Annotated in this window: 380 protein-coding genes, 7 tRNA genes, 1 other RNA gene and 16 pseudogenes (2 of these 404 cut by a window edge); 195 read left to right on the top strand and 209 right to left on the bottom strand. The window is 47.2% G+C overall.

The annotated features are described in order from the left end of the window. Both HQRW_RS04030 and HQRW_RS04025 read right to left on the bottom strand, forming a co-directional pair. Positions 1–1,967, bottom strand: the beginning of a protein-coding gene (locus tag HQRW_RS04030; RefSeq protein WP_014555559.1) for a PAS domain S-box protein. 3,451 nt of this gene lie to the left of the window's left edge; 1,967 of the gene's 5,418 nt are visible here — the first part of the coding sequence; it begins with the start codon at positions 1,965–1,967; its stop codon lies beyond the left edge, outside the window. 366 nt (positions 1,968–2,333) lie between these two features. Beyond that, complete coding sequence (locus tag HQRW_RS04025) at positions 2,334–3,149, bottom strand: DUF7260 family protein (RefSeq protein WP_014555558.1); 816 nt, start codon at positions 3,147–3,149, stop codon at positions 2,334–2,336. 426 nt (positions 3,150–3,575) lie between these two features. Between HQRW_RS04025 and phoU the strand changes: the two genes are divergently transcribed. Further along, positions 3,576–4,271 carry a phosphate signaling complex protein PhoU gene (gene phoU / locus HQRW_RS04020; RefSeq protein WP_014555557.1) on the top strand — a complete coding sequence of 232 codons (696 nt, stop codon included), beginning with the start codon at positions 3,576–3,578 and terminating at the stop codon, positions 4,269–4,271. Positions 4,272–4,323: 52 nt separating this feature from the next. On the opposite strand, the gene HQRW_RS04015 is transcribed toward phoU, so the two are convergent. The 3 genes from HQRW_RS04015 to glpA are packed head-to-tail and all read right to left on the bottom strand — an operon-like array spanning position 4,324 to position 8,738. Continuing rightward, positions 4,324–5,703: an anaerobic glycerol-3-phosphate dehydrogenase subunit C gene (locus tag HQRW_RS04015; protein WP_014555556.1), complete on the bottom strand. Its 1,380-nt coding sequence runs from the start codon at positions 5,701–5,703 to the stop codon at positions 4,324–4,326. A 4-nt stretch (positions 5,704–5,707) separates the two neighbouring features. Further along, the gene (glpB, locus tag HQRW_RS04010; protein ID WP_014555555.1) at positions 5,708–7,015 is read right to left on the bottom strand and encodes a glycerol-3-phosphate dehydrogenase subunit GlpB; all 1,308 of its coding nucleotides are present in this window, start codon (positions 7,013–7,015) and stop codon (positions 5,708–5,710) included. Then, complete coding sequence (glpA, locus tag HQRW_RS04005) at positions 6,999–8,738, bottom strand: anaerobic glycerol-3-phosphate dehydrogenase subunit GlpA (protein WP_014555554.1); 1,740 nt, start codon at positions 8,736–8,738, stop codon at positions 6,999–7,001. The genes glpB and glpA overlap by 17 nt, the downstream gene beginning before the upstream one ends. A gap of 438 nt (positions 8,739–9,176) precedes the next feature. On the opposite strand from glpA, the gene glpK reads away from it, so the two are divergent. The 3 genes from glpK (at position 9,177) to HQRW_RS03990 (ending at position 13,061) form a co-directional block, all read left to right on the top strand. Beyond that, positions 9,177–10,709, top strand: coding sequence for a glycerol kinase GlpK (gene glpK, locus HQRW_RS04000; protein WP_011571009.1), 1,533 nt, complete (start codon positions 9,177–9,179; stop codon positions 10,707–10,709). Positions 10,710–10,712: 3 nt separating this feature from the next. Then, positions 10,713–11,807 (top strand): hypothetical protein, encoded by a 1,095-nt coding sequence (locus tag HQRW_RS03995; protein WP_011571008.1) that lies wholly within the window; start codon positions 10,713–10,715, stop codon positions 11,805–11,807. A gap of 69 nt (positions 11,808–11,876) precedes the next feature. After that, a complete protein-coding gene (locus HQRW_RS03990; RefSeq protein ID WP_014555553.1) occupies positions 11,877–13,061 on the top strand; it encodes a Cdc6/Cdc18 family protein in 1,185 nt (394 codons plus the stop codon). A gap of 222 nt (positions 13,062–13,283) precedes the next feature. Here the strand turns inward: HQRW_RS03990 and HQRW_RS03985 are convergent, their stop codons facing one another. Continuing rightward, entirely contained in the window at positions 13,284–14,168 is an 885-nt protein-coding gene (locus HQRW_RS03985) for a CDP-alcohol phosphatidyltransferase family protein (RefSeq protein WP_014555552.1), read from the bottom strand. After that, positions 14,165–16,192 (bottom strand): aldo/keto reductase, encoded by a 2,028-nt coding sequence (locus tag HQRW_RS03980; RefSeq protein WP_014555551.1) that lies wholly within the window; start codon positions 16,190–16,192, stop codon positions 14,165–14,167. Before HQRW_RS03980 ends, HQRW_RS03985 begins: the two co-directional genes overlap by 4 nt. Before the next feature lie 317 nt (positions 16,193–16,509). Between HQRW_RS03980 and HQRW_RS03975 the strand changes: the two genes are divergently transcribed. Continuing rightward, entirely contained in the window at positions 16,510–17,883 is a 1,374-nt protein-coding gene (locus HQRW_RS03975) for a glycosyltransferase (protein ID WP_014555550.1), read from the top strand. Positions 17,884–18,192: 309 nt separating this feature from the next. On the opposite strand, the gene HQRW_RS03970 is transcribed toward HQRW_RS03975, so the two are convergent. From HQRW_RS03970 to HQRW_RS16675, 3 genes are all read right to left on the bottom strand, one after another. Continuing rightward, positions 18,193–18,477, bottom strand: a complete 285-nt coding sequence (locus tag HQRW_RS03970; protein ID WP_014555549.1) for a translation initiation factor eIF-1A — start codon at positions 18,475–18,477, stop codon at positions 18,193–18,195. 677 nt (positions 18,478–19,154) lie between these two features. Beyond that, complete coding sequence (locus HQRW_RS16345) at positions 19,155–19,262, bottom strand: hypothetical protein (protein WP_231852406.1); 108 nt, start codon at positions 19,260–19,262, stop codon at positions 19,155–19,157. A gap of 302 nt (positions 19,263–19,564) precedes the next feature. Beyond that, positions 19,565–19,690 (bottom strand): hypothetical protein, encoded by a 126-nt coding sequence (locus tag HQRW_RS16675; RefSeq protein WP_269448555.1) that lies wholly within the window; start codon positions 19,688–19,690, stop codon positions 19,565–19,567. Between the two features lie 324 nt (positions 19,691–20,014). On the opposite strand from HQRW_RS16675, the pseudogene HQRW_RS03960 reads away from it, so the two are divergent. Continuing rightward, positions 20,015–20,416, top strand: a pseudogene (locus HQRW_RS03960) (helix-turn-helix domain-containing protein); the annotation flags it as partial. A gap of 264 nt (positions 20,417–20,680) precedes the next feature. Here the strand turns inward: HQRW_RS03960 and HQRW_RS03955 are convergent. Further along, positions 20,681–20,986, bottom strand: a complete 306-nt coding sequence (locus HQRW_RS03955; RefSeq protein ID WP_014555548.1) for a hypothetical protein — start codon at positions 20,984–20,986, stop codon at positions 20,681–20,683. 454 nt (positions 20,987–21,440) lie between these two features. Next, positions 21,441–22,169, bottom strand: a complete 729-nt coding sequence (locus HQRW_RS03950) for a fumarylacetoacetate hydrolase family protein (protein ID WP_014555547.1) — start codon at positions 22,167–22,169, stop codon at positions 21,441–21,443. Positions 22,170–22,343: 174 nt separating this feature from the next. Here HQRW_RS03950 and HQRW_RS03945 point away from each other — a divergent pair, with 174 nt between their 5' ends. Continuing rightward, a complete protein-coding gene (locus tag HQRW_RS03945; RefSeq protein WP_011570999.1) occupies positions 22,344–22,724 on the top strand; it encodes a VOC family protein in 381 nt (126 codons plus the stop codon). Positions 22,725–22,794: 70 nt separating this feature from the next. Here the strand turns inward: HQRW_RS03945 and aceB are convergent, their stop codons facing one another. From aceB to HQRW_RS03930, 3 genes are all read right to left on the bottom strand, one after another. Beyond that, positions 22,795–24,102: a malate synthase AceB gene (gene aceB / locus HQRW_RS03940; RefSeq protein WP_011570998.1), complete on the bottom strand. Its 1,308-nt coding sequence runs from the start codon at positions 24,100–24,102 to the stop codon at positions 22,795–22,797. 135 nt (positions 24,103–24,237) lie between these two features. Next, positions 24,238–24,636: a hypothetical protein gene (locus HQRW_RS03935; RefSeq protein ID WP_011570997.1), complete on the bottom strand. Its 399-nt coding sequence runs from the start codon at positions 24,634–24,636 to the stop codon at positions 24,238–24,240. After that, a complete protein-coding gene (locus tag HQRW_RS03930) occupies positions 24,629–24,850 on the bottom strand; it encodes a hypothetical protein (protein ID WP_011570996.1) in 222 nt (73 codons plus the stop codon). Before HQRW_RS03930 ends, HQRW_RS03935 begins: the two co-directional genes overlap by 8 nt. A gap of 203 nt (positions 24,851–25,053) precedes the next feature. On the opposite strand from HQRW_RS03930, the gene HQRW_RS16210 reads away from it, so the two are divergent. The 3 genes from HQRW_RS16210 to HQRW_RS15790 all read left to right on the top strand — a co-directional run bounded on the left by HQRW_RS16210 (position 25,054) and on the right by HQRW_RS15790 (position 26,411). Beyond that, the gene (locus HQRW_RS16210) at positions 25,054–25,245 is read left to right on the top strand and encodes a hypothetical protein (protein ID WP_049891623.1); all 192 of its coding nucleotides are present in this window, start codon (positions 25,054–25,056) and stop codon (positions 25,243–25,245) included. A 506-nt stretch (positions 25,246–25,751) separates the two neighbouring features. Continuing rightward, positions 25,752–26,156 carry a zinc ribbon domain-containing protein gene (locus HQRW_RS16205; protein ID WP_197535320.1) on the top strand — a complete coding sequence of 135 codons (405 nt, stop codon included), beginning with the start codon at positions 25,752–25,754 and terminating at the stop codon, positions 26,154–26,156. Positions 26,157–26,243: 87 nt separating this feature from the next. Continuing rightward, positions 26,244–26,411 carry a hypothetical protein gene (locus tag HQRW_RS15790; RefSeq protein WP_158307733.1) on the top strand — a complete coding sequence of 56 codons (168 nt, stop codon included), beginning with the start codon at positions 26,244–26,246 and terminating at the stop codon, positions 26,409–26,411. Positions 26,412–26,548: 137 nt separating this feature from the next. Here HQRW_RS15790 and HQRW_RS03920 read toward each other — a convergent pair whose 3' ends face one another. Then, positions 26,549–28,468, bottom strand: a complete 1,920-nt coding sequence (locus HQRW_RS03920; protein ID WP_014555545.1) for a beta-CASP ribonuclease aCPSF1 — start codon at positions 28,466–28,468, stop codon at positions 26,549–26,551. Positions 28,469–28,983: 515 nt separating this feature from the next. Here HQRW_RS03920 and HQRW_RS15400 point away from each other — a divergent pair. From HQRW_RS15400 to gltB, 3 genes and pseudogenes are all read left to right on the top strand, one after another. After that, positions 28,984–29,207 (top strand): annotated as a pseudogene (locus HQRW_RS15400) (hypothetical protein); the annotation flags it as partial. 116 nt (positions 29,208–29,323) lie between these two features. Continuing rightward, positions 29,324–30,862: a proline--tRNA ligase gene (proS, locus tag HQRW_RS03915; RefSeq protein ID WP_014555544.1), complete on the top strand. Its 1,539-nt coding sequence runs from the start codon at positions 29,324–29,326 to the stop codon at positions 30,860–30,862. A gap of 162 nt (positions 30,863–31,024) precedes the next feature. Next, positions 31,025–35,593 carry a glutamate synthase large subunit gene (gene gltB / locus HQRW_RS03910; RefSeq protein WP_014555543.1) on the top strand — a complete coding sequence of 1,523 codons (4,569 nt, stop codon included), beginning with the start codon at positions 31,025–31,027 and terminating at the stop codon, positions 35,591–35,593. Between the two features lie 551 nt (positions 35,594–36,144). On the opposite strand, the pseudogene HQRW_RS03905 reads toward gltB, so the two are convergent. Then, a pseudogene (locus tag HQRW_RS03905) lies at positions 36,145–36,810 on the bottom strand (HD domain-containing protein); the annotation flags it as partial. Between the two features lie 291 nt (positions 36,811–37,101). Here HQRW_RS03905 and HQRW_RS03900 point away from each other — a divergent pair. Then, positions 37,102–37,785 carry a DUF1405 domain-containing protein gene (locus HQRW_RS03900; protein WP_014555541.1) on the top strand — a complete coding sequence of 228 codons (684 nt, stop codon included), beginning with the start codon at positions 37,102–37,104 and terminating at the stop codon, positions 37,783–37,785. A 527-nt stretch (positions 37,786–38,312) separates the two neighbouring features. On the opposite strand, the gene HQRW_RS03895 is transcribed toward HQRW_RS03900, so the two are convergent. The 7 genes and pseudogenes from HQRW_RS03895 to HQRW_RS03865 all read right to left on the bottom strand — a co-directional run. After that, a tRNA-Gln gene (locus HQRW_RS03895) sits at positions 38,313–38,385 on the bottom strand. 278 nt (positions 38,386–38,663) lie between these two features. Next, positions 38,664–39,116, bottom strand: a complete 453-nt coding sequence (locus HQRW_RS03890) for a metal-dependent transcriptional regulator (protein ID WP_014555540.1) — start codon at positions 39,114–39,116, stop codon at positions 38,664–38,666. Next, positions 39,113–39,646, bottom strand: a complete 534-nt coding sequence (locus tag HQRW_RS03885; protein ID WP_049892257.1) for a rubrerythrin — start codon at positions 39,644–39,646, stop codon at positions 39,113–39,115. Before HQRW_RS03885 ends, HQRW_RS03890 begins: the two co-directional genes overlap by 4 nt. A gap of 269 nt (positions 39,647–39,915) precedes the next feature. Then, positions 39,916–41,130, bottom strand: coding sequence for a Fe-S cluster assembly protein SufD (gene sufD, locus HQRW_RS03880; protein ID WP_011570986.1), 1,215 nt, complete (start codon positions 41,128–41,130; stop codon positions 39,916–39,918). A 2-nt stretch (positions 41,131–41,132) separates the two neighbouring features. Next, positions 41,133–42,563 (bottom strand): Fe-S cluster assembly protein SufB, encoded by a 1,431-nt coding sequence (gene sufB / locus HQRW_RS03875; RefSeq protein WP_011570985.1) that lies wholly within the window; start codon positions 42,561–42,563, stop codon positions 41,133–41,135. Positions 42,564–42,632: 69 nt separating this feature from the next. After that, positions 42,633–43,574: an ABC transporter ATP-binding protein gene (locus HQRW_RS03870; RefSeq protein ID WP_014555538.1), complete on the bottom strand. Its 942-nt coding sequence runs from the start codon at positions 43,572–43,574 to the stop codon at positions 42,633–42,635. Positions 43,575–43,943: 369 nt separating this feature from the next. Then, positions 43,944–50,270, bottom strand: a pseudogene (locus tag HQRW_RS03865) (DNA polymerase domain-containing protein); the annotation flags it as partial. A gap of 999 nt (positions 50,271–51,269) precedes the next feature. Here HQRW_RS03865 and HQRW_RS03860 point away from each other — a divergent pair. The 3 genes from HQRW_RS03860 (at position 51,270) to HQRW_RS03850 (ending at position 53,448) form a co-directional block, all read left to right on the top strand. Then, positions 51,270–51,458, top strand: coding sequence for a DUF7331 family protein (locus tag HQRW_RS03860; protein WP_011570982.1), 189 nt, complete (start codon positions 51,270–51,272; stop codon positions 51,456–51,458). A gap of 159 nt (positions 51,459–51,617) precedes the next feature. Next, positions 51,618–52,097 carry a DUF7322 domain-containing protein gene (locus tag HQRW_RS03855; RefSeq protein WP_231852404.1) on the top strand — a complete coding sequence of 160 codons (480 nt, stop codon included), beginning with the start codon at positions 51,618–51,620 and terminating at the stop codon, positions 52,095–52,097. Positions 52,098–53,013: 916 nt separating this feature from the next. After that, the gene (locus HQRW_RS03850) at positions 53,014–53,448 is read left to right on the top strand and encodes a DUF7346 family protein (protein WP_011570980.1); all 435 of its coding nucleotides are present in this window, start codon (positions 53,014–53,016) and stop codon (positions 53,446–53,448) included. Between the two features lie 79 nt (positions 53,449–53,527). On the opposite strand, the gene rad50 is transcribed toward HQRW_RS03850, so the two are convergent. Both rad50 and mre11 read right to left on the bottom strand, forming a co-directional pair. Continuing rightward, on the bottom strand, positions 53,528–56,224 hold the full coding sequence (rad50, locus tag HQRW_RS03845; protein WP_014555535.1) for a DNA double-strand break repair ATPase Rad50: 2,697 nt from the start codon (positions 56,222–56,224) through the stop codon (positions 53,528–53,530). Next, entirely contained in the window at positions 56,225–57,781 is a 1,557-nt protein-coding gene (gene mre11 / locus HQRW_RS03840) for a DNA double-strand break repair protein Mre11 (protein ID WP_014555534.1), read from the bottom strand. Between the two features lie 190 nt (positions 57,782–57,971). Here mre11 and HQRW_RS03835 point away from each other — a divergent pair, with 190 nt between their 5' ends. The 4 genes from HQRW_RS03835 (at position 57,972) to HQRW_RS03820 (ending at position 62,707) form a co-directional block, all read left to right on the top strand. After that, positions 57,972–59,588: a long-chain-fatty-acid--CoA ligase gene (locus HQRW_RS03835; RefSeq protein WP_014555533.1), complete on the top strand. Its 1,617-nt coding sequence runs from the start codon at positions 57,972–57,974 to the stop codon at positions 59,586–59,588. Between the two features lie 159 nt (positions 59,589–59,747). Further along, a complete protein-coding gene (locus tag HQRW_RS03830) occupies positions 59,748–60,227 on the top strand; it encodes a DUF5793 family protein (protein ID WP_011570976.1) in 480 nt (159 codons plus the stop codon). A gap of 605 nt (positions 60,228–60,832) precedes the next feature. Continuing rightward, positions 60,833–61,876 carry an MBL fold metallo-hydrolase gene (locus HQRW_RS03825; RefSeq protein WP_014555532.1) on the top strand — a complete coding sequence of 348 codons (1,044 nt, stop codon included), beginning with the start codon at positions 60,833–60,835 and terminating at the stop codon, positions 61,874–61,876. A gap of 540 nt (positions 61,877–62,416) precedes the next feature. Continuing rightward, positions 62,417–62,707: a DNA-directed RNA polymerase subunit L gene (locus HQRW_RS03820; RefSeq protein ID WP_011570974.1), complete on the top strand. Its 291-nt coding sequence runs from the start codon at positions 62,417–62,419 to the stop codon at positions 62,705–62,707. A gap of 241 nt (positions 62,708–62,948) precedes the next feature. On the opposite strand, the gene hisF is transcribed toward HQRW_RS03820, so the two are convergent. Beyond that, entirely contained in the window at positions 62,949–63,761 is an 813-nt protein-coding gene (hisF, locus tag HQRW_RS03815) for an imidazole glycerol phosphate synthase subunit HisF (protein WP_014555531.1), read from the bottom strand. A gap of 321 nt (positions 63,762–64,082) precedes the next feature. On the opposite strand from hisF, the gene HQRW_RS15990 reads away from it, so the two are divergent. After that, entirely contained in the window at positions 64,083–64,247 is a 165-nt protein-coding gene (locus tag HQRW_RS15990) for a DUF7550 family protein (RefSeq protein ID WP_162467400.1), read from the top strand. A 47-nt stretch (positions 64,248–64,294) separates the two neighbouring features. Here the strand turns inward: HQRW_RS15990 and purL are convergent, their stop codons facing one another. Next, a complete protein-coding gene (gene purL, locus HQRW_RS03810) occupies positions 64,295–66,472 on the bottom strand; it encodes a phosphoribosylformylglycinamidine synthase subunit PurL (protein WP_014555530.1) in 2,178 nt (725 codons plus the stop codon). Between the two features lie 134 nt (positions 66,473–66,606). Between purL and HQRW_RS03805 the strand changes: the two genes are divergently transcribed. Together HQRW_RS03805 and HQRW_RS03800 are read left to right on the top strand one after the other, a co-directional pair. Next, entirely contained in the window at positions 66,607–67,290 is a 684-nt protein-coding gene (locus tag HQRW_RS03805) for a PHP domain-containing protein (RefSeq protein ID WP_011570970.1), read from the top strand. 3 nt (positions 67,291–67,293) lie between these two features. Then, positions 67,294–68,589 carry an asparagine synthase C-terminal domain-containing protein gene (locus tag HQRW_RS03800; RefSeq protein ID WP_173362464.1) on the top strand — a complete coding sequence of 432 codons (1,296 nt, stop codon included), beginning with the start codon at positions 67,294–67,296 and terminating at the stop codon, positions 68,587–68,589. A gap of 156 nt (positions 68,590–68,745) precedes the next feature. On the opposite strand, the gene HQRW_RS03795 is transcribed toward HQRW_RS03800, so the two are convergent. Further along, positions 68,746–69,237 carry an NUDIX domain-containing protein gene (locus tag HQRW_RS03795; RefSeq protein WP_014555528.1) on the bottom strand — a complete coding sequence of 164 codons (492 nt, stop codon included), beginning with the start codon at positions 69,235–69,237 and terminating at the stop codon, positions 68,746–68,748. A gap of 278 nt (positions 69,238–69,515) precedes the next feature. Beyond that, on the bottom strand, positions 69,516–70,556 hold the full coding sequence (locus tag HQRW_RS03790; RefSeq protein WP_014555527.1) for a transcription initiation factor IIB: 1,041 nt from the start codon (positions 70,554–70,556) through the stop codon (positions 69,516–69,518). Positions 70,557–71,223: 667 nt separating this feature from the next. On the opposite strand from HQRW_RS03790, the gene gatC reads away from it, so the two are divergent. Together gatC and HQRW_RS03780 are read left to right on the top strand one after the other, a co-directional pair. Beyond that, on the top strand, positions 71,224–71,502 hold the full coding sequence (gene gatC, locus HQRW_RS03785) for an Asp-tRNA(Asn)/Glu-tRNA(Gln) amidotransferase subunit GatC (protein ID WP_014555526.1): 279 nt from the start codon (positions 71,224–71,226) through the stop codon (positions 71,500–71,502). A gap of 2 nt (positions 71,503–71,504) precedes the next feature. Continuing rightward, positions 71,505–72,914, top strand: coding sequence for an amidase family protein (locus HQRW_RS03780; protein ID WP_014555525.1), 1,410 nt, complete (start codon positions 71,505–71,507; stop codon positions 72,912–72,914). 57 nt (positions 72,915–72,971) lie between these two features. Here HQRW_RS03780 and HQRW_RS03775 read toward each other — a convergent pair whose 3' ends face one another. From HQRW_RS03775 to HQRW_RS03765, 3 genes are all read right to left on the bottom strand, one after another. Further along, on the bottom strand, positions 72,972–74,576 hold the full coding sequence (locus tag HQRW_RS03775) for a TrkH family potassium uptake protein (RefSeq protein WP_014555524.1): 1,605 nt from the start codon (positions 74,574–74,576) through the stop codon (positions 72,972–72,974). A 163-nt stretch (positions 74,577–74,739) separates the two neighbouring features. Then, on the bottom strand, positions 74,740–76,077 hold the full coding sequence (trkA, locus tag HQRW_RS03770; protein ID WP_014555523.1) for a Trk system potassium transporter TrkA: 1,338 nt from the start codon (positions 76,075–76,077) through the stop codon (positions 74,740–74,742). A 264-nt stretch (positions 76,078–76,341) separates the two neighbouring features. Further along, complete coding sequence (locus HQRW_RS03765) at positions 76,342–76,884, bottom strand: SRPBCC family protein (protein WP_014555522.1); 543 nt, start codon at positions 76,882–76,884, stop codon at positions 76,342–76,344. A gap of 239 nt (positions 76,885–77,123) precedes the next feature. Between HQRW_RS03765 and coaBC the strand changes: the two genes are divergently transcribed. Continuing rightward, positions 77,124–78,281 (top strand): bifunctional phosphopantothenoylcysteine decarboxylase/phosphopantothenate--cysteine ligase CoaBC, encoded by a 1,158-nt coding sequence (coaBC, locus tag HQRW_RS03760; protein ID WP_014555521.1) that lies wholly within the window; start codon positions 77,124–77,126, stop codon positions 78,279–78,281. Positions 78,282–78,627: 346 nt separating this feature from the next. Here the strand turns inward: coaBC and HQRW_RS03755 are convergent, their stop codons facing one another. From HQRW_RS03755 to HQRW_RS03715, 9 genes are read right to left on the bottom strand one after another with little or no spacing between them, the layout of a single operon-like run. After that, positions 78,628–80,544 (bottom strand): Na(+)/H(+) antiporter subunit D, encoded by a 1,917-nt coding sequence (locus HQRW_RS03755; protein WP_014555520.1) that lies wholly within the window; start codon positions 80,542–80,544, stop codon positions 78,628–78,630. Continuing rightward, positions 80,541–82,637 carry a cation:proton antiporter gene (locus HQRW_RS03750; protein WP_014555519.1) on the bottom strand — a complete coding sequence of 699 codons (2,097 nt, stop codon included), beginning with the start codon at positions 82,635–82,637 and terminating at the stop codon, positions 80,541–80,543. The genes HQRW_RS03755 and HQRW_RS03750 overlap by 4 nt, the downstream gene beginning before the upstream one ends. Next, positions 82,637–84,139: a monovalent cation/H+ antiporter subunit D family protein gene (locus tag HQRW_RS03745; protein ID WP_014555518.1), complete on the bottom strand. Its 1,503-nt coding sequence runs from the start codon at positions 84,137–84,139 to the stop codon at positions 82,637–82,639. Before HQRW_RS03745 ends, HQRW_RS03750 begins: the two co-directional genes overlap by 1 nt. Continuing rightward, on the bottom strand, positions 84,132–84,500 hold the full coding sequence (locus HQRW_RS03740; RefSeq protein WP_011570957.1) for a cation:proton antiporter subunit C: 369 nt from the start codon (positions 84,498–84,500) through the stop codon (positions 84,132–84,134). Before HQRW_RS03740 ends, HQRW_RS03745 begins: the two co-directional genes overlap by 8 nt. Then, the gene (locus HQRW_RS03735; RefSeq protein ID WP_014555517.1) at positions 84,497–85,033 is read right to left on the bottom strand and encodes a Na(+)/H(+) antiporter subunit B; all 537 of its coding nucleotides are present in this window, start codon (positions 85,031–85,033) and stop codon (positions 84,497–84,499) included. Before HQRW_RS03735 ends, HQRW_RS03740 begins: the two co-directional genes overlap by 4 nt. After that, positions 85,030–85,575 (bottom strand): DUF4040 domain-containing protein, encoded by a 546-nt coding sequence (locus HQRW_RS03730; protein WP_011570955.1) that lies wholly within the window; start codon positions 85,573–85,575, stop codon positions 85,030–85,032. Before HQRW_RS03730 ends, HQRW_RS03735 begins: the two co-directional genes overlap by 4 nt. Beyond that, the gene (gene mnhG / locus HQRW_RS03725) at positions 85,572–85,904 is read right to left on the bottom strand and encodes a monovalent cation/H(+) antiporter subunit G (RefSeq protein WP_014555516.1); all 333 of its coding nucleotides are present in this window, start codon (positions 85,902–85,904) and stop codon (positions 85,572–85,574) included. The genes HQRW_RS03730 and mnhG overlap by 4 nt, the downstream gene beginning before the upstream one ends. Further along, positions 85,905–86,231: a monovalent cation/H+ antiporter complex subunit F gene (locus tag HQRW_RS03720; RefSeq protein WP_014555515.1), complete on the bottom strand. Its 327-nt coding sequence runs from the start codon at positions 86,229–86,231 to the stop codon at positions 85,905–85,907. Next, on the bottom strand, positions 86,231–87,421 hold the full coding sequence (locus HQRW_RS03715) for a monovalent cation/H+ antiporter subunit E (protein WP_014555514.1): 1,191 nt from the start codon (positions 87,419–87,421) through the stop codon (positions 86,231–86,233). Before HQRW_RS03715 ends, HQRW_RS03720 begins: the two co-directional genes overlap by 1 nt. A 209-nt stretch (positions 87,422–87,630) precedes the next feature. Between HQRW_RS03715 and HQRW_RS03710 the strand changes: the two genes are divergently transcribed. Then, the gene (locus HQRW_RS03710; protein ID WP_011570951.1) at positions 87,631–88,059 is read left to right on the top strand and encodes a type IV pilin; all 429 of its coding nucleotides are present in this window, start codon (positions 87,631–87,633) and stop codon (positions 88,057–88,059) included. 256 nt (positions 88,060–88,315) lie between these two features. Beyond that, positions 88,316–88,882 carry a hypoxanthine/guanine phosphoribosyltransferase gene (gene hpt, locus HQRW_RS03705; protein ID WP_011570950.1) on the top strand — a complete coding sequence of 189 codons (567 nt, stop codon included), beginning with the start codon at positions 88,316–88,318 and terminating at the stop codon, positions 88,880–88,882. A 9-nt stretch (positions 88,883–88,891) separates the two neighbouring features. Here hpt and HQRW_RS03700 read toward each other — a convergent pair whose 3' ends face one another. Next, entirely contained in the window at positions 88,892–89,308 is a 417-nt protein-coding gene (locus HQRW_RS03700) for a transcriptional regulator (protein WP_014555513.1), read from the bottom strand. A 103-nt stretch (positions 89,309–89,411) separates the two neighbouring features. Between HQRW_RS03700 and HQRW_RS03695 the strand changes: the two genes are divergently transcribed. After that, positions 89,412–90,374, top strand: a complete 963-nt coding sequence (locus HQRW_RS03695) for a sugar phosphate nucleotidyltransferase (protein ID WP_011570948.1) — start codon at positions 89,412–89,414, stop codon at positions 90,372–90,374. Between the two features lie 17 nt (positions 90,375–90,391). Here HQRW_RS03695 and HQRW_RS03690 read toward each other — a convergent pair whose 3' ends face one another. The 10 genes and pseudogenes from HQRW_RS03690 to purB form a co-directional block, all read right to left on the bottom strand. Further along, positions 90,392–91,141: a diphthine--ammonia ligase gene (locus HQRW_RS03690; protein ID WP_014555512.1), complete on the bottom strand. Its 750-nt coding sequence runs from the start codon at positions 91,139–91,141 to the stop codon at positions 90,392–90,394. Between the two features lie 334 nt (positions 91,142–91,475). After that, a pseudogene (locus HQRW_RS16885) lies at positions 91,476–92,089 on the bottom strand (hypothetical protein); the annotation flags it as partial. A gap of 129 nt (positions 92,090–92,218) precedes the next feature. Next, a complete protein-coding gene (locus tag HQRW_RS03680) occupies positions 92,219–93,190 on the bottom strand; it encodes a phosphoadenosine phosphosulfate reductase family protein (RefSeq protein WP_011570946.1) in 972 nt (323 codons plus the stop codon). A gap of 27 nt (positions 93,191–93,217) precedes the next feature. Beyond that, positions 93,218–94,600 (bottom strand): glycerate kinase type-2 family protein, encoded by a 1,383-nt coding sequence (locus HQRW_RS03675; RefSeq protein WP_014555511.1) that lies wholly within the window; start codon positions 94,598–94,600, stop codon positions 93,218–93,220. 217 nt (positions 94,601–94,817) lie between these two features. Continuing rightward, complete coding sequence (locus tag HQRW_RS03670) at positions 94,818–95,387, bottom strand: DUF7110 family protein (protein ID WP_011570944.1); 570 nt, start codon at positions 95,385–95,387, stop codon at positions 94,818–94,820. Positions 95,388–95,510: 123 nt separating this feature from the next. Further along, positions 95,511–96,394, bottom strand: a protein-coding gene (locus HQRW_RS14805) for an IS1595-like element ISHwa30 family transposase (RefSeq protein WP_149031511.1) whose coding sequence is annotated in 2 segments (ribosomal slippage) — positions 95,511–95,935 and positions 95,935–96,394 — 885 coding nt in all. Because the reading frame shifts where the segments join, the coding sequence is not laid out codon by codon here. Between the two features lie 106 nt (positions 96,395–96,500). Further along, the gene (locus HQRW_RS03655; RefSeq protein ID WP_011570943.1) at positions 96,501–96,848 is read right to left on the bottom strand and encodes a glutaredoxin family protein; all 348 of its coding nucleotides are present in this window, start codon (positions 96,846–96,848) and stop codon (positions 96,501–96,503) included. A gap of 100 nt (positions 96,849–96,948) precedes the next feature. Continuing rightward, positions 96,949–97,638 (bottom strand): transcriptional regulator GfcR, encoded by a 690-nt coding sequence (gfcR, locus tag HQRW_RS03650; RefSeq protein ID WP_014555509.1) that lies wholly within the window; start codon positions 97,636–97,638, stop codon positions 96,949–96,951. Further along, the gene (locus HQRW_RS03645; RefSeq protein WP_014555508.1) at positions 97,625–98,704 is read right to left on the bottom strand and encodes a glucose 1-dehydrogenase; all 1,080 of its coding nucleotides are present in this window, start codon (positions 98,702–98,704) and stop codon (positions 97,625–97,627) included. The genes gfcR and HQRW_RS03645 overlap by 14 nt, the downstream gene beginning before the upstream one ends. 140 nt (positions 98,705–98,844) lie before the next feature. Continuing rightward, complete coding sequence (purB, locus tag HQRW_RS03640; protein ID WP_014555507.1) at positions 98,845–100,266, bottom strand: adenylosuccinate lyase; 1,422 nt, start codon at positions 100,264–100,266, stop codon at positions 98,845–98,847. A gap of 400 nt (positions 100,267–100,666) precedes the next feature. Here purB and purH point away from each other — a divergent pair, with 400 nt between their 5' ends. From purH to HQRW_RS03620, 4 genes are all read left to right on the top strand, one after another. Beyond that, positions 100,667–102,271: a bifunctional phosphoribosylaminoimidazolecarboxamide formyltransferase/IMP cyclohydrolase gene (gene purH, locus HQRW_RS03635; protein ID WP_014555506.1), complete on the top strand. Its 1,605-nt coding sequence runs from the start codon at positions 100,667–100,669 to the stop codon at positions 102,269–102,271. Positions 102,272–102,466: 195 nt separating this feature from the next. Next, positions 102,467–103,798 (top strand): adenylosuccinate synthase, encoded by a 1,332-nt coding sequence (locus HQRW_RS03630; protein ID WP_014555505.1) that lies wholly within the window; start codon positions 102,467–102,469, stop codon positions 103,796–103,798. A 97-nt stretch (positions 103,799–103,895) separates the two neighbouring features. After that, positions 103,896–104,081, top strand: coding sequence for a methytransferase partner Trm112 (locus tag HQRW_RS03625; protein WP_011570937.1), 186 nt, complete (start codon positions 103,896–103,898; stop codon positions 104,079–104,081). 130 nt (positions 104,082–104,211) lie between these two features. Further along, complete coding sequence (locus HQRW_RS03620; protein ID WP_014555504.1) at positions 104,212–104,811, top strand: DUF7524 family protein; 600 nt, start codon at positions 104,212–104,214, stop codon at positions 104,809–104,811. Between the two features lie 55 nt (positions 104,812–104,866). Here HQRW_RS03620 and HQRW_RS03615 read toward each other — a convergent pair whose 3' ends face one another. Together HQRW_RS03615 and HQRW_RS03610 are read right to left on the bottom strand one after the other, a co-directional pair. Then, positions 104,867–106,117, bottom strand: a complete 1,251-nt coding sequence (locus HQRW_RS03615; protein ID WP_014555503.1) for a DR2241 family protein — start codon at positions 106,115–106,117, stop codon at positions 104,867–104,869. Continuing rightward, positions 106,110–106,985 carry a CbiX/SirB N-terminal domain-containing protein gene (locus tag HQRW_RS03610; protein WP_014555502.1) on the bottom strand — a complete coding sequence of 292 codons (876 nt, stop codon included), beginning with the start codon at positions 106,983–106,985 and terminating at the stop codon, positions 106,110–106,112. Before HQRW_RS03610 ends, HQRW_RS03615 begins: the two co-directional genes overlap by 8 nt. A 467-nt stretch (positions 106,986–107,452) precedes the next feature. Here HQRW_RS03610 and HQRW_RS03605 point away from each other — a divergent pair, with 467 nt between their 5' ends. Then, positions 107,453–107,938: a DUF7523 family protein gene (locus HQRW_RS03605; RefSeq protein ID WP_049891614.1), complete on the top strand. Its 486-nt coding sequence runs from the start codon at positions 107,453–107,455 to the stop codon at positions 107,936–107,938. 27 nt (positions 107,939–107,965) lie between these two features. After that, on the top strand, positions 107,966–109,459 hold the full coding sequence (gene cysS / locus HQRW_RS03600) for a cysteine--tRNA ligase (protein WP_014555500.1): 1,494 nt from the start codon (positions 107,966–107,968) through the stop codon (positions 109,457–109,459). A 156-nt stretch (positions 109,460–109,615) separates the two neighbouring features. Here cysS and HQRW_RS03595 read toward each other — a convergent pair whose 3' ends face one another. Continuing rightward, positions 109,616–109,903, bottom strand: coding sequence for a DUF357 domain-containing protein (locus HQRW_RS03595; RefSeq protein WP_014555499.1), 288 nt, complete (start codon positions 109,901–109,903; stop codon positions 109,616–109,618). Positions 109,904–110,110: 207 nt separating this feature from the next. On the opposite strand from HQRW_RS03595, the gene HQRW_RS03590 reads away from it, so the two are divergent. Together HQRW_RS03590 and HQRW_RS03585 are read left to right on the top strand one after the other, a co-directional pair. Next, positions 110,111–111,178 carry an NAD(P)/FAD-dependent oxidoreductase gene (locus HQRW_RS03590; RefSeq protein ID WP_014555498.1) on the top strand — a complete coding sequence of 356 codons (1,068 nt, stop codon included), beginning with the start codon at positions 110,111–110,113 and terminating at the stop codon, positions 111,176–111,178. 113 nt (positions 111,179–111,291) lie between these two features. Next, positions 111,292–111,576, top strand: a complete 285-nt coding sequence (locus HQRW_RS03585) for a DUF7545 family protein (RefSeq protein WP_011570930.1) — start codon at positions 111,292–111,294, stop codon at positions 111,574–111,576. A 52-nt stretch (positions 111,577–111,628) separates the two neighbouring features. Here HQRW_RS03585 and HQRW_RS03580 read toward each other — a convergent pair whose 3' ends face one another. From HQRW_RS03580 to HQRW_RS03500, 17 genes and pseudogenes are all read right to left on the bottom strand, one after another. Further along, positions 111,629–112,411, bottom strand: coding sequence for a CBS domain-containing protein (locus tag HQRW_RS03580; protein ID WP_014555497.1), 783 nt, complete (start codon positions 112,409–112,411; stop codon positions 111,629–111,631). A gap of 374 nt (positions 112,412–112,785) precedes the next feature. Continuing rightward, positions 112,786–114,258, bottom strand: a complete 1,473-nt coding sequence (locus HQRW_RS03575) for a DHH family phosphoesterase (protein WP_014555496.1) — start codon at positions 114,256–114,258, stop codon at positions 112,786–112,788. Between the two features lie 534 nt (positions 114,259–114,792). Further along, the gene (locus tag HQRW_RS03570; protein ID WP_014555495.1) at positions 114,793–116,337 is read right to left on the bottom strand and encodes an NADH-quinone oxidoreductase subunit N; all 1,545 of its coding nucleotides are present in this window, start codon (positions 116,335–116,337) and stop codon (positions 114,793–114,795) included. Beyond that, positions 116,337–117,863 (bottom strand): complex I subunit 4 family protein, encoded by a 1,527-nt coding sequence (locus tag HQRW_RS03565; protein WP_014555494.1) that lies wholly within the window; start codon positions 117,861–117,863, stop codon positions 116,337–116,339. The genes HQRW_RS03570 and HQRW_RS03565 overlap by 1 nt, the downstream gene beginning before the upstream one ends. Beyond that, entirely contained in the window at positions 117,860–119,884 is a 2,025-nt protein-coding gene (gene nuoL, locus HQRW_RS03560) for an NADH-quinone oxidoreductase subunit L (RefSeq protein WP_014555493.1), read from the bottom strand. The genes HQRW_RS03565 and nuoL overlap by 4 nt, the downstream gene beginning before the upstream one ends. 1 nt (position 119,885) lies before the next feature. After that, positions 119,886–120,188 carry an NADH-quinone oxidoreductase subunit NuoK gene (gene nuoK, locus HQRW_RS03555; protein WP_011570924.1) on the bottom strand — a complete coding sequence of 101 codons (303 nt, stop codon included), beginning with the start codon at positions 120,186–120,188 and terminating at the stop codon, positions 119,886–119,888. Then, positions 120,188–120,547 (bottom strand): NADH dehydrogenase, encoded by a 360-nt coding sequence (locus tag HQRW_RS03550; protein ID WP_011570923.1) that lies wholly within the window; start codon positions 120,545–120,547, stop codon positions 120,188–120,190. Before HQRW_RS03550 ends, nuoK begins: the two co-directional genes overlap by 1 nt. After that, positions 120,544–120,804 carry an NADH-quinone oxidoreductase subunit J gene (locus tag HQRW_RS03545; protein ID WP_011570922.1) on the bottom strand — a complete coding sequence of 87 codons (261 nt, stop codon included), beginning with the start codon at positions 120,802–120,804 and terminating at the stop codon, positions 120,544–120,546. Before HQRW_RS03545 ends, HQRW_RS03550 begins: the two co-directional genes overlap by 4 nt. 135 nt (positions 120,805–120,939) lie before the next feature. Then, a pseudogene (locus HQRW_RS03540) lies at positions 120,940–121,556 on the bottom strand (RNA-guided endonuclease InsQ/TnpB family protein); the annotation flags it as partial. Between the two features lie 241 nt (positions 121,557–121,797). Next, positions 121,798–122,259, bottom strand: coding sequence for a NuoI/complex I 23 kDa subunit family protein (locus HQRW_RS03535; RefSeq protein ID WP_011570921.1), 462 nt, complete (start codon positions 122,257–122,259; stop codon positions 121,798–121,800). Next, positions 122,256–123,317 (bottom strand): complex I subunit 1/NuoH family protein, encoded by a 1,062-nt coding sequence (locus HQRW_RS03530; RefSeq protein ID WP_014555492.1) that lies wholly within the window; start codon positions 123,315–123,317, stop codon positions 122,256–122,258. The genes HQRW_RS03535 and HQRW_RS03530 overlap by 4 nt, the downstream gene beginning before the upstream one ends. After that, on the bottom strand, positions 123,317–124,996 hold the full coding sequence (locus HQRW_RS03525; RefSeq protein ID WP_014555491.1) for an NADH-quinone oxidoreductase subunit D: 1,680 nt from the start codon (positions 124,994–124,996) through the stop codon (positions 123,317–123,319). Before HQRW_RS03525 ends, HQRW_RS03530 begins: the two co-directional genes overlap by 1 nt. Continuing rightward, a complete protein-coding gene (locus tag HQRW_RS03520) occupies positions 124,993–125,697 on the bottom strand; it encodes an NADH-quinone oxidoreductase subunit B (protein ID WP_011570918.1) in 705 nt (234 codons plus the stop codon). Before HQRW_RS03520 ends, HQRW_RS03525 begins: the two co-directional genes overlap by 4 nt. After that, positions 125,694–126,107, bottom strand: coding sequence for an NADH-quinone oxidoreductase subunit A (locus HQRW_RS03515; protein WP_014555490.1), 414 nt, complete (start codon positions 126,105–126,107; stop codon positions 125,694–125,696). Before HQRW_RS03515 ends, HQRW_RS03520 begins: the two co-directional genes overlap by 4 nt. 204 nt (positions 126,108–126,311) lie before the next feature. Beyond that, positions 126,312–126,968: a 5-(carboxyamino)imidazole ribonucleotide mutase gene (gene purE / locus HQRW_RS03510; protein WP_014555489.1), complete on the bottom strand. Its 657-nt coding sequence runs from the start codon at positions 126,966–126,968 to the stop codon at positions 126,312–126,314. Between the two features lie 3 nt (positions 126,969–126,971). Next, positions 126,972–128,177: a 5-(carboxyamino)imidazole ribonucleotide synthase gene (locus tag HQRW_RS03505; protein WP_014555488.1), complete on the bottom strand. Its 1,206-nt coding sequence runs from the start codon at positions 128,175–128,177 to the stop codon at positions 126,972–126,974. A 95-nt stretch (positions 128,178–128,272) separates the two neighbouring features. Further along, positions 128,273–130,141, bottom strand: coding sequence for a flippase activity-associated protein Agl23 (locus HQRW_RS03500; protein WP_014555487.1), 1,869 nt, complete (start codon positions 130,139–130,141; stop codon positions 128,273–128,275). A gap of 221 nt (positions 130,142–130,362) precedes the next feature. On the opposite strand from HQRW_RS03500, the gene ribH reads away from it, so the two are divergent. The 3 genes from ribH (at position 130,363) to HQRW_RS03485 (ending at position 134,136) form a co-directional block, all read left to right on the top strand. Next, complete coding sequence (ribH, locus tag HQRW_RS03495; protein WP_048066956.1) at positions 130,363–130,806, top strand: 6,7-dimethyl-8-ribityllumazine synthase; 444 nt, start codon at positions 130,363–130,365, stop codon at positions 130,804–130,806. Then, entirely contained in the window at positions 130,803–131,951 is a 1,149-nt protein-coding gene (locus HQRW_RS03490; protein WP_011570912.1) for a pyridoxal phosphate-dependent aminotransferase, read from the top strand. Before ribH ends, HQRW_RS03490 begins: the two co-directional genes overlap by 4 nt. A gap of 163 nt (positions 131,952–132,114) precedes the next feature. After that, entirely contained in the window at positions 132,115–134,136 is a 2,022-nt protein-coding gene (locus HQRW_RS03485; protein ID WP_049892249.1) for a DEAD/DEAH box helicase, read from the top strand. Between the two features lie 25 nt (positions 134,137–134,161). On the opposite strand, the gene HQRW_RS03480 is transcribed toward HQRW_RS03485, so the two are convergent. The 3 genes from HQRW_RS03480 to HQRW_RS03470 all read right to left on the bottom strand — a co-directional run bounded on the left by HQRW_RS03480 (position 134,162) and on the right by HQRW_RS03470 (position 137,123). Then, on the bottom strand, positions 134,162–134,785 hold the full coding sequence (locus HQRW_RS03480) for a hypothetical protein (protein WP_014555485.1): 624 nt from the start codon (positions 134,783–134,785) through the stop codon (positions 134,162–134,164). Between the two features lie 205 nt (positions 134,786–134,990). Then, positions 134,991–135,449, bottom strand: coding sequence for a thioredoxin (gene trxA, locus HQRW_RS03475; RefSeq protein ID WP_014555484.1), 459 nt, complete (start codon positions 135,447–135,449; stop codon positions 134,991–134,993). A 381-nt stretch (positions 135,450–135,830) separates the two neighbouring features. Then, a complete protein-coding gene (locus tag HQRW_RS03470; protein WP_049891607.1) occupies positions 135,831–137,123 on the bottom strand; it encodes a PGF-CTERM-anchored ABC transporter substrate-binding protein in 1,293 nt (430 codons plus the stop codon). A 70-nt stretch (positions 137,124–137,193) separates the two neighbouring features. Here HQRW_RS03470 and btuC point away from each other — a divergent pair, with 70 nt between their 5' ends. The 5 genes from btuC (at position 137,194) to HQRW_RS03445 (ending at position 142,340) form a co-directional block, all read left to right on the top strand. Next, complete coding sequence (gene btuC / locus HQRW_RS03465; protein ID WP_014555482.1) at positions 137,194–138,231, top strand: vitamin B12 ABC transporter permease BtuC; 1,038 nt, start codon at positions 137,194–137,196, stop codon at positions 138,229–138,231. Further along, the gene (locus tag HQRW_RS03460) at positions 138,228–139,592 is read left to right on the top strand and encodes an ATP-binding cassette domain-containing protein (protein WP_014555481.1); all 1,365 of its coding nucleotides are present in this window, start codon (positions 138,228–138,230) and stop codon (positions 139,590–139,592) included. Before btuC ends, HQRW_RS03460 begins: the two co-directional genes overlap by 4 nt. A 244-nt stretch (positions 139,593–139,836) precedes the next feature. Beyond that, positions 139,837–140,946: a transcription initiation factor IIB gene (locus HQRW_RS03455; protein WP_011570905.1), complete on the top strand. Its 1,110-nt coding sequence runs from the start codon at positions 139,837–139,839 to the stop codon at positions 140,944–140,946. A 285-nt stretch (positions 140,947–141,231) separates the two neighbouring features. Then, entirely contained in the window at positions 141,232–142,221 is a 990-nt protein-coding gene (locus tag HQRW_RS03450) for a class I SAM-dependent methyltransferase (RefSeq protein ID WP_014555480.1), read from the top strand. Between the two features lie 46 nt (positions 142,222–142,267). Beyond that, positions 142,268–142,340: transfer RNA gene (locus tag HQRW_RS03445), tRNA-Thr, on the top strand. 467 nt (positions 142,341–142,807) lie between these two features. On the opposite strand, the gene HQRW_RS03440 is transcribed toward HQRW_RS03445, so the two are convergent. From HQRW_RS03440 to HQRW_RS03425, 4 genes are all read right to left on the bottom strand, one after another. After that, positions 142,808–143,419, bottom strand: coding sequence for a hypothetical protein (locus tag HQRW_RS03440; RefSeq protein WP_014555479.1), 612 nt, complete (start codon positions 143,417–143,419; stop codon positions 142,808–142,810). A gap of 2 nt (positions 143,420–143,421) precedes the next feature. Continuing rightward, positions 143,422–144,174 (bottom strand): DsbA family protein, encoded by a 753-nt coding sequence (locus tag HQRW_RS03435; protein ID WP_014555478.1) that lies wholly within the window; start codon positions 144,172–144,174, stop codon positions 143,422–143,424. 261 nt (positions 144,175–144,435) lie between these two features. Further along, positions 144,436–144,855, bottom strand: a complete 420-nt coding sequence (locus HQRW_RS03430; protein ID WP_014555477.1) for a hypothetical protein — start codon at positions 144,853–144,855, stop codon at positions 144,436–144,438. Between the two features lie 950 nt (positions 144,856–145,805). Continuing rightward, the gene (locus HQRW_RS03425; protein WP_014555476.1) at positions 145,806–146,558 is read right to left on the bottom strand and encodes a GNAT family N-acetyltransferase; all 753 of its coding nucleotides are present in this window, start codon (positions 146,556–146,558) and stop codon (positions 145,806–145,808) included. A gap of 229 nt (positions 146,559–146,787) precedes the next feature. On the opposite strand from HQRW_RS03425, the gene HQRW_RS03420 reads away from it, so the two are divergent. The 6 genes from HQRW_RS03420 (at position 146,788) to HQRW_RS03395 (ending at position 152,950) form a co-directional block, all read left to right on the top strand. Further along, on the top strand, positions 146,788–148,194 hold the full coding sequence (locus tag HQRW_RS03420; RefSeq protein ID WP_014555475.1) for a substrate-binding protein: 1,407 nt from the start codon (positions 146,788–146,790) through the stop codon (positions 148,192–148,194). Positions 148,195–148,322: 128 nt separating this feature from the next. Next, entirely contained in the window at positions 148,323–149,324 is a 1,002-nt protein-coding gene (locus HQRW_RS03415) for a branched-chain amino acid ABC transporter permease (RefSeq protein WP_014555474.1), read from the top strand. Next, the gene (locus HQRW_RS03410) at positions 149,321–150,475 is read left to right on the top strand and encodes a branched-chain amino acid ABC transporter permease (protein ID WP_014555473.1); all 1,155 of its coding nucleotides are present in this window, start codon (positions 149,321–149,323) and stop codon (positions 150,473–150,475) included. The genes HQRW_RS03415 and HQRW_RS03410 overlap by 4 nt, the downstream gene beginning before the upstream one ends. After that, the gene (locus tag HQRW_RS03405) at positions 150,472–151,311 is read left to right on the top strand and encodes an ABC transporter ATP-binding protein (protein WP_014555472.1); all 840 of its coding nucleotides are present in this window, start codon (positions 150,472–150,474) and stop codon (positions 151,309–151,311) included. Before HQRW_RS03410 ends, HQRW_RS03405 begins: the two co-directional genes overlap by 4 nt. Further along, the gene (locus tag HQRW_RS03400; RefSeq protein ID WP_014555471.1) at positions 151,308–152,120 is read left to right on the top strand and encodes an ABC transporter ATP-binding protein; all 813 of its coding nucleotides are present in this window, start codon (positions 151,308–151,310) and stop codon (positions 152,118–152,120) included. The genes HQRW_RS03405 and HQRW_RS03400 overlap by 4 nt, the downstream gene beginning before the upstream one ends. Before the next feature lie 62 nt (positions 152,121–152,182). Beyond that, positions 152,183–152,950 (top strand): thioredoxin family protein, encoded by a 768-nt coding sequence (locus tag HQRW_RS03395; RefSeq protein ID WP_014555470.1) that lies wholly within the window; start codon positions 152,183–152,185, stop codon positions 152,948–152,950. 234 nt (positions 152,951–153,184) lie between these two features. Here the strand turns inward: HQRW_RS03395 and HQRW_RS03390 are convergent, their stop codons facing one another. The 6 genes from HQRW_RS03390 to HQRW_RS03355 all read right to left on the bottom strand — a co-directional run bounded on the left by HQRW_RS03390 (position 153,185) and on the right by HQRW_RS03355 (position 158,670). Further along, positions 153,185–153,583, bottom strand: coding sequence for a universal stress protein (locus HQRW_RS03390; protein WP_048066673.1), 399 nt, complete (start codon positions 153,581–153,583; stop codon positions 153,185–153,187). 120 nt (positions 153,584–153,703) lie between these two features. Further along, positions 153,704–154,000, bottom strand: a complete 297-nt coding sequence (locus tag HQRW_RS03385; protein ID WP_049892243.1) for a DUF7520 family protein — start codon at positions 153,998–154,000, stop codon at positions 153,704–153,706. Between the two features lie 870 nt (positions 154,001–154,870). After that, entirely contained in the window at positions 154,871–156,664 is a 1,794-nt protein-coding gene (locus tag HQRW_RS03380) for a cbb3-type cytochrome c oxidase subunit I (RefSeq protein ID WP_049892242.1), read from the bottom strand. Positions 156,665–156,987: 323 nt separating this feature from the next. Next, positions 156,988–157,389, bottom strand: a complete 402-nt coding sequence (locus HQRW_RS03370) for a DUF6684 family protein (protein ID WP_014555467.1) — start codon at positions 157,387–157,389, stop codon at positions 156,988–156,990. Between the two features lie 160 nt (positions 157,390–157,549). Beyond that, positions 157,550–157,915 (bottom strand): DUF7541 family protein, encoded by a 366-nt coding sequence (locus tag HQRW_RS03365; RefSeq protein WP_011570889.1) that lies wholly within the window; start codon positions 157,913–157,915, stop codon positions 157,550–157,552. Positions 157,916–158,469: 554 nt separating this feature from the next. Beyond that, the gene (locus HQRW_RS03355) at positions 158,470–158,670 is read right to left on the bottom strand and encodes a VNG_1110C family protein (protein WP_014555466.1); all 201 of its coding nucleotides are present in this window, start codon (positions 158,668–158,670) and stop codon (positions 158,470–158,472) included. 118 nt (positions 158,671–158,788) lie between these two features. Between HQRW_RS03355 and HQRW_RS03350 the strand changes: the two genes are divergently transcribed. The 4 genes from HQRW_RS03350 to artA all read left to right on the top strand — a co-directional run bounded on the left by HQRW_RS03350 (position 158,789) and on the right by artA (position 162,457). Next, positions 158,789–159,901, top strand: a complete 1,113-nt coding sequence (locus HQRW_RS03350; RefSeq protein ID WP_014555465.1) for an OBG GTPase family GTP-binding protein — start codon at positions 158,789–158,791, stop codon at positions 159,899–159,901. 38 nt (positions 159,902–159,939) lie between these two features. After that, a complete protein-coding gene (locus HQRW_RS03345) occupies positions 159,940–160,431 on the top strand; it encodes a TIGR04206 family protein (protein ID WP_014555464.1) in 492 nt (163 codons plus the stop codon). Between the two features lie 262 nt (positions 160,432–160,693). Next, complete coding sequence (locus HQRW_RS03340; protein WP_011570885.1) at positions 160,694–161,464, top strand: VOC family protein; 771 nt, start codon at positions 160,694–160,696, stop codon at positions 161,462–161,464. A gap of 69 nt (positions 161,465–161,533) precedes the next feature. Then, on the top strand, positions 161,534–162,457 hold the full coding sequence (artA, locus tag HQRW_RS03335; protein ID WP_014555463.1) for an archaeosortase A: 924 nt from the start codon (positions 161,534–161,536) through the stop codon (positions 162,455–162,457). Between the two features lie 92 nt (positions 162,458–162,549). Here the strand turns inward: artA and dph5 are convergent, their stop codons facing one another. The 3 genes from dph5 to HQRW_RS03320 form a co-directional block, all read right to left on the bottom strand. Then, positions 162,550–163,332, bottom strand: a complete 783-nt coding sequence (gene dph5 / locus HQRW_RS03330) for a diphthine synthase (RefSeq protein ID WP_014555462.1) — start codon at positions 163,330–163,332, stop codon at positions 162,550–162,552. A gap of 48 nt (positions 163,333–163,380) precedes the next feature. Continuing rightward, complete coding sequence (locus HQRW_RS03325; RefSeq protein WP_014555461.1) at positions 163,381–163,611, bottom strand: hypothetical protein; 231 nt, start codon at positions 163,609–163,611, stop codon at positions 163,381–163,383. Positions 163,612–163,722: 111 nt separating this feature from the next. Next, entirely contained in the window at positions 163,723–163,938 is a 216-nt protein-coding gene (locus HQRW_RS03320; protein ID WP_014555460.1) for a hypothetical protein, read from the bottom strand. 235 nt (positions 163,939–164,173) lie between these two features. Between HQRW_RS03320 and HQRW_RS03315 the strand changes: the two genes are divergently transcribed. Then, positions 164,174–164,845 carry a class I SAM-dependent methyltransferase gene (locus HQRW_RS03315; RefSeq protein ID WP_014555459.1) on the top strand — a complete coding sequence of 224 codons (672 nt, stop codon included), beginning with the start codon at positions 164,174–164,176 and terminating at the stop codon, positions 164,843–164,845. A 266-nt stretch (positions 164,846–165,111) separates the two neighbouring features. Here the strand turns inward: HQRW_RS03315 and HQRW_RS03310 are convergent, their stop codons facing one another. Both HQRW_RS03310 and HQRW_RS03305 read right to left on the bottom strand, forming a co-directional pair. Then, the gene (locus HQRW_RS03310) at positions 165,112–165,582 is read right to left on the bottom strand and encodes a hypothetical protein (RefSeq protein ID WP_014555458.1); all 471 of its coding nucleotides are present in this window, start codon (positions 165,580–165,582) and stop codon (positions 165,112–165,114) included. Beyond that, the gene (locus tag HQRW_RS03305) at positions 165,579–166,151 is read right to left on the bottom strand and encodes a DUF7344 domain-containing protein (protein WP_014555457.1); all 573 of its coding nucleotides are present in this window, start codon (positions 166,149–166,151) and stop codon (positions 165,579–165,581) included. Before HQRW_RS03305 ends, HQRW_RS03310 begins: the two co-directional genes overlap by 4 nt. A gap of 218 nt (positions 166,152–166,369) precedes the next feature. On the opposite strand from HQRW_RS03305, the gene HQRW_RS03300 reads away from it, so the two are divergent. From HQRW_RS03300 to HQRW_RS03270, 7 genes are all read left to right on the top strand, one after another. Next, the gene (locus tag HQRW_RS03300; RefSeq protein WP_014555456.1) at positions 166,370–168,616 is read left to right on the top strand and encodes a right-handed parallel beta-helix repeat-containing protein; all 2,247 of its coding nucleotides are present in this window, start codon (positions 166,370–166,372) and stop codon (positions 168,614–168,616) included. A gap of 42 nt (positions 168,617–168,658) precedes the next feature. Continuing rightward, the gene (locus tag HQRW_RS03295; RefSeq protein WP_014555455.1) at positions 168,659–170,992 is read left to right on the top strand and encodes a COG1361 family protein; all 2,334 of its coding nucleotides are present in this window, start codon (positions 168,659–168,661) and stop codon (positions 170,990–170,992) included. Next, a complete protein-coding gene (locus HQRW_RS03290) occupies positions 170,925–174,128 on the top strand; it encodes a CARDB domain-containing protein (RefSeq protein ID WP_049891601.1) in 3,204 nt (1,067 codons plus the stop codon). The genes HQRW_RS03295 and HQRW_RS03290 overlap by 68 nt, the downstream gene beginning before the upstream one ends. Before the next feature lie 52 nt (positions 174,129–174,180). Then, positions 174,181–175,299, top strand: a complete 1,119-nt coding sequence (locus HQRW_RS03285; RefSeq protein WP_014555453.1) for a S26 family signal peptidase — start codon at positions 174,181–174,183, stop codon at positions 175,297–175,299. Then, complete coding sequence (locus HQRW_RS03280; RefSeq protein WP_014555452.1) at positions 175,296–176,894, top strand: DUF5305 family protein; 1,599 nt, start codon at positions 175,296–175,298, stop codon at positions 176,892–176,894. The genes HQRW_RS03285 and HQRW_RS03280 overlap by 4 nt, the downstream gene beginning before the upstream one ends. A gap of 93 nt (positions 176,895–176,987) precedes the next feature. Beyond that, positions 176,988–178,091 (top strand): NAD(P)/FAD-dependent oxidoreductase, encoded by a 1,104-nt coding sequence (locus tag HQRW_RS03275; RefSeq protein WP_011570872.1) that lies wholly within the window; start codon positions 176,988–176,990, stop codon positions 178,089–178,091. Positions 178,092–178,403: 312 nt separating this feature from the next. Then, positions 178,404–178,474 (top strand) — tRNA-Gly (locus HQRW_RS03270). Between the two features lie 188 nt (positions 178,475–178,662). Here HQRW_RS03270 and ffs read toward each other — a convergent pair. Together ffs and HQRW_RS03265 are read right to left on the bottom strand one after the other, a co-directional pair. Then, positions 178,663–178,974, bottom strand: an RNA gene (gene ffs / locus HQRW_RS00015) — signal recognition particle sRNA. 281 nt (positions 178,975–179,255) lie between these two features. Further along, a complete protein-coding gene (locus HQRW_RS03265) occupies positions 179,256–179,672 on the bottom strand; it encodes a DUF7548 family protein (protein WP_014555451.1) in 417 nt (138 codons plus the stop codon). A 257-nt stretch (positions 179,673–179,929) separates the two neighbouring features. Here HQRW_RS03265 and HQRW_RS03260 point away from each other — a divergent pair, with 257 nt between their 5' ends. Next, a complete protein-coding gene (locus HQRW_RS03260) occupies positions 179,930–181,084 on the top strand; it encodes a thiolase family protein (protein WP_014555450.1) in 1,155 nt (384 codons plus the stop codon). After that, the gene (locus tag HQRW_RS03255) at positions 181,081–181,512 is read left to right on the top strand and encodes a PhlB family protein (RefSeq protein ID WP_014555449.1); all 432 of its coding nucleotides are present in this window, start codon (positions 181,081–181,083) and stop codon (positions 181,510–181,512) included. The genes HQRW_RS03260 and HQRW_RS03255 overlap by 4 nt, the downstream gene beginning before the upstream one ends. A 23-nt stretch (positions 181,513–181,535) precedes the next feature. Here HQRW_RS03255 and HQRW_RS03250 read toward each other — a convergent pair whose 3' ends face one another. Beyond that, entirely contained in the window at positions 181,536–182,546 is a 1,011-nt protein-coding gene (locus HQRW_RS03250) for a DUF7547 family protein (protein WP_014555448.1), read from the bottom strand. A 240-nt stretch (positions 182,547–182,786) separates the two neighbouring features. Here HQRW_RS03250 and HQRW_RS03245 point away from each other — a divergent pair, with 240 nt between their 5' ends. Beyond that, positions 182,787–182,969: a hypothetical protein gene (locus HQRW_RS03245; RefSeq protein WP_011570867.1), complete on the top strand. Its 183-nt coding sequence runs from the start codon at positions 182,787–182,789 to the stop codon at positions 182,967–182,969. 160 nt (positions 182,970–183,129) lie between these two features. Here the strand turns inward: HQRW_RS03245 and dpsA are convergent, their stop codons facing one another. Then, complete coding sequence (gene dpsA, locus HQRW_RS03240) at positions 183,130–183,678, bottom strand: DNA starvation/stationary phase protection protein DpsA (protein ID WP_011570866.1); 549 nt, start codon at positions 183,676–183,678, stop codon at positions 183,130–183,132. A 133-nt stretch (positions 183,679–183,811) separates the two neighbouring features. On the opposite strand from dpsA, the gene HQRW_RS03235 reads away from it, so the two are divergent. The 4 genes from HQRW_RS03235 (at position 183,812) to HQRW_RS03220 (ending at position 190,017) form a co-directional block, all read left to right on the top strand. Then, entirely contained in the window at positions 183,812–184,729 is a 918-nt protein-coding gene (locus HQRW_RS03235; protein ID WP_014555447.1) for an ABC transporter substrate-binding protein, read from the top strand. 55 nt (positions 184,730–184,784) lie between these two features. After that, positions 184,785–186,116, top strand: a complete 1,332-nt coding sequence (locus HQRW_RS03230) for a HEAT repeat domain-containing protein (protein ID WP_014555446.1) — start codon at positions 184,785–184,787, stop codon at positions 186,114–186,116. Positions 186,117–186,459: 343 nt separating this feature from the next. After that, positions 186,460–188,235 (top strand): phospholipase D-like domain-containing protein, encoded by a 1,776-nt coding sequence (locus HQRW_RS03225; RefSeq protein ID WP_049891598.1) that lies wholly within the window; start codon positions 186,460–186,462, stop codon positions 188,233–188,235. Between the two features lie 1,182 nt (positions 188,236–189,417). Further along, positions 189,418–190,017 carry a nitroreductase family protein gene (locus HQRW_RS03220; RefSeq protein ID WP_014555444.1) on the top strand — a complete coding sequence of 200 codons (600 nt, stop codon included), beginning with the start codon at positions 189,418–189,420 and terminating at the stop codon, positions 190,015–190,017. Positions 190,018–190,257: 240 nt separating this feature from the next. On the opposite strand, the gene HQRW_RS03215 is transcribed toward HQRW_RS03220, so the two are convergent. Then, positions 190,258–192,192, bottom strand: coding sequence for a DHH family phosphoesterase (locus HQRW_RS03215; protein WP_014555443.1), 1,935 nt, complete (start codon positions 192,190–192,192; stop codon positions 190,258–190,260). A gap of 246 nt (positions 192,193–192,438) precedes the next feature. On the opposite strand from HQRW_RS03215, the pseudogene HQRW_RS03210 reads away from it, so the two are divergent. Both HQRW_RS03210 and HQRW_RS03205 read left to right on the top strand, forming a co-directional pair. Next, positions 192,439–192,912, top strand: a pseudogene (locus HQRW_RS03210) (Mov34/MPN/PAD-1 family protein); the annotation flags it as partial. Positions 192,913–193,043: 131 nt separating this feature from the next. Further along, positions 193,044–193,577: an adenylyltransferase/cytidyltransferase family protein gene (locus HQRW_RS03205; RefSeq protein WP_014555441.1), complete on the top strand. Its 534-nt coding sequence runs from the start codon at positions 193,044–193,046 to the stop codon at positions 193,575–193,577. A gap of 21 nt (positions 193,578–193,598) precedes the next feature. Here the strand turns inward: HQRW_RS03205 and coxB are convergent, their stop codons facing one another. After that, positions 193,599–194,342 carry a cytochrome c oxidase subunit II gene (gene coxB / locus HQRW_RS03200; protein WP_011570858.1) on the bottom strand — a complete coding sequence of 248 codons (744 nt, stop codon included), beginning with the start codon at positions 194,340–194,342 and terminating at the stop codon, positions 193,599–193,601. 184 nt (positions 194,343–194,526) lie between these two features. Here coxB and cyoE point away from each other — a divergent pair, with 184 nt between their 5' ends. Together cyoE and HQRW_RS03190 are read left to right on the top strand one after the other, a co-directional pair. Continuing rightward, the gene (gene cyoE, locus HQRW_RS03195) at positions 194,527–195,891 is read left to right on the top strand and encodes a heme o synthase (RefSeq protein ID WP_231852471.1); all 1,365 of its coding nucleotides are present in this window, start codon (positions 194,527–194,529) and stop codon (positions 195,889–195,891) included. Position 195,892: 1 nt separating this feature from the next. Continuing rightward, positions 195,893–196,579, top strand: coding sequence for a DUF7546 family protein (locus HQRW_RS03190; RefSeq protein ID WP_014555439.1), 687 nt, complete (start codon positions 195,893–195,895; stop codon positions 196,577–196,579). Between the two features lie 160 nt (positions 196,580–196,739). Here the strand turns inward: HQRW_RS03190 and HQRW_RS03185 are convergent, their stop codons facing one another. From HQRW_RS03185 to ppsA, 6 genes are all read right to left on the bottom strand, one after another. Further along, positions 196,740–197,447, bottom strand: coding sequence for an NfeD family protein (locus HQRW_RS03185; RefSeq protein ID WP_014555438.1), 708 nt, complete (start codon positions 197,445–197,447; stop codon positions 196,740–196,742). A gap of 175 nt (positions 197,448–197,622) precedes the next feature. After that, positions 197,623–197,868, bottom strand: coding sequence for a DUF7312 domain-containing protein (locus HQRW_RS03180; RefSeq protein WP_231852400.1), 246 nt, complete (start codon positions 197,866–197,868; stop codon positions 197,623–197,625). A gap of 290 nt (positions 197,869–198,158) precedes the next feature. Further along, positions 198,159–199,919, bottom strand: a complete 1,761-nt coding sequence (gene pyk / locus HQRW_RS03175; RefSeq protein ID WP_014555436.1) for a pyruvate kinase — start codon at positions 199,917–199,919, stop codon at positions 198,159–198,161. Positions 199,920–199,984: 65 nt separating this feature from the next. Further along, complete coding sequence (gene metG / locus HQRW_RS03170; protein WP_014555435.1) at positions 199,985–202,240, bottom strand: methionine--tRNA ligase; 2,256 nt, start codon at positions 202,238–202,240, stop codon at positions 199,985–199,987. Between the two features lie 117 nt (positions 202,241–202,357). After that, on the bottom strand, positions 202,358–202,930 hold the full coding sequence (locus tag HQRW_RS03165) for a YqaA family protein (protein WP_011570851.1): 573 nt from the start codon (positions 202,928–202,930) through the stop codon (positions 202,358–202,360). Positions 202,931–203,231: 301 nt separating this feature from the next. Further along, on the bottom strand, positions 203,232–205,589 hold the full coding sequence (gene ppsA, locus HQRW_RS03155) for a phosphoenolpyruvate synthase (RefSeq protein ID WP_014555434.1): 2,358 nt from the start codon (positions 205,587–205,589) through the stop codon (positions 203,232–203,234). Between the two features lie 145 nt (positions 205,590–205,734). Here ppsA and HQRW_RS03150 point away from each other — a divergent pair, with 145 nt between their 5' ends. Then, positions 205,735–206,382, top strand: coding sequence for a J domain-containing protein (locus tag HQRW_RS03150; RefSeq protein WP_014555433.1), 648 nt, complete (start codon positions 205,735–205,737; stop codon positions 206,380–206,382). A 39-nt stretch (positions 206,383–206,421) separates the two neighbouring features. Here the strand turns inward: HQRW_RS03150 and HQRW_RS03145 are convergent, their stop codons facing one another. Continuing rightward, complete coding sequence (locus HQRW_RS03145; RefSeq protein ID WP_014555432.1) at positions 206,422–207,258, bottom strand: DUF7839 domain-containing protein; 837 nt, start codon at positions 207,256–207,258, stop codon at positions 206,422–206,424. Between the two features lie 1,018 nt (positions 207,259–208,276). Here HQRW_RS03145 and HQRW_RS03140 point away from each other — a divergent pair. After that, positions 208,277–208,993 carry a metallophosphoesterase gene (locus HQRW_RS03140; RefSeq protein WP_014555431.1) on the top strand — a complete coding sequence of 239 codons (717 nt, stop codon included), beginning with the start codon at positions 208,277–208,279 and terminating at the stop codon, positions 208,991–208,993. Positions 208,994–210,101: 1,108 nt separating this feature from the next. Here the strand turns inward: HQRW_RS03140 and HQRW_RS03135 are convergent. Then, positions 210,102–210,875: an SDR family NAD(P)-dependent oxidoreductase gene (locus HQRW_RS03135; RefSeq protein WP_011570846.1), complete on the bottom strand. Its 774-nt coding sequence runs from the start codon at positions 210,873–210,875 to the stop codon at positions 210,102–210,104. A 1,213-nt stretch (positions 210,876–212,088) separates the two neighbouring features. Next, the gene (locus HQRW_RS03130) at positions 212,089–213,369 is read right to left on the bottom strand and encodes an NAD(P)/FAD-dependent oxidoreductase (RefSeq protein ID WP_014555430.1); all 1,281 of its coding nucleotides are present in this window, start codon (positions 213,367–213,369) and stop codon (positions 212,089–212,091) included. Between the two features lie 222 nt (positions 213,370–213,591). On the opposite strand from HQRW_RS03130, the gene HQRW_RS03125 reads away from it, so the two are divergent. From HQRW_RS03125 to HQRW_RS03090, 7 genes and pseudogenes are all read left to right on the top strand, one after another. After that, entirely contained in the window at positions 213,592–214,806 is a 1,215-nt protein-coding gene (locus HQRW_RS03125) for a threonine synthase (RefSeq protein WP_014555429.1), read from the top strand. A gap of 120 nt (positions 214,807–214,926) precedes the next feature. Then, positions 214,927–215,565: pseudogene (locus HQRW_RS16340) on the top strand (metal-dependent transcriptional regulator); the annotation flags it as partial. 305 nt (positions 215,566–215,870) lie between these two features. Beyond that, positions 215,871–216,590 carry a TMEM165/GDT1 family protein gene (locus HQRW_RS03115; RefSeq protein WP_011570842.1) on the top strand — a complete coding sequence of 240 codons (720 nt, stop codon included), beginning with the start codon at positions 215,871–215,873 and terminating at the stop codon, positions 216,588–216,590. Between the two features lie 242 nt (positions 216,591–216,832). After that, the gene (locus tag HQRW_RS03110; protein WP_014555427.1) at positions 216,833–217,609 is read left to right on the top strand and encodes a LysE family translocator; all 777 of its coding nucleotides are present in this window, start codon (positions 216,833–216,835) and stop codon (positions 217,607–217,609) included. Positions 217,610–217,812: 203 nt separating this feature from the next. Then, a complete protein-coding gene (locus HQRW_RS03105; protein ID WP_014555426.1) occupies positions 217,813–218,859 on the top strand; it encodes an NAD(P)-dependent glycerol-1-phosphate dehydrogenase in 1,047 nt (348 codons plus the stop codon). 235 nt (positions 218,860–219,094) lie between these two features. Beyond that, positions 219,095–219,730, top strand: coding sequence for a DUF420 domain-containing protein (locus HQRW_RS03100; protein WP_014555425.1), 636 nt, complete (start codon positions 219,095–219,097; stop codon positions 219,728–219,730). A 267-nt stretch (positions 219,731–219,997) separates the two neighbouring features. Further along, positions 219,998–221,059, top strand: a complete 1,062-nt coding sequence (locus HQRW_RS03090; protein WP_014555424.1) for a glycosyltransferase — start codon at positions 219,998–220,000, stop codon at positions 221,057–221,059. A gap of 161 nt (positions 221,060–221,220) precedes the next feature. Here the strand turns inward: HQRW_RS03090 and HQRW_RS03085 are convergent, their stop codons facing one another. After that, positions 221,221–221,766, bottom strand: coding sequence for a plastocyanin/azurin family copper-binding protein (locus HQRW_RS03085; RefSeq protein WP_048066663.1), 546 nt, complete (start codon positions 221,764–221,766; stop codon positions 221,221–221,223). 106 nt (positions 221,767–221,872) lie between these two features. On the opposite strand from HQRW_RS03085, the gene HQRW_RS03080 reads away from it, so the two are divergent. Continuing rightward, positions 221,873–222,130, top strand: a complete 258-nt coding sequence (locus HQRW_RS03080) for an MTH865 family protein (protein ID WP_014555423.1) — start codon at positions 221,873–221,875, stop codon at positions 222,128–222,130. 130 nt (positions 222,131–222,260) lie between these two features. Beyond that, complete coding sequence (locus HQRW_RS03075) at positions 222,261–223,199, top strand: alpha/beta fold hydrolase (RefSeq protein WP_011570835.1); 939 nt, start codon at positions 222,261–222,263, stop codon at positions 223,197–223,199. A gap of 531 nt (positions 223,200–223,730) precedes the next feature. On the opposite strand, the gene HQRW_RS03070 is transcribed toward HQRW_RS03075, so the two are convergent. The 3 genes from HQRW_RS03070 to HQRW_RS03060 form a co-directional block, all read right to left on the bottom strand. Further along, positions 223,731–224,180 (bottom strand): DUF7313 family protein, encoded by a 450-nt coding sequence (locus HQRW_RS03070; protein WP_011570834.1) that lies wholly within the window; start codon positions 224,178–224,180, stop codon positions 223,731–223,733. A 385-nt stretch (positions 224,181–224,565) separates the two neighbouring features. Continuing rightward, entirely contained in the window at positions 224,566–224,838 is a 273-nt protein-coding gene (locus HQRW_RS03065) for a DUF7314 family protein (protein ID WP_011570833.1), read from the bottom strand. Then, complete coding sequence (locus HQRW_RS03060) at positions 224,831–225,241, bottom strand: DUF7315 family membrane protein (RefSeq protein ID WP_049891590.1); 411 nt, start codon at positions 225,239–225,241, stop codon at positions 224,831–224,833. Before HQRW_RS03060 ends, HQRW_RS03065 begins: the two co-directional genes overlap by 8 nt. 340 nt (positions 225,242–225,581) lie before the next feature. Here HQRW_RS03060 and HQRW_RS03055 point away from each other — a divergent pair, with 340 nt between their 5' ends. After that, positions 225,582–227,012 (top strand): IS4 family transposase, encoded by a 1,431-nt coding sequence (locus HQRW_RS03055; protein ID WP_014555421.1) that lies wholly within the window; start codon positions 225,582–225,584, stop codon positions 227,010–227,012. A 354-nt stretch (positions 227,013–227,366) separates the two neighbouring features. Here HQRW_RS03055 and HQRW_RS03050 read toward each other — a convergent pair whose 3' ends face one another. The 5 genes from HQRW_RS03050 to HQRW_RS03030 form a co-directional block, all read right to left on the bottom strand. Further along, entirely contained in the window at positions 227,367–228,185 is an 819-nt protein-coding gene (locus HQRW_RS03050; protein ID WP_014555420.1) for a cytochrome b family protein, read from the bottom strand. Positions 228,186–228,189: 4 nt separating this feature from the next. Continuing rightward, positions 228,190–228,996 (bottom strand): cytochrome b, encoded by an 807-nt coding sequence (locus HQRW_RS03045; protein ID WP_011570830.1) that lies wholly within the window; start codon positions 228,994–228,996, stop codon positions 228,190–228,192. 3 nt (positions 228,997–228,999) lie between these two features. Beyond that, positions 229,000–229,386: a DUF7318 family protein gene (locus HQRW_RS03040; RefSeq protein ID WP_011570829.1), complete on the bottom strand. Its 387-nt coding sequence runs from the start codon at positions 229,384–229,386 to the stop codon at positions 229,000–229,002. 2 nt (positions 229,387–229,388) lie between these two features. Beyond that, positions 229,389–230,078, bottom strand: coding sequence for a plastocyanin/azurin family copper-binding protein (locus HQRW_RS03035; protein WP_014555419.1), 690 nt, complete (start codon positions 230,076–230,078; stop codon positions 229,389–229,391). A 273-nt stretch (positions 230,079–230,351) separates the two neighbouring features. Further along, positions 230,352–231,377 (bottom strand): DUF7319 domain-containing protein, encoded by a 1,026-nt coding sequence (locus HQRW_RS03030; protein WP_014555418.1) that lies wholly within the window; start codon positions 231,375–231,377, stop codon positions 230,352–230,354. Between the two features lie 126 nt (positions 231,378–231,503). On the opposite strand from HQRW_RS03030, the gene HQRW_RS03025 reads away from it, so the two are divergent. Continuing rightward, positions 231,504–231,983: a DUF7321 family protein gene (locus HQRW_RS03025; RefSeq protein ID WP_014555417.1), complete on the top strand. Its 480-nt coding sequence runs from the start codon at positions 231,504–231,506 to the stop codon at positions 231,981–231,983. Between the two features lie 92 nt (positions 231,984–232,075). Here HQRW_RS03025 and nth read toward each other — a convergent pair whose 3' ends face one another. After that, a complete protein-coding gene (gene nth, locus HQRW_RS03020) occupies positions 232,076–232,762 on the bottom strand; it encodes an endonuclease III (protein WP_014555416.1) in 687 nt (228 codons plus the stop codon). A gap of 65 nt (positions 232,763–232,827) precedes the next feature. Next, on the bottom strand, positions 232,828–234,045 hold the full coding sequence (gene pan1 / locus HQRW_RS03015) for a proteasome-activating nucleotidase Pan1 (protein ID WP_014555415.1): 1,218 nt from the start codon (positions 234,043–234,045) through the stop codon (positions 232,828–232,830). Positions 234,046–234,400: 355 nt separating this feature from the next. On the opposite strand from pan1, the gene HQRW_RS03010 reads away from it, so the two are divergent. The 5 genes from HQRW_RS03010 to HQRW_RS02990 all read left to right on the top strand — a co-directional run bounded on the left by HQRW_RS03010 (position 234,401) and on the right by HQRW_RS02990 (position 243,148). Continuing rightward, positions 234,401–236,035, top strand: coding sequence for a COG1361 S-layer family protein (locus HQRW_RS03010; protein WP_065757381.1), 1,635 nt, complete (start codon positions 234,401–234,403; stop codon positions 236,033–236,035). Positions 236,036–236,160: 125 nt separating this feature from the next. After that, complete coding sequence (locus HQRW_RS03005) at positions 236,161–238,626, top strand: efflux RND transporter permease subunit (RefSeq protein WP_014555413.1); 2,466 nt, start codon at positions 236,161–236,163, stop codon at positions 238,624–238,626. An 80-nt stretch (positions 238,627–238,706) separates the two neighbouring features. Continuing rightward, complete coding sequence (locus tag HQRW_RS03000; RefSeq protein WP_014555412.1) at positions 238,707–238,970, top strand: MarR family transcriptional regulator; 264 nt, start codon at positions 238,707–238,709, stop codon at positions 238,968–238,970. Positions 238,971–239,087: 117 nt separating this feature from the next. Continuing rightward, a complete protein-coding gene (locus HQRW_RS02995; protein ID WP_014555411.1) occupies positions 239,088–240,743 on the top strand; it encodes a COG1361 S-layer family protein in 1,656 nt (551 codons plus the stop codon). A 5-nt stretch (positions 240,744–240,748) separates the two neighbouring features. Further along, positions 240,749–243,148: an efflux RND transporter permease subunit gene (locus tag HQRW_RS02990; RefSeq protein ID WP_014555410.1), complete on the top strand. Its 2,400-nt coding sequence runs from the start codon at positions 240,749–240,751 to the stop codon at positions 243,146–243,148. A gap of 197 nt (positions 243,149–243,345) precedes the next feature. Here the strand turns inward: HQRW_RS02990 and acs are convergent, their stop codons facing one another. Beyond that, positions 243,346–245,325 (bottom strand): acetate--CoA ligase, encoded by a 1,980-nt coding sequence (gene acs, locus HQRW_RS02985; protein ID WP_014555409.1) that lies wholly within the window; start codon positions 245,323–245,325, stop codon positions 243,346–243,348. A 273-nt stretch (positions 245,326–245,598) separates the two neighbouring features. Continuing rightward, positions 245,599–246,276, bottom strand: coding sequence for an FAD-dependent oxidoreductase (locus HQRW_RS02980; protein ID WP_014555408.1), 678 nt, complete (start codon positions 246,274–246,276; stop codon positions 245,599–245,601). Between the two features lie 254 nt (positions 246,277–246,530). Here HQRW_RS02980 and HQRW_RS02975 point away from each other — a divergent pair, with 254 nt between their 5' ends. The 6 genes and pseudogenes from HQRW_RS02975 to tnpA all read left to right on the top strand — a co-directional run. After that, a complete protein-coding gene (locus tag HQRW_RS02975; protein WP_011570816.1) occupies positions 246,531–248,327 on the top strand; it encodes a 2-oxoacid:acceptor oxidoreductase subunit alpha in 1,797 nt (598 codons plus the stop codon). After that, positions 248,324–249,187 carry a 2-oxoacid:ferredoxin oxidoreductase subunit beta gene (locus HQRW_RS02970; RefSeq protein ID WP_014555407.1) on the top strand — a complete coding sequence of 288 codons (864 nt, stop codon included), beginning with the start codon at positions 248,324–248,326 and terminating at the stop codon, positions 249,185–249,187. Before HQRW_RS02975 ends, HQRW_RS02970 begins: the two co-directional genes overlap by 4 nt. Before the next feature lie 249 nt (positions 249,188–249,436). Beyond that, positions 249,437–250,804, top strand: a complete 1,368-nt coding sequence (locus HQRW_RS02965) for a geranylgeranyl reductase family protein (RefSeq protein ID WP_014555406.1) — start codon at positions 249,437–249,439, stop codon at positions 250,802–250,804. A gap of 514 nt (positions 250,805–251,318) precedes the next feature. Next, positions 251,319–252,152 carry an aldo/keto reductase gene (locus tag HQRW_RS02960; protein WP_014555405.1) on the top strand — a complete coding sequence of 278 codons (834 nt, stop codon included), beginning with the start codon at positions 251,319–251,321 and terminating at the stop codon, positions 252,150–252,152. Between the two features lie 1,064 nt (positions 252,153–253,216). After that, complete coding sequence (locus HQRW_RS02955) at positions 253,217–253,411, top strand: DUF7333 family protein (RefSeq protein ID WP_014555404.1); 195 nt, start codon at positions 253,217–253,219, stop codon at positions 253,409–253,411. A gap of 461 nt (positions 253,412–253,872) precedes the next feature. Next, a pseudogene (gene tnpA, locus HQRW_RS14800) lies at positions 253,873–254,238 on the top strand (IS200/IS605 family transposase); the annotation flags it as partial. 673 nt (positions 254,239–254,911) lie between these two features. On the opposite strand, the gene HQRW_RS02945 reads toward tnpA, so the two are convergent. After that, positions 254,912–256,021: a DUF373 family protein gene (locus tag HQRW_RS02945; RefSeq protein WP_014555403.1), complete on the bottom strand. Its 1,110-nt coding sequence runs from the start codon at positions 256,019–256,021 to the stop codon at positions 254,912–254,914. A gap of 348 nt (positions 256,022–256,369) precedes the next feature. After that, on the bottom strand, positions 256,370–257,293 hold the full coding sequence (locus tag HQRW_RS02940) for a coiled-coil protein (protein WP_011570811.1): 924 nt from the start codon (positions 257,291–257,293) through the stop codon (positions 256,370–256,372). Positions 257,294–258,257: 964 nt separating this feature from the next. On the opposite strand from HQRW_RS02940, the gene HQRW_RS02935 reads away from it, so the two are divergent. Further along, positions 258,258–258,746, top strand: a complete 489-nt coding sequence (locus HQRW_RS02935) for a DUF371 domain-containing protein (RefSeq protein ID WP_014555402.1) — start codon at positions 258,258–258,260, stop codon at positions 258,744–258,746. Between the two features lie 863 nt (positions 258,747–259,609). Here the strand turns inward: HQRW_RS02935 and HQRW_RS02930 are convergent. From HQRW_RS02930 to mvaD, 3 genes are all read right to left on the bottom strand, one after another. Next, positions 259,610–260,053 carry a methylglyoxal synthase gene (locus HQRW_RS02930; RefSeq protein ID WP_011570808.1) on the bottom strand — a complete coding sequence of 148 codons (444 nt, stop codon included), beginning with the start codon at positions 260,051–260,053 and terminating at the stop codon, positions 259,610–259,612. 126 nt (positions 260,054–260,179) lie between these two features. Then, entirely contained in the window at positions 260,180–261,427 is a 1,248-nt protein-coding gene (locus tag HQRW_RS02925; protein WP_014555401.1) for an NAD(P)/FAD-dependent oxidoreductase, read from the bottom strand. Positions 261,428–261,464: 37 nt separating this feature from the next. Next, complete coding sequence (mvaD, locus tag HQRW_RS02920) at positions 261,465–262,439, bottom strand: phosphomevalonate decarboxylase MvaD (protein ID WP_014555400.1); 975 nt, start codon at positions 262,437–262,439, stop codon at positions 261,465–261,467. Between the two features lie 88 nt (positions 262,440–262,527). Between mvaD and HQRW_RS02915 the strand changes: the two genes are divergently transcribed. Further along, the gene (locus tag HQRW_RS02915) at positions 262,528–262,980 is read left to right on the top strand and encodes a hypothetical protein (RefSeq protein WP_014555399.1); all 453 of its coding nucleotides are present in this window, start codon (positions 262,528–262,530) and stop codon (positions 262,978–262,980) included. 279 nt (positions 262,981–263,259) lie between these two features. On the opposite strand, the gene HQRW_RS02910 is transcribed toward HQRW_RS02915, so the two are convergent. Continuing rightward, entirely contained in the window at positions 263,260–263,541 is a 282-nt protein-coding gene (locus tag HQRW_RS02910) for an acylphosphatase (protein WP_011570804.1), read from the bottom strand. Positions 263,542–263,689: 148 nt separating this feature from the next. On the opposite strand from HQRW_RS02910, the gene HQRW_RS02905 reads away from it, so the two are divergent. Both HQRW_RS02905 and HQRW_RS02900 read left to right on the top strand, forming a co-directional pair. Continuing rightward, positions 263,690–265,084, top strand: a complete 1,395-nt coding sequence (locus tag HQRW_RS02905; RefSeq protein ID WP_014555398.1) for a phosphohexomutase domain-containing protein — start codon at positions 263,690–263,692, stop codon at positions 265,082–265,084. 1,019 nt (positions 265,085–266,103) lie between these two features. Then, entirely contained in the window at positions 266,104–267,477 is a 1,374-nt protein-coding gene (locus tag HQRW_RS02900) for a geranylgeranyl reductase family protein (protein WP_014555397.1), read from the top strand. Positions 267,478–267,603: 126 nt separating this feature from the next. Here HQRW_RS02900 and HQRW_RS02895 read toward each other — a convergent pair whose 3' ends face one another. Next, the gene (locus tag HQRW_RS02895; protein WP_014555396.1) at positions 267,604–267,909 is read right to left on the bottom strand and encodes a hypothetical protein; all 306 of its coding nucleotides are present in this window, start codon (positions 267,907–267,909) and stop codon (positions 267,604–267,606) included. Positions 267,910–268,552: 643 nt separating this feature from the next. Here HQRW_RS02895 and HQRW_RS02890 point away from each other — a divergent pair. Then, a complete protein-coding gene (locus tag HQRW_RS02890; RefSeq protein WP_014555395.1) occupies positions 268,553–269,401 on the top strand; it encodes an NRDE family protein in 849 nt (282 codons plus the stop codon). A 475-nt stretch (positions 269,402–269,876) separates the two neighbouring features. After that, a complete protein-coding gene (locus HQRW_RS02885) occupies positions 269,877–270,227 on the top strand; it encodes a helix-turn-helix transcriptional regulator (protein WP_011570799.1) in 351 nt (116 codons plus the stop codon). Positions 270,228–270,586: 359 nt separating this feature from the next. Here the strand turns inward: HQRW_RS02885 and psmA are convergent, their stop codons facing one another. From psmA to dapA, 10 genes are all read right to left on the bottom strand, one after another. Further along, positions 270,587–271,339: an archaeal proteasome endopeptidase complex subunit alpha gene (psmA, locus tag HQRW_RS02880; protein ID WP_011570798.1), complete on the bottom strand. Its 753-nt coding sequence runs from the start codon at positions 271,337–271,339 to the stop codon at positions 270,587–270,589. A gap of 4 nt (positions 271,340–271,343) precedes the next feature. Next, positions 271,344–271,889: an Rpp14/Pop5 family protein gene (locus HQRW_RS02875; RefSeq protein WP_014555394.1), complete on the bottom strand. Its 546-nt coding sequence runs from the start codon at positions 271,887–271,889 to the stop codon at positions 271,344–271,346. A 96-nt stretch (positions 271,890–271,985) separates the two neighbouring features. Then, positions 271,986–272,594: a class I SAM-dependent methyltransferase gene (locus tag HQRW_RS02870; RefSeq protein WP_014555393.1), complete on the bottom strand. Its 609-nt coding sequence runs from the start codon at positions 272,592–272,594 to the stop codon at positions 271,986–271,988. Next, entirely contained in the window at positions 272,578–273,429 is an 852-nt protein-coding gene (locus HQRW_RS02865; RefSeq protein WP_014555392.1) for an RNase P subunit p30 family protein, read from the bottom strand. The genes HQRW_RS02870 and HQRW_RS02865 overlap by 17 nt, the downstream gene beginning before the upstream one ends. Before the next feature lie 113 nt (positions 273,430–273,542). Next, positions 273,543–274,841 (bottom strand): M20 family metallopeptidase, encoded by a 1,299-nt coding sequence (locus HQRW_RS02860; RefSeq protein ID WP_014555391.1) that lies wholly within the window; start codon positions 274,839–274,841, stop codon positions 273,543–273,545. Next, the gene (dapF, locus tag HQRW_RS02855; protein ID WP_014555390.1) at positions 274,828–275,820 is read right to left on the bottom strand and encodes a diaminopimelate epimerase; all 993 of its coding nucleotides are present in this window, start codon (positions 275,818–275,820) and stop codon (positions 274,828–274,830) included. Before dapF ends, HQRW_RS02860 begins: the two co-directional genes overlap by 14 nt. Next, positions 275,817–277,211 (bottom strand): diaminopimelate decarboxylase, encoded by a 1,395-nt coding sequence (gene lysA / locus HQRW_RS02850; RefSeq protein WP_014555389.1) that lies wholly within the window; start codon positions 277,209–277,211, stop codon positions 275,817–275,819. The genes dapF and lysA overlap by 4 nt, the downstream gene beginning before the upstream one ends. Continuing rightward, on the bottom strand, positions 277,208–278,056 hold the full coding sequence (locus HQRW_RS02845; protein ID WP_014555388.1) for a 2,3,4,5-tetrahydropyridine-2,6-dicarboxylate N-succinyltransferase: 849 nt from the start codon (positions 278,054–278,056) through the stop codon (positions 277,208–277,210). Before HQRW_RS02845 ends, lysA begins: the two co-directional genes overlap by 4 nt. Beyond that, entirely contained in the window at positions 278,056–278,979 is a 924-nt protein-coding gene (gene dapB, locus HQRW_RS02840) for a 4-hydroxy-tetrahydrodipicolinate reductase (RefSeq protein WP_014555387.1), read from the bottom strand. The genes HQRW_RS02845 and dapB overlap by 1 nt, the downstream gene beginning before the upstream one ends. A gap of 8 nt (positions 278,980–278,987) precedes the next feature. Beyond that, positions 278,988–279,911 carry a 4-hydroxy-tetrahydrodipicolinate synthase gene (gene dapA, locus HQRW_RS02835; RefSeq protein ID WP_014555386.1) on the bottom strand — a complete coding sequence of 308 codons (924 nt, stop codon included), beginning with the start codon at positions 279,909–279,911 and terminating at the stop codon, positions 278,988–278,990. A 670-nt stretch (positions 279,912–280,581) separates the two neighbouring features. Here dapA and HQRW_RS02830 point away from each other — a divergent pair. After that, positions 280,582–281,079, top strand: coding sequence for a LabA-like NYN domain-containing protein (locus HQRW_RS02830; RefSeq protein WP_014555385.1), 498 nt, complete (start codon positions 280,582–280,584; stop codon positions 281,077–281,079). A 207-nt stretch (positions 281,080–281,286) separates the two neighbouring features. Continuing rightward, positions 281,287–281,540, top strand: a pseudogene (locus HQRW_RS15390) (transposase); the annotation flags it as partial. Positions 281,541–281,642: 102 nt separating this feature from the next. On the opposite strand, the gene HQRW_RS02825 reads toward HQRW_RS15390, so the two are convergent. The 5 genes from HQRW_RS02825 to HQRW_RS02805 all read right to left on the bottom strand — a co-directional run bounded on the left by HQRW_RS02825 (position 281,643) and on the right by HQRW_RS02805 (position 284,802). Further along, the gene (locus HQRW_RS02825; protein ID WP_014555384.1) at positions 281,643–282,662 is read right to left on the bottom strand and encodes a presenilin family intramembrane aspartyl protease PSH; all 1,020 of its coding nucleotides are present in this window, start codon (positions 282,660–282,662) and stop codon (positions 281,643–281,645) included. Positions 282,663–282,738: 76 nt separating this feature from the next. Beyond that, positions 282,739–282,972: an H/ACA ribonucleoprotein complex subunit GAR1 gene (locus HQRW_RS02820; RefSeq protein ID WP_014555383.1), complete on the bottom strand. Its 234-nt coding sequence runs from the start codon at positions 282,970–282,972 to the stop codon at positions 282,739–282,741. A gap of 7 nt (positions 282,973–282,979) precedes the next feature. Next, complete coding sequence (gene srp19 / locus HQRW_RS02815; protein WP_011570785.1) at positions 282,980–283,261, bottom strand: signal recognition particle subunit SRP19; 282 nt, start codon at positions 283,259–283,261, stop codon at positions 282,980–282,982. 534 nt (positions 283,262–283,795) lie between these two features. Then, positions 283,796–284,017 carry a hypothetical protein gene (locus tag HQRW_RS02810; protein ID WP_048066660.1) on the bottom strand — a complete coding sequence of 74 codons (222 nt, stop codon included), beginning with the start codon at positions 284,015–284,017 and terminating at the stop codon, positions 283,796–283,798. A 263-nt stretch (positions 284,018–284,280) separates the two neighbouring features. After that, complete coding sequence (locus HQRW_RS02805; RefSeq protein ID WP_014555382.1) at positions 284,281–284,802, bottom strand: hypothetical protein; 522 nt, start codon at positions 284,800–284,802, stop codon at positions 284,281–284,283. Between the two features lie 386 nt (positions 284,803–285,188). Between HQRW_RS02805 and HQRW_RS02800 the strand changes: the two genes are divergently transcribed. The 5 genes from HQRW_RS02800 to HQRW_RS02780 all read left to right on the top strand — a co-directional run bounded on the left by HQRW_RS02800 (position 285,189) and on the right by HQRW_RS02780 (position 290,274). Next, the gene (locus tag HQRW_RS02800; protein ID WP_231852399.1) at positions 285,189–285,974 is read left to right on the top strand and encodes a YqjF family protein; all 786 of its coding nucleotides are present in this window, start codon (positions 285,189–285,191) and stop codon (positions 285,972–285,974) included. 268 nt (positions 285,975–286,242) lie between these two features. Further along, on the top strand, positions 286,243–286,626 hold the full coding sequence (locus HQRW_RS02795) for a CopD family protein (RefSeq protein ID WP_231852398.1): 384 nt from the start codon (positions 286,243–286,245) through the stop codon (positions 286,624–286,626). A 178-nt stretch (positions 286,627–286,804) separates the two neighbouring features. Further along, positions 286,805–287,788: a DUF7260 family protein gene (locus HQRW_RS02790; RefSeq protein ID WP_014555379.1), complete on the top strand. Its 984-nt coding sequence runs from the start codon at positions 286,805–286,807 to the stop codon at positions 287,786–287,788. Positions 287,789–287,902: 114 nt separating this feature from the next. Next, entirely contained in the window at positions 287,903–288,370 is a 468-nt protein-coding gene (locus tag HQRW_RS02785) for a PH domain-containing protein (protein ID WP_014555378.1), read from the top strand. A 2-nt stretch (positions 288,371–288,372) separates the two neighbouring features. Beyond that, positions 288,373–290,274 (top strand): PH domain-containing protein, encoded by a 1,902-nt coding sequence (locus tag HQRW_RS02780; protein WP_014555377.1) that lies wholly within the window; start codon positions 288,373–288,375, stop codon positions 290,272–290,274. Positions 290,275–290,507: 233 nt separating this feature from the next. Here the strand turns inward: HQRW_RS02780 and HQRW_RS02775 are convergent, their stop codons facing one another. The 3 genes from HQRW_RS02775 to HQRW_RS02765 form a co-directional block, all read right to left on the bottom strand. After that, on the bottom strand, positions 290,508–291,182 hold the full coding sequence (locus tag HQRW_RS02775; protein WP_014555376.1) for a bifunctional 4-hydroxy-2-oxoglutarate aldolase/2-dehydro-3-deoxy-phosphogluconate aldolase: 675 nt from the start codon (positions 291,180–291,182) through the stop codon (positions 290,508–290,510). Between the two features lie 97 nt (positions 291,183–291,279). Further along, positions 291,280–292,041: an ABC transporter permease gene (locus tag HQRW_RS02770; protein ID WP_011570776.1), complete on the bottom strand. Its 762-nt coding sequence runs from the start codon at positions 292,039–292,041 to the stop codon at positions 291,280–291,282. Beyond that, complete coding sequence (locus tag HQRW_RS02765) at positions 292,038–293,066, bottom strand: ABC transporter ATP-binding protein (RefSeq protein ID WP_014555375.1); 1,029 nt, start codon at positions 293,064–293,066, stop codon at positions 292,038–292,040. The genes HQRW_RS02770 and HQRW_RS02765 overlap by 4 nt, the downstream gene beginning before the upstream one ends. A gap of 196 nt (positions 293,067–293,262) precedes the next feature. On the opposite strand from HQRW_RS02765, the gene HQRW_RS02760 reads away from it, so the two are divergent. Both HQRW_RS02760 and HQRW_RS02755 read left to right on the top strand, forming a co-directional pair. After that, a complete protein-coding gene (locus tag HQRW_RS02760; protein ID WP_014555374.1) occupies positions 293,263–294,438 on the top strand; it encodes an SPFH domain-containing protein in 1,176 nt (391 codons plus the stop codon). A 178-nt stretch (positions 294,439–294,616) separates the two neighbouring features. Continuing rightward, positions 294,617–295,285 carry a winged helix-turn-helix transcriptional regulator gene (locus tag HQRW_RS02755; protein ID WP_014555373.1) on the top strand — a complete coding sequence of 223 codons (669 nt, stop codon included), beginning with the start codon at positions 294,617–294,619 and terminating at the stop codon, positions 295,283–295,285. A gap of 29 nt (positions 295,286–295,314) precedes the next feature. Here HQRW_RS02755 and HQRW_RS02750 read toward each other — a convergent pair whose 3' ends face one another. Next, positions 295,315–295,632, bottom strand: a complete 318-nt coding sequence (locus HQRW_RS02750; RefSeq protein WP_014555372.1) for a DUF7123 family protein — start codon at positions 295,630–295,632, stop codon at positions 295,315–295,317. 606 nt (positions 295,633–296,238) lie between these two features. Here HQRW_RS02750 and HQRW_RS02745 point away from each other — a divergent pair. After that, a complete protein-coding gene (locus tag HQRW_RS02745) occupies positions 296,239–298,188 on the top strand; it encodes a flippase-like domain-containing protein (RefSeq protein WP_014555371.1) in 1,950 nt (649 codons plus the stop codon). Between the two features lie 376 nt (positions 298,189–298,564). Then, positions 298,565–300,163 carry a gamma-glutamyltransferase gene (ggt, locus tag HQRW_RS02740; RefSeq protein ID WP_014555370.1) on the top strand — a complete coding sequence of 533 codons (1,599 nt, stop codon included), beginning with the start codon at positions 298,565–298,567 and terminating at the stop codon, positions 300,161–300,163. 204 nt (positions 300,164–300,367) lie between these two features. On the opposite strand, the gene HQRW_RS02735 is transcribed toward ggt, so the two are convergent. Beyond that, positions 300,368–301,678 carry an OFA family MFS transporter gene (locus tag HQRW_RS02735; protein ID WP_014555369.1) on the bottom strand — a complete coding sequence of 437 codons (1,311 nt, stop codon included), beginning with the start codon at positions 301,676–301,678 and terminating at the stop codon, positions 300,368–300,370. Positions 301,679–302,193: 515 nt separating this feature from the next. On the opposite strand from HQRW_RS02735, the gene HQRW_RS02730 reads away from it, so the two are divergent. From HQRW_RS02730 to HQRW_RS02685, 10 genes are all read left to right on the top strand, one after another. After that, complete coding sequence (locus tag HQRW_RS02730) at positions 302,194–304,050, top strand: ABC transporter substrate-binding protein (RefSeq protein WP_014555368.1); 1,857 nt, start codon at positions 302,194–302,196, stop codon at positions 304,048–304,050. 126 nt (positions 304,051–304,176) lie between these two features. Beyond that, positions 304,177–305,268, top strand: coding sequence for an ABC transporter permease (locus HQRW_RS02725; RefSeq protein WP_014555367.1), 1,092 nt, complete (start codon positions 304,177–304,179; stop codon positions 305,266–305,268). A gap of 142 nt (positions 305,269–305,410) precedes the next feature. Continuing rightward, positions 305,411–306,973: an ABC transporter permease gene (locus tag HQRW_RS02720; RefSeq protein ID WP_014555366.1), complete on the top strand. Its 1,563-nt coding sequence runs from the start codon at positions 305,411–305,413 to the stop codon at positions 306,971–306,973. Positions 306,974–307,005: 32 nt separating this feature from the next. Continuing rightward, positions 307,006–308,118, top strand: a complete 1,113-nt coding sequence (locus HQRW_RS02715) for an ABC transporter ATP-binding protein (protein WP_049892228.1) — start codon at positions 307,006–307,008, stop codon at positions 308,116–308,118. Then, positions 308,111–309,544, top strand: coding sequence for an ABC transporter ATP-binding protein (locus tag HQRW_RS02710; protein ID WP_014555364.1), 1,434 nt, complete (start codon positions 308,111–308,113; stop codon positions 309,542–309,544). Before HQRW_RS02715 ends, HQRW_RS02710 begins: the two co-directional genes overlap by 8 nt. A 24-nt stretch (positions 309,545–309,568) precedes the next feature. Continuing rightward, the gene (locus HQRW_RS02705) at positions 309,569–310,030 is read left to right on the top strand and encodes a DUF7555 family protein (RefSeq protein ID WP_014555363.1); all 462 of its coding nucleotides are present in this window, start codon (positions 309,569–309,571) and stop codon (positions 310,028–310,030) included. 70 nt (positions 310,031–310,100) lie between these two features. After that, positions 310,101–310,814, top strand: a complete 714-nt coding sequence (locus HQRW_RS02700; protein ID WP_014555362.1) for a DUF7529 family protein — start codon at positions 310,101–310,103, stop codon at positions 310,812–310,814. A gap of 243 nt (positions 310,815–311,057) precedes the next feature. Next, the gene (locus HQRW_RS02695) at positions 311,058–312,134 is read left to right on the top strand and encodes a PfkB family carbohydrate kinase (RefSeq protein WP_014555361.1); all 1,077 of its coding nucleotides are present in this window, start codon (positions 311,058–311,060) and stop codon (positions 312,132–312,134) included. 143 nt (positions 312,135–312,277) lie between these two features. After that, a complete protein-coding gene (locus HQRW_RS02690) occupies positions 312,278–312,910 on the top strand; it encodes a phosphoribosyltransferase (RefSeq protein WP_014555360.1) in 633 nt (210 codons plus the stop codon). A gap of 258 nt (positions 312,911–313,168) precedes the next feature. Continuing rightward, positions 313,169–313,242, top strand: a tRNA-Phe gene (locus HQRW_RS02685). A gap of 898 nt (positions 313,243–314,140) precedes the next feature. On the opposite strand, the gene HQRW_RS15785 is transcribed toward HQRW_RS02685, so the two are convergent. Together HQRW_RS15785 and HQRW_RS02675 are read right to left on the bottom strand one after the other, a co-directional pair. After that, positions 314,141–314,287, bottom strand: a complete 147-nt coding sequence (locus HQRW_RS15785) for a hypothetical protein (protein ID WP_158307732.1) — start codon at positions 314,285–314,287, stop codon at positions 314,141–314,143. Positions 314,288–314,774: 487 nt separating this feature from the next. After that, entirely contained in the window at positions 314,775–315,716 is a 942-nt protein-coding gene (locus HQRW_RS02675; protein ID WP_231852397.1) for a halo transducer protein, read from the bottom strand. Positions 315,717–315,891: 175 nt separating this feature from the next. On the opposite strand from HQRW_RS02675, the gene HQRW_RS02670 reads away from it, so the two are divergent. The 5 genes from HQRW_RS02670 to HQRW_RS02650 all read left to right on the top strand — a co-directional run bounded on the left by HQRW_RS02670 (position 315,892) and on the right by HQRW_RS02650 (position 322,350). Further along, positions 315,892–317,064: a phosphate ABC transporter substrate-binding protein gene (locus HQRW_RS02670; RefSeq protein WP_011570753.1), complete on the top strand. Its 1,173-nt coding sequence runs from the start codon at positions 315,892–315,894 to the stop codon at positions 317,062–317,064. A 58-nt stretch (positions 317,065–317,122) separates the two neighbouring features. After that, complete coding sequence (pstC, locus tag HQRW_RS02665; protein WP_011570752.1) at positions 317,123–318,247, top strand: phosphate ABC transporter permease subunit PstC; 1,125 nt, start codon at positions 317,123–317,125, stop codon at positions 318,245–318,247. Continuing rightward, positions 318,247–319,854: a phosphate ABC transporter permease PstA gene (gene pstA, locus HQRW_RS02660; protein WP_014555357.1), complete on the top strand. Its 1,608-nt coding sequence runs from the start codon at positions 318,247–318,249 to the stop codon at positions 319,852–319,854. The genes pstC and pstA overlap by 1 nt, the downstream gene beginning before the upstream one ends. A gap of 52 nt (positions 319,855–319,906) precedes the next feature. Beyond that, a complete protein-coding gene (gene pstB, locus HQRW_RS02655) occupies positions 319,907–320,770 on the top strand; it encodes a phosphate ABC transporter ATP-binding protein PstB (protein WP_231852469.1) in 864 nt (287 codons plus the stop codon). 347 nt (positions 320,771–321,117) lie between these two features. After that, entirely contained in the window at positions 321,118–322,350 is a 1,233-nt protein-coding gene (locus HQRW_RS02650; RefSeq protein WP_014555355.1) for an MFS transporter, read from the top strand. Between the two features lies 1 nt (position 322,351). On the opposite strand, the pseudogene HQRW_RS16880 reads toward HQRW_RS02650, so the two are convergent. Further along, positions 322,352–322,558: pseudogene (locus HQRW_RS16880) on the bottom strand (hypothetical protein); the annotation flags it as partial. Positions 322,559–323,219: 661 nt separating this feature from the next. Beyond that, positions 323,220–323,621, bottom strand: coding sequence for a RidA family protein (locus HQRW_RS02645; protein WP_014555354.1), 402 nt, complete (start codon positions 323,619–323,621; stop codon positions 323,220–323,222). Between the two features lie 252 nt (positions 323,622–323,873). Here HQRW_RS02645 and HQRW_RS02640 point away from each other — a divergent pair, with 252 nt between their 5' ends. Further along, complete coding sequence (locus HQRW_RS02640) at positions 323,874–325,568, top strand: NAD(+)/NADH kinase (protein WP_014555353.1); 1,695 nt, start codon at positions 323,874–323,876, stop codon at positions 325,566–325,568. A gap of 120 nt (positions 325,569–325,688) precedes the next feature. Here HQRW_RS02640 and purT read toward each other — a convergent pair whose 3' ends face one another. The 3 genes from purT to HQRW_RS02625 form a co-directional block, all read right to left on the bottom strand. After that, the gene (gene purT / locus HQRW_RS02635; RefSeq protein WP_014555352.1) at positions 325,689–326,894 is read right to left on the bottom strand and encodes a formate-dependent phosphoribosylglycinamide formyltransferase; all 1,206 of its coding nucleotides are present in this window, start codon (positions 326,892–326,894) and stop codon (positions 325,689–325,691) included. A 114-nt stretch (positions 326,895–327,008) separates the two neighbouring features. Further along, entirely contained in the window at positions 327,009–327,887 is an 879-nt protein-coding gene (locus HQRW_RS02630) for an EamA family transporter (protein ID WP_269448592.1), read from the bottom strand. Between the two features lie 399 nt (positions 327,888–328,286). After that, the gene (locus tag HQRW_RS02625) at positions 328,287–329,132 is read right to left on the bottom strand and encodes a M14 family metallopeptidase (RefSeq protein ID WP_049891577.1); all 846 of its coding nucleotides are present in this window, start codon (positions 329,130–329,132) and stop codon (positions 328,287–328,289) included. Between the two features lie 767 nt (positions 329,133–329,899). On the opposite strand from HQRW_RS02625, the gene HQRW_RS02620 reads away from it, so the two are divergent. The 13 genes from HQRW_RS02620 to HQRW_RS02560 all read left to right on the top strand — a co-directional run bounded on the left by HQRW_RS02620 (position 329,900) and on the right by HQRW_RS02560 (position 353,858). Next, positions 329,900–330,646: an SDR family oxidoreductase gene (locus HQRW_RS02620; RefSeq protein ID WP_014555349.1), complete on the top strand. Its 747-nt coding sequence runs from the start codon at positions 329,900–329,902 to the stop codon at positions 330,644–330,646. Between the two features lie 312 nt (positions 330,647–330,958). Next, positions 330,959–333,763 (top strand): DNA mismatch repair protein MutS, encoded by a 2,805-nt coding sequence (gene mutS, locus HQRW_RS02615; RefSeq protein WP_014555348.1) that lies wholly within the window; start codon positions 330,959–330,961, stop codon positions 333,761–333,763. Positions 333,764–334,177: 414 nt separating this feature from the next. Then, positions 334,178–336,106, top strand: a complete 1,929-nt coding sequence (locus HQRW_RS02610; RefSeq protein ID WP_014555347.1) for a hypothetical protein — start codon at positions 334,178–334,180, stop codon at positions 336,104–336,106. Between the two features lie 6 nt (positions 336,107–336,112). Beyond that, complete coding sequence (locus HQRW_RS02605) at positions 336,113–337,999, top strand: FtsZ/tubulin family protein (protein WP_014555346.1); 1,887 nt, start codon at positions 336,113–336,115, stop codon at positions 337,997–337,999. Between the two features lie 7 nt (positions 338,000–338,006). Then, the gene (locus tag HQRW_RS02600) at positions 338,007–339,722 is read left to right on the top strand and encodes a hypothetical protein (protein ID WP_014555345.1); all 1,716 of its coding nucleotides are present in this window, start codon (positions 338,007–338,009) and stop codon (positions 339,720–339,722) included. A 108-nt stretch (positions 339,723–339,830) separates the two neighbouring features. Then, positions 339,831–341,120 (top strand): FtsZ/tubulin family protein, encoded by a 1,290-nt coding sequence (locus HQRW_RS02595; protein WP_014555344.1) that lies wholly within the window; start codon positions 339,831–339,833, stop codon positions 341,118–341,120. Continuing rightward, on the top strand, positions 341,120–341,392 hold the full coding sequence (locus HQRW_RS02590; protein WP_014555343.1) for a hypothetical protein: 273 nt from the start codon (positions 341,120–341,122) through the stop codon (positions 341,390–341,392). Before HQRW_RS02595 ends, HQRW_RS02590 begins: the two co-directional genes overlap by 1 nt. Then, positions 341,389–342,510 carry a hypothetical protein gene (locus HQRW_RS02585; RefSeq protein WP_014555342.1) on the top strand — a complete coding sequence of 374 codons (1,122 nt, stop codon included), beginning with the start codon at positions 341,389–341,391 and terminating at the stop codon, positions 342,508–342,510. Before HQRW_RS02590 ends, HQRW_RS02585 begins: the two co-directional genes overlap by 4 nt. Then, positions 342,507–344,603, top strand: coding sequence for a hypothetical protein (locus tag HQRW_RS02580; RefSeq protein WP_014555341.1), 2,097 nt, complete (start codon positions 342,507–342,509; stop codon positions 344,601–344,603). Before HQRW_RS02585 ends, HQRW_RS02580 begins: the two co-directional genes overlap by 4 nt. 694 nt (positions 344,604–345,297) lie before the next feature. Then, positions 345,298–346,530: an FtsZ/tubulin family protein gene (locus HQRW_RS02575; RefSeq protein WP_014555340.1), complete on the top strand. Its 1,233-nt coding sequence runs from the start codon at positions 345,298–345,300 to the stop codon at positions 346,528–346,530. 4 nt (positions 346,531–346,534) lie between these two features. Then, the gene (locus tag HQRW_RS02570; RefSeq protein ID WP_014555339.1) at positions 346,535–349,825 is read left to right on the top strand and encodes a hypothetical protein; all 3,291 of its coding nucleotides are present in this window, start codon (positions 346,535–346,537) and stop codon (positions 349,823–349,825) included. A 123-nt stretch (positions 349,826–349,948) separates the two neighbouring features. Beyond that, positions 349,949–351,145, top strand: coding sequence for a hypothetical protein (locus HQRW_RS02565; protein ID WP_014555338.1), 1,197 nt, complete (start codon positions 349,949–349,951; stop codon positions 351,143–351,145). Continuing rightward, positions 351,138–353,858, top strand: a complete 2,721-nt coding sequence (locus HQRW_RS02560) for a hypothetical protein (RefSeq protein WP_014555337.1) — start codon at positions 351,138–351,140, stop codon at positions 353,856–353,858. Before HQRW_RS02565 ends, HQRW_RS02560 begins: the two co-directional genes overlap by 8 nt. On the opposite strand, the gene HQRW_RS02555 is transcribed toward HQRW_RS02560, so the two are convergent. The 5 genes from HQRW_RS02555 to HQRW_RS02535 form a co-directional block, all read right to left on the bottom strand. Further along, on the bottom strand, positions 353,818–357,777 hold the full coding sequence (locus HQRW_RS02555; RefSeq protein WP_014555336.1) for an outer membrane protein assembly factor BamB family protein: 3,960 nt from the start codon (positions 357,775–357,777) through the stop codon (positions 353,818–353,820). The two genes, HQRW_RS02560 and HQRW_RS02555, sit on opposite strands and share 41 nt — an antisense overlap. Positions 357,778–357,783: 6 nt before the next feature. After that, the gene (locus HQRW_RS02550; protein ID WP_014555335.1) at positions 357,784–359,502 is read right to left on the bottom strand and encodes an ATP-binding protein; all 1,719 of its coding nucleotides are present in this window, start codon (positions 359,500–359,502) and stop codon (positions 357,784–357,786) included. Further along, complete coding sequence (locus HQRW_RS02545; protein ID WP_014555334.1) at positions 359,499–360,464, bottom strand: hypothetical protein; 966 nt, start codon at positions 360,462–360,464, stop codon at positions 359,499–359,501. The genes HQRW_RS02550 and HQRW_RS02545 overlap by 4 nt, the downstream gene beginning before the upstream one ends. A 9-nt stretch (positions 360,465–360,473) precedes the next feature. Further along, positions 360,474–361,538: a hypothetical protein gene (locus tag HQRW_RS02540; RefSeq protein ID WP_014555333.1), complete on the bottom strand. Its 1,065-nt coding sequence runs from the start codon at positions 361,536–361,538 to the stop codon at positions 360,474–360,476. Positions 361,539–361,645: 107 nt separating this feature from the next. Then, positions 361,646–362,752 (bottom strand): hypothetical protein, encoded by a 1,107-nt coding sequence (locus tag HQRW_RS02535; protein ID WP_014555332.1) that lies wholly within the window; start codon positions 362,750–362,752, stop codon positions 361,646–361,648. A gap of 122 nt (positions 362,753–362,874) precedes the next feature. On the opposite strand from HQRW_RS02535, the gene HQRW_RS02530 reads away from it, so the two are divergent. The 5 genes from HQRW_RS02530 (at position 362,875) to kdgK1 (ending at position 368,350) form a co-directional block, all read left to right on the top strand. Then, on the top strand, positions 362,875–363,108 hold the full coding sequence (locus tag HQRW_RS02530) for a hypothetical protein (protein WP_014555331.1): 234 nt from the start codon (positions 362,875–362,877) through the stop codon (positions 363,106–363,108). Continuing rightward, a complete protein-coding gene (locus tag HQRW_RS02525) occupies positions 363,105–363,989 on the top strand; it encodes a hypothetical protein (RefSeq protein ID WP_014555330.1) in 885 nt (294 codons plus the stop codon). Before HQRW_RS02530 ends, HQRW_RS02525 begins: the two co-directional genes overlap by 4 nt. A 417-nt stretch (positions 363,990–364,406) precedes the next feature. After that, entirely contained in the window at positions 364,407–364,925 is a 519-nt protein-coding gene (locus HQRW_RS02520; RefSeq protein WP_014555329.1) for an NUDIX hydrolase, read from the top strand. Continuing rightward, positions 364,922–367,240, top strand: coding sequence for a DNA mismatch repair endonuclease MutL (gene mutL, locus HQRW_RS02515; protein ID WP_014555328.1), 2,319 nt, complete (start codon positions 364,922–364,924; stop codon positions 367,238–367,240). The genes HQRW_RS02520 and mutL overlap by 4 nt, the downstream gene beginning before the upstream one ends. Before the next feature lie 75 nt (positions 367,241–367,315). Then, a complete protein-coding gene (kdgK1, locus tag HQRW_RS02510; protein WP_049891574.1) occupies positions 367,316–368,350 on the top strand; it encodes a bifunctional 2-dehydro-3-deoxygluconokinase/2-dehydro-3-deoxygalactonokinase in 1,035 nt (344 codons plus the stop codon). A gap of 77 nt (positions 368,351–368,427) precedes the next feature. Here kdgK1 and HQRW_RS02505 read toward each other — a convergent pair whose 3' ends face one another. Next, on the bottom strand, positions 368,428–368,916 hold the full coding sequence (locus HQRW_RS02505; RefSeq protein ID WP_011570736.1) for a phosphate-starvation-inducible PsiE family protein: 489 nt from the start codon (positions 368,914–368,916) through the stop codon (positions 368,428–368,430). A gap of 201 nt (positions 368,917–369,117) precedes the next feature. Between HQRW_RS02505 and HQRW_RS02500 the strand changes: the two genes are divergently transcribed. Further along, positions 369,118–369,942: a DUF6663 family protein gene (locus HQRW_RS02500; RefSeq protein WP_014555326.1), complete on the top strand. Its 825-nt coding sequence runs from the start codon at positions 369,118–369,120 to the stop codon at positions 369,940–369,942. A gap of 6 nt (positions 369,943–369,948) precedes the next feature. Here the strand turns inward: HQRW_RS02500 and HQRW_RS02495 are convergent, their stop codons facing one another. Both HQRW_RS02495 and HQRW_RS02490 read right to left on the bottom strand, forming a co-directional pair. Continuing rightward, entirely contained in the window at positions 369,949–370,389 is a 441-nt protein-coding gene (locus HQRW_RS02495) for a DUF7575 domain-containing protein (protein ID WP_014555325.1), read from the bottom strand. A 112-nt stretch (positions 370,390–370,501) separates the two neighbouring features. Then, complete coding sequence (locus tag HQRW_RS02490) at positions 370,502–372,310, bottom strand: formate/nitrite transporter family protein (protein ID WP_014555324.1); 1,809 nt, start codon at positions 372,308–372,310, stop codon at positions 370,502–370,504. 720 nt (positions 372,311–373,030) lie between these two features. On the opposite strand from HQRW_RS02490, the gene HQRW_RS02485 reads away from it, so the two are divergent. From HQRW_RS02485 to HQRW_RS02475, 3 genes are read left to right on the top strand one after another with little or no spacing between them, the layout of a single operon-like run. Then, positions 373,031–373,321: a DUF5789 family protein gene (locus HQRW_RS02485; protein WP_011570732.1), complete on the top strand. Its 291-nt coding sequence runs from the start codon at positions 373,031–373,033 to the stop codon at positions 373,319–373,321. Between the two features lie 12 nt (positions 373,322–373,333). Beyond that, positions 373,334–373,888: an adenylate kinase gene (locus tag HQRW_RS02480; protein ID WP_014555323.1), complete on the top strand. Its 555-nt coding sequence runs from the start codon at positions 373,334–373,336 to the stop codon at positions 373,886–373,888. Positions 373,889–373,899: 11 nt separating this feature from the next. Further along, complete coding sequence (locus tag HQRW_RS02475) at positions 373,900–374,322, top strand: secondary thiamine-phosphate synthase enzyme YjbQ (protein ID WP_014555322.1); 423 nt, start codon at positions 373,900–373,902, stop codon at positions 374,320–374,322. Between the two features lie 163 nt (positions 374,323–374,485). Here HQRW_RS02475 and HQRW_RS02470 read toward each other — a convergent pair whose 3' ends face one another. From HQRW_RS02470 to HQRW_RS15780, 7 genes are all read right to left on the bottom strand, one after another. Further along, entirely contained in the window at positions 374,486–374,881 is a 396-nt protein-coding gene (locus tag HQRW_RS02470; protein WP_014555321.1) for a hypothetical protein, read from the bottom strand. A 480-nt stretch (positions 374,882–375,361) separates the two neighbouring features. Next, positions 375,362–377,521: a cryptochrome/deoxyribodipyrimidine photo-lyase family protein gene (locus tag HQRW_RS02465; RefSeq protein WP_014555320.1), complete on the bottom strand. Its 2,160-nt coding sequence runs from the start codon at positions 377,519–377,521 to the stop codon at positions 375,362–375,364. A gap of 149 nt (positions 377,522–377,670) precedes the next feature. Continuing rightward, positions 377,671–380,379, bottom strand: coding sequence for a TRAP transporter permease (locus tag HQRW_RS02460; RefSeq protein WP_014555319.1), 2,709 nt, complete (start codon positions 380,377–380,379; stop codon positions 377,671–377,673). Continuing rightward, complete coding sequence (locus HQRW_RS02455; protein ID WP_014555318.1) at positions 380,376–380,870, bottom strand: DUF1850 domain-containing protein; 495 nt, start codon at positions 380,868–380,870, stop codon at positions 380,376–380,378. The genes HQRW_RS02460 and HQRW_RS02455 overlap by 4 nt, the downstream gene beginning before the upstream one ends. Positions 380,871–381,165: 295 nt before the next feature. Next, on the bottom strand, positions 381,166–382,173 hold the full coding sequence (locus HQRW_RS02450) for a TAXI family TRAP transporter solute-binding subunit (RefSeq protein ID WP_014555317.1): 1,008 nt from the start codon (positions 382,171–382,173) through the stop codon (positions 381,166–381,168). A gap of 527 nt (positions 382,174–382,700) precedes the next feature. Then, positions 382,701–382,967 carry a hypothetical protein gene (locus HQRW_RS02445; protein WP_014555316.1) on the bottom strand — a complete coding sequence of 89 codons (267 nt, stop codon included), beginning with the start codon at positions 382,965–382,967 and terminating at the stop codon, positions 382,701–382,703. An 886-nt stretch (positions 382,968–383,853) separates the two neighbouring features. After that, positions 383,854–384,006: a hypothetical protein gene (locus HQRW_RS15780; protein ID WP_158307731.1), complete on the bottom strand. Its 153-nt coding sequence runs from the start codon at positions 384,004–384,006 to the stop codon at positions 383,854–383,856. Positions 384,007–384,195: 189 nt separating this feature from the next. Between HQRW_RS15780 and HQRW_RS02435 the strand changes: the two genes are divergently transcribed. Further along, entirely contained in the window at positions 384,196–384,750 is a 555-nt protein-coding gene (locus HQRW_RS02435; RefSeq protein WP_014555314.1) for a metal-dependent hydrolase, read from the top strand. Between the two features lie 316 nt (positions 384,751–385,066). Here HQRW_RS02435 and HQRW_RS02430 read toward each other — a convergent pair. Further along, positions 385,067–385,141: transfer RNA gene (locus HQRW_RS02430), tRNA-Ile, on the bottom strand. Between the two features lie 224 nt (positions 385,142–385,365). Then, positions 385,366–385,438 (bottom strand) — tRNA-Asn (locus HQRW_RS02425). 149 nt (positions 385,439–385,587) lie between these two features. Between HQRW_RS02425 and cca the strand changes: the two genes are divergently transcribed. Next, the gene (gene cca, locus HQRW_RS02420; RefSeq protein WP_014555313.1) at positions 385,588–386,985 is read left to right on the top strand and encodes a CCA tRNA nucleotidyltransferase; all 1,398 of its coding nucleotides are present in this window, start codon (positions 385,588–385,590) and stop codon (positions 386,983–386,985) included. Between the two features lie 80 nt (positions 386,986–387,065). Here the strand turns inward: cca and HQRW_RS02415 are convergent, their stop codons facing one another. From HQRW_RS02415 to HQRW_RS02405, 3 genes are all read right to left on the bottom strand, one after another. Further along, on the bottom strand, positions 387,066–388,079 hold the full coding sequence (locus HQRW_RS02415) for a histone deacetylase family protein (protein ID WP_011570720.1): 1,014 nt from the start codon (positions 388,077–388,079) through the stop codon (positions 387,066–387,068). A 4-nt stretch (positions 388,080–388,083) separates the two neighbouring features. Beyond that, the gene (locus tag HQRW_RS02410) at positions 388,084–388,515 is read right to left on the bottom strand and encodes a histone (RefSeq protein ID WP_014555312.1); all 432 of its coding nucleotides are present in this window, start codon (positions 388,513–388,515) and stop codon (positions 388,084–388,086) included. A 225-nt stretch (positions 388,516–388,740) separates the two neighbouring features. Continuing rightward, positions 388,741–390,297: a single-stranded DNA binding protein gene (locus HQRW_RS02405; protein ID WP_014555311.1), complete on the bottom strand. Its 1,557-nt coding sequence runs from the start codon at positions 390,295–390,297 to the stop codon at positions 388,741–388,743. Between the two features lie 334 nt (positions 390,298–390,631). On the opposite strand from HQRW_RS02405, the pseudogene HQRW_RS16335 reads away from it, so the two are divergent. Both HQRW_RS16335 and HQRW_RS02390 read left to right on the top strand, forming a co-directional pair. Next, positions 390,632–390,834 (top strand): annotated as a pseudogene (locus tag HQRW_RS16335) (RNA-guided endonuclease InsQ/TnpB family protein); the annotation flags it as partial. 375 nt (positions 390,835–391,209) lie between these two features. Continuing rightward, positions 391,210–391,282, top strand: a tRNA-Arg gene (locus HQRW_RS02390). Between the two features lie 274 nt (positions 391,283–391,556). Here the strand turns inward: HQRW_RS02390 and HQRW_RS02385 are convergent. The 4 genes from HQRW_RS02385 to HQRW_RS02370 are packed head-to-tail and all read right to left on the bottom strand — an operon-like array spanning position 391,557 to position 395,620. Further along, positions 391,557–392,678: an ABC transporter substrate-binding protein gene (locus HQRW_RS02385; protein ID WP_014555310.1), complete on the bottom strand. Its 1,122-nt coding sequence runs from the start codon at positions 392,676–392,678 to the stop codon at positions 391,557–391,559. A gap of 46 nt (positions 392,679–392,724) precedes the next feature. Further along, a complete protein-coding gene (locus tag HQRW_RS02380; protein ID WP_011570716.1) occupies positions 392,725–393,576 on the bottom strand; it encodes an ABC transporter permease in 852 nt (283 codons plus the stop codon). Continuing rightward, positions 393,573–394,514, bottom strand: coding sequence for an ABC transporter permease (locus HQRW_RS02375; RefSeq protein WP_014555309.1), 942 nt, complete (start codon positions 394,512–394,514; stop codon positions 393,573–393,575). The genes HQRW_RS02380 and HQRW_RS02375 overlap by 4 nt, the downstream gene beginning before the upstream one ends. Continuing rightward, the gene (locus tag HQRW_RS02370; RefSeq protein ID WP_014555308.1) at positions 394,511–395,620 is read right to left on the bottom strand and encodes an ABC transporter ATP-binding protein; all 1,110 of its coding nucleotides are present in this window, start codon (positions 395,618–395,620) and stop codon (positions 394,511–394,513) included. The genes HQRW_RS02375 and HQRW_RS02370 overlap by 4 nt, the downstream gene beginning before the upstream one ends. Positions 395,621–395,972: 352 nt before the next feature. Between HQRW_RS02370 and HQRW_RS02365 the strand changes: the two genes are divergently transcribed. Both HQRW_RS02365 and HQRW_RS02360 read left to right on the top strand, forming a co-directional pair. Further along, a complete protein-coding gene (locus HQRW_RS02365; RefSeq protein WP_014555307.1) occupies positions 395,973–396,392 on the top strand; it encodes a CBS domain-containing protein in 420 nt (139 codons plus the stop codon). 161 nt (positions 396,393–396,553) lie between these two features. Further along, positions 396,554–396,889, top strand: a complete 336-nt coding sequence (locus tag HQRW_RS02360) for a nuclear transport factor 2 family protein (RefSeq protein WP_011570712.1) — start codon at positions 396,554–396,556, stop codon at positions 396,887–396,889. 14 nt (positions 396,890–396,903) lie between these two features. Here the strand turns inward: HQRW_RS02360 and HQRW_RS02355 are convergent, their stop codons facing one another. Both HQRW_RS02355 and HQRW_RS16330 read right to left on the bottom strand, forming a co-directional pair. Further along, a complete protein-coding gene (locus HQRW_RS02355) occupies positions 396,904–397,125 on the bottom strand; it encodes an RNA polymerase sigma factor (protein ID WP_011570711.1) in 222 nt (73 codons plus the stop codon). Between the two features lie 877 nt (positions 397,126–398,002). Further along, positions 398,003–398,355: pseudogene (locus HQRW_RS16330) on the bottom strand (RNA-guided endonuclease InsQ/TnpB family protein); the annotation flags it as partial. Positions 398,356–398,606: 251 nt separating this feature from the next. Here HQRW_RS16330 and HQRW_RS02350 point away from each other — a divergent pair. Both HQRW_RS02350 and HQRW_RS02345 read left to right on the top strand, forming a co-directional pair. Beyond that, positions 398,607–399,122, top strand: coding sequence for a DUF1643 domain-containing protein (locus HQRW_RS02350; protein WP_014555305.1), 516 nt, complete (start codon positions 398,607–398,609; stop codon positions 399,120–399,122). A gap of 65 nt (positions 399,123–399,187) precedes the next feature. Further along, entirely contained in the window at positions 399,188–400,102 is a 915-nt protein-coding gene (locus tag HQRW_RS02345; protein ID WP_231852394.1) for a prenyltransferase, read from the top strand. A 166-nt stretch (positions 400,103–400,268) separates the two neighbouring features. Here the strand turns inward: HQRW_RS02345 and ubaA are convergent, their stop codons facing one another. Together ubaA and HQRW_RS02335 are read right to left on the bottom strand one after the other, a co-directional pair. Beyond that, positions 400,269–401,165, bottom strand: a complete 897-nt coding sequence (gene ubaA, locus HQRW_RS02340; protein ID WP_014555303.1) for an SAMP-activating enzyme E1 — start codon at positions 401,163–401,165, stop codon at positions 400,269–400,271. A 68-nt stretch (positions 401,166–401,233) separates the two neighbouring features. After that, positions 401,234–401,824, bottom strand: a complete 591-nt coding sequence (locus tag HQRW_RS02335; protein WP_011570707.1) for a 50S ribosomal protein L15e — start codon at positions 401,822–401,824, stop codon at positions 401,234–401,236. 401 nt (positions 401,825–402,225) lie between these two features. Between HQRW_RS02335 and HQRW_RS02330 the strand changes: the two genes are divergently transcribed. The 3 genes from HQRW_RS02330 (at position 402,226) to HQRW_RS02320 (ending at position 405,333) form a co-directional block, all read left to right on the top strand. Continuing rightward, complete coding sequence (locus HQRW_RS02330) at positions 402,226–403,314, top strand: extracellular solute-binding protein (protein WP_014555302.1); 1,089 nt, start codon at positions 402,226–402,228, stop codon at positions 403,312–403,314. Positions 403,315–403,468: 154 nt separating this feature from the next. Next, the gene (locus tag HQRW_RS02325; protein ID WP_014555301.1) at positions 403,469–404,284 is read left to right on the top strand and encodes a molybdate ABC transporter permease subunit; all 816 of its coding nucleotides are present in this window, start codon (positions 403,469–403,471) and stop codon (positions 404,282–404,284) included. After that, positions 404,281–405,333, top strand: coding sequence for an ABC transporter ATP-binding protein (locus HQRW_RS02320; protein WP_014555300.1), 1,053 nt, complete (start codon positions 404,281–404,283; stop codon positions 405,331–405,333). The genes HQRW_RS02325 and HQRW_RS02320 overlap by 4 nt, the downstream gene beginning before the upstream one ends. A 1,048-nt stretch (positions 405,334–406,381) precedes the next feature. Here the strand turns inward: HQRW_RS02320 and HQRW_RS02315 are convergent. Both HQRW_RS02315 and HQRW_RS02310 read right to left on the bottom strand, forming a co-directional pair. After that, the gene (locus tag HQRW_RS02315) at positions 406,382–407,299 is read right to left on the bottom strand and encodes a serine/threonine-protein kinase RIO2 (RefSeq protein ID WP_014555299.1); all 918 of its coding nucleotides are present in this window, start codon (positions 407,297–407,299) and stop codon (positions 406,382–406,384) included. 769 nt (positions 407,300–408,068) lie between these two features. Further along, positions 408,069–409,529 (bottom strand): potassium channel family protein, encoded by a 1,461-nt coding sequence (locus HQRW_RS02310; protein WP_049891568.1) that lies wholly within the window; start codon positions 409,527–409,529, stop codon positions 408,069–408,071. Positions 409,530–410,253: 724 nt separating this feature from the next. Between HQRW_RS02310 and HQRW_RS02305 the strand changes: the two genes are divergently transcribed. From HQRW_RS02305 to HQRW_RS02295, 3 genes are all read left to right on the top strand, one after another. Beyond that, positions 410,254–411,615: an NAD-dependent succinate-semialdehyde dehydrogenase gene (locus HQRW_RS02305; protein WP_014555298.1), complete on the top strand. Its 1,362-nt coding sequence runs from the start codon at positions 410,254–410,256 to the stop codon at positions 411,613–411,615. 145 nt (positions 411,616–411,760) lie between these two features. After that, complete coding sequence (locus HQRW_RS02300) at positions 411,761–412,597, top strand: deoxyribonuclease IV (RefSeq protein ID WP_014555297.1); 837 nt, start codon at positions 411,761–411,763, stop codon at positions 412,595–412,597. 7 nt (positions 412,598–412,604) lie between these two features. After that, the gene (locus HQRW_RS02295) at positions 412,605–413,417 is read left to right on the top strand and encodes a class I SAM-dependent methyltransferase (RefSeq protein ID WP_014555296.1); all 813 of its coding nucleotides are present in this window, start codon (positions 412,605–412,607) and stop codon (positions 413,415–413,417) included. 198 nt (positions 413,418–413,615) lie between these two features. Here HQRW_RS02295 and ftsZ read toward each other — a convergent pair whose 3' ends face one another. The 3 genes from ftsZ to HQRW_RS02280 form a co-directional block, all read right to left on the bottom strand. Next, positions 413,616–414,818: a cell division protein FtsZ gene (gene ftsZ, locus HQRW_RS02290; RefSeq protein WP_011570698.1), complete on the bottom strand. Its 1,203-nt coding sequence runs from the start codon at positions 414,816–414,818 to the stop codon at positions 413,616–413,618. Between the two features lie 4 nt (positions 414,819–414,822). Continuing rightward, the gene (locus tag HQRW_RS02285; protein WP_011570697.1) at positions 414,823–415,002 is read right to left on the bottom strand and encodes a ribbon-helix-helix domain-containing protein; all 180 of its coding nucleotides are present in this window, start codon (positions 415,000–415,002) and stop codon (positions 414,823–414,825) included. A gap of 201 nt (positions 415,003–415,203) precedes the next feature. After that, entirely contained in the window at positions 415,204–415,755 is a 552-nt protein-coding gene (locus HQRW_RS02280; RefSeq protein WP_014555295.1) for a double zinc ribbon domain-containing protein, read from the bottom strand. A 141-nt stretch (positions 415,756–415,896) separates the two neighbouring features. On the opposite strand from HQRW_RS02280, the gene HQRW_RS02275 reads away from it, so the two are divergent. The 7 genes from HQRW_RS02275 to HQRW_RS02245 all read left to right on the top strand — a co-directional run bounded on the left by HQRW_RS02275 (position 415,897) and on the right by HQRW_RS02245 (position 422,315). After that, the gene (locus HQRW_RS02275) at positions 415,897–416,544 is read left to right on the top strand and encodes an HAD family hydrolase (protein WP_014555294.1); all 648 of its coding nucleotides are present in this window, start codon (positions 415,897–415,899) and stop codon (positions 416,542–416,544) included. Positions 416,545–416,606: 62 nt separating this feature from the next. Next, positions 416,607–417,527 carry an adenosylcobinamide-phosphate synthase CbiB gene (gene cbiB / locus HQRW_RS02270; RefSeq protein WP_014555293.1) on the top strand — a complete coding sequence of 307 codons (921 nt, stop codon included), beginning with the start codon at positions 416,607–416,609 and terminating at the stop codon, positions 417,525–417,527. Beyond that, a complete protein-coding gene (gene cobS / locus HQRW_RS02265; protein WP_014555292.1) occupies positions 417,518–418,282 on the top strand; it encodes an adenosylcobinamide-GDP ribazoletransferase in 765 nt (254 codons plus the stop codon). Before cbiB ends, cobS begins: the two co-directional genes overlap by 10 nt. Next, on the top strand, positions 418,270–419,013 hold the full coding sequence (locus tag HQRW_RS02260) for an NTP transferase domain-containing protein (RefSeq protein ID WP_338042652.1): 744 nt from the start codon (positions 418,270–418,272) through the stop codon (positions 419,011–419,013). Before cobS ends, HQRW_RS02260 begins: the two co-directional genes overlap by 13 nt. Further along, positions 419,004–420,038, top strand: a complete 1,035-nt coding sequence (locus HQRW_RS02255) for a nicotinate-nucleotide--dimethylbenzimidazole phosphoribosyltransferase (RefSeq protein ID WP_014555290.1) — start codon at positions 419,004–419,006, stop codon at positions 420,036–420,038. Before HQRW_RS02260 ends, HQRW_RS02255 begins: the two co-directional genes overlap by 10 nt. 187 nt (positions 420,039–420,225) lie before the next feature. After that, a complete protein-coding gene (locus HQRW_RS02250; protein WP_014555289.1) occupies positions 420,226–421,281 on the top strand; it encodes an aminotransferase class I/II-fold pyridoxal phosphate-dependent enzyme in 1,056 nt (351 codons plus the stop codon). A gap of 11 nt (positions 421,282–421,292) precedes the next feature. Continuing rightward, positions 421,293–422,315, top strand: coding sequence for an adenosylcobinamide amidohydrolase (locus HQRW_RS02245; protein ID WP_014555288.1), 1,023 nt, complete (start codon positions 421,293–421,295; stop codon positions 422,313–422,315). Here HQRW_RS02245 and HQRW_RS15775 read toward each other — a convergent pair. Beyond that, positions 422,310–422,807, bottom strand: a complete 498-nt coding sequence (locus tag HQRW_RS15775) for a hypothetical protein (RefSeq protein ID WP_158307730.1) — start codon at positions 422,805–422,807, stop codon at positions 422,310–422,312. The genes HQRW_RS02245 and HQRW_RS15775 overlap by 6 nt on opposite strands. Before the next feature lie 249 nt (positions 422,808–423,056). On the opposite strand from HQRW_RS15775, the gene HQRW_RS02235 reads away from it, so the two are divergent. The 4 genes from HQRW_RS02235 to HQRW_RS02220 all read left to right on the top strand — a co-directional run bounded on the left by HQRW_RS02235 (position 423,057) and on the right by HQRW_RS02220 (position 427,320). Continuing rightward, positions 423,057–423,788, top strand: coding sequence for a cob(I)yrinic acid a,c-diamide adenosyltransferase (locus HQRW_RS02235; RefSeq protein WP_014555287.1), 732 nt, complete (start codon positions 423,057–423,059; stop codon positions 423,786–423,788). Positions 423,789–423,956: 168 nt separating this feature from the next. After that, entirely contained in the window at positions 423,957–425,741 is a 1,785-nt protein-coding gene (locus HQRW_RS02230; protein ID WP_014555286.1) for a cobyric acid synthase, read from the top strand. A gap of 78 nt (positions 425,742–425,819) precedes the next feature. Beyond that, on the top strand, positions 425,820–426,593 hold the full coding sequence (locus HQRW_RS02225) for a nucleotide-binding protein (protein WP_011570686.1): 774 nt from the start codon (positions 425,820–425,822) through the stop codon (positions 426,591–426,593). 1 nt (position 426,594) lies between these two features. After that, the gene (locus HQRW_RS02220; protein WP_014555285.1) at positions 426,595–427,320 is read left to right on the top strand and encodes a hypothetical protein; all 726 of its coding nucleotides are present in this window, start codon (positions 426,595–426,597) and stop codon (positions 427,318–427,320) included. A 683-nt stretch (positions 427,321–428,003) separates the two neighbouring features. On the opposite strand, the gene HQRW_RS02215 is transcribed toward HQRW_RS02220, so the two are convergent. Continuing rightward, positions 428,004–428,309 carry a hypothetical protein gene (locus HQRW_RS02215; RefSeq protein ID WP_014555284.1) on the bottom strand — a complete coding sequence of 102 codons (306 nt, stop codon included), beginning with the start codon at positions 428,307–428,309 and terminating at the stop codon, positions 428,004–428,006. Between the two features lie 138 nt (positions 428,310–428,447). Between HQRW_RS02215 and HQRW_RS16060 the strand changes: the two genes are divergently transcribed. Together HQRW_RS16060 and HQRW_RS02210 are read left to right on the top strand one after the other, a co-directional pair. After that, positions 428,448–428,609 carry a hypothetical protein gene (locus HQRW_RS16060; protein WP_011570683.1) on the top strand — a complete coding sequence of 54 codons (162 nt, stop codon included), beginning with the start codon at positions 428,448–428,450 and terminating at the stop codon, positions 428,607–428,609. A 258-nt stretch (positions 428,610–428,867) separates the two neighbouring features. After that, entirely contained in the window at positions 428,868–429,323 is a 456-nt protein-coding gene (locus HQRW_RS02210) for an acyl-CoA thioesterase (protein WP_014555283.1), read from the top strand. 266 nt (positions 429,324–429,589) lie between these two features. On the opposite strand, the gene HQRW_RS02205 is transcribed toward HQRW_RS02210, so the two are convergent. Next, on the bottom strand, positions 429,590–431,107 hold the full coding sequence (locus tag HQRW_RS02205) for a DUF402 domain-containing protein (RefSeq protein WP_014555282.1): 1,518 nt from the start codon (positions 431,105–431,107) through the stop codon (positions 429,590–429,592). Positions 431,108–431,467: 360 nt separating this feature from the next. On the opposite strand from HQRW_RS02205, the gene HQRW_RS02200 reads away from it, so the two are divergent. Continuing rightward, positions 431,468–432,472 (top strand): PrsW family intramembrane metalloprotease, encoded by a 1,005-nt coding sequence (locus HQRW_RS02200; protein WP_014555281.1) that lies wholly within the window; start codon positions 431,468–431,470, stop codon positions 432,470–432,472. A gap of 24 nt (positions 432,473–432,496) precedes the next feature. Here HQRW_RS02200 and HQRW_RS16325 read toward each other — a convergent pair whose 3' ends face one another. The 4 genes from HQRW_RS16325 to gap all read right to left on the bottom strand — a co-directional run bounded on the left by HQRW_RS16325 (position 432,497) and on the right by gap (position 436,308). Next, positions 432,497–432,679 carry a zinc ribbon domain-containing protein gene (locus HQRW_RS16325; RefSeq protein ID WP_077260096.1) on the bottom strand — a complete coding sequence of 61 codons (183 nt, stop codon included), beginning with the start codon at positions 432,677–432,679 and terminating at the stop codon, positions 432,497–432,499. Positions 432,680–433,127: 448 nt separating this feature from the next. After that, a complete protein-coding gene (locus HQRW_RS02195) occupies positions 433,128–433,757 on the bottom strand; it encodes a riboflavin synthase (protein ID WP_011570679.1) in 630 nt (209 codons plus the stop codon). A gap of 154 nt (positions 433,758–433,911) precedes the next feature. Next, on the bottom strand, positions 433,912–435,147 hold the full coding sequence (locus tag HQRW_RS02190) for a phosphoglycerate kinase (protein ID WP_014555280.1): 1,236 nt from the start codon (positions 435,145–435,147) through the stop codon (positions 433,912–433,914). 105 nt (positions 435,148–435,252) lie between these two features. Next, entirely contained in the window at positions 435,253–436,308 is a 1,056-nt protein-coding gene (gene gap, locus HQRW_RS02185; protein WP_014555279.1) for a type I glyceraldehyde-3-phosphate dehydrogenase, read from the bottom strand. A gap of 325 nt (positions 436,309–436,633) precedes the next feature. Here gap and HQRW_RS02180 point away from each other — a divergent pair, with 325 nt between their 5' ends. Beyond that, entirely contained in the window at positions 436,634–436,996 is a 363-nt protein-coding gene (locus HQRW_RS02180) for an Hsp20/alpha crystallin family protein (protein WP_011570676.1), read from the top strand. A gap of 249 nt (positions 436,997–437,245) precedes the next feature. On the opposite strand, the gene HQRW_RS02175 is transcribed toward HQRW_RS02180, so the two are convergent. The 5 genes from HQRW_RS02175 to HQRW_RS02150 all read right to left on the bottom strand — a co-directional run bounded on the left by HQRW_RS02175 (position 437,246) and on the right by HQRW_RS02150 (position 441,514). After that, positions 437,246–438,115 carry an ATP-grasp domain-containing protein gene (locus HQRW_RS02175; RefSeq protein WP_014555278.1) on the bottom strand — a complete coding sequence of 290 codons (870 nt, stop codon included), beginning with the start codon at positions 438,113–438,115 and terminating at the stop codon, positions 437,246–437,248. A 1,354-nt stretch (positions 438,116–439,469) separates the two neighbouring features. Next, complete coding sequence (locus HQRW_RS02165; RefSeq protein ID WP_011570674.1) at positions 439,470–440,000, bottom strand: 50S ribosomal protein L16; 531 nt, start codon at positions 439,998–440,000, stop codon at positions 439,470–439,472. Between the two features lie 68 nt (positions 440,001–440,068). Next, complete coding sequence (gene nucS, locus HQRW_RS02160) at positions 440,069–440,782, bottom strand: endonuclease NucS (RefSeq protein WP_014555277.1); 714 nt, start codon at positions 440,780–440,782, stop codon at positions 440,069–440,071. A 7-nt stretch (positions 440,783–440,789) separates the two neighbouring features. Further along, positions 440,790–441,197, bottom strand: coding sequence for a VanZ family protein (locus HQRW_RS02155; RefSeq protein WP_014555276.1), 408 nt, complete (start codon positions 441,195–441,197; stop codon positions 440,790–440,792). Positions 441,198–441,319: 122 nt separating this feature from the next. Continuing rightward, complete coding sequence (locus tag HQRW_RS02150) at positions 441,320–441,514, bottom strand: cold-shock protein (RefSeq protein WP_014555275.1); 195 nt, start codon at positions 441,512–441,514, stop codon at positions 441,320–441,322. Between the two features lie 322 nt (positions 441,515–441,836). On the opposite strand from HQRW_RS02150, the gene thsB reads away from it, so the two are divergent. The 3 genes and pseudogenes from thsB to HQRW_RS14775 all read left to right on the top strand — a co-directional run bounded on the left by thsB (position 441,837) and on the right by HQRW_RS14775 (position 445,763). Next, positions 441,837–443,483, top strand: coding sequence for a thermosome subunit beta (gene thsB, locus HQRW_RS02145; protein WP_048066931.1), 1,647 nt, complete (start codon positions 441,837–441,839; stop codon positions 443,481–443,483). Positions 443,484–443,718: 235 nt separating this feature from the next. Next, positions 443,719–444,723: an ornithine cyclodeaminase family protein gene (locus tag HQRW_RS02140; protein WP_014555274.1), complete on the top strand. Its 1,005-nt coding sequence runs from the start codon at positions 443,719–443,721 to the stop codon at positions 444,721–444,723. A gap of 294 nt (positions 444,724–445,017) precedes the next feature. Then, positions 445,018–445,763: pseudogene (locus tag HQRW_RS14775) on the top strand (transposase). A gap of 260 nt (positions 445,764–446,023) precedes the next feature. Here the strand turns inward: HQRW_RS14775 and HQRW_RS02125 are convergent. Then, the gene (locus tag HQRW_RS02125; RefSeq protein WP_014555273.1) at positions 446,024–446,347 is read right to left on the bottom strand and encodes a DUF5785 family protein; all 324 of its coding nucleotides are present in this window, start codon (positions 446,345–446,347) and stop codon (positions 446,024–446,026) included. Between the two features lie 434 nt (positions 446,348–446,781). Between HQRW_RS02125 and HQRW_RS02120 the strand changes: the two genes are divergently transcribed. From HQRW_RS02120 to HQRW_RS14765, 4 genes and pseudogenes are all read left to right on the top strand, one after another. After that, positions 446,782–447,840, top strand: coding sequence for an amidohydrolase family protein (locus tag HQRW_RS02120; protein ID WP_048066813.1), 1,059 nt, complete (start codon positions 446,782–446,784; stop codon positions 447,838–447,840). A 5-nt stretch (positions 447,841–447,845) separates the two neighbouring features. Further along, positions 447,846–448,634, top strand: a complete 789-nt coding sequence (locus tag HQRW_RS02115; protein WP_014555271.1) for a metal-sulfur cluster assembly factor — start codon at positions 447,846–447,848, stop codon at positions 448,632–448,634. 68 nt (positions 448,635–448,702) lie between these two features. Then, positions 448,703–449,221: pseudogene (locus HQRW_RS14770) on the top strand (transposase); the annotation flags it as partial. A gap of 189 nt (positions 449,222–449,410) precedes the next feature. After that, positions 449,411–449,737 (top strand): annotated as a pseudogene (locus HQRW_RS14765) (IS1595-like element ISHti5 family transposase); the annotation flags it as partial. A gap of 122 nt (positions 449,738–449,859) precedes the next feature. Here HQRW_RS14765 and pheA read toward each other — a convergent pair. Beyond that, positions 449,860–450,666 (bottom strand): prephenate dehydratase, encoded by an 807-nt coding sequence (pheA, locus tag HQRW_RS02100; RefSeq protein ID WP_014555269.1) that lies wholly within the window; start codon positions 450,664–450,666, stop codon positions 449,860–449,862. A 39-nt stretch (positions 450,667–450,705) separates the two neighbouring features. Next, positions 450,706–451,416 (bottom strand): imidazole glycerol phosphate synthase subunit HisH, encoded by a 711-nt coding sequence (hisH, locus tag HQRW_RS02095; RefSeq protein ID WP_014555268.1) that lies wholly within the window; start codon positions 451,414–451,416, stop codon positions 450,706–450,708. A 109-nt stretch (positions 451,417–451,525) separates the two neighbouring features. Here hisH and HQRW_RS02090 point away from each other — a divergent pair, with 109 nt between their 5' ends. The 3 genes from HQRW_RS02090 to HQRW_RS02080 are packed head-to-tail and all read left to right on the top strand — an operon-like array spanning position 451,526 to position 454,428. Next, positions 451,526–452,509 carry a phosphate/phosphite/phosphonate ABC transporter substrate-binding protein gene (locus HQRW_RS02090; protein WP_014555267.1) on the top strand — a complete coding sequence of 328 codons (984 nt, stop codon included), beginning with the start codon at positions 451,526–451,528 and terminating at the stop codon, positions 452,507–452,509. Between the two features lie 30 nt (positions 452,510–452,539). Beyond that, positions 452,540–453,430, top strand: coding sequence for a phosphonate ABC transporter ATP-binding protein (locus HQRW_RS02085; RefSeq protein WP_014555266.1), 891 nt, complete (start codon positions 452,540–452,542; stop codon positions 453,428–453,430). Then, positions 453,427–454,428, top strand: coding sequence for a PhnE/PtxC family ABC transporter permease (locus tag HQRW_RS02080; protein WP_014555265.1), 1,002 nt, complete (start codon positions 453,427–453,429; stop codon positions 454,426–454,428). The genes HQRW_RS02085 and HQRW_RS02080 overlap by 4 nt, the downstream gene beginning before the upstream one ends. A 1-nt stretch (position 454,429) precedes the next feature. Here HQRW_RS02080 and HQRW_RS02075 read toward each other — a convergent pair whose 3' ends face one another. The 3 genes from HQRW_RS02075 to HQRW_RS02065 form a co-directional block, all read right to left on the bottom strand. Further along, positions 454,430–455,128 (bottom strand): uracil-DNA glycosylase, encoded by a 699-nt coding sequence (locus tag HQRW_RS02075; RefSeq protein ID WP_014555264.1) that lies wholly within the window; start codon positions 455,126–455,128, stop codon positions 454,430–454,432. A 75-nt stretch (positions 455,129–455,203) separates the two neighbouring features. Continuing rightward, entirely contained in the window at positions 455,204–455,797 is a 594-nt protein-coding gene (locus tag HQRW_RS02070; protein ID WP_014555263.1) for an endonuclease dU, read from the bottom strand. Between the two features lie 174 nt (positions 455,798–455,971). Next, entirely contained in the window at positions 455,972–456,148 is a 177-nt protein-coding gene (locus HQRW_RS02065; RefSeq protein ID WP_011570661.1) for a DUF5786 family protein, read from the bottom strand. 401 nt (positions 456,149–456,549) lie between these two features. Between HQRW_RS02065 and HQRW_RS02060 the strand changes: the two genes are divergently transcribed. Continuing rightward, a complete protein-coding gene (locus HQRW_RS02060) occupies positions 456,550–457,188 on the top strand; it encodes an MBL fold metallo-hydrolase (RefSeq protein WP_014555262.1) in 639 nt (212 codons plus the stop codon). Between the two features lie 304 nt (positions 457,189–457,492). Here the strand turns inward: HQRW_RS02060 and HQRW_RS02055 are convergent, their stop codons facing one another. Both HQRW_RS02055 and HQRW_RS02050 read right to left on the bottom strand, forming a co-directional pair. Continuing rightward, on the bottom strand, positions 457,493–458,356 hold the full coding sequence (locus HQRW_RS02055) for a TIGR01548 family HAD-type hydrolase (protein ID WP_014555261.1): 864 nt from the start codon (positions 458,354–458,356) through the stop codon (positions 457,493–457,495). Between the two features lie 136 nt (positions 458,357–458,492). Continuing rightward, positions 458,493–458,906 (bottom strand): UPF0146 family protein, encoded by a 414-nt coding sequence (locus tag HQRW_RS02050; protein ID WP_011570658.1) that lies wholly within the window; start codon positions 458,904–458,906, stop codon positions 458,493–458,495. Between the two features lie 39 nt (positions 458,907–458,945). Here HQRW_RS02050 and HQRW_RS02045 point away from each other — a divergent pair, with 39 nt between their 5' ends. Continuing rightward, entirely contained in the window at positions 458,946–459,467 is a 522-nt protein-coding gene (locus HQRW_RS02045; protein ID WP_011570657.1) for an archaemetzincin family Zn-dependent metalloprotease, read from the top strand. A 21-nt stretch (positions 459,468–459,488) separates the two neighbouring features. Here HQRW_RS02045 and HQRW_RS02040 read toward each other — a convergent pair whose 3' ends face one another. The 3 genes from HQRW_RS02040 to HQRW_RS02030 all read right to left on the bottom strand — a co-directional run. Then, on the bottom strand, positions 459,489–459,899 hold the full coding sequence (locus tag HQRW_RS02040) for a zinc ribbon domain-containing protein (protein ID WP_049891545.1): 411 nt from the start codon (positions 459,897–459,899) through the stop codon (positions 459,489–459,491). 252 nt (positions 459,900–460,151) lie between these two features. Further along, positions 460,152–460,610 carry a universal stress protein gene (locus tag HQRW_RS02035; protein ID WP_049892214.1) on the bottom strand — a complete coding sequence of 153 codons (459 nt, stop codon included), beginning with the start codon at positions 460,608–460,610 and terminating at the stop codon, positions 460,152–460,154. Between the two features lie 299 nt (positions 460,611–460,909). Continuing rightward, on the bottom strand, positions 460,910–461,373 hold the 3' end of the coding sequence (locus tag HQRW_RS02030) for a ribosome biogenesis/translation initiation ATPase RLI (RefSeq protein ID WP_014555259.1). 1,384 nt of this gene lie beyond the right edge of the window; only the last 464 of its 1,848 coding nucleotides appear in the window; its start codon lies beyond the right edge, outside the window; its stop codon occupies positions 460,910–460,912.

Genomic DNA, 461,373 nt, shown 5'->3' with positions numbered 1-461,373 from the left:
GATTCTTCGAGCTGCCGTCGTTCAGTTATATCCTCAGCAAGACCAACATATTGATTTGGACCAATATCAGTTATCACAGGGTAACCAGTCGCAAGAATCCATCTGATATCTCCATCTGGGTGACAAACGCGAAATTCAAATTCATAACTATCTGCAGGATTACCTGCACGGATTTCTTTTCGCATCTCCTCGAAATCTGCTCGAAAAGTCTCACGATCGCGAGGATCAATTCCATCAATGAATGCAGTTGTATCCTCATAGAGGGCATCAACACTGCGACCCCAGATGTCTTCGTATGCATCATTTATGTACTTAATTTCCGAGAAGTCTGCATCGACTACATAGATAATTTCATCGACATTCTCAGTCACTAACTGGAATCGTCGCTTTATTTTATCAAGCTCAGTCTCCTGGCGCTTTCGAGCGGTGATATCTCGTGAGACTGTATAGACACACCGTCCATCATTATCTCGACCAGGCCAGATATTTGTTGAGAGCCATCGCGTTGTTCCATCTGCGGTTTCGACTTGCCACTCATGATAACTTGGGTTCCATTCATTGCCAGCCTGAATAATAGCGGATTGAATATCAGAGTGGTCCTGTGACGTCTGGGTGACACTACTGAATCCATCTGAGTCAGTATCACTACTGACAGAAGTTTGCACGTCTGTTGATGACGCGGCAAGGTTTGAAATGAGTGATTCATCACCACCTATCTCAGCGTCATACCCAAACATGTCAGCAAATGATTTATTCACATTCCGAACAGCACCCGTTTCTGGGTCGTGTGTTGTGGTTGGTTGATCAAAGATTTCAACGACGTGTCCGGTGTCAGAATATTGTTGTCTTATTTCAGTGATGTCCTCTCCAGTTAGCACGATGAACTGATTGGAGGACTGAATCGGGCAGAACGTCGCAGAAATCCATCGTGTCTTATCATTATCACTTACTGGGGTTAACGCAAGGTCACCAGTCTCCTGTGTTTTCGACTCGGCGACACTGGTGAGTGTTTCTGTAAGCGAATTAAAATCATCAGCACTTGATCTGTCCCATACCGACCGGATAGCACGACCAGAATATTTCGATATGTCGATTGAACTTTCTCTGGAGGCAGCAGTATCCTGAATATTGCTATTATGAGTAAGCAACTCAGCGAACGCACGGTTGAGTGTAGCAATATCACCGGTTGTCACATCAATGATAGCAGCGGGCGTGCAAAGATGCTCAAACCCAAGAGCTGCTATCTCTGCGGATTCTGTATCAGGAGTCGATACTGACTGTGTCCCGGCATGCATCTCCTCAGTATGCAGTTCATTATGCGAAGCGCTCTGAACAGACTGTGGTGAGGAAGGTGTAAATGATACGTTCGCTGTTTCAACTGTGCTTGACGAGTAAGGAGAGTCGGGAGGTGTCGTATGTGTCGACGTATCAGTGGCAATATTCAATATACGTGCGACGACGTGTTCTGGACGATTGAGACATAGCTCCTGAGGGAAGAACGTCGTTGCACCTGCATCAAGGGCTGCTGTGATACTCTTAGTTGATGAATCATCACCAAAAGCAACGATTGGAAGATTAGGGTATTGCTCCCGTTGGGACTGAATGACTGTCTCATACTCCTCAGCACACAATAACCCACGATAAATGAGTAAACAATCAAAAGTGGTTGCTGAATCAGTCTGGAGCGACGTATCATCATTCGAATCTGAGTTTGAGGTCTGAGACAACGCCTCTGTGAGTGATATGAGAGGATCTATCTCAGTGTCTGTTCCCATATCATCGTCTTTGCTGTCGCTGACTGTATCGGGAGAGAAATCGTCTGATGGAACGTCATATTGTCGCTCATCGACCGAAGTCGGGATAATCTCAATTGATTGTTTGAGTACGTCAATCGAATTCTGCAGAGCGGTTATAACGTGATCACTTGCTACAGTCGCAAGACGTAGCGACTGAAGACTTGATTCCATAATTATTTGACGCTATATGTCCGAAGGTAAAAGTCATTCCATCGACAAGATATTCCTCCGCGTTTAGTACTTCATGAAACATTTTGAACCATCGGTCCTATGCAGCAGTATCAGCAGCTACTCTATGCCAAGATTTTGAATTGAATTCCTCAATAAGTTTTCAGGAGCATTACACGCGGAGGAGGATGTCAAAGAAGCTACCCTTCCACCAGATGAGCAGGGTGTAGAAAGCCAAGACAACCCCGAATCGTCATGTTCTCAACAGTCGATAGGTTAGTTCCGTGTCAACGTCAATATTCTTTCTCTAGATGTGAAACCGTCAATCTATCAAATAAGCAAATATATGATTATGGAGAACCTCGGCGTTTACTCTGGAGAGGATATCACAGTGCGTTCGATACGCTCACGAAACCGTGTTATGCGGGCGGTGAGGTCACTGCACATCGCAAGTACTGGGTATGTAATATCGTATTCTCGATAAAAGTATGCAGTAACATCCATATCCTCCTGTGAAATGGTATAAAATTCTCGATGTTTGCGAATCGTCTCTTGACGAGTTTGCGCTGCTGATTCACAATGATCAGTAAGGATTGACAGACGGTTATGATGGGCATCAAGCGCGCCAAAGGATTGTAAGTCAAAATTGACGGTCGTCAGCGTGGATAGCTCTTGATCAATCGGAATTAACCGATCAGCTGCCGTTTCAATCGAGTCACGTTCACGATCGCATGCATCAATGTGATTTTGTCGTTCCGATTTGGCAGTCTCAATACGATTAAATAGAGCATTCAAAGCGGTTGGTCCAAAGCACTCAGGTGTTGTGAGTGCCGTTGCTATCTCAGAACCAAACTCTTCAGAGATGCTTTCAAAATACGTATCGTCATATTCGTCAGTATAGAATGGAAGATTCATGACCGTATCTTGATACGCCGATCGAATCAGGTTCAAGCGCGTGGGGGCTTGTGGTTGTGCATATTCTTGATGTGCTGTTATTGCACGTCCCGAGATGTCTGCGTAAGAACATGACGGACTTGTCAACCGCTGATCTGATATACGCTCACCAAACTCGATAAATGCATCATATTCTGCTTCTGTCTGAGCACGCTCAGTAAGAAGTGTGTTGATAATATCATCAAATACCTCGGTGAATGACCGGTCGAAGCAAATCGCTGGTGGCTCCATCGATATTCATATCACTGATACAGAGTATAATAACAGAATATAATTTTACTTAATGATACTATGTGTGGATTCATATGTCATGTAAATCTATATATTGCCCTATATGAACATTTGTAGACATGAGCTAAATGTACCTATCATATAAACCGATTTAGTCAGATTCTGATAAACAATATATAGCATCATACGCTAATCAAAGCATATAGTATCTAATATCGTGATGAGAAGTTATTACAGCACCCGTCGAGTGGATAAGCGGTACAAGAAGACTGCCCCGGGGCTTGACCCTGGGTGAGCTCACTGGGGCGTACTTGCTGAATATAACAATACAGACAATATTTCCGAGAGTTCAGAAAGTCACTGTGTCGAAAATTATATTATGAGGAAGTCCGGCTGATCATAGCAGATATATGGAGGAGTAGAGGTATGACTCGTAAATCATTTAATGAATCAATTGAAGAACTCCGTAATTCAGTCCTAGACATGGCTGAGTTGGTAGTTACTCAGGTGAACAAATCACTTGCATGTCTGGAAACAGGTAATGAATCGTCTGCTCAGACAATCATTGATACCGATAATAAGATTAATCATCGATGTCTTGAGATTGAGCAGGACTGTATCGATCTTTTTGCATTACAACAGCCACTGGCAGGAGACCTTCGGCTGATTGTTGCCTCATTCAAAATTGTGAATGATTTAGAACGAATTGGCGACTTGGCGGTTAATTTAGCAGAATATAGCCTCGCTGCTCGACAGTCATTTGATACAGAGATTACCGCCGTCTCGATTGGGAATGATGCTGTGTCAATGCTTACTGAAAGCCTTCGTGCATATGAAGATAATAATGTGGAAAAGTGTCAGGCTGTCGTAGCTGAGGATGATCATATCGACACGCGTTGTCTACATGCGAGTGAAGTGTTGACACGTACATTAATCGAGCATGCGGATGGCGAAGATTATAATAATACTGAATCCAGTGCGTGGGATATTGAACAGGCACTTGATGATGTGACGCGACTGCTATTAACTATCAGAGATATTGAGCGGATTGCTGATCATGCGGTGAATATCAGCGCGCGTACGCTATGGATGATAAATAATGATTCCTCACTAATCTATTAATTAGTGGCTTAGGCTACAGAGCTACAAGAAGAGAGTTCCAGCGCTTCTGAGCTTACTGAATAAGCGCGACTGAGAGAAGTTCTATTGGATGACGGATATCATAGCCGGTTCCATGTTCCATCTGACTGGAGCATGTTGGGCACTCAGTCATGCCCGTTGTTGCATCAACAGCTTCCATGTGTTCGAACATCTCCTCACCGATTTCCATCGATGTCTCGTATTTTTCTTCTTTCCAGCCATATGTCCCAGAGATGCCCGAACAGGAATCACCCACATCTTCGATTGTAACATCATCAAGCTCACCAAAGAGTTCAACAGCCTGTCGGCTAATACCTTGATTCCGCGCATGACACGGCGCATGATAGGCAAATTCCTTTTCAATCGCGTCGTCAACATCGGCTGATTGAATCTCAGAGCGAAGATTTTCGTGAATTCGAAGATATTCGACCGACTCAAAGGTGTTGCGTGAGACAGTGTCGACACCATCGATATCGAATAGTTCAGGATATTCCTGACGAAGTGCCATCGAACAGGATGTACAGGAAGCAATGGCATCATAGCCCTCTTCGATGAGATCTGACATCGATGAGAGTGTGACCTCTGCATGGCGACGCGCGTCCTCGACCATTCCATTCGCGAACATTGGGGTTCCAGAACACCGTTGTTCGGGGACGACGAGTTCATATCCAAAGTACTCATAAACGCGAACAAGCGCCTTAGCGACCTCAGGTGTATTGAAATTCGCATAACACCCATGGAAGTATGCGACCTTTTTATCAGCATCAACTGGCTCACCGCGACGTTCACGGGCTTCACGCGCGTTTTCGCGAGATACGGTCACACCACCACGGGCTGTCCACCACTGTCGAAATGTTTGCGTGGCGAATGCAGGAAATTCACGCTCTTTGGTGACACCGAGAGTTTTTTCCATCACCCATCGAGCCGGTCCAAAATTCATCACGGCGGTCGCAATCCGTGGCACCTTACTCGCTATCCGCGCGGAGGTTCGGTAGTTGGCGAGAATTCGGTTACGGATATACTCAATTGAGAGTTTATCCATCTGTTTTTCAACATATTCACCACGGGCGGTATTGTGCATTTGACTTAACGGCACACCGGAGGGGCATGCATCATCGCATCGCATACAGTTCGAGCATGACATAATCGAGTCATCAATCTCATGCTCATCATCAGATCGCTTGAGTCGCCATTGCTCTGGACCCTGGAACTTTGGACCAGGAAAATCATCGTCAACCTCCGCAACCGGGCAGCTTGTATCACACATCGAGCACTTATAACACGAATCAGCACCTGGACGAAGGTCAAAATCAGTGCTATCTGGGAATATGTCGACCGGCTCAAATTCAGAGCCAGTATTCGGTGATGTCGGTTCAAATTCGTAGTCTGTGTTTGGGGATTCAGCGTCACTCATATGATTAACTCATGTTGTTAGTCTGTGCAACGGTTGTGGCAGCATTCATTCCTGCTGTATATCCGGTTGCAATCGATACGCCGCTTGCCGACTTCTCTGCAGCATAATCATACCCACCGAGAACAGCACCGGCAGCTCTGAGATTCTCAAATTCAATATTTCCACTTTCATCAACCGGTCGAAGCGTTGTATCGGTGTCAACACCAAATCTGGCAAATGAGTGCTCACCAAAAACAGCCTCATCAAACCACTCATATCGGTCAGCATCGTGTGCGACATGACACCCAAAAATAGGTTCATATACCCCTTCGCGGTTTGACTCAACGCCTTTACCGACGAGCCCACCAGTCGCAAGAATATATTGTTCAGCACGCATTGGAATCTCTGCACCATTCCGCTCAACGATGACCTTCTCAACAGTGCCGGATCCATCATCGGTGTAATCAATCACCGGATTCCCTGATTCAATGAATCCACCTGCATCTGAGAGCGCATCAAAGAGTTGATCCTCAAGTCGAAGTCCTGGTAGTGATGGTGGTCCCATCGGAACCTCAAACACATCTGCCCCGAGAGAAGTTCCAAGCGCAGCACGAACGGTCGCAGCATTAGCATCACCAAGGACAGCAGGGAATCCAACCCGTGTCTCATCATCAAGATAAATCTTGACACGGTCAGCAAGTGCGTCACGCGCAGGTCGGTGACCGCCACCACCGGTTTCGCTTACTGTCACATCGCCGTTCGTGTCGAGAAGTTTTGCATATCGCGTTACTTTCGCATCTGCACTGAGATCACCGGGAAATTGAATGGTGACACCGCGAACATCGAACGGAACACCGGTCGATGTGAGATGATCAGCAGCCAGTGGTGCATCGAAGTCGGTGATTGAATCAAACCCGACAAGAAGCATCGGTCGATTATCGCTTGCGATACCTGCACATGCACTCTGTGGGTATCTAGCGGTTGGTTTGATTGTTCCACCATGCGTTGGAATCAACGCATTTGCGTCCGTATGGCTACCAGCGTAGTCTGTCACCTCATCGAATAGCGATAATGCTGTACGGACAGCATCAACACCAACAGTTTGATATGGATGCTCGACAGGAAGTGTAGGAATCGCCTCGAACGGATTTGAAATCGGTCCATCACCATTTGGTTGGTATCCGAGTACATCGACTAACCCAGATGCTTGCTGGAGAGTGCTTTGCTTGTATGTAACCAATCGAACATCGATATCCGCTTGTGCCGCAGCGAGAGCGCTCGTGAGCCCAGCGAGACCACCACCTATGACGAGAACGTCAGACTCGATCGCCATCCTGTGTGCCTCCATCTGTAGCAACACCAACCGCTGTCGTCCCAGAGTCAGACTGCATTTCACCGGAGTCAAAAGTCGTAAAATCGACGGAACTGTCTGCAGCTGGATCATGATCACGGTTCTGCGTTGTCGCGTGCAATGCGTAATTCAACATTGCTTGAGAGAGTTGTTGCCCCCATAGCGCGTGCCGCTGTCCCTTCCATCGTTCTTGCAGAATTTCATTCCACGCATCGATGACAACTGATTCATCATACGTTGTGTGAAGTTCATTCGCAAGTCGGTGTGAGCAGATCCCACCTTGGCAATTGCCCATTGTTGCACGCGTCCGAATACGAACGGCATTAAGATCTGACCCAGACTGTGAGATTGCATCCTGAACCTCCGCGCGCGTAACGCCTTCACACTCACAGATCGTTGGATTTGGCTCATCAGTATCAAACACCTCATCAACACGGGATCCAAGTCGGTCGGCGCTTCGTCGTCCAATCGGCGAGCGAAGACCGAATTCATCCATGTAATCGTCAATTACGCGAATATCGTTGCTGCCTGGTAATGGTTCATCGGCAGTCCGGCATGGTTCTTCAATTCCAAAGCGCTCACATATATGATCGGTGATTTGCTCAGCCATCATTCGGTATGTCGTCAGTTTTCCACCGACAATACTCGTGAGTCCATGGAGATTATCGCGCTCTTGATGATCTAATAAAAAGAAATCACGTGTAATGTCTGTTGGATCATCACTCCCAACCTCTGGTGGTTCATACAGTGGACGGACTCCCCAGAACGACCGGATTGTCCGTGCATCCGTAAGCATCGGGACAAGTTCCGACAGTGTGTCGATCATTAAATCGACTTCCCACTGTTTCTCTGGGTAGTCTTCTGGGTCGTCAACTTCAACATCTGTTGTCCCAAGGATTGCTGTTGTTTCATGTGGGACGACAATATCGGCATCACCCTTCGGTCGGCAGCGATTGATGACTGTATCAACCTGTCGGGTATTCATAACCGTCATCACACCTTTTGAGGGACGAACCGCAATATCGACACCTGCCATCTCACCAATATGTCCAGCCCACGCACCTGTTGCATTGATCACGTGATCGGCATAGATTCTCTCTGTGACGCCGGTCATCCCATGGACACGCTCTCCTGTTCCGGAGTCATGTTTTACTTCGACACCGACGACTGCATCATCTTCAATTAAGAGATCAGTTACCGTCGAATGTGTCTCAATCCGTGCATCATGCTCCTTTGCATCTGCCGCGTTGGCAACAACAAGCCTAAACGGATCAATCGCACCGTCTGGGACGGAAATAGCCTTATCAATATCACCTGCGAGGTGTGGTTCGACCGCACGTGCCTCCTCAGCGGTTAGGACCTCTGCAGGAATATCACATTCATGACATCCTTGTAGCTTCTTTTGAAAATATTCTTCTGAATCCTCAGGTCGCTTAACAAATAATCCACCGGTCATTTCAACGCAGTGGGTAGCAATATCCTGAAGAACACGATTCTCAAGCATGCATTCTTTCGCACTTGCTTGATCAGCGACTGCATATCGACCACCACTGTGAAGCAGTCCATGCATCCGACCTGTTGTTCCATGCGTCAGGTTCCCTTGTTCGAGTAATGTTACCTCAACACCACGCATTGCAAGGTCACGAACGATCCCTGTGCCCGTCGAGCCGCCACCGATGACGACGATATGTGGTTTTGATACCATTCAATATTAATTACACATATTTCGCAACTACTTTATTTCACCGGCGTTTCAAACTTGTGAGTAAACTACAGATTTTATTATATTTGTTGTATTATTAGAGTTATTGTCTAAAGAAAAAGATGTATTATCGATATTCCCAGACAAAAATCGTGCATGAGAATATATAACAACCATTTTTGACTCCCCATGACTGATCGAGTATTACAATGAGCTGAAAGGACGAAAGAAATGAAAATAGTAGGCTATCTATTGTTTTATATCATCTCTCTTTAGATTAACACACATTTGAAGAGCTTAGAATTAATTTAAGCGATTCTTCGCCGTCTCGAGATAATTATCTATACAGTAGTAAAGTTTATAATGATTCACCATATTGTTTACTCTCAAGGCAGGGTAGGGAATAAAATAATCTATCCATGCCTATAGAAGGAGATTACAATGGCTGACACATACGTTGGTTCAATCGACCAAGGAACCACAGGAACACGGTTTATGGTATTCGACCACAGCGGACAGGTGGTCGCAAATGCATATGAAAAGCACGAACAGATTTATCCGAATCCAGGATGGGTTGAGCACGATCCAATCGAGATTTGGGAAAACACAAAAGAGGTTGTTACTCGAGGGCTTGAAGAAGCTGGTCTTGATGCCGAGCAGCTTGAAGCACTTGGAGTGACAAATCAGCGAGAGACAACAATCGTTTGGGACGAAGCCTCAGGCAAACCGGTTCACAATGCGCTTGTCTGGCAGGATCGTCGAACGACGGATCGCGTCGAAGAGATTCAAGAAGCCGGCAAAGTCGAGATGATCCGCGAGAAGACCGGATTGGAGTGTGATGCGTACTTCTCCGCAACAAAAACTGAATGGATTCTCGATAACGCCGAACCACTGAAGATGCAGGCTTCACGCGGTGGCGATGTTCGTGACCGCGCCGAAGATGGTGAACTGCTGATGGGAACGATTGACTCATGGCTTATACAAAATCTCACTGGCAATCATATCACCGATGTTACGAATGCATCCCGGACAATGCTGTACAACATCCGTGAACTTGAGTGGGATGATGAACTACTTGAGGAATTCAGAGTTCCTCGGTCAATGGTGCCAGAGGTCCGTCCATCCTCAGATGATGAATACTATGGACATACCGATGCTGATGGATTCCTTGGCGCTGAGATACCTGTTGCTGGCGCACTTGGTGATCAGCAGGCAGCGATGTTTGGGCAGACATGTTTCGATGAGGGAGATGCGAAGAATACGTACGGAACTGGATCATTCTACCTCATGAACACGGGAACTGACGCTGTTGCATCTGATCACGGACTCCTGACGACAATTGGTTTCCAAATGTCTGGAGAGCCAGTCCAGTATGCACTTGAGGGGTCAATTTTCGTCACTGGAGCAGCGATTGAGTTCCTCGAAGATGTTGACCTGATTAATAATGCTGCACAGACGGCTGAACTTGCAAGTTCAGTCGATTCAACGGACGGTGTTTATATGGTGCCTGCATTCACTGGTCTTGGCGCCCCACACTGGGATGGGCGTGCTCGTGGAACACTCGTTGGTATGACACGAGGAACTGAAAAAGAGCATATTGTTCGAGCAACACTTGAATCAATCGGATATCAGACTCGAGATGTTGCTGAGGCAATGGAAGCAGACTCCGGAATTGAGACAACATCACTTCGGGTCGATGGTGGTGCGGTGAAAAATAATTTCCTCTGTCAACTACAGTCTGATATTCTCCAGACTGATATCGTCCGACCGGTCGTCGATGAGACAACGGCACTTGGATCGGCATACGCCGCTGGATTAGCCGTTGGATATTGGGATACGGTTGATGAACTTCGCGACAACTGGCAAGTCGACCGCGAGTTCGAATCAGAAATGGATAGTGCTGATGCAAACACAATGTATGATCGTTGGGATGATGCAGTCGAACGGTCTCTTGATTGGGCGCAGGAGGAATAACAGATGTACGAAGCACTCCTCCAATTGCCGGTTATCGGGGTCGACACACCACAGCTTATATTCCTGCTCATTGCAGCATTCGCAGGAGGCGCTTTCGGTGCGGCAATTGGTGCACTTCCGGCATTCTGTTTCACTGGATTTGCGGTCATCGCGGGTGAAGCAGCAAATCTTGTCGGTGTTGACGCTGCTGGGACAAGCGTTGCTATCACTGGCGCACCAGTGACAGGAACGATTGGATTTGGTGCGGTCTTCGGTCCACATATCTCATTTGCTGCTGGTGCGGCGGCAGCCGCATATGCAGCAAAGAAGGATGGCGCAATGCCAGATCCCGGTGACGGCGATTATCATCCTGCAAAAGACATCGCTTACGCACTTGGGACACGACCAGATGTCCTTGCTGTTGGAGGTATATTTGGTATTATTGGCGCAGTCGGAACTCTCATTTCTGCAGGACTTGCACTTCCGTGGGACCCAATCGCAATTATGGTCGTTGTGTCAGCAGCATTGCACCGAGTTGCATTTGGGTACCCATTGATCGGTGGTGGCGACCGCAACCTCCTCGATATGTCTCCGTTCGAAAACGAGGAGATGCGAGCGGCGACCGATGGCGGGGAAGTTGCAACCGACGGTGGATATAAACGACTTGCTGTTGAGCCGTGGCTTCCACATCAGTATAAGTGGGCAAATGTTGGAATGATTGGTCTTGTTGCGGGACTACTCGGCGGATTCATTGCACTTTCGACAGGGAGCGCATTCCTTGGATTCGGTATCTCAGCGGCTAGTTTGACATTCCTTAATCTGGGTGTTGAGAAGATCCCAGTGACTCACCATATGACACTGCCAGCGAGTACCGCTGCGCTTGCGGTGTTTCCTGACCCAACAGGCACAACCAAGGTCATTGCACTTCTGATTGGTGGTCTCTTCGGAGTATACGGTGCTCTGATCGGAGAAGTCGTCCAGCGTGTGTTCTACGCTCACTCGGATACACACTTTGACCCACCAGCTGCTGCGATTGTCGTCGCGACATTAACCGTTGCAGTTCTTGCAATCATTGGTGTCTTCGACAGCTCAAGCTGGGTTCCACTGCTTGGAATGTAATAACGAACTCATTTCCTTTTTATTTGAGGACTGAGCTGATGTATCGATCTAATAATTTCTTCATAAACAATGGATATCAAAGCGAGAATTCGGCGACGAAGAGATCATAACGCACAACCACAGTTCATTCAGCGTTATGAAGCACTCTCGCCTGCTGCGCATCTTGATGAACCGGTCGGTCGGGGACAATTATTGGAACAGCTTCTAGACTATTTTGACCCGGTTTTTGATGGGGAGCTACCACCAAATGGATATGTATATGGACCGATTGGCTCGGGGAAATCTGCCGTCCTTACTTCATTACTGTCCCATCTAAAGGAGTTACCAGCAGAAACACGAGAGGTAATTCATACGAGCACTCGCGTCCAAACGCCATCGTCACCGACGTTTGTGTACGTTGATGCTCGCTCCGCGACCAGCGCGTTTGGATTTTATCGAAGCGTATTGAGCAGTCTCATTGATCAATCGGTTCCAGAACATGGCGTTGGGACCGATAGTCTTCGTGATCAAGTTCATACTCAGGTACAGGGAACGCCTGGTGCTGTGATTTGCGTTGATCATATTGCTGAACCACGAAGTCTTGATGAGTCGACCCTTGTTGATCTCGCAGCAAGTCTCCCAAGTAATGTCAGTTGGCTTGCTATCGGACGGGCATCACCGGATCAAACTCACCTGACAACGTACACAGGAGCGGAAATCGGCGTGAGTCGATATCGACGACAGGTACTTGTCGATATTCTGATGCAGCGGGCATCAATGGGGCTTGCGCGACAAGCGCTCAATCATGGTCTTGCAAGACAGGTCGCAGCGTGGGCTGACGGAAATGCACATGACGGACTTGCAGTTCTGTTTTCTGCTGCCGACAATGCTGCCGGTGTAGGGCAGGACCAACTTACCGAATCCAATATTAATGCAGCAATCGAGTCAATACCTGAGCCCTGTGTTTCGTTATCGGCTGTACTCTCACTTCCGGCAAACCGGCAACGAGTGCTTCGGCATCTCGTCAACCTCAGTCCAGATGAACGAGAGTCAGTAAATATGGCAACAGACGCGTTATCAGCACTTGACCTATCAGCATCAACGATCAAGCGGTTCCTCTATGAGATGGCTGAAGCAGGTGTAATAAGGCGGGTCCAAGCAGAGACGGAACAACAAAAGGGACGGCCTCCAAGCCGTGTTGTGCCACAGTTCCCGTTATATGTGTTTCAACGATTATATGACCTGCGTAGGCGAGGGCAATCAAACCATCCTTAGTGGCTCTTTTTATTTCAGACCCGTGAGTGATATAATGCGACACGGACAAAACGGTGAAGCCTCGGGGCTTGTCCCCGAGGTACTTCACAATATAAACGTGAGATATTGCAGACGTACTCTGTGAGTTTGAGTTATATGCTATATTCCAGTTCGTGAGGGGACGGCTTGGATAGTCGGAACAGATATATTGTATGTGTTAGCCACTTCAATTCGACCATTGAGTTATATATAATCAGCAATGACAAGATAATCTCGGATGAATATAATAAGTGAGGGTGCCAATACAGCCATAGCGAGTATTTTGATTAAATTGGCACTGATGATTGGAGCGAGCGCAAGTGTAATAAACGCCATCTGAAGACCGGCGAGTGGTCGGCGAACAGAACTCGCTGGAAGTGGCTGAACGCAAAGTCCGCGACGACGACGGTGGTTCCGACCGATCTTAAATGAGTACTGCGCCGCTGGTAATAATAAATACCATACCGGGAGTTGTCCCCATAGAATAGCAACAATCGGCGCAATTAAGAAACCAAGCGAATCAAATGTGAGATCTAGTTTCGCACCAAGAACTGTCTGTCTGCCAGCCGTACGTGCAAGCGATCCATCAACAAAATCAAGCGCACTTCCTATGCCATAGAGTAGTGACGGAAGCCACGCAATACTATATATTGGTGTAACCCCAGCAAAACCAGCTAACGTAGCGAACAGTGCTCCCCGGGCAAGCGTCACTATATTGGGGAGACCAAGAAATTGATACGATTCGATTTTCGCTGTCTCATCGGCACTGCTGATATCAGCATCTGCTGTATGTGTAGCCTCTGTATCGGTGTCATCACCGGCGCTGGCAGGCGGGTGATTTGCCCCAAGATGCCGATAACAGTACCACAATTCAGCCACAGCCACTGTTCCAGCGATCAATGTCCATCGAACAAAATCTAAATTTAATGAGATAGCCTCAAATGAGTCTGGGACTTGCTGCATGTGCAGTTCATTTGCAACAAGGAATGCCGTAACGCCAACAAAAGCAGTGACGACGGCAATTGCGGTGACTTGTGGCCTTCTTAGGAAAAGAACCGATGAAGTGACAGGAAAGTCCGTGTCTCTCATCGTTCAAACTCTGTATCTGCAAGTGTCTGGAGCCTGCTTCGTTCCTCATCACTAAGTTGGATATTCGCTGCTGCAAGATTCGCTGAGATATGTTTTGCTGTCGTGCTCGAAGGAATTGGGATAACACCCCTATCGACGTGATACGATATTGCAATGGCTGCTGGTGAAACATCATGCGTATCTGCAATGGTTTGTAATACCGGCTCTGTGAGTAATCCAGGAGCAGACAACGGTGAATGTGCAATCACACGAATACCATTCATATGACATTTTTCAATCAGTTCATTACGCGGTCGATATGGATGTGACTCAATTTGGACAATTGCTGGGGGAATTGATGCAATATCAAGAATTCGTTGAAGTTCTATCGCAGAGATATTACAAATTCCGATTGTGCGTGTGAGTCCACGGCGGCAGACTTCTTCAAGCCGTTGCCATGCAGATTCAATTGAGACATCAGCAGACGCGCGATTACCGGAGGCATCAGTCGGGAATGTTCGCTCCTCTTGTTGCTCTGGCGAGAGGGTTGCAAGTTTTGATAATGGTCCCTGGTAAGCCCATGCATCTGGCCAGTGAAGGAGATATGAATCAAGCGTCTCGATACCGAGTTCTGAGAGCGTTCCATTACATGCCTCTGCAATATGTGCATGATTTGTATTCCAGACCTTACTTATGAGCACGAGTTGATCACGGGATGGTGTCCCTGGTGTCTCAAGCAATGACCCGATACGATATTCATTACCATACAGTTCTGCCATGTCAAATAGCCGATAGCCAGCGTCAATTGCTGTTGCGATAGAGTCGACACGATCAATATAACTCCCATTACGGTATCGTGAACATCCAAAGCCAACAGGTGGCAGTCGATGACTATTATCCCGTTGTAGATTCATCTCAGAACTCTTTGGGTTTGTATGTGACTGTGATGTGTATGTATCCTGCCGAAGCGCTCTTGATGATCGGGCATATGCATATTCATCTCTTGACTCAGTGCATCTCAGTTCTGGTGATGAGAGTGATACAGATACATTATTTGCAGCCGCATGCTCAATTGCATTACAGACACGAACGATATGCGCACCTCGTTGACCACCTGTCACTGGTCGATCTCCGTGTTCAATTGCCCGTGCAAAACGTGCTGGTCCAGAGATATGTGAATGATTCTGTGATGATGATGTGATCGGTGGCGCAGTGACGTATGATCGACCGTGACCGCCGACGCTGACGCTTTGAGCAGTAGCTGTTAGCGAACCGGAATCATTGAGATATACTGAACCACCATCGCCATGGAGCTCAATCGAATTGAATTCACGACTCCGATGTGGCGTATAGAAGCTTGTTGTAAGTCTAATAATCGGTCCAGCAGCGAGTGTAAGTGTCGCCTCAACATGTGCGGGGCGTTCGGGGGTTGACTCAGCGTGTGATGGATAGACATCAATTGTATCTGCAGTCCGAACCGTCTCAACAGGACCAAACCATGCGGTAAGTAATGTAAGTGGGTACACAGCACTGTCGTATAATGGACCAACGGCAAGGAATGACTCTGGATTATCATGCCATTCTGTGACACGACCTGCATGAGCGTGAGCATATATGACACGAATTGGATTCAATTGATCATCAGCAAGGAGTGATCCAATATGCTGTTGTGCTTGTCCACGATGGTTAATCGGGGCACAATCAAGACCTACTCCGCGTTGTTTGGCGAGATCAACGAGTGCTGTTGCAGTATCGGCGTCCAGTGCAAGCGGTTTCTCAGTAAAGACATGTCGATCGGCATTTAAACATTGGCGTGTGACATCCGCATGTGCTTGATGACTCGTAAGATTCACAATAAGCGGTGCTGACTCGGTCGATAGCAATGATTCAAGATCAGTATAAGCTGTTGCATCAGTTAACGCTGCAAGATGTCTCGCGCGGGCACCATCATGGTCACAGACCGCTGTCAGCTCAAGTGAAGTCGAATCAAAGTTATTAAGATAATAATCAACGACATCACCAGCACCGATAAACGCACATTGCATCTAGTGTGATTTAGATTCAGACGGTAAAAACGCGAACATTTCTTCCTATATTGTGAGCTTTGTTAGTAGAATCCTGACTCGTGTGCATCTTATGATGTATACAAAAGAAGAACCGGTCATCAAAATAGAGTATTATTTTCCTCAGATAATTATATAAATCATCTTTAATATCATATTTCTATCTCTGTCCAATTTCCATGAGATATAATCTTCGAGTTTCGAGTATAAAGTACAAGAGAAATACACATGTCTTCAGATGGCGAACGATATCAATCGTCATCACCAAGTGATATACATATCCCGGTTAAAATGCGAATATGGCGGAGATTGCCGTCCTCCACAATACGCTTGACTTCCATGGCGGCGCAGACGCAGTTTGTCTAGCGGTTTGCGATGCGCTGCAGGATTCTCATGCAGTTTCGTTGATTACATGTTCTGTAACGAGTCCATCAACACTTGCCGATCGATTCGATATCGATCTTGATACTGATGAGTTGAGTATTGTGACACCACCAGGAGGAACCTTGTTCGCTCGTGCGCTTGCAGGGGCTGCTCCAATTATCGGATCACAACTACCATTCAGGAGTGCAGTACTGAGACAGTTTTTTCTTCAGATTACAAATGAATACGATATTGCAGTAAGCACAGCAAATGAGTTTTCATTACCACTCCCTTCAGTGCAGTATATTCACTATCCGCAGTTTCGCGCCAACACGAATGAGAGACGTACGATCGATGATCACGTCCAAATGAAATCCAATTCACACGGTCAATATGATGTTGATATGTCATCATCATCAGAAAGTAATTCAACTCTCCAAGAGACAGGAATTGAGAGCGCAGAACAGACCGCACCCACGTCTCAAGCGCAATTTAAGAAAAAAACAGAACAAGACAAGCCTGATCTGGATGACCGTCTCGAGGATGTGGAATATGATAATCCCGATAATAATACCGCTGGTAACAGTGGTTATTTGAATCAGATATGGACACGACTGGCTGCCCCCGAAGATGGGATGTCTGTCTCGAACTCTACGCAGACTGCCCCGGCAACGTTTTTGGCGAATTCAACCTGGACAGCCGCTGTCATTGCAAACAGATATAATATCGACCCGGTTGTTTGTCACCCACCGGTGGATCCAATATATGGTGGGCGCTCTTGGGATGAAAGAGAAGATGGCGTTGTTGTCGTCGGTCGATTAGCTCCGGACAAGCGTCCACTAGACGCGATTTCAATCGTCGACGCTGTCCGAAGTCAAGGACATGATTTACATCTTCACATTGTTGGGACTGCGCCTGATGCATATCGAGATTACGCAGCAACAGTTACTACAAAGGCGGCGGATCGGTCATATGTGAGTGTTGAAGAAGATATTCCACGAAGTCGATTGGAGACACTGCTTTGTACTCACAAATATGGGCTTAATCTGAAACCGCGAGAGCATTTTGGTCTCTCTGTTGCTGAGTATGTCGCTGCAGGGATGGTTGCGTTCGCTCCAGCCAGTGGAGGACAAGTTGATGTTCTTGATAGACAGAATAATCGATTATTTGACTCATTTGAGGACGCTGTAATGAAAATTGATACGGCGATTATGACGGACGAGCGTCCGCAGTTGCCACGTAATCGGTTTAATCGTGACCGGTTTGACGCGAGTATCATCTCTCATGTCGAGGAAATGCTATCACAGTAGTTGACCTGTCATTGTGATGTGATATGGACAGTACTCAGGCAATTATAGCAAAATTAGTCAATAGTCTCTATATCAATACACAGGTTTTCCTATAACTAGTTCATAACCTGACATCCTCCTCACCCTGAGGAACGAAGCTTAATATTCTATTTTCTACAGTTATGCTATCTGTCTTAGAGCGAAAGGTGTTCATCGACGTAGCACAGTTAATCTGAGGTGAGACATGGGTGTATGCGTAACCTGAATTGATATTACACTGTACTATATCATATTGCGTGATAACGCGGCATGGTCCGCAAATACTCTACGCTATTTAATATGACCTTCAGTGCGGAGTTGTTCGGCGTCTTGTTCTGAGTAGCGCCACTCAATATTTGCTTTTTCATCCTGCCATGCCCATGGTTCAACAAGGACGACGTCCCCCTCATTAATCCATGTTCGATATTTCATTCGCCCAGGAATCCGACCCATGCGATTTTCGCCATCCTGACAGCGAACACGGACATGATTACCACCATTGTGTTCGACAACAACCGCAAACATCTCATCATCGCTTGGCATCCGGAGATTCCGGCGCCCTGATTCTTCACTCACATTGTAATTTCGATAGGCATGGTGAAAAGTCGTCCGTTGTAATAGCAACTGTTTGTGATTTATTTGCCTATTAGTATATTTTGCGTGAACTTTTTTGAGTTACTCCGTTCCTCTTGGCTAGATTGAGACTGCGACATGGAGGGAGCTCATGTTATCACATTGGATTGTTTATATCTGTGATGGTGATTGTGATGACAGTAATATCGATCGTCAGAGGTTAACCAGAGTAGATGCCGAGCTATAATGTGACCCCAGGCGGTTGATAAATACAAACGCAGATTGAGTCTGGTGATATCCTCGCCCAGCCTGAACGCCGGGGCTTCCACCGCAGGTGGAATCTCAACAAGATGCTGAATTGAGGTTTCAAGACGTGTCCGCATTACCGGTCTCCGGTTCCGTCCTCGCTCCCGCCGCTGGTGAGCTAGACGAACCCTTGTCACTGGAAGCCCGCCTCTCAGACGGGAGTTTCTCACTCGGTAACGTGTCTTGGTGGACCTGCCACTGACCCCCGCTCTGTGGCGAGTCATCGCCTGCAGATCCCCAAGGCAGGCTCTCTCCCCACCGGATTGAGCCAGTTGGCTCTGTTCGCTGCTGCGTTCAGATCTGCTTGATATTCCGACACCCAACACGAACCGTTCGTACACTTGAACGTACCCTGATGCGGTCGATACCCAATGTTAACACGCATAGCACATCTTTGATGTGTGGTGCGGATGCACGTACACATACACGTATTCCACAGTAATCCCGTGTTTCGCTGCCTTCTCTTCAATTTGTGACTGCAAGCGGGAGAACGGTCACTTGCCGAGACGTCGATCCGAGTGCTTTCCAATGTACTCGTCGGTGATACCGTCGAGGTATTCGAGGATGATAACCGAGTTCTCGAACTGGGAGGCGTATCCGACGGCACGATGTGAGGCTTTCTCGATTTCGTCTTCGATAGTGTCTTGTTATTGACCCACATGAGATCAGTCAAGAGGTTCAACGCACATCGTGGTCTCAACCGGTCTTCAGCACTAGCTTGTTTCTGTCGGAGGTGTCGGACGCGACCACTATCCACGAACAACGGGTCAACGAGTATCTCGTCTCAGAGGGCACAGCGCATCAAGAGTTTCGACTCACCCACGTCGAACCCGACGAGTGTCACATCGTCATTTGTAGTCGAATATGAGTAATTTGCTTCCATCTCGTAGTTTGCGGAGATCGCTTCCACATTCGATATGGATGTCCACTTGCATCTGTTTTTCAGTACGTTTTCTCGTACCTTAGGGTTCATATCACGGAGGGCTATTCACAGAGCCGTCACACGTTGTTAGGGTAATCAAGTGACACGATTCACGCCCGTGGTAAACGGTGGGATTCTCTCACTGATTAAAGATAGTGTTTATTTATTATCCCGTCCCCTACAGATGGTGATATGGCGTGAGCGCTATGGATGATATTTACTCGTTAATGACCGATATTAACCGGTAACAACCTGCTTGTACATCATCCGCACAAGTCTTTTATTAACACGAGTGATTCATTAAAATAACGAATGCCCGCTCCGATGTCGGAACAACTTCGTCAAGATATGCAGTGTGAAAGCCTATTGGAGTGTTTTCATGGGCTTAAACGACTCGATAAGCAATGCTTTCGGGTATTAACCCAATCCAAAGAACCACTGACTGTTGATGAGATTGCTGAAGTCGTAGATCGAGAACGGTCGACCGCCTATCGGTCAATTCAACGACTTCTCCAGGCTGGATTTATCAAAAAAGAGCAGATCAATTATGACCAAGGCGGCTACTACCATGTATATTCAGCAACCAACCCAGATGAAATTGCAAACGGAATGCAACGATTGCTGAATGATTGGTATGCGAAGATGGGGCAATTGATTCGAGAGTTTGAGGAAAAATACGCAGAAAATGCAAACACTCAGTCGGGTCCTGAGTCTGGACCTGGTTCTGACCCCAAGAAGGGATCTAACTCTGGGTCTGACCCAAACACTGAAACGGAAGTTACCGCTGAACGATAAAATAACGTCACACCCAAGAAGAAACGTGTTATAAAAACAATGTATTAATCCCAACCATGGATTGCATATTAATGCAGCTCGGATATTCTTAAGAGCTATTGATACCAGAACCGGGATGTGAATTTTAACGTCAAGTGTTGAGAGTGCACTGAGAATAACTCTTGATGTATTAATACGATATCATCATTCGCGGGTCCAGAGTCGAAGCCACTCAGCAAGAGGTCCGCGAACACCCTCAACAGTAACATTCAGTGTACCATCGAATCGCCATCGTGCTCGGTCATGATCGGGAGGGGATTTCTCAGACATCACATCCGCATCCGCATCTACATCTACATCTGCATCTGTATCGACATCAAAGTGTATTGGAATATCGACGGCAAGGTCTTCGGCGGTCAGTTGAATCGCCTCATCCCGGGAGACTTCCTCATCGATGGTCGCATCAATAACATCTGTCCATGTCAACGAATCATCCTCAGCATCATTCATATTCGCTCATATACGCGGAGCTACTTGTGCGTATCCGACCCGGCGAAAGAAGAAGCAAAATTGACATTGTCCTCAGCGTAAATGTGGAGGAATCCGAAGCATGAGTGGTGGAGATTTCAGGGTTGCAGTCCCATCAAGTATCATGGTGAGAATCCATCCGGGGTTCACACGGACTGTGGCGGGGAGAGTGGGACTACTGGGAGTGCCACATCTCAGCCATGGTACTCCTAGCCTCAGCCATGTTGAAACCCTTTAGAGTTGTTTGTGCCTCGGGGAGTCTGGCAGACTTCGGCGGAATTAAAATTACTTTGGTATGTTTACAGCAGTCGGGCATAGCATCGATTCATGTTGCGGCTTCAGCCGCAGGTATTCCCTCGCCTTCTATAAACAGCAGATAGAACTACCGAAAGTAGCTATATCATGCGTATTCGTTTTGTATCATATCTCTCATATTTTAAGAAACATCCGCTGGCTCAATCACATGATTTTCCAGTGTTCCGACACCATCATATGTAATTGTGATATTATCACCTGGCTCAATCGTGCCTGGATTTGCTGGACTTCCAAAGGAGATGACATCCCCCGGTTGAAGTGTGAAGCGTCGGGAGAGAAATGAGACGATTTCATATGGATCAAATATCATCTGCTTTGTTGTCGCTGATTGCCTTGTTTCCCCATTAATTATTGTCTCCATTGACATGTCGTAGGGGTCAGCATCAGTTTCAATCCACGGTCCGAGTGGGGCGGATGTATCGAATGCTTTTCGCGCTGTTCGACCTTCCTGATCAAGCGCATCGATATCATTCAAGATTGTATAGCCACGAATGATATTTGGGACGGATGATTGTTCGATGTCACGACATCGGGTATCAATAACAGCTGCAAGTTCACCAGCGTAAGTTAACTTATCACTCCATTTTGGATATCGAATCGGCTGTGCTGGACCGATGAGCGCAGCAGGTGGCTTAATAAAAAAGTCTGGGACTGAAGGACGGTCATAATCCATTTGATCAAGTGTCGCAGTGAAATTTCGACCAACGCAATACAATGCGGATGGTATACATGGAACCGCTAATTGACCATCACGACCGACAGTATATGTCCCATCAGGAGCATTCACAGTATCGTTATGATAACGACCACTGACAATGCCCGCTGGGGTTTGTAAACGAGCATGCTTCATAATAATTGACTAACGATCATAACTCTAGTCTCAAATACAAATTATTGTTGATATCACTCAACTCATACAGGTTAGAGGACGTCATATTAGTGATCAACAATAGATGGTGACTACACCATCCGCCATACACCGGATTATTCAAGTAACTCCAGTGAAGGATTGATATGAGAAACGATGTCTGATGCAACAATCTTGCACACTTGTCTGAACGTTGCCGATGCGGCAGAGTCAATCGCATTCTATGAGCAATTTGGATTTGAGAAGTCCTGGCAGTTCACGAGTGAGGACGGAGAGACAACAAACTACTATGTTGTTGATACCAACGGCGTTGAATTACAACTTTCAGAGACAACAGGTGAAACAACATTTGAAATGGGTACCGGTTGGGATCATTTGGCGCTTGGCGTTGATGATGTTGATGAAACGATCAAACAAGTTGATCACTACGGTATCGTCGCTGAACCTGGTCCACAACCCGCAGCGGGCGCATACACTGCGTTCATCGAGGATCCAGATGGTCACGCTGTCGAACTGATTGAACCGGTATCGGAATAGCCGTACGGACCGACGTCAACAAACTGTTTTATTCAGCAGTATCAATTTTTATATCCAAAACTCGACGAGATTAATTTCCAACTTGTGTCGCTCGGTTGACAACATCGGCACCGTATCGATCCTCAAGTTCATCATGTTGGTCAGTACGGTGTTCATAGACGTCTTGGAAGAGTGCAATAGGTGTCATTGCCGCTTGATATGTTGCCTCATCCCACATTCGATCAGTCTCGATATCGATTTCAACACCGTCAATCACGAGTGTCGCAGATTGCGTCATTGCAATTGCGCCCTTTCCAGCCTCTTTTGCGGCCTCAAATTCTTCCATTGAATCAACAATATCGTCCATACTCGGGACATATGCTGTCATTTTAAGCAGCTCTGATCGAAGTTCATCCCGGTCCAGGGTGTGCTCATCGCTCCCGACGACAAGATGGTGTGTGTCATCATCTTCGACAGAGAGACTAACGCTGTCACCATCATAGATGTGTTTGCCGTTCGTCTGCTCGAGCTCTATATCAGTATCACCAGCAGTAAGAAGCCACGAACCGGTTTGTGGCGGAAGAGGCTCAGTGTTTGCCTCAACGACCTGGCTCGGTGTGAGTGACCAGATACCAATCATTCCTTTTGCACGATTATCTATCATTCGTTCACGATACCCCTCGATATCGCGGATATCATCAAATGGACCATCAACAGCAATAAGCCCAGCAGCGCTTGCGCCACGAGAGGTGTTGTGTCTCAGTTCTGGCCATGATGGAAGTTCGCCGGTTGGTGTCATTCCGCGCATGTCTTTGCTGTAATCAACTTCTCCGTCGACTAATAAGAAAAGCCGCTCAAGATTGTTTGATGGCTTCCCCATCTCTGCACGGAGGTCTCCAAGTGCTAACTCAGCTTCACCGCTCTCAACAATCACTGACATTGAAAGGCTCCCTTCTTCAAGCCCATATTCATTTTCGACAATCGTAAAGAACTCATCGGCTTTTTTCCAATCATCAATATCGCCGACTTCCGGAATCACAAATCCATCAATATGTTCGACCGCTCCATTATCGGGATTGGCAATCTGTAGCATATGCTGGAATCCCTGATATCGAGTTGTTGGTCGTTCACGATGCCAGACCATTCGAGGGTGAATCTCACCAGGGAACTCCGCGCCGTGCTCAGCAACGACTGAAATGATATTTTCAACCCCTTCATCGCGCATTGAGGGAGCAGTCGCGTCTTCATTATCTGGCACCCAGACATCAGGTGCTTTCAGCCCTCGAAGCTGTGCTGCACTTTGAATCATCTTTGCGGAGTCATCTTCGCCTTCAACAGCTGTTGGAGATGTAAAGAATGTCCGAACAAACTCACGATCGTAGTGTCGTTCAACACTCATATGCGTATGAATGAATTCTTCGACGTATATTAAAGGTAAGACTTGAGAGCAATATTAGCCTATTCGATTATAAAAAAGAGTAGTATAAATCATCACGGGAAAGCAAAACCACCGATACTGGATGGCATTATCATTTTATTTGAACAGTTGCCGAACGCGCCCGACTGTATCTGATATTTCACGGGTCAAAGCACCGAGAATCCCACCAAGTCGAACCTCAATTGGATCAGCTGAGAGTGTCTCTGAGAGGGCACCCGGGTTAGCTTGAGAACCAATAACAGCAACAGTTCTATCATGAATTCGAACTTCAGTCGTCAAGTCTGTCCGCGATAACACAGCAGCAACCGTATCTGTACTATCAGGCTCACTCGGTAGTCCGCGAAGCGCATTTATTGCTGGTAGGATCGATTGAAACGTGACGAAAAGTCGATCACCAGTCGATGATACTTCTGCTGTCCCACCGTCAACAGATATCGTAAGGTCTGCATTGACACTTAGTGGAATCTGTGACGATTCAGTAGTTATGTCACTCACGCTCGCGAGTTGTCACGCGGACAGTGCCATCGAGTCGCCATTGTGCATGCTCGGCATCCTCTCCAGTGCCGCTTGGGACCTCCACTTCCATGTCCTCAAAATCATAGATTATTTCAGCACCACGACCGGTCAGTCGGTCATAAAGACTAATTGCGAGGTCTGGCCAGCTTGTTGTTTCCTGAATCCGCTCTTCAGGCACGTCCATTTCAGACATACTCATATTCATAACCGCATAAGATATATACGTTCTGGCGAGGCTCAGAAATATTCAAAGGTGGTTTTCAACCTCTTTGATGTGGAGTCCTCTTCCTCGAGAAGCGAGCAACGCGAGTGAGTATGTGGAGAGGAACCAACAACCACGTTGAGAAACCAACTATCATAGTATTCAATTACCAGTAGTACTTCTGCAAAATTACGATGGCATCAGATACTGAGTATCACCGTCGAACTGTCATCACACGACTTGACGGACTCTCTCAACAAGACCGCGAGCTACTTTATGCTACCGCCGAAGAGTGGCTTGACGAATGCAGCATCGCATCCAGTCTTGCGTGGGAGAACGAACACACTCAGGCTGGTGTCAGAAGTATTGCTAAAGACACAGTATAATAAAAATAGACATAACAGTCAGTATATGATTCTTGCCTGTCACAAAGTTGCCAGCAACATCCAATCCTGCATCGGACGTTGACAAAACGGCAAACGGGCGACACAACCGTACCTCACATCAAAGTCGATCACGTACGACAGGCGAACACTCACCATATTCAATAAAGAAGAGCAGGTATCGCTGACAGTGCTTGGTGACCATTCTCGGGTGAAAGCAGACCTCGCACTTCCAAGCGAGGACGACGGCTACCAGTACCAGTACTAGTACTTGGATAACAAGGAATAGGAGTACATCGAAAGCACGCTTCACTGCCAAGACAACGGGTAGTGCTTATACGTCGGGTATCACAAGGAGAAACCTAAGATAGAGGCAACAACATAGAACGGAACACGATTGTAGGTGTTGACCTCGGTGTTACCCAAATCGCCGTCACCAGCACGGCTCGGTTTTTCACCGCAGGCAAACTCAATCACTGCCGACGAGCCTTCGAGGAGTTCGATGGGATTTGAGGTCGTTTACCGATGCTGACTGGCGCTCAATATGGGAATTCCGTAAGCTCAAACAGTTCATCGAGCACAAGCCAGAAAAACACGGTGTGTTCGTGGATACGGTGAATCCAAAGAATATGAGCAAGCGGTGCACTGAGTGCGGATGCGTTCATGAGGATAACCGTCACCGAGACGAATTCGAGTGCCAGCGGTGTGGAAAGCAAAACTACGCCGACTACAGCGTTGTCTCCGGACTACGTCCGGCGTGGCTTTGCGACGGCGAAGAACATAGCAGGGTTGTATCTCCTGCGGGACCATCAGTCGTCTCGGAGGAGGAGTATCAATCAATATGCTCTGAACTCAGGATTAAGGACACCGATTTAGGGCATACAGCCCTCACCCATCATACTGTTGTGACTTAGAGGAAGAGGTCACTGACAAGCCACCCTCACCGAGGGAACCGCGTGACGCGGTGAGGTCGTTAATTACACTCTATCGGAGAAAGCAACGTGAGTACAACGAACTGCCGTACATGGGATGCGTCACGGTGTGTGGTGAAACGCCGCTGGTATCAAGCTGCAACTGTGGGCTCCCTGATCTGGATGCTTGACAATGTCTGGTATACAGGCATTCTTTCTGCTGTTGGGATGCCAACTAGTGATGGTGGAATTAATTGAGAATTGAGAATTGAGAGTTGAGAGTTGAGAATTGAGAATTGAAATTTAAAGCAGCTCATTCATATATTCTGCATATTATGAACTGAACCTCCCAACTAAGACATCTGAGGCAACTATGATGTATTTAATTCAGATTGCTAGAGGAATCGGAACGTTTCGAGATTCTTCGGGGCAAACGTGCGTAGATTATAGTCATGATACAACCCAGATGAAAGGTCTTGTACCGACTGCTCATCGCCGTGCACGCAGAGGATTTTCTCAGGACGGGGATTCATTGTCTTGACGAAGTTCTCAAGCCCTTGGCGATCGGCGTGCCCCGAGAAGCCACTCACAGTCGTAACATCCATCTCAAGGGTGAGCGTCTCTGATCGACCAAGTTGATCGCCGTTAATTGGGATTTCGTCCCATCCATCCTGGATACGTCGACCAAGCGTTCCCTGCGCTTGATATCCAACAAAGACAAGACGTGAATCCGGATCAGTGCCAATGTGTTGGAGCCAAGACATAATGGGTCCGCCAGTGATCATCCCCGAGGTTGAAAGCACAATGCATGGTTCACCATCGGAGACGGCTTGCCGTTCCTCTTCACCGGCATCAATGTGATTAAATTCCTCGGCAAGAAATGGATTTTCATCATCGTGGAAGATTCGATCACGGAGGTTATCACGAAGATATTCGGGGTAGGTCGTGTGTATTGCAGTTGCTTCCCATATCATGCCATCAAGATGGACTGGCATTTGTGGAATCTCACCAGTTCGCATCGCCTCTTCTAAGACGAGCATAATCTCTTGTGACCGCCCAACGGCAAAAGCAGGGATGACGACTTTCCCACCACGGTCATATGTTTCATTGATCACCTCTATAAGCTCGCGTTCTGAGTCTTCTTGATCTGTCTGATAATCATCGCGACCGCCGTATGTTGATTCGAGGATAAGTGTTTCAACACGCGGGAAGTCATTAACTGCCCCATTGAATAATCGAGTATCTTCGTAGTGAATATCACCAGAGAATGCAACGTTGTATAATCCATCGCCAATATGGAAGTGGGTTACTGCTGACCCGAGAATGTGACCCGCGTTGTGGAATGTTAATTTGACGTCTGGGGCAATATCGGTTACATCGCCATACTCCAACGGAATGGTGTGTTTGATTGTCTCACGAACCATCGAAGAGTCATATGGTGGTGTGCGTCCTTCTTTTGCCGCAACATCAAGATAGTCCAATTGGAGAAGCCCCATCAGGTCACGGGTTGGTTCTGTCGTATAGATCGGTCCGTCATATCCATATTTGAATAATAGTGGAAGGAGCGCTGAGTGGTCAAGATGTGCATGTGTGAGTACAACCGCATCAACTGAACTTGCACCGGATCCAAGCGCCTCTGGAGCCTGCAAATATGGAACATCATCAGACCCCGGTTTATCCCCGCAGTCAATAAGAATGCGTGTTTCTGGCGTTGAAAGAACAAATGAAGCACGACCCACCTCACGACAGCATCCAAGTGTGCTGATGCGAACCCATTCATCATCTGAGAGTTCCTCACGGTGAATTTGTCGACCAACACGCTCAAGAATATCTCGACGCTCATCACGCTCTTGTTTTAAGAAATTACGAACGTTCGAGACGGTGGATGATTCAATCGGTGGTGTACGAACAACCTCGGGTGTCCACCCGACTTGCTGTGTGATCTCTCGAAGTGTTTCACCACCACGTCCGATTACTATACCAGGTTTTTCTGCTTCAATTACAACCTCGCCGGTATCATGATGAAAATCAAGGTCGGTCACCCCAGCCTCATCCGGAATCACGTCATGAATCTGATCTTGCGCTCGCGCTGGTGACGCAAGCGCCTCTGGATCCGGTCGAATAGTGATTCGTTTGCGGAGCTTTCCTGCAAGGTCGCGAACGAGGTCCCCATTCTTTGCGAATCGTTTAGGATCACGCGTATAGACAACAAGTTCTGGTCCCTCGTACGTTACGTCCGAAACAGAGATATCAGACGGCAGTTCAGCCATTATCTCTGATTTCAGTTCCTCAAGTTGCGTATCTACTGAGCTCATAGGTAAGAACGTCCTGCCCACAATGTTGTGAGCAGACGGTATGTCGGGTCACTCCTATCATAATATTGGACTAATAATTTAATCCGGAGATAATCAAGCGTCATAATGGATGAGAGAGCATATTGAACGACTAAATGAATCGCTATCTCTGGCGGTCCTGATCATGTAGGAGACAGGTAAAACCCGCTTATCGTGACGTAGCCCCGCCTGCGTATAAAAATCTTCTCAAGCTGGAATCATATATCTGATATCTACCCTGTCTAAACACAAACAAATCCGACGATATCATACCGCTGAGACGGAATCTTAGGTAAAATGAATACATTCTTCATCTCACTCATATCGATTTGAATACCGTACCATAGTCCGTGTCGACTCACAAGTCATGTGAACTCACTCCGAAGTCAAGCCCCGAGGCAGTCGCCTTGTACCGCCTGTACATCTTTATCCAATCTATATTTTCAAACAAAATAACAATCAGAGTTATGTGAGTGTGTGAATCCAATATTGGAAATCTTCGTCGGATTGATGTTCCGGGTGATTATCCGGAATTTGTCGGTGATGAGGTGCTTGCTCGAGAACTCGCGTCGACAATTGGGTGGGACGCCATTATCTGTACTTGCGGAAGCAACATTTCATATTACAGATGTGTATGGATACACTGGAGACGCCTGATACTGACGGTCTTGATGCAGCACTCGCCGCAGGGTTTCAAACCCGGTTGCCAGGGTGGGACTAGCAGGAGTCAACAACATCATTCGGGGTGCAACAGGATGATTTGGATACGCGATGTGATCAATCAAATAATAATTCTGTTCAGGGGATTTAACACGCACCTCGGATTCCTTTTAGCTAATGAGTGAAGATCAAGACCTCGGGATTACACAATCAAAGATACATAATACCGGTGAGTGGTATGCTGAGGTCGTTCAAAAAGCTGAATTAGCTAACTATGGTCCAGAGGGCATGAGTGGGTTCATCGTCACCCGCCCACGGGCATATGAACTCTGGGAACGTGTGCAAAGTTATCTTGATACTCGGTTCAAACAAACGGGTGTTCAGAATGCATACTTCCCATTGTTTATACCTGAAGGATATCTCGAGCGTGAAAAAGAGATTGTCGAAGGGTTTGATCCTGAAGTAGCGTGGGTTGAGCAAGCTGGTCGAAACGAACTTGAAGAGCGGCTTGCGGTCCGCCCAACATCAGAGTCAATCATTGCACCGTATCTCTCACGGTGGATTCGAAGTTATCGAGATTTACCGCTGCGAGTGAATCAATGGACCTCAGTCGTCCGGTGGGAAGCAACAGAAACAAAGCCATTTTTCAGAACAAAAGAGTTCCTCTGGCAAGAAGGTCATACGGCGCATGCAACACGGGCGGATGCGTGGGCGGAGACTATGTGTCGTCTGAATCAATATGAGTCAACATATGAGGACCTACTTGCGATTCCTGTGCTTCGGGGTGCAAAACCGGAACATGATAAGTTCCCAGGTGCGGACACAACAACAACTGTCGAGGCATTGATGCCGGATGGTAAGTCGGTGCAAGGTGCAACATCTCATTACCTTGGCACCGAATTTGCGGATGCCTTTGACATTACATATACTGATACAGACGAAACATCACGGGTTGCACACACAACATCATGGGGGCTCTCATGGCGAGCACTCGGAGCACTCATTATGACGCATTCGGATGATCAAGGACTTGTACTTCCGCCAACAGTTGCGCCAGAACAAGTCGTCATTGTTCCGATTTGGCAGACAGAAACAAAAGAGAGAGTACTCGAATATGCTGAAGATGTTGCAAATAATCTCGATGATGCTGGAATTCGTGTCGAACTTGATGACCGTGATGACCAGAATCCTGGATTCAAATTTAATGAATGGGAGCTAAAAGGAGTCCCGCTACGGGCTGAAATAGGACCAGATGAAGCAACGGAGGGGACGGTCACATTAATACATCGACCTGATGGGGAGTCAATAACAGCTGAACGATCAGAAATTGTCGAGACAGTTCAAGAACAGTTTGATGCTGTATACGCGAAGTTGTATGCCGCTGCAGAAGAAACACTTAATTCAAATATCCGGATAGCCAAAACTCGTTCTGAACTTTTAGGAACAATTGGTCAGCATGGTGGATATGTTAAAACTCCATGGTGCGGTGATGAGGGCTGTGAGACAGCAATCAAGGATGAAATCGCAGCTGAAATTGTGATGGTACCCATATCGAGTGATGAAGCTGATGAGCAAGATACCACGGATGAAAACATGGATGTGAACAATGATACGACAGTGGAATCTAATGAGAAATCACTTGATCTGACAGATTCGACGTGTGTGGTCTGTGATAATCCAGCTTTTAAAACTGCTTATTTTGCCAAATCGTATTAACAGTGATAATAATATCGTAATTGTCTTTGTCGATAATTATATTCGTCATGCGTCGAAAAATACGGTCAAAATATAAGATATTACTCCCGGTCCTTATATGTGGTTAGTGAGACAATATCATTTGAGGGGAAGTTCCTTTAGTAGCCGTATCATAGATTACATATGACCAAGCCAGATAGCCACACGACTGAACATACTGATGGATTGGCTGATCCATCAGATAGTCGGTCGAACTGCGGTGTCGGCGCTGTTGTCGATCTTGATGGTGGGCAGTCACACCAAACTGTATCTAATGGGATTGAACTTCTTGAGAATCTTGAACATCGAGGAACGACCGGCGCTGAACCTGACACAGGAGATGGCGCTGGAATCGTTGTTCAGCGACCTGACTCATTTTTTGATGCTGTTGTTGAGTGTGACCTTCCTGAGGAGTACGCCGTCGGCTCGATTTTCATGCCACAAGACGACGCTGCCCGAGAAGGACTGATGTCAATCTTCGAGCGGGTGCTTGCTGAACACGATCTATCTGTGATTAATTGGCGAGATGTTCCAACAGATAACACCAACCTTGGTGAAACAGCACTTGAATCTGAACCTGATGTTTGGCAGGCATTCATTGTACCCGAATCCACACACAATGTTGAGGCAGGTGAAATTGATGAGAAAGAATTTGATCAGTCTCTGTATGTTGCCCGGCGAGCGGTTGAGACCGAAGTTGATGAGCTTGACTCAACCGGCGCCGCACGATTCTATATCTGTTCGCTCTCTCGGCAGACAATAGTATATAAGGGATTATTAAAGGGTACGCAACTTGCAGATTATTATCAAGACCTTGCAGATGAACGGTTCAAAACGACGCTGACGCTCGTCCACGCACGGTTTTCAACAAACACACTTGGTGCATGGCATCTTGCGCATCCATATCGGCATATCATCCACAATGGTGAGATCAACACAATCCAAGGTAATATCAATTGGATGCGAAGTCGTGAAACGGACCTTTCACACCCAACATTTGATGATGATCTGGATACAATAAAACCGGTCATTAACGATCCAAATCAATCGGATACAGCATCTGTTGATAATGCTGTTGAGTTACTTTTACAGGGTGGTCGTGAGTTGCCGCATGTTCTTCGGATGCTCATTCCTGAAGCATATCGTGGCGATGAGCAAATGGACGAAGACCGCCGTGCATGGTATGATTATCACGCATCGCTGGTTGAACCATGGGATGGACCAGCACTGGTTGCAGCAACAGATGGTGACCGAATCGCTGCAGTTCTTGATCGAAATGGACTTCGTCCATGTCGATATGATGTCACAACGGACAACACGCTTATCATGGCAAGTGAATCCGGTGCACTCGATACCGAGCCGAGCAATATCAGCGAACGCGGGCGACTACAGCCTGGACAGTTATTCGTTGCAGACCCAGAGGAAGGACGTGTTATCCCAGATTCTGAGGTGTTCGATTCACTGACTGATGAGAAGTACGCTGAATGGCTCGAAACGGAACAGCGACATCTCTCAGAATTAACAGATGGCTCTCTATACGAATCCCAGGCAGATTTCGACCATCTTCGTGCAGCACAAGCAGCATTTGGATACACTCACGATCAAATTAATCATTTGATTGAACCAATGGCTGAAAAGGGTAAAGATCCAGTCGGATCGATGGGTGATGATACCCCGCTATCGGTTCTTTCAGATTTTAACCGACCACTCTTTACCTATTTCAAGCAATTATTTGCACAAGTTACGAACCCACCGCTTGATTACATTCGTGAAGAACTGGTCACATCACTCGAATCGCGTGTTGGGGCACAACGGAACCTTCTCGATGAGACGAAAACTCATGCTCGTCAACTCATCTTAGACTCACCTGTATTGACCGATGAGCAGACGTCAGGAATCAAATCATTGGGTGATGATACAGAAGATGCGATGTCAACAGCAGTCGTTGACATCACATATGAGCGTGAGAAAACACTCGAAGAAGCAATCGAGCAGATTCGTAAGAATGCGACAACCGAAATCAAAAACGGTGCTGATGTTGTTGTACTCTCAGATAAGAAACTGGGCTCTGATCGTATAGCAATCCCAAGCCTCCTTGCAACAGGTGCTGTACATCATAGTCTTGTTCGCTCTGGACTTCGAAACCGTGCCGGAATTATTGTTGAATCCGGTGATCCGCGTGAAGTACATCACATCGCAACGCTTGTTGGATACGGTGCCGATGGTATTAACCCATATCTTGCATACCAAACGATTGCTGATGTTGTTGCTGGACCTGACGGTGCCGATGAATCCGATGCAGTTGCTGCATACATCGATGCACTCGAAGATGGGCTACTGAAGACAATGGCAAAGATGGGAATCTCAACAGTCGAGTCCTATCAAGGAGCTCAGATTTTCGAGGCAGTTGGTCTTGACTCAGATTTCGTTGGGGAGTATTTTGAAGGAACAGAAATCAGAACGGAGGGGATTGGTATTGACGTAATTGAAGAAGATGCATTAACCCGACATGCTGTTGCTTACGGGACCGACCCAGAGTTAGAACGGCAGGGTGAATTCGAACACCGATCTGATGGTATCCATCATCAATGGAATCCACAGACAGTCGGAACGCTTCAGCAGGCAGTTCGATCGGGCGATTATGAAAAGTACGGCGAGTTTGCTGAACTGATTAATGATCAGTCTGAGGAACTACAGACTTTGCGCGGGCTGTTATCATTTGATAGCAATCGTGAATCAATTCCCGTTGAGTCTGTCGAACCTGTCGAAGATATCGTGACGCGATTCTCAACAGCAGCGATGTCGCTTGGAAGTCTCTCTCCAGAAGCGCATGAAAATAATTCGATTGCGATGAATCGCCTTGGCGCGAAATCAAACACTGGTGAAGGTGGCGAACCACCAGAGCGGTTCGGAACTGAAAAAGAGTGTGCTGTCAAACAGGTCGCATCAGGACGCTTTGGCGTTACGTCAGAGTACCTCACAAACGCTGAGGAGATTCAAATAAAGATGGCACAAGGATCAAAACCTGGTGAAGGTGGTCATCTCCCTGGTAAGAAGGTTAATGAGATGATTGCTCATGTCCGATTTTCAACACCAGGTGTCGGACTTATTTCGCCACCACCACTGCATGATATTTACTCAATTGAGGACCTCAAGCAACTTATTCATGATCTAAAGGCGGCGAATCCTGACGCGGATATCAATGTCAAACTCGTTTCAGAGGCAGGAATTGGGACAATCGCTGCAGGTGTTGCAAAGGCAAACGCTGATGTTGTGCATATCTCAGGACATGATGGTGGAACTGGCGCATCACCAAAGACATCAATCAAGAATGCAGGTCTACCGTGGGAACTTGGCTTGGCAGAGACAAATCAGATGCTACGGGCAACAGACCTTCGATCGCGTATTCGCGTCACTGTCGATGGTGGGATGAAAACCGGTCGTGATGTTGCTATTGCTGCATTATTAGGTGGTGAGGAGTATGTCTTCGGAACAGCCTCACTCGTTACCTCTGGGTGCGTGATGGCTCGACAATGTCACGAAAATACCTGTCCAGTTGGTGTTGCAACGCAGCGAGAGAAACTTCGGAATCGGTTCCCCGGGCAGCCAGACCACGTCATTAACTATATGACGTTTATTGCACAGGAACTCAGAGAAATAATGGCTGAACTTGGATTCCAGTCATTAGATGAGATGATTGGTCGACCGTCGCTTCTGACGCAGCGTGAGACCGATCATGAAAAGGCTCGTCATCTTGATCTCTCAGACGTAATTGCGGAGCCTGCGGGCGACACAAGACATCAGACTGAGGGACAGACTCATTCTGCTATTGAGACGCAGCTTGATCATGAGCTTATTGAATCAGCTGAGGCTGCGCTTACTGATGGCGAACCGGTTGCCATCACAGAATCAATCTCGAACGTCGACCGGGCGGTTGGCGCGATGTTATCAAATCGAATCTCCAGTGAGCACGGTGGTGCTGGATTGCCAAACGACACGATTCACTGCTCATTTGATGGTGTTGCAGGGCAATCATTCGGCGCATTCCTCGCGAGTGGCGTTACGATGCATCTCACCGGTGCAGCTAATGACTATGTTGGTAAAGGACTCTCTGGGGGGAGGATAATCGTTGAGACTCCAGAAACAGCCAATTATGAAGCGAGCGAAAACGTTCTTATCGGGAATGTTGCATTATACGGTGCAACACAGGGTGAGTTATATGTCAACGGTGTCGCCGGCGAGCGGTTTGCAGTCCGCAACTCTGGAGTCAAAACTGTCGTTGAAGGAGTTGGTGACCACGGCTGTGAGTATATGACCGGTGGTATTGTTGCCGTCCTTGGTGAGACAGGTCGGAACTTCGCCGCAGGTATGTCAGGTGGAATTGCATATGCGTACGACCCAGAGGATACGTTCTCAGAGTCAGCAAACACAGAGATGGTATCACTTGCGTCTCGTCTTGAGGATAGCGATAAGGCAATGTTGCGCCGACTTATTGAAAATCATGAGGAGTATACAAGTAGTGATCAGGCTGAGTGGATGCTTGAACAATGGACAGATGTCGTCAATGACTTCGTCAAGATAATGCCCGACGCATATGCTGAAGTTATTGAGGAGCGAGCACGAGATGACGTTAGAAACGAACTACCACCAGCCGCAGCCGCATCAGCAAGCATCACTGATAATGATGCTATTGCACAAACGAGCGACGACTGATAATAACGCTGCTAATTGGGTTCGACGCCGCACCGACCTTTGGAATACAGCCCAATATTATTGAATCGCTGAAGTTATACATTCTGTGATTACCTGTCAGAACAAATAAATGAATTACCTTACTCTGCCCTACTTATTCATGGCTTTCACTGTTCGCTGCTTATGAGTGGGGGCCTTCTTTTTATTCTGATAAAGTTTCAATTCAGTGAATACAGCTGATCTTGTGATAAGTTGTATAATGAGCTACTCAATCTGCTGGCTAATCCGATGATTGAGATTTTATACAGAAAACGGCATTCCGAATATTTCGACGGTCATGGTGATTGTCTCAGGGGTTATTCAATGACATATCCCGTTTATCCATCGCTAATATGTGTATCGACAGGGTTGGTATTGTTAGTGTCAGGATTGGTGTCAGTATCTTCGTTGGTGTCAGTGCTATCCGTATCTGTTCCAGTAGCGACACTGATATCAGAGTCAATATCACCGTGTGTCGTGTGGGCGTCCGCTTTCGTTGGGTCAGGAGTAAACTCGACATTCGCACCCATAGACATCGCTGGGACCTCAGACTCAAGCCACTCACGAAACCATTTTACACGCTTCAGCCGCTGATATGCAATACTTTCAGCAGTATCGGATACGACTCGTTCTTTCGCGTTACGTCCACGTTCAAGAACACGGTCAACCATCTCTGCAGCATCAGTATGTGTACGAGACTCATATCCCATCCGCAAGAGGATTAAGACGGTCCCATTCGCTCCAATTTTATCGAGGATATCTGCCTCGATAAGACTCTGTGTTTCGAGTGAGGTATCCGATAATGGACCTTGATATGAATGTTCAGCAACAGATTGACACACCTCATCAATAAATGATTGTGGAAGATTATCACAGGTTTGGAGATATTCGCGGGTCACGCGAGCGCCTTCCTCAGCATGAACTTCTTGATTCGCTTCAAGTTTAGAGATATCATGAAATAGTGCAGAAACACGGACAACGTCAATTGCTGCCCCTTCGCGATCAGCGATTGTCGTCGCTATCTCAATGACATTTTGAATGTGGTTAAATCGATACTCTGCACTATGCCATGGGTACCACCGCATCCGTCCACCATCTTCATCACCTTCAACGCTGGCAGCAAGGTAATCATAAACGAACTGCTGCATCCGCTCAAACTCCGTGTCAGAAATGGCGGATTCTTTGATTTTAACGCCCACAAAACCACCTCGGGTAAGTCATGCTCGGCATTTCAACCGGCAGGAGAGTCACGAATAGATTCATTACTCAAACGAATGGTTCTTCGGTTATTAGGCGTTACGACGAAATGACGTGAGCAGAGTGCATGTGTGTAACCATTCCAATACTGTGCCCCTCCGAGGACAAGCCCTGAGCCATTCGCCTTGCACGACTTGTAAATCGTATTGTATTTTATTATGACTGAAGAACATATATGATGTACAATTATATTAGAACTTTCACTGTTACAGTAATATGACAGATAAAAGTCAATGACCTCAATTCCTGTTGCGGATGACCTTCCAGTATATCTCTCACCGTTACCAGCTCAGATCGAGACGTTTGTACTTCAATATTCTTGGGTAGTCATTATGATCAACATTGCCGGTAGTATATTTGGATTCTGGTATTATCGGTTTCAGCTATTGAATACACCGTTGGCGATGTGGCCTGTTGTGCCTGACAGTCCGTTTGCGACGATGCTCATGGTCGGAAGTCTCCTATCGTGGCGACTTGGGCGGAATCGGAATTGGATACATGCACTTGCCTTTATTGGGAATCTAAAATATGGATTCTGGGTAGTGGCTGTTCAGATCTTTATTAATGATGCGCTTGTCAGTCAAAATCCGTATTACTGGTTTCTACTTATTAGTCACTTTGGAATGGGGCTACAGGCGTTTGTGATTTATCGATATGCAGAATTCAGTGTTCCCGCTGTCGGCATCGCCACCAGTTGGTTCGGGTTCAATGATCTTGTTGACTATTTTACGCCGATTATTGGAGACTATCATCACACATATTTTGGACCAAGACTTGCAAGCACCGGCGATCATAGTATCCCTGCGCATGATGTCGCCGCTACAGCTGCTGTCTGTTTAACGCTCCTTGCAATGTTTCTTGCATTTGCAATTCGTGCACGACGACTAAGTTCTGCGGTCGCTGGTAATGGTGGTTGAATATATTCACCTCTGTATGCTTGCTCGTGACAAGAAGCACTATTGAATTCATACACATGATATCAAAAAGATCAGTCAGCGCGACAACAAAGTTGAAAATCACCAACGCGTGTTTGCATGTCAGACCACCGATTGCTCACTACCAATAAGATAAAACATGATAGACTGCAAGGATGTATTTTGGATGTATTGTGAACAACCCCACCCTGCTCGCTCACGACTCGCACCGGTCGCTCCTTGAGGGTTGGGCTTCCTGTTTCTATAACGCGCTTTCCATCCACAACCTCGGAATTACCCGACGAGGTAAAGACCTCCTCCCGCAGGCTGTGAATGGAAAACACAATAACTGGGCAGCAACAGTGATTAAGACGGATATCTATCGTCTATATTGAGTCACATCCAGGTGAACGGGGAAAACCCCCTGATTAGAGAGCAGATTTTCAATCAGAAGGGGGTTGAACGTAATACTCCTGAGACAGATTATACTGATGATTATAATACATAGATCATCAATCATCAATAGGAGATAGTCCCGGGCGGATTCGAACCGCCGTCAACGGCTCCAAAGGCCGTTATGATTGGCCACTACACCACGGGACTACAGTTGAAATATATATGTGGTCATATGAAAAACCATCGAGTCCATTCGCAAAAACAGAGTTTTCTATATTCACTGAACGAGTTCAACCCGATCTTTACTGTAAATATATCATATAACTATGATTAGGTTACCGAAAGGATAGGCCGGTGTCTAATCAACGAGCGTTGATCATTGATATCTTTTCAAATTATCAGGAGGATACTGCACAGTGGTGCGTGAAAATGCAAAGTAAAATCCGATCTATATGTTGATTGGAAAGTAAATACTATCGAGGGGTTTAATCTGCACGTTGCTCGTTTGTATCGCTTAATTCAGTTGCAATATCAAGATAACAACATGCGTCAGTCTCAGGATCGAAACAATCGGGGCAGTCAGGGTGGCGATCGATGATCGTGTCAAGTCGCTCAGCGACAAGTTCATCAATTACTGGCTCTAGCTCATCTGCCTCTGTTCGGAATGACTCAACAGCAAGGATATTCGTGAGGAACCGCTCAATAATACAGTATGTTTCTAATGCCTCACGTGCACGCGCAATTCCCTTATCGGTGAGTGTAACACCAGTGTATTTTTCATGATCAATAAGACCACGAGTTTCAAGCTTTCCAATCATATCATTCGCGCTTGCCGGACTAATATCGAGTCGATCCGCAAGCACCCCAGTCGAGACTGGTCCGTTTTCGATTTGTTGTTCGAGGTAGATTGCTTCAACATACTGGTCTGCGGTATTCATTTGCGTTGCTCCATGAGGTTTGTGACAGCTTCAACACCCTCTGCTTCCTCAGCTTTGAGCCGCTTAAGTACATCAAGAAGTCGCTCGCGGTCGATGCTGAATGAAACATCAGAAGCCTGGATCGCTGTTAGCAGGTCATCATAAAATTTGTACGCCGTCTCTTCATTACAGAGTTGATCATAAAGCACGTCGTCAAAGTCCTCCAGTTCCGTTCGTCCATACTGCGTTTCAACGAGCGTCTCAACTGTATCGAATGCAATACTCTCAGCATCAAGCATATCAATTAATTTCTCAAGCTGGTCTCGATGACGCGCAGACTCCTTTGTAGCATCAATAAGTAATGTATTCAGGTTGTCATCGTTGTCGGTATTACCGCGAGCCGTATCATCTGGTACCGTTGTGTCGGCGGTAGTATTAATCGACTGACGATGTTTGGTCGCCCGAGCTTCGACGACCTCCTCAAGAACAATCCCAATCTGGAGTAATCGCACAAGTTGTCGGTCGGAGTCAACGCGTTGACCAACGCTCACGGATCTCTCCATGTTATATTGCTTATTACATTAGTTCTACGCTGAATCATATTGTCCAGATAGGTGGTTAATCCCTTAACAGTTGTTGACACAATTAACAACAATCGGTGATATAGTTATTATTGAAATAGATGTAGACACGGTCATAGATATACAGGAATGAGCGTGACTGCACCATGTGGAATCTTCTATGCGTCTATTAGTCGACACGGTCTCATGCGATAGATTAGCGAAATAATGATAAAAAACCGCGACGTAATTAATGTGCGCTACTCAAGCCGGTCCGAAATCAACTGTTGAAGATCGTCACGGAACTCGTCGACTGCAATCTCTTCAAGCACAGGAACAAAGAATCCCTCAACAAGCATATCCCGGGCAACACCTGGATCGATTGCCCGTGAAGTCATGTAGAATAGGTCCTCTTCATTAACCTGTCCAACAGTCGCTGAGTGTGATGCCTCGGTGTCGTGGTTGTTAATGATCAATTTTGGCGATGCATCTGCTTCGCTCTCGTCTGAGAGCATCAGTGTGTTTTCACGCTGATATGAGCTTGTACTCCACGCATCGCGACCGACATCTTGAACACCTTCATATACCGACCGCGCCTCATCGTCAAGAACACCTCGAGTCACCAAGTCTGCAGTTGTGTGTTCAGCCATATGCCAGACCCGAGCATTGACGTCAAAGTGTTGGTCTTCGTGACCGAAGAATGCACCAACAATCTGAGATTCAGATGAATCCCCATTAAGATTGGACTCGACATCACTACGAGTCAGTCGAGACCCGAGATTTCCTTCGATCCAATTGACCGTCCCGTATGTGCTAACATCTGCTCGTTTGAGGGTGTAACTGTATGTATTGTCCTCAAGCGTCTGCAATGACCCATACTGTACGTACGAGTTCTCTCCAGCAGCTATTTCAACCAAGTTTGAGAAGTATCGCGAATCAACATCAACAGATGCTGAACCGGGTTCAATACTCTCAAGAATCGTTACTGATGAGGACGGCTCACTGATGACAAGGGTGTGGCTGAATAATGACCGTGAATTCATCTCCGCACGTACCTTCACGTCCTCAGCATCGACACCCTCTGGGACATAGACGACAGTCCCCGTGGTGAAGAGTGCCGTCGAGAGTGCTGTCAGGTAATTTTCATCGAATGCAACTGTTGATCCAAATGCAGATTCAACAACATCGGAGTGTGTGTCAACTGCTTCTGCAAATGGCAGTACTTTGACTCCCTCGGCGGTAACACGAGAGGTTTCATCGCTTTGATTAAGCGGGTCAACCAGTGTTTCGAAGTCGAGAGATTCTAGATCCGTCCAACGACGCCCTGGTGTCTTGATGACGTCTGGAAGGTCGAGACTCTCGAGTGACTCCAGCGCTTCAAGCCGCGTCTGAAGAAGCCATTCTGGTTCATCTCGCCGTGATGAAATTTCGCGAACCGTATCCGCAGAGAGATCCGCAGGGAGTTGTGTACTCATTATTACCCGAGACTACCTTCCATCTCAAGTTCAACGAGTCGATTCAGTTCGACCGCATACTCGATTGGGAGCTCTTCAGTAATCGGCTCAATGAAACCTGAGACAATCATCTGTTTTGCATCATCATCATCAAGACCTCGGGATTGAAGATAGAACACATCCTCATCTCCAATCTTCCCAACTGTAGCTTCGTGAGCAACATCAACAGATGACTCATTGATCTCCATATATGGCATCGTGTCAGACGTTGACTCATTGTCAAACATCAGTGCATCACATTCAACAGCTGTTGAGGAGTTCTCAGCGCCGTCTGCAATGTGAACAAGTCCGCGGTAGTTCGTTCGACCACCATCTTTCGAAATTGACTTTGACTCGATGGTTGACTTCGTCTCAGGAGCGTTGTGATAGACTTTCGCACCAGTATCAATATCCTGACCGTCACCGGCAAACGCAATCGTAATATGGTTATCAGATGCACCACGACCCTTCAACACAGATGACGGGTACAGCATCGTTGCCTTTGATCCCATTGATCCGGAAATCCATTCCATCCGACCTTCAGACTCAACGATTGCTCGTTTCGTATTGAGATTATACGTATTCTTTGACCAATTCTGGACAGTAGAGTATTGAACGTGAGCATCTTCGCCGACGAAGACCTCAACACCACCAGCATGAAGATTGAACGCAGAGTATTTTGGTGCTGAACAACCTTCGATGTAGTGGACTTCTGCACCATCTTCAGCAATAATAAGTGTGTGCTCAAACTGACCCATACCCTCGGAGTTCATGCGGAAGTATGCCTGTACAGGCATCTCAACAGTAACGTCCTCAGGTACGTAGACAAATGATCCACCAGACCAAACAGCGCCGTGAAGCGCAGCGAACTTATTATCGCTTGGTGGAACAGCCTTGGTCATGAAATGTTCTTTGAGCTTCTCAGGATGCTCTCGAACAGCCTCATCCATATCGCAGAAGATGACGCCTTTTTCTTCCCACTGTTCTTGCATATTTTGATAGACAACCTCGGACTCATACTGTGCACCAACACCTGAGAGTGCATTTTTCTCAGCTTCTGGAATCCCGAGCTTGTCGAAAGTATCCTTAATATCATCAGGAAGTTCCGTCCAATCATCAACACCAGCGCGAACGTCAACGTCTGGTCGGATGTATGGGACGATTTCTTCGACATCAACCTCGCTCAGATCAGGTGCTTCCGGCCAACTTGTCGGCATTGGCATCGCGTTGAATTGCTCAAGCGCACGGAGTCGGCGCTGGAGCATCCATTCAGGTTCGTCTTTATCCTCAGAGATCAGTCGGATCGTCTCTTCGGTAAGTCCTTTTTCAGTTTTGAACGCTGAGGATTCCTCTTTCTTAAAGTCAAATCGTGCTTCGGTGTCAGTATCTTGTAAGTGATCTTGTTCAGAACTCATTGTTATATGTCAAGTGCTGCATCGGTATTAGTGTTGATATCGCTCGGCATTCGCATCGTCTGATCGGTTTTATGCTGTCTCATAAACTTCTTTCCGGACCCAATCATACCCATCATCTTCGAGTTGTTGTGCAAGTGACGCATCGCCACTTTTTGCAATTTTTCCGTCAAGCATGATGTGAACGTGATCGGGCTCAACATAATCGAGAATTCGTTGATAATGCGTAATCTGGAGAATTCCTGTACCTTGCTCATCGCGAAGTGCATTAATTCCCGAGGAGACATCCTGGAGTCGATCAATATCAAGTCCAGAATCGATCTCGTCAAGCACTGCAACAGCAGGTTCAAGAATTGCTGCTTGAAGAACTTCATTCTGCTTTTTCTCACCACCAGAGAAGCCAGCATTAAGATATCGCTGCATAAACTTCTCATCCATATCGAGAAGCTCCATTTTTTCATTGAGGAGCTGTTGGAATTCAGCAACGCCAATTTCGCCATCGTCAGTCGGACCCTCCATTGGTGAACTCTCATATCCTGCCGCATCATCGGCATCGAGTTCTTTTTCTTCTTCAGCCTCGTCCTTGGCTTCGTCTTCGTCTTCCTCAAAGAGCTCTTCGCGCTCATCGAGCTTGGCATTCAACGCTGTCCGGAGGAAGTTCGTCATCGTGACGCCCTCAATTTCGACTGGGTACTGGAAACCAAGGAAGATACCAAGTGCAGCCCGTTCGTTCGGTTCGAGATCAAGGAGATTCCATGTTCGATCCTCATCACCTATTTCAATGTCCTCTCCAAACTCATTTTCTTCAAGTTGTAACAGCACTTCACCACCGGTTACTTCATATGATGGATGACCGGCGATGACTTTCGCTGCTGTTGATTTTCCGGAGCCGTTCGGCCCCATTAATGCGTGTATCTCGCCAGAGTTGACTTGAAGATCAACGCCTCGAAGGATTTGTTCACCATTCTCTTCTGCGACACGTGCTTGTAGGTTATTAATTTCCAGTGTTGCCATTTTGATGTCGTTACCTCCTACTCTAACGATGACGCGTGTCACCCATAATGGTTACGGATTTACCAGTGCACAATTTCTCTGAGAGAAAAATTATTTGTATAACACCAAAACCCCGGATAATATAGATGCGAATATTGAATTATACTTTCGATGATCATACCGATATATACTCGCTTTTGAGAGGCTGGCGTGTTAATCTGTGAAATTCAATAAAATCACGCCTTTTTATGTACTAGATAATCGATAATATCGATTTGTGTTGTATGCGTCTTGATGCACTCATATATCATATCCGAGTACATTTTATGTAGAATGTCCAATGAGCATCAGACAGTATAATTCCTGAAATTACCACGGAATGAATGATATTCAAATAAAGTTGCCAAGACCGGTTTGTTCCTGTCCAGATTTTATTTCATTCCATGACATACCGAGGGCCTCAATGATTCGTTCGATAGGTCCCTTCAGTGTCTTTTCAAGCATAAGATCCCAGTCAACGGCAAACGCATCAGGGATTTGATCTTCATACTCAAAGCAAATGACATCAGGATCACGTTTAAACTCACGATAGAGACCATGACGCTGCGGGTCGAATTTACTGTCAGTCTCCATCTCACGGAACCATGATGGGTGAACCTTTCGAAGATACACACGCTTTGGTTTTGACCCTCGGCCGAAGTTTGTGCCCAAGAATTCATTCGCATACTTTGCCCCACGTACTTGTGCAGTTGCTGTGTCATATGATTCTAAACGTTTACCAATCCCACCAGGGATACCAATATCTTCAAGCGGAACATTGCCAGATTCGAAATCATTGATAATATCGGTTAAGTATTCACTGATGCTGTCTGTCCCCTCGCCATGGACAATCATCTCAATGACACGACGCTGGACCTCTTTCGTAATCGGTGCAATATCTGATCGCTTATACTCAAATCCAGTGATATCAATATCGTCGACATCTTTTCCTTCCTTCCAGACAATGTGACCTGCATATCGTTTTTTCTTGCCAGCTTGGAAGAACCGTCGATAAAGTTTTTCAAACTCAATTTCAAATCGATGTCGAACTGCATCGAGTTCTTCGCGAGCAAATTCATCATAGGAGTCGTTGATATATTCTTCAACCTCAAATGACTGCTCAATCGCCTCCTGCTCGGTTATATCATCGCCAAGTTCCAACATCACTGAGTCGGTATTATGTAGCACAAGCCCACCGAGTCCATCAACGAAGTTCTGGTTTGTTGCGACACTAAGATCATATACATATCCAGAGTGGGTTGTCTCAGTGAGAGTAGGAGTACACCCAGAGGGTGACGAATTATTGATGTGTATCGTGTATGCACCTTTTGTATCTTGCTTCGATATGGTGTACGACTGCCCACACTGTGTAAGCAACATCGACACACCGGCGGCGAGTTCACGATTAGTGGTGATAAACTCATTTTCCAGTAATATCGGCTTATTACTCTTCTGGGGACGTCCCGACACGCCATCCGATTCGGGGGTGGACTCTGCTTGTATTAGATGCCGTATAAACAACGATTGTTCAGCAGCTGGAAGATGATACACAATCGAAGGAATTTGTTTGGTATGTGCTGGATGACCAGCGAACGCGCTGATGAGTGCCGTAGCGAGTGTCGTCGGTATATGACACGTAAATCCTGAATCAACAGTGTTAGTATTGCTTTCGGCATCTACTGTGATACTAGGTGTGATATGTGTGAATAACTGATCAGCATCTGCCGCACAGGTTTTTAATGCTGATTCTTGTGGTCCTGTGATATGTAGACACCGTCCACGTTCAGTTGTCGTAATTGTCGATTCACTCCAGTCGGACAGATAGACGGCAAGAAAGCGAATAAGTGCATGCCCTGTATCACTGCTTAAATCGATATATCGTGGAATTGTAGGTATCGAATCATCTCTATGTTGTTGCTTATCTGTAGTGTCAATCCAGACATATTCGTCATTGGCGTGAATGCAATCTGCAGATGGAAGCCATTTGTCGGGTTCAGTATCACTTCCAATCTGTGCTTGTGTGTCTGTCGTCAATGTCTGATATATATCGATTGTTTCGACTGTCTTGACCGGGGCTATATTTGGGATTGGAAGCGGCTCATCAACATTTTCGGGAGATGTTTCGACATATCCTCCGTCATCAGCAGTGATATAAGAATGATCACGAGTTGTTGTTGATTCACCATACTCATGCTGAAGCGTGAGGATTTCTTTGTCTGTTTGATGACGAATTATTTGATCAATTGGTTGCCACTCCGTCTCACCAGTATCACTTAGCGACAGTGCTTCCCACTGGTCGAGGTGACGTCGTTCCTTTGGAAATTCAGAATTCCCACTCGGTGCCCCATCTGCAGTGAGACGTATGTTTTGTTCTGGTGCTGTCGCCTGCTCAAACAGCAATTTAATCGGAACGATCTGGATATAATCGCTTGGATCTCGAACGACAACCGGACGGTCACCAGTGACGCTATCTCCATAAATAACGCTCTTATCGAGATCACTTGCCGCATCAGCGGTATGTTCAATCACATCTCTTCCAGTTGCAGTCACCGCTGCTCCCATCTCTTTATCATACAGTCGGAAGCGGTCCCAGCCAAGAACACCATATAACGAATTACCAGTCCATTGGAACGTCCCGTTCCGTCCAGCTAGAAGTGTCTGATTGTCCGCAACAGTGACACAGTAAACTCCGTCCTCAGCAGTGCTTTGCCGACCACTGTGAGTCAAAGTAAACTCGGGGTTCGCCGTTTCAGTACACTCAATTCGCCACGATTCATCATTGATATAATCATAACGTGCGACAATCCCAATATGGACGCATAGCCGGAGGATATCATCACGCAGATCTTCACTTGAGGTATGATACTGGTATGAATCATCATTCTTGACGCCAGATCCATTGATAATCGCATCGAAGAATGCTCGCTTTTGACTTGCAGAAGCATCGAAAATGAATTCAGGAATATGCTTGTTCTTCTCCGTGCGCCCACAGGTTGTGTCAAACAATTCAGTCCAGACATGACTGACAAAATGTATTTTTTCATTATCGGCCTGCCAGTCAACGCCCAATTCATCAAGCAGCATCGTGAGTTGCGTCCGTGCTTTTGCATTCGTCTGTGAGAGTTGCAGGTAAACTCGGTCGGAGCCGTTCTCAGTACGTGATACCCTTCCAGTAGCGACATACCAGCCAATAAGCGAAACGAATGTATCAGAGTCAACACGACGTGTCACATTGTTGTGATTGATATCCGCTGTGGCTGCAGTGGTCATTCCTCCATCAGAAAGGACATTATAGGTGTCAGATTGCTCTCGAAGTAGAGCTATCAGATCAATATACGCACCGAGTGAGTCAGTATGGTCGACCGACCAACCATGTGGGAGTTCATATCGTGATGCTATATCAAGATTGCCAGCTTCAATGAAATCATAATCGTTTGTAGAAGTCGTATCTGTTCCGGTCGCTTCAACAAGCATCCGGTGATTTGGCGTTACACGAAAATCAATCTCATTCGTCTGAATATCAATGAGATCCCCCTGATAGTCCGGATACTCATGTGTCTGTGTAACCGGTTTTATTTCCATCTGCATTGTTTCGGGATTGAGTGAGTAGACAGAATCGCCAACAGTAAGATCACGGATGTTTCGGACACCATTCGGTGTGAGGACATTTGTGTCAGGTGTGAAGCAATTCATGATGACCTTCACAGCGGTCTGTTGTCGGTCATACTGCTCATACACTGACTCACCGGGGTCATACTCATTCCGGAGTGACTTTTTCTCCTCGCGCTCTGCGAGAAGATCATCAATCATCTCACGAATAATGCCATCTGGCGATCGTCGGAAATGAGTTCCATTCGGTGCACGGAAGGTATCACCATCATAGTTTTTTGGATCGACTTTTGTTTCCGGAGAGGCGTTGATTGTAGTCATTGCCATCGGATAGAGACTCTTCAGGTCCAGAACACCGACCATCTCTTTGACACCAGTTGCGGGATCAAAGACTGCGCCTCCCTCATAATCTTCAGCGTCAGTCCGTCCCTTTGATGGAAGGGCGAAGCGGTCATGTGCTTCATGAAGGATATAGATATCAACGGTGTCACCCGGTGTTGTTGCATCTTCGAGTTTACACCCGACAAAGGACCGCACCTCATCCCAAAAAGCAATGATATCCTGTTTTCGATCAATTTCAACACACAATTCAACATCGCGAAGATTATATTCAAGCAGTTGCTGTGGATCCTGTTCCCAAAGATCACCGATATCACCAGGATAGCGTTCTTTTCCAACATCAAGTTCGAGTTCGCCAACCGCATCTAATCGGTATGACTCTAATTCGGTGAACTGCGTCCGCTTATATGCATAAAGCAAATCAAAAACGACTCGACCCTTAATGTTTGGACCACCCCACCCACTTCGCCATACCTCATCAATCCGTGAGAACCGCTCAGATGTTAGGGTATACTCAGATTGTGGGTTGATGACCTCCATTCGGTCAAGGAAATATGGTACATCAAAGTCATCGCAATTATGAACTAAGCAATCATCAGCAACAAAATTGTGTGTTGTTGTTTCAATATCGTATGTTGTTTCAGTCCCGTTGAGAGTTATCGCTTCAATTTCGACAAAGACGTACGCATTCCAGTCATCATCATAATCACTGCTGTCAGGTTGGGCCGCGTAGGATTTATTTTGAGGTCCATCATCGCTAAATTGTCGTATGTTAGCTTCATCTCTACTCAGACCAATCGAGGATGCCTGTGAGTGTTTTAATGAAGAATCACAGACAGTATCGATCTGTGTTTTGACATAGTCAATGGTATCTGAACAGCGCAGACGTGGAAGAATGGCATCAGATAATCGCTGGAGGTCACACGCGTTGTTCGCGATGTGGACAGCATCTGCTTGGTGTTGTGCGTAGATGCCAAGACGTCTATATAATCGTGCATACCACCTGGCAATAGAGGCGGACTCTGTTGTAATCGTGAGGTTTGATGAAGTAGTTTCATCCGTTTCACTGCCATCGAGTGTCCCTGCAAGGAACTGTGCGATATGTGATTTCGGCATCTCATAGATTGCTGAAAAGTCAATTGCATGAGCACCAGGACTGACTAACCCTCTTAGAGAGCTAATTACCTCGGTGAGAATCGAATCGGACTGATGCTGAGTATTAGCAGGACTGGGGCTACTCAAGACTGAATCATCAATTAGTGTAGCCTGTGAAACTGGTGTAATGCCATCCTGCCGTGGTGTTATTCGATTATGTAGCACACGCCCGATAGCATACAGGTCCTGTTTAGTAACAGTGCGGTTCAGGTCAAGCGTATTATTAGTTGTCTCATTACGCTGCTTTTGATCTCCACCGTCTGCCATTGAGAGTGTAGCGGTGTGAGCTATTGACTCTCGGGGATTCGATGAGTGGATATTCATCGATCTTCCAGTGGAATCCAACGCATCCACTTCTAACGTATCTATAATGTTAGCGGACTCAGAGGAAAGCAAATTATTGATTATTGGAATAGTCGGATCATCAACCGGCAATTGTCGTGGTTTGAGCACATACTCTCCTTGTTCAATATCACTGCCGCTCTTCCAACCAACAGTGTTGCTGTCGCTGATCATGATCCGATGATCACCAGAGGATCGAAGAGACGTACCATCTGCGAGAGAGAATTCATAGATCTCTCTTTCGCTCTTCCATTTGTTCGTCACTGTTGCGGTCACTGAGCGCTGATCGGTTGTACCGATAACATTATCACCAATCTCGACTGCATGAATTTCCGTCTCAGTTCCATCAGCCATCTGAATCCGAGCGTCCGATGGAAGACAGTTCCAGCCGGTTAAGATGTCGGGATCGGTCTGCTCAATATATGAGACGAATGCATCAAGCATCGCATCCTCGCGGTTGAATGTTCGAACATCAGCAGTTGTGTCTGAGCGAATTGCATCATCCCGATCGAGCGAATCGGGTGGATCAGTATCCTCTGCCGCATTTGGTGCGTTATAAAGCCATGTGATATATTCATCACGCTCGGAGTCATGACTCGTTAGACAGACAATTGGTTCCTCACCATCCTCAGGAAATCCTGACCGGTCATCAACCTCAATATCAAATGTATTGACACGAAGATTTGCCTCAACATCAACGGGTTCAATTTCAGTATGAGGAATCTGAATCGTCTGTGGTTTATCAGCAAGCCGTCGCGCTGGGACTCGAATGCCACTTTTGATATCTTTATCAATCAATAGTCGATTTGGAAACAGAATATCTGCTTCATAATGATCGAAGTCATCTCTGATCTGTCCAACATCTCGCGGCGTTCGTGTGCAGATCTTCGTCAGTTCCTCACCACGGATACTCTCATATCCTGATTCGGTCCGTGTAATTGCATCATTATCAAGTAAGTCATCATTAAGCGATTCGGTTGGTGCATAAAAATATGGCTCAAATCCAAGCACTCGTACATGATGAGCAGTATCATCAGCCGTCCGTCCGAAAATATGGACAACGGGATATTCTTCATGACCAGCACGCTCAACGCTATAGTTGACTTGCGTGACAAGTAACTCAACGCTCCCATCTGCATCAGGAAAGCGGACCTCATCAGCGTCGACAATTGCAGAGACATGCTGTGTATCTTTACCAGCCACCGCAAGGGCCTCTGCATCGGGCCGGGCGTTGGATGTGCCGGCACCGCTATCAGCGGCATCACTCCAGTTGTCTGAAAGCCCTGCCTGTTTCATGTCGATTGTTTTGGCACTGTTGGCTAAAAACTTCGGCATTTATCGATCCAGTGTATACACCAGTGACGTTGTCGGTCGGTTTTTGAGGTTAATTTACAGTGCAGTAACAACTGCTAGTCTGGACTTACCAGCAGATATCTATCGAGTGTGTATATTGAACTGCCACAGGTGACCCGTGGCGTCCGCGTGTTATCCCACATTAGTAATTCACTCTGCACTTGTCGTTGGGTCCGTGTGGAAGCAGTAATGTCCGAATACCCGCATTATGTCCGTGGAGATGAAAGTTGGCGGCTTCACTCCCGCTCAATGCAACTAGACTCATAATGTATTACAGCTTTTGATTATAGGTGCGTGGACATTGTGAAGCAGTTATCTTGGCTTTCGTACTGAAAAACTCGGGTTCTGGCAGATTGAAACTATGTATTGTGAGAGTAGCGTACGCGACTTATCTACAGATTAACAGGCAGAGTGCCTCGGGGCTTGACCCCGAGGGTGAATGCCGTCACTATATGCCACAAATTTAAATATTTCTAGCGTTGGTATGGCGACAACCACCAGAAACAACCCATCAAAGTATGGAAATGAAGACCTCATTTCCTTCGCTGGTCGTTTGACAGTTTGGAAATGTGGCCGCTCTCAAAATCCGCTACTATGGTGGTGCGACGGGGGTTTCAACGGGCAGAGTGAAGCCGCCGACCTCCACGGACTCCTCGCGGAGTTCGGGTGTTAATTCCAGCCGACCCCTCACGGGGAAGGTCGGAGGGAATTAAATTCGCCTGCGGGTGCTGTGCAGACCCCAAACGGTGAAGCCTCGGGGCTTGACCCCGAGGTACTTCACGGGTCAACTGACCAGTGAAACTCTTGCTATACTCCTTAGAAAGATATCTGGATAGCACCGATTAGTATAAGTCATGCCATACTCTACCAATTAACACGATGTCCGACCATGCGGACTCCGAACAGACGGATGAATCGCCGCCTGTACCAGCGCGAGTGGGTGAAGCAAGAGGACTCGACGATGTCGAATCATATGAAGTTGACGACGGGATCGTATTCTATGACCCACAGAACCCTCTTGCATGGGTTGAGACGTCAGAGACGATTACACTCAGTGAATACTGCTGATTAGTTTTGAGCGTTACATATATTAACTAAACTAAATTCGCCTGTTGGGTGCGGTGCAAAGCTCCGAATGGTGAAACATGGAGGCTTGCCCCTAGAGTACTTCACAGCGGAGGTTTTGCCGAAGGAACTCCTTTTGATTCCTCGGATATTTCTATGTGTATGCCATTTGATAGTGATGAGTGGCCTGACGAACCAACCGAATATGACCCAGAGTCACGGTGGGGGGATCCAGAGAATGATCTTGTCTCGATTCCATCGGTTGATATTCCTAGTACGAAAACGACAGGTGAAGAGTCCGGATTAGCAGCGTCAGGAGAAACGATTAGTGGTAAGCAAGCACGGTTTTTCATCGTGGCTGTTGTGTTTGCGAATATCGCGGTAGCTGGAATTGGAATCGGGATCCTTCTGATTGGGTTTCGCGGTCAGTGGAGTTGGGGTAGTGGTAGTATTGCTCTTGGTCTCATTACATCGTATCGAACATACCGGTTAACCACCCGGTACTATGATTATATCGGTGATGCAAACAATGACGACACCAACCCTGAAGAGACTACTACCACCACTCAGCCTATCTCAACGGCAGATGATCATGCGCGCAAGGTCGATGATCAAGCCAATAATAAAGATGGCAGTTCCTGAACTACCCTGCCCTACCGCGCTCGGGGCTCCCCGCCCCTCGCTTGGTGAGGACAGGGCTCCCTGTCTCTGTGTTGGAACTTGTTCCCGACGTGGACACAGCGGTTCCAGACTCCGCAGGCGATTTCCCTTCACAGGTGGTTCGGAGTGTCCCACTCCTCCCAGATGGACACTCGGCCACAACGACGGTGCGCGCTTCTTGTCGCGCTTGAACACTGTTACTGTTAGAGACCTGTCTCTTACCCACAAATCGAGTCAGGATTGTAGCGGAGCGGGATCGGCGAGCACGACTGAAATCCTCGGCATCTACAGTTTCAACACCTCTTTGGAACAATTGTAGTGGAGTTGATTACCGGCGTTCTATAACCCCCACAGCCGATATCACTGTCTGAGTCGCTTCTCGCCTCGATTTTTTGCGTTCAAAATACCTCTGAGAGCGTCTGAAACGCCCGGTTACGACTCCACGAACCTATGGGTAAGAGACAGTGTTAGAGACATGGTGAGCATCGTACTACCAGACTCACCCGTGTGGGTAGTAAAGTAAACGTAGCGATGAACGCGCAACCAAACTATGCGGCACTGTATCCCCTCCCTACGCCCTCACTCTGTTCGGGCGTTGAGGAGGGGCTTAGCGCCTCAAATCAACTAAAATTGTGGGCTCTTTCCCTGGATACAGATGGATGTACTGAAGTCGGGATTTCATGTTGAAAATTATCCTTGTGCGCGAGTCCAACAGATGAGTGAGTCGGGTATAGATAGATAGTCAGATGATTCGGATTCGGAAACGATACTCATATTTGTAATAATTGAGATATATATTAACATTTGAATTCGGATATGAGGTGTTTGATTATTTGCAATTCGAAATGAGATGTTTTGTCAGATGGGTTTATACTGTCTCATTGATTACCTATTGTGAATGCGGACTGTCTATCATGCTGATGGCACTCAATATTTGCTGTGCAAGGAGTCAAGTGAGTCAAGTCTCATCCGCGATCCACGTTCAGGTGAGGAAAAATACGTCTCAAATGAGGAGTTAACGATTGCCGACACAGATGATTCACCGCTTGTTGCTGCTGCAAGTGGAGTCCCAGAGACTGTACGAACCGTGCTTATTGCAAGTCATGGCGAGGATGCACTCGGACTATTGATTGAACTCACGGATCGGGAGGGTCTCAGCGTCGTGAGTATGCTCGATGCATACGATTACTGCGAATCAGAACTCAATGGGCAACTTGCTGAATTTCGCGCTGCAGGACTCATTACTGAGATAGAAATATATGGTGAACGTGGATATGGACCAACAGAAATGACTAAAACCGCAATTGAATCACTTCGGTCGATTTCAAAATAATCACAGGTGGTCGTTCGTGAGGCGCCGGAGATGCGGAATAAACCACTCAGTTATTAGTATATAAGCGATCCAGATTTTTTTATTGCGGTGTTTTATTTGAGCTTGCAGCGCTGATCGCCGCCCGCTGTGGGTCATCAATCCGCGTGATTGATGATCGATTGCTTGTTGGGTCTTTTTTAACTGTCACAAGATGATCTGCCGCCGCAATGAGTTCTTTATCATGACTCACAATCAGAATCTGTGCGACGCCACGACGCTGCATATCCTTGATAAGGTCGACAAGTCGACCAACATGTCCGGAATCAAGGAATACAGTCGGCTCGTCTAATATAAGTGGTGGCATCGGTGCTGTTCCGTCGATGCCCTCTGCTAATAGTCGATAGATTGCACAACGTAATGAAAGATTAAATAGTGCACGTTCACCACCTGAGAGTTGCTCTGGATTGAGAGCAGTTTCATCCTTCTGGAAGATAGTCAACTCATATGCATCATCAAGTTGGATTCGAGAATAAGCGTCATTATCGTATATAAGCATAAATACCTCATTTAGCATCCGCTCAAGCGTTTCAACATTTTGCTTACGGAGGTCGGCTCTCAGTTCTCGATATGTTGATGAAAGGGTTTCAACTTGCTCATGAAGCGTCTCAAGCGCACTAACGCGATCATTAATTGCTGTATGTTTTTCCCGAAGCTCAGCCAAATTTTCAATTTCTCCACGGACACTTCCAATTTGACTTTGGATATTGTCACGCTTGTCGCGTAATTCATCAAGTTTCTCAGAAACATCCTCAAGATATGAGACCGCTTCTTCATGATTGTTCTGTGCTTTTTCAATTCGTGCTTCGTTGACATCCGCAGTGAGTTCTGCATGACGGTCACGCTTCGCTTGGAGATATTCACGGCGCTCATCATTTCGATCTGCGATTTCCTCACGTCGCTCACGGAGGCGCTCGATCTCTGCTCTTATGTTCTCAATTTCTGATTGAATTTCCGCAAGATTATCCAATTGATCGCGAGCATTATTGATTGTCTCTAGCTTTGATTCCAATGTAGCCACTTTTTCAGCTTCTGAATCAGCATTTGACATCTGTGTTGCTGCCGCATCCCGTTTTTCATCCGCTTCTGTCTCAAGCTCGCCTGCATTCTCGCGGAGTGATGCTGCTGTCTCGGTCTGCTCATTGACCGCTTCACGCGCGTCTGCAATCCGTTCACTTGCGAGAGATTTTCGTTCTTTGAGAGTCTCAAACTGTCGTTCAGATTCAACGAGGGACTCAGCGGCTTCAATTTTATTATTTACTTTATTCTGTTTTGTTTCAAGTTGACTGAGACGCTCAGTAAGCGTTTCAATCTGCACGTCATACTCGTCAAGTGCCTCAACATGTGGTGATTCCTCAATTGGCTGTTCACATGTTGGGCACTTACCAGCTTCTTGAAGCGTCTGTGCTTCATTACGGCGGTCTTGGACGGTCGAAAGTGATGCACGAGTAGACGCAAGATCATTGCGGATGTCATCATGCTCTTCTTGAAGCATTTCAAGATACTCTGTCGCTTTACCTAGAGTTGCCGGCGAATTATTGAACTGCTCACGCACCGACGTCATTTGCTCTTCGATGTCCGCTTGAGCTTTTTGTTGAGTTGTAATTTGTTCTTTCGCCTCCGTGACCGCGGTTTCTGCTTCTGAAGCCTGTTCTTGGAGCTCATCAGCGCGCGATTCAAGTTCATCAACCCGCTCAGTTAGCCTCTCAGCTTGGTTTTCAAACATTGTTTGCTGCTGTCGTGCTGTCTGCAATGAGTCACGAATTGAGGACTCCTTATCATCAAGAGTAGACCGACGTGCTGCGAGCGTGTCTGCATCAGCCGATGTAACCTCAGCAGATGAGAGTGCATCAGTACGCGCTGACGAGAGTGTCTCCACCTGTTCAGTCTTTGTTTCAATTGCTTCACGAAAGTCTGCGCGGGTCGACTCATCTTCTTCGATGGTCATGCGAAGATCGTCGATTTCGGCTTCTAGTTCTGTGAGTTCCTCTTGTGTTTCTTCATGTGACGTTAGAATCTCTTTGGCGTTATCTCGGGTTTCTTGAGCCCGTATTTTATTCTCCTCATATCGTTCAATTTCTGCATCGATATCTGCTCGGGCAGCCTCATATTCATTGAGCTTTTCATGCAAATTGGCGTCCTCTTTTCGCTCGATTTGTGTTTTAATCTCGGTTTGAGCACCACGTTGCTCAGAAAGAATGTCCTCAACGCCAAGTCGGGCATCGGACGCACGCTCACGATACATCTCAAGTCGACCAAGTTGAAGAAGATCGTCAATGATTGCCTGTCGCTGCGTCGGAGTTGCATTAATAAGTTTATTTACCTCCCCTTGGCGCACATACGCACAGTTAACAAAGGCTTCAGCGTCCATCCGAAGAATATCGGTGATAAATGCTCTGACGTCGGTCGCTCCATCAATTTCTATATCCGGACCATCAAGTGTACATTGAGCTGTCTGTATTCGATCGCCACTTCGCCGGAGTCGCCGCTTGATATGATATTGTGATCCAGCATGTGAAAAAGTGAGTTCAATCGTTGCATCATCTTCATCAGTTGTGACAATGTCATCAAGCGTTTCATCAAGTGCACGTGCACCATAAAGTGCAAAAAAACAGGCCTCGAGTAATGACGACTTCCCGCTGCCATTTAGTCCATGGATGATTGTCACACCGTCTTGGAGATCTAAACTCGCGTCTGCGTACGGCTTAAAATGCTCGAGGGTAATATGATCAAAGCGCATCTAAAAATCCTCCATAGTGAATTGACTTGATGCAGAATTAGATTCGTCAGTTTCAGATGTATCCGATTCATCGTCAGATAGCTCTGTTTCTTCAGTTCTATCTATACTGGGCTCTGCATTTGAGTCTGAACCGATGTTCGCGGTTGTGTCTGTGTCTGTATTTGCATCTTGGGATATATTTGTGAAACGGTTGGTATCCGCGATAATATCCATGTTTTCATCGTTCGACATATCATCTGAGTCAATCTTGATATCTGTATCGTCATCTTTGACCGTCGATTGTGGCTGTTGGACAAACGGTGTATGATTTTCCGTTTCTTTATTCGATGATGGTGGGTTCGTTGTGTAATCAGCCGACGATATCGATGAATCTGACTGTGTGCCTTCGGGACTTGTCGGGGTTGTTTTGTTAAATGTGTTTGTGTCTGCTGAAGATGTTTGAGTAAATGCATCAAGTGACTCGTTAGTTAGTAGCTCTGAGATTTCCTCAGTGACTGTATTTCGGATATTCGAATCAGAAATGCTATCTGAACGAATCATGGTATCAATGTCGTGTGCTGCAGTCGAGAGATCAAGCTCTCGGATTCGTTGTTCAACAGCAGCATCTGGGTCGGCAAATGAGACAGTGGTATCTATATTCCCCTCTTCAGGATGCTCACGGCGATCAGTAACACGAGCAACGAGTGCACCATGGTCAGTCGCGAACGTCTCAATCGTGGCTGGCGGAACGGAGTCACCGTCACCAGTAATTTCAATGACAACAACAGCATCGCCAAGGTCGTATTCACGAAGGCGGTCACAGACCCGCTCAGCTCCCTCGCCTGTGGCAAGATCAACAGAGACGAACACAAATGGGCGCGTTTCGAGACTTCGACGGCGAATATCAACGTCAGTATCGAATGTAACAAGATTATATCCGCGGGCAGATTCCTCAACTGTACTTGTTCGTTCTGTGGAACCACAGTAAGTTACCCAAGCGTCCTCAACCGTCTCAACGCCGGGAGCATGGTTATCTCCAAGCAGCAATGCATCAAAATCAACTGATGCAGTCGTGAGCACCGTTTCTGTCTCCCAGTCTGCGTGTGCAAAAGGGGTGAATAGTCCGTGGCTAACAAGGGCGGCGTGAGTAGCCTCATGTGGGTTAAATTCATATGTAAGTTCCTCTCGTCGAGATGGTGGAACGTGATCAAGCCCATAGAGTGCAAGATTATCATTGATGTATCGCGGTGAGTTATCAAGTCGTTCAGCAAGTCCAAGTCGCTCAAACAAATCAAGCCATTGTCCGTGACGAGTCGATTCGTGATTGCCAACAACAGCAAGAAATGGAATATCAGCCTCGCGCAAATCTCGAAGGATATCAATTGTTCCAAGAAGATCTGTCAGCGATGGGCGGCGGTCATGAAAGAGATCACCTGCATGAATAACCGCGTCGACATCAGCATCGCACGCGTCAGTAATGACTTGGTTAAATGCATTAAGAAAGTCCTCGCGTCGTATTTGCGAGTGGTACTGTTGGTACCCGATGTGGGTGTCGCCGGTATGAATCACCCGCGTCATTTGGTGATTTATTATATCGTTGCGCCTAAAACGGTTCCGTGAGTGCGGGGAAATCACGACTGCACATTATAATTATAATTTTGGGTAATAAAAATAGATAATATGTGTTTCTTCTTAGACATATACTCAACTGGTTGACTGGTTGTATAAACCGTATTATTTATGATGAATGTATACAGAATATCTGGCAATGCAAAAACCATTATTGGTTACAGATTTCCTTGACCGGGCACGCAGATATTATGGCGACTGCGAGGCGGTTGTCGGAACCGATGGAAGTCGATATACGTATGATGAGCTTGGGACCCGCGCAGATGGATTTTCCGCAGCGCTTAGACGGATGGGTGTTGAAAAGGGTGATCGCGTTGCAGTGCTCGACCCAAACACTCATTATCATCTTGAAGCCGCATACGGAACATTCCAAATCGGAGGTATCCATACACCGCTTAATTATCGACTTATTGCTGAGGATTATGAGTATATCCTCTCAGATGCTGATGTTTCCGTTGTCTACGCTGATCATGAGTATGCTGAGAAAATTGATACAATTCGAGATGACGTGCCAACAGAGACGTTCATTACAAATGATATTTCAGAAACAAACACTGAGGGTAAATGGCACGAATTTGATGATATTATCGCTCAGTCGACCGAATATAGCCGTCCAAGCATGAGTGAGGATGAAGTTGTAACAATAAATTATACGTCTGGAACCACCGGTGACCCAAAAGGAGTCTGTCGCACGCATCGAACGGAAACGCTGCATGCACAGTATGTTTCAATACATCAACAAATTTCTGACGGCGATGTATATCTTTGGACACTCCCAATGTTTCATGTCAATGGGTGGGGGCACATATATGCTATAACCGGACTTGGAGGAAAACACGTCTGCACCCGGGGTATTGATGCCGAATGGATTTTTGATACAATCAGATCTGAGGACGTATCATATCTTTGTGCTGCTCCGACGGTGCTGAATATGTTAATGGATCGGTATGATAGCGAGGGTGGTGTGAAAACAACTGGTGATGCATCAGTGCGTGCAGCAACCGCGGGTGCTGCACCACCAGAGGCAACAATCAGGACGGTTGAGGAAGAGTTTGGCTGGGATCTCCTGCATGTGTATGGCGCGACTGAAACAGGACCGCTCATTACAACATCAGACGTCGATCGGCGACTTGATGATAGTGATAACCGATTTGGTTTGAAGAAAAAACAGGGAATTGGATATCTCGGGACTGAGGTTACTGTCGTTGATGAAACTGGTGAAAGGGTCCCGTGGGACGGCGAATCGATTGGTGAGATTGTGGTCCGCGGTAATCAGGTGATGGACCGCTACTGGAAGAAGCCCGAACAGACGGAAACAGCATTTAGCGATCGGATTGATGGCTATTATCACATGGGTGATTTGGCAGTTGTAGATGAGAATGGGTTTATTGAGATTCAGGATCGTAAGAAGGATATTATTATTTCGGGTGGTGAGAATATTTCAAGCATTGAATTAGAAGATACACTATTTAGTCATGAAGCTGTGAGTGATGTTGCTGTTATCCCCGTGCCATCTGAGGAGTGGGGTGAATCACCAAAGGCATTCGTTGTTCCGGTAACTGCGAACCCACAGACGTCAAATGTGAGCGAATCAGAATTGATCGAGCACTGTAAAGGGATGCTCGCGGGGTATAAAATACCGCGTGAGATCGAGTTTGTCAATGAGTTACCGCGAACCGCGACTGGGAAGATTCAAAAATATGAACTTCGCGAGTCTGAGTGGGAGGGTGAAGAACGGATGGTTGGGGAAGGGTAATTATGTATCATACGATTGCGTAATCAGAGTGTAACAGCAATTCCACAAACAATTTGCAGTCGTTATAATCGAGTGATGAGTGGCGAGGTAAATATATGTATTATGAGATTGAGCGAACGTTACGTTCATACTCGCCCGTCTCAAATCAAGAGACACGGAATGAGGCGGGATTACTTTGAACTGGATGTGACCGATGTTGCCTGGGTAGATAACGATACGGACCCCCGTGAACCACAGGTCAGGATTGATTTTGATGGTCCAACTGATGTACTTGAATCGCAATTGACAGACCCTAATGGGGAGTATCTTGATGCCGATGAGACAGACGTTGCATTCCGATTGCAGGGTTCAGTCGAGGATCCAGATGCAAGTGGTGTAGTGAGTGTAACAAACCGAATCACCGGTGATTTTATTCTTGAACTAAATGAGTCAGCTGACAGCGTCTTATCATTCATTCGAGCTGCCCGAGAATATGGTCACGACGGTAGTGTTGATACTGAGGGCGGGAGATACCGCGTTGAATTATATATCGAAGGAACTGAGGCTGTCGTCTATCATAAAGAGACATTTCTCGTATACGATGCTGATGGGAAGCTTCTTCGCTCACATAGTCTAATCCCTTCTGGTGTTGAGTTGTAATTAACTGGTGAACACCTATTGAGCTTCTTACACGACTGAAACTGTCGTTCTGCAATGTAAACATCATATGCTGAGTAGGTCCAACACCACGACCTCCGGACCGCTGATAAGCGTTCACGCGGACGAAGATATCAAACTGTAATTCGCTGTGACGATTGAGTTATCGATGGTATTGTATGATTGGATATAATGAACCAATCTGTTGAGACCATTAATTTAATTTCGTCAATTATTTTCGGCTTAAATAAATGTTTACGTATCTTTTTGTTTCTTCGGTCGTTATTTGATTCTATCAGTATCCTTTTGAGCAAAAATATCGAATTTAGTTTTGACGCTCAATGTCCATTTGACAAGAGCGTCACTGACGGACTGCAAGACTGGTGCTCTCTGCAGTCAATTGATCATGAACGGAGTCCTACACAGGTCTCCGTCTTGATCATGCACACACAACTGACTGTGGTTGCACCGATCATCACCTCCGTCATTATAATATACCGAGTCAGGTAGAATACACAGATATTGATGTGATATTCAGACTATGTTATTTGACGTCCATCCTGTGCTGAAGGGCGAGGTTTTAGGCTTGCATCTTCAATAATGCGCACATGACAGTCGACGTCCGTCAAATCCAACTTGGAAACGCAGTATTCGAGGGAAATAATAACGCATATTTATTGGACGGCAATGTCACCACGCTGATTGATGTTGGTATTGCAACCACAGAGACGCGAGCAGAACTTGAGGCTGAACTTACCACTGCTGGGGTCTCATTGTCATCAATCGATCAAATTCTTTTAACACACTGGCACGCTGACCACACAGGTCTCGCAGGAGAGATTCAGGATGTCTCAGGGGCCACAGTCCGTGCACACGCTGATGACGCAGACCTAATTGCAACTGGAAAGAATTCAACAAAACGACGAGAGGTACGACAGCAGCGACTTGAGGAATGGGGTGTTCCAGCAGCAAAGCAAGATGAGTTACTATCGTTTCTTGATCGGTTCAACGGGATCGGTGGTGAATCAGTTGATGTCGACCCCGTGACCGATGGAGAAACGATCTCTGCTGGAGATATCGAATTGACAGTCAAGCATCTACCTGGACACACAGCAGGTCACGTTGGATATCACTATAGTGATAAAAAAGAGAAATTCGCATTTGTTGGCGATGTTGTTCTTCCGGAATATACACCAAATATCGGCGGTGCGGACCTTCGAGTTGAGTCCCCAGTTAGCACATATCTCAATAGTCTTGATCGCTTATCCAAGATGGAACTTGAACATATATGGCCTGGTCACAGGGAACGTATTATTAATCCAGCACCCCGGGTTGATACAATTTGTACGCATCATGTCAAACGGACACAGCGATTATATGACGTCCTCACTGAACACGGTACCACAGATGTGTGGAACGTGAGTGCTGCATTATTTGGTGAACTTGATACAATTCATATTCTCCACGGTCCTGGAGAAGCATTCGCCCATCTGATGTGCCTTATTGAATCTGGAATTGTAGAACGGGTTGAGAATGATACAAGAGTCGATCCCGTGCGTAGAGGACATAGCCAACAATATCGAATTATTAATCCCGAAATCGCGAGTGATATTGATATTGAGACAATACTTTTGACATCCTCTCCGCGCTGAAGCGCAAGGATTCCTTCATGGGCGTTGGGCCGTCCGGCGCCCCACGAAGGCAACGTCTTCACCTCGCGTGGTGAATACCGAGTTCGTGCGCTCACGTCGACCCTCAAAGCGGGGGTATGATCTATCTAGCGTCCGAGAAGGACGCGCTATCCGCTTATCCCGTCCTTGATATCGTCTGAGCAGAGGCGTCCGAATACCGGGCAACTGCGAACGGGACGTGTGTTGGTGTGCTGTCGCCCCCTCCCCCCGTTTGCATGGTCGTTGCCGACCGTCTCCAGTAACGGTAGGTGTAGTGTGAAGACGGCGAATGAATCTCAACCAGGTACTCCCCACCGGGGGTGCCAGCGGTAGGTATGGAATCGTCAATATCAACGGGAAGTGAGCCTGAGTCTTCCGATTACCGCAGGATACGACGCCGGGATAATTGATAATATCGGTTGTAGAGGATTGTCGAATTCATCTCCGCCCTGAAAGACGAGGCTTTTTTTCAACTCTCCGTAAAGACGAAATATTGAAACACCATCATCAGAAAAGGTAGGTATGGAATTACGGGTCATCGAACGAACGGACACTGAACTCCGTATTGAAGTGGCTGGCGAGGACCATACATTCATGAATGTAATAAAGGGAGCCTTGCTCCAGACAGATGGGGTTGCAGCCGCGACATATGATGTTAATCCCGAGCAATCAGGAGGACAGACTGAGCCAGTCCTCTCAATCCAAACAGAACCTGATGCAGATGTTGATCCGCTCGATGCGCTCGGCGATGCGTCACGACAGGTACAGACAACAGTTGATGACTTTACAAGCGCATTTACAGCAGCGGTTTAATATTTCTATCAGCGGATTTTCAGATATTTGCAAACGTGTAATTTCACATAGTGAAAATGTCATGAGAGGTTACGTTATGATTGTAATCGTACCCAACGCGTACTGAGACAATCAATTGACTTACGATATTCTTCAATCAGCAGAGAGATTTCGCATCATAATCGTGAGTGTGGTGACAATGACGGTCACAATCGGTAATTGCGTGATAATCAAATGAGAATGTAGTGGCGATGCTGATAACTTAGCTTCGAATGGGTACACCACGCTCATCAAGATACTCCTTTGTCGCCTCAATACTATATTCACCAAAGTGGAAAATTGAGGCTGCAAGCCCTGCATCCGCGTCAGCTTCAGTAAATACCTCATGCATATCGGCTGGACTACCGCACCCTGAGGAGGCAATAACAGGCGTTGAAACGGCATCACACACCGCGCTCGTCAATGGAATATCATATCCATCTTGTGTGCCATCAGCGTCGATTGAATTGATAAATAACTCACCGGCTCCCCGAGTTTCAGCTTCAGTTACCCATTCAAGAACATCAATACCAGTTCCTTCGCGACCACCCTTGACTGTACACTCAAACCAACATGATTCCCCGTCAACAGAGAGATAATTCTCACCTTGTTCATCGAACCGACGACGGGCATCAACTGAAATAACAATACACTGTGATCCAAACGCAGATGCGCCGGTGGTGATCAGTTCCGGGGTTTCCAATGCTGCGGTATTAATCGATACTTTATCTGCTCCGGCGCGAAGTGTGCTCTTTATATCATCACGAGTCCTGATACCGCCGCCAACAGTTAATGGAATGAATATCTCATCAGCAACACGGGAAACTGTCTCAAGCATCGTTTCACGACCTACAGCGGAAGCAGTGATATCAAGAAAGACAAATTCATCAGCACCAGCCATATTATACTGTTTTGCCATTTCCACCGGATCACCAGTATACTCGAGATCTTCGAAGTTTATTCCAGTATAAACGGCTGGGTTTCCATCCTCATCAAGATCAACATCAATACATGGGATAATTCGTTTTGTCAACATCCGATGAGTATGTATTTACCGATGACGTGTTTGACCGTTTCGACTATTACGTTCTGAACAGGCGCAATCCCACGATCTTCACACTGTAGGCAGACACCATCGCTCTATATTATGAATTATCGATGTCGTTCTTCTCGGTTTAGTTTTCATGACTCTGTCACCAGAGCTAGACTGCGCCTGACGGGCACTTACGCTCTGCACAGAGACATCATCGGCGGATATTATCGCGTGTGAATTTATAAATTTTATATATAATTATTGATATCGTGAAAGATACTGAAGCCGAGAGTATATTTATGACCGACTCACAATGAGAGAGTGATGAATGAACACACGATTACTGATGATCATTCAACCGACACCAATGATCAGATGCGTATTACATCACCGATGCAGCCATTCGGTATGAGTGCTGTTACGACAGGTATAATAATTACCATCATTGGAATTGGCATTATTTTTGGGATTCCACTTCTTCTAGCGTGAGATCATCCGACATATTAAATTGTGTTGTTGCATTTTGTATTATGAGACTACTCTAATGCGTCCTCGAGAATGCGTCGCTGTTTGGCGACTGTTGCTGCATCAGTTGTCACTGCTGGAGACTCATTAGCCGTATCTTCGTCATCAATATTGATTGTGAGAGTTCCATCTGTTGTCGTGTCACCAAGCGAAACGACTGGTGCAACACCCTCGAATATGTGTCGAACAGCATCTGGATCAGTCGTTTCGATGACTGCACGACCTGGCGTCTCAGTGAACAGCGAAGTCTTATTTTGAACTGTCACCCTCGCACCAGCATCCGAGGTGATTAATTCAGCGAGCGTCACCGCAAGACCGCCGGTGCTCACATCGTGAGTTGCGAGTGTTGATGGGTGATTCGCGACACGCGCGAGCGAATCAACAACTGCTGTTGGATTTGATGGCAGCACTGGAAACTTATCTGTCCCACCGATTTGTGCAAGGAGCTCTGATCCACCGAGGTTGTTACTTTGATGACCAACCAACAGAAGTGTTCCATCTCCGGTGAGCGCTGCCGGTGGGGCATCAAATGTCGATTTTGTCCCTACCAACGCAAGTGTTGGCGTCGGAGGAATCGGTCCGGATGTCGAGTCATTGTATAGTGATACGTTTCCACCGACGACCGGAATCGAAAGTGTGTGACACATATCTGCAAGACCTTGGACAATGTCTTTGAATGCACCATAGACGGCTGGTTTCTCTGGATTTCCGCCATTAAGACAGTCAACCGCAGCAATTGGAGTCGCTCCCTTTGCTGCGACATTTGTTGCATTCTCAAGTGCGACTGCTTGAGCGCCTTTATATGGATTAGATTCTGTCCATGCTGGAACGGCTCCAGATGAGAGTGCAAGACCAACGCCCGCCTCCCTGATCGCAATGAGTGCAGCATCGTCACCTGGACGCATCGCCGTTCGCAGACCAACCTCATGATCGTATTGTCGATATATCCAGCGTTTTGATGCCGTATTGGGAGTGCTTATAATTGTATTAAATGCGGTTGCTGCGTCGATCGCGGGAAATGTTGATTCCTCTGGTGTTGGCGGTTCCGTCGCTGAGAGGTCGTTCATCGGGGCACCATCTGCGAGAAATCCCGCTGGAACATCAACAACAGTCTCATCGCCAAATGTGCAGACATAATTTCCATCGCGTATCTCGCCAATGACAGCGTATCCAAGATCGTATTTCGCTGCAATGTCGCCCACTGTCTCAACATCGTCTGGATGGACTTCATAACACATCCGTTCTTGTGATTCCGCAAGCAGGATTTCTATTGCATTCATCGCCGGCTCGCGCTGATGGACACGTTCAAGATTAATACGAGCACCAAGACCGCCTTTCGCAACAAGTTCTGAGGAGGCACCACCAAGTCCAGCAGCACCAAGATCACGTGCTGATTGAATAAGTTCCGCTGTAATGAGTTCTTCATTTGCCTCGATAAGCCGTTTTTCTGTATATGGATCACCAACCTGCACAGCTGGTCTATCTTCCGTCTCAGCATCTTCAGAAAGGTCTTCACTAGCGAATGAGGCGCCACCAAGACCATCTCGACCAGTTGCATTCCCAACTAAAACGAGTTTGTTGCCCGGTGACTGTGCCTCCGCAGTGACGAGTCGTTCATCAGTGAGTAACCCAATACAGGCGACATTAACTAGTGGATTGCCTGTATATTTATTATGGAATTCAACACTTCCGGCAACAGTCGGTACACCGATGGCATTCCCATAATCAGCGATTCCCTCAACAACTCCATCAAGAAGATATTGAGTCCGTTCACGGTCAAATGAACCAAAGTAAAGACTATCTGCGAGTGCTATCGGGTAAGCGCCCATAGATAATGTATCACGCACAATTCCTCCAACGCCGGTCGCAGCCCCATCATACGGATCAACATATGAGGGATGATTATGACTTTCGATACCCATCGTAATATAAATCGGTGTCTCAGACGCTTCATCGACACGTGGAAGGCGAACTACCGCTGCGTCGTCACCAGGACCAATGACCACGTGCTCCGCTCCCTCGTCATTGGCGGAATCATCACCTGTGGTGAATGACTGAAGCAGAGGACGTGAGGATCGATACGCACAGTGTTCACTCCATAGATTTTCGAATAATGCAGCTTCTGCGGGTGTCAACTCACGTCCGAGTTCGGTCGTAATGAGTTCAAGATCTGAGTCCGACAGGGTCATTCATCTGCTGTTTGGGAAGCTATAGATAATACCTTTTGATGTATCAATTCATATATTTGAATTGCTTAATTTAATATGTATCATATTCTGGATGGACCGGGGCGTTTTTTATATCTCGTTAGTTACAATAATATGTGTTATCGGTCGAGCTCCACGCCCACTCGTCGCTGTCATATGATGGTCACGACCCAGTTGAGCTACTGTTGGAGCAAGCAGCAGCGATTGGTCTTGATGCTCTTGCCGTGACGGATCATGACGAGATTGATGCAAGTCTGCGTGCAGCCGAACTTGCATCAGAGTACGATTTAATCGGGATTCCGGCGATGGAGGTTTCATCAGCAGCAGGGCATGTGCTTGGTTTCGGTATCACAGAGCAGGTCCCCGCTGGGCTCTCATATGATGAAACAGTAACTCGAATTCGATCTCAAGGAGGAATTGCTGTTGTCCCTCACCCGTTTCAATCAGCACGCCATGGTGTTGCGGCTGAGATTGCCACAGCGCAATTAACCGCAGCCGACGCGATTGAGGTGTATAATTCTCGGCTTCTGACCGGGCGAGCAAATCGAAAGGCCAAGAAATTTGCACAGACTCATGATATTGCGATGACTGCTGGAAGTGATGCACATATCAGCGAAATGGTTGGGCAAGCAGTCACAGAAGTTGCAACCGAAACCCAATCTGTTGATGGAATTCTGAATGCAATCGTCGCTGGTGAGACAAGTGTCATTGGAACAAAAACCCCATGGCGAGTATCATTCAAACAGTTTAGTGGTGGTGTCAAACGACGGATTATGCGAACACTCTCCGAGTTGGTGTAATTGATGGTGTCAGAACCATCAACAAACCCACCAGGACAGCCACAATCATCAACGAAGAATGAGTCTATACTCCGTGGAGCGTCAACGGAGACGGTTCATGATGCAATTAGCGATACTATCGCATTGGCTGGGACAGGCGGATTCGCGGGGTACATTGATGGGATGCTTGTCCGTGATGTGCTTGGTCGTCAGCCGATATTTCTTGAAACGGCTACACAATCTTCACACGGTGTGATGCCTGATTGGGCATTCAACCCACTCTCGCTTGAAGCGCCTGCAACGCTACCGCCTGGAGCAGTATATGATCCATCTCAGAGAGCTATATCTGATGATAACATCATCTATACGGATAATAACACCAGTATTGATGATGCGAATAGCGATCAACAGGGGAATACAGCTGCTGTCGATGTTGAAATTAGACATCTCGACATTGCTCGGTATTGGTCACTTCCCAAGCCACCGGTAACGACTGATAATGATGAAGCATATAGGCGTGTGAAAAAGGCAATCATCACACAGACACAAAAGCAGACAACGGATAATTCAAATAAATCAACAGCAATTGCATTCTCAGGCGGGATCGATTCCGCAGTAGTTGCTGCTGGACGTCCAAACGCACCGTGTTATGTTGCTGGATTTGATGGATGTCATGATATTACCGCGGCACAGGAGGCTCTTTCTGCTATGGATCGAAATGCAGACCTCCATGTGATTGAAATCTCACATACGGATATTATCGAGGCGATTCCACAGCTCGTTTCCGCAATTGGACGGACGAATCCAATGGATCTCGCGATCACAGTTCCACTCTTCATCGTTGCACGACGCGTCGCCGCGGACGGGTTTGACCGACTTGCACTTGGACAGGGCGCTGATGAACTGTTTGGCGGATACGCGAAGGTGCAGAAGGCACCAACTGATCCACGAGTGAACGCAACAACAATCCGTGGTGCCCAACGAGAATTAGTTAATACGGTGCCAAAGCAAGCCGAGCGCGATATGCTTGCTATTCGAGCCGGCGGTGTCGAACCTATAACGCCATTTCTTCATGACAGTATTGTCGAGTCGGCACTCACACTACCAGAATCGCTACTTGTTTGTGGTGATCAGCGAAAAATTGCACTTAGGATGGCCGCTGATGGAATCGTTCCGGAGTCTGTGCGCACAGCATCGAAGAAAGCGGTTCAGTATGGAACATATGTTTCACGTGAACTTGATCGACTTGCCCGACAGGATGGATTCAAACGACGAATGGACCATCATATTCAGAAATATGTCCATTCATTAATCAAGTGATATTTGATAATTAAAAACTGATGAATCATACGTTGGATTTAGGTCGAATCAGATGGTTATGAATGCTTTGTTTACTATTGACATAGCAATATAGATTTATCTCGACCGTCATATACTATATGAGATCTAGTGCTGAAGAGAATATGAAAGAGATGATTATGATATCTCGTCATATTCTTGTGCAGCATTGATAGCCTCATGTGCTAATTGAATGGTGTCAGCATCAAGGTTGCTTGTCGTCAGATCCGCTTTATCATACCACTGCCACGCCGATGCTGGAGCTTCATCGGGCTCACTTGGAGTAATTGAGCGGCTATTAACCCGGGCATAATACACATGATCAATATGTTGATGACCCACTGTTCCATCTTCATGCGTAGTGACATCATAAAGCATCTGATACCGTGGCTGCGGAAGCGCCTGTCCAGCAGGTGCATCAACCGACGTTGCCGCTGGCGTATGGATAAGTTCTGCATCGAGCCCGGTTTCCTCATACACTTCGCGGAGTCCCGCTTCATGTGGGAGTTCATCACGGTCGATATGACCTCCTGGTGGGATGCGAATCCCGAGTCTTTCATGATGATGTAACGCTGTTGCGTCATCCTCAACAATATAGACGGTTGTTGTAAAATGTCGCGTGGTCTCCATAGTATATACTCTATCGTGAGATACTTGATTCAGATGCTTCCGGCGCTTATACAGTAGTGATAGTTCCCGTAGCTTACTGATTGGGCATCTTCTTTGTATCTAGGATTGATAATTCAACACGGATACATAATAAACTAATTCGACATCAATTTTCGATTTCTAATGATCACGGCCTAGATAAGATGTGATGAAGCGGATAAAATATACTAGAATCGGTATCTTTGCGGGCGAAGTCACCCTTGTATAAGAGAGAAAACAAGCGAGTAAAAATAAATAATTTACGCGGTAGAAAGTTGTTCTTCCGCTTCAAGCAGCTCGTGATATCGATTCCGAATTGTTACCTCAGAGATATTTGCGACACTGCTGACCTCTTTTTGTGTTACTTTTTCATTGATGAGTAATGATGCAGCATACACAGCCGCTGCTGCAAGACCAACCGGGGATTTCCCCGAATGGACACCTTGCTCTTTTGCACTACGAAGAAGTTGACGAGCACGCCGTTCAGCTTCATCTGAGAGGTCAAGATCCGAGGCAAATCGCGGCACATACTGCTCTGGATCAGCCGGCTTGATTTGGAGTTTGAGTTCACGCACGACATACCGATATGTGCGCGCAATTTCGTCGCGACCCACTCGTGAGACATTTGTAATTTCATCAAGTGATCGCGGCGTCCCAGCTTGTCGAGCAGCAGCATACAACGATGCAGTCGCAACACCCTCAATTGATCGACCAGGCAGTAGTTCTTCATCAAGCGCACGACGATAAATCACAGAAGCCGTTTCACGAACATTTTCAGGAAGCCCAAGCGCTGATGCCATTCGGTCGACCTCACCAAGTGCCTGCTTGAGATTCCGTTCCTTTGAATCCCGAGTGCGGAATCGCTCATTCCATGTTCGAAGCCGCTGCATCTTTTGTCGCTGAGTTGATGACAAAGAGTTTCCGTATGCGTCTTTGTCTTGCCAGCCAATGTTTGTTGACAAGCCTTTATCATGCATCAGATTTGTCGTTGGGGCGCCAACACGAGACTTTTGATCACGCTCAGCACTATCGAAAGCACGCCACTCTGGTCCACGATCAATTGAATCTTCATCAACAACAAGTCCACAGTCTGCACAGACTGTCTCACCACGTTCATCATCTGTGATAAGTTGAGTCGACTCACATTCTGGACAGCGGACTGTCTCTGTAGATTCTGCAGACCGTGTCGTCTCATCAGACACAGTTGTATCCGCATCTTGTTGAGCAGTCTCCGTGCGTTCGTCTGACCTCCTCGCGCGTGCGCGCGTGACAGCAGGGGATTGGTGACTATTGTTAGTCATAACAGTTGAGAGAACGCGATAAACAGTTCGTTTCTCTAAGAATAAGATTGCTCGAATATGATATATATCTGGCGGCCGGCTGAGACGATTTTTCTGAACTCAATGGCTCTTTACCCCGAAACAAGACATATCTAATTCAGAATAAAAAGAACTTGTCAAATCACGAATAATTACATATGATCTGACGTCTGTGAAATGAAGTACAACAATTCTAGATCAGTAACTCTGGATGTTATTTGATTCAATGAGATGATTACTCAAATACTCACAGCTCAATAAAGGGCACCCCTGTGTCAAGTATTCTACTCACCTACCATGGTTGAGCCGGGTCGATGGTACGGTCTGTGAGGTGTAAGCAGGCACTCATAGTGATTACTTCGAGTCTTTACCACCGTGGCGATCCGTATCAATGACTGGAGTCGCTGAAAATGCATCTTTCGACACCGTCGATAAAACTATTCGGCTTAATCAGTATCAAGCACACCACGCCAGCTCTGGTGACCCGACACGGTACTCACGGACCATAGCCGAGACTCCGGTGGTCCCAGTCAGGGTGCCTCCGGGGACACACAGTCGGCGTGCTGTCCCACGAGAGAGTCCTCGCCCTTCCGGGGAAGATGTCAAACATACCGAAACCCTTACTCGTAATCCACGGTACCGCAGATATATGAGCGATTCAGCCGTCGACACCGATGAGGTTGAGCATGTTGCAGAGTTGGCGCGGGTTGATCTTACTGAAGAGGAGATTAACGCGTTTACTACACAGTTTGCTGATATACTCGCATATTTTGATGCGCTTGATGAAGTCCCAGCAGTCGAACATGAGCCGGAACTTGTCAATGTGATGCGTCGTGACGAGGTTACCGGAAGTCTTGATCAATCAGAAGCACTCCAGAATGCACCCGAGACTGAGGATGGGCAATTCAAAGGTCCACGGGTATCGTAGGAATGGATCTAAATACATTTATTACTGCCAAACAAGTCAATCCAGAGATTGAGTCCGATACAGAAACCGCATTACCGCTGGATGGAGTAACAGTTGCAGTTAAAGATAATATTAGCACTGCTGGTGTACGGACGACCTGTGGATCAGCAATGCTATCGGATTATGTCCCTCCATATGATGCGACCGTGGTGGAACGGCTGAAACAAGCGGGGGCGACGATTGTTGGAAAAACCAATATGGATGAATTCGGAATGGGTGGAACAACCGAAACATCTGCGTATGGACCAACAAAGAATCCAGTTGATACTAATCACGTTCCTGGTGGATCCTCCGGTGGATCCGCAGCGGCTGTCGCCAGTGGTGCTGCAGATGTTGCGCTTGGTTCTGATACAGGCGGTTCAGTTCGTAATCCGGCAGCATTCTGTGGTGTTGTTGGAATCAAACCAACGTATGGGCTCGTCTCACGATACGGGCTCATTGCATACGCGAACTCACTTGAGCAGATTGGACCAATCGCATCAACTGTTCAGGAGGCAGCCGAACTGCTTGACGTTATTTCAGGTCCTGATCCACACGATGCCACGACACGATTCGATAATGGTGAAACATCAATCAGTGATATCAATCCACCAGACTCAGATTCAGACTCAGATACAATAACATCACACCCAGCGACGGCAAAAACGTATGCAGCAGCCGCCGACGAAGATGTTTCTGGGATGACCGTTGGCGTTGTGACTGATTTGCTCGATGGGGCTGATGATCGCGTCGTTGAGACGTTCCGCGCGGCGATTGCTGAGCTTGAATCCCAGGGTATTGAGATTGTTGAAGTCTCACTCGATTCACTCGAGCATGCAGTGCAGGCATATTATGTGATTGCGATGTCAGAGGCATCATCAAATCTCGCACGGTTTGATGGAGTCCGATACGGACCCGGTGGTGGAGCGACCGAGAACTCAAATGAAACAATACCAAACGTCGATGTCAATGTCGATGACGGAAATTGGAATGATAGTTTTGCTGCAGTACGCGATGTTGGATTTGGTGAGGAGGTCAAGCGTCGTATCCTTTTGGGAACATATGCACTATCGGCCGGATATCATGAGAAATATTATGACAAAGCCCAGGACGCACGCGAATGGGTAAAGCAGGATTTTGAGACAGCCTTCGAGAAAGCTGATGTCTTGGCAACGCCCACAATGCCTGTGCTCCCACCTGCGATTGGTGAGAGTCTTGAGGACCCTCTCAAGCTATATTTAATGGATGCAAATACCGTCCCAGTCAATCTTGCCAATCTTCCCGCAATATCAGTGCCGGCAGGAGAGGTTGATGGACTGCCAGTTGGATTCCAAGCAATTGGTCCTGCATTTGGTGAAGAAATAATTATCCAAGTAGCCGCGGCTGTTGAATGAATATCGTACCACATTCGTGAGCGTCTGAGTAGTCTCTTGATGATGGCGAAAAATGTATTATTGTTGCCAGTATTCGGGCGTTAAAAGCACAATAACTGGTAATATTTCTAGACGACCGATCCACATCAGTATAATCATTAGTGATTTGCTTACAGGTGAAAATGACAGATAGCCCCCCATCGGTCCGACAAACCCGAATCCTGGACCGACATTTCCAAGGGTTGCTGCGGTTGCTGAGAGAAGTTCTAATGTAGTGATATCAGCGCCAACCCGAAATGCATCAAACGCTAATAACCCGGCGCCAACGAAGAAAGTGACAAGATATAATAGTGTAAATGCGTAGATTCCCCGTATCGCTCGTTCATCAAGCGGCTTTCCACCAAGCCGGACTGGTCTAATAGCTTCAGGATGTGCAGTGGTGAAAAGTTCTCGACGGACTGTCTTTAGAATGATATACCAGCGAACAATTTTAATTCCGCCACCTGTTGACCCTGCAGACCCACCGATGAACATCGCGAATAATAATAAATACTGCGCTGGTGTTCGCCACGCATTAAAATCAACATTTGCGTATCCAGTTGTTGTGACAATAGAAACGATTTGAAAGAGGGCATCACGAAGTGCAGGCTCAAACTGTCCGGGGACTGCTGAACGGAGTGATTCAAGATATGCTGCGTCAACCGTACCACCAGCAGGCGGGGTTATAATCAAGCTCTGTGCCGAAAATAAAATTCCAGTTAATACTGCGGTGAGCGCTGCAAGAACACCAAGATAGAATTTGAATTCTGAATCATCAAATAATCGACGAGGGTCACCGGTGGCAGCGCGCCAGAAAAGCGCAAAGTTGGTTCCTGCAGCAATCATAAATGGAATGATAATCCATTGTGCGGCCGCACTGAACGCCTCAACACTCCGCGCCTCAGGTGAAAATCCACCGGTTGGCATTGTCGTCAGCGCGTGTGAGACGGCGTTGTAGAGCGTCATCTGTGGATCTATACCAGTTATGAAAAGCCCATAGAGGAGACCTGCCTGGATGACAGTTAATCCTAGATATGCAACCCAGAGTGCACGTGCCGTCTCAGCGATTCGCGGCGTGAGCTTTTCAATACCAGGACCAGGTGCTTCTGTCTCCATCAGTTGTGCACCACCGACTGACAGTTCTGGAAGGATCGCAACAGCAAGCACAACAATTCCCATTCCACCAAGCCATTGGGTAAGCTGCCGCCATAGCATGATTGAACGAGTATGTGAAGAAAACGAGATATCACCAAGGACAGTCGCTCCGGTCGTGGTGAACCCGCTCATACTTTCAAAAAGTGCATTCATCGGGTTCGCAAGTGTTGAGCCTGGATGAATTGCAGGGGTAATAAACGGAACTCCATGTGCCTCAACAAGATATGGAACGGCACCGACAATCGTCACCGCAATCCATGTTAATGCGACCATCAACAACCCCTCACGTGGGCGGATATCAGGGCTTGGGTCGATTCGGTCGAGTATAAGTCCAACAGTCCCCGTGAGAATCATCGTTGCGATAAACGGCACAATTGACTCTCCGTACCAGAATGCGACTACTAGCGGAATGACTAGCGGGACGGTAAGATACTTTAATACCGACCCAACAAGACTGATGCTAGCTTTATATTCGACACGGACTGACATCAAAGGTGTATTTATACCTCTCACCCACTTCGTGTAGTGCTTTCGGAATGATTAGTGGGCATAATGCATGAGAGTGATTTTGTGTGTTCACCCCTGTAAGTTGATCTCTTCGTCACAAGGAACAGAGTAATACGAATGAGCCGGGGATGACATATGAACCGTTTCACAACTTTGGTGCTGCTGTGTCAACCACATCAGTATCAACAAAAACAACAACGCGGTCACCAGCGATGATTATCGTGTCTCCACGAGGAGTAATAAATTCATCATCACGAGTTATGGCACCAACGACAATCCCATCAGGGAGGTCATTGATCGCATCACGGATCGGTCGATCAACAAGTATGCTATCTTCATCGATCTCGATTTCGAGCACTTCAGCCTTATCAGACTCAATGAGTGCAACATTTTCAGCATCACCTTCGCGGGTGAACCGTGTGATTTCCTCGGCGACTACCTCACGTGGACTGAGTCCAACATCAACACCGACCGTCTCAAACAGATCGACATACTCAGTTGTATTGATCACAGCAATCGTCCGTTCAACACCCATCAAAGAGGCTAATAATGAGACGAGGAGATTTCTCTCATCAGAATCAAGTACAGTCACAACGACATCCGCATCGCCAAGCCGCTCACGCTCCAGAAATTCAATATCGGTTGGGTCAGACTGCATCACAATTGACGCAGGGAGCTTTTCTGCGAGTTCGCGTGCACGGTCGTCCGCTTGCTCAATAACTCGAGGAGTAATGCCCTGTGCTTCAAGCAGTCGAGCGACATGATATCCTATCTTTGATCCGCCGATAATAACCACTTCCTCGGGATCTGCTCCTGCTTCTTCTGGATCAACAGTGCTGGCAAATTCCTGTACACTCTCAGGCGAACCAATGACAACAACACGATCTGCCGAATGAAGCGTTGTCTCACCACGCGGCATCTCAACAGCGCCATCACGCAGAATTGATGCAAATGTTAATGATTCAAATTGGTCTGCTGATGCGACTGTCTGTCCAGCGATTGGACTTGCTTCGCTCAGTTCGAACTCTGCCATCTGCACTTCACCGTTTGCGAATGGGTCAACATCACGAGCAGCAGGAAGTCCAATCATACGAGCAAGTGACTCTGCGGTGAGAAGGTTCGTGCAAACCATAAAATCAACACCGAAGGCGCGATTAGAGCGTTGCCACGTCCGGAGATATTCAGTGTCTTTGACACGAGCAATCGTGAATGCGTCCGCGACTGCCTTTACTGTCGAACAAACAACGATGTTTGTCTCATCATCATCAGTCGAGGCAATGACCATATCAGCTTTCTCAATGCCTGCGTCTTCAAGCGTGCTTACAGAGGTTCCATCACCCACAGTTCCGAGCACATCCAGCGAGTAATTCAGCTCTTCGACGCGACTAGCATCATAATCAACAACAATGACATCATGCGATGGTGCGAGATCAGCCGCAATACTCGATCCAACCTGTCCTGCACCGACAATAATCACGTGCATCGAATTCCCTCAGTCTGACAGTCGTGTCGGTCTTGGATTCTCATTGCTCTCTCAAAGTGTGTCCGACCTGGCGGTTTTTCTCTTTCGCATTATATGAACACCCACAATCACAAGCGTTGGGGCTTATTTATACTCCTTCAGATTAACTGCTCAAACTCCTTGCAACCCTGCAATCTCCACCACTCACACGCAGGACTCCTCCGCGTTCACGCCGAGGGGGATATCAATTCTGAGTGTTTAATATCGTGTATGTATATCGACTGGTTAGCCTGAGTGGTGCTCAACTGTGAGTTCAACCGGTCGTGAGCGACCCTCAAGATCTGTAACAACACGTTGCACCGTCTCTTTGGCTTCCTTCCGGATTGCAGGCTCAAGTCGATCAATGACCCATCCAAATGAGACAAATCGTGGAAGATTGATATTCCCTCGATTTGCTGAGTCAGGGTCATAGGCTGCCTCAAACGTGACGCGGGTAGCTGCATTAGCCGTATCTGGCGCAGTGACAGGGAATGAATCATCCTCAATTTTCCTAAGTCGCCATCGACCACGGGCACTAAGATTTCTAATAATACGCCAGTCAATGGTATGTGGTCGATCTGTATCAGTCACCTCCGATTCAACGGTGTACGTCAGTTTCCACCATGCGAATTTCAGTCCATATCGTGTGTTTGACCTCTCAGAGTCTGGTCGTGTGAGTACCTCGCGAAGATGATCTGAGTATTTGGCGTATCGTGGGAATCTGATAAGAAAGTCGTATACCTCATGTTGAGGACGGTACACAACAGTGCTGACAACAAGTTCATCCACGGCATCTCATGAGTCTCACTGAAACGGAATGAGTGTTATGGGACTTTTACTACCAAAATCCGGTCCAGCCTTGACACTCAGGATGTGAAGAATACTGCCAGCGTATGATGTCATGATGATGGGAATAAAGTGAGGAGAAAGAGCAGAGCACACTCTCACAATTTTAGAGGCAAATAGTCCTTCACACTTTACGATTTGACACCGTAGGCTTTAGCCGACGCCTGTCAAATGATATAATAATGTTGGACGGTGTTAATGTTGCACTGGGTATTTCGGGGAGTATAGCCGCTGTCAAAGTGGTTGAACTTGCCCATGAGCTTCGTCGACAGGGTGCGACTGTCCGTGGGGTAATGACCGAAAGCGCACAGGGGATTATCCATCCATGGGCTGTTGAGTTTGCCACTGAGAACCCGGTTGTGACAGAAATAACCGGTCAGGTCGAACATGTCGGACTGTGCGGTCGGTCCGGATGGGCTGATGTGCTATTGCTTGCTCCAGCAACAGCAAACACCGTCGGAAAGATCGCTACTGCAGTCGATGATACCCCAGTAACAACATGTGCAACGACGGCACTTGGTGCGGATGTTCCAGTAGTCGTTGTCCCTGCAATGCATGAGCCGATGTATGATCACCCAGGAGTGCTTGATGCAATTGAGACAATTGAATCATGGGGTGTGACGTTTGTCTCCCCACGTATCGAGGAAGAAAAGGCGAAGATTGCAACAGAGGACGCAATCATCACCGCAGTAGCGAGCACTGTCGGGTCACAACCGCTCGTTGGACAGCATATTGTCGTGACCGCAGGTGCGACCAAGGAATCAATTGACCCTATCCGAGTGCTTACTAATCGATCTTCGGGGCGGACAGGTCGAGCTGTTGCACGTGAATGCCACATACGTGGCGCTGAGGTTACACTTATTCATACGGGAGACGATGTCCACTATGCACAAACACGATCAGTTGAGTCAACTGCAGATATGCGGTCTGCGACGTTTGAGATGCTTGATACCGGAGTAGATGCACTTATTTGTGCGGCTGCAATTAGCGATTATACTGTTGATACTGCCCCAGAAAAGATCCGATCAGGCAAACCGCGAACGCTTGAGTTAGAACCAACTGAAAAATTACTTGATGGAGTTCGGAATGCGTACCCAGACCTTCCGATGGTTGGATTTAAAGCTGAAACATCAGGTGATGAAGAATCGATGGTTGCTGTTGCGGAGAGTCTTCGCGATCGGGTTGATCTTTCATTCGTCGTCGCAAATAATGCCTCAGTGATGGGTGACGCTGAGACGCGTGCAATTATTGTCGATGACTCAACGACAGTGATTAATGATTCAAAGCAGGTTCTTGGCGCAAGCATTGCAAATAAACTTGCTGAGAAATTCGATGAGTAAAAAGGACGTATAGAGCGACTGATATCACCAGACTCGCTTGTTAGTGACGCCGCTCACTCCATGAAAATAATGCTGAGATGATAAGATCTCATGCTCTTGTGATCGATCCGCTGTTTGAATAACGGTAACAGCACTCAGAAAAGAGTAATAAATGGTATATTCCGTTGCCAGTCCTCACAAACAGTCTACTCTCTACAGGTAGTATAATAGCGATTTTTGTTAACTTGAGGTCGTGTTACCCTTGTTCTATGATCATTTGGTTCAGGACGGTCGCTTTTTTTCTTGCAGAACGTGAGTGTGTGAGCTTGAATCCTTGAACGGAGATATATGAGTAGCTATACTCAACTCACATAGACATGGTCCCAATAAACGCAATAACAAGGACAACAACAACGAGAAGCACACTTGTTCCAATCGTTGCTTGCAAACTTCCATCAGTGAGCGTATCTGGATCTCGCTGAAGCAGTATTGCCGCCGGTTGTCGGATTGAACCATACGGGTTAGCGGTAATCTCAAGCGAGCGCGTTGCGATATCTTGAATAGCATTATCAACAATCGCGAATATCTCTGTTGTTCCACGGACAAGTCCACGAGTAAGATAAAATGCTCCGGGATTAATCACTGCATCAATATCAGGAACCTTCCCAATATTAGAAATTGGTCGTTTGACGAGTGCAAACCCAATGATGCCAAGCACGGCAAGCACAATGCCTTCGGTAAGATGCCCCAGTGTGAATGGATGTGCATCAGTGGTACTTCCTGGGAGAAGTGCAAAGAGTGCATCTGGGAATAGCCCAAATAAAATACATAACGTTGCGACGCTAAGCATTGCAACACGCTGACCTATCGCTGATGAGATAATATCAGTATCGGCATTTTCACTTCCAGCAATCACTCCTGAATCAGGAGTTGAGCGGATAAATGCATAATACCCAAATTTGATGAATGACATGAACGTTCCGACACCGGCAGCAAGTAGTATATAGAAAATTCCATCAAAGTTCTTTTTATCTGCTGCTGCAGTAATCATTCCTTTACTGACGAAGCCATTAAATCCAGGAAATCCGCTAATTGATAGCGCCGCAATACCAAACGCTAATGCAGTAAGTGGGAGATATCGACGGAGTCCACCAAGGTATTTTAGATTTTCTTCACCGACGCGAGAGACAACAACACCAGCAGTCATGAACAGCAGTGCTTTGTATAGAATATGATTGAATATATGCGCAAACGCGCCTGCTGTTGCGAGAGCGGTTCCAATGCCAATCCCAGCGACCATATATCCAACTTGTGATTGAATATGATACGATAGCAATCGGCGCATATCATTTTGTAAGAGTGCATATACAACACCAACCAAAGCCATTGCTGCACCCATATATGCAATAAGAACATTCCCATCAGGGAACGCGCGGGCAAGACCATACACACCAGTCTTTGTTGTATAAACAGAGAGAAAGACGCTTGCAGCGATGTGTGGTCGAGGGTATGTATCTGGAAGCCACACATGTAACCCAACGAATCCAACGTTCACACCAATACCAACAGCAGCAAGCGCAGCAGGAATGCCCGCTGTTAATCCACTTGCTGCAGTAAATAAGAATGACCCGACGTCGACATAATGCCAGATCACGGCTGCAATCAATAAGCTTCCACCAATACCGTGATAAATAGCATATCTGAATCCAGCACGAACGGCTTCACCGCCGTAGTCCCAGACTAGCGCTGTACTGGTGATAGCCATCAATTCCCAAAAGAAAACAAGCGTTAGCCAATCACCGGCAAACACGGAGCCAATACTCGTCCCGACATAGCCAAGCGCAAAGGCTGTCTGCCGATTTGATGCTTGTGAAGAGTATGAATAGAGGACTGCCGCTGCACCAATGGTTCCAAAGATAATGCCCATCACTCGGGAGAATGCATCTACATTGAATAATACAGCATCAAATCCAAGAAATGTAACGGGTAAGTGTGCACCAACAGGTGAAACAAGTGAGATAACCGCAACACCAGCGGTCACAATTACCCCGAGTATATGACCAACTCGACGAGAGAGAAACGGCGCAATGAGCGCAATGCTGAGGATTGCAAATGCTGGCGGAAATGGAATTACGAACTCGATGGTTGGTAATGACGGTGCTGCAGCAGCTGGGAGTATCGTATACGTGATATTAGCGAAAGCAGAGAGAGCTAATTGCATACACATCTCAGTTAGCGTAAATATGGATACCACAGTAGAAATTAATACAGAAAGTTCACTCATATTATCACCCCCGTTGCCGCAGTAACAACTTGTTCAATCAATGAAAGAAAGACAACTTGCTGTGGGATAATTCCAAGCGCCACTGCACCAGTAACAGCAATCACAATTGGTCCAAGCATGAACCATGTGCTTTCTGTATAGATGGTACGTCGGTCCCACACAGGGTCTGACATATATGCGTCATCGTCGTCTGGTGCGTCGATATCAGGATGATCAATATTGGCGCTGGTATCGGTGTTATCATCAACTTCAGTCTCAGGCGTATTCAGAAGCGATGCATCTGGCGTTGGAGACTTAGATGAACTGTCTGTCGATGAACTAGCGTCTACGCCGGTGCTGTCTTGTCCTCTATTCATTCCCGTATTCAGGGTTTCATTATCAGAGGATGCTGAATCGGGGTCAATAGATTCATCAGTATCATCTATAGTGTCTGCAGTGGTCTGCTGCGCAGAGCCTTCTGTGTCAGCGGTAGTATGATCACTCGGATACATATCAACGGCATATGCCGTCTCTGCGTTTGGATCGCTAGGGTCACCTGATAACGCTGTTTCCCGCTGTGAGGACTCACTGCCAGTATCGTCTGACTGTTTATTATTGACAGCATCGCTTGCAGCGGTGATGTCGGCGCCATCATCAGCATCAGCATCAGCATCAGTTTCTTCGGTATGCTCATCACCATACTCACGTCCATGACCATCGGTTCGAATTGGGTGCCATTGACCACCGAGCGAAAATTCGACAACTGGTTTTGCATCCGTCTCAGCCGCCGTTTGGAAGAATGCTTGATACACAATCGGCCAGAAATATGCAATATTCAGTATCCCTGAACCGAGCAACACAATCGCAAAGATTGGATACCCAGCATCAACGGATCCAATAAGTAGATACCACTTGCTCACGAATCCTGCGACAAGTGGCAATCCAGCCATTCCAACACTCGCAATAGCGAATGCACTCATTGTTAACGGCATTCGCCGACCAATGCCAGCCATCTTGCTGATATTATCTGTATGAGTCTCAACATGGATGGCACCTGCACAGAAAAATAGTGTTAATTTCATGAACGCGTGGGCAGGGATATGAAGTAACCCACCAATGAGTGCTTCTGGAGAGAATAGCCCAAGCCCAAGAACGATATATGAAAGTTGACTGATTGTTGAATATGCAAGCCGTCGCTTAAGATTGTCCTGTCTCAACGCAATGACGCTTGCAATAACAATCGTTATTGCTGCAACGACCGCTAGCGGGACTCCAACACCTAGTTGTGCGACTGTTTCTGGACCGTAAACATCAAGAACAAGACGAGAAATGCCGAAGACACCACTTTTAACAACTGCAACGGCGTGTAACAATCCCGAGACCGGAGTCGGTGCAACCATTGCATCTGGAAGCCATGAATGAACTGGTATGAGTGCTGCTTTCACACCAAATCCACCGGCAAGAAGGGCAAATGCACCACGAGCAATCAGTGGATCAATAGAGGCAAGTGAAGCAATGCCTCCAGAGGTGAATGCAACAGTACCAGTTGACCAGAAGACAAGCACAATACCGGCAAGAACGGCAACGCCACCACCGAAGGTGTACGCAAGGTATTTTCGACCTGCTGCCCGTGCTGCATCACTTTCATCATGCGTAACGAGCGGATATGTTGCAACGGTGAGTAATTCGTAGAAAATGTATAAAATAATAAGATTTGATGCGAAAGCAACGCCAATTGCTGCGCTGACACTCCCTGCGAACGATGCAAAATATCGTGTTTGCGCATGTTCGTCCAGTCCGCGCATATACCCAATGCTATAGAAGCTCGTGATGACCCACAGGAAGCTTGCAAGAAGTGCAAAGAGCGTTCCAAGTGCATCTGCACGGAGCGTAAATGCAACACCAGGAACGAACGACCCAAGATTGGTAATATAAACATTACCGGCAAGAACAGCAGGGAGAAGACTTGCAATGATAGCGACTGTCGATACAGCAGTGATAATTGTTGCTCCTTCTCGGATATTTTGATATCGACGAGAGAGAACGATCCCAGCAATACCAATAGCTGGAAGTATGACCGCTATTAGTGGTCTTAGTGAAATAATCTCAGCCATTAGAAGTAGACCTCCAATGCCGGTTCTAATATGCTGATAAGGTCTGATGCAGCAAGCCCAAGTGCAATTGCACTGAGTGCAGAAAGCGTGACGATCACACGGGTTGTTTGACTGATTGATGTTGCCATTGCATCGCCACCATCTGTTGTCATATTCATACTCATATCTGATGTTTGTTCATCAACCGAGGACGGCGACCGGAAGTATAGACGTTCAACAATACGTAGGAAGTACGCAAGTGTAAGCATGGTGCTGATAACTGCAACAACACCAACAGCCCAATGACCAGCTGAGACTGCACCAAGTACAATTTGCCATTTTCCGGCGAAGCCAATAGCCGGTGGAACACCAACAAGGGCAAACGCAAGCGTTGCGAATCCAAGACTCACGATTGGTGCACGTCGACCAAGCCCAATCATATCATCAATTGTCTGCCCACCAGCGATACTTGCAAGTCCTCCAACAGCAACGAATAGACCAGCTTTCATTACAGCATGACCAACAAGATGAACTAAGCTTCCCATAAGCGCTATTTCATTCATCACTGCGATCCCAGCGATGATCAGACCAAACTGTGCGACTGAAGAATATGCGAGCATGCGTTTAAGATCTGATTGAACGACAGCCAGGACGGAGCCAACGATGACGCTTATTGCTGCAGCCCATGCAAGCGCGTCAAGCGCAAGTGGAACAACCGATGCGAATGAGGTGGTAAAGACGGTATATGTGATCCGAAAGATTGCATATGCGGCAGCGGTAGAGACTAATGCGGCAATATATGCGGTGACACTGTGTGGTGACTCAGCATAAGCATTTGGCTGCCACGTATGAAGAGGGAACAGCGCTGTCTTGATTGCAAGCCCGGTCATCAATAATATAAACCCAGTCACAACAAGTGGTGTATCATATCCAACTGCTGGTAACTGACCTGCAAGGTCAGCCATATTCAATGTCCCTGTCGCAACATAGAGATATCCAACACCAAGAAGATACAACGATGCACCGATAGTACCAACAAGAAGATATTTTACACTTGCCAGCGCAGCCGCAGGCGATCGGTTAGCAGCTACGAGTGCATATGTTGCAAGACCGGTGATCTCGAGAAAAACATACAAATTGAACAAATCGCCGGTAATGACGACACCAGATACGCCAGCCGTGAGTAATAATAATTCACTATAGAATGCATTCTGATGTGGTCCTGCACGGCGAGCATATGCAACAATGAGAATTGTTATGACTGAGATAAGAACGACAAGCACTGCCGTAACGCTATCAGCAACAAGCTCAATTCCTATTGGTGGTTGAAATCCACCAACCGCATAACTGAACTGACCGCTATTTATTATCTGTTGTGCAACGACACTTGCAAGTCCAAGATGTAGGAGTGCAGTGACAGCCGCTGTAGCCCATCCAGCATCGCTCCAAAGATACCCAAGAGCAACCGGAAAAAGCGCTGCAAATAGTGGAATAACCACGAGTAACGGGAGTGCATCAGTCATTCAATTGCACCTCCCGGATTACATCCTCATCAAGACTACCATAGGCGTTATACACACGAATAATAAGCGCAAGTGCAACGGCAGTAAGACTTACTCCAACAACGATAGCGGTCAGAATAAGCACATGTGGAAGCGGGCTTGCATACGCAGTTTCTGCTCCCTTCTCAATGAGCGGGGGAGCAGCGCCATTGACATATCCACTCGCAATAAAGAAGAGAAAGATGCCAACTTGGAAGATATTCAACCCGATTACCTTCTTAACGAGATTTGAGCTATTAATAACTCCATATAGTCCAATACCAACCAGTGCAACAAAGACAATATAACTATATCGCGAGGTGAATAACTCAATTGGAGTCATGAGCGATCACTTCCATGTTGTTCCTGTGGTGAACGCTGATCAATATCTCCTCCTGTGAGCATATCCCCACGAGCAAGTGTGAAGAAAAGTCCGATGAGGACGCCTGAGACGATTGCACCAATCCCAAGCTCAACCAACTCAATTCCGTATTTTATTCCAGTCGTCCCAATGTCGTATGCAGCGTATTCAAGAAACTGACCATTAATTAAGGCACCAAGTCCAATCAAAATGAATAATCCCCCACCAGTCGCGATTGCAGTGCGGATAAGCGGTCCTTCTATCCACCGTCGTGTTGCGTCGATGCCAAACGCGAATGCGAGAAGTAGAACCGTTGAGGCGACAATAACACCACCTTGAAAGCCGCCACCAGCGGAGTCAGCACCATGAAACATCACGAATAGCCCAAATGTAAATATAAATGGGACAACCAATCTGACCGTCGTCATAATGATTGTACTTTCGACGTATGTTGGGTTGTTGATACTTTCTGCGCGGGTATCTGTGTCACTTGCTGTATCTGCGTTGTTACTCATGCATATGCCTCCTGTTGGAGAATGACGAGGACCGCTAATCCTGCAGCGATAACGACTGTTGCCTCACCAAGGGTATCAAATCCACGATATGCGGCTAATACCGCGGTAACAGCATTTTCAACCCCTGTTTCCGGGTACGCGTTCTCAATATAATATGATGTGATTGGTGACGTTGCGATTGGTGATTGCGGGCTTCCTATTGCAGGAAGATTATCGACCGTTGTTGCAAGGAGCCCAGTAAACAGTATAGCTGTGAGAGCCGCACGCGGGTCGACTTTCTCAAGAAGTCGGTCACCACTTTGACGAACTGTTCGTGCAATCGTCACAAGAAGTAGTGTTGTCGTAATGCCAGCACCAACCGCAGCTTCTGTAAGTGCAACGTCTGGCGCTGCAAAGAGAATCCACGTGATTGCAACGCCAAAGCTGAATGTGGCGAATGCAATAATTGCATTTAAAACATCATAAAGAAGGACCGCAGCAGCGGCAACAACGACGGCAAGTGTAAGCACCGATGCAAGTATCCCCCACTGAATTGGGGTCATTGATCATCACCATCAGGTTTTATTTCCGTGTCTGTCGTCCATGGGGCGATATTCTGATCGTATGCTGCACGCGTGATGGCATGTGCAGCGGTCGGGTTTGTAATAAACACAAATATCGCGAGTAAGACTGTTTTCGCGGTCGTCACGCCAGTTCCGAATACCAGTGCAACACCGCTCAGTGTAAGCACAATACCAAGGGTATCACTCTTTGAGGTAGCATGCGCGCGAGTATACAGGTCAGGAAGTCGAATGACGCCAATGGTGGCAACAATACCGAAGAATGTCCCGGCGAGGATAAGCACAACTGCAATAATATCGAGTGGTGACATTCAGATGACACCTCCACGCTCAACAGTGAATTTCGAGATAGCGATACTCATCAGGAAGTTCAACATTGCATATACAAGGGCAATATCGAGAAAACCAGGGCGGTCAAGTGCTGCCGCAAGGAGTGCTAAGACGACTACCGTTGTTGTCCCAACACTGTTTACAGCAATCACCCGATCCTGCATCGTTGGACCAAACACGATTCGATATGAGACGATGACTGCTGATAGAATGAGAATGATAGCAGCCCCAATTAAGATGGCTTCAACTGGGTCAGTCAGACTAGCACCGATATTGACCTGTATAATCGCTATTACCGATGCAGTCATTAATCAGCCTCCTGTGGCGTCTGTGATGACGAGGGATCGGAGATGACATCCGTACTGAGCTCACCAGACTCAGACTCAGTCGTAATTGAAAGGATGCTATCACGCTCTGTCGGTGCTGGGAATCGGGCGGCTGCCCGTCCATAGAAAACGAATCGGACTGCCCGTTCTAGACCACCAGCACTAAGATCAGAACGTGCGCTTTCGGTCAATGTGTGAATGTAGAGCCCATCATCATCAACATCAACGGTCAATGTTCCAGGAGTGAGTGTGATGCTATTTGCAAGTGTCATGACTGACACTGCCCCCCGAACGCCAGCGCGAAACTGTTGCATCTCTGGGTCGATTGGAAGCGATGGATGGAGGATGATATACGCAATTGCGAGGTTCGCTTTTGCAATTTCCCAGAGAAGATACGGGATAAACAAGCCCATTCGGAGCACGCGGAGACCAGTTTTTGTAAGCCGTGGTGAGGTAGTGAATGTAATATTGGAAAAAGCAATCGACGCAGCAAGTGCAGTCACTGCACCAGTTAACAGATTAAATGGAGTGATTGATCCAGCAATAAGGAGATAAAACGCATTACAGATAACGAATGTTGCAATGCCTTTCATCAGCGTTGAGGGTGTTTCTATTCGCGATCGACTCGTTCGACGTTCAACCGGAGCCTCCTCAACGGTACAGTCCGCCTGCGTGAGCGCTGTCTCATATGACCGAAGCATTGGTGCTCCTCCGCCAGGTTGGTATTCAGGATCGACAATGATCCGATCAAGATTGTGCTTTTCAGCGTAATCAATAGTAATTTCGGCAAAATCAGTAGGACTAAACAGATATCGATCTGTCCCAAGCAGTGTCGTCTCAATTGTTATAATAGTCTCATCGGCAGTATCAAGATCCTCAGAACCTGCTGATTCTACCATTGATTCTGATTGGATATCATTCACATCTTCAGTTGCCCACACAGATACGCGCTCTAAAAACTCATCAGCCGAAGAGATATTATTAATTGAGTCGCTATCAAATGCTCGCTGTCGTGAGAGATACACGAAATGGACGGTTGGGTTTGCAGCCGTTTTTTCCGCTGCCGACTCAGCGGCGCGAATCGCGTACGCGACGGTATTTCGAATCGTTGTGGAATCTCTGACAGGGACGAGCAGACGAGAATATGCGTCATTTGCGGTGCTACCCGCCATTATTACCCACCTCCGGCGTGAATGTCCGGTGGTTGTACGTTATTGTGCTCTCGGCTCATGTGTTGTTGGCAATTGCTCAAGCATCCAAATACGTCTTCCGTTCGATTGTATCTGGATGATATACTCAGATAGTGTCGAGTGCCGCTCAGTGGTCGAGTGAATCGAATCAAGAGAGAATAAATACGAAAACGAGAGGATAGCTGGTAGTTATGCACGGTTATCAATCAGATGAGCGAGGTGTATCGCCTGTTATTGGCGTTATCCTGATGATTGCAATTACAGTATTGCTTGCAACTGTCGTTGGTGGATTTGTATTGAACTTCGGTGATCAACTTGGTGACACAACCCCACAGGCGACTATCTCATTCACATATATTGATGACACGACTGTTTCAATTAGGCATTCAAACGGGGATGCAATTGACCCGAAACAACTCATGCTGGCGGGTGACATCGAATTCACGCCTCAATTATCGTTTGATGCTGTTGCTGGCAAAGATAATCGATTCAGTGTTGGAGAGACGGCACAATATAGTATAACAAAGGAATGGAACGGTCAAACAATTCGGATTATCTGGAAGTCGGCAAACAATAGACGAGGGACAACACTTGCAACGTCAATAGCACCGGTTCGTTGAATTATCCTACTCAGTAGTCGATATATTTCTCTAATACATGTATATCCAGGAAACAATCCCAGATACAAGATATAAGAGTTATCGAGCGGAGGATGCTCATAACCTGATTAATATAATTTGGTAGTTATTTTGGTCAAAACTGTAATATGGGTTCGATTCATCACAGAGAATTAGATAGTTTGCAATGAGAGAAAATAGGCTCACTTGCAACAGTTTGAATCGTCAGCTTTTATATATGACATAGAGTACCGTCGGCATGGATCAGCTGCGGCAATCGCTGCTTGAGGCGCCGATTATTGAAAAAGGGGATTATGAATATTTTGTGCACCCAGTTAGTGATGGCGTTCCGGTATTACGACCGGAGTTACTCCGTGAAATTGTCATTAAGATTATTCGGAAGGTAGAGGTTGACAATGTTGACAAAATTGTAACACCAGCAGCGATGGGGATTCACATCTCAACGGCTGTATCGTTGATGACAGATATTCCACTTGTCGTCATCAGAAAACGTCAGTATGGGCTAGAGGGTGAAGTCTCACTTAGTCAACAAACAGGTTATGCTGAGAATGAAATGTATATTAATGATGTCCGTGACGGCGAGCGAGTTCTTGTTCTCGATGATGTTCTTTCGACAGGCGGAACAATGCGGGCGGTGCTTGATGCACTTGATCAAATCGGTGCAGAAGTTGTTGATACCGTTGCTGTGATCAAAAAAGCTGGTCCAAACGAACTTGATGAGAGTGATCATGATGTAAAAACGCTCATTAATGTTCGCGTAACGGACGGAACAGTTGTTATTGTAGACTCCAACGGTGATGGTTAGACCAGTCTATCACAATGGTTTAATAATAAACTCTGGTTCTGATAGTCGTTCAGAACGACAGTCTGGACACTGTGATGGGTTATTGAGCGGATCATCAAACTGATCGAAACCACAGCGCTCACACGTTGGAGGGGCAACTAAGAACTGTTCATCAGGGGACGCGTTAACACTCTGTGCGATATGGTCAATATGTCCAAACACAGCACTGCGAGCAGTATTGACTATTGTTGCCAGTTCTGAGGCTGTTTGCGGTGTTGTCTGGATTTCGGCTCTGATATGCTCCCGTGTTGTTTGCGCATCCGTTCGTATTGTTGTATTGTCATTTCGGTCTATTGTACTGTCGGTTATCGACTGTGATTCTGCGGTCGTCTTAGATCCTGAATAATGCGCCGACTCTGCATTAGATGGTGGATTATCTTGACCCATTCATATCAATAGCAATTCCGGGAGAATATATATTTCAGGACGATTCACTGTAGTTTCATGTTGTTTGGAAACATACTTGTCACTCCAGAAAAAGTCCTAGGCTATGAAAGCAGTCGTCCTCGCAGGTGGATACGCAACACGGATGTGGCCAATAACTAAAGACAGACCCAAGATGTTTCTTCCAGTCGGTGATGGGACTGTTATTGATATTATTTTTCAGGATCTTGAGGCTGATAACCGGGTTGATGAAGTATTTGTCAGTACGAATGAACGTTTTGCTGATGATTTTGAGTCATATATCGAATCATCATCATACGAGAAACCAACGCTATCTGTTGAAGATACAAGCGAGGAGGATGAAAAATTCGGGGTTGTTGGTGCGCTTGAGCAGTTAATTGATCGTGAGAACGTTTCAGATGATCTTGTTGTTGTTGCTGGTGATAATTTACTTTCATTCGATCTTAGTGAGTTCGTTGACTTCTTTGAATCAAAACAAACACCATGTCTGGCTGCATATGACGTCGGGTCGAAAGATCGTGCGTCATCATATGGACTTGTACAGCTTGATGATGATCAGGTGATTGACTTCCAAGAAAAACCAGATAATCCACAAAGCACGCTTGTCTCGATTGCATGCTATGCGTTCCCAGCAGAGACACTCCCCAATTTTGAAACATATCTTGCAGACGGAAATAACCCTGATGAGCCTGGCTGGTTAATGCAATGGTTGCAAAATCGAGGGTCCGTGCATGCATTCACATTCGATGGTGCATGGTTTGATATTGGAACACCAGAAAGTTATCTTGATGCCGTATCGTGGTATCTCGATGGAGAGACATTTATTGATGATACAGCAACTGTCGAGGACTCAACGCTTGGCAATAATGTGCATCTGATGGCTGGAGCGTCTGTTGTTGATTCTGAACTTGAACGGACAGTTGTCTTTGAGAACACGAATATTGATGCTGCAACGGTCAGTGATAGCGTTATTGATGAAGAAAGTAGCATTGAAGCGGTTGATCTCACTGAGACACTCGTTGGGTCATATTCACAAATCCGACAATGAAGACAAAGACATGATATTCAGCTAAGCGTTGCATTGGTCACATCAATATACCCACGTGTTCCCTCCCAAATAGTTGTATACTCAAGTTCAATCGGTCGAGAGAGATGCGGACCATTAGTTACAAACGTCTCAAACTCACCACCCTCACCAAGTATATGTACTCCATGACGATCATTGAGCGTAATAAGTTCTGACAATGTCTCGGTATCAAGAGTACGCCCGAGCCATGAGGAATCAAGACCGCGCGCTGCGACCTGAATAATGGTAATCTCGAACCCTGCAGCAATCATGTTCTCAGCGAGTGTTATTGGGTCGCGCTGCCAAAGTGGTGCGAAGAGTTCAATATCAAGTCGATTACACATTCCACGGATTCGATCAGTCTGAAATTCACTCTCGACCGCGCCGGCGGTGACACCAGTGATACCTCCTGTAAGCGTCTTATCGAGTGCTTCAACCGCATTCTCAAGCGGCTCTAACTCGCGATCACCCTGCGTGCCCGCATCGACTGCATTTGATGCATCAAAATCATCTGGATTGATTTCTATCAGTTCAATTCCAGCGCTTTTAGCTGCAAGTTGTGCAAGTTTCGTTTCAGGAACGTGATACATATATGAATCTGCACTCGGATGGACGGTAAGCAGATGTGTGACATCACGCCCATCCTCAAGCGCGCGATATAATGCCCATGAGGAGTCTTTACCACCCGAGAAAAGACTCACCCAGTGATTGGATGTCTGTTGAGGTTGATTATCAGCTGATATGTTCATAATATAGGATTTCGATGATAGTAGGTCATATTGTATATGATTATTACAGTATTACCCGAATGTACGTACAGTATTATATTTGAAATCAAGCCTAAAATACCCCCTCATCAAGAAGTGACCAACGTGATGACCAACGTGAGCGAGTCAGAAAAGAGAAACATACGAGTATCAGAACACGCTATCAAAAGCCACCGTGTCGAATATCTTCCCATATGCAAACAGTTCACTAACAGTCATTGGCAATGTGATCTACTTTATTCAGTCTGACCGACCAGGACACCGCGGAATCCTTGCCGGTCATAGTTCGTTCGTCAGTGCTCTGAGTTCGGCTTTTCTATCTGTTTCTTGACGGTGGTGTCGCTCGTATCTCTCCGAAGCCGTGCATCGAGTGATACCCGACGCGGGTGAGTCCGGACATCGCGGTCTCCACTGGACGGTCGCCATCGTAGCCGACGACCACGTCGTGATCGGCAGTCTCCAATTCATATACGTCGCCGCCCTCGATGAGCTTCTCCAAGCGGTGGCGCAGCTGCGCTTCATCGTCTACGCTCCACCACCAGGGCACGTGTCTACGCTGTTCGCCTTCGGGTACTCCGAACTGGAGGCCGTCAAGCACGACCTCGCCGAGGGGTAGAGCGTCCGGTCATCGGCGTGCAAGTAGGCGGTCACGTACCAGCGCGTGGTCTGCTGCTGTTTCCGAGCGTCGTCGGGCTGACCCATGATCGTCTCGTGAGCCAGCGCCGGGATCCCGTTCTGGAACCGGATATCGGGGCGTTCAGATCGTCCCGAGGGCGGATAACGAGCAGCCACGGACGGTTTGGGATGCGGGACGAGGAATAGGTCGTTGTAGCTCTCCACGTCGGGGAGCGACGACCCCATGTACGGGCGAATCCCGCTTTGGGAGTGTTCCTCGGGGAACGTCCCGAACTGACCGGGCACAAATATCCCGAGTCCCTATTCTCTCAGACTGAATAATACTGATGATACCGCCAACAACTGCTAACATGAACTACCTCACCTTGCTCGGATTAACGCGCTCGTTGAGAAATCGGGCGTAACACTTGAAACCAGCTAAGATTACATATAGCCAAGATCGCGAAGCCGTTCCATTAGATCTTCTTTATCTTGTGCGCGACCAGCCCGTTCTGTGGTATTTTCGACATCCTGCAGCCACGCTGGTTCTTCAGTTGTCTTCTCCGTTGAGACCTCACTACCAAGTGAGCGGAATCCAGCAAAGTACTTAGGCGAAACTGGGACATCATTCATACTCACACCATCTGGAAGGTCATCAGCACCTGTTGGCACATATCCTTCATCAGGATACGCAGAGACGGTATCTGGGACAACGAAGTTCCAAAACGTTTCCCAGACAGCGCGCTCGTCAAACTGAAGAATCGGTTGAATGCGGTCATGTGGTGGATAAATATCCGGGTCATGTCGAGACGAAAAGAACGTCTCTTTAGCACGGGCTTCTTGTTCATCCCACCGAACACCAGAGATGACTCCATCGACACCGTAGCTCTCAAGTGTATCATTTAGTGCCACTGTTTTCAGGAGGTGATTACCGACATATGTGTCAAGTAAAAATGGGAATGTATCTTCCTCATATTCGAGGAGGTCGCGCACATGATGTTGATTATGTTCTGAAAGGTCTGAAACAGGGATTTCATCGCCTGGTTCAAGCCCATGCTCATCAACATACTCACCAATGTCATTATTACGAGCATAAATGACATCAAGATCCCATTCATTTGCCCATCGATCAACAAAATCATGTATTTCATCAAAATGTTGGAAATGGTCGATAAAGACCGTTGATGGTGTTTCTAGATCATACTGGCGAGCCACCTCTTCGATGAAATATAGTGTCAGTGTCGAATCTTTTCCGCCGGTCCACATGACAACCGGATTTTCATATTGTTCAAGACCACGCTTGGTTACCGTAATTGCTTTTTCAATTTTTGATTCAATTGTCGGATAGTCGGTTGATGTCTCTTCGTTACCATCGGTATAGTCGACATCGAGATATTCAGGGAAACTCTCCGGCATACGTATAATTATATTTCATTAGATCTATTAAGTATCTTCCGTTAGGATAGTAAGAACACGAAGGTCATTGACATTGGTGCCAGTCGCCCCCTCCGTTGACAGCATCAATGCAGCATTGTCATCGAGGAATGAGTATGCATCGTTTGCTTTGAGTGCTGCACGAGCAGCTGATGCCTCATTATCATTGACAGTTGCGGTTGTGACAGTTGCGCCAGCGGCGTCAGTCGGGCCGTCAAATCCGTCAGTATCAATCGCACACAATGCTGTGTTCGATGGGAGTTCAAGTGCTGCTGCGAGTGCAAACTCCTGATTTGGACCACCAACGCCATCACCTGTTACTGTGACAGTTGTCTCACCACCAGCCAGAATCGCCGCTGGAGGGTCAATTGGAGTCTTATTTCGCTGAACTTCCTCCGCGATAGCGACGTGTGTCTTTGCTGCTTCGCGTGCCTCCCCTCGAATGGATGAAGAGAGAATCAGTGGTTCATAGCCAAGATTCGAGCATGCATTCGCCGCAGCATCAAGCGCAGTCATCCCGTCTGCGAGGACAATTGTCGTAGGTGAATCAAATGTTGATGAGGACAGTTCAGATGGCGTCTCATCAATATCACCGTTGGCACCGCGCTGCAGGTGCATACGAACAGACTCCGGCGTATTGACATCGTACTCACGGAGTGTCATCAATGCGTCTGCATATGTTGTTGAGTCCGGTGACAGTGGTCCACTAGCGACAACGCTTGGATTGCCTGATGTAACGTCACTGAAAATGAGACCAACTGTCTGAGCTGGAGTGAGTGCTCGTGCCAGTTGTCCTCCCTTAATTGTTGAGATATGTTTTCGAACAGCGTTAATACGGTCAATCGGTGCTCCACACTGAATTAGTTCCTGTGTTACTCTCCGTAATGCAGATTTATCGATGTTTTCAGCTGGCGCTGATAAGAGCGCGCTTCCACCCCCGGTAATCACAACGAGAGAAAGAGTATTTACGCCGCAGTCACAGGCATAAGAGCGCATCTGCTCGGCAGCCGTAATATTTGAACGACTTGGAAGCGGGTGGGTTCCGGTAACAACATTGACTGGATCAGCATCAACAGGATCATCTGTAATGACAATTCCACCGGTGAGGTGATCATCAACGATTGTCGTTAGATATTGTGTAATACGACCAGCAGCATTACCACCACCAATAATACTCACTTCCTCATACTTAGATAGATCGTACTGGTTATTAGCAATTGAGAGTATATCGCCTTCGCGTGTGAGTGTTTCTGAGAGAACTTGATCGGGATGTGCCGCATTGACACCAGCAGTCACAGCAGTCACAGCACACTCTTGTGGTGTAGCTGACACTGATGTTTTTGCTGGGATCTGAGCTGTATTCTGTCTATTCTGACCACGCTGCTCGAACATACGTTGTCTTGTGTAGACGAGTGAAAAATACTCACCGACTAATGATACCAGATAAGTGAATAACAATATTGTTTAGCAATGTCAGAGGCATACATCTGAGTTGGTACTGTCCTCAACCTACCTCAGCACATCCAGTTCAGGATATGATAGTAGGTTTTGTGACAGGTAATTAACGGTTCAGTACGAAGCGATGGTTGTCGGGACCTGCAATAATCAATTAATCACTGATGAACTTGTTATCACGCCAGTCTACACCGCCAGATCCATTTTCATTCTGTGAGGGGTTTTCAACGACTTCGATCGTCGCTGGTCGCTCTTCACCTTCAACGATTCGATGAGCGGAAAGTTCCTCATTTATCTCAGTAATCGCAGTAAGCGTCCCCTTCTCTGCAAGAAGGGAAATCTGACGGAAGACGCGAAACATCGGGTACTGGAGTGCAGTATTTTGAAGGACTGTCTCTCGGTCACCCTTGAAGCAAGCAAATTCAACCAACTCTGATGGAATTTCTTCTTCTTCTTCATCAGTCCACCGTGGATTACCGCCACGGGGTGGCTCTTCTTCATACACACGATTTTCTGTAACACTTGCTTTCAATTGTGCAGTTGGTGTGTACTTACTGAGGTTGTCATCAGCAGCAACGGCTTTCAGAATGAGTGTATTATTTCGACGCGTTAATTCAATTGATTCAATCTCGGTGGGCAGGTCCGGGTCACCGTTTAGAAACGCTTCGACGTCTTCGAGTGGCAGTTCTAGTGTCGAGTGGAGTCGGTATACACGGCCTGACATAGTTGCGTTTCGGGTACCCGTGCGAGATGAAAAAACGCGACGTTGGTACCTATTCAATAATATGGGTCCCGCACTTATATAATGTGCGAGAGAGTTATATGCATATTTGTTTTAGCATATCGCTCATCCCGATACATTGTAACATAGGAGTTTCTCGAACCAATCTTCGGGTGAATTGAGCTTCAGTGCAAGGAAGTTGAGATATTTCTGTAGATGATGCTTCGAGACGCCTCTGAAGTTCGCCAGCCACTGGCGAAGGAAACTATGCCGGTTCTCACAAGTATTCGTGTGAGCGTCACCGATGACGTAGGTATCGGAGTGGGTGACGGTCAGATGGCCGTCCACCCCCTCCTTTTCCTCGATATCTTCGTAGATCGAGTAGCCATCCGTACAGAGAATAACACTGCCATCGCCGTAGGCTGCGATTTCTTCGTCGGCTTCCTGTAGATCCTTGCAGACGATGAATCGAACTCGTCCGTCAGACCGACGGACGAGTGTCAGGACTGGTGGTTTGTCTCCCTCGAAGTCACCGCGTCCCTTTTTTTTAGTCCGCGCTCGCGCGGACTCGAATCCTCGTCCTCGCGTCCTTTCTCACCGGCAGTCACGTAGATCTCATCGGCCTCGCACACCTCCGAAAGCTCGAATTCTCCGATGTTACCGCTTGTCTCCTGGACTTCGTGAACGAAATCAAGGACAGCCTCGTAGTCACGGTCAAGATCACGGGCGATCTGAGCAGTCGTCTCAGATCGCATCTCCTTGACCATATAGAACAGCTCCTCAAGCTCAAAGCGATGTTGGCCGAAAATCGTGTCTGTGAGGTCGTTGAAGTATGTCTCACAGTTTTTACACCAGTACTGCTGGGCATCTTTCCCCGTGGTTCCTCGCTTGACTACCGCATCACTCTCGCAGTGGACACACGTCACCGTCTCGCCGAAGCGGGCGAGACGGAGACGCTCAAAGCAGCGTTCTCGTGATGGAAGGAAGACTTGAGCAGACTCTTGATCCATCGTTGACTGATCAATGATCCGCCGGCAAGATTGATGTTACGGCTTATCGAGAAGAGCGTAGCATATAATTCTGATTTTGCTAAATTATATACTCATCCGACTGGGGTCAGTCATCGAAACCAAGTTTTTCTGCGAGTTCACCGCGTTCATCAAGTTCAGCAAGAATATCACTACCGCCAATGAATTCACCGTCAACATATGTTTGCGGAATCGTTTCCCATCCACTGTGATCCTCGAGTGCACTTCGATATTGGTCGAGCGCAGGAAGGACATCAATCGTCTCGAACTCCTCGACATGTTGTGAAATGAGATTAACCGCTCGCTGTGAGTACCCACACTGCGGCATCAGTCGATTCCCTTTCATGAAGAGGGCAATATCATTATCCGCAATTGTCTCATTGACGCGGGTCGTGATCTCTTCATCGCTCAGTTCAGAACCAGGCTGAAACGTCATATCTCATCATATGAATTCAGATAACAAAGGGATTGTGTCAACGTTGATTCGATCTGGGACATTCTCTCGGTGTACTCACGAATTGATTACTCGAAGTAATTCATATATCAGGTGGCGCCGAATTTGATTTATTGGATATGTCACGGTCATTAGTGTCACTATCGACACGGACAACATCGATAAGTGAATACACAGGGACGTCGGCTAGTGAATCGACGCCCTGTTTATCAACAACAACAACACATGCAACAGGTCGACCACCGGCATCACGAATCGCGTCAATTGTCTCTTGCATCGTTGTGCCAGAAGTAATTGTATCATCGACAATGTAGCAGTCACGATCACGAATCTGTGCAAAGTTCCGCGAGAATGATCCACCAAGTTCATTGATATCCCCTTCGTCCCATTGGTGCTTTGCAGGTGCATATGACCCAAGATCTGTATCAAGTTCTTGAGCAACAACGGTCGAGAGTGATGCACCCGCTTTTTCAATCCCAATTGTTAGATCAACCGCTTCACCCTCCTTCATTAATAAATCAGCCATCGCTTGTCCAATATAGCTAAGCCGTTTTGAGTCACGCCCAACAGCACTCCAATCAACGTGAATATCATGTGCTTCTGTCGGATTGTTCGCTGATGACGATTGGCTGTTATCGGTTGGCTGACTTCGTTCAACAAGCCAACTAGCTGTTTCTCGTGAGACATTTAATTCATCAGCAATTTCACCTTTTGAGAGCCCTCGTTCAGCAAGTTCAGCTGCATTTTCGATAAGATCATCAACGTTCTTCATATGCGCTGAGTTGCACGGCTGTTTTTATAGTGGTGTCGTCGTTATTATCGAATGCATATCGAAACTCCGAGAGTGGATATACGTCGGTGATAAGCGAATCAATAAACCATTCTGGAAATGTTTGGAGATCATCACTCGCTGTCTTAAAGTGAGTTATATTTGAGTTTACACTGCCGATGAGCGCTTTATTATGCAATACAAGTTCATTATGAAGCGCTCCGCCATCGATTTCAAAGCTTGATGACTCAGGAACTCCAAGCAAAGCACCAACACCGTTTGGCGCCAGTGCATCAATCGTTTTGAACGCATGTGGAGCATGCCCGGTCGCCTCACAAATAAAGTCCATCGATTCATATGTAGACGGAATCGTATCGACAGGGGTTTTTCGAGAGTCAACATATGTTGCACCAAGTCGCTCGATAATGTCAATCGTCGGATCTGGTCGGTCACGACGCCCAAGGCAGTAACACCGCTCATAGGTGTCTGTCGAAGTAAGATGAGCAAGCATCAGTAATCCAAGACTGCCATTGCCTAAGACGAGTGCTGATGTTGGCTCCCAGGTGAATGATGATCGTGAAGCGGTTGCGAGTTCAATAGCTTTGTTTACGACTGAGAGCGGTTCAACAAGAAAGCCAGCCTGAGCCAACGATGATGGAATTGAAACAAGATGCTGCGCTTGTGAGGTGAAGAACTCAGAAAAGTAGCCATGAGACCCGATAATGCCACGTTCATGATATGAGCCTTCAGGCGCCATGTCTGGTTCACCACGGTCAAAATATACAGATTCTCCATTTGGGGAGCGTCGAACTATTGGGGCTACGACTTCGCCACGTTCAAGACCGGTTGTTCCTGGATCCTCGACCACACCGACTGCCTCATGTCCGAGGACAAGGTGGTCCTCATCAGCAGGATACTCACCGTAGGACCCAGCAATTATCTCATGATCGGTTCCGTCGATACCAACCCGGAGCGTTCGGATGAGCGCCTCGCCTGGTTCTGGCTCAGGTCGAGGCTTTTCAATACAAATTGGCCCCTTAGAATCACGTGAAACTGCGATAGCTTGCATATATGCTTGAAACAGTCAGTGTACAAAAGATTTCTTTTATTCTGAGTAAAAATTGATTTCGTATGTTCAGAGATCATGATCGAACACATATAACCACGTGTCGTGCTGCCAGCTTGATAGCTCATATCAAATTGATATCATTAATATGAGTCCTGTGCACCAGCGTCAGTAGTTTCATCGACTTCATCAACAAGTTCACTCGCGTATCCAGTGTAGGTCAGTGGTGATAGCGCCTGTAGTTCGTCACGAACAGACTCTGACACTGACAGTGACGCAAAAAGATCGTGAAAATCTGTCAGTGCAACATCTTCTCCGCGCGTGAGTTCCTTTACGCGTTCATATGCATCGACATCACCCTCACGTCGAAGGATTGTCTGGACCGCCTCTCCAATTAGTTCTGGATGTGATTCAAGTTCTGATTGCATTACTGTTTGGTTTGGAACCACTTTCTGAAGCCCATCAGTCGTCTTTTTATATCCAATGAGAGCATGTGCGAATCCAGCACCAATGTTGCGTTTGACAGTTGAGTCTGAAAGGTCACGTTGAAGTCGTGAGTTGGTAATATAATCAGCAAGAAATCGGAGATCAGAGGTAGCTTTTGAAAGATTACCTTCTGCATTCTCAAAGTCAATCGGATTAACCTTATGTGGCATCGTTGATGACCCAGTCTCTCCAGCGGTTGTTTGCTGACCAAGATATCGATTAGAAATATACAGCCATGCATCACGATCTAGATCAATAATCATATTATTTACGCCGCAGAGTGCATCAAATAATGCTGCTAGATCATCACATGGATTGATTTGCGTAGACAATTTAACATGATTGAGACCAAGATCAGTGACAAACGACTGTGCAAACGCTCGCCAGTCGACATCGGGGTAAGCAGCAGCATGTGCAGCATATGTTCCTGAAGCCCCAGCGAGTTTACCTGTCAATGTATCATTCGCATCTGTAATCCGGCCAATAGCCGTCCCGATACGCGTTGCATAAACTGCCATCTCCTTTCCAAATGTGGTCGGGGTCGCTGGTTGCCCGTGTGTTTGAGCCAGCATTGGCGTCTTTCGATACTCCTGTGCAAGCGACACTAATTCATCACGAAGTGACCTCAGCGCTGGCACGAGTACGTTCTTCACGCCTGAGCGTATTAGAAGTCGGTGAGATAGATTATTAATATCCTCTGAGGTGAGTCCAAAATGAATCCACGGGTGAATATATGATGGTGTCTGTATTCGGAGGAAGTATTCAATCGCTTTAACATCGTGATTGGTCGCGCTATAGCCTGCCGCACCCTCGACCTCAATTTGTTTGATCATTGCCGCATCATCGCCATCAAAGGAATTGACGGTTGTCTTGAGGGTATCACGATCAGATGGATCTAATGAAAATGAGATTGGCTCAAGCGCATCAAGTGCATAGAGATACTCAATCTCAACGCGGAGTCTGGTACGCATGAGTGCTGCTTCACTTGTATGTGAGACAAGTGGCGCAGTCCGCGATGAATATCGCCCATCAAGCGGTGAGACCGCTGCAAGTGGGTTATCACGTGAAAGATTATCCATGTGCTGAGATGCCGGTGGTATCTCAAAAAGGATGTCGATGCTGCTGATACAATATCGGGATGAATTGCCACGAGTCCACTAACTTATCTATACCTATGGCACGCTTTGCAGTCACAGAGGAGACGATCTATTATTTATCGTTCACACATAGCAGGTAAGCCGCTGCAGGCGATTCACCAGCTATCCACAGACATACTACCGCATCCATGCCGTAATTAGTCTCATGCCAACTACTCCAGTCAACTTTCTAGACGGTCTATGAGATATTCTTGTCTCGGTCAGCGCCAGTATACATACAGGTTGATGAAATTCGCTCAATACAGATGATAATTACATTCGGTTTTATATGTATGATGACGAGACCGGAACTGACTTACAACCTGCGTGAACTCCGACGATTATGCTCACGATTGCCGGGTTAGCGAGTAATCACGGTCGAAATCTCTTGCATATCGCGGATCAATCGCCCGGAGACGCGACAGTCGAAGTGATCCTGACAAATGATGCGGACGCGCCCGTGCTCGATGCGGCTTCCGCGCGTGAAGTTCAGACTGGAGTCATTGAACGACCAGATAAACAATCCAGAGAAAAGCATGAAGAGCGTATTCTCGATGCCCTCGGGCAGTACGATATCGACATTATTTGTCTTGATGGATACATGCGAGTTCTCACTGAGAGGTTCATTGAGTCAACGCCACCAGTATTAAATGTGCATCCATCATTACTTCCAGCATTTCCAGGGTTGAACGCGCATGAGCGAGTACTTAAGGCTGATGTTCGGGTCACAGGATGCACTGTGCATCTCGTCACAGAGGCTGTCGATGATGGTCCGATTATTACCCAGGAGTCTGTTCCAGTTCGAACTGATGATGATCCTTCTACATTAAAACAGCGGGTGCGCACCACGGCAGAATTCATTGCATATCCGCGTGCGATTCGACTATTTAGTCATGATAAAGTCACAATCGATCACTCGAAGACACCACCAACGGTTTCCATTGAGATCGATGATGCTGATCAGTTCCCCGAAAAAAGACACATATCAAGTGATCGCGTAGATGCACTGCGGTATGGAGAGAATCCACATCAATCAGCCGCTGTGTATGCTGATATGACTGCGTCTGAGCCAAGTGTTGTGAGGGCACCACAATTGAATCACGGGGCGAAAGCACTCTCATATAATAATTATAATGATGCTGATGCTGCATTACGGTTAGTACAGGAATTCAAGAAGCCAGCCGCAGCGGTAATCAAGCATACAAACCCTGCAGGATGTGCAACTGCTGAGACACTAACAGATGCATATGCAGATGCACTAGCCACTGACCCAATGAGTGCATTTGGTGGCATCGTCGCGTTAAACCGAACATGCGATGCTGCAACCGCTGGAGCGATTATTGAATCATTCAAAGAGGTGGTAGTTGCTCCGGGATACACTGATAATGCGATTGATATGCTCAGAGAGCGTGAGGACCTTCGGGTTCTTGAGGTGGATTCTATTGATGAATCAGAAAAAACCAGTGATCAACAATCAATAATATCGAAACCGCTTATTGGAGGACGGTTGCTGCAAGAACAGGATACATGGGCGCCGTCACGAGATGATCTTGAGGTGGTCACCAGTGTTGAGCCAACAGAAGAGCAACTGACAACGATGGAATTCGCATGGCGTGTACTAAAACATGTCAAGTCAAATGGAATTATTCTTGCGGATGGAACCGAAACTGTCGGTATTGGGATGGGGCAGGTATCGCGTGTTGATGCTGTTCGATTAGCAGTGATGAAAGCCACAGAACACGCTGAAGACGGGGAACCAGCGGGGAGTATAATGGCTTCCGATGCGTTTTTTCCATTCCCCGATGGCGTTGAAACCGCTGCTGACGCCGACATTGAGGCTGTGATTCAGCCTGGAGGATCGGTAAACGATGATGAGGTGATCGCTGCCTGTGAGGAGCATGATATACCGATGGTTTTCACCGGTCGGCGTTGCTTCAGACACGATTAAACCGACGCGGACAGTCCGGCAAACAGCTGAATCAAATTTCATACTAGACAGAATATAATCTAAAGAACACAGCGAGAGTTTCACGCGTCACCCGACTCGTGGTACTTTAGGACAACTGCTAGATGAGTGAGACTCTTTCACTCATCGATAGATGAAGTCGTAATGGGTTTCAACTGGCATGTAGAATCACCGTATATGACCGTTACAATCGTCGGCTCCCAATTGGGAGACGAGGGCAAAGGTGCGCTCGTTGATTTATGGGGAGGCGGCGCCGATGTCGTCGCACGGTATCAAGGCGGCGACAATGCGGGCCACACCGTCGTTGAAGACGGTGATGAGTATAAGTTGTCGTTGGTTCCGAGCGGGGCAGTCCGAGACAAAGTTGGTGTGCTAGGCAATGGATGTGTCATCAATCTTAAAACACTATTTTCCGAGATCGATGAGCTCCGTGAGCGCGGGCTTACACCAGATGTCCGTGTTGCTCGCCGTGCACATGTCATTATGCCATATCATCGGGTTCTTGATGGAATTGAAGAAGACGCTAAATCAGACTCCGATCTTGAGGCTGGGACGACTGGTCGCGGAATTGGACCGACGTATGAAGATAAGGTGGGTCGACGAGGAGTCCGTGTTGGAGACTTACTTGACCCAAGTGTCCTTCGAGATCGACTTGAGTATGTCGTCCCCCAAAAGCGTGCACTCGCCGAGAGTATATTTGGGGTTGACACGAGTGAGGCATTTGATGTTGAATCGCTGTTTTCTGAATATCGTCAACTGGGGAAGCGACTAACTGAGGAAGATATGACAGTCAACGCGGGTGAGTTCCTCAACGAGCACCTCAATCATGATTCAACGATTCTATTCGAAGGTGCACAAGGGACATCGATTGATATCGATCATGGAATTTACCCGTATGTTACCTCATCAAACCCAACAGCGGGTGGGGCAGCAACTGGGACAGGTATCAGTCCAACAGTTATTGGTCAGGGAGAGGTTGTTGGAATCATCAAAGCATATCTCTCGCGAGTCGGAACCGGACCGCTCCCAACAGAATTAACGGGTACTGATGAGGCGCTTGCAGATCATATCCGAGAGAAGGGCGGTGAATTCGGAACAGTAACTGGACGTCCCCGAAGAATCGGATGGCTTGATATTCCAATGCTCCGACATGCAACGCGATCAAATGGATTCACAGGACTTGTAATAAATCATATTGATGTGCTCGCTGGACTTGATGAAGTCTGTGTTGGTCACTCATATGACCTCAATGGCGAGGAGCAATTCACAATACCAGCCACAACAGAAAGATGGGCAGAATGCGAGCCAAATCTTCGATCATTTGATCCATGGGATAGTGTTGCATGGAGTGATGTCGCAACTGAAGGATACGAGGCGATTCCGGCAAATGCAAAGCAGTATCTTGAATATCTCACAAACGAACTCGACACTCCGATTTACGCGGTTGGCGTTGGACCAGACCGTGCTGAGACGATTGAGTTGGTCAATCCATTCGATATCGATGCGTAGTTACAATGAATTAAAAGAGAAGCCTACTGGTCCAGAGAGGATGTAAAGAAAGCAAGAACCCGTAGTCTTTTTACCACCGCAATCCTCGCTGTTATCGATGAAAGAGTCACTGATGGATATCCTCTGTGACCCTCTTGACAAGAGTGAGCTTGAGCTTGAGGTAGATGAACGCGATGGTGAGGAAATCATCGAAGGGCGACTCATTGGAAAAGAGACTGGTGAAGTATACCCAATCGAAGATGGAATTCCAAACTTACTTCCACCGGATATGCGTGAAGAGTGAGTCAATAGAGGGTGTAATATGTGCCGCCAAATCGATACGGTCGTGTGTGAAGGTTAAAATTCTGCAATTTCATTCAACAGATCAGCTTATGACCTAAACGTTTTTAGCAGCGGGCACCGTCAGCCACTTCGTGACAGAACCGCTCACGATCCGGCTGAACGCTGGGAAGCTATATGCAGTTGATGCACCTGATGCATTTAGCGCTCGTGAGAATTTCGATATCGAGCTACAAAATATGGGTGAATCTGTGCATGTTCACCTCCGATTTGATGAAAAACTGTCGCAGGGAGCACGATTGCCTGAGGTCAATCACTATGTCAAAGCGGATGATAATCGCCGGGTTGGCGTTCGCGTATCTCCTCATCAATATCCAATTGAGGGGGAACTTACCGTTGCATCAGGATATGGCTCTAAGACCGACTGCGTTACTGTGACAATTGCGGCGCCAGAATCGAACGTCGATGAAACAACAGAGGCAGGTGAAAATAAAGAAGCATCTGACACTGAAGATAACACAATCCTCACTCGTGGGTGGAAATGGATTCGAAGTCAAAACAACATTGGGACCGAAATTGGCGGGATTGCTGCCGTAGGTGGACTGTCGGTCATTGCACTCTTTATTGCGGTTAGTATTGCGATAATTATCCCAAATTCAGTTACAGTGCTGTTGGTCGGAACTGTTTTTGGTGTGGTGGTTGCGGTCGCACTTGGATTACTGCTCGATATATAGATAAATAATGACTCACACATCTCAAAGATGTATCAGATTGAGATTCTGAGCTGTCTTATTCGTCTTTACTGGCTTCTCCGTTAGCTTCAGCCGATTGACTACTGTGATCAGCACCATCATGTGGTTCATTTCCAGATGTTGCCACATCATTGTCAGCGTCATCCATGACAGTCTGTTGTTCATCATTCGTTGACGATTCTGCTAATGGTTCTGTTGGTGTGCCTGAGAGACGACCCTCATCATCAATCCGCTTCGCACGGAGGAACCGAGTCCGATATTGATTCGCTCCTTCATATACATCGGCTTCTCTGATCTCATCAGTACGACCGTCAGCAACAGCATCAATAATGGCTTCGAGTTGGTCCTTTTCAGATGGTGTCAGATCAAACTCATAGGTTCGCTCATTCTCTTCTTCAAGCTTTGTCCATCGACGTGATGCTGCGATGACAAGCGAACAGGGTTCTCGACAGGGAAATGTTCCTGTCCCACCATCAGCCTCTAGTTGATCATCATCAGTATATTGCCACTCACGACGTTTAAGACACTGTGAGTCTACGCAACAGGCTTCTGCGACCCACTCAACAGCAGATCGGGGGAGTTCTTCAACAACACCATAGATGCCAGTTTGGCGCTCAACCGTCTCACGCCAATGTGTGATATCAAGCTCGCCGTTGCGTTCAAGATTCCAATTAGGAATTGAAGCCGGATATAGAAAATTGATCGTTTCAACTGCATCGCGTGCATCAAGATTCGGGAATACCCATCCTGTTTGGAGTGATGGTGCTGTCTGTAGTGGTCGATACCGGCCGCGATCATCATATGTCGAGATCTCACGGGCATCACGGGGGTCCGTATGTGTTTCAAGCGTTTCGGGTGCAACCTTTGCATCATCTTGATGTCGGATATCATAGTGACGATGACCCCGATTATCGAGTATTGCTGTCACTTGTATCTCTCCCCACTCAGTCAGACATCCATCATCTGAACGAAGAGCTCTATATCGCGTTGGGACATCGTTTTTATGTGCACCTTCTGCATGTCGAAGGAACGCCCGGCGGTGACGACCCAACTCTGAGAGGGTTGATTCCCAGTAATACCAGTTTGTCACATAGGGGGCGACTTCTTCAGTTGTGACATAATTGAGTAAATCTGTATGTGTGAGTGTAGGCGTTTCAACCGAAGGGGTCTCAATTCGGTAACCCCCATCCACAGCGGTAACGCAAAGTCCATCAAAATTGATTTGATCTTTTACATTGACAAGATGGGCTATCAACGCTTTGCTGACGGTGCCTGGTACCTTAATCATCCGCGACTGTTGTTTCGCGAGTCTGCTCACGGACCGTTTCAATTGCTGTTGAAATGTCTGCCCCGGCATCAGCAGCACGCTCAAGAATCACATCTGCTGTGAGCCCCTCTGTTCCAACGGCGCCTGCATACCAGATGCGATGATCATCCACAGTTGCAGGCACATCATATCCTGTTCGATAATCATCTGTTAGACCCATATCCTCTGGAATATCCTCTTGTGTGTGGAATCCATCCGCGACAAATAATGGGACAACAACAATGTCAGTGGTATCAAAGAAGTCAGTTACATCATCCACTTCAGGATCCTCATCCATATAGAGTGCTTGGACCTCATCAAATCGGTCAAGATCACGAACACGATCAGCATGGTACTCGATTGCTTTTGCAGAGTTTTCGTTCCGCTCGGTTCCATGACCGACAACTGCGAACCCGCATTCATCGCCAACGGATGGATCACCTGTGACGGTTTCAGCACGTCGGACAAGTACATCAGTCATTGCTTCATGCGTACCAACAGGACCGCAATAATGGATCGTCTGACCAGTATCAGTCGCTTCGAGCGTTGCTGTATCAGCACTTAGCCCATCAGAATTCCACTCAGAAACATCCCAGCCGTCTAATCGAAGTTCACGAGGGATAACTTGCTCTGTAAAGTAGCCTTCGCTGATAAATAGCGGAACCAGATAGATCTCATCAGCTTCAACGGTTCGAAGCACCTCTCGAAGTGATGGCTCTTCTTTCCAAAATCCAGTTCTAACCTCATCAAAAGCGCCGCTTGCACGGATTGTGTCTGCATGTTGGTGTGTTGGAGTCGACGAATCGGGGTTAAGATGTGACCCGTGTGCTACAATGACGAGGGCTTGCATATGTGAATATTTCAACTAGCGTCCTCTTATTTACTTCGGGTTCTCTTGGAGATTATTTTGATTTTCCATTATACACATAACATAATATGATGGCTTCCCTGGGTGAATGACTCCACCTTACTCCGCTGGCATAGGTCGCTTCCGTCAGAATGTGAGCATTGTTTCTGGGATGTGAACTCACACCGGGTCAAGCCCCAGGCTTCCTGATTCAACGACGCGCTTTGCACTCACTGCCTCCCGCTGAGGCATGCATTGAATCCACGATATCGGATGAGTCACGCAGTGTGAACAGAGAGAATGCGATCTTAACAGGCGTGTTTTTCAGACTATCTCTAACCTCTGATGACCACGAGGAAAATGCTGATTGTGACGTTTGGTCTCTATAGACGGTACATCTATCCGACCGCTGCATAATATACCGGTATGTCACTTGCTGCTGAGACACGCGCTGCTGCCCGTGCTCATCCTTGCTTGTCACTGCATTACGTGCTGATATCATTAATTATCGTGCTGCGGCATCGTTTCTTGATCTTGAGGGAGATATCGACTCAGTTGCACGAGCCCTTCGTCGATTCGGCGATAGTCTCAATAACTTCACCACAGTTGGAGAGTCTGATATACCGATCCGAATGCATCACGGTGTTGATATCGTGAGTGATACCCACGATATGGTTCAAAATCAAGGCGAAGCAAGCGTTGATATTTTACTGCGTCTTAATAATGAATTTATCATTACAGCTGATGGACAGTTATCTGCTATCATTGTTGATACCGTTCCCGATATGACCATATCAGGGTTCACAACTGCAATTGAACGCGTCCAAATGGAGGATATCAATATCAAAGCGGCTGGGACTCTGCAAGATATGTTCATTGTCATTGTTCCGCGTCGTAAGGGTGCAAGCGCACTTCGGAGTGTCGAAGCCGCATTGACAGTTATTCCGACGAATTGAAACCATCGACGTGAGTACCCCATATCAATGACATTGTCCGTGACAAACACTCTAACGGGCGAACGCGAAGAGTTTGAACCACGTGGTGATGAAGTGCTGTTATACGTCTGTGGGCTCACTGTCTCGGACCACGCGCATTTGGGACATGCCAGATTATGGGTACATGCAGATATAATGCATCGCTGGCTCGAGTATCAGGGTTATACTGTCCGGCACGTAGAGAACTTCACCGATGTCAATGAGAAGATTGTTGCTCGGATCGGTGAGGACGAACTCGGTGAGACTGAGGCGACTGTTGCAGACCACTTCACAAATAGTGTGATTCAAGATATGCGTGGACTGAATCTCAAGCGAGCAACGGTTTATCCACGCGTTTCTGAGCATATTCCGACAATTATCGACCTTGTTGAATCCTTACTTGATGATGGATATGCATATGAAGCAAATGGATCTGTCTACTTTGATGTTACCGCGTTTGATGGATATGGTGACCTTTCAAACCAACAACTCGATGAAATGAAAGCACAGACTCCCGCCGATGAGCGTGCTGAAAAACGACATCCAGCCGACTTTGCGTTATGGAAAGCTGGTGGTGTCAAGCCAGATGATCTGAACGAGCACCGGTCAGAAGAACTTGATCAACTTGAGACCACTCATGGGCAGACATGGAATGCACCATGGGGAGAAGGGCGACCAGGATGGCATATTGAATGTTCGGCGATGTCGATGGATCATCTGGATGAGACATTAGATATTCATGTTGGAGGGCGTGATCTTATGTTTCCGCATCATGAGAATGAAGTCGCACAAAGTGAGGCAGCAACTGACCAACAGTTCGCTCGATACTGGCTTCATGTCGGGTTACTCCAGTCAGCGGGTGATAAGATGTCCTCAAGTATTGGTAATATTCTCACTATTAAGCAGGCACTCGATGAGCATGGTGTCAATGTGATTAGAATGTTTTATCTCGCAACGGCATACCGAAGTGAGCAAACACTTGGTCAATCCGAACTTGCAGAGGCAACTGAGCGATGGGACCGGCTTAATCGTGCGTATGAGATGGCTGTCGATGCATCCAATAGCACTGATGCATATGCAATCGTTGAAGATGAGTCTCTTCGATCGAGTGTCTCAGAAACAAAGTCATCATTCACCAGCGCAATGAATAATGATTTCAACGTTCGAGAAGCAATAGCTTCCCTTCTGAAGCTCGCAACAAGCGTAAATCGACATCTCGACTCACAAGAACGATATGATTATTATGGTCTATATATGGCAATTGAAGCGTTCGAAGCGCTTGGTGGAGAGGTATGTGGACTCAAATTTGGCGATCAACCCACTGGTGATGGCACGGTTGAGATTGCTGAAGAACTTATTGAACTCATATTAGATGTTCGTGAGACAGAGCGAGAGGCAGGGAATTATCACCGAGCAGATGAACTTCGGGATAGTCTTGATGAGATTGGAATCGAAGTGCAAGATAATGATGAAGAGACAATATATCGAGTGAATAATCAATGAATAATGTCAGAAATGGAATCACATACAGTTTCAACAGAGAATCCAACGAATTGAGCATGGGAGGATGTCAAGAACGAGATAGTGACTTTGAGGAGACCGTATCTGGTCTACAGGTGGAGCATTACAACGACTTCAATCCTTGACCCCCGAGGCGATTCACGAGGTGGTAAATAGGTCTGATTCTGCAGGAATATTAAATAATCCAATCCGAACACCAGCATCGAGCCAGCCATATCCATACGAAAACGCTGCGAGTGCATTGACAGGGTCATCAACTGTCCTGAAATGCCGACCATCCTCAAGATATGAGCGAGCCATCTCACGCGTCTCGTGAGCTGCACGACCAAGTGGGGTTGTCTTTGGAACTGCGATTTCTGCCACTTCAAGTGCGTCTGCGAGCATTCGCTCATACTGATCTGTTTTTGCAATCAATTCAACGGTCATATTCAGCCGTTAGCGCTCGAGCACAAAGGACCATCGCACGAATATAAAATAATACACACACCTACAAAAGACGGAAGATTAGCATAAATCCTGTCGATGGAAGAGTGAGCTATATTATAATATTGCATGCTCTATACATTTCTATTGGGCGCGACCCACACACAACAGCGAAGATTAAAAGGGTGGGTCAGTCAAATATTAGTATATATGACAGCACAGACTGACGAGTCTGTTGAGCACCGGCGGCTAGTGATTGCCGGATCAGGAATTGCTGGTCTTTCAGCGGCAATATACGCTGGGCGAGCTAACAATGATCCGCTGGTGCTTGAGGGTGATGAACCTGGAGGGCAACTTACATTGACCACTGAGGTTGAGAATTACCCTGGATTCCCTGAGGGTATTTCTGGACCCGAGCTTATTCAAAATATGAAATCACAAGCAGAACGCTTTGGAGCAGATATCCGTCATGGCGTTGTTGAGACGGTCAACGATGATGAGCGACCAGTTATTTTGAATATATCTAACGGTGATACATACACAACAGATGCATTAATTGTTGCATCAGGCGCATCCGCGCGGACGCTCGGTATTCCCGGTGAGGATGAGTTGATGGGATATGGACTTTCGACATGTGCGACTTGTGATGGAGCATTCTTCCGTGGAGAAGAAATCATGGTTGTTGGTGGTGGTGATGCTGCGATGGAGGAGGCTAGTTTCCTCACAAAATTCGCTTCAACGGTCTATATCGTTCATCGTCGTGAGGAATTCCGAGCTGAAGATTACTGGGTTGACCGGATAATGGAGCATGTCGATAACGGTGATGTTGAGATTATGCGGAACACTGAATTAACTGAATTACATGGGACGCGTGAAGACGGTGTTGATTATACAACACTTGTTCGACATCCCGAAGGCTACCCAAGTGAAAAACTTGATAACCCAGAGACGGAGACGTTTGAGTTTGATGTCGGAGCAGTGTTTTATGCAATTGGGCATACACCGAATACTGAGTATCTTCACAATACTGGTGTGTCCCTTGATGACCGTGGATATCTTGATGCCGCAGGTGGTGACGGTGGGGGACAGACTAAGACAGATGCACCTGGTATCTTTGCGGCAGGAGATGTTGTTGATTATCACTATCAACAGGCAGCGACTGCTGGCGGCATGGGTGTGAAGGCTGCTCTTGACGTTGATGAATATCTTGAAGATCTTGAGCAGAATCAAGCAACAACAGCCGACACTGATGTGGCAGCCGTCGAAAGTGATGATTGATGGCTGTAATCGTAGGTGAAGTTGAGGACGTGAGGATCACATATGAAAATCCTCATATAAAATAACCAATCGCCGTCCCACAGACCCTTATGTGCTGGCTATTGTGATGTAGTATGGTTGCAACAGAAACCTATACTATTGAAGACCCGGACGGGAATACTGAAACTGTTGAACTCCCTGCTGGTCTCCCAGATATGTTCACCGAGCAAGGAGAGGACTCGATCGCAGTTGTTTGTGATCTGATTATTCAGTCATTCGCACAACAATCGCATGCTGTTGTCCATCACGGTGAAGGTGACACACCAGCAGATCTTGAAGAGCGCAATGATAAAATGGAATCATTATTTGAAGATCGCTTTGGTGTCTCACTGAGTGAAGCAATGGGACATAACCACTGAAATATAAAATCCCAGTTATTCAGCTTGGCTGAATATCACTCAGATAGCATTATTACTGTAGTCGGCGCGTGGTCTCAACAAGTGGATGTCGTCCATACTCAACGATTTCGATATCATCAATCGAATAGAGACCCTCTTTTTTTGCCGTCCGCTGCATTCCCAACTCAACAGGGTCATTGACGATGATGACATATGCCTCCATTTCATCAATTCCGACTTCTGTAGCAGCCATAACACGGTGATGTCCATCGGCAAGGAGTAATGCACCAGCAGTGTCAATTGTAACAAGAGGCTCTGCGAGTCCACGTTCAAGCTCATATTGTCGTCCCTCAAGTTCATCGCCATATACACGGCTTTGCGTTGGAACAAGATTATCAAGTGTGATTGAGCGGCGCTCCTGTTCAACTGAAATGCCATGAATTTGTTCAAGCGTCCGCATCAATTTTCCAACCTTCTCTGGCGTTGCACGCTCAATCTGTGACCGAACAACATCGGTGTTCGAAATAATTCCGACGAGATTCCCGGCATCATCAACGACAGGGAGCTTTTGAATACCAGATCGAAGAATAACCCGTCCGGCATCAACAACCGCCATATCTGGATGTGCAACAATAATATCCTCGGTCATGACGGTGAAGATAGCTGCTTCGTCGTCAACTAATAACAGATCACAAGCGGTCACGACTCCCTCGACGGTCCGACCCTCCGAAACAGGAAATCCAGTATGACCAGCACTATTTTTAATTTGATGAGCGACATCGGCAACGGTGTCAGTCGGCGAAACAGTCTGGACATCTTGTGTCATATACTCATTGACAGTCGCCTTCTCACTCATGATACGGCGATTGTCAATCAGTACTAAAAAACATACTCATCATCATAATATGAGATTTACTGACGGGACAACATAACTGCCTCAAATCTTGAATATAATCACGAGGGTGAATCTGATATGGAATTTTATCACGTCATATGAATTACAGAAATATGCAGTAAGAAGATTCAAACGACGGATTAATGAGTTTAATTCACTGCTGACTGAGCCGGCTTGAAAATACGATTCCTCTCAAAATCGCTCAGTGAGCACTCAACGGGAGTTATCGGATTATGATGAACGGGGTGACACCAGCAAGGTATTTGAGTGTCAATTCCAGGCGACCCCGCTCGGGGAAGATCGGAAGAAATCATCTTTCGCCTGATTCATAGATATTATTGAGTCTTTTGTGGGAACTGAAACGGCTCAACAGTCGACTCGGATTCCTCAGGCTCAAGTACGGTCGTCTTATCATCTAATGCTCCAAATACTCGTGTTGAGACTGCATCTGAGATAGTTGCATAATGATCATCTGTGGATTCTTCTTGTGCTAAATTGAGTGCATCAAGTGGGATCTGTGCACCAGCTAGGTCAGCGTGCCCGCCAGCACTTCCGACATTTCCAAGTGCATTCCGAAGCGTCTCGCCAAGATCAATATCAACACCGCGTGCTCGCCCGGAAAGGTAGACCGTATCATCAATCCAGCCATATATAATAACAATTTTCACTCCCTTAAGATTCAATACATGATCAGCTGCCTGCGCGAGTGAGTCACGATCGGTGATACTCCCGACATTCGAGGCAAGTGCATTGCCACGAACATCGCGATTCTGAATCGCATTTGAGAGCGTCTCAAGAACGCCGGAAGTCATCTGTGGAGATTCAACATTATCAAGTGTCGAAAGATTCGCATGCGTCAATAACCATGCAGCAGCCTCAAAATCTGCTGCGGAGACCTCTCTTGCGAAGTCATTTGTATCAGTTCGAATGCCAAACAATAGCGCTGTTGCGACAGATTCAGTTGGTGCTGCATTTATTCTGCGGAGATAATCTGCGAAGATGGTACTTGTCGCACCGACATTTCGACGGATATCAACAAACGATGCCTCAACCGTTGCTCGTGGTGGGTGATGATCGACAACAATATCAACCGTAGTATCGGGAGCAAGTCCATCATTAACTCCTGGTCGTGAGTGATCAACTAATGCAATACTATCATATTCCTCAACATCAGTCTCTCTCTCAAAATTAAGTAAATCAATATCAAGTAGATTGACTAACGCACGGTTTTCTTGATGTGAAATTGAACCATAATAACACAAATCAGCATCAATATCGGCATTATCGGCAAGTTCCGCAAGCGCAAGCGCACTCGCGATTGCATCCGGATCGGGAGCATCATGCATCACAATCGCAAGAGTGTCGTCAATATCACGCAACGTTGTGAACAGCTGATGAAGTTGTCTAGCACCTGGATGTGTCAGTATATCGTTAAATCGGCTTACCAGTGCTTGACGAGCATCAATTACGTGATTACTCACACAATTAATCCGCTCTCGTATCTTCTGAGAGGCTGTTGCGGGAACGAAGCTCGTGATGTGCGTGTTTGGAAACTCTGTTCGAGCGGTCTCAGCAGTGATTGCATTTTGCTTGGCTTCGTCACTGGCGATAAATATCATATCGGCAGTCGGAGGATACACCGTCGAATCGTCAGGATTTGCCTGCGTATGATCGATATCCTCACCATTGAATGATTCAAAAACGGTCTCATGCTGTGTGACAATCGTGAGATGTCCAGATCGGTCAATAAACTGCTCGACCGCATCATGGACGGCAGGGCCACACCCAAGTAGCAACCGCCGATTCATGTATAACAATCCAAGCGCAGATGCTAAAACACTGCCGTCATGGTATGATTACTCAAGAAAACCATTATTAATATAAATCATTTAATATCATAAGAGAGATTACTTCCAGCCGTTGGTGCCGAAACCAGAAATTATGTTATTATCGCGGTGAACTACCCCACCCTACGGCGCTCGGGGCTACTGACCCCTCGCTTGTTGAGGGGAGTTTCCTGCCTCTGTATTGGAGCTTATGTTCGACATGAACACATCGGCTCCAGGCTTCGCAGGCGACTTCCGGTTATGAGCGGTTCGGAATGCCCCACTCCTACCGGTTGGACACCCAGCCACACGCGACGGTACGCGCCTCTTATCATGTTTGAACACCGCCGTCGTGGTGAGTGTCGTACTATTTTCTTCTGACCGCATAGTAAGCGTGTGGAGAATGCGCAGGTAACTCGTGCAGGCGCTGTATCCCCCGCTCGCGGCGTTGCCGGTCGCTGAGGAAAGGAACTAGCGTCCTCAATTACAATAACGAAGGGACAGAGAATAAAAGCGCTAGAACAACGCTGCTGCGACGGTTTGTGCGGTCTCAACAACGGGACCGAATGCAGGCAGTAGGATAAGGGTTCCAACTCCAGCGAAAAGAACTGCAGCGTAGAGCCCAATAGGGCGAGAGTCAAGCGCGGAGAGATCTTGTGTCGGTGACTCAATCCACATTGCTCGTATCACACGACTATAATAGAATAATGATAACGCGCTATTAACGGCACCGACAGCCGCAAGCCACCAGAATCCAGATTCAATTGCTGAGTAAAATAGTGCATATTTTGAAACAAATCCACCGAACGGTGGAAGTCCGGCAAGACTGAATAGAAACACTGTCATCGCAACAACAGCGATTGGTGCACGCGTCACCAGTCCATTGTAATCCTCAAAGGTTCGACCGACACCCCAGTGCTCGACAAGTGCAATGAATAAGAATGCACCAGTATTCATAAATCCATAAACGAACAAATGCGCCATTGATGCCCCGAGCACATCACCGTTCGGACCACCAGCTGAAAGTGCTGCGAGACCAATAAGCGCATATCCCGCGTGTCCGATCGATGAATATGCAAGCATTCGTTTCACTGTTTCTTGGGTTGCAGCCGCAAAGTTGCCAAGCGTCATTGTCGCGACAGCCAGCACTTGGAATGCAAGTACCCAGTCAATTCCAACCGGAAGTGAACCTAGCGGGAACGCCTCAACGAATACGCGAAAGGCAACAGCAAATCCGGCAGCCTTCGACGCCGATGAAAGAAACGCCGATATTGGTGCTGGAGCGCCTTCGTATGCTTCTGGCGCCCAGAAATGAAACGGCACAGATGCGGTCTTAAATGCAAATCCGCCAGCAATCATCAATATACCAATTCCAAGTACACCAATCAGTTCTGTCTCTGCAACCGATTTAGCAATATCACTAAGAAGCAATGATCCGGTGGCTGCATAGACAAGACTGATTCCAAAGACAAATACAGCCGATGATAACGCCCCAATAAGGAGATATTTCAATCCAGCCTCAATGCTCCCCTGATCATCCTTAAGAAACGAAACAAGCGCATATGATGGAAGTGATGCAAGTTCAAGACTCACGAATGCTGTTGCAAGCGAGTTTGACATTGACATTAATGCCATGCCCGTTGCTGCAAATAATATGAGTGAGTAGAACTCAGCCTTGTATTGCTGAGCGCTAATATAATCATACGAGGCAACTGCAACCATCGTAGTCACGATAGTGAAAATTAGCATAAAGAACAGGCTCAGCCCATCGACGACGAGTGCATCACCATACAGTGTGATAGCACCACCCGTCTGTGGTTGCCCAAGTCCGCTGATAAGGAACCATCCAGTGATACCGAATGCAAGCAGTGATCCAATTGCAGAGACTCCAGCCAACAGCGAATCACTCGATACCTCGGTGAAGATTGTATCGATAAGCAATAGAATAAGCCCGGTCGCTGCAAGAAGGATGACTGGGGTAAGCACCAATATACCAGAGGGTAACCCCGATTGTGACTGCAGGATAATTATATCGATCATTGAAAACGTTGATGCAGGCATTAGACGCCACCTCCCGTGAGGATTGGTGTAACTGCCTCTTGAATCATCCCGAAGAATAAGTCAGGTGCAACGCCTAATGCAATAACAAGAGCTAATAACACTGCAAGAGGCGCAATATCATGCATCGCAGCAGTTGTGATCTCATATTCACCATCAAATGAAAATGGTCCAAAGAGTGTTCGTTGCATCGCAAAGAGGAGATATCCTGCAACAATCACAATCCCAAACATCGCCGCTGCGGTAAATAATGGCATTGCAGTATGAACTGTTGAAGCGAATGCGCCTTTAAATATAAAGAACTCACCAGCGAAGCCAGCCATCAACGGAAGTCCCATATATCCAAATGCACCTGCGATGAAAATGCCAGCAGTGACTGGCATACGGTCCGCAATACCGGACATATCGCCGACCATACGGGTATGGGTTATATTGTAAATCACTCCAACAGACATGAACATCAATCCAGAGATAAGTCCGTGAGCCACCATCTGGAATGTTGCGCCACCAACGCCATATGTTGTGTATGCAATAAGTCCAAGGATTACGTAACCCATCGATGACACTGACGAATATGCAATGATACGTTTGAGATCTTGCTGTGCAAGTGCAAGTAATGCACCATAAATAACGCTAATGACAGCAATACTCGCAATTGGAATAACGAGATCGATTGCCACATCAGGCATCATCGTAAAGTTATATCGAAGCAGTGCATAGGTGCCCATTTTGAGAAGAACGCCCGCGAGCATCACAGACACTGGGGTTGGGGCTTCAACATGAGCGTCTGGTAACCATGTGTGTAATGGCGCGACTGGTACTTTGACAGCAAACCCAACAAACATTGCAATGAAGGCAACAAGTTTGAGCGTCGCAGCATCAATCCCCCCGAATGAAGTGAGACTTCCCGCACGAAGAGCCTGTGTGATTTCGGGAAGTCGCATTGATGAGACTGATGAACCAAGTCCAAACACCAATGCGATGAATCCAATAAACATCGCGAGTGAGGCAATATTCGTATATACAAAGAACTTGATCGCCGCATATCGACGATTCGGACCTCCCCAGACCCCGATAAGGAAGTACATCGGGACCAAAACAGCCTCCCAGAAAATAAACCAAACAAAGAAATCAAGCGCCGTAAATACACCAAGAAGATTTGCCTCCATAAATAACATCAGTCCATAAAATTGGGATTGTCGCTCGTCAATTGGTGTCCATGCACTGACAATCGCAAGCATCGTCAGGATAGTTGTGAGAACAACAAGTGGAAGACTGATTCCATCGACACCAACGAACCAGTGGAGTTCAAGCCCACCAAGCGTCAGCCAAATAACATCCGTCTCATATGCAATTGACCCACCAAGAAGAGCGTTCCCGGTCGCGTCATATTGTGCCCACATCCAGAGGCTTCCAAGAATTGGAATCGCACTTGCAATTGCAGCAAGTCGACCCGCAACTCTGTTTGGAACGGCAAAGATGGTCAGTGCAGCAATAAACGTGAATGCAATGAGTAGTTCAATAATCATACAAACCACCCTCCCATGAGCCCAAGCCCAACAAGCAGTGCCGTGAGTCCAAGCGTCAGTAATGCTGCATAATTGCTGACAATACCTGTTTGAATCCGTCTGACTCGGCTACCAGCAAATAAGCTTACACCAGAAACGCCATTGACGACTCCGTCAATGACGCCTTGATCAAGTTTGCTCGCAACACGAGCAAGCGGTTGTGTGAAGCCTGTTGCAATCCAGACCTGATATTCGTCCTGATAATAATTATTGTATACCATTGTTTTGAGACTACCAAGGCGGTCAGTATGAGCGACCGGCTCAGGGACATTATATAGTTGATATGCCAGTAAGAATCCAGCAAGCGCCAATCCAAGTGATACCGCACCAGGGAGGATTGGGCTTAATTCAATCCCAGTTGCACCGTATCCAGCAACATCGTGTAAAAGTTCACCATAGTGTTCAACAGTGAGACCAGTAAATCCATGCTCAAGCCATTTATGTAAGAACTCAATATGTAATCCAGTTAGTTTCGCAACAGGTGTCATATTGAGAAAGCCAGTTGTTGCGGCGAGGATTCCAAGAATGGTAAGTGGAATCTTAATATTCATTCCGACGTTTTCTGGTTCACGAGCGGTCTCCGATCGAGGGTTACCGTGGAAGGTCAGAAATACCATCCGGAAGGTATAGAAACCAGTGAAGAACACGGCGATGAGTCCCATTGCATACGCAGCAAGGAGGATTGTGTTTCCATCAAGTCCATGTAATAATGTTTCATAAAGGACCTCATCTTTCGACCAAAACCCAGCAAAAGGAATAATTCCAGCGAGTGCGAGTGACCCAGTGACAAAAGTATAATATGTGACTGGGAGTTTCTTCTTCAGCCCACCCATTTCCCACATATCCTCGGTATGATGCATTGCAATAATGACTGATCCTGCACCAAGGAATAACAGCGCTTTGAAAAATGCATGTGTCATCAGATGGAATGTTGCGGCAACATAGCCACCACCACCGAGACCAAGCATAATATAGCCATATTGTGAGATTGTTGAGTATGCAAGCACCTGTTTTATCTCACGCTTGACGACACCCATGGTCGCAGCAACAAGCGCTGTGAATCCGCCAAAGAATGCAATTACGGCAAGTGCTGTCGGTGAAAGCGCGTAGAAGCCATACATCCGTGCAACGAGATACACACCGGCGGCCACCATTGTCGCAGCATGAATGAGAGCTGAAACGGGTGTTGGACCCTCCATTGCATCTGGAAGCCACGTATGAAGTGGGAATTGTGCTGATTTCCCAACGACACCGCCGAGGATCAACAGTCCGATAATTGTGAACCATAACTGTGGTTCAAATCCGAATGTCCGAACAGACTCAGCAGCCTCCCCAAGCAATGCTGCCTCTGCAAGTGCCGGGAATGACCCGCTGCCAGAAAATGCAGCCGTTCCAAATGTCGCAAAGACAGCAACCACACCAACAAGAAAGAAGTAGTCTCCAAATCGCGTGACAAGAAATGCCTTTTTTGCTGCGCTTGGCGGACCTGGTTCACGAAACCAAAACCCGATAAGGAGATATGAGCAGAGCCCGACGAGCTCAAAGAACATAAATGCCATTAGTAGGTTATCAGCAACGACAAAGCCGAGCATTGATGCAGAGAAAAGTCCAAGTCCGGCATAATATCGTGGGAGTCCGACTTCGCCTTCGTCATTCATGTATCCAAGACTGAATATATGAACAAGGAATGAGACAAGCGTAACAATGACCAACATCATTGCCGAGAGCGGGTCGATGAGAACACCAAAGGTTAGATTAACCACATCAAGACCGCTAGCCCATGTATAGATTGTTGCAGTATAGACACGTCCTCCAGAAACGGCGACTCCGGTCGCGATTGCGATTAGTAATGACCCACCGGTTGCGGTAATTCCGGTGAGCGCTCCGCCTTTTGGAAGTCGATTTCCGATAGCAAGCGCCGTGAGGAATGAAATAAACGGCAGGAGGATGATTACTGGCGCGAGATCAAATATTCCAACCATATTACCACCTCATTGTTGTAGCGTCGGTAACGTCGACGTTATCGAAGTTGCGATATAATACGAGGATGATACCAATACCAATAGCGACCTCTGCTGCGGCAAGCGCCATGACAAAGAGTCCAAAAGTCTGTCCAGTAATATTACCCCATAAATATGAGAACGCAATGAGATTGATATTTGCGGCATTTAACATCAATTCAACAGACATCAAAAATAAGAGTGCGTTCCGCCGCGTCAGAATACCGAATAATCCGGTACAAAATACTGCTGCGGAGAGAACAAGATAATACTGTGGTGTAAGCATTAATCATCACCTTCATTAAAAACATGATTTTTGAGCTTTCGTCCACCATCTGTAATGACTGACGTGTCCGAGTCAGAGTACTCACGACGTGCAAGATGGATTGATCCATCAAGTGCAACATCAAGCGTAAGAGCAATAATAATAAATGCAGCAAGGAAGCTCTCGCCGGCAACATCACCCAGGTTGAGATTGAACATTGCATAGCCGATGCTTGCAGTAATATTTGCATCTGCAGGGAATCCCTGCGGTTGTGGGAACGATGCAGACAGGAATGCTGCAGTCATCACAATGAACAGTCCAATGGCAGCTAGCCCTGGAAGCAGGTGCGATCCAAGTTTGAGTTTTGGCCGTGTTGTCATATGTTACTTCCCTCCGGTTGTGTTCGGGTCAGCATTACAGCAAATGTAACAAGAATCAATACCCCGCCAACATACACAAGAATTTGCATCACAGCGAGGAACTCTGCTTGCAACATTACATAGTGCACTGCAACGCTCAATAACGCCCCCCCAAGCAAGAGTGCGGAATGCCACACATCCTGCATGAGAACGACGCCTAAACTGCATCCGACTGTTACAAGCGCAAACAGCACAAATGCGATTGTCTCATAAACCATTGTACGTGTCTCCTTGAGGTATCCTTTTGAAGATTTCGAGAAGGTCTCGCGAGTAATGGCAGAAAATATATTCTATTTATATACCTATGTGTGAAGGTAGCATGCCATATCGTGTGAACTACCCCACACCCCACCCTACCCAGCCGCTAACGTGGCTTCTGTGAGGGTGGGGCTTCCTGTTTCCACGACGCGCTGTACATCCACGACGTCGGAAGCGTTCGATGAAGTGAATATAGGGAGCGCAGTCTCCACAGGCGTCGTGTCTCCGAACTGTCCCAGTCCTCGTTTCTCAAAACCACGCGACAAAATGTTGATTGCGGAATTCGCATTTCTATCCATCTCGAACCCGCAGGCAGGGCATGAGTGTTCGCGCACCCACTCGGTTTGTCTGATTCAACGCCACACGACGCGCACTCTTTAATCGTACCCGCTGGCTCGACCTCAACAAAGTGCGTGCCCTCTCGCTTGCACTTGTATTCGAGCATCGTGGTGAACGTGTCCCACGCCGCTGAGGCTGTGTTCTGACTGTTGCCAGCCGACTCTAGCATCGACTTTACAATCAAGTCCTCGACAGCCACTAAGTCGTACTTGGTAGCGTAGTAATTCGAGAGCTTGTGCAAGAAGTCGTGGCGCTTCCGCCTGATTCGCTGATGGCACTCGGCTACGTTCAGCCGTTGTTTCTCCCAGTTGTTCGAGCCATGTTGCTCTCGGGAGAGCGACCGCTGTTCGATTTTGTCGTCAAGTTTCTCACGGATGCAGACTATACATGTGAATGGTTGAGTGATGACGGCACCGTATCCCCAGCCTCCTCGCTCGCCTATGACTTGCTTCTTAAGCACAGGGGCTTAGCGCCTGCAAACTGATAACTCAGTTCGTTTGTTATATTGCAATCGCGATATGAAGTAAAATATTATTAGACATTACAGTTCATCTAAAGCGGAATCAAGAAAAAGAAGAGAATACTGAGATAGCTATTGAGATCGCATAATGTGATTACTGATAATCGACTTCACCTGCTCCCTCATCAATCCACCCACCACGGTCTGGTTCACGGGAATTGAGTGGATCGATATCCTTGTACCATGGAACATTTTTGAGTTGCTCCATATTGTAGACGAACTCATCTTTTGTATCTGCAGTAAACTCAAAATTCTGTGTCAACAAGATTGCATCGACGGGGCAGACCTCCTCACATAATCGACAATAAATACACTGTCCGATATGCAGATTATACTGCTCGCCATTTCGTTTATCATCCTGTACAATCTGTATTGTATCATTTGGGCAGACTTTTTCACATTGTCGACACCAGATACAGCGCTCTTGACTGAATTTATGAACCCCGCGGAAACGAGGGCTGACCTCTGGAGCGACGTCAGGATATTCAACCGTGAATGTTTCTCCGTCCAATGCATGCTTCATCGTTGTCGCCATTGATTTGAGCAGTCCAATCATGCTATCACTCCCACGATAATGGCCGTGAGTGCCAGATTTGCGAACGAGAGGACAAGCATCCCCTTCCAACCGACATCAAGAAATTGATCAACACGAAGTCGTGGGATCGCCGATCGAACCCACTGTGTGAAGAGATAAAACAACCAGATTTTGATTGTAAACCAGATGAATCCCGGGAGAACCGGACCGGCAGGACCACCGAGGAATAACGTCGCCGCGATGGCACCACCAAGGAAAATATGAATAAATTCACCAAGGTAAATCAATACAAAGTATACTGATGAGTACTCGGTTTGATATCCCGCAACAATCTCCGTTGGTGCCTCAGGAATGTCAAATGGGTTTCGACCGACTTCTGCGAGATTTGCAATCACAAATAAAACAAATGCGAATGGATTCACGAATGCAAACCACTGTGGGATTGTTACACCAGCAATTGATATGAGTGGTTCACTCTGCTGTGCAACAATTGCACTTGTCTGCAGTGTACCGGTAAATAAGATAACTGAAGCCCCGGTGATAACAAGTGGAATCTCATAGGCAATATTCGACGCAATTGCGCGGAGTCCGCCGAGTAGTGAGAACTTATTATTTGAACTATATCCCATCATAATAAGTCCAACCGATGCAATCGAACCCGCTGCGAATGCAAACACAATTCCAGTTTCGGGATCAGCCAACTGAATGCCGCTTCCCATTGGAATTACAGCAAATCCAAGCAACGCTGAAAATGGGATAACAAGTGGTCCAAGATCCCACGCTGGGCGGTCAACACCCTCAGGAATGACAAGTTCCTTTGATAACAATCGAACGGCATCAGCAACGATGACGAGTAAGCCGAACGGACCAATGCGATTGACCGCAATCCGATCTGTGAACGCAGCTGTAATCTTTCGCTTTGCCCACGGTCCTGCAACAGCCGTCTGGACCAATAAGAGATTAGCAATTACGAATGCACCAATCAACCCACCAATAATTGCACCAAGGGTTCCTGAGAGACCGAGTAGGTTTGCAATCGTTTCAGGAAGCAGCGTTTTCGACTGCAATAGCGCCGGCATTAGCGGTCCACCTCACCAAGAACGATATCAAGACTGCCAAGTGAAGCAACCATATCTGGGATATACTCACCACTTGACATCTCCGGAAGTGTCTGCAGGTTTGAAAAGCATGGACTCCGGATTTTGAATCGCCCTGGTTCTTCAGTGCCATCGCCACGGATATAGATACCAAGTTCACCTTTTGCACCCTCAACAGCACGATAGATCTCAGCATCATCATCAGGGCGGAGTGTTCGTGGGACATTCGATTGTATTGTGCGCTCATCCTCGGGCCACCCCTCAAGGATGTCAACACACTGTTCAATAATCTTCGCAGACTCCTCGACCTCACGAAGGCGGACAAGAAGTCGACTGAAATTATCACAGCCATCTTCGGTCACAACGTCCCAATCGAGTTCGTCATAGTACCCATATGGATCATCGCGACGAAGATCGTAGTCAATACCAGACCCACGAGCGACCGGTCCCGTGGCACCGTAGGATTTTGCTTCTTCAGGTGGGAGCACACCGGTGTCAATCGTTCGTACTTGGAGAATCTCGTTCGAGGAAATAAGATCGTGATACTCCTCAAGTGCTGTTGGAAGATCCTCTAAGAAGTCACGAATAGTCTCGAAAAATTCATCACGAGGTTCTGGGAGGTCCCAGACAACGCCACCAAGTCGGAAGTAATTAAACATCATCCGCTGACCGGTGAGATCCTCAAGAATATTTTGTGCTTTCTCCCGGTCACGCATGGCATACATGAAGATTGCGGTAAAGTCTCCATAGACATCTAATGCGAAGGTCCCAACCGCAAGCATATGTGAAGCAATCCGACAGATCTCAGCTCCCATTGTTCGGATAACCTGTGCATATTCTGGGACTTCGAGATCATTAAGATCCTCAGCAGCGCGTGCGTACGCCCACTCATTGAGTAGTCCAGATGAGGCGTAATCCCAGCGATCCGGATACGGCATAATCTGATGACGGTATGTTTTCGCTTCACAGATCTGTTCCTCACATCGATGAAGATAGCCAATATCAGGGTCGATATCTGCAATTTGTTCGCCATCAAGCACAGTCTTCACATGAAGAACACCGTGTGTAGCTGGGTGATGCGGACCGATATTAACATACATTGTGTCACCCTCTTCTTCACGATGGTCATCTGCAAGAGGATTTTCCCATTCTTTGAGAGTGACTATCTGTGGTCGGTCCTGATCATAGTTGTTCGAAAGCGGATGTCCCTGCCACGTCTGCGGAAGGAGGATTCGACGAAGATCTGGATGATCCTCATAATTAATGCCAACGAGGTCATAAGCTTCACGTTCATGCCAATCTGCAGTTCGAAAGACAGGCGCGGCTGATTCACTGACCGGGTCATCTTTCGTGGTTGGAACAACAACGCTTAGCTCACGAGTACGGTCGTCATAACTCGTGAGATGATAAATTGACTCATATCGGTCAATACGCTCATCGGCTGTCACGCATGAGAGGTGATCAAATCCGGCTTTATTGCGGAGTCGACGAAGTGTTTTCTGTACATCGTCTGGGCGAATAATGACCCCTGGTGCGTTCAAATGGTCGTCTCGACCAATGACGACATCGCTGAGGAGTGATTCAATCTCATCACCCGTTGTTGGTAATTGTTCAGCCGTCTTCTCAGCACTTTGAGTTGGTTCAGGTTCTTCAAGACTCATGATGAATCAGCCCAGTCATACCGCATCACAAGGTCATCTTCATCAATCTCCTCAGCCAGTTGTGAGACAATCTCGTCCTGTGAGAGATCATCAAACTGCTGGAGTTCATATGGCTTGACCGTCACTGGTGCAGATTCGCCGTTTGAAATTCGCTCTTGGAGTTTCGCGATTCCATATACAAGTGCTTCCGGACGTGGAGGACAACCAGGAATGTGAATATCAACAGGGATGACCTCCTCAGCGCCTTTAATTACATTGTAGCCCTCTTGGAACGGACCACCAGAGACTGTACAAGAGCCCATTCCAACCACAAACTTCGGTTCAGGCATCTGGTCATACACTCGTTTCATACGAGGGGCGAATTTTGAGACAATCGTACCGGGAACTATGATAACATCAGCTTGACGTGGGGATGCCCGCGGAACGCCAGCGCCAAAGCGGTCAAGATCGTGTTTGACTGCATAGGTATGCATCATCTCGATACTGCAGCAAGCAATGCCGAACTGAAGCATAAACATCGATGACCCGCGGACCCAGTTCATAAACTGGTCAAATTTCGTGAGAATAAACGGCGAGGAGCCGAATGCCTCACGAAGTTTCGAATTAAATCGTTCATCAGTACCCGATATCCGGGCGTCTCGAGTATCGGTCTGTACCTGGGTGTCGTCTGTAACAAATGCGTTATCTTGTTCGCTGCTCATATATCTCGTTCTGTTTTTTGACGGTTTGCGAGTGGACTTTTGATCCACTTAACAGCGCCATTCCGCCATGCCCAGACTAATCCGACGATGAGGATACCAATAAACACAAGCATTGGAAGCAACACCGTGGTAAGATCTGCGCCGGCTTCTAATGCGGGCCGATAGATAACGGTCCACGGGAGTATGAGTACAGTTTCGACATCAAATACAAGAAACAGCAGCGCAATCATGTAATATTGGATATTAAATTGAACGCGTGCTGATCCAGTTGGAATCTCACCGCTCTCATACGTAGCGCTCTTTCCTTGTTCGGGGACAGTCGGACGAAGGATCGCTGATACAGCCATCATCCCAAGTGGGATGCCAACAGCGACAAGTCCGAGTGCACCGACTGCGATCCATTCACTCATTCCGTATTCTCCTGACATCCTGATATTAGCGATGCCTTGGTATAAACATTGATTTATGACTCTTTGGTGTCTCCCCGACTGAATCTGAATTATTCACCTGATATGAGACATCAATGACTAAACGAATGCGTAAGAATTGATGAGAAAGTAAATAAATTCAGAAAGTTACGACACAGATGTTACCGGGCTTGACTCCAAGGCGGTTTAGTCATTGGACGTACCTGATTCACCATCACTCGCACGGAAGGTATTAACACCAGCGTCATGCATCCGGAATGAATCTGCTGCGACGTCGGTGATGAGAGCTGTATGGTACTCTTCAAGTCGTGTTTTGAGCACGTCATGTTCACGAGAGAGGATCTGTGCGGCTGAGAGCGCTGCATTATGCGATTTCCCAGCATCAACAGCAACAATTGGTGCACCTGTTGGCATGCCAATGACAGAATCAACGGATTTCTCCTGCACAGGAACGCCAATAACAGGAATTGGATATGCAATTGAGGCAGTCATGTTCGGCAGGTCAGCTGATTTCCCTCCGGCACCGGCAATAATGACATCAATCCCCCGGTCGGCTGCTGTTTCGCCGTATGCATACAATACCTGTGGTGTTCTGTGTGCGGAGACAACATATGTCTCATATGTGAATCGTGCATCCGGTGAAGTCATAAATTCAGTCTGTTCATCGAACCCAAGTTTGTCAAGTGCTTCATGAGCACCGACCATGGTATCTAAGTCTGAATCAGACCCCATGATAATCCCAACATCAGGTGTTTCTGCTGTGGTCAGATCAGTATCAGCTTGGGTATGAAGTCGATCAAGAAGTGCCTGTATTGTTGGCTCATTTGGTGTATGCGCTGGCATCGCTTATGATGACTCAGGTGGTGTTTGTATAAACGCTACTGCTTCACGACACTGTCGGGCTCTTTCAATCAGTGATTGAATCGTTAATGAGTCTGGGTTCGTTGATGGGTCGGTTATCGAAATTGTATCATCGCTAAGAGTTAGATGACCCATTTTACGAAGTGGGCGAACCTCATCTTTTCCATACCAATGTAACGAGATATGTTCATCTGTAAGTGCCGGCTCAATACCGGTGAGTGCTGCCGGACGGGAGTTATCGACTGTTCCGAGAATATTTGTCATCACGGTCGGTGATCGACGGGCTGTCGACCCGAGTGGCCATCCTAACACAGCACGAATATGTTGTTCAAATTGTGAACTATGTGCACCCTCGATTGTCCAGTGTCCGGAGTTATGTGGTCGAGGAGCGATTTCATTGACAAGAATATCACCAGCTTCAGTTTCAAACAGTTCAATACCGAAAACACCGCGACCATCCAACGTTTCGAGTACGTCGCGGGCAACCGCATTCGCACGATTGCGAACTTCCTCGCTGGTACGAGCGGGAACAATAGTTTCACGAAGAATCTCTTCGTCGTGTATATTCTCCCCTGGCGGAAATGTTCGTACTGTTTCATCCCCTTTGACAGCAATCACAGAAAGCTCACGTGTGAAATCAATTAACCGTTCAGCCATGGCTGAGCCACCAACTGCCTCAAGTGCATCTGCAGCGTTCGCGGGGTCAGTAACCGGCACATTTCCACGACCATCATATCCCCCAGTTCGGGCTTTTAACATCACAGCATCAAATATATCAAGTGCTGTTGTGAGTTCAGAGACCGTATCAACGGGTCGAAAAGACGGAACAGGAATCCCAGCATCATCGAGTGTTCGCTTTTGAATAAGTTTGTCCTCAATCATCGCTAGCGTCGAGGGAGCTGGGTTGACTGTCACATCAAATGTCGATATTGCGTCCGATAGAAGATCAGCATCTGCCAGTTCGATTTCAAACGTCATTGCATCAACACGAGCAGCAAGGTCGGAAACAGCGTCTGGATCGTCAAATTCACCAATAATGTGATCGCGAGCCACAGGAGCAGCAGGGCAATCTGGTGTTGGATCAAGAACGATTACCTCAACACCGAGCGGAGCAGCGGCTTCAGCAAGCATTCGACCAAGTTGCCCCCCACCGACGACACCAAGCGTTGGTCCAGGAACAGTAACTGACACGACCGTCGCTACCCAATCAGTCGGAATAAAACTTGAGTTTCAATGGAAGTTTGCAGACCGATTTGTTTGCCAGTATCAATCGACATCAGTTGAGTCTATGTTGATGACACAGACGAGGGTTCAGCGAGCGACGAGCGTGTCTCATCATGAATAAAGATCACAACGGTCTCACCCCAGAGCCGGAATTTGTATTCAGAGGCTGTATATCCTTCTAAGATCGCTGAGACTGCATCTTCATCATGACCTTTGCTGATGACGACCGGTGGGGGATCTGAAAGTGCTGTTTGCAAGTCAGTATCAGGATCGGTGCTCGTAATTGTCGCATTACTACGTTCAAGATACCAAGGAAGTGGAAGTCGACTGTGCCATGCAGGACCACCAGGTGGTGCCGTTGCAACCGATGACTGATTCTGCACATAAAAGTCAGTATTAGATGCACTTGGCGGAGTCGTCCCGATAAATAGAACATCGGTTCCTGTGTTACTTGCAGCAATAGCGCCGGTGGTCAGCATTGTTGATTTGATATCATTCTCGGGTTGAGCCCACTGGAGTATTTGTTTATCATCTGCAGATGCGCTGTTGAAGTATGTTGCATTTGCACCTGCAACACCGCCAGCGGCTGCAAGCACAACAAGGACCGCAAGTCCAGCAGTTACCGTGTCAGTATTTGTTTTTGCTATTGCATCACGTGCTGACTCAATCACAACTGAGAGTCCAACCGCCGCTGGAATCGCAAGTGGCACAGCAACGTGGACAGCAACCCACGGTGCTTGAATATCAGTCGCAAGCGGATATCCAAGGAGCGATGCAATTGCCCAGTATGTGCCAAATGTAATTAATGACCGGCGACGGTCGGTGATAGCAGCATATCGATTTGCTATGATGCCGAGAAGACCAAATGAGAGAAGCGCTGGCGCACCATAGATAAGCGTTTCAACGAGATCATACAAATATGGTAAATATGCATGATCTTGTCGCCCACCGGTTGCCCATGTATCGATGAATTTCTCCACTGCGCCGATGGTCCCTGCAGTTAATATATCTGGGAGTCGGGCTGGATTACCAAATGCTTGCCAAAGATCTGGACGTGGCGCATAAAAAAATGCACATACAGTAACAAACAGTACAACCGATCCGATAAGTGTGCAACCAACACGGGCAAATGATGTCCTTGCCGTTGTCCCGTGTCCAGTAAGCGCTGTGTAGATTTGTTTCTTCCATTCACGAAGTATCTCTATGCGTGACTCTTCACGTGCTACTGCTCGCATGAGACGCCAATCGAGTATGATAGCAGCAGCACCAATGTAACAGATCGGATAGAGCAATGCATTCTCTTTTGTAGTAAATGCAAGGGCTAGCGCTGCTGCGGCAGCGAAGCTATATCGAAGTTGACCTGTATCGAGCCCCCGGATAACCGCCCCAAGAGCAATAAATGCAAATGCTGCAACGAGAACATCGTTACGCATAAATCGGGAATAATAGATCATGAGCGGATTCACTGCCAGTAAGACGGCGAGTGATACGACCTCAATGTCTCTGAGCCGGTCACGAAGTAAGAGTGCTGCAAGCGGTAGCAGTCCACCGATAAGGGCAACTGGAAGGCGCGCAGTTGCATCGGTGATTGGAGCGATTTCAAATAACCAGCGATCGATAATTGGAATAAATGGACCATGGACAATCGGTCGATACGTGTGGACCCCGGTCTCATGATATCGAAGAATCCAGTAACCAACGCGACCTTCATCCCAGTGAAAGACCCGACCGCCAAGCGCACTCAGGCGCAGTATAAGTGCAAAGAGAGTAACGGTGATAACGCCGATAAGTGTCCGCTGTGTGCGTATCGTTTGAAGAAGCGGCAAAGTGGACACATGTGACTCAATAGCTGTACGTAGCTGTATTCGTAGTCGGGATCTTTCGCCGGTCGAAATCGATTCAGCCCCCTCTGGGACCTCATCTTGACTCATTACCCCGTTATCGAAGTCACGAGATTAACATTCTTGTGTTTGCACTCGACAGGAGCGACAATCGATAGCTAATTTGGACTGCTACGATATTAACGACTATACTGATGAACAAGCACACATCAGCTAATAAAAAATAGACACTGACGCGTGCGAATGCCAATATATCATACAACCAACAAATACAAATTATGACCGAAGATGAAGATATCTCAAGAGAGAGGATGCGCGTTGAATCAGATGTTGAGAATCAAACAACAGAAGTAATTAGATTAGGGCTTGTTGTTGCTGAGTTCAATAGCTCAGTCACGACTGAGATGGAGACAACAGCAGAGGAAACCGCGGCTGACCGGGATGCAATGATTAACACAACACTCTCTATTCCAGGTGTGTACGATGCACCTCTCGCCGCAGATCGATTAGCCCGTCGTGATGATATTGATGCTGTTGCTGTTATTGGAGCCATTGTAACCGGTGACACCGACCATGATCAAGTGATTGGCGACGCAGTTGCACAGAGATTGACCGATGTCAGTCTTGAGCGTGATATCCCAGTCACATTTGGTGTTTCTGGTCCGGGACAGAGTGGTGCGGAAGCACGCGAACGTATCGAGAAAGGTGCGGAAGCGGTAAACGCAGCCGTCGATATGGTGGAGATGTTGGTATGAATTTCGAGTTTGCATCCCGTATTGAACGGGTCGAGCCGAGCGCAACGTTGGCGATTAGTAACAAAGCAAGCGAACTGGAGGCAAATGGCGTTGATGTCGTTGATCTCTCCGTTGGTGAGCCCGATTTCCCGACACCACAAAACGTCGTCGAGGCTGGGAAAGATGCAATGGATGCTGGTCACACAGGATATACTCCGTCGAATGGGATCCCTGAACTTCGAGAGGCGATTGCTGCACGACTTCGGGAGGGTGGGATTGATGCTATTGATGAGGAAATCATCGTAACCCCTGGTGGCAAGCAAGCATTATATGAAGCATTTCAGGTATTAATTGATGATGGGGATGAAGTCGTCTTACTTGATCCTGCTTGGGTTTCATATGAAGCGATGTCAAGACTCGCTGGGGGGTCATTAACACGCGTTGATCTTGAACCATATTCGTTCCAACTTGAACCGGGGCTTGATGATCTCGAAGCAGCCGTCTCAGAAGAAACCGAATTGCTCGTGATTAACTCGCCGTCAAATCCAACAGGTGCGGTATATACTGACGCTGCACTTGAAGGTGTCCGTGATCTCGCAGTTGAATATGATATTACCGTTGTTTCTGATGAGATATATGATAAGATCACATACGGAGTCGAACAGACGAGTTTGGCATCGCTTTCAGGAATGGGCGATCGAACAATAACGATCAATGGATTTTCGAAGGCATACTCAATGACTGGATGGCGACTTGGATATGTTCATGCACCCAGTGCACTAATTGATCAGGCTGCAAAATTGCATTCACACTCTGTCTCGTGTGCGGTGAATTTCGTCCAGCGTGCCGGTGTTGAAGCTATCGAAAATACTGATGATGCTGTTGTTGAAATGCGTGATGCGTTCCGCGAACGGCGAGATATGCTTGCAGAACTATTCGAATCACATGATGTTGATGTGCCAATCGGTGATGGCGCGTTCTACATGATGTTACCCGTTGATAATGATGATCAAGCGTGGTGCAGTGGTGCAATTGAAGATGCACATGTCGCAACTGTTCCTGGCTCAGCGTTTGGTTCTCCAGGACATGCGCGAATTTCGTATGCAGCGAGTGAGGACCGACTTCGCGAGGCTGTCGGACGGCTTGCAGAACATGAGTACATCTAATTTACCCTCATATTCTTGCTGAGTAAAGTTCACAGTGATGTATTGTGTTCTCTGATATTGAGGGCAGAGTGATCGTCTCTTAGAATCGCAGTCGGTGGACTTCGATAAAGTAAGAAACACGCCTCGTACTTTTGTGCACGTAGTCCTGAACGACAGTGTGTCATTGGACATCAATGAATTGCCGGTGTCCGCAGCCGTTCGCGAACATTATTATGATGCAGGTATCACGCAGCTTTATCCTCCGCAAGAAGCCGCAGTAAAAGCAGGCGTTGTCGATGGAGAAAACGTCATTGTTGCAATCCCAACTGCCGCTGGAAAGACGCTCATTGCGCAATTAGCAATGCTGACAGCCGATGGACCTGCGTTATATATCGTTCCGCTTAGAGCACTTGCACGAGAAAAATATGAGACATTTACTGCACTCCCTGGTATTGACGCTGCAATCTCAACCGGAGACTTTGATGCGGCTGAAAACGATCTAGAGACCGCCGATGTTGTGGTTGCAACAGCTGAAAAGGTCGATTCTGCAATTCGAAACGGCGCGTCATGGGTTGATAAACTAGCTTGCGTTGTTGTTGATGAGGTCCACCTCCTTGGAAGCGCCAATCGTGGTCCAACACTCGAGATAACCCTTGCAACAATACAGCGACGAGCATCAGGTGTGCAGGTTGTCGCCCTTTCAGCAACAATTGATAATCCAGAAGAAGTTGCATCATGGCTAGATGCAGAACTTGTTTCCTCAACATGGCGACCGGTCTCACTACGAACAGGTGTCTATGATGCAAGCGATGAGACGGTCATCTTTGATGATGGAAATCGATTACCAATAACAGCAGACAGTGACTCTCCGCCTGAAACCGCAACCGATCTTACCGAAAGCGATGATACATCGACCGATGCTGACACAAAAGCGACGATTTCGCTTGTTGCCGATGCAGTTATCTCAGGCGGACAATGTCTTGCATTTGTCCGATCACGTCAAGAAGCAGCATCACTCGCCAAGCAATTAGCTGATGTGGGATTTGGGGCAAATCCAGAACTTGCTGAGGATATACGCGACATTGGAACGACACCAACCGGAAAGCAACTCGCAGATGCAGTAACTGCTGGCGTTGCATTTCACCATGCTGGACTTCGAAGCGATCATCGAATTCTCATTGAATCAGCGTTTCGCAATCGTGACCTCCGCGTGATTTGTGCAACCCCGACGCTTGCTGCAGGAGTAAATGTCCCAGCGCGGCGTGTCGTTGTGCGAGATTTAAAACGGTATACAGGGGAGAAGATGGCATGGTTGCCCGTTCTTGAAGTACATCAGATGTGTGGGCGCGCTGGTCGACCGCATCTTGACCCATATGGAGAAGCAGTCCTCATTGGCGATATAACAAATAAAATCGATTCAAGCGATGCACAGACATCCGCAGATGGTGAGCAAAAAAGTATCCGGACAGAATCAAGATGGCGTCGATATGTTGATGCCGGTCCCGAATCTATTGAATCACAACTTACAGCCCGCAACGCACTGAGAACACACGTTCTTGCACTTATTGTCGCTGGATTCGCTGACTCAAAAAATCAAGTGCTTGATGTATTAGATTCAACGTTTTTTGCACATCAATCGTCGACAGCAGATCTCACCGCTGTCATTGATGATGTTGTGGCTGAACTTATCGAAATGGGACTGCTCACAACAGAAACAACAAATACAGCACTTGCTGCGACAGCAGTGGGTAAGACTGTTTCACAACAATATATTCAGCCAACAACAGGTGCGGAACTCGTTGATGGAATCCAATCGATTACATCGATACCGACAGAGCAGATATCGGTTTTAACCGCGCTCGAGGTCGTATGCGGGACGCCTGATATGCATGATACATATCTAGGAAATCGTGAACGAGCTGATCTGTATCGGTTCGCAACAAGCAATATGGATACATTTGTCACGAATCTCAGTGAGATTGATGATTTTGAATCATGGCTCTGCACGATTAAACTCGCACAGATACTCACTGCATGGAGTAATGGGGTGACAATCGATGAGATTGTTGAAAGATATCGAGTCGGTCCTGGAGATATTGAATCACATGTTGAGCGAGCGCGATGGTTGCTTGGAACCGCAGATGCACTCACGGAGACGCTTGGCGTTGACGTTGACATATTCGCCGAGGGGCATACACAGTTATAAAAGAGAAGCTCCCAGCGCTCAGAGATCAAGAATCTCGGCGTGAAGATAGCTCGGGAGTCACTGAAGCATCATCCGTTGAATCCTGTAACATACTAGTTTCTCTGAGAAAACCAACAGCAATCACAAAGGTCGCTGCACCGGCGGTATTAACAACGAGATCAACAACAGTATCAATCAGATAAAACCGAAACGTCCAGTCATACCAGAACGTTTTGAACACGAATTCATATACCTCAAATCCACTTCCAATCGCAAGCACGGCTGGAATGACCCAATATGGGATTGTTGTGGTTGATGATCGAAATGTCAGTCCAAGAACCGCTGCAACACCAAAGCCACTCAGTGAGTGCGTGAGAAGGTCCCACCACGACACGGTAGTATAGATATCATAATATAGCCCGCCAAAATGTAATCCTGAAACACTGATAGACCATAGTCCAATAATCACCCAGCCATATCGAAGTGAACCACTTTTGTTGATGTCACGTCTGAATTGGGTAATCAAAAGACGTGGCCACGAATGAACGCGAGTGTGTGTTGGATATCCAGATGTTTGGCGTGTGATTTGGAGTGCAATAACTGAGAGTAAAAATGAGCCGACTCCAATAATAGCTCGCAAAGAGACATGTTGCGACTGGAAGGTAATCATTGCGTACGCCTCGATAATACGCTAATAAGTATCTTCTTGTTAGTATATCAGCTAGCAATACCATGATTTCCGCATTTACTCCAGAACGATTCTCTCAACCAGTGTGAACCAACCCCGGGGTCAAGCCCCGAAGCAGTCGCCTCGAACCGCCTGTACATACCGCTTTAGACTTCAAATCGCATGAAAATCTCTGTATTGTTGATGATTACCGTGTATATTGTTGAATAAGCGACCGAAGAGTCGATTCATCGCGGACACCAACAATTTGTTCAACCGTCTCAGCATCATTAAATAGGAGCAGTGTTGGGACACCACGAACTTGATACTGCTGGGCAAGCGATTGGTGCTGATCGATATCAACCTTTAGGACAGTGGCAGCAGTTTCAGCAGCGAGAGATTTGACCGTCGGTTCGAGCATCTGACATGGACCACACCAGTCGGCATAGAAGTCAACAAGAACAACATCATGTTCCGTCACTGCGGCATTGAACTCATCAGCACTGGTAATATGAATCGGGTCAGTTGGGGTCTTAGCAGTGGTTGCTTCGTTATTTGTTGTGTCGTCTTCGGTGTCTTCGGTGTCTTCGGTTAATTTTTGTTTTAGTTCTGAGCGCTTTTGTGCACGGATGTCAGCGAGGTCGCTATCGGATTGTGAATCACTCATCACAATAGCTTAGGACCTGATTTGATAAAATAGTTTTGTGCATATGTTCCAATACTACATACCCGTTCAGCTATCATATGATTGTCTCTGAGTGACGTTACAGCGGGAGGGATGCCCTGTTGCAGAAAAACAAAGTGAGTATGTCCTGACTCATTGGCGAAGTAATCCCGATTTTGTCCTTTATACTTCTACTATCATATGAATTAGCTAAAATCGATCTTCACACCGGATAGATACATGATATGGAAGTATCAAGATGTATACTACTTGGCAAAAATTACCCTGTAGTTAGTTTCTACATTATGAAATTTGGCGTGTTTAGTGAGGGTAGAGAATTCAAGCCTCAGTAGAGCAAGATAGAATATGGGTGGTGTGGGAGCATTATTCACGCGGAAAGATGATACATACAATAATTACACTTCCAATCGCAGTAAATACCACATGCACAATTCCAAACCCAGGAGAGTTTGTTTGAGTTGCAGTTACCCCAGAGGGCGTTGAACGCATTTGCCTGGCGGTTGTTTGCGATACGTTTGATTCCGATGACTCACTAGATGATGTATTAGCCGATGGCGTTGTTGTTTCTAACTGTTGATATTCATCGGATGCTGCTGGATGCGTTGCCTGGAGTATTGTTTCAACTGCGTATATTGCTCGAGGGGCAGGTTGTTGTATATGCTCCGTTTCAACACGGATAATATTGTTATTTTGATATGCTGTTGTGCTGTTGTATGCTGGTGTTTTCGGGAGTGGTGCACTTGTGGGTATGACAATCCAGGTTGGGTCGATCGCGACAACGGATTCATCAGTAATTGGGACAAATCCGGATAAGCCAGCATTTGCAGCACCATTCTCAAGCCCACCTGTTTCGATTATCTCGTCAATAAATGTGTTATTGCCTGAAGTATAGCCATAGAAGACATTCACCCCAACAGGGCGATCAGTATCTTCGGTAACACGCTCGATTCGATTAATCGATTGTTGCAGTTCAGTTGCTCTGGCATCACCAGCCGCACAGTTACCGGTCAATCGCCCGATTCGTTCGGTCTTTTCAATAACGGCTGTAAGCGAGGTTGCCTGTGGGAATACAACCAGTGTTAATCCTTGTGCACGAAGTTGTGCAATGCGGTCAGGTGATGCACTATGAGTACTGTTTGGGACTAACACAAGGTCGGGCGTTGCTGCAAGAACACGTTCAACACTTGGTCCGCCTGCACCTGAGACATTTTGCTTGCTTGCGGTCCCATTGAGATATGATGCATACCGAGAGACACCAACGACTTCATTTTGAGCACCGATTTCCCACATTGTCTGTGCGGCACTTGGATTGAGCGTCACCACCCGATCTGGATCACTCATAATTCTCACGGTTGTTCCTGTGGCATCGGTAACTGTCAGTGGGTATGTGCAGGCTGTTGTCGTGACAGAACTCCCACGATTCTCGGTATTGCTATCCCCTGAGACTGCGGTTGTGGCTGACATTGTGTTATGAACGGTCTTCGAGTTAATGCGTGACGTTGAGTGATAACTGTGAGTATGCATATGATCACTCAATCGGGGGTCAACCGCATCCGTTGGAGTCGGAAGCAAAAGCAAGGTTCCAAGACCACCAGTAACCACGAGCACAATGAGCAGGATATGAGCAATTGACGATAGCTGGGATCGAAGAAGCATTTCAACCGACTCAACTTCGATGTTATGACAACAAGTACTTGTTTACTGCAAGTGCGTTTGTATACGAATCGTGCGTGTTCAATTTCGCGCAATAGTATGGTCGGCTGGCTTGACTGGTGTGCTTTTACTCGCTGTTACGCTGAGTGCTGGCGTTGGTCCGGTTGATATTGCACCGATAACAGTAACATATGTTTTAATCGGGGCAATTGATTCGATGATTGGACTTGGAGTAACCGTCACACAGATACCATCATCGATTCAGCAGACGATTGTGCTGAGTGTTCGTCTGCCACGAATAATCCTTGCAGCACTCGTTGGATTTGCACTTGCGAGTGCCGGAACTGTTATGCAGGGGTTTTTTCGAAATCCAATGGCAGATCCATCGATTATTGGAGTCTCCTCAGGTGCGGCAGTCGGAGCTGTTGCGACAATCGTTATTCCACTACAGATACCATTTGGACTTGAACTGCAAGCAGCGGCATTTACGACTGCAGTTATCACCGCATTCAGTGTCTACGTGATTGCAACCCGCGGTGGGCGGACGCCGACAAGCACCCTATTGCTCGCTGGTGTTGCTGTTCAGGCATTTCTTGGCGCTGTCATTTCATTTTTATTACTGTATAGTGGGGAAAGCATCCAGCGTGTCGTCTATTGGCTCATGGGAAATCTCGGAGGAACAACATGGGGTGACGTTCGGGTCGCTGCGATTGTGGTACCACCGGTATTCGTGCTGCTTGTTGCGTATGCGCGAGATTTGAATGTGTTATTGCTTGGTGAGCGCGATGCACACGCTCTTGGAATTAATGTAACTCGGACAAAACGCATTCTGTTAGCTGCCGCAAGTATTGTCACTGCTGCTGCTGTTGCTGTGACCGGTGTCATCGGGTTTGTCGGCCTCATCGTCCCGCATGCAATGCGTTTGATTGTTGGACCAGATCATCGAATTTTATTACCAACAAGTGCCCTTGCTGGAGCATCATTTCTTGTTATCACTGATACGTTTGCCCGATCCGGTACAACAGCAATTCCAGTCGGGATTATCACCGCGGCTCTTGGTGCTCCGTTCTTTTTGTACCTTTTACGAACAAATGAGGTGACACAACTGTGAGTTCGCCATTCATTACAATTAAAGATCTGTCCATCACCCGTGGATCAGTAACAATTCTCGATGAGATTGATCTCACCGCCAGGGAAGGGGCGTTCCTCGGAGTTGTCGGTCCAAACGGTGCAGGCAAGACAACGTTACTGCGAGCAATTGATGGGTCGATTTCAACGACAACTGGATCCATCCATATTGGGGATATCGCTATTGAATCAGCAGATGCAACAACAATAAGTCAACAAGTTGCATCAGTTCCGCAAGATACCTCAATTTCGTTCAATTTTGACGGACGGACGATCATCGAGATGGGACGAACGCCGCATCGATCGCGATTTGCCACATGGACTGAGACAGATGATACCGCTGTTGAACAGGCAATCAATCAGGTTGATGCTGACTCATTTGTTGATCAACCGGTAACAACGCTCTCAGGTGGTGAACAACAGCGAATACTTCTTGCACGAGCACTCGCACAACAAACACCTGTATTATTGCTTGATGAACCAACAGCGAGTCTCGATATCCATCGACAGATTCAGACTCTCGAATCAGTTGCACGTCTTGTCGAGACGGGCAAAACTGCTATAGCAGCAATTCATGATCTTAATCTTGCAGCACGATACTGTGATATCATATGTCTTCTTACAGAAGGATCAATTACAGCAATTGGTCCACCAGCAGAGGTGCTTACTACACCCACACTCGCAGGGACATTTGGTGGATATCCGGTAGTTACGACAGATCTTATCACCGGGACAGCCAATGTGACAACCTTGCCGGATGAACGCACAAAAACCACCGATAACACAACTAACGACCAATCGACTCATGAGCAACATGACGAAAGTACAATAGTTGGTGATAGTTCTGAATATAGTAGAGAAACATCCAGTCAGCCGATAATTCATATTATCGGACATGGACAACCGGTCATCACAGCCATGTCTGAACTTGTAGCTGCTGGCTATACGGTTACTGTTGGTCCGGCCCCAGCAGGGAGTGTCACCGCAACGGCTGCAGATCGTGTCGCTACATCGATTATGACTACTCCGGCATACAAGCCTATCACCGAATCAATGACGACAGAGCTACGGTCGAAAATCGACGCGGCAGCAGCCGTTGTGCTTGCCAATGTCGATCTAACAAAGAGTGCGAACGCAATTGTGACCGCAGTGGACTATGCTGAAAATATTATTATACTAACACAACAGGATCCACAACAAAAACCGCAACAAGACACGACACACGACAATCTGACACAGACACCTATCGACGAGTTACCATACTCTCGAGATACCGTCAATACGAAGACTACCGATGACAAATCAATTGTATCCGTAATTGAGGAACTACTGGCGTCCGATTGAGAGTATCTGGATTAAATAATAGATAATAAAAGTAAAATACAGAGATATCACCTGGAAAATAAATCTGCGCGGACAGTCGGATGGAATTTATTCGGAGAGTTGATTATCGACAACAATCTTCGGTCTCATGAATATCGCTTTGGTGTCATCTTTGCACATAGCCGACACACTTTTGAGTTGTACAAGCATATCATATAATAGAACGAGGCGACGGACATTCTCGTCGCACTCTTCAATAATTAATATGAGTGACTCCCTTCACGCGCGCACGCGCGAGACTGAGGACGATGAGCAAAGTGATGGTCGTACGTGGCGAGATCATAGTACGACATCTGAACGCCGAGGTACGCGGAATAGCTCGAAAACTACCGGATCAGATGAATCGACAACAGAACAAACTAGCGATGAATCCTCAACAGTTGAGGAGACAGTCCATTGTCCAGAGTGTGAGTCGACAGAACTGATCACCGATGATGAGCGTGGTGAGACAGTCTGTGCAGACTGTGGACTTGTTGTTGATGAGGATTCAATTGATCGTGGACCAGAGTGGCGCGCTTTCGATAGTGCTGAGCGTGATCAAAAGTCTCGTGTTGGTGCTCCAACGACGAAATTGATGCATGACAAGGGGCTCTCGACAAACATTGGCTGGCAAGACAAAGACGCATACGGAAACTCCCTGTCATCAACGCAGCGACAGAAGATGCAACGGCTTCGAACATGGAATGAGCGGTTCCGGACTCGTGACTCAAAAGAACGGAACCTCAAGCAGGCACTTGGCGAGATTGACCGAATGGCCTCTGCGCTTGGACTTCCAGAGAGCGTTCGTGAAACTGCATCTGTCATTTACCGTCGAGCCCTTGATGAGGATCTTCTACCTGGTCGATCGATTGAAGGCATTTCCACAGCGGCATTGCACGCCGCCGCACGAATGGCACAAGTCCCACGAAGTATCGATGAAGTCGCTCGCGTCTCTCGGGTTGATGAGGATGAATTTGAACGAGCATATCGATATATTGTCCGTGAACTCTCATTAGAGATTCAACCGGCTGATCCTGCCGAGTATGTCCCCCGGTTTGCTTCTGATCTTGAAGTGCCGAAGGAGACCGAACGGACGGCTCGAGAATTACTCGAAAGCGCAAAACGTCAAAATGTGCATTCCGGAAAGTCACCGGTTGGACTTGCTGCAGCAGCTCTGTATGCATCCGCACAATTGACAAATGATGAACTCACGCAAGCTGATGTGAGTGAGGTAACAGACATCTCAGAGGTAACCATTCGAAACCGATATCAAGAGTTGCTCGAGGCATGGGATAACCGATCCAATGGATCCGGTGCTGACGCGGCGAGTGCATAATATCTCTTTTTAATCTCCTAGTAGTAATCATGCAATAGTAGCTCGCTACTATCACATTCAGGTCTTGGTTTGTTCATGACTATCCTTACGACTCACTCATAGTGATTAGTGCAGATCTTTACCGCCGTGATTATCCGTGCCGTGATAGGAGCCGCTGAAACCGCGTCATTCGACACCGTCGGTGAAACTATTCGAACTAATCACTATCAATTGAATTGGTGAGAATAGATATGAATAGGCTGCTCTCGAAATATGTAAATCAAATTGACCTGAATAACTAACGCAATGTCTGATGGGATTCCCTGTGTTCGTGTGCCGCCGACCGCAGGTGAACGGACACGAACGATGCTTGCTGAACAGGGGCTTATTGATACACTTTATGAGATTGACACAACAGAGGATTATTTGTACATACCTGTTGTCGACTCAACAGCCGTACCAGATCAGTTTGATATTGTGACGCATGTAGTGAACACTCGCGACGTCTCAACAAGCCCCGCGGATAAACTTGGCTTCGACCCATCATACGAGAGACTTGGTGAGATTATTATTATCGATGAAGACAATCATGAAAAAGCGCGTGAAGTGGCTAAGGCAATTGTTGAATCCGATATTCCAGTCAAAACGGTTCTCAATCGGGACTCGAAGGTGTCTGGACCTCATCGGACCCGTGAATGGGAGGTTCTTGCTGGCGAGGAGACAGAGACATGTCATCGGGAGTATGGATATACGTTCAGATTAGATATCGAATCAGTATACTTCTCACCACGGCTTGCGACTGAGCGTCATCGCGTGATTACCCAGGTTGATGCTCATGATCATGTGATTGATATGTTTGCCGGCGTCGGCCCATTTGCAGTTCCAATGGCTGCTCGTGGTGCCGATGTTGTTGCCGCAGAACTGAACGAAAATGCAGTCGAGTACCTATCAATAAACGCAGAGCAAAATGATGTTGATGATAATTTTACCATCGTTTCCGGAGATGTCCGGACATTGCCTGATTCGTATACAGACTGGGCTGATCGATTGATAATGAATCTCCCACATAGCGCTGATGAGTTCCTGGAAACGGCTATCAGGCTTGCTGGCGATGAGTGTATGATACATTATTATGATATCCAGCATGAGGATACACTTTATCAACCTGGGATTGAGGCGATTCAGTCAGCCGCAGAGCCAAATTATAAACTGACTGTTGAGACACGCCACGAAGTCCGATCATATGCTCCTCATGAGTATAACATTTGTCTTGATGTGCGGTTGCAGAGACGCTAATTCGGAAGTCTTTTGCCCGTTATTGAGATATTTATGAGTGATAAGTGCCGGTGTAGCTCAGCTGGAAGAGCGATTCCTTCGTAAGGAATAGGTCGAGAGTTCAAGTCTCTCCACCGGCTTACGATCGGCTTCGCCTCCGTTATAACTGTTATCGGAAACTAAAAAGCTAATAACTGAATGTTCCGTTTAATAATACATCTTTTGAGAAGCATTTGAATAACTCACCGATGCATCACGGTTCTATCTTGTAGTTTTGGAAACGGAGTTCTGATCTAGCGATAATGGTGGACTCCTCGCCGCTTTCGACAGTTATTATGAATAAAATCATTCGATATATGATATATACCGTATACCGTATAGCATATACCGTATACTGCGTCTCATAATGATTAGTGCGAGTCTTTACCGCCGTGATTATTCGTGTCGGTGATAGGAGACGCTGAACCCGCGTCATTCGACACCGCCGGTGAAACTATTCGAAGTAATCACTATCAGTGAAACAGATAAAATTGATTTCTGTTGATACTGACGTCGGTGAAACGGTTGATATTTGTTGATATAATAACGGAATGTGACGATTAGATGCTTAAGGCTCAATCGGACATCCATTGACCATTCCACCACGCATTCCATCTGCAAGCCAATAGATCGATACGGTAATGACGACAAGTGCGAGTAGCGCGAATTCTAATCCATCAAGTGGCAGGAATAGCAGTGATGTTGAAATGCCGAATAAACCAAGAATACCGAGTAATACCGCAGATCCACATGCAGCACATCCGGCACCAAGCGTTCCAAATACGACACCAAGTATACTTGCACCGCTACCGGCAACTGTGAGTTCATGTTCGCGAATGTGATATCCTGCCATTGCAACGTTGACACCTGCCAGTGCTGAAACGATACTTAGGAGTGCTCCGCTCAATACTCCGAACGATGTGCCGACAAATGGATATAACTCAACAAGTATCGTCACTCGGTCAGTCGGTGGAAGCACTCCACCGATGATGAGGTCATTAACTAATTCAACATTGAGTGACAGAACAAATAGAGTAAGTGCTGCACCTGCTGCAATAACTGAAATAATCGCGTATAGTGGGATTGTGAGCACAAGTTTGATAATCCGCCCCATAAGACGCCAGTCTTTTTGAGTTGTCGGGAGGCGTTTCTGAACAGATTGTAACCGTTTTATACCCATATTCAATTCTCTCCAAGTGCTGTTGCAATCACATCGTAACTGATACTTCCGGCTGCTGTTGTTACGTACTGTCCATTACGAAAGAGTAGAATCGAGGGCGTCGTCCCGTCGAGGTCAGCCCTTTCAGCAGCATTAATATCTGCTGTGACAGCGTCGCTGTATGCATCTGATTTGACATCAGCAATTACAGCGCTTGCAGTGACCTCCGTGTTTGATTCGAGAAATGTTTGGGTTTTCCCATGCACGTTCTCAGTTGAGAGATCCCTCTGCATGTCGTAATAGTAGTTCTGCAATTTCCAATGAGCAGTTTCCGAACGTTCGAGGGTTGCTTCTAATGCTTGCGATGCAGGCTCTCCCCATGGATAGACGACTGGATAATTACGGAGTATGTATGCCCCTTTGTTTGGATCGATCAGTTGGCGTTTGATTTCTGGAACAGTTGATTCTTTGAATGCTCGACATCGTGGACAGGATGGGTCTTTGAACGCGATGATTGTATGTTGAGACTCATCAAGATCGCCTAGTCGTGGTTGTGCAGCGAGATTACTCGCTGCTGGATGTGAGTTAATCGATTGCCCACCGCTTGAGCTTGCGGTATCGTTCGATGAGTTTGCCTCGTTGTTTCCACTGAGACACCCGGTAAGGAACATTGTCGTTGCACCGGTGCTTGTAATGAATGTTCGTCTGTTCATATGCTCGTGAGGGTCTGTGGTATGATGTCCGTTGTCCTCATGTGTGAAGTTGCTGCACAGCATCTAAATATATAAAAGCTCGCTGAGATGCTTTCTTGATCATCAAGAATGGAATCTATGTCGTTGGTTCCGGGCACACCGCGTTTGAATGCTTCTTACGATATTGGAGTACATACTCACCCTGAGTCATACTCTCGATACAGACAGTACCGCCACAGCGATGATTATTGCTCACACGGTCACTCAGTGTTGCAGTTGACTCTCAACGCATTGCAATCGAATACACCTCTCATTGAGAGATATTCGTGATATCGTGTCCGATTATTACAGTAATATTGATTCAATTCGGTCAAGTGCTCGGGAACAGACCGGTATATACCACGCTGCGAGGATCGGTAATTCAAAGATTACTCGACAGCCTTCACGAGGTGACCCAGTCGATGGTTGATCGACACGATGCCCGGTGGCGGGGAGTCTCATAACACGCCAATGCCAGCGATATGACATACAGTTAGTGATCTCAAATGGGAGCCACAGGCCACCAACTGTCTGAACACGACCGGTTGTATCTATATCAATAAATTGCTGATTGCACTCAACGGCACGTACAGAGGGACCCCACTCAGTCCACTGCTGGGTATTTCTCAATAGATTCCATGCAATATCTCTCCCGACGGATAATTCACGACCTACCACAATCCTTCGACCATCTGGTGTATGCTCGAATGCGAGATTAGTTGTCATATCGATACTGAGAGAGCCCAGGGAAAAATGAATATTGACACCAACTGTGATTGACATCCTCCTCCGCGGTTAGTACTCCGTGAAACATTTTGAATCACAGGTCCTACGCAATGGTATCAGCAGCTACTCTATAACAAGATTTTGGATTGAACTCCTCAATAAGCTCTCAGGAGCACTATACGCGGAGGAATCCTGAGCGTTGGATATTTTAGGTTTGCAGCTCCACCGAACCCCAATACGGTGAGAATCCGTGTGGGGTTCATGAACTGTCGCGAGTCGAGTAAGACTGCTGGGAGTGCCACATCTCAGCCCCCGGTACTCCTATCCTCGGTCATGTTCGGACTCCCAACGTTGTTTCTGCCCTAGGGAGTCCGGCAGACTTCGGTGGACCCGGAGTTACTTTGTATGTTGTTTTCAAGTAGTCGGGCACTGCATCGATTCATTATAGGAACCGACCGTTCACCTGACTGGTTCCAATTATTGTTTCATTGCTTGGGGCGGGCAGGCCGCCATCGTCGGACTGGCGGGAATTGCTCGGTTCCCAGCCTAATTCCTACCTATACATAAAGCCGCCTGTCAATTTAATTTCACGGATTGTCAAGTCTTAAACTGGATACCGTAGCGTAGATTGACTCCGAGTTGTCGGATTCATCCTGCGGCTGAGCCCGCAGGGCTTCTCCTTGATTCTGTACAATACATTATGACGTGACCTCGTAGTTTATAAAGTGGTATTCAACTATTGTGTATGAGCACCGAGAGCCATCACAGCCCGAAGAGACACTCTTGTGATAGATTGTTGATTTTGGATGTACGAATAGTCTATCATCGAAGTGTCATTCGTGCGTTTTGTTGAGACGTTTTCCGCAGCATAAGGACATGTAATAGAATCAATTCTCATCTCGATATGGAATCTTTCTGCATCAATGGCTGAACGAGAATGGGTCAAGATATCACAGATATGCAGCGTCCCACCGGACGGGTCGACGTTGGTTCCCACAGGCAGTACATTCGATACGCTCCATCGTGTCCATTGCAACGTCGAGACTCTCATCAGCACCACAGAACCACCCGTAGCGATCTTCATGATCTTCATCAAGATACGCAGCAAAGAATGGGGCTTCTGAGCCACGGACAGTCTCATCATATGCGATATATACTGTCTCACCCGCTTCTGTTTGCTGTTTATTCGCTGCAGGTTCTTCGGTTGAGTCGACAAAGAGCGAATAGACGCGCTCGGTGAATGTCTCATCACGGATAGTGACTGTTCGCTTCCCAGCAACACTGAATCCTTGATCGTTATAAAATCCAAGACCAGTTTCATTTTCTGTGAGAACACGACCCTCAAGTCGATCTGCACCAGCATTCATCAGCGCCTGCCGAAGTCGAGAGAGGAGTTGTGAGCCGATACCCACACCACGGTGATCCGGTCCAACGTGAAGCCAGTCAATATATCCAATTGCCTCGCGTCCGGTAATGAGTTCACTTTGTGCAAATCCGATTGGTCCGCCATCGTCGACAGCAAGAACAAAAACCGCATCATCAGTTGTGAGCGTTTCCGTAAGTGCATCTTTGCTATACCACTCTTCAATCGCAGCATCAATTACTTTATCATCAATCGCATGTCCATATGAGGCGGCAAGTGACTCGCGGGCGACGTCGCGAATCTCCTCAATGTCTTCAATAGTCGCATCACGAATATCCATGCAAGACCCTTCGATAGGCCGGTACTTCAGTGCAATGGACGAATCAGTTTAATTGGTTATATTGACACTTATGAACGTTAATATATAATTTTGATATCACGGTAGAGCACAAATAATAAAATGTTAATACTACACATGGATGTGTTATAATTACTTATTATCAATCTTAACACACAGTTAGGATATTTAGCCAAAACAATTATTAAAGACAGAGCCTCCGATAGATGTTATGGTGCGAGATAATGATTCTCTCCATCGGCGTGATGTATTGAAAGCAGCAGGTGCGAGTACTGTTGGAATTGCTGGACTCGCCGGATGTGCTGGTGGCGGTGGCGGTGGTGGCGATGACAGCGGCGACGGTGGTGGTGAGTCAGGATCTGATGACACTTCAGGTGACAGCAGTAGTGAGGAGTACCCCGCACTTGGAAACTTCCCGATTGACGGTGATACCGCGACATTCGGGTTCAATGTCCCACAGTCAGGACCATACGCCTCAGAGGGACAGGATGAGCTTCGAGCATATGAGCTTGCGGTCCAACATCTGAATAACGGCGGAGGATGGGTTGACTCACAGTTTGATGACCTCTCTGGTGATGGAGTTCTTGACTTCACAATCGATTACGTCGACGGTGATACCGCAACAGACGCTGATACGGCTCGACAATCGGCTTCACGAATGATTCAGCGTGATAATGCTGTGATGATCAGTGGTGGATCATCCTCAGCAGTGGCTATTGCCGTCCAAGGACTCTGTCAAAATGAGAATGTGCCGTTCATGGCGTGTCTCACGCACTCGAACGATACGACTGGAAAGGATGCAGCTCGATATGGCTTCCGCGAAGTGTTTAATGCATACATGACTGGTCAGGCGCTTGCACCGGTCGTCAGGGAAGAATACGGGTCAGACCTCAGCTTCTATCAATTGTATGCTGATTACAGTTGGGGGCAAACTCAGCAAGCATCGATGGAGCAGTTCATGACAGATGTCGCCGGATGGTCACAAATTGATAGTGTGGCGACACCACTAGGAACAACTGACTTTTCGAATTACCTCTCAGGGGCTCAAAGCGAGAGCCCTGATGTTCTGATTTTGAACCACTACGGACTTGATGGTGCAAACTCAGTCCAGCAGGCTGTTGATGCTGGGCTTGATGAGGAAATGGAGATTATGCTCCCATTGTATAATCGTCCAATGGCACAGGCTGCAGGCGGTTCAATTGAAGATATCTTTGGAACGGTCGCATGGACAGCGCAGATTGATAACACGCCATCAAATGAGTTCACACAGGTTTTCCAAGATGAGTATGACCGGATTCCATCTGGAGTAGCCCAATTAGCATATGCGCAAACGCTACAGTATGCTGCTGCAGTCGAACGTGCTGGGACGTTCTACCCACCAGAAGTGATCAAGCAACTCGAAGGATACGAGTACGATAATATCGGTATGGGTCAAGAGTTGATGCGTGCATGCGATCATCAGGCACAACGAGATGTACCAGTTGTTCGTGGTCTGCCTGAAAGTGAGCAATCTGAGGGAAGTTTCTATGAAGTTGTCACGGTCACGAGTCGAGACGATGTTGGCTATGCTTGTGACGCCGGTCCTGCAGCCGAAGCAGAACTCGGTCCTTACGAATAATCGGTTCCTGCGACGTTCATTGAATTCATCATAGTCTTTAAGTCTTAATCAATAATTGATACAGATATGGCTGGACAAAGAATAACATACACTAGTATGACTGCTAGGTGTCATTATAGGAGGGTCCTGTGAGTCTTCTCGCAGACGTCATGATCATACTGCTCAATGGGCTTCAACAGGGGGCAATATATGTTCTCCTCGCAGTTGGTCTCTCAATTATTCTCGGAACATTAAAATTCGTTAATTTTGCTCATGGGGCATTATATGTTATCGGGACATACGCCGGATTGTTGATTGCGCTTGATGTTTCACTCACTTCCGGGAAACTTCAAGAATGGGGATTTAGTACGATTGGATTGGATCTCGGGTTCTTTGCTGCATTGGTTTTCGTTCCAATTGTTGTATTCATCATTGGAGTTACGATGGAGCGGTTTCTCGCACAGTCGTTTTATGACCGTCCTGATACTGATCAGATCCTTGTGACATTTGGGATTGCAATTGTCGTTCAAGAATTGTTCCGCGTGCTTTTCGGTAGTAACAGCCTGCCATTCAATCAGCCAGAAAATGTGCTTGCAATCGGCGGGTTTGGAGGGATTCCGGTTTCAGGTCCAATTACGCTTCCGATAGTTGGAGGCTTTCCTCGATGGCGGCTATGGGTTATTGCGATCACTGCTGTGCTTGTTGGGATTGTCTATGCGCTTGTCGAATACACTGATTTTGGACTTATCGTCCGAGCCGGAACACGTGATGCAGAAATGGTCAGACTGCTTGGCGTGAAGATTGACCGACCATATTTAGTTGTGTTTGGAATTGGAGCAGCTCTTGCAGGTGTTGCTGGCGTGGTTGGCGGACCGCTTAGTGTTGTCAATCCAACGGTAGGGACGAATATTCTTGTTCCAGCGTTTCTCACCGTTGTTATTGGGGGTATTGGGAGTATTACTGGTGCTGTTGCCGGTGGGCTTCTCATTGGACTCGTTCAGGCGACACTTATTGGACTTCCATCAGTAACACTTGGGGCGTTTACACTCAATTTCTCTCCATGGTCACAGGTGGGATTGTATGCGATTGCAGCACTTGTGTTACTGTTGCGCCCACAGGGAATCCTCGGTAGTGAGGAGGTGGCACCATGAGTGATCCTGATGCAACAAGCAGTGACGGAGCAACAGTTGTTGATGACCCACAAGCTCCATCACTGGTCGAACGTCTCCAGCAGTTTCGTGAACGGGAAGCAACGGTCATCGGCTTGACTGCAATCGGAGTTGCGCTCTTTCCATGGATATTCGCGCGAGCACCTGTGATTAGTGACCTTCTTCTTGGATATCAAAATCTTGCTGCGTTGATGCTCATTTGGGCAATCTTCGCTATCGGGTTTGATCTCCTGTTGGGATACACTGGATTACTCTCATTTGGGCATGCTGCGTTTTGGGGTGGCGGCGCTTATGTTGCCGGCATCGTCTCACTTCGTGTATCAAGCGATCCAATTGTGATGGTCGCTGCAGGAACGATATTCGCAGTTCTGTTTGCATGGGTGCTTGGATATCTCTCACTTCGACGTGGAGGAATCTATTTCAGCATCCTCACGCTCGCGTTCGCACAGATGCTATACTATATGTCAGCCGCACCTCTCGCGTCATTGACTGGTGGTGAAAACGGTCTCACTGGCATTGATGTAAGTCCGTTGTTCGGGAGCTTTCATCTTGAATCAGAACTACCGATGCTCGCTGGAGAGTTACTTGGAACATGGATGTACGCCTTCGTCGGTGTCATTACGGTTGCTGCTGTCGGAATCGCCTATCGTATCTTGAATTCGCCATATGGAATGGTATTCCGAGCAATCCGTGAAAATGAACAACGAGCAAAATTTGTTGGATTGAACGTCTGGCGATATAAGCTGATGGCGTTCATCGTCTCTGCAGGGTTTGCAGGTATCGCTGGAAGTCTATTTACAATCCATGGGTCATATGTTCCACTACAGTCGCTATTTTGGACAGAATCCGGTGAGATCGTAATTATGGTCGTTCTTGGCGGGACTGCTTCACTCTTCGGTCCAATCCTTGGTGCTGGATTATATCTTTATATTGAGAATATTGTCAGTGGAATTCAACAATTGCAGGTGCCATTTACTGACATCGTGCTGATTAATGACTTTGGGACCTATTGGCATCTCCTATTAGGATTGATTTTCGTCGTTGTTATCTGGACAGCCCCGCGCGGACTGTGGGGTGGACTTTCAGACCTCCGTATAGCAGTCGAATCTCGACTCCGAGGTGAAGACCGATGAGCACAGATACTGACTCAAACACAGACATTGAATCCACAGACGTATCGAACACACGCACATCAACAACCGCAAGCGACGATGTATTGCTTGAAACAAGAGGTCTTACCAAGGAGTTTGGTGGACTCGTCGCTACCGATGACGTCAATATCCGTGTTGAACGTGGCGAACAGGTTTCACTCATTGGACCAAACGGCGCTGGAAAATCAACATTAATTAATCTCATCACTCGGCGTCTTGAGCCGACAGACGGTGATATTCAGTTTAAGAATAGCTCGATCGTTGGTCTTGATCCACATGAAGTTGTTCAGCGTGGTGTTTCAAAATCGTTTCAGACAGCATCAATCTTTCCGGATTTAAGCGTTCGTGAGAACGCTGAGATTGCCGGGCTTGCTGCTGAGAACGGTGCTTTTGATTTCAAGTTGCTCACACATCGAGATAGTCTCACTGACGTGCATCAGCGGGCACGTGATACGCTTGAAGCGGTTGGATTGCTTGATAGCGCCGATGAGACAGCGGCTGACCTCCCGTATGGAGATAAGCGGCGCCTTGAGATTGGAATTGCACTTGCTGCGGAGCCAGATCTACTGTTAATGGATGAGCCAACGGCTGGAATGTCGCCTGAAGAGACAAACGCAACAGTCGAATTGATCGAGGAGGTAAAGCAAGCACTTGATCTTACATTCGTTCTTGTCGAACATGACATGGAAATCGTTTTCAATATTTCAGATCGGATTATTGTCCTCAATCGTGGACGGGTAATCGCGGAGGGTGCACCAGAGGATATTCGTGGAAATCCAGACGTTCAAGAAGCGTATCTTGGTGGTGCTGACCTATGAGTACGCTTGAAGATGACGAGACGACCGGAGAGTCAAGCACCACTACCCATGGTGGTGAGAACAGTCGTGAACTTCTCAGATTAAATGGTGTTGATGGATACTATGATGAAAGCCATATTCTCCGGGATCTTTCGATGAAGGTAAAAGAGGGCGAAATCTGTGCTCTCCTTGGTCGGAATGGTGCTGGAAAGACGACCACACTTCGATCAATCGCTGGTGCAACACCGCCAACTGTTCGTTCCGGATCAATCAGTTTTGACGGGAATGACGTCACAGGAGTCACCGCCGAGGATGTCTCGATTCGTGGTATTTCACTTGTTCCTGAAGAACGACGTATCTTCCCAAATCTCTCAGTTGCAGAGAATCTACATTTGGCTGAGGTTGTGAATAATACATCGAATACGTGGGGTCGGGATGTCGAAGCTGGCGGTGAGGGAATGACAACTAATGAAGTCTATGACCAGTTCCCACGACTCGATGAACGGCGCAGTCAACAAGCAGGAACGCTCTCCGGTGGTGAACAGCAGATGCTTGCTATTGCACGGGCATTGAAACAAAACACTGATTTGATGCTGTTAGACGAGCCATATGAGGGACTTGCACCGCAGATCATCGAAGACGTTGAGGATGCAATTGAGCGGATTAATGAGACTGGAACGACGATTCTATTGGTTGAACAAAATGCAGCTGCAGCAATCAATCTCGCTGATCGCGCATATGTGATTGACCATGGGCAGATAGTATTCGATGGAACTGCAGCAGAACTTCGATCGGATGAGGAAACACGTGAGCGCTATCTTGGAGTATAGTTCGTGAAACAACAAGGTATGATTACACACGTGCACGCTGAACGCTTGAGTGATGATAGACAATGACCGCAGAGACAAACGATGCTCACATGATAGATGATGATCGTGATCGTGATCGTGATCGTGATCATGTCGACACAAACACGGACACAACAGGAGCTGGTGGACAAGCAGAGCCTGAAGCGGCGCTGAATAAGCTCATTCAATGTGACATCGTCATCGAAAACGATGATGGAACACTCGCGACGACGACTGAATATGAGGATATTCGCCGAATATATCATGACACATATATGGATGCCCCGCGTGAGCGGATTATCACAACAATGGCGGATGTTTTTGATATTGAGGAGTCGAATGCAGTCACCCAACTTGAGGAGGATATCGTATCACGAGCAGATGTTATCAGCTATCTTGCAATCGACTCGTATATCGATGCAACGCTTGACCCAGCAATGCATGCAATGATGGTTGAGATCGTGAATAGAGTCGATCCTGAATCTCCTGTTCCAGACGAGGTTATCGAGCTCACAGATGAGTCATATAGCTCATTTGTTACAGAACACTCAGAAGTATTAATGACTGTCTGGAAGCGACGTTGCGACCCATGTCGGGCGGTTAAATCCGATCTTGATTCGATGCTTGAGAGTATTCCATCGAACGTCGCTATTGCTGGAATTGATGGTGAAAACGCACCGTCATTCCGCCGTGAAACTGAGATAACAGCTGCACCAGCGTTTATTCGATATCAAAAGGGAAACCAGTGTGGTGTCAAGACCGGTCGACAGTCGCCTGATGCGGTCGCTGATATGTTCGACGACCTATCATAGCGTAGGTCCATCATCCGTATCTTCAATTGCAAGAGAATCTCGACGTTTATTCCGGGCGTGAATCGTGTGCGCTTGACTAACCCATCCACCGCACCGCTGCGAGTTCTGAGACTCCAACGGTAGAAACCGCGCCCGTTCACGGCGCGGAAAATATCATTCGCTGAAAATAACACTATTTCTTCGGGAATAAGTCCTCACATACCTGGCTATGCTCTTCTTTATGGGAACTATGTGTTACTCTTCGTCAACACCAGTGACCATGACAGGTCGAGTTGAACCGAGGATCACTGACTGCGTGACACTTCCGAATAATGCTTTTCCAGCAGGTGAACGCTTACGACCACCGATTAGAATAAGATCAGCCTCATCTTCGACTGCAGTATCGATAATTGCGTCTGCAGGGTCACCGCTCGATTCTTGAATATTGGTATCAATGTCGTGTTCTTCAAGCAATTCCGCCGCTGTTCGGACTGATTGTACTTGTGATGCAGAGGCGCCACTTGGGTTATCATCAAAACTGTGAATCAATGTTACCTGTTTTTCTGGCGACTCGCTCGGAAGGTCAATTGCTGCTTCCGCACACCGTGTTGCATGCGCTTCATCATCATCAATACCAGCCACAATGTGGTACATACTCATAACTGAACAGCCCACGGCTTAATCTTTTTCAGAAGTCATTATATCCGATGAGTAGGCGCAAAACCTCGCTCTTTAGACTGTGGAGGATTTCAATTGAAGGATAGCTATATTAAATCAGGTTTCGATCGACTCTGCGTATTCTGAGACATAAATGACAAGACCCAGTGGAATCCCAATGACAATCGCAATTGTCAATCCACCGTATGCAGCAAATCCGAGTGGACTCAGGGGAAACGGGATGACAAATAAAAACATAGGTGCTGAAAGACCATCAACGAAATATCCGGTGAGATAGCCTGCAACACCTGCAGCACCAGTAAGTGCAATATAAAGAATAATTACGAATTGTCGACCACTTCGTCCCTGCGTGCGGGACTGCTCAGCATGTTGTGATTGTTTTTTAGCGTCCATCTGATCTTGAGTGGGATTTTGAGTCTGGTTTTGATGATTGACCATTTCGGATGACCCTGTTTCAGGCTTTTCACTCGTCTCACTTTCATGTGAGCTATTATATTCTGATGTGGTCTCTTGATCGTCTGATTCGCTCACACAGCTAGTTCGATTGGCACCATCCTGATTCTGTCGAATGGAGATGAAAAAGGGGAATCCAGATGCAAAATCTGAAACTAAAGAGATTGATTTGCGATATACTGCACATTAAGATATAAAATTCATACAATTTATTTGATAAGCGAGAGCCGATGCATCTTTGAGGATACATGATATATGGGATTTTATGAGTGATGGAGATCTCCTCGGTGTCGTACTTGGGGCGATTGCACTGCTGATGTTCGCAACAGGGCTTCTTCTTGCAATATGAACTCCCCTGAGTCGGGATTCAAGACTAAGACTAAGACTATATTACTTGACGTTTGATGTGATACCCACGAATAGACCACCGATTTCAGTGTCGATTAACGCTCTCTTATGGCTCTAATCACCACGCGGGTGAATCTGGATTTATCGTTTTTCGCTCGTATGCTCATACTCATACTCATGGTTAGTGTAGGCAGTCAAAACCACACATGTAGGATTATCATCGTCTGAACGTATGTGTGATTGAGATTCGGTATGATCTGTTGTAATAATGGGTCTCGTCTTTATCCACAAACACAGATCCAAACCACACAATATTCTGCCTGCCCTACCTGTGGAAGACTATTGGATGAGTGTAATACAGTATACAATATGCAATATGCGATATAAGACTAAACCAATATTAAAACTAAAACTGAAACTGAAAATTAGATTGTCAATAACCGTGAGGAGTCAGTCGAGATATTATTCTTCTGAATGTGTATCGACGGTACTGTCATTATCGATATCGGCATCGGCATCGGCATCGGAATTGACATCACCACCGTCTGTCAACACTTTCTCTTCTGTTTCCTCATCGCCACCGTCAGCAATAGCGGTCGTGAGTTTCTGGTCGTACCATTCCCACTCAGCGGTGTAAAGTCCATTATCATGAAGATCCCATGGATCTCCATCTTCGACTTTCGGACCTTCGAGCCAGGATTGAGCAAAGTTCCAGACAAAGATTATCTGCCCAGCAAGGAGGATTAACGCACCAAGAGTGGTGATTTGATGTAAGGTCGCAAACTGCGGGAGATATGTTGCATATCGACGTGGCATGCCACCGTATCCAAGAAGAATCATAGCAAAGAACGTAATATTCGTTCCAATCATTGAGAGCCAAAAGTGCATCTTCCCGAGTGTCCGCTGATACATTCGACCGGTATATAATGGGAACCAATAGTAGATGCCTGCAAACCCAGCAAAGGCGATCGCACCCATGACAATATAGTGGAAATGTCCAACAACATAGTATGTGGCGTGTAACACAAGGTCAACGGGAATTGAGGCGAGGAATACACCAGTTACGCCACCAAGGATGAAGTTTGCAACAAACCCGACTGAAAACAACATTGGTGTTGTCAGTCTGATATTTCCATTCCACATCGTCGTGATCCAATTGAACGTCTTCACTGCACTTGGGACGGCAATTGCAAGTGAAACAGCCATGAATGATGCGCGAAGACGAGGGTCAAGACCCGTGGCAAACATATGATGTGCCCACACGCCGAAGGAGAGTACTCCAATTGCTAGTGTTGAGTATACGACAAATTTGAATCCAAAGAGGCGCCGACCCGAGAATCGTGGAAGGATATAGCTAATAATTCCCATCGGCGGAAGAACAATAATGTACACTTCAGGATGTCCAAAGAACCAAAACAGATGCTGCCAGAGAATTGCCCCACCTTCGCCGGCGAAGAATGACGTTCCGAAGTTTCTGTCAAACAACAACATCATAATTGCACTGCCGAGAAGCGGGAAGGCAAAGAGGATCAATCCTGACTGCGTGAGGATCGTCCATGAGAATATATCGAGGTTTGCCCATGAAACGTTCTTCCCTCGCTCGGTGAAGATTGTTGCAATGAAATTTATTGACCCCATTGTTGCGGATACACCGGAAAGATGCAATCCAAGCAACATCAGATCAACACCGGCATTGGCTTGATTGCCCATTCCTTCACCAACTGAAAGCGGCGTATACATTGTCCAGCCTGTCTGTGCTGGGATAACCTCAGGGATTGGGAAGAATCCTGCCCAAATCAATAACGCAGCAGGCGGTAAAAGCCAGAATGCAATTGCGTTGATCCGCGGGAACGCCATATCGTCCGCACCGATAAGTAGTGGAATAAGATAATTAGAGAATGCTGCGATAATCGGCGTCGCGAAAAGGAACAACATCGTGATACCATGACTGGTCAAGAGCGAATTATAAAATGTATTTGAGATGACCGTCATACCAGGGTCTGCGAGTTCAATTCGCATCAGGACGACCATCAATCCACCAACAGCAAATGCAGTTAATCCAAAGGCACCATACAAAAGACCAATATCCTTATGATCAACAGTTGTTAGCCATCGGATGAGTCCAGCGGGCTTTTCATCAGAAACATAACTATCACTTTGCTCATAGCTACCACCACCACCGGCAATAGGCGTATATGAACGCCAATTTTCGATCCGCGCAAGCCACGCGGTAACGCCAATGAGGAAAACCCCCATTAGAGCCGTCAATACTAGTTGTCCGTTAACCTCCATATGGGACCCGAAGAAGCCAGGCATAATGAAAGATTCGGGATAGCGAGAGGCAATGTCATGAAAATGAACGTAGCCAAACATGTGTGTTCTGATGAACTAATTATTGACAGCAAACATTCTCCCGCGCCTGGAGACGCGGATTTTTCATTGTATTCTATAATGTGCGTTTACAGGTCCCACAGCGCGAGTGTCTTGAGGCTTAGATGTGACCTCGAGATACTTCACACAAAGCAAGTCTCGATGGCTACAGAATAGATGTCAGGGTGAAGACAATGCTATGATATATTTCAGTTTGCGTTGGAATCTGACTTTGTTTCAGCACTTGCATCAACCTCTTGTTCTGATGATGTGGATTCAAACTCGACGTCTGCGGTTGTGTCTGTGTTGTCTTCGATGTTCTTTGGAGCCTTCTCTACCGGTTCGGCGTTCTCCATACTTGCTTGTCCGGGGAGATATTGATCAACATGTTGCTCGCTCACAACAATTGCTCGCCCAGAGATATACGTCAACACCGCAAGTAAAGCAAACGGTACAGCTAATAATCCAAATTGAACAGCGGTTGTTAATGGGTTAGTGTCAAATGGACTCATGAAGACGTAAGCGACAATAAAGAACGCGAGGATTACCAGGGGGATGATATTGACCGTAAGATCAAGGAGTGTGTCCCGATCAAATAATTTCGCGACCATACCTATCTAATACGGGGAGAACATGAAATAGTTTATCGATTTCTCACTGGCAAATCTCGATATTAACGGCCGGTATTGAACTTGACTACAGATATCAAACTCAGTCGATACATATGGATTTTCTCTTGTGCGACAACCAGGGAAAATCATGTCTCGACGCTCAATATGTTGGGTCAACATCGCGAGCAAAGAACTCTCCAGTAGCGCCAGCGGCGACAAGAATGATTGCGGCGACAAGAATTGCTGCTCCACGGTCTGGGAGGTCAAGTGCTGTAAACACGAATGCAAGACCAAGCACAAGAAGGACAACTGCGACTCCAGCCATTCCACGCCAGGCTGTTTGTGCATATCCTGATTCAGCCGCCATTCCAGCTGCGCTTCCACCAAATAATAAGAGTCCACCGACAGCAACTGGGAATAACCCAAATAAAATCCCAAGTTCAGAAAGAGGAATCCCCAGGGCAACGAATAGTGGCCATGGGCTTGCTTTCCGGTACTGTTCGGAGAGTCCCGGTGTATCTTCCATAGTCCTACGTAGATACGGCAGAGTACAAAGTGCTTCCCTTCGAAATGATATATTGGGATTTAGAGAATTGTATTATCAATGATCAGTAACTCATCACTTGTCACTCATCACTTGTCACTCGTCGCTCGTCGTCAGAGAGCACACAATATTCACATATTTACGTTTTCGGTAGACTCACTTCGTTCAAACGAAAGCCCTGGAATGCGTCGTATTGAGTCATGGTTGTTCAATAGTCATCTATTGGTGTAGGTCATCTCAGGTGATTAGTTCGAATAGTTTCACCGGCGGTGTCGAGTGACGCTGGTTCAGCGGCTCCTATCACCGACACGAATAATCACGGCGATAAAGACTTGCACTAATCACTATCAGGTGATTAATCGAGGGATGGCATCACCAACGATATATACAGAAGTCACTCCACGTCCACTGTGATGCAGAGAACTATACATATCAGTAACAAATACTGGAAATTCGTTTCCTTCAATTGATAGTGGTGGTGATGCTGATGAAATTGAAACTGAAACTAAAACTGAATCAGTAATCAATGAGAGGAATCATTGTGTGAGTACTCCACGACGGGTCAAAAATCGATTAACAGACTCAATCTCAACTGGACTTCCAATAACCCGACAGCCATCATCACCTGTGACGACAGTGACGACAAACTGCTCATTTAATGACTCTCGAAATTCGGCAACGGTCTCACATGGAAGACGCAACTGGGTGCTGTCTCGATAGGTGGCTGGCGTGCTCATCGTCAAACCCTGTATGTCATAATTAGATGTGTGAAATATAACGTTATCGAAATGATACCACTCAAAGGCGAATTCAGAAAGCACACATTTTTCGATACCGACAGTCGACATAGATTTGATGGGACTGGAGGACGAGATTGAGGACCTCCGCGAGGAGATCGCTAATACACCGTATAATAAATCGACCGAAGAGCACATTGGTCGGTTAAAAGCGAAACTCGCAGAGAAAAAAGAAAAACTCGAACAACAGTCCTCGAGTGGTGGCGGATATGGATATGCGGTTGAGAAGACAGGTGATGCAACCGTTGCACTCGTTGGATTCCCAAGTGTCGGGAAGTCAACGTTGATAAACTCCATGACAAATGCCGATAGTGAAGTTGGCGCATATGAGTTCACAACACTCGATGTCAACCCGGGGATGTTGCAGTATAATGGTGCAAATATTCAGATACTCGATGTCCCGGGGCTGATTGAGGGTGCCGCCGGTGGGCGAGGTGGCGGCAAGGAAGTTCTCTCAGTCGTGCGCACAGCAGATCTTGTCGTGTTCATGGTATCAGTCTTTGAAATTGAGCGATATGAGCGGCTCAGCGAGGAATTATACAATAATAAAATCCGACTTGACACAACACCGCCGAACGTCTCAATCGGACGACGAGGAAAAGGTGGGATTCAGGTGACCAGTGCAGATGATGTCTCACTTGATGAGGATACAGTTGCATCTGTTCTTCGCGAACATGGATATACCAATGCAACCGTCACCGTCCGGGGTAATGTCTCGATTGACCAACTCATTGATGCGATCATGGATAATCGCGTGTATCTTCCTTCGATTGTCACTGTAAATAAAGCGGATCTGATTGACCGTGAGTACCTACCAACGGTGAAATCAGACCTTCGGGATATCGGGGTTGACCCCGAGGAAGCGATTTTTATTAGTGCCGAAGCTGAGAAGGGGCTTGATGCACTGAAATCGAGAATGTGGGATTCGCTCGGATTGATTCGTGTTTATATGGACAAGCCTGGTCGTGGTGTCGACTATGAGGAACCACTTGTCCTTCGTGAGGGTGAGAATGCCGTTGAGGATGCACTCACAAAACTTGGTGGAACGCTCGATAAGCGCTTCCGGTTTGCACGGGTCACGGGAGCGAGTGCCCAACATGATGAGCAACAAGTCGGGCGTGATCATGAACTCGCTGATGAGGATATCTTGCGAGTTGTTGCGCGGAAATAACGGACAAACATAAAGAAGGATGATTTGTCGCGATTATCATGTCTGATATTTCAATCATAAAAACAGTGCGTGAGCAACATTGGCGTGGACCGGTAGTCATACTTGCGTTGGTGGCACTCCCATGGTCAATCCAGGTATTCGATGCTCGTGATGCAACATTTCTGTTTGCATGGGGGCTCGTGAACACGAATCCACCAATGGTAACGCCGTTGTTGGATTTCTTATTTATTTACACACAGGGATTACCCGAGTATATCCTTGCGTGGCCACTTTCGGTGCTTGCATATATCGGCACCCTTGGTAGTGCAGTGAGTGGTGTAATCTTTGACCGAGAGGATCCACGTATTACCGGTGGATTACTTATAATTATGGCTATTGCGCAACTCCGACTTGCATGGGGGTTTTCCTTTCAGCCATACCGAACAGCATGGCCAATCGCGAGTGGACTCTGTGTGCTCATTGCATGGTGGTTTTACTGGCCGCGTGTACGCACGCATCAGGGCGGGTCTTTGTTTGCGTCTGATGAATGACTTCTCGCTGGTGTAGAGTCAACTGTCGAGACTGGTGGAGCGACATAATAATGAAGATGCTCATTTGTGAGTGTCATTTTTGATCAGATTTATTACTGGTATGAGGGTGAGAGCATATTCATGTCTGGTGGAGAGAAGCAATCAAATAATCCTATAGTATCCGTCCGGTCGGTCGTCTGGTTGTGTATACATATTCGATAACTGAGACATACTGCGGATGACGGTCGGTACTCTTTTCGATACTCCGGTCAACAAACCAGATATGGCTGGCATATTTGACCATGTAATGATTCGCGTCGAAGATCTTGAAGCATCACTTGAGTGGTATCAGACCCATCTTGATTATGAAGAGAAGGGTCGTTGGGAGGCAGATACATTCACAAATGTCTATCTTGGACCCACTGAAATGCACGATGAAGGGGCGATGCTTGAAATCACATATAATCATGATGACCGAAGTTATGAGATGGGTGACGGCTGGGGTCATATTGCTGTTCGCGTCCCAAATGGCAAACTCGAAGCTGCATATCAGCAGTTACTGGATGACGGTGTCGAGGACTACCGGGATCCAGAGTCCTGTGGCGGTCGATATGCATTCGTCAAAGATCCAGATGGTCATGAAGTCGAAATTGTCCAGCGTGATCCTGATGAGGGGACGATGTGGAGTATTGATCACACGATGATCCGTGTTGAGGATGCCGATGAGGCACTTGGATTCTGGACACGAAAGTTCGAATATGAACATACCGGGCGCTGGGAGTCTGACAGCTTTGCAAATTACTTCATGAAACCCGAGGGAGCATCCGACGCTGCGATGGCTGTCGAACTCACGTACAATTATGATGGGCGCGCGTATGACCTCGGTGACGCATGGGGGCATCTTTGTGTCCGCGCTGACGATCTTGAAGACTACTGGGCGACACTCATGGAACGTGATGCGACTGATTATCGTGATCCTGAATCGTGTGAATATCAATATGCATTTACCACAGATCAGGACGGTCACGAAATCGAGATTCTCGAAGCAACGTAAACCGAGCTCAGAGACGTCAGTCCGCGCTCAAGGACAAGCGATTTATTGATTACTCTCATTTTTATCAATATGCCTGGCGTGCTCTCTGACGTGCTCGCGTGGGTCGTCATTGTGGCGTTCGCGGCTGGAACGCTGCTTAGAGGACGCAACGACCGCGTTGGCAGAATAGTGACTGTTGCTGCTTGGGGCGGATTTGCACTGTTTTGGCTGCAACTCGTCCCGCATTTCGCGTTTGTTCATAAAAGCTATGTTGAGGGGATCCTCTCGATTGCGGCTGTGCCAGCGTCACTCTATACTGGATTACTGCTGTGGCGAGGACGCAGTTCGCTTTTTGTGCTTTCACGGGCAGTTGCTGCGATGGGACTGATCTATCTTCCATTTGAGACAATTCCGGCAATCATGGCGTTTGGGATTTCACTTCCTGCTCCTCGCGGCGTATTGATGGAGATAGTCGCCGCCCAGACCGGGATGTTGGTGAGTGCATTCGGATATGAGCCAGCGATGATTGTCGGGAATCAAGGCTATTTGAATACATTCCAGTTCTTCGATGGGAATCACGAGTTGACAGTCTCAGTTGTCCTTGCCTGCACTGGATTGGGAAGTATCTCAATCTTTGCTGGGTTGATTGCGGCGGTTGAAGCACCACTCAGGCGGAAGCTGAAAGCAATGGCTGTTGCCGTGCCGATTATCTACGGGCTAAATATACTTCGAACGACGTTCATCACGATTGCCTTCGGTAAACAGTATATGCAGTGGTTTGTTCAGGAGATATTGTTCTTATTCGGCTCATCAGACCCATACATGGTTTCATTCTTTATTTCTGATCGGATTATCAGCCAACTGCTTGCGGTTGTCGTCCTCGTCGGGATCACATATCTTGTTGTTCGTGAACTTCCCGAGTTACTCACCGTGATCGAGGATGTACTGTATATGATTACTGGCGATGAATACAATCTTGCGCGGGAACTTGGATTCCAACGAGAGAGTGTATGATGACAGTATACACTGTGTGATCTCTGATACAGATATCATATATTAATCTGAGCTGTAGTCCTGAAGGCATAATAGAACTGAGATTACTTGATTCACCGAGAGTCAACAGCATTGAGCATGTCTGCTGGTGCGTCAGCTAATGCGGCGAGTGCTTCTTCTTCGAGATGATGTAACTCGCCAGGGAGTACAAGCAGATGAAGTGGGTCACCGAAGTCTTTCTCAGCAAGCGCGGAAAGTCGATCAGCACGTACAGTTGGGTCTGGACTCCCGGCGCGAGCAACAGCAATAGCAAGCATATCCTCGAGATCCGTAGCCAACATCTCGGCGGCATCGCTTGCGCGCAAGTATTCGTCTCGATCGGCTTTGATATCAAGATACACGACAGTATGGAGTCCACGCTCGCGGTTTGCTGCAATCGAATCAGTGACACTTGTTGGGACGCCTTCTGCCCCATGTGCATACGGGAATGGAAGTGTGACAGACTTCCCAAAGCGATAGTTCTGAAGTCCCGTGAGCCCACTTGCTGCTGTTTGTGCAGTCACACCGTGAATAACACGAGTATCGATACCACGGTCAATTGCTCGCAGTCGAAGATCCGTATGTGTCGTTGAGATCATCGTATCACCCGCTGTCAGGAACGCCACATCCTCGGATTGAGCCTTCCTGAGAATATCCTCTGGATGCTGTTCAACACCCTCGCGATCACGCACGTCGATGTCAATATCGTGGGCTGTCTCAAGGTCCGAAACAGTCGCATCAACAAGATAGCTTGTATAGAACTCAGCAGCAACGTAGTCAGCGGCTTGGAGTGCATCACGACCGGCAATACTGATAGAGCGTTCGTCATATAATCCAAGCCCAATGAATGTAAGCATAATCTGGAAATCCTTGTATCGTCAGGTTACTCACGCACGAATTCGCTGTTATTCATCCTCATCCTCATTCTCATCCGAGTCAATATCAAGATCAAGATCCTCAGCAACAACATTTGCAAGTTCATTTGCAATGCGTGGGGCTACCTGGGCGACATCATCACCGTCGTGTTGATTTTCATTATGACGGTCAAGTGTCTCACGAAGATCTGACAGTGAAACACGAGTGTCTGTGCCGCAGTCCTCACAGACCACCGGAACGGTTGGGTCATCATCGCTCATACGCCGACAATCGGTACAGATAGATAAAATGGACGCGGTTTGATGTAGCTCGTACCCTCTGTGTATCGCTGTGAATTATATGTGTGAATAACTCATGTGATAATGGTATTATCATTCAGACTCTGTCGTGTCGATATCAGCATAGAGTGTGGTAATGCCACATTCCGGGCAGAGAAACGCATGAAGCGGATTTTGATAGCCAATCCCAAGATGACTGAGCACGCCACCGTCTCTGTCCGTCTCAACGTATAGATCACCGATTCCTTCTGCAGTGACGCGCGTCTTTTTCATTTGGACATTACAGTCCGGGCAGCGACGCTCATCCATTGGTATCGCTATATTACCGAGCGACGCAACAAAAGGGTACGCCAGTGATTGCGTATGTGGAAATGAACGCGGGGTCAATCGATATATACACAAATAATCAGCAATCCTTCGAAGAGTGTACCATTGGTGGCGACATTTGTGATTAAGAAGGACTCATACGAGTGATGATAAGAGCAAAATCAGCAACACTAATTCCAAATAGCAAATATATGAATGGAAAGAGCGATACAGAGATATGACAGACACACCTCAAGACTCGGTCAAGGCAACATACGATACAATTGCCGAGCACTTTGCGGCGACGCGTGAGTATGCATGGCCGGAAGTAGAGTCGTTCTGTGCCTCACAGCAAATACAGAGTCCTCCCGACACCGAGAGTATCGGCGTTGATATTGGATGTGGGAATGGACGCCATGCAGAAACGCTCTTCGAGCAGACATCACTCGATGAGATAATTGGAGTCGATGTGAGTCGTGAACTACTCCACACAGCACAGACGCGAGCGACAAATCGAGGATTTATCGACGATATTGCGCTTATTCAGGCTGACGCTGGGTCACTTCCGCTGGAATCACAGAGTGTTTCGATTGCGGTCTATGTCGCCACACTTCATCATCTCCGACCGCGACGTCGCCGGGTCGCAAGTCTCTCAGCGGTTGCCCGGGTGCTTGAATCCGACGGGCGGGCACTAATCAGTGTATGGTCAACTGAACACGATCAGTTTGAACGTAGTAATGGATTTGATACGACTATCGAGTGGACACTTCCCGACGGGACGTCGATTCCTCGATATTATCATATCTATGATCCAGTTGAATTTCGCTCTGATCTGGAGTCGAGTGCACTATCGATTGTTGAGACTGAGATATCAAGTGGGAACTGCTATACAGTGGTCACGACTGATTGATATCCTCCTGACGCTGAACGTGATGAGTCTCGTATGAGACAACACGCCGACTATCCGTCTTTGAAGAGTCTAGTTGTGGTTTGTGAGTATCTGTGAGTAAGTGCATCGAACGTTAATAAAGAGACATTGCGTGTTCGAGTACCCACTCAATTCATGGATCGTCTCATTAGCCTTAGTCGCCCACAACGGTGAATAAAGTACTCAACGTAGGTTTCTTCATGAGGAATTCAATCTTTGTCTGCTAATATGAAGTGGTAATGACCCAACTATGTGTTATCGCATTCTAAAGTATATTTTCGTTCAACATCGATTTTAATATCAGTTGTCTTAAGAATAATCCGAAGACCGATGTCATATGACTTGCTCGCATCGCTACATTCAATATTCAATTCGGCGGTCTCACCGTCCGATATAGCAATTCCCTCACCAGTTTCACGTTCGTCTGATGATTCACCAACAGTGATATTAACAACTGATGCACCACTTTTTGGAATTGAGTCAGTTACCTCTACGCTAAGATCTGCATCCCGATTGAGGTTATTCGTAAATGTGAATGCTGAAACTACTGACTCGTTTTCGAGATCCTGTGTTTCAATTGCAAGGTATGCATCTTCATTCTCTACAACAGAAATATCAACTGATCGATCAGCAGTGATAGAATCGTATGCGGTTGTCCCTGTGATGATTATCGCAATAAATAGAACCCCAGCAATAATATACCGATGATTGATATTCATCGCATATCAGCGATTTTGTCAATTGCGTATGCTGAAGCATCCCACCGCTTCAGTGATGAAAGTGTGTGAAGACAGCTAACAGTGAGGAGCATGAATAAGAAAATACATTCATACACAATATCAGGCAATGTCGTAAATGGGTCAGCATCGACAGTCATTGTATACACCAACGCAAATCCAAGTGATGAGAGTGACAAATAATATTCATACCATGGTATTTCAGTATCATTTTGAAGTGTTCCCGCATGTTCAATGAACAGTTTCGTATTCTCAGTTTGACATATTGTTCCGCTTCGTTTATCGAACTCAATGATATCTGCATCATCAAGCTTTGGAAGATGGACCTGTTGAAGTGACGTATAGACACTTTTTCGAGTACTACTGTCTACTTCAGCGGGGTCAACATTTTCTTCAATCCCTCCGATACGTTCCGCTAATACCCCTAAATTAATCGTTTTAGCCTCCATGAGTATCGTTGCAGTGAGCCGTCGGCGCTGATTTGCAAGGAGTGAAAACACTTCATCATCTGTGAGATCAAGATCGCACCCACTTGAGCGGAGTTCATTCATACATTACTTGACATTGTTATATCAAAATTACATACTATTATATCTGTTCATGTTTTTTCTCTTCAAAGAGGCATTTCGAATTTTCAATACCCGGTTGACCCGGTTAACCCATCTTTCTACTCTTCAAAGAGAGATTTCGGAGTCTCAATGCCCGGTTGACCCATCTCAATCGTGATAATACAATATACATACTGGTAATATGAATGAACTGCAATTCAATGAGACGACGCAAACTATTGATCAGCATCGGTGCGTTAGGTGCTGGCGGGACTGCGGCTTTCGGAACAGAGGCGTTCACCAGTGTTGAGGCAGAGCGTAACGTTGATGTCAACGTTGCAGGCGATCAGAGCGCCTTTGTAGCTATCCAGCCATTGGAGAGCAGTAACGCAGACAAGTATGTGAATATTGAAGATGATGACACAATCGAACTCAATCTTGACGGCGACAACGAGGGTCCTGGTGAAGGAGTCAATCAGGACGCGATTACAAAGGTTGAGGATTTGTTTCGGGTCGTTAATCAAGGCTCACAGACAGCGAGCGTTTTCTTTGAAGATGAAAGTGATGCAGTAACATTCCGTGTAACACAGTCGACGGCAGAAACGAGCGGATCAAGCGGGCAGTCGCTTGAGTCTGCTAGCAATTCGGTTGAACTCGCAGTTGGTGAACAGGTAGTTGTTGGTCTAACTATCGATACACTTGATATCGGGAGCGGAGATCCGCTGATACTAGATGATGTGACGCTTCGCGCAGATGCCACAGCGTCTGCGCCCGGTCAAAGTATTCCACAACCGGAATATGTAGTCGACTCGGACGTGTTCGGTGACTCCGACAACGATGACGACAACAACAACGAAAACATCTTCCCAACTATCTCGGACGCGGTTTCGGCGGCTGAGTCCGACGCTGTCATCGGCGTGAGAAGCGCCCAAGATATCGGAAGCAGAATCACCATCGACAAGCCACTCACGCTCAGCGGCTTCGAGGGTAAGCCACCGATTGACGTAACTGCGAGCCTCAGCGATGATGAGGCTATCGCTGTCGAAAGCGACGATGTCACTATCCAGAATCTCGACCTCAGCTACAATGATCTTGGGCGGGACGACGATATCCACCTGATCAGTGGCATCAATCGGAACGGAATAACGGTCCGTGATCTGGACATCACATCCAATGCTAGCTTCGACACGAACGCGATTGACATCCGAGGCGTGGATCTTGAGATCGTTGACAATACCGTGACTGACGCTGGCATCCAAGTCCAGCACGACTCGGAGTCAGGTGGCGGTTCCGTGACTATCTCAGGTAACAGCGTTACCGAATCTGACAGTGGCGGTGGCGGGATCAAGGACGAGGGTATCGTTGCGTTTACTAATAATACCGGTCTCGGTAACTTCAGTTACACCATCGAAGACAATCGGGTGCGGGACGCCGGCACCCCAGCGATCAAGCTCACCGACTTGAGTTCGCAAGAGTCCCCCCAAGATGTCAATGGTGAGAGTGACAAGCAGGATCAGATTGAGGCGCTGCTAAGAGACAACGACGTGTTCTCGGCCCGTATCGAGGGGTCCAATGGTGCGCAGGTGCAGACCACCAGCGGCTCGACGTTCAGTACGATCCAGTCCGCAGTTGACAACGCTGCGGCTGGCAGCCAGGGTGATGGTGTTGCGCTCGCTGACTCCGGGACGTTCACAGAGAGTATCACCGTTGACGATGACGTCTCGCTCAGAGGACCGAACGCCGGCACGCCCGGGCAGGATTCCGCGCGTGGTGAGGAGGCTATTATCGACGGCGGTGGTCCAGCGGTCACGCTCGATGCTGACAAGGCCGAAATAGACGGATTCAGAGTTGAGGGTGATGGGAGCAGCGGCGACGTGATTGACATCCCTGAGAGTGGAACTAGCAACATAGTGCGTGTCAAGAACAACATCGTCCGCACGAGCGCATCCGGTTCCGGCTTTATCAACGGTATTGAAGTCGTAAATAGCGACCCCGATGGGGGAGTCGGAAAGCCTGCGAGCGCGATTATCGAGGGCAACGACATCAAAATCGACACCGGTACAAAGGGGGCAGCAATCAACGCTCTGTCCGGTCCCAATCACAATACTATCACTGTCAGGAACAATCGGCTCCGCGGTGATATCGGTGGATACAGAGATATAGACACTCTAACTGTCGAAGATAACGAGATCCTACCGGCTAGTGCTGCAGCCCCCAACTCGGCGATGGACGTCGAGGGGGTTGAGAGTGCCACGTTCACCGACAACACATTCCGTGGTGATGTCGGTGACCTCGCGTATGATGACGATTCCGAATCCACAGGAAACAGCAACACTGGTGCTGCGACGGCAACATCAGTGTTGAATAATAAAGACGGCAACAGCGGTAATACGTTCGATCCAGGCGCAAGGGTCGTGAATGGTGGTGATGGCGACGGCGACGATCTAATCGAGTTCAGCAACGACTAATTCCGGTCAATATACCAAGATAAATGATCGCTACATGATCTAATGCGTCGCTCCATCTACCTCATCGTCGTCGTGCTCCTCAGTGTTGCAGTCCTTTCAGGTCTGCCGAGTGGCACACAAGCAATCGATATTGGTGAGGGAATACAGATCAGTGCCGCAGACAGTCCGAATGGAGGGTACGTTGAAGATCTCGGCGAAGACGGCGGTGTAAGAGTCGAGTTAGATGGAGATGCAGATGATGTTCCTGGTGAGGGGGTGAATCAGGATGCAATTACTCGTATTGATCGTGTGTTGAGAATTACAAACACGAACGATAATGAGACACGGGGGAAGGCGTTCGTATTCATTGCCGACAGTAACGAAAATATCGTTGATTTTTATCGTGGTTCAAACGTCGATGACTCAATCGAAGGTTCGGACAATCAGGTTGGACTCGGTGTCGGCGAAAATATTCTCGTTGGGATTGAGATCGACACGCTCGGTGAGGATACAGGAGACGGAAGCATTAGTATCTCAGAATTTACTGTCGAGGCTGACATCAGTGAGGTGGCAAATGCAATCCTCGAAGTAATTACGGGAACACCAACGACCGCGGGCGATGTTCGTTTCAGCGCGAATCAAAGCGATGGTGACGAACTCCGATTTGAGTACATACTCGAAACGGGTGAAAGTGAGGATGAGCAGAATTTCATCAATGAGGGTCCAGAATTCAATCGGTCATACGATGTTCTCGGTACATATAACGCAACAGTGTCGATTGATGAGACGGCTCCGCGAGCGCCAAATGAGTCCGATACAGATACAACACAGTTTGTCGTGCGCTCACCACCGGAAGCAGGCATTCTTGGCGTGGATAATTCTGTTGAGGTGGAAATCCCTGATGATCTTGAAACCGATGATGACAGCGAGACGGTGCGGCGTGTCGCTGTAAGTACGACAAGTGATTCAACAGGTAATATTGAGGCGACGGCGGTTGCTGTCGAGTCGCTTGATGACCTTGCGGGGAATCCAAATTTGAATGGTGATCCGGTCGCAGGAATAAACGTCACCGTTCCAGCTTCGGCGGCGGGCACTACTGGGCTTGTAACAGCGACCATTCCCGAGACAGCCGTTCCGACCGACTCAAGCCCGCGAAATCTTACGGTCGAACGATATGACCCAGACGCTGATGAATGGATGACGCTTCCGACGACGCTTGTTGATCAGACTGGTGGAACGGTAACACTTGAGGCTGAAACAAGTGACTTCTTGCTCTTTGCTATTACCGATCAACCATCAGCACAAGTTGGTCCAGGACCAGCACCGAAATTCGAACTGGAGTCGCTTACTCGGGTAAATCAGGGTGACCTTGTTGTTGGTGAGGCGATTGTGCTTGAAGCAACGGTCAGGAACGACGGCGGTGCTGCGGTTCGAGACGTTGTCCTCAGTGTTGAACGTCAGGTGGATGGTGAATTTGAGCCGATTCCGGTCGCACGCCAAGAGGTGCAACTCACACAGGAGCAGAGTCAAACGGTACAGATATCTCATCGACCGTCGGAATCCGCACTAGCAAATATTGATGACGGCACCGGCACCGGCACCGTTACTTTCGATGCAGAAGTGGGTCAGGCACAGGACAGTATTGATATTCCTGTTGAAGAAACGCTCACGGCTTCTGTCGAACCTGGGTCGGTCACGGATATCTCCGATGCAACACCGGGGCGAGTAATCGAATTCGAACCGACTATTACAAATGAGGAGGACGTTGCTATCGACACACAACCTGTATTCCTTCAACTCGACGGTGAGACTGTTGATAACGACACTGTCAATCTTGGTGCTGATCAATCAACGACCGTCGCGCTTTCATTTCTCCCATCAGCTCAGGATGTTGGATCATTGAATTTCACAGTACGAGCGCCACCAGGAAGCACGCCGGTCAATGCAACAGTGCTTGAACCAGCGAGCTATCAAATTAGAGACGCAGATCTCCCAGATGATGCTCCCGTTGCTGGCTCAGAAATTACTGCCACTGCGATTGTAAACAATACTGGGGACCAAAATGGTAGTCGCCCGATTAAGCTTACACTTGGAGGGTCAACAGTCAACAATACGATACTGGAACTTAACCCTGATGAATCGACTAATGTGACGCTTACGTTTGAAACATCAATCAATACGCTAGCAGCCGGAGGTCAGAGTACAACGCTGCAAACATACAGTGATACTGAGCAGAAGTCAATTGATCTGCGAGAGCCTGCGACATTTAGCATCGACAGTGTGACACCGAGTCCGAGTAATCCTGGTCCTATTGCTGGAAACGACCTCAGTGTTGATATCACTATCACAAACACTGGGGGGGTGGACAGCAACGCAAGATATTGTACTCTCTGCTGATGGACAAGACCTTACACAGCAATCCGTGCAAGTGATTGGCGGTAGTACTGAAACGGTGACATTAACTGCGCCAACAGGAGCGGGCGAAATTATTGATGCTGGGACACAACAGCTCAGAGTAAACACAGATAATGACGCGCAAGAAGCATCTACGACAATCCGCGAACCAGCCAATATCGCGGTGCAGATTGATGATACAAACTCACCAGTCATAGAAGGGAACAGACTACAGGTGGATACCATTGTCGAGAATACGGGTGATGGTACAGCAACTGACCGAGAGGTTGCACTCGAAGTGAATGACGATGAAGCGACGAGTAGACAACTAACACTTGACGGCGGCGAACGTGCCGAAATAACCCTCGAAGCGACTGTGAGTACAGTTGGTGATCAGACAATCACAGTTACGACCGGTGATGAGACAGCGCAACGAACAGTCACAGTTATTGAGGCACCGGATGAGCCACTATTCCGCATGTCAAATCTGTCTGTACCCGACGATGTATTCCGAAGCGAGGGTCAGTCAGTAACTGTCACCGCAGATGTCACCAATATCGGAGATGTTGAAGGATCACAAACAGTGTCGATAACCATCGGTGGAACGACTCGTTCGACATCAGATGTCACGCTCGATGGGAATGAGACACAGACGGTGTCGACTACTGTGCCGGCGACTGCGCTTCTTGTCGGTGATCGGGCGGTGACTGTCAGCAGTGCAGACGACAGCGTCTCGGGATTAATTGTCGTCCGCGAACCAGCACCGCCACGGTTCACTGTTGATATTTCGAACATCCCAACACCAATCGCAGGGAGTGCAACATCCGACGAAGTTGATATTGCTGTCGAGAACACCGGTCAGGGCACAGCAACACAGACAATTGAACTCAATCTCACTCTTGATGACGAGACGATTGACACAACAGCACAACAGGTAACCCTTGATCCTGGTGGGAGTACAACTGAGACATTATCACTCGATGTAACTGGTGAATCCCGAGCAGGTAACTTCACAACCGAACTCACCGCGACCTCAGCAAACCAAACAACATCGACACGCACAGAAACCGACTTCGGGACGATCACGAGTGGGATCAACGCCGCCGACACAGGTGGCTCCGTCCAAGTTGCAGCAGAAACCTATCGGGAAACATTGAGCATTGATAAAGAAGTCGCCATTCGAAGTGATGGAGCAGTTGTCACTGCTCCTGAGGGCAGTAGTAGTGATGCAACCGTCGATATATCTGCCGGCGCCGGCGGTACACTCATTGACAGTTTGACTGTCAGAGGCTCCTCAACTGCAGTGCAAGCTGTGGAGACGTCAACCATCACTGATGTGCAGATTGACAACGCAACTGGTCAAACAACGACTGGTATTGATATCAATGCTGACGATGTCACTGTGAGTTTCAGTCAGATTCAGTCAGTCAGAGAAGGCATAAACGTGACAACCGCTGATGTCAGTGTGCTTGACACACAGATTGCTGATACCACATTCGCGATCAACGCAACAGGCGACGCATCAAATCTGACCGCAGAACGGCTGAATGTCCTTCGAAGCGAGAATGGCTTCTTTACCAACACCGGAAAGCACGCTTTCACGCAGAGTAATATTGAGAATAATAATGTCGCTATTGATGCTGACCGCCCTGGCGGCGCCGTGACAACGGTTGATGCAACTGAAAATTGGTGGGGTCGACCATCCGGTCCGCTGTCTAGTGAGATCCTATCGCCAGTGACAGTTCAGCCGTTCAGGGGGAACCCAAAGATACCCGCAGATTATGAGATCACAAGTCCAACAGGGAGTACGAGTGTCAGTGATCCGGTCACTGTTGGAGAGACAATCTCCGTCGATGTTGCTGTTGAGAACACGGGCGGAACGAGCGGTGCAACGAATAATCAGCGAATAGAGCTATTCGTTGACGGACAAAAGGAGGATGAGACAGCGCAGTTCCAACTCGGCGAAAATGGAACAGTAGACACTGCGTCATTCGCTCAATTGGACACCCTAGAGTATCAAGTAGAACCCGCTGACGCTGGGAGTTCCCTAAGTCTTACTGTGAGAACAGAAAACAACGTGGTGAGTCCAAACAATGTGAATGCTCAGACACCACCGTCGATTGGTGTTGAGAGCATCAATGTCGGCAATAGTGTGCGAACCGATCAAACGCTCTCGGTCGATGCAACAATAAATAACAGTGGTCAATCAGATGGGACGACAGATGTCCGGTTAGATTTCAATGGGCGACCGGTTGCCACTGAGACTGGCGTGTCCGTGCCAGGGCAGGGAACTAGTTCAGTTACATTGACTCACAGCCCACAAGCATCACTTGCGGATTCAGACGATGTTTCTGTTACTGTTGTCGCCACCGACAGCGGCGCAACAAGAAGTGATACAGTTGATGTCAATGCCGCTCCTGAACCGCCTGAGGATGATGATGACGACGCTGCCGGCGGTGGTGGCGGAGGCGGAGGTGGATTCGGCGTCTCTGGATTGGCAAATCCAAATCAACTTGGAGGTGTTCAACGCCAAGCAGTCTCACAGACTGTGTCTATCACTGATATTGGGCAGAAAAATGATCAAGTGCGGTCGGTCGGCATCGACTTCAACCAGCAAGCGGTCGGCACTGTCAGTGTTACTGCACTCGATGATCCACCTGCGGACACAAATTATCCACAGCAGCGAGCAACTCCGCTCACCGCAGTTGATGTGACTGTACCTGATGCTGCTGAAAACCAACCAGCAACGGTGAGAATTGCTGTTGACCGAGATCTCGTCCAAGATACCCGGGCAGCACCAGGCGATTTACAGGTTGAGCGATTTGATAATGGACAGTATACGGTGCTTCAAACGAGTGTTGCAGACGTGACCGCAGATGAGGTCGTTCTTGAGGCAAACACACCTGGCTTCTCGGTATTTGCAGTGACGGTGCCAAAACCAGGACAGCAAGTGACACCAACGCCGACGCCAACGCCGACACCAACACAAACGCCGACGCCAGCACCTGATGAGACACCAACTACAACGGAGACAGAGACACCAACCTCAACACCGGGTGGCATACCTGGATTTGGCGTGATGGTGGCGGTCCTCGCAGTACTGATAGCCGCTCTCGTCTTTCATCGACGGTCATCATGAGTGATATGAATATTATTATGTTTTATTTCTATACTCAATATCAAAATAGCAGATGAATGTTGACCGCTGGTTTGAACTCGGCGTAATCGGTATTTTAGCACTGCTATTAGCTGGACAAATTATTGATCAACCGCTATTACTCGGGTTTGTTCGGACGGGCAGTATGCAACCAGCACTCGCACCGGGTGATGGATTCATCGCGATTCCCCCATCGGTCGCTGGACAACCAAATGTCGGTGATGTTGTTGTGTATCGTGCACAACAGGTGAATGGCGGTGGTCTGACGACCCACCGGATTGTTGACGAGACAGCTCGCGGCTATATCACGCAAGGTGATGCAAATCCCTTCACAGATCAATCAGGTGGGGAACCCCCCGTCAAGTCGCCACAAATCGTCGCTGTTGTGCTTCAATTAGGCGGAACGGTCGTAATGCTTCCTGAACTTGGCACGGGGGTCATACTGATTCGTGATGCAATTCAACAATTGTTGAGGATTGTCCCGCGACGATTTGTAATCGGTGGTGCGGTCACTCTCGTTGTTATTCTAGCGCTTACTGACGAGGATGCAGGTCCACGCGGGCGTACTAACGTCACTGACCGGGATGCAGGACACAACAGCGATACACCGCTGTTAACTCCAAAGCGAATCGTACTCCTTACCGGCGGGATTGTGATTCTTGCTGCCACTGCAAGTATGCTTTTTCCACTCGGACCAACAGAGTATCGAGTTGTGAGCGCACAATCAAACCTTCCTGGACCAGGTGTGATTCCCGCTGGTGAGTCAGAGTCAACAACATATCAGGTTCCCGGGGGTTCATTCGTTCCGATCAAATACTATGTCGAACCAGCTAGCGACGGTGTTGCGGTGAAGAATGGGTCTGGTGTCGTCACTCCTGGGAATGTAACAAATGCAACTGTACGCCTCTCTGTGCCTCCAGATACCGGTTCGTATCGACGATATGTCTCAGAAAAGCGATTCCCGCTTGTGCTTCCAGTAACAGTTATTGAATCTATGTACGCAATTCATCCACTCGCTCCCGTTGTACTGATTGATACATTGCTTGCCATTCCAACTCTCGCCGCTGCACAGTTATTTACCGGCAGGCGACGGCTCCGTGATCGAGCAGGCGCACAGAATGGAATCTTTGAGCAACTTGGAGGACGACGGTGAGTAAGCAGTCGCCAGATGAGAGTAACGGACAGGAAGAGTCTGTCTCAATAATTCGAATTCGTCATACACTGGCAGAAAATGCAGCGGTCGTTATTCTCTTGTTTTTAATTATCGCTGCTGTCGGCGGATACCTCACCTACACGACACATGTTGAGCCTGGTGTAGCCGAAGAGCAGCGGACGGTCTCAACATGGTCACGAACAGCGACATTCGCACATGGAGCGACAGTGACAGGTGAAAATCCAGTTTATGATGTTGGAAGACGGTTATCTGAACAGCGTGCGTACTTTCCACGGATCCAACGTGTCGTCTCAGGAGAGTATGATGTAAGTTATGATGCCAGCTCCGGAGGATCAACGGAAGTACAGACTGAGCTGCAATTACTTGTGCAGGGTCGAAGCGATCAAACAGTTCTTTGGGGATCCTCAAGCGCACTCAGCGAAACGACTGTTACCGATGTCACCCCAGGTGCAACAACAACCGTTGAGTATCAGTTTAACATCAATCAAACGCGTCTCCAAATTGAACAGGTTGAGGAAACATTTGGTGATGTACCAGGTGAGCCAGTTGTGATTGTGCGCGCAAACACGCAGATTACCGGTGAAGTAAACGGTCGTGTGATCGATAGACAATACACTGATGATCTTCGACTTATTCCTGAGGGCGACGCATTTCGAGTCAGTGATCCCGGTGAACTGACGAACAGTACAACTCGGACACAGACAATTCAAGTGCAACGAGAATACTCAGCACTGAGACGAATCGGTGGGCCAGCACTCACTGGGAGTGGCGTTATCTTTGCTCTGTCATTTGGATTTGCGCGATATCGAAGATTAATTGCACCAACAGATGACGAACTTGATGCAGTCTCAAGAGATGTATACGATGAGTGGCTCTCACATGGAACACTCCCGGACTCAATCGACCCGGATGGAAGTGACATTGTTGAGCTACAAACATTGGTTGATCTTGTCGACGTCGCCGCAGACACCGGTGGACGCGTGCTGTATGACCCAACACAAGACTGCTACACGACGCCAGGTCAACAGTATAATTACGTCTGCTGGCCACCGATACACGCATATAATAAAGCCACCATCGATGAGGAAACTACCGATGATGACCCGCCTCAGCCCTCTCGACCGGAACCCGAGAATCAAGAAAACACTACTATCCCGACTAACGTGTCTGATGATAGTAGCGTCAGCACGGTAGATACCCCAGACACAAGCGATGAAGATATAGATAAGGGTGAAGCCGAGACTGAAGCTGAAAGTGGAATATTTACTTCAATTCGATCACGCTGGAATCAATGGCGTGGCGATAATGATACTGAAAAAAATAGTACTGAAGAGCATGATCAGGACAATAGCAGTATAAATAATGATACTAATGATGATGATGGACACTCACACGACAGCATATCATCATCCACTGAAGCATCACAGCAGAGTCAAGATTCCTCAAGCGAGAAGCCGAGATTTACAGATGATGTCGAAGATGACATCTCAGAGGCTAAAGAGGAATCAGAGACAGGAACAGAATCTATTGATGATGTGGATAACAGAGCAAACGATGAGGATATATCAGAATAGAGCAAGGTCTCAGCAGATAACATCGGTCGTCATTGTATAGATGGCACACACATGCTCTGCGTTTAAGTCCGTCCGGTTCATATAATAAAGTGAATGAGCGACACTGATACCGTAGCCGATTATGAGGTTGTCGTGGTTGGAGGCGGACCCGCAGGTCTCCAATCGGCACTGTACACGACGCGATTAGGGCATGACACTGCACTTGTTGACCGTGGTGGTGGTCGTGCAGCAATGATGCTCGATACTCACAATGTCATCGGTGTCACCGAGGATACCTCGGGTAATGAATTCCTTGCGACTGGGACTGAACAAGTCGAATCATATGGTGGAGATGTGATTCGTGATCTCATTACTGATATTGAACGGACTGATGATGGTCGGTTCTATCTTGAGGGGAGCTCGAATGCATTCCGTGCTGACCGCATTGTCCTTGGTGTTGGATTCAGTGATAAACACCCAGACCCACCAGTGCCACGTACAGGCAAAGGGCTGCATTACTGTCTGCACTGTGATGCATACATGTTTGTTGATCGACCGGTCTATGTGATGGGCACGGGTGAGGCAACTGCACATGTTGCGATGATTATGCTGAATTTCACCGATGATGTCGACGTGTTGCTCCGCGGTGATGAGCCAGAATGGAGTGATAAAACTGACGAACAACTGCGGGCGCATCCAATTGATATTGTTGAATCCGATATTGATGGGATGAATAAAAGCGATAATGGATGGTTAGAGTCATTCGAATTCGAGGATGGAAGTATCCGTCAGTATCGCGGTGGATTCGCGATGTATGGCTCAAATTATAATACCGCCTTATTCGAAACGCTTGGGTGTGAACTCGACGATGATGGAACGGTCATTGTCGATGAAAGCATGGAAACAACCGTTGATGGTGTGTATGCAGTCGGTGATATTACTGATGGGCACAACCAGATTCCTGTTGCGATGGGCAAAGGCGCGCAAGCAGGAATTGATATCCATTATCAACTTCGTGAATTCCCTCGCGATCTTGAAGAAATCCGTGCTGAGGGTCCGGTCACAGAAACAGAGGTTCCAGGTGTAAGTGATCGCGTTCAAAACGCAGCCGCATCATTCGAGGAGGCACAAGCACCGCCGATTGAAGCACCAGCACCAGATGCTACTGCTGAAGTGGACGCTGAAGCAGACGCAATCGAACCACCAAGCGACGACTAGCTATATTCGTCGGCTCTCTGTCACAGCGCAGTACTTTCGTCGTATTCTTCTTTTTTATCTGAAGATGACACCGGTGTGATTCAGTTATTACGACAGATATTATCCGTAGTGACGGTGACGATGACGAATAAAGTCTATCTGAGAAATCAGGAAATCAAGAAATCGAAATTAAATGATAATCAAAGCGTGCTCAAGTGATCGTCCAAATGTGACACACAGTGGCGAGAGAAGAGACTCAAACAGAAACATCCTTATTCCAGGCACTAATTCATAATATTGTGACGTCATACATATGGCGTGACATAGCAGCATGCGCTGGTGGTCTAGTGGTATGACCTGAGCCTTCCAAGCTCATGACCCGGGTTCAAATCCCGGCCGGCGCATACGATATTTGTCCCTGATTTCTAATTTCTGATTTTATTTTCCACTCATCATAATTACCACCACAGAGACGCATCGGTACGTATCTCGATATTCACGTTAGTAGTAGAGCTAGGTGATGGATCACAGGCGAGTGCTCTCACACGTATGATAACGTCAACTATTGAGTGAAAGGAATGAAAGGTATGAATAGCGGACAACAGGGTTGCTCGGCGTTCCGATACAGGGAGTCCCAGTTGCCTCCTCCACCCCGCGGCCCTTCGAGCGACGAACGTTCACCAGTTCGCTGCTCGCTTCCGCGCCTGACGGGATACCGGCGACGAACCGTCTCGGACTGACCCTGCGGTCAGCGTCAACGGACCGCCGTCCCCGAAGGACGAGGTTTCTTAGTTGGCTTCCGGGGCCTGCACCGGTCTGACCGAACGCACCCGGATTTGGTTCCCACTCAAGACCGAAATGGTGGGTTGAAGAGCAGGGCCTAACTGCCCAACCTAGTCCACACAAAAATATGCGAGACGGATATAAGGGACTTTCGACTCGAATATTGAAATATCGACGGACGGCGGCGACATTGTCAATCACGAGTAGTCAATCTCAGTGCCTGAGTGCCTGAGTGTCTACAGGATATTCATTGACGCTTCACTCATCAGCGTATACTGAGATCACTCTGGCGAGTTCACATAAATGAAGCCAGGATAATGAGATATAGTGAACGGAGACACAGATGCAGCCACAGATCGAAATAAGATACTGCTCAGCCGGTACTATCTTTTTCGAGAGTGATTAGCGAAGTACAGCGGTTGTATAGCCGCTTCCGGCAAGGGCTGTCACGCTTGCAAGCCCGACAATAATCCAGCGATGATTCACAATCCACGCATACTGACTCGGGAACCCATACAGCAGTGTTGATGTAATCGAAATCGCCCAGACACTGGCAAAGCCAACCATCGCAATCCCAGATACCAGCGTTAACCCAGCAACAGTCACCGGGTCAGTGCGACCCTGCTTACCGGCGAGAAACACAATAATATTCAATAATGCGAGAAAGCCAACAACAGAAATACCGAATGGACCGGCGGCATAGTAATCTGCAACACTAACCCCTGGAGTGGTGATAATCACTGCTGGTATGAAGACTGCTCCGGCAAGAATGAGACAGGTAAATGCGCCGACTGTCGGCGCGATGGATTCAAGACGCATATCGGCTGTCTGACCGACACGCGTGTAAACGCTTCGAGATAAAGAAGCCAATCATGAGAGCATAACTGAGTCTAAGAAAGCCCAGAGAGATCATCATAGGGTGAAATGAATGAAGACAAACGAAGATAGGATAAGATATTGAGATGATACTATCATAAATCAAAATATACTATTCTTGAAGCAATATGAGGGTTGAATTGCGCAAAGAGCATCACACAGAGGAAAACGAATATACGACCGCCGGTTCCCGTAGTAGCATGGAACGCGTAGCAGTAATCGATGCAGCGATGACACAATTTGGACAGCGAGACGGATGGATTCGTGAATTACTCGCAGAAGCTGGGCAGGCGTGTCTTGACACTGCCGGAGTGAGTCCCGATGCAATAGAGCATTTGTATGTCTCGAATATGGCAAGTGGGGAGCTTGAAGGGCAGACAGGCGTTTCAAACGCGCTTGCACATGATTTGGGAGCAGTCCCCGCATACACCGCCCGAATCGATCAAACCTCCTCATCAGGCGGAGCAGGTGTGTATGCTGCATGGCAATCCATTGCCTCTGGTGCATCAGAACTAACATTACTTGTTGGTGGTGAGAAAATGACACATCGGACGACTGCTGAGGCAACGGACGTTATTGCATCATTAACACATCCTGTAGAGTATAAACATGGGATAACACTGCCATCATTCGCGGGTCTGACAGCTCGATTATATCTCGAGACGTATGATGCACCACGGGAGGCACTTGGAAAGGTGGCGGTCAAGAACCATCGCAACGGTGTTGATAACCCACATGCGCAGTTTCGCAAGGAGGTTTCGCTTGAGACTGTACTTGAATCGCCGATTGTTGCTGATCCACTTCGATTATATGATTTCTGCCCGATTACTGATGGATCTGCAGCCCTGTTATTCTGCCCAGAGTCACTTGCGGAGAGATATACCGATACATATGCTATTGTGAGTGGGATTGGCGGTGCAACAGACACTCATGTCGTTCATGAACGCGGTGATCCAACGACGATGGGCGGTGTTGTTGACTCATCAGATGACGCGTATGAGATGGCTGAGATTACTTCTGATGACATTGATGTGGCTGAGCTACATGACATGTTCACGATTCTTGAATTCCTCCAATTAGAGGATCTCGGATTCTTTGAGAAAGGAGCTGGCTGGAAAGCGGCTGATGAAGGAATAACCGCACGTGATGGTGCATTACCAATCAACACGTCGGGGGGATTGAAATCAAAGGGACATCCACTCGGTGCCTCCGGCATTGCACAAGTATATGAGATTTATCAGCAAGTGACCAATAATGCCGGTCCACGACAGGTCGAGGCTAAAACTGGACTTGCATGTAATGTTGGAGGATTTGGAAACTGTGTGACAACAACAATCTTAGAGAATGCACAATGACTGATGAGAATACCGCTGATTCAAACACAACTACAGGCACAAACACCGCTGAGGAAGAAAATCAATCGGAGTTGACAGCCGTCAGATATGCTGATGGAACTCTTGGATATCCTGCACATACGCTTGGATCCGATGGTAATCCACCGGTAGATACGATTGATCTACGTGAGTATACTGCAGAGATTATCACGTGGACAAAAGCAACGGCAACACCACCCGGCGTTCGCGAACCAAACACCCTCGCAATTGTTGAATTTGAGATTGATGATGAGTCAGTACGGGCTATCGGACAAGTAACAACAACAGAGATAACGATTGGCGACCGTGTAGAACCAGTTTACGTCTCGGAATTACGTGACCCGACTGCTGGGATTCGTGAACCGGACTCACAAGCATGGGATGGCTATCGATTCAAGCCCATCAAATAACGTATATTATCTTTTTTTCCCACTCACTCGGATTGTCTGTCACCGCTGTTGTCATCATCCGAAGAGTCAGTATTATTATCGGCATCGGCATCGGTATCGATGAATCGTTCATCCGGGTCAACAGTATCCTTGATAGATGCGAGTTCTGATTCGACGTCAACATTGACCGACTCAGAATTGGACGCAGCATTATTATCCATCATCGTTACATCCGAATGAGTGTCCGTAGAAGACTTGTTTTCTCCGTCATCATTATTCGCATTCTTACGCGGAGCATCAACATCGATTGTCACAGCACCCTCGTTCTGCCGCTGTTCGGCTGTATTATTCGAATCTTGACTCCGTTGGCGCTCCTGTCTAGTCGTATCATCCGGTCGATTACGGGGGAGTTCACGGGTGTCTCTTTGACGGCGACGGTCAGGTCTATTTTGCACATCACCAAGTCGATCTGCAACCTCTGCAGAAAGATCGCGTGCATCAGCAAGGAGATCACGCGGAATACGATCACTCGGGAGTGATTGATCATTATCAGCCGCAAGCGTCTCCTCTATTTCTGAAAGTGCGCGATCAAGCCCTGACAGTGCTTCGCGACCAACTGTCGAGACCGGGTCGCGACGAGGAGACTGCCCTCGCCTCCGTCTATTTTGAGTCTGACTTCGGTCACGGAACGCTGATTGTTCAGGATCAACGAACCGAAGCACACCACGTAGCAACTCAAGTGATTCAATCGTTGTTTCAAGAATTGAAATGAGCGCCGGAAGCGTGTATTCCTCGGTGAATCGGAACACGTTACCAATTGATGACCCTCCATCATCTTCACTGCGGTTGTCTGTCTGCGCGCCATCCCTTCTCTGGACCGACGAATCACGAGAAGCGCTATTTCGATCACGACTTGTCTGTGACGAACGAGTTGACGATGATTGCTGTTCATCATCGACCGCCTCCTCAAGCGCTGAAAGGGTTGTGTTGAGATCATCAAGAAGCACAGCGAGGTCATCTGTGTCATCTTGATTCTCGGGCTTACGATCCGACATATACCTATATTAGCGTGCCAAGCGGCAAAAGCCTGCGCCGTCTGGTCTGCGCCTACACTGTCTCACTGTGGTGTGAAGAGCAGAAATCACAAGTGTCAATTGTCCTTGATAATATATTATCTTAGTAATGTCTGGATGAACCGAGATCGGTTGGATACTGACCCCATAATGAGTGAATATGATGCAATTTTTTAGGCTGACCAAAAGCGTTTAATCTCCCCGAATATCATGGGTTGATACATGAGTTATCCGGAGTTACCGGACGAGAGTAAAGACCGAAGCGGGACTAAAGATGCTGAATCAGCAACTGACCGTGTGTCAGCACACCAAACTTCGCCTGATCGACTTGTGTTCGCCGAGGATGGATATGCTGACGCGTGGATTGCGTGCGATGCAACACTTACAGAATCACTTGAGCGATAATTCACTGTTGGAATAAATAGTCGATTATCTGACCACTTTTATCGATGCGGGCGGTGCAGATTTGTTATTATGCGAATAATAAAATAGAGAATTACGAGTCGGATACGGTCAGTCCAACGAGTGCTGAAGAGGATGGAAGGAATCTCGAAATGAATGCAGCTTACTGCATTGCTGATTCGACAACAAGTGTATCGTCTTCGAGATAATGTTCGATATGATGGGCAGCGTCTTCGACTTCAATAAGATTCTCTCTTAGCATGTGCGCTGTCGTTGGGTCGTTGAGTCGCTCCGCAAGTTCGATATGATCTCGGAGCGTCTCAATGATGTCACCGTACATTTCCATGTCGTTCCCGAGTGATGTTCGAATGTCATAGACATCCTCATTCTCTGGTTCGACTGGTGATCGTTCTGAGATGGCTGATGGACTTGAAACCGGTGCGCCACCGAGTGCCTGTGCACGTTCTGCAAGTTCGTCAGCGAACTCCTCAGCCTCATCAGCGGCTTCGCCAAGGAATAGATGCAGGTCACGGAATTCTGCACCCTCGACGTTCCAGTGATGTTTCTTGAGTTGATGATATAGCGTTTGCGTCGCTGCCAGATCTGTGTTCAGCGCATCGACCAACTGTGATGCACGTTCAGAATCAATCCGAAGCGCGTCACTACCTTCGACCTCGTCAGCTCGGAGTCGAACTGTTTGTTGTGTGCTCATTGTATATACATATTAGACTGCGAGCAACTTAATGTTTTTGGCATCGATAAAATGATTTTCTGTTATCGAAAAAATTGTCTGATTCTCAAGATTATCCGGTGGGTATTTTCCGACAGATATATATTGTTCGTATATGCGTGTTGTCTCACTTCTTCCATCATCGACGGAGATCCTTACTGCGCTTGGTGTCGATCCTGTCGGTGTCTCTCATAGTTGTGATTACCCATCATCAGTGCATGAATTACCAACACTCACGAGCACACCGGTTGAGTATGGTCCCGATCAGTCTGCCAGTGATATCGATTCACAAATGCAATCAATTGAGGGTAGTGCATACGATCTTGATATCAATGCGCTTTCAGCGCTTGATCCGGATCTGATCATCACACAGGATACATGTGAGGTCTGTGCTGTTGATTCAACTGCTGTACATGAGGCTGTCGCTGCTCATGATATTAACGCTGACATCATGACACTTCATCCACACTCACTCACAGATGTGCTTGCTGATATCGAACGTGTCGGTACTGCCGTTGGAGTTCCCGATCTTGCAACAGACTATCGCCATCAATTAACCACACGGGTTGAGGCTCTCACTGAGCGTGCCGCACGGGTTGCTGCGGAATCGACTCGACCACGGACAGTTGCTCTTGATTGGACAGACCCAATCATTGCCGGCGGACACTGGGTCCCTGAGCTCATTGAACGAGCAGGTGGTGAACCGGGGCTCATCGATGGTGGTTCATCAACGCCACAACGATGGGCAGATATCGAGGAATTCGCTCCTGAAGTGCTTCTTGTTGCGCCCTGTGGGTTTGAGCTATCGCGTGCAATTGAAGCGGTTGAATCGATTAAATCAACTGCTGATGATGCATGGGACACACTCCCTGCTGTCGAGACAGGTGTCGTCGGTGCCATTGACGGCAATGGATATGTCAACCGACCAGGTCCCCGACTTGTTGATACACTCGAGATTATCGCTGGATTATGTCATCCAACAGCGTTTGATACGCCTGATTCTTCGATTGCGCGCTCACTAAATGATGTGTGATGACTGCGAATAGAAAGGAAACGCTCTTTTTAGGTACAAATAGATAATCCGATATATGAGTGATGAGGACGATGAGACGGCTGCTGATGATGCTCCCGAATCTGAGACGTCGATCGCTGTGACACCTGAGAGTGTTATAAGTCGTCTTGATGATGTCGAATCCGCGCTTGATGCTGCTGAAACCGAATCGGCACTTGATGAGGTTGAGACAACACTTGCGACAATTACGGATGATTTCGAAGCATCAACGCTTCCAGAGCCTGATGATGATGACGAGGAGGATCCAACAGATGAACTTGAAGCTCGCATTGAGGACCTCGAATCAGAACTCGACATCCAACGTGGTCCATACGCAAGCGATGTGATTGAGTCTCTCGAGGAAGCCACAACGACAATTGAGGAGACTCGCTGGACTGCAACTGGATTGAGCACAATTACTGACACTGTTGATGAAACCTATACCAATATCGCTGAGACAGTCTCAAATTCAATAACTGTCGATACATCGCTGGAGAAGATAGATGTGCCTGCTGATGGTGATGGGAGTAATAGCGATGAGGAGGCACGACTTATTACGCAACTCGATGGCTGTATGAGCGCAATTGCTGATGAGGGTCTTGACGCTGATGATGACGCAGCGACAATTGAAACACTAATCAAGACCGCTGAGACGCTTACAGAGGATCTTGAGAGCGCCGAGGAGTGGGACGATCTTGAGGTGAATGAGCAATTAATGGCTGAGGGCTATTATGACGTTCTTGGACATTACAAGGACTTTCCACCAGAGTGGTCAGCACTCAAAGAGTGGGAAAAGCGGGGGCGCGTTGATATGGTTTTACTCGCTAAAGAAAGTCTTCAGTCGGAATTTATGCAGGATCACTGTATGAATGCGCTTGTTCGAATGGCTGATCCTGCTGCATTCGACGAGATGCACGAACTCGCACAACGACGAGATAAAACAGCGATTAAAGCGCTTGGTCGAATGGGATCTGGAGCAACAGATGCTGTTGAGACTCTAAGTGAATATATTGACGAGGACTCTGATCCAGGACTACAAAAGGTAACGTTCCGAGCGCTTGGCGAGATTGGCTCATCAAGTGTGACACAGCCACTCGCAAATAAACTCATAATGGAAAATGATAATGTCCGACCATACGCTGCACGGGCACTTGGACTCATTGGAGACACACGGGCGATTCAGCCACTTGGGGAAACACTTCGCACAGATGAAAGTGATGATGTCCGCGCCGCTGCTGCATGGGCGCTTCGACAAATTGGGACACGAGATGCACTTCAAACAGCCGCAGAGCATGTTGATGAACGATCATATCTCATCCAGCACGAAGCCAAGCGAGCAGCAGATGCACTTGAAAGCGCCCCTGCATAGCCCTAATCGTCACAGTTACCATTACCGTTACCCTTACCGATACAGTCACCATCACCGTCACTGTCACCGATCCTGTGAGTAGAGCTTGAATCAAATCAACATCGCCATAAGATAATGAAATGTGATGTGATGTGATGTAATGTGTCGTATCAGAGACGACAAAGATACGATTCGTATGCAGTCTCCACCCCTGGATGGCATGATGGGCTCACCTGGAGAGGTCTATTCCGGACTCAGCAGATAAGAGTGCATAATCAAGTCTCAGTCTCAGTCTCAGTCTCAATTTCACAAAGACAATAGCTGAAACCTCGTGTTTATTTGTAGAAGTGAGACCAACGGGTGTATGCGTCTTTTTGAATTATCGACGGACACTAATACCTCATCACCAGTTCGTGCTCATCGCCACATTTCTATCGATGGATTAAGCATGACCGGTCGGCGATCATCTTTCGCTCATTCTCTTCTTAATTCTCATTTTCGATTGCTGATACTTATTGTGCTCATACTCTGCATCATGATTGTTGTCGCAAGTGGGGCAACCGCAGCAACCGCGGCAACGTCATCAATACCCGATCAAAAGACTCCAGTAATTGTCACGATTGTCCCGAATCCAGTTGCTGAGAATGATGTTGGCGAATTCATTGTCGTTGATACCGATGGTGTAAGTAATCTAACGCTCACTGATGGTGAGTCAATAATTACTGTTCCTGTTGTGCCAGGAGAGACTGTTGCACTCAGTGCAGCGCCGAATAAAACACGCCAGCGTGTTGAGATACCCGTTCGACAGGCTGCGGTTGGGCTCTCGAATGGTGGTGAGCAACTTATCCTCAATCATCAAAGTGAGCGCGTTCATGAAGTGACATACTCTGACGCACCAGAGGGAGAACGGCTCAATGCAACAAGTATGGAGTGGATCCCGCGTGGTGTTGAACTTCGGTCAGTCATGTCAACAGGGTCAGCTGACGTAACAGCATTTGTTCTGCCTGACACGCCGGCTATACCGATAACTGCGATTCAATCAGCGAATAAGCGAATACTACTAGCGGGGTATACTTATGTATCACCACCAATGACAGATGCGCTTCTTTCGGCTTCTGACCGTGGAGTGCGGATTCAGGTCTTATTAGAAGGGTCACCGGTTGGTGGACTCTCAACCGCGCAACGAACACAGCTCAATCGGTTGAGTAATAATGGAATAGTCGTCCAGTTACTCGCTGGGACGCCTGCACGATTTGCATATCATCATCCGAAATATGCTGTTATCGATAATTCCGCTATTGTTCTTTCAGAGAACTGGAAACCAGCCGGAACCGGCGGGAAAAATAGCCGTGGATGGGGAGTGCACGCACACTCACGTGCCACTGCAAGCGAATTAGCGTCTGTGTTTGCACATGATAGTACCGGCTATGATGTCATTCCATGGTCACAAGCGCGGACAGATATCGGCTTTAATGAGGTGCTTCCAGCGACCGGGCAGTATCCAACCCAGTTTGATGCAGAACTGATGAGTGTTGATGAGATTCGTGTTCTCACGGCTCCAGGGAACGCGGGTGAGGCCGTTCGGAGCCGTATTGATACCGCTGAAAAACGCATTGACGTTGTCAGTCCGCGAATGAATCCATCAGGACCATACTTTTATGCACTTGTTGATGCAGCAAAACGTGGGATTCAGGTCCGATTATTGCTCTCAGACGCATGGTATGACACTGATAAGAATCGTGCTGTTGTCAATCGCGCGTCTGAACTAAACGCAACTGGGCTTCCAATTCGTGCACAGATTGTCACGTCTGGTGATCAATTCGGGAAAATTCATGCAAAAGGTGCAATTATCGATGATCGCGTTGCTCTCGTTGGAAGTCTCAATTGGAATGAACACGCAGGAACGAAAAACCGAGAGGTTGTGCTCGAGCTCGTTGGAGATGAGCCAGCAACATACTATAGCCGCGTATTTATAGCCGATTGGCAGGGATATGAAGGAACTGACACAGCATCTCGTAGGGGTGTAAATACTGAATCGGAGCCAGAGTATGTACCGGTATTACTCGCATTAGGTGCCCTCGCAGCAGTCATTATCGCAGGGTACGCATTGTACTCGACTATTCTTTCAGATCATCCCTAGACGACTGAAACGAAGACACTCGATAATCAAACTGCATGGGACTTATTTTGAGGTGTGCATCTGATGCGAGAATTAAGATAGTCTTAGTCTGCATCTGTTTCGAGTTCACGGTGTGTATTATCTATTCCAGTAGGAACACCCCAAGCCTGCTCAATAGTCACATCATCAGTTACTCGATATTTGTATACAAGACGAATATCATCAGCGTCATTATGTGTCGAAATAGCAATTCGGGCTTATTCCTTCGGTATTCGTTCGCCAACCGGTCAATCCACAATGCGAACGGAACAGGTTCTGGTCACGTTGAACTCACAGCCACTAACGGCAAGAGAGTCAGATTTCTATATATGTGATGGGTATAACTCATCTTGTGTTGGGATCAGAATTGGAATTGAAAGCCTGGCGACGATTAACATCGACGACAACGTTGAGATATGACTCGCGAGCCGGGATATCTCATACATCAGCATCTACGAGCATCTGATATAATCAGTTCGACAGTTATCTCTAAACCTAGCTGGTCACTTGAGAAAAGACCCATAACACGGATATGTGGTATCCCTTGGAATTTCAACATTTATGTTTCGTAGTGTGTCCGGCTATGGGTGCGTCGAAGGAGGCTGTAGGTGTGAGCTTTTGATTCTGATCCTGACTCAAACGATGAGCCGAACGCGATACGTGACTGGACAGACGGTCGTCAGGGACGACGGACGTCAACATATATTATGGGACAAACACTGATACTGACACTACGATTATCCCTCACGACAATTGTAACATATCATGCTGGGGGTATTAGTTGATACACACAATATAACGGCGGGTTGTCGTTGATTCACAAAAGAGCCTGATAGTGATTAGTTCGAATAGTTTCACCGGCGGTGTCGAATGACGCTGGTTCAGCGACTCCTATCACCGACATGAACAATCACGGCGGTAAAGACTTGCACTAATCACTATGAGAGGAAAATATCACTGCAACATATCAATAACTGATACTCGTGCTGATATCATAGTATCACAGAAATTCTCGAAGAAATCCACCTATCGGTCTTCACCCAATCTGCTTGTCGTATGTCTCTTATCAGCATTGTAAATATAGATTCAACATGTATAATTAATAGTGTCTTTTTCACGAGAGGATTTCGGGGTAGATATGTGTGTTCGCTGTGTAGAGATAATATGGAAGGACTCCGAGAGGAAGTCGCAGAGCATAGAGCTCCAGAAGAAGATATCGACTCGCTTTTTGTTAATCGATGGTCGCCCAGAGCGATGACGGGCGAGTCACTCGATGAAGCACAATATATGCCGCTCTTCGAGGCAGCGCGATGGGCGCCGTCTTCGTACAATAACCAACATTGGCGTTTCCTGTACGCCACTCGGGAAGATGAAGAATTCGAGTTGTTTGCTGACCTGCTCATTGAAGCCAATCGAGAATGGGCGGAGGATGCCGGCGTGCTTGTCACTCTTGTGTCGAAGGAAACGTTCGATCATAATGGAGAGCATGCCCGTACTCACTCCTTTGATACAGGCGCAGCATGGCAGAACCTCGCACTTGAGGCTACTCGTCAAGGACTCGTTACACACGCGATGCAGGGACTTGACTATGAGGCTGCAGCAGAGCAACTCAATGTCCCAGATGGATTCAGCGTTGAATGTATGATTGCAATCGGTGAACATGCTCCTCCAGAGACACTTTCTGATGAACTACAAGAACGAGAGTTCCCAAGTGATCGAAAGCCCGTTGATGAAATACTCCATCGTGGTGGATTCGACGACTGAGTCGTTAAGATTTGGATTATCTGGTCACCCGACAGCAACAGTTTGTTAAAAAACGGAACACTGCAGAGATCTCATTTGTCGCTAATATTGTCTCTCGCTCTTATTTGATAGACAGACAGCCGATTTAGGACAGAATACATTATTCAGGCATCCGGTCAACTATCATATCGCATTACGACGCAGAACAATCGCACTCAGTAATTTAAATAAACGGTTGGATAAAAGTGTGAAACGAGTATTTCAGTTGTCGATTTGAGATGCACCGTCTGCAACAGCGTGTGATGAAAGTGTTGCATCAAGTTCCGCATCACCCATCTTCGTGACAAGACTGTCAAGAACCGCCTCACGCATCCCTTCGACAAATTTGATTGACCCAACAACAAGATGTCCGCCGCCAGAGACACCGCCCCCGATAACCTCCTCGTTAAGTTCGGTCACCATCCGCGGAATGTCTAGCCGAACACCGTCTGACCGTAATACCGCAAAGTCCGGACCATACCCAATGGTAATTACTGGTTCGCCATGTGCTTCGACTTGCCGGTCATGGAGTTTTCCTGTGGTTTTTCCAGGCGCGGGATAAGTGAATCGGTGAGCCCACTCATCAAGATCAATTTGATACAGATGCGCACCGGACTCAAGTCGGTCATGCGTAAGATGTGGAACGGTTGCATTGAGTTGTCGTTCAACATCGCGTTCAGCACGACTTGAGAGGAAATCAACAAGCTCAGCATGTCGTGATTCATCGCTGCATCCAACGTTCAATACATCATTGACAATTGATTGCCCATCACTGTATCGAAGCCAGTGAGCAGCATAATCAAGCGCTTCACCAAGCTCAAGTAATCGATCACGGTCATACCCAACGGTCGTTGCCAACTCAATATATGACGCCATTGCATCCGCTTTTGAGCGGTCTGCAAGCCCGGCAACTGCAGGGACATGTTGAATCTCATCAGTCACTGATGGGTCAATCATCCGTGCAAGTTCAACGCACAACATCCCGGTAGTAATGCGATAATCTTCATCATGAAGATACGGGTTTACATGAGCATCTAATAATGGATCAACGGCTGAAGGGTCAGGATGATGATGGTCAATCACTGCAGTAGGCACATCATAGTGTGCAAGGTTCTCGTATGCGGGTACATCCTCTTCTGTCGAACCATTATCAAGCATCAATAAAAATGGAAGTCGCTGTCCATGTCGTGATCGTCCCTCAAGTGCGAAATTAAGATCACGAGTGACATCCTCCATCTCATAGAATGGTGCTTTTGACGGAAGTCGCTTCACAAGATGTCGTGCGGCATCATCATCATCATACACATCCCGAATGTATCGTTCAAGAGCGAGCTGGACAGGAACCGATGCACACATTCCATCACCATCAGCATGATGACGAATACGAATTGGTCGTCCCTCAAGTACTGTCCGGCGAAGTAGTTGTGCAACATCACGAAGATCATCGATTAACGGTTCAAGTGCATCCCACTCAATAAGCGGTGAAACATCCGGAGGAGCGGCGCGTCGTGTGAAGGCAGTATCGAGACGTGCTCGTGTTTCCTCAGCGTCAGCACCATCGAGTTGCGTCAGTGATTCAACTTCAATTTGAAGTGAGCCGTTATGTGGCTCAACAGCCCCACCAACACGGACAATGTCATCAAGTTCAACCGTAGGGAATGCACGGACTCCTGCCTCTTGAAAGGCTGCTGTGGCGACAATCCCGGTTTCATCAGCAACTCGGAAGATTGTTGGACCACCGGTCTGTTTGATTTTTGTTACCTTTCCTGCGACATATGCATCTATTCCCGGTTCAAGCTCTTCGATTGCGGTGAGTTCGGGGTCATGCTCAACAACAACGGTCTGATAGCTTGATTCATTGAAGACATCAAATGCGAGATCACCGTTATCGCGGACAGACTCAAGTGTGACCGTCAACCGATCACCGACTTCATACGAGCGGTCAAGATTTGAATCATGAACAAGTCCTGAAATATCGTCCGCAATATCGATGAAAATACCGTACTCAACAACCCCATTTACCACTGCGTGATAGTTCGCATCATGTTCAATATCTTCACGTGTACAATTAGGGGCAAGATCATAAACGATAGGTCGTGAATCGGCGCCCGAATTCGGACGCGAGTCGCCGGAATCTCCGGCGCTATCAGTAGTCATACTATATTTGAGTAGTGCGTTGTGGTTAAGACTTTAGTTTGTACTGCGTCGAATTCTTTCAGATAAGAACCGCATTGTACAGCGATCTCAACCAACATTCTCACTAGAATAATTGTGAGATATCTCTGCGTTATCGGTGGATACTCACTGCCGTAGTATCATAATCAATGTCATTTGTTTGAAATGCTGAGTGACGGGCAGAACTCCCTCGAAAGGTGTATAGAAGAGGCTGCCTTTGGATTCAATATGCGACTTTTCCGGTCGAGTGCAGTGTTGGGAATTGCGTCTGACGCATTAGAGTTTGCACGCGAGGCCTCAGAGGAGGCGCACCCGAATGAGTATATGGGCTTGCTTCGTGGTGAGGACGCACGTCGTATTGGACTTGACCGATCTGGGACTGTAATCACGGAGGTGCTCATCGTTCCCGGAACACAATCAACACCTACCAGTGCGACGATTGATTCAAATATGGTTCCGAATGACCGTCATGCAGTTGGCTCGATTCATTCACATCCAAACGGTGTACTCAAGCCGAGCGACACCGACCGGAATGCATTCGGGAAGGGACGCGTTCATATTATTATCGGTCATCCATATGAGGTGACTGACTGGGCTGCATTTGATCAGCACGGTGATCGACGGTCACTTGAGGTGGTAGATGTCGATCTTCCTGACCCAGAGGCATTTTTTGATTTTGATGAAACAGATCTTGATATTGATCATACCAAACAGTCTGGTGATGAAGAGCAGAGTCGCTGGGATGTCGAAATGGACACTCCAACACAATCGAACCAGCAATCTAATCAGAACACTGACACCGATATGCAGACGGATGATGACCGGGGATGGCGATGACAGAGGAGGCTGAATGTGTTATTGCGCAAGGAACATTTGATATCTTACATCCCGGTCATATTCATTATCTAACCGAGGCAGCGACATTTGGTACTGAATTACATGTGATTATTGCCCGTCGCAGAAATGTGACTCATAAGCCGAAGCCAGTGTTGCCAGATCGTCAACGGCGCGATGTCGTCGATGCACTTGAAATCGTCACCGCTGCCCATCTTGGTCATCCTGAGGACATTTTCATTCCAATTGAACGATTACAACCGGACGTTATTGTCCTTGGACATGATCAACATCATGATATCGACGCCGTTCGCGATGCTCTTAGCGGTCGTGATATCGCATGTGATGTTGTCAGAGCAAGTGCACGTGATCCACAGTATGATGATGAAATTCTCTCGACTGGGACAATTGTTGATCAAATCCTCACACAGCGTGGATCAAAGCCAGAAAGGACACAAACAGACACAGATATAGACTTAGACTCGGACTCGGACCCAAATCCGGATCCCAACCCACAGACCCAGACAGACTGAGTTGTAATGAACTGGCGTCAGTTATGAGCTATCAGCGTTCTTTTGTTGAGTGTCAAGCCATTGTTGATATTCATCCTGTGAGACAACATCAACAGTGAAGTACATCTGTGAGTGTGCAACACCACAGAACTGTGTACAGTATCCCTGGTAACTGCCAGTCTCATATGGGACGGTCTTAATGGAATTAACCTGTCCTGGCATCGAATCCTGTTTTAATGCCATCTTTGGCACATGGAAGCCATGGATCACATCACGAGAGGTCGTTCGAATGACGACCGGACGGTCTTCAGGAACGACCATTGTGTTCCCATTAGTGAAGTTTCCAGCTTCGGGATATGACATTTCCCATCCCCATTGATATGCCTCTGCACGAACAACAACCGGCTTTTGCTGTTCGCCATTGACAGCTTCGCCTGCAGCGTTTTCTGCCTGCGGTTGATATGTAATATTTTCATTTGCGAGAACACCATATGAGGCAACGCCAACAAATAATAAAATAAGTGCCGTCGCAACAGTCCATGTGATCTCAAGTCGACGATTCTCTTGAGTTGGCGTTGGATCGTCATTATTCCGGAACTTCATGACGGTATAAATCAGAATCGCTTCAACAAGAATCGTAATCGGGACTCCAACATACAGTAGCTTTCCGTTCAATCCATTGATCAACTCGGCACTGGCTGATGACTGCGCAGCGACCGGCATGGCGACCGCCCCAAGCGCCAGTGTCGAAAGTACGGAAACGAGTGCCAAACGCGTGTGTCGCATCGCAGAGAGCTTTGTGTGAGATGCATAAATAGTTGCTGTCTTTCAAGCGCATCTTATCGAAGCGGGGGTGATAAGTATCGTCAAAATCAAACCTTCATCGGTGACATTGGTGGCTGAACAAACGGCGACCACGACATCTGCAATAGATATAAGACGATTTCATGGATTACTTGCGGGGACGGCAATGGGTGTGTACCTGCTTGTATTGGTTGGTGTAACAACGGCTGTGACTGATGCCGCTGCGGCATGTGCTGCATGGCCGATATGCGGAAACGGCTGGGCAACGCCAAGGTCAGCCATTGGATGGCTTGCAGTCGGACATCGAGTTATTGCAGTAATTATTGGGATTTGTGCTGTTGTAACACTCGGCGTTGGTATACGTGAGCAAATCGAACGACGTGTTCTCATGACAGTTGCAGTCGGGAGCTTTTTATATCCAATTCAAGCAGCCGTTGGGGCGGTTGTCGCGGTTCAGGGTCCAGATCTGACACTTTCGATTATTCATCTTATTGGTGGACTGGGTATCTTTCTGACACTGGCGATTGCACTTGCATGGTCACTTGAGACTGAAACCGGTGATCCAACAGAAACGCAAACAACACCATCGAAACCAGAGCCAGATCAAGACCTTCCGCCGGCGTCTGAATATGACCCAGACCTCCCAACAGATCCCCGAGATCGACTTCTTGCGACTCTACGCGCATACATCCGATTGACAAAACCACGACTGATGTGGCTCCTCTGTCTTGTTGCCTCGGCTGGAATGACTCTTGGGGCAACAACGACAGGTCAATTGACACCAGGGATTGCGCTTGCGACGCTTGGTGGTGGTGTTCTCTCGATTGGAGCCTCTGGAACGTTTAATCATGTTCTTGAACGTGATGTCGACCGTCGGATGCAGCGAACGAGTGATAGACCATTAGCGACTGATCTTGTTCCAGTCTGGAATGCAATTGCATTTGGGATACTACTCACAGTCATCTCAATTGTCTTGTTTTCGTGGGTAAACATGCTTGCGGCTATACTTGGCGGAGTTGCAATTGTCTTTTATAGTGTTGTATATACGCTTTTACTCAAACCGAACACCGTCCAAAACACCGTCATTGGGGGTGCTGCAGGAGCACTTCCAGCACTTATTGGATGGGTAGCTGTGACTGGAGATATTGGATTTGGTGGTCTTGCACTCGCGACGGTCATTTTCCTATGGACCCCAGCACACTTCTACAATCTTGCACTAGCGTATAAGGAGGATTATGAACGAGGAGGATTCCCGATGATGCCGGTTGTTCGCGGAGAAACAGAAACACGAAAACACGTCATTTGTTGGCTTGCACTAACGCTTGTTGCTGCTGGAGGACTTGCAACAATAGAGGCACTTGGTATTGTATACGCAGTTGCGAGTATCGTCTTTGGAGCAGTGTTTCTATATTTCGCTATCAAACTCCACTATGAGCAGACGAAGGCTGCTGCATTCCATTCATTCCATGCCTCAAACGCATATCTGGGAGCGGTCCTGATTGCAATTGTCTTCGACACATTGGTGATTTAATGTGTCTGTTGAAAAAGCATTCAGAACGACACAGCGAACACAAGACCTTGTCTATGCAACGCTTCTTGGAAATTCATTAATTTGTCTTGCGCTTGGCTATCTACTGATTGCTGATATCACGATAACACAACCACGGTACACGATCTATGGGCTTCTATGGATATTCGTTGGGGCGATTGTTATCTGGAAAACAAACCCTGCATCAGCCGATGCGCGAACGCGTCGACGGGCAACTATTGTTGCAATAGTATATTTGAGTATTCTTAGCATCGTTGGCGGTGTGATTATCACAACCGGTGGAAATGCAGCAAATGCGCTCACCCAATCATTTGGTATTCGTGTTGCGACGTTACTTCCAGGTTGGGGTCCTGCACCGATTATCACAACTCCAATAGGAGCAGTAGTATTGATGCCCGCACGTATTGTTGGGTATCTTGCGTTGACGTATCTGGTTTATGCAACGGTTATTGATGCTGCCAGGGCAGCTATTTCAGGTATCGTTGGATTACTCTCATGTGTGTCTTGCTCATGGCCGGTTATTGCGTCAGTACTCTCCGGTGTGCTTGGCGGTGGGTCAGCCGTTGCTGCGATTGCAGTTGATTTCTCATACGATGTATCGACTATCGTGTTCATATTGACGATTGCTCTATTGTACTGGCGACCAATAGTCGGTCGAGTTGGAGATTAAGAGCGATCTGGGAGTATGAAACCAGTGGTGATATTGCCGATTGCTGTTGTGACGATGACTGAGACACAAGACTCTATAAATAACATATCAGTAATCCAGTTATTACAGCTCGTCGAGAATAATGAGGGTTGAGTCATCAACTATCTCACTTGTGTTGAAGTTAGGACAGATCAGGCTCGCGTTCGCGCTCGCGCTCAGATTCAGACTCAAGACCTGATTCAGACTCAGAGTCTCGTTGCTCATCAGACTGTGTGTCATCGGTCTGAGTCACATTCGAATTTGGGGTCGGGGTCGGGGTCGGGTCTTCATTTTCACTATTCGTAGTCTCTCGATTTGCTTGCTCTGTGGCGAGTGCACGATCGATTTCATCAACACCACCAACAAGTGGCTCCACAGTGAGAACGTTGCCTCCACCAGGGTCAACAACGACGACTTCAGTCCCAGCAGTAAGCTCATCATCAACCGAGCGAGCACTGTAGTATGGGTCAAATCCGCCAGCATCAAGTTTGACCTGCCCTTGCGTTGGTGTCACGCGTTCAGTAACACGACCATATGTTCCTGTGAGGCTATTTGAATCGCTTGTTTGTTCGGACCCGGTTGTGCCATATATGTCGAATTCTCGATAGCCAAGAAGCGCAGCGGCACCAAATAAGACGACAAGCCCGCTGAGAACAAGCGGCGACGCAGTTCCAAGAAGCAAACCAACGAGTCCAGTCGCTAGTAACGACACCCCAAGAACAACAAAATGCGCACCAGGGGCAAATGCCTCAAGAATACTCAATCCAAGACCTGCCGTAATGAGCAGTAATGACAGCGTCTCCGCCGGCAACGACAGTTGTGCGACGACGGAGATCGCCTGAGTTACCATAGTAGATAATTAGATGTGCGAGTGTTAAACGGTTGCGCACAGGGTGATGCATTGAATCGGCTTCTGCTCAAACACTGGAACTCAAAAGTTGGGATGCAGGATATACGATGTTCTCGATAGATGAGCTATAAAAAACGACGATACAACTGAAAGTATAGACCCATCACAAGATCGATTAGATTAGATTCGGTACAATCGTTGAGACAAGTAGTCCGAGGGTTCCAAGCACACCAAGAGCAACAAAGAGGACGTGCTCAGGAATCGGGCGTTCAGGCTCAATTGGCTCTGGTTCCGCGACTGCTTCGGGTTCGAATGCAGTATCATCAGTGGAGTTAGTATTATCCTCATTCTCTATCGTATACGCACTTACTGGTTCTGAATCGGAACGAGAGGTGGTATCAGGCTGATTGTCATCTGTCATTGTCTCTAAATAGATGGTCATCACAAAAACATCTGCCGGGTATATCTCGAAGAGTCTGTCTGCCGTGTAGTGTTAGTGTCTTATTTCAAATCTAAAGCCGAGAGATAACTGAGAAGACCTGCATATATTCCTGCTGGTAAGCGTTGTATACTCCAAGTGAGAACACTAGAGATTGACCTCCTCCTCCGCGTGAACGCGGAGGAATACAGCCATATCTGTGTCTATATTTATTACTTTCCGACAGCATACACAGCTCAATTCATTGATTAGACCATTACTTTGGAATGGTATCAGTTTCGGTCCTGATCATGTGAGCGGGTGAGATCGCCCTCATATACAATACCTCGCTCAGCATGGATTGTAATCGCGGTGCCATCCGAGATCTGAGGGGGTAATGGTGCACCTGAGATCATCGGAATATCAAGTTCGCGTGCAATAACAGCAGGATAGCCGGTCATACCTGGGCGTGCATCAATAATTCCACCAAGCATCGCTGCATCATGATCAAATTCAGCATCAAAATCAGCAGGAAGCGCGAGGATTGCTCCATGCGGGATCTCATCAAGTCTGCCGTCAGTTGGCGTCGCCAGTGGTCCAGCAGTGCGACCTCCAACAACTTTCCGTCCAGTTGCAATTGTTTCAGCAACAACGTGTACTTTGAGCATATTTGTTGTATTCGTCCCTTCAAGTTCTGTCATCATCCCTGAAAGCACAACAATCGTATCCCCTGAACTGGCAACGTTTGCATCAAGCGCTGCATCAACAGCATCCTCCATCATTCCCTCAATATCTCCGTGAGACCCAGAGTATGTTGAGGCTACTCCCCATGAAAGCGTTAATTGTCGACGAACACGGTCATTTGGTGTTATTGCAATAACCGGTACTCCCGGACGAAATTTCGCTGTTTTTCGAGCTGTATAGCCAGACTCAGACGCTGCAACAATAGCACTTGCACCAACGTCACGAGCAAGATACCGCGCTGACCGTGCAAGTGCCTCCGTGCGTGAATTCTCTGCAGCAGTCGGAACATGCTCTTGCTCAGTGGTACCATATTCAGCACTTGATTCGATCTGTCGGACGATCCTGTCCATTGTCTCAACAACATGGACAGGGTTATCACCGATTGCTGTTTCACCAGAAAGCATCACTGCATCGGTCCCATCAAGAACTGCATTGGCGACATCTGAAGCCTCTGCACGCGTTGGGCGACGCGCCTGAACCATTGAATCAAGCATCTCAGTCGCAGTGATGACCGGGGTTCCAGTGTCGTGACATTGGGTGATAATACGCTTTTGAATAACTGGCACCTCCTCAAGTGGCATCTCAACACCCAGATCACCACGTGCGACCATGATTCCATAGGCTGCATCGATAATCTCATCAAGATTCTCAACAGCACCAGCGCGCTCTATTTTTGCAACAACAGGGATATCACCGCCAAGAGCGTCAAGCGCGTCGCTGATCATGTATACATCAGCCGCTGATCGGACGAACGACGCGGCGACAAAATCAGCATTCGCTTCAGCAGCAACACGAAGGTCCTCTCGGTCGCTCTCAGTAAGGAGGTCAATATCAAGATTGACGCCCGGGACATTGACCCCTTTTCGACCACCGAGTTCGCCACCGGAGTCGACATGTGCAATGACACCATCCGAATCGACACTTCGAACCGTTGTTTCGATTCGACCATCATCAAGTAACACAGTATCACCAGGGTCAACAGCATCAATTGAATATGAGAGACCGATTACCTCAGGGGTTATTTCATCACCGGTGGTGAATCGAATCTCACTATCTGAATCAATAGATATTGAATCGGACGACGGAGCTGTCCGTACTTCAGGCCCCTGTAAGTCAACCATCGCAGCCACGGGCTTATCAGTTACTTTATCAACACTTCTAATTCGATCGATAACTAACCGTCGATGGTCAGGTGTGCCATGACTGGCGTTAAGCCGGGCAACACTCATACCTGCGTTGACGAGAGCCCGAATTGTCGACTGTTCGTCAGACGCTGGTCCGAGCGTACAGACGATTTTAGCGTTTCGCATGCAAACGTGTACTCGGGAACGAATAAAAAGACCGCTGATGATATTTATCGCCTCATCCAGCGGCGCTATTGAATGGATGTTCCTGGATCAGCATCCTCACGTGTCGTAAGAAGGTCTGCATCTGCCCCTGCTGCAAGCAACATTCCATTTGACTCAACACCGAATATCTCAGCTTTCTCAAGATTTGCAACAATAACAACCGTTTCGCCAATGAGATCATCAAGATCATGTAATTGGCGGATTCCTGCAACGAGTTGTCGTTGTTCAATACCGAGGTCAACAACGATACGAGCGAGTTTATCTGCATCTTCGATTGGCTCTGTTTCGATAATTTCTGCCACCCGGAGGTCGAGTTCTTCGAACTCCTCAAAGTCAATTCGCTCATCAGCAATTGGGTCAATCTCAGTCATATCGGATTCAGAGTGTGATTCATTTGTCGTTTCGGATACGTCAGTCCCAGTCCCGGTCTCTGTCTCTGTATCAGTCTCTGTCTCTGTATCTGTATCACTGTCATCATCATCGGTCGGGTCGGTGACGCGATCAGCAAGCTTTGCTGTGAGTTCATCAACGCGTTCTTCAGGGATTTTCTCAAAGAGTTCAGTTGGCTCATCAAACGTCTGCGGTGGTGCGACAAGCGCAGATTCGATACCGACTGTATGAATATCACCTGATTCTCCGAGATCAGCCCACACTCGCTCGGCAGCAGCGGGTGTTACCGGCTCAAACAACACGGCAATTGCCTTTGCAAGTTGAATACAATCGCGCATGACCTGTTGTTTCTGTGGGTCGTCATTACTCAGTTTCCATGGCTCATGGTGTTGAATATACTCATTGCCAAACTGAGCGAGTTTGACTGCTGCATCGCCAACGGCTCGAACAGAATACTCATTGACGCCTGCAGTAAATGCGTTAATTGCTGTTTCAATGCGCTCCTCAACGGAGTCAGAAAGCGCGATATCAGGTGTCCCATCAAATTCACGCGCAGCGAAGAGCAGTGATCGATAGATGAAATTCCCAACAGTTCCAACAAGTTCATTATTCACTCGTTCGCGAAAGCGACTCCAAGAGAAATCAACGTCCTGTTGGAATCCACCATTCGTCGCAAGATAATATCTGAGTAGATCTGGATGGAATCCTTCTGCAAGATATTCATCAGCCCATACAGCACGATTACGTGAAGTCGAAAATCCCTTTCCTTCGAGTGTAATGAATCCTGAAGCCATCACAGCCCGGGGTTCTGTATATCCAGCTGCATGCAACATCGCTGGCCAAAACACGGTATGATGTTGGATAATATCTCGGCCGATAATATGGATAATTTCTCCACCATTGTTGATATTGGATGGAGAGTTGCCTTCACTGGAGTCTTTAGCCGAAGACGAGGAGTGAGAGCGCACACCCGGTATATCACGCCATGCATTCTTCCAGTCAAATGAGTCAGTACCAACCCTCTCTGCGTATTGCTTTGTTGATGAGATGTACTCAATTGGAGCGTCAACCCATACATAAAGGACAAGATCGTTATCATCAGGATAGTCCACTCCCCAGTCCATATCGCGCGTAATACACCAATCCTGTAGTTCACCCTCAACCCATTCTCGGGGTTGGTTCTGCGCGTTTGTGGTTCCCTCAAGTCGATCAAGAAATGACGACAGATATGATTGAAGCTCTGAGACTGCAAAGAATTGGTGTTCACGACGTCGATATTCTGCGTCATTCCCAGTGATCGTTGAAACGGGTGTTTCGATCTCACCAGGCTCAAGATGTCGCCCACAACCCTCATCACACTCATCACCCCGTGCGTGAGCACCACAGTATGGACAGGTCCCATTGACAAACCGATCTGGAAGCCACTGGTCGGCTGCTGGGTCATACGCGACTGGAATCTCTCGTTCATAAACATATCCAGCCTGAATCAATGCTTCGACAATCTCACGCGTCATTTCAACATTCGTCTCATCATGAGTATGTCCGTAATTATCGAACTCAATCCCAAATTGAGGGAAGGTCGTTTCATATTGCTCATGATGCCGAAGTGCAAATGACTCCGGGGTAACCCCTTCCTCAGCCGCATTCACCGCGACTGGTGTTCCGTGCATATCGGAACCTGATACGAACGCCGTCTCCTGACCAAGACGTTTGAGCGCCCGACTAAAGATATCGCCGCCAACATACGTCCGAAGATGTCCAATATGGAGATCACCGTTCGCATACGGGAGTCCACACGTCACCACCGCTGGATCGTCAGTCGGAAATGACTCACGTGTCTGTGTCTGCGTTTCTGTATTCATCTTACTCATTGTATACTGTTTCATAGTCATATAGGGAAGGGCAAAATCCCGCTGATTTGAGTGACGAATAAACCCCACCTGAGGGTGATTCACAAACGTAAGTAATCATATCAATCAGATAGCATGTGGAACGCTTACTCACTGGAATTAAATAAACGCAGAGACAGCACCAACACCAATAACCGTCACTATTAGACGACCGATACTTCCAATGAATGTTGCAAGCGCGAATTTCAGATAATCCTCTTCGAGTACCGAAAACGCATAAATTGAGATTGTGTCTGGGAATCCAGGAACGCTGAGTGCTGCTGCAAGTCCGGCATATCCCCACTGTTGTGCAAGCGCAACTGTTCGACGCTCAGACCAACTAATGAGGTCAAACCATGAATTCTGGAAAAGCTGAAGTACTGGACCTGATTGTTTGACTTCCTGTCCAAGATGAAAGGCAAAGACGCTTCCAGCAGCTTTTCCAGCACCACTCACCAGCATAATAATCCCAAGGCGACCAGTTTGTGAAAGACCAAGATCAATCGGCGCCAACAGCACAATCTCACTCACTCCTGGAAGTGCAAATGCGATTAAAAATGAATAAATGAAAATAATGATTAGTCCACCCCACCCAGTGGCACGCTCAACGGCGGCTGAAAGCCATCCAAACTCCGGCCAGATATCACCAAAAAGAGAGACAGGCAATAACAGACCACCGTCTGATGAAATCATGCTCGCACCCATACTCATACTTAGATCGGGGACAGGCAGTGATGATACAGCCGTCAGCAAGATTGCAATAATAGAGAACTCACCAACTAAGCCGGGTGTGCAATATATCGAATACACCGAGAGAATCGGCATAATAGGGGATAGTGGTGAAATTGAGGATACAGAGGGGACATATGTGTTCAAAAGTTGGATTGGAAACAGAATATGAATCACAAAGTCAGTATCATGTCAGTAGATGTAAGACTTGTTAGGGCAAGTTCATCAATATGACTCTGGGTGAGCGTGCACATATCGGTATATCCTATGATGAGCGAACAGAATCAAGAATAAGACGTTGTTCAACGCGTTTCACTTCGTGTTGAACATCTCGGACAGCATCGATATTCGCTGAGATTGATGAGATGCCTGCTTCGACAAGGAACTGCACCATCTTCGGTTTTGAGCCCGCCTGTCCGCAGATACTTGTTTTAACGCCAAGATCACGACAAGTCTCGATTGTGTTGTCAATGAGCGAGAGTACAGCTGGGTGAAGCTCATCAAACTGATCAGCAACGTGCTCATTATTACGATCAACGGCAAGAGTATATTGTGTGAGGTCATTCGTTCCAAATGAGACGAAGTCAACACCTGCTTCAGCTATTTCTTCGATTTCAAGAGCTGCTGCTGGTGTTTCAATCATGATACCCCATTCTTGCGTCGATGGATCGATACCAGCACGTTTCATTAATTCTCGAGCCTGAATAACCTCCTCAGCATCATTCACGAGTGGTAACATCAATTCGACGTTGTCATAACCCATTTCGTAAATACGGCGGAATGCATCGAGTTCATGTTTGAATATCTCTGGAGCGTCAAGCGACCGTCGAATACCTCGATATCCAAGCATTGGGTTGTGTTCATGCGGCTCGTCATCGCCACCCTCGAGTTGCCGAAACTCATCTGTCGGCGCATCAAGCGTTCGGATTCGAACTGGACGTGGATAGAACTCCTCAGCAGCTGTCCGCATATCATCAACTAACTCATCGATATACGCCCGCTCACCGTTATCAGCGATATATTGTTCTGGAGTCTTCCCGAGTGAAAGCACCATATGCTCCATACGTAGAAGTCCAACGCCATCCGCACCCGTTGCTGCTGCCCGATCGGCTGCTTCTGGAATTGAGACGTTTACTTTCACCTCGGTGGCTGTCATTGGCTTTACCGGTGTTGTTGGTCGTGCATCTTCGATTGGTTCATGTGGTTGTTCTTTTTCTTCAGCTTCACCCTCACGAACTGTTCCTTTATCACCGTCAAGTGTGACCAACTGACCATCATCGAGTGTTGCTGTTGCTGAACCTGCCCCGACAACCGCTGGAACACCCAACTCACGAGACACAATTGATGCGTGAGATGTCATTCCACCCTCATCAGTAATGATACCGGAAGCACGCTTCATTGCGGGGACCATATCCGGCATTGTCATTTCAGTAATAATAATATCTCCATCGCTCACCTGGTCAAGATGGTCAAGTTTTGTAACGACGCGTGCTTCACCAGCGGCAATCCCTGGACTTGCCCCAAGCCCGCGGACAAGAATCTCTGCATCGTTCGCTGATTCAGTCGAATCGGGACTGTCGGCATTAATCTCACCATTGCTAGCTTGGTGATTACTTTCTGACCTAGGACGTGTATCATCGCTTATAGTCGTGATTGGACGTGATTGGAGCATATGCACTGATCCATCATAGATAGCCCACTCAACGTCCTGTGGTTCACCGTAATGTGATTCTACCTTTTTACCAAGTGCAACAAGCTCGGCGATTTCATCATCTGAGAGCACACGAGCATCGCGCTTATCTGCTGAGACATCTTGCTCAACAGTCTCACCAGTCTGTGCATCTTTCACCATCATCATCTTTTTTTCTGCGATTGAGACTGATGTGGTCTCTGCGGTCTCCCTATCGACAGTGTAATTATCTGGTGATACAGCACCAGAGACGACCGCCTCACCAAGTCCCCAGGCTGCTTCAATGATGATCTGTGGGTCGCCGCTTGATGGATGTGATGTGAACATCACACCGGATTTCTCCGCATCAACCATCTGCTGAACAACAACGGCAATATCGACATTGGAATGCGAAAATCCCTGTCGATTCCGATAATAGATTGCGCGCTGAGAGAACAGCGAGGCCCAACATTCTTTAACACGATCGACAAGATTGTCTGAGCGCACATTTAAGAAGGTCTCTTGCTGACCAGCAAAGGATGCATCTGGAAGATCCTCGGCTGTCGCAGATGAGCGAACAGCGACAAACGGGTCAGATTCAGAGTCATCACTCGTATCTCCGTCAGTTCTTGATTCAGTTGAATTAAGTGAATAATATGAATCAAGAATGTCCTGTTTGACCTCATCTGGCATCGGAGTTTCAACGATCAGTTGATGTGCGCGCTCATGTGCCTCTCGAAGCGCTGTGGAGTCCTCATGATCAACATCAACGACATTGAATAATTCTTTATCAATACCTGCAGTCTCGATGAATTCGCGGTAAGTTGCTGCAGTTACAACGAATCCAGACGGAACCGGGAGCCCCGCGTCGGTTAGTTCGCCGAGCGAAGCTGCCTTCCCACCGACCGTCCCCACGTCGGTGGATCGTACCTCATCCAGCCAAGATACTGCCATCAGTATGTGTATTTTCCTCAGATGAGACTAAAGTACTTTCCGGACCTACTGCGAGTGAAAAAAATATACTCAAAAACGAGTATAACATCTGGATATTGAACTATACAGACATTGCGAGAGGTTCTTTAGGTGGTATATCGTTATCGTGATTGTGCTCCTGGAGTGGCTCTCATCATTCCCGTCGTGGTTGGTATTTGGTGTTCTCGCCGGGGGGTGTGCAACAGTCATTATCGCTGGTGTTTTTATTATTGGTGGACGGTTATTTCCAGACGATACGAATAGATTCGGGACGACAGGTGGAAAATTCAATCGACGACGAGGTGAATTCCGGTCATATTTTAGAGCAATCGATGAACCGTTTGTTGAGGAGCGTGAGCTTGCTGGCGAAACAATCGCGTTCTATCTCAGTAATCACGAAGTTGCAGTTACGTTCGATGCACAAGTGTATTTTAATCTTGACCGTGCTGGTATTGAAACTATTCTCTGCGAATATGAAATGCCAGTCCGTGCGCTTGGACGACGACTCCCGTTTGAGGTGTCAGATCCCGACTCCACACCAGGAGCAAACAATCGCACACAATCCGCCTCAATAACAGCAGCGTATGACCAACTAGGACTAAGAACAACAGCAGATGCAGAGGCAATAAGAGATGCATATCGCGAGCAGGTGAAGATAGTTCACCCAGATCATGGCGGGACACAAGCAGAGTTCAACCAGTTACAAGAAGCATACACCATCGCCCGAGATCATGCCGAACACACGAATTGTGAGACAGTTTCTCGAAGTGACTGAGTGGAATATGGTATAATTCATACCTATATTTGCTCTCAATTATTCACTATCTTTATGTGTGACATTTGCATTCATATCCGGATCTACATCTGCGTCTGCGAGTTGTGTCACTTCATAAAGCACATTATCATCGCGAAGTGTGTCAGTAACCTGTCCAACGAGATCAGCAGTCGCCACAACAACAGAATCAAGCCCTCGTGTGGCTCCATCGGCTGCGACAGACCCTGCCGCAAGAGACGTTGTTGGCGTGATATCTGCTCGTCGAAGTGCAACAACCGCCTCAACACCTGTTGCAACAACAATATCACCACCCGCACAGATTGTCGCTAACTCATCAATTGAGACAGCCTGACTTCCGCCAGAGCGTGCCGGGGGGAGTTGTATAACGGTTACATGACCGGGATCCATCTGTATTACCCCTTCAAATCCAGTCACACTCACTTCGTCACCAGAATCTGCAGCGGTCGTTGCAACACCAGTCGCAGGTCCGACATCTCCCGGTGTTGCATGCAAAAGCCCATTAGTAATCGAAAGTGTCACCGTTTCACCGGGTTCAATTGCGTCGGTCGCAATGGCGGCGTCTTCTTTGACATTTTCAAGAACATCATCGGTAACATGATTAGCAAATCGCCGGAGTCCTTTTGCTTCCTGAAATAACCAGTCAACGCCTTCTTTTGTGATGCTATAACGGGATCGAGCTTCCTTATCAACATATCCCTCAGCAACGAGATCACGGATATACTCGCTTACAGCCTGACTTGTTACACCGACAGCTTCAGCAATTTCACCCTGATTTACTGCTGGCTGCCGATCGGCAATTTCAACGAGGATACGAAACCGCGTTGCGGTTCGTTTATCCTCAAGCGCGCCGCTCATATCATATTATAAATATTTGAGCGGTAAAAATCCACCTTCTTATATATTTTGTTTTGCCCATTATATCACTGGGGCCACTGCATTCCTTACTGTGAATCTGCAGAACATATCGAATGGACTATTCCAGTCATATATAATAATAGAGTCGATATCAGAGTACGGTCAAATATTGAGGGTGTTCATGCGGACTCATAGAGATTGCGAGGCGGAAACCCACGACTCTATTCCTGTCTCTTACCCACGGATCGAGTCAGGATTTTAGCGGAACGGGATCGGGATCGGCGAGCACGACTGAAATCCTCGGTATCTACAGTTTCAGCACCTCTTTGGAACAATTGTAGTGGCGTTGATTACCGGCGTTCTGTCACCCCCACAGCCGATATCACTGTCTGAATCGCTTCTCGCCTCGATTTTTTGCGTTCAAAATACCTCTGAGAGTGTCTGAAACGTCCGGTTACGACTCCACGAACTTGTGGGTAAGAGACAGGAATTTATTCGTGGGAGGAAGCCGACAACAAGAAATCAATCAATCTGAGTTTCCAACAAGATCTCTAGGTGGCAAGAAGCCAGGGTGTGGACAGTGTCAGAAGGTCACAAGTACCTGCTGGTATGGGCATCCAGTCAGCCTGCCCTGAACTCGGGACTCGTGAAGCGAGCGTGCTACCCTGTTCGGCTACGGACACGGGTTCTTCGCACTCCACACCGGGTTGGAGTGGAGGTCACCAGGAATTAAATGGACGTACCCCACTGCCTCGCCATCCAAAGAGTGCGAGTGTCCCTTTTTGTGGGTCGGTACCCACGTCAGTTTGAAACTGATATGGAGTACCCGACCGTGGAATAGAATAATTCCACACGGAGAATTAGTGGATTGCAGTCAGCCCACACCGATACGATCGTTCGGGTCAAAACCCAATTGCGGGAGGAAGCCACCGACTTCAGTCGTGGGTAGCTGACTCCAGACGATAGCTGTAGTAATTGTGTCCGTTATGTACTTTTGGATACTGCTCATACGGTACGTGTGATTAACACTGATGTCGTATATCGCTCACGTGCACTTTGGATGCCTGATGCAGCGACACTTGTGATTTCTGATCTTCATATTGGTCGTGATGAGGCTTCGAATGTGCAACTTCCACTCGGCGAGCGTGATGATTTGCTTGAACGGATACAGACTCATCTGAGAGAATTGACTCCTGAAACGGTTGTTGTTGCAGGTGATATCTTTCATCGATTTGAGGGAGCAACATCGGATAATCGAAGAACGCTTGCAGCGTTGGTCGATGCGTGTTCAGACGTTGATGCGACATGTATCTTCGTCCGTGGCAATCACGATACGGGACTCGATTCGACATATAATACGACCGTTGTCGACTCATATACGGTCGAGGGACTAACTGCAGAAAGCCCAAAAACCGTTATTTGTCACGGGCATACTGAGCCAACAATCACGGCTGAGCGATATATCATCGGTCATGATCACCCAGCGATTACTATCGAAGGTCAACGACATCCATGTTTTCTCTCAATTCCTGATAGCTATCAGGAGGCAAATATCATTATGCTTCCAACATTCTCTCGACTCGCTGCTGGTGTCAGCATCAATACTGCGAGTGGGAATGATCTTCAATCACCACTTATTACGCGACTTGAAGATGCACGGCCAACTATTTATGATGAACAAGCCGCTGAATCTCTCTCATTTCCCCCGCTTCGATCACTCCGGACAATGTTATGAGATTGTTTGAGTCCCTGAGAATTGAGCATTATGAATTTGTTGAGATAGTATTGAACGAGTATTCAATAATAACAAAATCTGTATTCGGACAACTGTACGTGATTTAATAATGAGTCAGGTGGTCTATGGAACTCTCGCTATTTTCAGAGTCTGGTATTAAGCTATGAACTTCCTTGGATTCAAACCCCGAAGCTTCTATTTTCCCGCAAGAGAATAGATTGATCACAACAAATTCATATGTTACAGCAATGACCCGGATTATTTTTTATACATAGTGATTCGATGCCTGACGAAACGAGGGCTGTGGGATCTGTGAAATACCCCGCCCTGTTTAATCACAGCCTTGCCAGGGGTGCAGCTCAGCACCTATGTCACGCTAACATATACTGATTCTCAGAAGGTTCAGTCAATGATCTACATAGGATTCAAAAAGGTGACTTTCTGAGACTGCTTTTACCAGCTTAGCTTCCTTCCTGAAGGAGTGGACTTCTGTTTGCTACGTGTCATAGATATATAAATAAAACAAATCATATTTCCGCTTGAGCATTGAGTTGACAGTCTCGAATTGGCTCTGTTATCCACAAAAAATCGACACTCTCCGGGATTACGCCTGATCAATGCCGGTTTGATCTGGCTATTATGCTTTCCTATTGTCACTGCATGCTAATCGGGAATTGTGCTCCATCGCATCGAGCAATAGTATCAGCTTGAACTATGAAATCGTGAGTTCGATATCTCTTATGTAATGTTTCGAAGCGTGACTGCGGTCGAGTCCTGACAGATAAATCTCAAATGTCACTTATCTGGAATATCATCACTGGAAGAGCCAATATAACATACCACACAGTTACAGCAAATCGATTAATGCCTTACAGAGCGTTATTAACGGAGGAAACTTGACTACTGAAACGGTCTTGAAGCGCTTACAGAATCAAGAGTAGTTACCGGTTACCTCAGTTGCTTGAGATATATGAAAGATCTTGCTCGTATGTATGAGCGTAGAAAGACGATAGAGTGACTGATAGCATATATTCCCTGTAAATCGCCACGGGGCATTCGTCTTGACTTTTCTGTAAAATGAATTCCGGCAATATCGTCTGTTTAACAGTTACGTTCGTCCCGCCATCACACCGCCATCAACATCCCAGATTGCTCCAGTGACCCAAGATGTTTCTTCTGAGAGAAGGAAATTAATCACTGCTGCTACCTCATCTGGCTGACCAACGCTTCCAGTTGGATGCATATCATTGAATGCTTGAAGATTTTCGTGGATATCTTCTGGATCCATAAATTCACCATAGATTGGTGTTTCTACAACAGATGGAGAAACCGCATTGATTCTAATGTTGTGCTCCCCCAACTCAATTGCAAGCTGTTGGGTGAACGTGTGCAGTCCCGCCTTTGCCATGGAGTACGCCGAGGCTGGCGTCTCCTCAATTGCTTGCTGGGCCCACATGGAGCCGACATTCACGATCGACCCACCACCATGTTCAACCATAGCTTGTGCAACAGCTTGGGTGATGAAAAAGAATGACCGATTTATGTCATGATATTTATCATAGTCTGCTTCGGTATGTTCTAAGAACGGCTTTGGCTGGAATGATCCTGCGGCATTGACTAAGTACTCAATTGATGCCTCTGATTCCTCGATTGCTTCAATAAACGCTGTGACGTCATCGCTATCATAGAGATTTACTGTTGAATACTCTCCCGTTCCATCTCCAGGGAGATTATCGACAGCGTTTATGAGCTTTTTTTCTGTCCGACCTACAAGATGTACGTTGATACCTCGGTCAGACAACCGCTTGGCTGTTTCTAGTCCAATCCCACTTGACCCGCCGATAAGTAGTGCTTCAGTTTGCGAAGAAATTCGTGGCGTCATCCGCTTTACGTATATCAAAGAGCAGTCAAATGTCTTCGCATATAGAGCCAGCCTTTGTCCCCAGCTAACGCCAATTATGATTTCTGTATGAATATACCCCTTGACATCGTGACTAATATAGGTATATTCGTGGCTTCCAATTGCTGTTTGAACCGCTTTGTTGTATAAACGCTGATTGATAGTTACAGTGGCTCATGTAATCGCTTTGTGTCTATGATAGTGAACGCAACCCCGAGAGTTCCAGCTATTATATGCTGAGCAGGCGCAATACCACGGCCCTCAGGCCGTGAATACGCGCCGTCACGCCCTCCAAAATCCTACTGTCGTCGCTCGATTCAAATTTCAAAATACATACATTTAAATCACAGGCAATCACATCATAAAACAGGAATCGGTTGGAAACAGAGCGATTCCCGCCAGTCCTACGATGGCGGCCTGTCCGCCCCAAGCAATAAGACAATCATCGGAATCAGTCTGGTGAACGGTCGGTTCCTATAATGAACCGATGCAGATGCTGTGCCCGACTGCTTGGAAGCAACATTGAAAATAACTCCGAGTTTGCTAACGCCTGCCGGCGCCCCTGCGGCAAAAACAACGCTTGGACGCCGTACATGGTCGAGAATAGGAGTCCCGGCGGCTTGGCACCGCCAGCAGTCCCACCCGCACCCGCACCCGACTCAGACCGCGAACAACCCTTCAGATTCGCACTGGCTGGTTGTTCGGTGGGAGTGTGAAACCTGAAACTCCCACCGCTCGGGATTCCTCCGCGTGAACCCGGAGGAGGATGTCAACATGATAGCTGTACACGCTTTCTACATCTTTAATATCTTCAGCGAGGAATCCACTTTATCAAGAAGCGAGCCACGTGTATCCGGTGAGCAAAATAAGAGTGGGCTAGTTGATCAGATCCAACAGTATCGTCCTGTTGGGTGGAAAACATGGTGGCGATGATGAATACAATGAAAGCTGTGTGTCAACTGTCCCCGGGGTCAAGCCCTGAGGTATCCGCCTTGATTCTTGATGAAGCTGTGATGATTGCAATTACATCGACGACGATGTCAGAGCATCCCAGTGAGATAGATAATCATATTTCGATACGTATCAAAAGGAGTCAATACACATCAATATATTCGATTGTGATACCGAGATGCGGAGGATATAGAGGGTGTGGTTGAGTTCCGTAGTCTATAGCTTATAGCCTATATTCTATATTTCATGTCGACCGATCAGTGTTAACTGCAACAGCTGCCTCACGACCACTTCGCATCGCGCCCTGAATGCCTGACCACGCCGTATAATCACCAGCAAGGTAGACCCGACCGCCAGGGGCACGCGCCTGTGGAAGAGCATCGTGTACACCTGGTGGCTGGTCAAATTGTGCGAACTCAATTCGATCGGTTGCAATTGGTTTCAAAGAATCAAAGTCGCGATCTGAGTACCATGATGAAAGTGCTGATTGGGTCTGTTCAGCAAGGGTATCAATATCATGTTCAAACGCTGCAGGTGAAAGGAACGTTGCATTCAATAGTGCCTTATTATCAGGGGCGTATTCGGAGGCAACATTAGAGAGCGGAACAACCGTGTTTGGCGCTGGCTCAGCAGCATTCAAGATAATCTTCTTACGGGTTTCAGGGGCATCTGTAACCGGGAGCTCATAATATTGTGTGACACACCCACGTGTGTCTGTCGGGATTGAATTAACACCAGTGAGCTGTCTGGCATCGGCAGGATCAGTCGCAATAATCACAGCGTCAGCGTCAGTTGTCGTCGTATCCGTCTCAATAGTGACACTATCGGTATGGTCAATGATATCAGTAACACCCTCCTCACAGACGATACTCGCACCGGCATCGCGAGCATTCATCGCAAGTTGCTGTGGAACAGCCTGCATACCATCAGCTGGCAGGGCAATTTCGCCGGTTGAGAGTGACTTGAATGTATACTCAAATACACGTTTTGATGTTGATAGCGAGCGATCGAGTGTAATGCCACCATAAAATGGGGCAATAAAGTGATCAAGATAGTCGTCTGAAAATCCCCATTCCTGAAGATATGAGCGAATCGACTGATCAGGGCTCTCGAATATCTCTTTTTCTGTTCGTGTCCCAACATGTTGCCGAAGCAATAGCGTCCGAATTTTATCTGTCTGCGTTACCTCATTATTTTGTAATGATGATATTGCTGCGCGCGGGTCACGAAGAGGGTCCGAAAGAACAGACCGTGACCCAGGGCGAGCAATGACAGCGCCAGGGGTGAATCGACGGAGCGAGAGCGAATCAAGATCAAGTTCACGCGTAACGGCAGGATATGATGTAAAAAGCACCTGGAACCCACGATCAATAATAAATCCATCCTGATGGCGAGTTTGCACGCGCCCACCAACGTCTGATTGGCGTTCATAAACGGTGACAGTTGCACCAGTTTGTGCGACATGTCGCGCCGCAACAAGCCCGGCAAGTCCGGCACCGACGACCACAACGGAGTCCGTACTCATGATTGTGACTCGTGGATGGATACATAAAGAGGGTATCGAGACTGACTTTGTTAGATGAATTATTGAACTCTGATGACTGGACCAGCGCTAGCCATCAAACAATTTAGACTTTATGATATGTGAGTATGCTAAGACTCCCTATCCGAATATGTGTGCTTAGTCCCTAAAAAGAGCGAGATATAAGTGGATAACGATTTGATTGTTGAAATGTTGTGATTCGATATGAAGACATCTGAGTCGTTTCGTGGGTTATACTGTACCGCGAGCGGGGATCAACACGATTTGACGGCAACTGGTCCGACTGACACTGGGGGTCGGCTCGAGCCAATGTATGATACAAGCGGCATCAAGTGGGGAATGGATACAAGCGCGTTTGAGCGCGGGAGTGATGCTGATACTGATAATGACATCGACATTACGACACGTTCGATGTGGCGATATAATGAATTACTTCCGTTCATCGACCCAATTACCGCTGGTGAGGGTAATACTCCACTTGTTACAGCTCCGCAACTTGCTGCAGAGGTAGGTGTTGAGACACTTGCAATTAAGGATGAGAGTCGAAACCCAACTGGAACGATACTTGACCGTGGGCTGTCATCAGCTGTCACCGCCGCTCGCGAGACAGGTGCTGATTTGCTTGCACTTGCGACACCTGGAAACGCTGGACAGTCAGCAGCTGCATATGCTGGAATAGCCGGACTTCGTTCATATGCATTTGTCCCATCAAGAACCCCGTTCTCGAACAAAGCAATGGTGAATGTTCATGGAAGTGAAATGCGAGTCGCTGGCGGAAGATATCCCGATGCAGAGGACGCACTCGCCGAACAGCTTCAGTCAGATTGGTATACACTACAAGAATTCAATAACCCATATCGTCATGATGGAATCAAAACAGTTGCATTTGAGCTTGCGGAAGCACACGGATGGGATGTGCCTGATGCTGTTGTTGTCCCTGCCGGGACTGGAGAGGTTGTTGCTGGTGTTGCGAAAGGATTTCGCGAGCTTACTGCCGCGGATATACTCAGTTCAATGCCAACGTTGTACGCCGCTCAACCATCTGGATGCGCACCGATTGTTGATGCTGCAACCGAAGGTGCTGTGGAAGTCGAACCGTGGGATAATCCAGACACAATCGTTGGTGAATTAGAAATTCCGGACCCAAACGGTGGAACTGCAGCCCTTGAGGCGATTGATGAGTGTGATGGAGAGATTATCGCTGTTGACGATGATGCAATTTTAGAAGCAGCAGTTGTTGCCGCTCAGCATGCTGGGCTTGAGATTGGAGCCGCTGGAGGGGCCGCTATTGCTGCTGTTGATAAACTCGCTGATCGTGGTGTCTTTGACCCGACGGACACTGTCATTGCTGTCAACACTGAGTCAGGGACAAAAACCGCTGATGTGTTGCGAAGTCATCTGATGGGTAAGGGTATATAGCGTATAGACAATCATATCTTACTGTTGATATATTAATAGCAACCGCCCATCTCGATTTGGTGAGTAATAACTATTGGTTTTTATCGTCACAGTTTTATTTTTGATGCATCTAAATCAGGTATGTTGAGCGATGCGATGGAGGATTATCTAAAAAGTATCTACCGACTGCAGGCTGAGAAGGGACCACCCGTGTCGACATCAGCAGTCGCAGATACGCTTGAAAAAACCCCAGCGACTGTCACAAGTATGTTTGAGACACTCACAGATCGTGAATTATTGATATATGAAAAGTATGAGGGGGTAGAATTGACAACAGAAGGTGAGACCGTCGCACTCGCAGTTATTCGGCGTCATCGATTATTAGAATCATATCTTGCTGATCAACTCGGATATAAGTGGAGTGAGGTCCATGGGGAGGCGGATGCACTGGAACATCATATTAGTGAGGTATTCGAACGCCGTGTTGCAGCGGCGCTTGACGACCCACAAGTTGACCCGCATGGTGACCCGATTCCGACTGCTGATTTGACACCACTGAGTGATGCTGCAAGTGGTCCGCTGTCTGCCTGCGAGGAGGGCGAGCATGTTGTCGTTGTTCGCGTTCGAGATCGTGACCCAACAGAACTAGAGTATCTGGACCGAGTTGGGATTAGACCTGGAACCGAATTGACGATTGTCGATGTCGCTCCATTTGGGATGATAACTGTTGCAATTGGAGAAAACGATATTGACTGTGGGCAGACAACGATGCAGACGGTATCATCATCTAACACATCTGCAACCGCAGATTCGACTGATCATCCATCAAACACTGAGCTGTTGTCCGCAGAACAACGTATATCTTCAGATGATAATTCCAATTCGCTAATATCAACTTCAATTGCTGAGTCAGATAATAAACCGAATGGCACAACAAACGTGTTGACACAGAGTCTTCCGGATGATGTTGCGGAGTCAGTTCGTATTCGTTCTCTTGATGAAACAGCTAACTCAAGCGGGATAGATTCATACGCAGAGACACATGAGCAGGGGAATGAACCCGAGTCTGATGAGGTGAGTAACGCATGAGCACATATCTTGAGATTCTTATTATTGCCTTCATTACACAGCTTGCTGTGCTCCCTGGTGAGAAGGTACAATTCATCATTGCTGGATTATCTACCAGATATGATCCGATTGTTGTTGTTGCTGCTGCTGGGTCAGCGTTCGCGGGATGGACAGCACTTGAGATTCTTTTTGGACAGGCACTGCAAGCGGTGCTTCCGCCGATTGCACTAAATGTTGTCACCGCATCGTTGTTCCTCTTATTTGCGATATTGCTGTATCGGTCAGCACCATCAAATAACAACACCAATCCGGATGTCTCAGATACAACAACAGCTGAGACAGATGGAGGACTCGCAGCACTTGAGATGGTTACCCTCCCCGGACCACTTAATCGTGTGAGTGGTTCATTTGGTGGATTTTTGCCGATATTCATTCTGATGGTGACCGGTGAATTTGGCGATAAGACACAGCTGGTGACGATTGGGCTGGCGGTCCAATACGGAGCAACATCCGCAATCTGGATTGGTGAGATGCTTGCAATTATTCCAATTAGTTTGGCGAACGCATATTTATTCCACTCATTTTCAGGACGTGTCAATATGCGAACTGCTTACCTTGGGTCAGCACTCCTGTTTGGCTTCTTTGGAATCGATGCCATCATGTCGATTTTATTTGATTTTTCGGTTTGGGAGACGATTATCGCCGAGATAACGACAGCTGTCTCCGCAGCTGTCTAACGTCAATTGACATTTGAGTGTATTATAATTGCAGACGCTGGACAGATATGGATCGAGATGTACAGACGGTTTAAGATGACTTGCTCAGGGTTTGACCCGGGATGGGTTCACTCTGTAAACGAGGAATTCGACATTGAGTGTGAACATCTATATTCATCGTTTGATGACCGAACAGGGCGTATCTGGTGATTCAGCGAATCAATTAATACTGTGACGATTGTTTTTTCGCAGTCCCATTCCAGATGATAATAACAATGATTGCACTTAGCATGACAGCACTGACTGGTGTCATCTTTGGACTTGCGCTTGCGGCACCACCAGGACCAATGAATGCTATCATCGCTGAGGAAAGTGTCGTTCGTGGATGGACCGCAGGCTTTCTTGCCGGATTGGGGGCGATGACAGCTGATATTATTTTCTTTGTTCTCGCAGCATTCGGTGTTATTACGATTGTTGAACGTGCACCGTTGCTTCGCGCAGGAATGATTACCCTTGGTGGAGTCTTGATGCTATATTTCGCATATGGGGCAGCTACGGAGATTCATTCGGCGTTCGGTATCAGCAATACCAATACAGGAACGCACACCCTAAAGGAAGATAACAGTGAAAGCGGGAGCAAAACCACACAGAAGAACACGAATCTAAATTCACACGTTGGGACTGGGTTCCGCAAAGCGTTCATCTTAGCACTTACAAACCCATATCAAATCCTATTTTGGCTTACGATTGGAGTTGGGCTCTTACAGTCAGGGACACTTGATATTCTTGCACAAACGCCATATATTGGCTCACTACTTACCGGATTAGTTATTGTTGAAACTGGGTCACCGACACTTATCATTGGGTTCTTTATTGGAATTATAATATGGATTACTGGATTTCCAGCAACGCTCATCAGGATAGGGCGTCGAGTTAATAAATTAGCTCCTGTTGTCGCTGGGGGAAGTGCAATTGTTCTTGCAGGCTTTGGCATGATTTTTATTCTGAGAGGTGTTCGAAAGGCGCTCATCATAATTTAGCTCATAACACACATCGAGCAGTCACGACAAGTCGTCTGATTGGATCGATCAAAATCAGATACTCAAGTCTTCAAACGGAGTTTTGACATTTTGATATTTGCTGGTTTTGGATTCCAATTTTATTATTCATCACCGAGATATGTAACAGGATTTTCCAGTGGGTAATCGGGAAAGTCTTTGAATCACCCCCTACAGAAATACATATGCTCAAAAAGACGACGTGGATTAAGCTCCCGCGAAATGTCCTCGTCGGTCATGATGTAATAGGTGACCTCGCCGCCGCGATTGAAGAATTATATCTTGATGGACGTCCGCTTATTGTGACAAGTCCGACTCCAGATCAGCTTATTGGCAACCGTGTCCGTTCACAGTTCGCAGACCCACAAACAGTTTCAGTCGATCATGCAAGTTTTGACGCTGTTGAGGCTGTTATTGACACTGCTAAAGCTACAGACGCCGGATATCTTATTGGACTTGGTGGTGGAAAACCAATTGATACCGCAAAAATGGCTTCAGACAGACTTGGATGTGGATTTGTCTCTGTCCCAACAGCAGCAAGTCACGATGGGATTGTCTCTGGACGGTCATCAATCCCAGAGGGTGACACCCGACATTCTGTCGCCGCAGATCCACCACTAGCGGTTGTTGCTGATACTGCTGTTCTAGCAGAAGCACCATGGGAACTCACAACGGCTGGTTGTGCTGATATTATCTCGAATTATACTGCTGTCAAGGATTGGCAACTCGCACACCGACTGCAAGATGTTGAGTATAGCGAATACGCCGGTGCGCTTTCACAGATGACCGCGGAGATGCTTGTAGATAATTCTGATGCAATAAAAAAGGGATTCGAAGAGTCTGCATGGCTTGTTGCGAAAGCGCTTGTCTCCTCCGGTGTAGCAATGTCGATTGCTGGATCCTCACGACCGGCCTCCGGTGCTGAACATCTCATTTCACATCAACTTGATCGACTTGTCCCTGATGCAGCATTACATGGTCATCAAGTTGGAGTAGCCTCAATTGTTACGGCATATCTTCATAGTGGTGAAAATGGTGAGTGGGAAGATATCCGCGCTGCCCTTGCGGATGTTGGTGCACCGACAACAGCAACAGAACTTGGGATTGATGAAGAGATATTCATTCAAGCGATAACATGCGCACATGCCATTCGAGATCGACATACAATCCTCGGCAATGGAGTGAGTGAAGCAGCTGCCCGCGAAGCAGCAGTATTCACTGATGTATGTTAATGCTACACAAATAAGGAGATTCTGCTCGATGATGTTTTCATAATAAATATTAATATATAAATAAAAATAAGTTGAGAGATATTTCATCGAAAGCAAATAAGATGTGAATGTATTATTACTGATCTCGACATATCATAATAAATGAAGAAGTATTCTCCGATTTTATGTGGTATATTCTACGAGCAGGATAATCACAAACCCGAAGAGGGAATATCCCTCCAAACTAATGGTTAGTATGGCTACTGCGAGCGCTGAAATGTCATTAAAGCGCCACCCGCTTGCGGCCACTATTATCCTTTCAGTCGTTGGATATGCAGTCGTTATTGGGACGTTCATTGGAATTGTTCCTGCACAGATTTATCCTGATCTCTCATTGACAGAGGTGAATCTCATTTCCGATGCGATTGCAGTTGTAAATGCAGTGAATGTAATTGTGATCCTTGCGGGATGGCGGTGGATTCGTCGTAATGAAGTTCGAAAACATGCAGCAGCGATGCTCACATCGTTTGGCTTAATCCTTATTTTTCTGGTCCTTTACCTCACAAAAATTGGCGGGGGCGGCACAAAAGAGTTCGTTGGACCGGCAGTTGCGTATTATCCATATCTTGGAATGTTGGCAATTCATATCCTTCTTTCAATCATTTCTGTCCCGGTCGTTCTATATGCGATTGTACTCGGCATTACACATACGCCACAGGAACTTCGTGAACAGACACCACACCGTCGCGTTGGACGTATCGCTGCCAGTGCATGGGTACTTTCTCTGACGCTTGGTGTCGTTGCATATGTTCTTCTGAATCACACATTCGGATGGGAATATATTGAGTCAGGAACCGCAGTGATACTGACGATGATCATGACTCTTGTGTGACTGATACAGAGTGTTTGATCCCACGCTGGAAGGCACATATTTAACCGCGATATGAACGACTGGTCACACGAAATCGTGTGCGAATTGTCATAAGAACGTACAATCTTTTTTCAGAAAAATGAGCGATATTCAATTGTGCGAGAAGTGCAACGTCTGCTGTCGATTCATACTCGTTGAGAATATCAAGCAGACATTGACCGTGATTAGCATCAAAACGCACATAGCCGGATGTCGAAGGTTTTTGTTGTCTGGCAGAAACCGAGTGATATGCGCGTGGCGTTTGTCTCATTATATGTCGACGATCAGCGGACAGAGGGGGCAACTCGTCGGATACGCCGTGTTGCGGAGGGGCTAGCCGCTCGCGGGCATGATATCACTGTTTGTTGCTCACGCTGGTGGCAGGGGTCTGTATCAACATTCACTAAAAATGATGTTGCATATATCGGACTCACAGAGGCGAAAACACCCAGAGCATTTGCGTTGAAATTACCGTTTGTACTTCGTCGAATTGCGCCGGATATCATTCATGCAACAAATAGCCCACCGTCACAGGTTATTGCTGCAGCAACTGCTGGGATAATGATTCAGACACCACTCGTCGTAGATTGGTGGCAAGTGGACGAAACAGACCATCCATGGGTCGTCAGACGAGCGGCACGTGCAGGATCACGCCACTTCACCCCCTCACAATTAATCAAAACTGACGTCCGGTCAGTTGGCGGCGATACCGATTCAATCATTCAACTTCCTGAATCAATCGATTTTGAATTAGTTCGAGATGCAGATATCCATGACCGTGCAGATATTGTTTATGCCCGCCGACTTGATGATGAGTCGAATATTGACTCATTTTTGTTAGCACTCGCAGAACTGCGAAACAAGCAATGGCGAACGGCGGTTATTGGCGATGGACCACAGCGGTCAGACGCTGAGGCAATGGCTCGTGATCTCCGAATTGATGATCGAATTACATTCTATGGCTCAATGGAACTCGAACAATTTGTTTCGACTCTCAAAGGCGCACATGTATTCGCACAGACGGCTTCAGTTGAGCCGTTCGCACGAGAACTACTCTGGGCACTTGCATGTGGGTGCGTTGGAGTTGTTGAGTATCAAGCGCGATCAAGTGCGCATGAGCTTCTCGAGGATTACGAACGAGGGACTCGGGTTACCGATCCTGAGGGTATCGCTGCTGAGATTGAATCTGCTGCAGAGATTAATTCATCAGTGATTGCTGAATCGTTCAGCAAGTATGACCACCGTGCAGTGTTGAAACAATACGAGGATCAGTATGTGGCTGCACAATCAGAATTTGGATGGTTTAGCTAAGCATATGCGCTCAGCTTTTTCACTCATATCGGTAGTCGATATAAATACAAAGCCGATAAGTCCTAAAAAATGATGTAGAAAAAAGTCCATACGTGAGGTCCCACATAAGTGGATATCACGTAGACGGCTAGATAATAAGTGCGCAGTTGGTGGATATTCAATTACTCTTCAATATCGTAATCACCACCATATTTGAGGAAAAAAAATCCAAGCCCGAGTGTTGCGACCATCGCTAAAGCAGTGGCAACACCAAGTGTCTTCGCCGAGCTCGGAACCGTTGGAACATTGGATGGTGCAGGCGTTGAGATGCTCTCAACAACCTCAATGCTTGCACCCATCCCTGCAGTCTTGTGTGGCTGACAGAAATATTCGTATGCACCAAGCGTCTCAAATGTGTGCGTATAGCTAAACCCAGCATTCTCGATTGGTTCATGTCCTTCCCAGTTTGCGCTATCAGGCTGACTTTCGACAACAATATTATGATTATCAGAGTCCCAAACAAACTCAACAGTTGTCCCCGGAGTAATCTGTAAAGACTCGGCTGTTCCTGGCTCAAATACTAATGAGCCACCTGGACCAACAGTCACTGTTGTACTACTTCCATCCGCTTGAGCAGTTGCAGTCCCGATTGCTCCTCCAGCAGCCGCGCTACCAACCGCGGTTGTCAGCAGTGCCCGTCGGGACAGCTCCATATTCTCCTCAGTCATACGCTTCCGTTAGCAATCGGATGTAGTGAATACTTTGATTCGTTTCGTTCAGCAATTTTATCCATCGTTTCGGAACCCTTTTTGGGATTGTCTCACATTTGCGGCTATGACAGACACTGAGAGTGAACTTAGACAGCAATTTCATGATGCATTCAGTGGTGCTGAGTTTCCTGTTGACAGTCAAATGGATCTCGTCCCAACGCTTCCAGATGGACCAAGGACAAAATTCCATGCTGATGAGGTAACACTCACCGCACTTGAGATGGCAGCTAAACTTGGTACACATCAGGACTTTCCATACGCAGACGTTGATTCACTTGTTGATGATATTATTGAGGGGCTTAAAGCTGAAGAAATGATATGATACTGATATTCTCTCAGGTAATGGTCGTAGGTTTTCTCCGCGGTTGTATATCATATCGGTATACTATCTTCGATCAAGCTGAGAGTCGGAAGTCGCACGCTTGAATATCGCTGATGACAAATAATATCACATGCGAGTTCGATCAGCACTGGGTGCGCTTGCTGCGGGTGTCGGAGGGCTCTCTGGAATAAACGCTGTCCTCAACCGATACGTAGATTCAATTGATCCAGCTTTGAGTGGCGAGCATAACACCTTGACGTGGAGCGGGATTGATATATCATACACTGAGGCAGGCGACCCAACAGATCATACACTCGTATTACTGCATGGGATCAATGCTGCAGGGTCAAATGGTGAATTTCGAAGGATATTCACAGCGCTTGCAGAGTCATATCACGTTGTTGCCCCAGACCTTCCAGGGTTTGGGACATCTGATCGCCCCCCACTTCGCTACTCAGACACATTCTATGAGGAGTTCGTACAGGCATTCCTCAGCGAGGATCGTTTCAACTCAGTCTCCGTCGTTGCATCCTCGCTCACGGGGGCGTATCTCGCCAGCATACATGAAGATATTGAGACTGATATCGAGAGTGTAGTGCTCATTTGTCCGACTGAGAAGGGCGGTCCAAATCGCATTGTTGCGCTTCGAGAGCTACTTCGAGCGCCGGTCATTGGAACAGCGCTATTCAATCTGCTCACTTCAAAGCCATCAATCCGCTATTTCAATGCAGATCATGGATACTACAACATTGAAAATGTCTCTGAGACATGGATGGAGTACGAATGGCAGACCGCTCATCAGCCAAACGCTCGGTACGCCCCAGCATCATTCATCAGTGGTTTTCTCAATGAATCAGAAGAATTGAAAACAACGCTTTCAGATATTGATGTCCCGGTAACGCTGCTGTGGGGACGTGAAGCTGATATAACGCCACTCCAGCGAGGGCGCGAACTCGCAAAGGACGCAGGCTGTCGATTAGTTGTTGTTGATGATGCCAAACTACTACCACATGTTGAGTTTCCAGATCAATGCGTTGAGACAATTCAATCAGCCGTCAGCCGACGATAGGTTCAGATGAGGATAAGAAGAATTAATGAGAGATCACAGTAGAGCCTCGATCTATCAGAACAGAAAGTACCGAACGAGAGAATAGATAGAATTCGCTGATGTGAAATCCTCCCCACCGTAAACGGGGCTTCCCACGGGCAAAGGCCCGCTGAATTGGGAAGTTACGTTTGCAATCCGACCCGCCGATGGGAGTGCCACGCCCCCGTTACTCCTATCCTGTGAAGGACTCGGAGGTACCTGATTGTTTTACGTCGGTTTGCTCGTCCGAAGGCTTACTTTTTGATGAGGCAGACACCAACTCAACTGCCAATTTTCGGATAGTCAATCACGATGGGGAACCATCGCAATGACAATCAAAGAACCGTAGTGTGGGCACTCACGCCTTTCGGTTTGGGTGTTCACTGCTCAAAGGCTGCGCTGTATCCATCGCTAAAGCAGGTGTTTAGTGCCTGTCCCACCAATAATAGGGTTCGCAAGCGGATCTGCCGTGGTTGATATTGGAGTTGGTATGTTTGCACAACTGCAGTCAACTCAGACAATTGAGTTCCACACCGGCTCGATAACGAAAAATACACTCTGATATGCCGCGTATAAAAGCATGAACGCAGATGCACCAACAGCTGCAATTGGGCGGCTGAGTTGTTTGCTTTTCGACCGTGCTTCGACAAGTCGAGACTCATACTCAAAGAAGTCTGCAAAGAGAACGCCAAGTGCGAGCACTGACATCACCATCCCACCATGAGGGTGTGGAATCATATATAAAAACGATACAAGCACAAGCCCCACTGTTGTTGCTGTATGTGGAAGCCATCGATTGAGTCCTTCATCATCGTCACTTGCTTTTGCCTGTTTAAGATGAAATCTATGCTGGACGATGCGCGTTAGAAGATTGAGAAGAGCAAGCCCCAGTGTGATGTACGCGAGAATCGGGGCAACCGCTGCTAACGCATCGAGAGGGATAATAAACTGGAGCGGATGCATATTCAGAGCGTATGCGGAGGGGGATTTAGAGTTTTTCTAATCAATATAGCCATCTGAATGACTGACCGGTGATGCACCCGGCATTATCTTCGCTGTCTGATTATTTTGTCTTTATCAAAATAATAACAAATATATAATAAATTCAGATAACACATGTCGTGATATGATCTGATTTATGACCACATATTGATTTCAGCAAAGTCTTGTATTAATTGATTGTCATATATGATATGTTCATGCAGTCAGTCAAATCAATCATAATCTGAACTGTACAGTATTGCGCATCACACACTGAATACTGGATAGTAAGTATTGTATCCGTATCAATGAATAACTTCAGAATCTCTTAGTTATCTAACAGTTGCTTCGATATTCCTGAACGTACTCAACTACCATCTTGAATTACCTCACGGGCTTGTCTGACGACTGGGATTAGTACCCAGAAAGTCAACGCGCCGATGATTGTGAACCAAAAGAAAGTATCCATCAACAGCACGCCCATTGTATCGAACATCGTCGCTGAGTCACTAAGCGATACAGGCGCAACGAGTTGTTGGCTGCTTTCAAAGCTCTCAGTTCGGTACCATCCTGCGAGTACCATCCATCCGAGTCCACCCGCAGTAAAGATTCCAAGCCCTTTGATGAACTCATCAGCCATTTGTATCCGATGATTCGCTGGCGTCCTCTTGAGACTTTCCCATTCCTTGAGCACGAAATCGAGTTCCGATCACATAGACACCTGCACCCAATCCAATACTCCCTAGTCCAATCACCGCAAAAAGGCTGCTAAGCACAGATTCTGGAATCGATATATTAAGGATGACAAGTATAAACCTGACGAGGTCACCGACTAAACTGACGTTCAATGTTGCCGCATCTAAAAATAGAAATCCAATCACAACACTCACCACTGCAAGCAGCGTCGAAAACACTGTAACAGTTTTATAAACTCGCATTGGAACGACGATATCACGTCTTTCAGACTCAGATTCTGTCGTCATGTCAGTAGTGTCAATGTCATTTTGTTCTGTGCGTGCTGTTAGAGAGTTGTCGTCCGTCATTGTCTCCTCATTGTTGTCACCAGAGAGGTAATAGATGATACCCTGAATGGCATATTTTCAATATACGTACACCAAAGAAAAATAATAATCCTGCGTTTAGAATGTGCTTCGTGTATATTCATGCTATTATCACTATGTCCTGCGACACCCGCGTTATACCGCTGCTTTTCCACCCATCGCAGGTCAATTAGCATTATATAATTGATTGGGCAGTGATGTGAAATCGCTTTTTATTTTGAACTTGTGATGATGTCTAGTTCAATAGTGTCACCCCCCACCGTCGAGGGCTGTCTCTTACCCATAAGTCCTAATGGAAGAGTAGACGAACCAAGATCGGTAGATGGGGCGTCGCTCACGGAATTGGAAGCCAGAACTCGATGAAGATGGGCAGCTGTGTGACATGGATGTTTCAGGATGGATTCAAACGGAGTTTCGATCAGCCGAGTTTGGAGACAAGCGCCTGAGTGACCGACTAGTACAACTTGGGGATGAACTCGGCATCGGCAGCTCGCCTGCCGAGTCCATCCCTGCTGCCTGCGGAGACTGGGCGTCCACAAAAGCTACATACCGATTTTGCGATAATGAGAATGTGGATCCCAACGAGATTCTCTCTGCTCACAAGCAGCAACAGCAATCAAGAGTGAGTCGGTCAGACGAACTCCTGATTATCTCCGATACCACCGAACTCGTGTTTCCGAGACATCCCTCCAAGGAGGGTCTCGGTGATATTGGCAACTCTGAGATGGATCTCGAAGGTATCAAGCTTCACTCCACGATCGGAATCAATCCACGGACCCATCGAATGACTGGGGTCATCGATCAGCAGCCGCTGATCGAGGACCAGCAGGCCGATGAGAAGTACGATGCCAACGGCAAAGCAGAGCCGATTCAACTTGACAGTGAACATGAGAAATGGAGCCGTGGCGACAGGCAAGCCAGAGACTGGCTTGCCGATGATATCCGCCCGCTATTTATCCATGACCGAGGTGCAGATTCATTCGCATTCTACGAGGAAGTCACCAGAAAGATGGAAAATGCTGGCTTTATCATCCGAGCGAGTCAAAACCGACGGATTTGGACTGATGATGGTGAACCTGGAAAACTCTTTGACTGGAGCAGCGACCTTGCCGAGCAAGGTCGCAAAACAATCGAGATTCAACAGGGAGGTGGGCGCGAAGCGAGAACGGCGGAGTTGTCGATAGCCACTGGAACATGTGAGTTGCGCGCGCCAAGGAATAATCCTGAACAAGAGGGTTCAATCGAGGTGAATGTCGTGAGAGTCGACGAGGTCGGTGAAAATGACGACCCGATTCAGTGGGTGTTGCTCACCACTGAATCGGTCGAAGAGTTTGAGGAAACGCTGACACTCATCGACTATTACGGCCTCCGCTGGCGAATTGAAGACTGGCATAAAGTGCTCAAGAGTGGCTGTAACATCGAAGAACGGCAACTGCAGACTTGGGAGCGGATGGAAGTGTTGTTGAGCATGTATTCAGTGATCGCGTGGAAGGTTCTGGAGCTACGAGAACTTGCTCGTGGTGATAGTTCAGTATCTCCGGCGGTCCTGCTGAGTGAGGCAGAGCGCACAATTCTGGAAACGAAATTTCCAGAATTGAGCGGTCAAGATGGGAAATCATACGCAGTGAGCGTGGCTAAACTCGGCGGTTATCTCGATCGTGGTTCAGATCCGCCACCAGGGTGGGAGACGATGTGGAAAGGACTCCAGAAGCTACGCATGTGGGCTGAAGGATACGAACTCGGTGCTGAATGAGCCGCGAAGCGGGCTCATTTAGCAGAACCCGCCGAAATAACGAGTTCAACTGAGCTTTTCAAGCGGCTTCATGGATACTTCTCTAATCTTGGGCAGATACTGATGGAAATTTGATTGATCTCTTCTTTTCATGCCTGATTTGGTTGAAATTACCCTCTAGTATTGAGTTATGGGTAAGAGACAGACCGTCGAGGGATGGTCGTAAATCGCGATGTGTCACACAGTCATTTCAAGAAGAGAATAGACATGATAATGCGACGATAGATATATGACAATAGAAATAATCATAAAATCAAAATCAGCAAGCAATAATTAGTATGCTATGCCGTGTAGTATAAGATGTGAGATATGAGCTTATTTTGGTGGACGAAGACGGTAATACCGTCGATTGAGATCGTATGAATAGCCTTCACGCATTGTCTTCAAAACAGCCCATGTCACGAATCCAGCAACGACTGGAAGGATGAACGTGAGATCAAATAATAAGTGGACATTCATCGGGATGAGATTCTTGGCAGAGTAGACGCTGATGGTGAATGCAAAAATGACACCGCCGACACCAACAGCAGCCCAGAAGGGCTGTTCGACGGGTCGACGAGCACTTCCCTTGTTCAAGAAGGGAACAATTGCAACAACACCAACGACCACTACATTCGCTAACACGCCGTATGTTCGATCGCTCATCAGCTTTTCGCCACCTAAGATTGCAAGTTCAGGGTTTAACGGACCAAGCTTCAACAAGCCAAATGACCAGTAGAGATACCAGTCAGGAAGGATAATTGCTGGAGTGCTTGATGGATTTGCTGGAGATCCAATGTGAGGCGGGAGAGTCGCCGATAAAAACAAGATCATCCCGGTAAAGAAACTCGCTATAGCAAGATTGCGAATGATCTCATGTGGCCATGTTGGAAACGCAAGTACGTCACGCTCGACATAATCGGATTCCTGTCGAAGGTCCTGATCCTCGCGACGAGCACGCTCAAAATATTCATATGTGAGGCGAGAAAGCCCTGTACTACGATTTTTTCGCTCGCTCCATGCCGGAGTTTCATCATCCGGCGCAACGATGCCGGTCCCGTCTGTTCGAATGTCTCGTTCTTGTGCGTCCGTGCTTGCGTCTGTGTCTGCGTCGGAACCTGTGTTCGTATTTGATGTGGTAGTATTGTCACTCATTAGCTTAATGTGGTTCTGCGATACCTTGTACCCAGACGATACCAATGTGAATAGCAATCAATGTTGTCACCACGAATGGGAGTAAGAATACGTGGATAATGTACATCCGTTGAAGTGTCGCTTGACCCAGTGAGAACCCACCGAATAGCAGCTGCGCAATCCACTCGCCCGCTAATGGGATTGAAAGTGACATTTCAACGCCAATCTGTCCTGCCCAGTATGCAAGCTGATCCCATGGAAGTAGATACCCAGTATACCCAAATACCATCGTCAGGCTAATTAGTACAATACCAATAAGCCAGTTCAGCTCACGAGGCTCCTTATATGCACCAGTGAAGTACACCCGCAGCATATGGAGGAACACGGCTGCAACCATGACCTGCGCAGACCAGCGATGGATAGATCGGAGCATAAATCCGAACTGAAGATCCTGCATAATAATCGCAATACTCTGATATGCAACGGTTCCAGCTGCCTCGCCACCAGCAGCCGCAGATGGACTATAATAAAACCCCAGTAATGCACCTGAAATCGCAGCAACAACGTATGCAAGTGTTGAGAAGAATCCTAACGTATACAACGGATACCAATACCAGAATTTATTATCAAGATTATACTGCTCGGTGTGGCTCTTCGGCATCTGGAGATTAACTCGGTAATAAAGAGTCTCCATTAACTCTAAATAATCGACAATGCGAAGCCGTTTATCAAGCCAGATGAGACTTGTCAGAAAGACTGACTCGATCGGTGTCAAATCTTTCTTTTTCATCCAGCTTTTATGATCGTATTCGTCTTTTTTTTCTAAACTCATTGATTATCGCTTGTAATATGGGTAAATAGCGTGTTTGATTTGATCCCATGCACCGTCGGCGAAGCCTGTCCCATCAACATCGTCCTCACGGATATAGAGATCTTCCCATTTCCGACGTCGCTTTTTTACAATAACGACGTCCGGAAGGAATTCTTTACGATACAGTGCAAGAATAAACGCAAGGTCAACAAATATGACAGCAAGAACTGCACCAAGGAACATGTTTCCAGTATCGGTCAGTCCCCATCCAGAGACAAGTCCATAGGTGAATAAGAATACAAATATAACCTCGACAACAGTTAATAGGACGATTGCAATCGCCGCTGCAGTACTTTCACGCGCCGGTTCATATCGATGGATATCCCCATATGTACTCCCGCTTGATGACATTGTTAATTCCTCCCAGTGCCAGTATGTGCGGACTCCCCATACTTCAATATATAGAATGTGAAAATAACTGTAACGACAATGGCTAAGATCGTTGCCGCACCAACCCAGTGTGCTTGGATTGGAACACCAAGTGAATGAAGTTCTTTTTTACCACCGCCGCCACCACCACCGGCATTCGGATTCTCAACGACCTCAATACTTGCAACCATTCCCGCTGTCTTGTGTGGTTGACAAAAATATTCATACGTGCCCAGGGTTTCGAATGTGTGGCTATATGTAAATCCAGCATTCTCAAGTGTCTCATGACCTTGCCAATCTGCCGCATCAGGTTGGCTTTCAACAGCGATATTATGATTATCGGAGTCCCAGACAAACTCGACAGTCGTGCCTGGAGCGATCTTCAACGGATCACTTGTTCCTGGCTCATACACTAACGACCCGTCTGGTCCAACAGTCACTGTCTTTGTTGGACCACCCGCTGCAGCATTGTCATCCGTTTCTCCAGTCTCTGTTCCGGTCCCAGTCACAGTTCCTGTGTCTGTCCCAGTCCCTGTCGTGCTAGTAGTGCCTGTGCCGCTCGGTGTTTCGGTCGTTGTGCCCATCTCCTGGGCTGACCCAACTCCAGCAGTTGCGGAGGCTGTCGCAGCAGCAGCAGGGACGCTTGCTGCCCGCATAAAATCCCGCCTCTTCATACATCCGGGGGTCGGGGAGGGGTCTGTTTAAAACCACCGAATCGGCAGTTTCCAACGGTGGGATTCACAAGGGAGTATCTAATGTATGCTAAATACTATCTAATATCACGCGAGTAAAGCCGGTGGACAACAGACAGGACGCACAGACATATGATCGACTGTGTGGTTGCTATCGATACCAGCACAAATCTATGAACTCTATTCACAGTCAGACTTCAAAGAGAGGCTCCCACCAGAATCTCCGATTGATAGAAGACACTGCTGTAAGTCAGATTATATTGAATCCGTGTGTTCCTCACTATCGGTATGTGAGTTTGCGTTTGGATTTACACCGATATTGGCGTCGGCAGTAGCGGTATCAGAGCTCATCGAAGTATTTGTATCGTCATTATTGGTATCAATATTGGATTTAGCTTCCTCTGTGTTTAATGCCGTTCTCCCATTCGATGCGACTTCAGGTTCAGGCGTTGTTTCAAGTGCCTGAAGTCGATTACGGTACTCCTCTACGCGGAATCGATCTGAAAGTCGAGCATTTGCGACGACAATGAACAAGAAGAATCCAATAAGCACAAAGATAACCGCTGTAACTGGCGCTGCGATTGTTTCTAATGTTGAAATAAAAAGCCATGCGCCGAGAAGTCCAACTCCAACAATCATTTGTGCGGCTGCGACAATTTGCAACATCAAATTACCGAATTCACCGCTTCCTTTGACAACATCCCGCGGTTCCGGTAGTGATGCATCTGCTGGCGGGTTCATTGTTTCATAACTATCCATTGAACAGAGTGCGACTGTTGGCTCAACATCACGGCGGATTGTTCCCTCCCCCTCAACAGACCCATCAGCAAACACCGTTGCATATCCGTTATCGGAGTATGCAACAACACGGTCTTGCCCACCCTCTTCAGTCCGTTCAACGATTCCAAACACCTCGCGGATTGCGACACGTGCCTTAAGTTCGGTCTCAACCCGATCCAGGAGCTCCTCGCCCACAATCCACGTATCTGGATCAAATGCTGCTTCCCACTCTTCGAGTGTCATCTCAGCCATATCCTCTGGACCAAAGTCCCCAAAATCATACGTTTCCTCGACTTCCGCGCGAAGTTCTGCAATCGCTTGCTCGTCTTCATTGGGGTGCTCATTCGCACTTCCATCCCTGCCTTGTGAACTGTCACCATCCTCATGTGTTCGTTGCTGTGCAGTATCTATCTGATCAGGAGAGCTATCGTCAGCGTCCTCGGCCGCTACTGCATCAGTATCGTCACTGATTGCTGTCTCATCATTCGAGGACTCCGTCATTATACGACCTATAGAACGGCCCCGTAGTTAGCGTGACGATTCAGCCGTGATTCACTATTATTTGTTGACATAAAAAGCCGAAGTCGATTATTTTAGGCGCTCTGCGCTCATGAGATAGCATATACAATGCTATCAGAGTCGACCATCGCACTTATCGCTGCATCGATGGTCACTGCAAGCCTTCCATTTTATTTATATGGTGCATGGATTATGATAGATGCCGAGACCGTCACCTGGGGTGTCCTCACATATCATCTGAAGTTTATTATTCCAGGTCTTATACTTAATACAATTCCTGTTGTAACGTGGATGATTCCGCGTCTACTCCAGCAGTTAGGTGGTGCTGTGGCACTTCATGCAGTATTAGGTCTTCAAGCATATGCGCTATTAGCCTTTGCACTCACCGGAATTGTCCGTATTCTCCAAGTCAAGCGAAACGCTGGATTCTATGATGATCCCGATCAACAAACCGAGCTAAATGATCTCCACCCGAACATGAGTGCTTGGCGTGGACGGCTTCGGGTCGGTGTCTTCGGCTATGTTGGATTGTGGTTTCTCGCATGGTCACTTGGACTTTATTTATATATGACAAAATATGTGCTCTAATTCAATACGATAGAGTCATTTTCGAGTTGAAATATTATCCCGCATCCTGACAGTTCACGTCGATCATCTATTGAAAAAGAGGACAGGAGATATTATTTCCATGGTGTATTTGAGGCAAGATCAATATCATGATCACATTTTGAGGATGGACAGACACTTTCAAGAATACAGTCTGTACAGTCAGGGTTTTGTGCTGTACAAGTTTCTCGTCCATGACTAATAAATAGATGTGTGAATTGCTGCCATTCGGACTCCGGGACAGATTCCATAAGGTCGGTCTCAATCTGTTTCGGTGTTTGTTCGTCTGTGAGTCCAAGTCGGCGGGTTATCCGCTGCACGTGTGTATCAACAACGATGCCCTCAACAACATCATGTCCATGCTGTAAGACCACATTTGCCGTTTTCCGTCCAACACCTGAGAGGGCAGTGAGTTCATCCATTGTATCAGGCACGTCACCATCATAATCCGAAGCAAGTGTCTCACCAATTGATTTGAGATAACCTGCTTTGTTATTGTGAAACGTAATTCCATAGATGTCTTCAGCAAGCTCATCAGTGTCGGCAGCGGCATAATCAGTTGCTGTTTCGTACTTTTCAAACAGATCAGCGGTAATGCTGTTAACTCGTTCGTCAGTACACTGTGCTGAAAGAACAACAGCAATCAGAAGTTCGAGTCGATTTGAAAACTGAAGTGAGATTGTTGAATCTGGATATCTCTCTGCAAGCCGACGTAGAACGGTATCCACTTGCTGTGTACGATCAGTACGCGGTTTTCCCATTAATTACTAATTATTGGTTGTTTATTCATCCGGTGCTCCAACGTAATCCTCGTTATTTTCTGACTCTATGCGAACGCACGTGCCGTATCGCCATCAGCATTCGATTCGGATTGGATTTTCTCCCATGCTTCAATGAAGTCACCCATTCCAATCTCCGTTCGATCCTCACGAATAGCGAACATTCCGGCTTCCGTGCAGATTGCCTTGATATCCGCTCCAGAAGCATCATCAGCCATCTCCGCCAACTGCTCAAACTCAACGTTATCGGAAACATTCATCTCACGGGTATGAATCTGGAAGATGATCTTCCGACCCTCAATTCCAGGCTTTGGAACCTCAATCAATCGGTCAAATCGACCTGGGCGGAGAATCGCTTCATCGAGCATATCAAATCTGTTCGTCGCTGCAATAATACGAACATCGCCCCGTTCATCAAACCCATCCATTTCTGAAAGTAACTGCATCATTGTTCGCTGAACCTCGGCATCTCCAGATGTCTTTGAATCTGTTCGCTTTGAGGCAATCGCATCAATCTCATCAATAAAAATAACTGCTGGTTCATTCTCACGGGCGACCTCAAAGAGATCACGAACAAGTTTTGCTCCCTCACCAATGAATTTATGAACTAACTCTGAACCAGCCATTTTGATGAAACTGGCATCCGTCTGGTTGGCAACAGCTTTCGCGAGCATGGTTTTCCCAGTTCCTGGTGGTCCATACAAAAGAACACCAGATGGTGGCTGAATACCAACCGTCTCGAACATTTCTGGCGATTTTAGTGGCATCTCGACGGTTTCGCGTACTTCTTGCATTTGTGTTTCCAGTCCACCGATATCATCATATCTGATAGACGGACTATGTTCGACCTGCATCACTCGTGCACGGACATCAGTCTCATCATCAAGCCGTTTCACGACAGAAAGCGAATTGTTGACCGCAACACGTGTATCTGGCTCTAATTCCGTTCGCATCTCGTCAGTGACCTCGGTAAGAGCCTCCTGATTATTGCCGTGTTGTTTGATTACAATGCCGTTATTCGTTATTTCTTGTACCGTTGCAACAAATAACGGCGATTGCTTGAGTTTCTTATTTTCATGTGTCAACCGTTCGAGTTTCTGTTGATATTTATTATTCTCTGCATTCGCGTCCAGCAGTTTATCTCGCATCTCCTCATTTTGTGACTCGAGGATGTCGAGACGCTCACGAAGCGCCTGAATCTTTTCCTGCTGCGACGCCGTCTCCTCATCATACGGGAGGTCGACGTCGTTCACAGTATCACTCATTACATAACGTATGGTGGGACCTCATAAGAGACTTCGGGTCGGTGCGAGTATAGTCGATATCTATACTCCGTGTTTTCGGGCGTCTCAAAGCCATTACTGACGATCAGTGAATAGGTGTTATCTTCTGAACGTGGTCATAAAGTATATTCATCGGCGTGACCGGCGATTGATATATGCAATCAATCACTTCTCACTTTACTTCGAAGAGATCCCACCACTGTGAGTGGCAGGAATGGCTCTCATTTATGAATAATTCAGAATGCTGGCAATTGTGTTTTGACGGAAACATTCGTGATCGGTATCGACAGATCCTATCTATAGCTATTGGTGTATTCAGCCGATTATGATTAGATGTATGAATCGGTCATTCATTGTGGGGCTTCTTGTTGGTCTTATACTCATCTCAGCAGTTGGACCGGCAATTGCCCTTGCACAAATTGACCCGACAGGACAGGTCCTTGGTCGTCCAAGTATTTCGGTAAGTTCTGTTCAGCAGACGGTGAGTGCTGGAACGGAGGCGGAGGTGCAATTTACACTGACTAATCGCGGACGGATTGACAAAGGGGGACCGGATGAATATGAGACGCGTGTGACTACCGCGCGAGCACTTACAGTTGAATTTGCAGATGAAAAAACGCCGATTGAAATTGATACTGGAACAATTTCTGTTGGGAATGTGGAGACAGGAACGACTCAGACACCGCCAATTACAGTGACAATTCCAGAGGGGATTCCTCCAGGGGACTACGAGATACCGCTTGAGTATGAGTACGCATACACACGGATAGCTTCATACAACACAGAGAATGTCGAATATAATGATTTTACTGAGCGAGCGTCAACAAGTGTTGAGATCACCGTTCGTGAAGAGGCGCAATTCAAAGTGACCGGGCAAAACGCAGTCGGGCAAATTGGTGATGACCGAACAATTAGGCTTACTTTAATGAACACCGGGAGTCGCACAGCTTTCGATGCAAGTGTCACAGCAACATCGAAAAGTGACGAACTTACCTTTGGAAGCGATTCTGAATCATCAACTGCATACGCTGGACAGGAATGGGAGCCGGGCGAACGACGAACAATAACCTATCGAGCGCACATTGCTGACACCGCCGCACTACGAAATTACACGCTTGATCTTGATGTTGGATATACCGATCGAAACGGGATTGAGCAGACATCAACAGCGCTCAGTGCTGGTGTTGCCACAATACCAGAGCAAACGTTCGCGGTTAATTCAGTTGATACAGCACTCCGGGTTGGAACTGAAGGAACATTGACAGCGATAATTGAAAACACCGGTCCACAGCCAGTATTTAATCCAGTGTCAATTATCTCAGTCAATAATCAGAATATTGATATTACGACCAGCGAATATGCGCTTTCGACACTCCGCCCAGGTGAAACAGCGCAAGTGCAGTATGATATTGATATAAGTGAGGCAGCAACAGCAACCCCTCAGCAATTTTCACTGACTGTCCAGTATAATACAGAACGTGGGAGTCGTCGAACAAGTGATATGCTACAAGCAACAGCAGCGGTGCGTGAACAGCGTGATCGGTTTATTATTCAAGCGACCGAGGAAACGGTCACTGCCGGGGGACAGACAGAATTTAAATTACAAGTGACTAATAATGGTGAGCAACCGCTTGAGAGTATTGAAGCGAAAGCGTTCTTAGATGCACCATTGGCAAGCAGTAATGATGAGGCATTTATTGCTGCACTTGACTCAGGTGAAACAACGACAATTGTGATGCCATTGAGTGCTGATAGTGGTGCTCTTGAATCGAAGACATATCCATTTGCGGTTGATTTTCAGTATGATCTCCCAAGCGGAGAAACAAAGATTTCGAAAACATACAAGGTACCAGTCAATATTCAACAGCCAGCAGATCAGGGTGGATTATCATTGCCATTGTCAGCGCCGATTATTGGTGGGAGTATTTTGATTATCATCATTGGCAGTGCTGTGTGGTATCGTCGAGGGTGATTCAGTAGTGTATCGTCTCTTTCACTCATCACTGCAAAGCGAGCGGAGAAATAGGGACGGATACAACGATCGAAAAAGTGTATACACAAATCGAGTCCGAATGCAGGATCGATGGAATCAGTTGAATGATTGATTATCAGTCACTTATTGACCAGGTTGATGAGTGGATTATTAATCGAGATAAAACAGTCATTCTCATTTTTATTCTTATTACTGCCGTGCTTGCTGTTGGATTTGGAATGACAGCAACGGACTCAGGCACCTCACAGTTTAGTGAGGGTGTTCCAGCACAAGAGGCATTTGAGGATGTCAATGATAACTTCGAGCGTGAGCCGTTTGGAACCGGAACAGGCACAACAACGTTGATTCAGCGAGATCGAAATGTTCTCACAAAATCAGCAGTACTTGCGATGTTACGGGCGCAGCATCGGATACAGCGTGATACCTCACAGAACGTCGTCAGTACAAATAGTGTCGCACAGACGATCGCAACAGAAATTGACCCAACAGCAACAACACTTTCAGCACAGATTGATGCAGTTGAGCGAACACCACAGTCAGGCGTCCGAACCGTTACACGGACGATTGTGCGGACACAACCAAGCGTTAGGTCACGTCTCAGTGACGATCTAAACGAGCGCGACCCATCTGCATCAGCGACAATCGCAACCATCACGCATCAGGTTGCAGGAACAAGTGATGACGCTGGGACGCAGAGTGGGTCACCGTTGACATCACTGCAACGTGAGGCAACATTCATTGTTGGGTCAACTGGTGGTGATATTACCGTCTTTGGAAGTGGAATCATTTCTGGGGAGTTAGGGGGCGTAATAACTGACTCATTGATAATCGTCGTTCCAGCGGCAGTCATTCTTATCTTTATATTCTTGATTATCGCGTATCGTGACCCGATTGATTTGATCATTGGATTAGTGTCTCTTGCAATGACGATAGCATGGACATTTGGGTTCATGGGTTGGGCACGAATTGAGTTCACACAGATACTTATTGCAATTCCACCACTTCTGCTGGCTGTTGGGATTGATTTTGGAATCCATGCGGTAAATCGATATCGCGAAGAACGAGTGACTGGTGAAGACATCTCATCATCAATGCGGACAACGACGGATCAGTTACTTCCTGCGTTTAGTATCGTCACTGGGACAACAGTACTTGGATTTGCAGCGAATGGTGTAAGTGATCTTGCTCCCGTTCGCGAGTTTGGTCTGGTTGCTGCTGTTGGAATTATCTTCACGCTTCTTATTTTCGGAATATTCCTTCCAGCATTCAAACATCTCCTCGACCGAAAACGAGTAGAATATTCCATTCCATCATTCGGAACAACACCAATCGGAAGAGCAGGATCAGTTGGTGGTCGGGTGCTTGGGGTTGGCGTCGTTATTGCAAGACGGAGTCCGTATATTTTTCTTTTAGCAATACTGATATTAACAGCAGCACTCGGCGGATATGGCACAGGGGTTGAAACACGATTTACGACAGACGACTTTCTTCCACCAGAGGAAACGCCGGGATATCTTGAAGAACTACCAGAGCCGTTTGCGCCTGGTGAGTACACTGTGACTAAAACGACAAATTATCTTGAGAATACGTTCGAAAGCAGTGAGGATGATACAGTGACAGTGTATGTTGAGGGATCGATGCGACAAGGGTCAACACTTGAGATCCTTCATAAAACAAATCAGGATCCACCTGACTCGTTTGTAACAGCAGAACGGGAATCGCAACCGCAGAGCATTCTCACCGTTATTGATCAATATGAACGAGAGTCAGCGTCATTTCGCCGTCTTATCTCCGCCAAGGATCAGAATGGGAATGGGATTCCAGACCACGATCTTGGTATCGTCTATGATCAGTTATTTGCGTCATCCTATGGTGATCAAGCACGATTATATCTTACTGATGATTATACCGCTACCCGTCTTATCTATTCAGTAAAAGCTGAGAAGTCACAGGCTGCAATTACAGCCGATACGCGTCAACTCGCTACCGAAATACGGATGGAGTCAACCGCAACAGGGAGTGTTGTCGTACGGAAAGCAGTTTCAGATGTAATTGCAGAATCCGCATATACGAGCCTTGTCATTGCTGTACTCACAGCCGCAGTATTTCTTGTGGCAATCTATTGGCTGCTTGAAAACCGACCAGGATTGGGGATTGCAAACATATTACCGGTTCTATTGACGATTGCAGGGCTGGCGAGTACAATGCGATATCTTGATATCCCGTTCAATGTTCTGACTGGGACGACACTCTCGGTCGGAATTGGGCTGGGAATTGATTACTCTGCTCACCTTGTTCATCGATTCACAGAGGAGTATCGTGGGGAAGTTGATCGATTTGAAGCACTGAGCGTAAGTGTGAGAGGAACCGGTGGTGCGCTCGCCGGAAGCATGCTGACAACAACCTCTGGAACTGGTGTGCTTATACTTGCAATAACCCCAATCCTCGGTCAGTTCGGGTTATTGATTGCCCTCAGCGTGCTCTATTCGTTTATTGCATCGATATTTGTGCTTCCTGCTGCACTAATTGGATGGACTGATATCCGTCGGCAATTGTGGATTGATAAATAATATTATCGGTGAAATAATTTTTCCTAGTAATATATTGATACAGTAAATATTATCACTCTACATGTTTAATCAAGCATACGATGAGTACAACAGAGGCACTCGCGGGTGAGGAAACATCAAGTGACCGTTGGGATCCCGTTCGTGAGATGCCCCCGAGTGCGAAGTTGGTTGCAAAGGTGCTTGACTATAACGAGCAGCTGACACAAAGTCAGCTGGCTGAAGAGACGCTATTACCACCGCGAACAGTTCGTTACGCATTATCGCGACTTGAGGATGCAGACGTTATTGAAGCGCGGATCTCATTTACAGACGCACGAAAGCGATTGTATACGCTCGCGATTTAAGAAGCAATATCGGGCGAAACGCGAGGGCAGCCAGCTTATTTTATTCTCGTGTCTGTGCATTACCCGCGAACAACAGCGATAGCTATTAACCTTGACGTGTGTAATAATGTGTATACAATGCAATATTATCTAGGGAAAAAATGGCGGGCAATTTTATTGATCACAATCATGGTTGTAGCTGCGTTCGCCGCCGGGTCGGGTGGTGTCGCAGCCGAGCAATATAATGACTTTTCCGAACCGGAGCTTACACCGACAATTCAGCAACAGAATGTCGTCGCAGCGGGTGAAATGAAGAGCTTCGATCTGTTGATACAGAACCGGCATACTGGCATCACCAGTATGGATCGTCAAATCGGTGATATTGCACAAGTTGTTCAAACGCATCGGATCCAAGTCGGATCTGCAACAGCGGTCACAGCCAGTGTTGATGCTGGTGACACACCGCTTGACATTCGAACAGCACAACAAAGTCTGGGAACGATCGCTGCTGGTGATGCCCGAAAGATGGGACTAACAATCGAGGTGGACCAACATGCACAACCTGGAGTGTATCAACTCCCAGTCAAGATTACATATGGCTATATAAATAGTATTAATGTTGACAAAAATGACTATTTCATTAATCGGAATACACAGACGGTGAAAGAGCACATTACTGTCCGTGTTGAGAAATCTGTCCGACTTGGCGTGCGTGATGTCACGGGGGCGGACCTGTACAAAGACGCTGACGGGACAATGACTGTGAGAGTACAGAATACAGGAAGTGAGATCGCCCAAAATGCCGAACTCTCGATTGTGCAATCAGAGTACTTTAATCCAAAGAGTAACGCCGTCTCGGTTGGTGAATTAAAGCCTGATGAGACGGCGACGGCAGAATTCCAAGTTGGTGTAGAAAATGTTGATGCTGCCGGGGCGTATGGTGTGAATTTTCAGTTACGATATGAAGATGAAAATGGAAATCCAGAGCAGTCGCTCACCCGAACTGGCAGTGTAGCGGTCTCAAATGGACCACAGTATAAACTCTCGACTGAAGCAAGGGCGATGTATGTCGATTCGATTGGTTCTGTGGCTGTGACAGTGACAAATACAGGTGAACGAACAGCACCGAATGCACGAGCGAAATTGAGTCCAATTGAACCGTTTGCCCTTGTATCAACAAGCGCGAGTCTTGGAACACTCAATCCCGGTGAATCAGCGACTGCGAGATTTAAACTTGAGGTGTCAGATCGTGCGATTCCACAAGAGTATCCACTGACAGTTCGTATCATTCATGATGACACATATGGAAATGATGTAACGAGTGATCCACTATCGGTTGATGTGCCTGTTGGTCCTGAGAAATCTTTCGCGGTCACAAACACCGCAGCAGTAACAGCCGGACAAACGGAAACACTCCGATTCACGATTAAAAACACTGGTGAAGGGGAATTCCGAGATGCCGTTGTCCGTGTCAATGCCAATTCACCATTTGAAACTGATGATGACACAACGTATATTGGGATGCTCAAGCCTGGTGAAACAACAACCGTGAGTTATACAGTCAGTGCTGATGGGTCTGCCGCAGCAAAGACATATTCACTTGATACAAGTATCAAATATGACAATGCATTCGGCGAAACAGTCGTGAGTGACATTCAGTCGGCACCAATCACGATTACCGCTAGTGACGGAGGGCTACCAGTTCCAGGTATCGTCATTGCGGGCGTCGTTATTCCGATTGCACTTGTTGCCGGTGTTGTATATCAAACGAAACCGTTCTCACGCCTTCGATAACCGCAATGACAACACGATTTGGTGAACGGGTCCGTGATGGACTTGAAGCGACAGGACGGTATGCTGCTAGTAATCAGCGGCAGGTATTCGCTGTTGTTGCTGTTACTGCAATCATATCACTTGGTGTTGGATTCAGTGCTGTACAAATGAGTATGGGGATGACCCTGTACATCAATGATGACTCTCAAACAGCCAATAATTGGGAGTCACTAAAGGATACATACAATACAGGAAACAATATTTTCGTTATTGTCGAATCAGATCAGTTGTATGATCCTGAGACAATTCGGGCAATTGATAGACTTGACCAGCAGTATGGATCGAATGTCGACTCAATAGAGAGCGTTACTTCACTCGCAGATATTGTCAGGCGAGGCGCTGATGGTGAAATACCTGAAACAAAAGCGGGCGTTCGGAGTGCCATTGCACGAGTTGAACAGCGTGGACCAGTAGCTGACGAGATGGTTAATCGACTTACACCGGAGGCAGGGACGACAATCATCCTCGCAAGTTACGGCGATGTCGATCGATACGACCGCGGGGCATTTTTACCTGAGCGTGGTGCTGATGTCGTATATTCATCAGTCAAATCAGAGACGGCGTTTGCAGCGATGCCGCCAGGGATGTCAACGACAATTACGGGGCAACCTGTCTTCGAAAACGCAGCGTTTGGACTGATGCTTCCAGAGATGATTGCGCTCTTTGGAGGCGCATTTTCGCTCATCTTCATTGTGGTATATCTTGTGATGCGTGAGACTGTCGAGAAAGGGTGGCATGTCATACTCCCACTTGGAACAGCAATGACTGCATTACTGTATATGATGGGGGCAATGGGCATCTTGGGATATGATTTCAATGCAATCATGCTCGGTGTGATGCCAATTGCACTTGGATTAGGGATTGACTATAGTCTCCAGATTCACTCACGATATGTTGAGGAAAGGCGAGCAGGTAACAACTCGCTTGATGCAATCGGGATCGCAACACGAACGACCGGTCGAGCGTTACTGATTGCAATGGGGACAACTGTAGTTGGATTAGGATCACTTCTTGTCTCAGCGGTCCCACCAGTCCGGCAATTTGGTGTAACGAGTGCTGTTGCTGTGCTTGCAGCAATGATTCTCGCGGTCACAATGCTTCCAGCACTGCTTGTCCGGTTTGACCGTGATGGACATGTGGCGACCGAAACGACCAGTAAGTCGAGTGACGATTGGCTTCAAGCAGTTCTCCATCGATTTACGTCGAGCGTTACTGGTGGGCATCCACTTATTACGCTTGGAATTGCGATCTTGCTCGTTTCTGGTGGTGTCTATGCATATCCGCAAGTCGAGCCAAAACAGGAGATGATGGACTTCTGGCCGCAGGACCTCGCTGAGAAGAATGATATGGAGGAACTCTCTGAAACAGTTGAAAGTCCGAAGGTAGTGTATGTCATGATCGATACAGATCAGGCATATACCCCAGAAACGTTCCGTGATATTGCCACATATCAACGACTTATGATTGCGAATGAGCAGGTGAATGCAGTCCAATCACCCGTGACAAGTGTTCAAATGGCAACAGATGGATCAATCCCGCAAACGCAGACAGGGCTGACCCAGACGATTGAGCGTCTGCACAACACCGATGGGATGACCGATGTGCGAGATCCGGATGAGACACCATCGACGATCGTGCTCTCATTTTATGTCGACGATATTGAGGGCGAAAGTGTCCGTTCACTCATCACTGCCTTTGAAACTAATGCAGCATTATCATTAACGACTGCTGAGGATGTTCGGATTACAGGTAAGCCAGTGTTAAATCGAAATGTCATTGAGAACGTAACCGCTGGTCTCACACCGATGACACTTCTTTCCTTTGGGCTTGGGTTGTCATTCCTTGCGTTTGCGTTCCTCTCGATACGAATTGCTGCTGCGCTTGTTCTAAGTGTCGCTGCAAGCGCTGCTGTGCTCGTAACAGGAGCGATGTATGTGTTCGGGATTCCATGGAATCCATTGACGATAACGATGTCATCACTGACTCTCGGGATTGGTGTTGATTATGGGATCCATCTCTTCGAGCGATTTGAGTATGAGGTCGAAACACAGGGTCAAACACAGCGTGGAGCTGCTGCAACTGCTGTTGCGAAGCTATCGCGTCCAATTATCGGGTCCAGCTTTACAACAATATTTGGCTTCGGTGTATTGATGATCTCACGGTTCCCAGTCCTCGCAAACTTTGGACGAACAACCGTTCTTGCGATTTCGTTTGCCCTTTTGACTGCGTTTACGGTGCTTCCTGCGGTGTTAACTGTGGCTCCCATCCTTGGGTCACCGCCAGAATCAAATCCAATTGACACGGATATCAACCAGCACACAGACACTGATACGCCATCAACAAATGATCCAACAACAAGCGATTAATCACACATATAATAAATGCGTATATTCATCTTGACATCCTCCAGCATCTGAGAATACGAGTATTCTCCGTTGTTTTTATAACTGAAAATTGAGATTTATTGGACACCACGCATGTATCCGGCACAACCGCAAGCGTAAGTGCAATCCTGGGAGATTGATAAGAAAGTTGGTATTTCTAACGTGTGAGACCGCGGTTATCAATCGCCACTGACTTTTGCCTCGATTTCGTCAACAATTTCTGGGTTTCTGAGTGTTGTTGTGTCTCCCAATTCTTCACCGTTTGCAATCTCCTCAAGAAGGCGTCGCATAATTTTGCCTGATCGCGTCTTTGGCAGCTCCTCGGTAAATATAACTTGTTCTGGTCGTGCAATCGGACCGATTCCATCTTCAACGCCTTTGATGATTGATTCTCTTAGGTCCTCATCTTCAGCATATCCGTCTTCAGTGATGACATATGCATATACAGCCTCACCTTTCAGATCATGATCACCGCCAACGACTGCTGCTTCTGCAACACCATTCACACCGACGATTGCTGACTCAATCTCCATGGTTCCGAGCCGATGTCCTGATACATTGAGTACATCATCAACCCGCCCCAATATTGTTATATAGCCGTCATCGTCGATCTTGGCGCCATCTTCCGGGAAATATACCCATTCATCGGTATCTGGGTCGGAATACTCCTCCCAGTATTCATCAATGAACCGTTCATCATTCTGATACAGCGTTCGAAGCATCCCCGGCCATGGTTTATTCACCGTAAGATATCCTGCCCGACCTGCATCGACGTCCTCACCGGCGGTATCAACAATTGTCGCATCGATTCCTGGCGAGGGTGGACCGGCAGAACCTGGTTTCATTGTCCCAATGCCCGGGAGAGTCGTAACCATCATTCCGCCTGTTTCTGTCTGCCACCATGTATCGACAATCGGGCAAGACTCATCACCGATGTGGGTATAATACCACTTCCATGCGCGTGGATTAATCGGTTCGCCAACAGTTCCAAGCAGCCGAAGACTCGATAAATCATGAGAGTCAGGATATTCCGTACCCCACTTCATGAAGGCTCGGATTGCTGTTGGAGCCGTATAGAACACATCAACGGCGTATTTTTCAATAATATCCCAGAGTCGATCCCGCTCGGGGTAATCCGGTGTTCCCTCATACATGACCGTTGTCGTGCCCAATGCGAGTGGACCGTAAACAATATATGAATGTCCGGTAATCCAGCCAATGTCAGCTGAGCACCAGTAGGTGTCACCAGGTTCAAGATCTAACACTGATTGTGCTGTCCAGGCGGTGTAAGCAAGATAACCGCCAGTTGTGTGTTTAACACCTTTTGGTTCGCCAGTTGTACCAGAAGTGTACATCAAAAACAGCATATCCTCAGCGTTTCGCTCAACGGGTGCAACTCGGTCACCGCGGTGTGCATCCATGAGTGAGTCCCAGTCATACTGCGTTTCACTCAGTTCATGACCGAATCCGTCATCGCCAAGACGGTCCACAACAACGCTTGCGGCGACATCGTGCTCGACATTATCAAGTCCTTCTTGTGCTTTCTGGAAGTGATCAAGTGCATCACCGCGTCGATAATACCCATCGGCGGTGATGAGATATTCAGAGTCGGCAGAATTCATCCGCGTTGCAAGCGCATCTGCGGAGAATCCAGCAAACACAACTGAGTGTGGGGCACCGATGCGTGCACATGCAAGCATTGCAATCGGAAGCTCAGGAATCATTGGCATATACATCGTGACAACATCGTTTTCTTTCACCCCAAGTTCCTGCAGTGTGGCAGCAAATTCATTTACTTCACGATACAGATCTTGATATGTATACGTGCGAGTGTTACCGTGTTCACCTTCCCACTTGATTGCAACCCGGTTTTTATTGCCGTCTTCGACATGCCGGTCAACGCAATTATATGCGGCGTTCAGATTACCATCAGCGAACCATTCGTAGAACGGCTCATCTGAGTCATCAAGAACAGTCGAGTATTCACTGTCCCAAGAAAGCAGATCAGCCGCGCGAGTCCAACACTCAGGCCAATTTTCAGAGAACTCATCATAAATGGCCTCGTCTGTGACGTTTGCCTGATCGACAAACGACGCCGGCGGATCAAAGCTTTCCTGCTCAGCAAGGCGTGCCTCGAGTTCGACATCGTCATCTGTCATAATCTATTCTAACTATTTTATGCATCAGGTATAAATCTGAAGGAATCATTCTGCATATCTGACATAGTGTCGTATGTAGCCAATAAATAACTCAGCTAGTCAGCTAGTCAGCTACCTCAGGGTCAAGCCCCAAAGTACCCGTTTTGATTCTTAATAAAAATACCTATAAGCAAATTCTAATATCGTGAGAAGTTGCGCCCCACTGCACTGATATATTGTGGATACTAATCGTTTGACTAGCTATCAAGTATTGGTTTAGTCTCAACAGTTATTTTATCCAAAATTTTCAATTTTCGCTTCGTCAGGATTTATCGAGGCAGATTCAAGCGCATCAGTTGCTGCCTCAATGAATCCTTCAAATCCATACACAAATGTTTGTTCTGTCGATACCCCAGTAATGATATCAGCAACCGCATCATCAAATTCCGGGGGGACGATTCCTGATTGACTATCAGATGCAGTGGTGAAGATTGTAACATTATTTCCCGCGTCTGCAAGCGCATTCAATCGTGGTCGATGCGCTGGAGTCGCCGTCTCAGAGACATAAACAATTGCAACCTCATTTCCAGCAGCATCCGCTGCATCGCCAATGCCAACCGCAGGACCGATTCCAGGTCCGCCAGCAAGCACAACAGCGCGGTCTGAATCCTCATAATAGTGCTGTCCAAATGGTCCAGCGATCGAGAGTTTTGACCCAGATTCGATATCAGCGAGATACTGACTGAACGGTCCTGCATCTGATGGGTCGATGCCAACGGTGATTTCGATAGTTTCCTCGACATCTGGTGATGAAATTGTATAAAACCGCGCATATTCTTCATCGTCGATGGTCGCTGTAACCCGAAGGAATTGTCCTGGTTTTGCAGTGAACGCTGGGGGTGACTGCATAGTAATCGTGACTGTCTGCGGACCAACGGATTGAGCTTCTTTGACAGTGACTGTTGCGTCCATACTAGATTGTCTATCCCTGATAAAAAGGGTCTTACCTTCTCAATTAACATTACTAGTGCTTGGTCGCGCATCTCCCAGTACACGATCTTGGTGATATTATAATATTTTATCAAAAATAAATTTACTTGATAGTATAATTTTTTATTGGACTCCGAAGTAATCCTAATTTATTTGATTCGATTATCAGTATTTATTGAGTAAGGTGGTGGGTTTTCAGAAGGTTTTTCTCTCGGTCTGACTTAGATTTTATCAATATGCCCGCGGACTTTAATTGGGCCATCGGCGGCGAAGCCGGCGATGGCATCGACTCGACGGGGAAGATCTTCGCTCAGGCACTCTCACGTGCGGGACGGCACGTGTTCACCTCGAAGGACTTCGCCTCCCGTATCCGTGGGGGCTATACGGCCTATAAGGTACGGACAGCCGTCGATCCAGTGCAGAGCGTCGTGGACAGACTAGATGTGCTGATTGCATTGACGCCACGCACTATCAAGGAAAATCATGATGAACTTCACGAAGGGTCTGTCATCATCTATGATGGTGAGCGGACAACAATGGAAAACGTTGAGATTCCAGATGGAATGGTCGGTCTTGACGTCCCATTAAAACGATTAGCTGAAGAAGCCGGTGGTGCGATTATGCGTAACGTCGTTGCGTTGGGTGCCGCATGTGCGGTCGCAGACTTTCCGATTGAAAATCTTGATAGCGCGCTTGAGAAGCGCTTTGGATCGAAGGGTCAGTCACTCGTCGAGAATAATAAGGAGGCTGCACGAAGTGGGCGCGATTATGTCGGTTCAGAGTATCACAACGAATTTGACTATAGTCTTGAGACGACAGATGCTGACTACGTGTTATTAAATGGTGACGAAGCAATTGGAATGGGAGCCATTGCTGCAGGATGTAAGTTCTATGCCGGGTACCCAATTACGCCAGCAACAAATGTAATGGAGTATCTAACAGGTCGAATTGAACAGTTTGGGGGACACGTTCTCCAAGCGGAAGATGAACTTTCGGCTATCAATATTGCATTGGGTGCCGCACGCGCCGGTGCACGAGCAATGACAGCGACATCAGGTCCGGGAATTGATTTGATGACAGAAACGTTTGGTCTTATTGGAACCTCTGAAACGCCACTTGTCATCGCCGACGTGATGCGGTCGGGCCCTTCAACTGGAATGCCAACTAAACAAGAGCAGGGAGATCTGAATATGCTGCTGTACGGTGGGCATGGCGAGATTCCTCGGTTTGTTGTTGCGCCGACAACAATCGCCGAGTGCTTTTGGAAGACAGTCGAAGCGTTCAATCTTGCTGAAAAATATCAAACACCGGTATACCTCGCGGCTGACCTTGCAATGGCGGTGACAGAACGGACATTCTCACCGGAAACATTCGATATGGACGACGTTGAGATTGAGCGTGGAAAGGTTGTTGATGAATCAACAATCGACCAGTGGCAGAATGAGAAGTCACAATTCCAACCACACGCACTCACTGATGATGGAATCTCGCCACGGGCGTTTCCTGGAACAACTGGCGGCGCACATATGTCAACAGGGCTTGAGCATGATGAACTCGGTCGGCGGACTGAAGACACAGATATGCGAGTTGAACAGGTGGATAAGCGGACACGGAAAGTCGAAACAGCACGTCGTGAAGAGGACCTGACACCTCGATCGTTTGGGAGTGAAGATGCCCCGAATCTCGTGATCTCATGGGGATCAAATGAGGGAGCAATGGTTGAAGCGATGAGTATTCTTGATGAGCGGGGTATTGACGTCCACTTCCTTTCAGTTCCGTATCTATTCCCACGGTATAATCTCACAGAAGCGATTGATGAAGCTGAGACGGTGATCGCTGTGGAGTGTAATGCAACCGGACAGTTTGCTAACGTGATTGAGCACGATGCACTTTCACGTGTTAATCGTGTGAATAAATACGATGGCGTACGATTTAAAGCAGACGAGCTTGCAAGCAAGATTGAACAGACAATCGATACTGCGAGTAGTGCGGGAACAAATGAAGAAACAGAAACAACGGAGATAACTCAATGAGCTCAGACGTTCGTTTCACTGATTTTAAATCGGATAAACAACCGACATGGTGTCCCGGCTGTGGTGATTTCGGGACGATGAATGGTATGATGAAAGCGTTAGCGAATACTGGCAACAATCCAGATAACACGTTTATTGTTGCTGGAATCGGATGTTCAGGGAAAATTGGAACGTATATGCATTCATACGCTCTCCATGGTGTTCACGGTCGGGCACTTCCTGTTGGGACAGGTGTGAAACTCGCAAATCCCGAATTGGAAGTGATGGTTGCTGGTGGTGATGGCGATGGATACTCGATTGGTGCTGGTCATTTCGTTCATGCAGTTCGTCGAAATGTCGATATGTCCTATATTGTCATGGATAATCGGATTTACGGACTAACGAAGGGTCAAGCATCGCCGACATCGCGTGAGGATTTTGAAACATCAACAACACCAGAGGGTCCACAGCAACCGCCGGTGAATCCACTTGCACTTGCGCTTGCTTCGGGAGGAACATTCATTGCACAATCATTCTCAACAGATGCACAACGACATGCAGAGATTGTTCAAAAAGCAATCGAGCATGACGGATTCGGATTCGTTAATGTATTTAGTCCGTGCGTTACGTTCAATGATGTCGATACGTATGATTACTTCCGTGACAGTCTTGTTGACGTTGCGGAATCAGGACATGACCCGACTGACTATGATGCTGCAAAAGGCAAAATCCTTGATGCTGAAAAAGAATATCAGGGTGTACTTTGGCAGAATGAGTCTGCAGTTGCATACGATCAAAAACATAGTATAACCCAAGATATGTCAGCGGTTGATTCAGGCGCACCTGATGACGCAATGGATCTTGTCCGTGAATTCTATTAATATTCAGTAATCACCAATCGATTCGTTATGACTGACGGGGTATATTATAATCAGTGGGTAGATGATGAATCACTTGAGATCGTAATATCATCAAGTATAATAGAATAGTGCGTTGTCGATATGCATCGGTTGAATCGAACTGTCTCCTGTAGTATATCAAACTTCACTGGATTTTTCAGTGAATATATTCGGATAATTGAAACTTCTGTTTCCGATTGGTTTTAACATCCAGAAAGCACAATTAATTCTATGTCAACTGAAGCCTACGATATTGTCGTCGTTGGCGGGGGGACCGCAGGGACATTCGCTGCGGCGACGGCAGCGTCGGAAGGGCTTGACGCTATTATACTTGAGCGAAAATCTGCGGATGAAGCAGGTCATATCGCGTGCGGTGATGCGATTAAAGGAACGAGCACATTCCCAGATGTCATTGATCGAAAATACCTCAAATCAGAATCATTCACCAACCAACGAATCCAGCGGGCTGTATTTGAGAACCCTCGTGGAGGAAGCGTTGATATTGACTTCGCTGATCACGGAGCTGTTCTTGATCGAAAACGATATGGAGAGATACTAATTGAAGAGGCTGAACGGAGTGGTGCGGAAATTCAATATGATACTGTTGTGCAGGATGTCTGTCAGGATGATGATGGAACTGTCACTGGAGTCCGTGCAACGCGGAATGGAACAGTACATACATATAACGCAGAGATTACTATTGACGCTGCTGGCGCACTCTCAATTCTCCAAGATAAAACCGATTTTACTGAGACATATTTTGATACGAATGTTTCATACTCACAGTTCTGCTCAGCATATAGAGAAGTGCTTGAGGTTCCGGATCCGGTTGAATATGATGATGCGATTGTGTTCAAACCAACAGACGAGTTAGGGTATCTCTGGTACTTTCCCCGAACAGCAACAGAGATTAATGTTGGATTAGGGTTTCAGATGACAGAAGATCCGATGCAACTTGTTGAGACACTTAAACAGGATATTATGACACGACCAGAATTGAAAAATGCAACTGTCAAAGATAAACTCGGTGCCTCGCTTCCGACACGACGCCCATATGACTCTGCGGTCGCTGACGGGTTTCTCGCAGTCGGTGATGCTGCCGGACATGTGAACCCAACAACTGGCGGTGGGATTCCAGGTGCCGCGAAATCTGCACATTGGGCAGCATTGCACGCTGTCGATGCAATTAGCGAGGGAGACGTCTCCGAATCGCGGCTGTGGGAATACAATACTGATGTAATGACAAGCTTTGGAAAGCGTTTCGCGGCGATCGATCTGTATAATCTCTGGGGAACTGCGCATAATGTCGATGAACTTGTTGAGATTGTCTCTGCTGTTCCCGGTCAACAACTTGCTGATGCACTTAGTAAGGGAACATCAAGTATGAGTCTCAAATTAAAATTAAAGACGCTTATCGATACTTTCGGTCATTGGGATGCACTGTATGAACTATACAAAGTGAGCCGCCGTGCAACGGAAATTACTCAGGTTTATGATGCGTATCCAGACTCACCGTCAGCGTTCAAAGATTGGCAGGCGAATCGTGATGAACTAATGGACGAATTCTATGATCTTACTGGCGCAACGCGGAAATATTGAGCTACTGAGGATGGAAGAGCAGTCATTGATACCAGAACTCTCACGCACGCAGGAATTGACTCATGCCAAGCATGCGTGGACTCACTCATCATACAGTGTGTTTTTCTGAAATGGGAGACTGCGCTGGCGATGTATAACACTTACACTGGTAGCGAGGCGAAGGCTCACGTCTTTGTCTTTTACGCATAAATTCACAGCATCCCACCATGTCGTTTTAGCCGCTGTAGAGGAGGACCTGAGAGAAATCCTGACGGACTGAGACGCCGATCAAGTCACAGAGGCTGCTCAAACCGGGTCAACCCGTCGTCGGCATACCCGGTTGCTCGGGATAAGACTCCCAACTCCCGACGATAAAAGCAATTTTTACTGCTTCTCCCCGTCCATCTCGTCGGCATGGCTTATGGGTAAAAGACAGGGTTTGAGCCGTGGGAGGAGGTCAATAACAGTCATCTCTCAGTGAGGCGGGTGATTCAGACATCCAATGGCTTTTGCATGCACCTTCTATTAACTTGATATGATGGCACAGCAATCACCAACGAGTTCAGTTGCTCCGACAGCCGATGGAATGCCACTTCTCGGGCTTGGAACATGGGAAAATGATAATCCATCAGAATGCGCGAATACAATTAAGATAGCACTTGAGATGGGGTATCGGCACATAGATACTGCACAGGTGTACGGTAATGAGGGAGCTGTTGGTCAAGGCATTGCTGCTGCTGACGTTCCTCGAGAGGAGATGTTCATTGCAACAAAGGTATGGATTGATAAGCTTGGATACGAGGATGTCCTGACATCGACGCAAAGAAGTCTTGAGAAGCTTGGAATCGATACTGTTGATCTGTTGTATGTACATTGGCCGGTTGATACGTATAATCCGGTGGAGACGTTTCGGGCGCTTGATAAGCTTGTCTCGGATGGAAAAGCCGACCGTATTGGGATTAGCAATTTTGAACCAAACCAGGTTGATACTGCGATTGAGAAAGCAAATGTGCCGATATTTGCAAATCAAATTGAAATTCACCCTCTCCTGCCACAGCAGGAACTGCGAGATCACTGTAGCAAACATGATATTGAGCTTGTTGCATACTCCCCACTAGCTCGCGGTGCGGTATTCGATGTTCCGGAGATTACCGCAGTCGCTAATAATCATGATGTGAGTGAAGCACAGATTGCATTAGCATGGCTTCGACAAAAGGGAATTACAGCGATTCCAAAAGCCGTTGGACACGATCATATTCATGATAATTGGACATCACTTGATCTGGAACTTACACCAGCAGAGATTGAGCAGATTGATTCAATTGAGCGAACTAACCGGTGTGTTGACCCACGCTTTGCACCATGGTAATGAAGCGTATATAGGATTGTTATTACAATCTGAATAAATCTTGTGCCTTCTTATGTGGTCCGACGCATAATCAATCAAGCATACTCAACTCTCCATAGCTTAGTATATCTTACTGATATATTGACACTCTCCCGGCGCGAAAGCGAGAGGATTCCCCGAAGGGGAGTTTGAGGTTCCATGTTTCCTCGAGGTTTAACGACGCTTTCGCGCGCGATTTTTAATGTGAGTCGTCTAATTATATGCTGAGCAGGCGCAATACCACGGCCTTCAGACCGTGGATACGCGCCGTCACGCCCTCCAAAATCCTACTATCGTCGCTCGATTCAAACTTCAAAATACACATATTTAACTGAGAGGCAATCACACCATAAAACAGGAATCGGTTGGAAACAGAGCGATTCCCGCCAATCCTACGATGGCGGCCTGTCCGCCCCAAGCAATCAGACAATCATCGGAACCAGTCTGGTGAACGGTCGGTTCCGATACTGAACCGATGCAGATGCAGTTGCAGTGCCCGACTGCTTGAAAACACCACAGAAAGTAACTCCGAGTTTGCTAACGCCTGCCGGCGTCCCTGCGGCAAAAACAACGCTTGCGCTTGGACGCCGTACATGGTCGAGAATAGGAGTACCGGCGGCTTGGCACCGCCAGCAGTCCCACCCGCCCCCGCACCCGTCTCAGACCGCGAACAACCCTTCAGATTCGCACTGGCTGGTTGTTCGGTGGGAGTGTTGAACCTGAAACTCCCAACGCTCGGGATTCCTCCGCGTGAACCCGGAGGAGGATGTCAATACCGAGGACGTGCACACAACTGGGTCTTCCCATCATCGTCGCTGGTCGAAGAACAGTGGACTGTGAAACAGTCGTACCGTGCGTAGGGAAGCCCATTATTATATCGTATGATCGATCCCCGAATAAGATTGAGGATTCCAAATTTGGTGGGTTATTGTCGGTGGATTATGTTATCGACTGTCGGATATGTCCCCGCCCTGAAAAGCGGGATTCTACTCTTTCGTCTTTCATAATCAGAAACCGATTTGTCGTCGGAGATGCAACGCTGGAACATGGAATTTAATCGTGGAATAACAGGTGGTGCCCTGGTGGGAATCGTCGCGCTTGGGACAGCAGGATTGATTCTGACCGAGATGATGCCCGCACAGATTGTATTAATGATGGTAACTCCATCGATGCTTGTGTTTGGACTTCTTTGTTTGGTAATCGGTGTTAAGCACGGCGAGTATCGGACAACAGCAAGGTGATATCTTCATCCGCCATATGTCGTGCTCGGCAAACAGCAAGGATTCTATCGCAGATGAAATATAAATTGCGCTCGCAGGGCGCGTTTGGACCCGCTTGACACCATAGCTCCAACTTCGATATCGGTATAGATGCAGGTATCACTCGTCCGTGCGCTTGAACGTATCTTGAATATCAAAATATACGATCTGTGCCCAGTATGCTGACAGGCATAGCTTTTCTTTTGATGTTATGTATATGTATTCTGCAGGAATCCCGATTTTGAGCAGGTAAACAACCTCGGGCGCGGTGACCCGAGACTTTTGTTGGTTCTCTCAGCCGTGCACTAGCAGTCCTTGCTTGGCAAGCGAGTCGGATGAGGGTGGGCGGCTTACGTGCCCCGACCCAGACAGACGCACCAACCGAATGTGGCTGGGTTTTGTGAGTCTGGTAATTCGATTCGCTACTATCGAGTTTAATATGATGTCCTAAGTATCGACATCCGGTTCTTGACGTACTGGAAGGAAATATGAATGTGAGGGAGTCGTTTAGTGAGACTGCCGACCACTTTGGACAGAAAATTCTGGCGTTGGAGACGACAGACCAAGACGACCACGTGCACTTGTTTATGCAAACTGGCTCGAAGCACAGTCCAGCGGATATTGATCGGCAGTTCAGGTCGGCCTCCGGCAAGCACCTACTGGAATAGGATCCCAAGATTCGAGAGTCCTGTTTCTGTGGTGGCGGATTCTAGAAGATTGGATACTCCGTGGGAACGACAGGTGCGGTGTCGGAGGAAGTGATTAACGAGGATATCGAAGAGACGGAACTCACGCTGTTTTTCATTTAGATGAGATATTGCGGATAATTAATATTCCCCTCCACCTGAAGGCGGGAGGGATCACGGCACCGTACCGCTTCGCTTGGTCGGGAGTGTCAGGTCCAGGTTTGGGTTTTGGTTTTGGTTTTGCTTTGCAGACTCCCAATACCAAGCCAGCACACCGTTGGAATCGATGTGTGACCGGTCACTGGGCAATCTCCGGGGAGTGCCAAGCCCCCGCTATCCTCACCCGAGGCGAAGTCCCTGTGTTGGTTGTGCCACAGGAGCGGTGGTCAGTGGTCGGCATTCGGGTTCACTGGACTCGGAGTTACTTGTATTGGTGACGATAGCCCGATGGTTGTTTGATTCCCGCGTTGGGCACACCCTGTTTCCAGCGTGGGCGGACACTCACACTCGAACCGCAACCTTTCGGGCACTCGGCTACATCGGTGTCAGAGCCAATGCGCCGTTGTCCAGCAAAACCGGTTGGAAACCACAGTATGACGGCGTGTATCCACGCCGTTTAATGATTCAACAAACTTCTGGGTGAACTGATTCACTAATTCGATGCGAGAGAACTACCCTGACCGATGCATGTCTAATTAAGCACACAGTTCTTTTATTAACTACTACACGGTGTGGTATTGCGCCTGTACCATCTATGAGTCTGATTTTCACACTCGAGTGAGTGGCAATATGATGATTAATGCTGTGTAAGGTCATCATCTGTCTGATTATTAACACTCGCTGCAACACGTACACCAATAATGCTGATAATAATACCAACGATAATGAATGTCGCGAGTCGTTGCTGTGGTGTTATCACATAATTGAAAACTTCTGGAGTAGTAAGGATAGTCTCGCGCTGAAGAAACCATCCGGCAAAGCCACGAACGACAAATCCGAGCGCAACAACCCCAAATGGGAGATTCAAGTATGGTGTTGTGATACGCTCGCTCTCAATAAATTCATCAAGCAGGCGACCAGCGCTAACAGTGAGCGCCGCAAGTGCAAGCCACGGAATAGCACTATAAACGAATTGCACTGATTGGACAATAACAGAGTCAGCACCGACCGTCGTTGGGATTGCAAGTGCACCGAGAAAGACGCCAACAAGTGCAAGTCCAGCACCAACCGCATACGTCACAACTGAGACACGACCGGAATAGAGTGCTGTCTGAACCTGTTCTGGTGCTTCTTCAAGATACTGATCAATTGCAAGTCCCTTGTATAATAATACGGCACCAAGAAGCGCAGTCAATCCAGCAAGTGCAATAGTCGGTGGAAATTGTATCAGAAGAATAGGGAGAAATAGCAGTGTCGTACCAAGCGGAACGAGCACTGTTGTGCGAAGTTCCTCATCCGCGAGGAATTGTTTAAGAAGGTAATACGTTGATTGGATATCGTGGGCTTGTCTGACTACGACACGATTAACCGAATCAACACGAATTCGACTTTCAATGACAGGTATAACCTGTTCATCATTCGCAGAGTCAATGACGACAATCGCTGACTCTGCATCATATCTCTCAGCGAGCGTATCTAATTCTGCTGCAAGCGATCGATCAGCACCGACAAGTGAGCCACTCCCTCCAGAGACGACTGCGACTGTTGGGTCGGCATCATCATCTTGGAGTTTCCGAGTGACGCGGAGTGCCTCAAGAATACAATTAACACTTGAATCCTCTGGATCAACGAGTCCGAGTTCTGTCACTAATGATTGAACAGCCTCCCATCCGACGATAGGAGTCTCAAAATCTGAAACACGACCGACATCATCTGATCGGTCGACACAGAGGACTAACGTGCTCACGTGTACGTTATTATTGTACCATCGTATCTATCTTTCCTCAAAATATGACCGTAATCTGAATTATATATGAATAGTAGGAAAATAAAGACTCGTGAACTACCCTGTTTACTCGCTGCCCGTGGCGGCTCCCTGAAGAAGAGTGTCTTGTCGCCTGGTTAGTGATAAATCCAAAATCAACCTCTATAGGCGGAGCAGGGAGAAGAGCCCAACTCTTCTGGTCGGGGTTGGTCAGTATATACCATGCGATCGGTCTACTTCAGAAGCACCGACAGATAGGGTATTTCTTTTGAGTTCGTCATTTATAACGCACTACGGGTTGGGTGACCCGCGGAACTCTCGCTGTGTTCTTTAGAGTAGACCTGTTTTTTGGAGTTTCATCAGGTCTTCGGTATCGAGGGTTTCGCCTTCTTTGAACTTCTGATAGATTTCTTCAGCTTCTTCTTTTGCAGCCTCGCGCTCCTCGGTGCGTTCATCCTCTCGTTCTTGCTCTTCTTGTTTATCGAGTTCACGAAGGCGCTTTTGCACGCGAACAAAGTCCTCATGATGTTCATCAGCTGTCTCTTGTGCCTCAACAAAAAGCTCGTGCATAGCATCAGCTTCATCGCGAATATCATCAGCCTCGCGATACGCCTCAATCATTTGATTATGATGTTCTTGTGCGTTATCAGCGAGCTCGGTGACTTTCTGGTGATGCTGAGAAGCTTCTGAGCGGACTTCCTCCGCTTGTTCTTTCAGTGAGTCAAGTTCACCACTATCTTCGACTTTCTGTTTTTTCTGCTGAAGTTGCTCGCGTTTGTCTTCGATCTTTTCGATAAGTTCACGCTCATCTTCCGAAGAAAGGACCTCAGTCTGTTGGCGGAACTCAAGTTGCTCAATCTCATCTTCAAGCTCCTCAATATTTTTTCCCTCATCAAGTTCAAGTTCAGCTTTCATTTCCTCGACTTGGTCGAACAACTCATTGGCTTCTGCATTGAGTTCATTTCGCTTGTCCTTGTGCTCTTGAACCTGTTCATTCAGTTCATCGCGCTTTTCACGATGTTTCTGAGCTTCATCAACCTTCTCACGCGTTTTCGCATTTAGTTCATCGCGTAGTGAAGCCCGTTCTGAGGCCATTTGATTAAGATCGTTTCGCCGATCACGGAGTTGACCGGCGACTTTGATTAGCTGTCCCTTTGACCCATTATCCAGTTTACTATCGGTGAGACTGATATTATCTGATTCTTTGAGTGACTCTACATCGTGTGTTTCAACAACACTATTTTTCGTTACCATGCGTAATTAAACCTCGATACCATCACCGCTCCGGACCGTGGCGGTCGCGTATTGAATACAATTGTCAGTGTTGATACTGTATTCAATGAACTATGCAGCCCTGATTGAGTAATAAAAGAAGATCGCACCTCTGTAGGTCTGCGAACACTGCTGTAAGAATTTCCGATCATCCTGCGTGCTGTTCCGCCTGAACGCCGGAGGCGTTCTGGTATTGTATCATATATTCCATCGATATTTAATTGCTTTGGTAGCGTAGGGTCGCGAATATGTCCGTCTCAAGGCGTCAAGTACGTGGTACTGACTCACACGGAGAATTATGATATGTATATAAACAAAGGTGGCATCAAAATCGGTCATATGAGGTGAATTACCCTATTCTCACGGAAGCCGAATCAGCAGTTGAGTAGGGTGTGAATTCCTGTTTCTACAGATTAACAGGCAGAGTGCCTCGGGGCTTGACCCCGAGGTACTTCACAATGTATGTTCCATCCACAGACGTTGATGCGCCAGTGATTGTGAACAGAGGCAGCGCAGTCTCCACAGGCGTCGTAGCTTCGGACTCTCGCAGTCCTCGCTTTTCGAAACCACGAGAAAAATGTTGATTGGCGCGTTTGCACCTATATCCATCCTGAACCCACACGCAGGACACGATTGGACAATATTCATGTCCGCACTGCACCAGTTCTTCGGGGCGTGAACGTGAACACCGGTACCAGTGGCTTTAATCTCATCTTCGGTGCCTTCGTGGGCTTCGTTTTCGTGTCTATCTGTCGCTACATCAGAGACATTGTATTAGACTAACCGTATTGTTCGTGGGGCTGTGGGATTGCAACAGGATAGTATTTGAGATGATGAGGACGCTGTATCCCCGCTATCCTGCGCTTCGCTTTGTTGCGTTGTTGCTTGAGGATTGGGTCTCAGCGTCTAAAAACTGCTAAATATACTGGGTCACACAATTCATTCAATGTCTACCGAATCGGAGAATAAGAATCACTCAACTGAGACAAAAGAGTTCTCAGAGGTCATTCACGCACAGGGTCATACCAATGTTTCTGCGAGGCACGCAAGCACGCTTGAAGTGACAAGTGATGATTGGCTCACACCCGCTGGTGATTGCATTCTTGGTATTGACGCAGATCGAGTCCCCTCCGATTTTGACACTGAATTTATTCAGGCTTGTCAAAGCCCAAATGCAATCATAACAGCAACGATTACGGTTGAATCTGAGGCAGTCGGAACACATACTGAAAAAATAACCGGATCTGGGAGCCCACAGTTGAGTTTTGATAATAATCGGAGCCATGTTGCCCGCACAAGCACATATACCGACGACCGAACAGTGCTTGTTGACGGTGATACCGCTGCTGCAGATATTGATCGGGACATGATTGATGCGTTAACAACAGGTGCTAAGCTCACACTAGAATTATCAGTCACAATCCAAGCAGATTGATCTCTTCCAACGATAGGACTGAGATGAGATGATGAGCCTCTACATCATGTGCTTCCTTTATTCTCAAAAGCACACTTTCATATGGGACGCTGAGAGGGCATCAACTCGTGATTGTGTAATACGGTTTTGAGTGTGTAACCCCCAACTGGGCGCTTTTCCTATCAAAGTCAATAAGGGTAGTTTAGTATACAGGGTCAAGCAGAACACCTGCGGGTTCAGCCACAGGATGAATCCGACACCCCAGAGGAAATCTACCCTGCAATAGCCACGCTGAGATTTGGGACTCCGGAGATTGAATTGATAGGCAAGCCTATCTATAGATAGGAATCAGATCAAAATAGGGCGATTCCGCTCACTCCGACGATGGCGGCCTGTCCGCCCCAAGCACTCAGACAGTAATCGGAACCAGTCAGGTGAACGGTCGGTTCATATAATATACTGAACCGATGCAGATGCAGTTGCAGTGCCCGACTGCTTGCAAACACCGCAGAAAGTAACTCCGAGTCCGTCGAAATCTGCCGCACTCCCCGAGGCACAACCAACTCCGGGAGTCCGAACACGATGGAGGACAGGAGTACCGGGGGCTGAGATGTGTCACTCCCAGCAGTCCCACTCGACTCGCCACAGTCCGTGAACCCCACACGGATTCTCACCGTGCCGTTCGGTGGAACTGCAAACCTGAAATCTCCAATGCTTACGCTCAGGATTCCTCCACGTTTACGCGGAGGAGAATATCAATTATATTATAGAATGCAAGAATAATACCCGCGTTTTCAGCCGCCGGAGGATGTCGAACTCACTTGATCTGCAGTCGTAATCATATACTATGATTGCATATTTTGCGGATCGTTTGGGTGTTGATATCAAACGCTGTCAGTCGTCTCAGATTCAATCTCAAAACCAGCCTCATCTGCCTGTTCAAGTTCACTCTCGCCGGTGAGGACAGCACAGAGCTCATCAAGAACAGCGTCTGCGCTCGCAAGATTTGTTGCAAGTGGGACATCATGAACATCGCATAGCCGAAGGAGTGCAGTGATATCTGGCTCGTGCGGTTGTGCAGTCAGTGGATCTCTAAGGAAGATAACGCCACTACAGGTGCCACTTGCAATCTCAGAGCCGATCTGCATATCACCGCCAATCGGACCTGACTGTTTGCGCTCAATCGGAAGTCCTGTAGCCTCTTTGAGTCGTTTGCCAGTTGTTCCGGTTGCCATCAACTCAAACCTCTTAAGATCATCTTGGCGATTACGAGCGAATTCAATCATATCGGGCTTCTTCTCATCATGAGCGATTAGTGCAAGGCGCATACTGACATTGTTTTATGCGGGAGTAAGAATATTAACGCTTCGAAACAATCATTTAAATTAGTGAAACAAACGAGGTCGATAGTTCATCAGCTGACAGATATGCGAGTACAATAAGATCAGAGTCTTTTATTCTGAAGATCGAATTTCAGCATCAACAAGCTCTGCAGCCTGAGTGAGAGCACCAACTGAGCTAAGATGACCAGCGCCGACAGACGCCTTCATTGCTTTTGCCGCAGATCCAGTGAGTACCTCAGGACCCAATTGTGCAACTGTATCATCACCGATGGTGACAATCCATCCTGGAACTTCAAATCGATACGGATCTAGACGCGGTTCAAATCCACCGCCACCGTTGATATCATATTCAACGAGTTGAGAGAGATTGTCTGCAACAGTGCGAGCCTCCCGAAGAGCCGCCGCCGCTGAGGCTGGTATCGACTCACCGTCAGCATCAATTCCGCGACCAGCATCGCCAACGATGAATGTCCGTGTCCCAGCGCGAAGGTCACTCTGGACCGTTGGTCGATTCTTATCCATCGCATCAGTGCCGCGAATACCACCGGTCCAGACAAATATGTCAGCGTCAAATTCACCAGTGTCGGTCTTGACGATATTCTCGCATGCACGCTCAACTATCGTTGCTGTTGATGTTCTCACACCGTTATCACTGAGTGCATCACTAACAGCACTCTGGAAGTTCTCAGGAAAGTTTGGGGCGACAGTCGGCTGCTGCTCAATAAGCGTGATATTCGTTTGAATACCGGCTTCGTTGGCTAATGCTGCAAGCTCACCAGCAGTCTGTATACCTGATAACCCTGCCCCACCAACAACGATGTCGACAGGGCTCGTATCGTTCGTGGGTACTGCATCATATTGTTGTGGGTTAATGTTGATATCAGAGGGTGACTGCTGGCGAGGATTCGATATCTCTGCGGAGGAATCAGCAGTAGACATGACACCTGCGGCTTCAAATAAGGCAGTGCGGATTGCTAATGCATCTGCAGTTGTATTCAATGGAAGTCCATGTTCTGCAACACCTGGAATGTCATAATCGGCAGTAACAGAGCCAAGGCAAATCGCGCCGTAATCATACTCGTGTGTCGTCCCAGTGTTGAGCTGTGCTGTTTGTGTTTCAATATCAATGTCCTGAATGTGAGCCGTTTGGACAGTCGCGCGGTCAAAAAGAGTAGTAAGTGGAACCTCGATAATATCTGCAACACGAGGGCGGCGGATAACACGATGAACCTCATGTTTGAGCAGATGCGTGTCAGAATCATCGATAACGGTCAATTCGATATCTGAACAAAGTGATGATTCAAGCTGCTGAGCAAGTGTCACACCGGCATATCCGGCGCCGAAAACGGTGACGTTCATATTGATGCGATGTCCTCAAGCGGCATAGCCCGACGGATTAAAATAACGAATCACTTGCAGAGAGCACCGTTGCTGGTCCACCGACAGTCCAGATATCGGTATCAATACCAATATCGGAAATTGCAGATTCAACAGTATCTACGTGTGCGGCGGTTGTATTCACATAGACACTCGCACCGGTGTCAGTTGAGAAATAAACCGGGATTGACTCACGCTCACGGAGTTCGCGGACAGTATTGAACACTGCAATCGTTTGTGGCTGCCAATAGACCCAGCCAGCAGGACCAGTCATCGTTGCTGCTGTCAATGATAGCGAGTCATGCTCAGCCAATTCGAATATCCGATCGAAATCAGCATCATACAGTGCATCACGCATCGCATCAATTTGATGATGGACGTGTGCTAAACGCGCATCAAACATATGACTCTGTGCGGCCTCACGATGTGCCTCCTCCGTTTCTTTATATGCAGGAACGTGCGCTGCAACCGTTCGAACGGTCGCATCAAGATCGGTCTCAATCCGTTCAGCATGACAATCGGTATCGTTCATTCCAGAGTATAATTGTGAAAATGCGCCGGTCACGGCACGGGCAGCAGACGATGATCCTCGCCGAGCGATTGTTGAAATTTCTGGATGCGTAAGTTCTTCTCCAGCAGCGGTCACAAGTGCCATTGCTGCCGCGGCAAATCCGGATGAAGAGGACCCAAACCCAATATTTGAGGGAAATGAATTTGTTGAGACCAATCGGACGGGGTCCCGAATTCCAGTTCGCTCACGGACATGCTCTACAACAGCATCAATCCGTTCTGCTGCTCGCCCCTCAACACGTTCGTTATCTATTATATACACGTCCCCAGAAGCATCAGATTGGAATTCAACAGTCGTTGTTGTTGCACTTGGTGCTGTACAAACACTAATACTGTCATGGTAGGGATAGCGTTTGTCACTGTCTCGCATTCCATGATATTTAATCAGTCCCTGTATTGGGTGGGCACGTGCAGTTGCTTTCATATCAACAGGGCGGAGAGACGCGAGGTTAAATATCCCGATAATAATTATATAACGAGAAACAGATATCGTTCAATTGTGTATATAACCTATGTACACCGGTCGGACAACACAGCCATGTTGTTTATGTGATAACCCCAATACAGCCGTGCGAGTCGATATTCCACCACGTTCAATTATGTTGATGCAAAATGCCGGGTCCGTCGCTTGGCGCGATATTGTTGGAACTGTATCAGTGCATTTCTGCGCGGATGATTGGAAACTCATTATTGAGCTTGTAACTGAGATGAAAATGAATCCACTTGGTCGATGCAATGTTGCTCGTGCATCATTCAATATTCGAGAAGATTTCGAGGCACTCCTTGCTGGGACAAAAGATGAACCAGATCAGACAACCCTCGAATCGCGGCTAATTACAGAAGCTCGTGAGACCATTGATGAGTATGAGCATGACCCAATGATTGAGACGCGAGATTATGTTGAAGCGTGGATAACCCTCGATACATTGAGTGAACTCGATATTATCGACACATCATGGGAGTAGTATAAAAGACTCATGTGTTTGTAGTGACACCCTTGCCCGCCGTGAACGGCGGGATTCTCTCGCTGATTAAAGATAGTTGACCGCACAGTTGACATCCTCCTCCGCGTGTGGTGCTCCTGAAAACTTATTGAGGAATTCAATTCAAAATCTTGTCATAGAGTAGCTGCTGATACTGTTGCGTAGGACCGATAGTTCAAGATGTTTCATGGAGTACTAAAGGCCGTGGTATTGCGCCTGCTCAGCATATAATCGAATGATATGTTATTTTTGTGATCTGATCTATCGCCGGATATGAAAGCCATCAATTCCTTCAGGCTCTGTATATGACACAGAGACATCAGAAACACTTGCATCAGGGCTTCCAGTGTGACACCACTCAATAAGAGAATCAACTGCAGACTCAGGTCCTTCAAAGACTGCTTCAACACGACCATCATCAAGATTTCGCACCCACCCTCTGACGCCGCGTTCACGAGCCGCATCGCGAGTAGATGCACGATAAAAGACTCCTTGGACAGTTCCAGAGACAAACACATGTGCCCGTGTTCGAGTTTCGCTCATGATATGAATACACTGTGAGCAACCAGATTATTCTGTCGCTCAACTGGGTTATAAGTAGTCAAAGTAACTGCCTGTATACATATGTCTGACCCGAATAGTCACCGTGGAAGCGTGGGTTGAATAACTGATAGGCTAATGAATAATTAATATGGGTTTATTTGGAACTGCCGGGATCCGTGGTGATGTAACAACGACGGTCACACCATCATTGGCACTAGAGATTGGGCGCGCGCTTGGGGTAGATGCTGCAGCGGAGGATGCTGAGGTCGTTATCGGGCGTGATGGGCGGACGAGTGGACCAGGACTTGCTGCTGCTGTTGAGTCTGGGGTGCTCGCGGCTGGCGTCGATGTGACCCGTGTGGGTGTTGTTCCAACACCAGCGTTGGCATACGCCTCAAAAGGACAATATGGGGTAATGCTCACCGCATCACATAATCCACCAGCCGATAACGGAATCAAGCTTTTTAGACAGGGAACAGAATACACTCGAGATCGTGAAAAAATAATCGAGTCACGTGTGACTGCTGAGAACACGCCAGTTTCATGGCAGACATGGGGAACAACCGCTCATGCAGAGATCATCTCAGGATATCGGGATACAGTGCTGACATATGCAAATAAGTACGGGAAGACACCAGCAGAGCTTACAATAGCTGTAGACTGTGGAAACGGTGTTGGAGCACTTGCAACACCGCCGATTCTTGATCGAATGGGCGCAGAGGTAGTGACGCTCAATGGCGCTATTGATGGGCACTTTCCAGGACGAGAGTCAAAGCCAACGGCAGAATCACTCACAGACCTCCGGACAATCGTAGAGAACGGACAGTTTGATTTTGGTATTGGGCATGATGGTGATGCCGATCGTCTTGTTATCGTTGATCGAGATGGGGCAGTTGTACACGAAGATACTGTTCTTGCAATCCTTGCAGCACATCTTGTTAATGTAAGCGATGTGGCAGATCCAGTGGTCGTCACGACCCCGAACGCCTCAGCTCGAATCGACGAACATGTTCAGGCAGCAGATGGTCGAATTGAGCGCGTTCAGTTAGGATCATTACATGAAGGCATCAGAGATGCTGAAATAGCAGGTGGAGATGTTGTCTTCGCGGGTGAGCCATGGAAGCATTCACACCCAGCGCTCGGCGGATGGATTGACGCTATTGCTTCTGCAGCGGTATTGACGCGGCTCATTGCAGAAGATGGACTTCCAACACTTCGAGGACCGATTCGTGAACGTCCATATCGCAAGGAAAGCCTCGAATGTCCTGATGAAAAGAAATCAGCGGTGATGGAATATCTAAAACAGACAGCAGCCGAGGAGTTCCCTGATGCAGAAATTGAAACAGAGCACGGCATCCGCGCTACGTTTCCAGACAATGCGTGGACGCTTATCCGACCGTCAGGAACGGAGCCATACGTTCGCGTGTACGCTGAAGCCACGCCGGAAACGATTGACTCGCTTACCCAAAATGCAATAACAACTGTATCAGCTGCGGTTAATGCAGTGGATACGACTGATACTGTTGATAGTCAACCCGAATGACTGTTGAAAGTGAACTGAGACATCTCGTATCCACCTTCTATACCGGTGAGAACTCAAAACTACTATTCAGGATGAAGGTATTAGTAGGTTGATGATTATCACTGATATGCTTAAGATAACTGTTGATTATCGTATGAGTCCATACAATCAAAATGATCTCCGGATAGCTAGCTAATTGAATGGAAAAGCACCATATTGATGTTCTGACATATTACTGCGCGATAAGAAAAATAGGGAATATAATCGGATATATGATTAATTAGGCGAGGTGAGTGCCTGAATAAGAAATACTCGAGTCGAACAACAGCTGAAATTGAGACATGTCATTTTCTATTTTCCAATCCACGCAACTCTCTAAGGTGAACAACCCCGACCACCGGGGTTCTCGCCCTGCTCCGCCTATAGATATACATATCAGATATAGTATCTGATGACTAATATCAATAGTTGATATTACATCAGATGTTTGATCTTGACATCCTCCTGGCTTGAAGACGCCGGACTGCCACGGTACCGCACCGCTGAGTTGGGGATTTCAGGTGCAGTTTCACAAACTGCCAAGCTCACACACCGTGCAAATTGGTATGCAACCGGGCAAGGGGCAACCTCTTCAGAGTGCCACATCTCAGCCCTCGTACTCCTATCCTCACCCAAGAACACGTTCACATATTGTTTTTGCTACGGGAGCGGTGGTCGGTAGTCGGCACTCGGGTTCACCAGACTCGGAGTTACTTATATTGATGATTGCTTGTCGCCTGTTATTTGATTCCCTGAAGAGCATATCTTGTTTCCAGTCTCGGTGGATACTCACACGCGAACTGCCAATTTTCGGGCATGTGGCCGCACTAAGATCGTAGCCAGCGTCCCGATATATCAATACATAATACTGTCGAGGAAAAGATCAAAAAATCCCCGTCCCCGTCCGACGGCGCGTATCCACGATGTTAAACGGCGTTGGATTGCGCCTGTTCAGCCTATAACAACAAAGAGTTTTGACTGCGGACATGAGACGAACAGGTATGAGTGCTTCACAGGAGCATGACATCGTCATTGTCGGTGCAGGGACAGCCGGATGCTATGCTGCAGCGACAGCTGCTGATGCCGGACTTGATGTCATTATTCTCGAGCGAAAGACTGCTGCAGAGGCAGGTCACATTGCCTGTGGTGACGCATTAAAGGGTGCAGATAAGTTCCCTGAGGCAATCCCAAAATCACAACTTGATTCAGCGTTCACCAACACAGGTGTTGATCACGGTCGATTTGAAATCCCTCAAGAGGAGACAGTGCTTGAAATCCCCGTTCCGGGTGAACTTGCTGTTATTGATCGTCTTGAATATGGTAATCGACTAATCGAAGGCGCAGAAAGGGCTGGGACAACGTTTCAGTACAATACTGTTGTACAGGATGTAGTGCAGAATGATAGTGGGACCGTTGTTGGTGTGAAAGCAACAAATAATAATGATGTCATTGAGTACAACGCTGATATTGTGATTGATGGAGCAGGTGCACTGTCTATCCTGCAAGATAAAGCTGATTTCAGTAATACAACATTTGATACGAATGTCTCATACTCACAGTTCTGTTCGGCATATCGTGAGATTGTTGAGGTTGAAGAGCCTGTTGAGTGGGACGATGCATTGGTATTCAAGCCAACCGAGCGAGCGGCTGGTTATCTATGGTATTTCCCGCGGACTGAAACAACAATCAATGCTGGGCTTGGATTCCAGATGAGCGAGGAGCCAATGAATCTGGTTGATGACCTTGCACGCGATCTTAGAAAACGCTCAGAATTCAATAATGCGACTGTCAAAGATAAACTCGGTGCTTCACTCCCAACCCGTCGTCCGTACGATTCTGCTGTTGCCCCTGGATTCATCGCTGCTGGCGACGCTGCTGGGCATGTAAATCCAACGACAGGTGGTGGGATCGCCGGGGCAGCTTTTGCTGGAATGTATGCTGGACAGCAAGCAGTTACAGCTATTTCTGAGGGTGATGTGAGCGAAGCATCACTATGGGAATATAATGAACGTGTGATGGGAGACTTCGGAACCCGGTTTGCCGGATTAGATGTATATAATGTGCTTTCAACCGCGATTGATGTTGATGACCTCATGGGACTTTTAGCATCACTTCCTGGTGAGAAATTGGCTGAAGCCCTATACTCAGGAACAACGTCGTTTAGTCCGTTGTTGATTCTCAAAACTATCAAGAACTCGTATGGTCATTGGGGGCAGATTCTGAACTTTTATCGAACAAAGAATCTTGCGGATGATCTCATGGGGCAGTATGAGCGATACCCAAGTCGTCCGGAGGCGCTTGATAGCTGGAAATCCGCACGTGATGATGTAATGGACCAGATATACGATGTGACAGGAGCCGATGTGAAGTATTGAATTAATGATAAAAGTATGAAAACGTCAAATAACCAGAGATAGTCTATTCATAAAATTTAGTATATCGATATAAATACGTCGCCTTAGGCTACCAGAGCAGAGTTATCACGCAGTTTCAAGAGAACGTTATCCTTCGACCTCGACCGTCTCCTCAATTTTCATCTCATCGAGCTTTCCGACAATATGATTAAGTTTTTCATCGAGTTCATCAACAAACTCATGAGTCTGCTCAGTCGTAATTGCACCTTGACTAGACGGTTCTATGAGACTTTCTTCTTCAAGAACACGCAGAGAATATCGAACCTTATGATGTGGATAGCCGGTTTCGTTCGACATCTTAACGATGCCGATGGGCTCGCTGTCGATAACCATCCTAAGAACCTGCAAGTGACGTTCCAGCATATCTACTTCTTTTTCAAGTCTATCTATCATGTCACCTGTTAACTCGTCTGGACGAGATTTAAGTGTTGTCCTCTAGGTGGTTATATGAACAATATTTCTCTATATGTGTCGTATATATCTTAACTGTGTGGATTTCCTCCAGATAAAAACCGATGACTGTGTTATCTCTATTTTACACCCCTCGATCGGTAAAAATGGGTTTGACACTCCAAAATCAGACATTATTATACAATAGAATTACTCACGAACTGAGACGTCAGCTGGATTTAATAGAATCGTATTTGATATCTTCGTCAATCTGTAGCTCAAAAGTGCTAGCTGAAGCGGTCTCCCTGCCTTTTCTACCGAGATAGTATTGGGATTATCTTTTGATCGTGGAAGCCACCTATGAATCAGGCGAACAGGATGCAGAAAGCACACAATAACACTGAATCGCCATGTGTCTCGACGATGAATACTAGTAACGGTAGCGTAGCATGACCAGCATTCCATCTCAAATCATAAATTTTCCGACCTAACAGGTTTCCGCGTGTGGGAAGCTCCGCCGTTTACCGCTGAGAGGATATCATGATTGGACTCGCTGACGTAAATAATATTGTCGAGATGTCTATCAAACTCATATCGATTATAAGATAGCGCGACCATTATTACCGAAGCTATCATATCAATGAATGTGTGTACGCTGACGTTCGCATGGCGCATGTTCACAGACGCACCACTGGTTGTTGCTGCGAATCGTGATGAATCGTATGACCGACCATCAGATCCTCCATCAATCACAAATGATACTCATCATCCAGCGATAGTAGCACCCCAGGATTGTCGTGCTGGAGGAACATGGATAGGGTATAATGCTGCTGGTCGATTCGTTGGGCTTACCAACCGGTGGACATCAGTACCGTCGTATACTGATGATAATAATGAAATGACCGATAATGACCGTCGGTCTCGAGGACAACTCGTCACTGAGTTACTTACTGAACATGGTCCAACTAATCCGAAAGCAGCCGTTAAGAATGCTATTAATGAACATGCATATGATGGATTCAATCTTCTTATTGCTGATGTTGGCTGGAATGACGACCGTGACCCAATGGCGATGACGTTTGAGTGGGACGGCGCATTAGATATAACTCAGATTGATCCGGGAGTCCATGTCGTTGTCAATGTCGGGAGAAATGACAGATATATGAACCCTGAGGATACGGATCGTGATTCAGGAGTTGTAGCAGCACAAACAAACAATGCACAGCGAATTCATAATCAGTTGAGCGAATATGCCCATACGGCAGCCACTGCCACTAAGTGGCGAAATCGGGCTGCGGATATGCTTAGTAATCATAAGTTTGGAGTTTGCATACATAATGAATCACAGTCGTTTGGGACTGTCTCTGGATCATTAATCACACTACGTGCTGATAAAAAAGGTACATATCACTACGCTGATGGTCCGCCATGTACGACGATGTTTGAACACGTTGAAAAAACTCTTCATACGGGACATAAACATAGGACACCGTGATACTGGAGGTACATCGGATCACTGGTAGGGGTAGGGTGAATCACCTCAGAATCAAGTCCCGAGGCTTCCTGGCTCACTGAGAAAACTCGCAGCAACGGACTCTCATTGAGTCCACTCAATGATGATTCTAGTCTCCACAGGCGTCACTTCGGCATGTCCCAGATCTAGTTTTGATACTTCATGTGCTATTCCATTACGAATGAAGAAATGACAGTATCAACGACTGATATAGTTAGCACGCGCCAGCACTAATCGGTGTTCGCCATCCACATTCTGAGCAACTTGCCCAGTAAGTATCCGAGTCATATTCGACTACACTATTACAGGACTGACATCTAATGATATCACTCATATCTGAATCCTTGTGCGCAGTCAACCTGAGAGCTTCGATTGCTTCGTCTTAATCTGTTTACCCAATATTAGGACTGTATCTACGCTCGTTAGGTTTAACAGAGTTGCAGTGAATAAATCAATCATGAGTGTTGAGCCTGCTGAGGCAGATCTTTCAAAGGATGAACTCAAGGGACTTGAACTTATTCGAGAGACAAACGGCATTCACCAGAGCGATTTCTGGAAAGAGCTTGATATTTCATCACGAAAAGGAAGTCGAATCGCAGATCGACTCGCCACATTAGGATTTATCGAACGCGAAGAGACCGTTTACAATGGGCATAATACATATCATCTTGAGCCAGCCGCTCGCGAACTTGAGTTCTCAATGCTGATGGCAGGCGATATGCTCTCACCATTTATCGGTGAGGAGGAAGTCAACGCAAACAGTGATGCCTTCTCACAATGGTTAATGAATCTGGCGTATGATGAATAATCACTTGACAATATTGCTGGAGTGAGGAATATCAGTATTGATATTTTGAGGTATCCTATCACTGTCTCATAGTGATTACCTCGAATAGTTTCACCGGCGGTGTCAAATGACGCGGGTTCAGCAGCTCCTATTACCGACACGAATAATCACGGCGGTAAAGACTTACACTAATCACTATCAGAAAATAAATACTTACAGTAAATCCATGGATGTCACTGAAATGTGGACTGCTTCGGGGTCAGATCAAAGCGCTGGGGCACTCTGACTGCTATCTCGGTAGATTTCATTATTAACCCACTATATTAATCATTAAGCATTAAGAATCAAGAATACGAATATCAATATTGGTAGCTACGTGCTTACTCGCTGTCTGTCTCTTCAGCCGGTTCAAGATCATTATCGGCGATATAGGCTGAGATTTCATCGTTTGTTAATTCAATGAATTCTTCAGTATCACTCGCAACAGTCGCAACATCAACCCCAGCGGCGGTTAGTTCATCGTCATTTGAGATTGCAATCGTGCGAAGCGCAAGTCCAACCCCTTCGTCAAGGCTCAGTTCTTCAGTGTAATTTTCCTCAAGATGTTCTTGAAGATCACTACGATCAGCGCCAATTGAGACAGCCTTCCATTCATATGGAGTTCCAGATGGATCTGTTTCATAAAGTCGGGGAGAACCATCCTCAATACCACCGATGAGTAGTGCAACCCCGAATGGGCGCGCTCCGCCAACTTGTGTATATTGCTGAATATTATCTGTGACGTTTTTTGTCAGTGTTTCAATACCAACGGGCTCGCCATACCGGAGGCGATTAACTTGTGCCTGTCGACGGGCAAAGTCAATAAGTTGGCGAGCATCAGCAACATGACCGGCAGACGCGATGCCGACATGATCATCGGTTTTATGTATTTTCTCAACACTCGTCGGTTCCATGAGCGGCGAGCGTGAACGCTTATCAGCGGCGAGCACAATGCCGTCAGGTGTTCGAATACCAACACTTGCTGTTCCACGTTTGACCGCTTCACGTGCGTATTCGACTTGATAGAGACGACCATCAGGTGAGAAGATTGTGATTCCACGGTCGTATGCCTGCTGTTGGGCTTGTCCCTGCATAGTATCACTCGAAGTCGAGTCTCGTCGCCCCCGTGAACGTATTTATATTGCGACTGCTGTCAGCGCCAGTATCAGTATCAGTATCAGTGTTACCGGTGGTGTTTATATTGCCTGTTGCAATATCAACGCATACCTCGCGAATGACGGCAGGTCGAGATTCGTTCTCGAACACGACGTTGCTCTCTTGTTTATTTCCGGTCCGCGCATTAAAATACCTTTCCTCACAGGCTCGGACGGTCCCTGAAATGCCCAAAATGCGAATTCCGACGGCATAGTTATCAATCTCATCAATGCATGCGACTGCTGTGCGTGCATGGGATTCAGTACCACGGCGCGTTCGGATAATTGTCTCTCCACGACCATCTGAAAACTCGAAATTAAACACTGCAAGGTCGGTGTGTGCACTTTGTGTATCACCATAGAGATTCTGTGCTGCATACCATAATTCACGCTGGAATGTCTCTCGATCGATACTTGCGTGTGGCCACGATTCAATCGCAACGGCCAGATAGCGCCATCGTGGGCGGAGATGTTTTGGAAGATGTTTCATGTGAATAATAGTGTCAATATTAATATCAATATTAATAAAGATAATAAGACCAGATCGGTTGAGCTCATTAAAACAGGGGCAATAACCGAGTTATCGTCATTGTTCAGCAACAAGAACACCAACCTGCTCATGCACAAATTCGACTTCGCTAATTACAAACCCAGCATCGGTCAGTGCATCAGCAAGTATCCCAACCGTTGCTGGATCATCAACAGATGGATCATAAAATGATTCGTCGGGATTAGCTGCTCCAAAGAGCATCACATCGCCCAGAACGAATCGATCAGGCTCAAGCGCTGAAATAACTGTAATCGCATTACATTTCTCATCATCTGAGAGATGGTGCATCGCAAAATTTGAGGTAACAATGTCAACAGTGATATCAGAGTCAACATTTGGATCACGGAATCGACCCTCAGCGAAGCTAATATTTTCAATATTCTCTATGTCTGCCTTCATTCGTGCCTGGTCAAGCATCCCTGTGCTAATATCGCGACCAATGACACGATCTGCTGCTGATGTAAGTTCAAATGCAATTGCCCCTGTTCCAGTCCCAATATCAAGCACAGTGTCACATGATGTCGGTGCAGCGTGATTGACAACCTGTTGTGCACACATGCGGTATGGCTCTGAGTCCTGTTCATCATCGTACGTTGATGCCGCCTCAGAAAATCGTTCCGCATGCTCATCAATCGTTTTTTTCATATCGACCATGTTCAACCCCTGGGGCTATGAACGACTCGGAGCGTCGGTGTCGGTTTCGCGTAATGATCTCATCCCACGCGGTGAATCCATCATAAACCCATGTCTCACCAAGGCCAATCTCAGCACCAACTGCGGCAAGTTCTTGTGGCGTGCGGAATTCAAGATGTGAATTTGGAGTGGCGCTGACAACGTATGGTGCGTCATAATGGTCAATAAGACGCTTTAATTTGTTGAGTCGCTGAATATGTTTAATCCGACGCCCACCCTCCGCTCGAATAGTAGGTCCAAGATTCAATTCGATTGCAACCTCATTCCGCACAGCAGCTTTGATCAAAACATGATTGATATCGCCGGTGCGAGATTTATTTGATCCAATAAATGGCTTGGTAAGTACGTCGACACGCGGCTGTTCAGCGGCAAATCTATTTAATACATCCGTCCCACCCCGGATAGCCACAATCGTTCGTTGGGAGCGTTCGTTTCCAAGAACTCCGCTTGCGTGTTGCGGGTCGGATCTGACAATCTCGACGCCATTAACGATGTCAGGCGTTGATAATTTTGAGTGGGTATCAGAGGATTGTAACCCAGAGGTAATTGTATCTATGTTTGATTGTTCATCCGACTCAGATCTCGGCTCTGAGTTAGGGGTCGAAGTCGTATGTGTATTTGAGTCGGTGCTGAACCCATTATCCATGGCTGTACGAATTTGATCGAAGTCCGGCTCAGCGTCGATAGCACGGGTGATAATTCCATCATAACCGTATCGATCAGCGGTATGTGCACACCGAGTGACTGTGCTTTTGCTGTCAGGATACACATAAACCGCCTCATACATAGATATGAAAATATATTATATGCGCATGGTAATTATGTTTCTTAATATAACTGAACAAGCTTCACACACTATCTGACCGTTATCAAAGACATCGTATCATAAATTAATTGTCATTAAATAAGTTGTTGGGTTGCATCCGTAAGTGCACGCGCTGCGCTGATAACCGAACTAACGGTGACGTACTCGCGGTCAGCGTGTGCGACCGCCCCAGTGTCATCAGCAAGAACACCAGGACCGAAGACAACAACAGGTGCAGGCGAAAAATATGATGCCTCTGTCGCTGCGGTGAAACATCGTTGTTGCGCTGACTCTCCAGTTTGTTTTGTTGCATCGATGAGCGTCGTGACGAGTTTATGATCTGGGTTGGTTGCAAATGCCTCTAGGAATGGAGTGGGACGATCTGTCAGTGAAAAGTCGACGCCAACATCCTCAGAAACTGCGGTATTAACAGCGGTCGTGAGTTTATCTTGAAATGTGTCAGCCGTTTCGGGGGGAACACTTCGGCGGTCAAGAACAACACGGCAGGTCGCTGGCACTTGATTGGTTGCTGTCCCACCATCAACTGTCGTCGGAACTACTGTTGGCTTCCCTAATTGTGGATGTATGGCGTTGGGTTGATCTGTATCGTATGTCCGGATTGCTTTGAGCGCATCCTCAAGTGCTGCAATAGCGTTCACACCACTCGTTGGCGCTGCAGCGTGTGCAGCAGTGCCAGTGAGTGTCAAAGTTCCCTGAAATCTCCCTTTTGCTGCTGTGCATACATCGAGCCCGGTTGGTTCACCAACAATATACATATCAGCGTCGAGATCAAGTGCAGCAGCACCAGTAGAGAGGACCTCTTCATCCGGCGTCACAGCCAGTGTAATAGTTGCTTTCGAAGATACATCGACACGTAAAAACGCAGCGAGCATCGCTGCTAGTGGACCTTTAGCATCGCATGCGCCTCGACCATGGATTCGAGCGGGTTCATTAGCGCTTTCAGTAGATGAATTAGCTACCATCGACTCGGTCGAACGTGACTTTTTGTCCGTTACAGTATCTTCTGAGGTCGTCGCTGCGTTTTGAGACCTATGGTGAGTGTCTGTGTTAGATGAAACTGACCGAGACGACCGGCTTTGATCAAGTGGGATATGCGGTGAAACGGTGTCAATATGTGTATTAAATACAAGATGCGTCTCACGAGTCGATTCTGAGTTGTTCGAGTTGGCACAATCGTTTGTAGTTGAATCGCGTTTTATTCCTCGGGTCGCAATCGTATTCCCAGCCGAATCAACATGCACGTCGATATCATACCGTTGAAGTGTCCCGACAAGCAGTTCACGCATTTTCTCAACATTATCATTCGATGGGCAGGCGACTGCTCGCTTAAGGAACTCAATTGGGTCAAAAGAGTGGCTATTATCGAGTGACATCGTCTTGAGATGGGCTTGGTGAGGATTCTATGGTATTGTTATGCTCCGAGGAGAGACCTGAATCAGAAGATTTTGCTTGTGGCATTGTGGGTGCTGTTGAACGTGGTGATGACTCAGTAATGACTGTAAGTTCTGTTTGGAATTCACGTTCCACTGACCCAGTGAGCGTTGTTGATTGATCAGAGGCGACAGTGACGCGAAGTGCACCACCTGGTGGTCTAACCGTTATTGGAGTGTCTGTATCAATAATTCCAATTCTACAGGCAACAGCAGCGATAGCGACTGCCCCCGTCCCACAAGAACGTGTTTCATCCTCAACACCACGTTCATACGTCCGTTGTCGAAATTGAGTAGCACCAGTCAGTTCCGCAAGTGTCACGTTGACACCGGCTGGAAACATATCGGCATGCCTGATTGGAGGTGCGATATCATTCAATGAGATGGAGTCAATATCATCAACCATCCCAACGGCATGTGGAACACCTGTGTTTACTGCGGTGATTGAGAGCGACCCAATCTGTTCATCAATAAGAGCGGTATCACGATCGGTGGTAAGTGGAACACAACGTGGTGTAAATACTGGTGTTCCCATCTCAATCGTGATAGTATCCCCTGAAAGCGTCGCATGTCGGGTGCCAGCAGGGGTTTCAATCATCATCTCTGTCGCTCCCGTCTGTTCAGCTGCCCATGCAGCCGCAACTCGAGCACCATTACCACACATTGCCGCAGTCGACCCATCCGGCTGAATAAGTGTCATGACCACTTGTATTGGTGTATGTTGCTGCTTAATTGCAAGGAATAACACACCGTCAGCACCGCGTCGATCAGTTGTCTCATGGCAGACGCCTGTATCCCGACTGCAGTGGACTTTTGCAAATGCTCGACGGTTAGGAATCTCCTTAGTGTCGTCGACAATAATAAAATCATTACCAGTCCCGTGATACTTCACAGCGGTAACTAATGCCGACTCATCACTCACTGTGATTCACCACCAGGAGGCGTATCTCCTGTTGAAGATGAAGACATAGTCGACTCAGGTGCGACTGAAGAATGAGAATGTGAAACCACCGATGATAATGAAACCGAGTGCTCGTCTGAGGATGTCTCAAGTACATCTAACTCATCACGTGTCTCACGACGACGCGCGACTTTTGCTGTATTATCATCATAGATAACCTCTGCTGGTCGTGGTCGGGCATTGTATGTGCTTGCCATCTCATATCCATATGCTCCTGCAGTCCCAATTGCAATAATATCACCACGCGTTGGCGCTGAGATTGATCGACCCTCAGCAAATATATCAGACGATTCACATATTGGACCAGCGATAGTCACCGGCATCGAGTCTGTGGTCGGTGATGCTGAGATATTCTCAATTTCGTGGTAAGCATCATACATTGCGGGACGGAGTAGTGTCGTCATCCCGGCATCAACACCAACAACGGTTGTTTCGCGTGCGCTTTTGATAGTGTTCACACGTGTCAAGAGTACACCCGCATCAGCAACGACGTACCGACCTGGTTCAATTGCCAGCGTAGCATCAACTGTTCCAAGTGCATCTCGTGTTCTCTCAGCGACGGTGTGAATATCAAGTGGTGGATCATTTGCTCGATATGGGACGCCGAATCCCCCACCAACATCAACAAATTCGAGCGATCCAGCACACTCGGTGATTGTCCGTGTGAGGGTTCCCATTCGACGAACAAGTTCCTCGTGTGAAGAAAGGTCTTCCCCGCTGATTCCGCTACCAGCGTGCGCGTGGATCCCAACAAGATCAAATTCTGTTGCCCACTGTGTAGCTAATTCACTCACACGTTCATACGGAATACCAAATTTCGCGTTCGCCCCGGTGGTCACCTTCTCATGATGACCAGCACCGACATTTGGATTCACGCGAATACATAATCGACCATCGAAGCCACGTTCTTGGAGTCGCTCAACTGTATCGGCTGCACCAACAGTAATTGTTAGCTGCTTATTTTCTTGCCACCAATTAATAATTGCATCAAGATCACGGGCCGGTGGATTGACAGCAGTGTATTGAATCCGATTTCCATTGAATCCAGCAGCGAGTGCTGCTTTGACCTCACCAGCAGAGGCGCATTCGACATCAATCCCCGCATCACGAATTACTTTGAGGACTGCTTGTCCGCTGTGTGCTTTGATTGCATATCGGATTGTTGCTGCTGGAAACGCATCAAGAAGTCGAGCACAGTTTTCACGGACCCTCTGAGCATCAATTACATACAGTGGAGTTTCGAACTCTGCAGCAAGGTTACAAAGGGAATCAGCGTCCCATGCAGCAAGTCGCCTGATAGGGGCACCGCTGTCAGTATTATCCGTGGTTTGTTCTGTATCAATGGTGCTCATTCACGTAACGCCTCCTCACGGCGTGTTTGATCAAGTGTCTCAGCTTCGATATCGACTGCAACGACGGCTGGTTTGTATGCCCCTGATTCAAACAGATCGTGATCACCAAGTGAGGATTCAACATATCGGGTGAATGCACGTCGGTTTGCAGGGAGCTTTCCATAGTAGACTGTCTCATCGACAAGATCATATACGGGTATTCGAGGCGATAACAACGTGTTCTCGCCAATAATCGTATTCTCACCGACATGAAATCCAGATGTTACACGGCAGCCAGCACCAAGCGCAGCACCGGATTCAATAATTACTGGAGTATCTTCAACCGGTTCAAGAACCCCCCCAATAAGGGTATTTGCACCGAGTTTAACATTCGATCCAATCTGTGCACATGACCCAACGGTGTTACATGAGTCAACCAATGTTCCATTTCCAACATATGCACCGACGTTAACGAATGACGGTGACATCATAATACAATCTGAGCCAAGATGCGCCCCCCGGCGAATGACTGTCCCATCAGGGGTATTTCGTGTCCCCCGGTCACCAAGGTCATGCGTCTCACGAAGTGGGAGGACATCATGATAGGTAACATCACCATACTCCCGTGGGCGCGTTTCTCGTAAGCCGAAATTCAATAAGATTCCCTGTTTGACCCATTCGTTCACAACCCATCCCTCAGGACCGGCTGTATCATTTGCTGGCTCGGCTGCTCGGATATCACCAGATTCAATCGCCGTCAAAAATTCGTCAAGTATATTATATGTAGCTGTATCAGCTGTCTCTGCGGTGAGCTCATCAGTGCTGTATTGCTGCCAGAGATTATGGATATTAGATTCGATGCTCATTATGAATCCTCATTATATTCAGTAGTATCAGTGCCAGCATCTAAGACAGCATCGAAGTCATACTCCCCTGGAGATCGTCCAGCAATCCACACCGCTGCATCCAACGCACCAGCTGCAAAGATACCTCGTGAGCCAGCCCGGTGCGTAAGTTCAAGAACCTCATCGCCACCAGCCATGAGCACCTCATGCTTACCAGCGATATCACCAGCACGACGTGCATGAACACCAATCTCCGATTCGTGACGCGGTGCGTCGCCAACACGACCGTGAACGTGCGTCGAGGATTCCGAGTTATTTTGTGCAGATTCAATATCATCAAGTATCGTCACTGCTGTACCTGATGGCGCGTCACGCTTTCCATTGTGGTGTGTTTCAGTCACTTCAATATCGTATGATGGAAGCGTTGAGACAACTTCGCTAACAGCCCGGCGAAGTGCTGCAATGCCACGTGAGAAATTTGAAGCCTTGAGGATAGGGGTCGTCTCAGCAAATGAGGAAATCATTGAGCGTTGAGCATCATCATATCCGGTTGTTCCTATAATGGCTGCAACATCCACATTCGCCGTATCAACAGCATCAAGATATTCAATACTTGCATCTGGAGTGGTGAAATCAACTAAGACATCTATGTCGTGTGTCTCAAGTGACCCTTCGAGTCCTGTTTCAGACGGTTCACCACTTACAGGAATAATCGCATCTGGTGCATCAACTGAGTCGGGTTTCGGGGCAGGGACTGAATCAGGGGTTTGTGTTATTGCAAGCACAAACTCAATGGCAGTTTTCTCATTTGCCATCGATCGAAGTTCAGTGCCCATTCGACCACTTGCACCGGTGATTGCAAGTCGAACCCCGGGCTGTGTAGACGAGTTTGAAACGGTCGTATTGGTAGAATCCTTATGTGAATTTGTTTCGGTATTAGACATCGATATAATTAGATGACCTCCGTCTGCCCAGCTAATGCCATTTCACGATCAGCATCGAGATCGTCAAGAATTGATTCAAGTCTTTTGCGGTGTTTGTCTGATAAATCAGTTAGTGGAGGGCGGAGTGTGCCAGGACCATAGTCCCGATATTCCATTGCGGCTTTCACCGGAATCGGATTTGTTTCAACAAAGAGATGCTCGAAGAGTGGAGCCAACTGATAGTGCAGATTTCGTGCACGGTCATAATCGCCACTAACCGCTGCACCAACCATCGCAGTTGTCTGAGCAGGTTCAATATTTGCCCCGACGGAAATAACACCACTTCCACCGAGTCCGCAGATTGGAAGTGTGAGAATATCATCACCGGACAGAACAGAAAAAGCCTCAGACCGGGTCTGCTCAACCACAGAGGATATTTGCCCAACATCCCCGCTTGCAGCCTTATAACCGACAATATTCCTATGTGAGGCAAGTGTAGCGACAGTCTCCGGTTCAATGTTTGTTCCTGTCCGTCCGGGAACATTATATACGATCTGTGGGATGTCAATCGCATCGGCGATGGTTCGGTAATGATCTTTGAGTCCGGCTTGTTCTGGAATATTATAATATGGCGAGATTAACAATAGTGCATCAGCACCGGCATCAGCGGCACGTTCTGAGAGATTGAGTGCTTCACGCGTTGAGTTTGAGCCTGATCCAGCAATGACAGGCACATCATTAACGGAATCAATGACTGTTTCAATCACATCAATATGCTCATCATGGGTTAGGGTTGCACTTTCACCTGTTGACCCGGCTGGAACGAGTCCAGAGACACCTGCTGTCTCAAGCCGTTGTGCATTTTGGGCAAGTATGTCGTAGTCGATACGTCCGTCTGGTGTAAATGGCGTTGTCATCGCAGGAAACACGCCAGTAAGATCAATATCTGTCATATGTTGTATGTCAGTGTGTGTATGTTGATTATCTGTCGGAGACAATACTGTCTTGTATGATATGGTCTCAGTATGAGGTCATAATAATGACGTTGACGTGTGGTGTCGTATCAGCATGCTCAATGTGAGATACACATCAAAATGCGTATCAATAAAATCGCCAAGGACAGAGGCGCTATGTCTGCCCAAGACTAGAGAATATGAGTGTGTGAGTACGCTTGCGCTTATGCTTACGATTGCGATTACGGTTACAGCTGCGATTGCGTGTATGCAGGGTATAACGGATGCATACATTCAGAATAGGGGGTGCGTATAGTGGGCGTAATGTCCATTGCTCGGTGTTGATTTGATGAACGCACCGGTACTGTGGATTGGATATACTACCACGGATCACGTGTTGACGACAGTGTGTCAGTGGTGATACCGTGATATATGTCACAATTGATGAAATAATTATGGATAAATAAATACATTTCGTCATCGCGTGAGCATGAAATATGGTTGTCATAATGAATTATTTTCAAGAGTAAACAGAAACCCTGAATCACTCGCTGTGAGTATCTGTAGAGTGGTCAGTGTAAGATTAATCAACTCCTTGGACGCTTGTAAATAAATCCTATTGACATATGTATGACCGTAGATTAATCTATGAGCCGCATCCAACGTGTGTATGACCGAAATTCACCCCGGACAACGCGTTGCAGTGCTTGCAGATGCACAGAATCTCTATCATACCGCACAGAGTCTGTATTCACAAAAGATCGACTACGGATCATTATTGAAGAAAGGTGTTTCAGGGCGAGAACTCACGCGCGCCATTGCATACGTTATCCAAGCAGACGCGCCAGAGGAGGAGACATTCTTTGAGGCGCTTGTCGATATTGGGTTTGAGCCAAAAATTAAGCAGATTAAGACGTTCGGTGATGGTAGTAAAAAGGCTGATTGGGATGTTGGAATGAGTCTCGATGCGGTGACACTTGCTAATCATGTTGATACAGTTGTTCTTTGTACCGGAGATGGTGATTTCTCACGGCTTTGTTCACACCTAAGACACGAAGGCGTCCGAGTTGAGGTGATGTCATTTCGTGAATCGACTGCAGATGAATTGGTTGATGCGGCTGATACCTTTATTGACCTTTCAGCGCGGCAAGAGACGTTTCTCTTGTGAGCACAAGAGATGAAACGGTGATTGATACTCTTTCAGAGTTGCGAACTGTTACAAATTATTAATTTGAGAGAGCATCATAGAACGATTCACACACCTCAGTAGCTTTTAATAAAGATGTCTAAAAATAAAAGATGCTGCCGCTATTCAAAACCAGCAATAGCAGTCCTCTCAGCTGGTATCAGAAAACCATGCCAACTGTTCTATGACACCCTCGACCGCATCGAAAAACACAGCAAGGACGTTCAGCTGAAGCAGTCAACGCTGGACGAGGCGTACAACCGCCGGAGTGGTGTCGAACGAACCAATGAATCAGTCAAGGGCTGCGACCCGGGTATACGCACGCCCGAGGCTGCGTCCATGCACAAGCGCAGGTGTTCCTCGCGTTGTGTCTGCGCCTCGTCGTCGTAATCACCAACTACGAACAAGAAGACAATCCGGGAAGTACCGTGATCACGGTGTGAAACCTCTTCTATGAACCCTCTAGTCTAGTGAATTACCCTGAGATCGCACTATAATGCACCTCTTGGATGTGGATGCAATTAATGCGAGCCCAAACAAGCGAATCAGAGACCAAGTGCGCGAATAAGCGGTACACCACTTAGTAAAGCTCCAATAAGATAGCCTGCAATTGCACCACCATTCAAGAGTGGTAATCCAGCATGTGCTCGACCCTTCACAACAAGCCACATGAGGACAAATAATCCAATAAATGTCCCGATCATTGCTGTGAGCGCTGGAAGGGTCATTGCTGGAATACCGAAAATACCAAGTGAAGGAGTCAGTTCAGCTGGAAGAAAAAACGCTGCACTCGCGACGAGGACGGTTGGCATTACCGCATCACCAAGTCCAATAAAAAATGCGTCTCGAATATGACTATCATCCGTAGAAGTCTCATCAATACTGCTAGGTGCCTCAGCATCGTGCTCGGCCAATTCATTAGTATGAGTGTGTGTTTCATTATCGCTCACAGAAGCATTGGCGTTGTCGTCTGTTGCAACTGGTGAAACATCCTCACGGAGTGAGTATGAGAGTGTTGTTGGGATGACTAAGATAACAGGAAGATTGAGATCCATTACACCAGCCGCAAGATCAAGCATATGCTCAGTGCCATACACACTAATTGCATCATAGACTGCAAGAATGCTCAATAAAACAAGCGCTGGGAGGAGTCCAAAACTAATTCCAAATAATCCTGCTGCACCTGCGCCCATCAACACACCTGCAGCATCAATAATATACCACTCAGGATAAATAATCAAAAGTACCGCAAGTCCAACAGCAGGGATAGCTGCCAGCAATGGTGAGAAGAATACCGAAAAAACATACCATGCGAGCGAACCGGCTGCGAGGGTGATGAATCCCTTGACGAGCCACTGAAGTTCATATTTAAACGCAGCAAGCATTACTGCTGTTGCAACAAGGATTGCTCCAATATATAGAAGACTGTTTGTTGGGTTTGTTGGATCTTCGACTGTTTGATATCCTTGCTCGTAAAATGTTGGAACAAGTGCGAGTGCACCGAGTTGAACAAGAAAAAAGAGCACCGCGGTAAATCCAATACCGAAGGCGACGCGTCTATGCATGTGGTTATTTTTCGGTCATAATGTATGCTAGTTGTGTTTCGTAGTTTGATGAGACAGAGCTGATATTATTTCCGTATCATTTAGCATATATTTTTTCTCCAAGTATAGCTGCTGGAGAGCAAGTTTCGACTGGAGTAATTGCTATATACGGCTGGGAAGTCGGACCAAAAACATCAACAACGCGACCAACGGTTGAAAGCGATTCATCAATTGCATGCGCACCGATTGACGGGGGCGATTTCATATTGCTATCACATCGGGCAATTAAGACATGTTGGACGTGCTGTGTTACGATGCCAAGACGTTGCATTGATGTATTACTCTCGGAGAAGATGTATGTAAGCAGCGACTGCTTGAACGAGATCATTTTTACTCGAATCATCGGCACCTTTGACGATGACACGTCCACTTGTTCCCCACTCACGAGGATGTGCAACATCATGTTCGATAACAGCATCATACCCAATCTGTTGAACAGCTTCTGCGATCTCATCAACCTCCGGATCCTCGATAGCATCCTGAAGTGAAACCCGACGCCCATCCGATCGCGTAATCGACGCGTCAAGATAGCGTGGCCAGACGATGTTCTCAACAGCCATGAACGAAGGACTACAGTGTGGCTATAATATACTGTCGACTGACGAATATCGAATGGGATCATTAATCGTGTCGAAACTGGGTGTCGATAGCCTGTACATCTTTGAGGAGCCCGACACGACGTTCACGCCAACATGAACACGGCAGAAAGCATCCGGTTTAATTTAAGTGAAAATAGACCCAATCCAAGACTCGTTTGATAGTGATTAATTCGAATAGTTTCACCGACGGTGTCGAATGACGCAGGTTCAGCGGCTCCTATCACGGCACAGATAATCACGGCGCTTAAGACTTGCACTAATCACTATGAGTGAGTCTATAATTTTCGGTCGCTTAATATGCTCTGAAATATTCTTATATATACTTGCCTGGGACTTTCCGGTCTCGGACAGAACCATGAGCAGCAGACCGTGATCCCATAGTCCCAGTTCAATCTCGGTGTACAGGACTGCATGTCACTGCGTTCATAGACTATCGAATATCATATCGGCGGTATTGTTGGCGTTTAACTCCAGTGAGACTCGTTACATTCTGTGTCAACCGCCAACATGAGTGTTCGTTCCAGTTTCCTGATGAGTATGGTGATAAAAATACACAAGAGCGTCTCCAGTGTCAGACTGTACTGGGTCGAAGCAGACGCGTTGATAGCGATCATTCTCAATAAGATTCACCATGAGTCCGGCATCATGCGCTGAGACGGAATCATATGCGTCATCACAGACTGGACACTGATTCGGAACGTCGTCTGGGACGCGCATCACGTAATCCTATATTAGTATTCAGGTAATTATATTATTCGACCTGAGTCTGGTTTTGACCAGTCATTCCAAGTTGAGTTCTGGACTCCACACTAAACGGGATCTCGTTATTCATACGACTTTTATTGGTGTCTTTGAGTTGGTAAAAATAGTACAAACATCGTGATGTGAGAACATGTAAGAAGTTGTGTTAGCGTCGAACCGACATGTTACCGGAAGATAACGAGGGGATAGATAAGATGTGTGTATGTGAATGACCAGTACTAATGATTAATATCAACGTCAGGAGTATGGTCGGTATCACTCTCCATGTCTGTCTGTACGTCGGATTCTGATGAAGAAGCAGTCTCTATGGTCTCATCAGCAGAATCAATATCGGTCGAAAACTCAACAGATGCACCAAGTATTTCGGCGAGAGATGTCGTTGCCTGTCTCAGTTCCTCGATTTGTTGTTGCTGCTGCTCTAGCTGTGAGATGACGTTCTCAACTGATGATTCAAGCGTTTTGAGATCTGATCGGAGCCCTGGTGGAACGTCCTCTGTTAATCGAGCAATAGTTTCGCGCATATCAGCAACGGTGTCTGCTGAAGCGAGGTCATATTCACCAGGATTTGTGAGCATCTGTCGGTGGGAGATAATAGCCTCAGAAACGCTTTCACTCCCGTCCGGAAGTCGAATCGATAATGGTTCTGCTGTCGAGTCGCTTGTATCAACAACGGTATTTATTTGATTGCGATCTGTGCGCTCGTTTTCATCGGCTGATGTAGCAGTATGACTTGAGTCCATACCTGGCGAATTTCGTGCGTGTCCTAATAAACTCTCGTCAGACAATAATAAAATATCCTATATTATTGACAAGCAGACACGGCGAAGCCGGTGTCATATTGATAAAATATTAATAAGAACCGGGCGGATCCCTGTCGTCGATGGGTATGGCGACGAGCAGGGCTCAGCTGGCGTTTTCCGCCCGTCAGGAGGAAGCATGATGACAAATATATATCTTGTGTGCACTCACGCGCGCTGAAAATTGAGGAACTATGATACCATTACTATCTGAACTATCCTGACCTACCACATTCAGGGCTCTATAATCCCTCACTTGTTGATAATAGAGTTCTCTATTCCTGTATCATATTCAGTGCCACCAAGTATGCTCAGACGGTAGAGTAATTATGTCTCTTGCAGACCGCGTCCGTGACCGTGTATCAGCGGTTGGTCAAGGATTCGACGGTGTGACTGATTTACTCACGATGCAGTGGCGTGACGTTCTATTCGCGCACTGGCGTGTCGACCCAGAGGTCGTAGAAAAACAACTACCATCAGAGGTTACTGTTGCAACCCACAATGGCGATGCTTTTCTTGGTATCGTCCCCTTCGAGATGGCTGATATCAGACCTCGTGGATCGCCTATTGGTCGATCATTCCCCGAATTAAATCTGCGGACATACGTCCGTCAACCGGGGTCACAAACACGTGGTGTATATTTCTTCAATCTTGATGCTGATGATACAATCGGAGTTGAGATTGCGCGACGAGGTTTCAAACTACCGTACTATCATGCGAAGATGGAATTGACCCGTAACGCTGCTAGTGAGGGTAAGAATAAAACAATCCATATCACAAGCAAACGAACGCGAGATACTGTCGCACCAGCACGTTTTGAGGCAACTTATGGACCGGTTGACGGAGCAAATTACGTACAACCGACCACAGGATCATTAACTGCGTTTCTCACGGAAAATTATCAATTTTATACGGATGGACGAACACTTTATCGCGGGACAATCCGTCATTCGCCCTGGAAGATAGCAGAGGGTCATATCAAAATCAAAGAGAATACATTATTTACTGCAAATGGATTTGAACCACCAAGTGACGGTCCGATTGTTCATTATGCATCGGATATTGATGTAACAGCAGGGTGGATCCAGTCGATTGGTAACTCATCAAAAGAATAAGCCCCTTTCAATTTCGAATTCGCTATCTTATTTAATTACCGCGCTTGACAGTGTGGAAACATCCGTAATGATTATTATCTTATATTTTATATCGGTGTAAGCAACACTATATGATGTACTTGTACTCGCACTCATCTTGATGTTTCGAGGTCATACCGATAAGAAAAATACCGTTCATTTCGGATAAATTGTCATCATGGTGGTCAATATAGCAATGGTAATTATTCATACTGTGGCAGGTGCAATATGGGTTGGAAGTATCACATGCATGACCGTAGTAATCCTTCCAACTGCTGCAACAGGTGATATTGATGCGACTCCGCTGGAGCGGATTGTTGGACGGTTGATGGCTCTCTCTCGTAGTGGCGTGGTCTTGACGACTCTTACCGGTGGGTATCTAACCGGGACAACATATACGACTGAATCACTACTCAACACAGCAAATGGTAATCTCATACTCGCAGCACTACTGATGTGGGTTATATTTGCTATATTCGTTGAAATTGGTCGTCGGAAGCTTGTGAGTGGACTTCAAGCAAAACGTGTTCGCGCACCGGTCGCTGCGTCTCGTCGGAGCTTTCAGTTAGCGACTGGAGTAAGTATCCTGCTACTCGTTGATATTGGACTGCTTACAGCGAATATGATTATATAACTGTGTTTTTGCATCTTACACATATTCTAGATGCGCCGGATAGTGCTGCTGTTGATGAATGACCGAATTCCAACTGGGTGGCGAGATATAATTAAGAGTATATACCCGTAGTAAGACGTATATTGTCAAAATTATAATTTATTCGATATTTTATTATGATAAGACAAGCTGACAATTAATGATGTCTGTGGCATCATCAGCGCTTGAAATAGCAAGACAGGTCACAAGACACGCTCGTCGTCGAGTCACAGATGAGGGGGATGCATTTTGCACGTTCCGGCTCACTCTGCATGTGGATGGTCCAAATCGGTGTTTGAATACCATAGACACAGATCACAGAATAAGAACCGATACTACTATTGACACAAGCGTGGGGACAACTCAAAATGAGACAAACGATGACAGTATTGGTGCATATACAGAGATAGAGGATCACATCGATATCGCTCTTGACACTATGCACTGTGAGTCGATGCATCTCCATCAACACGACCAGAGACTATGGCATGAGTTCAATCAGAATACGATGTTTTTCTCCCCAGAAATGGTTACTCAGTCACAGGCACAGTCGATTGAAACGAGAGATGATGTCTGTGATTTATACGATAATACAGTTCTCTCAACTCCACATGCAGATACAACTGTAATGTCGGTTCCGATGCATCTCACCGCAGAATTTGGTTCAACGGTGACACAGTCATTATTGATGAACACTGTATTCACCCCAGCTATCTGTGATCAGCTTATTGCTGGCTCAACAGCTTCGATTGCCAATCGGCACGTATGGATAACTCGTCTTAATGCCGAAGTCAATGCGATTGATGCAACACGTGCGATTGCAGATGAAGTTCTTCCAATTCTCATGCGCATTCGTGATACGGTTCCAACGACTCGGTCGTCTGCTGGTTATCAAAAAACATGTCAGCGTCTCGATTTTTTGATGTCGCAGATTGATGATGCCATTACGAACAGACAGGTCGTTCTTGATCAACACCGTCGGATGCTTGGATCGACACACGGGACAGTGTCAGAGACATTGTATCAGGATTGTCCAAATACGCGACCGGTATTTCAAGCACTGGCAACAATCAAGCGAATGCTTCAGCGGACACAAGCAAATATTGCCAATACTGAGCAAACAGCATCATCAGATTCAATATAGATATAGTTAACAGAGGCTCAGACTGGACGATATTTATGTAGTCATATCGTATCTATAGAAAACATCCATGAGTGTGTATCGACCGCTAGTTAGTATCAATATCGTCGTATCTCAATGAATCAACTTAACCCTCGGATTCGGTTTCTATGGATTGGTCGAGCTATGGCAATTGCAGCACTACTCAGTGGGGTCACTGCTGGCGCACGGTGGTTATTTAGTCTCTCTGTATTGCCTGTTTGGGCACCAGGAGTCACATTCGTCATCGTCGGGGGACTTGGAGTCATATTTGCGGTCGCTCGATATCGGATTTGGCGATATGAAATCAGAGCAGATTCGATTTATCTTGAAAGAGGCGTTCTCACACGTGTTCGAACGGTGGTCCCATTTGTTCGGATTCAACACGTCGATACTGCGCGATCCCCGGTTGAACGGTTTAGTGGCTTAGCAAGCACTGTTGTATATACTGCTGGGTCGCGGGGGGCTGATGTTTCTGTTCCAGGTCTCAGCCGGACAAACGCGAATGAGCTTCGCGAACGTCTTCGAGAGCTGGCAATCCAATCAGAAAGTGAGGACGCGGTGTAGTGATGACCCAGATACGGACACTTTCACCGGTGTCAATTCCGTATCGCATCCTCCAACGTAGCGGGAGTATAGCGTTCGCACTTATATTCGTGCTGAGTGGTCAAGGAGGTGCGCTCCCTGAACTTCCCGTAATTGGTGTTGTTGACTCGACTTTTATCGGTGTGATTGCAGTCGCGATTGTACTTATCTTCGTCGGATATGAGACTGCTTATGTTAGACGATTTCAATATAAGCTGACGACTGATAGTCTTGATATCGATTCAGGGGTTCTCTCTCGACGGAATCGTGAGATACCGCTTCGTCGAATCCAGAATGTTGATATCTCTCGGAATATTATCCAACGAGGTCTCAATATTGCCGTTGTTTCATTTGAAACAGCAGGTGGTGAGTCTACGGAGGCGACCTTGCGATTTGTCTCAGCAGAGGAGGCAAAACGGCTGCAACGTGAGGTTGGACGGCGAAAGCATGATAACAGTGATACGCGCACATCAGAGACAGTAGACTCAACCGAACGTGATCCAACTGGTAATAAGGATGAAACCAGCGGTGGTTCACCAGATCGCACAGTAAACGAGCTATTTGTGCTCGATGATGGTGAGTTAGCACTTGTTGGGTTCTTCTCGATTGACCTTCGAGTACCTGGATTACTTGTTGCTGGGCTTTCAACACTTGGTCCCATTTTGACGGGGCTTGTCCCAGCCGCGAGTCCGCTCAGGTCATTGCTCACAGTCATTGGCGGACCATCAGTATTAACTGGTGGTGTTAATGCTTTGCTGGGGCTTTTACCTGTCTTAATTGGGGTTGTTGTTCTTTCGTGGCTGGTTGGTGCCGCCTCAGCCGTGACATCATATTATGGATTTCGGCTAACTGAAACGAGAGGAGAATTGCGGTATGAACGAGGACTTTTTCAGCGCTACGATGGTTCGATTCCATTTGAAAAAATCCAGACACTCACAGTCGAAGATGATCCGCTCAAGCGATACTTTGGATACGCAACACTGTATGTAGAAACAGCAGGATATGCACCTGGACAAAGTGGGAGTGGAGGTCGAGGGTCAGAGGTCGCAGTCCCGCTTGCACAGCGGGATCGAATAGATGAATTAATCAAGCGAATCGAGCCCGTTGACACAATTGAGTTACGGCGTCCACCAAAGCGTGCGCGACGACGATATCTTGTGCGTGCCGGACTCATTGTTGGTGCTGTTATTATTGGATTATATACAATTAGTACTGTCATGTCAATTACGTTCCCGTGGTGGGTTGCGATTGGCTTGCTTCCGGTTGGAGGGATTATCGCCATTGCATTGTGGCGTCATCGAGGTCATTGGATCAGTGAAGACTACTTTGTCACACGAAATGGCGTATTCACACGAGAGACTCGGATTGTGCCGTTATATCGGATACAGACTGTTATTGATACACGAACTGTATTTCAGCGACGACTTGGATTGGCAACGATTATAGCTGATACTGCTGGGTCACGGTCACTTGGTGGAAGTGACGCGCAGGCGGTCGATATCAGTGCTCAGCGTGCGACGACACTTCGGACAGAACTCGAAACGCGTCTTCAGCGGGCGATCCATGCTCGAAAGGATCGGCTTGGGTCAATGTCTACCACAGGTGTATCATCGTCAAAATCATCGTCAAAATCATCGTCAGATACAGTCGCGAATAATAAAGACACGATAGTCACGACTGAGAGTGACAATGGTGGGTCAAAAAGCCAGGTGACTGATACAGATGATAATTCAACTACGCACGATAATGATCAGCTAGTAGATAATCATAATCACAACGATGATTATGGTGGCGATGACGACGGCACTGAAGAGACACGGAGAAGTGAGAATGAAACCAACGATATCAGTAATCCTGAGAGTGGGTCTAGTGAAGAGTCAGAATAGTTTGTACTAATCGGAAGCCATCCCGATATTATCATCACATTTACTAGACGAGTTTATGAGCAATCGAGTGAATTCACCAATCGGTGCCATCGTCTCAGATGAAAGAAACAACGGCATCGATACGTGTTCAATCATGAGGACAGAGTGTTTTAATTAATCGAACAGGCTGTGCGTGTCAAAGCAGTACCCTAATTGTGGTTCAACAAATGGAGTCGTGTGTTCCACGAGGAATATTATGATGAAGAAGAGGAATTGCGCATGCGAGCAGTTTCAATTTCCTGTGTGAACATTTCGGCTGTTTCAGTGATTGACTCAAAATCTCCGGCAGCAATCGCATCCGTATTCATAAGTGCACCGCCAGCCCCGACGACTGCTGCACCAGCCTCAATATAGTCTGCAACATTGTCAATATTGATTCCTCCTGTCGGCATCAACGGAAGATGTGGAAGTGGTCCAGCAATGCTTGAAAGATGTGTTGGTCCAACTGTCGCCGCTGGGAATACCTTCAGAAGGTCCGCACCAGCCTCGTATGCATTAAGCGCCTCTGTCGGGGAGAGGATACCCGGCGCAACGAGCGTGCCATGTCGATTGCATATTTCGAGAATATCAGGATCAAAAGTTGGTCCAACAATGAATTCAGCACCGCTTGTTATCATCTCTTGAGCTGTCGGCGAATCAAGTACAGTGCCAGCCCCAACAATGGCCTCTGAATCGCGAAACGATGCACGGACCTCACTGATAAGGGCAGCTGCATTAGCGTTGTCAGCAGTTATTTCATATGCAGTCACACCACCGTCATGAAGCGCTGTTGCAACGTCAATAATCGTATCCGCATCCGCACCTCGCATAACAGCAACGACACCACTGTCTATCAGTTGATCGAAGACGCTCGATATATTAGTAGTCATCTCGTGCAATCAATATTGATGTCGGGGATATACTGAATGTTGTCCCAACTTAATCATACATCGATTTCTCGATCGCTAACATGAGTTGATATCGATATCAATCAGTCTGTGGGACGGCTCTTGTGCCAGCAAGGAACGCGATGATCGCAATCACCGTGACAACACCGAGGTTGCCCAGTGGGGCTGTTGTTGCCTCTAGATATGTCACTGATCGAATGCCTCGAGCGATATATGTGAGTGGGGATAGACCTAATACAGGGCGAAACCAGACCGGAAGGAGCGATGGGGTGACAAATGTCTCAGAAAGGAATAATAATGGAAGTGCAATAGCGTTCGACGCAGCAATGACCCCATCTTGAGAACCTGCAACACGACCAATAATTGCACCGACTCCACAAAACAATACAACACCAAGAATAATAAATGGAATAATGAATAATGTTGTAAGATTCAGTGGAAGTGTCGTATTGGTCACAAGCACGGATAAGATTAGTAGTAATCCGGCGGCGATACCGATAACAACCACATTGACAAGTGATTGTGCAAGAAGCCATTCACCACGTGATAATGGTGTTGTTGCAAGTTTCTCAAATCGGCTTCCACTGCGATATCGAGCAACAGTACTGCCAACACGAGATAATGGCGTGAATAGCACGACAACGGAGAGATACCCGGCAATATAATATGCTCGAGGCTCAGCAAAAAGACCACCACCTGTCGGTTGTGTTTGCACCAGTGCACCGAATATAACGACGATGATTGCTGGAAAGAAGAAGGTGAAAAATACTGCTGTCCGTCGGCGAAGAAACGCATGCCACGCAGCTGTAAATTCAGCACGAATACGACTATGACGGGTCATTGATCTGACTCCTCTGTGGTTGTTGTAATAGCAGTCTGTGACATAACATTTCCACCAGTATTGACATCGTCAATACGGGGAGCAGTATCCTCATTTGAGTTTGATGTCTTAGTGGTTCTACTCGGGTTGAGTGTCTCACCAGCCAATGCAAGATAAACATCCTCAAGATCAGGCTGCTTCCACGTGAGCGATTCAACAGTCACGGTGGTCATATCAACTGCATCAATAATATCACCGATATCACGGGGACCAACCGATTTGACGACTGTACGAGTGCCTGATACACTGGTTTGAATGTCAAATGACAGTGATGAAAATGCTGTTGAATCAAGCGCAGTTTCGGTCTCAATGATAAGTTTGTTTTCTCCAGCATGGGTGTCAATAAGCGATTGTGGGTCACCGATAGTCAGCAATTGACCGTCATTCAAAAACCCAACACGGTCGGCAAGTCGCTCAACTTCCGTCATTGAATGACTTGTGAGGAAGACAGTCGTCCCACCAGCGGCGAGTGTTTCAAGAAGTGACCAGAGGGAGCGACGACCCGCAGGATCAATGCCGGTCGTCGGTTCGTCTAAGAATAAAACTGCAGGATCATTAATCAATGCGATTGCAACACAAACACGGCGTTGCTGTCCCCCTGAGAGTGTTTCATACCATTGTGTTGTTGAGTCACCACTGAGACCGACATCATCGAGAACCGTTACAGGATCACGGGTATCGTCATATAGTCCTGCATAGTATTCAATGAGTTCGTGTGCTGTCAGTCGACCGGGGGGTGTGAATGATTGCGGGAGTACACCGACTTGTGATTTATCAAGCTTCGTTGGGGTGACTCCACGAATTGATAATTGCCCTCTGACAGTTGTTGTTCCGGTCAGCGCGCGAACAAGCGTTGTCTTTCCAGCGCCATTCGGTCCGACCAATCCAAACATCTCTCCTGCGTCGACTGAAAGTGAAACACCATCAAGTGCTCTTACGTCGCCATATGATTTATACACGTTCTCGGCGACGAGTGCCGCTGTCATGTATATCTATATACAGCATGATATAGTAAACAATTCGAATCACATGAGTTCCAACATGCTGATATCAACTTGATTTGGATTATCTCAGATCGATAATCGGTCTCTTAAGATACTGATAGTGACTATATTATCTATTACAACCACGATAGGTGTAATTGAGAGCCAAGCTTATCCGAACTCCGCCCTAATATTATATATGGATATCATTGTTGTGACGGGTCAAGGAGCGCAACTCCCGATTCAGGCTGGGATTGGTCTAGGCACGTCCCTTGTCGGGTTGCTTGGATTATTCCTTGCAATCGTCACTGTTTATCAAATGGTTGAGATTGTTGATGCATATGAGAAAGAAGCATTAACTGTCTTTGGTGAGTTCCGTCACCTGCTCGAACCGGGGATCAGCTTTATTCCACCGTTCGTTTCGCGAACATACGCGTTTGACATGCGAACGCAGACATTGGATGTCCCCCGACAAGAAGCTATCACGCGGGACAATTCACCAGTCACTGCCGACGCTGTCGTATACATCAAGGTTATGGACGCTAAGAAAGCTTTCCTCGAAGTTGATGATTATAAAAAGGCTGTCTCGAATCTCGCACAGACAACCCTTCGAGCGGTGCTTGGTGATATGGAACTTGATGATACGCTGAATAAGCGGCAAGAAATAAACTCGAAAATTCGCGAGGAGCTTGATGAACCAACAGATGAATGGGGGATTCGCGTTGAATCCGTCGAAGTAAGGGAAGTTAATCCTTCGAAAGAAGTCCAGCAGGCAATGGAACAACAGACCTCTGCAGAGCGTCGGCGTCGTGCCATGATTCTGGAGGCGCAAGGAGAACGCCGATCGGCGGTTGAGCAGGCAGAGGGTGAAAAGCAATCGAATATTGTCCGTGCACAGGGTGAAAAGCAAAGTCAGATTCTTGAAGCGCAAGGAGATGCTATATCAACGGTGCTGCGGGCGAAGTCCTCAGAATCGATGGGTGAGCGTGCCGTGATCGAACGTGGAATGGAGACGCTTGAGTCAATTGGTGAGGGTGAATCAACGACATTTGTTCTTCCACAGGAACTAACCAGTCTACTCGGTCGGTATGGTCGGCAACTAACCAATTCAGACGTACAAGAGGAAGCCGGTCTTGAAAGTCTTGATTTCGATGATGAGACGCGTGAGCTTCTTGGACTCGATGACATTGAGAGGATTCTTGGACAAATTGATGAGGCTGCAGAAATGGATCTCGAAGAACTTGAACAAGAAGCCGAAGCAATCAAAGCAGGAGAGACAAATGATATCAAGGATGCAGATCAGATCACTGCTGAAAAAACCGAAAAAATGCAAGACGGCGAAGCCGAGCGCGCTGTTGAGACCGAGCGTGAGTGAATAAAAAGCCGGGAAAACCGGTAATTAGATACTTGACGTGATGTACTTATCTTCACCATATCGTAAAACTGAGAAATACAACAGGTTTCTTTACCTCTCACCGCATTTTACCCGTCAAAGTAGATCGTACGGTAATTCAGTCTGTCAGTAAATCATAAATTAATTGAAACTCGTATAGATGGGAAATCGCAATATCGACGAAAATAAGCGAGCGACACTGCGACGGTTCGCGACGATTGGTGCTGCGTCACCACTTGCAGTACTCGGTGGAGGAGAGAGGACAACAGATAATACAGGCGCAGAAAGAACACAGGATCATGAACAGACTGGATCAGATAACCGCAATGAGGTTCGTAAGGCAATTGTTGGATATGTTAGCTCAACGCCTGGGGTGCATTTCTCAAAAATTCGCGATGAATTAAAACTCGGGACTGGTGAGACACAACATCATCTCCGTCGGCTTGTTGATGATGGGAAACTCACAATTCACCGCGATGGCGATTACAAGCGATTCTATCTCAGCGGACGGTTTAATACATTTGAACAGGTTGCACTCGGATTTCTTCGCCGAACGACCCCACGGGGTATATTGATTGAGCTATTAAAAGATCCAACAGCAACTGGTGCTGACCTTGCCACAGTTCTTGATGTCTCACAGGCGACGGTGAGCACATACAGTTCAAAGCTTGATGATGCTGGGCTCATATCCCGTACTGACGATTATACAATTAAAGAACCCGAGATAATTCTCACGTTGATACTCAGACATGCAGATTCACTCGGACCAGATGCAGTTGCAATCGCCGATGAGGCGGAAACACTGCTCAAGTACAGTCCACAGGATTGAGACTCATATTCACCTGTCGTTGAGCGTCCTCAGCAGTTAGCTGATTCAAGAGTAACTTTCCATGTTGTTCCTGAAGAGTATCCCCACTTTTCAATGCTAACATCAGTGGTATTGTTGTTAATAATTGCAGACATGTTTGCGCCTACTTCTTTTGCTGAAAGACCAAGTTCGGCGGCGATGAGACGGGATTTGAAATAAGTTTGCTGGTTAGCCTGTTGGATGAGATACTGGTGGATCCGTTGCTGTTTCTCGCTCAACGTCGGTAACTCAGATCGACTCTCAGTTGTACGTCCATCCACGTTCGTTTCTATCTCTGCTTCGGTCTCTGTTTCCGTTGTTGCACTCATATATAATAATACGCACTACACCGTATGAGCGGTTTGGTACAGATACTTAAGTCGCTGCCGTCCGCCGATTAAGTGTAAAATCTGACTCCAGCAAACGGCTTTTTGATGATTGTGAAGTGACTAAAGGTACAATCACTTAATCACATTTGACGCTATCCATCAATATAGTATCGCATAATTCTCTTGTTCCAATTGGATTCCATGGTGAATTACCCCGCCCTACTCACTCGCTTCGCTCGTTGCTTGAGGACGGGGGATTGGTACTCGTATTCAGCCAAACGACCACGGATACGAGTCAACTGACCTGTGGAATTTTCACTGTTTTCTTTAGAGGCATGAGCATGAAGTTGGGTTACATATTGGAGTAGTAGCCAACAAAATCGATTCGTACTTGTTATTGAGACAAATATTTATATGGGTACGTCATTCCGTTTTTGAGCAGTAGAGGATTCTAAGTTAACTTGCGATAACTCAGGGCAAAACGCAGTCAAAAGTCAATCGGCGCTCTGTATGAGAGTCTCACTAATAGATATCTCATCAGTACGTTGATTTATTTTGCATCTCGAGTCAGAAAGTTCATACATCGTGCACTGCCACACACTGGCAATGGAATCCCCGTCTGCCGGGTCAGCGAAGTCAAATGCAACCGGAAGTGATGATGATACTGTCACCACAAGTGCAGACAGACAAACACCACGTGGTGACGAATCACCAGCAGCCGAGGATGATGTGAATATAAGCGTCGTTCTTCCAGCGTATAATGAGGAATCAACACTTGAATCAACAGTCCAGAGGACAATCAGCACGCTTGAGACCTTCTGTGAGCCAACATCGATTGAGATAGTGATTGCTGAAGATGGATGCACAGATAATACACCAGAAATTGCGGATCAACTCGCTGCTTCGGATAGGCGTATCCGACATATGCATAGCGATACACGATTAGGACGAGGAGGTGCACTTGAGCAGGCATTCAACTTCGCAAACGGCAGTGTGCTCGCGTACTTCGATACAGACCTTGCAACTGACATCCGTCATCTTGAGGAACTTATCACCCGGATACAAACCGGTGAGGCTGACATTGCGACTGGATCGCGATGGTTGCCCGAAAACATTGCTGATCGTCCGGCAAAACGCGGTATTCCGAGTCGTGTGTATAATACACTTGTCCGTCTTTTCCTGCGATCAGATCTTCGTGATCATCAATGTGGATTCAAAGCGTTCAGCCGAGAAGCGTTTGAATCACTCCAACCTATTGTTGAGGATAGTCATTGGTTTTGGGATACCGAAATGCTCGTTCGGGCGCAACGAGCGGATTTAACGGTTGTCGAGTTTCCTGTGGAGTGGACATCAAAGGGTGATACAAAGGTTGATCTCGTCCGCGATGTCTTTGGCATGGGTAGTCAGATTCTGCGGACATGGTGGCAGATATCAGTACAACCGCGGCTATCTCCGCGAGTGAGCCTTGGAGCAGGCGCTGTGTTGGCGATTGTTGCACTAGCGCTGATGACGCAGTATATTGATTTCAACACAGTTATTTCTGAAGTTCGCGCCGCTGACCCATGGCTAGTTGTCGCTGCAACGATTGTCTATACGCTGTCATGGCCAATTCGTGGGCTGCGATATCGTGATATTTTATTCGAGCTTGGGTATTATGAGCGCGTTCGGTTTCTTACTGGAGCGGTCTTTATTAGCCAAACGGGGAATCTTGTTTTCCCTGCTCGAGCAGGTGATCTCGTTCGTGCGTATGTGATCAAAGCACGGCGAGGAATTGCGTACCCATCAGGGTTCGCGTCGCTTGCAGCAGAACGTGTATTTGACTTATTGACAATTGCGTCATTAGCTGGGGTCGTCCTGTTAGGATACACGGCAAGTGGTCAAACAGCGACGCTTGCGCAGACAATTATTGATGCTGAGGGTGCTGGTCGCGTGGCTGTTATTGTCTCAATGAGTGTCGGTCTGGTTGCTGTCGCAGCTGTCGGTGGGATTATACTGAGCGCACGGAGTGAGATTGACATTCCATCAGCTGTCGTATATCGGGTGAGCACTGACAGTTATGCTAAGATGGTCGTCAGTGTGATTAATCAGTTTATTGAGGACTTACAGACTGTTGCTGGGACACGTCGTGGATTTGCTCGTGTTGGAGCAACGAGCATCCTCATTTGGTCAATTGATGTCGTAACTGCATTCGTTGTTTTACTGGCATTTACACCTGCGTTAGATACGATACAGCTACTTGCGGTGAGTTTCTTTGCTGTCAGCGTTGGAAATCTCGCCAAAGTTCTTCCATTATCGCCTGGTGGTGTCGGACTGTATGAAGGCGCGTTTACACTGCTTGTCGTTGGACTCACACCAATTACTCCGAGCATTGCGATTGGCGCTGCAGTTGTTGATCACGCTGTGAAGAATCTCATAACGGTCATCGGTGGATATGGATCGATGCTTGGATTAAATGTCTCATTGATGACTGCTGTTGAGGAGACACGTGATGTGCGCAATCGTGATACAGATATATCTGCTGAGGGAGTGACACAAACGGAGACACGCAATCAATAGCCACCGCATCTGTTGATTCTCATAATTTTCACAACAGTTGACATATGCACTGACCGTACTTTTATGCAGAATCGAGGAGAAAGCCTCGCGCTTCAGCGCGGGGAGGATGTCAACAATTGAGTCGACCGGTGGAGGATCACAGTGTGAATACAGTCGCGGGCACATTCGCTTTATTTCTCACCATATCCTCGTCACTGGCGATCATATCATTGATATTTTTCGTCTGAAGACAGAGGAATCCTAAGGTAGAGATATTAGGGTTTGCACAGGTTTGCCGAAATAGGTATGCACATATAATTTTATATTGGGGGGTAAATCGTTTGCATATGGTTCAACCCATCGATGTAAAGATGGATTTTCAGCAGGTGAATTGTCGATGAGTCCCGATTTAGATGCCTTTGACTCCCGTCGTTCAACGGTATACGCACGTACTGGTGTTGTTGCGACAAGTCAGCCATTAGCAGCACAAGCTGGGATTCAATCACTTCAGAGTGGCGGCAACGCTTTTGACGCTGCTGTTGCGACCGCTGCAACGTTGAATGTTGTTGAGCCGATGAGCACGGGGATTGGCGGTGACGTCTTTGCGATGTATCGAACTGCAGATGGTGATGTTGGTGCAATGCGAAGTTGTGGTGGTGCTCCTGCAGCTGCGACTCGTGAGACTATTCGTGATCGTCTCAACACCGAGTCCCCAACAATGCCTAGTTCCGGTCCGCTTGCTGTTACTGTCCCTGGAACTGTCCGTGGATGGGAACGGCTTCTCACGGATTATGGTCAGTATGGGTTTGAAACAGCACTTGAACCAGCGATTACGCATGCAAGTGAGGGATATCCTGTCTCAGAGATTATTGCCGATGCGTGGACGCGTAATGCTGATACGTTTATTGATGCTATCGGTAAGGAAGCTTTCAGTGTATCAGATGGCACTCCATCTGTTGGTGACGTTATTCGACTCCCACATCTTGCTGAAACATTCAAGTCGATTGCTCAGGGCGGTGCTGACGCCTTTTATGAAGACTCACTCGCAACACAGATTGCAAGTGCCGTCCGTGACCGTGGTGGCTTACTTGAGTCGTCTGATCTTGCAGAGTTTGAGGCTGAGTATGTTGACCCGGTTTCAACGACATATCGCGGAGCAACAGTGTATGAGCTCCCCCCGAATAATCAAGGATTGATTGCACTTGAAGCGCTTAATATCGCGTCTAAAGTTGATGCTGGGTCATACGCATATGATTCTGCGGATCGAATTCATTACTATGCAGAATCGTTGAAACGAGCATTCCACGATGGACATCACTACATTACTGATCCGGAATTTGAGTCAATTCCTGATCTCGCTTCATCATCATACGCAGCGAATCGAGCAGAAAGTATTGGTCCATATGCGAGTGATGTTAGCGTCGGCGGACCAGGGATGCCTCCAGAAGATAGTGACACAGTGTTGCTAACGGTCGCTGATAGGGCAGGTAATGTTGTTTCATTAATTAATTCAATCTTTGAGCCATTCGGCAGCGGTGTTGTTGTACCTGACACGGGAATCGTGCTTCAGAACCGTGGTGCGTCCTTCACACTTGACCCATCGCATCCAAACACACTTGAGCCGAAAAAGCGACCGTTTCATACACTCATTCCCGGATTGATCCAATTTGATTCAGATGATTGGGCTGCATTTGGTGTGATGGGTGGATATATGCAACCACAAGGACATCTGCAGGTTCTTGCGAATTTACTTGATTACGGATTTGATTCACAGGCTGCGCTCAACGCACCACGGTGGCGCTACTGTGATGATGGCTCTCTCGCTGTTGAAGAACGATTTGCTGACGGGGTTCTTGGAAAGCTTGCTCGTCGCGGTCATGAGCTAACTGTCCGTCCACCGAGTGCATTTGGTGGTGCTCAGTTCGCTCGCCGTCGTGGCGATGTCCTCTCCGGTGCGACAGACCCCAGAAAAGACGGGACAGCAATCGGATTCTGAATTCTGAGTGTTGACCGCACTGAGTATGAGTATATCCACTGGTGTATCCGAGACGCGGTAGCCAGTATGCTCAATTGTTGTGGTAGTTCACAATGATTATTGCGTCAAAAGACCCCTCTCCTGTAGTATCGTGTCAGACACCAACTGAAGTACCTCACCCACAGTGGCGCGTTCACGCTCCTTTTCGTTTAGAGATAGCCTTCATTAGTCGCCGGTATCAACATCAGCGTCAATATGTTCTGTTGCGGGTGTTTCTGGTGGTCGAAGGGCAAGTGCTGCGATACCGGCGATAACAGCCAATCCCGATCCTACCAGAAAAGCAATTGACCACCCGACCTGATTGATAAGCCACCCAGCAGCAGCTCCTCCAAAGACACCGCCCCACATCTTTCCTGAGTACAGTAATGCATAGTTGGCTGATGAATTGGCACTTCCATAATACGTCCCGATAACGCTAGGGAAGAGTGTGTACTGTGGGCTCCAAAAGAATGTTGTCATGACAACCGCTGCTAGGAATCCGAGTGTCGACCCGTTTTGAGCGAAATAGACGACTGCGGCAAGACCAATCCCACACAATGTGAATGATACCGCCATTGCATGCTCTCGGGGAACCCGATCGGAGAGATCACCAAGGATGAGACGTCCTGCGCCTCCAGCAACAGGTAATAGCGTCGCAGAAGCAGTTGCTGTCACCGCTGTCAATCCAAGCGCATCTGCGAATGAGACGACCTTTGCGGTAAGCATCAACCCTGCTCCGCTGACGGCAATGAACATACCGTACATCACCCAAAACTGCCATGTTCGAAGCACGTCATGCCATCTATATTGTGTCTCATTTGTGCCAGTATCATTCGTTATCTCAGTGTCAGTTTTATCAGATTGATTTTCCTCAGTAGTGGTTGTCCGGCTGTCCGTCCATCCGTCTGGAGGATCACGGAGAATGAGCGCTCCAAGAAAGATACCGAGACCGATAATGACACCGAGCGTCCGAAGAACAAATGGATATGATGTTGCTGTTGCATTCGCTCGGACAAATGGAACTACGAGCGCACTTCCAGCCGCAAATGCCATAGTTCCAACACCGGTAGTCAATCCTGGTCGATCTGGGAACCATTTCAAAGCCGTATTAACCGAAACTGTGTATACAACGCCAACTCCAATTGCACCAAGTGAATAGAGAATATATATCTGCCAGATTGCTGTTGCGTATGCAAGCCCAATATATCCACCCCCGGCTAATACCGCTGCGATGAATGAAATGGCTCTTGGTCCGCGTTTATCTCGCCACCACCCAATGGGAAATTGCGATCCTGCTTGGAAGATCACAAACAAGGTAAACACAGCACCAAGAGCTGGCGGTTGAGCGCCAAATTGAGTAGCCAGTGGTCCTTCAATTGATGACCACACATACTGATATGGACTGACAAGCGCCATGCTCACAGCAGCGCCAAGAAGCAACCACCATCGCGAAAAGCCAAGTTGGTCGCGAGCACGCGATGCATAGTCAATCTGCATAGTATTATTTTTCATCAGGTGAATGTTGATAATAATTAAGAGATAAATGTCTCACAGTCGCATGATATCGGGTATTCCGATCGATAATAATATCCTGAAATAACGATTGTTCAATCATAACTTAGACGCTTGTAATTAATCTTTGTTCTGATAGAATCATCAATAGTGCAACGATACTATATTGATATCAGTGTGGTATGATAGTTTGATACCTCTAGTTAACTCTCAAAGCCATGCGTGATTTTGGAAGCCGGCTTAGTAGGCTGATCTTATTGCTCTTCAAACATATTTAATGACCTGTCTCACTCACAATACTTATTTTGATGAGTAAAAAGAAGCAAATACTGAAGATTATATTTATGATTATTCTCGGTGCATTGATCGATCCGCTATGATCTTATGATCTAATGATCTAATGGTCTAATCATTATTAATCCATAATTATCAACCCTCAGATACTCATCCACGTATCCGGTCAGTACGCTTAAGCCAATTAATATGTTATTCTATAGCAAATGGTTGATGACTCTGAGGTGAATCGACGTCGGTTCTTGCGTGCGACTGGTGCTGTTGCGGCAACGGTTGGCGTCGCTGGATGTTCACAGGGGAGTGACGGGGAGACTGAAACTGAGACACAGACACCCGATGATAGTGGAGGTCCAAGTTCAACGGAATTCTCTCGACCGTCATCATACCCATATTCACCCGGTGAGACAGATGTTCAAAGCGCACGATCTGTCATGGAAGAAGCTGGGTTTGGTCCGGATAACCGATATGAACTCAGCTGGACTCAATATACGAGTCCAACATGGAAGGAAATTGCGAATACGGTTCGTGCTCGGCTTGAGTCTGCATATATCGATATGAGCATCAGTGAGGCAGACTTCGGTGCCCTTCTTGAAACGACTGAAAAGGGAAGTCATGAAGCGTTCACACTTGGTTGGATTGCTGATTATCCTGCTCCACAGAATTTCCTTCAACTTGTCGACCCTGAGAATACGGTTTATGATGCGGATGGATATACCCCAAATGGTGCGCGGTTATTCTGGTCAGAAGACGCGAATACCGATACTCCTATCAGAGAATACATTGCTTCGCAGTTTAATCGAATTCAAGATAACCCTGGGTTAAATGAGAGTGCTGTTCAGACCCGAAACGATGCTGTTGGGAATATAGAAGCCGGATTATGGGAGTCTGCAGCATTACTTCCAATCTATCATAGCGTTTCTGAGCAGTTTTGGTATGATCGTGTCTCATATAATCCGCCTAGCGGCATGGGCGGTTCACGATCAAAAGAGAATGTATCGGTTGATGGAATTATGAGCAAAGACAGACTAAGTGGGACCTCAGCGACATTCAGTGCACTTGACCCAATTGCATCAGGAAATACTGCCTCTGGAGGAAAAATCATGAACATGTTCGATGCGCCAATGAACTATCCGAATGGGGATACTGAGGTTGAACCACTCCTCATCAGTGATTATGAGGTAAGCGATGATCTCACAGAGTATGAATTCACGCTAAAGGAGGGAATTCAATTTCATGGCGACTATGGGGAGGTCACCGCTGATGATGTGGTGTACTCGATTCGACGACTTGTCGAGTCAAACAACTCGACGAACACGTACTTTCCAAATAGCGTCTTAAACATTGAGCGTGAGACTGACGCAGATGGGAATGTTATTCCCGATTCGACAGGGGTTGAGGCAACTGGTGAGTACTCCTTCCGAATCACACTTCAACAACCATTCAGTTACACACTTGAGGTTCTTGCATATTCAGCGTTCTCTGTCATTCCTGAAGGGATTATTGGTGATATTGAGGGGTATGATGGTGAGATGTCACAGACAGAATTCTCCACCACAAACCCAATCGGGACTGGTCCATTCACCTTTGTTGAGTGGAACTCTGGTAATGGTGGCTCATTTACCGTCGATCGGTTTGATGAGTATCATGGACAACAAGCAGCAATTGAGGGTATCGATAGCGCAATTATCACTGATACAACTGCATCGTACAATTACTTCCTAAACGAAAATGCCGATGTTGCAGGGATTCCAACAGCAAAGTACGACCCTGAGAAAGTCTCAATCGAATCAACAGATGGGTCACAGGAATTTGGAACGTACGGTCCACTTGAGAATGATAAGACGGTTAACATGGCTCGCACTCCGACAATTAATACCTTTTATGTCGGATTCCATATGGAGAAAGTTCCAAAAGCAGTTCGACAGGCAATGGCATACGTGACTAATCGTGAGCAATTTGTCGATGATGTATTCAAAGGTCGGGGTGTCCCTGCATATCACCTCACGCCACCACAAGTGTACCCTGGTGGGACCTCGGCGTATAATTCACATTGGCAGGGATAATAAGTAGGGTAGGATATTCGTTTAAACAGTACGTATTACAATACAGTCTGACTCTCAGTAAAAATATGAGACTTCTAGCATCCCACAGATGAAACCAAGTCTATCAATATTACATCGACCATTCAAATGAACCGATTTATATATATATTGAAACGATTTGCGTTAGCCATTCCAGTCCTTCTGTTTGGGTTGACGATGTCGTTTTTAATCATGTATAAGGGTCCTATCGACCCGGTATTGTCTATCCTTGGTCGAGATGCAAATCCTGAGGCTGCCCGTCAGCTTCGAATTTCGCTCGGGATTATTCGCCCGAATGGAACACCGATTCCATTATGGGAACAATATGGGATGGTATTACGAGATCTTGTCACCTTTCAGTTTGGTCAATCCTGGATTATTCAGCGCGGAGCATCCGTGCAAAGCGTTATTCTTGGACGAATGGCGCCCACGCTATGGCTTGGGTGGTGGTCGGTTGTCATTGCATTATTAATTGGTATTCCGGTTGGGCTGTACGCTGGACTCAAAGCGAATACATGGGGAGATTACGTTGCCTCTGGTGGCGGTATTATCTGGCGAGCAATGCCTAACTTTTGGCTTGCAGTGATGATTGCTGGGAGTCTTTCGGCCGGTGGTGTTCTTTCATGGTATCGGGCATTTGGTGTGAATACCGATGTTATTGGAACACCCGCTGCAGTGCGGCAGCTCTTTACCGTTATTGACCCCTTTGGAGCAGCACCAATCATTGGGTTAGTGATTATTCCCATTCCAAATGTTGAGAATTTCATTATCGCGTTCAAATGGATCCTCCCTGCAGCACTTGTGCTGGGATCCGCGTCGATGGGAAACGAGATCCGGATTGGTCGGACAGCAGTTCTCGAGAGTCTGAACTCAAAGTATATTGAAACGGCAAAAGCAAAGGGACTCTCAGCACGACGAATAATTATCAAACATGTTGGTCGCAATGCAATTGTGCCACTACTACCAGTGATCATGGGTGAGTTTTATTTGCTCATCGGCGGGTCGGTACTGGTTGAGCAAGTATTCAGTATTAATGGACTTGGTAATCTATTCTTCCGGGCTGTTCTTGGTCCGGATATTCCAGTTGTGATGACACTCGTCTTTGTCTTTATTATCATCCAAGTATTATTCAATATCACACAAGACCTTCTCTACACAGTTGTTGACCCAAGGATCACACTCGAAGATACCGAACAATGAATCATACCGAATACGTCAGTACTACCACCCGCACTCGTACCTACACTCGTGTACGTGATTGCTTATTATATACTGAGATGACTTGTTCCAAATCTGAGCCTCACTCTCGAATGTCCTGAATTCAATTCATAACTTCGTTCATATGTGCGCACGCTCTCACACAACCTCGACCGTTGAGACGACCGCTGATGACCCGTTTCAGCGCGATGGCCAATCAGTTCGCGCTCGTATTACTGCCGAACCAACGCCAGCAATCAGATGGGCGGTTGTTGCCGCTGGATTGCTTGCAGTTGAGCTTGGCGCCTTTCTTGGTGGGTTATTGACAATTCTTGACGGTGTTGTCATTGGTCTGACCGCGTTTATTGATATTGCTGTTGGCGTGATTAATCCACAACTCGCAGCCACCGTTGTTGATATACAGACAACGGCTTCAAATGCAATTACGACTGCTCGCGATGCCGCTGAGGGGATTCCAACGCTCTTAAGTCGAGAGACAGTTCCGAACCAGGGTCATCTTATGAGCCCCGATGGCCCGTGGGCTGGTCCAATATTTGGTGTTGAACCAGGTCTCGCATGGGCGCTCCGTGCATTATTGATTATTGGATACTCATTATTTGTCTTCTACTGGATCTTCCGAGGATGGACAATCTTTCGTGATCACTACCGACATGCTGAATGGACCCCGACTGATGATATCGTTGATCGGCTCTCTGAGCACCGCTGGGGACAGTTTGGTATTATTATTATCGCACTATTCCTTACGATGGCACTGTTTGGACCCGCACTTGGACCAACCACTGTCGAGCAAAATATTATTTCGCCATATAGTCATGAGATTACATATCTCAACACAGATACTCAAACTGTTGAAACAATTACTGCTGGCGATGCCAATTTTGACTCGAAGTCAAAGGGTTCGAGTGAACAGAATGTTGGTCCAATGAGTTATGATGAATTCAATCGATTCCATCCGTTTGGAACACTCCCGAACGGTCGGGATTTATTCACATTTATGATGGGTGGCGCACGGATTACGCTTATCGTTGCTGGTCTTGCAATTGGATTGAGTAGTCTTATTGCTGCCACACTTGCGATGATGTCTGCATTCTATGGGGGTCGAATTGATCTTGGCATCCTCACGACAGCCGATGGTGTTGTTTCTGTCCCACAGTTATTATTATTAATTATGATTAGCGCCGTCTTTGCTGATCATTGGCTTGCAACGGTGTTAGATGGTGGGTTCCTTCTTGCGTTGATATTTGCATTCACTGGATGGCCATTTCTTTGGCGAGCTGTTCGTGGACCGGCATTACAGGTCGCCCGCGAGTCATGGGTTGATGCTGCTCGCAGCTTTGGACAGACCCCACGGACGATTATGCGAAAGCATATGCTTCCATATGTAACTGGGTATCTGTTGGTGTATGCTTCTCTCTCAACTGGGGGCATTATTATTGGACTTGCCGCCTTGTCGTTCCTTGGCAATGGTCTTGGAATTACGCCACCAACACCAGCATGGGGGCGGGCGGTTTCGCTTGGACAGAGTTATGTTTCCAGTTCATCTTGGCACATTTCATTACTCCCAGGACTGATGATTGTCCTTCTTGTGACTGGATTGAACGCATTCGGTGATGGACTGCGAGATGCAATTGATCCAGAAAGCAATGGCAGTGATCAGACTGAAGGAGTGACTGGGGGTGGTGCCTGATGGAATCGTCAGCAGGATCCAACTCAGATTCAATGATACCGGATGTCGACCGAAAAACGTCGACATCAGCTCAACCTGATGATGATGTCGTTCTTTCTGTTCACAATCTCACGACGGTTTTTCGCACTGATCGTGAAACAATCTATGCCGTTGATGGGATTGATTTTGATGTCCGTCGTGGCGAAACAGTCGGTATTGTCGGTGAGTCTGGCTCGGGTAAAAGTGTGACTGCCCGCTCAATTATGGGTCTGATCGATGCACCGGGTGAGATACTCCCAGCGTCTTCGATTAGATTCAACAATGACGAACTCACCGACTACAGCGATGATGAATATCGTGCAATCCGTGGTGATGGTATTGGAATGGTGTTTCAGGATCCTCAACAATCACTCAATCCAGTGTATACAATCGGCAATCAAATCCGTGAAGCACTTGCTGTTAATCAGAATATCCGTGGTGAGGAGGCACGTCGCCAAGCGATTGAGTTACTTGAAGCCGTTGCAATTCCAGACCCCGCCCGTCGACTTTCGGAGTACCCACATGAGTTCTCTGGCGGAATGCGACAACGAGCGGTCATTGCGATGATGCTAGCCTGTGATCCGGAATTTCTTATCTGTGATGAACCAACAACCGCACTTGATGTAACTATTCAAGCACAAATCCTTGATCTTCTCTCTGAGATACAACAGAAGCGTGATCTTTCAATCCTATTCATTACACATGATATGGGTGTTATTGCCCAAATTGCAGATCGTGTAAACGTTGTATATGCGGGTGAGATTGTTGAACAAGCTCCTGTCGAACGGCTATTTCAATCCCCACAACATCCATATACACGCGGGCTGCTAGATGCTATCCCCGGACGGCGGTCTGGTGATGATGGATTACGGACGATTGAGGGTGATGTCCCAACGCCCAATGCACCCGCAAGTAACTGTCGATTTGCGCCGCGGTGTCCAAAAGCCTTCGATGAGTGTGAGGCCGTGCCGCCACAACATGTCAGTGTTGATGATAATTCAACCCATACAACGGCCTGTCTTCTTTATCCAGCGGAGATGGAAGAATCACCGCGCGTAGCGAAACATCGTCGTCGTGCAGAGACAGAGACAGAAGCAGATGCTAATACCGGTGAATATCATGAGTAAAACAGTTGATTCTCGTCCTGACGAGTCAGCACGGTCCTCGCAGTTGGAATCCGATGTAACCACAGACCCGCTTGTGACTGTTAAAGATTTGAAAACATACTATGGTGGCGATGGTGCATTTGCGGATCCACCAGTAAAAGCAGTCGATGGGGTCAGCTTTCAAATTGAGCGTGGTGAGACGCTTGGACTTGTTGGCGAGTCTGGCTCTGGAAAGACCACGTTAGGGCGCACACTTGTCCAATTAGAGACAGCAACAGCAGGAGATATTACCTTTGATGGGACTGACGTCACGACATTACATGGCGATTCACTGACTGAGTGGCGTCAACGTGCACAAATTGTATTTCAGGATCCGGAGTCGAGTCTTAATGATCGCATGACGGTTGGTGAGATCATCCGTGAGCCACTTGATGCGCATGAATGGGGGACAAAAAGTGAACGTCGTAACCGGGTTCAAACACTACTTGCTGATGTTGGGCTTCAACCCGAACATTATGTCCGGTACCCGCACCAGTTCTCTGGTGGTCAACGCCAACGCGTCGGTATCGCACGTGCACTTGCGCTTGAACCGGAGTTTCTTGTACTTGATGAACCGGTGAGTGCGCTTGATGTGAGTGTTCAAGCGAAAATTATCTCACTGCTTGATGACCTGCAGGCAAAGTTTGGATTGACATATCTGTTTATTGCCCATGACCTTTCAGTAGTTAGACATATATGTGATCGAGTCGCAGTATTATATCTTGGAAAAATAATGGAGATTGGTGAAACAGAGCAATTGTATCAAAATCCACAGAATCCATACACGCGAGCACTGCTTTCAGCAATTCCGAATCCAGACCCACAGGATGAGACAACACGTATCACACTTCCAGGGACACCACCAAGTCCTCGTGATCCCCCGACAGGATGTCAGTTCGCGACACGATGCCCAGCGAAACTCCGCCCAAGCGAACTTGATCATCTCGATGCAACAACGTGGGAACGTATTGAGCGCTTTCGGGAAGTCGTTCGTGAGCGTTCCCGGGTAGATCCTGGTGTTCGTGGGCGGATTACCCGACAACTTGGCGTATTCTCAGCACATGATGATATTGATTCAGCTGTTACAGATCTCTTTGGCGACTTACAGGAATTCCCACCAGCAGTTGTCAACCCAATTGAATCAGCCGTCGAGCATATCAAATCAGGATATCCTGAGAAGGCACGCGAGTTACTTCGGGACACATTCGGTAGCATCTGTGATCGCGAGGAACCGACATTACAGGCTGTCAGCGATATCGATACGTCTCAGAACTCCAAAGTATCTTCCATAGCGACGACACAACGAAGCTACTGTCACTGTCATAAATCTGAACATGACGATGTCTCGACGATATTTGACCGGCGTCTCAATGACCCTGATGCTGGGACGCATTCGTCAGTTGATTAGACACTCAATCAGACACAGTCAATAATGCTACAAACATCTAAACTGATATTACAATTGACTGAGTTTCTGCTTTGGGTGTTGATTGCATCAACAGTAACTGTCATACTAAGCGGTGTCACCGCATTCGTCATTTGGACAAACCTCGTTGCTGTAAAAAATGCCTTATTTCTGGTTGGGATTCTACTTTTTGGGATTGGAAGTGTTGGAATTCAACCGAAGCGTGTTCGTCGTCGTGCAATGAACACTCGTTCGGAACATAAAGGATCATCAGACAGGACACACCGGCAAATATCGCTTGGTCAATTTTCGGCTGATACTAACACTGAATATGGGTTTGAAACGCGGATTCAAACAATCCCACCATTACGTGATAATCGCCTTTCGATCAACGAACGAGTAAGTCGCGACTGGAAACTTTTTGCGACAAGTCTCCTTGTCCTTGCGACGTCACTTTATTTTGAGATTGGACTTGATATTCATATCTGAATTAATGTATGTGGTCATATTATGCCAATGACATGATATAAAAACGAGAATAAGGAGCTGTCGTCTTGAGATGGGGAACATTCAGGCAGGTGCGCAATCATGTACTGATATAATGCGGATTGGTCCAGATTCTGGTATTCCTGGTGAGCAATCCCGCGAGTACGACATGAGTGGTAGCCCAGCACATATCGCTGCTGCCGCTGATGCCGTTCGCGATGGATGGAAAGCAACAATTGAGGATACCTATCGAATGGTTGATGATCGCGAAGCCGATGGATATCATACAGCGCTTGTGGTCGCTGCTGAAACAATGCCTCGTGGACCCACTAACGATGATCATAAAATAAATACTGAGAATATGAGTGGTGATATCAATGTCGCCAGCTCGATTATTATGACTCCCCCCGAGTGTTCATCTACACCGAAATGGGGGATCTCACATGTTGTCCCCCGCAATGCAGAGGATTCAATTGAATTTATTGATCCGCCGTTCACTGTGGATGAAACGCTCGTATATCAACGAGTGGTCAAGGGAACAGTATTCATCGTCACCGAATGCATCTGCATTGAGGAGGTATCACCACCACGGTCATTATTTATCGCTGGCGCGTACTCAATCACTCATGCCGCATCATTAGTGAGGGTTGCAATGAACTGTAATCGAATGATTTCACATCTTCACTATCTTGATGGGACACATATTGCAACGCTCTTACATGGTGACGCTACGACATTCTTCCCGAATCCTGAGCGATTTCTCAACGCTGGATTATCTGGAGAATAATCGTTGATATTACTCGAATTACAACACACGAAGTCCAGCGTAATCGAGTATGGTGATCTGCTATTCTCTGCTACTCCGGTATGCACCGCTTTTATTACCTATAGAGACTTCAAACTATCTTACACAGTCGCTATCTATACTCATACTCACTATCAGGTGTCAAAATAATAACAAGAATCCTAAGCACATAGTTCACTGATGGCTAATCTTCAAATATCATATCACAACAGTCTCCTTTCATAGATGCCTGACGTAATCAGTCTTGGTAGCATTAACGTGGATCGAATTCATCACGTCTCAGCTGACGTGCTCAAAGGTCTCACATCAGCGCATGCATGGTTTCCGGATCAGGGCGAAACAATTATACATGATGTCGAATCGCTCCCGTCATCGATCCCGACACCGCCAGATATGGTACAATATGGTGGGAAAGGAGCAAACCAGGCTATAGCTGCAACAAAGGCGGGGGCTCAAACAACGCTTCTTGGTGTTGTTGGGTCTGATGCGGAAAGCACAGGCGTTTGTGAACATCTCAGTGAATTCGGTGTCAATATCGATAATGTGCGGTCAGCAGCAATGCCAACTGGGACCGCAGATATTTTTATTGATCCCGACGGTGATAACCGTATTATAGTCCGCCCCGGTGCTAACAAGAACATTGATATCGACTATATTGATACACACTTCGAGACGATTATTGAGAGTAACTGTCTCTTGATTCAAAATGAGATCCCGCCAGATCCAGTCACTCACTTACTTGATCGGCTTGCGGCGAGTGACAATTCACCAGCTGTCTTGTTTGATCCTGCTCCCGCCGGTGGCGCTGATAAACTGCTTCACCCGGGCGCTATTGACTATGTGACACCAAATGAGACTGAATACACAGCACTCAAACCAGCACTCAGTGAGTACGATGGTGTCCTTATTCGCAAAGCAGGTGGTGATGACGTTATTGTCGAGATACCGGACTATCTTACCCTCTCTCCCCCTCGAATAATTCCTGATGAGTCTGAGTCTGATATCCCCGATCAGATACACGTGACAACGGACCCAGAAGATGAAACTCAAACCGAAGGAAGAATACCGGATTCAACTCGATTATCGATTACACCTCCTGCGGTTGAGACAGTCGATACGACAGGTGCTGGTGATGTTCTTAGCGGTTATCTTGCTGCTCGGCTTCCGGTGGAAAAGTCACTATTACAGGCAGTCGAGAAAGCGATTATTGCTGGATCATTATCGACGCAGCATGCTGGCGCACAAAACGGGATTCCAGCGCTATCGACCGTTCAAGAGTTTCAATCAAATAACCGGCATTAACCGCATACGCTGACTGTGTTTGCTCTTCGGTAGTGATAGCGTTAATTAGTATCACCAATATCTGATGTATTGATTATTTTATTATATATCATATGTGTCTATCTAGATCAGATTCTTATAGATACTTGATATATATTCCATTCATGGCTAAATCAAACCAGTTTGAGGATAGGGTGGACGCGGGAGAGCAACTAGCCGCAGCGCTTCACACGTATGAGATCGATGCTGATATTACACTTGCTATTCCACGCGGAGGACTTCCACTGGGGCGAGTAGTCGCGGACACTGTTTCAACGCCGCTTGATATTATCGTTGCAAAGAAAATTGCTGCACCCAGAAATACTGAATATGCTATCGGTGCTGTTGCCAGTGATGGGTCTGTCTGGCGGAATGATACAGCAATCCAACAAACTGGTGCTAGTGAGACGTATTTTGAGCAGGAGCAAGCAGCGATTGCAAAGCAAGCTAACCAGAAGGCAATCCGCTATCGTGAGAATGATGATTTTCCAGATCTTACCAATAGTCATGTTATTATCGTCGACGATGGCGCAGCAACAGGGGCGACCATCCAAGCCTGTCTCGATCAAGTTGGTAAGATCAATACAACATCTGTGACGGTTGCAGTTCCTGTTGCACCATCTGATACTGTCAAAATGCTTGAACAAAGTGCTGACTCGGTTATTTGCTTGAATACACCACAGCAATTCCGTGGTGTTGGGCAGTTTTATCAGACGTTCGAGCAGGTCTCTGACGCAGAAGCAATGTCATATCTATAATAATAGGTTATTCTCACCGAGCAAAATTAGCGTGATCAGTGACCGAGTCTCGACCACCGAAGCACAGCAATTTTTCAGTATCAAAGCGAGGACTGATTTTTTCAACTGATGATTACAGAGTTATATTGGATGGCGGAGAGAGACTGATGTTGTGATGAGTCACGGTTACTATTGTATCTCTATTCATCTGTGGCAACGCAGTCAGGTGGTTTTCCGATTCGAAACCCTTTTTTACGCAGTCAGCTTCACCTGAAATGAGCCGCCTTAGCTCAGACTGGGAGAGCACTCGACTGAAGATCGAGCTGTCCCCGGTTCAAATCCGGGAGGCGGCATCCTGTTATCGGTCGAATGAGATTTGAGAGTGCCGACACCGTCATGCGATTTTGGTTTCTTTCGCGCAATTTCAACCGGTGACTGGGCGCATCCTGTCACGTCCGGTGTTCTGCAATGGCTCTTTGGTCCCAGTTCCTTGGCTATTCTCGATGGACTGACGAAGAGGAGATGTGACCTAAATCAAGACGGTAATTGAGGAGGGTCTTCTGTGGATCTCGTATGGTCTCCAGATAATTCCACCCAGAGTGGCCTCAATTATCACGACCGATTTCAATATTGGCGTCAGTATGAAGCAGAACCTGAGGTACAGAACACATTGGCGGAGATTGATGATCTTGCTAGGTACGATATTGATTACCTCCGTCAGATGGGAGGGGTACTCGGAAATACCGAAACGTTGGACGAGGAACTCTCCTCAACCAATCACTTCCTTCGTATAGTTAGAACAAGCCAACGGAATTACAACATCCACGGTAATGCGAGTGCACCATCGATAGCGCCAATAGTGCTCAGTCTCTGCTGTTTCGTTTTCTGGGATACGATCAGGGAAGATTCTTATCAGAGATACCAAAGTGAAATTCTCAGATAGATTAAAAGACAGTAGGGATAGGCTCTGAGTAGTATATCACTCTATGCCCCTTCTTTATTCACCGTTGCTTTCTTTAATGAGGGATAGGGTTTCCTCGTAGTGAAGAAGGACCAATATCCAGCCAAAGGTTGGTATTTAGACGTTACGAGAGATCCAGACAAATATGGCTCTACTCGTGCAACGGCTTGTGACCCGACCCCTCTGGAAGCTTCGGGGCTCGATAATGAATGATGCGAAGACACCTGCGAATAAATCTTATGAGTGAACACAGACTTCTTGTGTCGATCAGAACTCAGCAAAATTCGGACCTACTCACAGCACGTAACAGCGGAATCAAGTTCATCGGCTCGTTCCCACTCCTGCTGGACAACAAGAACTGCGTCTCGAAGCGAGTTCAGGAGGCGGTCAATGACGTCCGGCGGATGTGAGTCGACGAACTGCGCTGGTCCGCTCAAATAATTCAGCTCGAATTAAATATCCAAGCTGACAGGTATGTTGACGGGAAAACGTCATTGTTCAACTCACTGCCTCAAATAATTCTTTGAGAAAGTTCTTGAGGTGCTAACAAGCGCTCTTTCAGTCGAGTGTTGGTGCAACAGACCCAGCATCAAGAGAGTCAGACTCGCTGTAATGAATGTGTTTCCATATCTAGATACGCATTAGGGTGATAAGAGATCTAGCAACTAGTCTCTAGAGTAGAGTCTATCATTTGTCCGTTTTCACCGTCTCGAATGAATTGGTGATTAGGACGACAACATGTTGCTTAACAGTCGTTGGCAATACAACTACCATTTTATATCTGATACGTTTTTACTCGCAGACCTTACAGATGAGACTTCAGCGAGGTGCACATTATACACGGGGAGATTCAAACGCGAGTGATGGCGCATGCTGTTCGACGGAGTGCCAGCATAGCTAAGCCAAGCGCATCATGTGGTCACATTACTCCTTATCAGGACAATTCGGTTGATGTTCCGTAAGTGCCCGGTCAATAGCGCCCCAGTCAACTGGCGGGTCGAATCCTTTGAGGGTCGCATCAAACGCCTCGACGTCGTCCCCGAACCGGTCACGCCATGCTGGAGTGGCGTGCGTATCGAGCGCTGAGTTGAGATCAGTGACCTGCTCCTCCGCCCGGTTTATTCGATCGGCGAGTCCGGTTCGGATATAGGCATCTGTGCGGTCGGCAAGCCTGCGGAGATCAGCAAGTTCTGCATGGAGGTCGGTGAGTAAAAGTAAGAGCACCTGTGTCCGCATCGTGGCATCCGCCCACTGGACCGCCGGATCCACGGTCATGGTCATAGACTCGTCCACCAGCTCATCAACTGTGGTAGCGAGTTCATCGGCTGCGTCAACTACCACCTCCAAGTCCTCGACGAACTCGTCGTAGCGGCGGTCCGGGCGATTCAGCCACGACTCGAACTGCTCAGCATCGAACGAGAAATCTTCAGCCGCCTCAATCGCCTCCTGTGCAATCACGATAATCTCTCGGATGTGGACCGCGAACTTGTAGACTTCGACGGGCTGGCTTTCGACGTCCTCTGGGATTGATATCCCAGGACGGAGTTCTGGAATCCGCGATTCGATTGCCGATAACCGCTCACTGAATCTGTTAAGACGCGCCCGCACCGTTGGGATATCCTCAACAGGTTCGGCTACTCTAGCTATATCGTCGTAAGCATCTCCGGCGAGTTCAATTCGGGTCTCTGCTGTCGCAAGAAGTTTTGAGACGTCGGACACAGTGGTCTCGATCGCCGCCTGGGTGACCATCCCGTCATTAGTCACTGGTCTGAGCGCGTCGCGGACAGTGTCGGCGTCGGCGTCGGGATCGTCGACTGCTGTCACCACGTCGCTAACGGTGACCCTGCTGGACTTCTCGGTGTGCATATTTGCAGTCTGCGTCTCCAATGGGTAACTCTTGATAAGTTTCATTCCCTGGAAACATTACTCGCATGGAGTGCTATAATGAAATATATAGCACTAGCTTCAAACGTCACATCTATTGAGTCCTCGGTAGGGGTATTATAAATCGTTTTACTTGAACTTGATAGACAGTTATTCGATGTCAAAAGCCAACGCGGGCGACACACAAGTATCGCGGCGAAAGTTCCTCCTTACTTCAGGGGCAATCGGCGCAGCCGGTCTCGCCGGTTGCTCGTCAAGTGAGGGCAACAGTAGTGAGGAATCCGACGGTGGCGATAGTTCCGACAGCTCTGACAGTAGTGACAGCTCTGGTGGTAGTGAAATCAGCCTCCTCAACGCAGAGGGGTCATCGACTGTCTATCCAATCTCGAACAAGGGCAGTTCCTACTGGAATGCGAACGCGCCGCCGAGTGACGGCGAATACTGGGGCTCCACCGACGAGAGCACTGTGCCAGGATGGAGCGAGTTCGACAATACCGATATGAACCTCGCAGATTACTTCGCGAGTTTATATGGCTTTGACCCAACCGAAACGCGTTCCGACCCGCCATACCCGACAACGGTGAGTTTGAGTCACTCAGGAACCGGGTGTAAAGCAGTCCGTGACGGACTCGTTGACATTGGTAACTCCTCTGGTCCAATCACCGCTGAACTCGGGATCAGCGACGAGAAAGCATCAGAGGAATACGTTGACCATGTTGTCGGTCGCGACGGTCAGCCAGTCGTTGTGAGCAAGGAAATCTTCGATGCAGGCGTGACCCAGATAACCGGCGAGCAAGTCCGAGGGATCTACCAGGGTGAGATTACTAATTGGTCGGAGATCGGTGGTCCAGATCAAGAGATCTTCGTTATCGGTCGTGCTGAAGGCTCCGGTACTGACACCTCATTCCGGCTGAATATGCTGGGCGCCGCTGACGCATCGATGTCAGGCGTTAGCTCGCGATTCGGGCAGAATCAGCAGGTTGCCGAAGCGGTCGCAAACAACGAAGGCGCAATCGCATATATGGCGCTAGCGTTCACGAGCGACCAGGTCCCACCAGTCGCAATCGATTTTGACGGTACGGTCTACAAGCCGGATAAGGACGCTGAGAACACTATCTTCGACAGCGCCTACCCGCTTAATCGTGACCTCCACATGTACACGCGGATCACTGAGGAGACTCCAGGTGGGACCGATATGCAGGAAGGTGCATTCCTCAACATGTTCTTGACATCATTCGGTCAGCAGGTATTCGTCGAGCAGAATAATTACATCCCACTACCTACGAAGGATATCCAAGCTGAGGCTGAGAAGTTACCAGATCAGGTGTAGGTACCGTCCGTCGATAATATTCCGTCCGTTTTTTGTTCATAACCATACGTAACATACTATGATAGGAACACAAGTTGTCGCTGCGCGTAACGCGCTCACGCATCGGTGGCAACGATTATCCAGTTTTGTCGGGGATCAGGAGCCGCTAGCTGTTGCGACAGTTGGTATTATGACAATCGCGCTGGTGTCAGCGCTTGTTGGATTCCTACTTGTATCGCCATTTACCATTATTCCCTTCGGCATATTTCTCATCGCAGCTAGCTATGGGTGGCTGAACTATCAGGGACTAACTGCGCGGATGCTGACACTCTCGATGACGGTTTCAACCATCTTGATCCTGCTTTTGATCACGCTATTTATTTTCATGAAGTCAGTTCCCGTGATTCAATACGAAAGCCAGAGTGTTCTCGGTGTCAGTGTGCCAGGGCTCCGGATGTTCACACAGGTTCAGTGGGATGCGGTGTCACCACCAATTCGATACTCAATGGTCCCAATGATCCACGGCACAGTTATGGTGACAACGATTGCGACAGTGGTAGCCGCACCTCTTGGCGTTTCAGCAGCGCTTTTTCTCTCAGAGATTGCGCCGACAACCGTCCGTGAACTCGTCAAGCCAGGCGTTGAGATCCTCGCCGGCATTCCCTCGATCGTTTATGGGTTCATCGGGTTCACCATCCTAAGCCCATGGGCGGCCGACCAATTTCAGATCACCGGTCAAGGGTCGTACTTGTTTGTTGGAATCGTTGTTGGGTTGATGGCGTTGCCGACGGTTGTGTCGGTCGCCGAGGATGCCCTCAATAGTGTCCCTGAGTCGATGAAGAGTGGGTCGTTGGCAATGGGGACAACCGACTGGCAGACGATGACCTCGATTACGCTGCCTGCTGCCTTCTCTGGGGTTTCGGCGGCAGTTTTGCTTGGAGTCGGGCGGGCAATCGGTGAGACAATGGCGGCAACGGTTATGCTCCGGGGTGTCCCGCAGTTAACGAAACCACTATATAACGCGTTTTATGGTCAGGCTACGCTTACTTCATTGATTGCGAATAACTATGGCGAGGCTGACGGACTCCAGATGGACGCGCTGTTCGCAGCAGGCGTAATCCTGTTCATTACTGTCATCGTCATTTCAATTGGCTCGCAGTATATCGAGTGGCAGATGCAACGGAAACTCGGGGGTGAGAGTTGATGGCGGGTGCGACAGAAACTCGGCTCATCGGTCGCGACACCTCAGGGGTGGACGCAATCGCAGCGGTCACTATCGGACTGTCAGCGATATTGTTCGTACTGTCGCTAGCTGCACTGTTCGAGATTATCACAATCAGCGATCCCGTCGCTGGGATCTCGACCGTAACACTGTTAGGTGGAATATTGGTTCTACTCGGTGGTGTCGTGATTGGTTTTGGCATCGGGTCATACGTAGGCGTTGTTGAGACACAGCCTAGCTCGAGCGCCGGTCTCGTTGCGTCTGCGACATTCTCGCTCGTATGGTTCGCCCTGGGTGGGATCATGGCGCAGGTAATCGGGGTCGGCGGAATTACATGGCTGCCTATCGCGCTTATTATTGGGGGGGCAGCATTCGCGGTGACAGCCGTTCTACGAGAGGACATCGGCTCGACGCTCCCAGCGGGCGCGGTGACCATGTTTGTAGGTATTGTATATCTCACCGGTACAATCGGTCCTGCATGGATCTGGGAGCTAAGTTGGGAACAGCAGGCGTCGCTGACCGCGGAGTTTGTGATCCCAGTTGGGACTCTGTTTTGTGCGCTTCTCACTGGGTGGGCTGCGGCGAAAACATACGGAGGCTTTGGCGCGCGTGGTCGGCGGATGGGAGCATATCTGTTAATCTACTTGAATGCCTCTTCCATTGTTGGGGTGCTGTTTATTCTCATTGCGTTTACCACTTTGAAGGGAGTTCCAGGCTTATTCACAGGCGCGACAGTTGGTCTTGGGGTCGGTCCAACAGTATTTGGCGTGACACTTCCAATCTCGCTGCCGTTCGTCATGAACGGTGCGTCACTGTTCAACGAGTTCCAGGGCGTGCTGCCTGCGATTGTCGGGACAATCTGGCTTGTGATTGGCGCGGTCTTGTTTGCGGTTCCCCTCGGCGTTGGAGCAGCGGTTTTCCTGACCGAATACGCCGAGCGCGGTCGGTTTACTCAAGTGGTTGAGGTAGCCACAAATGGATTATGGAGCACGCCAAGCATTGTTTTCGGACTCTTCGGGTTTGCATTCTTAGTGCCACGGTTCGGCGGCAACAAGTCGCTGATCTCGGGGATGCTGACGCTCGGATTCATGCTACTACCGCTCGTGCTGATCACGAGTCGTGAGGCGATACTCGCCGTCCCTGACGAGTACCGCGACGCAAGCGCGGCGCTAGGAGTCTCGAAATGGCAGACGATTCGGAGTGTGGTTGTGCCGGCAGCATTGCCTGGCGTCGTGACCGGTGTCATCCTTGGTGTGGGTCGGATTGCAGGTGAGACTGCGCCTATTCTATTAACGATGACCGGTGGGACATTCGTACCAGGCGGTCAGACAGCTGATGTCATCGGTGGGTTCCAGTTCACCGCAACGCCACCATTCGTTGCGAATCCTGAGTTGCTTCAGGCAACAACCGCTCTGCCTTTCCAATTATATGCGCTTATTACTGCAGGGGTTGGACTGGGCGACACCGTCAGTTCACCCGAGCAGTTCCAGTGGGCGACTGCATTCGTCCTGCTCTTTATTGTGCTTTCGTTCTACGCAGTTGGAATCGGAGCGCGATACTACTTCCGGAGGAAGCTCCAACATGAGTGAAACTACATACACTACGACCGAGGATACCGACGATACCAATAGTACTGACAGCATGGTCGGAACGACGACCGGCGAAACCGATGAATACGTCCGCGAAGAGTGGCGTGAGTACTCTTTTGACGTCCCGACAAAGCTTGGGGTCGACGATCTTGATGTGTACTACGGCGATGACCAAGCGCTAGAAGGCGTGTCGATGGAAATTCCTGAAAAGAGTGTAACCGCACTTATTGGTCCTTCCGGTTGTGGAAAATCGACATTCCTTCGATGTCTCAATCGGATGAATGACCGCGTGTCAAGCGCGCGGATTGATGGGTCGGTTACGCTTGATAGTCAGGAGATCTATCAAGATGGTGTGAACCTCGTTGAACTCCGAAAGCGGGTTGGAATGGTATTTCAGTCACCGAACCCGTTTCCGAAATCTATCCGTGAAAACATTGCATATGGTCCGGAGAAACACGGCGATATTGACACCGGCGTACTCGCGAGGTTACTCGGTCGCAGTGACGAAAAACAACGCGAGGAACTGGTTGAGCGGTGTCTTCGGGACGCCGCGCTGTGGGATGAGGTTCACGACCGTCTTGATGACAACGCTCTCGGCCTTTCGGGCGGTCAACAACAACGGCTCTGCATTGCTCGGTGTTTATCAGTCGATCCGGAAGTGATCCTGATGGACGAGCCTGCGTCGGCGCTGGACCCGATTGCAACCGCGAAGATTGAGGATCTTATTGCCGAACTCAGCAAAGAGTATACGGTTGTTATTGTTACTCATAATATGCAACAAGCTGCACGGATATCAGAGCAGACAGCAGTGTTTCTGACCGGCGGTGAGCTTGTTGAGTACGGTGACACCGATCAGGTCTTCGAAAACCCACAGAGCGAACGAGTCGAGGATTATATCACAGGAAAGTTTGGATAATGTGTGTCGAATTCGAGTCTGAATCCGTGTCGTAGCATAAATAGCAAAGACGGCTAGATATTGTGTTACGTCCCGATACTGTGGAGGTGGATGATCTTGTGGTTGACTGAGGCTGAGACTAGGGCTGGATTATTCTTTATCACCTTTGAACATCAAAGAACCACTGACATTCGTTCTATGCTGGAGCGGGATTGATGACTGTCGATAATATATCCGAACTCTCGCTCCAGCAGGCGACTTTCTGTTAATAGTCATGGGGTGGCTTCAGTTCCCAGTTCCCAGTCATCAACTGCCCCGTATATTCGCCGAATCGATAGAATTTCCTCAGACCTCAATCCAACAATAGTATGGAGGTTTTTGAGTCGACAGAGAAGACAAGTATAATATTCTGGCGTGTTGTCACCATCGCAACTGGGTGGCTGGTGCTGTTATTCGTCGGCTCATATCTCATCACTCCAGCGAGTATTCTCACAGTAGTTATGAACGACCTCGATATCACCGAAGCCACGGCTGCAGCCCTTGTCTCGATGCCACAGGTTACAGCAACAGTTGTTGGCATACCAGTCGGGCTATACCTCGACCGTGTCCAAACTCGTGGCGTTGTCCCTGCCGCTGCTGTTGTACTTCTTATCGGGAGTGTGGGTGATTGGTTTGCCGGCGGCGCAGGAAACATACTGTTACTCATTGCTTCGCGGCTGTTCGCTGGTGCTGGAATGTTTGTCTTATGGGTTGTTTGTATCAATGTTGCATCAAGTACTGTTCCACCAACCCGACGGGCAACGGCAACATCGGTGATTATCTCTGGATACCCAGCAGGATACGCGCTCGGGCAATTTAGCGCCCCCCGTGTTGCCGAAATCGTCGGCTGGCCAGGCGTGTTTCCACTCTTTGGCGCAGCGGTTCTGGTATCGTCAGTTGTATTTTATTTTGCGGTTGGGAATGTCACTCGGTTTGAAACGCCGGCTGAATCACCTACATTTGCTGAATTCAGACAGGTGTTTGTTAATCGAAATATCTGGTCTATTGTTATTGTTACTGTCCTTGCATACTCATTATATATGGTATTCAATTCATGGATGCCTACATATATTATCCAGCAGTTTGATATTTCATTGGCGGAGAGCGGGACATTTGTTGCCTTATTCCCAGCTGTTGGTATTATTGCCCGACCAGTTGGTGGATGGGTCTCGGATGTTGTATTGAATCAGCGTCGACGACCTATCTTCGCCGCATCGTTTGTTGGTGCTATCGTGGTCACGGTTGCTCTTTTTTACACAATCAGCGTCACCATATTGGTCATGATGCTCATTTTGGCGGGAGTAGTCATTCAACTTCAAATTGGACTACTGTACCAGTCAGCACAGGAATTTGTTGATCCAAAGGCTGCCGGCACAGCCGTCTCGATTGCGAGTGTTGCTGGTTGGCTGGGGTCATTTGTCGCGCCTGTCATCGCCGGTGAACTTGTTGCAATCACTGGTAGTTATGTAATAATACTCTGGTTTGCCGGCAGCCTTGGCGTCGCAGGGGGATTCTCTGTCTGGCGAATGTCTGAATCTGGGATCGATATGGCACCATCGTGAACTACCCCGCCCTGCTCGGCCTGACGGCCTCGCTGAGGGCGGGGCTTCCTGCTTCTACGACATACTTTGCAGATACAGGTGTATCCACAGGGAGTGCAGTCTCCACAGGCGTTGACGAATCGCGGGGCGATCCGTTCGCACACCAGAACCAGAAATCTCCGATTTCTGGGGACGTTTCTTCGGGGTGTCCCACTCCTAGTTGCTCGACGGGGTGATTCCGTGGGGCAACGCACGCTTCTTGTCGCGTTTGAACGCTATCCCTGTCCGTCAGCCTCGCACGGAGCGAGTCGTTCCGAATGGAACGACGAGCGAATCGAAGCCGACAGATCGGAACACCCGTCTTACTTTTCTTGTCCGGTGTCCGACAATATAACTGCTTACATAGGCGAGTCTGCCGACGCACAGTGTACAACTAGATGATGACGGCGCTGTATCCCCTTCCCTCCCTACTGCGCTCCTTGTCCGCTCGCGCGGACTGCGGTGCTCCTTGAGGGAGGGGGCTTAGCGCCTGTATTCAGCTAAAACAATTACCAATAGGTTCGTGACCAGCGATGGTGTTGGTATCGGTTCGATGGGCGATATTTGATGATATTTTAACAGGGTCGAATGTGTTAAAATACCGTTTTCCGTGATATCGACCCTCTCTCATCCGATTCGACCACGGTGCGGATAGTCATGATATACTGGAGTGATATCATCACCTACGATTGCACAATTGCATTCTTACGCAAACGACAATTCTCACCGGGATTCTATTTCGATTTGGTCAGGAAGATCCAATTTCTCGTTCTTATGAATCGGGACAAACCGGATCACCGTGAGAGGGTTCATTTGATGGACTACACGGTTTTCACGTCATGTGATGGATATCAAGATCCGTTTATGTCCTCTAGTTTTGCTTCGGCTTCAATTTCTACAAGAAGTTCTGGTTTGGCGAGTCCCTCAATTTGTAGCATGGTCGCAGCTGGTCGGATATCTGCAAAAATCTCACCATGTGCGCGCCCAACAGCATCTTGATGAGCGATATCGGTGATATACATTCGTGTCCGCACAACATCGTCAAGATTCGCACCGACGTCCGCAAGTGCATCCGCGATGATATCTAGAATATGTTGGGTCTGAGCGTACGGGTCTCCTTCGGCAACAACATTTCCGTCTAGATCAACTGCTGTTGTCCCAGCGATATAAATGGTGTTTCCGGCTCGAAGCGCTCGTGAGTAACCATTCTGTGTTTCCCATTCTGTGCCAGTTGAGGCACGCTGACGCTCCATACTACAGTTGAACGCGCCATCAACAAGAGAGTAGCCCTGAACTGTATAGATGACTCATCGCGCTTGGCAGAATCAAGATTGAATGTGCTATGATACTATACTGCATGTTGATAATCTATTATCGAATGTGGGATATGATACTGTACTGGTCTGTATGTTCGCAATGTGCATATCATAGTGCTCTCGTATAGGTCCATATTATTGTAGGAGACATCCAATGAAGTTAATGGGATATAAACCGTCATTATTTTTATGCACGGGAGACGCCTTGCTACGCTCGATGAGATCGTTGGACTGGCAGCACCAGAAAGTGCGAAGATTATAGATATGGTCGAATCATGGGCGAAATCGAATGACATTGGATTGACCGTTCTTGACGTCGGTGAAGATATAACTGATGAGCATATCGAACGAGAGAAAACAACACTTGGAATTTCAATTGGTGGTGATGGAACGTTTCTGGAAGCCGCTCGGTCGTTTGCTCCATTCCAGATCCCACTGATGGGAATCAACTCTGGCACATTAGCATTTTTAGCTCGTGTTGAGCCACTTGACGTTGAGGATGCATTAACAGCTGTCTACCGTGGGCGAGCATCAATTAACGCAAGACAGCAGTATGAGGTCACTGCCGGAGATATCAACACAACAGGTATCAATGAGATGTTTTTACAAAAACATCCGCCAGAAGACCGCTATGGGACGAAGGTTGGATCACTACATGTATTTGTCGATAAGGAGTATGTTGGTAAATACTTCGGCAGCGGGCTGATTGTTTCAACCCCAACAGGAAGCACTGGGCGAGCATACTCGAACGGTGGTCCAGTCCATTATCCGCAAAACAACCGAACGCTGCAGATAATTCCGCATGAGACAATCAGCGCGGCAGTCGACCCGATAGTTGTCAGTCAAGATTCAGAGATCGATATCGTTCTCGATTCTGACTTTGACATAGACATTGATGGAGGGCGGCAGTTCGAGCGACTCGAATCAGATACTGTTGTGCATATCTCTGGTGCAAATCAACCGGTTCAGACTGTCCGCACACCGTATGATGATGCATTTATAACTGCGATGGTTGATAAACTTGATTGGGGTCTTCGAACCGTCGATAATGATGGTCCCCGATCAGCGCTTGAAGACAATATTACATCATCAGATTTCAAAGAGCGCGCTGCGCGCGTCGCGAGAGAAGCTGCTCGGTCTGCTGGTGAGCCACTTCAGGAACTTCATGGACAAGTAGAGAATATTCAATATAAAACTGACAAGTCAGATATCGTCACCGAAGCAGATTATCAAGCAAATGATATCATCGAAACAGCCATCAATAGTGAATTTCCTGATCACATTGTACAATCTGAGGAAAATGATCAAACTGTCCCTACAGAGGGCTATGCATGGATTATCGACCCGCTCGATGGGACTGGAAATTTCGCTCATGGAAACCCAAATTACTCGATTTCAATTGCACTGCTGAAGGATAGAATTCCGGTTGTCGGTGTTGTATACGCACCAGAACCCGCGGATATGTTTTATGCTATTGATGGAAGAGGTGCATACCAGAATGATCATAAAATAGAACCAACATCGAGAAGTCAGCTTGATGAAAGCATGTTACTCTCTGGATATGACCCTAGCGGTGAGTTTTTGCAGGCGTTTTATCATGAGACACAGGGTGTTCGTCGATTAGGAAGTGCTGCGCTCAATCTTGCATATGTTGCGTCTGGAAGTGCCGATGCAGTTTGGGAGCATGACACACATCCGTGGGATGTTGCGGCTGGACTCTGTTTGCTCCGAGAGGTTGGTGGGAAAACGACGGATCAGTATGGGTCATCATATGAATTGAGCTTCAATGCGACTGACCAGCGAACACCATTACTTGCAAGCAATGGTTCGGTTCATGAACAACTTATCTCACATATTGATACCTCTGATTTGATGTCTGAGTAAGCATCAATCATGAGTGGTGATCCACAAACCCATAATAAAGCTCGGTATCTGGGTGGTAATTCTCATTCAACAGATTTCAGATATAATAAGCCGATTTTTGTGGAGGCAATCACGGACGATTCACGTCTTATCATCACTAACGTGAATACAATCAACGGCTTCTGAAGCCCGCTCTTGTGCCATCTCAATATCGATAGCAGTTGCAACGGCAGCTCCCATTCGTCGACCAGGATAGGCCTCAGGCTTACCGAACAATCGTATATCAACGTCAGACATTGATAACGCCTCATCAACTCCGGTGAACGCAGGTCGGGTAAGTGGTTCATCAACGACTAATGCTGCGCTTGCACCTGGGCGCTCAACATCGATGTCAGGTATCGGGAGACCGAGAATGGCGCGCAGATGGAGATCAAACTGGCTTAATCGCTGAGAGCTTAGTGTTACTAATCCGGTGTCGTGTGGTCGTGGTGAGAGTTCGCTGAAGATCACTGTTCCATCCTGCACAAAGAATTCGACGCCAAAAATGCCATATCCACCGAGCCCATCTGTTACTTTCTGAGCCATCTGCTGCGCGGTTGTTCGTTGTTCAGTTGTCAATGAATGTGGCTGCCAACTTGTTCGATAATCACCGTCTTGTTGTGTATGTCCGACGGGGGGACAGAATGTCGTTCCGTCGGCATGACGAACTGTGAGGAGTGTGAACTCGGAGTCAAACTCAACAAGTTCTTCAATAATGACACGACCGGTATCCGACCGTGATCCTGCTCGGGCGGTCTCCCAAGCGCCATTGATTTCGGCGCTTTCACGCACAATTGATTGTCCTTTCCCTGATGATGACATCGTGGGCTTGACAACGACTGGGATCCCGATATCCTCGACCGCTTTGCGGTATGTGTCATAATTATCAGCGAAGGCATACTCACTTGTTGTAACACCGACTTCCTCAGCAGCAAATTCACGGATCCACTCACGATCCATCGTCAGTCGAGTCGCCTGAGCCGTCGGTACGACATCGTAGCCCTGTGTTTCTAATCGTTTCAGCTCATCGGTCGCAATAGCCTCGATTTCCGGAATAATAATTGTGGGATCCTCTTGCTGGACGACCTCTCGGAGTGCAGTTGCATCGGTCATATCAATTATGTAGTCCCGATGTGCGACCTGCATCGCTGGTGCATGTTCATATCGGTCGACAGCAACCGTTTCTATCCCCAATCGTTGGGCTGCAAGGACGACCTCTTTTCCAAGTTCTCCGCTTCCAAGTAACAGCAGTGTCGTAGCGTTTGGACTTTCTGGTGTCCCCAGGCGATTCCCATGAGCAGGTGGCATACTCAATGACTCGGAAAGCAATGGTAAAAATTCCCTGGACATTGAGGATCAATCTAATCAAGTAATTTATATTATGACATGAGATGTCGATCATATCGAGAGTGAACTGTGCATTCAGCCACTGACACCAAGCCCTACTCCAAGAGCGATGAGTACTGCCCCAATAGTGCGTCGTCGGAGATGACCCTCGTTCAGCCCAACACTGCTTATGATGACAACTAGAATAATACTTGCCCGGAATAAAATCGAAGCTTGTGTAGCACTCGGGGCTGCACCAAAGGTAAATAGGGTTGCTGCAAGCCCGCCAAATTGTAATATGCCAAGAATGCCTTTATCACCCTTATAAAGCGCGAGAAGTTGTCTCCGCTGGGATGGCTCATGAACAGCGCCAGCTCGCCACAGTCGACCTGCACTCCCGATTCCAACGAATAATACAATAATTGATGAGACATATAATGGATTAATACTTGCAGTAGCGATGCCATCAAGCGTGGACGTCACGCCGAAAACAAAGTTAACCGATACTGCCAATGCGACTGCTGTCGTATCTGAGCCGTATAAAATACTCTGGATGGTATTTTGTTCAGAATTCACTACTGCAGCCCCACAAGCGCTTAGAACAGCTCCAGCGATCACAAGTGGTGTGATAGCCGTGTCACGCAAAAGAGGTTCAACCAGTGATGTGATGACTGGTGATAGGGATGTTAGTGGGATAACAACGGATGCATCCTCTCGAGACAATGCTGCAAATATCATGAATGCACCGATGACATTCAATGCCCCTGTCAGCACCATTGCAACAGCACTCCGCGGCGTCCCTGAAAATCCATATTTAATTGCGGTCCATCCAACTACTGGTAGAAACAGTCCAAGCGCAACGGTATCTCGAACAAACAATACCTCTGACTCCGAAGCGTCAGCAAGCAACCGCTTCTGATACGGACTCATGACTGCTCGAGCGCAAACAGCGATAACACCAGTCAAAATCCACATAGGAACCGAAATCATGAGCACAAATCGACACTACATGTGATAACGGCACTGCGAGAGCCACCCATATATACATAAGTTGAACTACAGCGAATTGAGTGTCGGCTTATGTATATCTGTAAGTAATCTGAAAGAGTAGTGATTGCGAATATGGATTACGCAGTAAATGTATAGGGGATGATAATTCAGAAGCCCCTGATAGGAGATACAGGCAATATGTAGTCAACATAGCTCGAGAAATTCCTGTTCATATTCGGTATCCTCAGCGAGCGAGTCCGCAGGATAACTTAGTGTAGCTTACTCATGGTGATTACTTCGAGTCTTTACCACCGTGGCGATCCGTATCAATGACTGGAGTTGCTGAAACTGCACCTTCCGATACCGTCGATGAAACTATTCGTCTTAATCACTATCAGTCACTGTGGCACTGATCTCGCCTGTCCGCTTAGCTGCATATCCAAGAAGTGTATCGTGTCCGTGAGAGGACATGAGCACTGGCCAAAATGCTGAGTCAGCCAGAAGTGATTTTCCTGTTCCGGTTGTTGCATATTCCATTCCTGGAGATACCTGCTCAAAGTTATTTACATGTACGTCGTATGTTTCATTTGGGATCTTTTCTATCGTATGTTGAACTTGATAGTGCGTTGTTGGCGTTATATCAGCTTCTGCTGGGAGGGCATCCATCACACGGAGATATGCAATCAAGCATGCATAGGCGTTCTCAACCGCAGCCTCAGAGCCTTGATAGCCCGCTTCGACATTCACAAATTCTGATAGATTCACGCCTCGCCCTGTGACATGCCCAGAAAAGTCAGCTGCATGCTCAAGTGGCAACGCCTGCATGATTGTTGCCTTCTGTGGCGTTAGGTTTGCGAATGTTCCAAAGGGCTCATCAAATGAGATTGTTGAGTGAAATCCAAGCGTAGTGCAATCTTTAATTTCCTGATAGAGATCAAATGCCAGGCGTTCTTCATACAGTTCACTTTCTGGGTCACCAGGGAATAATCTGTTAAGATCGCCCTCAATATACCGCATATTTGCTTCAAGCGCGCGTTCATTCGCAATAATGAGTTTAACCGGTCGCTGAATAGCGTCTATCAATGCCCCTGAGCAGAATCGCTCGATCGCTTGCACACCACAGGGCTCATCGCCGTGAATCCCGCCGATTACAGCGATATCAGGTGCGTCGTCCACATCCACAGGACCGAGTATCTCAGTTCGCATATATGATAATGACGTGGTCAGCATACAAAACGACACAGCACAGCAGGTGGTTGTGTATGGATCATAATGCAGAATACACGTCTGTTAATCTCTTGGTAAGACCGAGTGCTTACTGCGTGAGCTCTGCGCCATTATACGATAGCGAGCTGAAAGCTATCAGGTTCAGACATGAATAAAAATTGTCGCGACAGAAATAGTAAGTTGGTTTATAACTGCGAGTTGATATCCTCTTCCACGAACGCGGAGGAATCCCACGGCACCACACCGCTGAGTTGGGAGTTTCAGGTGCAGATTCACAGATTGCCGAGCTCACGCGCCGTGCGAATCGGTATATAGCCGGGTAAGGGACAGCCTCGTTAAATTGGGAGTGCCAAATCTTAGTCCCCAATACTCCTTTTCTCAGCCGAAAACGCGTTTCTGTATCAGTCTCCCTACAGGATTGGTGGTCGGTAGTCGGTAGTCGGTGTCACCAGATTCGGAGTCATTTATGTTGACACTCGCCCGGTGCTTGTTGTTTGCTTCCCACGTGGGGCACACTCTGTTTCTAGCGTGGGCGGACACCAACACTCGAACCACCACTTTTCGGGCGCTCGGCTACAGTGGAGTCAGAGCCAGTGCGCCGACAATTATACATACGTCATATTGCACAAAGATGTTCGGAAACCTCCGGCTGCGACGGCGCGTATCCATGGTCTGAATATGATTGGATTGCGTTTGTATCACCTATAACTATAGAAATATTCATTTCACGCTGCCAGGTAACTGATATCCATAGCCCGAATATAACTGCTATGGCTGACATCAATCTCACGCCAACATTAGATGGACGAACCGCATTGGTAACTGGCTCAGCAAAGCGTGTCGGGCGGGAGGTACTTCTTGCACTTGCCGACGCAGGTGCTGATGTTGCTGTTCATTATCGCCAGAGTGGCGAGGCGGCAGCGGCAACCGCCGAGACCGCACGTGAATATGATGTCGCAGCGACAACTGTGCAGGCAGATGTCACTGTTCCCGATGAGGTGGATACAATGATTGCAAGGTGTGAGACAGAACTTGATACGATTGATATATTGGTGAATGCTGTTGGACCACTTCCGCAAGGACGATGGGATGAACTTTCACTTGCAGAGTGGCGTCGCACAATCGAGGGCTGTCTCTATGGTACGTATCTCTGTACTCAAGCAGTTCTACCAACAATGCGTGATACTCACTGGGGTCGGATCATTAATTTTGGTGTTGCTGATGCCCGTGATGATCGTGCTGTTCCAATGAATTTTCCATATTTCGCAGCAAAAAAAGCTGTTCTATTATTTACACGAACAGTTGCATATGATACACAGGATAATGGAATCACGGTTAATGCCGTCTCACCGTTTGCAGTTGAGAATACTGTTGTTGATGTCAGTGGTTATCCACGTGGTCGCCCAGCTCGATTTAATGATGTGATCGCACCGATACTATTCTTCTGTACCGATGCAGCCGAATATATTTCTGGGCAGAATATTGCAATTGACGGCGGTCGGCTACAGGAAGCCTGATTCATTACTGATAGTAATAAATATCAATTGATCATCCACGCGTAATTGTATTATTCCATTGATTATTTTTCAGCCAGTCTCTGTATTCAATCTGGAGCACGCGATGGACCGGTTGAGAACGTAACGTTGCATATGAAAAATGAGAGAAATTCAGGTGTAATTAAACGAATCTGAACGATCACAAAGACACCCGTCTTACACATCTGTAGAGATAGAGACCACAGCGGCTACTCAGATAAAATTCACAAGTTGGGTGGTCTTCATGAGACGAACACCATAGCGTTTTATCGCATCGGCGGCGGATAAAGCGGTATGACCTCGCAGGGAATCGTAGACGAGTTTTTCTCCCTTCGCGCTGAGACAGACGCGGATCTATTGACGATGCAATGTGGTGATTTCTATGAGTTCTTTGCTGAAGACGCTGAATTAGTGTCCGCGGAGCTCGACCTCACAGTTTCAGAAAAATCCTCACATGGGTCCTCATATCCAATGGCTGGAGTGCCGGTTGATGACCTGACTCCATATCTTAAATCGCTTGTTGAGCGTGGATATCGGGTTGCTGTCGCAGACCAATATGAAGCCGACGATGGAGATCATTATCGTCGCATCAGTCGAGTTGTCACGCCCGGAACATTATTATCGACTGATGATGCTGATGCGCGGTATATCGCAGCCGTTGTTGGGGATCTCACAGCGACTGAGACAACTGAGACAACTGAGACGACTATTGGGATTGCGTTTGCCGAAGTAACAACCGGCTCGTTTTTTATTGGTGACGTTGCGGATGCTGAGACTGCATATGCAGAGCTCACTCGATTTGACCCAGTTGAAATTCTCCCTGGTCCAACCGTTAGGAATGCTGATGACTTTATTCGGCGACTTCGTGACGGCACTGATGCGACAGTGTCTTCATTTGAAACAGCAGCCTTTGCTCTTGGACGTGCGCGTCATATTCTTAGCGAGCAGTTTGGTACAACTGCAATTGATAGTCTCAATATTGAGACTGATGTTGCGATACAGGCTGCTGGTGCAATACTTACGTATATCGATGAAACAGACACAGGTGTTCGCGCCGCAATAACGAGATTACAACCGCTGGATTCAGATACTCACCTCGCACTGGATACGACGACACGACGTAATCTTGAATTGACCGAGACAATGCATGGCGACCGCGGTGGGGATGGAACGCTTCTCGGGACGATTGACCATACCGCAACAAGTGCGGGGCACCGGCAACTTCGAGAGTGGATAATGCGACCACAGCGCGTGCAAACAGAGATAACTCGTCGACTTGACTGCATTGAGGCGCTTGTAGACGCACCATTGGCTCGTGAGCGAATCGCTGAAACACTGAATGGAAGCTATGATCTCGAACGATTAGCTGCGCGGTGTATCTCTGAACGTGCTGATGCCACTGATCTCCTTAGAATTCGAGAAACGCTCGAGATACTCCCAACGCTCGATGAAGTTATCACAGAATCAATATTGTCTGAATCGCCTTTGATGCAGGTGGTCACTCGACCAACTGAGGATACTGTAAAAGTTGTTCGGGATGAACTTACAGCAGCGCTTGTTGATGAGCCCCCAAAGACAATTCGAGACGGCGGCTTGTTCCAATATGGATATGATGCTGAACTTGATTCCCTTCGAGAACGTCATGAGACTGCCCAGGAGTGGATGGACAAACTAGCCCAGCGAGAGACGGAGACACATAATCTAAATCACCTCAGTGTCGATCGAAACAAAACTGATGGTCATTATATACAGGTTGGCAAATCTGTTGCGGATCAAGTCCCAGAACACTATCGTGAGATTAAAACTCTCAAAAACTCGAAGCGATTTAAAACAGATGAACTTGCTGAGCGTGAGCGAGACATCCTTCGATTAGAGGAATCACGTGGTGAGATGGAATATGAGTTGTTTTGTGAACTCCGTGAGCAGATTGCTGACTACGCTGCGATGTTACAGACAGTCGGACAAGTTATTGCAGAGATAGACGCACTTCACTCACTCGCGACACATGCCGTCGAAAACGACTGGACACGTCCGACGCTACGCGCCGATCATACAGTTGATATTGAGGCCGGTCGGCACCCGGTTGTCGAGCAGACAACAGAGTTTGTTCCAAATGACCTCCAGTTAGAAGATGAACGGAATTTCCTGCTTGTTACAGGACCAAATATGAGCGGGAAATCAACGTATCTTCGACAGGTGGCACTTATTACTCTTCTTGCACACGCTGGAAGTTTTGTCCCAGCAGCAGCCGCCACAATTGGGGCTGTTGATGGAATTTACACGCGTGTTGGTGCATTAGATGAACTTGCACAGGGTCGGTCAACATTCATGGTTGAAATGCAGGAGCTTTCGAAGATTCTTCACTCAGCATCCTCTGAGTCGCTCGTTATTCTTGATGAAGTCGGTCGAGGGACAGCGACGTATGATGGAATATCAATTGCATGGGCTGCAACAGAGTATCTCTCAGCAGCGCAATCAACAGCACCATCACCGCGCGTTCTTTTTGCAACACACTATCATGAACTCACAACATTAGCAGATCGAATCACAGGCGTCTCAAATGTCCATGTCGCTGCAGAGGAGCGTAATGGCGATGTGACGTTTCTTCGCACTGTTGAATCAGGACCAGCGGACCGTTCATATGGAATCCATGTGGCAGAACTTGCTGGTGTTCCGGATCCAGTCCTCACACGAGCAAGAGACGTACTATCAACACTTCGTGCTGATGAAGCAATCGAGGTTGAGACACAAAATCACGCTGATACATCCAAACGCGATCAAGAAGAGAATATGACTGGAGGCGATAAGAGCGCAGAAACAACACAACAGGTTGTCTTTGACGTCAATAGTGGTGACATTCGAGTTGCTGAAGCAGGCGAAAATACAGAAAACCAAACGACTCCTACGAGTGATAACAGGAAACTCAAGAATAATCGAGCTACATCCGAAAACCCTGAACATGCCAGAGTTGATTCAGACACAAAGGAAGTAATCAATGAACTCCAATCGCTCGATATTGAATCAACAGCACCGGTGACGCTCCTGCAAACCGTCGAGCAGTGGCAGAAACAGCTAACAGACGCTGATAGTGAGGAATAATGCGAAATGACAAATAGCTAATTTTTATCCATTGTTGTTTCCGAAACACTCTGAGACGGCTCCTACAGGTCTGAAAAGCCGATATAAAGATTGCTATTCTAGTGACATGAACTCACTCTGGGTCAACCCCCGAAGTAGTCGTTTCGAACCGCCTGTACATCCTCCCAACGGTTTATACGCCAGGTGAGACAGGAGTTACGGTCAGCTTATTTATATATGAAAATAATAATCTGCTTCTACCGATAAGGCGTAAGGAGTGTCCAGGTGTGAATTCCAGCCGACTTTTTCCATCGGGACGGTCAGGAGGGTTTCAGTTATATTCGAGGGGGTTTCACAGCAAATCATGCCTACATCACGTGTATGAGAATCATATGCACGAAGTATTTTATCCCCCGTCAACATGTTTGTGTATAGATGTTGCAGAACAGGCGGCGAATTGCGGCAGGCTGTTGGGCTGTCGCTGGGTTGCCAATTCTTGCATCCTTCGTGCAGGCAACGGTCGCGCTGCTTGAGACGACAGTCACAGTAATTCCCTTGATCGGGTCACTTACTCGGTTTTTATGGTCAATTTCTGTGTTTAGGGTCGCAGGTAATATTTTCCGGTCAAGTTCGACGATTGTCTTTATATTATTTGTCCTCATTGCACTTGCATGGACTGCACAGGGTGTTGGATTATTTGCGCTTCGACATCGTGTCATAACGCTTGGTGCAACCGGATTTGTGACACTATTTCTTGTGTTATTTGAGCTTGTGTATCTTCCAGTTGCTTCCGCAGGGCTCCCAGCGATTCAAACTGCTGGGTTCTTGTTTGTCCCTATCGGAACCGCAGCGATGAGTTGGGCAGCATCGCTTGTTTTTGATTGGAGTATAACACTTGATTCAGAGGCTACAAAGGCGTTATCTACTGCCCGCGAAGACACACAGGAGGCGCTCACAACGTTTAACAGTCAAATTGAGCGAGTTGTGGGCGAACAGGTACAATCTTCACTAAAGACAATTGCACCAGAGGCGGTCACAGCGTTCGAATCACAATGCAGTGAGTTTCGAGATCGGTGTCAAGCGGTTCAGGATGAAGCGGATGCAGTTGTCGATGGGTCAACATCGAGTCGTGAGCGTCATGATACAGCTGCACAACTGCAAGCTGATGCGGCGAAACTCAATGATGTTGCAGGGGAGACTGCTACGCGAGTAATATCTACATTAGAGCGACAAGTCGAAGACAAAATTAACGAACGATACAGTGATGTGCACTATGTTTCACGATTCAGTCGTGAGTATACGATCCGAAATCTGCGGACGCACAACTCGGTCTCATTACCAACAATTGATGAACCAACTATTCAGATTGGGGGATCGCAGCATGAAATAGCAACTCGACTTACCGAAACGATCGAAGCGGATCCGGATGGACTTGCTGCTGTTGCTGGGGCAATTGATACAATTGATACACATCTTGATGCGATTGAGCAAACACTTCAGACACATGAAGAATCTATTGCTGAATCACTAGATGCAGCACAGAGAGCAATCGAGACGGCGACAGCAAATCTTGATGAATTAGAGGGACCGGCACAAGAACGACTTGAGGCGTATCTCCTCGAAGGTCGGACACCGGAGTCATCGACTGGTGAATCTCTGCCAACAAAGCCAACTGTTGATGATTATCGTGAGGAAGCACTCAAAACATTACATGAATGTCGATTTGATGCAGCAATACAATCGGCTGACGCAGCAGAGACAGAGGCAAGAGAGATAGTTCAAATTGCCGAGTTCTTTGGTCAAAGCGTCACAGCGACGATTGAGTACGGATCCGGTTCAATTCCTGTCCCATCGTCAATCGATGCTACTCTTGTTGAGAGATTACGCGTGCCATTTGAACAGAGTTATTATATTGAATATGAGGTTGCAGAGGGGGTGTTAAATATAACAGAGAGTAACAATCCAGAAACAGAGTCTACTGGAGGCGATGCCACCACCAATTCGACCGGAGCAGAATATAGTGGGACGGTAGATAGCACAGGTGAACATGCAGCATTAACCGGGGGTAACCCCCAAGATGCAGAGGTACCACATGATGATGTGCTGTATGTGCTTGGTGAACTGCAAGCGAATGCCGCATCTCAGCGTGGAAAAAGCACTGTCGAACTCCAAACTGAGCAACTCCCGGCGAAGTTTATCAAATCAGCCGTTCTTAATGAAATTAAATCATTCGCCGAGCGACAAGGCGATGTAGTTCACGTAGCAGTTCCATCGAATCCACCACCAGGATTCCTCTCTATTGAAGTCGCAGATGGAGTGAGCCCACGACGAGTAATGAAGCAACTACAATCAGTATACGCATAACCGACAATGACAGACAATTGCAAAATCTGCCTGCGCGAAATTGATGAGCAAAGTATTGAAGAACACATCGCTGCTGACCATGCAGGAACACCAGCATCCGTTCAAGAGGTATACGCAGACCGATATAATACAATCTTTGATAGCAATGGCGAGTTGCGACCGCAGTATCGCGATGATAGCTCGGATAGCGATGATGAGGACTCATCACTACATATTACGACGTCAGGCACTGGAAGTCAAAATGAGAGTGAATCACATCATAACGACAGCGCAAGTAGTGATACCAATTCAAATACGGAAGGAGCACATAATTTAACACAATCAACATCGAATTCAACTAATCAAGGATCATCGGGGTCGACACGAAGTGTAAATAGAGGGAACGGGTCGAATTCGACCGACACTATCGAGATACGTGATGACGCCGGACAAAATCGCTTGGAGAGTGAGAGTGTGAATGCAATCAGTGACGAGGGTGTCGACAACAGTGTGAGTGTCCCTGGGTCAACGCCGCTGGTTGGCGCAACAGGGAATAAATGGCAGATGATTGGTGTCGGTGGGGCTGGTAATCATATTCTTGACGCTATTTTACTCCGTCGAGAGACGCTGCGTGAGCAAAATAGTCCGCTTGCACAAGTATGGGATGGTGGGCTAGCAGACTATGCAGGATTGAATACCAATATTGCGGAGTTAGGAAATACATTTTATGCACAGCAGGATCGAGCGTTTTCAAGAGAAAAACTCATTACAAATGGGATGATTGGCTACCGACATCATAATTACAGCGGTGCAGGGCGTAATTGGAAGGTTGGTCGAACACTCATGCAGAAAGATTTTGAGGATGAAAAAAATGCAATCAAGGACCGGCTTGATGTTGACCAGCGTGATTTAGAGGCATCACAGGCTGTGATGTTGATCCACAGCGTTACAAAGGGCACTGGATGTGGATCTACTCCAGTTTTAGCGAAGAATATTCGAAATCTCGTGAGTGAGGGAACAGGTGTTGCAGACGCAACGACACTTTCGAAGCCAATTTTGAGTTCTGTGGTCCTTCCGTCGGAGACTGAATTTGGCGCATCAGAGATGGTTCGTGGGGTAGTTGGAATGGCATATCTCTCAAAACACGTTGATGGTATCATCCCATTCGATAATAGCAAACTTGATGCACAGCGAACCGATTTTGCTGTCGATATTGATCAGGCGGCACTTGAGCATTATAATCCACCAATGTACACTGATGTAAATCGCCTATTGGTGACGTTCCTTGAGGCGTTTACGATGTCGTCAACACCACAGTCAGCAGATACTACGGGGACTGAACGAATTAGTGGTGAGGTGTTTGATGTTCCAGACAGTTTTCGCCCAGTCCAACGAAAATATAGCGTCGCTAGTGAGCGAGCATACACTCCCGCTGTGGTAATGGCGCCAGTGATTGGAACGACAAGTGCCAGTCGATTCGATAGAGCGCGATTAGATACACTTGCACGATCGACGCTTCTGCAAGGGCAACTCGTTGATTTTGATCCAAAGAGTGCATGGGGTGGCACGTTCATGGCGTATGGTCCAGCAGAGAAGATGGAGGAACTTGAGCCACTACTGCAAGATGGTGAATTGACATCAATCCTAAGCGGTCAAGACTTTCTCGCACGCGAGCAATATGATGGACCTAGTTCGGTTGATATCTATGTTAATCAGCTCGTTGTGCCACACGTAGACAATGTCTATTTGTGGGGGCTCATATGGAATCCAAACCTCCCGACGCTAGAGCGAATGTATAAACATGCGCGAGAGCTTGTTGAGCAAAGCGAAAATAAAGAAGCACAGGAGCTACGGGAAGCATGGGAAACAATCGAGCCACTGTTTGATTGTCTTGGTCGAGAAAATATGGGGTGATTGGACAATGATGAATATACTCGTTGATGCAGGAGTGGCTTCCGGTAAGGGTGTGGTAGTCGTTATCAACATACTCAATGATTTCGGTGTCGAGAATATAGCATTATTTGCTGGGTCGGCGGTGATTTCTTTATTTCTTGGTGGAGTCATAGGATTTATTATCGGGATTCGCACGCAAGGTGACTCAGGGTCAGAAACAATAGAACCAACAGAAGCAACAGAATCAATAGGTAAGATAAATCACGATCCTGCCGTCTTCATCGACGCTATCAATAAGATTGTCGCTGAAGCCAGGTTGATCGAACGAGAAATCGTTGATCAAAATGCAAATCCATCAACGCAGGCGACTGCAATCCTCCGCGCTGCAGATCAAAATAAGCTGATCCCACCAACTGCATCAGGTTCCGACGCGTCGCCTGGAGGGCAGGAGACGACAGGAAGCCATGATGATGTGAGTGTTGTGATGAGTGACACGAACACTACCAGTGGTGAAAATACTCACACAAAGATGACTGAAGGAACAGAAACAACTAACAAGACAGTCTCGGCGTTATTAGCTAATGCAGCTGAAACAGCGTCAGCACGGACAGACCCACAGACAGACACTGCGAACCGACTTCTTCGGTATCTTGAAGCGACAAATAACACTGCTGAACGACGACTAACCGATACACTTACCACAGCAGTTGAACGAATTGAGCGCGATGCTGAGACACACCAAGCACTGTCAACAGTACGACCGCATGTTGAACCAGAGCAATTAGCACAAACACTGCAACAAAAGGGGGTCAAAATCGATGGAGACGCTGGGTCAGCAATCACAATTATTGGCGAACGACTTGCAGATGTCGTTACTGACAGAGATGAGTGTCATAGTACACAGGCGTCAATGGTTACGAGCATTGAGAAAATATGCAACGCTGTTCGTGAGCAGGCTGGTGAGTCAGTTAGTGCTGATCCAAACACCAATCCCGATTTAGCGCTCGACGAAATCACCACGGCGCTAACGAATGAGGAAGTCGCCTTTACCACGGCACTGACTGACATCAATACTGTCATTGAGCGGGCAGCAATTTCTCCACAAAGTAGTCGAAGTCAGAGTTTGATTGATGTGATCCGAGCAGATGATGTTGCTGCTTCGAGGTACGCTGAGACGCTGCAATCGGCTGTGACAGTAATTGATGAAGCCGCTGTTACCGCAGACCGGCTCGAGGGGGTTGAGACTGATTCTGTCGCTGAGTTAGCGGGGTCACTCGTGACTGAGTTTCAAAAAACCGATGCAGCAATTGGGAAAATATTGGCTGATCGCGCTGCTGAGCTTGAATCAACTGTCTCACAAGCAGGACCCGCAGATCGTGTAAGTGTATATGCAGCGCGACAGGAATTACGATTTTATGATCGAACATTATGCCCAGAACTACAGTCGCCGACCGGAGAATCCAGTGGGCTTAGCGTTCAGACACTCGCTGAAGAGATTGAATCACGGCGATCAACCCTTCGTACAGAGTATCCTTCTGAGTATCCAACACACGATCATAGCATCCCAATTCACTTTCTTGAACTCGTGAGCTCACTGCAGGAAGCAGCTGATGATGCACGAGCAGCAGGGAATACCGACCGAGCAATTGGGTATTTACAGGCCGCTGATGAGACACTTGATTGGGTGATGGAGCTATATGAGCGTCAAGCATACAGTGTGCTACTCGAGCAGTTACGCGGGTGACCGTGATGATCATCATAACGCAGTAGAGTTGGTTACGTACTCGCATAACAGATATAATCCTGAGCGAGCAGACATGTTTATCAGAGTGGATTAAACATAGATACAATAATGCCATACCTTTTTGTGGGTGCAGGACAGGCTGGCAGTTCTATTGTGGACGAGATATTCGCTCATAATAATATGGATGAGATTGCGACACATCTTGTTTTCAATTCGACAGTCAGAGACCTGCGGAAGCTCACAAATATCGATCGAAATAGTTGGTACGGAATTGCTGAAGGTGCAGGACTGGTCCCGGGAACGACAGATGGATTCGAAGAGCAGGTGACAGGTGGATTCGGGCGCAATCCGGTTCGAGCTGATGAGGTAATCACGAATAACCGGGCAGCGCTTGATAATACATTGTATGATGAATTGACAGAGCAGATTAAATTCGAAGAAGAGACGGTGAATACTGGTGATAGCTCAGAGGATGATACCGGAACAACAGCGACAGACCCAGTGGTCGAAACTGAGGAAACGAACGTACCGTTTGCGTTTGTGTTCTGTGGACTTGGTGGCGGAACAGGGTGTGGAATCACTGCACATATTATCGATGCGATTGATGAGTACACCGGCGGAACATGCAAAACAATCGCGGTCTGTGTGCTTCCAAATACTCAGGGTCCGGTTGGGACGGTCAATAATGAATCTGATGAGGGCGCTTCACCGAGTCGACAAGCCTGGAATGCTCGCTATGGACTCAATCAGATTGAGCAGGTTGCAGATGGCATCATCCTCATTGATAATGAACGGCTTTCATATCATGAAGCCGCAGAGGGACAGTTCACGGATCTAAACGAATACGTCGCCTCTGCAATTGTGAGTCTCATTTCAGGGACTGTTCTTGAGCGGATTGATCGGAGCGAATATGATGTTGATCCACCAATTATTGATATTCAAGATATCGTAACGAGCCTTTCATTCGGTCTGGGGGAGGATACCGAAACCGGATACGCGTCGATGGGTCGGTCGGTGGAGATGACGAAATCACTCGCTGGATATCTATTGCCGTTTATTGGACAAAATGAGATTGATGCAACAGCACTCTCACAAGTCGCTGAACTAAAACAAACTGTTGCAGACGTCGATACACGGGAGGCACGAAAGGCAATTGGACTGTTGCGTGCACCTTCGACGTATATTGCTGATACAGACTACCAAATTCAGACATCGACGTTGCGGTCATTTCTCCATGCCCGATGTGATGAGGTGAATCTTGGTGCAACATTGACAAATCGAAGTTTGGTTTCATTCACAACTTTATTTACATATCGACGAGAGGATCTTGAGCGACTTACTGAATTAGAGACGCTTGCAGAAGAATATGAAACGGAATCAGACGCGGTGATTGCCTGATGAGACGTGAACCGATTACCATTGGGATGGTCGTCACTGTTGGTATATTTGTTTGTGTAGGCGTAATAATTGCTCTCACACCAGATCCTGTTGCTGGTGCAGCACCACCGAGCGCATCAACCATGCAAATGCAGACAGAATCAGTGCTTGCAGCGGTGAAGACAAGCCAACAAACAATACAACATATTGGGGCTGGTGTACTCCTCGGAGCAGGCATCGGGAGCATTCTTGGGAGTATTGGTGTGTTTCTGTACTGGGATAATCAGCTATGACGAATACAAACCGTCCACAAGAACATGAATTGCCGATGCAATGCCGACAGTGGATACGATATGGAGTCGTTGTCATTATATTAATTGTTAATGTTGGTGTGACACTCACGGTAGCAACCGGCGGAGTTGCTGCTGTTCAACCCGCTGAGGAGACCGTCGAGAGCGCGTGTCAGGGAGAGACTGATACAGTTGTTGTCTTCCTAAATAATCAGCAATATGATGCTAACACACCAGTGTATCCAGGAACTGAATTATACATCGGGTACTGCACAGCAAACGGTGCGGAGCGACCTCAGCCAGGAGAGACAACAGTATGGGATATTGATACGGAAAATCTGGTTGATATTTCACCGAGTGCCAATGGGCGAACATATCGAGCGACGGTCGGCTTCGATAGTACAGTCGTGACGCTCGATGACACCACCCTGAGCGCATCTGTTGATAATACAGTACGAATACAGACACAGCGTGAGGGGACTGTCAAATCAGATTTAGCACAGGAGCCACTTGTATTTTCGAATGCTACTGCATACCGAGGCAATGAGCAGGATTACCGTAATGCCACGGAATCAATAACAGAATCACTTAATTCACTTAATACGACTACTGAGGAACTCACAGCCAATGAACAACGTGTCGATATGACTGTAAGCAAACTTCAGGAAGCCAACCGGACACTCAACACACTGAACGCGTCACGAACGGCTGCCCGCGCGGATGCAGCAGAACTCCGTAGGCAGTTGTTCAATCGTGCGCGCGACGGCTCAGAACCTCATCTAAATGCATTTGAGGAAATTACAGCAGAACAACAGAACCAATCGCAGGCGGTAAATGCAACCATGAGTCAGTATGCAACGAAACTTGCAGCCGTTGAGCAGCGTGCGCGAATTAGCGTGTTAAGTAATCTCGCGATTGGTGCGGTCCCAGGAATTGCACTTGGAGCTGTTATTGCTGGTTATCGGACACACATACTTGGACGGAAAACTAGGGATTTCGCCGACTTTGGTCGGCAACTGGAGTGGTCTGCAATTTCCGCTCAACTCGGTGGTGGTGGCGCATTGATTCTTGCTGGGATTATTATCGCTGTCCTCAGTGGAACAATAGGAGCAATATTATGAAATCATCAACTCGGACAGCCGCCGGTCTTATTGGACTCGTTGTGTTTGCTGGAGCGGTGAGTGCAGGTGTTTTCGTCGCTGTTGGGTCACAGTGGGCAGTATATGCAGCAGTTGGGATGGTACCGTTGTTACTCATCAGCGGTGGTGTCTGGATTCAACGACGAGTTGACGCAAGCGGGACGGACCAAACGCAGTATACTCGACGACGTGCGCGAGAAGTTGGTGAGACGTTCAGTGATATCTGGCAGACACGCCAACAATTGAAACAAACATATCCGGCTATCATTGATACTGGAGTTGGACTTGGGATTGATTCACTGCAGCGTGATCTTCAAACAGCAGGAATCGATGTCGACACAGAAACTGGTGCGTTTTCAGTTGGTAATGTTTCAGATCTTGAAACAATTAATTCATTATCAGGACAGGTCGATGATATTGAGGAGGAACTGCCAGCAGCGTTCGCTGAGACTGTCGAAGACCGCATTGAGACGATCGCTGAGTCGCTCGATCGACTGGATGCACTCATTGAGGATGGTGGAGACGCTGTACGTGCGATTGATGTCACAACGACAACCGCAGGTGCAGAAGTTGCTGCTGCGGGTGAGTCACTCGAGGCTGCTCGAGGGCAGGCAGTAGAGACGGTTGATGCGGCCGCAGAGACAATTCAATCCATTGCACGGAGTGCTGATGATATTGAGACGACAGCGATCGAAACAGAGGTTGAGACGGCACGGGAAGCAGCCAGCAGTTATCAAATAATTGATGCAGTGACTGCACTCCTCCGTGCACGCGATGCAATTAAAACCAAGGGTGAAAGCACATTCAAGACAAATCGAGAGCAACTTCAGTCGCTTCTACAGACAGTTGATGAGTACAATATCGAGCAGTACCTTCCTGACTCAGCACCGGACATCGCTCAGAGAAGGCGATCTGTCGCCGAACTTACTGATGCTGTCGATCTTTCAACACTTGCGATGCATCGAAAGAAAACGCGAGCAGAGTGCACTGAGATCATTGACGCGCTGACCACAGAGCTCAATTCAATGGATGCAGAGCTCGCTGATGCGGATATTCCAGATGGATATTATACACCACCTGCAGCGGTTGAGACAGATTATCTCAGAAAAGTGCAGGATAGTGATACCCTTCAAACGTTTGAACAGCGATGGGCTACGGCAGTTGATGCACTGATGAACGGAATTGACAAGGTCAAGCCAAAAGTCGCTGTCATCAGCGGATATAATCAAGTTGAACCGGTGATTGAATCTGCGCTTCAGAGCGATGGGCAAATTACCGGCGAGGAGCTTCCTGTCCGAAATCATGAGACTCAGTTCTTAGGACTGTATTATCGGTCACACCCCGATCATGTGACACTCAACATGGATGTTCCAAGTCTCAGACGAGTTGGGGGAACTGAAACATACACCGTGACAGTGACTGTCCAGTTCGAACGTGGTGGTTCTGATCGTCAAATTCGAATCGTTTTGGACGGTACGGACTATACGGATGAAATGACCGTTGAGACGCCACTTGTTGGGACCGCAACGTTCAGTGATGTCCCATTCGGCGAATATACAGTTACAGCAGTAGCTGCTGTTGATGACTTCGGGTCAGCTGAAACGGAGATCTCTGTGAGTGATGATACTGAAATATCGCTATCAGTACCATCAATAACACTTCAAGACCGGGTCTGTGATGGAATAATTGAGGAAGCCTCAGCGTATCTTGATGATCTTGCATCACGGTTTTCGACGCAGTTTGATGAGAAAACATACCTGAGTTCAACAATGTCATATCAAATTGATGAATCATACGTTCCATGCTTGCTCGTGTTATGGGCTGAACGTGCTGACCACACCGCAATCGAAAATACCGATGGAACGATTATCGTGTACGATAGTGACCGTCTGCGGCAGGAGTTAACAAACGTACTCACATACAATCTTGATAAGGGTGAGACAATTTCACTTGATGGGTTGAGAGAGCGATTCCTTTCAGCTCCAGTTCCGGATAGTGAAATAAAATCACTCATCAATACAAATAATGAGGACGGTATGATAGTTGACGGAGAACTGCAAAAAAAGGAATCATGAGCTACTTCATACTGTCGTTGAGAATAACATAAAAATGCACACATGATTTCTATTATACAGGGTCAAGGAGAATACCTACGGGTTCAGCCACAGGATGAATCCTACGCTGCAATAGCCACGCTGAGATGTGGCACTCCCAGCAGTCCCACTCGCCCCGTCACAGTTTGTGAACCCCACACGGATTCTCACCATGCGGGGTTCGGTGGAACTGCAAACCTGAAATCTCTAATGCTCACGCTCAGGATTCCTCCGCGTTTATGTGGAGGAGGATGTCAATCACAACTAGACTTACATATACACGTTCGCATGTAATTATATGCATCAATGAGTTAGCACTGAATTAAAAATGTATATATGATGATACGAATCGAAAATATATATCAGCGAATACCATTCGGATTAACTCATCATCGTGTATATGGATAATGACTATTTGGAAGTAAGCCGACACGGTAGCAATCCAGACAGCAGTATCATCAGTAGGTTACTTCAAGAAGCCACTCTGGATATCGATATGCCGACAGGATCGGCTATTATGTGAGATATTGAACCTTGCTTTGTGATATCCATCTGCAGCAAGAACACAGACAAAATAAAAAACGCAATCAAACCAACAACGATACTAAGACGCAATCGCAGTTGACATCGAGCACACATATAAATACAACTACACACTGCACGTATACCGATATATATGTCCCAATCAGACACGTACACGCGCTGGGCCGTTCTCGCATCGGGTGAGGGGGGTGGCCGGATGGCATCGACACTGTTCAGTCGCACTGAGAATCCTGGAATCGATGACCGGGTATTAGTCATGAACACGAATCGCGCAGACATCGCAAACACAATTGACCGTATTGAACAGAATACAATCGACATTCAGGATATTAGAGCTGATCACACGCTTGAGTTCGGTCCGCTCGACGGTGTTGGAAATTACTTCCCTGGTGGTGAGCAATGCGCTGCAGTTGATGAAACACGAATTACAGAGGCAATCACCACTGGTGGGGTTGATGAAGCAGATGCATTTCTCTATATGACGACTCTTGGCGGCGGGACAGGGAATGGCTCAGTGCCATATATTATTGATAGTTTGAAAAATAACCCACCAACAAATGCGATGCGCGATGTCACGCATGTTGCTCTCGCGGCATGGCCATATGATTTTGAGGGAGGGCAACGTCATTTTAATGCTGTTTCCGGACTTTCACGGTTACTTCGATGGTATGATGGGAGTCAAAACGCTGAGATGGTATTATTAATCTCAAACTCACATGTCTCAAACGATGAAGAACTTGGAGAGGATGACGAAAGTCGTCATGAGACGGTTAATCGAAATGCGATTGAAGCAGTTGATATGATGATTAGCGCTGGTCGAGAGACGTACAGTGTGGTCGACGTTCGAGATCTTATTGCATGGCCACGGCGGCTTGATGAATATCATTTTACTGCCGGGACTGCCATGGAGCAGCCATCAATATTTGAGTTAGAATTGCTTTTTGATAAAGCCGCAGATAATCTTTTTATACCAATGGATCCGGCTACCGCAAAAGTTGTGTACGCGATTGTTCGGGTCCCACAACACGCAATCGATAGTGGTGAATACTCAGAGGCTGGTCTTGAACGTCGCCTCCAACGGTGGCTTGCAAGCAATGGGATGGATAATGTTGTTCATCAGATGCCGACGCTCACACCACATCAGTCTCGTCGAGATAGTATCGATGTGCTGTTATTATTCGGTGGGTTCGATCTTGATCCACTATTAGATGTCTCATGGTCAAAATTCGAACGAATGATGGATGAGGCGACAGACAGCGGTCTCTCAAGTGAGGTCGATAGTCTTGAGGGAGAGACATTCCCGCCGCGACGATTTCGACAGATCAAACAGAATCTTGAGGATTATCTTTCGGATAATTCTGGGTGAGTATATGAGTACATCGCATCCATACACACGACCACACGCATCAATCGAATCGTCTGAAACGTCTCAAGCATGCCCACAGTCACAATCACAATCAGGTCAGCAGATGCAGACGGGTCCCCCAAGACAGCGTGAGGATGATACTGATACTCAAGTATGGATGATTGCTCGCCGGGTCTGCATTTTAATTATTGTTGCTGTGTGTGTGTTTGCTGTTGGCGGAGTTGCTTTTGATTGGGTCGGAACTGCCTCGGCTGCCTCGATTGATGTGAGTGTGAATAATAACAGCGGAGAGGTCACTGTCACGCCCTCAGGATTTGAGATCAACGGGACAGAGCCAGTTAATGTCACCGTCGCTGGGCAGACTGTCATTGATAACAAGCCGACTTCGTTCAATCAGAGTCAATCAATTACATTCAACATACGGAATATCAGCAATGATCGGAATCTCAATCTCAAATCTGCTAATATTACATTGACTGTGGTAAATCAGAACAAGACTGGATCGACAAACGCAGACCTCCGTTATGTTAAAAAGGGGGATGGTACCCCACAGATCACATCTGATGGTATCAAAATTCCCTCATCGACAGTGATTGGAGTTCCAGAAGCAGAGGTCCCGATTCAGATTTCTCAAAACGGTCTTAGTCAAACCATTATCGGCGAGTATCGTTCAGATGAGCGTGCAATCGTAGTCCGACAGAAAGCGTTTCTCGATACTGGCGTCGCACTCACGAGTAATATAGATGTCCGTGTTCTGCCGGATGGGTCAACGCAACAATACACGATTACCACAGAACAGAACCCTCGTCCAGAAATCACCGGTAGTAAGAGCGCTCAACAGCAGAGCATATCGCATCCACTTATTACACCTGGTAAAGAGTATACATTGACTGTCCAAACAAAGAATCCAGACGGGACATACACACAGACACAGGAAGTTACCGATACTCAATCGCTCACGGTCCCTGGACAAGTTCGATTCGCAAACACACTCAGTATTACAATTGAGCAGAAAAATGGAGCAGTCAGAAATATCGTATATGACGGACGAGGATCCCCGAACGACGTAATTAATATTCAGTCACAAAGACAGACGGCAACCTGGAATACTAGTACAGATCAGATTATAGTGGATGGCGGATCTGAAGTATCTGGGCAGGCAACACTTTGGATAGCGCAGAATGATTCCTATACTCAGTATTCCGTGACCAGTATGTCATCGGGTATTAACGCAAGTGGGTATCCGATTCCGGAGAATGAATCCGTCTTACTTGTTGATGAAGATGGGACAATCTGGAATGTCAACATTGCGTCTGGATCCAGTGGCGAAGGCGCATCGCAGATCTCAGGTGGTCAATCACCCGACGACAGTTCAGAAGGGCTAATTGCAACGATTCTCGGGGGTGATAATCCGGTATTACTCGTGTTGAGTGGTGTCCTTGGGGTCGTCGTGCTCGGTGGTGCAAGCGTGGTGCGTCGGACACAGTCACTCCCACGTGCGACTAGTATTGGTGTAGGTATTGCCGCAGTTGTATTTATATTACTATTCAGCTGGTGGGCGTACAGCAACGATTCTTTAGTACTGACAGTGTTGACGACGTTGCTCGTCAGCGTCGCTGTTACTGCTGGATGGGGCGAACTGAGGACGACATCGCTTGCGGAGGATGATATCGGTGCTGCAATGCTTAGTATCATTGGGGGCTGTCTCGTAGTGCTGATAATATCGCTCGCAGCGATAGTCATTGACCTGGGTAATATTCAAAATTCATTATATGGGCTCGTATATGGACTTATCACCTCCAGTATGATTATCACGTATCTTTCAGTTGAAACTGGAGCGGAGCCAGCAGGACAGACGACTACTTCCTCCTACAAAACAGGCACATTACGGATTCAGTTACGTGATGCGACGGGTACTCCAATCGAGCGAGAAGTCGATGTCACAATCAAGCCACAATCGTCCTCAGCGTCAAACTCGAAATTAATTTCTGTGTCTGGTGGAAGTGAAACAATCTCGATGCGGCAGGGACATGTCCAAGCAACAGCAGTGGTTAATGGGCAACAAAAGCAGGCGAAAGCGTCTGTGGACGGTACTGAAAGTCGTATCACACTCAGGTTTGACGGGCAACAACTCGCGGTGAAGACGATTGATCAATCGGGTTCTCAGGATCCGAGCCCAATTGCGGGAGCTAAGATAACAGCTGAAGTTACTGACAACTCTCAAAAACAATCCTATCGCGGACAGACGGATCAGCGCGGTCAGTGGCGACAACAAGTGCCATTATCAGTATCAGAAGTTGACATAACTGCTGATCATGATCAATATGAGAAAACGACCCAAACAGTAGCAGTCGGAGAGGGTCAAGCACAGGTTGATATCCAAATGCGGCAACTCATTGGAGAGATTCACGCAACCATCACAATTGGTGATGAACCAGTCTCGACTGTGCCTATTATCGCTATCCGAGAGGAAACTGGTAATAAAGCAGTCCTTGACCCGGATACAAATGGCTCGGTCATATTCAAGAATACTCCAGTCGGGTCATATACTGTCAAACCGGATCTCTCAGAATACGATAATGCATTTACCGAGAGTAAACGAGAAATTAGAGTTATCGATGGTGAGACAGAGCAAATCGAACTACCAGTTTCATTTGATTATCGACTTCCATCTGAGCTTAGCAACCGTCGACGCCAACTCGAGCGCCGTGTTGATGAAATAGGATCGATTGAGCGCCGTGATAGTGCAATTCCGCTGTATTATGCAAGTGTTCTCGCAAAAGCACTTCGTTCGGTTGAGCGTATCCCATCGAGTGGATATGAGCTCTTGACGGCTGGTGGTAATGCCCGCCCTGACGCAGTTGCAGAGTCGTTACTTGATGCCATCGAAACGAGTGCTGACACTGTGGAATCAGTCATGACCTCAAAGCGAAACGTCGATTTATTTTCAGCATGCTCGAACATGGCTGAAGTATCGGTTACATGGCGTGGGTCTGTTGATATCAGTCGAATTACATCGCTCGCTCGCGAGGATATCGGACAGCAGCGAAGTGTGGTGAACGAACAAATTGGAGAGGTTGATGAAGCAGTTTCATCGGCGGTTGGTGATGTCGCCGAGGTTGCACCTGCCAGAGAAATGGTTGAATCTGTAACAACAATGGTTAGAGATCAAAATACGACTGATCAGGTAGAATCAGCAGCGTTTGTTGCTGTCGCAGAAGCATTACTGAACGCTGTTGAAGAGCTATTTGAACACGATCCTCTGCGAGAACGAATGGAACGAACCGTATACTAGAATGAGTAGAGAAACGAATATCAATTTCGATTACGTACAGCGTTACAATCCGAATCGATATATGTGTGCACCGGAGAAACTGCGGACGAAATCGGAGGTCGATGAACGCGTCGAGGTGTGGGCATGACACCATGCTGGAGAAACTATGCGATCATTCTGGTTATTATTGCGTTTGCCTTTACCGGGATTGTTCCAGGAGCTGGAACGGCAACGAGCACCAATACGGCACAATCAGATATTGTAAAGACAGCACCTACTGTTGAACGGAGAGCGGCGATGGCCCAGACGAGGATACCGGTAGAAGCGGTAAGAGAAACAGCACTGTCTGGATATGGACAATCAGATGAAGTCACGCAAAACACGTTTGATCAGACACCAATAACACAGACAGATGATAATGTAAGTGTATCCAGCGATAGTCCACAATCGGCTGGTGCTTACCTTGCTGCATTCCGCAGACTTGAGCAAAACAACGCGTACACCAGTTATAGCGAGTTCGAAGTGATTCGATCACAGGCTGTGTTTGCCGTACAGATTGGTGATTTCACCGCTGCTGAACAAGCACGGATGCGGCTTGTTTTAGATCTGTTACAGACATTCGCAACCGCATATGACCGACAACAGGCAGGTGAATACGAGGCGGCGATACGCGCTGCAGAAAATACCACAGTTGTCGGTGAAAAACTACGTTCAACAGCTGGGGGTGGACAGTACGCTGCCTTAGCTGGTGTTTCGATTGATCGGTTTTATGCAGATACTGGCCAAGAATTGCAATCACGAGCTGAGACGGTCAGTGCAACAGAGACCCGGATTAAAGCACTTGAAGACGCTGCACGAGCATACCAACGAGCAGGTTCAACAGAACGATATGCGCAGATACTTATTCGAGTTGACCGACTTAAACAGACATTTCAGCGCGATCGCGACGAATTAAACGCATCTGTCGCTTCAGCGCAGACATTTATTTCGGCCTGCTCAAACTGCGATGGAGCAGGAACCGCGATCAGTGCGTACGGTGCCGGAGTTTTTGAGCAGTATCGATCCGCCACGGAAGCTGTTGATGACGCGGACCAAGCAACCGAAATCGCTGAAAAACATGAGATGACAGAGCGTCTTGAAACGGTGCAGTCAACACAATCAGCTGCTGCCCAACGGCGTGATACACTGGCAGTCGCGAGTACGACACTTATTCTTGGGTATAGTACTATTACTGGGATTATCATCGGAATCATCGGCTGGCGGGTAGCCTTGTGGCAACGTGATATGACAGCTGCCACGCGCGGCGATTCATTACTTCTGGGGGCGATGCTCCGTGGGTGAGTTGAGCCGATGTCAAAGTGCCACTTTGCAGGTAGCTGTAATTGCTCTTCTCATTATATCGATGATTGCTGCGGGAGGTGTTGCAACCGCCGCAGAAAGTGGCACGGTACAGATTCAATCAGCTGAAGACAATGATAGCGATTCAACGAGATTGAGCTATACATTCACCGCGAATGCAAATGGAACGGCAAGTGTCACACCGCGGAGTGAGGACCAGGCAGGTGGTGACGTGACATTTGAATTACAGAGTGCTAGCTCATTTACCGTTCGGAATGGACAGCGGTACACAATTGAATATAGAGCAACAGCGCGAAGTGGTGCAGACGAAAGAACATACTCCTTTAGACCGACGGTTGATGTCAGTGGTGGCGGATCATATTCTGAGAGTCTCTCAGTTGATGTCAATGTGTTAGAGCCACGCTTTGGGTCGGTGGATGGAAAGCGCACTGAAATTAAGTTCAAGGGTAGATCAACTGAGTCAGCCACGGTTGATGTTGAGATACCAAATGTGGGTGATGGCGTTATGACAGGGATTTCAGCATCAGTCGATAATAGCCCATCAGGGATTCGTGTTGATCTCACTTCACCTGGAGAGATTCGAGCGGGCTCTCGTGAATCGGTGAATGCGCAAATCACCGCCTCAGACTCGGTCTCAGAAGGAACATACACAATTGATGTGATAGTTTCTGACTCAACTGGTAGCTCAGAGTCATTTGGAATTAATGTTGCGATTATCAAGGCACCAGTTCTTTCGGCGTCGGATCGAACGATTGATCTTGGTGATGTTCTCATAGGCGAGTCGACAGAAGAATCATTTACACTCAGAGAGGAGGGTGGTGATGAATCAGTCGAAGATATTGATGTCGACTACACACGCCGGAGTGGGGATGGATCACTTTCTTTATCACCGCCAAATCGAATCTCTGCAGGAGGGTCTGACGATGGAAGTGTGTCAATTCAGGCAAGTGACGATGCTGAACAATATGAGCAACTTGAGTGGATAGCTACGTTCCGACCCGCAGATCCGGACGGCGTGAGTGCGAATCTCAGATTTGATGCACGGGTTATATATCCAGCATACTACGGTGCTGTCGGGGCAAGTAATAAGATTATTTCATTTGACGAACCGCAGGCAGAGCGTGAGTCATTCAGTGAGACTGTTCGTGTCGCTGTGGAAAATGGTGGTGATCTCCCAATGGATATTCAGGATGTCGATGCGTCAGTGAGCGGGAGCGGTTTGCGTGCAGATATTGTCTCAGCACCAGACACAATCTCAGCACAATCAACACAGAGTGTTGAGGTCTCGGTGGCAGCTGGTGCAACTGCAGATGAAGGAGATCGGCGGCTTGACGTCAGTATCGATGCTGCCGAGCCAGGACAGACAACAACATCCTCAACAGTGACTGTCGACCACGAGACGGACATAGAAGCCGGGCAAAGCGATGTGACATACGGGCAGGTTGTTGCAACCCAGCGTGTCACGCGGAGTACCGATATCAGCGAGCGACTGGGATATCAAGATGTCCGTCGGTTCAATATTGAACAGGTGTCTGGACCGGATAGTGGGTGGCTTCGCGTCGAAGAACGACCATCATCACTTGAGGCTGGTGACTCAGCACCGTTTGTGACCACATTACAGTTTGATACGCGAGCGGAGTTCTTCACCACGTATACATGGAGATATGAAATTACAGGGTCAAATGTCGACACTGAGACAATCACAATTACAGCGACTCCCCGACCGATTGATTTCACTGCAACAGTCGAATCGCTTCAAGAATCTGATATTCCTGAAGAAAGTGACCGCGCAGTCGTTGCAACAGAATCAGCAGAAGCAATGGAAGCGTTAGCAGACAGACTTCGTGAGGGAAGTGATGAAAGATCAGATACGGCGAGAGGAGATATAACAACAGTCAGCGCAGCCGGTCGAAGTTCAGTATTGATCATTGAGCAAATCACAATCGCGCGTGAACAGCAGGCTGCTGGCAACTATACTGCTGCACAGCGGTCACTTACTCGGGCAGCGGCAGCGTATAGAACACTCGAAACAGCATCAACCCGAATTGAGACAACGCCAGTCAAAAATCGAATTGAGACGGCAGCATCGGCTGCCGATGAATCGCTTGCAACCGCAATTGATGAACAGCGGGCATACTATCAGGACCGTGCACAGAATAACGAGACCGCTGTGCTCACCACAGCACAAACACAGCGTCAACTAGCGCGATTAGCAGCACTTACCGGAAATACAGATGATGCGAATGAGTTCCAACAGCAGTCACAAACAGCATTCGAGAGATATAGCACGCTTGTCAGCGAGGGGAATGATAATCTCCAGCGTGCACGACAAGCGGAAGCAAATCTTTCAGCAGTGACGCTTACATCTATTGGTGGGCAGCCGATTTTCTGGATTGGGGCACTTGACCGGGTTGATGCACGCCAGCAAATGATCACACAGGCGTATGCTGAAGCCACAGAGAAGTTTGACGCAGCTGGGGCAACAGCACAAGCAACAACAGCACGAGAGGAACAATCAGCGTTTGATCAGCGATTATCACGCGGGCGGCTACTCTCATACGGGCTTGCTGGTGCTGTTGGGTTCGGATTTCTCATTATCGTTAGTCTTGAACTTCGAGCCATCTATCGATACGCTCAAGAATCAGAAGAAGCAATTAGTGGTGACTTTTTGATTGAACCTGAGGCGTCGTCGTAACTCGGACATTTGGAGGTGTTGTTTCTGCTTCTGCTTCTGCTGTCTCTGTGTCAGCTACCGGGACCACCTGCCATGCTGATTCGTCTAGATTTGATGAATCAGAGCGCTCAATTGGACCAGTGATGCGATAGTGCTGTGAAAATGAACTTCCATCAAGCGTTGCACTTACGCGAACATGAAATGATGCTGTCGGACCCTGCTGTGGGGTTATGTCGAATAGCTGTCTGTTTGTCCGTCCATTTTTAACCCTTCCAAGACTTCGCTCACCAACAGACAATGGTGCGACAATATCACCTGTTGCCTCGACAACTACATCAGTTATTGATGCATCTGTCGTGAGTGTACAGGCGACTGTGTTATGCTCATCAATAACTGGTTGAGATTCTGGTTGGACTGATAGCGAGAGTGGGGTATCACCGCCGGTCGCGGCTGCCGTTTGAGGAATCGCAAGAGTGGTATGTTCGAGCGTTGATTCATGATCATCTTCGGGGATAGTACGGCGATATCGAATGCGGGCGGTGAACGGTGGCGTAAGACTCTCAGTGTCTGCTCCGCCCCCACACTCGAATTGTGTTGTTTCTCCTGCATCAAGCACTGGAGGATCATCAAATGACCACGAAATAGTACTGGCATTATTATCAGGAGAATCTGCAGCCAACGATGTGAGATCACAAGGGCTTGAGCCAAGATTATGACATTCAAACTGTATAATGCCGTCATGTAGCGTGACATACGCAATAAATGGGTCAACATTAGCGGTAGATGAGGCAACTTGTTTTGTGTCGGCACTAGTGTCACTCATCGGATTCGGCTGAATATCAATTGATTTTTGCGGAATATCCACAGTTGCATCTGGAATAATAACTTGCCCTGGTTCAAGATTCCAACTACCAGGATCGAATCCGGCGTGTGCTCGAGTTACCGTCGACTGCTCGCCTGGATCAATCGCATCTAAATTGAGAGATGTCTCTGCGAGTGAAATGCTGGCAGTTTCAATCGTCCGACTACCAGTATTAGTGATCACGATAGACTCCTCAAATCGGTGACCATACGGAACTGTATCAGGGACGACTCGGGTGCACTCGACTGGGGATTCCGATTCTGCCGAGCTTTGAGCGCTCTGTTCAGATGTTGTTTGAGAATCAGAGTCTGAATCCGAGTCTGAATCTATTGTATTGTCTGAATCATTAACATCATCTTTTCTTCCAGTGTGCTCGTCGCCAGTCTTGCCCCTGTCGTCAGAGTTTGACGTAATATGTGGCTGTGTATTTTCACCAGTCAGATCATTTGCGCCAGCGTTGCGAGCGCTTGAAAGATCTAAACGTGTCGTGCTACCATCGGTATCATCAGTGGATGTATCTGATATATCATCTCGGTTATGTTTACTTCGATTCGTTTCGATATCTGTCCTGGCGGATTGCTCTGCATCGGTGGCTTCTTTTTCCGCAACGGTAACATTAGATTGCTGATTAGGAGGTAGCTCCGACTCTTTATTCGACTCATCCGCAGTAGTTGCTGGTAGTTCCTGCAGGTGATCATCGCTGGTAACTGTCTCACTTATCGAAGATTCGCTTGAATCTGCATTTACGATTTCATCGCTGTCAGAAATAGTCTGTGTCTCCGACTCAACATCAATAGGAGAAAGTGGATGTGCTATCTCTTGATCGACAGACGTAGATGATGAGGGGGCTTCTGAGTGTGTAGCATGTTTGCTATCGGAGTCAATATCGATCCACTCGCTTGCGTCGATTTGTGCTTTATGACTGAGAGAGGTATCTGACTCTGAACCAAGGGTCGCAGCAACCTCGATTACTGTCCCTATCGTCACTACCGCCGTAGAGATTGGGAGAGCAAAATAAAATTTCGTTGGACCATCGACAGTAATTTGTCGTATAAACTCGGTGTCACCAATCATCACTGAGAGCTTATCAGTGAACCTCACGTCGAAAGGAATCGAGAGAATGATATCGATGAATGGGGTCGTCACACTGCCAGTTGGAGTGATATCAATTGAGGGTCGCTCAAGAGAAAGATCTGGCATGAGTGCTCGTTCCTCAGTTTTGCCCTCAACTGTTACGGCAAGTGTCGGCACCGTCGATGATAATGATGATAGGTCCGTCTCATCGCCCATTTCATCGCTGGAGGGATATGTAATCGAAGTCTGCAGTGTTGAGGTTTCACCAGCGTCAATAACAGTCTGTGCGGTCTCAATGCTGATTGTTGCCTCAGTGTCCAATTGGTTCGTTACGGTGAGAGAGATACTGGCATGATCGGCTCTAATTGCCTCAATGTCTACTGACGTTTCGATATCATCAAATAACTGAGATTGAGCCGCTATGCTCGTCTGTGTAGTTATCTCTCCACTCTGTGCATTCGCTGTTGCGGCGTCGATAGCTTTTGTTGACTCAGACTGCGATGGACGAGAACGCTTATTTGAGTAATTCGCATCCACTTGTGCAGCATTCTTATTCTCATTAGATGTATCGACGGATGTACGGGCGTTCTCTGAAGGAGACTCAATTTGAGTGTCAGTAGACGACTCTGACAATGATTTATTACGCAATGATGAAATAGAATCTTGAGTCTGTGAGCCCTTGACGTTCTTCTCAACAGCATCAGTAGCAGTGTCAGTATCGGTATCATGCATCGGATTTGAACTGCTCGCTGGGGTATTTTCTCCAGAGTTACCGTCAGTTGTCTCAACAGATGATGGTGACTGTGTGGCGAGTTTGATAGACTCACTCACAACTTTTAGCTCGTCAATAAATAGATCGACTGTGACTGATTGAGATGGTGAGTCTGAGGGGAGTTCACGAATCGGAGCGGCGACGGTTGCTGCTTCTTCGGGTGTAAGCGATACTGTCGATGGTGTCGGTGACCCCAGTGTAAGTGCCATTTTGGGTGGTTGGATTTTTACATTACCTGATACGTTTGCTGTTCCTGTATTCTCAATTTGAAACCGTATTGAATCATCAGAACGAATAGTATCGCTTAGCAGCGTCGCTGTGACCGCCGGTTCGGTCGCAGTCTGTTGTTGATATACTGACTGTGTGCCTCCATCGGTTGTAACCAATACTGTCGGATCTGCTGTCGCCATGAGTTGATCACCACCAGTGTTAATAACCGAATCGGCGCGTCCAACAACATCAAGATGGGTGATATGATTATCCGTAATTGCATACACACTTCCTGTTGCGGTCCCATCAATATCGTTAGCTGTTGTATGCTGTGACCACTCGATATCACCGTTTGAGTATGACACACGTTGTATATTACCATGTTGAAGAGTAACAACAACAGCATCAGAGAGCACTGCAAGGTCGCTGATTGTGCCGTCAAGATTTTTCTCAAGGATGCAGTTACCCGCTGAGTCAAACACAACCAGGAATGACCATGCACCAATGGCTAGATACCCTTCAGCACCCGTGATAGCTTGAGGTTCCGAGACCTCTGCATGTGGTCGGTCAACACTGAATAGTTCTGTTCCGGTTTCAGCATCAAGCCCGATTATTGTTCCAGTTTCAGTGAGACAGGCAAGAACACCGTCAGTGTTGAGCGTGGTAAGCGATTGCGCCGCTGGGACGGTTGTTGACCATAACTCAACACCACTCGATGTGGATGCTTGGACGGTCGTTCCGGATAATGAGAATACATACCGATCAAGCGCAATGTCAATAACAGGGGCAGTGGTGCTATCACCAATCGAAATAGTCTGAATAGTCTCATTCGGAGGAAGATGCATATCTTCTCCAGCGTTCTGTGTAGGGGCTTCAATGAGTGCAGTATGACCGCTTGGCGCCGTGACAGCAATTGTCGATATATCGGAAGCTATCATTGCGTCTGTTCCAAGAGACAGTGTCGTCAACTCTGTGAGGTTTGTATCGATGCCAGTTGATGCGGTTGAGGAGTGTTCAGACATATGTGATTATTTTTCCCTATCAGATTGAGACTCGGAGCCATCGTCAGCATCTCCGGCTAATTGTTCGTCTGCAGCGACCAACTCTTCAAACAGTGCGGTGGGGTCAGAAGCCGCATCGCTCATTCCAGAGGTGCTACCATGTTGCATCGAAAGACCAAGTCGGTCAGCTTGATCAGCGACATAATCTCGCATCTCAGGATAGCCCTCAAGTGCATCAGCCTCATTCCGAACACTCGTGACAAACTGACGAATCGTCTTTGGACGATGTTCACGAAGGCGGTCAAGAAAGTATTCCGTATCTGGGATAATCGCATCTGTGTTATCATCAACAACACTCTTAATCAATTGACGCTGGAGATCGGTTCCAAGAACACGGTCGGCAATCTCAGCCGGTGTGTATCCAACGGATGCCTCACCAAGACGATTATAATCAAGTTCGATAGCATCGTTTGCTGCTTGCAGGTCAGACAGTTCTGCTTCCCATACTTCACCCATCACTTCTGGACCGGGTTGTGGAATAAATTGCTGAAGTGGGAAGCGGCGTGCCGCAGCGGGATCGATGCTAAATGGCATATTTGTTGCACCAATAACTAATAGATTATCTTCAATCTTGTCTGTGCCCATCTCTTGGAGAAACGCATTTGTGAGCGAACGCTCATGCCGTTGTAAGTTATCATCACTTCGGTCGGCTACAAGCGTTTCAACTTCATCAAAAAATAGGACAGCAAACCCATTTTGTGCAGCACGATGTGCCTCTTCAAAGACTGCCTCAACTCGGCGTTCTGCCTCACCAGGGTACCGCGAGAGAATGTCACCACCTTTGACAGGAAGAAACTGCACTTCACCGTATTCAGACTCAATATTGGTATTATTCGCTGCTTCATACGCAATAGCCTCCGAAACAAGCGTTTTTCCACACCCGGGGGGACCATAGAGAAGTAACTGCCCCCCCCGAGCGCCGAAGTTCTCGCCATAACGTGTGATGACGCTCTCTCGTGTTTCTGGATCGAACAACGCAAGGAGCATTCGGGCTGTCTGTTTAATCTCAGTAAGACCGGCAACATCCTCTTCGAAGCTAACCGTTGGTTTTTCAGGGGAAATATCAATATCAACGTCCATCTCGCCCGCATCAGACGCTCTCGAAGGAGGAGGATTATTACCGGGAGTGGGAGGAGTTGCCCCTCCGGGGCTATTTCTTGCATCACCTGCCTGTGATTTTCGTGCTGCGGCCTCACTTTCATCAATAACCTCGATGTCTGTTTCATCCGTTATCATGACTGTTGGATAGCCCTGCGGAGTTGTCTCAACGATATCAAAAGAGACGAGATGTCCATCAAGCCTAGTCACTTCCTCAATACCATGATGAAGGAGAAATCGCTCAGAAGCAAGGTGCGTGGATAATTTATCAGCGTTAACATTATCATTAGCAATCACCGCTTCATCGCATGTCGGTACCTCACTGGTTCGAACATCGGTATGGATCCGGAATGGGAGGCTATGGTCAATACCACCAAACACTGAGGCAGCATTTTCATGTAGGTATACTGCATTTCGAAGGTCATTACTCATTACCTCCTGCTTTCGGTCAACGCGAAAATATGCTTTTGTCGTGCCGTGTTCAACTGCAATCAGATCTGTCGGTCCAATTTTACGCTTTTGAACGGTGATATGTGAGGTCGGTCGATCAGTCTTTGTCAATGGGTCAAGATTGAGTGTACTACTCATTGGTCGGTCCTCACGTCGATTCCTGTGAGTTGATTAACTGTCTGCACGGCAAACTCAGCCGGTTGCCGTGATGGGCGATCATACAATCGTCGGAGTCGCTCCTGTTTGGCAAGGTGTATTTTCAGGACAGTTCGCATCTCGGAAAGCGTATCAACGGCACTTCTCCATAATTGAGTAGCAACCGATTCTGGTGAAACATCATAGAGTCGGCTGATAATCTGTTCACACAGTGGAACAAGTGTGTCAAATCGATCAATAAGGGTTCGAATGACGGGTCGCCAGTTGTGCGCACCTGGACCATCGTCGGTGAGTGGAATCCGAAACTGTGAGTTCATCGGTGAGGTATGAACACGACGCGACCGACGCGCGCGCTGCTTTATACTTTCATTCAGTGCTTTAATCCGAAGGGATCCGTTCATCGAGAGGTGAGCAGCAAGAGTAGCAATCAATCCCTCATCGCGTTTGGACGGTGCTGTTGATACTCCAGAATGAGCAGACGCAGTGGTATCATCACCGCTATCATTATTACGCTCATCGGAGTTATCATAAGATGAAACGATCGTGTTGATGTCACTAATATGATTTGAATCCATCATATTCTGTTGCTCGCCAGAAAGGATTTCCTGAGTTATTTTATCAAGATCGACATTAGTTTTGTTATATTTTCTACTTTCGGTGTCGTCGGTCATGTCTGAGGTATCTTTGTTCGATTTTGTGTAGTCAGATACATTCACTTCGAGGGTGACGCTGTCACTGCGAGACAGCGTGGTGTAATCATCTCCCGGAACGAGCACTGGGAGTGGAGTCGCCTCGACAATAAGTGCATCAACTGTACTAAGTGTTGTGAGAAACTGACGTCCAGTTGCGATAAGAGAATCCGCGTTTAGCTGTCGCTGATTGAGCAGGTACTTACTGCGGAGCGTAAGTCGTCGTACACTGCCGAGAAGCGACTGAGCGTACATTACCTGGGATTAATTCCCTTGTTCGTAACTGGTCGTCCCAGTATCGGTGCTTGCTGTCTGTGCCATCTCTTCAGTTGACCCAGTTTGCTCAAGAATTGCGGAGGCGCGACCGATTGTATCTGTTTCTTCTGCGAGTGTATCGGCGTCCGAAACACCAGCAACCGCCGATGCAACACTTGAGAGTTTTTCAGCCATTTTCTTTGCCTGCTCGTAGTTTATTTCATCATTGACGCGATAAACCCGCTCAAGACGCGTAAGTTGCACCTCAAGTGCATCTTGCGTATCAGAGAGATTGCTCATATGCATTGAGAGTTTATTTGTCATCTCTTGGATTTCTTGATCAAGATCTCCACCAGCACCAACTGCATCAATCATCGACTCAAGATGGAACATTCGGTGTTCAAGTCGATCATATTCTGCTTGTTCATCAGCACTTAGATCTGAGCGATTGAGTTCACCGCCGTTCGTGACATTCATGAGTCGCTGTGCGACCTCCTTTTGATTTTGCTGATACTCGCGAAGTTTCCCAGAGACATCTACATTACCCATTTGTTCGCGGAGCTCAGCCTCAACTTCTTCAATCGTGTCGTTTGTCTCTTGAATTTTTGTGGTACATCCTTCGATAGCGGACATCCAATTAAGCAACATCGCTGTATCGTCATTATCGCCACTCTCGGTCGCAATCTCCGCTAGTGACTCCGGATCTGAAAGGACAACTACTTCTGAACCACTGTCGGCTTCTTGAAGCACCCCATTTGTGAGAAAGTAATCAACAATCGCCTCCGCTTGTTGCTCAGAATTAATTGGAACTGGAGAATCTGCATTGATCAGCGTTTCAACAACGTCATCTCGACCAATTGATCCGCCGGAACCAGACTCAAGATTCAAAGCTTCAGAAAGGTCTTGTTGAATAAGGCTTTTAATTACATCTCGAAATGTCGCATCAATATCATCTGTCTCTTTAAGTTCGCCAGAAAACCGGACTGGTTCTTGATGTTCTGCCTTCGGTTGTGCAATGATGTATTGATGGCCGCCCTGTTCTGTAATGGTAAAGTCGCTGTATGTTTGTGGCATGATGTTAAATTGGTTAATTTGACCACGTGGGTTTATCTGATATAGCTACTCGGGATAATAGATCTGTTATGTGATATATTGAGGTACAGTTTCATATTAGTCCATGCTTATACGTCACTCTCAACGGAGAACCGCTCATTGACCAGTGTATCAAATTTCTCCTTGATATGCTCACGTAGATGCTGATTGACTGGCTGTGAATCTGTTACTTCAATCGATTCAATCTGTGGATACCCATGGTCACGATACGCACTTGGACTCGGTGGTTGTTGTTCACTCTCAATATCATCGCGTATCTGCGTCGCCCGGCGAGTTACATAAATTTCGAACTGTTCAGAATCGATTGCTAATTTTCTATCAACAGTAAGTCCATTATTCGCTGCTATGTGTTCACGAACTAATTCAAGCAGTTCGGATGTATCACCATGTGAAAGATGTTTGAGAACATCAAAGCGGTCATTGATCTCATTCTCAATTACTTGTTGGAATTCAGAAAGTGGAAGAATCCCAATATCGCCGAATTCTTCAATCGAATCTTCACTGACTGCATTTGCAAGATGAGCAGCATAATCGTCGAGTGCACTTTTGACAACATATTCATCATCAATATCGGCAATGAAGTCATTCTTCTCAAAAAATCGAATGACATCGCTCGTCGCAGCAACGTCAATAACTCGTTCTAAGTCCGTGTGAGATATCGTGCCATGTTCTGCTTCTTCATTTAGACGTGAGTCAACACTCGCATCGCCTGAGGTTTCATCTTTCAATCGGGGACCGCTGACATAATAAGCACGCTCACCGGCAGCAATCCGCCGGATATAATCCTCATTCGCAAGTTCAGATGCAAAAAAGTCAACATCAGCAGGGGCGATATCAAATCGTGATTCGATTGTTTGTTTATTCACGACAAAATCGTATGTAAAAATACTCTTCAATTCATCACTCACCCGATAACCTTCGCGTGAATTGAACGAGTTAAAATAATACACACCATTTCGTCGACGTTCAAATCCATTTCTGCCAGTATCGTCTTGTAACGTCTGTTTAATATCGGATAATGACACGGTACCTGCGGTTCTCAGACCCGTCTCGGCACTTTCATACTCCGTTTGGATATACTCTTTATGATCATTAACATACAGGAAGCCGTAGTTATCCAAGGCTACGTCCCGGCAAATATCCTGTATTGTCTCTGCATCAACGGGACGAATCATATAGATGTCTTATTGTCCGCATTACTAAATGTTGTCCTAGAATACACTAATCTTCTATAAATTTCGGTTGTCTCCAGTTAATGACCGATAGTATAAGTGGTCGGCGTACTTCTCAGACACATATGAAATCGATGTTTACGAATATCGACCCGCTAACGAAGATACAATATGGACTGATGGTCGTTTTTGGAACACTGACAGCTGCGGTCTCATTTGCGCCACTTGGAATGGAGCTCCGAATCATGGGCGCTGGAACTCTATTTGGCGTCACAGTTGGACTGTGGCTTTCGCATCTGTTGACAATGACATATACTGCAACACAAACACTCCGACAGGGAGCAGGTTCAAACGCATGAGTAGCGAGCAGCAAGGGCCAGCACAGCAACTTATGGACGAAGGTGCCGGACCTAACTTTGCAGCCTTTCTTTTGACTGTTGGTGGCGTTACCGTCCTCTTTATTGCGATTTTTATCTTCGCATTTCCTGGAACAATCGGTCGGTTCTTCGCAGCAGCCGTTGTCACTGTCACCATCATTACTTTGATGTTAGGAATGGTATTAGACCTTCTCGGTTACTTCGGATCACGAGCTAGTATTCTCGTGGAATCAGAAGAAGAGCAGACAGCAAGTGGAGTTCCAGACAGCGTTTCGCGAAAGCCGAATAAGCCCTTGCCGAAACAGATCAATTTTGATAGTGAAATAAAAACATTGCAGGAGTACTTTGATGGCGAACTGCCCTCGCAAATGAATTCATTCCTTACCGAATATGAGCAATTAAAGAAGTCAACGAGTAATCGAAAGGTTACTGCGGGGAGTCTCCGAGCAGCACTGAATCCGGTGCAGACAATTGTTGATGATAGCGAGATGGAAGAACTCGTCGAGGACATGGGCGATCGGCTATTTAGATATATTAAATCCGATCCAGTCGACAACATTGTTGTCAGCGAATACGCGTTCTATCAAGACGGCAATCAAAAATCAGTTGAGGCACTCCAAGCTGAAAAAGCGCGTATTAGAGCAACTGTCCATAATCAAGGAGAGGGGGCAAAAGCTGAAGTGGCTGTCCAGTTTAAAAATACTGATGATGTACCAGTGAAGACTGCGTACTTACCGGTTGGAAATCTTGTTCCTGAAGGGCGGAAGGATCTCGATACAAATGTGTATATCCCATCACTAGCGACTGAAGCTGATGTGTTTGTCATCCGGGCAACGCCTGACACTGAAGTATTGACGATGTGAATTATACCTGGTGATTCGTGCTTCTTCGCTGAAATAGATGCAATCAGAAGCGACACATAACTAACTGCGGAAGGTATGTAACGATGTTGAGAGTAGTCAAGAGGACGTGTCAACTAATCGTCTAAACCAATAATAATTAAGCATATCAAAACTTGAACTATTGTATCTGATGGATTTGTATCTCTCCTTGTAATAGACCATGCAATTGAATGTAATATCTTGCGTAAATTCAGGAGCAAAAGCGGTTGTAAATACCGAGAGATATACATATATCACTGAACAGACCCAGTGTAAATCAATCAGAACGCAAATTTTGCGGAAGATTCTGACAACCACGGTGACTCGCGTAGAGAGGCGGTATCCCTGGAGTTTCTAATCGGAGTAGAATATCAAATATGATAGTAATAATGGGAATATATGACTGAAGATCATTTGGAAGCGACGGTTAGCCTTCGAGGAGTGATTGTTGCCCCTGATAAGGAAGTGCTCATTATGGCTCGTTCTAGCGATGGTGAATGGGAACTGCCAGGTGGACGGTTGGGGAGACATGAGGACGCCGTCGATGGAGTACATCGTGAGATTACCGAAGAGACCGGACTTGATGCGACAATCGGACAACCCGTCCATGCCGTTGCATGGCGGAATGACGACGATTGTGGTCGGTTTGCTGTATATTATGATTGTACTGTCAATTCCAAGGAAGTGCAGTTGAGTCATGAACACACCGATGCGACGTGGCTCTCACCGACCGCCGCAAAGAATCAGGTGAGTGAGGCTCAGCGCACAGCTATCAATATCGTTGCGACTGGACAAGGTCAGTGCACAGCAATCAGTACTGAAGAATCACGTAGTGTTGATTCACCGGCAGAATCCGAATCAAGTGTTGAATCAGATCCTGAAGCAGATATCGGTCCAGAGCCTGAACGTTCGTCATGAGTAGTAACGAAAATGCAATCACTGCGCTTGATACAGAGACAGTTCGACAGATTGCTGCTGGTGAGGTTGTAGAGCGTCCAGCGTCAGTTGTCAAAGAACTTATAGAAAACAGTCTTGACGCTGATGCAACACGTATTTCTGTTGCTGTTGAGTCAGGAGGAGCAGACGGAATTCGTATTCGCGATGACGGTATTGGAATGGATGAGGATGCTGTTCAGCGTGCAATCAAAGAGCATACGACGAGTAAGATCGACGATATCAATGATCTTGCGTCCGGTGTTGGGACATTAGGGTTCCGTGGTGAAGCATTGTACACAATCAGTGCGGTCTCAAAGATGACAATCCGGACAAAACCACGCGATGGCAATCGAGGCACTGAACTCCATATCGAAGGTGGAACCGTCGTTGACGTTGAAGCTGCAGGCTGTCCAGAGGGAACAGTAGTCGAGATACGCGATTTATTTTTCAATACACCTGCACGACGAAAGTTCCTCAAGACCACCGCGACGGAATTCGACCATATCAACACGGTCGTTACCCACTATGCGCTTGCAAATCCGGATGTTGCAATTACACTTGAACATAATGATCGTGAGGTATTTGCTACAACCGGGCGGGGAAATCTTGAGTCGGCGGTATTATCAGTGTATGGGCGAGAGGTCGCAGAGTCGATGATATCGATTACTACCGGAGATATCGAAAGTGACCGTATTACAGCGATTGAGGGGTTGATTTCACATCCAGAGACAACACGAAGCACACGGCAATATCTTTCGACATTTATTAATGGACGGTATGTGGAAGCACGTGCGCTGCGAGAGGCGATTATCAATGCATACGGTGACCAGTTGGCTGCGAATCGATATCCATTCGCTCTGTTGTTTCTTGATATTGACCCAGGATCAATTGATGTCAATGTCCATCCACGCAAGATGGAAGTACGATTTGATAATGAGACCGGTGTTCGAGATGCTGTCACAAATGCAATACGTGAGGCATTATTATCCGCCGGGCTGATTCGCTCACGAGCACCTCGTGGACAAAGTGCACCTGCAGAGACCGAGATTACTCAGTCATCGCCTGATGTGACAACAAAGAGTGCTAATGATGACACTAACGTCGATAATAATGAAATAACTGAGACGTCAGTTCATACAAGCGCAGAAAAGTCGGAGCCAAATAATAATATCAAAAATACAACCCAAGCCCAATCAGATGCCGAAGATGAGAGGACAGACATAACAAAGAGTGATGTCGGCGACAAAGATCAACAAAGAGAGACGTCGATTGATTCAAGCCGTGATACAACAGTAGAGGGTGCAGATGTAGATAGTGAAACAGCACGCCACGTTGACCCGAGAAGCGACGCTGCATGGACAGTTGATAATAATCGTCGGAGTGAAGATGCCGATATTGATTCATCAATAAATCAGCAGTCATCGCAATCATCTGAGACTATTGAAGCAAGCACTCCCAATGCAACTGCTGATACAACCGTTCAGAGCCAGTCGAAATCAACTGAAGATGTTGATAACGGTCATAAAGGCGCTGGAGAGGAATGTGATGCTGTCGTTTCGGGTAATAACCATAATAAAAACCAATCAGAAAAAGCCGATCCGAACGACAGTGTCAATGAGCAATCGGTGCAGCATGACCTCGGTGGAGATGTGGCAACTCTTGAACCGACTGTTGAATCACTTCCATCGCTGCGAATTCTTGGACAGATCGATGAAACATACATTATTGCAGAGTCAGACGATGGACTCGTGCTTATTGACCAGCATGCTGCTGATGAGCGGATCAATTATGAGCAACTTCAAGCGACACTTGCTGAGACGGTGACAACACAAGCGCTCGCCGAACCAGTTAAAATCGAACTTACTGCTGGTGAGTCCGCTCAAGTTGAGGAGTATGCCGATGCGCTTGAACGAGTCGGCTTCCGCGTTACAGACGGTGATGGTGATAATATTGTCGTCACTGCAGTCCCTGCAGCCTTTGCATCAGCTCTTGACCCGGCACTGGTTCGTGATGTGCTCGCTGAGACAGCCGAATCTCTCAACAGTCATGATAGAAGTGAAACAATTAAGACATTAACTGATGATATTCTCGCCGATCTTGCATGCTATCCATCATTGACTGGAAACACAGCACTCACTGAGGGATCAACGGTTAATTTGCTTGAACAACTTGACACATGCGAAAATCCATATGCCTGTCCGCACGGTCGACCGGTTCTTATTGAATTTGATCGTACTGAGCTTGATGCGCGATTTGAGCGTGATTACCCAGGACACAAAGATCGTCGATTAGAATGAGTATTAACGGATGATTTCACAGAATAACACTATTGTAGTACCATCCGAGAACGGGAATATATGAGCGAATCTAACATGGGCAAGACAGCGGATGTGGATAGCAGTACAGACGCGAGTGTGGACACCGCTCTTGATATTGTGACAATTGGCGAGACCATGCTTCGGTTGTCACCACCACCCGGTGTTCGGATTACTCAAGCAAATGAATTTGATGTTCATGTGGGTGGGGCAGAAAGTAATGTTGCTGCGGTGGCGTCACAACTTGGATGCCAGACTGGTTGGATATCAAAACTTCCTGCATCACCACTTGGACGTCGTATTACCACAGCGCTTCAGAGTTATGATGTTGAACTTGATATCATATGGGATCATGATGATGACGGCCGAGTTGGAACCTACTATTTTGAACCCGGGGGAAAGCCTCGGGGTGATACGGTGCAGTATGACCGAGCAGGGTCATCAGTAACGACACTGACTACTGCAGAAATATCTCTTGAAATGATTAAGTCAGCGTCAATATGTTATGTGAGTGGAATTACACCAGCTCTATCTGAAACATTACAGACGACAGTCGAAACAGTTCTACAGATAGCGCAGTCAGCTGGGACGAAAACTGCATTTGACCTCAATTATCGCTCAAAGTTGTGGAACACTACTATGGCAAAAAACGCATATCAATCACTGCTCCCAGATGTAGATATTCTCATTGGAGCAGAGCGTGATGTCAATACATGTTTAGATCGGAGTGCTGACCCGGAATCAATTGTCCGTGATCTTGCATCGACATTTAATCTTGAGACGGTTATTTTGACAAGAGGAAAGAACGGTGCAGTTGCTTTATGTAATGATACCGTTTTTGAACAACCAGTATACGACGCTAAAACGATTGATGCAGTCGGAACTGGTGATGCCTTCGTCGGGGGGTTTCTTACGCAAAAACTCAACGATGGTCATAATGGTACTACTTGTAGCAATATTGAACATGCATTAGCGACCGGTGCTGCGACCGCGGCACTAAAACGGACGATTAAGGGAGATATAGCTGCCATTACACCAGCGGAGGTAGCAGCTGTTCGTGATACAGACACTACGGAGGGAATTTCACGATGATAATTACGTGTTATCCATGAATAAATATAGATATAGATACAGCACACCCAGCATTTTTTTAATTTATTTCCTCCCGGTTATTCCTCACTTCGATATTTTGAGGCTTCAGGAGTTTTCATATCTCTGTTAGCTTTATCAATACCGAGACTGGTTATCCGGCGGATAGCATAGAGAGCACCGATAAGCGAAACGAGCAATAGCGTAAATGATGCCGCAGCAATGAATGCTTGCTGCACAGATTCATATTCTGATGGTCGATAACTGATTACTTTTCGTGCAATGGCGATGAGTGCAGCGTTAATCACAATCCGAACAACTGGTTCACGTCGACTAGACGCAACAACAGTCTCAAACACCTCAACGATAATCAACAGTACTAAAACTGTATCAATAAGGTCGATAAGGCTGTTTGGGTCGGTGAATGCGCCTGAATTAATGAGTTCGTACAGTGAAATCCCGAGATCAAAGACGCCAATCGCAAATAGTACGACAAGGAAATATGCCGCACCGAGTTCAAGCCACTGCATCACTCCTTCTGATCGACTTGCCCACGCGTCAACTGACACGTCAGCACAATCGGGCGGCCATTATGTAGTCATTTCGGCGTTACTGTCAGACGAAGAGTATAAATATATCATAAATATGTGAAAATAAATATTGGATTTTCACCAGTGTTCCCTGATCATGAATACAATATGGTGAGCATTCCACCCAGAGGGACGTAGTTAACCCGTGACCTCAAGATAATCCATCATATATCTATCTGCATGGGTTTGACGACGACAGCGCGATATCGGGTTCTTGGCTATCCACATGAGTCGACTCAGCTCGTCCTTATTGCATGTGATGAGACGGATGAGGAGCTACAAGATTCAAGCGTAAACGCAGATGCACATGAGACGGATACCGATGGTAATAATATGATGATAGATGAAGAGACATCGCAACATGATGCTAACGCAGTATCAATCGATAAGTTTGAACCAGTATATATTGATATAAACGCACATGATACCGCAATTCAATCAGCGGTTGATACACTTGCCGCTGGATATCTCATCGAGGCAACGATTAAATGGACAGTTGACGGTCCACAAATCGCTGCAGTCGATATAATCGCTGAGACTGAATTTATATTTTATGAGGATATAACTGGAATCTTTGAAGCAGCGACATCGACATGGAATAATGCAGTTGCTGAAGGTGAGGGAATGGGAAGTCGATTGACGCGTGGAACTGACGCAAAGCCAAATGGCGCATTATATGTATTCGCTAAACAACAGGGCGCTCGGAATCTCATCAGGGAATTTCAAACCGGCATAACGCCGCTTGAGCCACTAATTCGTCGAATTGATGAAGAGGAGGCTGCGTCCGTATCTGTGTCGCCTGAGTCAACACAACCACGTGCTGTTTTTATTCTTGAACCGGCAACCAAATCGTTCGTAATCGTATATGTGGTGTTTCGGCGTGATGGTATGCTTGCCGGAACTCTTCATTCAACGTATGGAGAAGATGCCAACGGGGGGGCGAATAATCACGATGGATCCAAGACCGCACCCTCGGGCCCACTTCGGTTTGATCAATCAAAATAGTATATCTCACTCGATATTCGAGTTTGCATCTGTTTCGATGTCTGATGGAAGTTTCGTCGTACACCATGGGCAAAAATCAATGTCAGTATCAAGATCACGACTGCAGTTTGGACATGATGGCGGTCCATCACCAGTGTCTGAATCGGGGAGAGACCCGGCCGTGGATGGGTCATCCCATGAGCGTTGGTCGTTTCGAGCGAGTACGTATGCATCAGCAACACTTGCGAGTGCAACGCCAATGGCAGGGGCAAATGTGCTGATATCACTATTGGCGCTCCAGATTGTCTGAATCGCCTCTGGTGGAATAAAAAGCGCTGAGACGGCGATAGTCGCTGCGAACCAACCAATTCCGCGAACCCACCGCCGGAGGTAGATATGCCCAAGCCCAGTGGCAAGCATACCAAGAAGGAGCACAACCCATGGTCGTCTTGGACGTCTCTGTGCCATGTCGGCTATCAATTGATACAGCTCATTAGCTCTTATGAGTTCGAACAGGGATACAACTACATCAAATATATTCTAGGGAATCAGTTATTGTCCGGTAAAGGGGATGGCTGAGTTATTGATCCCGTCGTCCACTACCAATGAGTCGCTGTGTAAGTGAGCGCTCGTGTGGACGTTCTGCAAGAACTACACTGGCGTCAACTTTGTTTACGACCTGCATGTGTAATGAATTCGAAAGTAATCGGGAGAGAAGTCCCTGCTCGGTTGCCCCAAGCATCACCATTGTGCTTTCCTTCGCTTCACGCTCGATTGCTGCCTCAACGTCACCGGTGACATCAACAATTCGTTCGGCATCGCTGATATCATGTGTCTCAGCCCAATCATCAAGGAACTGCTCACCTGCAGCCCGTTCATCTGGATTATCAACAACAGTGAGGAGCGAAAGTGTTGATTTACCGGTCTCTTGAAGCGCATGCGCCGTTTCCGCAGCGAGTGCTGCGTCAGGACCACCAACAGTTGGAAGAAGCACATCAGAGCAATCAAGCCCACGGTCGTTTGCAATTAAAAAGTCACAGGGTAGGCGATTGGTAAGTTCATCAATTGGTCGTTCCGCTCGCGCACTATTCCATAGCTTCTCTTCACCCCACCCCATAACGACCATATCTGGGCGGGTTCGTGCGGCGAAGTCAAAGATTTCCTCAAATGATCGCGGTGAGACGATTGTTGACGATTCAAAACTGGCGTTGCGCTGATCAACAATAGACTCAATCCCATCAAGTAACTGTTCAGATTGCGCTGTAATTTCATCTCGACGATCGTGTTCGTGGTCAAGAACGAGATTTTTGTCCGCTTGAATCACATGGACAACATGAACACGACCGTTATCCCGTGCTGATGCGAGTCGAGCGGCAAGTTCAACCAGCTCAGTCTCTGTTCGAGGGTTTGCAATGGGGACAAGTACACGAAACGAATCAGGATCGCGAGTAAAGTTCTCAAGTGTATCAATGACAGGGACATATGATCTCCCAGCGACATTTCCAAGCAACATCTCCCGAGAGGACAGCCGTCGGACATTGGTAAATTGATCAATCTCAAGTCGACGTTCACTCGTTTGATAATAATTGACTACAGTGACAAGTAAGACCCCACCAATGGTATTGCCAAGTAGAACGGGAAGGACAAATCCGCCAAAGCCGGCAATGACTCCGACACCTCCATGTGCAATAAGGAATACAGCCTCAGTAAATGAAACCACAACATGGAACAGATCACCCAATGGGATCGCTAAGAACGCAATGTAAACAACAAAAAGCCGAGAAATGGTTTCCTGAGCGGCAAAATCAAGCCAGACGACACCAGCAACAATGAATCCTGCAAACGCCGCTTTGAAGAACAATTGCTCTGGAGGTGTTGAAATACCCTTTTGCGCGATATCAACAGCAACCGAAGTCGCTTCAGGGCTAAAGACACCACCGTAAGCTAATGCAAGCGCCCCAATTCCACCGCCGAGGAAGTTCCCAATTAGTACAATACTCCAGTGTCGAAGTAATGTCGGAACCGATGAGAGTCGTTCAAGCGTTAGTGCAACAGGTGGGAGTGTATTTTCGGTATACAGTTGATACCCACCAATAATGATATAAATAAATCCAAGTGGGTATAATAATGCGGCGACTAGTGGTGTCTCGGTTGTCGCCGACATTGATGCATACACTAAGAAGGTAATTGTAATTGCGAATCCAGCCGCCAGGGCGCTGAAAAACAATTCACGAACGCTTGAAGTAACCTCATGATCAGCATCAGCGACAATTCGTTGAAAGACTTCGTCTGAAGAGAACCGCTCAGGCACCACCTCACCCTGCTTTGGAATACCGTCATCAGTCTCATTATCAACCTGTGATTGCGCGGTGGGACGTGAATCAGCCATAGTATATATTTATAATTGGTGAGATAGTGATGAAGCGGTACTCAGAATCAATTGATACGGGCGGGGTAAGATTATCGAGGTGCAATGTACTTGTTGGCTTTCGGATGTTATGTATCTGTTTTATTTATCAAAGGATTATTACTTAGCGATCGTTGCACATATCGACTACATTCCGAGAGATGACATCCGGTCACGATCGAAGTCGTGAGGTTCTTTTGATACGATTTTTACACATATATAGTCCGTAGTATTCAAAGCAACATTTCAAATTGACCCGATACTCTGGTTCTGGTCTGCATGCTCATATTCTTCATTGGGCATTGTCTCTACAAGGGCGAGCTATGATGTGTCCACCAAGATCTTGATTGGTATTGTTATGATTATGATTGTAGTTGTGATATTGCTTCTGGAGGTTGATTACTCTTTCAGTGATAATCTTATCTGAGAGTAAAATATACACGTTTGTCGTCTGATGTACCACCAGCAATATCAATTCATCATCATGCCCCAGAAATTGATTGGGATATTTATATTTTGATTTTTACATGGATTGAGACGTATATCTATGATGCCGTATTACTGACCACAGGGGGAATTAACATGAATATATACACATGCATCATATAGCATATTTCGTGAATTATATATATTTATAATAACATTCGACAAGATATAACCCGGTAATGCTTTACAATTGGGTGAGAATGATTCGCGTATACGATGCGATTACCAGAGACTCGGGACCTTTTTGTTCGCGAATTAGAGTTTCCGACCTCCTGTGAGACGGTTATTGAATTGATTGGTGAGCAGGAACTTGAAGCACCGAACGGTGATGATGAAAGTATCGAAGCCATCCTTGGACGATCCGGGGTTGAACAATTTACACATGCAGATGAGTTGTATGACACATTATTGACTTGTGTTGGTGATGCTTTCATTGGACGGAAGTACTACGATGACCGAAGCGGAATCTCCTCAAACACAGATGATGATGAGATTGTCCATTTTTAAATTAGAATTAACATGTCTATAACAATTATTGCTGGTGTCCCCGGAGTTGGACTGTCAACGCTTGTGCGAACAGCACGTCGCCAGCTTACTGATGAGTATCAATTGATCAACTTTGGTGATGTGATGCTTGAGCAGGCTGCTATGGACGACCTTGCGACAAGCCGGGCTGAGCTTGGTAAGCTTGAGCGTCGGGAGACGCTACGGTTGCAGCGTCGTGCGAGTGAGTATGTTGCTGATGCAACACAAGAGATGTCTGTGTTATTGACAACGCATCTGGCTGTCAGGACTGACGCTGGATACCTTCCAGGGCTTCCTGATGATGTTCTCCGCGAGTTAGCCCCAGATCAGTTTGTACTGGTTGAAGCGCAGGTAGGAACAATACAGACTCGCCGTGAAAAAAGCGAGCGTACGTATGGGTCCACAAGTGACGTAACGATTGAATTTGAACAGGATCTCAATCGGACGGCTGGAATGCAATATGCAAGTTCGGTGAATGTTCCAATCCACCTCGTTGAGAATGAAGATGACGTCAATGAGGCTGCAACAGAACTCATCAAGATGATATAAGAGTGATGACGATGCAGCGCTCACAGGCACAAACACGGTTTGAGATATCAACAAAAGATCAACTGTCGGTCACAGATATCACGGCGCAAGTCCATGCCGCTGTACCAGATGACCTGACGGGCATCATAACAGTGTTTGTTGAACATACAACCGCTGCTATAACCGTGAATGAAGCCGAGAAACGACTACAAAGTGACTTTGAGACAGCACTTAATGAACTCATTGATGATACTGGTTGGCGGCATAATGAAATTGATGGAAACGCTGATTCGCATATCCGTGCGATGCTCATTGGAGCGAGCGCAACAATTCCGATCGAAGACGGTGAACTCACAACGGGCACATGGCAATCAGTCCTTCTGATTGAGTGCGACGGTCCCCGAACACGAACAGTGAGTGTCACAGCTACGCCAGCTGTGAATAGCCACACCTAGTCGAAGTAGCGTGAGATCAGTACCTCAGCAGCCTGTGACTGCATGCGGTATGAACGATTAAGTTGCTGATGAGTCTTCAGTAATTGCATTTGATAAACGACGAAGTCGCGTCCAGCCGGGACGTCCGTTGATCTGTATTTTCATTGAGACCGATCTATGTCTTTCACCGAGAGGAGACTAATCCTAAAAGCGGATTCGTGCCCAGAACAATGACAATAATTAGTAATATCAAATATGCAGTAAGCCCCCAGACTAGTGCTGTGAATATCCACTGAATGTCACTCACAAGTGCGAACCCGCCTGCGATAATAACAAGTATAACACTACTGAATTGGATGGAGCGACGACTCCAGATTGCTTGTGTTCGATTTGGATTGTATAAGCATATCAATTCAATCGCAATCATCCCAAATATACCTATCATAGCCGGCCATATGGTGAAAATAGTCGCAGTCAATTCAGTATTCACGCCTGATTCGGTCTTGAGTATTAGTGCAGCCCCAATAAGAGCCCCACTGGCTATCACCGCAAGGATTCCATCTCGGTATTTACTGTCCACTGATGTCAATTATTGATCACGGTAGATTAATGAAAAGGTGTAGTATAATGAAGATGAGTTGTCATGGTGAGTTGTGAATCTACCTTGGGGTCCCGAGGCAGTCGCCTTGAGAATCTGTACATGAAACGAACATATCATTTATTGGATTGTGAGTTTGAACTTGATGATGCAGAGAATAGTGTTAGAATTTTATTAATTCTGTGCTCTCGTGAAATAGGCATCTGATTGGAGCATCTCAGAGATTTCAGCAATATCTTCATCATGACAATCATGACATTGAGATGGTTCCACTGGAGCAGCCATCACAGTCTCACAGACATTACAGGCGAAAAATCGGAGCCCAAGCATATTAGATATAATATAGATTGCTGACGATATAAAAGCTCAGATTATTGTGTTGTTCATGTTACCACTGGGTTTCATACAGCACTGGTATATGATGTTAGCAATGAGTGTTATCGCTGAAAATCCAATTAACCATCACATAAATCCTTCAATCGTTGTTTGTTCATCCGTTTCAGTTGATCTATCCGTGTTTATATTATCATTACTTGAGTCACCAGTCTTGTCTGTCGTTGAGAGATCTACTGCGTTTGAAACAGCCTCACGATCGTCTGGAGAAGGCTCACCAGCATAGTCACCAGTGCCTGTTGGAATTGAGATAACTGACTTTTGAAGCGTCATCGATGAGTCAGGAACGGTGTGAGCTGTATCATTTAGCTCATTGATCGCAGGGGTATTTTCACCCGTGGAATCGCTGTTTGTATCAATAGTCGTAATCTCAGAAAATGATAGCTGTATATTATCAGCTTCATTATCAGACTCGTCCACGGCATAACGTTGTGCAATTGCTTGTGCAGCGTCATAACCGCCAGAAAAGGAAGCTCGTTTCGCAATTTCTGGACGGGCGAGTTCACGTGCTGCTTCAGGACGTCGTCGCTCATACCGCGACCAGAATGTTTCACGACGGGCATCAAAGTCAACGACCGGTCGTGGATAGTCATCGCCAATAATTACATTACATTCAGATTGAACTGCAAGTGGTGTTCGCTCAGGTCGAGGAAAATGCTGTGCAGGGAGGTCAGATAATTCAGGGACCCATTTGGTGATCCACTCTCCATCAGAGTCATGATCACGGACTTGTTTTCGCGGATTATACACCCGCTGAGATGGTTTACCAATCAAACCAGCCTGACTCTGCCACTGTGTGTAGTTGATGCCGACATCACTGTCAATGAGATGATGATGAAACCAGTCGGCACCAATCCACCATGGTTGTTGGAGAATGTGTGTGAAAATGGATACACACATTGCACGCATTCTGAAGTTCAACCAGCCAGTTTCGCGGAGACATCGCATGGAAGCATCAACCATCGGAAACCCGGTTTGTCCGTGTTTCCATGCATCAACCAGCGCTGGGTTATGACGGTCTGCATTGAATTCCTCAAATGCAGGATTGACGGCACGGTCGGTCCATCCTGCCCAATCGGCAAGTTTCTGATTATAGTGACAGTTCCAAATCAACCGGCTCGTAAACATTCGTCGACCACGACACTCAGGCGTATTATTATTCACATATTGATGCACCTGGCGGATTGAGAGTAGTCCAAAATTAAAATACGGCGAAAGCCCACTTGTTCCTGTTCGGGCATCTTGCGGTGCAGAAATATTGCTTGGATACGATCCAATCTGATCGACAAATGCTCGCAGTTGCGTCGTTGCGGCACGATGTGTGCCGGTCGGAACCATCTTTTTTGCTGGATTAATTTTATGTGTCTTTTCGACGACTGATGGCGTAATACCTGTTGGGATTGTGAGTTGTGTTGTATTCCCACTCCACTCAGGCGTATGCTGTTCAGCCGATAGCCACTCAGTGATATGGTTCTTCCAATTTGCCCGTGACCATTCTGCGTCACGTATGAGCCCATCACCAGAGATAAATCTCAGAGCATCACCACAAACTGATTGAGCACGGGTATCACGACGTTTGCCATACCGACTTGTCGGCGTTTCCATCGTCAATATCGACCATCCACGATCGACAAAGTGTGAGAGAATATCTACTGGATCACCGTAACCAACTGTCAGTCCTGATGAATATTCAGATGCTCTTGGTGATGATTGTATTGTGTCGCTCTCGCTGTTATTTGTTTTCAGCGGTGTATTCGAAGTCGAATCTGAACCCGAATCTGAATCTGCGCTTATTTGATATTCCCCAGTGATAGACTGGATTTGCTGCGGTTCAACAGGTGTCTCTTCGGCAAGATAATCGTGTGACGCAGATGCTTGATGTGTGATTGACTGTGTCGGTGAATTTTCATATAGTTGATTGAGGCTATCAACGGCTTCATGCAAAAATCTGATACGGGCATCACATGCTAATCCATCATTATCATAGAACGTTGGGTCAAATACAAACAGCGGACAGATAATATCTGCATCGGCAACAGCATTCGCGAGGGCTCGATGGTCAGCGGTTCGAAGGTGTTTACGATGCCAGACGACGCAGCCATTCACATCAGATGGTGCTGTCGCAGGGTCAACATCGGTGTCGGTGGTGGTTGCCTCGGTGGGAGTAGGGATGTCTGATAATACTGGAACCGATGTGATATCGCTATCAACTCCGGCGTCGTCGCTCATCAATACATATGAATGAAAGCGAGTAACCGATATGAATCCGTCGGGAAAACAGTATCACAAGGAGAAATTATATTATACTGTCAGTGACTGTCAATCTCTGTTTACTCTTGAGACAGTATCATATTCATTGAGTATAGCTAATTTATCAGCTATATTGCTGCATCCTTCCGATTTCGCGTAGCCAAGATAACGAATAGAGCAAGTCCAATCCCGCGGAGAATAAGTTCAATTACTGACCCAGTCATCATGAGGCTTGTCCCAAGGAGGGTCAGAATATCGATGATAAGCGTCCAGAGGAGTTGTGGAGACATCAAAATCAGTGAACTCGTTGCGAAGCCTATTCGCTCAATCGTTGATACCTCTGTGTATAATGTCCCAATGACAGTGACGCCCAAAGCGACGACACCAATAAATACACCGATAATCGGGATTGCAATCTCTGGAATAGCATATGATAAATCGAGAAGATCTGCAAACTCAATCACGCGGTATCGCTCACGGAGAGGGAGTTCTGCAGCGTTTGATTTTTTACGTAATAGGACGATACCAGGCGCCAGCACGAACGCGAAGGGAACAATTGCTTTGTTCAATGAGAGTGAGAATGCTTTTAGACCCGTCTCGAATGGGTCTGATTTTGCAACTCCACTAGCAGCATAAGCAGCAACAGCAACTGGGGGCGTGATATCAGCGATTACCCCGAAGTATAGAATGAATAGGTGTGCTGCCAGCAGTGGAATTCCAAACTCAACAAGTGGACTCGCTAGCATCGAGATAAGGATAATGTATGTAACTGTTGTCGGCATCCCCATGCCAAGAAGGATGCTTGCAAAGGCAGTCACAACTAACATAATGACCACGGAGCCACCAGAAAGCACAAGAAGTAATGATGTAAGATTAGGTCCCAATCCAGACACGCTGATGACACCTGGAATGATTCCCGCTGCGGCAACAGCAATAACAACGGGGACAGCAGTCCGGGCACCATTCTCCATTGATTCAAATATGAACGCGCCTAGTCGGAATAGTTGATAATCACCAATATTGGCGTTTGTTCGTGATGAGACATCCTCAACAGTATTCAAAACGGATGGATTCAATTCGAGATGTGCAGATACTGCCTTTGGTTTATACAGAAGTGTGAGTATACTTGCTGCTATTATATACCAACCAATCCGGGGCAGGACAGCATCTATTGCGACGCTTGCTGGCATAGCATTTGCACGTGTACCAGAGATAAACTCAACGACGCTAACGCCGGCAAAACTGTGTGAGAGTAATTCTACGCCGATGATAGTCGCGAGTGACAGCGTGAGCACGCCACGAGTATCTTTATTATATGCACCGACGAGTGTGATAAGCGCGACAAGTGAGACAAGGGTAAACCATGCTGAACGAGAAACTGAGAGTCGTTCAATGATCAAATAGAATAACAACAACGCAATCGGGATGATATAATACCATCCATCAAGCAGATGCTCGCGGAGTGAAATGAGTTCTGCTGCATCAACACCACCAATTCCCTCTTCAACAGCCTTGAGATGGACCATCACCCACACCCCAAAGAAAAACACAACCGCAGGGATTGTCGCAAGGATAATAATATCTGCAAATGGGGTGGCAGTATATTGTACCATCAAAAACGCAGCAGCACCCATCACTGGTGGGAGGATTTGTCCGCCTGATGATGATGATGACTCAACAGCACCAGAAAACTCAGCAGAGTATCCCGACTGTTTCATCAATGGAATTGTAAATGCACCCGTTGTGACCGTGTTGGCAATTGAAGATCCTGAAATCGTTCCCATGAATCCACTAGCAAGAATGCTCGCTTTTGCTGGACCACCTTTTCGACGACCGGTGAGCGCATATGCAAGATCAATAAACCACTGACCAGCGCCACTCATCTCTAAGAATGCACCGAACAAAATGAAAATATAGATAAAACTGACCGAGACGGTGACCGGAATCCCAAATACACCATTTTCAGTATTATACCAGAGGTTTTGGATAATGTCTGGCCACGTCAACTCAGGGATGGCAAGTAATCCTAACAACGGTGTCGTTGTGCTGATGAGATATCCCCACCGAGCATAAATAATGAATGTCGCAACGATCAACATTAATGGGAGTCCAAGGGTTCGCCGTGTCGCCTCAAGAACAAGGAGAATACCTATAACACCTAATAATAATGCATACGAGATGTCACCGATAATCGGAAGTCCACCGAGTACTGGGTCGAGTATGGGATAGATTTCAACAACTGGACGCCCTGACTCAAGACCAAACACACGCATTCGCTGTATTTCCTCAAAGTCGGTGATGAAATACGTCGTTGTGAGAATAGCCGCAATAATGCTGATGACATCGAATGGGGTGATGCGACGGCGATTTGGGTCGAGAGATGCCCACCGGAGAACAGTCGCAAGATGAGTAATTACCTTCGAGAGTGGATTTGACTCACCCAGCGTCTCAACAATAGTGGCGTGTGCGCGACTGAATGTTTGTGAGATGAAACCTTCTCCCATCGTTGCTGGAAACAACAGAAAAGTAAGTACAAGCGCGAATGTCACATGAATAGCATTTGCCTGTAGTAGCTGTAATGAAATATTGACTGTTCCCACAATCGGTGCCCAGAGTGTTATCGTGAAACTCTGTGCGGCTAGTAATAATTGAAAGATTGAGAAAAGCACACCAATTGCCGCTGTAATAACAGCTGCAATACCAGTGAGTGAACGTCGTCGCTCAATTTCGTCAATGAGTTCCGTTGTATCCTCGGTATCTGAAGCAGACTGTATTACATTATCATTGTCCGTCTCTGTCGAAGAGCGAGGATTATCAGAAGGTGTGTCAGCGCTCATACAACTCGTTCCATCGGGGATTGGCGTTCGATATGAATTCGGACGTCATTCGCGTTTGTCTGGGTGACAAGATTATAACGTTCATTGTTAACGATGAGTGTGTGATTCGCGATCCGACCAGGTGATAAAAGAAGTTCAGACATTGTTGTGATTGGACCTGAAGGGTTATATACAAACGTTCCATTGCGATTTGTCACATTAGCGGTAGCTGGAAGTCCCCAGCCATATGATTCGAATTCCATTCGCGTATTGACAAATTGTTGACCAGAGACTTGATATTCGTCATAGACGCGTGTTTTCTCAACACTGTGAGTATATTCAACAGCAAATGTTGTTCCATTGTCAACTGGGTGACGAATGTATGTCTCGTCTGTATCAATATCTTCAATGATCAAAACAAATCCTGGTGCTATTGATGTTCCTATTGTGGAAGCAAGAAGAACAATGACGAGTAATCCAGTAATAAATCGTATGTTTGTCGTATGCTGCATTCGTGATTTGTCTTATTTTATCGGCTTGTCGCTGGTGTTGACTTGTTTTTAGATTTAATGATCTCTACGCATGTATAAGACAAATGCCTCCAGAAGTGATGTTGTAACATAACAAATTATTGAGGTGTGACCCAAGATAATTCCATACTATCACTCATAGCCTGATTGTGCGCTCGTATCATCAAGATATGTCTATCAATTAAAGTATATTATTAGTGGTCAAAATAAAACTATCTAACTGATTAATTAGATTGGTAATGAACCAATGAGATTATTTATCTGAGAGATGATAGTGTTAGTTTTCGAAGAATGCTGTTGCCCCTTCATGTAGTTCAATCGACATTCCATCCTGTGCGCTGCCAGTCGAGATAAACTCAGTTTTAATCGTGAGCGCATCGACGTTCTCAAACAGTGCCGCTGTAACAGTCTCAACGGTGCCAGCATCAAGCCCAGCGCGCGTTGCAATCATTGCCTGAACAGCTATCGTTTCAGTCGCCTCGTCAACGCCATTATATGTTCCTGCAGGAATGGTATCATCGGCAAACCACGAGGCCGCACCTTTAACGGTCTGACGGTTTTCACCCTGAATCGGGACGATTTGAACATCATTTGTTGTTGCGAGATCCTCAATTGCACCAACTGGCCACCCACCGACAACAAAAGCGGCGTCAATATCGCCGTTCGCTAACTGCTCTGATGCTTGTGAAAAGCCAGCATTTTGTTCGGTGAACTCTGTGATACCGACTGCTTCAAGAATTTGATTCGCATTAACCTGGGTGCCTGACCCAAGGTCACCTGTATTAATTGTTTTCCCACTTAAATCTGAGAGTGTGCTAATGTTACTATCAGCGAGTGTGACGACTGTAATTGTCTCTGGATAAAGTGTAGCAACGCCACGGAGATTCTCGATAGGGTTTCCATCAAATGCATCGATACCTGTTCCATTCTTCGCAAAGAATGCAATATCATTCTGAATAAGTGCAAAGTCTGCGGATCCATCGGTGAGACTACCAACATTTTCAACGCTTGCACCGGTTGATTGGACATTCAAAGAAAAGTCGGTGTTATCCTCAACAACCGTCTTGAATTCATTTGAGAGAGGGAAATATGTTCCACCGGTTCCACCGGCGTGCCAGCTCAGACGTGTGTTTTCATTCCCGCTGTCTGCCTCCGTTGATTCAGCGGCTTCTGTCTCGGATCCCTCATCACCGGCATCGCCGCCCCCGCTACAACCAGCGAGACCTGTAATACCTGCTGCACCAACTACCGATATAAAGCGTCGTCGAGTCTGATCTGACGTCATTGTACTGTATTTTTGTATGTAGGTATATATATGCCTATTTATTTAGTTATCTGATTAAGACAAGCGATTATATGAGTCATTCCTGTGATTTGATACTGTTCGCCGGAAGGGGTGCCCGCAGTTCGTCGAAGCTATATCAGCACTGAGAGCCGACTCAAATAAGATTTTTTTGTGGTTTCCGCCGAGTAGTTGTCGATAATCTGCCCGCAGCCTATCATCTCTAAACGGAAAGCAGCGCGATTTCTCCACGCCACCAAGCGTGGGGCATTCAAAAAAAGTTCTTAAACTAACATGGGATAAATAACCCGTGGAACTCTCGCTGTATTCTTTAGATTCTTCGAGTGTATTCTTTGTCAGGATCGGATGGTGTTCCGACTCTCGACTCACTACAGGACTGTTCGGTCATCGGCATCCAGGCAGTTTGAGTTCAACAAAGGGCGTCACCAACTCATGAGCAAGTACCGGGGACCGCTCCAGACACAGAACTCATATGACATCATCAGATGGTCCTCTGAAGACTAAAAAATCTATATTGGGTTCTCCCGAGTGATATTTACATTGTCCTCGATTCGGTCGATCCAAATGAAAGTCTCATCTGGAGCGTTGAGTATCAGTACCGAGTCCTGCTCTAATTCAACGTCCATGCGTTCTATTTGCAGACACCCATGCGGGACGTTATAGGTAACTTCGCTGGCTTGATACTCACCAGTTATTTTATATCGTGAGTTCTGAACCTCAATCCGCACCTTTTCATATACTGCCGTCCCAGCGATCGCCCCGAGTATGTCGCTCATATCTGATTATACGCTCCTAAGAGTACTGATGTTTTAATCTCATTCCCCACTCCAACTTGTTTCGAAAATATCAATCATTCAATAAGCAAGTGTGACAGGGGAGTCTATTTAGATAATCTCATCAGCACTAGTGATAACCGTACTCATGTATCGTCTCACGACTGTTCATATTCAGTTGTTCGACCTCTCGAATCTCAATCTGCAGAGTGACATCCTCGGCGAATGTCGAGTACCCCACTCCTGGTATTGCCCCGATTGTTACCTGTTCGACAATAGCATCAACTCGAAATATGAATCTTGGATTTATGTGCCACAATTCGATGACACTGACAGCGAATATAGCCAAACCAATCATCACTGTTGCCTCTTTGATATTATCGGGTCAAACATCGGTGTCCATTTTGATCATATATAAGATGTCCACCTCCACTGGACAAGTGTTGTGCTGCTCTGTGGTGTCAGTGACTCCTGATATCTTGTTGTGAAGTCACAAATACAATTTCACCGACTTGAGATCCTCCTCCGCGTATAGTGATTCAACAAACTTCTGGGTGAACTGATTCACTCATTCGATGCGAGAGAACTACTCTGACCGATGCATGTCTACTCAAGTACCCACTTCTTCTGTGAACTACTATAACGCGGAGAAATCCTGAGCGTGAGCGTGAATGGTAGGAATTTCAGGTTTGCAGTTCCACCGAGCCCCGGCACGGTGAGAATCCATGTGGGGCTCACGGACTGTGGGGAGTCGAGTGGGACTACTGGGAGTGCCACATCTCAGCCCCCGGTACTCCTATTCTCTGTCGTGTTCGGACTCCCGAAGTTGTTTTTGCCTTGGGGAGTCCGGCAGATTTCAACGGACTCGGAGTTACTTTCTGTGGTGTTTTCAAGCAGTCGGGCACTGCATCTGCATCGGTTCATTATGGGAGCCGACCGTTCGCCTGACTGGTTCCGATTCCTGTTTGAGTGCTTGTGGCGGACAGGCCGCCATCGTCGGACTGGAGGGAATCGCTCGGTTCCCAGCCTGATTCCTACCCATATGTTAAACTACCTGTCACTGTGCCTATCTTTATCGAAGCAGATAGCTCAGTCGCTGATATGGAAGAATCTATCAGCTAGTATTCGATGACTATACATTACGGAGAAAATTCAATTATCTTAAAACGCAGCATAGGTCGAATAATATGCATGTGACATTGCCAATTAACGGTATTTGAGAGATAAGAGAATGCATCGAGAGGGACATTATGGAACAACATTGCTCGTAGGGGCGGGCTGTGTGCTTGGACTGGGGATCGTTACTGGCATGATTGCAACGGCAGTAATGATGATGTACGCTCGCATACCCGATCAGGATCAATACATTCCTGAGAGCATTATTAGCCATCGAGGACCGACACACAGTATTGTATTCACACTCGCCCTTGCGTTTATTTCAGCAAGTACAATCACATATCCGTTTCATTTTGGACAGCAGTTAGCTGTCGAGCATAATCTTATTACAACAGTGTTGATAGTTCCATCTACTGTCTGGGCGTTTTTTGCTGGAGTGGTGGCAATATCTCTCTTTACACATATTATCACAGATACTCTGACAAAGGGAGGTGGATTCAGAGTGAAACCGCTCTGGCCGGTTAGTTCGTGGGGTCCTGCTCTCGGTCTCTGTACTGCCGATAATAAACGCTGGAATGCAGCACTTCTAGCAAGCGGGGTAACGGCATTTATTGCTACTATTTTACATGAGTTGTATTATTCAGTGCTACCTAGTTTTGCTGGGTTCTGAATCTTTATACCATGTATTGCTGTCATCACGTTTTGATATGGCTTCATCAATGTAAGCCATACACTCTGATCCTGACTGTATATCTGCGTCTCACGGCTGGTATATGCTCTTTTTTGAATTGCCACGTCTGTCATAAACTGAACTGTCTATCATGAATTATTTCAGAGATTTAGTCACCGCCCAGTATATTCGACTTATCCAAAACAGGGCGAAAACTTGAGTACAGGGAGAGTGGGCACTCGACGAATATAGATGACGAATTCAGTTCACAGAGATGTCGCTGCGGTGTAATTGTATCTGGGAATAAAAATAAGAATGGGCCCTGTCGGATTCGAACCAACGACCACTCGGTTATGAGCCGAGCGCTCTCACCAGGCTGAGCTAAGGGCCCTCATATGCAAATTTGGAGTGACGTTCTTATGTGTTATCTTCGACGGTCAATTTTTAACATTATATTGTCATTCATACGAACATTCACTCACCCTGCTGATAACCAATTATATAATAAACTTCGTGGAAAGTGAAGTACCTCGGGGACAAGCCCCGAGGCACTCGCCCTGCTCCGCTTGTAGAGCACGCAGTCGCATGTGTGAGCTATTGAGAATACCGTTAAGACGCCGTCGCCAGGACTCGAACCTGGGACCACCTCGTTAACAGCGAGGTGCTCTACCAACTGAGCTACGACGGCTTAACGTATTCAAAAATAAACCGAGGTAATATAATATGGCTTTCGCTTCGTGGTCAAGAACAGATTGAGCAGATGAATTAACATTAAAACCGGTATCGATACCCTTTCGCCAATAGCAGCCATATATATGATAAAAATGGGAAGAGAGTATGAGTAAGGGTGATGCTAAAGACGGATTTGAATCTGAGCATCAGATGGTCATTGAGCAGATTCGTGACCGGATTGACCCAGATAGTGCCGAACGCGAGGCAATGCAGCGAGTCATGAGTCAATTACGCAATCGTATCACTACTGAGGTTGAGTCGCTTCCGGTTAGTGCGGATGTCGTTCAGGTTGGATCAACAGCTCGGGGGACATGGTTAGCGGGCGACCGTGATATCGATATTTTTGTTCGGTTTCCAACTGAGCTTAATCGAGAGGCTCTCGAAGAGTATGGACTGAAAGTGGGAAGTGCTGTGCTTCCATCAGGTCATGAAGAATACGCTGAACATCCATACATCACTGGCACTTTCGAGGGATTTGAGGTTGATCTCGTTCCGTGTTATGATGTTGATGCTGGGAGCGAGCTTCAATCGGCAGTTGATCGAACTCCGCATCATAACCAGTATCTTCAGACACGGATAGACGAAAGAATTGCTGCAGCGGTACGAGTGCTGAAGAAGTTCCTCAAGGGAATTGGAGCATATGGAAGTGACCTCCGAACACGAGGATTCTCAGGATATCTAACAGAGTTACTCGTGATTGAGTACGGTGACTTTGAGGCAGTGCTCAAAGCTGCAGCGAGGTGGCAACCACCGGTTGAAATTGATCCAGAAGCTCATGGAACCGCTGCTCACGATGATCCACTTACCGTTGTCGATCCTACAGATCCAGCCCGGAATGTTGCTGCTGTTTGCTCAGCTACAAACATCTCTCGATTCCAACATTATGCGCGACAATTTCTCGAAGAGCCAAAGCAAACATATTTTGAGTCGCCGACTGAGATGGCTGCAGAGATGGACATTGAGACAGTTCGGACACATCTCCAACGTCGTGGGACATCCCCAATGGCGCTCGTGTTCGATTCACCTGATATCGTCGATGATCAGTTATATCCACAGCTACGAAAATCAGTACAGGGAATACGAACAGCACTCGAAACAGAGGGATTCGACGTCATTCGGACAGCAGCGTTTGCAGATGACCAAGCAGTACTGTTTATTGAACTTATGCATCGACACTGTCCAGCGATTGAGCGTCACACTGGTCCGCCGATTACTGTTCGCGAACACGCAAGTGAATTCTACACAGCCTACGAGACCGACGCAGACACATATGGACCATTCATTGACGGCGATCGATATGTTGTTGAACGTGAGCGGACGTGGACAGACGCGGCAGCATTTCTTCAGTCAGAGTCTATTTTCAACGCTGGTCTTGGCGCGCAAATTGAGGAAGCGCTTGCGGACACATATACAGTGCTTGTCGAAGACGAGATCATAGCATTAACCTCCGAGTTTGGTGAGTCGCTGACCCAATATTTTGAACCAACAGCGTCGGGTGTGTGAACGTCAATTTCAGGACTAATGTCGTTCCCCAAGTCCGAATATAACTGAAAGAAGAAGTCTATATTTTTCAGCTGACCGTGTCACGCAATATTATGTATTGTCCGGATATCATCAGCAAGAGTCTTAACCTCCTCATCTGGTTCATCATCATGTGCAAGCGGTGTCCGACCATCAAATGTCTCATGAACAATTGAGACGCCATCGGCGAGGGTATCGAGTCCATATCCACCTTCAAGCACGAATGCAAGACCAGCATCGACATCGTTCGCAAGTGAGCGGACGCGGTCGGTGAGAAGAGCATATCCTTCTGTTGAGACACGCATCCGTGAGATCGGGTCATGACGATGTGCATCGAAACCTGCACTAATGATAAATAAGTCAGGATTGAACGATTCGATGACGGGTCGAATGATTGTATTAATCATATGAAGATACTCCGCATCACCAGCACCAGCAGAGAGTGGAATGTTTAGTGTTGTCCCTTCAGCATCACCTGTGCCAGTTTCCTCGATTTCCCCGGTACCAGGATAGAGACCTTCCTCATGTGTCGATACATAGAGAACATTGGCATTATCATAAAAGATATCTTGAGTTCCATTCCCATGATGGACATCCCAATCAAAAATGGCTGCTGTATCGACATCTGAGCTAGGATCATCAATAAGAGTCTGAGCGGCAACAGCCGCATTATTAATGAAACAAAATCCCATGGCATCATCCACGACTGCATGGTGGCCAGGCGGACGTCCAACAGAGAATGGTGTTTGCCGACCGCTCGCTCCATTAACAGCCACACGGGCAGCCCACTGTGCGAGCCCAGCAGAAGCGAGGGCTGCATCCCATGTATCTATTGAGGCGACTGTATCTGGATCCCAGTTGCCGCCACCGCATTCACAGAACTCACGAATCTCTGTAATGTATTCAGTATCGTGAACACTCGCAATATCCGTATCAGTCGCCGGTTTTGGATCAATATATGATGCCCCATGGCGCTTTGCGAGAGCGCGACGGATAGCCCGAAGTCGGTCTGCGGTTTCGGGGTGTCGGTTACCAGTATCGTGTGCGAGACATATCTCGCTGTACCCAAACTGCATCGTATTACTCAAATAACTGAAAGTATGTTTCAATATCCTCAGCCTGTATCGTTCGTCGGTCAGCGTGCCGAGCGAGGATCGCAGCCGCATCTGCAACATTATTCGCGTAATCTTCAAGAATGTCTGCAAGCGCGATTCGAGCATCCATTGATACGCGATATTGATTGTCAATGCGGAGGCGAGCAATGCGGTCGATTGGTGCAATAGGGAGTTCGAGTTCCCGACGCGGGACAACTTGTCGGACACCAAAATCAGTTGCCATTAGTGTTTTTCGGTCATCGGTATCCGCCTCTTCTGCAGCGGTGACCGCAAGGGTAGCCCCGTGCGTTTGGATGCGATGAGCCAACTCCTCAGCTGCACCCGCACTGACACGAAGTTCACCGGCCTTCCCACGGATAATAGTGTCCACAGGGGCGAACGGTAACTCGACACTCATACACATACATCGGGTACGACCACGGTATAATCCTTTCCGTACCAGTATGATGAATACCCCCAGTATACGCGTGACATATTCATGCGTCATCAATACAAGGTCATCGAAAGTATAACATCACGTATCAGTCTGATGTATTGATATTCATCGCATACTATGTATTAACAACAGTAATTAGATGGGTTGACAACTATCCACAGAGTCTCGGTAGTATCGGTACGACTGTTATGAAGAGCGGTCAATCTCAGTGGGTGTAATTGTCTGACCATCCGTCGAGCCACTAACGGTGACGACTTCGCCAAGTCGTAATGACGCGTCTGTCTCAACACGACGAGTATCAGTTCCATTATCAAGAACAACCGGACTGCCAGCTTGGACGACTGTGCCGGTGAATGATTCGACATCACTATCTGTTGTGTTGTCGTCCTCAGACGTTTGAGGAGACTCAATGGTTGAGGCACCGCCATCAGACGCAGCCTGCTCATGATTGTGGTCAGCATTGTCGCGCATTGAGTCGGAGGATGTTATATTGGAATCCTGAGACGTAGGTGAGGCGGTCACTGTTGTCTCATCGCTGTTCGTTTCTGCGAATGCATCAAGTCCCGACGCCTTGCCTGTCTCCGTTTGTTGTTGATTGGAGGATGACTCTACTGTGGTTGTTGCATCTTCAGGACGTTCATCGAGTCTGTATACCGCCGACCGCCATCCAGCTGAGGCTTCATGATCATCCTGCCATCCCTCTTGAATTTCGACATCGGTGCAGACGACATAGTCAGCAAGATCGATATCAAGATCGGCTTTATCACCCCATAGTGCAACTCGAATATCGCCAGTATCATCACGAATCCGGACATTTCGAACTTGTCCTTTTGAACCGTCATCACGGTCAAACGTACGCTTTGTGTCCGTTTCAATCACGCCACCGGCGATATCAGCCGTCTCATCAATCACAACTGTCTCAATTGGATCTGTATCTGGGACGTATTCGACATCCTCATCAATTGATTCAATCGTACCACGGTCACCGACATGGAGTTCAAGTGCCCCATCTTGTTCACGGACATATCCATCAACAATCTCAATACTGTCATCTGGATCGACTGAATCGACGAGACTCGCGCTGCCGTCCCAAAGAGTGACCCGGATACGACCAGTTGGGTCACCAACACTGAGGTTAGCAACGCGACCCTCAGAGCCATCATCACGGTCAAATGTTCGAATTTTATCGGTGCTGAGGACACGACCGCGGAGATTTACATCTGAAAGTCCTAATGAAAGGTCCTCAACACGGTGTGTATTCACAGTATGGATATCGACATCAATCTCAGCATCAGGCGCAGGTTCGACAGTATCAACATCAATTTCGACACCGTCATATCCATCTTTTGGTCGACCACCAATGCGGAGGACCTGCCCAACTTCAAGTTGGTTAATCGCATCATCAGCCATGTCATCCCACATTGTAACCCGAATTTGCCCAGACGCATCCGCGACCTCGATATTGATTACACGACCGTCCTCGGCATCGCCATCACGCTCGAATGTGCGACAGTCACCAATCTGGAGTACCTTCGCAAGGAATTTTGCTTCATCCATCCCCGGTTCGATATCCGCAACCCCCTCAACCTCTTCATTACGAAGTTCATGTGCGATTAGTTTTGCTGCTGTTTCCTCATCAGCAAGCCCACCCATCTGCTCGACTTTGTCTTCAACAGCCGATTCAAACTCCTCACGTGAGACATCGGTATCAAGCTCGTCGTAAATGTCAGTCAATGAACTCATGAGACGGACACCTCCACGTTCGCAGGCAATAGTGAAGATATGTACGCTGTAATCGTAGTGAAATAGATATTGATATCATGTTGATCACCGCCAACAGACGAGGTCGGTCGATGGATACGATAGTAGATTGCATCCATTATTTTCACTATCATTCTCAGCGTTGCTATCATATCAGTACCGACATGCGCCCTGGAGCGCCTGAGCGACGCAGCGCTCGCAAGGGGTGTGAACGTGATCATAGTTATATTTGTATCAGGGTAGACCATCGGTTAAGAATTATCGTATCGCTTGTCATGATAATGATGCAGTGATATTCACGATCATATTCATTCTCAAGGAGTGTGACGCCGCGTTCAACGCTGACGTGAACTGGGCGGGGAACATCTGTTTTAATATCAACGAGGAAAGCAATTCCGAGTCTGCACCCGATTTGGGTGGGCATAGGAGTACTGGCTGGTTGGCACAGCCCGGGGTCTATCCTCATGACTTGTCCAGCGGATTCAACCGCAGGAACAAGTGGTAAAGTGCAGATCTTAATATCTCAACTCAGCGGTGCGATACCGTGAGATTCTCGTGGCTTCAGGCCTGTCTTTTACTCACAAGTCGTCCCGACGAAGTGGGCGGGGCGAGGCAGTAAAAATTGCTTTTATTATCGGGAGTTGGGAGTCTCATCCCGAGCAACCGGGTATGCCGACGACGAGTTGACCCGGTTTGAGCAGCCTCTGTGACCCGATCAGCGTCTCAGTCTGTCAGGATTTCTCTCAGATCCTCCTCGACAGCGGCTGAAACGACACGTTGGGATGGTGTGAACTTATGGGTAAGAGACAGCCCTTCAGAGCAGGGAGGATGTCAATGCTATCGTATCTCACACATCGTAACCCTCATAAGCGAATGTATAATTTGTTTATTTGGGTCCTGGTAGGGTAGTGGACTATCCTCTTGGCTTGCGGAGCCAGGGACCGGAGTTCAAATCTCCGTCAGGACGTATCTGAGTTTTTTGTCTGTTTTCTAATAATAATCGCTGACAATTGATCCCTACTGTCGGTTCATACTTAGATCAAAATACGTGGATTTCTCTTTTATCTCCCGTAATAATGGGGGGTAAGGGTTCTGAACTATCTCGTTTACTTATGAGTGCTGACAAACGTGCATGCACTCACAGCCTCAGTGTGATCTGTAGACTCAAAAGAGATCAAAATAAAGGGATTATCGATATTGATTTTCGAATCTATCAAACAAGGAATGAATCTTCCTGATTGTTAGCCCGTTTGCTGTTGGAATTCGTTTGTATAATCGTTATAATTTGAGTTATAAATGTTCTGTAGCATTGGTTCAAGCCGTTCGGTGTTCAAAAGTGGAAGCTCGGGATGGTCGTTGTATATATGATCACTTGGGATGTCGTTGAAGTCATATGGTACGGCATATCGAAGCTCACGACCGAATCGTTCTTGAACTTCTTCACGGTTGATATAATCAATGAACTCAAGTGCGAGTTGTTTCTTTGACTCGTCGACACCATTTGGGATTGTATATGTTTCAATCCATGCTGGAGCACCCTCTTCGGGAACTGTATATCGGACAGGGACATCGTTGTCAACGCGGAGTCGGTATGTTCGTGCAAACCAGAACGATCCAGCGAGAACAGACTCATTCGTCAGTAATCGCTCCATCTCCTGACCTGTTCCCCACCATGTCTGTGAGGCATCATCAAATTCACCGATTGCAGCCCATATCTCATCCATTCGATTTGGAATTTCGGCAAATGGAACACCTGCACGTTTTGCTGCAACACCAAGCCAACAACTCATCCAACTTGCCAAACTCACGTTATCTTGCATTTCATCCGTCAGTAGAGCTTGCCAACTGGATGGCTCGTCCATTGCATTCGAATTATATGTCATCCCCCATCCACTAACTGAATATGGAGCATGATGTGGTTCATTGCCTGGGTCGTACTGCACCGACGTCGGATTGAATTGATCTCGAACCCGGTCGCGAACATTCGGCACTTCACCGAGTGGGATTTCCTGGAATAAATCGTTTTGGACGCCTCGATAAAGAGTATAATCCCAGTGCGAGACTAAGTCAAAATCCGCACTTCCAGCCTGGAGTTTTGAGAGCATATCTGATGGGCTAGGGAGCGGGACTTGATTAATTGTCACATCAAACTCCTCTTCGAATGGCTCTTTCAATACACGCTCTGCAGTTTCACCAAATTCACCAGACCACTGCATGAATGTGAGACTGTTTGCTTGACTCCCAGTAGAGCTGCCTGTGATGCAGCCAGCAAGTCCAGTAACAGTAGACACAGCAGCGGTGCTCTGTAGAAATCGGCGACGAGATGTAGATGTCGTTTGAGCTTGAGATTGATCGTTGCTCACAGTATGAATAATAGAATAATAAGTAAAAACGTACTGATGCCAGCTTTTAATCGGTGATTACGCGACTTGAGAGTCGTTCAGCAAGAAAAGCCATTGTCAGTGAAACTCCAACAATGACAGTTCCCATCGCGTTTACCACTGGGGTGAGACTGAAATTAATTCGGGAAAATATGACAACTGGTAATGTATTGAGCGTGCTGGATGTCCAAAAGAAAGTCTGTGTGAAATTATCGAATGAAATTGTAAAAGCAAACATCATGCCGGCAATGACACCTGGTGAAATGATAGGGAGTGTTACTTCATAGAACGTCCGGAGTGGACCAGCGCCAAGATTTCGTGCTGCATCCTCTAATGAACGATCAAATCCGTATAATTGTCCAGCAACAACAACAATCATGAATGGGAGTGTAATCAGGATATGTCCCAGGATGAGTGAGATGAACGAGCCAGCGATGTTTACCATGGAGTACAGTGAAAGAACAGCAATCCCAGTCACAACCCATGGCACCATCATCGGTGTAATGAATAGCGTATTGAGTGTATCAACATCAAAAAGCCAACGTGCATATTCGTTTCTTACCATTCCAATTGCGGCTGCGGTGCCGATGACCGCTGAGCCGATTGCAGCGATAATTCCTATCTGAACGCTCATCAAAAAAGCACGGATAAGCTGTGCATCAAACGTTCTGCCAATTGGAATGAGCGCAAGATACCACTCAATTGAGAGTCCAGAGATTGGAAAGCTCGGTACTGAATCAGCACTAAAAGAAAGTATAATAACGACCAAAATCGGTAAATAGAGGAATATGAACAGCGCGATAGTCTCAAATCTGAGTATCTTAGATCCAGTTTTCGAGGAGAATGAAACTCGTCCGAGAAGTTGCGTTATGCGGCTCATGCAGCATCACTACCATAGAGGCTTCGGAGACCGATGATGCGGTTAAAGATGTATACCAATATAATGACAGTAATAATAAACAATGTTGCCATTGCACTTCCAAGTGCCCAGTCAAAGCTCTCTCCAAAGAGTTGTGCGATAATATTGCCGATCATAAGATTACCCTGCCCGCCAAGCATGTTTGGAATAACAAATGAGCCAAATGAAAGGACAAACACAATTACTGAAGAAGCTGCAATCCCCGGAAGTGTTTGCGGGAATGTTACCTCATAGAATGTCTGGAGTCGATTTGCCCCGAGGTTGCGTGCTGCTTCTATGTGCGAATGATCAATGCGCTGAATTGAAGTATATACTGGGATTACCGCGAACGGCATGAATACATGTACAAGTCCGATAATGACCGCCCACGGAGAATAAAGTAGTTGTAGTGGTGTTTCAAAAATGCCCACTAGACTCACGAGAACATAATTGATGAGTCCGCTTTGTCCAAGGATAAGTTGCCAAGCAAAGGTTCGGATTATCAGATTTATCCAAAATGGTAAAATAAGCATTAATAAATACAGGTTTCGAAATCGACTATTCATGAATGCGATATGATATGCTGCTGGATATGCAATCAATAATGAAATCATTGTGACGGTCACAGCAATAAGAAATGATCTGAGAAGGACTGTCAGATAATACGTAGTCGCAAAGACTGTTTGATAGTTTGCAATAGTGATTACCGGTGTTTCCGCAGAGAGCGGTGCAGATTCAAGAAAACTATACATTAAAATAATACCTACTGAACTACCAAGTAGTCCAAGCACCCAGATGAGTCCAGGAGCAAGTTGTAAAAGTGGGATATATGATTTTTGCTGATCAAACCAAGTTTCGATTGGGTCACTGATGAGCATATACAGATCAGTTACCCATTGTCGTGGCTCAACAGAACTCATTCGCGATGTTCACCAATAATAGTACAATCATCACGTGACCATGTAAGCGAAACCGTATCACCAGTGGCAATCGATTGCTGAGCAGCTAGCCCTGTGGCTTCTGCAAGTATCTCTTGATTGTTGCCAACTGTCGCGACGAACTGGGTTGTCTTGCCGATGAATGTTTTATTTGTTATCTTGGCGGTGAGTCCATTTGTAAGATCCTCATCTGGTGGACGAATCATGATATCTTCCGGACGAATGTTCAAATAAATCTGCTCACCTTTGGAGAATACGTTTGTATCAAGTCCGTTTTTTTCGAGTGAAACCGTATTCATTGAGGAAAATTCTGGTTCAAGTTCAATAGTATCATGTGTAGAAGATTTAAATTGTGTTTGGAGAATATTTGCCTCTCCAATAAAGTCAGCAACAAACCGATTACGTGGGTTATTATACAGTTCTCGGGGTGTGTCTATTTGTTGAGCTGTTCCGCCATCTAACACCAAGATACGGTCGCTCATTGAGAGTGCCTCCTCCTGATCATGTGTAACATAAATTGTTGTGATATCAAGTCGGTCTTGGATTTGTTGTAGTTCAAACCGCATATTCTGTCGAAGTTGCAGATCAAGCGCTGCGAGTGGTTCATCCAGCAGGAGTACCGAAGGCTGAATGATCAAAGCGCGGGCTAATGCAACTCGTTGTTGTTGTCCACCAGAGAGTTCACTTGGCATTCGCTGTTCAAATCCATCGAGATCAACGGTGGCAAGCATCTCTGCTACCCGATCTTCACGCTCTGGTTTCGGAACACTATCCATTTTGAGCCCAAATCCAATATTCTCACCAACGCTTTTGTGTGGGAACAGTGCATAATTTTGAAAAACCATACCAGTCTCGCGTTGATGTGCAGGGGTGCCTGTAATGTCTTCCCCATCGATTTTGATTGTCCCCTCGCTAGCGTTTTCGAAGCCAGCAATCGTTCGTAATGTTGTCGACTTCCCACAACCACTTGGACCTAAAATTGAGAAGAATTCGCCTCGTTGGACAGAAAAAGAAAGATCATAGACTGCAGTAACATCTCCATACCGCTTAGTCAGTCCCGATAATTCCACGACGGTTTGTGCATCCATTAGGTATTCACAGGAATGTCGAGCGTTTTATGAACATAATAGTTGGGAAAAAGACTAATTGTGTCAATGTGCATGTTATTTTAGTCGTATATTCTCTGCAGACGGACAATTAATGATTGCAGGTGCTGAATTATGATGTTTTCTATGAGCACGACCGAGTTTGATCATGTCGTATTCTAGATTTCTCTTGTCATCACCGACATCTTAACTTATGCCGTGGCTCATCCAATAGTCTGGGGCAATGTATATCACATGACAGCAGGGGTAGTGGCTTCGATTTCCGAACGATCTTAGGGCGCTCAATCCGCCCCGCTGTAGAAAGTAATATATATGTCGCGACAAGTCACTGGCTATGACCGAATTACGCGTCAAAGACGTGATGACGACACCAATGTTAACCTTAGAAGCAGAGACATCGGTAAGTGAAGCTGCCGACGCGATGCGCAAGGCGACAATCAAATCTGTTGTTGTTGTCAGTGACGGATGTCAACCGGCGGGTATCTTTACTTCAACAGACGCATTATCGGTCATAGCAGACGGTGTCCCGACGGATGAGACAACTGTCAAAGAATATATGACGACTGGTGTCGAAACCGTCTCCCCAGATGTGGCACTCGCTGCGGCTGCCGAGCAGATGCATGAGGGTGGATATAGTCATCTACCAGTGGCTGATGCCGACGGTGATGGGGTTGGGATCCTAACAAAGACTGATATTGCCGAAGTCATCTCTGACCCGGTAATCGATGATGCTATCTCGACAGTCAACGAGTAGTATCAACCATAATAAATGATAATTAAGTGTGGCATAATCGATGTATCGGCATATCGAATATAACTCAATATCAAAATGATTGCTAATATGCAAGATATTATGTTGATAAGTTCGATGCAAACGCGTAATAGTATCATTAAGAAGGGATCTAAATACGGACAATGACGTTAAGTTCAAGACAAATAGAGGCTACTCGTGCCTATTATCAAAGCATTGACCAGGATAATTATACTAAACTTACCTCACTTCTCACACCAGAGTTTACACATCAGCGTTCTGATCAAACACTTGCCGGGCGAGAACAGTTCGTTCAGTTCATGCGCGATGAGCGTCCGGTGACTGATACGACTCACGTCGTAGAGAGTATATACACCGACAATAATGAGGTTGCTGTTCGTGGTCGGCTGGTTCAAGATGGAGAATTACTCTTCGAATTTGTTGATATATTCAGTTTTGATGAAGATAGTATGAGCGGTCTCCAAACATACACGCAGTAATATATTCTTCTGAGTTACTCATGCTCAGTATTAGATGAGTTGCCATTCATCCACTCAATCGTATGCTGCCAGTCCTGTTTTCTCTGGCGGCATGCGATTAAATGTTTTTCGAGTGTATCTTTGGTAATTCCCATCATCTCTGCTGCAACTCCATATGACATATTTTCGTGCTCAACAAGTTTCCAAGCCTCTTTTTGTCGCTCCGATAATGCAATATTTCCACCCGAACCGTCCATGTATACCTTGATAGGTGTTACACCAACTTAATTACCCAACTCCACCAATATAGCGACTCAATCCGGAGAAATCACGTATATACATAGCTGTGCTTATTGCTAGAATTGAGATAATAATAGTGGGATAGAGACTCGGAGTTTATCTCTAAGGTGATATGTGTACGTGACTTAACTGATACAAAACTCGATCTGATGTCGTGATTTGTCAAGCAGTTCATTACGTTGTAGAAATAATAATAAAATGAATATGAGTACAGATAAAGAGTCAGCCGAGACAGAGAATAGACCAGAATTCAGCGGATGCGTATTCTGTTATAGTGCAGAGTGGGCATATTATGGTGCAAAGAAAGGGATAAAAGCGATTCGTCAGTAGCTAGTATCTACAGATTAACAGGCAGAGTGCCTCGGGGCTTGACCCCGAGGGTGAATGCCGTCACTATATGCCACAAATTTAAGTATTTCTAGCGTTTAATGCAATGACAACAACCAGAAACAACCCATCAAAGTATGGAAATGAAGACCTCATTTCCTTCGCTGGTGGTTTGACAGTTTGGAAATGTGGTCCCTCTCAAAATCCGCTACTATGGTGGTGCGACGGGGGTTTCAACGGGCGGAGTGAAGCCGCCGACCTCCACGGACTCCTCGCGGAGTTCGGGTGTTAATTCCAGCCGACCCCTCACGGAGAAGGTCGGAGGGAATTAAATTCGCCTGCGGGTGCTGTGCAGACCCCAAACGGTGAAGCCTCGGGGCTTGACCCCGAGGTACTTCACTTACTAGCGGTACGAGGCAGATACCACGGAGGTTAATCCCGAAGCAGTTCACGTTATTTTGATGTGCGCACGCGACTGTTCCTAATGTCGTGTCGGATATTGTTCTATTTCCATGCCACAGTTGACCGGGAGTATTCTTCGTGGACACGGCGGCTTTGATCGTCGCAGTAGTTTTCCTTAAAATAGCCGAGTGGATTGTCCCTGTCGTCGGAGGCGTGCCACGAATTGAAAGCTTCAACGAGTTCCTCCAGAGCGCGCTGACTGGACTGAGTGCGGAGTCCTCAATATTTGTTGTGTTCCTTCAATTCACTTTTTAACTCCTCGTGGTTGGGAATCTCACCTGCCTCCTTCCAGACTTCTCGGGTATAGTGGTTAGCGATGTTCCAGCGCTGGCGTTCCACCTGTGGCGGTCAAGTGAGTCCTCTCCCTGACTGTGGTTAGTCCGGTGAACTTCCAGTATTCTGAACGTTACTATAACTTCTCATACTCATGTCTATTCTAAATTTTGGATGAGAACGGTGGAATATCCGGGGGGCTTGCCATCGATGGTGGGTTGTGAAATGGGTTGTCGGATTCATCCCACATTAGTGAGACCGTTGGTATTATTCGCGCACCAGAAGTGATCTCTGGAGGCATCTAAAGCCGCCGGGCATTCTCCTTGCTCTTTATCAGATAGATGAATTATTGTATCTAATTAACAGTATATACTATGTGCACGACACAGCAGGACCGGATCCGACAGCACCAACGGATGTCATGCGTGACGCGATATTGAGTGAAGATAATGAGTATCGATATCGACTTGACCGTACATGGGACTCAAAAGCGCCGACAATGGCGTTTGTATTGGTGAATCCCAGCCAGGCTGATGCCGAAAAAGATGACCGAACAACAACACGGTGTATGACTTATGCGAATGGGATGGGATTTGGTCGCGTGATCATCGGGAATCTATTCGCGATACGAAGCACGGATCCAACTGTTATTAAATCACATCCAGCCCCAGTTGGTCCAAGGAACGACCAGTACCTTCGAGATATCTGTCATGAATCCGACCGGATTGTTGCTGGGTGGGGAATCCATGGTACGATAGATGGACGAGGGCACGAGATCACGGCAGCTCTTGATGTTAACTGGTATGCAATTACTACAACTATTGACGGGCATCCTGCACACCCAAGTCGGACACCATATGATACGACTTTACAGCGTTTTAGTTATGATTGATAAATTGATATATTCTAACATGGATGTGTCGAGTAGCTCTTATTCACCGGTCATTAATGAACAGTATGGCTGCCGTTGCTCAGTATATTGGTCAATTGCGACCACTCCTCAGCGTCTCTCGCCCGCCGTTTTTAGCGCTTCCAGTCACACTTATTGCACTTGGTGCTGCCGCATCAGTTGCCAATACTGGGTTCATCAGTGTTGTTCGAACTGGGATTGCACTCATCGGGCTCATTTCATTACATGTTTCAGTGAATGCGCTCAATGAGGCAGCTGATTATGAATCGGGAATTGATGAACGTACAGACGCCACACCGTTCTCGGGGGGAAGTAAAACACTCCCAGCAGGGAATATCGACCCTACAACCGTCTATCGACTTGGATATCTTACGGCGGCTGTCGGTGCAATTATCGGAGTATGGTTTCTTGTGATTATCGGACCGATATTAATTCCAATTTATATAGTCGGTGGTGCAAGCGTGCTTGCATATACGGAATATCTGACAAAATTTGGACTCGGCGAGGTTGCTGCTGGACTCGGACTCGGTGGGCTTCCTGTTATTGGAGCGGCACTTGTCCAATCAGGAGAGATTTCATCTATTGAACTGCTTGCTGCGGTACCAGCGTTCATTTTAACATTTAATTTGCTTTTGCTCAATGAGTTTCCTGATATTAGCCCCGATCGATACGGTGGTCGAGCAAATCTTATTCACCGGCTCGGACGTGTATGGGGTGGTCGCCTCTATGCGGTCGCGACAGTATCTGTTCCAATCGTTATTATTATTGGAGTCATCTCAAATGTGTTCCCTCGTACAGCCTTGCTTGCGCTTCTTGGGATTGTTGCCGCATTTCGCCCGGTAATATGGTCAATTCAGACGCCTAAGCAGCGACCACCGATGGCTGTGCTTCGCAACAATGTCATATTTATTCTGTCAACAAATGTTCTTTTAGCTATTGGATTGATACTGCCGATCATTTAGTCGCGTATTGTTTTGAGGTTTTGAGTTACCGTTTCGCGTGATTGTAGTAATCCAGATACGCAGTGAGTCATCATCTGCATAAGAGTCCAAAGTCCTAGTCCTGATCTAGCCCTAGTCTCAACCAAGGATCCAGTGGGGTGAATCAAAGATATTCATACCAACTCACTCATTCACTCACTTCACTCACTTCACAGCTTCCAGTATATTCGACTGATTCAATAGATTGAATTGGTGTATCACCACAGACTGGGCACGTAGGATCCGGCTGATATGATATTTGCTCAAAAGTTGCCTCCAGTGCATCATAAAAAATTAATTTGCCAGTAAGCGGATTACCGGCATTCAAAATGACTTTCATTGCCTCTGTTGCTTGTAGACACCCAACTGTCCCAGGAAGAGCTCCTAAGACGCCAGTTGCCGCACAGTCAGGAATCGTGCCCGGTTCAGGCGCTTCTGGGAATAGACACCGATAACATGGTCCATCAGGAATGAGAGTTGTTAATTGTCCCTCAAATTTATAGATTGCTCCGTGCGCAATTGGTATTTTTTGAAGTTGACAGAAGTCATTTAATAAATATCGTGTAGGAAAATTATCTGAGGCATCAACAATCATATCATATCCGGGGATAACTTCCCTGATAGATTGTTTATCAATTCGAGTCCGATGCGTCACGACCGTAATGTCTGGGTTGAGATCGGTGATGAATCTAGCTGCACTATCCACCTTTGAATCCCCCACGTCCTCATCACGGTGAATGACCTGACGCTGAAGATTACTTCGCTCAACAATATCATCATCAACGATCCCGATGGTACCAACGCCAGCAGCTGCGAGATACTGAATGACTGGTGACCCTAACCCGCCGGCTCCGACAATAAGAACATCTGCATTCAATAGTTGCGCCTGTCCCTCCGGTCCGAGCTCATCCATAATTATATGTCGCGAGTATCGGTCGAGCTGTGTCGAATCAAGTGATAGACCACCTGGTACCCTCGTGGATTCGTCTGAATTTGATGTTGATTCAGACCCATCATTTGGTCGAGGTGCTGGCGGCGGTGACATACATAGTCGTATGCGTCAATCAACAAAAAACCAGAGCGTCCATATGAGATTGTCCTGCCGTGGTAAGGCTACTTCCCGCGTCGACTACCAGATCCGGCACTTGGACGAGTATGCTCAGCACCTTTCCCACGATTTTGAAGACCTCGGTTTGACCGACCGGCGTTTGTCAGTCCCCGGAAAGCACGACCCTTATGAGTATCATCACAAATCCAGTTGAGATCATCATCATTCTCAATCGCAGCATGCTCAGGGTCGATAAGAATAATTTCGTGCCATTTTTGAGATCCATCTTCACCAACCCAATATGACGCGAGTGTCCGGAGATTCGGGTATTTGCGTGCAGCACGCTCTTCGGCAATGCGTTGAATACTCGTTCGTCGACCAAGTCGATTAACACCTTGTCGTTTACTTCGGCGACCGCTGGTGAACCGTTTCTTCCGTGCACCACCCTTTCGAACAGCAACACGTGCGATTATAACACCTTGTTTGGCTTTATATCCAAGTTCACGTGCCTTGTCAAGTCGTGTTGGACGGTCAATACGGACAATTGCACCTTGGTCCCGCCATTCTTGTTTTCGCTGCCATTGCAACTCGGCGAGCTTGCCATCGCCGGGTTGTTTCCATGCCTCTTTAATATGTGAGTAGAAACTTCGTGCCATCTGTTTTCACCACGGGCGCTTGTGATTCGGGAACGTCAATGACGTATTCCCACATGTCGTCCCGAACAATCGGGTGCCCACTGGCGTCCCGTCTGACCAGCGAGTTACACTAAATACCAAACGTTTGCGTTTAATCACTTCGATATCGCGTTCCTCAGTATATATAAATGTGATACTAGCCGTCGGTAGACATATGGATTGCCCTGATTCAACATGAATGATATATAAATATAAAATAATCAACATATGTAAATTGATAAGTAGATTCTGCGTATATTCGTAAGTACTGATATCTTAATATGTTACTTTTATTTGATATTTTATCATAGTTGAAACTGCATCTACTAACAATTAAAATAAAACGTAAAGGTTTTTACTGACAGATTTCTCCCCATCATACGATGTCTCAAGACGCACCAACATCTCGACGAGGGTTTCTCGGGATGATCACTGGTGGATTGACGACCACTGTGGCCGGGTGCACTGCGTCTGATGACAGTATAATAACAGGTGGGACGCAGAATACCCCTTCTGCGGTAAAGTCGGAAACGATCACATCAGATACGGCTAGTTCGATAACCTCACCAACGATTGCGATTCTTGCCGCTGGCAGTCTCCAATATGCGATTGAGAATGGACTGAGGTCATCACTCGAAGTTCCAATCCAGGTTGAGTCACATGGATCTGCGACTGTTGCTCGGCTCATTGCTGATGGACAACGAGATCCAGATATTGTCACCGTAGCTGATACCGCATTATTTGATCAGCCCCTTTCTCCGAGATGGCATTCAATATTTACGAGCAACGCAATCGTTCTTGCGTACAATCCCGACACAGCAGGCGGTCGCCGCCTTGCAGCGGCAGATGCATGGTATGAACCATTGCTAAATGAGACGATTAGATTTGGTCGCACTGATCCGGATCAGGATCCTCTCGGGTATCGAACATTGTTTATGTTGGAACTCGCCTCGCGATATTATGATGATGCATCACGACTCATTCCGGCATTTAAAAATCGAAACAATATCTATCCAGAAACCGGACTGATCAGTCGATTTGAGACAGGATCAATTGATGCCGCAGTCACGTATCGAAACATGGCAATAGAGCGTGATTACGCGTATGTTGATCTCCCAGATCAAATCAATCTTAGTAATCCTCAATACGTTGACTCATGGTATTCAACCGTCTCGTATACACTCCCGAGTGGGCAAACAATTAATGGTAATATCATCAACTATGGATCAACAATTAGACATATGAGCAAAGCCGCAGTAGCGGTTTTTAATATCCACACGACTGGACAGTATCTCACCGATGCTGGATTTATTCAGCGTGCTCAATTCCCACAGTATGTCGGCGATGTTCCCGTAACGGTTGAACAGGCAATTCCGTCTAATGCGACATCCACAAACGGTGAGTCTCCTGCGAAATCATCTTTAGGCTCACTGACAAATGTTGAAATTGACTCTCTCAGAATCCTCCGATAGAATGAATAACCAATCGCTCTAAGAGCATATCTGTCCGACTTCAAGATTTATATATGGATTCAAGTAGCAATCACGTCTTCTTATTATTGTCTACCAACATGAAAAGAAGAAAACTCTCAGTAACTACATCTATCTGATATATTATTTCACAACTATGCCTCCATCTCAGACAAATACTACTTCCAAACTGAGTTCATTACAACGTGATTGGTTGAGTATCGCGCTCAGTCTTGGCGGTGTCTTATTACTTTATTATTCGATTCCACTTGTTTCATTACTTCTTTCGGTTCAACCGACCACAATTTTTGCTGAACTGGCGAACCCAGCAGTTCAGCGGGCAATAGTGACATCCGTATTCGGTGCATCACTCAGTACATTCCTTGCGACTGTACTTGGTCTCCCCTTAGCGTATTGGCTCGCGCGCAGAAAGACGATATGGCAGCAAGTGACTCTTGGGTTCGTTGTTCTACCACTTGTTCTTCCGCCGACGGTTAGTGGCGTTGTATTATTGACTGTTATCGGTCCAACAACACTACTTGGAGACGTCGCAAGTGTTAGTGGGATTAGCCTGACCCGATCACTTGCTGGTGTTGTACTTGCACAGACGTTTGTCGCTTCACCATTTGTGGTTGTTACGGCGAAGGCAGCTATTGAACGGGTTGATGAGACGCTTGAACATGCATCCCGCGCACTTGGTGAGAGTCGTCTCCAGACAACCCGTAAAATAACCCTTCCACTGGCGGGTCCAGGTATTCTGGCTGGCGTCACACTCGCGTTTGCTCGGGCAATGGGCGAGTTCGGTGCGACAATGATGCTTGCATATTATCCGCGGACTATGCCCGTTCAGATATGGGTCTCATTTGTCTCCGCTGGAGTTGAGCGGGCATATCCGGTTGCGATTATTCTTCTTGCTGTTGCGCTAATTTCACTCATTGTTTTGCATACCATTGCGCACAATCCCTGGACATGACTCTTACACTCACCGATATCACAACGACATATGAGGATTTTACACTTGGACCGCTCTCACTCGTGGTCGATAATGAAGTTCTTGCAGTGCTTGGTCCATCTGGGAGTGGAAAGACAACCATCCTCTCATCAGTGGCCGGAATTGTCCAACCAGACACTGGCTCGATATATCTTAATGAACGGTCACTGATTGATTGTCCGATTGAGCAACGAGATATTGGCGTTGTGTTCCAAGATGGGGCATTGTTTCCACATATGACAGCATATGAAAATATTGCTTATGCAGCAACTACTCCTGAGCATATTGACAAATACACCACGCTGTTAGATATTGCACAAATTCTTGACCGGAAGCCAGCAGCGTTATCGGGTGGTGAGCGCCAGCGTGTCGCGCTTGCTCGAACACTCGCTGCTGATCCAAGTGCATTGCTGCTTGATGAACCACTTTCAAGTCTTGATACGCCGATTCGTCGCCGACTTCGAGGTGACCTCCGGGCATTATTCCAGACGCTCGATATTCCGGTTATATATGTCACCCATGATCAACAAACAGCCACTGCACTCGGTGACCGCCTTGCAATCGTCCAAGCGGGGATGATTAAACAGATTGGGACCCCACAAATGATTCGAAATGCTCCGAACAGTGCGTTTGTCGCTCGCTTTACCGGGAATGAAAATCTCTTTACTGCCACTGTAACTGGTCATAATGAGCACGGTGCCATTATCCGCATTGGCGAACAGACAGTTCAGACCACAGTCAACTGGACAGGCGATGATTGCGTTACTGCCTCTATTCACCCTGCTCGTATACAAGTCGGTTCACAATCGATGAGTGATCTCACAGATCCGTCTCATTCGTTTACAGGGACAGTTGTCCAGCAATTAACTGAAGGATCGATGACTCGAGTAACTATTGCTGTCCAGACGGCAGATATTGCGCTAACAGCGACTGTCCATCCACCGATGACACATCAATTATCACTTATTCCAGATGAGACAGTCGAGATTACATTTTCATCAACTGCGGTTCACCTCTTTGCGCGCGAGTGACGCATACACTCCATACGGTCACTTCTTGGGCAAAGCGTCTTGGCTTCGATTTTAAATAAGACACAGGAATGACGTAGATTCAATAAAAGAATAATGATTTGTGATGTGCTCGGCGTCACTGATGATCGAATAGATTTTGATATCGCAATATACAGTTTATTGATAGAATCTCATTCGAAGTTGAGACGGTAGTAGGATTAGCTTCCAACGGCTGATCAGCTTACTTAGGGTGGATAGCAGATCTGCCACAGTTGGACCGGAATCACCACGCCCAGTCATGGCTTTGATTTGAGTTCAATATCATGGTTTTCCGTGAGATAAGCAGCCCTCCGGTCGTCTGTTGGTAGAAGTTTGATAACGAACATATGACAGGAGAACCATTCATAGCCACAAACTGGTCTTCAGACCATATGCATTAATCAGATCAGTCTTAATCACTGAATTTCATCTGTACTATTAATATCCTTTCCAAGAATTCTTCACGGGACAGTACGCCGGTTCTGTGTCCCCGAAGGCACCCTGACCGAGAACACTGGAATCTCAGCTGTAGTCTGTGAGCAGTGCGTCCGGATTCTAGATGGATCGTGGTGTGTTCGCGATAGAGTATCCGCTTGCACCTCACAGACCGTGCCATCGATCCGGTCCAACCACGGTGAGTAGGGAGAAAACTCGATGCAGAATTAGTTTTTTGCATTGAGACCCCCAAGTCCAACTCCAGTTTTTATTTACTGCGCGTACCACGTCGTGTCTGGTAATATAAAACCCCTAAATGGCGTCTTGCTTGTCGAAGTCACTCCGCGCTGACGCACGGGGCTTTCTGCTTCGCTCTTGTGAAGCAGATTGTTGGTGATGACTCTCCGAACTGAGTAAATTCGGTAGATCGGTTCTTTCACCCTGTCTCACTCTCGTTCTGGGAAGCTCAGGCGCCGTAGAGAAATACAAAAAATCGCCCGACTGCTCGCCACCAACAATGTACTTCATAAGAGCGTTCTGCTTAATTCTCGGTAGTGGCTCTTTAATACCAACCGATAAGCATAATTTTGGATAATTATGGGATTGCATCAACCGACTCAAACTGCCCTGCAGCGATTGAGTTAGCAATACGGACAGTATCTGATTCAGCATCAATCTTATCGGTTGAGTTTGGATATTTTCGTTCGAAATATGTTAATAGATTTGAGATATCACGACAAAGACGTTCATGAGCGTTTTCATGATCTGTTGAAACTGCCTGTGGCCAGTCAAAGACAGTCACTCCGTCTTCACTCACCGCGACATTGTATTCACTCATATCAGCATGTACGTACCCATTCTCATATGCACACTGCATTTCTCTGAGGATTAACTCAAGAACGCCAACAGCCTGCTGTTGTGGTAATTGTGCGCGGTTAAGCTCAACAGATTCAAATTTATCCATCACAATAGCATGGCGATTCTGATCAATCGGTCGTGGGACTGAGACGTCAGGATATAGCGCTTCGAGAACCTCATACTCACGTTCAGCTGCCTTTCGAGCAGTGTAAAGCCATGAAACGTGATCATTATCAGCTGTATAATCGCGCTCGCGCATCACCTCACGAAAATTTGTGTATCCCTCTCTGTGGAATTTTAAAGCAAGTGGTTTGTAGGATTTTACTTCCAGCACATCGCTCTCTTTTCCAACTCCAAGTGGTGCACCAACCCCATCAACTGTCTCACGCTTACTGAATGTGCGGAGAGCAAGAGCATCATATCCCTCAGCTTTGAGTGTATATCCCTCATATTGAATTGTTTTCCGCTCGATTAATTCCCGGGTTGCACATCGATCAAGACGGTAACCAACCTCCTCGGGTGAGAGTCCTGACAACTGTGGCAACTTCCCGCGATTAACCCACTCAGAGAACCGCATTCCCTGCTCGACACCTGAGAGCAAGTAGAAATCTTCAGGCTCTAATTCGGTCATCACGCCAGCGACATTCCGCACCATAATTATTTGATGACAGCAACGCCTAAAAATATCGTGAGTTCGACTGTTCAAAATTTATATACTGTATATCGCTATATCAAATTAATAACTGTGCAGTTGCGAGTGATTTCGATTCTGTGCACGAGTCTCCCGGCTTAGTGTGTACCTCCAGACCTGAACGAGTCTCAGAGACCAACGGAAGCTATCTGATCCATTGAGTGAATCGGAGCCACTGCCAACGCAGGAAAAAATGTCATCGATCCAGGATGAAGCCTTTGACCGCGCGCTGTTCGTCTGCCGGGATTATATGAGTGTCCTGAGGTGCTGACTGAGTAACACTCTGGATCGACCTGCTATAATCTATGATTCCACCCAGTGCTCGACGGTCTCAACTAAGACTTGTACGAGGAAATTCACCAGCACTTACGTGTCGTACAGCAAGAATGCGAACCTGGAGTGAAACAGGCGAACGCTGAACGATCTTGAAGTGGTCCAGACAGCGAGCTCCTTGATTTTCCTGTAGGTCATCTCAATTTCACCAGGTCAATTGGTCCCGATCTCGCCCGATCTCGTCGTCGATATCCAGGTTCGTAATAAACGCCTGTGGACGCTCTTTGCCCTCATCAACCGAGATCCATACCGGCGTCGTTATTCGCAAAGCAGACACAGACAATCTACGCGTTCACGCTCGGATATGTGGTGACGATGAGTGTACTCGGTTTGCTGCTTGTGCAGTACACCAGTTAGCTGGAAGGAGTCGCATTTATTACACTTCGTTTCTGACGAATACTCAAGCCTCTGGCTCGATCATTGAGACATTGAACTGTTTTCTGAACTCCTGGATTGCCTCGCGAGATCCTACAAGCACGATTCGCTCGTCGCCCGTGAACCGTCTCTGGGGGTCAACCGTGCTGGTCAATCCGGAATCGTCTTCGACGGCAATGATGCGATAGCCTGCCTCTTCATAGATGCTCGATTCCGCGAGTGTCGATCCGACCAGAGGATCTGCTGGCACGCGGAGGAGTCGAATCTGGCTCGCGGGGGCGAGGATATCTTCACCGCGGAGTTCGCTGACCACCATTCGGGCGCTCACTCGAGGAACTGGGAGAACGTAATCCGCGCCGGCGCTCAGTGCCTTTTGTGTCGCATCGATATCACTTACGCGTGTGAGTATCTCTATATCTGAATTCAACGAGCGTGCCAGCACCGTTGTCAGAAGCGATGCGGAGTCATCCGGAAGGCCGACGATGATTGCACCCGCAGTCTCGATTTCGGCTGCCTGCAAGTTTTTATTAGAACTTGCATCACCGACGATGTCGACACTGTCATGATCCTCAACATCGATTGTCGTGACATCAAGACCCTCTTTGACGACGATCTCCCGAGCGGCTTGCCCAACCTCGCCCTGACCGGCGATGATGACACGCTCGTGTCGCCGAAGCGTGCGGTATGGGTATGACTGCGTGAAGTCATCGAACGCCTCTAATTCGTCGTGGGCGCCTGAGAGGAGTAACACTGTGTTCGATCGAATAACCGCATCCGGATTGGGCGGGAGTTGCAACTCGCCGTCGATCCACGCGCCGATGATATTGGCACCCGTCTGCTCTCTAATCCCTGAGTTACGGACTCGCGCGCCAACCAATTGATTCCCCGGCTGAATCGGGATCTCCGTAATTTCCATTTCGCTCCCCAATTCGATCGTATCTGTCAGCTCCGAACTGAACGAGGAGACCGCCTTCTCGGCAAGTCGACGCCCAAGCACCCCGTGGGGGGACAACACAGTATCTGCGCCTGCATCAAGCAGAACGCTCCGCATGCCGCTATCGTCGGTAAGGGTGATGATGCCAATATCTGTGGTGATCGACTGAACGGTCAGGATGGTGTTGACGTTCGCATCTTCAGCATCCGTTATGACCGCTCGCGCGGCGTCGATACTAGCCCGCTCGAATGCTCTCCTATCCTGCGGAGAGCCGTGAATGACCGAGTATCCAGCATCAGAAAAATCTTTAGCATTTTCTTCACCAGATGCAATCAGGATATATTCAATCCCGAGCTCTTCGAGTTCGCCGAGAAGGACGGTAGAGTCTCGTCGGTACTCACAAATAGTAATAATAATATGGTCCTGTTTAGGTGTCAGTCGATTATCTAAGTTGACCTCGGCGCCGGTGAATAGTAGGATAATAATTAAACGGAGGGTAAAAAACTCGATGCCGATACCGGAGATCTGCGTTAATGACACGAATAGATACATTAACGGATGACTCCAGAAACAGGAAGCCCTGTCCTCACCAAGCGAGGGGCGGGGAGCCCCGAGCGCGGTAGGGCAGGGTAGTTCACGTGGCTCTCCAACCGGCAATCAACCGCAGATAACCCGTGCATGTCACGCTGTTATCGGTACTTTGAGATTTTTATTGTAGGACGTAATATAAGATCGTATGGATTGAGCTTGGCAATCACGTCTCGACAATTTTTCTTAGTTTTTTACAGAATACAATCAATAGAATTATGACTGGGATGACAATAATCACGCGAAATTATATTATCATCAATCGAGGGTATTCCTGTCCTCGATCAGCAATCAACTATCGTATGCGCCATTCGGTATGCAAGTCTGCATCCTACATAGGGTAGGATGGGTATCTATTATATGCTGAGCAGGCGCAATACCACGGCTTTTAGTACTCCATGAAACATTCTGAACCATCGGTCCTACGCAACACTATCAGCAGCTACTCTATGACAAGATTTTGAATTGAATTCCTCAATAAGTTTTCAGGAGCACCACACGCGGAGGAGGATGTCAAAGCCAAAGAATCCTATCATCCAGATCGAGGAGGATCTCATGTGTTTTGATCATTACCGGTGAGTGTGAGAAGCTATTTTAAAGAACGTGACACATCGATTGATATCTCTCAACCGATCTGTTGCACATGGTCGCCCTGGCGTATATGACCGTGGCATACCATCGCATATACATGGATGTGATTAATCCTGCAACAAACGAACAAATCGATCGGTATGAGCCTGACACGAGCGATGATGTCGAAGCAACGTTGAGTCGGGCACAAACAACATTTCAGACATGGCGCAATCGATCAGTTCGTGAGCGTGAGCAGCTTCTTGCGGCTGCGGGTGATATTCTTGAAAATCGTATCGAAGAGTACGCACAATTGATGACGACAGAAATGGGCAAGCCAATCACACAGGCTCGCGCTGAAATTGAAAAATGCGCACGGGTGTGTGAGTACTACGCAACCCACGCGAGTGCACATCTGCAACCAGATGGTCATCCAAGCCCACCTGGTAGTTCCGTGCAAACTGTCTATGAACCACTTGGTCCTGTTCTCGCAGTTATGCCCTGGAATTTTCCTTTCTGGCAGGTGTTTCGGTTTGCAGCACCGTATCTGACCGCTGGTAATGTCGGGATTTTAAAACATGCTGAGAATGTCCCCGGCTGCGCAGAGGCAATTGCTGAGGTGTTTGATGATGCCGGATACCCCGATGGTGCCTTCGAAACACTTCTTATCGAGGTAGATCAAGTCAGTGATGTTATTACAGACGACCGCATCCGAGCGGTGACTCTCACTGGTAGTGGTCCGGCTGGACGTGCTGTTGCATCAACAGCCGGTGAGAATCTTAAAAAGACTGTTCTTGAACTCGGGGGAAGTGACCCATTCATTGTGCTTGATGATGCAGACATTACTGCTGCAGTTGAGGCAGGTGCATGGGCTCGCACACTTAATAACGGACAATCATGTATTGCCGCAAAGCGATTTATTGTTCATTCAGATATCTATGATGTGTTTCTCGACCGACTGCGTGATGAGATGATATCGTACACAATTGGTGACCCACTCGATGAGACCACAGATGTCGGTCCACAGGCTCGAAATGATCTGTGTGCGAATCTCCATTCACAAGTCGAGCGCTCTGTCGAAGCAGGGGCAACACTCGAGATTGGTGGTGAGCCACTTGATCGTGAAGGGTCGTATTATCCACCAACAATTCTCACTGACATTCCAGTACCATCTCCAGCCGCAAATGAAGAGCTATTCGGTCCTGTTGCTGCAGTATTTGAGGTTAAAGATGAAAACGAAGCGATTACGACAGCGAATGATACCGAATTTGGTCTCGGTGCAAGTGTTTGGACGGCTGATAGAGACCGCGGACAGGCGGTTGGTCAGCGTATTGATGCTGGATGCGTCTATATTAATCAGCTTGTGAAGTCTGATCCACGTGTCCCATTTGGTGGGATTGGGAAGTCCGGATACGGTCGTGAACTTGCCGAGGCGGGGATTACAGAGTTCACCAATCGAAAGACGCTGTGGGTCGAATGATCTCTGTCATTTGCAGATTTGTTTCTAAAGGGATAGACAAGAATCGGGCTTGAATGATAGCCTCGGAGATGCGAGTCAATATACTCAATTATGAGGTCATAGCTGACTTCGAAGTGGCTTTACTAGCCTAGATAATATTAGCTGTATGCTCGTTGGTGCACATGAATCCATTGCTGGTGGGGTCGCGAATGCCGTTGATAGACAACTTGAGAACGGTGGTAATTGTGGACAAATATTTACTCATTCTCCGCAAGTCTGGCAGGACCCATCGATTGATGACACAGACGCAGAAGCATTTCGTGACCGCTCTCAGATGCATGACATCGGTCCATGGGTTATTCACTCATCGTATCTTGTGAATCTCTGTACGCCGAAAGATGACCTTCGAGCAAAGTCAATTGATTCGATGCAACAGGAGGTTGATGCTGCAGCGCAATTATCGATTCCATACGTAAATGTTCATCTTGGCGCACATACTGGAGCAGGCGAACAACAAGGGCTTGATAATGCAATCTCTGCACTTGATGAACTTACGATTCCAGATAGTGTGACAGTCTTACTCGAGTCTGATGCCGGCTCGGGAACAAAACTTGGTAATAAATTTGACCACCTTGCATACGTGCTTGAAGAAAGCACTCATGAACTTGAGGTCTGTCTTGACACTGCACACGTTTTTGCGGCTGGATATGACCTTTCAAGCCCAGCTGCTGTCAATACAACAATCAAAGAATTCGACACAACCGTGGGAGTGGATAATCTTGCATGTGTCCATCTGAATGATTCGAAACACGCCTGTGGGACAAACAAGGATGAACACGCACATATTGGCGAAGGTAAAATTGGTGAGTCTGGGATGGAGGCATTCATTAATCACTCCGCAATTGATCCGATTCCACTCGTATTAGAGACCCCAAATGAGAATGGCAAAGGATTTGCATGGAATATTGACCGAGTTCGGAATCTTGCGGAGAATCCCGCCTAATCAGCTCGTGCGAGAGTTTTCATCTGAATACCTTACATACACTCGCCGCGGATTATGGGCTGATTCGCGTGCAGCACTGACACCACTCTCACTTGAGGATAGAACTCGCATTCTTGATGTCGGGACCGGAACGGGTGAGTTTGCACAGGTTCTTGACACCGAGTCTCCTGGCGATATTGTTTGTCTTGACATGGATCCTGAATTACTCACTATTGCACGTTCAAAAACTGACCTCACAACGATTATTGCTGATGCAACACAACTCCCGATCAAATCTGACGCTGTCGATCTTGTCACCTGTCAAGCGCTATTGAGTAACCTCCCGGATCCGGTCAATATACTTCAGACGTTTGCGCGTGTTTCATCTGAGCTTGTTGCCGCGGTTGAACCGGATAATGCTGCTGTCAGCGTTGCATCAACGGTCGATACTGAGGCTCAAATTGAACGCCGGGCTCGCGAAGCATATATCGCTGGTATTCAAACTGATGTTGCACTTGGTGACCGACTTAGCACGGCATTTGATAACGCAGGGTTAGATGATATTGTTCGCCGACGACATTACCATCGCCGAACAACTGAACCCCCCTATGATGATACCGCATTAACTGCAGCAGCTCGAAAAGCGCATGCCACCGCATTACGGGATCACCGCACTGAACTCCGTCGAGAGCTTTCAGATGACGCCTATGACACGCTTCGACACGATTGGCGTGAAATGGGACGGGCGGTTGTCGATCAGATACATAGTGAGACGTACCGTCGCGTGGAGATTATTCCATTTGATGTTGTTGTTGGCCGTGTGTCGTCAGATCAGGCGTAGTAGTATTTGGATGGCTCAAAAGCTAATATAATATGATATTAAACAAGATCAAGCGTTCTCAATAGCTAGAGCGATATGTTAATATCGAGGACATTTTTGTATTTTCACTAACCAATGAGAGAACATGTAAAAAATATCAATGATTCACAATTTAAATCGATGCAATACAGGTTCGATTAGGAGTCGATTTGGACGTGATTAGCGGATGACATCAAGCCCGTGTTGTTTCTCACGCGGTGCACGGCCGCCATCAGACTGCCATCCAGTTGACTCAGACCCTGATGTCGAGCCATTTGCCGTATTGCCCTGCGTCGAGTTGAACTCAGACGCTGAACCCTCGAGACTACGACGTGAGGCATCAGCCTGTTTTTGCGTGGATGGACCCAACACCTGTGCGGACTGGACACCTGTCATAATAGCCATGACACGAACCTTCCCTTTGTACTCTTCTTGAATTCGTGCACCCCAGATCACATTTGCACTTGCCTCGAGTCGCTCAGTAATGCTATCTGCGATACCCTCTGCCTCTTTGAGAGTAAGATCAGGACCGCCGGTAATGTGAACAAGCCCACCTGAGGCACCGCGATAGTCAACATCTAATAGTGGATGATTCATCGCATCGTTGACCACCTCCTGTGTCTTATTCTTGTCTTGAGTTTCACCGACAAGCATGACCGCAACGCCGCCTTGATCCATAATCGTCGACATATCCGCGTAGTCGAGATTGATCAATGATGGCTGTGTGATTGTCTCTGAGATTCCCTTTACTGTCTCAGCAATAATCTGATCCATTACCGAGAAGGCCTTACCAATGGGTAGATTAGGGACGTAATCAAGTAGTCGATTATTATCAAGGACAATAATCGAGTCAGCCTCATTACGGAGCTTTTCAAGCCCTTCTTCAGCTTTTACCGTTCGTGCACGCTCAACATTGAATGGCGTTGAAACCATTCCAACGACAATTGCGCCCTGTTCTTTCGCAATCTTTGAGATAACGGGTGCAGCCCCTGTTCCGGTCCCACCACCCATACCAGCAGTGACAAAGACAAGATCAGCCTCACCAAGGACATCTTTAATTGTGCCCTGTGCCATCTCTGTCGCCCGTTCACCCATTGATGGGTCGCCACCAGCACCAAGTCCCTGCGTCAGGGATTTTCCGACAAGAATCTTAGTATTGGCTTCGATCATCTTTAGATGCTGTTTATCGGTGTTAATCGCGACTGTATCGGCGCCGTCGACACCAATGTTATACAATCGATTAACTGTATTATTACCGGCTCCGCCAGCACCGACAATCACGATTCGTGGGCTGCCAAAGCCTTCGGGGTCGTCTCCAGCTTCAGCGGCAACATCGCGCTCTTCTTCATCACGCTGCATTGCTTCCTCGACAATATCTTGCATCGTCTTACACCTTCGCCCACGTATGTTTGCTTGACGACTCGTGACGGTCGTCTTGTTGTTCATTAATCATCTCACGTACCGCCGAACGAATGGCTTCTGATCGATTCGGGAACTCGCCCGTTTCAACCATTTGTTCGACTTCCTCTATCTGTTGCTTCGGAATTCGTAGTGTCACACGCTCCATATTTGCATTCCCCCGGTAAGACGGCTCGCGCATTTCATTGAATGCTTTTAGAGACATTTCAATCGGGTACTACGCCGATCTCACACTTCGATGTGCGATATGTCATACACCGTCTTACGCAGTCATACAAATAAAGTGATGCCGTATAAATCTATCGACAAAAGTAAGACAATTCTAATTGGAATCACATTATTCTGTCAATCAGGATGATTTTTTGAGCACATCCGCAGCAGATGTTCGTCGGCCACAGCTAGGACAGAACGCCCAATCTGATTGGATCTCATCGCCACACTCACAGAATACCCGATGAGCGGCTTTCTCACCGCAATTTGGACAGTATACGTGACCATCTATCAGTGCTTTTCCGCACTTATTACATTCTGATATTTCTTCGCTACTTGATGTCTTACGATTTACTTCAGCATCGATTGCAGTGTCTGGCTCTCCGGTTGCCGTTGCAACTGCGTCTTCTTGTTTATTTGCATAAACAATCCCTGACTCATCATCAAGTACAATATTCACCGTCACCTTCCGGCTAGCTGACTCTCCAGCGTGATTTTTATTTCCTGTCGCATGGTGAGTGGTGTCTGAATTAAGATCATTGTTAAGGCTCCCATTGCCGCCTTCGTGCATAGCCCCCGTATTTTCAAGATATGTGCGGAGTGCCTCACGCATCACCTCACTTTTTGATCCCTCGAATTCTTCGAGTTGTCCGACGAGGTCATCGTCGGCGCGGAAGGTGATTTTGCTCATAATTATCCTATCATTTTTGAACTAGATTAATACTTTCCCTCCGTCTGACAGATGTCATGCGCTTCTCCAAATAGAGATAACCGGTCAGTCATAGGATCTCACGTCGGTATATTCAAGTTTAATCTTATCAATACAGCTGTCGTGGCAGTTACCTTTGATTTATTTGATACCCTTGTCACCGTCAGCCGCCCTGCAGATCCTGCTGCTGCAGTTGCATCTGAACTCCAGACGCGCGGGGTGACTGTTCCATCTGACTGGGAAACCGCGTACAGGACGGTCCATGTTGAGTCACAGCGTGGTTCGGAGGTGCCACTGTCAACTCATGTAAATGCAGCACTTCAGTCGCGTGATGTTTCGGCTCCAGCTGAGTATATTAGACATGCGGTCACTGCTGCTTTTGATCCGACTGTACAGACGCGTCCCAACGCAATTACTGCTGTGGAGACTGCAGTAGCCAATGGTCCAGTCGGGATTCTCTCGAACTGTTCAGTATCACAATTAGTTCATCGAACACTGATGCGCTCAGATATTGACCGCTCATTATTTGACGCGATTGTCACGAGTGTTGATTGTGGATGGAGGAAGCCACACCCACGAGCATTTCAAGCGGTGGCAAAGTCGCTTCGCGTTGATCCGACGAGTCTTATTCACATTGGTGATAATCCAGAAACAGATGGTGGTATCAACGATGTTGGTGGGCATTTTCATAATATCACTAAGACATCGCTCGGGCAGATTAGTACAGCACTTGACGGTGAATTCAATAATAACGACAGCAATATCAACTAACAGATGAGTGCAGATCCTAATACAAGCAGTAATGACAACGACTCGACTTGGGAGACGCGCAGGTGATTACACTCGGCAGTATTGCAGTCATCGTTGCGATTGGTCTCGATACGATCATTGGTGAACCGCCTGCATTCATTCATCCAGTAGCGCTTTTTGGACAACTAGTTGATATAGTTGATCGGTCGTATGACAGTCCCAACATAGTTGGTATATTAATTGCAACGACCCTTCCGATTGGATTTGGCATTGTTACAGCAACGAGTGTGTATGTCGTGTTTAGTGTTAATTCACAACTCGGTGCGTTCGCAGCTGGATGTGTTTTATTCACACTAATAAGTCTGCGATTACTTCTCAGGACAGTTCATGACGTTGTAATGATGACCACCGCTGATGTCTCGGCGGCTCGTTATGAACTTCGTGCCCTTGCTGGTCGTGATGCCAGTGAATTAGATGCAGCACATATTCGGTCAGCAGCCGTTGAGAGTGCGGCTGAAAACCTCGCTGATGGATTTATTGGACCGCTACTTGCGTTTACATTGTTTGCACCGGTATCGGTATCGATTGGTGTTGCTAGCGCGGCATGGGTCAAAGCAATCAACACACTGGACTCAATGCTCGGATATCGGTCAAAACCTATTGGGACTGCCTCAGCGCGACTTGACGATATTATCATGTGGGTACCTGCTCGCCTCACGGCAGCATTACTATCAGTTGCTGTCGGGCACCCACTTCTCCCACTTCGACAGCAGGTTCGTGTAGACGCAGCACAGACTACATCACCCAATGCTGGATGGCCGATGGCAACAATAGCAGCGCTTCTGCCAGCTCGTCTTCATAAACCAGATACATATGAGCTTCGAACGTCTGCATCACTTCCAGACAAATCCGTGGCTACCTATGCAATCCAGATTACACGACGAGCAGGAGTAATAGCTATTGTGCTTACAATTACTATTTTGGAGGGAATCACGTGGTTATAAGTGCCATTCGTGGAGGGATTGGCTTTCTCACTCGTGTTCCAATTGGGCACGATAAGAAAGCCTGGGATGCATTTCGACAGACGCCTGTTGCGTTTACAGTTATTGGTTATCCACTCGGTACATTAGTCGCTCTTCCATTTGTTCTTCTCTCTATTGTTCCTGTGCCGACACTCATTGGAGTGTATCTTCTGATTCTTATCGGTGTAACTGGCATTACACACATAGACGGGATAGCAGATATTGGGGATGCCGCAGTTGTTCATGATACTGATGATGAACACAGTCGCCGACGCTCGGTATTGCATGACTCACAGGTCGGTGTTGGAGGGGCACTCGCTGTGACGGTGACTGTGGTGTCACTTGCACTTGGAGTGCTCGGCGCTACCAGAACCACCCCGCAGGTTACATTTATACTTGTCCTCACTGCAGAGGTAGGAGCAAAATCTGCAATGGCACTACTTGTGTGCACAGGTGATGCTGCACATGACGGTCTTGGCGCTGCACTAATCGATGAGTCAACGCCACTATCTTTATTTCCAGTTATACTGGCACTAACGCCGTTGCTACTTGGTATTCCATACCTGGGCGCTGGTTCGACTGCAGCGGTAGTATTGACCCCGCTCATCGTCGCATTGGTGATTAAGCAGTGGGCTGACGATGCACTTGGTGGTATCAGCGGTGATGTTCTTGGCGCTGTAAACGAAGTCAGCCGCGCTGCTGCTATTCATGCAGGGGTGGTTGTATGGACGCTTTGATAATGTGTGGTGGTCATGGGACACGTCTTCGCGGTCGACGGAATGATAGTTCAGACAATGAGACTCGACCACCGGATGAGGTTTTAAATATCGAAATTAATGATAATAGCGCTGATCATGGTGATGGATTACGCCCAGACAATTCAGTCACGAATCGGTCATCTGCTGTGTCAGATCAGTCGATAATTGACTGTGAGAAGCCACTTATCGAAATTAATGGCACTGCTATGCTTTCCCATGTGTCTAGTGCACTTACAGCAAGCCCGGTTGAGACGGTCTGGGCAGTGACATCACCGAATGCACCCCGAACTGCAACCGCGGTTCGTGAAGCATCTCGGTTTGAATCAATAGCATCAATCGAAACCCCAGGCGATGGATACGTTTCTGACCTCCAGCATGCGCTTTCTATGCTCGACACACCAGTTGTAACCACCCCAGCCGATCTTCCACTTATATCAAGCGATCATATTGCAAAGGTAATCAACACCGCTCGTCTAAACGATGATAATGACCCGACGTCGACTATGCTGTGTGTTCCAGCAGCACTAAAAAAACAACTTGGTGTTTCTGTTGATACAGTATTTGAGCATGATCATCTCCAGGTCGCCCCAAGTGGTATTAATATCGTTGCAGGAGATACTGACACTGTACAGTTGAGTTATGATGCTCGACTAGCAATTAATGTGAACCGACCGACAGATAAGCGTGTCGCAGAAAAGCTATGCGAGTAATACTTGTTGCAGGAACGACGAAGACGGCTACAATAGAAGGCATCAGTGCTGCTGGTGCGACGTCTCGTTTACTCATGCACACGCCGAGTGCAGACGCAGAAATCATTAGCTATGGTCTCCCTATCCAAGCACCTGTTACCCCGATAAGTCCAAGCGGTTGTCCAACGCCTGCAGTGATAACCCGAGCAATTCGAGAACGGATTGGATTTGATCTGACTATCATCGATGCTGGACTTGCCCGTCCAACTGGTGCGCCGACGGTCTCTGTTGGTGCTCGTCCTGGTCGCGATATTCGTGAATCAGAGCCTGTTCCGACCGCCCCGGAATTATTTATTAACGCACGGGAGTTTGGGCAGTCACTACCTGATGATCAAATTGTTATTGGAGAAACTATACCAGGTGGAACAACAACAGCACTCGCTGTTTGTCGTGCCCTTGGTGTTGATGTCCCAACATCATCATCAATCCCCACAAACCCACTCAGACTCAAACAAAATGTGACTGATAAGGCCCTTTCGACAGCAGGCATCAGTCCTGGTCAATTCGCACACAATCCTAAACATGCGATTCGGGCTGTTGGCGATCCGGTATTAGCTGTTGCTGCGGGGACAACTGTTGGCGCAATCGAATCTAATACGGATGTTATCCTTGGCGGCGGAACACAACTGCTGACGGTTGCAGCTCTTGTCCGTCATGCTGGTGTTTCCGAGCGAGCGACGCTCGCAACGACATCATATCTTGCTGCAGATGTCACAGGATTGAATGAGACAGCAACAGCACTTAATCTTGATTTAATCGTCACGAACCCTGAATTCGGGGCTCATGATGTCGACGCTGGACCACTCAGTGAGTACGCCAATGGTGTTGCTAAAGAAGGAGCTGGGATGGGTGGTGCACTTGCGCTTATTGCGGAGGCGGACCGACTGAACGAGGTGATTCCAGCAGTGCAACACGTTCTAAATCGTATTGAACAACAGCAGTCTCACGAAAATACTGTTACGTATACCGATACGAAGAGTACTTAAATTGATTCTAAAACGAACCTTTGACACATGATTACATACGATTGCTCTTGACACCCTCTCCGCCCTGAATGACAGAGTTACCCTTGCATCTTTCAATAATGACACTCAACATATCACAAATGCTACTATCGAATCTGACAGAGACTCAGACTCTATGTATAAACGATGAGTCATACGATCGAGGTCGATGAATCCTGAGGCTGTAGCCGACGTTGACCGTGTCCCACATGGTGGAAGTGAGGATACTTCTCGCCTTGATTTCAGCGCTAACACCAATCCCGACCGCCCTCCAGGTGTTGCGGAGGTATATGAGTCAGCACTCTCAGATGCAACACGATATCGCGATGACTTTTCTGCGTTCACTCAGGCGGCAGCTTCATATGTGAACTGTGACGCTTCAATGGTGACACCGGTGCCGGGAGGGCTTGCAGCTCTTCGGCTTGCAGTTGCTGTCACCGTTTCATCAGGCGATCGAGTATTCATTCCTGAGCCGGGATTCAGTGAGTATGCTAGAGAGGTCAAACTCCAGGGAGGTATACCGGTTGGCATTGCACATGATACGATTGTTACTGCCGATACAACACCAGATGATATTGCCGCAGTGATTATTTGTACGCCAAATAATCCAACCGGAGATTGTATTGACCCAGAGGTTATCGATGCATTTCGACAGCGCTGCATCGAGACTGATACGACAGTTATTATTGATGAAGCATTTATGGATTTCATTGATGCACCGAGCATGGCTGGCGCGCGCGGAACAATTGTTGCCCGATCACTGACGAAGATCTTCGGTCTGCCGGGACTTCGAGCGGGGTTCGCAGTTGCGGATGGGGTGCTAAGCGACCGACTTGAGTCAGCACGACCGACATGGTCACTCTCAACACCAGCGGCTGCTGTCGGGCAGTATTGTCTTACACAGGATGATTTTGTTCGCGCGACTCGTGAGCGTGTGAGTACAGAGCGTGAACGACTTCGAACAGCGCTTGAGACAGAGTATACCGTCTTTCCTTCAGATGCCCCATTTTTACTACTTGATGTTGATACAACTGTTTCAGCCATTGCCGACCGAAGTCCAACAACAAAGACTGATGCTGTTGATGCTCTTCTTGCTCATGCTCGTGAGAATGGTATTGAACTTCGAGATGCACGAACATTTGAGACATTAGATGCACATGTTCGCGTCGCTATCCGTCGTCCACATGAGAATGATAGACTTCTCTCTGTCCTGCTTGAAGACTGAGTGATGTAATAATGACTAAAGAAAATACGGAATCTGATACTACCTCAGATGTCACTGATTGCACTGATCATAATATCTCATCTGAGAACGACGATATGACATTTTTTGATCTGACCGTTCGAGATGGAGTGTGTCGTCTCTATCGTCCGGATACTCGATGGCTCTCGACAGGATACAATGGCGGGGTATCTCGAGGCGATGTGGCATATCTTCTTTCTGTCCCCCATGGGTGGACCGAAACTGCTGTTTCTGCATACGTCGCCGAGCGATGTGCAACTGCTGGATTTGAATATATCTCCACTTTCACCGATGGGAGGGGGAGGTCATTAACTGATACGCAGACAGAAACGCCTCACAACACTACACACGCAGGTACTGATGATACCATATGGATGAATACTGAGACAAGGACATACACACCAGCACTACTCACTGGTGTCGACCTCCAACATGCCCGACGAGCACGTCTTGACCCCGTTGAGGTAATCGTCACCGCTGGAGTTAGTAATCCAGCAACACTCCCAATGTCAGAGATGATAAATGATAACCAGTCAACAGAAAATGCAATGACGGATGCTGAACCCGATACAAATATAGATACATCTGGTGAACTGGACGATTCCCGAATCAACAAGTCTGATAGAGATGATTTTGGAACCGTGAATATCATCCTTGGGACGACACGGTCACTCACTCCAGGGGCACTTTCAAATCTTGTTGCTGTTGTGAGTGAAGCAAAGGCGGCAACACTCATGGCACAGACCGGATTTACTGGGACAACATCTGATGCAGTTCTGATTGCATCAGACCCAACAGGCAATATGAAGCGGTTTTCTGGCAGCGCCACTGCTGTTGGCAACGCTGCACGAGTGTGTGTTCGTGATGCTCTCTGCGCTGCGCTTGCATCTCGATACAAATCTGAGCCTCTTCCAACGTCCGTCGAAATGGCTTCACACGGGATTGTGACCGATGATCGCGCTTTCGTTAGTCCTGTTCAAATATCGGAAGAGACAGACACAACAACAGAATCATGAAAACACTATATGCCAGCAGCGGATCTCAACAATCACAAATCCGACTATTAGGGCATCAGCCAAGACACCCAATGGTGCGAGTATGATATCCTCCGCGCCCTGGACGGCGCGGTTTCCCTCAACCGCACGCTTGGTGTCGAGCGATACGACACCAACAAAGGCAAGATTCCGCCGCGTGGGTGTACTCCGGTTCGCGCTCAGTGCGTAAGCCCGGTGAAGAGTGTGGCGGGTTCGGCATCCCGATATAGATGCGGTATCTCCTTGCACAGCGTCCGACACTGCATCGGACTCGCCCCCGCCGTTCGTGGTCGGGGACGCACGGGTCGTGCCATCGGTCTGCCTGTCCTTTCTACCACGGTGAACAGGCTCGCACGTCGAAGGGGTTGAATTGTGTCGTTGCGTCATCCCATCCCGTGTTGCAAGGGTAGGGGCATGGGTACTGTCAGCACCATACGGTGCGTTTCGGCGGGGAAGACTCCAAGTGGTTCCCAAATTAGTTCCAACGATTGAATTACTCTACTGCACGTTCTCTGTATGTATAGATCCGTGGAAAGCAGAGTGAAAATTGACGCGATTCACGCCCGTCTGAAAATCAGGATTCTCTCGCTGTTAAAGATAGTAGAGATATGTTATATTCAAGCGCAATCCTCGATATTCGCCTATTCATTTGCGGCATATCAGATTAAATTGTATCAGTTATACACCGATAATAAAGGGAAGCACCGACACGTCGCCTTCTTTATGTTCGGTCCTCTGAATTATGTCATGACAGACGAAGCAAATGAGTCATCCACAATGAATCCAAAAAAAACCCGTCAACAAACACCTGGCGGTGGTGAACGCCCTGCTGCAGAGACAATCACACCGACCGCGCCTGAGGAATTCGGTCGAGTGCAGGTATGGTGGGGTGGTGGAAAGGGAAAGACAACTGCTGCACTTGGAATGGCATTCCGTGCTGTTGGACATGGCTTCCGTGTCCATATGCTTCAATTTATGAAAGGCGGTGCCGATTCAGTCGAGGGGGCTCGAGGAGAGTATAATGCAATCGCTGCTGTTCCCGGAATCTCATATGAGAACACGGGTCATTACGGATGGCATGGGTTGCTTGATGGATCCGATGATGATGAACATCATGCAAAAGCTAAAGGAGCAATGCGACGGACGCGGGCACTTCTTGATGGGATTTCTGATGCTTCATTGGACACCCCAATTGATCTCAGCGGAGACCCTGAGGATGGAGTTCACCTGTTGATTCTTGATGAAGTTCTCTATGCTGTTGAACAAGAACTTATTACACAGGATGATGTTCTCTCAGTTATTGAACAAAAGCCAGATAATCTCGAACTCGTTCTCACCGGGAGCCACACTGAGCCGACGTATTTATTCGATGATGTTGATTTGATAACTAACGTTAGAAAACAGAAACATCTCTTTGATGATGGTATACGTGCGCGAAAAGGAACTGAATATTAACAGTATTGATACTTATCAAGAGAGCCACTGGCATCCAGATGCAATCGATATCCGGGTTATGCAGTGGCATCATCGCACTGAATCCATATCCTGAGATATTAGCAAGATATTTGTTGACTATATGATTAAGAGACGCGCAAATGTCGGAACAATCGGTTAAATATCCTTATGTCTGAGAGATCAACACCAACAATTCTCGTCGCTGGCACAGCAAGTCACGTTGGCAAAAGCACCGTTGTCACTGGATTATGTCGACGATTCGCAAACGCAGATGTTCGTGTTGCTCCGTTTAAAGCTCAAAATATGAGTAATGAGGCACGAGCAGTCGTCCGTCCAACAGCTGACACCGATATGAAATCAGTCACAGCAGATGAAAACGACTCGACAGCAGTAAACTCATCAGAGCAAGAAGAGACAAATACAATTACTGCAGGAGTATTAAATTCTGAATTAAACCCCACATATGGTGAAATTGGCGTTTCACAATCAGTTCAAGCGCAGGCTGCAGGTGTCCAGTCAGTCACGGATCATAATCCAGTCTTATTGAAGCCCCGTGGAGATGCAGAATCACAACTAATTATTGATGGTGTCGCTGTTGGGCATTATACCGCTGAGTCATTTTATGCCGAGTATTGGGAGCAGGCACGTTCTGCTGCTGTTACCGCACATACCCGACTTGCAGCCGACCATGACGTTATCATCGCCGAGGGAGCGGGATCAATTGCGGAGATTAACTTTCATGATCATGATCTCGCGAATATTGAGACGGCTCGCTTCACAGACGCTCGAATCATCATCGTCGCCGATATCGAACGAGGCGGTGTTTTTGCATCAATTATCGGAACACTCGAATTACTCCCAGATGATGTTCGTAACCAAGTTATTGGCATTGTTATCACAAAATTTCGTGGTGATAAGTCATTGCTTGCCCCTGGTATTCAGACGATCGAAGATCGAACCGGAATTCCGGTTCTTTCGGTTATACCGTATGATGATCCCGGTCTTCCGGCAGAAGACAGTGTGTCGCTTCCTGCTGTTGGTGAACGGTCAGTGCGTGGAGCAGATGATGATGCCCCAGCGGAACAGACTGTGACAGTTGCTGTTCCACGACTTCCTCGTGCGTCGAATACTGCCGATCTTGACCCGCTCGCTGCCGTTCCAGGCGTTCGTGTTGCATTTGTCCCGCTTGATATATCGCTCTCGCGGGCTGATATTGACGCTGTCGTGATTACTGGGACGAAAAACACGGTTGATGACTTACGTGCACTTCGTGCTTCCGGGTTTGATGATGAACTCCGAGAGTTTGAGGGTCCAATCGTCGGACTCTGCGGTGGCTATCAACTCCTTGGTGAACGGCTCACTGCTATCCATGTTGAAGAGACTGACTCAAATGAGAAGACCGAGATCGAGCCAGCACCCAGTAATGATAGCAACGATGATGATAGTGGTCATCAGACACTCAGCGGTCTTGGGATACTCCCAGTTGAGACGCAATTTTCGCCTACAAAACGTGTTGCACCAGTTACATGGACTCTCGATGGCTTTGGGCCACTCGCAGATGCGACTGGTATGGTGACTGGATATGAAATTCATGCGGGACAGACAACAGCTTGCGGTCCGGTGCAGACCCCATTTGAATCCCTGACAACTGAGCGTATCGAATCAACAGATAATACTGCTGATTTGTCCCAGGGTATGACCAATCACCACTCGCGTGACCCAATCGCACTCGGGGCGGCGACCGACTCTGTGATTGGAACGTATTTACATGGGTTATTTGATAATGAAGCTGTCTGTGAAGCATTTGTTGAGTCGGTTTTCAGTGCTGCTAATACCGACCGTCCTGATATCGATATGACATCACGCAGCGACCCGTATGAGCGTGCAGCACATCTTGTCTCTTCAATTTCATTTGAGTCCATTCTCGGGCACCCTCTTACAGAATTGAAATAATCAAAAATCCAACAGAACGTGTCTCTTTGTGCCGTATAGAATTCAAACACTTTTTATCTCTCACTGTGAGCGAGAGATATGGTTGAAGCGTTTGCCGTTGCGAGTGGAAAGGGCGGGACAGGAAAAACAACGAGCACACTCGCACTCGGCATGGCACTTGCGGCTGATTATGATGTCACTGTCATCGACGCTGACACTGGGATGGCAAATCTTCTATTTCATGCTGGACTTGACGATGTTGAAATAACACTTCATGATTTATTATTGACGGACTGTGATCTTCCAGCCTCAGCAGCCGTTTATGACCGTTTTGGAATGTCAGTTGTGCCCTGTGGAACAAGTTTAGCAGATTTTGAGGCTGCTGATCCTACAGTACTTCGAGACGTTGTTGCTGACCTTGCGGCTGACACGGATGTTCTTCTTCTTGACTCGCCAGCAGCATTAGGGTCAAAAAGCGCGGTACTCCCGATTGTCCTCGCAGATCGTATTGTGATTATTCTTCAGCCAACTGTTCCCTCACTTTCAGATGGTCTGAAAGTTCAAGAATACGCACGGGCATACGGGACAGTAACCGGTGGTGTTATTTTTAATCGAGTTCGGCAAGATGAAGATGTCGCGACAATTGCTGAACAGGCGACGCGATACTTCGATGGGAGAACACTCGCAACAGTCCCTGAGAGCGATGCTGTCCGTATGGCTCGACGGGTTGGTAAACCGCTTCTTGCACACGCCCCAGAAACGACAGCCGCAAGTGCGTTCCGAAGTGCAGCAGCCACGCTCGATATTCATGATGGTGACGCGATCGGTGTTGCCGATAGATTTCGAAATGCTGTGGTCCCTGAACGCTTGTAAAATGGTATTTTATGAACAGATTCCAACTGGTGACTTGTGTCGATCTCGCACTGATGCAGATATCGCTGAGACACTTATATCTGCGCTCAATCGATCATTGACTGGGTACGTTGTTTTTGAACCACAACAATCAATCCTCGCTGGTGAGGATGATCGCGCAGTAATCACGTTTGAACAGGGAGTTCCAATGGCTGCATACCATACTGATAATGATGTTGTTGGGTCTGAAGCAATTGATGCTCTATCAGATAGTGGCACTCCACATGTTGATGTCCATACTCTCCCCGCAGCAGCGTTGATGAGCATACATCGTGATGTGACCGATACATTCGCTGTCGCTCCGACTGCGCCGGCTCGCCATCTTACTAATGACGCGACACTGGTTGAGCGGACTCGTAACGTTGCCCCGCAAACGCGTGTCGATGGCACAGACACACAAACAGCGGTTGAAGCGTTTCTCGCGGACACCGACCAAATCGAGTCAATTAAGCAAGAGGCACGTGCAGAGGCAGCAGCACGTGCGGCTGAATGGGGGTTCACTGATCAACTTGGACCACCTGAGACCACTGAAAATGAAAATATAGATGATGAAGACAGGACGCTTGAGGATTCAGCTCAACAAAAGGGAGATAATGTGTATGAAAGTGAGTCTGATGTGAACGCTCGTCATAATAGAACAAGCTCTGACGACTCTAAGCAGAATCAGAGTAATTCACCTGGTGAATAATATATGACAATTGCACCCATGTCTAATTCGGTATCGATATGTCAATCAAAATGTTACTCTCACAGTGAACCTGCCTCGGGGTCACATCAACATCAGAGCCCCGAGGCTTCCTGCTTTGTCGACAGAACTGACAAACCCACTCTCACTGAGAGGACCGTTTCAGAACGGTTCCGGTCTCCACAGGTCGTTCGAAAATCGAAGATTTTCGTTATCACGAGAGACTTCGTCTCTCAGACGACGTTGATTTGGAACGTCCCGTTCCTCTCTGAGTTGGACAGTGCGTGGTATCTGACCGCCCGTGTGATGTGACTCTCAGTCAGACACGCTGACCATTAGAATCATTATTAATCACTAATCGTACCGAATATTACGGGTCAATCAGATGTGTCGGCTTTACCCTCTCGGGGTCAAGCCCCGAGGCAGTCGCCTTGACGATCTGTACATCTGGTATTTCACAGATGGCTGATTACCCAATCACTACTCAACCGCTGATTTCGGTTCTTTGCAGGTATGGGCTTTTATTACCACGATGCGATTTCTACTCATAATATCACGGGTGATTGATGCGGCGCGTTCTCAACGAGTAGTGAATATAAAATATATTGGTGAAATGCCACTTAATTGATACCGATGGTTTCAGTATATAATGATCGGATTGAGCGTTTCGTATCGATCTCTTTGAGTTACTCCGGTGTCTCTATTTGGACTGGAATATCAATTTCATCACCAGTGTCCGGCTCTTCATGAGGATAATTATCTGATTGCTGGTGCCCACCATCGGTCATGGGCTTTGCAGTATCGGCAACATCATCAACGACACTGCCGACAAGATAACCAACAGCACCTCCCAGTCCAGATGAAAGCCCGGTCACAAACGGACCAACACGTGCGCCCGCAGCAGCACCGACCTGACTCCCGAATTTTGCTCCACGCTTTGCATTCTTATTTTCCGATTCATTATCCTCAGATGAGCATATCGGATTTTTCATACAAAATATAATATGGTCTTATCACACTTGTATGCCCCGGCGATTGATATGTGACTTTTATGTATGAAATTATATAGAATTTTTGATATTATCAAGTATTAAGTCTCTGGATTTCCTTCGACTAAATGGATTACAACAATGTGTCACTTTGGAGATTACACGGACGATTGGGCGTATGAGTCAGCACGTGAGGATGAGGAAGCAGAAGACGAGATAGACGAACCTGAGTCGCCATTTGCCGATATGGACGAAGCCGAGGACGTTCGTATCGTTACTGACGGCGGCGACGACGACGAGTAGCTGGATACTGCTGACTGTCGCACGCGACACGCGTCGCATAGGGCTACTTTTTTTTGATAACGATGCCGATAAACCGATAAGTAACAACACAGTGGATTCTTTAGGATCGAGTTTGGGGTGTGGCTCACGCAATCTATTGATTATTGATTGTGGTTGCGGTGTTGTGAGAATGATAGTGATATGAAAAATACTCGGTTTGGATAGAAGGATATCGAACAACGTCAGAACCCTCAATTGTCGTGACGAACTAGTATCAATATGAGTACTGTTACCGCGACGTACATCGAAAATCGTGAGCGAGTTCAGCCAGACGATGTAAACAACTATGGCACCGCACACGGAGGAAATGTCGCCAAGTGGATGGATGAAGTTGGTGCAATGTCAGCAATGCGTCATGCAGGGAATACATGTGTCACCGCCCGTATTGACCGACTGGACTTTGAACGCCCAATTCCGCAGGGTGATACTTGTATTATCGAGTCATATGCATACGCGACTGGAGAGAGTTCAATTCGCGTTCGACTTCGAGCATACCGTGAGAACCCACAGACCGGCAGTCGCGAACGTACCACCGAATCATACTTTGTATTTGTGGCTGTCGATGAAGATATGAATCCAACAACGGTCGCAGATCTCTCCGTGGAGTCAGAACGTTGTCGGAAACTTCGCACAGAGGCACTCGATGGTGAGCGCGATATGAGTCAACAGGAGTAGTCGATACGCTCAAAATTTAGATTACATCAAATATTCCTTCATTGGATCTCATGTAGGTACTCCTAGAATACGCCATCTCGAACTGCACTGTAGTCACACGTAGGTGTTCTTTGACCGGTTCTGTCTGTATGTGTTTTTACTTGATGAGTGAGAATATGTCCAGATTAACCCTACAAGAATCCATACAATCCTTGATCACACGTCATTTTTATCATTCGTATATAAGAGATATGTTCAACTATTGAGTTATGATCTCAGTTCTGTGATTATTCATCGAGTGCCCGTTCAAGACTACTAGCGACACTCTGGGCTTTTTTTGCAAGTGCTGGCGGAATATGTCCGGCAGTAACTGCTGTATTAAGTTCATCATCATCAACACGCTCGACTGTCCCATCCGGGTATTTAACCACATCAACATGAAGATCGACATATCGAATCGATTTGGGGAAACACTCAACAGGTGTACATATATTCACGTATGTTCCCTTATGTTCACCGTCACGACTCCGGTATACTGTTGGATACCACCACCGTCCTTCTCGAACTCGTGTGACGGCTGTATCACCAGACTCTCGAGGAGTCCCAAGTTCATCGTATGTTCCGCTCCCGTGCCCAGAGATCCTCCGTGTTACCTCAATCGTCCCATTAGCGTCCCAGTCGGTGACTTCTCCTTGACCTAATGAGAATGCATGACCCTCAGGTTTTCCATGGTAGAGCTCAACTCGCTCTCCCTCTGTCGGTCCAAATTGCTGCGTCACTACCTCAAACGGAAATTCGTTATGTTGTATTTGTACATTACCATCTCCAGTGTCACCACACAGCGCCTCAGCCAGGTCAACACCAGCACTTGCAGTTTCCCCTGCGGCTTTGATTCGATGATGACCGTGTATTGTCGTTATTACGCTTCGTCTGATTTCATCCAGCGCAAAGCGTGATTCACGACCAAACCAGAGCCACCGTCCTGTTGATGTGACCTCTTTAGCCACTGCTCCATCAGATATATCCTCAGCACGGTCGATTGCTCGTTCAAGCCCTGACTTGAGTGCTGTGAGCGATGCCTGGGTTGCTGCGTGATTTACTTCGATGCCCCACCCTGTCGGTAGATCAATATCGATAAGTTCAATCATCCCAGCGAGTTCGCGTGCGTCTTCATCATCATATGTGTCAACTGTGACGCCTTCATGACCCTGTATTAATGTAGCAAGTCCACCGTTCGCTCGTAGTGTCGTCCCGACTACCGCATCTGCCCGCTGATCGGTGTTATCCCATGGGGGCATGCTTCGGTGACTTTGAACGGTCATTATATCCCCCTGCTCAATGTGCTTGTCAGTACTGTCATATGGAAGATATCCCGTAGCAACACTCTCATCTGGTATGTGTACGTCGTTGAGATCAGATTCAGTTTTACTCTCAGTATCGGGGTTCTCCGCCGGAATAAGCGCGCAAATTGCTCCTGAACCCTGCATTTCTGTGATTTGTGCAGTGAAAATGACGCCTGGCGGCGTTAAATCATCCCATGCAAGTGTATCTCGCCCGCATGAAATGAGCACATCTGCGACTGAGTTAACTGCAGACTCTGTCCCATGTATACCAACCCCTTGATGATCGTCTGTCGTGGTGACTGTTACAGTGTTGTATACAGTATCGAAGTCAATATCAAAGCGCTCACGAATCACTGGTGAGGCTTGCACTATCTCATAATCAGCATCGAGAAGACGCTTTGTCAGCGCTGTGGCGTATATTCCACGCACACTGACACGAACGCTATGATTGTCAGTTCCCATAATAGCCTATATGCATGGACGATTGTGAATGCTATCGGTCCTATCGTATGCTATCATTTGATCTAACCAGGATGTGATTATGATCACCAGTATATAATATACAAGCCAATATTGTCGCTGGATGACTGATGCTGAATTTATCAGAAGCAGCTCCACAAAAGTGTGACTTTCAGTAAGATCTCCAATGATTTCTGATCGGGTGAGGTATCACGACCACAATCGGTTGACCTGTGAACACCCTTGAGAATAAGAGTCGGGGGGGTTCACTTTGCTCCGATTATAGATTTTTCTCATATTTAGACACAAAACTGGTTACAACAACTGATATGTTTGATCAGTAATAATCGGTGCGTACATAGGATGGTTAGACCTCAAGACCCCATAGAGGAGGCAGCTGACGACTCACTTGACCTCTATGATATTGCAACATGGGAAGTCCGCAGTCGAACTGACAGGATTGCGTCTGTGCTTTGGTGGCTTCTTGCGGGGTCCGCACGTGTGACTGTCATTCTTATCGCGTTGACACTGCTGCTTGCTGTTGGTGGTCTTGCTGCGCTTACAGATCCACAAACAGGAATACTGACTGCTCTGTCAGCAATCCCAGCCGTCGGACTTGCTGTATATGTTTCGTTGACAGACATTACTGAGACCGAACCAATATTACTGCTCGTTGCAACGTTTTTACTTGGGGTTCTTACAGCGAACTTTGCGGCTGTTCTTAATACGGTTCTTCGACCATACTTCCGTGGACTTGGGTTCATAAGCTCAATTGTATTTTTCTTTCTCGTCGTTGGTCCCATCGAGGAATCTGTTAAACTTTTAGCTGTCAGACTATATGCATATAGCGACGATCGGTTCAATTCTGTTCTTGATGGAGCTGTTTACGGTGCAATGGCCGGATTAGGATTTGCGGTTATCGAAAATGCGTTGTATATCGCTCGACAGCTACCAAGCAGCGGACTTGATCTCGGCTTAGGGCTTATTGGTGCTGGTGGGGGAATAACGGCTATTCGAGCACTTGCTGGTCCTGGTCATGTTATTTATTCAGCAATCGCCGGGTATTATCTTGGTCTTGCAAAATTCAATCCTGGTCAGCGGGGACCAATTGTAATGAAAGGGATATTACTTGCAGCGATAATTCATGCAACGTATAATGCGACTGTTGGTCTTGGGTCTGGAGTCATTGCGTCGATTACCGGACTGAGTGGAATTGTTTCTTATCTGATATACGTTGTCTTCTATGACAGTATTTTCGGTCTTATATTATTCATTAAGATACAGCGATATCGTAACAGCTACCAGCGTGTACATTCTGCAAATAAGGATAATGAGGTTACTCCGGACGAAAACGATATAACGCAGTGACTGAGGTCTCTCAGATGTATCTCATCACCTCATTATTCGGTTGTTTTTCAGGTGGTTCAAGGCGAATATCATAGGTTTGACGTGTGTCAACTGCCTCGGGGTCAGGTCACATTCAGAATGACTACATCGCTGAGCCGTGTAGCGTGGCTTCAGATCGTCTACATCAATGCCGTATTCTTCGGCTTTGTATTCGATGTAGCGTTGCAGTTCACAAAACGCTCACTGCTGGAACTTTGAGCCGTAATTCAAAACATGGGCACGGTCAGACACCATGCAGTATCATCAAAACTAACTTTGGGACATGCCGAAGTAACGTCCCCAGAAATCTCCGATTTCTGGTGTGCAAACAAATCGCCGCGCGATTCGTCAACGCCTGTGGAGACCGGAACCGCTGTGGATACGTCTGTCTCTGCAAAGTGCGTCGTAGAAGCAGGAAGCCCCGTCTTCAATCGAAAGCCGTCAGGCAAGCGGTAGGGTGGGGTAGGTCACTCAGTTCATGATAATTATGCTCTCGTGAATCGCCTTGGGGTCAAGCCCCGAGGCATTCTCCTAGACCGCCTGTAAATTAAATTATCTGCGCATTCACGTGATTGATATGAATGATTACTGAGTCGAAAGAAGCCAGGCTGTATATTATGTTGAAGATGAGTAGCTATTATTCAAGCGACTCACGATAGCCACTTGTGAGTTGTTCAACATACTTTGCAACAACATCGACCTCAAGATGAACAGGGTCGCCTACGGCTTTCTCTGAAAGTGTTGTTACCTCATACGTTGTTGGAATAATCGCGACACTGAATTCTGTTGAGTTGCGCTCGGCAACGGTAAGACTAATTCCATCGACAGTAATCGATCCCTTTTGAACAACATATGGAGCAATTGAAGTGGGTAAATCAAACCCAAACGTCCAATCATCACCAATACGGTCAATCGATGTTATTTGAGCCGTCATATCAACGTGACCCTGGACAAGGTGTCCATCAAACCGATCATCGGCTGCGAGTGCACGCTCAATGTTCACACGGTCACCAACATTAATTTCACCGAGGTATGTTTTATCAATAGTTTCAGCCGCGAGAAACACTTCGAAGTAACCGTTTGTATCTGTCGTCCGTGCTTCGGATGACTCGACAGTAAGACATGCACCACTCACAGCAATGGATTGTCCATGTTCAAGTTGTTTTGCATTGATTGCTGCTGGCGGTTCAATGCGAAGCCGTCGACCACCCTCATCTGCTGTTGCTGCGGTAATGACCCCAGTTCCTTCAATAATACCGGTAAACATACAATATAATTAGGACGGACGCGAAAAAGGCTCCCGAATCATCAGGTGTATCCTATAATCATTAGAACCGCTCTCCAAAACAAGAGCAGAGGGCAGAAACGATGAATTAGATTACCCCGCACACGGTGTGTATGAAACTTGCGCTGCTTTCCGTTTAGATACTCCCAGATTTCAGTACTTCGACACCAACAAGTGGCTGTCCAGTTAGTGCACGGATATATGCTCCACCGGCGATTGAGACATGATCAAAATCCGCTCTATTCATATCATACATCCCAATCGCTCGAGAAGTATCGCCCCCACCGACGACAGAAAAACAGTTACTGTCTGCAATCGCTTCAAGCACTCGCACCGTTCCCTTAGCGAACGCTTCAGTCTCAAATACACCGAGAGCACCTTTAACGAAGACTGCATCAGCATCGCGAATCACTTCAGCATACGATTCTGCCGTCGTCGTTCCAATGTCCATAAACGAGACACTTTTTTCTATAATCGAATCAACAGCGACTTCTGCACGCTCACCTGCTTCATTATATGCAAGATCGCTTGCAAGTGTTATCTGATCAGAATGCTCTGTCAATATCGATTTGATTACCTTGCTGTTGTGCTTCCATTGCGTGTCATATCGGTCAGTCTCGGATGTAATATCAAAACCGACTGGAACGTTTGAGGCACGGAGGAATAGTTCACCCACAACACCACCCAGTAAAAATCTGTCAACACTTCCAGCAAGATTATTTATGACGTCAATAACATCGGTTGCTTTTGTCCCACCAAGAGTCATAACGACAGTGCCGTCAAATTCTTTCTGCCCGATAGCAGTATTTGCATGATATTCGGTCTCCATCACACGACCAGCATACGATGGAAGCATACTGGGGAATCCAACGAGAGATGCATGTGAGCGGTGTGCGCTCGAATACGCATCGTTTATATACGCATCCACGTGCTTAGACAATGATTGCACGAATGCTGTGTTGGCTTTTATATTTGGATCCGCCTCTGGAAGTTCATCCTCGCACATACGCGTGTTTTCTAATAATAATACGTCGCCAGACTCAGTTGCATTGATTGCCTTAGCAACTCGCTTGCCGTGGGTATCATCAATAAAATTAACCTCACAATCGAGGTATTTTTCAAGTACTGCTGTATGTCCCTCGAGTGAAATGAACGCATCACCCCCAGGGCGACCTTGGTGTGCAAGAAGAATTGTATGATATCCAGCGTTTGATAGTTCTTGAATTGTTCGTGCATGGCGCTCAAAACGGCGATTGTCCTGAACGATACCATCACTGACAGGCGAGTTTATATCAACTCGAAGCAGAACTCGCTTTTCAGCGGGCGCATCTGTGTCGTCGTTGAGGGTATCAATAGTGTCAAATGAGGGCATACAGGCTAATTCTAAGCTTTATGATTAGTTGTCGGTTGAGACATAAGAGACGTTGAAGAGATATTATATGATGATTTGAGGTAAATATCACAATTATACATGCGACTATGTATTTGTACTCGTATTCGTGACGAATTGTGCAAGATCAAGCATCCGGTTTGAAAAGCCGAATTCGTTATCATACCACGTGAGAATCTTATAAAGTCCTCCTGCATTTACCTGATTGGTCGAATTAAGATCGACCATCGAGGAGAATGGAAGTCCAATGATATCTGATGAGACCACCTCATCATCAGTATAGCCCAGTACACCAGCAAGTGGGCCATCATCAGCAGCATTGCGGAATGCATCATTTACGACTTCAACACTTGGCGCAGTCGATAGATTAACCACCAACTCTGTAATTGACCCGTTCGGGACTGGAACACGCATTGCCATTCCATCGAGTTTACCATCAAGTTGCGGAAGTATCTCTGTGGTCGCTTGTGCGGCTCCTGTTGAGGTTGGAATAATATTCTCTGCAGCTGCCCGTCCCCGTCGCGTCTTTGTCATAGGACTATCGATAAGTGCTTGACTTCCAGTGTATGCGTGGACAGTGGTCAAAAGACCACTTTCGATTTCGAATTCATCATCGAGGACTTTCGCGACTGGACTAACGGAGTTGGTCGTACAAGATGCATTTGAGAGAATATCCTCACCGGTATATTCGTGATGATTGACACCATACACAATTTGCTTGACTGGCTCATCACCCTTCGGCGGTGCAGAGATAATCACCTTATCTGCCCCTGCTTCTAGATGTGCCGCGGCGTCTGACCGGGTTCGAAAAATACCCGTACACTCAAGTGTGACGTCTACCTCAAGTTGACCCCATGGCAATTCCGTCGGATCTTGGATATTATACAGTGGTACGGTTGTCTCGCCAACGCTGAGCATGTTCCCATCCTGTGAGATATCATCAGCCCGACCCATAACTGTATCATACTTCGCTAAATAACCCATATCATCGAATTCCATCACATCGTTTATTCCGACAAGCTCAATTGATGGATTAGTAATAATTGCCCGGAGAACGCTTCGCCCAATCCGACCAAATCCGTTCAATCCAACCCGAATCGGATTTGTGCTTGGATTAGCAGATAAATTCGATTTTTCACTCATATTCGAGTACACTTCATACATATACTTGAATCCATATGTTCTGCTGGCATTGATTGATATAGGTTCAGTCTGTCAATCGAAAGCCAAGGGGAAACTCAACTGAGGGTGATAGAAGAAGACATACCGGCTGGAAAATTAGATAGATGAAGTTCAATTTCATTTTCTTAACTCGGGGTGGATCGCCCCGGGCGTTCTGTCTCATATATAGTAACCAATCAATCGCAGCAATTTTGTGTCGGAATCAGGGGTAAAACAGTATCTCATCATGCGGTATATGTCTGTGGGGAGAAGTCTTTTTATCGAACACAATCATATATATAATTGAATGAGAGATGACCCCGACGATCCGTTTGATGACTTCTTTGATGGGATCGAACGGATGATGAACGAGATGACGAGTGATGATGCTGCTGGATTCGCGTCTGAAACACATATTGATGTTTACAATACTGATGGACAGCTTCAACTTATTGCTGATCTACCAGGCGTCACAAAGGACGCAATTACTCTCCAATGCGATGGGACTGTGCTAACAATCTCAGCTGCGAGTGATCGTCGGGAGTACGACGAACGAGTTCAATTACCAACACGCGTTGATGAACACAGCGCAGATGCATCGTTCAATAATGGTATTCTCCAGGTGACATTTCAAATATCAGATGATTCAGCAGCGATTGACGTCGAATAGTATCAAATAAAAAGAACGTATTTTGAGTCTCAGTCTCTGTCTCTGACCGATTGTGACCTGTTCCCCTCAGCATTAATGTGGATTCATTAAGATTGCTTCATAGTGATTAGTTCAAATAGTTTCACTGAGGGTGTCGAATGACGCGGGTTCAGCGGCTCCCATCATCGACACGGATAATCACGGCGGTAAAGACTTGCACTAATCAGTATCAGACTGGATTTGAATATATGCTGGATTAACAGCAATATATTATTCTCTCGCAGTTTGATGGATTAATGTGGCAAGTCGATCCCAGAAGTCTGCATCATACTTTTTAGTATCATCGATCGTTGGTCGCGCATTTGTTTCAGAAACGACTACTCGGTGCTCAGTGACAAGAATATCAACACCAAGATAACTAATATCGAGCGCTGATGCAGTTTTTAATGCTAATTCTTGATACTGGTCTGGAATTTGAACACCATGAGCTGTTGCCCCACGGTGAACATTATGTTTCCACCGTGTGTCGTCTGTGTTAGCATGTGAACAGGATATCCGGCGTTCAACTCCACCAACGACAGTGCCGTCAACGACCATTATCCGATAGTCGCGTGCATTCGGAAGAAACTCTTGAATTAAGTATGACTTATCGTCCGTTGCTTGATAATCATGGACAAGGTCAAGATAATCGATAGTTCCGAGTAATGAGTCAATATCATCCACTTTTGTGACCCCGATACCACGTGTTGCGGAATTGGGTTTGATTACGACTGGAAATGAAAGTGTATCAACGGCTGCAGTAACTGCATCATACTCGACTGGGTTTGAGATAACTCGTGTTTCAGGAACTGGAATTTCTGCCCGCTCAAGCATCGCAAGCACACCAGCTTTATTCCGTGAGGTAAGTATCGCATCTCGACCGTTGACCCATGGAATGTTATGACGTGCTGAGACAACACCACCTTCCATCAGTCGCCCTGGATACACAAATCCGACATCATACTCAGTTGTTGGTGACTGTGTGAGGTCAACTGTCCGTTGAGTCGCCTGTAAGTGTTCAACAGTAATATCATGATTAGTGAGTGGTTCCTGCATCCGATCGAAGGTTGTTGAAGCGGTCGTGACAGCAAGTGTGAGCATCGCGTGAGTCACTCCAGTATGAGTTAGTCACCCACAGCTAAAGTTGTGGGTTTCCGCCCTGTTCTGCTATGACATACTCATACTCATACTCATGCTCATACTTGTTCAAGTGTTAATCTCTGTCATACAGCGAATGATAATATCATGAACGAACAGGGTATGTATGTTAGCTGAATACAGGCGCTAAGCCCCATCCCTCAAGGAGCACCGCAGTCCGCGCGAGCGGACAAGGAGCGCAGTAGGGAGGGAAGGGGATACAGCGCCGTCATCATCTGGTTGTACACTGTGCGTCGGCAGGCTCACAGCCTATGTAAGCAGTTATATTGTCGGACGCCGGACAAAAGAGTAAGATGGGCATTCCGACCTGTCGGCTTCGATTCGCTCGTCGCTCCATTCGGAACGACTCGCTCCGTGCGAGGCTGACGGACAGGGATAGCGTTCAAACGCAACAAGAAGCGTGCGTTGTCCCACGGAATCACCCCGTTGAGCAACTAGGAGTGGGACACTCCGCAGAAACGTCCCCAGAAATCGGAGATTTCTGGTTCTGGTGTGCGAACGAATCGCCCCGCGATTCGTCAACGCCTGTGGAGACTGCACTCCCTGTGGATACACCTGTATCTGCAAAGTGCGTTCACCAGACTCCGTCTGGTGGGCTGTCAGACGCAGTCTGACAACGTCGTAGAAGCAGGAAGCCTCGCCCTCATCGAGGCCGTCAGACCGAGCAGGGTGGGGTAGTTCACAGCCCTCTCTCATTCGTTATAGATTAGAGAGAAGAAATCTATCAGTATTCGTGGTCAGAGTATGCATAATGTAGTCATACGCTGAGCAGGCGCAATACCACGCCGTTATAGTGGGAGATTCCGAACAGATCTTTTGGACAGCGGTGTATATACTAGTGTTGGCATATCAGCTCTAACCCTAGTGTAACCGAGTGCGCGAAAGGTAGCGGTTCAAGTGTGAGTGTCCGCCCACGCTGGAAACAGGGTGTGCCCCACGTGGGAATCAAGCAATAAGCATCAGGCTCTCGTCACCGATACAAGTAACTCCGAGTCCGGTGACGCTGATCGAAGCTCCTGTGGCACAACCAACACAGGGACTTCACCTCGGTTGGGGATATGAGTACTTAGGGTTCGATACTCCCTAGAGATTGCCCAGTGACCGACCACACACCGATTCAAACGGTGGACTGGCTTAGTATTGGGAGTCTGCAAACCCAAACCAAAGCCAAAACCCAGAGCCAAACCTGACACTCCCAACCAAGCGAAGCGATGCGATGCGGTGCGGTGCGGTGCCGTGAGATTCCTCCCGCCTTTAGACGGAGGAGAATGTCAAGACCGTCACTGATGATGTCAGATCAGGAGATCAGCAGTTTTTGTCCTTTCTCAACGTCGATTCGACATGGCGGTGACATCTTATTATATGCACGGCGAAGACCATCCTTCGCAACAGACGCATCGTCAACCTCACAGTAAATAGTAAATACTCGCTCATTCTGTTGGATACGGGCAGCTGTCCCAACAGGCTTTCCGAAAGCTTGTCGCATCCCATCTGAGACCCGGTCTGCGCCAGCACCAGTTGCTTGTTTGTTTTCACGAAGAATCTGGTGCGGGAACTTTCGGAGAACCATTTTGTAATTATCTTGTCCAACCTGCTTGAGCATTGTTCGGTTTGCTGAGAGCCGAGCGGACTCGAGTGAGCCATGACGAATTTGACACTCCTCCTCAATCCGAAGGCTAATCTGAACAGGATAGTCTTGCGGTCCTGTCTGGAGGTTTCCCATGTTATGCTGTGCGATTTTCGAACCGGGGATCCCAGTGACATAGTCACGCCGCGTATAGGACGGCTTTGAGAGCTTCCGGTACATAGAAGCGGGCTTATCAGACATTGTATATTCTTATATTATCGAATGGTTATATGGGCTAAAAACGCTTCGAAGCAATGAGGGAACAGATACTATTCAATATCGACAGAACGGTACTCAAAATTCCATTTATCAAGTAGTGAGGCTGTTCGATCGGTGATTGAGGGGGCAACAAGTATCCCGCGTGTAGAGGTATCCGACAACTCCGCTGTGATTGCTTCGACGTATCGCTGAAGTTGACTTGCAGCCGATGGTCCTACTCGACGCCGTTTTAATTCAATAACGACAGGGTGACCGGCATTATCCGTTCCAAAAATATCAATTGGTCCTGCTGTTGTCTGTCGTTCAGTTGCAATCGGATCAAAGCCTTGTTCAATGACCTCTGGCTGATCGAGGATCCACTGTCGAAGATCCTCTTCGCTTCCAGTTAATTTAAGATCACTTCGATCAGTGACTGCGTATGCGGAGATCGTCTCAACGCGCTCAAACATAACATCAAGTTGTTCTGTAGGATTGCTCCGCGTGCTTCGAATACGAAGTTGTCCGTCACGAACGCTCGCATTGTGCGTTGACCCGGGTGGCTGCCAGTTTACCGGTTCATGATTCTCGCCTGTATGAACGAGCGAAGTTCCATCAGGTTTGTATATGACAAGACGCTGTCCTGGACCCAATGTTGAGCTCGCTCGTCCTTCATACTGAACTTCACACAGACCGAACATTGTCAGAAGTCGCTCATCCTCGAATGCAGACCCTAGTAATTCGAATGCATCTCGATGTGTTGGTCGATAAAGTCTTGTTGTGGTCATCAGCCACCTATTGATATCGTTGTCTTACACAATCAAAAACGGAAGGTGTGAAGATGGTTGTAGCACCCACAGCGTTTGCAATCATATCAGTGATTGATGATTGTCGTGTCGGGATTATTGTTTGGATTCCTTCGATTCCAGCTCCAAATACAGTCACAAAAATGAGTATTAGAAGTATCTCATCATAATCTGTAAGACCAACTTTTCGCGCACCAACAATTGCCCATGCTAATACTGCATATCCAACTACGTGTAAGATAATATCCACACGCAGAATGAATCCAATACCCATCGTTGTATGACCCCCGTTTTGTAGTGGAATAATTGATACAGCAAAAATAATAATTGCACAGCAAATAGAAGGCACCCAGCGTCTGTATCGGTTCTCTTTCGATAACTGGACAAACAGCCACATAGCTATTCGTAGATGTGTATTGAAGAAAGTAGTTCAGAGAACTGTCGCAACCGAAGTGGACTCTGCCGCCCGCCGGACCGTCAGCCTCCGTCCGCTACGTGTGTGTCGACTCTGATATCGGGTTACAGGCGCTCGACGTTCTTCGCACGCGGACCTTTATCCGCTTGCACAATTTCAAACTCGAGATCTTGGCCCTCTTCGAGGTCTGGACCGCCAATATCTTCCATGTGGAAGAAAACGTCCTCGTCTGCATCCTCGGTGGAGATGAATCCGTAACCGCCTGTGTCGTTAAAGAAGTCGACAGTACCTTGCGCCATTGCAAATATATCAACTCCCTTGTTACTGATAACTGTTGTGCGATGTGTGATACCACGGCGAAATATCTTCTTTGAAAACGTGTTGTCGAGCGGTATATTCATCCAAATATCATATAAAACCGCACACCAGCAGGGAAATTAACAATTAACAGACTAGTGTATTGTTTGATCCACCCCGTCGAAATCAAGAGATTAACCCACTCTCCACCGAGTTATGTGATAAGACATCACACGACATTGTGTGACGTCAACAAAATATTTATATAGAATCGCAAACAATCAGCGAGTGAATATGAGTCAACGAATGCAGCAGGGTCAGCCGATGATCATTATGGGCGAGGACGCACAGCGCGTCAAGGATCAAGACGCCCAAGAATACAATATTCAGGCGGCTCGAGCCGTATCTGAGGCTGTACAGTCAACACTCGGACCAAAGGGAATGGATAAGATGCTCGTCGACTCAATGGGTGATGTCACAATCACGAATGACGGCGTCACTATCCTGCAGGAAATGGATATTGATAATCCAACGGCTGAAATGATTGTTGAAGTCGCCGAGACGCAGGAAGATGAGGCTGGCGACGGAACAACAACCGCGGTTGCTATTGCTGGTGAGCTTCTAAAGAACGCTGAAGAACTTCTTGAACAGGATATTCATCCAACAGCCGCGATTCGTGGCTTTAATCTTGCGAGCGAAGAAGCCCGATCAGAGATTGGTGAAATAACACAGGCAGTCGAACCTGGCGAGACAGAGCTTCTTCAGAAGGTCGCTGAAACATCAATGACAGGAAAGAGCTCTGAACTCGATAAAGAGCTCTTAGCTGAATTGGTCGTTAAGACCGTTGAGGCAATCACTGTTGAAGCCAATGATGGATCTTACGTTGTTGATCTTGAAAATCTCAATATTGAGACCCAAACCGGACGAGCAGCAGCCGAATCTGAGTTGCTCAACGGGGCGGCAATTGATAAAGACCCAGTTCATGATGATATGCCAACTGCTGCCGCAGAGGCAAATATCCTGCTGTTGAACGAACCGATTGAGGTTGAAGAGACGGATGTTGATACGCAGGTGAATATTGAGTCACCAGACCAGTTGCAGCAGTTCCTTGATCAAGAAGAAAAACAACTCAAGGAGAAGGTTGAGAAAATCGCAGATGCTGGTGCTGACGTTGTTTTCTGTCAGAAAGGCATTGATGATCTTGCACAACATTATCTTGCGAAAGAAGACATCCTTGCAGTCCGTCGGGCAAAGAAATCAGATGTCGGCTTCTTAAAGAATGTTCTTGAAGCTAGCGTCGTCTCTGATCTTGACAGTGTTACTGAGAGTGATCTTGGATATGGATCGGTTCGACGCGATGGTGAAGATGAGTTATTCTATGTAGAAGGATTGGGCTCAGAGACGCATGGTGTGACTCTATTGCTCCGTGGATCGACTGATCACGTTGTTGACGAACTTGAGCGCGGTATCAATGATGCAATTGATGTGGTCTCAACAACTGTCTCAGATGGTCGTGTTGTTGCTGGTGGTGGAGCAATCGAAGTTGAGGTCGCTCGTCGCCTTCGCGACTACGCTGATTCTGTCAGCGGTCGTGAGCAGTTGGCTGTTGAAGCATTCGCAGATGCGCTTGAACTTGTTCCCCGAGTCCTCGCAGAAAACGCAGGTCTTGATTCAATCGATACACTCGTCAATCTGCGGAAAGCTCATGAGAACGGCGACGCGAACGCTGGTCTCAATGTATACAGTAGCGATGTTGAAGACTCATTCGACGCCGGTGTTGTTGAGCCAGCACACTCGAAAGAACAGGCAATCGCTTCAGCCGCTGAAGCCGCAAATCTTGTTCTCAAGATTGACGATATTATCGCCGCTGACGAGCTGAGCACCAGCGGTGATGATGAGGAAGGCGGTCCAGGTGGAGCCGGTGGCATGGGCGGTATGGGTGGTATGGGCGGTATGGGCGGTGCAATGTAATCCACGGGTAAGGTAACCTACTATCTCAGAGCCTCTAATTTGTATTTGCGCTACAAATATGTTATTTACGTTGATAACGCATTGATATAACCACTCAGATTATGTTTTAATATCACTTTTATTGAGACAGATAAAACAAATATTCGAGAGTTCTCAATATGATCTGAGTCGGTTTAGTAAAACAAAAGCGATGATGAGCAGGCAGTATATACGCCTGAACGGCGAATTATGCAGTATGCAACGTGAGACGCTCTTATTGAATGCCACGGATGTCAAACAGAATGCTCCGATGGCTGAGGTTGTTCCTGCTATTGAGGACGCGTTCGCTGCCTTCCAGCGTGGAGACGCACAGATGCCAGCGAAGTCTTATATTGAGTTACCACAGTATAATGGTGATTTCCGCTCAATGCCAGCGTATCTTGATGCTGGAACATGGGATGCAGCTGGAATCAAGTGGGTAAATGTTCATACAGATAATCGCGACAATTTTGACCTCCCGACAGTTCTTGGGACGATGATATATTCTGATCCTGAGACTGCATTCCCGCTTGCGATACTTGATGGACGAGAACTGACGATGCAGCGAACTGGTGCTGCTGCGGCTGTTGCTACCGATTACCTTGCCATCCCAGATGCATCCTCGCTCGGGATTGTGGGCGCGGGTGTTCAATCATACACGCAATTAGAGGCGATTTCGCAGGTTCGACCGATCGAGACTGTTGTTGTTGCCGATCGTGACGATACCCGTGTTGCAGAATTTATCGAGGCGTTTGATACCGAATTTGACGTCCATGCAGGATCAGTCAGTGATGCGGCTGGGTGTGACGTTCTTTCGACTGTAACGCCTGTTGAAGACCCAATCATTCCCCGAGAAGCGGTTGGTGACCACACACATATCAACGCAATGGGAGCAGACGCACCAGGTAAACACGAACTTGCAGATGAAATTCTCTTTGACGCGATGATTATTATTGATGATCACGAACAGACGACCCACTCAGGCGAAATTAATGTTCTGTGGCAGGCGAACCAATTGGATGAGAGTGATATCAACGCTTCAATTGGTGAGGTAGTCCTCAATCAGCATCAAGGGAGAGATCAAAAGACGGGTATTTCAGTGTTTGATTCAACCGGTCTTGCAATTCAAGATGTCGCGACTGCGCACGTCGTTTATGAACATGCATGTGCAAATGGTAATGGATATAATTTTGACCTTCTCGGCTTTGCAGGAGCAGATTGACTTCTGTGATGTCAAGTCAGAAGACGCTGTGACCTACCCCACCCTACTCAGTTGCTGGCGTGGTTCTCTTGAGGGTAGGATTTCCTGTTTCGACGGCGCGCTTTACATCCGAGACATCGGAAGCACCCGGTAATGTAAAAAAACACAAAATTATACGTGATTTTCATCCTATCCTTTGTATACGATTACATACGATAATTAATATTTATTATTTGTTGAAATTATAGATAAATTAAATATAACGTTCATCTGTAGTGATAGATACTTTCTCATAACTGGAGTCCGCAGTCCGCTATAGTATGGTCAGCAGAGAGCCCCAGCGAGGTGTTTCTGCCTGACAAAGAGGCCTGTTTGGAGTACCTTGCGTGATCACCGGTGGTCGAACGGGGTGACGTGTTCGCACTGCGAGAGTGCGGACACAATCAAGAAGGAGACAATCAGAAAGGTTGCGCAACGCTACCAATGTAAGGACTGTGATAGTATCTGTCACGATCTCACTGAGACTCTCTTTGCGGAACATCAGCTTTCTGTCCCTGAAATGTTTCACATCATTAGCAAAATGGAGGAGCACACAACCAACGATATTTATCACGAAATTGATCGGACGCACAAGATAGTCTTGGACTTCGTGCATGAAGTCTAAGACGCTCTTGATGATGATCCAGAGTTTGATCTCACTGGTGTCTGCGAAGCTGACGAGTTCGGTTCCTCGTTCGTGAGAATCTCGAAGACGTAGACGAAGATATCGTTGAATACGGCGATGAAGACGGTCCAGCGATCCTCTGCACAGATCAGTACAGTATCTACGACGGAATTGACGAGTCCGCCGAGATTGATGATCATCTCGTCATCAATCACGACGACCACTACATGATCGGAGATGCTCACACGAACAGCTGTGAGAACCACCACAGTTTCCCTTGCAGGGTTTCCGAGGTGTCTCAAAATACCACTTACAGGGCTATCTGAACTTCCTCAGCCTCACAGTTAATACAGGCCGGTGGTTCGAGAAAGTCCTAAGTACTAATTTCTACAAATGAGCGAAATCGCAAGCGTCGGTGCTCACGGATGTCACACATGACTCGATCTGTGGTGATTCACCAATTACAATTCAACCGATCACTGAGAAATACACAGTAAAAGTGTCTTTGGTGATTCTGTTGGGATTCCGCTGAGCAATCGATTTGATTATTCATCGCACACGACGGTATCCATCAATTACGTCTATACGGGATGACTCTGAGCCGTGAGATCAGCACAGTAACGACCGGCAAAGACATATTTACAAGAGCAAACGATCTCAAGCCTCGCTTTCAGTCCCAACAAATTCCTCTGCACCCTCATACGACCAAAGGTCACCCTGGCGCATCGCACGTCCAAGTGCTTGATGAAATTCGATAAAGTCCGCGAACTCTGCTTCTTCAACGTGTTCGAACACGTCAGCAACCGAAATAACGGTCTCATTATCAATACGAACTGGGTGGTCGCCGTATTCGCTGACGAATGCGTCGCAATCAAGCGGGAAGTCCTCGTCTTCGTTTACTTTCTTTGCAATCACAGCATGCCCATACTTTCGACGCCCTTCTGAGCCCTGCTCTCCGTCGGGATCATGTGGCCACTCCATATACTCGCGTTTGCACTCTATGACAAAGCCGTTACGGAATGATGGGTATATATGTGCATCAGCAATATCGATACTCCTCCGCCCATCCTTTGCCGGCTCTATACCGTGATAGATGAGTCAGTCTAGAGGGAGTGTTGATTGGTGGGGTGTACTCCACAAATGAGAGGATCAATCAGAGTGTATGAATTGGTGACACGAAATATGATAGATAGACACCTGCAGGGTGAGTAAGTGAGTAAATTTGAGTGCCAAACAGACATAGAAGTATACGTTTTCTGAAATACAGGTTCACACTCTCATAAATAAGAAGAGATATTGTATACCGATATTCTCTGAGAATTATCATTACTATTATTATATTTTTTCTTTTCTAATACGAGTCAAATAAAAAAATATGTTAATTATTTATGCATGCTATCCTCAGACATGGGTACATGTACCAATACAAGGGTGAGGATGTGTTTGTCATCGACGGGCACGTTCACATGTGGGATGCAACGGAGGAAAATATCAAACACAAAGGTGGCGAGCAGTTCATTCAGTGCTTCCATGATTATCACACCGGGTTCACGCCTGATGACCGACAGCGCGACATGGAGGAATATCGGAAGTTCACTCCCGAGGATGTCAAAGAGGATCTATTCAATAATCATGTCGACGTCGGTGTTTATCAGCCGACACACCTCCGAGATTTCTATAAAGAAGGATTCAATACTGTCGATGATCTCGGACAGACACTCTATCAGGATCATCCTGATCGGTTCGTGCTCAATGGTCGCTGGGACCCACGCGATGGCGAAGAAGGGCTCAAAGAACTTGAGCGACAAAAAGAAGAGTATGATATCATGGGTGCAAAGGTCTACACCGCGGAGTGGAAAGGTGACTCTAAGGGATGGCGGCTTGACAGCGACGATGCCTTTGAATTCTTAGAGAAATGTGCTGACCTCGGTGTGAAGAATATCCACCCACACAAGGGTCCAACAATCCGACCGCTCAACAAGGACGCATTCGATGTAGGCGATGTTGATGAAGCAGCATCATCATTCCCAGAGCTGAATTTCATTGTTGAGCACGTTGGTCTTCCACGGCTTGATGACTTCTGTTGGATTGCAACCCAGGAACCAAACGTCTATGGTGGGATTGCAGTTGCAGCTCCGATGGCACTCGGTCGTCCAAAGCGGTTCTCAGAAATCATGGCTGAATTACTATTCTGGCTTGGTGAGGATCGATTGACTTTCGGCTCGGATTACGGTATTTGGGATCCTGACTGGCTCATTGAGGCAGTGATGGAAACCGAACTCAGCGATGAGCAGGTCGAAGAATACGGCGTTGAGTTCGATCTTGAGGCGAAAAAGAAGCTCATGGGTGAGAATATCGCCGAATTGTATGATATCGATATTGAAGAGCGAAAGAAACAGCTCAGTACCGACGCTATTAGCCAAGAATTCGGTCTTGGTGACACATACGACGCAGCTGCCCCAGCGGATGACTAACGCGAATGACAACACGTGATACCGTCCGGGCACGGCTTGACCGCGTTAGTGACCCCGAGCTTGATGAATCAATCGTCGAACTCGGGTATGTCGATCATATCGAAATTAGTGATGAGTATGGGGTTGTCACGCTTGCATTCACACTCCCAACGGCGTGGTGTTCGCCTGCGTTTGCGTGGATGATGTCGGTTGACGCTCGCGATGAGATTGAATCAATCGCTGGTGTGAATCGGGCAGTCATCCGCCTTCGTGAGCATATGCACCAAGATGAAATCAATGAGGGCGTGAACGCCCGACGGTCATTCGATGCATCATTCCCAGACGCCGATGGAGAGGTTGCCTCTGTCCGCGCAACGCTTGATGACAAGGCGCGTCTCTCACGCCAGTATGAAGCAGTCGAATCACTGCTTGAGGCTGATATCACACCGGCACAGATATGTGGATTAACGCCAGCAGATATCGATATTCACACTGGTGATGATCGCCGCTCTGAGGATGCATTTGCGGCTGTCTATCTTGAATCGGAATCATTTGCAGTGACAGTTCCAGCGCGTCCGCTTGATCGGTATCTCCGAAAGGCGCGAACAGTCGAATATATCACCTCAGAGAATGACACGCTGTTTCGCACACCTGAGGGCGAACCGGTCTCGGTTGAGAACTTTGAACTCGTCCATCGACGAGGAAGGCTTGCACAGACGAATATGACTGGACAAGGTGGTGTCTGTGATGCACTCAATGAAAGCCGTCGAGACAAACTCAATCGTGATACACCAGTCGCTGCGGATGCTGATTAGCTGTATTCGAAACGCTCATCTACAGCGATGAGTACTTTTTTTGGACGGAGTTCGTAACTGGTCTCAAGATGGTCAGCAGAGAAAGTGTCAACAAAGTCTTTCTGCCTGACAAGGGAGATTGTCTGAAATATCTCCATGAACATCGATGGCCAGATGGGGTGACGTGTCCGCACTGCCGCAGTGCGGACACAATCAAGAAAGGAACGACGCGGAAAGACGTTCAACGCTATCGCTGTCACCACTGTGATAGTATTTTCAACGATCTTACCGAGACAATTTTTCCGGATCATCAGCTTTCTATCCCGGAAATGTTCTACATCATTCGGGAGATGGAAGAGTCCACGACAGAGAAAACTGTTCAAGAACTTGACCGAACGTGTTAGACAGTCTTGGACTTCTTGCATGAAGTCTAAGACGCTCTTGATGATGATCCAGAGTTTGATCTCACTGGTGTCTGCGAATCTGACGAGATCTACGTTGTGGCTGGTGAGAACGGTCTCAACCAGGATGAGCCGCGTGACCGTGGGCTAAAAAACGGACGGGAACCCTTCGAGTCAGACAAACCGCCAGTCGTGACACTCGTCCGCTAGTAGTTCACAGAAAAGCTGGCTGCTTAATTATACTGCTGGCTATAACTACGTGGAGATTTCCGACACCCCGGGGTGCCGAAATCCTTCGCGTGACTATAGCCAACAGTATTAGACGTTCATCAGTCAGAATAATTCTCTCGCATCGAATTAGTGAATCAGTTCACACAGAAGTTTGTTAAATCACTATCCGACGGACGAGTTCGGTTTCTTATTCGTGAGGATCTTGAAAACGTAGACGAGGACATCATTGAATGCGGCGATGAAGACGGTCTGGCGATTCTCTGCATAGATTAGTGCAGCATCTACGACGGAATCGACGAGCACGACGAGATTGATGGTCATCTCGTTATTAATCACGACGACGATTACGTCGTAGGTGATGCTTACACAAACAGCTGTGAGAACCGCCACAACTTCCTTCTCAACTGGTTGCGAAGGTTCCGAGGCTTCTCGAAACACCACTTACAGGGCTATCTGAACTTCTTCAGCTTCACACTCAATACAGACCGTTGACCTGAGAAAATCCTAAGTATTTATTTCTACATATGAGCGTAAAAATGAAGTCGAAATCAGGGTTGTGGACGCTGAGATCTCATGCCATTAGTGAGATTCAGTTGAACTACACAGATAAGATATCATTCAACAACATGTCGACGGTCATATGACCCAAGTCGCTTGACCCATCCATCAGTTGCGATTGATTCAATCGACTTTAGTGCCTCTTGAGCTCGCGATTCATACAATCCAGCTTCAAAGTCAATATGAAACAAATAGTCGCCCAGTCGATTTCCACTCGGTCGGGACTCAATACGTGAGAGATTAATATCACGATCAGCAAATGCCTCCAGTAGCTCTAATAATAGTCCGGGGTAGTTCGCATTTGGATAGACGACAACTGTTGAGCGTCCACCAGCTGTCACACGCTCAGTCTCAGGAGCAACAACAAAGAATCGTGTTGCATTTGATGACCGATCTTGGATATCCTCTGAAATAACGGTTAATATGTCACCCGCGTTATCTGGATGACCAATTCCAGCGACACCCGGGTCCTCACGAGCGCGCTCAACGCCACGAGCTGTGCTTGCAACCGCTTCAGCGCGCACGTCAGGATAGGTATCTTCGAGATATGATCGACACTGCGCGAGTGCCTGTGAGTGTGAGGCGATTAATTCAAACTCTGATGATTGTGCAAGGAGTGCATGTCGAATTGGCGTGACAATCTCCTGTGTAACTGCTACGTCACTGTCAGCAATTGAATCGAGTGTTTCAGTAACGCTCCCTTCGATACTGTTTTCAATCGGAACGACACCACGTTCGTACTCTTCAGTATCAACAGCGGCGACTATCGCAGAGACCGATTCTTTGAATCCAACATTATTATCAACAGCGCGGGCAGCCCGGTGTGAATATGTCCCTGCTGGTCCGAGCGTGACTATTTGCATGGCAATTTCTACTTGAGGAGGTAAGAAAAGTTCTCGGACTCACGCAGTCCGACAAAATTCAACGAAGTTTTTGAGAATTTGCAATCCTGTTTCTCCGGATTTCTCAGGATGAAACTGTGTTCCAAAGACGGAACCTGACTCATCAGCAACAACTGCAGGAAATTCACCCGCATAATCAGCTGTTGCGACAACCGCATTTGAGTCATCAGGGTCAGCATAGTACGAGTGCACAAAATATGCATATTTCCCATCAACATCATCAACAAGTGGGTGTTCGCGGCTAATCGAAAGTTCGTTCCATCCCATGTGAGGAACCTTCTGATTACCATCGAAACGACGATTCCGTCCAGAGATAAAATCAAGCCCTTTCACTTCTCCTTCGCCAGCGTGGTCGGCTTCTTCACTGCTCGTCAGAAGCATTTGCATTCCGAGACAGATGCCAAAAACCGGTTGACCACGGTCAACAGCAGCAGCAAGTGCGTTTCGAAATGGACCTGCATTTTCCATTCCTTCGCTGAATGCCCCAACACCTGGAAGAACAATGCCATCCGCATCAGCGAGAGTCTCTGGATCGGTCGAAAGCGTCACTGATGCTCCGGCGCGCTCTAATCCTCGCGTCACTGACCGGAGATTTCCAAGCCCATAATCAACAAGTATAATATCTGCAGTTGTTTGAGTGCTCACACAGAAATTTTCACATACATTGCTAAAGTTGTTTCTGACATAGACAAATTGGATGATAACACTCATGACGTATATAATTGATATCGCCGAAAAGTGAGTTAATTAAATATTATACTTCAATCTCATGACTAATACAACATATTTAACGACATTGACTGACGAATAACCAGTACTGATGTCGTCTCGACGCAGGTTCCTCCAAGGTATTGGTGCAGTCAGCACAGTCGGTCTTGTAGCCGGATGCACTGGGTCAACCAACAATAGCAATAACAATACCGACAGTGCCGATCAAACAACAGCCACAACAACGTCAGACTCAGTTCCTTTCGATGACAATCGGGCAACGTTCTACATGTCACCGAGTGAACCACAACAACTGATGGAAGCACAGTATGCCCCAGTCAGGACCACTCTCGAAAATGAGCTTCCGGTTGAAACTGCAACGCTTCGATATGCAGCGGGATACAGTGCCGTTCTCCAAAGTCTCGCCGGAGGAACTGGAGATATCGCTGAGACTGGACCGTTCGCTGCAGCACTCGGCGTTGATAATGATCGATGTAATATCATTTTACAGCGGTATGGTTATGGGTCATGGACATATGCATCGGTTATTGCAACGCGAGAAGATTCTTCGATAGAATCACTCTCTGATCTTGAAAATGAGCGAGTTGCGTTTGCAGACCGGTTATCGGCTTCTGGTGCATTATATCCATTATTCATGCTTAAACAAGCTGGATTAAGCATTGGAAACCTTCCAACCGATACCGGGGATGCATCGTTTACCCCGCAATTCTCAAGTCATGCGGAGGCATTTGCTGCGCTTGAGCGAGGACAGGTTGCTGCTGCTGGTGTTGGGAAGTTTATTACACTCGATGATAACCGTGAGTTGAAGGATGGTTTTCGATATGTTGAAACAACGACTGACATCCCTCGAGCACCAATCGTTGTGAGTCCAGAACTCTCAGCAGACGAACAAACGGCTGTGAAAGATGCATTACTCACTGCCAGTGAGTCGATATACTTCGGCGAAGATGGAGAGTCAGATACCGAAGATGACCTGTGGTTTAGTGATGTACGTGAAGCAGATGATGATACATATCAGCCAGTTGTTGAGGTGGCAAGTGAACTTGGTGTTACTACCGATCTTCTTGACTCTTAATCCCCTTTCTGACGAATAAATTAATTCACTATGCCACATATCTCACTGCAGAATGTTACAAAATTGTTTGGTGAAGACACAATTGCACTCGATGACGTTTCAATTGAAATTACCGCAGGTGAATTTGTTGTCATTCTTGGACCATCTGGCGCTGGAAAGTCAACACTGCTTCGAATTCTAAATGGGTTGACAGAACCAACGACGGGAACCGCCCAGATTGGTGGTTCTCCTGTTTCAGAGTCTGGTAGTGATGTGGGTATGGTGTTTCAGATGCACTATCTTATTGAGTCGCTATCGGCGTATCGGAATGCACTGACAGGCGCACTTTCACGGACAACCAATTTAAAGAGTATTCTCACACTCAATCAAACAGATGATAAACGTGCTGCACTTCGTGCGCTTGACACAGTTGGGCTTCTTAAAGATGCAGAACAACGCGCAGGAACGATGTCTGGCGGACAAAAGCAGCGCGTTGGGATTGCCCGAGCACTCGTGCAAAATCCATCATTGCTTTTAGCCGATGAACCTGTCTCAAGTCTTGATCCAAAAGCAGCCCGAGATGTGATGAGATATATGAAACAAGCCGCACGTGAGCGCGAACTCACAACAGTCGCAAGCCTTCATCAGGTCAATATTGCCCGTGAATTTGGAGATCGATTTATTGGTGTTCGTGATGGAACAGTCATCTTTGATGGATCCCGTGCGGAATTGTCAATGGATGTTATCGATGATCTATATTATGCTGGTTCTGAGAGTACTCCTGTCAGTCACGGAGATATCGAAGGTCAAGGGGAGGGATTGACCAAACCAGATGATACCAGCGTATCCTCCGATATGGAGACCACTTCCGGTCGTGACCATAGCACTGGCACTGACACTGACACTGATACTGAAACCGATACTGGGGAGGCACAGTTATGAGCACAGATACACTCGATGAGATCCTTTCTCGAATAGAGCGTGCAGTTCTCATTCGTCGTATATTCTGGAGTATCGCGGTTACACTTGCTGTCGGTGCTGTCTACTTTGGGACTGGATTTCTCGGTGCTCGCCCTGTGCCTGAACTTATTCGCTTTGCACAGTTTGAGTTCTTTGCTGCTGAACTTATCAAATATGTACAGCCAAATTTCGTTGATTTGACATTTTATACACAGAATAATAATATCAGCGGTCTTGCTGCGATTATTGCAAGTGTGACTCACCCTGGATCAATCGTCACAACAATTAGTTCACTCCGGAGTAGTCTCATCATTTCTGCAGTCGTAATGACACTAACGATTGGTGCGGTCGGAACAATACTCGGATTCCCATTTGCTCTCTTCTTTGGTGTCCTTGGGTCGGAGCGTGTCACCCCGTTTCCGTTTAATTTTGTGTTTCGAGGAGTAATGTCGGCAATTCGAGCGATCCCAGCACTTGTCTGGGTATTTATCTATGCCGCGCTTGTGCCACTTTCACCATTAACAGCAATGCTTGCCGTCGCAACGGATACTATTGGTAACCTTGGTCGATTATTTACAGATGAGCTCGAAGAGATCGATGACGGACCGATTGAGGCAATCCGATCCACCGGTGCTTCCCGAGTTCAGGTAATAAACTTTGGAATGTTATCACAGGTGTCATCATCGTTTGTCGCCTGGACATTGTATATTCTTGAAATCAATACTCGAATCGCAATCTCATTGGGTGTTGTAGGGGCTGGTGGACTCGGACAGTATATACAACAAAATCTCAATCTGTTCAATTCATTCCGTGCTGGAGCCGGGCTTGTGACTCTTCTCATACTTGTTCTTTCAATCGAACTACTCTCATCGCGGCTTCGTGCCCGACTCCGTCCGTCCGAGCACGATGCAAAGGGATTGGTCCAATCAATTCGCGAGCTTGGTGATCCTGACCGGTGGCTTGGGCGAACAACTGACTGAGTCAGTCTTCATATTCTCCAAGTCGAGATTGACCACCGGACGTTGTATCAGTCGGATTATCAATATCGCTCTGTACGCCAGCAAGTGACGCTGCGCTTTTGATTGTATCAACAAATGTCGTTGATTGACTCTGGTCATATAGCGTTGCTGCAGGATGAACAGATATGATAACTCGATATGATTGATCACCTAATCGAATATCAGTGACATCACCAGCAGCTGTTGTTACTGCAATCTGGCGATCAAGTAAATGCTCAGAAGGCACCTTTCCAAGTGTGACGATAACCGCTGGATTGAGAGCTGAAAGTTCATGCTCAAGATATCTGCGACAGTTTGAAAGCTCTTCAGTAGTTGGATTTCGGTTCTCTGGCGGTCGGCACCGGACACAGTTAGTGATACGAATGGAATCACGACTGACGCCAGCTTCATTAAGAGCGTCATCAAGAACATCTCCTGAGCGCCCAACAAATGGCTCACCATATTCATCTTCGTTCGCACCAGGCGCTTCACCAATAAACACTAACTCAGCGTCAGCAGGTCCGACTCCGTTGACAATTTGTGAGCGTGACTCAACGAGCCCTTGACAGCGTTTACAAGCAGTGACATCAAGCCCATTTACCGTTGATGCCGACCCCGGCGCATCAGTCGCAGTATTGAGATCACTGCTGGTATCTTGATCGTGATTATCATCACCAGTCATACTACAGACCTGAACGGTAGAAATTTACACATAACGGTCAGTCGATGAGTGACTTCATAAACATGAATTATCTTATTAACTCCACTGTCGAGCGCCTCGAGCAGCAAGTCGGGCAACACGAACTGGTTCAGGACGACCTCCAACCGGTGTGTACGCCCGGATAACCGTCTTAGCCGTTGACACGTCGATATTGACCGCTCTAAAGAATAACGTATTGTCATCATTTCTATTATTCTCAGAGCTATCTGCTGCTATTGTCAACTGCTCACGGTCTGGGAGTTTTTCATATTGCGTTAATCGTCGCTCCAGCGCATTATCCTCAAAATGCTTCCGTAGTGCTGATTCAAGTCCAGTGCTCTGCTCATAGGAGACTGCAATCACTGGACACTCCGCTGCGTGTGCAAGTGAGAAAATATCAATAAGATTGAACCACGCTGGGGCGACTCCGGAAAGTAAGACATACTGAATATCCGGACGACAGAGTTCAGTAATTATTGTCTGCATTGCCGATGTCGCATCAACGCCCCCGACTGTAGCGCTGGAAAATGCAAACCCGTCTGTAACACGGTCCCGGCGGACGACCGCACCACCGATGACGCATTTATTTGTATGTTCAGCAGTCGATTCAGCAATGCCGAGTGCGCGTGTTCCAGGCTTAATACTCGTCATATACGTGTCTAACTACTTGATATATCTACTTTCGATAATATATTCGCTGATAGTAGTACGAACACTAAGAACATATATTACGTATATTCATCGATCAATAATAAATAAAGAAGGTGGACTGTGCCGAGTGTTCCCCGTTAGTGTGGTTCGTATGTCTATACTTCCAACTGCCAATTAATTATCTTTAATATCCTTGAGACGATTGAGCAGCTCATCATTCGAGGCACCAATCTCATATTCGACCTCACCACTGTGATCTGACTGGGAGGTCGAGACACCATCGTCATCCTCGAGATCAGTCTCGAAATCTTGATTTTCTTGCTCGGACTCGTCGTAGCTCCCGAATCCCATACATTAAATAATATAATATGAAGATATAAAAATGGACCGCAGAGTCTCGTGATTGATTCGCTGTGTATACAACCATGTGTTGATTTACTCAGATATATGATATACTATCGAGACCCCACATAGAATAACTGTACATATATGAACTCTTCAACATATCTTATGATATATTATATATTACAGCCCGGATGATCGATAGCGGTTGTCTCCCGTTCTGGTCATGGTCCTGGTCATGGAAATCACGGGACGTGATGGTCTCGACGCTTGCATTCATAGACAAATAGGGTCTAGGGTCATACTCGATTATGATGAATATCAAAATTAGAGACAAGATGGCTCACGCATACTGAAAGCAAGGAGACCAAGCCGAAGACTGAACAACATCTCCGCTCAAATGAGGATATATGACGGATGTACACGCAATTACAGCAGACGCTGAGGTATTCACATGCAATGCATATCTTGTCTCCGGCGACCGACCGGTCTTAATTGACGCTGGTGCAATGCCTGGAGCCGTCGATATCATCGATAATATCGTAGATGATCTTGAAGCTGTTTATTTAACACATCAGCATACCGATCATGTGGCTAAGCTTGATTCCATCCTTAATAAATTTGATGCAGAGCTATATGCGTACAGTGATCACCCTCGTCGGGATAGCACTCTCGAAGATAGTGATACTGTTGAAATTGGGGATGAGCCATTTGAGGTTGTTTACACACCTGGTCATGCATCAGATCATGTTGCATTTGTCGGTAATACGCGCGTCTTCAGTGGCGATGTCGTCGTATACAATGATGGTGCTTTTGATGACGGGAGTTTTGGACGAACGGATATGACTGGTCAATCGCGTGAGCGACTCATCACAAGCTTACAGCGACTGCTTGAACGACTCCCACAGACTGTTAATGAGTTATATGCAGGACATGGTGACGTCTATTATGGATCACCTGAAGATGATACTATAGATAGTGTCAAAACTATTATTGAACGCGCGCTTATGCGTGCTGAGCGTCGTAAATTAAAATACCCTAATAACTGATCTTCTTGTCGACGGGTATAATGAATTACCCCGCTCTACTCAACCGCTGACGCGGCTTTCTTGAAGAAGGAGCTTAGACGTTATTTTGTAACTGAAGGATCTTGACCAGAACTAGGACTCGATTCGTAGTCTTCCAGTAAGCGTCTTCATTCAACGCTGGAATACCTCAGAGAAATTATAAGCATGAATCATCATAATATCAGTGCGAAGACCAAGCCATCCTATGATTATTTGATCAAATAAATCATCAATAATTTTGAATCCACTCGGAATATTCAGGGATAAATACAGTATATATCAACTCTCATTGAACGAGATCGGAGATATCATTCACTGAGTCGATGACAGTATGTGCGCCAACAGAGATAAATGCATCTCGCCCAGCATCGCCACTAAGTCCACCGGTGAGAACTCCAACTCCATGATATGTCCGACTACTATCAGCCATATTAGCGTTAACAGCTGTTTTAATATCATCAAGAGTATCTCCGACGAAAACAATTGTATTTGCTTCAAGTCGATCTGCGAGCATCTGCAATGCCCGTGGATGTGGTTTCCCTTCCTCCCAGTCGTCCATAGTAAATTGATGTGATGAGGGGATTGAAAACTGCACGCGATCAAGCGCGATTGAGGCTTCAGCCGCTGGGCGACCAGTGAGAATGCCGATTTTAGTCGTTTCTCGAAGCAGGTCTACCGTTTCAGTCTCAATGATGACAGGCTCATCGGTAATATATCCCTGTGTGTCAATAGGTGGCTCGCCGTCTTCGAGTTCACGATATCGCTCACTCCCGAGATAGAGTGCCTGAAACATATCACGGAGACGGTCGCTGTTCCATGCATCCAATACCATTTCGTAGTCAACAGTACTCAGATAATTATCAACAACGGTCAGTGCTGATTCAAGCCCACCACCATGAGCAGCAATTTGGGTAGTAAATTGGTCGACACTAACCGATTCATGACGTGTTGTGAGGATATATAACGCAACAGCATTGGTCACATCCCAGTCGTTATTGAATCCACCAGCATTTTTGAACTCCTGTATGTCTGTCCGCTTGATTGTTTGATTATAACATCGATCAACAGTATCAACGATTGCTCGCCGATATGACTGTGAGACGTCGATAAGAACACCATCAATATCGAGTACAACCGCGTCTGCATCCATACTATAATTCGTATGAGCGGTGGACTTAGCGCTGTTTGTTCCAAGTTTTAATTAGTGATCATATTGGAGTTGACTATGCTAGAATCGAGCACTATCCAGCTAACACCGATGTTAGTCTGTTTAATTATTATTGTGATTAGCTAGATTCCGACTCAACAATATACAGCGTTTCTCCACCAGGAAGTGAAACCGGATGACAAGGAACAATCGGAGCATCATATCCAAGCGTCGTAAGTCGGCAGTCTGCCCCGACGGTATCGGCAACATCTCGAAATGGTCGATGTAGTTCTGGTGGGAGATTTAATGCATATACCAACTCAACATCGTAGACCGAGTCTGGAGCACGCTGTTCACTTGTAGTGACGATATCATCATAAGCAAATGTCACCGTGGGTGGAACTGGACACGAGACAATATCAGTAGCTACGATATCAACACCACATGAGACCAATGCGGCAGCGACAGCTGGTCGATTTCCAATGCCGACCTCAACAGCAGATGTATATGATGAAAACCGCTCAACGAGAGCGTCTTGTGCCAGTGAATGCACGGCGGGATATTTATCATACCACCGTACTTAATCATGTCTATGCTTGTCGACATCGTGCCAATCGGGGACCTTCCAGCGCAAGTAAAGCGGGAAGCATCCGCAGCGCTGCGAGGCGTCTATGAGTGCGACGTAACAGTACATGAAGAGCAATCAATCCCTGACGGCGCGTTCGACCATAGTCGGAGCCAGTACCGTGCCGAGCAGTTCATTGAATTAGCGAGTCGTATTGGAAGTGGTGAAAAAAACATTGGTATTACTGCTGAAGATCTTTATTATCGCCGCCGAAATTACGTGTTTGGACTTGCATATCTCAATGGTAATGGGTCGGTTATCTCAACATATCGACTTCAAACATCGTCTGATGGTGGACTCAAGTCTAAATCACCAGATGCAGTGTTTGCAGACCGTATCCGAAAGGAGGTTGTACATGAAATCGGTCATACATTCGGATTAGAACACTGTGATAACAGCAAATGTGTGATGTCATTCTCGCCGACCGTTCGTGAGGTCGATGTAAAAGAAGAGAATCTTTGCGGAAGTTGTAATCGACTGTTATACTAACGGTGAACTACCCCACTCTACTCAGCCACCAGAGGCGGCTTCGGTGAGGGTAGGGCTTCCAACTTCTGGGTTTGAATTTTCTGCTTCTACGACGGTGTTTGCAAGCAGTGCGTCCCGACGACGCCTGCTCGCAGTGACACCAGTCTCTACAGACATTAATTCGGACTGTCTCAGCCCTAACTCTGACTGCTCAATCACCACTCCCAGTTTCTCTAACCCACGCTGATGGGTTTCCAGCGACGCGTTGTGGTCGCGGTCAGTCGTGAACCCACAGCTCGGACGGGAATGCTCACGAACCCAGGGTGGCTTCTCAGTTCCGACGCCACAGTTAGCGCACTGTTTGGTCGTTCTCTCAGGGTTAACGAGTACGACGCGGCATCCATTCCTCTCGCCGTGGCGCTCAAAGGTTTTGATTGTCTGATACCACGACATTGCAGCAATATTGCGGCTGTTCCTGTCCCATCATTGAGACCACGTCCAAGTCTTCGAGGAATACCGCGTCGCACTCTCGTGTGTACCAGTGCGCAAGCTTCTCACGATAGTCCTACCGCCGTGCGGCGGTTGTTCAATCGCTCGTAGACGTGTGCGAGTGATTGATGCTATTATTCAGACTCATGCGACGCATATATTCAATATCCCATCTAAGACTCGTTTCCCAATGATACCTCAGATCATACCGGATAGTCATTTGACAACGGTGACAGGTACAGAGGCACGCTCCACGAGTCCTTTTGCAACACTCCCGACAAGACCTTCGACGCGTCCTGAGAGCGACCGGTGACCAACAATAATGCCATCGACAGCAATCTCAGTTGCATGACTACTGATACACTCAACAGGGTCACCATACAGCAGCGTGGTCTCAATATCAACGTCATCGCCAACCTCAATTGTTTCTTCGGCATCTGCTAATACTGATTTACCACGCGCTTCGGCGTCAGTAATATCCTCTGTGTATATCCGATCGCCCACTTCAGTATTCGTTGGGGCTGCTCCCACACTTTCAGCATCATCAACAAGGACTCGTGCCTCGACGGCATGCACGATCAATAATGAACCGCCAGTCTGCGTGATAAGATCGACAGCATGTTCAATTGCATCCATACTGGACTCAGAACCATCAACGGCGACAAGATAATTCATCATATCTATTTTTTATATTTACTTTAGTCTAATATGTTTATTTCGAGAAATGATAGATACTCTATAGTATAATAATACACCGACATATAAATCAAATTATTAATCAGCCCCGTGTTAGTCCAGATATATTCCATTTATATTCTCGAGTATCGCCTCTGGTACTATGCCATGTAGTATAGAATAGTTATTTGAAGAGCAATAATGAGCTAATTGCTATTCTTCTCGGTCTGATGCTTAGACCTTTGAGCTACCCACCCATAAATTAACTCAGTTAATCGATTTCTAATACAGAGAAGGCATTATGGGGCGTAGTAGTACTCGCCTTGTTGTTTTTGTCTTCGATCTAACTGGGATCCTGGTTTATTAATTCGTGGGCGCTGTGTTCGTTCATCGCGGCGGAAGGTAATATCAAGATCCGAAAGGAAGTCATTCATTCCTGCACGCATTTCCTGTGGAGCACTTGCATGTCCATACTCCGAGGGCTGACCGTCAAATACCATTAATCGATCGGCAAGTAAATCAATCATGTAAATATCGTGATCAATAACAAGGACGGTTTCGTCATTATTCTCAGCATAGCGCCGGATGGCCGATGTTGCTTGAACTCGCTGCTCAACATCGAGATGCGCGGATGGTTCATCCATGACATACAGGTCAGCATCATCAGATAGACATGCTGCAATAGCGACACGCTGTCTCTCACCGCCAGAGAGGTCATCAAGATTACGTTCCATAATCTGCTCTAATTGCAGTGGTTGTGAAA

The organism is Haloquadratum walsbyi C23 (assembly GCF_000237865.1).
GTDB lineage: Archaea > Halobacteriota > Halobacteria > Halobacteriales > Haloferacaceae > Haloquadratum > Haloquadratum walsbyi.
Note: the sequence above shows the minus strand (reverse complement) of the source record. Positions and strands in the feature narration are given on the sequence as shown.

Coding starts and splice junctions, on each gene's coding strand:
- HQRW_RS04025 (WP_014555558.1), bottom strand. CDS start 3,149: ATGGAGCCACCAGCGATTTGCTTCGACCGGTCATTCACCGAGGTATTT.
- phoU (WP_014555557.1), top strand. CDS start 3,576: ATGACTCGTAAATCATTTAATGAATCAATTGAAGAACTCCGTAATTCA.
- HQRW_RS04015 (WP_014555556.1), bottom strand. CDS start 5,703: ATGAGTGACGCTGAATCCCCAAACACAGACTACGAATTTGAACCGACA.
- glpB (WP_014555555.1), bottom strand. CDS start 7,015: ATGGCGATCGAGTCTGACGTTCTCGTCATAGGTGGTGGTCTCGCTGGG.
- glpA (WP_014555554.1), bottom strand. CDS start 8,738: ATGGTATCAAAACCACATATCGTCGTCATCGGTGGCGGCTCGACGGGC.
- glpK (WP_011571009.1), top strand. CDS start 9,177: ATGGCTGACACATACGTTGGTTCAATCGACCAAGGAACCACAGGAACA.
- HQRW_RS03995 (WP_011571008.1), top strand. CDS start 10,713: ATGTACGAAGCACTCCTCCAATTGCCGGTTATCGGGGTCGACACACCA.
- HQRW_RS03990 (WP_014555553.1), top strand. CDS start 11,877: ATGGATATCAAAGCGAGAATTCGGCGACGAAGAGATCATAACGCACAA.
- HQRW_RS03985 (WP_014555552.1), bottom strand. CDS start 14,168: ATGAGAGACACGGACTTTCCTGTCACTTCATCGGTTCTTTTCCTAAGA.
- HQRW_RS03980 (WP_014555551.1), bottom strand. CDS start 16,192: ATGCAATGTGCGTTTATCGGTGCTGGTGATGTCGTTGATTATTATCTT.
- HQRW_RS03975 (WP_014555550.1), top strand. CDS start 16,510: ATGGCGGAGATTGCCGTCCTCCACAATACGCTTGACTTCCATGGCGGC.
- HQRW_RS03955 (WP_014555548.1), bottom strand. CDS start 20,986: ATGAATGATGCTGAGGATGATTCGTTGACATGGACAGATGTTATTGAT.
- HQRW_RS03950 (WP_014555547.1), bottom strand. CDS start 22,169: ATGAAGCATGCTCGTTTACAAACCCCAGCGGGCATTGTCAGTGGTCGT.
- HQRW_RS03945 (WP_011570999.1), top strand. CDS start 22,344: ATGTCTGATGCAACAATCTTGCACACTTGTCTGAACGTTGCCGATGCG.
- aceB (WP_011570998.1), bottom strand. CDS start 24,102: ATGAGTGTTGAACGACACTACGATCGTGAGTTTGTTCGGACATTCTTT.
- HQRW_RS03930 (WP_011570996.1), bottom strand. CDS start 24,850: ATGTCTGAAATGGACGTGCCTGAAGAGCGGATTCAGGAAACAACAAGC.
- HQRW_RS16210 (WP_049891623.1), top strand. CDS start 25,054: ATGGCATCAGATACTGAGTATCACCGTCGAACTGTCATCACACGACTT.
- HQRW_RS03920 (WP_014555545.1), bottom strand. CDS start 28,468: ATGAGCTCAGTAGATACGCAACTTGAGGAACTGAAATCAGAGATAATG.
- proS (WP_014555544.1), top strand. CDS start 29,324: ATGAGTGAAGATCAAGACCTCGGGATTACACAATCAAAGATACATAAT.
- gltB (WP_014555543.1), top strand. CDS start 31,025: ATGACCAAGCCAGATAGCCACACGACTGAACATACTGATGGATTGGCT.
- HQRW_RS03900 (WP_014555541.1), top strand. CDS start 37,102: ATGACCTCAATTCCTGTTGCGGATGACCTTCCAGTATATCTCTCACCG.
- HQRW_RS03890 (WP_014555540.1), bottom strand. CDS start 39,116: ATGAATACCGCAGACCAGTATGTTGAAGCAATCTACCTCGAACAACAA.
- sufD (WP_011570986.1), bottom strand. CDS start 41,130: ATGAGTACACAACTCCCTGCGGATCTCTCTGCGGATACGGTTCGCGAA.
- sufB (WP_011570985.1), bottom strand. CDS start 42,563: ATGAGTTCTGAACAAGATCACTTACAAGATACTGACACCGAAGCACGA.
- HQRW_RS03870 (WP_014555538.1), bottom strand. CDS start 43,574: ATGGCAACACTGGAAATTAATAACCTACAAGCACGTGTCGCAGAAGAG.
- HQRW_RS03860 (WP_011570982.1), top strand. CDS start 51,270: ATGTCCGACCATGCGGACTCCGAACAGACGGATGAATCGCCGCCTGTA.
- HQRW_RS03855 (WP_231852404.1), top strand. CDS start 51,618: ATGCCATTTGATAGTGATGAGTGGCCTGACGAACCAACCGAATATGAC.
- HQRW_RS03850 (WP_011570980.1), top strand. CDS start 53,014: ATGCGGACTGTCTATCATGCTGATGGCACTCAATATTTGCTGTGCAAG.
- rad50 (WP_014555535.1), bottom strand. CDS start 56,224: ATGCGCTTTGATCATATTACCCTCGAGCATTTTAAGCCGTACGCAGAC.
- mre11 (WP_014555534.1), bottom strand. CDS start 57,781: ATGACGCGGGTGATTCATACCGGCGACACCCACATCGGGTACCAACAG.
- HQRW_RS03835 (WP_014555533.1), top strand. CDS start 57,972: ATGCAAAAACCATTATTGGTTACAGATTTCCTTGACCGGGCACGCAGA.
- HQRW_RS03830 (WP_011570976.1), top strand. CDS start 59,748: ATGAGGCGGGATTACTTTGAACTGGATGTGACCGATGTTGCCTGGGTA.
- HQRW_RS03825 (WP_014555532.1), top strand. CDS start 60,833: ATGACAGTCGACGTCCGTCAAATCCAACTTGGAAACGCAGTATTCGAG.
- HQRW_RS03820 (WP_011570974.1), top strand. CDS start 62,417: ATGGAATTACGGGTCATCGAACGAACGGACACTGAACTCCGTATTGAA.
- hisF (WP_014555531.1), bottom strand. CDS start 63,761: ATGTTGACAAAACGAATTATCCCATGTATTGATGTTGATCTTGATGAG.
- HQRW_RS15990 (WP_162467400.1), top strand. CDS start 64,083: ATGAATGAACACACGATTACTGATGATCATTCAACCGACACCAATGAT.
- purL (WP_014555530.1), bottom strand. CDS start 66,472: ATGACCCTGTCGGACTCAGATCTTGAACTCATTACGACCGAACTCGGA.
- HQRW_RS03800 (WP_173362464.1), top strand. CDS start 67,294: ATGGTGTCAGAACCATCAACAAACCCACCAGGACAGCCACAATCATCA.
- HQRW_RS03795 (WP_014555528.1), bottom strand. CDS start 69,237: ATGGAGACCACGCGACATTTTACAACAACCGTCTATATTGTTGAGGAT.
- HQRW_RS03790 (WP_014555527.1), bottom strand. CDS start 70,556: ATGACTAACAATAGTCACCAATCCCCTGCTGTCACGCGCGCACGCGCG.
- gatC (WP_014555526.1), top strand. CDS start 71,224: ATGAGCGATTCAGCCGTCGACACCGATGAGGTTGAGCATGTTGCAGAG.
- HQRW_RS03780 (WP_014555525.1), top strand. CDS start 71,505: ATGGATCTAAATACATTTATTACTGCCAAACAAGTCAATCCAGAGATT.
- HQRW_RS03775 (WP_014555524.1), bottom strand. CDS start 74,576: ATGTCAGTCCGTGTCGAATATAAAGCTAGCATCAGTCTTGTTGGGTCG.
- trkA (WP_014555523.1), bottom strand. CDS start 76,077: ATGCACGTGATTATTGTCGGTGCAGGACAGGTTGGATCGAGTATTGCG.
- coaBC (WP_014555521.1), top strand. CDS start 77,124: ATGTTGGACGGTGTTAATGTTGCACTGGGTATTTCGGGGAGTATAGCC.
- HQRW_RS03755 (WP_014555520.1), bottom strand. CDS start 80,544: ATGAGTGAACTTTCTGTATTAATTTCTACTGTGGTATCCATATTTACG.
- HQRW_RS03750 (WP_014555519.1), bottom strand. CDS start 82,637: ATGGCTGAGATTATTTCACTAAGACCACTAATAGCGGTCATACTTCCA.
- HQRW_RS03745 (WP_014555518.1), bottom strand. CDS start 84,139: ATGACTGATGCACTCCCGTTACTCGTGGTTATTCCACTATTTGCAGCG.
- HQRW_RS03740 (WP_011570957.1), bottom strand. CDS start 84,500: ATGACTCCAATTGAGTTATTCACCTCGCGATATAGTTATATTGTCTTT.
- HQRW_RS03735 (WP_014555517.1), bottom strand. CDS start 85,033: ATGAGTAACAACGCAGATACAGCAAGTGACACAGATACCCGCGCAGAA.
- HQRW_RS03730 (WP_011570955.1), bottom strand. CDS start 85,575: ATGACCCCAATTCAGTGGGGGATACTTGCATCGGTGCTTACACTTGCC.
- mnhG (WP_014555516.1), bottom strand. CDS start 85,904: ATGTCACCACTCGATATTATTGCAGTTGTGCTTATCCTCGCCGGGACA.
- HQRW_RS03720 (WP_014555515.1), bottom strand. CDS start 86,231: ATGACTGCATCGGTAATAGCGATTATACAGGTCAATATCGGTGCTAGT.
- HQRW_RS03715 (WP_014555514.1), bottom strand. CDS start 87,421: ATGGCGGGTAGCACCGCAAATGACGCATATTCTCGTCTGCTCGTCCCT.
- HQRW_RS03710 (WP_011570951.1), top strand. CDS start 87,631: ATGCACGGTTATCAATCAGATGAGCGAGGTGTATCGCCTGTTATTGGC.
- hpt (WP_011570950.1), top strand. CDS start 88,316: ATGGATCAGCTGCGGCAATCGCTGCTTGAGGCGCCGATTATTGAAAAA.
- HQRW_RS03700 (WP_014555513.1), bottom strand. CDS start 89,308: ATGGGTCAAGATAATCCACCATCTAATGCAGAGTCGGCGCATTATTCA.
- HQRW_RS03695 (WP_011570948.1), top strand. CDS start 89,412: ATGAAAGCAGTCGTCCTCGCAGGTGGATACGCAACACGGATGTGGCCA.
- HQRW_RS03690 (WP_014555512.1), bottom strand. CDS start 91,141: ATGAACATATCAGCTGATAATCAACCTCAACAGACATCCAATCACTGG.
- HQRW_RS03680 (WP_011570946.1), bottom strand. CDS start 93,190: ATGCCGGAGAGTTTCCCTGAATATCTCGATGTCGACTATACCGATGGT.
- HQRW_RS03675 (WP_014555511.1), bottom strand. CDS start 94,600: ATGTTCGAGCAGCGTGGTCAGAATAGACAGAATACAGCTCAGATCCCA.
- HQRW_RS03670 (WP_011570944.1), bottom strand. CDS start 95,387: ATGTCAGGCCGTGTATACCGACTCCACTCGACACTAGAACTGCCACTC.
- HQRW_RS03655 (WP_011570943.1), bottom strand. CDS start 96,848: ATGACGTTTCAGCCTGGTTCTGAACTGAGCGATGAAGAGATCACGACC.
- gfcR (WP_014555509.1), bottom strand. CDS start 97,638: ATGAAGAACGTTGATGATCTTATCGAAAATGCAGCTGAACTTGCTGAA.
- HQRW_RS03645 (WP_014555508.1), bottom strand. CDS start 98,704: ATGCAAGCTATCGCAGTTTCACGTGATTCTAAGGGGCCAATTTGTATT.
- purB (WP_014555507.1), bottom strand. CDS start 100,266: ATGGATAATCTTTCACGTGATAACCCACTTGCAGCGGTCTCACCGCTT.
- purH (WP_014555506.1), top strand. CDS start 100,667: ATGCTCACGATTGCCGGGTTAGCGAGTAATCACGGTCGAAATCTCTTG.
- HQRW_RS03630 (WP_014555505.1), top strand. CDS start 102,467: ATGACCGTTACAATCGTCGGCTCCCAATTGGGAGACGAGGGCAAAGGT.
- HQRW_RS03625 (WP_011570937.1), top strand. CDS start 103,896: ATGAAAGAGTCACTGATGGATATCCTCTGTGACCCTCTTGACAAGAGT.
- HQRW_RS03615 (WP_014555503.1), bottom strand. CDS start 106,117: ATGATTAAGGTACCAGGCACCGTCAGCAAAGCGTTGATAGCCCATCTT.
- HQRW_RS03610 (WP_014555502.1), bottom strand. CDS start 106,985: ATGCAAGCCCTCGTCATTGTAGCACACGGGTCACATCTTAACCCCGAT.
- cysS (WP_014555500.1), top strand. CDS start 107,966: ATGACATTGTCCGTGACAAACACTCTAACGGGCGAACGCGAAGAGTTT.
- HQRW_RS03595 (WP_014555499.1), bottom strand. CDS start 109,903: ATGACCGTTGAATTGATTGCAAAAACAGATCAGTATGAGCGAATGCTC.
- HQRW_RS03590 (WP_014555498.1), top strand. CDS start 110,111: ATGACAGCACAGACTGACGAGTCTGTTGAGCACCGGCGGCTAGTGATT.
- HQRW_RS03585 (WP_011570930.1), top strand. CDS start 111,292: ATGGTTGCAACAGAAACCTATACTATTGAAGACCCGGACGGGAATACT.
- HQRW_RS03580 (WP_014555497.1), bottom strand. CDS start 112,411: ATGAGTGAGAAGGCGACTGTCAATGAGTATATGACACAAGATGTCCAG.
- HQRW_RS03575 (WP_014555496.1), bottom strand. CDS start 114,258: ATGAATCGGCGGTTGCTACTTGGGTGTGGCCCTGCCGTCCATGATGCG.
- HQRW_RS03570 (WP_014555495.1), bottom strand. CDS start 116,337: ATGCCTGCATCAACGTTTTCAATGATCGATATAATTATCCTGCAGTCA.
- HQRW_RS03565 (WP_014555494.1), bottom strand. CDS start 117,863: ATGATTATTGAACTACTCATTGCATTCACGTTTATTGCTGCACTGACC.
- nuoL (WP_014555493.1), bottom strand. CDS start 119,884: ATGGTTGGAATATTTGATCTCGCGCCAGTAATCATCCTCCTGCCGTTT.
- nuoK (WP_011570924.1), bottom strand. CDS start 120,188: ATGCTTACACCACAGTATTATCTTGTTCTCTCCGCAGCAGTATTTTGT.
- HQRW_RS03550 (WP_011570923.1), bottom strand. CDS start 120,547: ATGACAACACGGCCAAAACTCAAACTTGGATCGCACCTGCTTCCAGGG.
- HQRW_RS03545 (WP_011570922.1), bottom strand. CDS start 120,804: ATGGTTTATGAGACAATCGCATTTGTGCTGTTTGCGCTTGTAACAGTC.
- HQRW_RS03535 (WP_011570921.1), bottom strand. CDS start 122,259: ATGATTGGACTGCTCAAATCAATGGCGACAACGATGAAGCATGCATTG.
- HQRW_RS03530 (WP_014555492.1), bottom strand. CDS start 123,317: ATGCCGGCGCTATTGCAGTCGAAAACGCTGCTTCCTGAAACGATTGCA.
- HQRW_RS03525 (WP_014555491.1), bottom strand. CDS start 124,996: ATGAGTCTTGAAGAACCTGAACCAACTCAAAGTGCTGAGAAGACGGCT.
- HQRW_RS03520 (WP_011570918.1), bottom strand. CDS start 125,697: ATGAGCAGCGAACAAGATAACGCATTTGTTACAGACGACACCCAGGTA.
- HQRW_RS03515 (WP_014555490.1), bottom strand. CDS start 126,107: ATGAGTGAATGGATCGCAGTCGGTGCACTCGGACTTGTCGCTGTTGGC.
- purE (WP_014555489.1), bottom strand. CDS start 126,968: ATGCCAGCGCATACACCAAATGAGCCAACAATACAGGCACTTCTTGAT.
- HQRW_RS03500 (WP_014555487.1), bottom strand. CDS start 130,141: ATGAGTCAAGATGAGGTCCCAGAGGGGGCTGAATCGATTTCGACCGGC.
- ribH (WP_048066956.1), top strand. CDS start 130,363: ATGCGCGTTGAATCAGATGTTGAGAATCAAACAACAGAAGTAATTAGA.
- HQRW_RS03490 (WP_011570912.1), top strand. CDS start 130,803: ATGAATTTCGAGTTTGCATCCCGTATTGAACGGGTCGAGCCGAGCGCA.
- HQRW_RS03480 (WP_014555485.1), bottom strand. CDS start 134,785: ATGATTACCTTCCAGTCGCAACATGTCTCTTTGCGAGCTATTATTGGA.
- trxA (WP_014555484.1), bottom strand. CDS start 135,449: ATGAGTGATTCACAATCCGATAGCGACCTCGCTGACATCCGTGCACAA.
- HQRW_RS03470 (WP_049891607.1), bottom strand. CDS start 137,123: ATGCTTCTTCGATCCCAGCTATCGTCAATTGCTCATATCCTGCTCATT.
- HQRW_RS03455 (WP_011570905.1), top strand. CDS start 139,837: ATGAGTGACTCCCTTCACGCGCGCACGCGCGAGACTGAGGACGATGAG.
- HQRW_RS03450 (WP_014555480.1), top strand. CDS start 141,232: ATGTCTGATGGGATTCCCTGTGTTCGTGTGCCGCCGACCGCAGGTGAA.
- HQRW_RS03440 (WP_014555479.1), bottom strand. CDS start 143,419: ATGGGTATAAAACGGTTACAATCTGTTCAGAAACGCCTCCCGACAACT.
- HQRW_RS03435 (WP_014555478.1), bottom strand. CDS start 144,174: ATGCTGTGCAGCAACTTCACACATGAGGACAACGGACATCATACCACA.
- HQRW_RS03430 (WP_014555477.1), bottom strand. CDS start 144,855: ATGACAACTAATCTCGCATTCGAGCATACACCAGATGGTCGAAGGATT.
- HQRW_RS03425 (WP_014555476.1), bottom strand. CDS start 146,558: ATGGATATTCGTGATGCGACTATTGAAGACATTGAGGAGATTCGCGAC.
- HQRW_RS03420 (WP_014555475.1), top strand. CDS start 146,788: ATGGTGCGAGATAATGATTCTCTCCATCGGCGTGATGTATTGAAAGCA.
- HQRW_RS03410 (WP_014555473.1), top strand. CDS start 149,321: ATGAGTGATCCTGATGCAACAAGCAGTGACGGAGCAACAGTTGTTGAT.
- HQRW_RS03405 (WP_014555472.1), top strand. CDS start 150,472: ATGAGCACAGATACTGACTCAAACACAGACATTGAATCCACAGACGTA.
- HQRW_RS03400 (WP_014555471.1), top strand. CDS start 151,308: ATGAGTACGCTTGAAGATGACGAGACGACCGGAGAGTCAAGCACCACT.
- HQRW_RS03395 (WP_014555470.1), top strand. CDS start 152,183: ATGACCGCAGAGACAAACGATGCTCACATGATAGATGATGATCGTGAT.
- HQRW_RS03390 (WP_048066673.1), bottom strand. CDS start 153,583: ATGTACCACATTGTGGCTGGTATTGATGATGATGAAGCGCATGCAACA.
- HQRW_RS03385 (WP_049892243.1), bottom strand. CDS start 154,000: ATGGACGCTAAAAAACAATCACAACATGCTGAGCAGTCCCGCACGCAG.
- HQRW_RS03380 (WP_049892242.1), bottom strand. CDS start 156,664: ATGGGGGTTTTCCTCATTGGCGTTACCGCGTGGCTTGCGCGGATCGAA.
- HQRW_RS03370 (WP_014555467.1), bottom strand. CDS start 157,389: ATGGTCGCGAAATTATTTGATCGGGACACACTCCTTGATCTTACGGTC.
- HQRW_RS03365 (WP_011570889.1), bottom strand. CDS start 157,915: ATGGAAGATACACCGGGACTCTCCGAACAGTACCGGAAAGCAAGCCCA.
- HQRW_RS03355 (WP_014555466.1), bottom strand. CDS start 158,670: ATGAGCACGCCAGCCACCTATCGAGACAGCACCCAGTTGCGTCTTCCA.
- HQRW_RS03350 (WP_014555465.1), top strand. CDS start 158,789: ATGGGACTGGAGGACGAGATTGAGGACCTCCGCGAGGAGATCGCTAAT.
- HQRW_RS03345 (WP_014555464.1), top strand. CDS start 159,940: ATGTCTGATATTTCAATCATAAAAACAGTGCGTGAGCAACATTGGCGT.
- HQRW_RS03340 (WP_011570885.1), top strand. CDS start 160,694: ATGGCTGGCATATTTGACCATGTAATGATTCGCGTCGAAGATCTTGAA.
- artA (WP_014555463.1), top strand. CDS start 161,534: ATGCCTGGCGTGCTCTCTGACGTGCTCGCGTGGGTCGTCATTGTGGCG.
- dph5 (WP_014555462.1), bottom strand. CDS start 163,332: ATGCTTACATTCATTGGGCTTGGATTATATGACGAACGCTCTATCAGT.
- HQRW_RS03325 (WP_014555461.1), bottom strand. CDS start 163,611: ATGAGCGATGATGACCCAACCGTTCCGGTGGTCTGTGAGGACTGCGGC.
- HQRW_RS03320 (WP_014555460.1), bottom strand. CDS start 163,938: ATGGATGAGCGTCGCTGCCCGGACTGTAATGTCCAAATGAAAAAGACG.
- HQRW_RS03315 (WP_014555459.1), top strand. CDS start 164,174: ATGACAGACACACCTCAAGACTCGGTCAAGGCAACATACGATACAATT.
- HQRW_RS03310 (WP_014555458.1), bottom strand. CDS start 165,582: ATGAATATCAATCATCGGTATATTATTGCTGGGGTTCTATTTATTGCG.
- HQRW_RS03305 (WP_014555457.1), bottom strand. CDS start 166,151: ATGAATGAACTCCGCTCAAGTGGGTGCGATCTTGATCTCACAGATGAT.
- HQRW_RS03300 (WP_014555456.1), top strand. CDS start 166,370: ATGAGACGACGCAAACTATTGATCAGCATCGGTGCGTTAGGTGCTGGC.
- HQRW_RS03295 (WP_014555455.1), top strand. CDS start 168,659: ATGCGTCGCTCCATCTACCTCATCGTCGTCGTGCTCCTCAGTGTTGCA.
- HQRW_RS03285 (WP_014555453.1), top strand. CDS start 174,181: ATGAATGTTGACCGCTGGTTTGAACTCGGCGTAATCGGTATTTTAGCA.
- HQRW_RS03275 (WP_011570872.1), top strand. CDS start 176,988: ATGAGCGACACTGATACCGTAGCCGATTATGAGGTTGTCGTGGTTGGA.
- HQRW_RS03265 (WP_014555451.1), bottom strand. CDS start 179,672: ATGCGTCTTGAATCCATCGCGCCGACAGTCGGCGCATTTACCTGTCTC.
- HQRW_RS03260 (WP_014555450.1), top strand. CDS start 179,930: ATGGAACGCGTAGCAGTAATCGATGCAGCGATGACACAATTTGGACAG.
- HQRW_RS03255 (WP_014555449.1), top strand. CDS start 181,081: ATGACTGATGAGAATACCGCTGATTCAAACACAACTACAGGCACAAAC.
- HQRW_RS03250 (WP_014555448.1), bottom strand. CDS start 182,546: ATGTCGGATCGTAAGCCCGAGAATCAAGATGACACAGATGACCTCGCT.
- HQRW_RS03245 (WP_011570867.1), top strand. CDS start 182,787: ATGAGTTATCCGGAGTTACCGGACGAGAGTAAAGACCGAAGCGGGACT.
- dpsA (WP_011570866.1), bottom strand. CDS start 183,678: ATGAGCACACAACAAACAGTTCGACTCCGAGCTGACGAGGTCGAAGGT.
- HQRW_RS03235 (WP_014555447.1), top strand. CDS start 183,812: ATGCGTGTTGTCTCACTTCTTCCATCATCGACGGAGATCCTTACTGCG.
- HQRW_RS03230 (WP_014555446.1), top strand. CDS start 184,785: ATGAGTGATGAGGACGATGAGACGGCTGCTGATGATGCTCCCGAATCT.
- HQRW_RS03225 (WP_049891598.1), top strand. CDS start 186,460: ATGCGTCTTTTTGAATTATCGACGGACACTAATACCTCATCACCAGTT.
- HQRW_RS03220 (WP_014555444.1), top strand. CDS start 189,418: ATGGAAGGACTCCGAGAGGAAGTCGCAGAGCATAGAGCTCCAGAAGAA.
- HQRW_RS03215 (WP_014555443.1), bottom strand. CDS start 192,192: ATGACTACTGATAGCGCCGGAGATTCCGGCGACTCGCGTCCGAATTCG.
- HQRW_RS03205 (WP_014555441.1), top strand. CDS start 193,044: ATGACAGAGGAGGCTGAATGTGTTATTGCGCAAGGAACATTTGATATC.
- coxB (WP_011570858.1), bottom strand. CDS start 194,342: ATGCGACACACGCGTTTGGCACTCGTTTCCGTACTTTCGACACTGGCG.
- cyoE (WP_231852471.1), top strand. CDS start 194,527: ATGGGTGTGTACCTGCTTGTATTGGTTGGTGTAACAACGGCTGTGACT.
- HQRW_RS03185 (WP_014555438.1), bottom strand. CDS start 197,447: ATGGTAACTCAGGCGATCTCCGTCGTCGCACAACTGTCGTTGCCGGCG.
- HQRW_RS03180 (WP_231852400.1), bottom strand. CDS start 197,868: ATGACAGATGACAATCAGCCTGATACCACCTCTCGTTCCGATTCAGAA.
- pyk (WP_014555436.1), bottom strand. CDS start 199,919: ATGCGAAACGCTAAAATCGTCTGTACGCTCGGACCAGCGTCTGACGAA.
- metG (WP_014555435.1), bottom strand. CDS start 202,240: ATGACTATGAAACAGTATACAATGAGTAAGATGAATACAGAAACGCAG.
- HQRW_RS03165 (WP_011570851.1), bottom strand. CDS start 202,930: ATGATTTCATCAGACGGTGGTCTGTTATTGCCTGTCTCTCTTTTTGGT.
- ppsA (WP_014555434.1), bottom strand. CDS start 205,589: ATGGCAGTATCTTGGCTGGATGAGGTACGATCCACCGACGTGGGGACG.
- HQRW_RS03145 (WP_014555432.1), bottom strand. CDS start 207,258: ATGAGCGGCGCGCTTGAGGATAAACGAACCGCAACGCGGTTTCGTATC.
- HQRW_RS03135 (WP_011570846.1), bottom strand. CDS start 210,875: ATGACGCCACGAATTTCTTCGCAAACTGAAGCACTACTTATCGGCGGG.
- HQRW_RS03130 (WP_014555430.1), bottom strand. CDS start 213,369: ATGAGTACGGACTCCGTTGTGGTCGTCGGTGCCGGACTTGCCGGGCTT.
- HQRW_RS03125 (WP_014555429.1), top strand. CDS start 213,592: ATGAAGACATCTGAGTCGTTTCGTGGGTTATACTGTACCGCGAGCGGG.
- HQRW_RS03115 (WP_011570842.1), top strand. CDS start 215,871: ATGAGCACATATCTTGAGATTCTTATTATTGCCTTCATTACACAGCTT.
- HQRW_RS03110 (WP_014555427.1), top strand. CDS start 216,833: ATGATAATAACAATGATTGCACTTAGCATGACAGCACTGACTGGTGTC.
- HQRW_RS03105 (WP_014555426.1), top strand. CDS start 217,813: ATGCTCAAAAAGACGACGTGGATTAAGCTCCCGCGAAATGTCCTCGTC.
- HQRW_RS03100 (WP_014555425.1), top strand. CDS start 219,095: ATGGCTACTGCGAGCGCTGAAATGTCATTAAAGCGCCACCCGCTTGCG.
- HQRW_RS03090 (WP_014555424.1), top strand. CDS start 219,998: ATGCGCGTGGCGTTTGTCTCATTATATGTCGACGATCAGCGGACAGAG.
- HQRW_RS03085 (WP_048066663.1), bottom strand. CDS start 221,766: ATGACTGAGGAGAATATGGAGCTGTCCCGACGGGCACTGCTGACAACC.
- HQRW_RS03080 (WP_014555423.1), top strand. CDS start 221,873: ATGACAGACACTGAGAGTGAACTTAGACAGCAATTTCATGATGCATTC.
- HQRW_RS03075 (WP_011570835.1), top strand. CDS start 222,261: ATGCGAGTTCGATCAGCACTGGGTGCGCTTGCTGCGGGTGTCGGAGGG.
- HQRW_RS03070 (WP_011570834.1), bottom strand. CDS start 224,180: ATGCATCCGCTCCAGTTTATTATCCCTCTCGATGCGTTAGCAGCGGTT.
- HQRW_RS03065 (WP_011570833.1), bottom strand. CDS start 224,838: ATGGCTGATGAGTTCATCAAAGGGCTTGGAATCTTTACTGCGGGTGGA.
- HQRW_RS03060 (WP_049891590.1), bottom strand. CDS start 225,241: ATGACGGACGACAACTCTCTAACAGCACGCACAGAACAAAATGACATT.
- HQRW_RS03055 (WP_014555421.1), top strand. CDS start 225,582: ATGGGGCGTCGCTCACGGAATTGGAAGCCAGAACTCGATGAAGATGGG.
- HQRW_RS03050 (WP_014555420.1), bottom strand. CDS start 228,185: ATGAGTGACAATACTACCACATCAAATACGAACACAGGTTCCGACGCA.
- HQRW_RS03045 (WP_011570830.1), bottom strand. CDS start 228,996: ATGAGTTTAGAAAAAAAAGACGAATACGATCATAAAAGCTGGATGAAA.
- HQRW_RS03040 (WP_011570829.1), bottom strand. CDS start 229,386: ATGTCATCAAGCGGGAGTACATATGGGGATATCCATCGATATGAACCG.
- HQRW_RS03035 (WP_014555419.1), bottom strand. CDS start 230,078: ATGAAGAGGCGGGATTTTATGCGGGCAGCAAGCGTCCCTGCTGCTGCT.
- HQRW_RS03030 (WP_014555418.1), bottom strand. CDS start 231,377: ATGACGGAGTCCTCGAATGATGAGACAGCAATCAGTGACGATACTGAT.
- HQRW_RS03025 (WP_014555417.1), top strand. CDS start 231,504: ATGCTATCAGAGTCGACCATCGCACTTATCGCTGCATCGATGGTCACT.
- nth (WP_014555416.1), bottom strand. CDS start 232,762: ATGGGAAAACCGCGTACTGATCGTACACAGCAAGTGGATACCGTTCTA.
- pan1 (WP_014555415.1), bottom strand. CDS start 234,045: ATGAGTGATACTGTGAACGACGTCGACCTCCCGTATGATGAGGAGACG.
- HQRW_RS03010 (WP_065757381.1), top strand. CDS start 234,401: ATGAATCGGTCATTCATTGTGGGGCTTCTTGTTGGTCTTATACTCATC.
- HQRW_RS03005 (WP_014555413.1), top strand. CDS start 236,161: ATGATTGATTATCAGTCACTTATTGACCAGGTTGATGAGTGGATTATT.
- HQRW_RS03000 (WP_014555412.1), top strand. CDS start 238,707: ATGAGTACAACAGAGGCACTCGCGGGTGAGGAAACATCAAGTGACCGT.
- HQRW_RS02995 (WP_014555411.1), top strand. CDS start 239,088: ATGCAATATTATCTAGGGAAAAAATGGCGGGCAATTTTATTGATCACA.
- HQRW_RS02990 (WP_014555410.1), top strand. CDS start 240,749: ATGACAACACGATTTGGTGAACGGGTCCGTGATGGACTTGAAGCGACA.
- acs (WP_014555409.1), bottom strand. CDS start 245,325: ATGACAGATGACGATGTCGAACTCGAGGCACGCCTTGCTGAGCAGGAA.
- HQRW_RS02980 (WP_014555408.1), bottom strand. CDS start 246,276: ATGGACGCAACAGTCACTGTCAAAGAAGCTCAATCCGTTGGTCCGCAG.
- HQRW_RS02975 (WP_011570816.1), top strand. CDS start 246,531: ATGCCCGCGGACTTTAATTGGGCCATCGGCGGCGAAGCCGGCGATGGC.
- HQRW_RS02970 (WP_014555407.1), top strand. CDS start 248,324: ATGAGCTCAGACGTTCGTTTCACTGATTTTAAATCGGATAAACAACCG.
- HQRW_RS02965 (WP_014555406.1), top strand. CDS start 249,437: ATGTCAACTGAAGCCTACGATATTGTCGTCGTTGGCGGGGGGACCGCA.
- HQRW_RS02960 (WP_014555405.1), top strand. CDS start 251,319: ATGATGGCACAGCAATCACCAACGAGTTCAGTTGCTCCGACAGCCGAT.
- HQRW_RS02955 (WP_014555404.1), top strand. CDS start 253,217: ATGGAATTTAATCGTGGAATAACAGGTGGTGCCCTGGTGGGAATCGTC.
- HQRW_RS02940 (WP_011570811.1), bottom strand. CDS start 257,293: ATGGTAACGAAAAATAGTGTTGTTGAAACACACGATGTAGAGTCACTC.
- HQRW_RS02935 (WP_014555402.1), top strand. CDS start 258,258: ATGTCTACCGAATCGGAGAATAAGAATCACTCAACTGAGACAAAAGAG.
- HQRW_RS02930 (WP_011570808.1), bottom strand. CDS start 260,053: ATGCGCCTTGCACTAATCGCTCATGATGAGAAGAAGCCCGATATGATT.
- HQRW_RS02925 (WP_014555401.1), bottom strand. CDS start 261,427: ATGAACGTCACCGTTTTCGGCGCCGGATATGCCGGTGTGACACTTGCT.
- mvaD (WP_014555400.1), bottom strand. CDS start 262,439: ATGAAAGCAACTGCACGTGCCCACCCAATACAGGGACTGATTAAATAT.
- HQRW_RS02915 (WP_014555399.1), top strand. CDS start 262,528: ATGTACACCGGTCGGACAACACAGCCATGTTGTTTATGTGATAACCCC.
- HQRW_RS02910 (WP_011570804.1), bottom strand. CDS start 263,541: ATGAGCGAAACTCGAACACGGGCACATGTGTTTGTCTCTGGAACTGTC.
- HQRW_RS02905 (WP_014555398.1), top strand. CDS start 263,690: ATGGGTTTATTTGGAACTGCCGGGATCCGTGGTGATGTAACAACGACG.
- HQRW_RS02900 (WP_014555397.1), top strand. CDS start 266,104: ATGAGTGCTTCACAGGAGCATGACATCGTCATTGTCGGTGCAGGGACA.
- HQRW_RS02895 (WP_014555396.1), bottom strand. CDS start 267,909: ATGATAGATAGACTTGAAAAAGAAGTAGATATGCTGGAACGTCACTTG.
- HQRW_RS02885 (WP_011570799.1), top strand. CDS start 269,877: ATGAGTGTTGAGCCTGCTGAGGCAGATCTTTCAAAGGATGAACTCAAG.
- psmA (WP_011570798.1), bottom strand. CDS start 271,339: ATGCAGGGACAAGCCCAACAGCAGGCATACGACCGTGGAATCACAATC.
- HQRW_RS02875 (WP_014555394.1), bottom strand. CDS start 271,889: ATGAAACATCTTCCAAAACATCTCCGCCCACGATGGCGCTATCTGGCC.
- HQRW_RS02870 (WP_014555393.1), bottom strand. CDS start 272,594: ATGAAAAAAACGATTGATGAGCATGCGGAACGATTTTCTGAGGCGGCA.
- HQRW_RS02865 (WP_014555392.1), bottom strand. CDS start 273,429: ATGTATGAGGCGGTTTATGTGTATCCTGACAGCAAAAGCACAGTCACT.
- HQRW_RS02860 (WP_014555391.1), bottom strand. CDS start 274,841: ATGTCACTCGATAATAGCCACTCTTTTGACCCAATTGAGTTCCTTAAG.
- lysA (WP_014555389.1), bottom strand. CDS start 277,211: ATGAGCACCATTGATACAGAACAAACCACGGATAATACTGACAGCGGT.
- HQRW_RS02845 (WP_014555388.1), bottom strand. CDS start 278,056: ATGAGCATCGAATCTAATATCCATAATCTCTGGCAGCAATACAGCACT.
- dapB (WP_014555387.1), bottom strand. CDS start 278,979: ATGTCTAATACCGAAACAAATTCACATAAGGATTCTACCAATACGACC.
- dapA (WP_014555386.1), bottom strand. CDS start 279,911: ATGACAGATATTGATCTTACTGGCGTGTTTCCTGCGATGACAACGCCA.
- HQRW_RS02830 (WP_014555385.1), top strand. CDS start 280,582: ATGACCGAAATTCACCCCGGACAACGCGTTGCAGTGCTTGCAGATGCA.
- HQRW_RS02825 (WP_014555384.1), bottom strand. CDS start 282,662: ATGCATAGACGCGTCGCCTTCGGTATTGGATTTACCGCGGTGCTCTTT.
- HQRW_RS02820 (WP_014555383.1), bottom strand. CDS start 282,972: ATGCAACGTCTTGGCATCGTAACACAGCACGTCCAACATGTCTTAATT.
- srp19 (WP_011570785.1), bottom strand. CDS start 283,261: ATGGCTGTTGAGAACATCGTCTGGCCACGCTATCTTGACGCGTCGATT.
- HQRW_RS02810 (WP_048066660.1), bottom strand. CDS start 284,017: ATGCGCGTCCCAGACGACGTTCCGAATCAGTGTCCAGTCTGTGATGAC.
- HQRW_RS02805 (WP_014555382.1), bottom strand. CDS start 284,802: ATGGACTCAAGTCATACTGCTACATCAGCCGATGAAAACGAGCGCACA.
- HQRW_RS02800 (WP_231852399.1), top strand. CDS start 285,189: ATGTCTCTTGCAGACCGCGTCCGTGACCGTGTATCAGCGGTTGGTCAA.
- HQRW_RS02795 (WP_231852398.1), top strand. CDS start 286,243: ATGACCGTAGTAATCCTTCCAACTGCTGCAACAGGTGATATTGATGCG.
- HQRW_RS02790 (WP_014555379.1), top strand. CDS start 286,805: ATGATGTCTGTGGCATCATCAGCGCTTGAAATAGCAAGACAGGTCACA.
- HQRW_RS02785 (WP_014555378.1), top strand. CDS start 287,903: ATGAATCAACTTAACCCTCGGATTCGGTTTCTATGGATTGGTCGAGCT.
- HQRW_RS02780 (WP_014555377.1), top strand. CDS start 288,373: ATGACCCAGATACGGACACTTTCACCGGTGTCAATTCCGTATCGCATC.
- HQRW_RS02775 (WP_014555376.1), bottom strand. CDS start 291,182: ATGACTACTAATATATCGAGCGTCTTCGATCAACTGATAGACAGTGGT.
- HQRW_RS02770 (WP_011570776.1), bottom strand. CDS start 292,041: ATGACCCGTCATAGTCGTATTCGTGCTGAATTTACAGCTGCGTGGCAT.
- HQRW_RS02765 (WP_014555375.1), bottom strand. CDS start 293,066: ATGACAGCGGCACTCGTCGCCGAGAACGTGTATAAATCATATGGCGAC.
- HQRW_RS02760 (WP_014555374.1), top strand. CDS start 293,263: ATGGATATCATTGTTGTGACGGGTCAAGGAGCGCAACTCCCGATTCAG.
- HQRW_RS02755 (WP_014555373.1), top strand. CDS start 294,617: ATGGGAAATCGCAATATCGACGAAAATAAGCGAGCGACACTGCGACGG.
- HQRW_RS02750 (WP_014555372.1), bottom strand. CDS start 295,632: ATGAGTGCAACAACGGAAACAGAGACCGAAGCAGAGATAGAAACGAAC.
- HQRW_RS02745 (WP_014555371.1), top strand. CDS start 296,239: ATGGAATCCCCGTCTGCCGGGTCAGCGAAGTCAAATGCAACCGGAAGT.
- ggt (WP_014555370.1), top strand. CDS start 298,565: ATGAGTCCCGATTTAGATGCCTTTGACTCCCGTCGTTCAACGGTATAC.
- HQRW_RS02735 (WP_014555369.1), bottom strand. CDS start 301,678: ATGCAGATTGACTATGCATCGCGTGCTCGCGACCAACTTGGCTTTTCG.
- HQRW_RS02730 (WP_014555368.1), top strand. CDS start 302,194: ATGGTTGATGACTCTGAGGTGAATCGACGTCGGTTCTTGCGTGCGACT.
- HQRW_RS02725 (WP_014555367.1), top strand. CDS start 304,177: ATGAACCGATTTATATATATATTGAAACGATTTGCGTTAGCCATTCCA.
- HQRW_RS02720 (WP_014555366.1), top strand. CDS start 305,411: ATGTGCGCACGCTCTCACACAACCTCGACCGTTGAGACGACCGCTGAT.
- HQRW_RS02715 (WP_049892228.1), top strand. CDS start 307,006: ATGATACCGGATGTCGACCGAAAAACGTCGACATCAGCTCAACCTGAT.
- HQRW_RS02710 (WP_014555364.1), top strand. CDS start 308,111: ATGAGTAAAACAGTTGATTCTCGTCCTGACGAGTCAGCACGGTCCTCG.
- HQRW_RS02705 (WP_014555363.1), top strand. CDS start 309,569: ATGCTACAAACATCTAAACTGATATTACAATTGACTGAGTTTCTGCTT.
- HQRW_RS02700 (WP_014555362.1), top strand. CDS start 310,101: ATGGGGAACATTCAGGCAGGTGCGCAATCATGTACTGATATAATGCGG.
- HQRW_RS02695 (WP_014555361.1), top strand. CDS start 311,058: ATGCCTGACGTAATCAGTCTTGGTAGCATTAACGTGGATCGAATTCAT.
- HQRW_RS02690 (WP_014555360.1), top strand. CDS start 312,278: ATGGCTAAATCAAACCAGTTTGAGGATAGGGTGGACGCGGGAGAGCAA.
- HQRW_RS02675 (WP_231852397.1), bottom strand. CDS start 315,716: ATGCACACCGAGAAGTCCAGCAGGGTCACCGTTAGCGACGTGGTGACA.
- HQRW_RS02670 (WP_011570753.1), top strand. CDS start 315,892: ATGTCAAAAGCCAACGCGGGCGACACACAAGTATCGCGGCGAAAGTTC.
- pstC (WP_011570752.1), top strand. CDS start 317,123: ATGATAGGAACACAAGTTGTCGCTGCGCGTAACGCGCTCACGCATCGG.
- pstA (WP_014555357.1), top strand. CDS start 318,247: ATGGCGGGTGCGACAGAAACTCGGCTCATCGGTCGCGACACCTCAGGG.
- pstB (WP_231852469.1), top strand. CDS start 319,907: ATGGTCGGAACGACGACCGGCGAAACCGATGAATACGTCCGCGAAGAG.
- HQRW_RS02650 (WP_014555355.1), top strand. CDS start 321,118: ATGGAGGTTTTTGAGTCGACAGAGAAGACAAGTATAATATTCTGGCGT.
- HQRW_RS02645 (WP_014555354.1), bottom strand. CDS start 323,621: ATGGAGCGTCAGCGTGCCTCAACTGGCACAGAATGGGAAACACAGAAT.
- HQRW_RS02640 (WP_014555353.1), top strand. CDS start 323,874: ATGCACGGGAGACGCCTTGCTACGCTCGATGAGATCGTTGGACTGGCA.
- purT (WP_014555352.1), bottom strand. CDS start 326,894: ATGCCACCTGCTCATGGGAATCGCCTGGGGACACCAGAAAGTCCAAAC.
- HQRW_RS02630 (WP_269448592.1), bottom strand. CDS start 327,887: ATGTGGATTTTGACTGGTGTTATCGCTGTTTGCGCTCGAGCAGTCATG.
- HQRW_RS02625 (WP_049891577.1), bottom strand. CDS start 329,132: ATGCTGACCACGTCATTATCATATATGCGAACTGAGATACTCGGTCCT.
- HQRW_RS02620 (WP_014555349.1), top strand. CDS start 329,900: ATGGCTGACATCAATCTCACGCCAACATTAGATGGACGAACCGCATTG.
- mutS (WP_014555348.1), top strand. CDS start 330,959: ATGACCTCGCAGGGAATCGTAGACGAGTTTTTCTCCCTTCGCGCTGAG.
- HQRW_RS02610 (WP_014555347.1), top strand. CDS start 334,178: ATGTTGCAGAACAGGCGGCGAATTGCGGCAGGCTGTTGGGCTGTCGCT.
- HQRW_RS02605 (WP_014555346.1), top strand. CDS start 336,113: ATGACAGACAATTGCAAAATCTGCCTGCGCGAAATTGATGAGCAAAGT.
- HQRW_RS02600 (WP_014555345.1), top strand. CDS start 338,007: ATGATGAATATACTCGTTGATGCAGGAGTGGCTTCCGGTAAGGGTGTG.
- HQRW_RS02595 (WP_014555344.1), top strand. CDS start 339,831: ATGCCATACCTTTTTGTGGGTGCAGGACAGGCTGGCAGTTCTATTGTG.
- HQRW_RS02590 (WP_014555343.1), top strand. CDS start 341,120: ATGAGACGTGAACCGATTACCATTGGGATGGTCGTCACTGTTGGTATA.
- HQRW_RS02585 (WP_014555342.1), top strand. CDS start 341,389: ATGACGAATACAAACCGTCCACAAGAACATGAATTGCCGATGCAATGC.
- HQRW_RS02580 (WP_014555341.1), top strand. CDS start 342,507: ATGAAATCATCAACTCGGACAGCCGCCGGTCTTATTGGACTCGTTGTG.
- HQRW_RS02575 (WP_014555340.1), top strand. CDS start 345,298: ATGTCCCAATCAGACACGTACACGCGCTGGGCCGTTCTCGCATCGGGT.
- HQRW_RS02570 (WP_014555339.1), top strand. CDS start 346,535: ATGAGTACATCGCATCCATACACACGACCACACGCATCAATCGAATCG.
- HQRW_RS02565 (WP_014555338.1), top strand. CDS start 349,949: ATGACACCATGCTGGAGAAACTATGCGATCATTCTGGTTATTATTGCG.
- HQRW_RS02555 (WP_014555336.1), bottom strand. CDS start 357,777: ATGTCTGAACACTCCTCAACCGCATCAACTGGCATCGATACAAACCTC.
- HQRW_RS02550 (WP_014555335.1), bottom strand. CDS start 359,502: ATGAGTAGTACACTCAATCTTGACCCATTGACAAAGACTGATCGACCG.
- HQRW_RS02545 (WP_014555334.1), bottom strand. CDS start 360,464: ATGTACGCTCAGTCGCTTCTCGGCAGTGTACGACGACTTACGCTCCGC.
- HQRW_RS02540 (WP_014555333.1), bottom strand. CDS start 361,538: ATGCCACAAACATACAGCGACTTTACCATTACAGAACAGGGCGGCCAT.
- HQRW_RS02535 (WP_014555332.1), bottom strand. CDS start 362,752: ATGATTCGTCCCGTTGATGCAGAGACAATACAGGATATTTGCCGGGAC.
- HQRW_RS02530 (WP_014555331.1), top strand. CDS start 362,875: ATGAAATCGATGTTTACGAATATCGACCCGCTAACGAAGATACAATAT.
- HQRW_RS02525 (WP_014555330.1), top strand. CDS start 363,105: ATGAGTAGCGAGCAGCAAGGGCCAGCACAGCAACTTATGGACGAAGGT.
- HQRW_RS02520 (WP_014555329.1), top strand. CDS start 364,407: ATGACTGAAGATCATTTGGAAGCGACGGTTAGCCTTCGAGGAGTGATT.
- mutL (WP_014555328.1), top strand. CDS start 364,922: ATGAGTAGTAACGAAAATGCAATCACTGCGCTTGATACAGAGACAGTT.
- kdgK1 (WP_049891574.1), top strand. CDS start 367,316: ATGGGCAAGACAGCGGATGTGGATAGCAGTACAGACGCGAGTGTGGAC.
- HQRW_RS02500 (WP_014555326.1), top strand. CDS start 369,118: ATGGGTTTGACGACGACAGCGCGATATCGGGTTCTTGGCTATCCACAT.
- HQRW_RS02495 (WP_014555325.1), bottom strand. CDS start 370,389: ATGGCACAGAGACGTCCAAGACGACCATGGGTTGTGCTCCTTCTTGGT.
- HQRW_RS02490 (WP_014555324.1), bottom strand. CDS start 372,310: ATGGCTGATTCACGTCCCACCGCGCAATCACAGGTTGATAATGAGACT.
- HQRW_RS02485 (WP_011570732.1), top strand. CDS start 373,031: ATGCGATTACCAGAGACTCGGGACCTTTTTGTTCGCGAATTAGAGTTT.
- HQRW_RS02480 (WP_014555323.1), top strand. CDS start 373,334: ATGTCTATAACAATTATTGCTGGTGTCCCCGGAGTTGGACTGTCAACG.
- HQRW_RS02475 (WP_014555322.1), top strand. CDS start 373,900: ATGCAGCGCTCACAGGCACAAACACGGTTTGAGATATCAACAAAAGAT.
- HQRW_RS02465 (WP_014555320.1), bottom strand. CDS start 377,521: ATGAGCGACGACGCCGGAGTTGATAGCGATATCACATCGGTTCCAGTA.
- HQRW_RS02460 (WP_014555319.1), bottom strand. CDS start 380,379: ATGAGCGCTGACACACCTTCTGATAATCCTCGCTCTTCGACAGAGACG.
- HQRW_RS02455 (WP_014555318.1), bottom strand. CDS start 380,870: ATGCAGCATACGACAAACATACGATTTATTACTGGATTACTCGTCATT.
- HQRW_RS02450 (WP_014555317.1), bottom strand. CDS start 382,173: ATGACGTCAGATCAGACTCGACGACGCTTTATATCGGTAGTTGGTGCA.
- HQRW_RS02445 (WP_014555316.1), bottom strand. CDS start 382,967: ATGAGCGACATACTCGGGGCGATCGCTGGGACGGCAGTATATGAAAAG.
- HQRW_RS15780 (WP_158307731.1), bottom strand. CDS start 384,006: ATGGGTAGGAATCAGGCTGGGAACCGAGCGATTCCCTCCAGTCCGACG.
- HQRW_RS02435 (WP_014555314.1), top strand. CDS start 384,196: ATGCATCGAGAGGGACATTATGGAACAACATTGCTCGTAGGGGCGGGC.
- cca (WP_014555313.1), top strand. CDS start 385,588: ATGAGTAAGGGTGATGCTAAAGACGGATTTGAATCTGAGCATCAGATG.
- HQRW_RS02415 (WP_011570720.1), bottom strand. CDS start 388,079: ATGCAGTTTGGGTACAGCGAGATATGTCTCGCACACGATACTGGTAAC.
- HQRW_RS02410 (WP_014555312.1), bottom strand. CDS start 388,515: ATGAGTGTCGAGTTACCGTTCGCCCCTGTGGACACTATTATCCGTGGG.
- HQRW_RS02405 (WP_014555311.1), bottom strand. CDS start 390,297: ATGAGTTCATTGACTGACATTTACGACGAGCTTGATACCGATGTCTCA.
- HQRW_RS02380 (WP_011570716.1), bottom strand. CDS start 393,576: ATGAGCCGCATAACGCAACTTCTCGGACGAGTTTCATTCTCCTCGAAA.
- HQRW_RS02375 (WP_014555309.1), bottom strand. CDS start 394,514: ATGAGTTCTGTTGAGCCACGACAATGGGTAACTGATCTGTATATGCTC.
- HQRW_RS02370 (WP_014555308.1), bottom strand. CDS start 395,620: ATGGATGCACAAACCGTCGTGGAATTATCGGGACTGACTAAGCGGTAT.
- HQRW_RS02365 (WP_014555307.1), top strand. CDS start 395,973: ATGACCGAATTACGCGTCAAAGACGTGATGACGACACCAATGTTAACC.
- HQRW_RS02360 (WP_011570712.1), top strand. CDS start 396,554: ATGACGTTAAGTTCAAGACAAATAGAGGCTACTCGTGCCTATTATCAA.
- HQRW_RS02355 (WP_011570711.1), bottom strand. CDS start 397,125: ATGGACGGTTCGGGTGGAAATATTGCATTATCGGAGCGACAAAAAGAG.
- HQRW_RS02345 (WP_231852394.1), top strand. CDS start 399,188: ATGGCTGCCGTTGCTCAGTATATTGGTCAATTGCGACCACTCCTCAGC.
- ubaA (WP_014555303.1), bottom strand. CDS start 401,165: ATGTCACCGCCGCCAGCACCTCGACCAAATGATGGGTCTGAATCAACA.
- HQRW_RS02335 (WP_011570707.1), bottom strand. CDS start 401,824: ATGGCACGAAGTTTCTACTCACATATTAAAGAGGCATGGAAACAACCC.
- HQRW_RS02330 (WP_014555302.1), top strand. CDS start 402,226: ATGTCTCAAGACGCACCAACATCTCGACGAGGGTTTCTCGGGATGATC.
- HQRW_RS02325 (WP_014555301.1), top strand. CDS start 403,469: ATGCCTCCATCTCAGACAAATACTACTTCCAAACTGAGTTCATTACAA.
- HQRW_RS02320 (WP_014555300.1), top strand. CDS start 404,281: ATGACTCTTACACTCACCGATATCACAACGACATATGAGGATTTTACA.
- HQRW_RS02315 (WP_014555299.1), bottom strand. CDS start 407,299: ATGGTGCGGAATGTCGCTGGCGTGATGACCGAATTAGAGCCTGAAGAT.
- HQRW_RS02310 (WP_049891568.1), bottom strand. CDS start 409,529: ATGTATCTATTCGTGTCATTAACGCAGATCTCCGGTATCGGCATCGAG.
- HQRW_RS02305 (WP_014555298.1), top strand. CDS start 410,254: ATGGATGTGATTAATCCTGCAACAAACGAACAAATCGATCGGTATGAG.
- HQRW_RS02300 (WP_014555297.1), top strand. CDS start 411,761: ATGCTCGTTGGTGCACATGAATCCATTGCTGGTGGGGTCGCGAATGCC.
- ftsZ (WP_011570698.1), bottom strand. CDS start 414,818: ATGCAAGATATTGTCGAGGAAGCAATGCAGCGTGATGAAGAAGAGCGC.
- HQRW_RS02285 (WP_011570697.1), bottom strand. CDS start 415,002: ATGGAGCGTGTGACACTACGAATTCCGAAGCAACAGATAGAGGAAGTC.
- HQRW_RS02280 (WP_014555295.1), bottom strand. CDS start 415,755: ATGAGCAAAATCACCTTCCGCGCCGACGATGACCTCGTCGGACAACTC.
- HQRW_RS02260 (WP_338042652.1), top strand. CDS start 418,270: ATGGACGCTTTGATAATGTGTGGTGGTCATGGGACACGTCTTCGCGGT.
- HQRW_RS02255 (WP_014555290.1), top strand. CDS start 419,004: ATGCGAGTAATACTTGTTGCAGGAACGACGAAGACGGCTACAATAGAA.
- HQRW_RS02250 (WP_014555289.1), top strand. CDS start 420,226: ATGAATCCTGAGGCTGTAGCCGACGTTGACCGTGTCCCACATGGTGGA.
- HQRW_RS02245 (WP_014555288.1), top strand. CDS start 421,293: ATGACTAAAGAAAATACGGAATCTGATACTACCTCAGATGTCACTGAT.
- HQRW_RS02235 (WP_014555287.1), top strand. CDS start 423,057: ATGTTCGGTCCTCTGAATTATGTCATGACAGACGAAGCAAATGAGTCA.
- HQRW_RS02230 (WP_014555286.1), top strand. CDS start 423,957: ATGTCTGAGAGATCAACACCAACAATTCTCGTCGCTGGCACAGCAAGT.
- HQRW_RS02225 (WP_011570686.1), top strand. CDS start 425,820: ATGGTTGAAGCGTTTGCCGTTGCGAGTGGAAAGGGCGGGACAGGAAAA.
- HQRW_RS02220 (WP_014555285.1), top strand. CDS start 426,595: ATGGTATTTTATGAACAGATTCCAACTGGTGACTTGTGTCGATCTCGC.
- HQRW_RS02215 (WP_014555284.1), bottom strand. CDS start 428,309: ATGAAAAATCCGATATGCTCATCTGAGGATAATGAATCGGAAAATAAG.
- HQRW_RS16060 (WP_011570683.1), top strand. CDS start 428,448: ATGTGTCACTTTGGAGATTACACGGACGATTGGGCGTATGAGTCAGCA.
- HQRW_RS02210 (WP_014555283.1), top strand. CDS start 428,868: ATGAGTACTGTTACCGCGACGTACATCGAAAATCGTGAGCGAGTTCAG.
- HQRW_RS02205 (WP_014555282.1), bottom strand. CDS start 431,107: ATGGGAACTGACAATCATAGCGTTCGTGTCAGTGTGCGTGGAATATAC.
- HQRW_RS02200 (WP_014555281.1), top strand. CDS start 431,468: ATGGTTAGACCTCAAGACCCCATAGAGGAGGCAGCTGACGACTCACTT.
- HQRW_RS02195 (WP_011570679.1), bottom strand. CDS start 433,757: ATGTTTACCGGTATTATTGAAGGAACTGGGGTCATTACCGCAGCAACA.
- HQRW_RS02190 (WP_014555280.1), bottom strand. CDS start 435,147: ATGCCCTCATTTGACACTATTGATACCCTCAACGACGACACAGATGCG.
- gap (WP_014555279.1), bottom strand. CDS start 436,308: ATGAGTGAAAAATCGAATTTATCTGCTAATCCAAGCACAAATCCGATT.
- HQRW_RS02180 (WP_011570676.1), top strand. CDS start 436,634: ATGAGAGATGACCCCGACGATCCGTTTGATGACTTCTTTGATGGGATC.
- HQRW_RS02175 (WP_014555278.1), bottom strand. CDS start 438,115: ATGCTCACACTTGCTGTCACGACCGCTTCAACAACCTTCGATCGGATG.
- HQRW_RS02165 (WP_011570674.1), bottom strand. CDS start 440,000: ATGTCTGATAAGCCCGCTTCTATGTACCGGAAGCTCTCAAAGCCGTCC.
- nucS (WP_014555277.1), bottom strand. CDS start 440,782: ATGACCACAACAAGACTTTATCGACCAACACATCGAGATGCATTCGAA.
- HQRW_RS02155 (WP_014555276.1), bottom strand. CDS start 441,197: ATGTGGCTGTTTGTCCAGTTATCGAAAGAGAACCGATACAGACGCTGG.
- HQRW_RS02150 (WP_014555275.1), bottom strand. CDS start 441,514: ATGGCGCAAGGTACTGTCGACTTCTTTAACGACACAGGCGGTTACGGA.
- thsB (WP_048066931.1), top strand. CDS start 441,837: ATGATCATTATGGGCGAGGACGCACAGCGCGTCAAGGATCAAGACGCC.
- HQRW_RS02140 (WP_014555274.1), top strand. CDS start 443,719: ATGCAACGTGAGACGCTCTTATTGAATGCCACGGATGTCAAACAGAAT.
- HQRW_RS02125 (WP_014555273.1), bottom strand. CDS start 446,347: ATGGAGTGGCCACATGATCCCGACGGAGAGCAGGGCTCAGAAGGGCGT.
- HQRW_RS02120 (WP_048066813.1), top strand. CDS start 446,782: ATGTACCAATACAAGGGTGAGGATGTGTTTGTCATCGACGGGCACGTT.
- HQRW_RS02115 (WP_014555271.1), top strand. CDS start 447,846: ATGACAACACGTGATACCGTCCGGGCACGGCTTGACCGCGTTAGTGAC.
- pheA (WP_014555269.1), bottom strand. CDS start 450,666: ATGCAAATAGTCACGCTCGGACCAGCAGGGACATATTCACACCGGGCT.
- hisH (WP_014555268.1), bottom strand. CDS start 451,416: ATGAGTGTTATCATCCAATTTGTCTATGTCAGAAACAACTTTAGCAAT.
- HQRW_RS02090 (WP_014555267.1), top strand. CDS start 451,526: ATGTCGTCTCGACGCAGGTTCCTCCAAGGTATTGGTGCAGTCAGCACA.
- HQRW_RS02085 (WP_014555266.1), top strand. CDS start 452,540: ATGCCACATATCTCACTGCAGAATGTTACAAAATTGTTTGGTGAAGAC.
- HQRW_RS02080 (WP_014555265.1), top strand. CDS start 453,427: ATGAGCACAGATACACTCGATGAGATCCTTTCTCGAATAGAGCGTGCA.
- HQRW_RS02075 (WP_014555264.1), bottom strand. CDS start 455,128: ATGACTGGTGATGATAATCACGATCAAGATACCAGCAGTGATCTCAAT.
- HQRW_RS02070 (WP_014555263.1), bottom strand. CDS start 455,797: ATGACGAGTATTAAGCCTGGAACACGCGCACTCGGCATTGCTGAATCG.
- HQRW_RS02065 (WP_011570661.1), bottom strand. CDS start 456,148: ATGGGATTCGGGAGCTACGACGAGTCCGAGCAAGAAAATCAAGATTTC.
- HQRW_RS02060 (WP_014555262.1), top strand. CDS start 456,550: ATGACGGATGTACACGCAATTACAGCAGACGCTGAGGTATTCACATGC.
- HQRW_RS02055 (WP_014555261.1), bottom strand. CDS start 458,356: ATGGATGCAGACGCGGTTGTACTCGATATTGATGGTGTTCTTATCGAC.
- HQRW_RS02045 (WP_011570657.1), top strand. CDS start 458,946: ATGCTTGTCGACATCGTGCCAATCGGGGACCTTCCAGCGCAAGTAAAG.
- HQRW_RS02040 (WP_049891545.1), bottom strand. CDS start 459,899: ATGTCGTGGTATCAGACAATCAAAACCTTTGAGCGCCACGGCGAGAGG.
- HQRW_RS02035 (WP_049892214.1), bottom strand. CDS start 460,610: ATGAATTATCTTGTCGCCGTTGATGGTTCTGAGTCCAGTATGGATGCA.